The organism is Segatella baroniae B14, from assembly GCF_022024235.1.
GTDB lineage: Bacteria > Bacteroidota > Bacteroidia > Bacteroidales > Bacteroidaceae > Prevotella > Prevotella bryantii.
Genome location: NZ_CP091799.1, coordinates 1,925,001 through 2,386,373, shown reverse-complemented (window position 1 = coordinate 2,386,373; position 461,373 = coordinate 1,925,001). Strand labels below are relative to the sequence as shown.

Sequence of the window (461,373 nt, the reverse complement as noted above, 5' to 3'; positions counted from 1 at the left end):
ACACAAAACTAAAAATAGAAGTATAACTCTGAATGCCTTCATGGATAAATTTTTCTTATTTACAATAAAAATCAAGAACCTTTCTATCTTCTAGATAACCTTCCAAATGATCATCAATCTGAACTGGACCACATCCTGTAGGACATCCTGTATAAAGTAAATCACCCGTCTTTAAGGTAAAATACTGACTGATATAGGCAATAATCTCATCAACCTTATAAAGCATATCACAAGAACATCCTTCCTGCACAGTCTTACCATTGATGTCAAGATGAAAACGAGTCATCTGAATATCTTTTATTTTGTCAAGCTCCATCCAGTCGCCAATAACAGCAGATCCATCAAACCCCTTTGCAAGTTCCCACGGCTGACCTTTTGCCTTCAATTTAGCTTGAAGCTCTCGAGCTGTAAAATCAATTCCAACTGTTACAGCATCATAATAACGTGAAGCGAAGCGAGCTGGAATACTTTTACCCAACTTACATATTCTAACCACAAGTTCAGTTTCATATTCAATACGTCCCATATGATCAGGGATAAAAAAAGGCTTATGGTCTTTCAACAACGCGGAATCAGCTTTTGTAAAAATAACAGGTTCCTCTGTTTTAAACAACGAACCATGCAACGCTTTATTGTGCTGCAAATAGTTCATACCTATAGCAAATATCTTCATAATCGTTCTAATTTTTGACGACAAAGATACATAAAAAAATAATACCAACAAAAAAAGAGTCGGAATAGAAATTCCGACTCTTCATATTGATTATCCCTAAAAGGATACAAATTAATCTGCAGAAAGTGAGAAACGCTTGTAGTCAGTGATCTTAAGATCCTTGTCCTGACTTGCCATCCACTGAGCAACAGAAGCCTTATCGCCGTCACCGAACTGGAATTCCTGATCAACGAGACAGTTCTCCTTGAAGAATTTGTTCATACGACCTTTAGCAATATTCTGAATCATCTGCTCGTTCAATTTGCCTGCAGCCTCTTCAGCAACAGTCTTCTTGATATCACGAGCCTGCTGAGCCTGCTCAGGAGTCAACCAACCCTTAGCTGTGTTAGACTCAATGTGATCATCAGAATCAACGTGAGCTGGATTAATGCCAGCCTTTTTCAAAGCTACGTTAACCTGACGCTCAATCTGCTCTTCCTTAGTCTTCTCAATAGCAACACGAAGTTCTTCGTCCTTAACATTCTGAGGAACGCAAGTTTCGTCAAGAGCAACTGGCTTCATAGCTGCTACCTGCATAGCGACCTTATGACCAACTTCCTCGTTGTTATTATTGAGCTGAACCATAGTACAAAGAGTATGCTTGCCCATGTGGTCATAAACCTCAACATTTGCGCCTTCGATGAAGTTGTAACCATCGATTTCCATCTTCTCACCAGAGATACCAGAACGATGCTTAACTGCAGTTTCTGCGTCATCACCATTAGCAAGTTTCAGAGCCTTAACCTCGTCTATAGACTTAGCCTTAGCAGCGATAGCAGCATCAAGAATTTCTTCTGTCAAACCGATAAAATCCTTACCTGCAGCAACGAAGTCAGTTTCACACTTGATAGCTACCATAGCAGCGAAACCTTCACCCTTCTTTACAAGTACACAACCATTTGAAGTCTCACGATCAGAACGCTTTGCAGCGAGTGCAAGACCACGCTCACGAACGAGCTCAACTGCTCTATTGAGATCACCATCAGCCTCAGTCAGAGCCTTCTTACAATCAGCAAGACCAGCACCTGTCATCTTACGAAGCTTCTGGATATCAGCTATTGATACAGCCATTTTAAATTCCTTATATTTTATTGATTAATACTAATTACTCAGCCTTAGGAGCCTCATTTGCAGTCTCTTCCTTGCGAGCCTTACGAGGAGCACGCTTCTTATCAGCTGCCTCTTCCTTCTGCTCAGCAGAAGCCTTTTCGTCAGCCTTTTCAGCCTTACGCTCTTCAAGACCTTCAGCGATAGCGCCACAAACAGCACTCAAAACTACCTCTACAGAATCCTTAGCGTCATCATTAGCTGGGATAATGTAATCAACGTTCTTAGGATCTGAGTTTGTATCAACGATTGCAAACACTGGGATACCAAGACGCTGAGCTTCCTTAACAGCAATATGCTCCTTCATTACGTCGATAACGAACAATGCGCTAGGAAGACGGGTCAAATCAGCAATAGAACCAAGGTTCTTCTCCAACTTAGCACGCTGACGTGTAATCTGAAGCAACTCACGCTTAGAAAGGTTAGAGAATGTACCATCATTCATCAACTTATCGATGTTTGTCATTTTCTTAACTGCCTTACGGATTGTAGGGAAGTTAGTGAGCATACCACCTGGCCAACGCTCAATAACATAAGGCATATTAACAGAAGCAGCCTTTTCAGCTACGATGTCCTTAGCTTGTTTTTTAGTAGCGACAAACAGGATCTTCTTGCCAGACTTAGCAATACCCTTAAGAACTTCAGCAGCCTCGTCAATCTTAGCTACTGTTTTGTTCAAGTCGATGATATGAATACCATTACGCTCCATGAAGATATAAGGAGCCATAGCTGGATTCCACTTACGTTTGAGGTGACCGAAATGGCAACCTGCCTGAAGTAATTGGTCAAAATTTGTTCTTGACATTGTCTTTTCTTTTTTAATTGTTTACTTTCTTTTTGAATTCTAATTTTGCCTAGAATCAGCCGGCAAGTAGTCTTTAAGAATCTTACCGGTTTAGATACTAAACTGTTCAGTTTATTCCTAAGGGGAATATTAACGCTTACTGAACTGGAAGCGAGCACGAGCCTTAGGCTGACCTGGCTTCTTACGCTCTACAGCACGGCTATCGCGTGTGAGGAATCCAGCATCCTTCAAAGCTTTCTTATCTTCTGCGTTAATCTTAACGAGTGCGCGAGCAATAGCAAGGCGAAGTGCCTGACTCTGGCCAGTGAAACCGCCACCGAAAATATTAACCTTAATATCATACTTACCCTCAGCATCGAGCAACTGTAATGGCTGCTTTACTACATAACGAAGAATTGCTGATGGGAAGAATGTTTCGATATCTTTCTTATTAATTGTGATCTTACCGGTACCTTCTGTAACGTAAACACGAGCTACAGCGCTCTTACGGCGACCAATTGCGTTGATTACTTCCATCTTTGTCTTAATTATTTATACTGGTTAATATCAATTGTCTTAGGCTTCTGAGCTTCCTTATCGTGCTCAGCACCCTCGAAAACATAAAGATTGTCCAACAGGGCACGACCTAAACGACCCTTTGGAAGCATACCCTTAACAGCGTGACGAAGAATTTTGTCAACACCATCCTTGCGTTTGCGAAGCTCCTCTGGAGTATTGAAACGCTGACCACCAGGGTAACCAGTATAACGAGTGTAAATCTTATCAGTTTCCTTTTTACCTGAGAAAACTACCTTTTCAGCATTGATAATGATTACGTTGTCACCACAGTCCACATTAGGTGTGAAACTTGGTTTGTACTTTCCGCGAAGCAGCTTAGCAACTTTAGAGCAGAGACGACCTACAATCTGATCGCTGGCATCAACTACGACCCACTCTTTCTTAGCTGTTTCCTTGTTAGCGGAAATAGTCTTGTAACTTAAAGTGTCCATTTTAAAAATTAAATTTACTACTAAAAAACTAATTTATTTAATACTATTGAACGAGCAGAGACCTCGCGGCGCCTCCAGTCTAAAAGAGACCATCCACAGCATTCTCTCTGCCGCTTTCCTGATTCACTAACAGTGATACCCGGCCAAAGATAACACGATTAACACAAGAAAGCTGTGAAGACTCTAAGATGCATCTTCACAATTCAGAGTGCAAAAGTACATATTTTATTTGAAATAACCCTTCTACACATTCTTTAGAAAAAGACGTTTTAAATACTATTAACAATATTATGATTATTTAAGCAACTATACACACAACGTAAGTGATACATTTTAAGTATCTTTGCACACATAATCAGTATAAAAATATATGAACCCTATTACTCAAACGATTATATTATCAGCTTCAGCACTACGTCTGATTCCACATATAGGACATTACATGGCTCATCATAAGTTGTTTGACAATGATTTAAGACAGGTACAAGATAAAAAGGCTACTGTATTAAACTTTATCAAAGCGATGACCCGCGAAAAGACTTTCAGAAATCTCTTTTATTATCGCATGGGGGAATATTTAAGCATATTTATCAAATGGCTGTGTCCACCCGAGACAAGTCTGCATATTTGGTGTCCATCCATTGGTGAAGGAGCTCATTTCGAACATAATTATTCTACCTATTTAAATGCAGAAAGCATTGGCAAAAATTTCTATTGCCTACAATTGGTCACTTTAGGAACAAACCATCATAATGGCGAGGAAGGAAGACCTACAATTGGTGATGATGTGAAGATTATGACAGGAGCAATTGTTATTGGCCCTATCCATATTGGCAATAGAGTCACGATTGGAGCTGGTAGTATAGTTCTCAAAGATGTGCCTGATGGGTGTACAGTAGTGGGTAATCCTGCTAAAATAATTAAACAGGAACAACCAGAACAGGAAAAAGATTCGTAATTTTGCAAACATTATGTCGGAAACATTAAAAGAGAAAACAGCTAAAGGTATGTTTTGGGGAGGAATGAACAATGGCATACAGCAATTGATCGGACTTGTCTACGGAATCATACTAGCACGACTTGTTGCTAAATCTGACTTTGGTGTTATGGCAATGATTAATATTTTCCCATTAGTTGCCAATGCTCTCAAAGAAAGTGGATTTACAGCAGCATTAGCCAATCTTAAAAATCCTACCCATCGTGACTATAATTCTGTTTTTTGGTTTAATATCATTATAGGCTTCTCTGCCTACATTATACTATTCTTCTGTGCACCACTCATTGCTGAATATTATCATAACCAGGATATTGTAGCACTTTGCCGTTATTCTTTCATCTCGATACTGCTCTCTAGTTTTGCAACAGCTCAGTCTGCTTACCTTTTCAAAAACTTAAAAGCCAAACAAATCGCAAAATCAGGAATGGCAGCTATTATTATATCAAGCATTATTGGAAGCATAATGGCTTTTCTAGAATTCGGCTATTGGGCTTTGGCCACACAGGGAATTACCTTTGTTGGAACAGATACACTTCTGAAGTGGCACTATTCCTCATGGCGACCAACATGGAACTTTGATTTCGAGCCTGTCAAAAGCATGTTTCGCTTTTCTTTTAAAATTCTAGCTACTAATATTATAAACCAGATTAACAATAATATCCTAAACATATTATTAGGTAGGCACTACTCGAAAGTTGAAACAGGAGTATATAACCAAGCATATAATTGGAACTTTAAATGTTTCTCTCTTGTACAAGGCATGATTCAACAAGTAGCGCAACCCGTTTTGGCCGATTTAAACGGAGAAGAAGACCGACAACTCAAGGCTTTCCGCAAGATGATGCGCTTTACCTGTTTTCTGACTTTTCCTATGCTACTTGGTTTTGGATTAGTATCTCGCGAATTTATTATCATTACCATTACAGAGGAATGGGTAGCCAGTGCCGAACTACTACAAATACTTTGTATCAGTGGTGCAATACTTCCACTATGTACATTAATGTCAAATTTGGTCATCAGTAAGGGGAAATCAGGTATCAATTTTTGGGTAACCATTTCACTGGGTCTTGCCCAAATTATCACTATGGCCCTGATTTGGCCTTATGGCATCCATACTATGGTTGTCTCTTATGTGGGGCTCAATCTATTATGGCTTTTCATCTGGCATTTTTTTACAAGCAAATTGATTCACTATAACATTTTTCTATTTTTAAAGGATATCATGCCGTTTGCACTCAGTGCTACAGTTGTCATGATAATTACTTATTATTTAACAAGAAACATCGAGAATCTATATATATTACTGGGAGCACGTATTCTAATAGCAGCATTACTCTATTTTGCCGTTATGAAAATAGCACGGGTAAAAATACTCGATGAATGTTTATCTTTCGTACACTCTAAATTCACAAAACTATGAAATTAGCCTTTCTCATATCCGCCCATAAGGATGCCAAGCATCTTAGAGACTTGATAACCAGTTTACCCAAAGGCTCTGAATTTTTCATCCATATTGATGCCAAGAGCAACATTAGGAATTTTGAAGAAAAGGTATATGGTGACAACATACACTTTATTAAACATCGAGTTAATGTAGTATGGGGAAGCATCAACGAGGTAGAATATCAGATGGAGTTAATCCGCGCAGCTTTATATGAATGCCAAGCAGACTATCTTATAACAATGAGTGGCATGGACTATCCTGTTTGGAGCAACCGTGCCATTTTGGATTACTTCCACAAAGCAAAAGAAGAAGAAAGAGAAATACTACAAGGGATATCCATGCTACACCAAGGAAAACAAGCACAGGAATATCGCCATTTTAGATTTTTCACATCAAAACCTTGGAAAAATGGAAGTATTAAAAATAAATTTCGTGTAGCGCTAAGACATATGGTTGCAGCCACCCCTATACGCAAAACCCTACACATTCACTGTCCAGGAAAGACCTACACTTTATACAAAGGAGCAGCTTGGTGGGCCATCACTCCTAAATTAGCAAAATATATCTTGGACGAATGGGATTATAATAAGCATCTTGTAAACTATTTCAAGACTAGTTTTTGTCCTGCAGAAACTTTTATACAGACCGTTGCCTTTAACTCTGATTTCGCTTCACATTGTATGATTGAAGAAGGAAAATATCAAAGTTTGGAAGCTATTACCCCATTAACATACATTCATTATCATCCAGTAATTAAAATTCTAACAGAAGAAGACTATCCAAAGATCAAGGAATCGAATAAGATGTTTTGTCGAAAAGTCATCTCCAAAACAAGCTATAAGCTCATGGATTTGATTGATAACGACAGAAATAAGGAAGAAGCATAAATATAAAAAAGCATGAAGATATTAATCAACCAAATGCCCAAATTAGTAAAGAAGTCATTCATATATGCTTTCGGAAAAGCAAGGGCCGATATCAATACTGCATTTACAGAATGTGGATATCCTGTGGAAAATGTAGAATGTGTATTCTACAAATTTCCATTTAGAACAAGTTTGAACATCTTATTCCAATATCTCAAATTAGTTCGTAAATACAAAGGACAACACGAATATATATTTCAATATCCGGTATCTTGCGACAAAGTTTTTCTGACAATAATAAAATACCTCCACGCCAAAGGCAACAAGGTAACTATTCTCATTCACGATATTCAAACTTTCAGATATCGACAAAATCATGAAAAGGAAATTGCGTGGCTAAACTCGGCAGATCGCATTATCGTGCACACAGAGGCCATGCAAGCTATCCTTCAAAAAAATGGAGTTCACACACCTATGGATATTCTGCATCTTTTTGACTATTATTCAGACGACGATTTTCTTCAAGAAAAAGAGATGCTATCTCATCGGAACGAAGTGGTCTTTGCAGGTAACTTAGCGAAATCTCAATTTCTACCAGCATTATATAAAATGCCAGTACAGAAAATTAGTTTCAACTTATTTGGTAACAAGGATAACTTAGACCTTTCATCCTTTGCTCATATTAACTACGGAGGAATTTTCAATAGCGACCATACTGGAAAGATAAAAGGCGGTTGGGGATTAGTCTGGGATGGAAAATCCATTGATACTTGCAATGGTCCCTTAGGAGAATACCTAAGTTATAACCTTCCACATAAACTATCGCTATACCTAGCAGCTGGACTCCCCGTTATCGTATGGAAAGGATCAGCTGTAGCACCCTTTATCGTACAGCATAAACTTGGTATAGCTGTCAATAGTATACAAGAAATTGAAAACATTATATTACATACTTCAGAAGAAACTTACCTGAATTATATCTATAACTGCAGACGACAGGGAAAGATTCTGAGAAGTGGTGGAATGATTAAAAAATTAATACAATAAACCAAGCCATATGAATTATGCACTTATTATAGCTGGAGGATCTGGCAACAGAATGGGTCAAGATATCCCTAAACAATTCATGCACGTAGACAACTGTCCTATCATTATTCATACCCTGATGGCCTTCCAAAAACATCCTGATATACAAGGCATTGCTGTGGTATGTCTAGCAGGATGGGAAACGGTTTTACAATCGTATGCCAACCAGTTTAATATAACTAAGCTAAAATGGGTATTCCCAGGAGGCGATAATGGACAGCAATCCATTCACAATGGCATATTCGGGTTAAAGGAACAAGGATGTAGTGAAGACGATTTGGTACTCATTCACGATGCCGTTAGACCATTAATATCACAAGACATCATCTCTTCCAACATTGCCATCTGCCAAAAATACGGAAATGCCATTACCGGTATACAATGTAGAGAAGCGATTTTAGAGAGTGCAGACGGCTTTACCACAAATCGAAGCATACCTAGAGACCAACTTATTCGCACACAGACGCCTCAAACTTTTCGCTTAGGAGATATTATCCAGGCACACCAGGAAGCTATAGAACGTGGTATCACAAATTCGGTTGCTTCATGTACACTATATGCTGAGCTTGGTGGCAAAGAGATGCATATCGTTGCTGGCTCTGAAAAAAATATCAAAATAACAACTATTGAAGACCTTGAGATTCTTAAAGCTCTTATGCAAATTAGACCTGAATCATGGCTCAAATAACACCTTATCAAAAAGATATTCTCTCATTATTCCATCAAGGAAACTTTCTTGCCTCATTAAATACTGGAAATATCCTTGTGGCTGGTGCAACTGGCCTTATCGGAAGCTGTATCATAGACATTTTGATGGCTAACCCTGACAAGGGCTATCACGTATATGCCGCCGGCAGAAATCGAAAAAGAGCACAGGATAAGTTTAGTCTCTATTGGGAAGATGAGTATTTCTCATTTATCGAAATGGATGTAACCCAACCTTTACAAGGAGACATCACATTCGATTATATCATCGATGCAGCCAGCAATGCTAGTCCAAACTTTTTTAAAACATCTCCCGTTGAGGTTATATTATCCAATATCAATGGTGTATCCCACTTGGCAAATTATGGAAAAAACCATGGACTTCAACGAATGGTTTATATTTCTTCTGGTGAAATCTACGGAGAAGGAAATGGACAAGAATTTAATGAGAAAGATAGTGGATATGTTGACTGTGCTTCATTACGTGCTTGCTACCCGTCTTCTAAAAGAGCGGCAGAGACTCTGTGTGTGGCTTACGCAGAAGAATACCATATCGATATCGTAATTGCACGTTTATGCCATACTTATGGACCTGGATTTACAGAATCGGACAATCGTGTATATGCTCAGTTCATTCGTAACGTACTTCAAAATGAAGATATCGTTTTGAAAAGTAAGGGGCTACAATATCGCTCTTGGCTGTATGTTATCGATGCAGCTCACGCAATACTACAACTTTTACTGAACGGGAAAAACAAAAATGCCTATAATGTTGCCAACGAGAATTCAAATATAACAATTCGACAATTGGCAGAACTAATAGCAGAAAGCACAGGACACCGAGTTATCTTTGATATTCCGAATGATGCTCTACAAGGAAACACAACACCTATAACCAAAGCTTCATTCAATACATCAAAGATTCAGGCAATTGGATGGAAACCACTCTTCAATATAAAAGAAGGAATCAACCATACCATAGAATCTGTCAAGAAGGTTTAATCCTTCTTGACAAGTTCTGGTTGAATATAGACCGAATGAAATTTCCGCTTTTCCACAGGAGGAATTTCCATATAGTTACGATAAATATTTTTGAGATACTGATCAGGATTATGTGGTGCTGAAAATTCCAAGCCTTCAAACTTGATTACTGAAACTGGCAATACCTGATCACGCTCATGGGTTATACCATATCCATTGATAATCGGTATATTAGCATAACGCTTAGACTTCACCAAGCAACAAGCTAAATTCCAAAGCCCCGTATATAGATAATATTGAGCACCAAACCAGAAGAATTCAGCAAAAGAGCGCAAAGAATATCGATGCAAATGATGAAGAATAGAATTACTTTTAGAAATACCTTTTGCTAGTTTTTTTATCATAGACTTAGATATCCCAGGATGTTTCGTAAACGGAAATATATCGACATAGATACCTTTTAGATAATCGGATTCAAAATTATCACCATGTTCAATATATAAGGAGTTTAAATCACGCACCTTTACTATAGGCTCTTTTGATGACGGATCATTCCGGGGAGACTGAATGGCCAAATGTGCGGGTAATTCACGAGCAGCAATTTCTTCAAACTTCAACATATCATCATAGCCCATAGCGATATCAATATCGTCATCCCAAGGAATAAAGCCTCCATGCCTTACAGCCCCAAGCAACGTACCACCATCCAACCAATAATCTAGATGATGACGCTTACAAATTTTATCAATTTCCTGTAAAATGCTCAACTGCTTCAACTGGCAGGCACGCAAGTTTTCTTGACTATAGGCTCTTAAGTTTTCGTGAAAATCCATCATAACGTCAACATATACTTAGTAATCAAAACAATATTATAAACAGCCATATAGCTTGTCAAAATACCAACTAATAATCTAACTATCTTACTAGCCTTATTTTTTTCATTGAAGCGCTGGAATAGAAAGCTGATGGCTATCGGAATAATAAACAGCCAATGACATCCCATAATATAAACTTCATTCAGTCCAAATCCCAAAACAAAATGCAAACCAGTTTCAACAGAGATCCATGATAATACCATTAACATAAACTTATCTCGGATACCAACAACTAAGCCCGCCAAAAATAAACAGATAATTAAACCTTCCAGTACATAATTAATCCACCATTTGTAATGCACGACAGAAGGACGCCCAAGGTAAATATCTTTCAACAACCATTCTTGGTGCAAAATGATAGATTCGCCAAAGAAATTTTCAATAGCGGCCTGTCCACGAGGTGCTGATAAATCAGACCATTTCAACATTCCCTTATCTGCGAAATGTTCACCATTAATCTTCTTTTGGAAGGCCTTTACCTGCTTACTTTTCTCTGCCAATTCTGGATTTTTTTTGATTTTTTCAGCTTCTATCTTACGACCTTTTTCTTCGCGAGGTATAACATAGTTCTCATGTTGATAATAATAGGCGCCATAGAGTAAAGAAGCTGGAACAACTAGAACTAATAATACATTTTTCCAATGAAATGTACGCTTACCATCCACAAACCACACTGCAAGCAAAGTCTTAAAACCATTGGTTAAGGTTACACCTGCTGTAAGCACGAAAAGAATAGCCGCTTTATACCATTTATAAGGAGTATGATTTCGAATGTGCATACCTGCACTATACAATGTAAAAGTCAACAAAAATAGTGAGAATATAAAATGATCTGGCGACATCGAAGAAGTCAATATCGTAGCAAAAGAGAACATCATTGCTACCAGCAAATTACTATCTTTTTTAGATAATGCTAAAACTTCTCTAAAAACACGGTACATAAAGACCACCGAATAACAAGCTGCTATCATAATCAATACTGTCATAATGAGGATAGCCGCATTGAAATTATCGGTCAACTCCATGATACCTTTATTTAAACCATAAAAAGGGTAATAAAAAAGGGATATCAAAGGATGACGAGATAACACATAGAATACATCCCATTTATAAATCGTCATATACGCATAAGGATCATAACCTGATAATAACAGCTTATTATTATACAGACTCCAAGCACCTACTAAACCACCCCTGGTAAAATCATCAAAATGTACATATAGCATGAGCGCATTTAAGAAAGCAAAAACTAACCCAGCTATAACAACCAATCTTTTTTCTTCTTTTTTTATTCCGAATATTTTAAACGGATTTAACATGCCTTTTATTTTAAACAATTTTGACGCAAAAATAGTTATTTTTGACGATACAAACAATTTATTGCTATACTTTTTGCGAACATCCTAGAAAATCCCTACTTTTGCATAAAAGAACTATATGAAACAACCAGCCAAAATCGATATTGCCGTTTTAATGCTTTTTTTTAACCGTTCTGAATCTTTTGAAAAAGTATTCAAAGAGGTTAAGAAAGCTAAGCCAACCCGTCTATTTTTGTACCAGGATGGGCCTAGGAACAAGAACGATATGCCAGGTATCCTTGCCTGTCGTGAAATAGTAAAAGACGAGAATATCGATTGGGAGTGTCAAGTGGAACGACACTATTGCGAAAAGAATCAAGGATGTGACCCTTCTGGATACCTTTCACACAAATGGGCTTTTTCCATGGCTGATAAATGTATCATACTCGAAGATGATGTTGTTCCATCTCAATCCTTCTTTCCTTTTTGCAAGGAGATGCTAGATAAGTATGAAAACGATAACCGCATCACCATGGTCTGTGGTTTCAATGAAGATGAAATCAGTCCCAACATTCGGGAAGACTATTTTTTTACGTCCGTCTTTGCTATTTGGGGATGGGCTTCTTGGAAAAGAGTAATCGACCAATGGGATAACAGTTATTCTTTTTTACAAGACCAACAAACGGTACACCAATTAGAAACACTTATTAAAGAACGCCATTTTCGAGCTGATTTTATGAAAATGTGCCAAGATCATGCACATAGTGGAAAACCTTACTTTGAAAGTATTTTCTGGTCGACCATGCTTCTAAATCATGGTCTAGCCATCATGCCTACGAAAAATCTTATTACGAATATAGGTGCAACCACTGACTCCACTCATTATTCGGCCTTGCGAACTATGCCAAAAGCACTTCGTTTCATCTTTTCCATGAAACAATTTGAACTAGATTTTCCCTTGCGACATCCTAAATATATTATTGAAAATATCGATTATAAACATAGTCTATATCGAAGAAACGGTTGGGGACACCCTGTACTGAAAATTGCGCGTTCATTGGAAGAATTGGTTCTCAACTTGAAATATGGCAACTTCAGTTTTATCCGAAAATCTATTGGAAAACGAATCTGTAAATGGCTAGGCAAAAGTAGACATACCTAAAAGCGCAAAGGCCATGTCAAGTAATGATACAACAGATACCCATGATATAGCCATAGATACAAGGTTATAACAAGCATAAATCCAAAGATAGTCCATTGCGCCCGAGATGGCAGATGACGATACAAATAACCTATTCCTATTGGGATAACGTACACCCAATGGCAGGCCATAATATACACTTCATTAAGGCCAAAGCCTAGTACAAAATGTAAGATTGTAGTATACAGCAAAATTACACTAAGTATCCATCCACATCGTTGTTTTCTACCCAACCAAAGTCCCCAAACAAATAGCATACAGAGTATTGCTTCCACCACATATTGCAGCATCCAGGAATAGCGCACTATAACAGGTCTTCTAACCAGTACATCACCCAACAAATATTGCCGATGTAACTGAATAGACTCTCCTAAAAAATTCTCAACAACTATATCTGTATAAGATGCATATTGATATACATCCTTCATCTGTTGCTGCACGGGATTACCCCACTCTCCCAAACCGTATTTTAAACTCAAACCAGTAATCATTAATAAAAATGTAGGCAACAGAAAAACAGGTATCCAAAAGCGGGGAGAGAAAGTAGATTTTCCATTAGTTATAAGAACTATAAACGCCACGATGATGCCATTACTTAGAGTTACACCGGCTGTCAAAACAAAAAGGATAGCAGCCTCAACTACACCAAAGGAAGTCTGCTGCTTTATTTTGCGACCACTTCGATACAAGGTGAGTAAAAGTAAGAACAAGGAAATGGCAAAATGATCTGGTACCAAGATTGCCACAAGAATATAAGCACACCCAAAGAAAAAATAAGTTAGGGTAATAGCAAATATTCGCTTGATTCCTATTTGTTCTACCAATATCCGATAAAGAAAAATATAGCTATAACAAGACAATACTATTAAGAGTACCCCTATTAGCAGTTGACAGCAATTTACCCCCGTTATCCACCACAACAACCGATTGAAAACATACAAAGGATACATCATCCAAGCCAATAAGGGATGTCGAATAACATCATATCCCTGATGCCAGTCAGTAAGCACACTATAGGTAATTGGATCAAAACCAGACATGTGAAAATTATTCATAAACACATCCCAATTGTGTGCATCATAATCAGCAAAAAGTACAAAAAACTTACTGATTATCAAACTGTGAAAAAAGATAATAAGTAAGAGAAAAAGCAAACTAGGTATACGTTCGTCCGCTTTCAATTGAAAGATACGAATAGCCTTCATCATCTCAAAAGATAACTGTTGAAAAGTATGCCGTTATACAGCAATAGAAATATTGTTAATGTCAGTACCAAAAGCCTGATCATAATGAGCACCTTGCCCGAGAGACGCTTAAAAAGATAACCTATAGCGATAGGTAAAATTATTAAATAATGAGGCGACATGATATACACCTCGTTGATGCCAAAACCAAGTACTACATGAATGAACACATCCATAGCAAAGAAACTGAAAGCTAACCAGAAATAGCGTTCACGAAAAGCACACAATATCCCCATGATAAACAAAAGGAAAATACAGATCTCTACACAATAATTACCTACCCATTTATACTCAACTATAACAGGCCGACGACTCAATACATCTTCTAAAAGATGGTCTTGATGTAATTGGATAGCTTCACCAAAGAAATTTTCGACCAAACTTTTACCACGCGGTGTCGTTATATCAGTCCATTGTGAAAATTCACCATGAGCAATAGGCTTACCCTGGTGCGCAAACATAGCCTTTTTATTTTTGCGTTCATTCTTTTTCTCTTGTTGCTCTGCAAGCAAATGTTCAAAGGCTTGTTTTTGAACCAATGTATCTTTGATATGGGTTGTATCCCTAAAAGCTTTCAGTAATTTTGTTCGTTCCTTCTTCACCTTTATAGCCTTCATCTCTTGTCGATGCAGAAAACGAGGTTTCTCATAATAGTTCCATTCCAATCGACTACCTATCCACAAACAAATTGCTGGCAACATAATCGCAAAAACTAGATTAGTGGGCTTCCAAAATTTCTTTCCATTTACAAAGAAGTTTGCTAAAAATACCTTAATGCCATTATTCAGGGATATACCACCAGTAACAAAAAATAAAATTATCGTCTGCCACTTGGTAAACGGTTTTCCACTTACCATTTTCACACCTGCTACATACAAAGTTAGTAACAACATAAACATAGACATGATAAAATGGTCAGGAACAACCGAAGCTATCATAATATATGCCATACTATACAAGAAAACAGACAATAAAATAGCATCCAAGTACTGTAACCCTAACAGCTCTCGCAAAATACGATAAAGAAAAAGAAATGCATAAAAAGCACAAAACAACAGAATCGCTCCTACTATAAATTGTACGCCATTATGACCTGTTAGCGCAATAACACCTTGATTAAGCTGATAAGGCAGATACATGAAGAAAGCTAACAACGGATGCCTATAAATATTATACTCTGTCCACCAATCAGAAACGACGGCATAGGTTAGTGGGTCAAAACCTGATACGTGGAATTTACTTACAAATAGCCTATGATAATTAGAATGAACTGTTATAAACTGATCTACATATTTATTGATGAATAAAATATGCCAAAAGAGTAGATACACAAGCATCACACAAGCTATACTCCGCTCTTCTAACTTAATTTTAAATATCGAGAAAAAGCTTTTCATGAGAATCCTATTATTTCTTCAAAAAGAATCTTACTAAGATAAAATTAGTTGGAACTGTTATGCAAAACATCGGAATCATAGCCACTTGTTTCGTTACACCTATTCCCACAAATAAATTAAGTATCAAAGTTTGCAAGGCATAATTAACGACATGCGAAAAAGCGAAACCTGCACCTCGTTTGGCACTAGCTTTCACTCTAAAGGTATAATGAGTACTTGCTATAAAATTAAACACAAAACTTATGAAATAGGCTATAGTATTGGCAATTGTAGCAACAACATTGTCACCCATATTTAACATTACTTGCTCCATCACATTTATTAGAAGCAAATAAATGAAGTACTGAATAGCAACAGCGATAACACCTACAACCCCAAAGCGAACAAGTTCACCAAGTTTCTGCTTCTTATCCTTATCGAAATGGTTTATAATGTCCTTGATCTGCATATTCTAACAATTCTTTATCTCCTCGACTATCGCCAAAAGCTTTTATTGAGTATGTTTGGCGTGGTTCATTTAATACCTGTTTTAATCGGTTCACCTTCTCCTGTCCATAACAATTGGGGGTGATGAAACGTCCTGTTAATTTTCCATCTCGCACTTCTAGTTTTGTACCTAACACCTGAAAGGAATCTTCAGCCGAAAAAATAGTAGAGAAAAAAGGGCGTACCCAGTTATCGATACTGGCACTAATTACCAAAATTTGATCTGCTTGTTTTTTTATAGACTGAAGATACTGAAACGCCTGAGGGCGGAAAAGAACATGTTTATCTCGAGCAAAATCATGGCACAGGGTATCAAAAGTCGTAAGCGACATGCCCTGAAAATAGAATGCAAATAATTGTTGCTTAGCCTTACCATTATCATACAAATGCAATTTCATCAAAACTAACAAAGGACTAAACAATAAGAGTCCAAATATAAAGCGGAATGTACCCTTACTATATTTGATGAATTCCAAAAGAGTATCCTTATAGGTCAGCGTACCATCGAAGTCAAAAACATATATACTTTTCATGTCACTAGAACACATAGATAATCAATAAGAAGGCTAATACCCAAGCTAATAATACACATTGGGTAAACCGATCGCGTAGAATAACCTTAGTAGGGTCACCACTCTTCTTATCCACGACCGAAACCTGAATATAACGCAATAATCCTACTAAAACAAATATGGATGTAAGATAAAGATAATCGGAGTGAAAATTTTGAATAACCTCAGGACTAACCGTATACATAATATAACATACTAAGGTAACCGAAGCCGTTATCGTTATTGCCTGGTTGATAAACGTAAGATTATAACGAATCGTATTCTTACGAGGTGCCTCTCCTGTTTTTTCCATTCGCAGAACATCATCACGACGTTTAGCAAAACTCATAAAGAGGGTAATGAGGAAGGTCATCAACACAATCCACTTACTAAGTACAACGCCAACCGCAAAGCCTCCGGCCAATAATCGAAGTACAAAACCAAAAGCTACAATACACACATCAATAATCGCATATTGTTTTAATTTAGCGCAATAAGCCAAATTGAGGAGCCAATAAAATAAGATGATACTACCTGTCTGATAAGCTGAAGCGATAGGATTAACACGTTCATTCGGAAGTAACAACAATAAAGACGATGCACTCATAGCCAACAAGAACATTAGTCCCATCAGTCCATAAGCTTGAGGAATCGTAATATCACCAGCAGCAATAGGACGTTTACACTTTACAGGATGACGTCTGTCATCTTCTACATCATAAATATCATTAAAACAATAAATAGAAGAAGCCGCAAAGCTATAGGCTAAAAAAGTAATAAGACCAGCTAATATAGAATTTGTCTGAAATATTACACCAGCAAAAAAAGCTGGACCAAAAACGAAGAAGTTTTTTATCCATTGCTTAGGTCTAATTAACTTAAATAATTGATTTATATTTTGCATAAACTTTGTAATTTCGAACTAATCCAAACTACTATTTTCATTAATATCCATGAAACCGGAAGGGTAATAGCTACACAAACCATAAATATTGGCCAGTATCCCCACGAATGTGGCAGATAATCGAGTACAAAATGAATATGTATCAAATAACACTCCAAACTAAGAGCTCCAATAAAAGCAAAACCCTTATTAACGCATTTTGGGGTACGTCTAAATACTCGATTCAATAACAATATTGTTGTTATAGTTAAAGGTATATACAACATACGCTCCACATAAAGTGGAAATGCTCCATGTAAATGCTGTTCAAGGAAAATACTCGACAACAGAGTCATCAAAAACATGAGCCATATCATCCAAATAGAGGCACCATCCATCGTCTGCTTCTGACGAACCATCTCTCCCATGTTTATTCCGATGAAAAATATAGGAACCCGACTCCAAAATATTTCCAAATGGCCTACTGCATGATGGATTGGTGTTACATATTGCACTAAAATACACCACATGATCATCGCAACAGGAAGCCAGCGATAGACAGGATGCTTTCTTATCAACTGCATGTAAGGAGGTGCAAACAAATATAACATCATTATAGCTGGAATGTACCAGAAATTCAACTCGTCATACAACCAAAAACCTATATTAAACGTTATTTCTCCGATAAGATAAGCCCATGCCTTAAAACTAGAACCATGAAAATGAGGAATATAATAGAGACTCGCAATAATAAGCCAAGCAGGATAAATACGAAGGAAACGACGTATATAAAAATGCTTATAAGATGGATTCTTTACCCATGAAAACCACAAACCTATACCACTCAGAAAAAGAAACATATCCACACCAACATTTCCCATTCTTCGCAATCCAAAGAATGCATCCCATCTAGGAAGACTGACATGAAACAGTATGATAAACAACATGGCTGCTCCCATCAATTCACCACGATACTTGCTGATGTTTGCTAGTTCTATATCCTTTATTTTAAGCATTGTCATGTATTATTTCGGTAATTTTTCCATTAATAAGTGAAATACCCATGCCAGACATAAACTGACTATCGCATAGATTAACAACCCCGTATACATATCACCGTTTCTGCTGATTACAATGAATATCTTACGTGTAATAGGATGGCTAACAAACAATGCTGCACTGATACTTCCCACCCAGTTTAAACGATTAAACAAAAAAGAAAAAATAGAAAAATGAGAAGCTAATGCTGTAAGCACCTTAACCATACCCACACTAAATGTGCAAACAAAAACTGGAACAAAATACCAAGTTTGATAGCTATAGCTGCCTGCTACGATAAGTATCGCTGAAACAACCACCATAATTGCATTTTGTTGAGTACTAAGCTGCTTACCAAAATGTGCATACAATAAGCCTAAGCCAAAAGGTAAAACACCTCCTATTGAGCTATAGCGGATATAATTTAAGGTTTCACCCTCCGGATCACAGAAGATCTGAGCTAACCAACAAACAACCATTGCTCCTACTGTCCATTTCCAACTACGACGATAAAGCAACAGACGATAAATGATATAGAGCTGCAGCATAAGACCAAAGAACCAATAAGGACCTGGCCAAATATGTCGGTCAGGATTTACCAAAAAGTTATTGACAAGACCTAATTGAGCAACAACATCTATTACACTATAATTCCACGGTCCTGGGGTTAGTCGATCTACCATGAGGAATGCAACAAAACCCACAATCATCATTTTGAATAACTTCATAAAATGATAACGTATAAATTGAAAAATGGAGTCATGGTGCTTTTCCAAATAAGCTGTACTTTCGTATTTACAAACTAGACCGTAAGCACTTAAGAAAAGGAATATAGGTACTCCATAATGCCCGAAGAAAGATAGCAGATGCATCAATATTTTTCCATCTGAATGCACCATTACTTGGGTAAACCAGTCTACATTATGCTGAAAATACTGATATTCGTTTTCTTTTACTATTGGATTGAGCCAATGACAATAGTTATGCAAGAATATGCCAATTATGGCTATTCCTCGTAAAACACTGCATTCACTTCTTGTAAGAAGTTCCTTTTTCATAGTTATTTCTTTTTCGTTGCTTGATCGCGTAACTTATCGTAGTCCGTAGTACCTTTCAGTATTCTTGGACGATTTTCATTATAATTTGGACTCAAAACATTATATTCTGCATGATAATCCTTGGCATGAATACCTCCCAAATACAATAACATATGAGGTAGAGCATCAGTCATAAACCTACGTTTTTTAGCTTCTATGATCTGCTTATAGATTTGCGGATGTCTATGCGAGAATTTAGGAGAACAGTAAATCCAAAATGGTATCTCAAACTCATATTTTGCCAAAGGATAATCGATAGATGAAGAATGATTTCTACAGATAAATCCACGATTCTCTTCATAACACTCCTCTCCATGATCAGGAACATATACTACAACCGCATCCTTTTTCCTGAATCGCTTGACAATCTGATTAACAATAGAGTCATTATAATAAATGGCATTGTCATAATGACTCAACACCTTACGTTGTCTATCGGTAAGTTCAGGCCGTTCCTCTTCATAACTAGAAGCCCAAAAATGACTTCTATCTTTTGGATAACGGTCTTTATAAGTAACATGCTGACCTATCAAGTGGAATATCACCAAATTATGGTGTATCGTATCTCGTCGTTTCTCTGCTAACTGTATTTTTCCCTCCTTTACAAAATTATCATAATCGGCGAGAAGCCCCTCATCATATTGATGCAGTTCTGTATTTCGTGTATCAAATTGAGCTTTATCCAATGTCGGATTATTTAAGAAAAAGCCACCACTAAAGTCGTATACAGCTTCTTTAGCTTTAGAAAGAAATTGATTCGTCAAAAAGGTTACATGATAACCCGCTTTACGAAACAACTCTGGGAACAATGGATAATCACACCATTCTCCTTTTTGTCCGACTACATGAAGAGAGAACATATTCTTAAATACGAAGCTCGTAAGATTCCAACACGTAACCACATCCGTAAATTTCACTAACTGCCCAGACTTTTCCAGTTCTACTTGCCTTGGAGTTGTGTCTTTGAAATAGCCATATTGCTGAGAATGATGTCTACTGTAACTTTCACCAATAATAAGAACTATCGTAGGAGAAGTATAATCACAGCTATCAACCTTGATTTTATCTGTAGCCGCTATTAATTGATCAATTTGTTGGGATGCTAGAGAATTAGCATAAATACTAAAGGCCAGTCGAGTTATTGGCACATATAATACAGCATGATCACGCTCTGTCAACGTATGTTCCACCTCTCCGATAGTACTTCCTGTCATCAATTTCCATGTTGCCACCTTATTATGCAGACTTGTGAACAAGCCACAAAACAAGAATATTACACTAGCCATACCAACATAAGGTGCTATCTGATCACGAATATCCTTCAGACGAGCTACAAAAAGCAGATACTCTCCATATGTTGACTTTTGCGCCTGACGATAAATATAAGGTAGCAAGGATACTATAATCTGCACAAGCAGTAACAATAAGATGAAACCTACCTCGCTAAATATAATATCCGGTGATACTAAAGATGAAATAAACTCACCAGCCTCACGGCTATTCGTTTCTCCGACAAGAAGCAACATCGACGGATTTAGGGTTGAATCAAAGTTTACATAACAGTAAACATCCGCCAAAGCTGTAAGATAAAGGATAACATAAATGATCTGTCTAAACCAGAAACGAATCCTTCTAGGAATAATCATCAAAGCCAGACACGTAATATACATATCAACAAAGAGTTCTAGATAAAGATTCGCATATAGAGAAGCTTTAGGTGGCGTCGTTATCCATGCACTCATCACACCTAAAAAATACATGAAAACAAATAGAGTTAAGTTTGCCTTGATAGGGACAAACAATCTATCAGAGAAATTCTTTAGCAAAGTCAAGATTTTCATAAGCACAGAGTTAATCTTTATAATATTCAATGACCTTATCATATATTTGATCTGGCACCAAACCTCGAACAGACAAACCTAATTTTACTTTTTCTCGTATTTCAGTGCTACTAATATCCAAAAGAGGGGTATTAACTATTTTCACACATGCAGGTAACGATTCGATATTCATTGGCGAATTTCTACGGGGATAAACAACCACTGGATAGCGATTGAGTATCTCCTCATAACCATACCAACGATCAAAAGCCACCCAATTGTCTGCCCCTATAAGTAATACAAATTCATACTGTGGATACGTAACTGAAAGATAACGTAAAGTATGAAGCATATAAGAAGGTCTTGCCAAGTGAAATTCCACATCACTTGCTTCCAGTCCTTCCTCGTCTTTCAAGGTTTCTTCGACCATTTCCAATCGCTTATCATCATCCAAAAGATTTGATGATTGCGCCTTAAACGGATTCAACGGAGACACAACAAACCACACTGCATCCAAATCTGCCAGTCGAAGAAGGGCTTTAGCCAACTTTACATGACCTACATGGATGGGGTTGAAACTGCCTCCGTAGATACCTATCCTTTTTGGATTCACTATTTATAGCTTATCGTTACTTCTCTAGAAACGCTTTAACCAAGTTAAAGGTTTCCTCCTCTGCCTTAGCCAAATCATCATTTACAATGATATGATCAAACTGAGATGCAAAAGTCATTTCATAATCAGCTTTTGCCAATCGCTGCTCAATGACTTCAGGAGCATCGGTTGCTCTCCCCTCAAGTCTTCTTCGCAACTCTTCTATAGATGGAGGCTGAATGAACACACTCAAAGCACGCTCACCATAAAATTTCTTGATATTGCATCCACCTTTTACATCTACATCAAAAACCACATTTTGACCCTGTTCTGTCTGTTTTTCTACCTGAGACTTCAAAGTGCCATAAAAACGATCTTGATAAACCTCCTCGTATTCCAAAAATTCATCACGAGAAATCTTTTCACGAAACTCCTCAGCTGTCAAGAAAAAATATTCTACACCATTTTTTTCTGTACCACGTGGAGCTCGAGATGTACAACTAATAGAAAAACCTAGATTAAGCTCTGGGTGTTCCTTCATCAAATATTGTACAATAGTACTCTTTCCAGAACCAGAAGGAGCACTAAAAATGACTAATTTTCCTGTTGCCATATTTTAGAGAGCATTTAATACTTGTTCCTTAATCTGCTCCAATTCATCTTTCATCTTAACAACGATGTTCTGCATCTCTGCCTGATTACTCTTAGAACCAGTTGTATTAATTTCTCGTCCCATTTCCTGAGCTATAAAACCAAGTTTCTTACCTACAGGCTCATCCTCATTCATGGTTTCACGGAAATAATTGAGATGGTTGGCCAAACGCTGTTTCTCTTCACTAATATCAAGCTTTTCGATATAGTAGATTAATTCTTGTTCTAAACGATTCTTATCATAATCTACTTCAGGTATTTGCTTTAGACCATCTACAATACGATCACGAATTTTCTCAACACGCGATTTTTCGAATGGTTCAATACTCTTCATTAGGCTCTCGATATTATCGATTTTCTCACTAAACTTCTTTTGTAAAGCCGCACCCTCCTGTTTACGGAAACTAATCAAATTATTGATAGCTTCTCGAATCGCTTGACAGGCAACAGCCCATTCTTCTTCTGAAAGTTCCTCTACATCAGCTTTAGAAGCGACATCTGGGAAACGAAGCAAAGTATAGAACCAATCCTGTGGCTCAGGAATACCTGTTTGAGCAGAAATTGATTTTATTTGTTGATAATAATTTTCGACAAGTTTTGTATTAATAGTAGAAGCGTCAGCATCTGCATTCTTTTCAATCCAAATAGAGAAGTCTACCTTACCACGTTTAAGGCTAGCAGCTACTTCCTTACGGATTTCCATTTCTTTTTCACGATAAATAGGGGCGATACGAGTTGAGAGGTCAAGCGACTTACTATTCAGTGACTTAATCTCAACATTAATTTTCTTTTCATTGTAGGTTACGACTGATTTACCGTAACCTGTCATTGACTGTATCATAATTACTTTCACGTTAAATTTCTGCAAAAGTACAAAAAAATGCGAGAAAAAACGTAAATTTGCACCTTATTTAAGAATAATATTTGTTTATGTCGTGTATATTAAACATTGAAACGAGTACCGATGTATGTTCTGTAGCTGTAAGTAACGACGCAGAATGCATCTTCAACAAAGAGGACCACAGTGGCCCTAACCACGCTGTCAACTTAGGCGTTTTTGTAGATGAAGCCTTATCTTTCATAGACAATCACGCCATCCCTTTGGATGCTGTTGCAGTGAGTTGCGGACCTGGTTCATATACAGGTCTTAGAATCGGTGTATCAATGGCCAAAGGTATTTGTTATGGTCGTAATGTAAAACTTATAGGCATTCCTACCTTGGAAATTCTTGCCGTCCCAGTACTTCTTCGCGAAATGGCAAGTGAAGAGAATGCTCTTCTTGTACCGATGCTCGATGCTAGAAGAATGGAAGTCTATGCTCAGATATATAACCGAGCTTTGAAAGAAATACGTCCAATTCAGGCTGACATCGTTGATAGCAACACTTATCAGGAATATCTCGACAAAGGACCAGTTTATTTCTTCGGTAATGGCGCTGCTAAATGCATGGAAACGATAAATCACCCTAACGCACACCTTGTGGAGCATATTGAGCCTCTGGCCAAATATATGTTCCCATTAGCTGAAAAACGCATAGCAGAGGGGAAATTTGAAGACGTTGCTTACTTCGTCCCATTTTATCTAAAGGATTTTGTAGCCAAAATGCCGAAAAAGTTGTTATAACATTGTACTAACAAGAATTATGAATATAGAAGGATTAGACTACAACACCCAACGGGAAAGACTTGTTTTACCTGAGTATGGTCGTGAAATACAAAACATGGTCAACTACTGCCTTACTCTGACCGACCGTCAAGAACGTCAGAATTGTGCAGAAAGCATTGTTGATATCATGGAGCGCATGATTCCGCAAAACCATACAGATGAGGACTATAAGCAGAAACTTTGGGATCATCTCGCCATAATGAGCAATTTTCAGCTAGACATAGATTATCCGTACGACGTAAGTCAAGCAGCTAGAATAGCCACCAAACCTGAACCTATGGAATACCCAGAGGACAGAAATCCTGTCCGACACTATGGAAAGATGCTGTTTGAAATCTTTGAACAGTTGAAAACGATGGAACCGGGGGAAGAACGCGATGAACTTATCCGTATTACTGCCAATCAGATGAAACGTAATCTGGTACAATGGAGTCATGGCAGTTGTGATGATGAAAAAGTAGCTGACGACTTAGCTCGCTATACTGATGGAAAAGTTCAATTGGATCTTGACCATTTCACATTCGACAAAATCACAGAACGTGAAAATGTAAGCAACAAAAAGAAGAAAAAATAAATATGGAGTCTTTTGTCATAGAAGGTGGACATCCACTTAAAGGTACAATTACCCCCCAGGGAGCCAAAAACGAAGCCTTACAGGTTATCTGTGCAACACTACTCACTTCAGAACCTGTACGCATCAATAATATCCCTGATATTCTGGATGTTAACAATCTTATAAAATTGCTTCAGGATATCGGTGTCAAGGTAACTCGGCACAATCGTCATGAATATACATTCCAAAGCGATGAACTCAACCTAAATTATCTGGGGAGCGAAGAGTTTGTCAAGAAATGTTCTCAACTCCGAGGAAGTGTATTGATGATTGGTCCGATTTTAGGCCGATTCGGAGAAGCTACAATTGCCAAACCTGGAGGTGATAAAATTGGTCGAAGACGCTTGGACACTCATTTCATTGGTTTTAAAAATCTTGGAGCTGAGTTTGTACGTAATGAGGAAAAAAATGTCTACCAACTAAAAGCCAAACAGCTAAAAGGTTGTTATATGTTGCTCGACGAGGCTTCAGTTACCGGTACTGCTAATATCATCATGGCTGCCGTAACAGCTAAGGGCAATACTACAATCTATAATGCAGCTTGTGAGCCATATATACAGCAACTATGCCACATGCTCAACGCAATGGGAGCAAATATCAGTGGTATCGGCAGTAATCTCCTCAATATTATCGGTGTGGACAACCTTCATGGTACAGAACACACAATTCTACCAGACATGATTGAGGTAGGTTCATTCATTGGCATGGCAGCCATGGTGGGAGACGGTATCCGTATCAAAAACGTTTCTATCAATAATCTAGGTATCATACCTGAAGCTTTCCGCCGAATGGGGGTGAAGATTATAGAAGAAAATGATGACTTAATTATTCCAAAACAAGAACAGTATGTTATCGATTCTTTTATTGATGGTACTATCATGACTTTAGCTGATGCACCATGGCCTGGGCTCACACCAGACTTACTCTCTGTACTGCTGGTAGTTGCTACACAAGCCAAAGGTACTGTGCTGATACATCAGAAGATGTTCGAAAGCCGATTATTCTTCGTCGATAAGCTTATAGACATGGGTGCCCAGATCATACTTTGTGACCCTCATCGTGCTGTTATCGTAGGGCACAACAGAGAGAAAACACTGAGAGCAGGCCGTCTTACCAGTCCAGATATCCGTGCCGGTATCGCTTTGCTGATTGCAGCTATGAGTGCTAACGGTACAAGTACTATCGCTAATATCGCCCAAATAGACCGAGGCTACGAGGATATCGAGAATCGTCTTAACAATTTGGGAGCTAAAATACGTCGTATCAATGATTAAAGAAGAAGACATATATAAAATAGGTAAATTGGGAAAACCTCATGGTGTACAAGGTGAGGTTTCCTTCCACTTTACTGATGACGTTTTCGATCGTGTTGATGCAGAATATCTCATCTTAAAGCTAGATGGCATTTTTGTACCATTCTTCATGGAAGAGTACCGTTTCCATGGAAGTGAGACGGCTCTGATAAAATTCGAGGATATTGACAGTCAGGATAGAGCAAAAGAACTGACTGGTAGTGAAGTCTATTTTCCACGTCACCTATCGGATAGCGATGAAGAAAATATCTCGTGGGCTGAAATCGTCGGTTTTGCACTGATTGATGCTGCCACAGGTAATACTATTGGTACCATTCAGGGGGTAGACGACTCCACCATAAACACGCTATTTGATATCGAGACCGAGAATCATCAAAATATCCTTATACCAGCATCAGACGACTTGCTGCAGCAGGTAGACGCAGACAAGCGAGAAATCATAATGAATCTACCAGAAGGAATTTTAGATTTAGATTAATGAAAAAACAACTATGTATACTTGGTAGTACAGGAAGTATCGGTACACAGGCACTCGACGTAGTACGTCAGCATTCAGACCTTTACGAAATATACTGTCTTACTGCCAATAACAGTGTAGAGAAACTAGCACAACAAGCTCACGAATTCAATCCTGCAGCCGTTGTTATTGCTAATGAAGACCATTACAAGAAACTGCAAAATTTACTGAGCGACCGTCCTGATATCAAGGTATATGCAGGCCGTGAGGCCTTAGAACAAATTGTCGAAGCAGAACCTATTGATATGGTCTTGGCTTCAATGGTTGGCTTTTCCGGACTCATCCCTACAATCAATGCGATTAAGGCACGTAAAAAGATTTGTCTAGCCAATAAGGAAACGCTTGTTGTTGCTGGTGAATTAATTTGTAATCTCGCTCAACAGTATCATGCTCCTATTCTACCCGTAGACAGTGAGCATTCTGCTATTTTCCAGAGTTTGGTAGGCGAAGACGAAAACGAAATAGAAAAGATTCTCCTGACTTGCTCCGGTGGTCCGTTCCGAAATTTTACACAGGAACAAATAGAAAAGGTTACAGCTGCAGATGCCCTCAAACATCCTACATGGGATATGGGTGCCAAGATTACCATCGATTCTGCTACACTTATGAACAAAGGTTTTGAAGTAACGGAAGCAAAATGGCTATTTGGTGTACCAGCAGACAAGATAGAAGTACTTATCCATCCACAGAGCGTAGTACATAGCGCCGTACAGTTTGCCGACGGAGCTGTTAAAGCTCAGTTGGGTGTACCCGATATGCGCTTGCCTATCCAATATGCATTCTCTTTCCCACAGCGAATTCATTTAGATGGTGACCGTCTCGATTTATTCAAGCAACGTAATTTGGAATTTTTCGAACCAGACACCCAAAAGTTCAAATGTCTGGCATTAGCATTCGAAGCTATCAAAAAAGGTGGCAACATGTCATGTATTGTCAATGCTGCCAACGAAATAGCCAATGCTGCATTCCGCCGCAACGAATGCTCTTTCCTTGATATCGCCGATATTATCGAAACGACCATGGCTAAAACTACATTCAATAATAATCCAGATCTTGATGTTTATCTGCAAACAGATGCAGAAGCACGAAGAATCGCTCAAGAATTAATAAAAAAATAAATAATGGAATCATTTTTGATCAGATTGCTACAGTTTATGCTGTCAATCTCTCTCTTAGTATTACTCCACGAAGGAGGCCATTTCTTCTTTTCTAAATTATTCGGAGTTCGCGTAGAGAAATTCTACTTATTCTTCGATGTTACAATTGGAAAATGGAAAGGAAGTATTTTCAAGTTCAAGCCAAAATTTGGTGACACCGAATATGGTATGGGATGGCTTCCTTTAGGTGGTTATTGCAAAATCTCTGGTATGATCGATGAAAGCTTCGATACAGACCAAATGTCAAAACCTGCTGAAGCATGGGAGTTCAGAAGCAAACCAGCTTGGCAACGACTTCTTATCATGATCGGCGGTGTTACTGTAAACTTCTTTTTAGCCCTCTTCATCTACTCCATGGTTATGTTCACTTGGGGTGAAGACTTTATTCAGATGAAGGATATGAACCTAGGTATGAAGTTTAACAAGGAAGCCAAGGCCCTTGGCTTTCAAGATCACGATATCCTCATTGGAACTGATATCCGCGAATTCAAGGAGTTTAATGTCGACGTTTTTCGCGATTTGTCAGAAGCTCATCGTGTAGATCTTCTACGTAATGGCAAAAAAATGAGTATCGAGCTCCCTGGTGATATCAACTTATTGAGCATGCTGAAAACATCTCCTGTTTTTGTTCGACCATTCCTTCCTGCAGAGGTCGATACCGTATTACCAAATGGACCAGCTGCCAAAGCCGGTATTGTAAAAGGAGATAAATTTATTGCTATCAACAATAAGAAGATTGATTCTAGTAATGAACTAGACGAACAACTAGGACGTCTTGATGACCAAATGGAGAGTGTTACTACTCACAAAGACAGTCTAAAACTCAGAACTATCAGTTTGGTTGTTGCCAAGGCTCAAAGTAGTAAACTGGATACTTTAAACATGGTATTAACCCCTGATTTGAAATTTGAGATTGGCTGGAAATCATTTGCTGATATGTACAAAGTAACTCATGTAGATTATGGTTTTTGGGAGAGCTTCCCTGTAGGAACATCCTATGGATGGAATGTACTCAAAGGCTACGTTAGCGATATGAAATACGTATTTACAGCTGATGGTGCCAAGAGTATCGGTGGCTTCGGGGCTATCGGAAGCCTCTTCCCTGCTCAATGGGACTGGCACCAATTCTGGTTAATGACAGCTTTCTTGAGCATTATCCTGGCCTTTATGAATATTCTACCTATTCCTGCACTCGATGGTGGACATGTACTGTTCTTGCTCTATGAAATGATTACACGCAGAAAACCAAGTGAGAACTTTATGATTAAGGCTGAATATATTGGTATTACTATTTTATTTATTCTGCTCATCATAGCCAACTTGAATGACGTGTTACGCTGGCTCGGCTTTATGTAAGCTAAAATAAATACGATATCCTAAAAAGCTAAAATGATAGCTTTTTTGCAAAAATTACGGATTGTAAGTTTGCTACTCAAATAAACTTGCAATCCGTGATTATTTTTTTTAAATTCATCACTTTTACTTTCAATTTAATATTTTAACGGTTCCTAAACTAAATTTACCGAAAGATTTTCCATTAAAAATCTTACATTTAGAAAGCTCTTTTGTAATTTTGCAACCAAATTGATAGGGAAATTACAAAAACATGAATCAAATGCAACTAAAAATGGAAAATGGATTGTATAATGCCAGCAATGAGCATGATGCTTGTGGTGTGGGTATGGTAGTCAACATCCACGGCAACAAGAGTCACGAGCTTGTTGACAATGCATTGAAGGTATTGGAAAACCTCCGACATAGAGGTGCTGAAGGTTCTGATGGAAAGACTGGTGACGGAGCCGGTATCCTACTACAGATACCACATGAGTTTATTCTTCTTCAAGGCATACCTGTTCCTGAAAAAGGAAAATATGGTACAGGACTTATTTTCTTACCAAAGGATGAGAAAAAACAGCAAGCCATTCTCTCCATCATGATTGAGGAGATCGAGCGTGAAGGCTTATCACTAATGCACCTTCGCAACGTTCCTACCAACCAGGAGTGCTTGGCAGAAGAAGGACTCGCTACTGAGCCTGATATCAAACAAGTATTTATCACAGGTGTTACTGATAATAAAGTTTCTTCTTTCGAACGCACGCTTTATACGATTCGTAAAAAAATAGAAAGAAGAGTTGAGGACAACGACTTTTATATCTGCTCTTTATCAAGCAAGACTATTGTATATAAAGGTATGCTCTCAAGTTTACAACTTCGTCAATACTATCCAGACTTAACAAATAATTATTTCACTAGCGGTATGGCCTTGGTACACAGTCGTTTTAGTACCAATACCTTTCCTACATGGAGTTTAGCACAGCCGTTCCGCCTAATCGCTCATAATGGTGAAATCAACACCATCCGTGGTAATCGTAGCTGGATGCAAGCACGCGAAAGTGTCCTTTCTTCAGAAACCTTAGGTGATGTTAAAGAGATATCACCTATCGTACAGCCTGGTCTGAGTGACTCGGCTAGTTTTGACAACGTCTTTGAGTTCCTTGTAATGAGTGGACTTTCATTGCCGCATGCTATGGCTGTTATGGTACCTGAAAGTTTCAATGATAAGAACCCAATCTCTGAAGATCTCAAAGCTTTCTATGAATACTATTCTATTCTCATGGAACCATGGGATGGACCTGCAGCCTTAATGTTTAGCGACGGTCGTTTTGCCGGTGGTATGCTCGATCGTAACGGTCTTCGTCCTGCTCGTTATACCATCACAAAGAACGATACCATGGTTGTAGCAAGTGAAGCAGGTGTAATGGATTTTGAACCTAGTGAAATTGCAGAAAAGGGACGTCTTCAGCCAGGTAAAATTTTACTGATCGATACCGAAGAGGGTAAGATTTACTATGATGGCGAGATTAAGAATCGATTGGCTCAAGAACATCCTTATCGTCAATGGTTGAATACCAATCGTATTCAGTTGGAAAAAATCCGCACAGGTAGAAAGGTTGAGAATAGCATCGAAAACCTTACTCGCAAAGAACTGGAATTTGGTTTTGGTGAAGAAGATGTCGATGGAACAATTGTACCAATGGCTACCAAGGGGCAAGAGCCTACTGCTTCTATGGGTAATGACACACCGTTGGCTGTACTTTCAGACAAACCACAAATATTCTTCAACTACTTCCGCCAGCAGTTTGCACAAGTTACCAATCCTGCTATCGACTCTATTCGCGAGAACCTCGTGATGAGTCTTACTGAGTATATCGGCCGTGTAGGTAGTGGTATTCTCAATCCTGATGAAAGTAACTGTAAGATGGTGCGCCTGCCTCATCCTATTCTGAACAATTCACAACTTGATATTCTCTGTAACATTAGATACAAGGGATTCAACACCATCAAACTTCCTATGCTTTTTGAGCGAAGCAAAGGCGAAGAAGGACTTCGCGAAGCTCTCAACTCTCTTTGTCAACAGGCTGAGAAGAGCGTGGACGATGGGTATAACTATATTATTTTAAGCGATCGCAATGTTGACGAGGAACATGTTGCCATACCATCTCTGTTAGCCGTAAGTGCTGTTCACCATTATCTTATCAATGTGGGCAAGCGTGTACAGACAGCCTTAATTGTTGAGAGTGGAGAAATCAGAGAAGTAATGCATGCCGCATTGCTATTGGGCTATGGTGCATCAGCTCTCTGTCCTTATATGACATACGCCATCCTTGATGACCTTGTAAAGAAAGGCAAGATACAGGAAGATTACCACACTGCTGAAAGTAACTATATCAAAGCTGTCAAAAAAGGTCTTTTCAAGATTATGGCTAAAATGGGTATCAGTACCATTCGTAGCTATCGCGGTGCACAGATTTTTGAAAGTATCGGTCTCTCTGAGAACCTTTTAAAGACCTACTTCGGCACTCAGATATCTACCATCGGTGGTATCGGACTGAAAACAATAGCCAAGGATGCCATAGCTTTCCACGACCAGGCTTTCGATCAAAAGAAAAAAGTAGAATTCTTGCCTAACATGGGGCAGTTCCACTATCGCAAGGATGGTATTGAACATGCTTGGAATCCTGAGACTATTGCCACACTGCAGCTATCTACTCGCAAGGGCGATTACCAACTCTTCAAAAAATTCAGTCAACTGGCTGATAATAAAGAGCGTCCTATATTTATCCGCGACTTCTTTGATATTAAGCGTAACCCTATCGATATCGACAAAGTAGAACCAGTAGAGTCTATTGTAAAACACTTCGTTACAGGTGCCATGAGTTTCGGAGCTTTGTCTAAAGAGGCACACGAAGCTTTAGCACTGGCGATGAATAAACTGGGAGCCCGATCAAACACAGGTGAAGGTGGAGAGGACAATGAACGCTTCCATGGCGAACAGGATGGTATCAGCCTCAACAGTAAAACCAAGCAGGTAGCCTCTGGACGCTTCGGTGTTACAACCGAATATTTGGTAAATGCTGAAGAAATACAGATTAAGGTGGCACAAGGTGCTAAACCAGGAGAAGGTGGACAATTACCTGGTTTTAAGGTAAACGAAATTATTGCCAAAACCCGCCATTCTATCCCTGGCATTTCACTCATTTCACCACCACCTCACCACGATATCTACTCTATCGAAGACTTAAAGCAACTCATCTTCGACTTGAAGAATGTTAATCCTAAAGCAGCTATTAGTGTCAAACTTGTTGCAGAGAGTGGTGTCGGAACCATTGCAGCCGGTGTTGTAAAAGCTAAAGCAGATTTGATCGTCGTTTCTGGTGCTGAAGGTGGTACCGGCGCTTCTCCTGCTTCAAGTATGCGCTTTGCTGGTATCTCTCCTGAAATTGGTATTTCAGAAACTCAGCAAACTTTGGTTAAGAATGGTCTTCGCTCATTGGTACGCCTACAGGTAGACGGTCAGATGAAGACCGGTCGTGATGTTATCATGATGGCTCTTCTTGGTGCTGAGGAGTTTGCCTTCGGTACCTCTCCTCTAATTGTTCTGGGTTGTGTAATGATGCGTAAATGTAGCCAAAATACCTGCCCTATGGGTGTTGCTACTCAGGATCCTCGTTTGAGAGCACATTTCAAAGGCAGTTATAAGTATGTCATTAACTACTTTACATTCCTAGCTCAAGAGGTGAGAGAGTATTTGGCAGAAATGGGATACACTAAACTTAGTGATATCATCGGACATACTGAACTCATTGTACCTAAGAAATCGGGCAATGAAAAATGGGACTCACTCGACTTTACTCGATTACTCTTCAAGGAAAATAGCGAAGATACTTTGTACTGTAGTAAAACACAGAAACATGAACTCGACGGTATCCTCGATCAGCAGTTGATTGCTGGAGCTCAGAAGGCCATTCAGGATAAAGATGAAGTAAACCTCGACTTTGCCATCCGCAATACTAACCGTGCAACTGGTACCATGCTCAGTGGACTTATCGCTGAGAAATATGGAGAAGAAGGATTACCTGAAGGTACAATTAATGTGAAATTTAAAGGTTCAGCCGGTCAGAGTTTCGGTGCCTTCCTCGTAAAAGGTATCGACTTTAAGCTTGAAGGTGAAACCAATGACTATTTTGCTAAAGGCCTAAGTGGTGGCCGAATCGCCGTGCTTCCTCCAAACCGTTCAAACTTCAATGCTGAAGATAATATCATCGCTGGTAATACTGGTCTTTATGGCGCCACTACCGGTGAGGTATATATCAATGGTAAAGTTGGCGAACGCTTTGCTGTTCGTAACTCTGGAGCCATTGCTGTAGTAGAAGGTGCAGGTGACCACTGCTGCGAATATATGACTGGTGGTCGTGTCGTAGTGCTAGGTGAAACTGGTCGAAACTTTGCAGCAGGTATGAGTGGTGGTGTCGCTTACGTATGGGATAAAAACCACAACTTCGACTACTTCTGTAATATGGATATGGTTGAGATAAATCTGGTAGAAGAAGCAAGTTACCGTAAGGAACTGCACGAACTCATCCGTCAGCACTATCTCTATACCGGTTCTAAACTAGCTAGAACGATGCTTGATGACTGGAATCACTATGTTGAAGATTTCATTCAGATAGTTCCTATTGAGTACAAGCGAGTTTTACAGGAAGAGCAGGTGAAGAAGTTGCAACAGAAAATTGCTGATATGCAACGCGATTACTAATTCAAAAGACGAGGAGTAAAAAAAGTTATGGGAAATCCTAGAGCATTTTTAGAAATAAACCGTAAGGAAGCCGGACACAGACCGGTTCACGATAGAATCCACGATTTCGGTGAAGTGGAGCAAACTTTAAATACTAACGATCGACGTCAGCAAGCCAGTAGATGTATGGATTGTGGTGTACCTTTCTGCCATTGGGCATGTCCTCTGGGCAATAAACCACCAGAATGGAATGATGCTATCTACAAAGGCGACTGGAAGTTAGCTTTCAAGTTGCTGACAGCCACCAACGACTTTCCTGAGTTCACAGGACGAGTATGTCCTGCACTCTGTGAGAAAGCCTGTATTCTTAACTTAATGGATCACGAACCTACCACTAACCGTGAAGATGAGTGTTCCATCATAGAAAAGGCTTTCGAGGAAGATTTCGTTCAGCCTCGTATTCCTGAGCGAAATGGTAAAACCGTATGTGTAGTGGGAGCAGGTCCGGCAGGACTTTCTGCTGCTACCCAGCTCAATCAGATGGGTTATCAGGTTACTGTCATCGAGGCTCGTGAAGACGCAGGTGGTCTGCTTCGCTTTGGTATTCCAAATTTCAAACTGAACAAGATTATCATCGATCGCCGCATGGAGGTACTTCGCCAAGAAGGCATTATCTTCCAATTTAATACTAAATTAGTTGATACACCAGCTAAAAAGGGTGAAGAGAAAAAGGGCGAAATCGCTGATGATATCCAAAACGACCCTACTTTAGGTCAGGATAAGACGGTTACAGCCGAGGAACTCAGCAAGCAGTATGATGCTGTCGTAATTACCACAGGTACTCCTACTGCTCGAGATCTCAAGATTCCTGGACGCGACTTAAAGGGTGTATACTTTGCCCTTGAAATGTTGTCTCAACAAAACCGTGTACTCTACGGACAAGAATTCAGCAAAGATCAATTGGTTAATGCAAAGGGCAAAGACGTACTTGTCATCGGTGGTGGTGATACCGGTTCTGACTGTATCGGTACAGCTCACCGTCAAGGATGTAAGAGCGTTACACAGATTGAGATTATGCCTAAACCACCCGTTGGTCCTGATGATCCAAACAACCCATGGCCAAACTGGCCACGAACCCTCAAGACTACCTTCGCTCACGAAGAAGGTTGCGAGCGAAGATGGAATATCAATTCTTTGGAATTCTTAGGCAAAAATGGTAAACTCACTGGTGTCAAAGTACAAGAAATTACTTGGGAGCCTAACCCTGAAGGTGGTAGACCTTTAATGAAACCTGCCAAGGAACCGGAAATAATCAAAGCCGATATGGTACTTTTGGCAATGGGATTCTTGAAGCCTAACCAACCTGAATTTCCTGAGAATGTCTTCGTAGCAGGTGATGCTGCTAACGGAGCTAGCTTGGTGGTACGCGCCTTGGCTAGTGGTAGAGAAACTGCTGCTAAAATAGATAAATACTTGCAAAAGTAATTATCCCTATCAAATATGCATTGCAGAGGGTGAGGTATCAGTGGATATCTCACCCGTTTTTTGGGGCTTAAATTTATCTGTTATATTTAAATTTAGTTGACACAAACTGTCTTGTGATTTGCTTATTTATAGTTAGCATTGCTAAAATGTTTCAAATATGCTATTTTTGTAATATTTTCTAGGTTGTCAAGTCTTTTAGGAAGTAGCGGACACGACTGACAAGGTTTTCAGTACGATTTAAACAATGTTGACAAGTAATTCTGTTTAACCTGGTAAAAACTGTCAAATGAAATTAGGAAAAGACAATTGTTTTGTCAACCTGAATAATACAAAGCAGAAACACTATGTTTACAAGTTAAAAACATCATGTTTACGTGGTAGAAACATAGTGTCTATACCATGAAAACATAGTGTTTGTCAGCTCAAGTGTAAACTTTTACCTATCACCGGCTATGGCTTTGCTGGAAAAAGGGTAGAATGTTGTAGTAAGATACCAAATAGTCAAGCCAAAAGTTGAAGATATTGAGCTAGATAACGATTCCTAGTAACTATGTTTGGGGGATATTTTTTAAAAGTCTACCATAACAGACTGTAGAAGCTAGTAGATATTCGCCGATGCACTGTGTAACAGATTTTATATTTTATTTTTCGATAGTGTCATTATACATAATAATTATTAAAAAACAAACTATAAATTTAAGTCTGTAAATTATGATAATAAGAAAAAAGTGTTATCTTTGCACTCAAAGATAAACCTAACCTAACAAACAATGAAAAAATTACTATTATCCGCTTTAACACTATTAACCGTATCTTCGACATCTCTCTTGGCACAAAACTTAGTAAAGGGAGACTATGGATATCTCTATTGTCACATGAGTGATAAAGGCGAATGGACAGCCTACGCTGTAAGTCGCGATGGGTATCACTATCAGGATATCAACGAAGGTAAACCTATCTTTGACGCTAAAGAGCATGCACGTATCGAAGGGGGAACACGCGATGCTTACATCACTCGTACACACGATGGTAAGGGCTATCTCATGGTAACAACCGACATGTGTGTGGCTAAGAGTCATAAATGGGATAACTATGGCATTGACCTCCTCAAAAGCGATGACATGATTCATTGGACTAGTGTTACCTTCGACTATCGCAAAGGTCAGAATATATTCTGCGATCCACAAGCCCCATCACCTTATAAAGACTGGTCTACTATTAATCGTGTATGGGCTCCACAGATATTCTGGGATCCAAACTATATCTGGGAGAATGGTGAAAAAGGTGGATACATGATCTATTACTCGATGCTTAACCGCGCAGAAGAAGGCTATGATCGTATGTATTACAGCTATGCAGATAAGACCTTTACCAAATTAACTACACCAAAGCTTCTCTTCGACTGGGGCTATGCTACAATTGATGCTGATATTAACTATCTTCCATCCGACGGCAAATTCCACATGCTTATCAAGAAAGAAGGTGGCAAACCTGGTATTTACACGGCTACCAGTGATTATCTGAATCATGGATGGGGTGAACCAGTAGAACATGATTATGTAAGTTTTGAAGGCAAAAAGAAATGCGAAGGGTCAAGTGCATTCCAGTTAATCGGTGATAAGACTTGGCGTGTAGCCTATATACAATATAGCGACAATCCTAAGCATTATCGCATCTGTAAAGCCGATGAAAATCTACGCAATTTCCACGATCCCGTGGACATCGAAGGGGTTACCGGTCCTCAGCACGGTAGCTTTATGCGCATTACCAAGAAAGAATATAAACGCTTGCTCAAATGGGATCAGAAACTTAAAAAATAAGAAACGCCTTAACAAAAAAATTAAATCGCACTGTGATCTATAGAAATCTCAGTGCGATTTATTTTTTTTATTCGTAAGCTTCCTCATGTACACCCCGAACGGCACGTCCACTAGGATCATTCATATTCTTGAACGATGCATCCCAGGCAAGTGCTTCTGCTGTACTACAAGCCACACTTGGCACAGATGGAACACTCCTAGCAGCACTGTCACTTGGGAAGTGCTCGGCAAAAATACTACGATAATAATATTCTTCTTTATTCTGCGGTGGGTTGATAGGGAATCGCTCTTCTGCATGAGCCATCTGCTCATCACTAACGGCAGAACTGGTAATCTGCTTCAATGTGTCTATCCAACTATATCCTACACCATCACTAAATTGCTCTTTTTGTCGCCAAGCAACTTCTTCTGGCAACATATCAGCAAAAGCTTCACGCACAATTTTCTTCTCCATTGTCTGGCCCGGGCACATCTTTGCCTCTGGATTAGTACGCATAGCAACATCAAGAAACTCTTTATCGAGGAATGGCACACGTCCCTCCACACCCCAGGCACAAAGGCTCTTGTTAGCACGAAGACAATCGTACATATACAATTTGCTCAACTTGCGAACCGTTTCCTCATGAAAAGCTTGTGCATTTGGAGCTTTGTGGAAATAGAGGTAACCACCGAAAATTTCATCGGCGCCCTCACCCGAAAGTACCATTTTGATGCCCATCGACTTAATAACACGAGCCAATAGATACATCGGTGTAGAAGCACGTACCGTAGTCACATCATACGTTTCTATGAAATAAATAACATCGCGTATGGCATCTAACCCCTCTTGGATGGTATAATTTATCTCATGATGTACAGTTCCGATATGATCAGCCACCAATTTAGCCTTAGCTAAATCGGGTGCTCCCTTCAAACCTACAGCAAAAGAGTGCAAACGAGGCCACCAAGCACGGGTTTTACCGTCTTCCTCGACACGATGTTGAGAATACTTCTCGGCAATTGCAGAAATCACAGAAGAATCGAGACCACCACTTAGAAGCACACCATAAGGTACATCGCTCATAAGCTGACGCTTCACAGCGTCTTCCAAGGCATCATGAATGCTCTTTACACTAGATTCATTATTCTTAATGTTATCGTACTCAAACCAATCGCGGCTATAGTATCGTTTCATACCAGGAGCACCACTCCAGTAGAAATGACCAGGAAGGAATGGCTCATAACGGTCGCACTGTCCTTCTAAAGCCTTCAGTTCACTCGCACAATATACTTTACCGTCTTTATCATAGCCGATATAAAGAGGAATTACACCGATAGGATCGCGAGCTATGAGAAAAGTATCAGACTCGACATCATAAAGTGCGAAAGCAAAGATTCCACTGAGTTTTTCAAGCATTTCGGTCAAACGGGTTGGGGTAATTTCGCCTGTAGCTTTCATCTCACGATACAATGCCAAGATTACTTCGCAGTCACTTCCGGTCTGAAACTGGTATTTGTTAGCAAACTCTTTACGTATTTCAAGATGGTTATAGATTTCACCATTAACGGCCAAAACCTGTTTTTTATCAGGCGCAAACAAAGGCTGCTTACCCGATTCTGGATCAACAATGCTCAATCGTTCATGAGCAAGAATAGCAGAACCGCCACAATAGATACCACTCCAGTCTGGTCCACGATGACGAATTTTCTGACTCATCCTCAACGCCTTCTGCCGCCATTCAAGAGTTTGCTCCTGAATATTAAAAATTGATACTATTCCACACATATTGGTAATGATTTAAGTTGCACAAAAACTCCAGTGCCTTACACTGGAGCCATATTTTTTAATTAGAAATCTAACATTAGTTGTAGCAAGACTCACCATGCTCGTAGATATCGAGTCCTTCTTCTTCTATTCGCTTGTCTACTCGGAGACCCTTTACACGCTTGATGGTATAAAAGAGGATAAAACCGCTCACAGCTGCCCAAAGATCAATACATACAATACCCAAAAACTGAGCACCTAAGAATCCAAAGCCATGACCATAGAAGGCTCCCTCACTTACACTGAGCAGACCTGTAAGCAATGTACCAACAATACCACAGATACCGTGAACAGAACTTGCACCTACAGGGTCGTCAATATGAAGTTTCTGATCAATAAATTCGATACCATAAGGCAAGATTATACCGCAAATAAGACCGATAATAACGGCACCAGTAGGCGATACCATATCGCAACCAGCTGTAATACCCACCAAACCGGCAAGAACACCGTTGAGCATCAATGAGAATGATGGTTTGCCATACTTAACCCACGATAAAAGCATAGTAGCAATACCACCAGCAACAGCAGCAAGGTTGGTGGTCAAGAATACGTGAGAGATAGCTTCACGGTTTACAGCACCACTAGCAGCTAACTGTGAACCAGGATTGAAACCAAACCACCCAAACCAAAGGATTAAAACACCTAAAGCTGCAGCCATAAGGTTATGACCAGGAATTGCTTTGCTCTTACCATTCTTATCGTACTTGCCCAAACGAGGACCAAGAATAATGGCACCTATCAAAGCTAATACACCACCTACAGAGTGAACAATAGCACTACCGGCAAAATCGTGAAATACTGTACCGAAGGTGTTCATCATAAAACTACCCTCTTCACCGTTACATAGCCATCCGCCACCCCATGTCCAGTGACCTTCTACAGGGTAAATAAGCAATGATATAAAGAAACTGTAAACACAGTACATTGAGAACTTGGTGCGCTCTGCCATAGCACCAGAAACTATGGTTGCACTAGTAGCGCAGAATACAGTTTCAAAAATCAAGAAGCCTTCTGTAGGCAAACCTGCACTATTGGTATAAAAAGAAAGATCACCAAAGTTTGGCATTCCGATAAAGCCCTGACCATCAGAACCAAACATAAAACCAAAACCTACAAACCAAAAAAGTAACGAACCGACCATAAAGTCAACAAAGTTCTTAAAGAGGATATTGGCTGTGTTTTTACTACGGGTAAAACCTGCCTCACAAAGAGCGAAACCCGGTTGCATGAAAAAGACTAACATGGCTGCTAAAAGCATCCAAATGGTATCGATTGATATTCCTAAATCTTGTACTGTCATTGTTGTGTTTGTTTTGTCGTTAATAATAATGTGCTGTGTTGTTAATAAGATGAGCTTTTACTTTTCCTGTTCGGCATTATACAAGGCGATATCTCCACGCTCACCTGTACGGATTCTAACCGTATCTTCTACTGGAATAACGAAGATTCGTCCATCACCGACCTCACCTGTTTGAGCAGCTTTCTGAATAGCCGATATTGTACGCTCTACGTTTTTTTCTCTTACTACAACATTAAGAAGTACACGTTCGATACTGCTTGTATCGTACATGACACCTCTGTAAATACGTGCCTGGCGCATTTTACCTTCACCACGAACGTCATAATAAGAAAACCATTCGATATCTGCAGCTAGTAAAGCTTCCTTAACATCGTCAAATTTGGTTTTTCTAATGATTGCTTCAATCTTTTTCATGATTTACCTTTCTTTTTATTGATTAAAACCTCTATTGGTTGACATTTTGTAAATTCAACACTGCAAATTTATAACTTTTTGCTATTATATCACACAAATCAGATTCATTTTGAAAGAATAAATTTTATTTAACTTACAACCTTTAAACACTAAACAGCAAAATACTTACAATTTGTTCTATATTTGCATATATTTAGTATCAAATTATAAGATAATGAAAAAATATTTTGGAATATTGATTATTTTTGTATTAAAAAGACGACATTTTGTTGTACATTTGCAAACGTAATCAAACAAATGGTAACAGGAATAAAAGAAAGGGACACAAAATGTCAAATAAGATAAGATTTACAAAAATGCAAGGAGCAGGCAATGATTATATCTATGTCAACACCTTGGCTTATCCAATACCTAATCCAAGTTTGGCTTCACAAATATGGAGTAAGTACCACTTTAAAATAGGAAGTGATGGATTGGTACTGATAGGAAGACCTAGCGATCCCGCCAAAGCTGATTACTCCATGCATATTTATAATGCAGACGGATCTGAAGCTATGATGTGTGGTAATGCCAGCCGATGTATTGGCAAATACCTATATGAAAAAGGACTGACTTTTCAAGAGGAAATCAGACTGGAAACTCTTTCGGGAGTAAAAATACTGAAACTCCACCTTATAGATAATAAGGAAACAGGAAAAACGGAGGTTGAATCGGTAACCGTAGATATGTTAGAGCCTCAACTCGAGGAAAAAGCCCAGTATAATGCAGAAGTAGGAAAAAATATTCAGATAGAAGATAGGATATTTAACGGAACTTTTGTTTCAATGGGCAATCCACACTACGTAATATTCGTTAATGATATTGACACCATCGACATTGCTCGATACGGAAGTAAACTTGAGGTGCATCCTGCTTTTCCACAACGATGCAATATCGAATTTGCAGAAGTAAGAGCTAACGGAGAAATCAGAACCCGAGTATGGGAAAGAGGTAGCGGAATTACCTTGGCCTGTGGAACTGGTGCCTGCGCCACTGCTGTAGCAGCTGCACTGACCGGACGAGCTGAACGTAAAAGTAAAATCGTCATGGATGGCGGAACACTCGAAATAGAATGGAAAGCGAATAATAATCATATATATATGACTGGTCCGGCAGCTTTCGCATTTGAAGGTGAAATCGAGTTACCTGAATAAATAGAAGCAAACTTATAACAACAATAAAAAAAGAAAAAATATGGCATTAGTTAATGAACATTTTTTGAAGCTTACAAACAATTATCTGTTTGCAGACATTGCAAAAAAAGTAAATGCCTTCAAAGTATCACACCCTAAGAAGAGAGTGATTAGCCTAGGTATTGGTGATGTAACCCAACCTCTTTGTCCTGCTGTAATAGAAGCTATGCATAAGGCGGTAGATGAAATGGCCGTACAGGCAAGTTTCCGTGGATATGGACCAGAAAGAGGTTATGATTTCCTACGAGAGGCCATCGTCAAGAACGACTATGCTCCACGTGGTATCCATCTCGACCCTAATGAAATTTTCGTCAACGATGGTGCCAAGAGTGACACGGGTAATATACAGGAAATCGTAAGATGGGATAATAATGTAGGTGTTACCGATCCGATTTATCCGGTATATATCGACTCCAATGTTATGATAGGTCGTGCCGGAATATTCGAAAATGGTAAATGGAGCAATATCACCTATATGCCTTGCGACGATACAAATAATTTCGTACCACAGATACCAGACCATCGCGTCGACATGATTTATCTGTGCTATCCAAACAATCCTACTGGTACTGTATTGACCAAAGAAGAACTAAAGAAATGGGTAAGTTATGCGATTAAGAATGACTCGATTATCTTCTATGATGCTGCTTACGAGGCTTATATACAGGATGAAAACATACCTCACTCTATCTATGAGATTAGAGGTGCACGAAAAGTAGCTATCGAGTTTAGAAGCTATTCTAAAACTGCTGGATTTACTGGTGTACGCTGTGGCTATACTGTAGTGCCTAAGGAACTGACTGCCACTACTCTCGATGGAAGTGAACGGGTAAGTTTGAACCAACTCTGGAACAGACGACAGAGTACTAAATTTAATGGTACTAGCTATATCAGTCAACGTGCTGCTGAAGCCATCTATACTCCTGAAGGCAAAAAGCAGGTAAAAGAAACGATAGATTACTACATGACCAACGCAAAGATAATGCGTGAAAGTCTCACTCGACTAGGATTTAAGGTATATGGTGGTGAAAATGCACCTTACTTATGGGTGAAAACACCAAACAACACAGAAAGCTGGAAATTCTTTGAGCAATTGCTCTATGGAGCATACGTAGTATGTACTCCTGGTGTGGGATTCGGCCCTAGTGGAGAAGGATTCATCAGACTCACCGCATTCGGTACACGCGAAGATTGTAAAGAGGCGATGCAACGTATAGCCGATTGGGTTACTCAGGTATAACCTTATTAACGTATTCTGAAAACACCAAACTATCGGCTAACAACATACACAAACACTAAAAATAATATGATTATGAAAAATCTGAGTAAAATGGGATGCATGGCAGCCATAATGCTAGCCTGCTCCCCTGCTGTTAAAGCGCAGGACGAAGTAGAAACAACAATTGCTGCTGACTTTGTGAACGACTACGTATGGCGTGGACAGCACTGTGGTGATGTTGCAGTACAGCCGACATTAGGCATTGGGTATAAAGGATTATCACTGACCGCTTGGGGAAGTATACCATTGACCAACACTGACGATAGCAAAGAGTTCGACTTGACACTCGCTTATGCTACAGGAAAATTCCATGTTGGTGTAACAGATTACTACTTTTCATCAGCAAGTAACTTCAAAACAGGAGCTACTGTAGGAGACAAATATTTCGCTTATGGCGCTAATAGCACAGCTCACACTTTTGAAGCAAATATCGGCTATGACTTTGGACCTGTTTCTATCGACTGGTATACCAACTTTGCTGGCAACGATGGCAGAACACTCGATGGCGATCGGGCATTTTCATCTTATTTCGAGTTGAATGCTCCATTCAAATTTGCCAGCTGTGATTGGAATGCGACCTTAGGTGGTGTACCATATCATGCTGAATTCTACGGTGCCAACAATGCCAGTGGCTTCGCTATTTGCAACGTATCTGTCAAAGCTACCAAAGACATTAAGATAACTGATTCTTTCAGTGTACCAGTTTTTGCAGCCATCAATACTAATCCAAGTTCTCAGAAAGCTTACCTCGTATTTGGCTTTACCCTTCAGCCATAAATAATATACACAAACGACAAAGATATTAATCAATAAAAGATTTCCAAGATGACAAATTTAAGATTCGGTGCTGTAGAATCAGCATCCAAAAGAAAGCCTGTTGAAGTGCTTTCACCCGTAGAAAGACCATCCGAATACTTTGGTAAAAAAGTATTCAACCGACAGAAAATGTACAAGTACCTGTCAGCAGAAGTTTATACCAAGCTCATCGACATGATTGACAACGGTGCTCAACTAGACCGTTCTATCGCTGATGAGGTAGCAAAAGGTATGAAGCGTTGGGCTGATGAAAACGGGGTTACTCATTATACTCACTGGTTTCAGCCATTGACAGAAGGAACAGCAGAGAAACATGATGCTTTCATTGAGCACGATGGCAAAGGTGGTATGATTGAAGAATTCTCAGGCAAGCTCCTTGTTCAGCAAGAACCTGATGCTTCGTCATTCCCTTCTGGAGGTATCCGTAGTACATTTGAGGCTCGTGGCTATTCTGCATGGGATCCTACATCACCAGTCTTCATCATGGATGATACTCTTTGTATACCTACAATATTCATCTCATATACCGGTGAGGCTCTGGATTACAAGGCTCCATTGCTCCGTGCATTACATGCTGTCAATGTAGCAGCTACCGATGTATGCCACTACTTCTATCCTGACGTCAAAAAGGTTGTAAGTAATCTTGGTTGGGAACAGGAATACTTCCTAGTAGATGCAGACCTCTATGCAGCTCGTCCAGACCTTGCCTTAACCGGTAGAACCCTTATGGGCCACAGCTCTGCCAAAGACCAGCAAATGGACGATCACTACTTTGGAACAATCCCAGAGCGTGTACAAGCGTTCATGAAGGATCTTGAAATTCAGGCGCTCGAACTCGGAATTCCATGCAAAACCCGTCACAACGAAGTTGCGCCTAATCAATTTGAATGTGCTCCAATCTTCGAAGAAACTAACCTTGCTGTAGACCACAACATGCTTTTAATGAGCCTCATGAAAAAAGTTGCTCGCAAGCATGGCTTCCAGGTATTGCTCCACGAAAAACCATTCGATGGTATCAATGGTTCTGGTAAACATAACAACTGGAGTCTTTCTACCGATACCGGTATACTGCTCCACGGTACAGGCAAGACACCAAAGGATAACTTACGCTTCATCACCTTCATTGTAGAAACTCTGATGGCTGTTTACAAGCACAATGGCTTGCTCAAGGCTTCTATCATGAGTGCTACTAATGCACATCGTCTTGGTGCTAACGAGGCACCTCCTGCAATCGTATCTTCATTCTTGGGCAATCAGGTGTCAGAAGTACTTGATCACCTAGAGAAAACTCCTACTAAGGATATTTTCAATATCGAGGGTAAGCACGGTGTAAACATCGACATCCCTGAGATACCAGATATCATGCAGGATAACACTGACCGTAACCGTACTTCTCCATTTGCCTTCACGGGTAACCGCTTCGAATTCCGTGCTGTCGGTTCTGAAGCTAACTGTGCTAGTGCTATGATTACACTGAATACTGCAGTTGCAGAAGCATTACAGGATTTCAAGGTACGAGTAGACAAGCTTATTGCCAATGGTCAGGATACTATTGAGGCTATCATTGAGGTAGTACGCCAAGATATCAAGACATGTGCTCCTATCCGCTTCGATGGTAATGGATACTCTGACGAATGGGTAGAAGAGGCTGAAAAGAGAGGCCTTGATGTAGAGCGCTCATGTCCTGTAATCTTCGACCGCTATCTGGACGAAGCTAGCATTAAGATGTTCGAAAGCCAAGGTGTCATGAAAAAGAACGAACTCGAAGCTCGTAACGAGGTAAAATGGGAAACTTATACTAAAAAACTGCAGATAGAAGCTCGCGTATTGGGCGACTTGAGTATGAACCACATCATCCCTGTTGCTACACACTACCAGAGTCAATTGGCAAAGAACGTTGGCAACATGATTGCTATCTTCGGAGCCGATGAAGCTAAAAAACTAAGCGAACGCAATATTTCTATCATCAAGGACATCGCCGAACGTACTGCACTTATCGAAAAAGGTGTAGAGGAATTGGTTGAAGCTCGTAAGAAAGCGAACAAGATAGAAAACGAGCGTGAGAAAGCTATAGCTTATCACGATACTGTAGAAACTAAATTTGATGCCATACGTTATCAGATAGACAAACTTGAATTGGAAGTTTCTGATGAACTTTGGACGCTTCCTAAATATAGAGAATTACTCTTCATCAGATAAAGATTATTGAACAATCTATTTCTTTTATTGGTTGTTTAAGTTTGCTGCGGAGTGTCATCGTGACGATGACGCTCCGTTTTTATTATGTTAAAATCAAAAAAAACAATGCATTATAAAGACGAAAATCGAATAATTTAAGTAACTTTACGGCTGACTATGAAATTCTTCCATTCGAATGAATAACTATTACTCTACAAAAAAGAAAGGACCTCACACATGAAAAAGATACTAACTTTAGCAGTATTACTCATCACAACCTGCACAGCATTTGCAGAAAAGATACAATTCAATGTTAAAGGCATCGTTGATAAGAACACATCAAAAGTATTGTTTTATATCAACGACATGAACCGAAATAATCCTCAAATAATACCTGTAAAAAATGGAAAATTCTCTATTACAGGCATCGAGGAACGCAATGCGATACTCTATTTCATGAGTAGTGAGACCGCTGGCGTCATCGCCATGAACGATGGAGAAGACTTAAATATCGATTTAATTAAAGATAAGATCATATTTGGGTCAACCGCAAATCTTGAACTCGACAACATGCTGCAAAATATAAATAGCCGTGCTATCCAATTTGACCCCGTAGCTGAAATTTTCTATAAGACAGAAATAGCAGGTACTGAGAATAGTAAATTGGAACGAGAAATGGCCAACTATTATACCCAAACTTCAAACATGGTAGTGAATTACTGTTTAAAACATCAAAATGATGTAACTCCTGCCTACATTATCAAAGAATTTTATTCGCTTCTGAACTATAAACAATTTGAGCAAGTGCTTAATCCTAATTCGGCCTACTTTTCTCACCCTGAACTCGACGAAGCAAAAGGTGCATTTGCCATGCTTGCCAAACGCAGACCTGGTATCAACTATCATGAATTAAACATGATTGATGCTAATGGGAAACCTGCTAAATTATCTCAATACTTGGGCAACCATTATACCTTAGTAGATTTTTGGGCTAGCTGGTGTGGACCGTATGAACAAGAAGTTCTCTATCGTAAGGACGCCTACAAACGTTATCATAACCTGGGTTTTGACATTGTTGGTGTATCGTTAGACAGCAAAGAGAATTTTTGGAAAGATGTTATCAAGAGTCAGGAGCTAAACTGGATTCAGCTCAGCGATTTAAAAGGATGGGAGTCTGAAGCTATCGTAAAATATGGATTAAACATCATCCCTGCAAACGTACTGATAGATCCCACAGGCAAAATTATAGCAACAGACCTTACCGGACTTGACCTTATGGACAAACTCGCAGAGATTTATCAAAAATAAGATATTAATAATAACCCTCGACAACGCTTAGCATGTCGAGGGCTATTTTGTTTAAATTCAAAAGTACCCAAAGGGTGTATTACGATGAATATTATTTCAAATAGAAATTAAAAGAACGTACGAGTGATACACCATCTTCTTCAGCTTTTACCTTGACGGTAAACAACTGATTGTGAGCATTGTTTTTTACTACTAGTTTTTTACCTTTAACAGTAGCTATTCCCTCGCCATCAGCTTGTACTATTGTATAAACTGGCTTTTTGTATCCACGGAAATAAGTTGCTAAGTCTATTTTCGCTTTACCATCAATCTGGAAATTTGGTTCTGCTATCCAATTAAGATATTCCTCAAGATTAGTAAAATGATTACCACTCTTATCACCATTATTATCAGCTACAGTAGGATTAGTACCATACGCCTTTTCCCACCAATCTGGCATACCGTCTTGATCTGAATCCCAACCAGCAGGACGAGAAGCTGTTATTATATTCAAGCCTTCAAAACCTTCAGAATCGCTCTCACGGTCTATCAAACCTTTCTTGTGAGTATAGTGACCTTCTGTAGAAGTTTTACCCTGTAATGTTTCGTCTATCATACGGACATCATGGTTATCAAGTTCAGGCATATTACAACCTACATCAGACAATACATTTTTATAAGCAGCCTCAGCTGATTCTACTTTTGCTAATGAAGGGAAGAAAGGATGATTACGGAAGACTTCCCAATCAACCTTCTGCTTATTCTTCGTACGAATCTTCTGCAATGCTGTTTGATCAGTTGTCTTGGTTTGGTCGAGGTTCTCACGAATATTACCACTCATATAATAGCTCTGAGAGCCTCCTCCTGTACCTTCAAGATCTGCACAGAGCAGGATAGGCTGTGTAGTGGCAGGTCCCATCTTATAGTAGTTGCCTACGAAATTTACCTCGTGCGCTCCACCATCGGTAGCCCGTGATCCCCAATTGTAACATACATTATTAAAGAGATCAAGATGACCAGCATACTTACCATCGAGCAATCCACCACCCATACTCCAGTTTCGACCATTATTATGAGCCAAGAGGTTATGATGATAAGAAGCTACACCTTCTGGTGAACCTCCACCTATTGTAGCAGCATAACCATGTTCTACATAACGGTTACTCTGCTCCACATAGTGACTATGTCCTGCAAAGTTTAACTCTTCGGATATCAAAGTATGCTGTAATGTAAGATTCTGCGAATTTCGACTAGAAAAGCCTTCATCAATAGCCCATCCGATAGAACAATGGTCCATGATAGAATGATTGTTGCCTGCCATTCCCATACCATCCATCGTGTTCAAATTGGCACCAGTACCAGTCCACTGATCTCCACCACCTAGACGAAGACGAATAAAACGGGTTATACCATCGTTGGCCACACCGAGAGCTTTCGAACGGAACAAGATACCACGACCTGGAGCTGTCTGTCCTGCTATCGTTACAAAAGGGGCATTAACAGCCAATCGACTATTCAATGTAATAACACCGGCCACATCAAAAACAATAGTACGTGGACCATTAACATGGGTAACACCATAACGGAATGTACCTGGTTTATCTTCATCTGATAGAGAAGTTACGTGATACACATCACCACCACGGCCACCAATAGCATACTTACCGTAACCTTCAGCACCAGGGAAAGCTATACGACGAGGTTGGAACATCCAAACCTGTCCTTGGGTAGTTTTGCCTTCTTTGGTTACATCAATACGCCAATAATATTTCTGCATGGGTGACAAGCCTGTCAAATCGTAAGAGGTTGCTGTGGCTGATAAACGAATATTCGTTCCACCACCATGCTCTAATACTTGCTTATCAGTTGCCCAATACAATTGTTGTGAATCTGCTCCATTTACAGCAGCTTTCCATTGCAAATGAGCCGTTCCACCATCAGCATCTGCATGAACATCATTATTTGCTGGGAATGGAGAAGATACCATGTTGTCTGCATTAGGAACATCCAATTCCAAAGAATTTATATAAAAATCAGTAGTACAACTATACTCTATGGTAGCAGTGGTACCCGTAAAAGTGACATACGATTTTGCTGATGATACACGTGTAGCCTCGCGATTACTCTGTGGGATAGAAGCGACTTTCTTACCATTTACGGCAACTTGTATATCAGAAAGATTGGTCAATCCATCTGTGTTATTATGGTAAGCCTGCAAAGAATGTTCACCTTCTGGCAATCCCTTGATGATAACAGTAATAGAACGCTTTCCTGCTTCAACTCCGTCCACATGAATACCATCATTTACCAAACGGTCTTTAGCTATCTGTCCTTTATACCATCCTGTACGTACTGAATGATTTTTAGACGTATTCTTGATGCATACTTCTACCTGACCATAGTTTCGACTATCCGTAGCATTAGGGGGTAATTCAGGAAGCATCCAACTCGTAAAACCATCTGCAGAAACTTCCGCAGTACGTCTTCTACTCTGATCCAAATCAAAATACTGAGCCTGTGCACCTAAAGCTGCCATAAAGCATAAACCAAAACCAAACGCACGCTTAGTTATCCCCAAAGAGATACGATTGTTTTGAATAGATTTTTTCATCTTTGATAGTTGTTTTTAATTCGTTTATCAAGACTTTATGCTTCTCAAAGCCCTTTTACGAGCACACGATGGACATAAGCCTTTCATCATATAGTTTATAGAATTCTTTTCAAATCCCTGAGGAAGCTGAACTTGAGGTATTGGCGTATCCTCAAAACAAAAGATTTTACGACACCCCTCACAATAAAAATGGACGTGTTCATCATCATCGCTGTCCTCACTATGACTAAAACAAACTTCATATTTAACATTTCCATTGCCATCTTCCATATCATGTACAAGATGATTTTCACGAAATAAAGCTAATGTTCTGGAAATATTCGATTTATCTATCGTAACAATGGCTTCTTCTATTTCTTTGAGAGACATCGGATACTTGGCAACAGCAAGCGCTCTTAAAATAATTATTCGATTAGCTGTTGGTTTGATGCCATGCAGTTGCAACAGATTACCATATTGTGATTCTTCCATGCTTATCAATACTCATTAATGACATGCCAAAGTTACAATTTTTTATAAAACAGCAAAAAAAATATCTGACCAAAATTATTTAGTCAGATATTTCTTTTGCCATGCCTTATAATAGTCTGGTTTATCTATCATCAGTTGGCCCTGAGGATCAATAAAAAGCTGAGTGGTTGTGGCTTTAATGCAAAGTTCATGATCGCTTTCACGATAGATTTCATAACGATAATCCAATCGAGCACCACGCTTATGAACATAATGCGTATGAATTTCGGCTACATCATTAATACGAAGAGAGGCAAAATATTTAATATGCATATCATATATTGGTGCATAAATGCCCGCTTCTTGCATTGTCGCATAACCGATACCCTCATAATGACGTCCAAAAGACTCTCGACCATCTTCGAGATAAGCAACGTAAGAGCCATGCCAAGCAACACACATAGAATCGATCTCGCTAAACTTGACTCTTACTTTGCAGATATCTTCTAAATCCTGCATCGCTTAAGGATTAAAGACTTTATCATTTACACTGCCTCCAAAACGGAAACCTGTGAAAGCATACTTGGTATAACCACCACGACGGTCTTTCATGCTCAGACTAACAAGAGCGTTAGTAGACTTGTTGATAACCAACTCAAAAGAACTAAACATCATACGACGCTTCTCTTTTGCGTTTGCTGCAACTGGCACAATGGTTACTAATACATTGTGACCAGACTGAGCTACTGATACGCCAGAGAGTTTAGATATATCAGACTTACCACCTGAAAGCACACTATAAAAAACTGACTTGAAGGTAGCAAACTGAGCACTAATCTTACTGTTAGCAACATGTTTACGACCCTTCATGACCATTGTAAAGGTATTGCCATTCATAACCAACTGATCCTTACCGCCATTCACAGAAATACAGACCTTATCAGGATCTTTCATATACAAAGAACCTGTAGCAGTAGTATTCTTGGTCAAAGCAGCATTATGCTGGGTCATCGTTACATTTGCGGTTGCAGTCTTTGCACTTTTAAATTTGGCTACAGCCTGAGTAAATGCTGCTTCCTGTGCGAAAGTAGCTGTTACTGCCATCATAGAAAGCAGCACAAACAAAACAATCTTTTTCATTTTCTTAAATACTTAAACTAATATTATTGATATATACTTAAAATTAAGTATAAAGTCCACCATTGATAGAGATTACGTTACCTGTGATGTAACCTGCCTCTGGTGATGCCAAATATCCTACAAGACTAGCCACTTCCTCTGGTTTACCAAATCGGTTAGCAGGTATCGTCTTCTTCAACGCAGCCTCATCTAGACCATCTACCATATCTGTCTTGATAAAACCTGGAGCTATGGCATTAACCGTAATATTACGACGAGCTACTTCCTGAGCCAAAGCTTTTGTAGCTCCAATAATACCACCCTTTGCTGCAGAATAGTTAGTCTGACCAGGAAGACCTTTCAAACCACTCAAACTTGCCATATTTATGATACGGCCAAACTTATGAAGCTGCATGGCTGGAAGAATGGGTTGTGTTACGTTGTAGAAACCATTTAAAGTAATCTGAAGCACGGTAGTCCAGTCTTCAGCTGGCATCAAAGCCATCAAGTTATCACGACGAATACCAGCATTATTAACCAACACTTCGATATATTCATCAGGATGAGCTTGCTGCCAAGCCTCGATAGCACCACGAGTCTGCTCTAAATTACTTACATCAAACTTGAGCAATTCTCCATCTTGACCTTCCTGACGTACCAGCTCGAGTGTTTCCTCTGCTGCATCTGTCTTATTCACATAATTTACAAGGATATGATATCCCATCTGTGCAAGGCGTACACATGCTGCACGACCTATACCACGGCTTCCGCCGGTTACTAATGCGTATTTCATTTTCTTATTGATTGAGTTTCTTATATATTGTTTCTTTACCTAAAATCTCTGCACATGTCATCAAGGCTGTCATCGTTACACCATGTATACCATGGACCATCAAACTTTGACCTGTTAGCAAAAGATTGGGAACAGGGGTACGAGGTGACAACGTAGTCAACATCGGATTATTGTAATCTTTTCGAAGACCATAAGCAGACCCTTGCGATGTAAGGGTATAATCGCGATAAGTTAATGGACTGCTAGTATACACTTCGCTGATCTTCCCTGATAAGCCAGGAATAACACGTTCAGCTAAAGCAATACATTCCTTGATCTTTTGGGTCATCAATTGCTGATACCCTTCCCCACGTCGACCTACCTTGCTATCAGCCCATTCTTCACACTGACTCCATAACATAGGAGTAAGCAAATCTATCTGCCGAGCATACTTTTCGCCATTTTCTGGAACACGACAACTAATCATGACACCTCTTACTGGACCTTTCTTCTGATAGAAATCCCAAACATCAGGCTGATCATAAACAAACTGATTATAGTTGAAATATTCTACACTTTCTGGCTGAAGAACGATTGATGCCGTAAACATACCAAAAGTATTTTCCATTCGACAGATACGTCTCCGGAATATCTTCTTAATATATTGGCTTTCTTGAATCATGTCAAAAGTAACTGCAGGATGAACATCGCTGACAAAGAGATCTCCTTCAAAGCATCGACCATCCTTACATATCGCAGTTACAATCTTCCCGTCTTTCTCTACTAATTGTTCTACCTCTGCCTTACAGAAGATTTCTCCACCATTAGCTTTAATATCACGAAGCAACGCATCCACTATCAGATTACCATCACCTTTTAAGCGCCAGCTACTGGCAATATAACTGCCATTGCAATGAGCAAAGGTAAATAAAGGAAGCGTTTCCTTCCGAAGTTCCAACTTTAAAGAGCTACCTGAAAGGATATTAATTAATAGTTCGTTATGAATAATTTCATGCAGATAATCCCAAGCACCTGTGGTAAACATAGGTGATCCGACAGGAGAATTGACCATATCTGCATGAGAGCCAAATAGTCCTTCAAACTGATCACGGTCGCTGCGCTGAAGCATTTCTACATATTTTTGCAAACCCTCTCTTTCCTCTGGAAAGTCTGAAGCTAACTGCTCTACAAAAGCTTGATATCCCTCAGCATAACAATAAGTACGTTCACCGATGGTAATACGGTCAAAACCATCCGCATCCAAACGTTTCCAAGGTAAATTCAACAAGCCCAACATCTTGAAAGGCTTATACAAAGCCTGTCCTTCTGCCAAACCTCCCACATAATGAAGACCTGTGTCAAAAGACAGACCTTTACGATTATAACTCTGCAAACAGCCTCCAGGTTGCACTTCTCTTTCGAGAAGCACTACTTTTTTTCCTTCTTCTGAGAGGATATGAGCACACTCCAAGGCACCCAGTCCACTTCCTATGATAACAACGTCGTATTTCACGCTTACGGGTTATTGCTTTTCTTTACGAGAAATGAATTTAAATAAAGCCGGTTGAAGAACATAGGCTAAGACAACTGCCGATACCAAACCTACAAGTGTTGAGAAACCTACAGATTTGATAGCTGGGTGAGAAGCCAAAAGCATAGAACTAACCGTGATGACCAAAATAAAGGCACTGAAGAAAATCGCAGACTTATGAAGTCCAAGCAATTTTTTATTTTCCTTACCTCCAATCAATCCATTCATGACAAAGATACTATAATCTACGCCAATACCAAAAATAAATGTAGAAATAATGATATTGATAAGATTAAACTTCATATCAAAAATATCCATAGCACCCAAAACGATAAGCCAACTTAAAATAATTGGCATAAATCCTAAGAGCGTATATTTGATATTGAAACGGAAGCTGAACAATAATACAACGAAGACAAATGCCATTGATATCCATTGCAGTATGTTGAAGTCACTATTCAACTTCATCAATGTATCCTGAGTATAGTAACTCGTATCCAATACGAGCATATTCGGCTCATTGGCTATAGCATCACAAATACGCATATAATCACTGTTGGCTCCTACTTCCGAATTTTTGTCGTACTTCACAGAAGTAAACAGTAAATACTGTCCTGCATATGTTTTCTCCATCAATGTAGACTGATAACCAGCAGGAATAATTCCTGATTTGTATAAAGGATCTGGCTCATAGTCTGCCTCTACAGCCTCGAAAAATGGTTCGAAGGCATCTGTGCTAAAGCCGACCTGAGGGGCTGTCATCGCAACCAACTGACGTACTTTTCCTACTCTGCTTGGAGTCCAGAATTTCTTCCAGGCATCAATACGCTGTTGTTGTACCTTCTCTGATACAAAGATCTGGTTTGTGCTTGTATAGCCTTTAACCAGCCCCAGTTTCTGAAGTGAATCTAACTTATGTTGAAGTGCATCAAAATGCTCTATAGCTTCCTCCATTGTTTTACCAGAACTGGCAAAATATGTAGAGTGAATGGCCGATTCTGTCTTCTGTGTCTGTAAGTTTTCAGAATAAACTACCTCAGGAGAACGATAGCCCAGATTATTCATATCTGAATCAAACTGAGTACCATGTATCGCATAAGCGACTACACAAATTAACGTAACCACAATAATACCTGCAAGAAGTGGCTTTTTTTGGTCAAACGGATAAGCATTAATACGATCGATAAAACCAAAAGCTTTCTTGTTGATACGGTTTACCTTATCATCAAGTAATTGTGGCAAGAATATTAAACTAAAAAACGTAGTGCCTGAAATAGCAAATGCTGCAAACAGTCCAAAATCTTTCAACAGGTCGGTATTGATAAAAATAAGTCCCATGAAAGAACCTATTGTTGTCAGACAACCCAAAAGAACAGGTACTGTCTCATCTCGCAACACTTTTTCCGGATCATTGACATACTTATAATGCGTCAGCACATGAAGTACATAACTCATAGCTACGCCAAGAACAATAGCACCAATACCTAAAGCCAACAAAGAGAACTGTCCCTCTATAAAATACATCATAGCTAGTCCAAAGACTGCACCAAATGCCACTGGCAATATTAGTAATGGCAAAGTATCCCAATTGCGGAAACAAATGAAAATAAATGCCAACACAAAAATAAAGGATCCAAAAACAGTAGTAGTTAAATCCTTCTTTATGGTAGAGGAGTTATAGTAGCCACTAGCAGGAGTGCCATGATAGACTATTTTCACTTCAGGATGTGAAGTTTTAAATTTCTCTATTTGCTGGTTAAGCATCTCAAACATAGCAGACCCCTGTCCCGTATTCGTAGCAGAATATTTCGGTGTTATAAAAGCAATACACACAGAGGAATCTGGTACAAAGAAATGTTCATCAATTGTCTTATAACTGCCTGCAGAACCCGCCATAAGAGGAGCCATCTGCTTCATTAAGACACTTCGGATACCTACAGGATCCATCTGAATTAACTCAGGAAAAGATGAACCAAAACTCCCTGTCATATCCTCCCGATTGGTAATCATCTGTTTATTAAAATGTTCAACAGTGAGCATCGAGTCGATATGTGCATACACTGCAGTATCAATATATGCAGGGAAATGTTCCTGCATATAATCTACAGCATCAAACATCACATCCTCAGGTATATTATAAAACACATCACCTATAACCTGTTCGCCCTTAGGGCGCTTGGCATCCTGAGCATTCAGAGAATCTACAAAAGCATCACAGGCTCTGGCGATTTTTTGAGGAGTAGCTCCTTTTTGCCCTTCAAACAACAGGAAAGTTTTATCCTTAATTCGAAGGCTGGAAAAAGCTAATTTTGTAGTACCATCAGCATTCTTAGATGATGGCATCAACTTGTTAATATCTTCTTCAAGGTTTATTCTAGAAGCAAAAAAGCCGAAGAAAATAAACAAGAAAATCATCGAAGCCCAAAAGATAGGTCGATGATTATGAAAATATTTATAGATCTTTATAACAAGTTCGGTCATATCATTTCACCCTTGAAATCCATATATTGCTGCTGAGCATCAGCAATACTGGCCAATACCTTTACACTCGATTCACCTTCTTCAACATGAACCGTAACATCCAATGTAGGACAGACTGAAGGAGAAGCTACTGCTGTAAGACGGCAGCGGTCGAGCTTATTCATCACCAACTTTCTGCCGACTACCTGCATCACGCATTCCTTTATCATCTCTATATTGCAGACACCTGGAGATACAGGATTACCAGGGAAATGCCCCTGATATACATCGCACTCAGGCAACAGCTCTACATGGAATACGATATTATTATCCTTTTCTTCGCGACTTACTACACGATAGAACTTATTGAGTAATAGCATATCCATTATTTTTCTTCGTCAATATAGATTTTCATTTGTGTATCAGCAACCTTCTCGTCACCTACATATGTTTCACCCATAATGATGGTAACACCCTGTACTGTAGCACCCATAGTTATAGTCGTCTTCATGACATCACCAACAGATGGTCGATGATAACAATGAAAACGTTTGATTTCACCTATATAGCCTACAGGAGGTTCTGTAGCCCCTTCTGCCAGTGCACGATATCCAGCAAAAGCAGATGCTGACTGAGCTATATGCTCAATCATACCAGGCTCAGCCATCTTACCATCTTCCTCTATAAAATAATTGTCGACCTTGACAGTAAGGATGGCAACAGCATTGTCACCATCCACACTATCTAATCGGTCGACCATCATTATAGGATTGCGCTGAGGAATAAGCGCCTTGATATCTTCTGTAATCATTTATTTTTCAACATGACTATCAAGATAGTCGTAAAGATCGTTGAATGTATCAATCTTACGAAGATCCTCTACAGGAATCTTCAATTTGTAAGTATACTGAATAACTGCTACAAGGTCAACAAGACTCAAGCTGTCAAGATTCAAAGTATCCTTCAAATTTGCTTCAGGAGCAAATGTGCTTTCTTCTACTTCGAACTCCTCAGCCAATACAGAATTAACCTGCTTTACAATGTCTTCACGTGTCATAATAATTTTCTTTTTAGTTTATTTTATCTATCGTAAATACAATAATTATAAATTCTTCACTACAAGAGTAGAATTAGTACCACCAAAGCCGAATGAGTTAGAGAGGAACATATCGAAATGCTGTTCGATGGTTTCTGGAATTACATTTACTGCAGCTGTCTCTTCATCTGGATTTTCAAAGTTGATATTACCTGCAATAAAGTCATTTTTCATCATCAACATGGAATAAATCATCTCACTAGCTCCTGCCATCCACATCTCATGACCTGTCTGACTCTTGGTAGAAGTAACTGGCACCTTATAATCACCGAAGATGTCAGCAATTGCTAATGCTTCACGACCGTCACCTGCATGAGTAGATGTAGCATGTGCATTAACATAACCGATCTGACGTGGATCAAGACCACCATTCTTCAAACAAAGCTCCAAAGAACGAGTTGGACCAGCTACATTAGGAGTAGAAATATGATCACCATTACCTGAAAATCCCCATGACATCACTTCACCAAGGATTGGTGCACCACGTTTTACAGCTGACTCGTAGTCTTCCAAAATAACAGTAGCTGCACCACCACCAGGAACCAAACCGTTACGGTCTCTATCGAATGGGCGACTAGCCTTAGTAGGCTCATCCTCACGAGTAGAGAAAGCCTGAATACCATCGAAAGATGCTACACTGTACATATTAGCTTCCTGAGCACCACCACAGATTACATAATCCTGCAAACCCTGACTAATCAACATGGCTGCCAAACCAATAGCTTGAGAACTCGATGCACAAGCTGCAGAGGTTGTCAAGTTGATACCACGCAATTTGAACAGGCAAGCAAGATTCATTGTAACAGTAGAGTTCATTGATTGGAAAATAGCTCCACTACCACAAGCTGAAGTATCCTTAAACTCACGGAACTTATCGAGTGCATGCATTGTTGCCTCAGCAACAGAGTCATTACCATAAATGATACCAACCTCATGTGCATCGATAAAATCCTGATCCATCTTGGCGTTTTCTAAAGCATCCTTAGTTGCCATATAAGCATACTGAGCTTCTTCTGGCATAAACTGACGCATATTACGCTTGACGAAAGGCTTCAAGTCTGGTACCTTGATATCAGCACAAAGAGCAGAACGGAATCCTGCATCTTTACGTTCCTGACTAAAAATGATACCACTTTTTCCCTGATACAGAGAATCTTTTACTTCATCCAAGGTTGTACCCAGGCAAGACCAAATGCCCATACCTGTAATTACTACTCTTCTTTTCATATTTATCATCTCCTGCGTTTTGAAGACTTTTATCTTCAGCACTACAGATTAATAGCTATATATATTTTATTGAATACTCTTTTTATAACAACGTCTTCTCTTGATAATGGATGGACCAAGTGGTTTCCATTGTGAGAGCTCTTTCACGTTATCCTCAAGTTGGGGACCAGTTTCTGCAAATTTAAATCCTAACTTATTATATTTAGGTATTAAATCATCAAAAAGTAAAGCATTTACACCCAATCCCTGCAAATCTGGCCGAACTGCTATCAACAAGAGTTCTACAGTGTCTTCTCTTTTCCATTTCAAGCTCTTCAGTAAATGATACCATCCCAATGGAAACAATTTACCATTTGCTTTTTGCAAAGCATGAGAAAGAGAACCAATCGTTACTGCAGCTGCAACGATTTCACCCTTATTGTTTACTACCATCGGAAGCAAATCCAAATTTAGCAATGGCAGATATTTGTCTACGAATTCATCAGCCTGCTCTTCTGTCATTTTTGAAAAGCCAAATAATGGAGAGTAAGCTGCGTTCAATAATTCAAATAATTTATGACCAATATTTTCCTGGACGAATTGCTTTTTAGTAACGCATTTAACTTGCAGACCAAACATTTCTCCAGACAATTTTGATACGCGAGCATACTTGGCTGGTACTTCCTTGGGAACATCTACCCGAATAGAAACCCAGTCAACTGCTTTTTCGTATCCTAAAGCCTCCATATGCTCTGGATAATAAGCATAATTATAGTAGGTAACCATCGAACTTAATTTATCGAAATCTTCCACAAGCATACCTTCTTTATCAAAATCGGTTATACCCAATGGACCTTCGACATTATCCATACCATGATTCCTACCCCAGTTTTCCACTGCTTTCAATAAAGCTTCAGAAACCTGACGGTCGTCTACAAAATCGAAATAGGCAAAACGCACTGTTTTCTTATTCCATTTTTCATTGGCATGGTGATTGATGATACCAACAATTCGGCCTACTACTTTATCATCCCGATAAGCTACAAAGCCCTGTAAATCTGTAAATGCCAACCCCGAATTCTTTTTCGGATCGAACATATTTCTCATATCCATATCCATGTCAGGTACATACTGTTTACAATCAGCATAAAGCACCTTAGGAAAAGCGATGAAATCATTCTCCTCCTGCTTGGTATGGATAGGAATTACTTTAATCATTCCCATATTGGGTGCAAAATTACGTAATATAATTGAAATCACAATATTCTAAAACTCTTAATTATTGGTCTTATTAAGAATTTTTAAGTATATTAATATCATAACTGTTACAGAAATTAATGAGGCGGAAATTCTCAATTAGTCCACCTGATTTCATATGTTTACTGCTAAAATTGACAAAATGTACACAAATATAACGATATCAAATAAAAAGAGCAAGTCATAACTAGATTTTTCCTACAAAAGCCGTACGTTTTATAACATTTTTCATTACTTTTGCACACAAAATGAGGCTTAAAGAAAATAATAGCAAACTAAACAACATATAAAAGCAAAAATGGCAAACTTAAGATTTGAGGCTGTAGCCGAAGCCGCTAAGAAAAGGCCAGTCGATGTAAGAGTCCCTATTGAGAGACCTTCTGAGTACTTTGGTAAGTATGTTTTCAACCGACAGAAAATGTACAAGTATCTGCCTTCAGACATTTACGCCAAACTGGTCGATGTAATGGATAATGGTGCTCGATTAGACCGTAGCATTGCCAATGCTGTAGCAGAAGGTATGCGACAGTGGGCTATAGAAAATGGTGTAACACACTATACGCACTGGTTCCAGCCTTTAACCGAAGGTACTGCCGAAAAGCATGATGCTTTCGTAGAACATGATGGAAAAGGCGGTATGATTGAAGAATTTTCAGGAAAACTACTTGTTCAGCAGGAACCTGACGCTTCTTCTTTCCCTAACGGTGGTATCCGTAATACATTTGAAGCACGTGGTTATTCTGCTTGGGATCCTACATCTCCTGTCTTTATCATTGACGATACACTTTGTATCCCTACTATCTTCATTTCGTATACTGGTGAAGCACTCGACTATAAGTCTCCATTGCTTCGCGCTCTCCACGCTGTTAATGTTGCAGCTACTGATGTTTGTCACTATTTTGATCCATCTATCAAGAGTGTACATGCTAATTTAGGATGGGAACAAGAATATTTTCTCATTGATTCTGCCTTGTATTCTGCTCGTCCTGACCTGATTCTTACAGGTAGAACGCTGATGGGACATGATTCTGCTAAAAACCAGCAGATGGACGACCATTATTTTGGTACAATCCCAGAGCGAGTTCAGGCCTTTATGAAAGAATTGGAAATCCGCTCTCTTGAATTGGGTATTCCTTGCAAGACTCGCCACAACGAGGTTGCTCCTGGCCAGTTTGAGTTGGCTCCTATTTTCGAAGAATGTAACTTGGCTATCGACCATAATATGCTTCTCATGGGGCTCATGAAAAAAGTGGCTCATAAACATGGGCTTCATGTTTTGCTCCATGAAAAACCTTTTGAGGGCATCAATGGTAGCGGTAAGCATAACAACTGGAGTTTAACCACTGATAATGGTATTCTCCTCTATAAAAGTGGTTCTACTCCAGAAGAGAATCTTCGTTTCGTTGTTTTCATTGTCGAAACATTGATGGCCGTTTACAAGCATAATGGTTTGCTTAAGGCTTCTGCTATGAGTGCTTCTAACTCTCACCGTTTGGGTGCAAACGAAGCTCCACCTGCTATTATTTCTTCTTTCCTCGGTAAGCAGTTGACTGAACTTCTTGACCATGTAGAGAAGGCTGATAAGAAAGCCTTATTTGATGTGGCCGACAAGAAAGGTGTTCAGTTGGATATTCCTGAAATTCCTGAATTGTTCATTGATAATACCGACCGTAACCGTACATCTCCTTTTGCCTTCACTGGTAACCGTTTTGAATTCCGTGCTGTAGGTTCTGAGGCTAACTGTGCTGCTTCTATGATTGTATTAAATACGGCAATGGCCGAAGCTCTCACTAACTTCAAAACACGTGTCGATGCACTTATTGCGAAAGGTGCTGACAAGAAAGCTGCTATTATCGATGTTCTCCGTGAGGATATCAAGACGAGCAAACCAATTCGTTTCGATGGTAATGGTTACAGCGATGAATGGAAGGAAGAAGCTAAAAAGCGTGGTCTCGACTGTGAATCATCTTGCCCTCTATGCTTCGATAACTATTTGCACGAAGACAGCGTTAAGATGTTCGAAGACTTCAATGTACTTCACAGAAATGAGCTCGAGGCTCGTAATGAGGTGAAATGGGAAACTTATACCAAGAAGATTCAAATTGAGGCTCGTACCATGGGCGATATTGCCATGAACCATATCATTCCTGTAGCTACACACTATCAAAGTCAGTTGGCTAAAAACGTACAGAGCATGATGGAAATCTTTGGTAGAGAAGAAGGTGAAAAACTTACCTCTCGTAATATCAAGATTATTAAGGAGATTGCTGAACGTACAGAGAAGATCGAAACCTTCGTAGAGGAATTGGTCAATGCTCGAAAGGTGGCTAACAAGATTGAAAGTGAACGTGAGAAAGCCATTGCTTACCACGACACAATAGCACCAAAGATGGAAGAAATCCGTTATGAGATTGACAAACTCGAGCTCATAGTTTCAGATGAGCTTTGGACACTTCCTAAATATCGTGAAATGTTATTCCTCGACTAATTTATTTGAAAAGTATTATACCAAAAGGTTCAGCAGAATAGTCTACTGAACCTTTTTCCGTATATATGAAAAAGGGGAACCTTCTATCTGCAGAAGGACTCCCCAAATTATGGTTTTATATAACTTGATTTAGAAACGATATACAACAAAAGACTTAGCTGGAATGGTTATATTAACCACATTGTCTGAAACATCAAGTGAAGATTCCACTGGCTTCACAGCATCCTTATTTTTCAAGGTATTCTCAGCATGCAGATCATTGGCATGTAAAGTAATGACCTTCGCACTCTTCACATTCTTAGCTCCCTTCAGATTTAAAGCTATAGTCTTATCCTCACCGACAGCATTCGCAATCTTTACGATGTAATTCTTAGTTGGAGCATCATATACTGCTGAAGCATAGAGACCATCCTCACCTTTGACGACTTGATCATTTTCTGTTAGTTTCAATACATGAGTACCTCGATTCGTACCGTAGAGCATCTGTACATACCAGTTAGCACTGCGTACAGAATTTAAATTATCAAACCAGATCAAATCTGGACGCCACTGCCATCCCTCTACATGAGCGAACAAAGGAGCATAGGTAGCCTGATAAACAACATCTGCATTACGTTCCAAACCCGTCATGAAAGCTGCTTCAGAAAGAGCAGCCTCCCATGAGTTCGGATCACCCTTAGCATGAGCTGCATATTCTCCTGCAAAGACTTTAGGACCCTTACGGTCGTAATTATCATAACGACCTGCATTCTTGAAGAACCAGTCTGGCGACATATAATAATGTTCGTCAACCAAGTCAACCCCTAATTTACGCATTTCTTTCCATCCATAATCAAACTTATCGCCATCAGCAGAAGGACCACTTGAACCACAAATCTTGATATTTGGATATTTTGCACGAATCTGCTTGACGAACTCTGCCAGGCGAACTGGATACATCTCACCCCACTGCTCATTACCAACACCAATCTGCTTCAGATGAAATGGTTTTGGGTGCCCCATATCAGCACGGAGTTTACCCCATTTACTCGTAACTGGACCATTGCAGAATTCTATCAGGTCAAGCGCATCATCGATATACGGTTGCAGGTCTTTCAGAGCTACATGCGCATTTACATCCTGATCTTTATTCTGATACTGGCAAGCCAAACCTACACTAACTACTGGTAATGGCTCAGCACCAATCTTCTCAGACAAAAGGAAGTACTCATAAAAGCCCATACCATAAGTCTGATAATAATTAGGATACATACGATGAGGGAATGTATAATTCCATCGATTTTCGTTCAATGGTCGATTTTCTACGTTACCTACACTGTTTTTCCATTGATAACGTGTTTCCAAATCTGTTCCTTCTACGATACATCCACCAGGGAAACGGAAGATACCAGGATGTAAATCTTCCAGATCTTTTACCAAGTCTGCACGCATACCATTCCAGTTATCTTCCGGGAACAAAGATACATGGTCTAAATCGACGGCATCACCAGACATCAGGAAGATTCGCATTAAACCTTTCTGCTGTGTTTTATTTGAAGTCAGTGTGGCTGTATATTTAGTCCATTTATTGGCAGTTACAACGATGGTATCACGACTGATTGGTACATTATTTTCACCTACCAGCTCTACACGAAAACGAGCTTTTTTACCTTGAAGATTGTTAAGACGGGCATAAACAGAGAACTCATACTTCATGCCTTTCTTAAGCCCCATGCCAAAGAAGCCACGATTTTCCAAACCTGTAAATTTCTGATTATGACCAGCATTCGATAATGTAACATAATGTGGATTACGTTCGAAAGCTGGTTTCACATCATTAACGGAAACATTTCCAAAGGTATTCCACCCCATTAGACGATCAGGAAATTCAAAACTTCTGTTTTCCACCATTTCAGCATACAGACCACCATCTGCGCCAAAGTTGATATCCTCAAAGAAGATACCATACATTGTTGGTTGAATTTTCGCACCAAGTTTATTAGCTTGTACAGTAAATTGATGTGTCTGAGCACTTGCTGGCAATGCTGACATTGCAGCAAGAAGCAATGCTGATAGCAATTTAGGTTTTTTCATATTGACTAATTATTTATTCTTTAGGTTATTTGCAAGGCAAAGTTATTGATTTTATCAAAAAAAGAGGTGGACATTATACGCTATGAAGTGGATAATATCCCCTCTTTTTTTCTTTTTATTATAAAATAGGAGTCAGAACAAAACTAAACTGATAATCTGCAGCTGGAACACGATAAGGTTTCAAAGGCCAAGCACCCCAACTATTAGTACCACCTACACCCATCTGCACCTTATCAATGCAAATATTCGTGTATACAGATTTCTTCACCTCGTAACTATGTCTCTGCTGTTTATCAAGGCCTTCATCCAAATCTGCAATATTATAATGTAAAGCAGACATATCGCCGATACGCTGATCTACTGGAGTAAACAGCAAACCGACACCATTAGCATCTGTCTGCTTCCACCATCCGATATCAGTTTTGGTTCCAGTTTCTTGTGGACGAATATAAGGGAAGAACTGGTCATCAGTATTCTGTTTCCAGGTTCCCATACGCATACATTCCTTGCGATCATTATAATTTTCGATAGGGCCTCTACCGTAGTATTCTATCTGACTCATCTGGTAAGGCATATTCATCACCATACCAAAACGGAACATATCACTTACCTTTTCTTCAGGTGTCATCACCAGCTGTTCTGATACCGTTATTTTTCCATTTGGAGCAATGCGATAAGTCATCTCTAAACGTGCCTTTACTTCTGGCATTTCATAAGATGCACGTACCAAAGCCTGTTTTACACCTTCCGATTTTTCTATCGTTACATCAAGTGCTTTCAGATTAAACTGAGGATTCTTCCAAGCTGCAAATTTCTTCTGCATACCTGCACCCATATCATTATCGGTTACAGCACGCCAGAAGTTAGGCTTCAAACTACCGTCTTTACCCAATAAGTCTTTACCTTTTACTTGATATTGCGCCAACCAACCTGTTTTTTTGTCGAAGGCAATAGTAGCTTCATCACTCTTGAAAGTGAGTAAGTTGCTCTTATCATCCTTCACAACTTTTATCTTACCGGTTCCTACACTATTAGCAGAAGCTATTGCTATCTTTTGCTTTTCTATTTCCAATTGGCGATAAGCGATAACCTGACCTACTTTCATCAAAGGTTCAGATTTCTTGAGTTTGAAGTCGATATTCAGATAACTATCGTGTCCATCCTCCACCTGATATGGCAAAGTTAGTTCCACAGTCTGTTGAGGAGCTATTTTCAGATCGGCTACCGTTCCTTCTTTTACTATATGACCGTCTACCAAAAGTTGCCAATCCATCTTGACATTCTTCAAATCTTTGAAGAAATTCTCATTGTATACACGTATCTTACCCTGCTTAGCATCTACGGCCTCAGCCCAGATATTCTGATACTGATAAGCCAACTCGTAAGCATGAGGATTCAGTTGACGATCAGGACCTATAATACCATTACAGTTAAAGTTGTTATCACTGGCATCATAGCGATTATAGTCACCACCATAAGTATACTTTATCTTATTCAGTTCGCTATATGGCGTCTTTTCATCTACCTGTATACTCATTGGCTTAACAATTTCACGATGTAAGCCTTGATCTACAAAATCCCAGTCGAAACCACCCTGAAACTTCGGATATTTGCGTATCAACTTCCAGTATTCAGCCAAATTACCACCAGAGTTACCCATGGTATGATTATATTCACACTGAATCAATGGGCGAGTACGTTTCTCATCTTTAGCATAATTTTCGCAAGCATCCACTGGGAAATACATTGGACAGAATATATCTGTAGCTTTTCGATCCATACCAGCCTGCTCGTACTGCACTGGTCTCGAGTTATCCTGAGATTTAATCCAGTCATAAGCATCTTCAAAGTTCTTGCTATAACGAGTTTCATTACCCAAGCTCCATACGATAATGCTTGGATGATTATAGTACATAGACACATTATGCTGATTTCGCTCTAAGATCTGCTTCGCAAACATAGGTTTACCAGAAGGAGCATCATCACCATAACCGAAACCATGACTTTCTTGATTGGCCTCTGCGACAATATACAGACCATACTGATCGCACAATTCATACCAGATAGGGTCATCAGGATAATGGCAGGTTCTTACCGCATTAATATTCAGACGTTTCATAATCTGAATATCCTGTATCATTCGTTCACGACTTACCACATATCCTCCATCTGGGTCCATCTCATGACGGTCTGCACCCTTAATCAAAATAGGTTGACCATTGACGAGCAACTGTGAATTTTTAATTTCTACCTTACGGAAGCCCACTTTCACTGCTGTTGTCTCATAAGAAACCTGAGGTTTAGCTGGGTCATTAAGACTAACTTGCAGGGTATACAAAGTAGGAGTTTCTGCAGACCACTTCTGAGGATCAGCCACCTTAAATTCGGTTTTTATCTCTCCCACTTTAGCATAATTTATCTGTTTTGCCTCTACTAATTTTCCTGAAGGGTCAAAAAGACGTACAGTAACCGCAGCCTTACCTTTTACTTGCATAGCTACCTGTAGCGTACCATCCTTATAGTCATTGATCAAATCAGGTACGATACGAATATCAGAAAGTTGATTTTGCTTATTCTTGGCATAGAGATAACAGTCACGAGCTACACCCGAAAGACGCCAGAAGTCTTGATCCTCATCGTAGCTACCATCACACCAGCGGAATGTCTGAAAAGCGATCACATTCTCACCTTTCTTCAAATAAGGTGTAATATCAAATTCTGCAGCTACCTTACTATCCTCGGTATAGCCTACATATTTGCCATTAACCCACAGATACATATTTGATGTCACAGAACCAAAGTGAGCAATAACCTGTTTGCCATCCCAATTCTCTGGAATCTTAATGATACGTCGATAACTGCCCACATGATTATCCTTAACCGGCACTTCAGGAGGATTATTCTGAAAATGACCTCTCCAACCAAAACCGATATTCACATATTCAGGATCACCATAGCCATTCATTTCCCAGAGTCCGGGTATTGGGAATGTTTTCCATGAAGAATCATCAAAATCAGTTTTCCAGAAATCAGTTGGCCTCTGGTCGGCATTAGCCACCCAGTTAAATTTCCAGTCACCCTCTAAAGAGCAATAATTGGCCGATGCCTTCATATCGCCTTTCAGCGCTTTTTCAGCTGACTCATACGTAAAGAAGTTTGTATGAAGCAGATAGCGGTTAACCTCATTAACTTGCAAGTCGTGCCATTCAGTAAACGTTGGTTGTAATGTTTTTGGTGTTTTAGACTTAGCAGCACATGCTGGAGATACAGACATCGCTGCCAAGCATAAAGCGATAACCTGATTTGGTTTCATAAAGTTTAATTTAAGTTAGTTATTAGATTTTTACAAAGATAATTATTTTTTTGTGAAGTAATCTGTGTAAAGTGTACTTTTTACTATTTTTATTATTTTAAAGATTGAAGTTTGGTCATAATGATGGTATTGGTTATATTTGCAATATCAACAGTTTTAATGATATTACACAAAATGGAAAATCCTTATATCAAGCAATATCCTGATCTCATGTCAGGCAAAAAGGTTATGTATGTACATGGTTTTATGTCATCCGCTCAATCGGGGACGGTCAAATTGCTACAGGACTGTATGCCGAATGCACAGGTTATTGCCGAAGATTTACCGCTTCATCCTGAAGAGGCAATGCAGTTGCTTAAAAATCTCTGTGACACAGAAAAGCCCGATCTTATCATCGGTTCTTCTATGGGTGGTATGTTTACCGAAATGCTTTACGGATACGATCGTATCTTGACTAACCCGGCTTTTCGCATGGGCGATACGATGTCGAGCAGTACAGGTAAACAGGTTTTTCAGAATCCGCGAAAAGACGGTGTACAGGAATTCATGGTAACCAAGGGATTGATTAAGGAGTACAAGGATATTACCGAACATTGTTTCGAGGGAATCAACGAAGAAGAGAAACAGCATGTATATGGTCTCTTTGGTGATCATGATCCTATTGTCCACACTTACGATCTTTTTCTGGAGCATTATCCTCATGCCATTAAGTTTCATGGTGAGCATCGTCTCATAGATAAAGTGGTGCACCATTATCTCATACCAGTGATTCGATGGATAGACGATAAGCAGAATGGTAAGGAGCGACCTATCGTATACATTGCTTACGATGCCCTGCACGATGCCTTTGACAATGCTACATCAAGCATGCATAAAGCCTACGAAATGTTGTTGGAATACTATCAAGTATATATTGTAGCTTCTGCACCAACTAACCAGCATGACTATATCACCAAGGTACAGACTTGGGTAGAAGACTATTTGTCAGCACCAGCCTTCAACCATATTATCTTCACCAATCAGAAAAATCTGCTGTATGGAGACTATATGATTGATCCGCTACCCGATGATAATTTCATGGGTACCAACATTCAGTATGGTAGCGATGAATTTAAGACTTGGGAAGAAATTATTACTTTCTTTGAAAGGTTGGGGGGACAATAATATCCTTTTCTCTTGACTTCGGATACACTTTCAATTCTACAATTTTTCCTTGGTTCAAAGTAGCTTCTACTGTTGTCTGCTTTGAACCATGTAGTTTAAAGTGTACATTCCAATCCTGAGGCCAAGCTGGGAATATATATATTTTGTCGCCACTTTCTTGCAATAGCATTTCTTGCATACCGATCATACCACTTCCTCCCCAGTTATGGTCGGGTGTCCAGTCATGACCAGGGCCCCAGAAAGCAGGAAAACGATAAGGTCCGTTTTTCATTTTCTCGGTATTCCAATAAGCAGCATCCTCTGTAAGTCCTAAGTCTGCTGCCCATATATTGGCTTGCTCCCAACTCACAATACCTTTAAACTTCTTGACATACGGATCATATTTCCAAGTATTAATAGCAATATCAAGACTATCCTTGCCAACTCCAAAAAGACGCCAAGGATATACAGGATAAAGCATCGTTGGTTCTACATTGTTCACTCGGGCCCACACCTGTGCAGGTGCGATAACCTGATGCCCATCTACTTCACGATAAGATATATCGGGCCATTGCTTCAAATATGCCTGATATTTTTTTATTTCTGTAGAATCTGCATGATGTAGCTGCAGATAACTCAAAAGACTTTGGGTTACTACTTTTAATCCTGCTACCGTAGACGAAGGATTATAAGCCATCTTAAAGGTTTCACCACCCGAACCTGGATAGATAATCAGTTTACCGTTCTGATCAACTTGTTTATTACCAAGTTTCTTGGCTATATAACGATAATGCTGGTCAAAGAAAACGAGAGATGATTTAATCCATGGGATATAAGCAGAAATATCCATACCGCCATAGCTTTCTGCTTCGAGAGCCATCTGACAGAACTCTAACACCGTATCCCAAGTATATTCCAACCACGCATTGTACTCCATACCTGGATCGAAATCTACGGGACGCTTCAAGCCGTATTCATCATGCTCTGGTAATCCGAAATTCTCGATTTGTTCGGTGAAAGCAGCTCCTTCATGATTCCAGTATACCTGACTACGCAATTCTGCATTCTTAAGGATACGAACATAAAAATCGAGTTGACTCTTCAGGGCATCATAATCGCCACTCTTCAACATGGGCCAATATACCAATCGCTGATTTTGGGCTGTATGCGTACCACCTCCCCATCGACGATAATCAGGGGTATAAGTCGATTTAGCATCTACATAATGTGGTTCAAAGGTAAACAGACCTCCATTAAATTTTGTAGGCCATTGTCCATGGGCATTACAGCCTAACATATAGCGAAACAGCGTATAGTTGCGAGTGATTTCTTCGGCCTTGCCTTGACCTTCTATGCAACTGCGATTCCACCAGGCATTCCACCATTTAATGGTATTCTTAAAGTCTTGTTTGGCTTGAATGCTTTTGCTCGTTTGCTGCACCTTAGCCTTCCACTGTGCTACCGTACCCTGCACATCTGCCAGCACAATATCCAAGGAATACTGGCGAAGCGCTTGCTTGGCAGTATAGCGCCATCCCTGATAATCTACTTGCTGATATACACCTTGATAAGTACCTTGAAAAGTAAACTGAGGAGCAGACAGTTTTCCACCAAATATCAAGCGGCCTAACGGATTATACATTTGCGGTATATAAGCATTGAGCTTCTGCTGAACAGCAGTTGCATCAAAAACGGTACTATCTGGATTTTGATGATAGAAAGTGAGTTCACTCGGTTTAACCTCAAACTGATCTTGATGGGTCATACACCCTTTAGGAACTCTGAATTTATAAGAAGACTGGAAGCACTCACCCTTACCGATAGCACGGTCATGATGGCGCCAACTTTCAAAGTTACAGGTAACACTACCTTTTTGCTCCAACTGTACTTCAACATGAATTACCGGTTTGAAGACATCTACCCATAGGGTAACACGCTGGCTACCATCATCCACCACCATATAGCCATCTTTTAATACAAGACGCTGGGTAAAAGAAGCATTCGATTGAAATTTATGAGGCAGCTGAATACGGAAACGACCAACTTTCAATAAGGTATTATTCTCGTCAAAATGTCCACTACGATTTACATAAAACAGCAAATCACCATTTTCCACCCATACATTCATACCAATACAGCCTCCGCCTACAGGCATAGACTCAGACGAATTCAAACTTGGCTTATGCCATACGAAGTCAGCAGGAAGAGCATATCCCAACAAGCTACAACCTATCAGGTATACCAAGAAAAAAAGTTTCTTCATTTCACATTATTCTTGTCAAACTTACCATTCTATGATAACAACCTGATCTATTACAAGGCTGCAGCACGTAATTTCAACATGCCTCTATGCACAAGATTACGCACAGAATGATAATTCATATTCATGATTTGGCAAATTTCATCATACTTTTTCTCATCAAGATAATAAAGTTGCAAAGCCTCACGCTGACGTGGAGTCAATGCCTCCATCAAATAAGCCACTTTATTCTTTTGATGTAATGATTTTTCCTCTTCAAGATAATCGGTTTCTACATCAACTACCGACTTTCTTTTATCCGCACAATCCAAGTCTACAGATGCATTATAAGACACTTTACGAAACTCATCTACCAGACGGTTACGCAAAGATATTACTAAATAAGAACTTAAACGCTTAACAGCAGGAGATTGGCGTTTATCGAGTAAACGAATAAAAACATCTTGTATACAGTCTTTCACTAACTCTACATCTGATGTTAGGCAACACCCGTAGTTCAGCATTAACTGAATATACATATCATACAAGTCAGAAAAAGCAGAAGCGTTTCCTTCTTGATAGGCTTGTAGTAATTCTAAAGCCCGCTGATCTTTGTCAATAATAGTAGAATTCGTCATTTAGGTAAGTTGTATAGGTTTGTTTGTTGATTGCAAAATTACGTAAATGACGTATGAATGGCATGCAAAATCAGATATAAAAGTGGTAAAAATCGGTATTTACCTACTTTTTTATCCCATTTTAGACTTCTAAAGCTACTTTTATGCGTTTTTTTAAGGCTATCAATTCTTCTTGAGGTATGCAACATTCTTCTTCATCCAAATGGAGCAAAATCTGCTTAGCTTCATCAATATCCTCCTGCGTTGGATGTAAATGAGAAGAATATTGAATATCTCTTGGCATCAGATTTCCATCCAAAATGGATTTAAGGAATTGTGGATCTGCTAATAGATTATACACGTTTTCGGTCATAACAATCTCTCTATTTATATGTCTCTACTATATATTGTATAGATAAGACGTACGAATCAAAAAAATGTCCCCAACAAATCCGAAGATTCATTGGGGACTTATATAATTAACCTCTAATTTAGTTTTTTGCTTTCCACCAGTATACACCTTTCTTGTCAAGATATTTTTTCATATTACTACGTATACTATTCTTTAAAAGTAGAGTCATATCACCTGTCTTTTCATCAATCTGATACAGAGAACCAGAAGCTGATGATAACCGGTTTATCAGGTCGGCATTGCCTTTCTCTAGATAGAATACGGCATCACCCTGACGATTAGCCATCATACTATTGCCTTCTTCATGATAGGTCGGCTGCATAGAAGCAACCGATTTGAGGAAGGCTGTATCTGTAACAGGGAGATTTGGACAAGAGCCACCAGCCATCAATACAGCCCAGGCCATTTGTGGATAACCCGATGCATAATACACGACAGCCTTGTTTGGATAAGCTTTACGATATTCACTTACCCCACGATAGACATGATCGAAGGTTATCTTACCCGTACGGTTTTGGCGCTGGAACTGACGAGGTGCCAGATTCAAGCCACCACCCGGCTCATAGAGTCCTTTGGCATGATAATACCACTGTTCAATATTGATAATATCCACCACTTCACTTCTGGCTTCATCTTGCAGAATAGCATCCTGTACATCCTTATTAACAGCCAGAGCTACCATAGCCTTTTTACCACGCTTGGCTTCCCACTCCTTAACAGTATCCAACCAAAATTGTACAAAAGCAAGTGGTCCTGTAAACTCTTCACCGATAGAATGGATGACATTCGGCTGATCGGCAAACGCATCTAATACATCCATGATATACTTCTGATGCAGATGCTTACGAACAGGATCTGTCAGGTCATAGAAGTAATCAGCCATAAAGATACGTTTATCACCTGTAAAAGGAACGGGCTCTGGGAATCCTGTATGATTGATATTATTAGCTGTACGCCAAGGACAGTCTACCCAGTGAGCACCGGCTTCTAAGATATTATGTTGAAAATAGTGTTGGTTCATGAGGAGTAATCCTTGTGAAGCACCCTTCTGGGCAAACTCGTTCAGACGGGCATAATACCAAGGATTGAGGCGTTCCATATCATATTTGCTCAGACCATCCCATGCTTTTCCTTCACCACTGCGGGCTTGTGGCTGCTCATAGAATGGGCCCCACACATCACCATCACGACGACGAACACGCTCATGGTCATCTCGACGGCGATCGTACCACAAACCATAATTCTGCGCATAGAGTACGGTATGACTGTTGACCATCTTCTGGATAACACTATCCACACGGTCTGTGCGCCCATCACCCTCCATACCTGGTACAAAACGAGTCAGACCATATGGCAGTTTAGGGAAGGCTGAATATTTTACGCGTCCGTTCCACCAAGGTGAATTATGACGATTACCCACTACAAGGGCATGATCCATGACGAGTTTACCATTCTCGATAGCAAAAGTATGATTCACCTGATTGATAGGTTGCTCATCTTTAATGCGATCTACAGCAAGTGCACCCTTTGCAGATACAGATGCCGTAAACTGTGCACTATCAATCCACATATCCATCGTCATACGAGGCTGGTGTGCTTCGCGAGCCATTTGTTGAGCTACCTCTATTGGTGGATTGCTCGAAGCTCCCGTATTACGCACATAGGTACGGGTAATCGATGAGACGTCATGCCCCAGGCGCTTACCTAATTGCTGTGCGAAAAGGCTCCATGGCTTCACATGGTTATTCAGCTCATCATAATAACCTGTACCCGAGAACTGTGCCCACGAACCATAGACATAATTAGCCGAGCCATCTGGCAGACTATCAGCCTGAATCGCAGCAGCAGAACACTGATAAGCTGTACTGTTGGCAGTATTCCAGCCTGTACCATATTTCTCTAAACGAAGATTACCCATACGGATATCATCGCCATCAATATCAACGATATCAAAGAGTAACCCCGTAGCCCAAGAACCGATACTACCGCTAAACCCATGCGAATTGCGACTTTCACACTGTACAAAGGCATTAGGACCGGCAGCTACTATACCTGCAGCAAAATCGTTGATACCCTCTTCTGAATACAAACGTTGGAAAAGACATTTTTCTCCAAAGGTGAGGAAGGTACGACGACGATAACCTCCTAATTCGGATACAGGATGCTTAGAAGTACAGTCTTCTACGGTAATCTGTGAACCACTACGTTGAACGACAACAGCTGAACCCGATAGATTTCTGAAATCGACAAGACGTACCCAGCAATCTTTAGCATGGGCGATATACACACCATTCCAGGCATGGTCTTCGTCCATGGCATACTTAGTATGATAAGCTGACTGTATCGTGAGATTTTCTACACCTGCATTCACGATTCGACCAGACCAACGATACAAAAGCACCTTACTGTCTGCGTCAGAAGCCTGAAGTTCCATACTCAGAGGAGCATCAAGGGTAACTTGATTTCCTTGAACATGGGTCACCGTACGGCTCCATTCCACATCTGCCTCGCCCGGATGCCAGCCCCAGTAGCCCATATCCTTACCACCACCGAAACTTGCACATTGTAGCTTGTTGATCCAACTCTGAGTAGACGGGCGATAAACGACGACCTCTGTGCCTGCTTTGATTTGGCTGAGCGCCTTACCCGACAAGGATAGTTGCTTATTACCTAAAGCCACAGAACCCGTAATGGCCAAGGTATCTGTAATCTGTCGGTTGTCTTGTCCCTCTACATAGACTACAGCGCCACGGTCAACCCCTTCTTTCAGCAACACCGTTTTTTGACGGTCTGAACCACGAAGTACAACTCCACTTGCCGATATACGAAGAGCTTTGCTCAAGTGATAGGTACCAGGAGCGAGCAATACTGCTCCACGGAGCCCCGTCTTCTTGTCCATTTTTTGTCGAGCTACATAGTCGAGAGCTTTCTGTATACGAGCACTCTGATCACCTGTTTCACACGACACATACACCTTGACTGGAGCATTAGGGATTGCCTGTTCACACTGGCGATAACCTACATAGCTATAATCTAATGGGAAGGGTTGTGCAGACACCTGCACAACCCCTAAGGCAACTAATACTATAATCAATAACTTTCTCATGAAATTACTTTTTCTGAGCTGCAATACGCTTATTCCAACCTTCGCGCTCTTTATTGAGGTCATAGCCTCGCTGAGAGAGCCAGTTGTTAATACGTCCCTTATACTTGCCAAACCATCCATGTTTAGCTTTTGATGTACCTGCATCTACAGCAAATTCACGGGCCTCTTTCAGCCAGTTGAGTATCTGCAGTTTTTCATTTTCCTTGAGAGAAGGAATCATATCCTGATAGGCCTGATAAGTTTTAGGCACTACACCATATGTCATACCATCTTTCACGGCTTCTATCTCCTTGTCAGAAAGATAATTGCCTAAAGCTGCCGCAAATTCAAAATGGTGTCTATAGAGTTCTGCCTGCAGAGCATCACCCTTCAATTTATCCTCACAATCACTCAGGTAAAAATAACGGTTACAAACGATGTTAACTACATTCTTACGAGTATAGTCGCTGGTCAGATTCAGACCATTAACTATTTTCTCAGATCTACCGAGGATACTTTTTACATAGTCAGCCTTTCTTCCGACACTGTCCAAAGCTACCTGTGCATGAACAGATGTCGAAAGCAAAACTAAACCTATAATAACTAACCCTTTTTTCATATTTGTTCGTCTTACATCAACTTACCCTTTTCGGCAAGTGTATCGTAATTGTTCTTTACATTAGTCCAGTCTACCTTCTTCTTGGTATCGATAGCGTTGATATACTTTTCGATGTTGGTATAACCGTCACCGTTGATATCGCCATTAGCATCAGATGGATCATTAGGATTCAAGCCGTTAGCTACCTCCCACTCATCTGGCATACCGTCGCCGTCGCTATCCTTGTAAGGTTTTACCTTCTTATACTGAGGGAAACCACCCATCTGGCTGATATCTGTGATGATACCAAGCTTATAAGAGTCGTTCTCCATACGGCGATACTTGAAGTAGCCTTCTGCGTTCTGTGACTTCTTTGACAAACCGGTTACATCACCATAAGGATGCTTCTTATCAAACTTCTTAGCGACATAAGGCTTACCGGTACGAACTTCTTCTATGATACGTTCATCGATAATATCACGGCATGGTACCATAGCACCTACGTTGTCGAGTACCTTGTCAAAGGTCTGCTCCTTAGGAATAATGGTCATGTATGGCATAACGAAAGGCTCATTGCTACGCATCAAAGCCTTTACATCGTCACCGATTACACCATCCTTATCAGCGGTCTGGATACCACCATTCCAGTTGTCTGCTGTTACAGCAGCATTACCTTCCATGATGTTACCTTCGGCATAGATACGGCCAAACTGAGGATAAGGGAAGAGGTTCTTACTACGGCTTTCGCTCTTCACAATACGATAAGCAATATTACCTTCCTTAGGTGTAGCAGGACCTGGTTTGTAATAGTTGTTAATGAAGTTGCTCATGGTAGAGAACTCACCACCATCACAAGTACGATGTACCCAGTTATAAACGATGTTATTCACAAAGTTGAATACACCACCCCAACCGATAGAAGGGTTACGACCAGTATTATCAGCCCATACATTACGCATGAACGAAGCATTCTCACCACCAATGGTACTACCGAAAGCATGGTTATAGGTATCGAGAGCCTTAGCAGAAATGGTATTCTGAATAGTTACATTCACAGTTGGCTCTTTGCGCATAGGTTTACCATCGCCCATATCAAACATATGGCGGTAGAAAGAGATATTCTCATCGAGACCCCACTCGCAAGAGCAGTGGTCTATCATAATATTACCAACAGGATTACCACCGAAGCTATCCTCACGGTTCCATACATTGGTATTACCACGGCGGAAACGCATATGACGAACGATAACATCATGTGTATTTACTTGGAATGACTCACCAGAAATCTGGATACCTTCACCGGGAGCAGTCTGACCTGCGATAGTGATATAAGGAGCACGAACAATGATAGGGGTCTTCAGTACGATATTACCCGATACATTAAAGACAACGATACGAGCACCACCCTGTTCACAAGCCCAACGGAAAGAGCCTACACCATCATCATTCAGATTCGTAACGGTAAGCACTTTACCACCACGGCCACCGAAGGTATACATACCACCACCTTCTGCACCTGGGAATGCAGGAATCTTAGCCTGACGCAAATCGTATGGACGGAAAGCCCATGGCACATAAGGACGACCTTCCATAGCTTCTTTCTTTACAATAGGAAAAGCTACAGCCCATGCTGAGTCTGAATGAGCTGTCCACTCCTTACGAAGATTCTCAAACTTTTGCTGAGCCTCATCTGTAATTTGAGGGTACTGTGCCTTCGCTATATTTGGAGCCAAGGCCAGAACACAAGATGCTAAAACTAATTTCTGTTTCATCTTCAGTTAATATATTGTTTTCTGTTTTCTGTCAATAAGACGATAAAGTGTTGTTTTTGTAACCTACATCTTTTTTGTTTCTATTTACTTTTAAATAATATTTCTCTTCTGTTTATCAATAATTCATTATTTTTGTAACCGATAATAATGCTTATCCTAATCATTAATCTATTAACCTTTTCAAAAAAATAACACAAGATTAGCATGAAAAAAATCATCTTGATGACTACTGCTGTCGCAGCAGCTTTATCCGCTCATGCACAAATGATTGATTTTGACCTACCAGGAAAAACGACCATGGGCAAGGATACCGAATTAAATTACACCTCATGGGCCGTACCTCGTGCCTCCAGTGATACCAAGTCGTTCGATAATGGCGTATCGATTACGATTACAGCCGGAGGGGCTGCCTCTGCTGTAGGAAGTAATTGGAACAAGACGTATGTAGAGAGTAAAGGGCTTCGTGTCATCGCTGATGAAGTCGTGGCTTGTAATCTGGTTGATGGTAACATGGTGAAAACGACCGAAGGAAGCTCTTCGCTTATTCTCACCATTACGGGGCTTAGTGCAGGGGCGCATACGCTGAAAGCTTATCATAACAATTCTGACTTAGACCAGTCTATGCCCGATGTAGAAGTTCGCGTTAATGGACAGGTCGTCGCTTCGGGCAAGCCGTTTACTTCTGGCGCAGAGAGTACCATCGAGGCGGGGTCTTCGTATATTACCTTTACGGCCAAAGAGGGTGAACCCGTTGTGATTACCTATGCCACCACTCCTGAATCGGGCAAGACTTACTCTACAACGAGCATGATGCTTAATGGACTCGAATTTGATGTGGCTGCTATGACAGCTACAGATCCTACTCCATCTAATCAAGATTATCATGCCGGACAGGAAGATGGCACGGTACAGTTCTCTTGGACTGCTGCCGTAGGAGCCGTAGCTCATAAATTGGTACTGGGTACCGACTCTGCCGAGGTAGCACAAAGCGATGCGTATCTATATGAAGGTGAGAACACTTCTTTTACACAGACTGGTCTTTCCTCCATGCAACGTTACTGGTGGCGTATAGATGAAGTGGATGCTGAAGGTAACATCTACCGGGGTACACCATGGTCATTCCGCCCTTGTCATTTGGCTTTTCCTGGCGCCGAGGGCTATGGCCGATATGCATTAGGTGGTCGTGGCGGCTCGGTTTATCATGTTACGAATCTTAACAACGACCATAACCCTGGGTCACTGCTTTATGGACTGACAGACATCAGTGAGCCTCATACCATCGTCTTCGATGTATCGGGCATCATCGTTATGGATTTTTCTGCAGTCTTTACAAATCCATATATCACCATTGCCGGACAGACGGCTCCTGGTAAGGGTATCTGTCTGAAGGCTTCTAATGTGAATATCGGTAGCGATAACATCTGCCGATTTATGCGATTCAAGCATGGATATGGTGATACGGGTAATGCTATGGGAATGAGTGGTGCCAACCATAGTATCGTAGACCATACCACGGCTGCTTGGGGTACCGATGAGACGGTATCTGGACGGGGTGCGTTGAATGTATCTTTCCAATATTCAATGATAGCCGAAGCCTTAGGTATCGCTGATCATAAGAATTATTCTGCGGGCACGAATCATGGCTATGCAGCTACTATCGATGGGCGTATCGGTTCATGGCATCATAATCTCTTACTCAACTGTGAGGGACGCAACTGGAGTATGGGGGGTGGTATGGATGGGCAAAATCGTCCTATCGGTGGACTCGATCTCTTTAATAATGTATGCTACAACTGGCATAGTCGTACCACCGATGGTAACTGCCATGCTGTAAACTTCGTGAACAACTACTATAAGATGGGGGCCGATACCAACAAGAAAATTCTCTTCTCGCAAGATTTCGAGGATGCCATAGCTCCGGACGGTGTAGATCAGGCTTACGTAAGTGGTAACATCCGTGAAAATAAGAACCATACACTTACTTACGACAAAAAAGGGGAAACTTACAAGGCTACCGGTAATATACCTACCACTTATAAGTATCTAGTAGACGAGCCTCTCTTTGCTTCTTATGCCACCATTCACACTGCAAAGGATGCCCTCAAGATAGTTACCAGTGACGGTGGAGCAACCATGCCGATGCGCGACGACCAGCATCTCCGTGTCATTCGGGAAGCCATAGAGGGTACCTATACCTATACAGGTTCACGCTCTGGTATCAAGGGGGAAATCGACCATGAAGATGATGCTGGTGGATGGGAGGTATATCCTGAAGAACATCGCTCTGCCGACTTCGATACTGATCAAGATGGTATGCCTAACTGGTATGAAAAAGTTATCAACAGTGATATCAACACGGCTAATCACAATGATGACCCTGATAACGATGGCTACACGCTTCTCGAAGATTATCTCGACTTTATGGCGCATCCTTACCTGATAGTAGCACCTAACGAAAGTAAGACCATCAATATGAAGCCTTACTTCCGTGGCTTCTACGGCTTCAACGGTGAGACTTCTGAACCGGTCTATTCCATTACCTCCAATAGTCCCCTTTTTGTCGCTACCGTATCCGACTCTATCATTACTGTTCAAGCGAAAGAAGAAGGTGGAATCGGCATGATTACAGTTAAGGTTACCGATACCGATGGTGCAAGTTTCGAACAGCAATTAGGCATCGCCATTACAGGTGAAACGACAGGTATTCACACGGTATGGAATGAGGATCAGATTGAAGTTGCCAAACGGGAATTCTTTACGCTAGACGGCAAGAAAGTGGATAAGTTTGACGCTCACAATGTATACGTCATGAAAATTACCGATACAACCGGTAAAGTGTATTCGATGAAGGTCATCAAAAACTAACAAAGCCAAAAGTACACAAGTATTTGAATTTAATTGACATAAACCGTCTTGTAGTTTGCAAATTCGTAGTCACTATGATAGAAGACCTCGAATATGCGAATTTTGAAGCATTTTTGTATTTGTCTGAATATCAATACGTTACAAAAAATCCGTTTCATCGGTTTAATAAATGGGCGACAAAACCCTAGGTCCTAGGGGTCGAAAGCTTAGGGTTAACACGATAAAGTCATAGAGTTTAGCGAATAAAGTCTTAGGTTTCGACCCCTAGGAGCTATGGTTTTGTCGGGAGAGAGCGTCGAGGGGTGGAGAAAATATCAAATAGGCTGACCAAAAGTTGAATATTTTGAGCTAGATGACGATATTTGATGGCCATGTTTTTTTTGATATTTTTTTGAAAGAAAAGAGGGTATTCTGTTTCGACAGAATACCCTCTACATATATGGTGTTATCTAAATTACTTCTGAACGAACTTCTTACCGTTCTGAACAACTACACCTTTGTAGTTCTTGCTAACCTTCTGGCCAGCGAGGTTGTAGATAGGAGCATCCGCATTCCACACCTTGTTGGCATTCGTTGTGATAGCCTCAATTGCAGTGACGTCTTCTTTCTTTGCACCCGGTGTAAATTCAAATCCACCAAAACCAATCTGAGAACTTGGCTGGAAAACCCAATACTCTTCTCCTGCTTTCACATCAAACAACAGATAACCCCAAAAAGGTTGGTTACCCTGTCCTATTACATAAGGATCTGTTTGCGTTGTTCTTGTGGCTTGAATTTGCTCGTTGGTTAGATATTTTCTCTTACCTACTAAACTAGCATCTATGGTTCCCGCATCAACATCTTCCTGCTTCCAATCCTGACCATTGATATAACCTTCAGCAATAAGATTTTGAGCTTTTGCATACTCGCTACTTCCAGATGTTGCATTAACAACAAAAGTCTGTCGATTACCATTATTAACCCATACCTTGACTTTGAAAGCACCATCTACTGAAGACTTGAATGAATAGTACAATCCTGTTATAGGAAGTCCATTTGAACCATCAGCTACATAAAACTTATAAGCTGGACGATAACTTTGTGAAAAAACGCCATCGGTCCAAACCTGTTCTGCGTAAATATCAACATAAGGATTTCCAGTACCTTCTAACGTATAAATAGGCTCCTTGTCACCATTGTTCATACTTTTGTTTTTGCCTCCTAAAGCTGTTGTCTTCCAAGAAATATCATTCCATACAGCACTTTCCATCTGATAATAGGCTCCTGTCGTCACCTTGTCTGGATCATTTGCGTCTTCCTTTTTCACGTCAGAAACCATATTGTTTAGGTTTGGTGTTATACTTGACGGAGTTCTTCCACCTACTGCTGTAACCACAATTCCACTAGCATTGTAAGCAGTAATTACGGATTTGCCATCAACAACATTATTAGCAACTCCACCTGTCTCACCTGAAACTGCAGCAAACTCAGGCGCAAGTTTCATAGCTGTCCCATCATATGTAACAGCATTATAAGTAACTTTCTCCTGAGCATTTACACCCATCGTTACAAGAGCTACTGAAATAAGAGTAAAGATTTTTTTCATAGACTTTTAGTTTAAATTGTTATTAGATTTTTATTTTTCATGATCCTTTATAACTATAAAACGTATTTTACACGAATTATGTCATCACAAATATAGTATCTTTTTCATAAAAAAAAGAAGGCCAACTGAAAAAAAATCAGTTAGCCTTCTTTTTTTAATATTATATTACTGAATTATTCACCAGTAAATGGGTCGAATGTACCTGCTGAACCTACACGGTCTGTCCAACCGATGGTCTGAGGCATATTCAGGTTATTATTCATGGCACCCATAGAGAGACCTAAGAAGTAATAACGTGGAAGATAGTTAATATACAAAGGTATCTTGTTAGAATCATAACTATCACCCTTCTTCTGCTTGTAAACCAGGTTTTCAGTATACCACTTCTTCAACACCTCTTCCTGTGAATGAAGGTCTGACTTGCGAAGGTCGATAGCTGCACAACGCTCTACACCTGCTTTAGTCAATGGGTCTGAATCGTATGTAGTACCACCTACGCCATAAGTATCAGCTGTACGATACTCCATGTTCTCACGACGCTGACCATTCATTGGGGTTACGCCTAACCATGTACAGGTATTTCCACCCCAACCGGTTAGAGTCCATGAAGCTGGAGCACCGTCAATATTCTTGAAGTTTGCACCACCATCGAAAAGCAACCAACGACGCATATCATCGAAACGCTTACCCTCGTAAGCGAATTCAATCTGACGCTCATACAGGATAGCACTCATACAAGCGGCCTGATTAGAAGTAAGGTTGCTCTGCAAACCATAGTTATTCGCTGCAGTATAACCTGCACGGGCACGAATCTTCTTCAACTGCTCTACGGCATAGTCTAAGTCGCCTGCACCGCAAGCAGCTTCAGCAAGATTCAACAAAACTTCTGCATAACGAATCTCTGCATAAGGAGCTGCAGAATAAGCAAAACCTTGCTTCTGGCTTGACTGGAAGTTGTACAGTGGAGAACCATTCACATCGTAATCGTCAGAACGCTTACGAACGTAGATACCACAAACATCACTTAACAAGTTGTCTGCGCCATAGTCGTTACCACTCTCTACGTCACCAGCATCACTGGTATTGGTATACCATACATAGTTCCAAAGCTCGTAGTTCTGGCCGTTGTTATATGATGGGTTATTGGCATTCTGTACTGTAGGATCACCATTATATGCCCAACGTACACCAGGGAAAGCGAAGGTACGATAGAAACGTGGGTCACGGTTCATGAATGGATAGTTATGAATATCGGTCTGTGTAGATGCAGAATCTGATCTTTCAAGCAGTGTATAGTTACTGCTACCTGCAGGAATCTTACCATCAGACATCGGGAACAAGTCTACAAGCATTGCTGAAGCATTGTAACCGCTACCGGTAGTATTCTTTGGACGAATATAACGCTCCCAACTGTTGTTCTTCTGACCGTCACCACTCAGCAGATTATTGTAAAGAGTTACAAACACAGCCTCCTTAGACTGTATCTGAGAGAACTGACCAGCAAAGTCTGAACCATTCACATTATTGCTGGTGGTATACAAGCCGTAACCGCAAGCATCAATAGTAGTAAGGTCTTGCTTCATGGTGTTGTAAGCACTGGTCCAACGCTCTGTATCGTTGGCACGGTTGAAGAGAGGACTGCACCAAAGCATGAGTACACGACCCTTAAGAGCCAGCGCTGTACCTGCAGATACACGACCCCAGTCGCTACCACTCCAGCCACCTTTAGAAGCAAGCAGCTCAGCAGACTTATCCAAGTCTTCTACGATAAACTCAATACACTCTTTGGCTGATGAGCGAGGAGTATAAGAATCTGAAGAAACATCCTGTACCTCCTTAATGATTGGCACACCACCATACCACTTGACTAACTGATAGTAGCACCATGCACGGAAGAAGTATACCTGACCCAGAAGTTCGTTCTTCTGACTTTCGCTGAGCGTACCCTGCTCAATACCAGCGATACAGTCGTTGATATTACGGATACGACCCCACACAGAAGCCTGAATATTATTCAGGGTATTCTGGAAATAGTCTGGGACATTTCCATTAGCTACACTCATTTCCTGCTGAGGGTTAGTAAAGACGGTGAAGCCACTGAACTCCTCAGTAGACTTAGACTGCTCATCCTTTACACCCGTGCAGTTATACTTCCAGTTAGCTTCAGCATTTGCATCAGGCAGACACCAGGCATAGATATCATTGACACGTGCACTTGCACCGGTATAATCAGCATATACTTCAGTTGGGGTCACGTTATCATAGTTTTTCTTCTCCTCCAGAAAGTTGTCGCTACAAGATGACAAGGTCATCGCTGTCATCAGCCCAAGTCCTAGAGTATTAAATATATATTTTTTCATTTGGAATCAGTTTTAATAATTGAACGACTTCTGTTAGAAAGATAAATTGACACCAATGGTGAACTTACGCAAAGTAGGATAGCTACCATAGCTACACATTGGATCAATAAAGTTATCTGGATATGGATTGTAGAAGCTCAACAAGTTCTGTGCTGTAACATTGAAACGAGCAGACTGAATACCAATACCAAGACCTGAAAGCCATGCCTTTGGTACAGTGTAAGCCAAAGTGATACGGCTCAAGGTTACACGGGTATTGCTAATTCTCCAGAAAGAAGAAGCGACAGCATTGATATTGGTATAAGCCAAACTTGGATAATAAGCATCGCGGTTAGCAGCTACAACTACATTACCAGAGCCGTCTGTAATATCCTGATATACATACATATTGTCTACGTTCCAGAATGAAGGCATGTTGCTGGCGTCAATACTAGAATAGTATGGAGAGAGGGCCATAGAAGGCAACAATCCATAGCTACCCCAGCTTGCTTTCAACTGTGCAGTGAGTGAGAAACTCTTGTAACTTGCACTCAGGTTGGTGGTAAAACCATAAGGGTTGCTTGAACGGGTAGACAAACATACCTGGTCGTCGTCCTTGTTTACGATACCATCAGGTTCACCCAAACCGTTAGTACCACGAACATCCTTATAGATTAACATACCTGGACGAACCTCATCCTTAGACAAGCCCATGTAAGAAGTAATGTTGTACTTCTCGAAATACTCATTGATTTCCTGGAAACTACGGAACATACCGAGGCACTGCATACCCCAAACACCGACGTCTGTACGAGAACCACGGGTAATCTGGCGATAGATGTACTCTTCTTCGAAGTCCATATTCAGCACCTCGTTATCAGAGTAACCGGTATTGATACCAATCTTATACTTGAAGTTCTTACCGATCTTATCGTTCCAGTCCAAACCGATCTCATAACCCCAACTATTCAACTCACCCAAGTTAGTAGAAGCACTCTGTGTACCTACTGTACCAGGAATAGTCTGCGCAATGTTCATCAACATCTCACGGTTCCACTCACGATAGTGGTCGAAGGTTACACCCAGACGGTTATCAAGTGTCTTGAAGTCGATACCCAAGTTCATCTTATATACCTTATCCCAGTGGATGTCTGTATTTACAGCTGAGTTATTCTTGTTAATGGTGATACGTTTACTTGATGAGGTAGAAGCGCTTGTACCAAATACGATACCACCGCTGGCATCCTGAGCATAAATCTGCTGCCACTGCCATGGTGAAGCATTATCACGACCGGTCAAACCGAATGAAGCACGAACCTTCAAGAAGTTCACCCAAGGTGCTGCTTTCTGCATCCAGTCTTCTTCACTGATAACCCAACCTGCACTAACAGAAGGGAAAGTTCCCCAGTAGTTCTGTGGAGCAAACTTGGTAGATGCATCAGAACGAAGCAAGAATTCTAACAGATACTTATTAGAATAAGCATAGTTGATACGACCGATGTAAGAAAGAGTACCTGACTCACTTCTGGTAAAGGTCGTATAATTGGTTGTACCCTCTGCTGAGTTAGACTGTCCTGTAGTGAATGAATATGGCTCAGAAACATAACCATATAAGTATTCGCTCTCAGCCTCAGACTTCTCGATAGAGAACAATGCGCCGATATGGTGCTTACCGAAGTCACGGTCATAGTTTACAGTGAAGTTCATCTGATAGTTGTCGGTACGAACCATGTTACGAGACAGGTAGTTACCATTGGCAATCGTTGAACTTACGAAGTTAGAGTCGTCATAGTAAGAAGTAACATCCTCATCACCTACTGGTGTATAGAGGTGGCTGCCGCTACCAAAACGATTCTGCATCTTATATAATGTGTATGAAGAACCATACTCATTATTCTTAGAAGTATTGATACTCTTGGCATAAGAGAACTTCAACTTTAAGCCCTTCAATACGTTGCTCCAACCGAAATCATAGTTCAAGCTACCGTTGATATTCAGGTTAGAAGTCATGGTCTTACTATAGTCACCATTATTCTGAAGCACGTCATAAGCATAATTCTGGATAGAGTTCGCACTTGAATTGCTTACACCATAGCTATAGATATCATAACCATTTACTGATTCTGGGATATAACGAGGACGCATCAACAGGGCACGATAGTCGTTTTCATCATTAGAGCTAACTACCTTAACCAATGACTTATTCTTCTTACCATAGTCGCCTGAAACATTCAAGCTTGCAGAAAGCCACTTGCTGATCTTAGCATCTACACCTGCACGGAAGTTCCAACGGTTATAATCTAATTTACCAAGATTACCATCCTGATCGAAGTAAGAGATACCACCGAAATAGCTTACACGGTCTGTAGCACCACTGATGTTAGCACTATGCTGCTGTGTAAAACCACTTGACCAATACTTATCGAGCAAATCGTAGTTGGTATTCTTCATCGCTGCAAGCTCATCAGCCTGGAACAAATCGGTAGTACGGTTTAAAGAAGTATTGGTAGGGTCAGCACCCGCAATAGCATTATAAAGACGGCCATACTGGTATGCATCAAGCATCTTAGGAGTACTTACAGCATCGGTAATACCGAAGGTACCACTATAGCTGATACGAGGAGCACCCATCTTACCCTTCTTGGTCGTTACGAGGATAACACCATTAGCAGCACGGGCACCATAAACAGCAGCAGAAGCATCCTTCAATACAGAGATACTCTCAATCTCTGAAGGGTCTAGGTTATTGAAAGCCTCAGCACCTAAGTTCTGGCTTGAGTTACCTACTTTTACATCATTAGGATAGATATAACCATCGATAACGAAAAGAGGCTGCTGAGCAGTAGAACCGATGTCGCTCAAAGAGTTAGTATCACGAATATAAATGGTAGCACTCTCACCTGGACGGGCATCACCACCACTCACACTCATACCATTGACCAAACCGCTCAGTGTAGAAGCTAAACCACCTGCTGAGAGATCGGCAACATCGTTCATATCGACTGTAGCAACAGAACCGGTAAGGTGAGCTTTCTTCTGAGAACCATAACCTACGACAACAACTTCATTCAAGTCTGACGCATTTTCCTTCAACTGTAGCTTACCACCAGTAGTATGTACATCCTCATAACCGATGTATGATACCACAACAGACTTGCTACCACTTGGAACAGAAATGGTGTAATTACCTTCCAAGTCTGTAACCACAGCAGTCTTGGTACCAGGTATTTTCACAGTAGCACCGATAACCGGCTCACCATGCTCATCAACAACAGTACCCTGAATCACACGATTTTGGGCCATTGCAGGTACAGCACAAGTAAGTGCCATACCTAAAGTCAATGTCTTAATATATTTCTTTTTCATTTTCCTTGTTTTTTTCAGTTAAATTATTCTGCAGTCAACCAACGTGGGTCACCTGTCTTATAAGACAACTGTTCAGCACCCTGTGGAGTCAGATTACCAGCATCAGGATTAACCAAAGCAGGATCGGTAGTCAAAATTTTACCAGAATCATCGTAAGACTCTACACCTGTTTCTGCAGCACCATCAGCCCAGTATGTATTCAGAGCAAAAGTAGCACCTGACTTATAAGAAGAAGCTGCTTTTTGACCCAAAATACGACGAGCAATGCCACCACCACCAACACAACATTTAACGAAAATATTAGCTTCTACATCAAATGTTGTATTAGACTGACCAACAAAGGCTGAGTAGTTACAGAACTGACCACCAGATATACCTAAGTTATAGAAGGTGTTATTCAAGAAGTTTATACCCTGAGGCTCAGTTGCATCATATCCTGCACGACTAGCACGACCACTATTGTTATACTGGATAACATACTTAACACTAGAAGAACCAGTATTATACAATGAACTGTTCTTAATAGTCAATGTCTTAATGAAACCTGCCTTATAATAGAAATAAGCCTGAGATTCGATAGAAGTGGTATTTGTAGTAAAATGTACTACAGAATTATCCATCAAGAAGTTTTCCAGACAGTACTTCACATTATTGTCGTACATGAACTTATTGTTCACACCTTCGATCTCACAGTTGTTAACATAGATAGCACCATCCTTGATGATATAGTAACCACCTGTACCACCAAGCAAGTTTAAGATTGATGCAGGCGCATCTTTGCTTAAAGAAATAACAGGCTCAGAAGATGCTGAATAATCTAAATAGAGATTCTTCAATGTCATAGCAGCTGCGGTACGAATACCAGCTGTCTCTGATGCCATAATAACCTTAGCTTTATTAGCCTTATTCTGACAACGAAGCATCACCTTATGTGCACCAAAGTCGATAAAGTCTGATAAGGTATATTCAGCACCACCTTCCAAATCGTAAGTAACGATATCAGAAGAATCAGGAATAGCATTCTGAGCAAAATATTCAGTCAAGTTAGTTCCTGCTGGAATAGTAGTATAAGAAGGAGAGAAGGTAGAGAAAGTTACTACTGTAGAGTCTTCTGCGGTAGTATTACCTAATTTCTCATCACCCAAAGTACGGATACTGAAAGAATAATTCGCATCCTCCTCACGGGTTACGGCAAAAGTATTGTTATCCATGAGTGTATCCTTGACCACTACGGGATTGTCAGGATCAGTAACATTCAGTACATGGCAGTTATAGCCACCTGCACCATCAACGATATTCCAAGAGATAACAGTTTTGCTACCATCTGTAGAAGCAGTAATAGTGATATCATCTGCCGAAGGTGATAGCAGTTGGGTGTTAGTGACATCACGCACAAACGATTCGTCTTCATCGAAACCGTCTGTAGCGCATGAGCCCAAAATGAGCGTACTCATTGTTGCCAGGGCAAATGTACCAAACCAACGCCTTGTAATGAAATGATTTCCTTTCATGATTGAACGTTTTAAGTTTAACATTGTTATTATTTTATTATATTTTTCTTTTTGAGTTGTTTTTAAAAAGATTGATTTTCTTCATTTTTAAGGTTTGTCTTTCAGAAATATATTTTTTAAATATTCCACATTTCTCGAGAAATTATAGTTTACATCTCGTACGCGTTTTACATCTCGGCTTCGCTCTACGACAAGCCATCCGCTCCACTTCATTTGATCAAGGGTCTTCTTAATCTTTGGTAAATCTATCTCTGGATCATCTGGAAGATTGACGCTGTCGGTATTCGTCGCATGAATCTGAATGATACGGTCTTTCCCCAACTTTTTCAGTTCCTTGCAGATATCTCTGTTGTTATCGGCCGCATCCTGAAAATTATAATAGATCTTGATACCATCGCTCTTGATTTCCTTCAACAGTTGGATAGAAGCCTTGGCATCCAATTGGGTACGAATACCCACCGTAACCCCCTCCGCCTTAGCCATTTCACCAATATCGTGAAGATAGGCCACAAGCGTATCGCGTTCAGCCCCTTTCTGCTTCCAGCCGTTACCACTACCACCCAATGGCAGAAAGGCAACCTGAGCATGAAAAGCCTTCATGGTCTGAAAACAATCACGAAGTAAGTCTCTATAATTCTGACGTTTGATAAGATTTTGGGCAAAGAAACCACTCATCGCTATAGATGGCACCTGTACACCCAAAGAATCGGCAGTATGACTGAAGACACGAGCATCTTCAGCATTACGGAAACGATTCTCAAAAAGTACACGTTTGCCTAAAGGCCCCATATCCACCTCTACACCATCAGCACCCACCTCACGGGCTTTACTGAATTCGCCAAGTTTCTGTCGCTTAAGAATCATCCAATCGCATACAGCAACCTGATAGCGCGGGGTATTCTGCGCTTCTACAGGGATTACAGGCATCGACATCAATGCCGATAATGCAATTAGCTTTATAGACTTTACAGTCATTAGGTCAAAAGTTATATTTTTAGAAAAAATGATTTAAATCTAGCAAGAAGACGGATGCACCTCATTCTTGTCATCACTTTTTCTAAAAATATTTTAAGATTCTATATATTTTTTAATTTTGCCCCTTTTGGAATTCACGTGGACTCATATTATATCGCTTTCGAAAACACTTTCCGAAATAACCTGCATCGCTGAAACCTGACTGATAGGCAATATCAGAAATACTCATATCTGTATTCTTCAGAAGCTCTATCGCATGGTTCAACTTATATTCCTTCATATAATCAGAAGGTGAACTTTCGGTCAACGCTTTCATACGCTTAAAAAAGGCACTACGGCTCATGCCCATTTTCACAGCAAAAAGATCGACATCAAAATCTGAATTCGTCAGATTTTCTTCTAATACTTTTTTTACCTGATTCATAAATTCCGCATCTTGTTGCTCCAGGTAAAAAGTTCGCTTAAAATCAGATATTTTTGACTGAATATAGATATTGTTTTTAAGCTCCAGTTGATAACGGGCATAACGTATCGAAAAATAAAGAACGACACAGAACAGAATAAAATATAAGGTATAAGCCCACCAGGTGGCCCACCATGGTGGCAAAACAATAATCGTCATCTCACGACTACTATTGCGATTGGGATTAGAACTGTCTAAAGCTTCTACCACAAAAGTATAAGTACCTGATGGAACATTGGTATATGAAGCAATTCGATTGACTCCATTATAGTGCCAGTCGGTATCATATCCTTTCAACATATAACGATAGTTCACATGACTCTGGTTACGATAATTGAGCGCAGCAAATTCCAGCGTAAACATCGACTGGTCATAATGCAGCACCATAGAATCTGCATATACAATAGAGCTGGTGAGTATCGGATTTTTCAGACGATAGATATTCTGATTGTTGACGGTAGCATCGACAATATATACAGGACAAATGGCATCTGTGGTTTTCAGCTGCTGTGGACGAAAAGCCAAAATACCTTCTTTACATCCCATCCAGAGTTCTCCGTTACGATTGTTGATAGCCGATGATTCCTCCATTCTTACTTTTGGGAAGCCATCGTAACTGTCGAACGAACGAAATTGTTTTTTCCTAGGATTATAACTCGTTATACCATGATCGTTTCCTAGCCAAATAGTGCCATAAGGATCTTGTAGCATGGTTATAATAACATCATTCTGCAACCCTTCTTTCTGACCAAACATCTTGAAAGCTGGACTATGGGTATCTACATGATACTCTGATATCTGATTGAGTCCGCCACCAAAGGTACAAATCCATATATTACGATCCGTATCTTTGTATAAGGCATAAATATCACTGTTGGCTAAAGGATTCATCCCCCTTCGGCGGTAGGTTTCAAAAGAGACTTTACGGATATCCTGGAAACTTACAGGGAAAGACATCAAACCATCAATGGTACCTACCCAAAGACGCCCTTGTGCGTCTTCGACCATATTACGAACCTCCATAAACTGGCCATAGCCAGGGTATCCCTGCATGCCATGATATTTATTATAGAAAGATATTTTACCCTGTTGCTCATGCATCAGATTGAGTCCACCGTCAAGAGTACCCACCCAAATACGGTGCTTACTATCCTCGAAAGTTTTATAGACATCGTTTCCGCTTATCGAACTTGCATCCTTCGCATGATGACGATAATGTACAAACTGATATGAACCAGGCTTGGTGACATCAGGAATAGCCTGCACTAATCCGTCACCTTTGGTAGAAAGCCAGATACGGCCTCGATGATCTACCATAATATCATATACACTTCCTATACCATACTGTTCGTAGGTATATATCTTTTTCACATGCCCTTGCGCATCGAGCACATAGAGATTCTTATTGCGAGAGCCAAACCATACATCACCATTAGCAAACTGGTATAGACCTTTCACACCATCTCCATTTTCTACCGGCATCGGGATAAATCGGAATTGATGATTACGGAAACCTATCGAATAAATACCATTATTGGTAGACGACAACCACAAGATACCATCCTTATCAAGACGCATGTGAAAAAAACGATTACTGCCATCTGTATCTTGCATACCAGGAGCAGCAGTAACATTCTCAGCCTCCATCGTATGGTGATTGATATGAATACACTCTCCTGCAGGCGTCAGAAAGAATACACCATTCGCTCCTGCATCACAAAAAGTAGGTTGCGTAATCTTACCAAATAAAGTAAACGGATAATGACGGGTTACTTTCGTCTTAGGATGATAATATACTAAAACCGACTGATTCTTCATGGTCCAGCGACCCCCATATCGGTCGACATAAGTATGATAATGCTTGAGCAGTTGAGCAAAATAGGCTTTCCAATATACCATAGACGACGGTCTGCCTGTCAAAGGAACAGAGGCTATTAAGAAATTGGTACCTATCAAATTAGCACGTCCTTGACGCAACTGTATAACATCGTCTAAAAGTCTATAATCGAAACGATTAATATGCTTACGTGAATCTACAAGTAACTTCACGGATACCCTACCATGTTTATCAGTAGAAGCCAGCAGAAGATTCTTATCCTTGGTTAGCAGAAGCACATTTCCATAACCATCCGGTTGAATCTTAATAACCTGCAAGTTACGGGTAACCGGTTTCAACTCATCAAATACATCTTTGAAACGAGCCGTTGCACAGAAAAGTACAGACAGCTTCCAATCGAGTGTCTTAATCCATATATTACCATTACCATCCTCTACCAGTGTTTCCACCTTTCGTGGTGATGGATCAGAATTAAGACTAAATGCACTCGTATACGTACGGAACTGTTTACCGTCAAAACGAGTAAGACCATACCACGTGCCTAACCAGACAAAACCATCTCTTGTCTGAAGAGAACAATTAACGATATTGTTTGGTAAACCATTTTGAGTAGTATAATGATTTACCAAAGCATTCGTAAGACTTTGAGCTTGTATATTTATCATACACAAGCCCCAAGCCAATATGATCCATAGAATTCTTCTCATTGCGTTATCAATCCGTACATAATTATAACTCAAAAGATGCTCTATTATTTTGTTATACCAAAATCAGCCTGCTGATCTTGTACTTCCTTCAACATTTGAGCTTTCTGCTCTTCGGTAAACTGTTCACCAGTATACTGCATTGTCGCAGCTGTCTGTACCTTTTTAATAGGAGCCTGTTGAGGTATCATACAAAATGTACCCGTGTATGGTACAGACTCGATGTCGAGGTCTGCTGGTGTAGGAGCATTCGTACCAGGGAACTGCACTTCTGCATGAATATGAATCTTACCAGCCTTACGAGTAGAACGAAGCAACATAGGAGCTGATCCCCACTCTACCAAACGAGGGTTGGCATTGATGGTACCATCATCGATAATTTCACCTTCACCGGTCACCGTAAAGCGAACATACTCTTTAGCCGGACGGCGAACATGACCACTATCATCGATAACCTCAGCCACAACAACCACAAAATCACTACCATCAGCTACCAGATTTTTGCCCATAGTATCGACATACAAACGTAAGTGATTGCTTCGACGAGAAGGCATCTTCTTGGTAGAACATACTACCTTGCCATCAATAATACCTTCGGCTATCATATTTACCTTATGAGGTGATTTCTGCTTATAACTAAGTTCACGAGCTTCCCAGAAATCCCAAGCATGCTTAAATACCACAGGAGCATTATAGGCCTTGTCTACCGGGTGGGTAACTGGCAATGTCGTAACATGAGCACCATCAAATGTAGTAAGACGTACACTGTCGCAATTAGAGAAGATCACCACATTACTATCAGAGAACTGAGTCATCTCATTGGCGATATACACCATCGGTTCATTACCAGCCTCACGCGCATTACGCTGAGCAGCAAACATATAATACGCATATTTGGTTTGGCGGAAAGCATCATAAATACCACCAAAATAAGGATCAGGATGATAACCACGCTGATGGTCGAACGGATGCCACAGACAACCGCCTAAGAATAATCCGGTAGTACGATGCATCTCACTGGTAGAATTAGCCAGCGAAAAAGCCTGAGTCAACATCGCCTGCTCGCCCCAACTACGGCTGGCACGATTCAGAGCATTATGAGCATACCAGTCATCAACATTCTCACCAAACTCACGTGTCAATATATTCTGACGTGGAGCATCAGCCTTTTCATCGTCTCCCGGCCATCCATAAACAACATCATAGTTATCACGAACACCCTTAGAATGTACATCGGCAGCAGCTACCGGACGATATGGATAAGGATATTCTTCCTTGGTTATCTGCAGAGATTTCAATGAGAAGTCTTCTTTGAAAGGAGTCTCATTAAGAATTGGCTCCCACATCAAAACGCATGGATGATTACGATCACGTCGAATAATATCACGGGTATTCTGCAAGACACGAGGCTCAAACTTTGGATCTTTACCAAAGAACTGCCATCCCGGAGTAGCAACAATAATAAAGATACCCAATTCGTCGCACGCATCCATAAACGAAGGATCTTGTGGATAATGGGCTGTACGAATAAGATTAAAACCTGCATTCTTCAAGCGAAGCACATCTCGCCATTGCTGACTGTTAGGAACGGCATTGCCTACATAGGCAAAATCTTGATGGCGATTGGCACCTACAAACTGACGATAACGCTTACCATTGAGCCAAAAGCCTTCTTTACCCTTAAATTCAAAAGAACGAATACCAATCTTGGTCATACCACCATCGAGCACTTGCTTGCCTTCTTTGACACGGGTAACAAGTCGATATAGATAAGGACGTTCAGGCGACCATAACTGTGGACGCTTTACAGTAGTCTGTTGATAAGCTGTCTGAGCACTATTCGGCTGTAACACCACCTTATTGGTCATCTTCTTGATAACCTTACCTGCTGCATCGAGGATCGTGTTTTCAAGAATTACTGTTTTTGTCGCTTTACCCGCATTAAAGAGTTCGGTATTAACCAACACCCCTGCAGACTGTTCAGAAATATGCTCATAATGAACGAAGATACCGCCACCTGCTTGCTGATTACGCTTGATGGCATTGGTAATATACACTTGATTCTTGGCAATAAGCCATACATCACGATAGATACCACCATGATAAGCAAAATCTAACTGATACTGAGGTTTGCCTGGAGGATACGTTTTGTCATTGGAATTATCGGCCTTTACAGCAATAACGCACTTATCGCCTTTTTTAATACCAAACCTATTCAAGTCTATCATAATCGGCAAATAACCACCAAAATGCTCTTGGGCTAACTTGCCATTAACATAGACCCACTGCTTACCCATGATAGCTTCGAAATAAACTTCGAGGTTATTGGCAGGAGCTACGAAATGCTTACGATACCACGCCACGCCTTGATAGTTACGACAACCAGAAGCCTCAGAAGGCTCAAGTTTCACACAATGAGGGGTAGATACAACCTCCCAATTTCGGTCATTATACGCTACAGCCTCAGCTCCAGGAGCATCACCCAAATGAAAACGCCATTCTGGATTAAAATTCCATACTTGTCGACCTTGATTGGCTATCGGAAACAAACCAGCTACAGATGTTTCGTCCATCGCCTGAAGACTGAAACAGCAGAGTAAACCAATTAATAAGGTATAGAGTCTCTTCATTTCGTTACTATGAATATATGTCGCCCTACAGGGCTTTAAATTGAAAATCTATATAAAATAGGAGATATCCCTCCATGCTTATTTTTCCCATGTATCGGTACGGAAAGAACTAACAGGCAAACCGTCATGGAAGAGGTCACCTTGTACCCAGTTCTTAAAGGCATAACGAACAGCAACCGGCTTTTTCACCTTATCGCTCTTCACATAGACACGATTGCGTGAGGTCCATGTCTTGGCAGGATAAAAGACCTTATCCTCACCTGCAACCTCAAACAAATCACTTGAAGGACCATTCTGGAAATATACCCATTCTTTACTTCTGTCAAAAGCGACAACAGCGGTATCATTATTAAATTCAACATGACTATATGTTGCAAAATCAGGAAGTCCTTGCACCTTATAAGTATTAGACAGAGCCAACACTGCTAATCGTTCTCCAGCCTCACGCTTCTTGCGAGGATGTATACCATATTCTAATCCTGCATCCATCAGTACAGCCATACGACTATTAGGAACCATCTTCTCTACCATAGCCTGCTGCTCGCGAAGAATAGCACTGTTATAATCCCACTGAATAAGATCATAATTATAAGGAGCAATCTGACAGTAATAGAATGGGAAATCTCCTTGATTCCAATCTTTACGCCATCCCTTGATCATCGTAGAAAACAAGTCAGCATAATTGCCGGCACGATTTACATTATCTTCTCCTTGATACCAAATAGCACCCTTCAGCGTATAGCCAATGAGTGGTCGAAGCATACCATTATAAAGAGCTGTAGGACAACGTTGTTGCTTCTTATCAACATCTTCTTGACTCCATGGTAGAGTAACTGTTGGAAAATCTTTCTTCAACCAGTCTTTAGCCATCCAAGCCTCACAAGCACTACCACCAAAAGCGGTTACGATGAGTCCTACAGGTACATTAAGGTTCTTACGAAGTGCTTTCCCGAAAAAGTATGCAGTTGCACTAAACTGACGAATAGAAGCAGACGAAGCCTCCTCCCACTTACCAGATACAGAATCTATCGGTGATAACTGTGGATTACGCTTCACCGTGAAAAAATGAAGATTGGCATCGGCGCCGGTCATGATTTCTTCTATCGCACCAGCTACAGGTTGCCCTTTGAAGCCCTTCATTGGCATCTCCATATTACTTTGTCCACTACATATCCACACCTCACCAATGAGAATGTTCTGCAGTTGGGTTTTATCGCCATCATCAAAGGTAATCGTATAAGGTCCACCTGCTACAGGTGTATTGACCTGCAACTGCCACTTACCATCCTGACCAACAGTTGTGGTATAAGTTTTACCATCCCATGAGGTTTTAACTTTCAAGTGCTTTTCAGCACGGGCTGTTCCCCACAGATTACAAGCACTCTGCTGCTGTAATACCATGCCGTCACTAAAGAATCTCGGCAGTTTTACCTCGGCTCTTGCTGCTAATGAAGCCAAAAGCACCATAGCCGATAACATATATTTCTTACTATTCATATTTCAAAATATTTAATGGTCCTAACAATCCTGCAGGAAGCAATTGGTCTCCCTTCATACGATACTTTGCATTTGTCCAAATATGAGCATAAGGTGCCTTGCCTTTTTCTGCTCCATTCAGTGCATTTGCCCAAGTATTTACTACTTCTATACGAAGGGTATTCTTACCCTTTCGCAAGGCTTTACCGATATGAACTTGATAAGGTGCAGTCCAAGCTGTTCCACAATCTATATCGTTAATGTATACATGAGCAATATCGCGCACTTCACCTAACTGTAAATAGATTTGTTGGGTAGAAGTAATTTTATCATTATATTTAAAGTCAGTGGCATAAACTGCAGTGCCACTATAATATTTCACCTGTTCATCCGTATCTTTTGACCAATCGAGCAACTGCTTTGTAACCTTCTTTTTCCCATTTTCTAAAAACTCTATCTGCCAAGTTTTTGGCGTTAAAGGAATATCGGTTCGTACCTTCGTACGAGAGTTCAACTCTACAAGTTCACGGTCACCTGTCACCGGATCTATACAGTACATCTTCCCATCTACTTTATCACAAATAAAGAATAGAGACTGATAAGGTTCGAAATGAGCTTTACTCCGTGAGCCTCCACGATAGCTCCACTCAATATCACGAACTTCATTTTTTTGATTCGTCAAGAAATAGATTTCTTGATTTATTGAAGTACGATGAGCAAAACCAATACCTTCAGGCAATTCTACATCGCGCGGCAAACTATACTGTGCAAAATCTTGCTGCTGATATGGCTGATCAATAACAATGATGCCCGCCCGACGACATGCATCTATCTTAGTTTGCACTTCAGCTGAATACCCCTTAAAACTAGGATCCATCTTCGTTTTACCTGGCAAAACTAAAACTCGATAGCGGATACCACCAGGCATGACAAGGCAGCCCTTTTCGATTTTCGCCTCAGTAAGTAGAGCATCTTTATTCATAGAGTCATAGTGATAACCATGCAAAGCATTTACCCAGTCTTTCATATCGATAATACCAGCAGAATGGTTTACACCTACAGGACTTTCTTCCATCGGTTCGCCCACATTGGCCAAACGTACTTGTTCACTGGCTACTCGATTTTGTCCGAATATACCTGGCAACATGGGAACCAAACGATCTGGAGTCAACGCTCTACTTGGCATTTCCTCACCGGTAAAGACTGCAATATCAACTACAGGAGTACCCTCTTGCAAGAGTTGCTGACAACGGGTCACGTAATCAACCATAGCTCTACTTTCTTGATACCATGTATTATCTCGCTGAAAGAAGTAACCAATACCATCTAACGTCATACCTGGCTTTCTATCCATCCATGGGTTATGCGTATTCACATGGAAGAAAAGTTTATTCATACCAAGCGCAAAATGACGATCAATCAACGGTTTTACCATAGCTGGGGTCTCATCCCAAACTCCACGGACTTCAGTCAGACCTTCGGCCTGAACAATATTTTTACCATAGATATGAGCACCACTAATAGCATCAAGCATATCATTAGGCTTATCATGAGTTGGTGAATTCAACCAAAATTCGCCCATCGGATTATCAGCATATTTATAATGCTCTAATCCATCGGCGATAAAAGTTGGAGCAATACTCTCCTGCGTAACTTTTCTCCAATGAATATGGCCTCGCTCTTCAAGACGCTCAAAGAAAACATCATTCACTAAATCGTTTATCGTCAAACGGATATCCTTGAGTACCTTTTCACTCTTCTCTGCTGATTCCACAGGAATACCAGCATAAAGTGGAAGATAAGGTATCAGATCATAACCTCTACGTAATTTAAACTCCTTAGCAAAATCACGTCCCCAGTTCTGTGTTCCACATTCCCAAGAATCGATATGCAAATACTTGACTACCGAACCGTGTGGACGATCCAGAAATCTTTTATACCAATGATCAAACTGCTTATCAACAGCCTCTTCATTAAACTTATCCACCTCGAGACCTTTTCCACCACCAGCAGTAGCATTCATCTGCCCGGTAGAAGTATGCCCAAAACGAAGTATACGATAATACTTAGATTTTGTTGATAACTTAGTAATAATTTTATTATCTTTTAGTTGCAAAGGTATAACTTGCTGCAATGCGATACAATCAGCATCGGTTAATTCTTCAGAAGTTGTAGCTTCAGCCACACGCCACGATGCACCCGATTTACCTTCCCACTGATTTACTTTAGCCTCTCCAGAAAGGAGTATATCTTTAAGTTTTAAAACTGGTTTCCACTTAGCAGGATCAAGATCCTCAGAACCCGGTTCCGAACCATCAACAGTCCAATCAAATCTAAAATAGCGCGCCATAGTAGCAGGTATCGCATAAGTAAAACCCGGACCAGAACTTTGCCATCCCTGACGTGCAGGATTAATCTCTTTCACCGTCCAGTAATTTACACCATCATTAGACGCCTTCAATACCCAACGTTGAGACTGGATATTATTTTCTGATGGTAAAATGGTAAGAGAGCGAACCGTTTCTATCTGACCTAAATCATAGACCAAAGAAGCTGGTTTACTGGCACGATAGGTTCCCTTTTCATTCTGGGACATATCACCCAAGAGCTGGATATGCTTAGGTTGATAACACTTCGTAACATTCATGCTTTTAACCGGAATAGCAAAAGCCGCAATATCCTCATAATACCCCTGATAAGATTCTGGCTGGCGAAGTGTCAAGTCTCGGAGAGACTTAACCGATACGATGGTATCTGTCCACACCACTTTCTGCATGCTTTCAGCAGGTGTAATCCAAGGTCCACCAGCCAGTGCAAAGCCATCGCTAATATGGATACCCATATCGAGTTTTAAGGAATCAGCTTGCTGGAAAGCATAATCTACCATTTCCCAAAAGGTAGGAGTAAGCTGGTCAGCCTGCCCTCCATACTCAGGCCTCACTTTACTATCACGGATAGGCATCAGGTAACATCCCCCCAGACCTATCTGTTTCATCCCAACTAAATCGGCATGAATTCCCGGTTTAGAAACGGCGCCATACATCCAGTACCAAAACGTCCAAGGCTTGGTATTATCTAAAACTTGGGCTTTTGCCTCCAAACTTCCTGTCAAAGAAAGAGTGGTTGCAAAAGCCAATGTTGCGATAGATTTATATTTCATCAAAATGCTGAAACTATGTTAGTCGAAAATAAATGCGATTAAATAATCTCGATTAGTCGAATTTCAAGTCAACAACAACAGTCTTGCTGCTTGTCGACCAATATGGCTGTGCAGAAGGACCATTCAAATCAGTTGTATTTACCTTATTACGAACAGCCGGAATTACCTGCAAGATAGAGATACCTGTTGCTGGAAGTTCATAGAGAATATGGTCACGACCATCACGAGGCTGGTAAACTCCGATATTCGATGCATTCTGAATAGCCTTGATACCAATCTTTCCTTCCTCGGTAGTAAGCTGCATCCAGTCTACTTGAGCAAAATAGCCTTTAAATTCAGGATATTCCCAAGATTCACCAGGAATAGGATCATTATAAGCATTCTGCCAATAGCCATACTGAGGACCATCTAAACGATTCTGCCATACACGATATGGCCCCTGTCCTACCCATGCCTTACTCTTGACCTTGCTTTCTGGATAATCAAATGCGATGCCCATCAAATCTACGACACCATTAAAATCATATTCTGCCTGCATACGTACACTTCCATCTTTCTGGAAAATATAATCTACATAATGAAGTGTACCATAATCATAACTTACACGAAGAGTTTTACCTGCAGCAGTATCGAGCCACGTCATACCATGGAAAACACCTTGATCGGCATATTCTGTATACTGAGTTTTCTTCTTCTCGGCATCCTGATCATCATGATTATAAAACTGGTCGAAACTTCTATCACTTCGTTTAGCTGCGACAAAACGTGGACCGTTAGAGAGTGATATGGTACGACCACCAACCATTACCTTCTCTAATCTACCATTCTTTTTGCTATAATAATAAGTACGCTCTCCAGCCTTTACCAATAGCTCATCGACTGTTTCTGAAGTTGAGACTTCCGAAGCTACAGCAGAGTTCACCGCTGCCGATGGCTGAACCTTAGTACTCCAGGTCATGATAGTATCGCCATGATGGTCTACAGCTGTCAGTTCCACTGCAGAAGTTGATGCAGGGATATTCTTTAAGACGACAACGCTGCTATCTCCTGGTTCTACATGAGGCGCTTCCAAATTACCTTTCTTCAGTACTTTCACCTGACTATTTCCCCATGAAGGCAATTCCAGGCAACGATAAGTAAACTTACAATCCTTGAGATTGACAAAATTGTATGTATTACGAAGAGTGTAAGCGATATCCTTACCCTGAACCGATGCTGATACTTGAACAGGACTCCACACCTCTTTAATCGTATAGTACGAACCCTCTTTCTCAAAGTGAGGACCAACAATACCATCGGCACCAAAGTTACCTACACAGTCTACGATATTATTCAGGTCAGTACGAACCACACCTTCATCAGCTAAGTCCCAAAGGAAACCACCGGCACAACGAGGATTATGCATCATAATCTGCCAATAATCTTTCAAACCTGCACCGTGTCCACCATCATAAAGACCATGCAAGAATTCTGTTGGCATAAAAATTTCAGGCTGACGCATATACTCTAAAGTCTCACCCCAAGAGCGATAATGCTTCGTTTCAAAACCATTACGATTGGCCCATGGATAGAGTACTACACGGTTCTGCTTATCCCAACGACCAAACTCAGAATCAAGTTCATAATTAAAACCGCCCTCATTACCATTGCTCCAGAAGATAATACTTGGATGATTCTGATCACGTGTTACCATTTCCTTCACCAATTGCTGTCCGATAATGGTAGTATGTGCCCAATGCCATCCGCTCAACTCACTCTCTACATAGAGACCTAAAGAGTCACAAGCCTCTAAAAATTCCGGATCTGCAGGATAATGGCTCAATCGAACAGCATTCATATTCATACTCTTGATGAGCTTTACATCCTCTATATTCTTTGCTTTACTGAGCGTTCTACCAGATTCAGGACGGAAGCTATGGCGATTTACGCCCTTAAAAATAACTTTTTTGCCATTGATATATACACCATCATGCTGACGATATTCGATAGTACGAAAACCGAACTTTTGACGTTCGCGATGTAGTATTTTTCCTGTGTTATCCTGTAATGTAAATACTGCTGTATAAAGATTTGGAGTTTCTGCTGTCCATAGAGACGGACGATTAACCTTAAAATCGACCAAGGTCTGATCATTTCCTCGTACTTCTGAGATATTCGATGCAACTACTTTACCTTTAGAATCTACTATTTCTGTTTTAATCTTACCACCAGCCTGCAAACCGCGACTTAAGAAGCAATCGGCAGTAAACCGTCCATCCATCTTTGCATCAATAGCGACACGATCGATGTTATAAACAGGTTTAGCTACGACAAAAACAGGACGAATAATACCACCAAAGTTCCAATAGTCAGCTCTGCGCTCTGCCATATTAACCTGACTGTTCTCGCTTTCCTTACTTACTTCAACCTCGATGGTATTCTTATGTTTGCCAAAGAAGATTCTGTCAGTTACATCATAAACGAAACGATAGAATCCTCCCTGATGCAAACCATTGCCAGCCTTACGACCGTTGATTTTTACCTTAGCATCTGTCATAACAGCCTCAAACACCAATTGAATTTGGTTGCCCTGCCATTCTGCCGGAAGATAAAAATCATATTTATAATAACCCTTTTCGTTAGCGATACCCTCTGGCTTTGGTATGCCATAGAAGCGCATACCATACTGATATGTGCCAAAACCCTGAAGTTCCCAGCAAGAAGGCACACCGATTGTAGTCCACTTACCTGAGTTTTGACCATCTGTACACTTGAAGTTCCACTTCACCATGTCATCACAACCATGACCAGAAAGGTACTGTCTGCGAGTTTCAACACTTGTTTGTGCAGAAGCAGACAACATAGATATCATTAATCCTGTAAAAAGAAAAATCCGTCTCATACTTGATAGACGGATTTCTATTGGTTTTGTCCCTAAAGAATAGGAGTTTTTACGTTTACTGTGAGATACGAATGCGCAAGGTATGCTTTTTAGTCTTATCAATAGCATATTTCTTGAGAACACCCGGACCACACGAGCTATTGCCTAAACCTAAAACGGCACAATCGATGTGAAGATAGGTGGCATCAGATTCCTGAAGTTGATAGTCAAACTTAGCTTGGAGCATATCGGTTGGTGAATAGTGTAGTGCTTCAAAACTGAATGGAGCATCAAGTGCCTCCACTCGGATTGTTTTACCCGATTTCGTCTGAAGAACAACCAAAGAACACTGCTCATGATTACCATTATCCTGCGGACGTGGATAATGAGTATACTGCTTGGTAACAGTGCTTTTCCAAAGCCCAATGGTAGCCGACTGTAGACGATCAGGATAAGTATCCCACGGACCCAGTCCATACCATTGCAACTGCTCATATACTTTAGGAAGGGTAATAACCATACCCAAACGAGGGAGCTCTGGAAGCGTACCTCGACATTCATAAGTTTGTGTTATATCGATAGAACCATCAGTATTCTTATGCTGATCTGTAGTAACCAAAATACTTCCTGTAACATAGCGATATTCTGTTTGCGTATCAGATAATCTAACTACCTGAGGAGAATCCAGACGATTCGCTTTCCAGTCTTTGTCGAGCCAATTACCAAAGCCTTTATCATTATCGGTACGGGCACGGAAGGCATCAAGGCGAACTTGAGCAACAAGTTGGTCTAAGTTTTCTAAAGATGTATTTCTCCCCCTTGTACCCATCTGCTTAGCTGACTTTGCTATTATCTTTTGCCATCGTTCAGCTGCTTCCAATAACGCTGGAGACAAAGCAATCTGCTGGGTATAAATCTGCTGCCCCTGACGAGTTATAGAATAAAGAATGCGAACATCATTCTTCTTGCTGTAAGCATAATCTGTAATTCGAACCAAGAGTACACTGTCACCTGGAGCTACATTCGGCAAAGTGAGGTCTTTCACCTTTTTACTTACCCCATCCTCCTGTATTGCATACGTAGCTTGATAAGCATTAAGCGGAAGATGTGAACTATGATTATAGATCCAAATTTCACCACCTTTCTGACGAATCTGTACAGGAGAATAGACATGTTTTACCTCTTCATATTTAGCATTAGTCTGGCGATCTGCGAAAACGACACCATTCAAACAAAAAGCGCCCGAACTTGGTTTATCACCAAAGCCACCACCATAGAGCATACCTTTACCCTTTGCATAAACACCCTGATCTACCCAATCCCAGATAAAGCCACCCAACATACGTGGATGAGAATAGATTTCATCCCAGTATTCCTGGAAATTGCCTAACGCATTACCCATTGCATGAGCATACTCACTTGTCAAGACAGGTCGGGTATCATTCTTTCGCTTAGCGATATCAAGCAGATGCTCCCATCGTAAATTCTCAGCACGCTCCTGACCAGAACCCTCAGCTACATTCGGATTGAGATATTCTTGTTTTACACGTGGATAAAAACGGCTGATAACATCAACACATGATGGATCGGTATAAGGGAATGTTTGTTCATCATACGATAAAGTATCCCCCCAAGCCTCCAACTTATCTGCTGGCAAATAAGGAGTCTGTGCACCTTCATAATGTACGAAACGAGTTGGATCGTATTCATGAGCCCAACCTGCCAAAGCGGCCTGATTAGCACCAAATCCACTTTCATTACCTAAACTCCAGAAGATTATACTAGGATGATTCTTATCGCGCTCTACCATACGCACAAAACGGTCCATGTAAGCTTGATGCCAATCAGGGGTAGAGGCTAAAATGCCACGGGTACCATGACTTTCGATGTTAGCTTCATCAAAGAGATAAAGACCTGCACTGTCGCAGAGTTCATACCAACGAGGCGTATTCGGATAATGACTCAATCGAACGGCATTAATATTTGCTGCTTTAAGCAAACGAATATCTTGCTGCATACGTTCTTCTGTCATCACTCGAGCTGTATAAGGATCATGTTCATGGCGATTAACACCACGGAGACGAACCTGCTGACCATTCACTAAAAAGCGACCATTATCAATCTGCAGATAACGAAAACCTATTTTTTGTTGCGCACACTGCAGTATATGTCCAAGAGAATCGGTCAGTTGAAGTTCTAACTGATAGAGATAAGGAGTCTCAGAAGTCCATAGTTTCGGTTGATTTACAGTCATCGCAATACGTCCAAACTTACGTTCTCCTCGTTGAGGAAACCATTCGTTCATACCAGCTGCCTTATAAGTCAAGTTCAGTACATCAGCAACATCTACATGACTTCGCCCTACCTCCTGCCCCGATGCATCCTTGAGTATAGCCTGCAACTGACAACCATCACCAGTTTGGGTACCATACACACGAAAATCAGGATTGATGAGAAGTGTCCATTTATCGAACGATGGCTTCAATGCTGACGTAGCATTCCCATAATAACGTGCAACGATATTCGAAGGTAAGGTACGAATAGCATAATCACGTAACTGTATATCTGGAGTATGGAAAATAGTAACATCACGATGAATGCCTCCAAAACGCCAGAAATCCTGATCTTCAAGATAGCTACCATCACAATATTTATAAACCTCGATGGCAATTTGATTCTGACCAGCCTGCAAATAAGGGGTAATATTAAATTCTGATGCCCCCATAGCATCTTGACTATAACCTACTCGTTGCCCATTAATCCACACATAATAGGCACTCTGTACACCATCTAAACGAAGATAAGTCTGTCCGCTCTGCTTCCATGAAACAGGAAGCATAAAAGTACGACGATACTGTCCTGTAGGATTACGCTCCTCATAAGTAGTCCAGTCCTTTTTAGGGGATTGAGTCACATAAGGTGGAGCAATCTTAAAGGTATAACCAGCAGACATATAGAGAGGAATACCATACCCATTCATCTCCCAATTGGCTGGCACATTTAAGGTTTTCCAACTTTTGTCGTTGAAATCAACACGATAGAAATCTTTAATGCGTAGCTCTGGATTCTTGGTCCACTTAAATTTCCAAATGCCATTAAGCGACAACTGACTATCGCCTATCTTCTGTTGATAAGGTAAAAAAGCAGAACGAGCTGGTTCCCGATTGATTTCGAGTATATGGTGATTTTCCCAATCCTGCACCTGGGCTATAGCCACCAAAGGCAGAAAAGTGAATAATAAAGAGATCCCTTTTCTCATATCTAAACTTTTTATGTTTATTATTTTATATCAGTACTGTTTTTACTGTATCAAAACTACACAAATATTATATTTAACAGCAGTATCATTTATTGTACTTCTAATGTTTCAAAATCAAGTTTACCTGCATTTGAAAGAATAACTTGATATACACCTGCGTTAATCTGAGTTGCTGTCGTTGTGCTCACTGTCTTAAACTTCTTTGGAGTTGGCGGGAACGTTATCTCAGCATCACGCATAACGACATGCTTACTATCGATAACCCGAAGACGAGCCTTAACAGGAGCTCCTGTTACATTTTTATAACGGAAACGAAGAGCATACTCTTTTGCCACACCAGGAGTAATTTTCCATTGAGCTTTTGCAATCTGATTATATTTCACAGTAGGGAAAGCATCAGCTGACTGTGGCAACTTGTCCTTTGGATAAGTAGCCAACGTATCAGTATCAAGATTTGCCCAGTAATGTGAAGACAAAGTACTAGGTAATGGAGTAAAGTTTTCAACATTACCTTTTCGAGCTATAGCGAGAGCACTGATTACAGCTTCACCTACTTTCACCTCCGGAAAATCGATGACCAACTGACCATTCGTCACACGAACCTCTACAGTATATTTGTAAGCTCCTGCATAACCAGCTTCAGCCCATAAATCAACATCATGAAGTACAGTATTACCATTAATAGCAACATCAAAGATGCGTTCACCTTCACAATCCATTTTAGCTCCATAACGTGCCCCCCACCATGGCTCTGCCATATAAAGCTCCACACGGTACAAACCATCAGGAACTGCAAAATGATAGTTCAGACGATGACGGCCCCAACGATAGGTTTGGAAAAGAGCATCATCTGTTGTACCATGAATATCGTCATTTATACGTCCTTGACTGGCCATGAATGGATTTAAACCAAATTGCTGTGACCATGACGAAGAATAAACGGTATCATCTTGCATCCATAACTGGCCATACTGATCTGTGTAAGCATCACCACCACAGTTGATACGATAGAGATAAGTATAATCTTGCCTTCCCTTCAAATCAACCGGATGACGGTCGGCTGCCGTTGGAGTCAACGTATCCGTTTCTGCAGGAGTAAAAGAGTTACGATACGCATAGAAAAGTTCAGTAGGCTGTTCCCAAGGGGTTAGTAAACCTTTATAATTAAAAGGTCCCACCTTGTCTATCATACGAAACGCCTCATCAGGCTGTACACGTCCAGGATTCTCATGGCTCACGAATACCCACTGAAAATGTCCACATACACTATCACGAACAGAAAGTGCTTTTTGACTCTTGAGCATCAGCAATTTTAAAGCAGAATCTTCTGAATACTTATGCGAACCACGAAGTCCAAAAGTACGCCATGCACCATATTCCCCATTAAGCAACTGATTAGGTTGCATTAATTCTTTATCGTAATGATCAGCAGTTCCACCATAAGTACCACTCCAATTTTGAATCACATTCCAATCAGTTCCTTCACCACCATTACAAGTAGTAATAGCACGCTGATCTTGACAAGTAGGATCCATTTCACGAATGATAGCACTGCATTCCTCTGCAAATTCCTTAGGTAAAATACTTTCATTTTGCAAGCCCCAGAGAATAACACTCGGACTATTACGACGCTCTTTAATCCACTGACGTAATTTGGACTTAAAGGCTTCACGGAATTGAGGAGTATCATACCAGATATGAGCTGAGAACTGACTCCAGAAAAGCATACCTTGTTCATCAAGCAACTGCTGATAATAAAGATGATGTGGCTGATGGGCCTCACGGAAAGCATTAAAGCCAGCCTGACGCATCATCTTAACACGGGCCGCCACCTGTTCTTTGCTGAAGGCATGACTGGCTCCAAAAAGATGTTCATAATCACAGGTACCATTGATAAAGACTTTTTTCCCATTAAGAAGGAAGACATTCGCACTTCCATCTTTGCGATGCAATGGCCATGAGATAGAACGGATACCAAACTCTGTATTGATTTCATCAGTCGTTGTTCCTCCCTCACGTTTAATCATTGATGCTAAACGGTAGAGATATGGATCATCAAGGCTCCATAGATGAGGATTCACGATAGCCGTCTGCTGACGAATAGTCTTGGTCTCACCAGCTTCCAGGTGTACTTTCTCTGTCAAGCGGAAATAGGTCTTACCACTCGATAAATTAAGTTTATTTACCAATTCGATATCAACAGGCTTACTGCTATAGTTTTTCACATCTGTATCAACAAAGACACTATCACAAGCAGCATTGTTCCAAATATGTACGCCAAATGGTTCTATACGAACTTCATCCGTCTCGATTAAAGTAACAGGACGGTAAATACCAAATGGCTGCGAACCTTCACTAAAGCCCCACTCTGAAGAACATCCGCCACAAACCCATGGAGATGCGGTCTGATATGCAGGATGATCTACGAGTACTTCTAATTGGTTTTCACCAGACTTGATATATGATGTTACATCAAGAGTATAGGTCGTTCTACCTACCAGTTCTTTCTTATAAGTATGGCCGTTGAGAGTAACCGTAGCATAAGTACCTACTCCCTCAAACTGAATAAAATACTGTTTACCTTCTTGTTTTGCTAGTGTAAACACTTTATTATACACAGCAGAACCATGTAGATTTCCATGTTTCAGCTGGCGATAGCCATAATAATCATCCAGGTTATTTGGTAGATTACACTGCATCACACCCATCTTCTTCGTAATAGAGTCTTCAGAAGTCTTCAAGAAGCGAACCTGCCAATTCTGATCTAAACTAACCAACGTACGTTTACCCTTCTTGTCTGGTTCTGGGAAATCCACATTCGAGCGTCCCATAGGAGCACTGGTAGCCACAGCTATACCACGCTGACCTTCACGATTCACCGCACAATAAAAGTGGTATACCACTCCACCATGCTTCACGACACAACTCTTATGAGCAAAAAGATTATCATACGGTTTGGTTGGATATACTAAATCTGCACCTTTCCAATCCTGCCAATGAATTAAATCTTTACTGACAGAGAATGTATTATAGGCGTCATATTTACGTTCCGGATTATATGCCGAGAAATAAAACATGACATAAAAAGGATCTTTGTCGATGTTTTTATCTGACATACGTACAATTTGAGCATCACCAGTAATAATGCCTGGCGCCTCATGGAAATATACAGGATTTCCACCGTATCTCTCCCACTTCTTCAAATCATTACTCAAAGCTATTCCGATACGCTCGGCTTTCATGTTATTAGCAGGATTTATTCCACCTGCATTATAAAACATGATAAACTTCTTACCCAACTGTTTACGTTTATCAAGATAGATGGTACTCTTATACTGAACCAGCTTCTCCCACCACTGTACATCCTTATCGAGAATACTCAACAAAGGTGTATCTGAAGAATTCCATTCATGCGCCTGAGTAATAGAAGATTTTGTCCACGCCATACCTATATTCAAAGGTTCGCGAACGGCTTCATATCCCGTACCATGTCCACCGATATACGTCATCCAATGCTTGCCGCGATAAGACTGCATTTCATAACTTCCACCCCAAGTCCAATCTATGAGTGATGGAAATCCTCCTCGCTGATTCATATCCCAACCACTGTCCTTATAAGACAACAATCGACCTAGGGTTTTCCAATGTAACAGATCATCACTTTCTGCCATCCAAGTTTCATACCCTCTACCATCTAATCCACTTTTGCCATTATAGCATACATAGGTCATATACCATTTGCCATTTTCTTGATAAACGGTAGGACAGTCTATCTGATGATGGGTATCCTGAGGGGCCACCACCATACCATACTTATAAGGTGACTTTACTTCTTGATAGATTCGTTCCATTGCCGCAGAAGACATGACCTGAGCATGAAGAGCCTCAGGAAGGAACAAAAGAAGAAAAATAATCGATTTTGAAAAAGATTTCATACTATATTTGTATATGTAAAGAACGACAAGCGAGTTGATGAACGCATCAACCGACTTGTCGTTCCTTTATATTTTAATAGAATAACCAGTCGATGGCTTTATCAGCTCCAGACAGACCTACTTCACGAGGTTTTATCTTATCTGAAGTGTAACCCAATACCAGAATAATACCCTTTGGTAATAATAGAGTATGATGACCTGGTTTAAAGGAATATGGATGTACATTTACCTGTGGCATACCATCAATACGAATTGCTGATGTATAAGCAGGCTCAGCCTGTCCATATTCATTGGCTGTAGCATCTATCTCTAGTTTTGGAGCTTGTGCATATTTAATCTGGTCATCTCTGAAGTAACCTACTAGCAGTGTTACATTTTTATCACAAGTGAAATCAAGTTTGACAGCCTCTTGCCGCTGCTGATTTGTACTGAAGACATAAGCTTTCAAACCATCTAACTCTGGAGCATAGTCGGTTACCACACTATCTAAATCAGAGAAAAGACGTACTCCTTTTTTCAAAGTAACCGTCTTAACATCTTTAGGAAGAGTTACCTTAGCAGGTTTCAAACTTCTTATTACCTCTTCTTTTTCAGTATAGGTACCAGCCTCCTTAGCTTTAAGCATAGCGATATTCTTCTTGAAATCTACGATTTCTTTTTCATAGACTGGTAACATCTCCTCCCAATGCTTGTATTTGCCATCATCACCTCCGATAGGAATTCTACGCATGGAAGTCTGCATACTGTTAGCATAAAGATAACTATCTTTTGTCAAATTTACCAATCGACGATAGTAATCCAAACTCTTTTCCATCAAAGGCAAAGCCGCATCCAGTTCCTTAATATCTTTACCCCACTTATAGTTGAGTACATGCTGAGCAGCCTTTACCTTCCAACCAAAAGCATAAGCAAAGGCCTGATAGCACAACATATCATTCTGGATACGCTTAAACTCATCTTTGTCAGAGGTAACTTGGCCGGCAACAGCATCTATTGCTGCAACAGCCTTATCCCCATGAGCCATTGCTTGCTCTATGATATCCAATGGCAACTCACCGTTATGAGCTTCATGCTTCCATTCCTTCTCAACATATTCTATGAGTTTTTCACCTTCAGGCCCACAACTTTCATAAAAGCCTGGATAGATCGTATATTTATAAGGATTGACAAGCTGTGCCATCTTCATACCCAAGAGTAAGGTTTGACGGTTACCCTCTGTAATACCAAAACGACGTAAGAGTTTTGGAGCAATTTCTCCACTTTCCTCATAAGCCTTACGGATACCATCACCTGTATTAGCTCCATATTTGGTATCGAGAATACCATCCCAATAAACGATTTCATCCTGACGATTACGATGACAGTTCCAAGCATAACGACCCCATGTCTGATACCACATCCAATCTCGGTCAAGCTGATTTTCACGCTTACCATCTGCTAGTTTATCTGCACTATAAGGCCAGTCCCAATATGAAGCCTGTGGATAAATATGAAGAGCATTAGCATGATGAACATTATGCATAGCTTGAGTAGCTTTCTGGACAAAATCAGGTGAAGACCAACGGAAAGGTTCCAGGTTGGCCAATACATGAACATTCTCAATATGTGTAGAACCCAAAGAAGCCAAGTCTGTGTGAATTTTAGCCCATGGACCACGTGGTTCATAAGTAGTAAGAGATTCTCCATTATACTTATGCATTGTATAAAGATTGCGATAGAGAGGCAATGCAGCATCCATCACCATCTTACAATCTGTATCGTGGGCACGAAGAAGCAAAGGTGGCTCATCAGTACGTCCCAAAGCTTTTAAACCATCTTTTACTCCTGGGATAATCGTTTTGGTAAACCATTCCACATCATCCTCATAAGTATCCATAGCTTCACCCAGACAAGCTAATAAACCTACATTCGGATACTTCTCGATAAAGGCTGCAATACTCTTACGGGTATAATCGCTAATGAGAGGAGTAATCGGACGGTGACGATCTTGTGTCTTCAAACCATAATGTTCTGCAAAAGGTTTACTCAAAAGAATATTATAAAACATCTGGATAACAAAGATACCACGCTTATCAGCTTCATGAGTAAGAAAAGAAAACATTTCTTCATTTTTCTTGAAGGTTGCATCGTCCACCTCTACAGCAAATGGATAATCTTTAAGCTTTACCAAAGAAGCAAACGGATGACCATTCCAAAGATAAAGTGAATTCATACGATTATCTACAAGCATATCCAGATACTTGATCCACTGAGCCTTATCATAGAACCAAGGGAAAAGTTCTGGGGTATACGGATATTCATATACCGCACGACCTGGAAGAAGATAAGGTTTCTGAATGCCCACGCATGAGCCTCGAAGAACCATCTCTGGTGCATCTTTGATTTCACGAGGTAAATTCAAATTTTTATGTTGCCGTACATAATCTGCAATCTCATTACAAGCATAGATTACACCAGTACCATCATTACCTATTACCAAGATACGTTTACCTTTGGTTAATATCGTAAAACCTTCTTTCTTCAAACCTGCGGTATCTTTGGCTAGAGACAAATCGATACGATAATCACCCTTCTTGCCAACCACAGATTGATAGCCTAAAGCCGATAATTTCTTTTGCAAATATTGCGCAGCAAATTGTTCACGATTACCTGCTTTTTTACTCATCGTAATACCTACGGTCTGTGCCCAAGTGAGTGAGCTTACACCCAAAAGAACAACCGAAGCTATATACCTTAATATTATCATGTCTTATTTCAATAGTTTTAAATTAATTTTTTTGTATGCAATACGCTCTCTACGCCAAGTATATACACAGTGAAGATTACCATCCTTACCCTGGATAATAGCTGGATAAGAATATTGGCTAACAGGACTATCCTCAAGTGTAAGAGAATGATGCCAATGTTCGCCATCTTCGCTGACAGCAATACTCAATGGAGTACGAGGACCTTTCTTGGTACCCATCAAGGTTTCGAAATTATTATAAATAAGTACATGACGACCATCTTTCAAAGTAACAGCATCTGTACCACTTTGATTATTCTCAACCTCAGAGAGTTCTACTTTGCTCCAAGTTTCACCATTGTCTGAACTGTATGATTTCGCAAGTTTAGCATTATGACTACGCATCAAGACCATCAATCGACCATCCTTAAGCTGAAGAATACTTGGTTGGATACACTTAATAGGATGTACCTTTTGGTCATCGGTTAACACAGCATCCTCTGCTTCTATCGGACCAACATATTTCCATTCCTTGGTTTTAATATTATAGATTTCAACATGGAATTTCCACCAGTCACCCTCTGTACTTGAAGGACATAGCAAACGATCACCTATCAATACAGGCTTATTCTTTACAGGACCGATAAAACCCTTTGGTAACATTTCACGTTTGCTCCAGGTTTTACCACCATCCTTAGATTTAACAACCCATCCCTGCCAGTCAGAGATTTCCTCTGCTATCTTAAAGAAGCACCATATCTCTCCATCAGGCATAGTAAAGAGAACAGGATTCCAACAAGCTTTACGAGCTTTGTCTGTACTATTGAGTGGACGATGTAGATAATCATCTGTACCATCTGCAATCATCATTGGAGCCTCCCACTTATCAGCACCCTTTGGTTTTCTGCTTACCCAAATACATACATCAGGATTTTTCTCTTTTGTTCCACCAAAGTAAGCTGCAAGCAGGTCACCATTTTTCAACTCGGTTATAGTAGAGGCATGAGCCTGAGGGAAAGACGTATACTCATAGAGGAACTGATCTTCCATGAAAGCCTCATCCTTGACAGGCATTATCACATCATAAATATATCGACCACTTTCAACGGTCTTTCTGCTTCCATCTGGGAATACAAGTTCTGCATCTGTATTGACAGGCACCTCAACTTCCCAATGAACTTTCTTACCATCTTTTTTCCAATTACTAACCACCTTACCATATGGGGTAACATAAGAGGTATTAGCATGGAAGCAATTCGGTATTTCAAAACTTGGTTTTAGCAACAGATGCTTATAAGCGATACTATTCTTCTGCTGTTGGATACCACCTACATACTGATAGCACCAAGTTAGCAAATCGCCCAAAAGCATAACATGATTACCAGAATTCATTGCAGGATCAGCTTTATCGCCATTCCACAATTCCCAAATAGTAGTAGCTCCATTTTTAACCATATATCCCCAAGATGGATAAGTAGCATTGGTAGCCAACATCCAAGCAACATCAGCAAAGCCATGATCAGAGAGTCCTCTGAGCAACCAACTTATACCGATAACACCACAAGTAACATGACCTTTTCCTGGAGTGATAATATTGTCTACTATCTGCTTTACGATATCACTCTTTACACTATCAGGAACTATACCAAAAGCAAGTGGCAATAGATTAGCTGTTGCTGTATTATTACCATAATAAGTACTATCTGGATAAAGCACATGACCAGGACGAACAGAAGTGCCTTTCTTTACAGTCAGGTATTTTTTATTAAAAGCTTCAGTCATTTGAGTATACTGTTTTTTCCAGTAAGCTGCATCTTCGGAAAGATTCTGTAATTGAGCAAATTGTTCCAACAACTGCATCACACGAACACCATAAGCTGTAGCGATGAGTGAACCATCGGTTACACGTTTAGGATCCTGACTGTGAATCAATTCCAATTTTTCAGGTGGTACACACCAATCACCATATTTATCTTTGGTAATAATACCATCCTGTGTATTTTCATCAAGCATATGAAGCATCCATTTCTTCATATACGGATAAGACTCTATGATCGGTTGCTTATTACCATACTGTCGATAAAGCATATCACAACCAAACGGCAAAGCAGCAGGCCACGTCATATCGTCGGTATAATAATTCCAAAAAGCAGGAGCAACATCTGGTATGACACCGTCTGAACGCTGAGACTCACAAATATCGCGCATCCACTTGGTGTAGAGGCGTTCATTGTCAAAGAGGAAACTTTCGCCCAAACTACCTACAGTACGGTCACCCAACCATGGCTGACGCTCATTACGTTGTGGACAATCTACAGGCATACCTTTATAATTATCTTTCACACCCCACCAGGCATTCTTCATAATTTGATTCAACAAGGTATCAGAAGTTTCAAAAGTGCCAATTGTAGTCATCTTATCGCCAACCATATAAGCTAAGAAATCCTCCTTCTTCGCATTTTTTACACCAGAAACTTCAACATAGCGGAAGCCATGATATACAAAAGTTGGACGCCAAATCATACCCTTTTCCTGCCCATTGCAGACATAGATATCCTCAGAATAGGCATTGCGAAGGTTATCACGATAAAGCGAACCATCCGCATTAAGTTTCTCTGCATATTTCACACGAATAGTATCACCCTTGACACCACGAACTTTAAGTCCAACCCATCCTGCCAAGTTTTGACCAAAATCGAGGATATAGTTATTCTTATGCTTCTTTACAGATATCGGCTGACCATAAATTTCTTCGGTCATTGTAGGAAGCATATGTGATTTAAGAGTACCATCAGGAATTGAAGTACGATCAGCCTTACGCCATTTGCTATCATCAAAACCAACCTGATTCCATCCAGTTAACTGCATACGGGCATCATATTCCTCACCATCATACTCATTAGTATTACGAATAGGACCATTGGCTGAGAGCTTCCAGTCTGTATCCGTATTCCATCGTTCTGTCTTGCCATTAGCATACTCTACAAGAATGTTAATACGGCATTTTGGCAATCCGAAAACAGGAGCCTTATAATATTTTTCCTGACGCATAGGGAATACACGTCCAGCAGCCAATGAGATTGCTATAGCATTTTTCTGCTGAAGAAGAGAAGTGATATCATAAGTCTTATAGAGAATCGTTTTGCGATAATCTGTTGGAGAAGGAGTTAGTGCTTCATTTCCACCAACTTGCTGACCATTAACATAGAATTTGTAAAGACCAAAACCTGCTACATAAGCAAAGGCACGCTTCACTTCGTTTTTGGCTGCAAATTCTTTACGAAGATAGCGAACAGCAAGACGAGGATGAATACCACGGCACTCTCCTGGTTGAAGTTCCTCCAAGCCTATCCATCGGCCACCCCACTTTGACTCAGTAAGCAAACCGATGCTAAACTTCTGAACAGGGCTCCACCCTGATTTTCCCTTATTAGTAGCAACACGTGCCTTCCAATAAACCAACTGATTGCTTACCAGAGCTTTACCCTGATAAGCAATCGCTAATTGTTGGGCGCTCTGCACAGATGAACTGTTCCAGAGATCACCCTCATTATTATTCAACTTTGCTTCAGAAGAAGCAACAAGAATTTGATATTCAGTCTGTTTAACTTGCTTCTTATCTGATTTTATTTTCCACGAAAAATGAGGTTTCACGACATCTATACCCAATGGATTAGTTAGATGCTCCACCTGTAAATCATAGATTTCTACTTGAGCTGCCTGAACAGTAAAGGCCCAGAACAACAAAGCTAAAAATATATTCAGTTGCTTCTTCATCATCTTCTATTGCGTTTTACCTGCGTACACTATGTAATATTTGAATTATCCTTACTCATTTAAGTCTCTTTTTTTATCGGCCAGACTGATACCCGAAATTTCCTGCTGATCTATAGTAAGATACTTTTTGCTAGCGTCTACAGCTATTAGTACACCATCAGCAACCTTCTTATTACCACGGCTTGGAGTATACCGGTATGTTTTATCTGAAGATTGACCTAAATAAGTAAGTTTACCTGTAGCTGCATCCATCCACCAAAGCTGTTTCTTTTTACCTGAAATCTTTTTCAGATTTATCTCGATAGGATTACTGTTATAATCGTACACCAACATATAATCATTACCACGGGTAGCAATCAGTCTGTCGTAACGAACCCCATTTTTACCCAAAAGCACACTCTGGTCTGGAATACGTTCAAAATAAGGAAAACTCAAAATCAAATACTTAAGATATTTCATTTGATTAAAACCAGGATCTTTCAATCCTTGATACCATGCTTTCTCAGCCCCATCACTACCATAACTGGTAGGATAACCCGGTTTAAGCATCTGCATAATAGCATTATGACCATAAGTATGCCCAAAACTTCCAGCAAACACACTCCAATAAGCATAACGGCGAACATCATAATCCATCCATCGCTCTTCATTTGGGTCGTGCAAACCTTTAGGAATATCCTCATAACTAGGTTCATCATCAAGGACAGGTTTTATCGGCTTATAAGCCCAAGTAGAGTCTACATACATCCAATTATCCTCTTCTGTATTATCTGGGATAGGATAATCTTTATTACCCATACGCTGACCATATTTACGATGACCACTCTGGAACATATGGAAATCGAGCCAAGAAGCTTTACTCCACCATTTAGCTGATGTATAACGACCACGAGGATGATAAGTCATCAGATGATGATGATCGAGTCCCTTGATCGTTGTTGCTAAAGCATCCCATACCTCTGGACGAATATCACCCTGAATATCACCACCGATAATCCAGATAATATTAGGACAATTCTTATAACGTTCAGCCAAGAAACGACCATAAGTCTTAGCCTCTTCTACATTCATATGGCCATCTTTGACAAGACCACCCCAAATAGGCACCATACCAATGTATATACCATTTTGCTGAGCAAGATCTACGATATAATCGAGATGATCCCAATAGGAATACACTCCCTTTGGATCTGCAGCGTCCATATTCCAACCATCAGGGTTGGATGATTGACCATAAATATTATACGAAGGAACTCCATTGAGCACTTGTATCTGTACCATATTATAACCAGCACGGCGACACTGCATCAGATAATATTGCGCCTCTACGCGATCAAGTCGTTCAGGAAGGAGCCAGCCTGTTTCACCCAACCAGAAAAAGGGTTTGCCATTTTTAAACTGCAAATATCGATTATTGGCAGAGACCTGCAATTCTCCATTATCCCATGGCTTATTCTGTGCATGCAACGTTGTCAACGAGAGCATTGCCAGGATTGTCAGTATGTATTTACGCATATTAGTTGTTATAATTTATTCTTGTTTACAGTATTTTTATGATTTCACCAGCTTTTGTTGATATATCATACAGGTAACTCTTGGGCAAAACCACTTTATTTAGTTTTACCTGGGCAGAATTTAGAACCTCTTTTTTATCATATAAGCAGAATAAAGCATTAGGATTTTCACCTTTAGCTTTCTTCAAACCTTTGACTGGGGCATTAAGACGAAGGCGCAAATTACCACCTACCTTAGACTTGATCACCAATTTGGTAAGTTTGCCATTCTTCCATGCCATATCTACGATTTCAAAACCACCACGAGCAACGATACCTTTTACCTCACCATCCTTCCAAGCATCTGGTAAAGCTGGCAAAAGTGCGACACAACCATCATGACTCTGCATCAACATTTCTACAATACCAGCAGTACAACCAAAATTACCATCAATCTGGAATGGTGGATGAGCATCGAAAAGATTACGATAAGTACCACCCTTCTTCTTGTTCGTACCAAAAGCTACAAATCTATCATTTGTCAGAGTAAGCTGATTATGAATCAATTTATAAGCATGATTACCATCCAAGAAACGTGCCCAAAGACATACCTTCCATCCCATTGACCATCCTGTTGACGGATCACCACGGTGTATCAAAGAGGTACGAGCTGCGTCAAATAATTCAGGAGTACGATATGGAGATATCAGATTACCTGGGAACACTCCATAAAGGTGGCTAACATGACGATGGGTATCCTCAGGATCATCCCAGTCTTTAAGCCACTCTTGTAACTGTCCCCATTTTCCAATTTGCATCGGAGCCATTTTCTTTAATCGCTCTGCATAATAACTTTTAAGCGTATCATCCACACCTAGAATCTGTGAAGCAACCGACACACTATTGAAGAGTTCATGCAATAGCGTGTTATCCATAGTTGTACCATAAGTAATAGCAATCTTACCATCCTTAGATGGATGATAATTCTCAGGAGAAACCGATGGAGAAATAACCAACCAACCATGCTCAGGTTCAGGTATCAACATTTCATCTAGGAAAATAGCAGCACCCTTCATCAGAGGATAAGCCTTTTTCAAAAACTCCTTATCGCCAGTGTAGAGATAATGTTGCCAGAGATGAGCACAGAGCCATGCACCTCCCAACATCCACATACCACTGGAAGCATGGTCGATTCCACCAGTTACACGCCAAATATCAGTATTATGATGTAATACCCATCCGTCTTTGCCATACATCATCTTAGCACTGATACTACCACTTTCACTCACTTCACGAATGAGTCGAAATAAAGGTTCATTCAAATCTGAAAGATTAGCAATTTCAGATGGCCAATAATTCATTTCCAGATTAATATTAGTAGTATACTTACTATCCCATGATGGCCATACACGATGATTCCAGATACCTTGCAGATTAGCAGCTTGTCCTCCTGGTTGAGATGAACAAATTAGTAAATAACGGCCAAAATTAAAATAGGTGGCTATCAAACCATTGTCATCACGATGAGCAAAATTGATAATACGCTGATCTGTAGGTTCATTCTGATATAAATCTTTACCTAAAGACAGTGACACACGATTCATGAAACTCTGGAATTTTGCAATATGTGTCTTTTTACTTTGCTCATAATTCTTAGCAATAGCCTGACGGAGAATCTGCTCAGATTTGGCTACTTCATCACCACTGATATCTTTGTAATTGACAAAATTTGTCGCAATAGAAATATAGATGGTAGCCTCATCCGCATTTTCTACCGTGATTTCTCCATCTCGCGAAGAAGCTTCTTGGCGAACACCATTCTTCATGGTCTCACAGAGCATACGCCCCATGAAACGCACTTTACCTTTACAGCCTTCCAACTTACCACTTACACCTTCAAGAATAGCTTCATTCTTCTCACTGCGAATTAATATTTCCTCTTGAGGAGTAGAATAATGAGCACCAAAAGTCAGTTTACCAGGCTTTGAAGCTGTAAGATGAATAGTAATAACGTTGCTATCAAAAGACGTAATAACTTCTCGACGATAAGTTACGCCATCAACAGTATAGGTAGTAACAGCAATTGCAGAATCTAAGCTCAATTCTCTACGATAATTGGTATATCTTAGAGCATTTGGAGTAGTGATATATACATCGCCAAAGGTTTGATAAGCCATACCCCAATTGGTACCCGACATGACATTATCGTTAGCCATTTTATCAGCTGTATGATATCTACCTTCAAAAAGAAGTTGCTGAATCTTGGGTATTGCGTTCAAAGCTTTCTTATTGGCATTATGATTAGGTTGTCCTGTCCAGATTGTCTCTTCATTCAACTGGATATGTTCTGTACTAGGTATACCATATACCATAGCACCTAGACGACCATTACCTAATGGAAGGGCATCAGTCCACACCTGTGCCGGCTCATTATACCACAACTTATATTGGCCATACATAGGCAGCACCGAAAGAAACAGTCCCGCAAGGGCACTAAATGCTTTTGAAATAGTCATATACATCAAAATTATATATTCTGTAGACGAATAAGATGTGTATTTGTCACTGAAAAATGAGAGAAAAATCCATATTGTGAAACGGGCTTTTTTTATTGGGAACAAAAAATATTTAAGCAAAATTTCAACTCTGAAAGTTTTTCAACTATTACTGAATGATTTCCGAGCAACTATCATTATTTTGTCGCATATTATACTTTTATTGTCGCATAAAAGGGAAAAAAAATATTGTCTGATTAATCGTATTATCGTATCTTTGCAATATCAAAAAAACAAAGTTGATTATTCGCAAACATTAAAAGATAAAAAGAGATGTGAATCTCACATAATGGTTATAGGTTATTTATTCGCATTAGATTAGAAGACACAAGTGATTTATGTTACGCATCAACATCAAAGTTCAATAAGTTTGTATTAAATCAAGTGAGAGGTAAATAGAGGATGTCACCGTAAAAGGGACATCCTCTTTTCATTAATACTATTCAGCCCACAAAAAATATTTGTCATCATCAAGCCCTGAAAGCCGATATTAATGCATAGAAAAAGGTGCACCGGATAAGACCAGTACACCTCATTGCAACCAAACTTCTATATATTAATAATCGAACTTTTAATACCTATAAATTTTATTTTAGAACAGACTGTAAGACTTCAGGTTTTACTATCGTAACCTTACTTTCATCCCACATTTTACGATCAAGACCAAACACCTTAATAAAGAACTCATAATTAGCATTGCGCTTATTTACACCATAATCATGACGCTCTTGAGGAAGATGTACATTCTCTACTTTATTTTGAGCGCCATAGAAACCATATACACGTTGTAAATAAGGAAATTCCAACTCTGGAACAGAAGCAGTCCAGTCACCACCATCACTAACAACCAAGAGAGGTTTTGGTGCAAAGAAAGCAAGAAGTTCAGGATTACAAGTACCACCACCTGCAGTCTGAATAGGTTTACCACTTTCACAAGGACATCCGCCATCAAAATGGCTGGCCAAATTTACAGTTGGCGCAGCAGCCGTAATACGATCATCAAGCACGGTCATCAATACAGTATGAGTTCCTCCACCAGAACCACCATTTACACCAATACGCTTTTTATCTACATCCTTGCGGTTATTCCACATATAATCTAACAGCACTTCTGCATTAAGGGCCTGGATAACATGAGCACGGTCTGTATGGTGACTATCTTTACCATATTCTTGCTCAGACTGTCCCCAACCATATAAGTCGAAATCAACACAGATAGCACCCATACGAGCCAAAGTAGCCAACCGTTGTTGCTCATCCTTACGGTAACGACCACCGTTAAAATGTCCATCAGGGCAGATAATCAAAGCATGCTTGCCTTTCTTGGCTGGTGTATAGATACTACCAAAGACATGTTCTCCAGGTAAAGTCTCCAAACAAATATTCTGAACAGTATATCCATCATACTTACGAACCTTACCTAAAATAGGTTTTTTATGTACCAGACTGTCTTTATAAGCATCTATACCAAGAAGTTGACGAACTTCTTTTCGCACACTATCCTTACGATTTTCAAATTGCACCTTGTCACTATACAAAGTATTGAGATAGGCCAACATTTTACTTCCATCATCAGTATGACGGCGAGGATACTCATAAGGTTTTATTTTATAAAGATTATCACTCTGTTTCCACCAATTAAAGTCGAAATACTTACAAATATTAGTTAGGGTCTCTTCGATGGAATACGGACGAACACGATAATCAGCATAAGGCAATCGCTTGCCTACTGTATCCACATTATATTTAAAACGAACATGAAAACGAGTAGAAACGTCTTCCATGATGTCATGGAGACTACGTGTATACTGACCAGCATAATTATTCTGCGCCGACAAGTTGGTATTGAAAGCGAAGATGGCGCTGAGCACAAAAACGATTGATTTCATCATAATCTATCTTAATTTTATTTTTTCCTTCTGAGTGTATATTTACTTGAAATACGTTTCCTTTAATAGTCCAGTCTACAGCTATTTTGCCACCATTAGCCATGGTTGAGCCTTTTGCCCATGTTAAGTTTCCTGCAGGTTTTGGAGAGATTACAACAGTATCACGCTTAACCTGAATACCCACCATATCATGTATAAGGTGATTATTGATATGGGCCAACATAAAATGATTACGGGATGCACCTTTACGTGGATCCCACTGCTCAGTCAAAGTTGTCATTCCCATTTTCAACTGGAATCCGTATCCTGGCTCTTGGTCATGATTAAGCATCGTATAGAGCAGATCTTGCTGATGATTATTAATCAATACCCGGAAAAGATAAGGAGTTCCGATATCACCAGTCGTCAATCGATCTCCATGCTGGTGAATATCTTCTAGCAATTTATCCAATAAATCCTGTTTTTTTCCTTCTGGATAAAGATTCAAGTCTAAGGCTATAGCTAAAGCAGCCTGACTCTTAAGATCAAAATTACGAATAAAGGCTTGGCGTATACTGTCAGCCCGTTGCTCCAAACCTGCTAGTTTGGTCCACAAGTAATAATGTGCAGTACTAACTAATGCTACAGGAGTATTCTTGGCAAAACCGGCCTTTTCTCCATTATAGTCGTACCAGTCACCCAATCCGATATTAAGAATATAGGCACTGTCTCGTGTAGCAAGATAATCTACATATTTACGAATGTGTGGCTGATATTTTTTCAGTAAACTATCATCACCATAACGGTGCAGATAAAGCACAGGCAAAGCCACTAGAGCACCACCCCATTCTGGCGATTCTTGAAATGGAGGCGCCCAACTGCCTTCAAAGCGGATATATTCAGGTGCTATTTCTGGCATCGACCCATTAGCATGTAGGGCATCAGCTATTACATGCTGCGTTTGTTCGAGCATTGATTTACAATCATAATTATCAACCAACCCTTGTCCATTAAGCCAATCTTGTTCTAACCAGCCTAACTTCTCACGATGCGGACAGTCTGTCCATACATGTTGCCAATTACTACGAATTGCAGCATCTATAATAGCGTAAGTTCGGTTAAAAAGCGGATTACTGCAAGCAAAACTTCCTATTTTAGGAGCTGAATTACTAATGAAACATGATTCCAGTTTATCAATAACCGGTAAGTTATTAGGATTAGCATCTCCCTTCAACACAGCTCCCTCTATTTGGATATACTGATAACCATAATAGGTAAAATGAGGTTGAAACAGTTCTATTCCCTTTCCACTTAATGTATAAAGATAATAATGAGGACTTCCAATACTCTTCTGACTTACCGATCCATCATTTTTTAAGGTTTCACCTAAAATAATTTTAACTTTCTGACCAGCCTTTCCCTGAATAGAAAATCGAGGAAATCCTGCCAAATTCTGTCCCATATCAAAGACATGAGCAGACAGGCGCTTAGCTATAGGATATTTTTTATAGATACGTATCGGATAAGATAACTGTGGATAAAGTTTACCTTGAGGAGACTTCTGTACTACCACAGGATGCCACCGGTCAATAAAAGTTGCATCATGATCTTCACCACCATAGATACTGTTATAGACTATCTGGCTTCGTTTCCATTTCCATGTTTTATCGCTTTTCAGAATATCATGCTTACCATTAGTATACTCTATATCAAGATAAAACAATAAAGTAGAAGGACCAAAATTAGTCTTCAACTTATGATAGCGTCGTCCACGCTCATGAAAGAATCCGTTACCCAGCAATACCTCTATCGAATGAGAACCTGCTGACAAAACTGATGTTACGTCGTAAGTATTATAAAAAATAGACTTACGATAATCACTCCAGGCTGGAGCCATCAAATCTTCGCCAAACTTCTTTCCATCAATATAAAATTCGTATGCTCCCAAACCACAAATCATAAGTTGCGCCTTTTTGATACCTTTCCGGCATTTCAACACATGCTGCAACCAAATACTTCGATCTGCCAAAGAATCATCCTGATTTGTCGTAGCACCTATCCACTGAGCATTCGAAAACACATTATCCGCCCTGGTTATCAAGGCGGATAACATAACTAGACAAATTATGAATACAAAAAATCTTTTCATTTAGAGCGCTGTTGATAATCGACCAAGATTTTGACGACGAGCTTTACATACCCCATCAATCCAGATACTTAACCCTTTTCCCACATGATATCGGCTACCATCCTGATCCCATACAATGGCAAGACGATGACCGTGATAAAGGATATTATCTACACAAAAATAAAACCATTTACCCTGCGGTAAAAGTGGATTTACTTCAACGTTATTATCTTCACGAGGACGAAGTCCACAAAGTCCTGTAATCACTAGGTCATTAAAGGTAGAATGATTATAATAACGGCTTCGCTCCTGATCACCTTTGAGCCAATAGCCGGTCTGTTCATCTAGATATTCACCAATATATGGTTTACCACGATGTGTCTGACTCTGAACATATTTCTCAAGTTCCACAAAATAAAGGCTGTCTGAAATTACTGGCTTATCAGAAACATTCAGATAATTAGCCATACCTGTTAACGTCTGTGCTGTAGCAAAAGGCCATACAGCTCCATCCCACTCGCACTTACCTGTACCATGACTTCTGAACTGCGGATGACGCTGCTCTGCTGTTGTCTGTCCGTAAGGAGCAGAAAAGCCTTTTGAATCTCCTGCTTGTTTCCAGGCTATATCAAATTTAGAGTCAGTATCAAACATATTCACATACCAAGGCATAAAACCAATAGCCTCACGAACCTTAGCAAAATCACCCGAAGGATATTTTACTTCGAAGAACTGTGAACTATCATTCCAAAGTTCTGTCTCAATTAGTCGCTTGAGAGTATCTGCTTTCAGAGTATAACTTTTTGCTAAACTTTGTTGCTTTGCCAATGCGGCGATATTAGCGATAGCACGAAAGTTACCATACATATAACTATTGATAGAAGGACGAGCATTCTTGGCTCTACGACCACCACTAATAGTCTCCTCCATGGCATCTTTTACATCGTATTGCCAATAGAGGTCGGCCTTACCGTTCTTTTCCCAACGATGATCATCCCAACGATTTACTTCTTTAATCAAAGCTGGAAGGAGAGCCACCACACTATCCTTTCTTCCATCAACAAGATAACGGTCCCATACACTCTGAGCCAGCCAACTGCTATAAAAATTGAGTTTCTTCATCGCCTGACCATTATTACCAAACAACCAAGTATGAATATTCTGATCAAGGTAAATAGGATTACGTAACCAACGGCTCTCATGAATATGATGACCTAAACCAGAAGATATCAAATTATACTGATCCGCATAACTACGTTTCACGAGGAATTCAGTCATAGCATAACCTACAGGCGTCTTCTCAATATGTTTGCGAAGTGTCCACCAACGATAATACCACATCTGCTCAAAGCTCTTATCTGGAGCATCAAAAAGAGGTATATTTTCCTGCATCCATTTCCAAGACTCACTATTTGGGATGGCTTGAACGATATTTTCATCCTCCATCCCATTAAAATAGTCTACATAATGCTTATAATCTGCAGATTTAAGCAGAGCTGCTCCTGCATCGATATCATTATTAGTTGTCTTAAAATGAGCAATCTTAAACACGGCCAAAGAATCACTCTCTCCAGCCTGTTCAAGTGTTCCATACCAATCAGGCTCTGTATCAACGGTTGGGAAGGTACGATACTCACCTGTACGGAAAAGTACTCGATTAATAGTATGAGCAGGGGCAAAGAACATACTCTTGGCAATGAGTTTACCGTCACTATAGAGATCTACACGACGACGAGCCACAGAAAGGGTTAACTTGAGATGATATACCTTATTAGCTTCGTATTTACTCTTGCCTGCATTTCGGGCACCATTCTTGAGTTGAATAAGTCCATCGGGAGTTAATTCCATACGAGCCGCAGCTATACCGTTATCACCAATAAACTCAACCTCAAGTGTACCATGATTATTCTGCAAAGCTTTTAAATCAAACTCTACAGTAAGATCCTTGCTTGCTGGAATAAGTCGCTCAACCTTACTATAATCGAATTTATCAGAATCACTTAGTGTAAGCCATTCACCATCGAGACTAACAGGCGCCTCTTTAGGAGAATAAATATTCCAAGTGGTCAAATCTGCAAGCCGTTTATAAGTAGTAAAGTCATCATCTGCTTGCGCGTGTGCTTCTGTCAGTACAGGGACAGGTATGCGGGCTACCCACATATCTTCCTTATTCATCGAGTATGATACCCATAAATTACTGTCAGCCGGTTCACCATTTCCTTCTAAGATACCACGTACATACTGAGGACCTCTACTTTTATAATTACCTCCATAACGAATAGGTGGAACTTCACCATTGACAAGATTCAACGTGGTATACTCTAATCCATCTTTACTCAATGAAATAGCAAGAGGCCATCTGAATTCTGATGGATTATACAAAGTTGCATACGAACCGTCAGACAAGCGCTGTCCCCAGATTTTAGCATTACTATTAACAAACCCTTCTGCACGATTTACAGGTTCCAGCCAAGTTTTACCGCCATCAGACGATATAGAAGTCAAGGCATGTTTCCAAAGGGCTACGATACGACCATCTGGAAGTGTATAGTCATTATAAGCCTTATATTCTTTCTTCAGTGGCAAGATAGGATCTTCACGGTCTGCTTCTTCTACCCACTGCATCACCAAACGAGGGTTAGCTAAAATCTCTTTGCAAGCTTTCTTTAAATGCTTATCTGCATGAGTATAAAATGGATAATCAGTATTTTTCTCATTAAAGTCATGGTTGTAGTAGATAAAATAAATTTTACCCAATTTACCATCGGCCTTTACTTCTCGAATTACTCGTCCGATACCATTACCATCATTATTATGATCTTTTTTATTAAGACATACACCATAAGATCCTAAAGCATAGAGTCTACCCTCACTGCTAATATACCACCCCATACGCTGGTGCATGACAGCTTTCATGTTATGAGCCACACCATCTACACCTTTCTTGGAAAATCCTTCGGGTACATTATATTCAGGGAACAGTTCTATCGGGTCAGACCAAGTATAGCCATCCTTAGAGACCTGATAATTGGTATGCGATGGCGGAACCTGTTCATCTTTTGGGTCACAAAGATAATGAACGTAGAAACGACCACGCCAATAAGCCATCATCGGTTGATGGTTATAGGTCCATCCATTACCATTGGCTACAGATGGATGTTCGCGATTCGCACGTAGTATCTGGATATTATGTACACCCATAACAGGTGACAATCCTCCGTCATGACGATTAGGATCGCTCAGTTGTGTTCCTGTATAGCGTACCAGTTGCTGAGCGTATACAGGATAAACAGACAGGCTTAAAGCAAAAGCTATCGGCAATAGTTTATTGTTCATATCGAATACCTTTTATTCTTTCTATTATCGTATCGTAATTATATACTCTACTTACTATTATTCAATAATTTCTTAATCAGTCGTTTTGGCGCCTTAAAAATGGTGCCATGCTTATGTAGAGGGGTTACATGTACCTCTTGGGTTATCTCTTCAAAATGCTTGAAATCACGCGTTTTTTGGGCACCAAAGTCCTTTGAACCATACCGGTCATAATAAATGATATAATCGTTGCCGACCTTTGCCGTTGCAGGTCCTTCCGTTAGAGGCTCTGTAAATGGTTCAGAAGGTAAGCTCCATGGACCATGAGGATCATGGGCAAACGAAATCTTAATATTACGCATCTTACGAGTATTATCTTTCACCACCATCACATAATCATTCCAACCTTTTTTCACAAGAGTAGCATCAATTACACTATATCCAGGATCTATCAACAACTTTGCAGGACTAAATGATTTAAAATCCTTGGTTGTAGTATAGTACAGACGATGGTTATTCTTCTCATCCTCAATACCTCGGGCAAATTTGCCAGGTATACACGACGCCCAAATAATCATACATTCCTTACGATCTTCATCATAAAAGAGTTCCGGAGCCCATACATTTACAGTCGTCGGATCGTCCATCACATGAATCATACGTTCTTCACTCCAATGTATCAAATCTTTACTCTCGGCATAGCCAAATCCTTTGTCACCACGCCAGCTAGTAGTCCAAACTAGATGATAGATACCATCCGGAGTGCGTACGATACTTGGATCACGCATCACTTTCTGCTTACCGACTTTAGGTTTTAGCCATACCCCAGGTATACTATCCCAGTGAAGGCCGTCTTTACTATAAATGTATCGTAGTCCATCTGTTGCTGGTTCATGGAAACTGGAATAAACATAATAATTGCTTCCACACGAACTCAACATTAGAGCAACAAAAGCCCCTATCATTATAAACGTCTTTTTCATCTTCCTGCTCGATTTTTGATTTGTTCACTCACTTGTGGACCATTGTTGAGCCATTGATTATTAGGTCCAACGGCATTCTTCAAATATTTATCAGAAGGTGTCCAGTTGTCTTGAAGTGTTATATTAGAGCTTCCCTCATCAGTATATAAATAGAACCAATGATTAGGATCATGTACATACGATGGTTTAGCAATATCTCTTACCACATTTTCGGTTATCATTGTACCGGGTTGATTGCCTAAAGTATAAATACCTGCGCAATCATACATATGTTGGGCATAACGATAAATCAAATTGGCATGTACACGATTATTTCTCATGCACACACTATCACGATTCCATCCCCATCCCAAGCTAATGGCAGAATATGGAACATCATGTATTTCATTATGCTCAATATTGATATTCTTTACATAGCCCGCTGCAATAGCCAAACATCCCCATTCTTCGTTGGCTACATCAGTAAAGAGACTCCTACTTATTTCCTGATATTCACAAACGTCCTTGAGGTCAGGACGATAAGGGAGATGTGTTTCCAGTCCTGCAGGTGAAAAACTACCAGACACATAGCCATTCAGTGCAATATCAGTAAAGGTACTATAAGAAGTTACCCCACCTTTACATCCCTCTAAATAATCTAGGCCCATACCTCCTAAATGCGAAAAAGTACATTGCTTAAAATGGATGCTATCAGCATAATAAACCTTTATTGCAGCTTCTGGTCTACCGAGCCAGCCCTGATTATCCAGTTTATGATTATTCTTACGATCTATCTGTGGACGGAGCTTATAAGCTTCGGTAAGATACATACCTGCCTGCAAAGGAACATGTCCCTGATAACTTGGACGCATCCATGAGGTATAAGAGAATGTGATATGATTAAAAGTAATATCAGAAGGTTTACGATGAGACATACCTGTCAGTTCTACCAATGTTTCAAGAACAGGAACTTCAACATCAGCCAGCATCATATTCTCTCCACGCAAAGGCATATAATAGAGACGATGATTGCGAATATCATGATACCATTCACCCGGCTCATCCAATAAAGCCAAAGAGTTGACCAAATAGAAAGGAGAATCATGCTTACTATGATACATCGGTGATGGCCAAGGATGCTCAAACTGGATACGCGCTTCCGGCTGATGGAATGTAATAGCTGTACTATCTCCAAAAGTTTGTATAGACTTCACACGAAGAATACCAATCTCCCACATCTGATGGAGCACAAGCTCGGTATATCCAACCTCACCCTTAAGAACCTTCATTGCTCGAGAAGGAACCCAAAGAATCTGCTTTTTCTTATCATAGTTCAAGATGCGAGGCATCTTTTCAAAATCAGCTACACTACGAGCACGAATAGCTTTCTTACCATTCACCCATAACTGTCTGAAGTCTATCGGACGACCATTAAAATCAGGTACATCTGCTACCCAAAGCTTACCTTCCTTACGCCATCCCTTAATCTGAATACTACCAGCAATAACAGTACCTTCTTCACCCGTCAACTGTAAATGACTATCTTCTGGGTGAAAACGCAACGCCTCATAAAGGCGATAAATGCCAGCTGACAAACGAATTTCAGCAGTACCTCCATCATGCCGTCTACGATACTCACGTGCTTGACGCAATGCCGTCTGAAGTATGCCCTCTTCACCTGGAGAAACATACAAAGTTGTATCAGCAGCCTGCACCTGTAAGCCACTCATACAAGTAATTATAAATAAAAGAGTATTAAAAAGCCGTTGTTTCATCTTTTTACTTTATTTACTAAACAGACGAAATAACGGCTAAGATGTCATCAATTAATATTCAGTCTTATCAGACTTCTTTTCCCACATCTGGAATGCACGGATACCTTCTTCAGGAAGCATAATCTCCATATGCTTACTACGGTCAGCTGGTTTCAGTACAATTTCCTGATAAATGAAATCATCATCAAAACCAATCTTTGCAGCATCCTTACGATCATTAGCGTAATAGATATGATCCAAATGTGCCCAATAAATAGCTCCCAAGCACATCGGACATGGCTCACAAGAGGTATATATATCACATCCTGCCAAGTCAAATGACTTTAAGATTTTGGTAGCTTTACGGATGCAGTTGATTTCAGCATGAGCTGTGGGATCATTATCTATAGTTACACTATTAGAAGCTTCTGCAACTATTTCACCATCTTTTACAATGACAGCTCCAAAAGGACCTCCACCAGTCTTCACGCTATTCTCAGAAAGCGCAATAGCTCTGCGCATAAAATCTTTTTTCTCCATAACAATATTTTTTTCTTAATGCTTAAAAAGAGGGGGCTTGCAAAGTTAACAAAAAGTTTCTCGCTACAAAATAATATTGCTTCTTTTTTCGTACTTTTGCACGCAATGAAGCAAGTTATAACAGCAGAAGAACTTTTTTATAAGATAAAAGACTTCCTTACTGCCGAGGAAGTTAGTGGCATAATGCGTAATAAGATGATGCACGATACTATTGTGCTCACTTGTCATGAGGGTATCCGAAATACGCAACAAGCTTTCGGTAACCTGTTCTCTCAAGTGGATTTTCTTTGTAAACAGCATCATCTTAGTATAGCCGACAAAATGAGCATACAAACGGCTCGCCGACATTCAAACAGTGACGAGCCTTTATCGAGAGAAGATCTTGCCTATGACGGTAGGGCTATCGCCGTCTTTATCTCAGCTATCTTTTCTAAGGACATACCGGATTTTCTGACGCCTATTATTCCTCATCATAACCGTCCATCAGCTCCTCATCTTACGATTAACCGTCGTTATATCCGCTGCTCTGTGAACCAATGGACAGAAGACACACTAACGGTGAGTATCGATCAGGAAACTGATACTGATGAATATCTCGTAAAGCTCTATGATGAGGAGAATCATATCGACCATCGATACATAACTCGCCTCATTCAAGAAGGCAGCCAACTTAATCTTCTCGACTGTACTATGACCCACCATGCATTGGTTTCTAGTGACCATCAAAAGCGTATGCAGGTGGTATTGCCACGCTTAATCATTTTCCAACCAGACTTTCTTATCGATATCAGTTCTATAGCTACTTGCTTTGCCGATTATGGTCATCATCCACTGCTTTATCTTCTTCATCAGATGCGCCCAAGAGCTAATAGTCAGGCAACTATCCTTGGTAATTTCGCTGGTAGTGCACTCGATGATATCATCAACAGCAAACATGAATATATTCTTACAGATACCATCAAAAATAATTTCAAAGAGAAAGCTCTAGAATACTGTACTTGTCCACATTTTGACGCTGCCAAATTTTACAAGGATGCTACCACACAGGCAAATAATCTAAAAGAAGTGGTAGATATACTCTTCAAAGGTACACGCTATTTTGATCAGCGAGATCAAACCATCGTATATGATAAAGATAAAGCTATTTTGGAGCCTTCATTTGTATGCGAGGCTTTGGGTATACAGGGACGTGTCGACTTAATGACTACAGACATGAAACTACTTGTAGAGCAGAAATCTGGGCGCAATATGAACATCGAGCACCATCAACCCAATCCTCAGTATCATAGTATGCAATTAGAACCGCATTACATACAGCTACTATTATACTATGGTGTGCTCCACTATAACTTCAAGTTGGCCAATAATGCCATTGATATCCGTTTGCTTTACTCGAAGTATCCACCTGCAGACGGACTTATGGTTGTTGCCTTTTATCAAGAATTATTTCGTGAAGCCCTAAAATATCGTAATCAACTGGTATCCAGCCTGATGGCCATCGGTCGAGAAGGTTTTGAAAAGTACATCAACCTATTTAAACCCGAAATACTCAATACAAAAGGATTACAAGATTATTTCTATACCAAATATCTTCGACCACAGTTAGAAGAAGCCACAACTCCACTTCATAGCTTATCGACAATAGAACGAAGCTACTATACCCGAATGATGACCTTTGTACTACAAGAACAAATCGTTGCTAAACTCGGTTATCAAGAAGGGCAAGGCAATGCTATAGCTGATTTTTGGAATATGCCACTATCCGAGAAAAAAGATGCTGGAAATATTTATACAGACCTACGTATTATCGACAAGAAAAAGAGTTCACCATATAATGGCTATGATACCATTATCCTTGAAATTCCAAAACAAGGACAAGACATCCTTCCTAATTTCCGCATAGGCGATATGATATATCTTTATGCTTACGGACACAAGCAGAATGACATAGAAGGAGAACCATTCTCCACTCCAGATATTCGCAAAGCGATACTTTATAAAGGTATATTACAGGAAATCACGACACAACAGTTAACAGTACACCTCAACGATGGTCAACAAAATGAAAAAGTATTTGTTGATACCACCTATGCCATCGAGCATGCAACAAGCGACAGTTCTATCTCAAGTCAAATTAAAGCACTTCATGCCTTCATCTCAGCCGACAAGAGTAAACGTGACCTGTATTTAAGCCAGCGAGCACCTCGTAAAAATGAACAAGTACAACTTACTCGCTCTTACGATACAATACTTGACCCTATCCTACTAAAAGCCAAACAAGCACAAGATTACTTTTGCTAGTGGGTCCTCCAGGAACAGGTAAGACTTCGCGTGCCCTACAATTTATGGTAAAAGAAGCTTTGGCTAGTGGAAAAACCATTCTCCTCATGTCGTATACCAACCGTGCCGTAGATGAAATCAGCGAGATGCTTGTCGACAACAACATCGATTTTCTTCGAATCGGTAATGCATATTCTTGTGACAAACGATTCCTACCCTATTTGTTAGAAAAAACCATCGAACAATTTCCGAAGATGCAGGCTCTTCAAAAACAAATACAGCAAGCTCGCATCATCGTGGGTACAACAAGCATGATTTCTTCACGACCATATATTTTTAATATTAAGCATTTCGATTTGTCTATTATAGATGAATCATCTCAAATACTCGAACCCAATATTATCGGTTTGATTACTCTTACTAATAAATGTATCTTGATTGGTGATTACAAGCAGCTACCTGCAGTGGTACAACAACGAGAGCAGGATGCAGAGGTAACCGACCCAACACTTCTGGAAATTGGACTCACCAACTGTCGTAACAGTCTTTTTGAGCGACTCATCCATTGGGAATATACTAACGAACGAGAAGACTTTATAGGTATCTTACAACGCTACGGACGCATGCATCCCGAAATTGCAGAATTTCCAAATAAGAAATTCTACTTTCATGAGAACCTACAGCCCGTACCATGTGCACATCAGTTGGAAAAGTCACTGAACTATACGGCCAAAAGTCAAGATACCTTAGATGACATTCTCAAGCAGCATCGTATGCTCTTTATACCTTCCGAATTCTGTGTACGTCCAGACTTGTCCGACAAGGCCAATATTGACGAAGCTGTAATTGTAGCAAATCTGCTTCATCGCATCTATCGCTTCTACGAAGGTCAATTTGATGCCGACAAAACAGTTGGAATCATTGTACCTTATCGCAACCAAATTGCTATGATACGCCAGGAAATAGATAAGCTTGGTATACCAGAGCTACAACACATCAGTATTGACACTGTAGAACGCTATCAAGGTAGCCAACGTGACGTTATCATCTACTCATTTACTATTCAGCATTTCTATCAATTAGAATTTCTAACAAGTAACTGTTTCGTAGAAGATAATCAAATTATAGACCGAAAACTTAACGTAGCTCTCACCCGAGCACGCAAGCAAATGATTATGACTGGTAATCCTCGCATACTCACAGGAAATGAACTATTTAAAGAACTTATGGAATATTGTAAAGAAAAAGGTGGTTATTACAACATAGAATAAAATCGAAGAATAGTATAATACATAGGGGACAAAAAAAAGGGGCTCCGCTGAGTCCCAACCTTTTGTTAACCTTAAATCTAATACTATGAAAAACACGATGCAAAGATAAAGTAAACTCGCTGTTATCGCAAACAATAGGTATAAGAATTGTACTAATGACACGTTTTCTTGATTTAAATCAACCTAATTGTTTTAAATATTTAAAAAATTTGGTTATTCAAAAAACATTTTCTAACTTTGGCAACAGAAAATAAAATATGACGGATTAGAGAATTGGAATTCCGACACTGGACCATGTGTCGGAATTCTAATTTTTTAGTATCTCTCATTAAGTACTAATATAATAAAAATAGAAAATTATGGCTTACATGTCACAAGAAGGCTACGATAAGCTTGTAGCCGAGCTTAAATACTTAGAGTCAGTAGAGCGTCCTAAGGCATCAGCCGCTATCGCAGAAGCTGCAGATAAAGGAGACTTGAGTGAGAATTCAGAATACGATGCTGCTAAGGAAAATCAGGCACATCTTGAGGCTAAAATCAATCAAATTAAGATGACTATTAGCCAGGCAAAAATTGTTGATATGTCTCGTTTGAGTGCAGATGCAGTTCAGATTATGACTACTGTAGAAATGACTAATCTCGGTAACAATGCCAAGATGAAATATACTATCGTTAGTGAGAGCGAAGCCGATCTTAAATCTGGCAAAATATCTATCAAGACTCCTATTGCACAGGGACTGCTTAATAAGAAAGTAGGTGATACCGCAGAAATTAAGATTCCTCGTGGTACCATTCACTTGCGCATTGACAAAATTTCTATCGAATAATCATTCGTATCCCTCAGTAAAAGAGGAATTCCACTAAACCTAAGATCTTATGAGTACAATTTTTAGTAAAATCGCAGCTGGAGAAATTCCTAGCTACAAATGTGCAGAAAACGATAAGTTTTATGCTTTCCTTGATATTAGTCCATTAACCAAGGGCCATACTTTGGTTATTCCTCGTCAGGAAGTAGACTACATTTTTGATATGGAAGATGCAGACTTAGCAGAATTTCAGATATTTGCCAAGAAGGTTGCTAAGGCTATCAAAGCAGCATTCCCATGTAAAAAAGTAGCACAGGTTGTACTTGGCCTTGAAGTTAACCATGCTCATATTCATCTGCTCCCAATGAACAGTGAATCTGACGTAGATTTCCGTAAAGAACATCTCAAGCTCTCAGAGGAAGAATTCAAGGAAATAGCAGACAAGATCTACACTGAATATCAGAAACTCAAGTAAGAGTTATAAAAATATAAAAGAAATCCCTTGCTTTTACATATTTGAAAGCAAGGGATTTCTTTTATATATAAACATTATACAAAGGCATCACCTTTTTTCAGCTGAACCTCATTTACATATTTTCTTACTAATGCAGAAGAATCTTCCTTTTTACAGATGAAAAGAACATTATCATGCTCTGCCACAATATAACCATCCAAGCCGTTGATGACAGCCAATCGGCCTTTTGGCAACTTAATAATATTATTATGCGATTTTTCAAATATCACATCAGAGTCAATAATCACATTATCCCCTTCATCCTGTTTCTCGGCCTCATACACACCATGCCAGGTTCCTAGGTCTCCCCATCCAAAACTACACTTCTTCACATAAACGTCATCGCTTTTCTCGAGTACAACATAGTCCATAGATATATTTGGGAAAGAAGAAAACTTCTCTTTCACAAAAACCTCTTCAGCCTCTATTGTATGTAAATCAGAATTCTTATCAAATACACGGAATACCATGGGTAGTTCTTGGAACAAGCATTTTTTGATAGCATTCACCGTTCCCAAAAACATACCTGTATTCCAATACCATTCACCGCTATCAACAAACATTTGGGCAAAATCCCGATCTGGCTTTTCTGTAAACGATTTCACGCCATAAATAGCATCTATATTCGAATACTCCCCTATCTGTATATAACCGTATCCAGGCTCAGGACGAGTAGGTTTGACTCCCATTGTAAGGATAGTTTCACGTTGTTGAACAAAATCCAATCCTTCACAAATATCCTTTTTAAATGTCTCTTCATCAAAAATCATCTGATCAGAAGGTACAATAACAATATTAGCATTCGGACAATCGAATTCTATACGATGAGTAGCCCAAGCTATACTCGGAGCTGAATTACGCTGAATAGGTTCTGCAAGTATTTGCTTGGATGCCAAACAAGGAAGCTGCTCTCTTACAAAAGAAGCATAAACCTCATTTGTAATAATGTAAATGTGATCTTGAGCAATAATTTTGCTCATACGCTCAAAGGTTTGCTGTAATTGAGTCTTTCCAGTTCCGAAAAAATCAATAAATTGCTTAGGATACTCTGAGCGACTACATGGCCATAGTCTCCGACCTTTACCACCAGCTAAAATCACACAAAAATTATTCGTATTATTCATGATGTAAAAATCAACTTTTGCTGTATTTAATCTATGGTAAAATTAGCCTTTTTAGTTGACACTTCCAAAAATAACACAAGAAATTGCATCTTTTTTAATATTTTTCGGCAAAAAAGTTTGCCAGTTCAAAATAATGCTTACCTTTGCACCCGTCTTTAAATAAGATGCCATGCCCAGATGGCGGAATTGGTAGACGCGCTGGTCTCAAACACCAGTGCCGCAAGGCATGCCGGTTCGATCCCGGCTCTGGGTACAAAAAAGGAGAAACTTAATTGTTTCTCCTTTTTTTTGTACCAGTTTTTCTTTCTATATAAGTCACAAGCCTATTTTATCTTTGTTTTCTTTTAAGATCTACTCATTTTTAAGATAATATTTGGGTCTTAATACATTGTTCTTATACATTTTATAATAAGAATAGAAAAGACTTGGCAGAAGCATAGCTTTTACAAATTAAAACATAGGGTTTATCAGCTTAAATGTATGGTTTTATCCATCATTGGTTATGGTTTTTCAGAAAGTAAGGGTAAAGCGTTGTAACAAGATACCCAACAGTTAATTCAAAAGCTAAAGATTTCGAGCCAGATGACGTTTTCAGGTGACTATTTATTTGACTCTATATTTTACAGCCTGTACATTACAGGCTGTAAAAATCATTATCGAGGTAAACTATCTATCAATATTTCGATAAGCCTAGGCAAAGCATACTGCTCAATATCAGCTTCTTTTATCCATATATATTCATCAGACAAAATAGGCTTATCTTTGGCTTCCAGGAGATAGAAGTCAGCCAAAAGTATACGGTGACTCAAAACATGCTTTACTTGTTGACGAAGCAAAGTCATTTCACCTGAAAATACCGGTATAGGCTGATTCTCAATTAAAAGCGGTTCCCATAATCCCTGCCAGATATCTCCAGCCGGACGACGACGGATAGCAATCTTCCCCTCATAACGGATATAGATATAGGTAAGTTGACGCGTCTTCATCTTAATCGTTTTCAGTTTAACAGGAAGTCTATCTACCTGTCCCGTGCGATAAGCTACACATTCTTCTGCAAAGGGACAAATGGAACAATCAGGTGATTTTGGTGTACATTGTGTAGCTCCAAAATCCATCATCGCCTGATTAAAATCTGCCGGACGGTCATATGCAACTATATTCTGGGCCAACTGAGCAAAAAGTTTCTTACCATCAGTACTATTAATTGGGGTATCGATTCCCTCATAACGTGCCAATACGCGATAGAAATTTCCATCGACAGCAGCTGTCGGAATACCAAAAGCAAACGATGCAATTGCAGAAGCGGTATAATCGCCTACTCCTTTTAATTTCTTAATTTCATCTAATGTATCCGGGAAATGTCCCAATGCCACAATCTGCTTTGCAGCTACATGTAAATTACGCGCACGACTATAATATCCAAGTCCTTGCCACAATCGCAATACTTCATCCTCTGAGGCTTCAGCCAACTTCTCTACAGTAGGCCACATAGTCATAAAGCGTTGCCAATAATCCATACCCTGTACGACCCGGGTCTGTTGCAAAATAATTTCACTGAGCCAGATAGCATAAGGATTTTGAGTATGCCGCCAAGGTAAATCACGTCCATGAGCATCATACCATTCTAGGAGTTTTGGGGTAAAAGTATTATCCATTAGTGCAAAGATACAAGTTTTTTATTATATTTGCAAAAGAATAAAAATCTATCAAATTATAACGATATGAAAATAGAAGAATACAGACAAGCTATCTTGGAAGCAATGATCCAGGCCAAAGACAAAGAGGGTAATCCACGTATCGATGCAGAAGGAGCAAAAGAACTGTTAGACGACTTCACTAATGAAGAACTTGAAGAGGGAATGCCGTTTAATACACCAGAAGAAACTGCAGAAATTCTGCTCGAAGATTAAATCTGCATAAGCTAATATACTTTATCTATACAAGAAAAAAGTCCGGTACAAGATTTCACAATCTCATCCGGACTTTTTCATTTATTATGTGGTTTTTGTGTTGAAATTAGTTTAACGAAAACAAGCGTTACAATATAGCTTTAATGTCTGCTACAATTTGCTCCTCTGTTAAATGATTCTCACGAAGCAATTCATTCACATCATAACGATCATAAAGTTGTTTCTTTACACCGAAGTTAATAACTTTCATATCTGAAGGACCATAGAAACGAGCTATACGCTCACCAAAACCACCATCAAGAGAACCATCTTCTATCGTTGCTACTAACTGGTGATCTTTTTTCAAATCATTAAGCAATGCTTCATCCTCACCAGAGAGATAACGAGGATTAATGAGTGTAGCGTCAATACCATCATTAGCCAAAGCATTTACCACAGCCTCACCCTTTTGATAGAAATCACCAACTGCAATCACTGCTACTTTCTCACCACGATGAGCAACCTTATACTTATTTAACTGAAAATAATCAGTATCAACCTCTTCTAAGCTATGAGCACAACCATACGCTGGCACACGGATAGCAACAGAATACTGCTCTTGCTGAATTGCCCATGTTTCCATAGCAATAAGTTCCTCATATGTAGTAGGAGCCAAATATACCAAATTAGGAATATGACTCAACATAGGGATATCAAAGAAACAGATATGGGTAAAATCGTTCATACCATAGATAGATGAACCCAATACATTGATAACAGCAGGATTACCATTTACGGCTAAATCCTGAGAAAGCTGGTCGTATGTACGCTGCAAGAATGTAGCAAAAGTCGAGAATACAGGATGAGCACCACGCTTAGCCATAGCAGAAGCGATAGCTACACCTTCCTCTTCCGCAATACCTACATCAATAAACTGTTTTCCAGCTTCCTCACGTCTTTCCTTATCAAAATAGAAGGCAGGAGCGGTACCAGCTGCAATACAAACCATCTTTGGATCTTTCTTCAACTGTTCTGCCATCCACTGACCCAAAAGAGCAGTCATATTTTCCCCATTACCAGGATTTTTCAAGCTACCATCTTCACGATTAAACGGCATATGATAGTGCCAACCTTCTTTATTCTCTACAGCAGGCGCATAACCATGTCCCTTCTCTGTATGAATATGAACAACGATTGGATGATCAATATCCTTAACTTTTTGGAAAGCCTCAACAAGTTTACCAACATTGTTACCCTCTTCAACATAGATATAATCTAAGCCGAAAGCTTTAAATAAGTTATTAGCGGCCTGTCCATTGGTTTCACGGAGTTCCTGTAGATTGCGATAAATACCACCATGATTCTCAGAGATACTCATTTCATTATCATTGAAGATAATAATCGCATTAGTACCTATTTCACCAACAGTATCAAGGCCTTCAAAAGCCTCACCACCAGAAAGAGAACCATCACCGATAACAGCAATAACATTTTCGTGACCACCCAAAACATCACGACCTTTCATCAGACCAGAAGCCAAAGCAACAGAGGTTGATGTATGACCAACTTCAAAATTATCATATTCAGGATTCTCCAATGGAGAAGAATAACCAGATATGCCATCCATCTTTGCAACATCAAGGAAACCTTCCTTACGGCCAGTCAACATCTTATGCGGATAACTTTGATGAGAAATATCAAAAACGATCTTATCTTCTGGCGCATTGAATACATAGTGAAGAGCTACAGTAGCCTCAGTAAAACCCAAGTTAGGACCGACATGACCACCATGCTCACTTACACGATTGAGCACACCTTCACGCACTTCGTCTGCCAAAACATTAAGCTGATCAATTGTCAAGCCCTTTAAATCTTTTGGGCTATTAATATTTTCTATATACATACCTAAATGATTTTTTCAATTTTTGCGGAACAAATTTCCTACTTTACAATCTTATTTACCTTAATATTTTATTCTAAAAGTTACCTATCTGATAAACTGAAGCATTATGACTTATTTTACGAGTGCAAAGATAGATATATTTCATCTTATAAGATATAAACAAATTACAGATAAAAATACCAATTTCAAAGATACCCTATAAAAAAGATAAATCTTTCCATCAAAAGGCATATTTCATTACCATTTATTAAGATTTGGGCGCGTAAAAAGCTGTATATTAACATTAATAACTGATAATTTACCCCGTTTATTGAAGTTTTAAGGTGATTAACTTATTTATTTTGCACTCAAAAATAAAAGTATGTATATTTGCAAACATAAAAAGATACTAAATGTTTTGGTTATAAATTAGGTTATACGTTAATAGTTTATTAGAGTTTTAATGTAAAAAGATTAGTGAATCAGTACAAATCTCTCGCTCCGAGCTCCTTTGCGAAAAGGCGTTCGGAGTTGTTATTTATGAAGACTTGACATCAAACAGATATAACTTTTTCACTTCTTTACTTTTTCACGATATTCAGAAGGAGACATACCTGTTTCTTTCTTAAAGCATTTGCTGAAATACTTGGGATCTGAAAAACCAACAGCATAGGCGATTTCCGAAAAAGAAGACTTACTTCGGGCTACCAATTCTTCAGCTCGCTGCATACGCACATGTCTAACGAAGTCAACTGGAGTCATACCAACGATGCTCTTTATTTTCTCATAAAACACAGTACGGCCGAGGTTAACAGCAGAAGCCAGGTCATCAATACGCAATTCAGGATTACCAATATTGTCCTCTAGAAAATTCATCAAAGTTTTCATCATTTGCTGGTCGGCATCAACGATTTGCGGAGATTCTAATTTATATTCTGCACTATTTTCTGGCGTAATCTGTTCCAAATAACTCTGTTGAAGGGCATGCCGTTGAGAAATTATATTTTCTATTCGACGTTTCAGATAGGTTGCACTAAAAGGTTTAGTAATATAATCATCTATACCTTCCTGAAGACCTTGCAGACGATCTTCGAGCGAAGCCTTTGCCGATAGAACTATAACTGGAATATGGCAGATATCTTTATTCTGCTTAATCTGATGTACCATTGACAATCCATCCATAACAGGCATCATGACATCGGTAATAATAAAGTCTGGCAATTCATCGACCGCTCTTTGCAAACCGATCTTACCATTTTCAGCAGAAATCACTTCATAATTTACTCGTAAAATCTCAGTTAGGAATGAACGCAAATCGTTGTTATCCTCTACAATTAACAGTTTACTCTTACTCTGAGAAGATACCTCTACGGCATCACTTATAGGAACGGACAAAGCAGATGAAAATACAGGAGCACTGGCATCATCCACCAAATAATTATCAGTATGATTATGGTCAAGCATTCGATTAACCAAAGCCAACATCTGACGAGAATTACGTTGTACCATATCCAACTGCCGACGCCCTATCTCTGAAAGATTTTCTGTATCTAGCACTTGTGTAACAGGTCCACCTATTAATGTCAAAGGAGTACGAAGTTTATGACCGATTTCAGTAAAGAAGCTAGTCTTCATGCGATCCATTTCTGCATCAAGCTGAGCACGTTTACGTAAAGAATAAACAGAGAAGAACAAATAGAGCAATCCTGCACCAAAGAATACATATAATATTTTAGCCCAAATCGTTTCCCAGAAGGTAGGTTGAGCATGTATCATCAGCGTAGTAACATTATCCATCCACATACCATCGGCATTCGTACTCTTTACCAATAATTTATAATGCCCTGCAGGCAAGTGATTGTAAGAAGCGCAGTGATTAGAGCCTACATAATTCCACGACTTATCCACACCTTCCATCTTATAAGCATAATGAATAAGATAATTGTCGTGATAATCGAGTGCTGAGAAAGAAATGGTAAGATTTCGCTTATCCGAAGGTATTTCTAAAACCTTAGTATATAATATTGGTTGAGGTTCACTCTCACCATTAAATTGGGCACTTGTAAATACAATTCTCGGTTTAAAACTACTTTTCTGTATATTCCGAGGATGAAATATTACAAGTCCTCCCATAGCACCTAAAACAATACGGTCTGTACGAGAATCATAGAATGGTTTTGCTTCAGAGAACTCTATTCTACCGCCCAACTCTCCTGCTCCATATGTACTGTAATCACCTGTTTTAGGATGATAACACTCCAAACTGTTTTCACGAGGAAGCCATAAATTGCCTAAACCATCTTCTACTACAGATAGTGTAATACCTCCTAAAGTATAGGCATTACGCAAGGATTTGAAACGTACATTCCCTTGCAACAAATTACCCTCAGTTATAACCTGCAGGCTACCCGACATAGTAACTACATATATATGTCCATCACGCGTAACACAAGTCTGGAGTACATCACTTGTTTCCAAAGAGGTTGAATCGCCCGGTATATGAGTATAAGTATGAAATTGCATTTGAGCTGGTGATGTCACTTTACCATCAAATACCAAGAGACCATCAGTAGTAGAAGCTATCAGCAGCCCATCCCGTGTTTCCGTTATTCGACGAACCCTGTCAAATTTTTCCTTCGGATAGTTCTTGAAAACATTCCTTGACGACAAAAATCTGATTTTACCATTAGGCATCATCTGCACCAAATTAAGACCACCACCATAAGTAGCCACCCAGATACGATGTTGACTATCTTCAAAAATATCGTAAATATGGTCATCACCTAAAGAATACTTATCTTTGTCATCATGAACCAAATGCTGCATAGCGTTCCCAGGGCATTTGAGATAAATACCATGTACACGATCCCCCATCCAAAGGCGCGACTTGGAATCATGATAAATAGCATATATCTTTTCTGAGAAGGCATATGGATTAGTGCCTAACTCTCCTGTAGAACCAACAAACTGAGCAGTTCCACCATCTGGAGTTACTGAAGCCACCCATCCATTATTCAACCCCGCATATACCAAGCCTGAAGGAAGAGCACAAACCGAACGAACCTCTCGTTTAGAAGCTATCGGAATAATCTGGAAACGGTGCGTATTAAAATTTACCAATGTAAGGTCGTGGGTACTGGTAAACCACATATTACCCTGATAATCGAAAAATTTGCGATCGATAGACGGCTCACATGCTACGTCTCCATTTTCTGTTGTAAGCACATAAGGTACTAATTTCTTCTTATGCTCATCATAATAACTGAAAGTACCTTGGTTAGGTACGACCCATACAGTATGATTTCGATCCTCATATACAAAGGGATCTACGCTGGTTGTTTCTACATTAACAGAAGAAGCTGTAGCCATCAGCCATTCTTTACGCAATTGACGATCTATACGTGTAACCCCATTACCTTCAGTGAAAGCCCAAATTGCTCCCCGACTATCCAAATACAAAAAAGTAATCAAAGCGGATGGTTGAGAAGGATTCTGCATAGATAACACTCGTGCCTGATGCGTTCTCTTATGAAACAGCACCACACCAACATTCGTTCCCAAAGCAAGATAATTCTTGTCACGCTCTATGATAGAAGTAATTCTCGTAACCTCAGCAGGTAATGGAAGCCTACGAACATCCTTTGCACCATGATGGTATTCAGCAAGAATGCGATCAGAGGCCAAATAGATATTTCGAGAATGACTTATATTCTTATATTTACTCTCCAAGAAATATTCGAAGTTTATACGAGAAGGTATACCATAATGTGGCAACTCTACTCCATTTTCTGTGAATAACCATGCATTGCCACGACTATCCTCACTCACCTTACGTACATTACCTTTTAGCTTACGACCTATTTTTCCATAAGCTTCTATACCATAACCATTCTTAATATTCACATCATCTATACAGAAGCATAAATTTTCAGCATCTCCAGTCGTTACCCACGTATGTCCATTCTTCAGTGGATAGACATGATTCAAATGAAATTCTACTCCAAATTTTCGTTTAATAATGGCAGTAACATCAACAAACTTACTTGTTTCACAATTAAACAAATATAGATTTTTATCGTATGTAGCACACCAGATATCACCTTGAGAATTTGGTTTAATAGTTAAAAGACGATTCGTAGACAAAACTTCACCGACACCGGGCTGATCACGGAATGTAGTAAAACGATAGCCATCAAAACAGCATAAGCCATTTCGTGTACCAAACCAGATAAGTTGGTTAATATCTTGTTCTATTCCTGAAATATTATTGGCCGCTAACCCATCTCGCACGCTATACGTTTTGACATTACAATAAGGTTGTGCTACGCTTAAGATACTAGTCAAAATAAAGCAAAGGATAATACCAATTCGCCTTTTCATATAATGATTAGATTTAAATAATTAGATTAATCGCAAACTTACCATTTTTTTTTGAGATAGTCAAAAATATTCCCTTAAAATATAATCAGAAGTATTTATTGAATTATGGACAGGTGGAAAATCGTTCATAAAACAGGTGAAACATTATCAGAAAAAATATTCCAACAAAAAATATACACACTAAATCGCTTTTCTTTGTATTTTTGCGATAAAGAATACATAATCTTAAAACACTAATGAAAAGTAAACAACTAATAACTTTATTTATTGTCAGCACAAGTATATTGAGCTTACATGCACAACATTTACCTTATCAAAATCCTTCTTTATCGGCAGAACAAAGAGCAGAAGATCTCTGTAGTCGATTAACATTAGAAGAAAAATGTAAACTCATGCAAAATGGTTCTCCAGCCATCAAAAGACTCAACATACCAGCATTCGAATGGTGGAGCGAAGCCCTGCATGGCACAGCCCGCAACGGATTTGCTACTGTATTTCCTAATACAACAGGCATGGCGGCTTCATGGAATGATCAGTTACTTCTGCAGATTTTTTCAGCTATAGGTAATGAATCACGTATTAAAAATACACTGGCTCGCAAATCAGGAAACATAAAAAGATATCAAGGCCTTTCTATCTGGACACCAAATATCAATATTTTCAGAGATCCACGTTGGGGAAGAGGTCAAGAAACTTATGGTGAAGATCCGTATCTGACAGGTAAGATGGGACTAGCTGTTGTAGAAGGTTTACAAGGACCTAAAAATAGCAAATATTATAAACTACTTGCTTGTGCCAAACATTTTGCCGTACATAGTGGTCCCGAATATCTCCGACATTCATTTAACATCGAAAATCTGCCCGCAAGAGATCTTTGGGAAACCTATCTACCAGCATTCAAGACATTAATACAAGAAGGCAATGTAGCCGAAGTTATGTGTGCATATCATAGTATGGATGGTCTACCTTGCTGTGGTAGTAACAAGTATCTTCAACAAATATTACGTCAAGACTTAGGATTCAAAGGAATGGTTGTTAGTGATTGTGGTGCTATTGGTGATTTCTGGATACAAGGCAGACATGAAGTTGCTCAAGACGCAGCACAAGCATCAGCTCAAGCAGTACTGGCAGGAACAGACGTAGAATGTGGAGCAAACTATGATAAATTACCAGAAGCTGTAAAAAGAGGAGAAATATCAGAAGAAAAAATTAATGTAAGCGTAATGCGTCTGCTTAAAGCTAGATTTAAACTCGGTGACTTTGATTCTGATAACATGGTGGAATGGACACAACTACCAGAAAGCCTCATTGCTTGCTCTAAACATAAACAGCTTGCCTACCAAATGGCTCAAGAATCAATGACACTTCTTAAAAATAATGGTATACTTCCCCTCCAAAAGAATGCAAGAATTGCAGTTATGGGAGCAAATGCCAACGATTCAATCATGCTTTGGGGCAACTATAACGGCTATCCTACAAAAACTATCAGTATACTAGAAGGCTTGCAAAATAAAAGCAAACATATATCATATATTCCAGGATGTGGTCTGACCAAAAACGAATTCATTGACAGTAGATTCAGCCAATTCAAAACTCCTGATGGCAAAGTTGGTATGCGCGCAACTTACTGGAACAATACTAAAATGAATGGTACACCAGCCACTACTATGGATATTACTGAGCCTATCAATCTCAGTAACGGTGGAGCAACCGTTTTCGCCCCTGGTGTAAATTTAGAACACTTTTCTGCTAAATATGAAGGAACCTTCCATGCAAATAAATCAGAAGATATTCACCTAAAACTTTCAAGTGATGATTTGGCTCGCATAATTATAGACGGTGACACCATAATCAATAGTTGGAAAGCACGCGAAAGAGTCAATGTAAGTGATAAAATTGTACATGTAGAAGCCAACAAAGATTATAAGATACAAATAGATTATGTACAGAATGACGCAGCTGCTATCATACAATTCGACCTTGGGCCATTAGTAAAGATGACAGAAAAAGAGCTCTTACAAAAAGTAGGGGATGCCCAGGTTGTCATCTATGTTGGTGGTATATCACCAAGATTAGAAGGTGAAGAAATGAAAGTAAACGAACTTGGATTTAAAGGAGGCGATCGAACCACTATAGAACTTCCACAATCTCAGCGTGATATGATAGCTTTACTTCACAACTCTGGTAAAAAAGTAATATTTGTAAACTGTTCGGGTGGCGCAATAGCTCTTGAACCGGAAAGCAGAAATGCAGATGCCATTTTACAAGCTTGGTATGGAGGAGAGATGGGTGGACAAGCAGTCGCTGATGTTCTCTTTGGTGATTATAATCCAAATGGAAAATTACCTGTAACCTTCTACAAGAATGATAGTCAGCTACCTGACTATAATGATTATACAATGAAAGGTAGAACGTATCGTTATCTGCACCAAGCTCCTCTTTATCCTTTCGGATATGGATTAAGCTATACCACATTTGCATACGATAATGCCAAATATGACCGTCGAAAGGGCAACCTCTCTCTAGAAGTTACCAATACTGGTAAATGCGAAGGCACTACAACGATACAAGTATACATACGACGGACTGCAGATATAAATGGACCTATAAAAACATTAAAAGCTTTCCAAAAAGTTTCATTGCAAGCTAATGAAAAGAAAAGAGTTACAATAAATCTACCTCGCGAACGTTTTGAAGGATGGGATGAAACGACTAACACGATGCGAATAGTCCCTGGAAAATACGAAATCATGGTTGGCCAACATAGTGACGATCCTGATATGAAAAAATTAATTATTTACCTAAAATAAAACCTTAAAATGCAAGAAACAGAAAAAGGAAGTAAACTCTATTTAACTTCTATTGTTTTGGTAGCTGTACTCGGCGGACTTCTTTTCGGATATGATACAGCTGTCATCTCAGGTGCCGAAAAGGGCCTACAGGCCTTTTTTATGAGTGCAAAAGACTTTAACTATACCGATGGCTGGCATGGATTTACCTGTGCTAGCGCCTTGATTGGTTGTATTATCGGTAGTGGCTTATCTGGTATACTCGCTTCGAACTGGGGACGAAAGAAGTCCTTGATTTTTGCAGGCGCCATGTTTTTTATTTCCGCTTTGGGAAGCATGGAACCGGAATTTGTCTTCTTTAATCACGGAGAGGCTACTTTAAATCTATTAGTCACCTTCAACATCTATCGCATCATTGGCGGTATAGGTGTAGGTTTAGCCTCTGCAATTTGCCCAATGTATATCGGTGAGGTCGCACCAAGTGATATCCGAGGTATGCTCGTTAGTTTCAACCAATTTGCTATTATTTTTGGCCAATTAGTTGTTTACTTTGTCAACTTTATCATCTTGGGCAACCATGTTAACCCTATTATTGAGCTGGTTAATGGCGTCAATCAAATTATGAATCCAGAAGCAGCTTCATGGACAGCATCTACAGGATGGCGCTATATGTTTGGTAGTGAAGCTATACCAGCAGGTCTATTTACAATACTTATCTGTCTTGTACCAGAAACTCCTCGCTATCTAGTCATGACGGGAAAAGTAGAACTTGCACGATCTATTCTGACTAAAATCAATGGAAAAAACACGGCAGAACAAATTATCAACGATATCCACAATACCATGACCGAGAAAACCGAGAAATTGCTTTCATATGGTTTCATGTGTATTTTTATAGGTATCATGCTTAGCGTATTCCAACAGGCAGTCGGTATCAATGCTGTATTATATTATGCTCCTCGTATCTTCCAAGATATGGGCATGCAGAACCCTATGGTACAAACCGTCATCATGGGCATAGTTAACATATCCTTCACATTAGTAGCTGTATTTACTGTTGAAAAATGGGGTCGAAAACCATTGCTTATTTGGGGAAGTATTGGTATGGCTATCGGTGCTTTTGGCGTAGCTTTGACATTTGGCAACCCTACTCTTGATTTGGTTACTATGATTTCTATTATGGTATATAGTGCTTCTTTCATGTTCAGTTGGGGACCTATCTGTTGGGTTCTCATCGCTGAAATTTTCCCAAATACTATACGTGGAAAAGCTGTAGCTATCGCTGTAGCTTTCCAATGGATATTCAATTGGATTGTCAGTTCAAGTTTCGTACCAATGTTTAATATGCACTTGTCCGAAGGAGACAATTTCGGTCATTGGTTTACCTATGGTTTATATGGCGTCATCTGTGTAATTGCTGCAATATTCGTATGGAGACTTGTTCCTGAGACTAAAGGTAAATCACTAGAAGATATGAGTAAGCTTTGGAGGAAAAAATAAAAAGAAGCCTAATCTGTCATTCATAGAGAGACTCGTTTTATAATCTATGGAAACATAAGCAGATTATCATAAATAATTATTCTAAATACATCAAGGGGGGGGGGATACATATTCCACCCCTTTTTACATTATAAGAAGACTGCTATTTTTTACTTTTCCATCAAAAAACAGTATCTTTGCGCTATTAATAAGATATAGTATGCAACAATACGTTTTAGAGACACTACAAAAATGCCCATTATTCAAGGGTATGGAACCTTTGGATATAGAAATGGTCATGTCGAGAGTAAACTACAAACTGGTGGTATATGAGAAAAAAGATGTCTTTACTTTAGCTGGTATGCCTTGCCTTCATGCAGACTTTGTTATCCGTGGCATATTAATCTGCCGTATGTCATCTCTATCTGGTAAACAGGTAGAGGTAAGCAGATTAAAACCAGGCAACCTAGTTGCACCAGCCTTTATCTTTGCTAAGAATAAAGCGATGCCTGTTAGTGTAGAAACTGATACAAAAGTTGAAATCCTACGGTTGTCGCCACAAGCTCTCAAAAGCATAATTGATACTGATGAAAAAATACGCATGAATTTTATTGAAGTACTTTCTAATATTGATGTATTTCTCACAACAAAGATGAGAGTACTATCACTCTTTACTATTAAAGAGAAAGTAGCTTACCTACTCTTGGAACAATCAGGAGAGCAAGGTAGTAACAAAATTCACTTACTAAGATCACGCCAAGAAATCGCAGATTCATTTGGCATTCAAAAGTTCTCGCTTCTACGTGTTCTTTCTGACTTTGAAAAAGTAGGAGCTATTAAAATAGATGGCAAGAATATAACAATTCTAAACCGAAGCAAACTGAAATAATATCATTAATCAAATAAAAGCCATGTCCTTTCATCCTCTTCATACCGATATTCCACTGCCCGAGAAAATGAACAATCCATTTTTCTACGAGCCTCATCCACTATGTCTACTTGCAGCAAAAGAAATACAAGCCCATATTCCACAGCTACAATTGAACGAGGGAAAAATGTTTGGTACACTAATCGTTAAAAGAGGAGAAGAACTTGGCTATTTAGCTGCCTATAGCGGACAGATAGAAGCTATTGACGAAAAGCATATTTCTGAAGAAAACTACTTCGTGCCTGCTGTTTTTGATTACTTGAATCCGAAAGGGTATTTCAAAATTAATGAACATCGTATTTCACTGATTAATAAAGAGATAACAAAGTTATCAACAAGTTATCAACAGCTTAAATTACGCCAAGAATATCAAAATTTGGAAGAAAAGAGCAAAGCCCTAATAGTAGAAAAACAAACCGCTATGAAAATTGCTAAAGCAAAAAGGGATAAAACTCGTCAAACAAGAATTCTCACAGAAGAAGAACAGCTGACAATGACACGTGAAAGCCAATACTTGAAGGCTGAAGTACATCGTGCCAAGCTACAATATAAAGAAAAACTACAACTGCTTCGCCAAGAAATAGAGAAGAACGACCAAAAGATAGCTCTTCTAAAACTGTCAAGAAAACAACAGTCTGATCAACTTCAGCAATGGCTATTCTCTCAATTCAATATATTAAACAAAGAAGGAAAGACCAAAAATTTATTGGATATATTCCAAGATACAGCAGCCAAAATACCGCCCGCAGGAAGTGGAGAATGTTGTGAACCTAAGTTGCTACAATATGCCTTTGCAAACCACTATGAACCTATCTGCATGGCCATGTTCTGGTGGGGACCATCACCTAAAACAGAAATTAGACATCACCTTCATTACTACCCTGCCTGCAATGGCAAGTGTAAACCTATTCTTCTTTGGATGCTACAAGGATTAAACATAGAGGATAATCTACTAAACCTGCAAAAAAAACAAGAACTTGAAGAAATATATAGCGACCATGATTTGATAGTAGTATACAAACCCGCTGGCATGTTGAGTGTTCCAGGAAAAAATATTCGGGAATCTGTACTTTCGATACTAAAAGAAAGATATCCAAAAGCGACCGGTCCTATGATTGTTCATAGATTGGATATGGCAACTAGTGGTTTACTTGTTGTAACAAAAAATTTAGAAGCCTACATCAATTTACAAAAACAATTTGCAGAACACACCATCAAAAAAAGATATGTAGCTCTATTGGAACATATTCCTGATCAATCTATAGGTATAGTTGATTTACCACTATTACCTGATATCATGGACAGGCCACGACAAAAAGTGGATAAAAAGAATGGGAAAAAGGCAATAACCAAATATCAGGTTATTGCTCAAAATCGTGTATGGCTTTATCCTTTAACAGGAAGAACTCACCAATTACGCATGCATTGCGCACATGAAGAAGGCTTAAACAACCCAATACTTGGGGATAACTTATATGGTAAGCCAGCAGATAGATTATACCTACATGCTGAATACCTTGAGTTTACACACCCCTCAACAGGAAAACGAATTCATTTTGAATATAAAGCTCCTTTTTAAGTAAAAGCTTAACCAAAAAGTGCTAAGCTTTTACACACATAGTATCATACCACAAGAAGTTTTACTATACTTTTCCACGGTTATCAACAAAAAATCCTTGAGTTATAAACAAATTATTCTTGAGTTATAAACAAGTAAGAACATACTTATCAACCTAAAATAATACTTATAAACACAAAAAAGTGAGTTATCAACAATTTTCTACATTATCTACAGAGTTATCAACAAATTCTTCCATAGAGTTATGCACATGATCCTCCATTTCAAGAAACTGTTTACGATAAACCGAAGGCGTTATACCAACAGCTTGCTGAAAAACTTTATAGAAAGTAGAAGGTGAGCTAAAACCAAGATCGCTCCATATTTGCTTCAAAGGATAAGAAATCATATTTTTATCCGACAGTATTCTAACAGCTTCGTTGATACGATATGAATTTACAAACTGCAGATAATTCATACCAGTCTTATCTTTTATCACCTTAGACAAATAAGTACGATTAGTATGGAGACGCTCTGCCATCTTATCACGAGTAAGTTGTGGTTCGGTATACAAACGATTATGTTCCATCAATTCACAAAGCTGCTGATAAAGACCATTCAACTTATCATCATCCATCGACAGCACCTCTTTTTCCTTTTCAGACTGTCTTACCAGCATTTCCTGTAACTCTTTTTGACGAGCTATAGCTTTCGTATTTTGCATCACGATTTTTTTATACAGCTGATTACGGTGGCGAGTATTAACATAAATAACTATCAATAAAGCCAAAAGGATAAAGATGATAATACCCAGCATCAAATTAAAAGTCTGCTGCTCTTTCATTTGTACTTTTCTTTTTTCCGCCTCCTGATCCTTACGATTTATATCCTGCATCATAGTTAGCTCATGCGTCAATCTATCCATATTAACACCTACAAGACGATTTAAAATGGCATGTGCATATTCCAAATACATCAAGGAATGTATTTTATCACCCATCTCACGATAATTACGTGAAAGTAACTCATATCCTTCGACCGATTTATTAGTAACCCCTATCTTATTGGCAAGTTTAAGAGCATCATTCACCAAATGATTAGACCGCACATACTCACCTCTTTGATAAAGAGTTTCTGCATATATTATATAAGCATCCACGGTAAGATGTGGTTGATGATTCTTTTTTGCCAGTACCAATGCTTTTTTAGAAAATCCTTCAGCCTCCAACAATTTTCCTTTTGCTAACATAACCTTAGCATAAAGAACATATACAGAAGATATATCTGCATAAGGGAAAGAACGATAGATTTCGAGTGCTTTTTGAATATATTTCTCTGTTTCAGTATATCTATGCTTATGCAAATAATACATGGCTATATAATAGGTACCTAAACACGTATACTCAGCATCACCTATCCTATTACCATAATTATAAACACTAATTGCATACTTAAGCGCTCCAGAATATCCATTAGATTGTGACAATGTAAGAAGGTTACCATAAATGCGATAACAAATTGACTCATAACCAGCTCTTTTAGCATACTCTAACGCCTTGAAAAAGAATTGTTGGGCAATAAAGCTGTTATTAGAAACCATAGCATGATAGATACCACGAGCATTCATCACCATCGCTTTTATAGAATCATGATGAAGCTCATCTGCTAAATGCATCGCTTGATCCAAAAATTTTTGTGAACCATGAATATCACCTTGAAACATTTTAGAGAGTCCACTATAAAACAATCCATAGGCTTCATAGGCAGAATTACTTTCCTTCCGGGCTTTAGATATCAACAGGGAAGAAGAAGAAACTAATGCTTTATAATCAGACACACCTCTTTCGTATTCGCATTGTTTTTTTATATTGGCTAACGAACTATTTTGTAAAGGAGCAGCTGTTAATATCCATCCATTACAAAACAACAGCAATATTACTATTAAATATTTCATTAAAAAAGCTATAAACTTAAATCGACTTAAATTAACACAAAAGTAGTTATAAACTTTCAATTTGCCAAAAATATAAGCAAAAAGACTCGTTTTTTGTTACAAATTTGGCAAAATTGTCGTTCCCGTAAAAAATTAGTTTGCCTTTTTGTGATAAACATAGTAATTTTGCAAACAAAAAGATATACTTTATTAAACTGTAACAAGACCAATCTTTTTAACTATATGATTTAATATTAGGATAAATATGCTTACGTCATCGTAACTGGATTACATAAGATGTGAGATTATAAAATTTGTCCAACTATGAAAACACAGGGTTAGAAAATACCGTATGGTATAGACGTACTTGTCAATAACAACTTCAACAAAAAGTTCTCTTCTAATACCTTAAAATTAATTCAAGTAGAGAAAGATCCCATACCAGTATTACTGGATGGGATCTCTTTTTTATACACTTATTTCACCACAGAAATAAGATATAATTATACAAAAAACATAATCAGAATTTGAGCAATAATAACCCTGACAAACATGCCTAAAGGATAGACCGAAGCATAGCTAATACTGGCAGTATCGCCCTTTAAAGTATCATTAGCATAACCTAAAGCCATTGGATTAGCCATACTACCACACAAAATACCACAGATCGTTCCAAAATCATATTTCTTACTTTTCAAGGCTATCAAACCAATAATAATAACCGGAATAACTGTTATCAAAAAACCGATAATAATCCAAGCGATACCCTCTGGACGAACTACTGTAGCAAAGAAATCCTTACCTGCATCCAAACCCAAACAAGCCAAGTAAAGTGACAAGCCTAATTTGCGAAGCATCAAAGAAGCACTTCGAGTTGTATAAGATATCATGTGCAAACGAGGGCCAAGAGCTCCAATGATAATACCCATGATTATAGGACCGCCAGCAATACCCAAACGAACAGGAGTAGCCATTCCTGGTATTAAAATAGGGATTGTACCTAAAGCCAAGCCTAAAATAATGCCAAGGAAAATACTGCCTAAATTAGGTTCGTTAAGCGTTTTAACCGAATTACCTAAGAAATCTTCAACATGATTAACATCTTCATGCAAACCTACAACTGTAACTCGATCACCATACTGTAAGCGAAGATCATTCGTAGCCAGCAACTTAATATCGCCACGAATAACACGACTTACATTGACGCCATAAGAAGTACGTAAATGCAATTTGCCCAACAACTTACCATTTAGTCCAGGTTTAGTCAATACAATGACACGACTCTCAACATTTGCATCCATCGCATTCCAATCGATCATATCCTTATTATAATCTTTTGGTACACGCTTACCAAATAGTAGCTCCATCGCGGCCTCATCTTCTTTAGATGTTACTACAAGAATATTATCACCCTGTTCCAGTTTGGTAGTTGCCTGAGGCACAATAACAGCATCAGCTCGCCAAATACGAGAAATAATAAATTTCAAATGCGTCTGCTCCGAAATTTCAGCTATCGTTTTATCAGCTACCGCTGGATTAACAACAACAAACTGAGCAATAAACGTATGATCATCTTCTGTCAATGGCTTTATTTCCAAATCCTCTGGTTTAACAAAGAGTTTTCGAAGTAACACCATGGCCACAATTACACCTAACACGCCCAAAGGATAAGTGACAGCTGTAGCCAAAGCGACACTTTTGCAAGAAACACCTAAATGCTCTAATGCCTGTGTTGCAGCACCAAGAGCTGGGGTATTTGTTGTTGCACCACAAAGAAGGCCCACCATATTAGGCACATCAACATGCGTAATAGGAACCATAACCATAGAGAAAATGGTACCTAACAGAATTACAGCAAGACTCCATACATTAAGAGATAAGCCTTCATGACGCAATGAGCCAAAAAAGTTTGGACCGACATGAAGTCCAAGACAATAAACAAAAAGCGATAAGCCAAATGTTTCTGCATAATCGAGAGTCGTACTATCGATATTAAAACCTACATGACCAGCAAGAATACCTACAAAGAAGACAAAAGCCACCCCTAAGGATATTCCCCGAACATGAAATTTTCCTAAAGCCAGACCCAGCGAAACAATTAAAGAAAGAACTACTACTGTCTGAATTGAGGAATGTACACTAAAGAGCTGTTGAAACCACTCCATTTACTTATTATTCTTACAAAATATTGAGATAATTTTCCAAAGGTATACCTCGGTTTTTATCTTCATTGTTTTTATTAGCATCTATCAGTTTATACACGCCATCCATAGCCTTGCGCGTACTATCCTTCAATGGTTCACCGTCCAATAAATGCCCTATCAAAATAGCTGAGAAAATATCTCCTGTACCTGGGAAATGAACTGGTATTTCGGTATACTGCAGTTGGAAATATTCATCAGTGTTATGATTATATCCCACTACGGAAGGGTCACCATCAACTTTAATACTTGTAATCAGAACAGACTTCGAACCAATCTTACGAAGATGATCGATTAGATTCATAGCTACATCCATATTAACACCTTCAGGATCAAATTCACGACCTGTAAGATAACAAGCTTCTGTATAATTAGGATAACAAAGATGTGCAACACTCAACATTTCGCGCATACTTTTGATTGTTGCCGGTGTCACTCCATTATACAATTTTCCTTCATCACCCATAATAGGATCTACAAAAATTGTTGTCCCCTTCGCAGCCTCTTCTTGACAATATTGACTAACGATAGAAGCTTGATACTCACTAGCAATAAAACCTGTAGCTATTGCATCAAAACGAAACCCAAGCTCACGCCATACAGGAAATACACCCTTGATATAATCAGTAGTATCAAGAATGTTGAATTTACCATAATCTAACGTATTAGACACAAGTGCAGTAGGTAAATTATATGTAGGATGACCAAAATATGAAAGAATAGGTAACATTGCAGCTGTTGCTACCTTACCATATCCTGCCATATCATTAATCAGGAGAATCTGTTTTTTATTCATTTCCAGTTCTAATTTTCTCGGCAAAGGTAGTAAAAAGATAAGATATATCCACGTGACTCTTCGAGATTTTTGTTATATTTGTGTAAATAAATGGTGAAAATCGGTCGATAGGTAATAACGATACATTATTCTGTAATCGATGTACTGCCATTTAGAGAAGAATATCATATATTTGCACCCATAAACCCTATATAGATATGGAAGAGAATGGAATTATCATCGTTGACAGCATTGATCAATACAACAAATTAATGGGATTTTCCACCAAAAATCCTTTAGTTGCCGTTGTTGATATGTCGAAATCAGAATTGACAAAAGCTTGTCAAGAAACAACCATAGAATATGAAGTTTATTCTATCTGGCTGAAACAGTCATACTGCGGTGACATTACCTACGGCAGACAACCATATGATTATCAAGAAGGTACAGTTACAGCATTTGCCCCTGGACAAATTATACACTTCAAGCCTGCAGCTGATTACAAACCTAAAGCATTAGGACTTCTTTTCCATCCAGACTTGATTAGAGGAACTTCTTTAGGACACAACATTAAGCAGTATGACTATTTCTCTTATTCTTCACGTGAAGCACTACATCTGAGTGAAGACGAAAAAGTTATATTCCAAGACTGCTTAGAGAAAATAAAAATGGAAATAGAGCGTCCTATTGATAAACATAGCAAAAAGCTAATCTGTAGAAATATAGAGCTCTTACTAGATTATTGTATGCGTTTTTACGAACGGCAATTTGTTACCCGTAAAGCAGCAAACTTGGATGTGCTTGATAAATTTGAGAATTTACTCGACCAGTATTTTACAGGAAACAGGGCAGAACAGGAAGGATTACCTACAGTAAAATATTTCGCTGAAGAATGTTTTTTATCGCCAAACTATTTCGGTGATCTTGTTAAAAAAGAAACTGGAAAAACTCCACAAGAACATATACAAGCCAAAATTATCGATTTAGCAAAAGAGTCTCTTGCCGGGACAGACAACACGATTAATGAAATAGCATATCAGCTGGGATTTCAGTATTCGCAACATTTCAATCGCTATTTTAAACGAAATGTGGGAAAAACGCCATCACAATTTCGTAAAGAAATGGCTCTTTTATAACTTAAAAGATTGGGAAAAACTTGAAAAATATAATACATTCTATCTGTGCATGTAACAAAAAGTTTCATGAAAAGACAAGACATCCCCTTGTCAGTATAATCAATCTAGCTTATGAACAGGAAGATATTCAACTAGAAATGGGTAGCTATGCTGTCATTCTGCGTCAAATTGATGCAGATAGTTATTGCTACGGCAGAAAAAAATACGATTTTTCTGATGGAACACTGATTTTTAGGAGTCCTGATAAAGCTATAGCTTTAGATACGGATAAAACAACAAAAAAATACGGTACCATGCTTGTATTCCATCCAGAATTATTATGTGGCACCACATTGGCTACAAAAATTAAAGATTATACTTTCTTTAAATATAAAGAAAATGAAGCTCTACACCTTTCCTCTTGCGAAATGAAACAAATTTTACAAGCTTTCAACTGTATACAAGATGAATTAGAATGGGGTATAGACAAGTACAGCACAACCATAATATGCAATAAGATTGAGACATTACTCAATTACTGCTGCCGGTATTATAACCGTCAGTTTACTACTCGTCATGATGCGTCTAGTCTACAAATGAACGAAGCCCAAAAAATGATAGACCAATATCTCACGAGTCAGAAATATGACAGTTGTAATCCTCCTTGTACTTGTAAATTCTCGACAAAACTGGGTCTTTCCAGTGCATATTTTAATGACATGTTAAAATATGAAACAGGAAAAAATTTCTACGACTATATCAATTTAAGAAGAATTGAATTAGCCAAACAGTTACTTCTTGGTACAAACAAGAGCGAACAGGACATAGCACAAGAATTGGGATATTGCTCTGCAGGCCGATTCAGACAAATGTTTATCAAACTCACAGGTAACACTCCCGAAGCATATAGAAGTTAGTAATAAATGAAAAAATCAATAAATACCGACTTATAAACCTATTGATATCATTAATGCTACAAGACGTGGCTATATATCGCAAGCCATTATCAGACTATCAAAATCAGATATCTAACAGAAGGCTCATTTCCTTCTCAACTTGCTGACAATCTACCTTTTGGATTCCAGAATCTGCAACTTGAAGTAAAGTATCAGCTAATCTCACAGCCAAGTCTAGATCATGAGTTGATAATAAAATCGTCTTGTGCATATCATGAGCTAAATTTCTTAATAGTTTCATTACTTCTACCTTACTTGGAAAATCAAGAAACGCAGTTGGTTCATCCAAAATTATTACAGGTGTCTGCTGGGCTAAAGCTCTAGCAATCATCACTTTTTGTCGCTCGCCATCACTTAGTTCACGAATCATTCGTCCTCTTAACTTATCTATCCCCACTAAAGATATAGCTTCATCGACAAAAACCTTATCTTCAGAAGACAGTCCCCCGAAGAAATTAGTATAAGGTGCTCGCCCCAAAGCAACTAATTCTTCTACACGCATATTACGAAGTTGTGGATGATCAGTTAAGACAACCCCCACCTGTTTAGAAAGTTCTTTCTCACTATACTCTTCTAATGCTCGACCATTAATCATAATAGTGCCCGATAACTTAGGGAGTAATCCTGATAATGTACGTAACAGAGTAGATTTTCCAATACCATTGGGACCAAGAAGACATACCAACTCACCCGAAAAGATAGAAAGATTAACATCCTTGAGTACCTTCCGACTATCAGTCTTCTGCCTATATCCTATTGATAAATTTTTAAGAAGAATCATTTCTTTTTCCATAACATCGCAAAGTTAATAAAATTATCCTATCTCCCCTCACCTCTTCTCTTTTCTTTTTATTACCTTTGCATCATAATGAGTGTACAAGAATCTCCCATACAAGCTTTAATGCGCCAACGCGCGCTCCTACAAATGGAGTATTATGCGGAAAAAGAAGCATTCCGCAAGCAAACTGAAACTATAGGCATTACCAGAAAAGTAAAAAGAGGCGATGCATGGTTTCCCGTGAAAGTCGGTAAAAGCTTCTATAACTCACTCAATCAGAACGCTTTAGAAATCGCCAGAACTACCGATCTCGAAATCGAACATAATTTTGAATTCGGGCGGCCTGCCGCCTTTTTCCAAGTAACAGACGATGGTAAATTAAAATACTTTAATTTTACATGTACCGTCAGTTTCGTAGATGGAGACAGAATGGTCCTTATTGTTCCCGAAGGAGGAAGTATCATTGACATTCAAGGTTGCGCAAACCCTATTGGCATACAACTCTTTTTTGACGAGACAAGTTATAAACTGATGTTTGAGGCTATCGACAGAGTTATCAATGCCAAAAATAATCGTCTCGCCTACTTAAGAGATCTTTTTTATTCTCACCAAAAAGCTGAACGATTTACTTTTGCACCAACTCGTTTTCCGTGGCTAAATCCATCTCAGGAGAAAGCTGTAAACGAAGTACTTTGGGCTAAGGATGTCGAAGTGGTTCATGGGCCGCCAGGAACAGGTAAGACTACCACACTCGTAGAAGCTATCAATGAAACTTTGATGCGTGAAAATCAGGTTTTAGTATGCGCACAAAGCAATATGGCTGTAGACTGGATATGCGAAAAGCTCGTAGACCGAGGCATCAACGTACTACGTATTGGGAATCCGACTAAAGTAAATGAGCAAATGCTATCATTTACATATGAACGCCGATTCGAAGCACACCCCGACTATCCACAATTATGGGCTATTCGCAAAACTATACGACAACTTCGAAGCCAGAAAAAAGGAAGAGATGACCGATACCATCAAAAGTTGGAACATCTTAAAGCTCGCGCCACAGAACTAGAAATACGCATCAACACACAACTGTTCGGAGAAGCCCGTGTTATTGCGTCTACTTTAGTAGGCTCGGCAAATCGAATCCTAGAAGGACAAAAGTTTGGTACTCTCTTTATAGATGAAGCAGCACAAGCTTTGGAAGCAGCTTGCTGGATACCTATGAGAAGAGCTACACGAGTGATTCTGGCAGGAGACCACTGTCAATTGCCACCTACTATAAAAAGTTTGGCAGCCTTAAAAGCTGGACTTGGCAAAACGCTTATGGAACGAATTGTGGAGAACAAACCAGAAGTAGTCACCCTTTTAAAGGTACAATATCGCATGAATGAACAAATCATGCAATTCTCAAGTAACTATTTCTATCATGGAGAAGTAGAGACTGCCCCACAAATAAAGTATCGAGGTATCCTCGACTACGAAGATCCGATGATGTGGATAGATACGAGTGAAATCGAAGTAGGACCAGATGAACCATCGTTCAAAGAACAATTTATAGGAGAAAATTTTGGACGAGTTAACAAAGGTGAAGCAGAACTTACACTCCGAACATTAGAAGAATATTTCCAAAAAATCGGAAAGACCCGAATATTGGACGAGAACATTGATGTAGGTATTATTTCACCGTATCGCGCTCAAGTACAATATTTGAAAAAACTGATACGAAAACGAGAATTCTTCAAACCATACCGTAAGTTTATTTCCGTAAATACCGTAGACGGTTTCCAAGGTCAAGAACGTGATATCATACTAATCTCCATGGTAAGAGCAAATGATGACGGACAAATAGGATTCCTCAACGATTTACGAAGAATGAATGTGGCCATTACACGAGCAAGGATGAAACTCATCATATTGGGAAATGCCCAGACCATGAGCAAACACCCTTTTTATCATCAATTATGGAACTATATACAAGAAATTAATCATGCTTGAAAGAGACTATTTTTTAAAAATAATCGAGGAATTTGCTGTAGCCATTCAACGATTTTTAAATAAGAAGAAAGAACAGCAGACTGATGAAGAAATACAAGATCTTTATCGGCAATATGTAGGCGATTATGATATATTAAGAAATTTAACCGTAGAAGAAGCCATCGATTATGCTCGTCAAGAATGGGAGGACTATAGACAGTTAGAAAAACTAAAAATGCTGGCAGACCTTTGGTATACAGAGGGGGCTATCAAACAACAGCCTTTACGCGACATACTACTCACTAAATCCTTCAAGCTCTTTGACTATATTGATGGACGAGACAAAACATTCTCACTGCTAAGGCAACAAAAGATGACAAAAATAAGGGAAATGCTTCATAGCTAATATCTATTTTGATAAATTACAATTATGTTGAAAAGATTTTGTGATGTTATAGCTAACCATATGGCTACTATTGTAATCATAGTAGCAGTTTTGGCACTTCTTTTACCAACCACATTCTCCTGGTGCCCGACATCATGGATCAGTCCAATGCTAGGGCTAGTAATGTTTGGCATGGGACTCACTTTGGATCCTTACGACTTTAAAATTGTCTTTACACGACCTAAGGATATTCTCATAGGGTCACTGGCACAATTTACGATTATGCCTTTCATAGCCTATATTCTAGCCAAGATATTTGGTCTTAATGATGAACTTACAATTGGAGTTATCCTCGTAGGCTGCTGTCCAGGAGGCACCGCATCTAATGTAATAACCTATCTTGCCAAGGGAGACCTTGCTTTATCAGTAGGTATGACAACCGTTAGTACAGTACTTGCACCATTGCTTACCCCCCTACTAACGCTTGCTTTAGCTGGTGCCCGTGTAGAAGTAAACGCTTGGGGTATGTTTATCAGTATCATAGAAGTCGTCATATTACCAATAGCCATAGGGGTTATCCTTCAGCATTTTTGGCCTAAACAGACGAAACAAATTTCCAGTTACCTTCCAGCTTTCTCATCGACTGTAATCGCCATAATTGTAGGCAGCATCGTTGCATCAAACTCAAGCAAATTACTTGAAAGTGGCCTACTCATTATCCTCATCGTCATACTACACAATATTTGTGGACTAACCTTAGGCTATAGTGTAGGAAAACTATTAGGATTAGAATTAAAAAAGCAAATAGCCATATCCATAGAGGTAGGTATGCAAAATAGTGGACTCGCCAGTTCTTTAGCAAACTTGCATTTCGCCTTATATCCTATGGCAACTATACCAGGAGCAATCTTCTCTGTTTGGCATAATTTAAGTGGAGCACTCGTGGCAAAATTTTATGCCCATCAAATAGAAAAATGAAAGAAAAATTATTTCAATTAATAAAAATCAGAACAGAAATTATGTTTCTGATTACTACTATTATTGCAGTAGCATTTATAATGACACACCTGATTCCACTATCTAATCGGAAAAAGGAAAACTGTGCTGCTATTTTACACCAATATAACCAATATGCATTAACAGTCAATGGTAAAGAGGTTTTATACTTAAAAAATGATACTTTGAGTTTTCCTGCAGCATGGACCAAGCGCTGGGTTCTACAACCTTATAGTGATGGCAGACTGGTAACTCTATATCATGATACTAAACTCAAGCCTTATACAGATCTACCAGTCAGTCAATTTGTACAAAGCTATAAAAAAGAACTCCAAAACCAAATTGACAGCATGGCAAGCGAAAGTAAAGAGTTACATTATTACCTACGTGTACATAGCGTCGATGACGAAGGATTTACTATCGTTTCCAAATATAATATTGAGCTAGATTCAGTCATTACTCAAACTGCAAAAATTCTACATATTCTCGATAGTATTAAATCTTCTGATAAACTCGCTATTATAAGCAAACAAAAGTTCGCAGTACGCTATCTCGACCAGCATGGCAAGGAAACGATTCAGACATGTATATTGAAAGAAAAGGCACATAAAGGAAAATACCTGATATTTCAAACCCAAAACAAGAAAACACCAGAACATGTGGATATCTTGAATCATCAAGCATATCTTACTGCCATACCTGATTATATCTATACACAGAAGTATGGTACAATAGGCTTGGAAGCTATTCATTCCTGCAAAAATATCCAATTTGACAGAATATGGAATAACGGTTGGAAACTGACTAAAGACCTATGGATAAATATGAACGGCTACAGGATACAAGGCAAATGGAAAAATGACACCTTGTATTATGGTATCAGAAAAGATTCTCTCGGTATATATACAGGCGAAATGAACCGTTATGCCATAGCCAATGGATATGGAAAATATAATGCAGGAAAAGGTAATTATTCTGAAGGATTTTGGAAGAACAACCAAAGAAATGGATTTTGTTTTTCTATTCGTCCAAAACAGAAAATCAGAGCTGGAGAATGGAAGAATGATAAATATTATGGCGAAAGAGTCAACTATACAAGCAACCGTATCTATGGTATCGACGTAAGTAAATATCAACATGAAATAGGCAAAAAGAAATATGGAATCAACTGGAATCAAATTAGAATAATCAGCCTTGGAAAGCTCAGCAAGAAAAAGATTACAGGAAATATAAACTATAAAGTATCTTTTGCTTATATTAAATCAACTGAAGGAAAATCTATCTATAATAAATACTATAAAAATGATTATAATAAGGCCAAAGCTGCAGGCATTCGTGTAGGTACTTACCATTTCTTCTCAACAACGTCGAGTGCTACACAGCAAGCCAACTTCTTCTTGAAGAAATCATGTTTCCATAAAGGAGATTTTCCTCCAGTACTTGATGTTGAACCTTCTCACGAACAAATAGCCAAAATGGGTGGTGCACAAGAATTGTTCTCCCAAATACGCACATGGCTGCATATTGTAGAAAGAAAAACAGGTGTAAAACCTGTACTATATATCAGCCAGATGTTTGTAAACCGGTATCTACCTATGGCCCCTGACTTAAAACACAAATATCAATTCTGGATAGCTCGATACGGTGAATATAAGCCTGATGTAAAACTAGCATACTGGCAATTAGCGCCAGACGGACGTGTAAGTGGTATCCATGGAGAAGTAGATATTACCGTATTTAATGGCTATCAAAGCCAATTTTCCGATTTTGTAGACAAACATACCATCAGGTAAAATCAAAATCCAAAAAGCCCTCTTCCCAGTGAGGTTCTGTATCTATAACTTCTTCATGAGGATTTGATACAGATAGCCCCATCAGGCGAATAGGGTGATTTGCGTCAAATCTAAACTGAGTAAGCAATTGTTTTGCGAGAGGAAGAATCGTATCTTTCTCTCGCAAGTATTTTTGTTGTGTAATACTTTTCGATTTCTGAGTAAAATCACCATATTTAATTTTCAAAGTCAATGTTTTACCTCTGAAATCATCTTTTTTCAAACGCTCTACCAATTCTAATACGATGTGATATAGTGCTATGATAACTGATGAACGAATACTTATATCTTCTAAAAAAGTCTGTTCGCATCCTACCGACTTTCTGACATGCTCACTAATAACAGGACGTTCATCTATACCACGAGCAAAATTATAGAAAACAGGCCCAGATTTGCCAAACAGTTCTTTTAAATGATTGACAGAACACTGCCGCAATTGTAAACCATTAAAAATACCGACATGATGCATTCGAAGAGCTGTTTTAGGACCAACTCCCCAAAATTTTTCAATTGGTAATTGAGCTATAAAATCAAGCGCTTTATCAGGATGAATTACAAATAATCCATCAGGTTTACGATAATCCGAAGCGATTTTAGCTAAGAACTTATTATAAGAAATGCCAGCAGAGGCTGTCAAATGAACAGTTTCAAAAATACGTTGCTTTATTTCTTTAGCGATATCAACAGCCAAATCACTACCCTTTTTGTTTACTGTTACATCTAAGAAAGCCTCATCGATACTAATTGGCTCAATTTTATCTGTATAATCTTGAAATATCTCATGAATCTGATGCGATATTTTTGCATAGTAACTATGATGACTAGCTGCTATTATCAAATTAGGACATAACCGCTTAGCCATCTGAATCGACATGGCAGAATGAACACCATATTTTCGAGCCTCGTAACTTGCTGTCGACACGACACCACGATCACCATCACGACCTACAGCCAAAGGCTTGCCACTCCATTCAGGATGATCTCTTTGCTCTACACTGGCAAAGAATGCATCCATATCAATATGTATGATTTTCCTTCGATCCATAATATGCAAAAATACAAAAAAGATAGCATACAAAAGAAAAAAAACGTATATTTGCATATACCTATAAAATTCGACTTATGAAGAAATATTTTTTACTATCCACTTTCTTATTTTTCTGCACACTTCATGTGTTTGCTATTTCTGAAGTTGTCAAGATTCAAGGAGACCATGGTTTACTTGATGCCATTATTCAAAAGCCTATGACTACAAATGAGCAAAAGATACCTATGGTGATTATTTGTCATGGATTTATGGGCAACAAAAATGAATTTTTACTTAGAAATGTTGCAGATAGTCTAGAGGCAAGAGGCATTGGTAGTATTCGATTCGATTTTAATGGCCACGGCAATAGCGAAGGGGAATTTGAAGACATGACTGTACCCAACGAAATAAAAGATGCCTTACAGGTATATTACTATGTAAAAGCACTACCATTTATTAAAAATATTGGAATTGTAGGGCACTCCCAAGGAGGAGTTGTAACAGCCATGCTCAGCGGCCAGCTAACTCATGAAAAAATATCTGCTATAGCCCTTTTGGCTCCAGCGGCAGTGTTACGTGATGACTGCATCAGAGGAAATACAATGGGGGCCATGTACGACCCGTTTAATGCTCCTAACGGTGTAAAATTATTTAATGGTAAGAAATTAGGTGCCAACTATATCCGCACAGCGTTTAATCTGCCTATTTACGAAACCGCCATAAATTATCAAGGCCCAGCTTGCATTATTCACGGAAACAAGGATAAAATAGTACCTTACACTTATGGGCAACGCTTCAGCTATATCATCAAAAACAGCGAGTTTCACCTGATGGACTTAATGGATCATGGATTTTCAAAACATGAACAAGAAGTTGCTCATTTAGTAGCTAATTATATGCAAAAAATATTATTATCTACAACCAAGAGCCAAAAATCTATCAACAAAAAGAAAAGAAAGGTAGAATCCAAATTAAACCCTATAGGAACAGAAGATTTAGGAGGAGGATATGCCCGAGACAAAAATCACGCTTATTATAATGGCAAAATTATTTCTGACGCTTGGGGTGGTAATCAGTTCATTTACAAAGGTGACGGCTATGCTACAGATGGTATCCATACCTATTTTAAGGGACGACCTGTAGATCGAGACTAATCACAAAGCATTTTGTTATTTATGCACTCGATACAGTCAAATAGAGCAAATAATCAGACATAGCCCCAAATATCTCATTTTTTTTATGTAGTTTTGCAGCAAAATTCGAATTTATATTATTATACCGGTATGAAGATTGAAAATCAAATCAGTAATGCTGTCCTTGCGGCAGTAAAAGAACTATACGGACAGGAAGTACCAGAAAATATGGTACAGCTGCAAAAGACTCGCAGTAACTTTGAAGGTAACTTAACCTTGGTAGTGTTCCCATTCTTGAAGATTTCCAAGAAAAAACCAGAGGACACAGCTCAAGAACTCGGTGAATACTTACAAGCTAATTGCAAAGCTATCGCAAAGTTTAACGTTGTTAAGGGATTCCTTAACCTTTCTATCGCACCTGCCGCTTGGGTAGAATTGCTGAATGAAATCAATGCTAATCCTAAATTCGGCGAAAAACCCGTTACAGAGAATAGTCCTCTCGTAATGATTGAGTATTCTTCTCCTAACACCAACAAACCTCTCCACCTAGGCCACGTACGTAACAATCTTTTAGGTTGGTCTCTAGCTCAGATTATGGAAGCTAATGGTAACAAGGTAGTTAAAACTAATATTGTAAATGACAGAGGTATCCATATCTGCAAGAGTATGTTAGCTTGGTTAAAATGGGGAAATAATATAACTCCAGAAAAAGCAGGTAAAAAGGGTGACCACCTCATTGGCGACTTCTATGTAGCCTTCGACAAACATTACAGAGAGGAAGTAAAAGAGCTTGTAGCTCAATATACAGCCGAAGGTATGGGTGAAGAAGAAGCTAAGAAAAAAGCAGAGCAAGAAGCTCCACTTATCAAGGAAGCTCACGATATGCTTGTAAAATGGGAAAATAATGATCCAGAAATTCGCCAACTTTGGGCTAAAATGAATTCTTGGGTCTATGCAGGTTTTGACGAGACCTATAAAGCTCTTGGTGTAAGCTTCGATAAAATTTATTATGAATCAAATACATACCTCGAAGGCAAGAAAAAAGTAGAAGAAGGGTTGGAAAAAGGCCTTTTCTATCGTCGTGATGATAACAGCGTTTGGGCAGACCTTACTAAGGATGGTCTTGACGAGAAATTGTTGCTTCGCTCTGATGGTACTTCTGTATATATGACTCAGGATATCGGTACTGCCGATATGCGTTTTTCAGACTTCCCTATCGACAAGATGATCTACGTAGTTGGTAATGAGCAGAATTATCACTTCCAGGTACTCTCTATTCTCCTCGACCGTCTAGGCTTCAAGTGGGGTAAAGACTTGGTACATTTCTCTTATGGTATGGTAGAATTGCCAAACGGTAAAATGAAGAGCCGTGAGGGAACTGTTGTTGATGCCGACGATCTGATAGCAGAAATGGTGAAAGACGCTCGTGAGACATCTGACGAATTGGGCAAGTTTAAAGATATGACAGAGGAAGAAAAGAATGAAATAGCTCGTATCGTTGGTATGGGTGCTTTAAAATACTTCATTCTCAAAGTTGATGCTCGAAAGAATATGCTATTCAACCCTGAAGAGAGTATCGATTTTAATGGTAATACAGGTCCATTCATTCAGTACACCTACGCCCGTATTCGCAGTATCATGCGTAATGCTAAAGAGCAAAATATCAATATACCTGCATCTCTAAGTGATAATGCTCCTCTGAATGAAAAAGAGATTGAGTTAATCCAAAAGATGAACGACTTCTCTGCTGCTGTTGCTGAAGCTGGCACAAACTACTCTCCAAGTGGTATTGCTAACTACTGCTACGAACTGACAAAAGACTTCAACCAGTTCTATCATGACTACAGTATTCTGAAGGCTGATACTGAGGAAGAAAGAGTAACCCGTCTGGTCATCGCTGAAAACGTAGCAAAGATTATCAAAAATGGTATGGAACTCCTTGGAATTCAAGTTCCAGAGAGAATGTAATCAGACATTATAAATGGCAAACGACAAACTGATTAATCCACCAGACTGGCGACAAGATACGGTATTACCTATTCCTAATGAGGTTAAAGCCAATGCCTGGGCAGTAGATGCCGCTTGCAGTGGCAACCCTGGTCCCATGGAATATCAAGCTATCGACCTGACAACAGGTGCTCGGGTATTCCATTTTGGTCCGACTCATGGCACCAATAACATTGGAGAGTTTCTAGCCATTGTACATGCCTTAGCCCTCATGGAGCAAAAAGGCATCAAGGATAAAGTAATCTATTCTGACAGCTACAATGCCATCTTGTGGGTCAATAAGAAAAAATGCAAAACCAAAATGGAACGGAATGCTCAGACAGCCCAGCTCTATAATATTATAGAAAGAGCTGAAAACTGGCTGAAAACACATGCTGTTACAGTACCTATTTTAAAATGGGAAACAACAAAATGGGGAGAAATTCCAGCCGACTTTGGTAGAAAATAAAAAAAAGAGTAAGTAGTATTTAGATTCTACTTACTCTTTTTTGATATATGAATTACAAGTGTTCATACCAACTGATACGATTTCCATCATACATTTTTTGTCGCACAAGCTGAGCCGAATAAGGAAGAATTGGAGATTTAATACCTTCAGTAATTGTAAATGGAGACGTTTCTATACGAATTTCATCCCAAAGCCCGGCTTCTATGAAAGCTTGAAGAATCTGTGCTCCCCCTTCAACTATTAAACTTTGTTTTTTCTCTTGATAAAGATGAGTAAGTACAGAATCGATGTCTGTAAATGCAAGAAAACCTTCAGGTATACCATCTGTATTATGACTTAATACTATCCGTTCTGGTGAAGGACCATACCAGTCACGTACATTCAATTGCGGATGATCACTCTCAAGAGTTCCTCTCCCGATAAGAATAGCATCACACTCTGCACGAAGCTGATGCACAAGCATTTGGGTAAAAGGTGTAGAAATATGCAATCTATCTTTCCCTCCCATAAAACCATTAATCGTCTGCGCCCATTTCAATATAATATAAGGACGATGCAACATGTTAAATGTAAAGAAGCGCTTATTCGAAGCCTTACATTCCTTTTCAAGGACTCCCACTGTAACATCAATACCAGCATCTCTCAACTTCTTAATACCCCGTCCCTGCACCTCAGAGAAAGGGTCTATACAACCACAAACACATCGCTTTACACCTTTTCGAACTACTAAATCAGCGCAAGGAGGTGTCTTTCCATAATGTGAACATGGCTCCAAACTGACATAGAGTGTAGCATCGGCTAAAAGATGTTCATCTTCTGGTTTAACCGAAGCAAATGCATTCACCTCAGCATGAGGCCCACCATAAGAAGAAGTATAGCCCTCTCCTATTATTCGATTATCTGCAGAAACGATTACAGCACCTACCGAAGGATTTGGTTTGGCAGAATTCAGACCGTTACGAGCAATTGCTATACAACGGCGCATATATTTTTCGTCTATCGATTTTTGGTTCATACGCTTATTTTTATTATTTTTGCACGAAGGGCAAAATTAAGAAACCCTGATTTTATATCATGACTTATCAACAAATTTGGCAAAGACTTACTCCCCTATATGAAGCAGGCGAAGCACGTGCCATCACCCGTTTGGTACTTGAGCGTCTTTTTAATATGTCTATGACCGACATTGTTATCGGCAAAGTTAGTGAATTATCTTCAGAAGAAGAGAATGAACTAGAGAAAAATATACAACGAATCGAAAAAGGAGAACCCGTACAATATGTTCTTGGAATTGCCGATTTCTATGGCAGAACATTCCATGTTGAGCCAGGTGTTCTGATTCCCCGTCCAGAGACAGCAGAATTATTGGATTATATCCCTAAAGTCAATCAAAAACAGACTATTCTCGACATCGGTACAGGTTCCGGATGCATTGCCATTACAGCTTCTCTTGAGCATACACAGGCAGAAGTATCAGCCTGGGATATATCCCCAAAAGCATTGCAAATCGCAAAAGACAATGCCCAGCGCTTGAATGCCACCGTAGATTTTCATTTGCAAGATGCTCTCAATGCACCTGACCATCAATCCTGTTGGGATGTCATTCTGAGCAATCCACCATACATAATGGACAAAGAGCGACAAAATATGGAAAAGAATGTTCTGGATTACGAACCAGAATTAGCCCTATTTGTACCAGATCAAGATCCTCTGAAATTTTATACAGCCATAGCACGATACTCTGTACGTGCATTGAAGCCGAAAGGCATATTACTCTTTGAAATAAATCCCCTCTGCGCAGACGCCATGCTTCGTATGCTCCAGCAAGAAGGATTACAACAAAACGAATTGATTCAAGACCAATTTGGCAAATATCGTTTTACCAAGTCAATAAAAGAATGAAACCAATATCAGAACAACAAGCTCTATTCAAACTGACAAAACTTTGCTCACAATCAGAACACTGTTCTCAGGAAATGCTGGAAAAAATGAAGAAATGGGAGCTAGAAGAAGATGCTATCGCTAGAAATATGGAATATCTTATTCGGGAGAAATATGTAGATGATAGTCGCTTTGCTCGGTTTTTTATCAATGATAAAATAAAATATAACAAATGGGGACGAAAAAAGGTAGAACAAGCATTATACCTAAAACATATTTCCAAAGATATATCCGACCCCATCTTTGAAGAAATCGACAACAAGTTATATCTCGATGTTTTACGCCCTATACTACAGAGTAAGCGTAAGTCTATCAAAGCCAAAAATGACTATGAATTAAATATGAAGCTCACCAAATTTGCTATGGGAAGAGGTTTTTCCATGGATCTTATCAAAAAATGCCTAAATCATATCGATGATATACCAGACAACGATTTTTAAAATTACAATATGGCAAGTATCTTAGAATGCATATTCGATCTTATCGCCCCACGCACTTGCTATATCTGTGGTCGAAGGCTACATACCAGTGAGCATGTCATCTGCACCAGCTGCAATATTCACCTTCCTCGGACCTATTATTGGCAAGACCCATATGAAAACGAAATGGCGAAACTATTTTGGGCAAAAATACCAATAGAACGTGCAGCAGCCTTATTCTACTACCAAGGACATGCACCTGCTAGTCAAATCATATACAATCTTAAATATGATAATCACCCCACTATCGGATATCATATGGGAATTATGACAGCACTCGAATTTAGCAAAAATCACTTCTTTGATGATATTGACTGTATAATACCTGTACCCTTATCCTGGAGCCGCAAACTGAAACGAGGATATAATCAGAGTAACGAAATAGCTAAAGGCATACAGGAAGTAACAGGCATTAGAGTGGAAGAACATATCGTAAAACGTACCAAATTTAAGAGTAGCCAGACACATAAAGGCAGATGGGGACGTGAAGAAAATGTACGAGGTCTGTTCAAACTGACGCATCCAGAAAAAGTACGAGGCAAACACATACTTCTTATCGATGACATCTGCACAACCGGAGCAACCATGGTATCATGTGGAAAAGAAATTGCCAAAGCAGGAAATGTAAAAATCAGTATACTTACCCTTGGATATTCCAAAGGCTAGGACCTTTTTATTAAAATGTTAATTACTTTTAACAATACAGCTACGATTAAGAAACAAAATCATTGTAACTTTGCACTAATAATAACATATTATCATATAAAAGGCCAATAAATATTATGGATAAGCTAAAAAAAGTTTTTGCATCTAAGTTATTAAAGATTAAAGCTATTAAGTTGCAGCCAAACAACCCTTTTACATGGGCCTCTGGCTGGAAATCTCCTTTCTACTGTGATAACCGTAAGACTTTGTCTTATCCTGATCTACGCAGCTATGTCAAGTTAGAACTTACTCACGCTGTTTTGGAGCACTTCCCAGAAGCTGATGCTGTAGCTGGTGTTGCAACAGGTGCTATCGCTCAAGGTCAGTTGGTTGCAGACGAGCTCTGCTTGCCTTTCGTTTATGTAAGAAGTAAACCAAAAGATCACGGATTGGAAAATCTGATTGAAGGCGAACTGAAACCTGGTAGCAAGGTTGTTGTCATTGAAGACTTAATCTCTACAGGTGGCTCTTCTTTGAAGGCTGTTGACGCTATCCGCAAGAATGGTTGTGAAGTTATAGGTATGGTAGCTTCATACACATACGGTTTCCCTGTAGCCAAAAAGGCTTTCGAGGATGCAAACGTTAAGCTCGTCACTTTGACAGACTATGAACATGTAGTAGAAGAAGCTGTAGAAACAGGCTATATCTCTAACGAAGATGTAGAAGTTCTTCACGAATGGCGCAAAGATCCAGCTAATTGGAGAAAATAATATACGCAAAAAGACAAACATGAGCAGTACATTTGAAAGTTCTATTAAACAGATTCCTCACAAACAGGAATCTGTTTATCGTACACTTAGCGATATGAATAATATCGGTAAAATAAAAGACAAGATCCCTGCAGATAAGATAGAAGATTTGACTTTTGACACAGACTCTATCTCGATCAAAGCTCCAATGGTGGGCGATATCAAACTGCGAATCATCAATCGTGAGGAACCAAAGATGGTTAAGTTTGAAACAGAAAACAGTCCTGTTCCTTTTAATTTCTGGATTCAGATTTTACCGGTAACAGAAACTTCATGCAAGCTGAAGTTGACCATCAAGGCCGACTTAAACCCATTCATTAAGGGTATGGTACAAAAGCCTTTACAAGAAAGCATCGAAAAGATAGCAGACGTTATGGCTATAATACCTTATGAAGATTAACAATACGGATTCAACGATAACTAGACGAGAAGACTCTAAATTTACAAAATTATGGCAAACAAACTTTGGGAGAAAAATTTTGAAGTCAACAAAGAGATCGAACGATTCACTGTCGGTCGAGATCGTGAAATGGACCTTTATTTAGCAAAATATGATGTCATGGGCTCTATGGCACATATTACCATGCTTGAAACCATAGGATTACTCAAAAAAGAGGAACTCAACGTCCTGTTAAAAGAGTTGAAAAATATTTATGCTATTTGCGAACGAGGCGAATTTGTAATCGAAGACGGTATTGAGGATGTACACTCACAAGTAGAGGTTATGCTTACTAATAAACTGGGTGATATCGGCAAAAAGATACACAGCGGAAGATCTCGCAACGATCAAGTACTTGTTGATCTGAAACTCTTTACTCGACAAGAATTGAAAGACATCGTTGAAGCTGTCAAAATTCTGTTTGACGAACTTATTCAGAAGAGCAATCAGTACAAAGATATACTGATGCCTGGTTATACCCATTTACAGATTGCAATGCCTAGCAGCTTTGGTCTTTGGTTCGGTGCTTATGCAGAAAGTTTAGCAGACGATGTAACCTTCCTTCAAGCAGCTTACAAGATTACTAACCGTAATCCTTTGGGAAGTGCAGCAGGTTATGGTAGCAGTTTTCCATTGAACCGTACACTTACCACCAAACTATTGGGCTTTGACTCTATGGACTACAACGTGGTATATGCGCAGATGGGCCGCGGTAAGATGGAACGTAATGTTGCATTTGCTTTAGCATCAGTAGCAGGAACATTAGCCAAAATGGCTTTTGACGCATGCATGTTCAACAGCCAAAATTTCAGTTTTGTTAAGCTGCCAAAAGAATGCACCACCGGTTCGAGCATCATGCCTCACAAAAAGAATCCTGATGTATTCGAACTAATCCGTGCCAAGAGCAATAAAATTCAGAGTTTACCACAACAGGTAATGCTTATCATGAATAATTTACCTGTTGGCTATTTTCGTGATCTTCAGATTATTAAAGAAGTATTCCTGCCAGCATTCGAAGAACTAAAAGATTGTCTTCAGATGGCCGCCTACATTATCAATAAGATAGAAGTAAATGAGCATATTCTTGACAATCCGATGTATGATCCTATGTTCTCAGTAGAGGAAGTGAATAACCTTGCTGCATCAGGAGTTCCATTTCGTGACGCTTACAAGAAAGTAGGCCTAGAAATAGAAGCAGGAACATTTAAGGCTAACAAAAACATTCATCATACTCACGAAGGCTCAATTGGCAACCTTTGCAATGAGCAGATACAAGCACTGATGGATGAAAACATTGCAGGTTTCCACTTTGACAAAGTAGAGAAAGCCGAAAAAGAACTGATTAAATAATCACAGAATGCACTTTTTACATGTCCATAAGATTTGCAAACTATTAATTGGAATAGGGGTTGTACTGTTGTCTGCCAGTTGTGCAGACAACCAGTATGACAACTCTTGTTATTTGATATTCGATAACAGTACAAACAATAATTCCAAAGTTGCAGCGGCTATGACTATCAGTTCAAATGTTTTTGTTACTTTCAGCAAGAAGAGCATTAATGGTAAACCTTACTTTCATATCGAAAGTAATCAAGGCGGTACAGATGATGTAGCTTTTACGTATCAAGATCAACAGAGAGGCTATATTTTTGGCAAAAACAATGGAGTCATTGTTGGTTTTGGTATTTTGGACAATCAATTTAAAGCCTATGACCTTCTTTGCCCTAACTGCTATAACGAGAGTAAATACAAAAATCTTACCGTAAATAGCAACGGACAAACCTATTGCAGCAACTGCAAACGCTATTACGATCTTAGCACGGGACTCGTCGCCAGTGGCGAAGGAGGCAAAGCTATGATACAATATAGAGCTAGCACATCAGGACCAAATGGTACACTTGTTATCAACTAAATATTAAAATTTGTAAATTCATTTGGTAGATTGAATAAATAATCATACCTTTGCAATCGCAAATTTGCGGAAATAGCTCAGTTGGTAGAGCACAACCTTGCCAAGGTTGGGGTCGCGAGTTCGAGTCTCGTTTTCCGCTCAAATTCCTTAAAAGATGGAGCCGCAATGGTGGAATTGGTAGACACGAGGGACTTAAAATCCCTTGGCCAGTAATGGCTGTGCGGGTTCGAGTCCCGCTCGCGGCACAATCTTTTTCCTAAAGAATATTTTATTTTATGAAAAAGATTACCTTTTTATTACTTACCTTTTTTTCTCTATTTCTTTGTTCTTGCGGGATAAAAAGTGACCGTTTTAAAATTAGTGGAAAATTTCTTCACATGAATCAGGCTGAATTTTATATTTACAGCCCAGATGGTGTTATTTCAGGCATTGATACCATTCAGATTTCTGGTGGAGAGATTGATTATGAAATACCTTGCCATAACGAAGGAACATTGGTTATCATATTCCCAAATTTCTCCCAACAACCTATTTTTGCAGAACCTGGTACAAGTGTAACTATCAAAGCTGATGCTTCACATTTAAAAGAATTAAAGGTTGAAGGTTCAGAAGCTAATGAACTAATGAACCACTTCAGAGAGATGATTCTCAATGTATCACCTCCTGAAATGATAAAAAAAGCTGAAATATTTATCAAGGATCATCCAGAATCAATTGTCAGCACTTATCTTGTGCGAACATACTTCCTTGACAAGTCATATCCTGATTATACCAAGGCTGCCGAATTGCTTAAACAGATGGAAGCTGCTCAACCTAAAAATGGATATATAAAGAGAATGACCATAAGTCTTCAACAATTAAAGAATGCCAAGGAGCAAGCTAACCTTCCCCACTTTACAGCCTATGACACTGAGGGAAAAATGTTTGCTAGTAGTACTTTGAGCTCAGCACCTTATGCAGTCATCAATGTTTGGACATCTTCTGATTTCGAAAGTCAAAATCTTCAACGCTTCTTAAAGAGTATACAGCAAAAATCACAGGGAAAACTAAAATTAATGAGCATATGCGTGGATGCCAGCAAAAAAGATTGCCAGCAAACCATGAAAAGAGACTCTATTAATTGGCCTAATATTTGTGACCAAGATATGTTTGATGGCAAAACCATCAAAACATTAGGACTAACATCTTTACCAGGAAACCTCCTACTCAAAGATGGTAAAATCATAGCTCGTGATTTAAAGTCTCAAGACCTTAGAGATAGACTAAATAAGATTTTTCCATAATTTCTTACTACACTTAATAATCCACCCCTATACCATTATATTTACTTAAACAGAAAATTACCAAAAGTGTTAGTTAAAACATATTGTGCTGCAGTAAATGGTTTAAACGTTACTACAGTAACTGTAGAAGTTAGCCTCAACAGAGGTGTAATGTACCACCTAACCGGACTAGGCGATACTGCTGTAAGAGAAAGCAAAGATAGAATATCAGCAGCTATGCAATATAGTGGCTACCATTTCCCAATAGCTGATATAACCGTAAACATGGCACCAGCCGACCTCAAAAAAGAAGGTAGTGGATTTGATTTGCCATTAGCTATTGGAATATTGGCTGCAAATGAAAATATCCCTAGCAATCATCTTCATGAATTTATGCTTGTTGGTGAACTTAGTCTTGATGGTACCTTACAACCCGTTAAGGGTGCATTACCTATAGCCATAAGAGCTAGAGCAGAACATTTCAAGGGCCTAATTGTTCCTGAAGACAATGTAAGAGAAGCTGCAGTCGTTAACAAGTTGGAAGTATACGGCATGAAAAATCTGTTTGACGTAATACAGTTTTTGAGCGATAAACAGGATTTTAAGCCTACTATTGTAGATACTCGAAAAGAATTTTACAAAAATCAATCTAATTATGATTTCGACTACGCTGATGTTCGAGGACAAGAAAATGTAAAAAGAGCACTAGAAGTAGCTGCTGCAGGCGGACATAATCTTATCATGATTGGTCCTCCTGGAAGCGGAAAATCTATGATGGCGAAACGTCTACCATCTATCCTCCCTCCACTAACATTAGCAGAAAGCCTAGAAACCACACAAATACACTCTATTGCCGGAAAATTAAACAAGGGAACGTCACTCATCGCGCAACGACCATTTCGCTCTCCACATCATACAATATCTGAAGTAGCATTAGTTGGAGGTGGTTCTAATCCAATGCCTGGAGAAATCAGCCTTGCACACAATGGAGTCCTCTTCTGCGATGAACTTCCAGAATTTAACAAACATACACTAGAGGTTCTTCGACAGCCATTAGAAGACCGCATCATCAATATCAGTCGTTCTAAATACTCAATAGAATATCCATGTTCTTTTATGTTTATAGCCAGCATGAATCCATGTCCATGTGGTTACTACGGAGATCCTACACATCACTGTGTCTGTACACCTGGGCAGATACAGAAGTATATGAATAAGATTAGTGGTCCTCTACTTGACCGTATCGATATACAGTGTGAAATTCAGGCTATACCATTTAAAGACCTATCAAAAGCCGAGCCAGGAGAATCAAGTGCACAAATACGAGAACGCGTCATGAAAGCAAGGGCCATTCAGACTGAACGTTTCAAAGATTCTAAACTGATACACTGCAATGCACAGATGACAGACCGAATGATTCACCAGTACTGTGAGCTCGATGCTGAAACCTTGAATATCCTACAGACTGCTATGGAACGGCTTAATCTTTCTGCACGTGCCTATAGTCGCATTCTGAAAGTTGCACGCACCATTGCCGACCTTGCCGGCTCGGAGAAAGTACAGTCCATGCACATCGCCGAGGCCATCGGATATCGTAATCTTGACCGAGGCGATTGGGCTGAGAGAGGATTATAAGTTTGGTAGTTTGTTAAATAATTTGTACTTAGCATGCACAATGAATATCAAAAGAATAATTATATAAGTATTTTCGGAGTATTGCCATCTTTGCAACCAGCATTTGCACAAGGTAATGGCGAGCTTGATTACTACTGACAATGGACTTGAATTTGCTTCGCATGAGAAGATAACCAAGAGTATTGGAGTTCCTGTCTATTTTACTGATCCATACTCCTCGTGGCAGAAAGGATCTGTTGAGAATATCAATGGATTAATCAGGCAGTATATACCGAAATCAACAACGTTTGAACACATAAGTCAACAACAAATTACAAAGATAATGGAGAAAATTAACAACAGACCAAGAGTAAAACTTAATTTTTCAACACCAAAAGAGTGTTTTATGAAGAATATAAGCTAAATTTGCACTTGCTTGTTGAATTCGCGTATTATAATCAAAGCGAAATCGTTGGAAGCACAATTGATGGACCATCTTCGATATAATGGAGGACTTCGTGATTCTATAACAGATGAGCTAGACCGTAAACTTGCACAGTGTTCTCAGGACTTGAGGAATACACACAGGACTCAAGAAACAGATAAATTACGTCGCAAGTGGAATAAAACCAAGGAAGAGATAGATAGTTTAAAACAAAATCTAATAATCATGAAAAGCGATATGAGAATACTTCAAAAAACATTGACAGTAGTAGTCATGTTTATCGTGGCTATTAATGCTAACGCATACCGTTGGCAATCTCCGTATGCCTATTGTAACAACAATCCTGTTAAATTTATTGATCCGGATGGGCGAGATGGTATAATAAGTATTTATGGTAATACTATTACAATTGCAGCAAACATATATTTATATGGAAATGGTGCAACAAAATCAGTTATGCAACAAATGCAGAATGATATTAATAATATATGGGGTGGAAAGCATTCTATAAGTCATAGCGGAAGAGCATATAACGTATATTTCGACATTAAGTTGGGCTTATTTGGCGGTCAGGAAAGGAGCAACCCATTTGTCATTGCCGACTCTTGGAATCCTTTTAGTCGTAATAATTACATCCAAGTTTCTGAAGATTGTGAAAGATCATATGTTAGTGGATACGATGAAGGGCAATGGCGTAGTTTGGGACGAAACGGAAGGAGTTTGTCAAAGGACGATCCTGCTCCTCACGAAGTAGGACATATATTAGGGCTTCCTGATCAATATACAGATGAAAATGGTCCAAACAAAGGATGGGAAAACAATATTATGGGAAATAGTATGAATGGTACAATCGACAACAGAAATATAACTGACATCCTTAAAACTGTATGGAATGAATATGATAAATGGATAAAAGAAGGCAATAAAGGAGAATTCAAATATGAGATTAATCCATAAAAGCAAGCCAAGTTATAGACTTCTCATCCTGTGTATTGTAGATATAATTGTAATCTTTGGGATTATTTGGAATGAAGGTCGGATCCAATATGAACCATTGCCAGATTATAATCTTACTAAGGATGCAAAAACACTTCCATTAATTTCTGAAACATACAATGCCATCGTTTTAACTATTATTACAAATATAATAGTGATGATTATTGAAACTAAAAAGAAGTACACCCAAATAAGAGATAAATATGATCTATCGATTTTGGCTTTGTATGTCATTATTGTTGTTGGTTGCTTGTCTTATGGATATATTCATATTTCATCAAGAATGGAAGGAGGGGTCATAAACGAATATAACTATTTGTTCCGATTTCCAATTATGCTGTTCGGAAAGGATGCTTTTACAAGCTTAGTAACTGTTATTAATCTTTATGTATCATTATGTGTTATTCATATTTGCACTTGCATTATTTATGTAATTAAGTGTATGTCCACTACCAAGATATAACATATTAATAAAATGGTATTTGGTCTGATTGCGTTTAATAATCCCTCACCAAAATCGTATATTTGTGTTGTGGCATTAGTTGGAAGTGGTTCTAATCCAATGCCCGGAGAAATCAGCCTTGCACACAATGGTGTTCTCTTCTGCGATAAACTTCCCGAATTTAACAAACATACACTAGAGGTTCTTCGACAGCCATTAGAAGACCGCATCATCAATATAAGTCGTTCTAAATACTCAATAGAGTATCCATGTTCTTTTATGTTTATAGCCAGCATGAATCCATGCCCATGTGGTTATTACGGAGATCCCACACATCACTGTGTCTGTACACCAGGGCAGATACAGAAGTATATGAATAAGATTAGTGGTCCTCTACTTGACCGTATCGATATACAGTGTGAAATTCAGGCTATACCATTTAAAGACCTATCAAAAGCCGAGCCAGGAGAATCAAGTGCACAAATACGAGAACGCGTCATGAAAGCAAGGGCCATTCAGACTGAACGTTTCAAAGATTCTAAACTAATACACTGCAATGCACAGATGACAGACCGAATGATTCACCAGTACTGTGAGCTCGATGCTGAAACCTTGAATATCCTACAGACTGCTATGGAACGGCTTAATCTTTCTGCACGTGCCTATAGTCGCATTCTGAAAGTTGCACGCACCATTGCCGACCTTTCCAGTTCAGAGAAAATACAATCTATGCATATCGCTGAAGCCATCGGGTATCGCAATTTGGATAGAAGCGACTGGGCGGAGAGAGGATTATAATAGTATGCCACCATATACTACAGTCATACTCATGCCGAAAGTTACTTTTTATCCATTTACTCATCAAATTCTTTGCAAAAAACATTCACGGTACAGAAGATTTCGATGTTTTTGACAAATTCGGGAGCGTTTATACCCAAGTAAACGACTCTATAATAACATATTGCACAAAGAAAAGAAAAAACATGAAGTAAAATTAAAACAGATTACATTTACAGATGGGAAAAATGTACTGATGGACTATTTAAAGAAAGAGTATTATAAGCCTGGACCAAGTGATGATGATTACCCTTATAGGGTGTTTTTCTTCATTTTTTTGACTCTAGGTTAAAAAACAAAGAAGATAGAGGCTGTGTGTTACCACTGAATCAATATACAGAACCCAAGAAGAAACGTGTTAAACAATATATTACAGGACTACAAAAGACTAAAAACAGATGGAAGAAAAAATCAAGCCAAAAGTGGTATGAATATTCTTTTAGTTTTGTTACAGATGAATACAACTAATATGTAAAGAAAGCATTAAAGAATACCGAATTTTATTGACATAAACCATTTTGTAGCTTGCATATTTGTAGGGAGTATGCTAGTACACATCAAATATGCAAATTTTGCAGTATATCATATCTAGCTGAATATCAGCATGTTATTCAGATGCAACTTAATTGATTTGAAAGAAGCTTGGCAATAACATAGGTTTTGCATGTTAAAAAACATAGTGTTTAGGCAATAATAACATAGTGTTTATTGGCACAAATATATGCTTTTACCCATTAATAGCTATATTTTTTCCGAAAGTGAGGGTAGAACATAGTAGCAAGATACAAAATAGTCAGACCAAAGTTGAAGATTTCGAGCTAGATGACGATTTCTGGCGGCCATGTTTTTTTGATATTTTATTTAACAGTTTACCTATTATAGATTGTAGAAAGCAGATCGACTATTATCGTTGTGACAGAATACGGTGTATCTATATCATCTTTTACACACTATTTTAAGTGCTCATATAATTCATAAGTAAGCTGCATTATCTTACCATAAAATAAGATTATCTCAATTATTTGTTGTAACTTTACCATCAAAATTAAACTTATAGACAATGAAGAAGATATTTAACCTTGTTGCTGCAGCTATAATGGTTTTCACCATGAGCAACTGTAGCACAAAACAAATGGCCACAACAACTACAGCACCTGCTGTTGACACAACAGCTATCATTCAAGTAGAAGCCAACCGCGAATTTCTTTCTATTGCAGAAGCTCTTCAGATGATGCAAGACCCGAGTGTAGCCGAAAAGATTCTGCCCAAATATGGCTATCAATTCAAAAAGAATTATGAAATCTATCGTGTCAATAAATATAAGGCCATGTTCTATAAAAACTGTACACTTCCTAAACAAACTAGTACAGGTGCATATCTCGACTTGCCAAAAGCCCAGAAGAAAGGTACATCTAGCTATGTAGCAATCAGCGAAAATGTAGAAATCGGTGTATATAATAATAAAGCCTACGAGAATCTGGTAAATCAAATTTTAGGAACACCAGGTTTCACATTAGCTCACGATGGTTACGAACAGGAATATAGCAATGGAACTTACAGTATCTATACCTATAATCCAATGCGAAGAATTAGAATTGAAAAAACACTGTAAAAGAGTCTCTAGACCTCACAAAATGAGAGCATTTTTTGGTCATGTCTCTGATTTATAGTACTTTTGCAATCAAAAAGCAATATATCAAAAACATTAATGGAACAGAAGAATTACAAGCGTACAACCGTTACAGCAGCTTTACCATATGCTAATGGTGGTGTACATATTGGTCATCTTGCAGGTGTATACGTTCCTGCAGATATCTACGTCCGTTACCTTCGCCTCAAGAAGAAGGATGTTATCTTCATCGGTGGTTCTGACGAGCACGGTGTGCCTATTACAATTCGTGCCAAAAAGGAAGGCATAACTCCACAGGATGTATGTGACCGCTATCACAAGATTATCAAGGAAAGTTTCGAGGAGTTTGGTATCAGTTTCGATATTTATAGCCGCACTACTTCTGAAACTCACAACAAATTGGCTTCAGACTTCTTTAAGAAGCTTTATGACGAGGGTAAACTCATTGAGAAAGATTCTGATCAGTACTATGATGAAGAAGCACATCAATTCCTCGCTGACCGTTATATCATGGGCGAATGTCCTCATTGTCATAATCCTAAGGCATACGGTGACCAATGTGAGAAATGTGGTAGTGATTTGAGTCCTATGGAACTGATTAACCCATATTCTACCATCTCTGGTTCTAAGCCTGTTATCAAGACTACCAAGAACTGGTATTTACCTTTGAACGAATATCAGGAATGGTTGAAACAGTGGATTCTAGAAGGCCACAAAGAATGGCGTCCTAATGTTTACGGACAATGCAAGAGCTGGCTCGACATGGACTTGCAGCCACGTGCCATGACCCGCGACTTAGACTGGGGTATCCCTGTACCTGTAGAAGGTGCTGATGGCAAAGTCTTGTATGTTTGGTTTGATGCACCTATCGGCTACATCTCTAACACCAAGGAACTTTGCGACAAAGAGCCTGAAAAATTTGGCAATTGGGAGCAATGGTGGAAAGATCCAGAAACTCGTCTAGTTCACTTCATCGGCAAAGATAACATTGTATTCCATTGCGTTATCTTCCCTACTATGTTGAAGGCTCATGGCGACTATATCTTACCAGATAACGTTCCTGCTAACGAGTTCTTGAATTTGGAAAATGACAAGATTTCAACTTCTAGAAACTGGGCTGTATGGTTGGATGAGTACTTGAAAGACTTTCCTGGCAAACAGGATGTGCTTCGATATGTTCTTACTGCCAATGCTCCTGAAACAAAAGATAATAACTTCACATGGAAAGATTTCCAAGAGCGCAATAACTCTGAATTGGTTGCAATCTATGGCAACTTCGTAAACCGTGCTCTTCAACTTACCAAGAAATACTGGAATGGTATAGTACCAGCTTGCGGCGAATTACAGGAAGTTGATAAGAATGCTATCCAGGAATTCAAGGATGTTAAAGAGAAAATGGAAGCATTCCTCGATATCTTTAAATTCCGTGAAGCTCAGAAAGAGGCAATGAATCTCGCTCGTATCGGCAATAAGTATATTACAGAATGCGAGCCTTGGAAGGTGTGGAAAACAGACCCTAAACGTGTTGAGACTATTCTCTACATCTCACTACAATTGGTTGCTAACCTAGCTATCGCCTTCGAACCATTCTTGCCTTTCAGCAGTAAAGATCTTCGTCAACTTATCAATCTTAACAGTTTTGACTGGTCAGAACTTGGTAGCACCGAGTTACTCAAACCAGGCCACCAGTTGGCAGAACCGCATCTACTTTTCGAGAAGATTGAGGACGAGACTATCAATGCTCAGCTACAGAAACTCGAAGATACCAAGAAGGCTAATGAGGCTGCAGCTGCAGCTGCAAATTATAAAGCACTACCTGTCAAGGAGAATATCCCATTCGAAGACTTCGAGAAACTTGATATCCGTGTAGGCCATATTAAGGATTGCCAGAAAGTGAAAAAGAGCAATAAACTGCTTCAATTCACTATTGACGATGGCAGTGGTCAAGATAGAACGATCCTTTCTGGAATCGCAAAATTCTATAATCCAGAGGATCTCATAGGCAAAGATGTTCTCTTCGTAGCTAACTTTGCTCCACGTAAGATGATGGGTATCGAAAGTCAGGGCATGATTCTTAGCGCTGTCAATTTCGATGGCAGTCTTACAGTTACCTCAACCTTAGGTTCTGTTAAGCCAGGCAGTCAAGTAGGATAAACATATCACTCATAAATATAGTTCAGGCCGAATTCCATCATGGATTTCGGCCTATTTTACATTTAATAATTCATGTTTCTCACTTTAGTCATCAGTTTCTTCACATTTATAGAACTCAATTGCGAAAACCTCTTCGACACCCAGCATGATTCCTTAAAAAACGACATAGAATTTACACCAAAAGGAAGTTATCACTGGACTAAGACGCGATACTGGCACAAACTTAACCACATTAGCCAAGAACTTATTGCCCTAGGAGAAGACTCCATACAAGGTTGGCAATTGCCCGATATGGTAGCATTATGCGAAGTAGAAAACGATAGTGTACTCCGAGATTTGACCAAACGCTCATTACTTCGAAAAGCACGATACGAGTATTTTATCACCCAATCACCTGACACTAGAGGTATCGATGTTGCTCTTATGTATCAACCTATTAGCTTCAGACCAATACGACATTACTCCATTCGTATAAAACCACTTCCAGACATGCGACCTACACGAGACATTCTATATGTCTGTGGTCAAAATCTAACAGATGATACCTTACATATTTTTGTGGTACACGCCCCTAGTCGATTAGGTGGAGAAAAAAAATCACGTCACCACCGCCTACTAGTTGCCCATTACCTTACCAACGCAATAGATTCCATCAAAGCCTTATCAACTCAAGCCAAAATCATAGTCGCTGGAGATTTTAACGATTACTCTCATTCTCTTTCGCTAGACAGCATTAACAGTCATGGTATGATAGAAATATCAGAAAATGCTCATGGAGCCCATAGAGCGAAAGGAACATATCGCTATCACGGTCTCTGGGGAAGTCTTGATCATATTATATGCAGCAATAACATGGCTCCATTAGCAGATACATGCTATATAGGAGACTTACCATTTCTACTCGAAGAAGATACAACGTATGGATCTGTGCATCCCAAAAGATGCTATTTAGGTCCTAGATATCAAAATGGATACAGTGACCATTTACCACTAGTTGCAAGATTTAGATACGAAGAAAAGCATAGGTAATATCTAAGAATATCAGTATGGGATTATGAAAAAAGAGAATTTTATTTGTAAAAGCGATTGATTTATTGTATCTTTGCATTTATAAAATTAGGGTTCCATAGTTTAATGGATAGAACGGAGGTTTCCTAAACCTTTGATCCGAGTTCGATTCTCGGTGGAATCACTTTTAATCAAAAGAGGTCGTGTCTTCATAGCAGACACGACCTCTTTTGATATTAAAAACCTCCCTCCAAAGAAGAGGGAGGATAACGATTAAGCTTTTACTTCTTCAACTGTCACAGATGCCTTATCTTGTTCTGCTTCAATTTTCTTACCCAATACCAAGTAAGCAACAGGAGAAGCTATGAAGATAGAAGACAAAGTACCAATAATAACACCAATAATCATAGCAAAAGCGAAGCTACGAATACTGTCACCACCAAGAATAAAGATAGATACCAATACTATCAAAGTAGATATAGAAGTATTAATGGTACGTGAAAGTGTCTCATTAATAGAGTTGTTAAACAATGCTTGGATGTCTACACGAGACATACGATTTTTGTTATTATTCAAATTCTCACGGATACGGTCGAATACAACCACAGAGTCATTGATATCATAACCGATAACTGTCAGAATAGCACCAATAAACGTTTGATCTATTTCAAGTGAGAAACCTATCCAACCATAGCACAAAGAGAAGAAACCGATTACGATAGTTGTATCAAGAATCAAACCTGCTGTTGCACCTGCAGAGAAACCAATGTTACGGAAACGTAACAAAATATACAAGAAGATGAATATGATAGCCAATACAACACTAACAATAGCACCATAAGTAATATCTTTAGCAACAGATGGACCAACTTTAGCACTGCTAATGATAGAACCACCCTCACGAATATCAGGGTTCTTGAATGATTCAACATTTGCTTGGCTTACAAAATTACCCTTTTTCAATGCATTGAAGAGGATTGTTTCAGCCTTATCATCTTCTAATGGATCAGTACTGTCAATGTTATAATTAGTAGATACACGAATAGTCTTGCCATCTGTACCCAAAGCAATAACACTAGTAGTAGCTGTCTTACCCGCATCTGGTCCTACAGTATTAACAAAAGCATCACCTAAAACCTCACGAACGTCCTCAACTTCTACTGTCTTATCAAGAGCTACAACGTAGTTACGACCACCTGTAAAATCAATACTCTGGCTCAAACCACGAACTGCAAAACTAATAACACAAATAAAGATTGCGACACCCCATACAGTGAAACTCTTCTTGTACATACCCATGAAGTTGTAACTAGAGCCCTGCATCATGCTCTTACTGAAACCTGTATAGAACTTCAGATTAAGCCATTTTCCACTCTTCACACGATTTTCATAAACCAAACGAGTCAAGAATACTGCAGTGAAGAAAGATACTACAATACCAATAATCCAAGTAGTAGCAAAGCCACGAATTGGACCAGTACCTGTAGTCAACAGGATAATACCTGTAATCAAAGATGTCAAGTTGGAGTCGAAGATTGCAGAGAAAGCATTCTTGTAACCTGCTTCAAGAGCCTCACGAAGGCCCTTACCCATACGCATCTCTTCCTTGATACGCTCATAGATTAACACATTAGCATCTACTGCTGTACCCAAAGTTAACACCATACCAGCGATACCAGGCATAGTCAAGGCACTTTGGAAAGAAGCAAGAACACCAAGTGTGAAGAAAAGATTAGCAATCAAAGCACCATTAGCAACCATACCTGGGATGAAGTCATACATAAGAACCATGTAGACCATCAAAAGTACGAAAGCAACAGCGAATGAAATAAGTCCCTGCTGAATAGACTGAGCACCCAATGTAGGACCAACAACATCTTCCTGAACAATATGAGCAGGAGCTGGCATACGACCAGACTTCAATGTATTAGACAAGTCCTTGGTCTCCTCAATAGTGAAGTTACCACTAATCTGAGAGTTACCTCCATCAATTTCCTGATTTACTCGAGGAGCTGAGTAAACAACACCATCAAGCACAATAGCCACAGCCTTACCTTGGTTAGCCTTAGTCAACTGAGCCCATTTGCGAGCGCCCTCTGTATTCATCTGCATGCTAACAACAGGATTAGAGAACTGGTCGAACTCATCTTTAGCATCTGTGATAACATCGCCCTCTAACGGTGCTCGACCGGTAGAAGTAGTTACCTTCAAAGCATACAACTCATAGATATTCTTTACATTCTGCAAGTTTGCTGGTTTAGCACTCCACAGCAAACGAACATCTGAAGGAAGAATCTGTTTAGCAATCTGAGAATTAATAATCTTATTAATAGCAGCTGTATCACGAACGTTAGCATAACCTACAAGAGCTAAACTATTCTGACCTGTTGTCTGAAGAACAGCCAACAAAGGATGTTGCTTCTTTGCTGCCTCAATCTGAGCTGTTTCACTCTTAGGAGCGACGTCTTTCTTAGCAGCACCAGCTAGTTTGAACTTAGGTTCGGCTTTTTTTGTAACTGGAGCAGTACTCTTAGCTGAGTCCTTGGCTGTAGTATCAGTAGCAGTTTCACCACCATTAGCAAAGCGCTGGTCAACCTGATTCAAATAAGGAATAATTTCTTCAGCATTATAAGTCTCCCAAAACTCCAAGTTAGCACTACCTTGAAGAAGTTTACGCATACGTTCAGGCTCACGGATACCAGGCATTTCTACCATAATACGACCTTGCTGGCCCTCAAGCTTTTGAATATTAGGCTGAACTACACCGAACTTATCAATACGAGTACGAACAACATTGAAAGAGTTATCAATTGCAGCTTGAACTTCCGAACGAATAGCATTTTCTACCTCAACATCAGAACTCTGAGGAGAAACCTTACCCTGCATCTGCTGCGTAGCAAAAACCTCTGCCAACTTATGACCAGGAGCAACACGATGATAAGCATCAATAAATAACTTAATGAAATCGCCCTGGCTGTTCATATGCTCAGCTTTAGCGTCTTTCATAGCTTTTGTGAACGCAGCGTCTGTCTTGTGATCAGCCAGTGTTTCAATAACATCTGGTACAGAAATCTCAAGAATGACGTTCATACCACCCTTCAAGTCAAGACCAAGACCAATCTGTGTCTCCAAGCAATTCTTGTATGAATATACTCCAAGATACTTAACAGAATCCTTGTAGTCCTGCTGTGCGATAGGATCTTTAATCTTAGCAGCTTCACTGTCGAAATAGCTTGTTGCAACAGAGAATGAAAGATAAAAGATACTGGCAAGTGTCAAAAGGACGGCAGTAACAATTACAATTCCTTTGTTTTGCATTTTCTTGTTATGATTTTATTGTTTATTTGTTTTTCGCGACATTACTCAATGTAGACGTGCAAAAATACCATTTTTTTCTCATAATGAAAAATTTATAGCGTCTTATTATTTATTTTTTATGGTTTTGGGCGCTTTTTCAACCAACATGATATCGGATAATGGTCTGAAAGTTTAATTTTGTTATCTACGTTACATTGAAATGGCTCCCAGTCTGAAGTGCACATGATATTATCTATGCGCACAAAAAATCCTCCTTTGTGGTAGCTTATACCTGGACCAAATCCACTTTCTATGTAGCAGTCTATCAACTTTTTCACAATTGTATGATGCGTATAGGATATCGGTCCATCATTGAAATCCCCACACAGTATAATACTCTCATGCTGATGATGTTCTATAAATTCAGATACAGCATCAGCTTCTACAGCACGTTTAGCACTAGACTCTCCAAGCCTAGTTATAATAAGTTTTGATGTTGACTTCGCTACATGATGATCCATTTCTCCTTTCATCATCAACTTAAATCCCTTACGCTCATCTTGACTTAAGCCGGTTGTTTCCAAATGATTATTGATTATCCACACCGAATCTTCATCAATTGTTACGCGATAAGCTACTGAAAAGTTTCCTTTTGAAGGATAATTAATACGTACAGAATCGACTATCGGAAACTTACTATACAAGGCTATCGTCTCACTATTGCTTGAACTATGATGTGAATATTGCTTATAAGGATAAATTTTATCAAGCACAGAATCGATATTGGCCTGACCAATTTCCTGACATCCTGCTTCCTGCAGACACAAAATATCAGGATGCTGTTTTTTAATATACTGCAAAATACCGTTACTAGTGCCTGGACTATTCCAACCAGCAAACAGAAACACATTATACGACATCACACGGATGGCCCCTTTGGGAACTTCATGCTTGATATTCAAAGGAGCATATTCTCTTACAGGAACATAGCAAATCAAAAAACCAACTATAGGAATCCATACCTTTCGCCTTTGGAATAAAAGCCAAAAAAAGAGAAAGGTTAAATTAATTAAGATAAAAACAGGAAAAGAAAGTCCAATATTGGATAGTACAGGAAAGCTTACAGGATTGACACGATCAGAGAATCCAATCAAAAACATCAACAAAATGGTGGCAATATTTGCACCTGCCACCATCTGAATTGTTACTTTTTTTAATTTCCCAAACATATTGAGGAATACGTATTATTTACGATTACTCTGATTAAAAAGTTTCTGTTTTTCTTCTGTTGTCAGACTATCATATCCACTCTTACGTATTTTATCAAGAATACGATCGACCTCATCTTGTTCCTTCGCTTGACGAGCATTATACTCCCAATCACTTTCATGCGTACTTGTTTGAGTTGAAGTCTGACTGTCACGATAATTTTCTGTTTTCCTATTCTGATGTTGCTCCCACCTACTGCGTAGATTGCTAAAAAGATGTTCACCACTTGAACGACCATACATTTGTGAAGAATCGACAGATGGATGACGATACCAGTAACGTATCAATAAGAAGCCGAACAACATACCTCCCAAATGTGCAAAATGAGCAACACTATCACCAGGAGTAGACAAAGCTGAGAATAATTCTATAACAACATATCCCACAACAAACCACTTGGCTTTAATAGGGATAGGCAAAGGGAAAATAAAGATTCTCTCTTCAGGGAAAATCATACCAAAAGCAAGCAAGATAGCATAAACAGCACCAGAAGCACCTACAGTAGTCCACTGATTCAGCACCTCACTGCTATTATGTGCAACTTCAAATATATCCGAAAAAGAAAAGGCAGGTAATTGTTCACTAGCCATATAATAAAGCTGCGCAAATTGTACGATTTCTTGCAAGATGCCTGCACCAACACCAGTGAAGATATAATAAAACAGAAATTTTTTAGGTCCCCATACACGCTCAACGACACAGCCAAACATCCATAAAGCAAACATATTAAAGATAATATGCTGCCACCCTGCATGCATAAACATATAGGTAACCAATTGATATACTTGAAAATCTGGCGCCAAGAAGAAATGTAATCCACAAATATCATTTAAATTTATTCCAAATCTCTGAAGCCCCATCATTGCTAAGAATGCCAAGACATTAATAATTAGCAGATTCTTTGTAATTGTTGGAATGCGCATATATTATTTTATACTTTTATCTTATTAATAAGCGCAAAAATACGAAAATAAATCGTGAATAAGTAGAAAACAAAGACCAATAGAGTTTTTTTTCGTCTTTTTTTTCAATTTTCCAACAAATTTGTTTGATTTATCAAAGGAATATTCTATATTTGTCAACAAAATCAACAAATTTAAACCAATTAAAATTGAAAATTATGAATAAGACAGAATTGATTGACAAAATTGCAGAAAAGGCAGGTTTGTCCAAAGCTGATTCTAAGAAAGCATTTGAGTCTACAGTAGCAGCTATAAAGGAAGCTCTTGCAGAGAATGATAAGGTTCAGCTCATCGGTTTCGGTACATTCAGTGTAACTTCACGTCCTGCTCGTGAAGGTATTAATCCTTCTACTAAGGCAAAGATTCAGATTCCTGCTAAGAACGTTATTAAGTTCAAGGCTGGTGCTGAACTTTCTGATGCAGTAAATAAGTAATTTATCAAAAATTATACATAAAAAAGGCAACCCTAAATAGAGTTGCCTTTTTCATTTTTGTATATTGTTAATTATTTAGGCTGTTTGCCAATATAAGCCAAAATACCTCCATCTACATAGAGTACATGACCGTTTACGAAATCAGAAGCATCTGATGCCAAGAAAACAGCAGGTCCCATCAAGTCTTCTGGTGTACCCCAACGTGCTGCTGGTGTCTTACTTATAATAAAGTTATCAAATGGGTGACGGCTTCCATCTGCCTGTGGTTCTCGAAGAGGAGCGGTCTGAGGAGTAGCAATATAACCAGGGCCAATACCATTACACTGGATATTATATTCACCAAATTCTGAGCAAATGTTACGGGTTAACATTTTCAGACCACCTTTAGCTGCAGCATATGCACTCACTGTCTCACGACCAAGTTCACTCATCATAGAACAAACATTGATAATTTTACCATGACCTTTCTTCTTCATACCAGGAATAACAGCCTTTGATACGATAAAAGGTGCATTCAAGTCGATATCAATCACCTGACGGAACTCTTCTACAGTCATTTCATCCATAGGAATTCTCTTGATGATACCAGCATTGTTGACGAGAATATCTATAATACCAAGTTCCTTCTCGATGTCAGCAACCATTTTCTGTACATCAGCCTCGTTAGTTACATCACAGATATACCCCTTAGCCTCAATACCTTTAGCCTTATAATCAGCAAGAGCCTGATCCATATGCTTCTGACTACGACAATTGAATGCGATTTTAGCACCAGCCTTTGCATAAGCTTCTGCAATTGCGAATCCAATACCATAAGCTGCACCTGTTACGAGAGCAACCTTACCTTCAAGGGAGAAATTCTTTGAGAATGTATCCATTTTGATTTTGTTTTAAAGTTGTATAATTGATTATTTTAAGTCTATAATTTCAAAAAAATCCTGATCATTATAATCTAGATTTTCTCCGCCCATACCCCAAATAAAAGTATAATTATGAGTTGCTGCAGCACTGTGTATACTCCACTCAGGTGAGAACACAGCTTGATTACCTTTCATCCATATATGACGTGTTTCTTGTGGTTCGCCCATTATGTGACAGACAGCTTGATCATTAGGTAGTTCAAAATAGAAATAGGCTTCCATTCTTCGACTATGCACATGAGCTGGCATCGTGTTCCATACACTTCCTGGCTCCAGTTCTGTCATACCCATTTGCAACTGGCAGGTAGGCAATACTTGGTTCACAATCATCTTATTAATGGTACGCTCGTTACTGGTTTCCAAATTACCTACATGTACACTTATAGCATCAGCCTTAGTTACCTTTCGACAAGGATAGGCGCAATGAGCTGTAGTACTATTAAAATAGAACAGAGCCGGATGGGTTTTATCTTTACTTTCAAACGTTACATCACGATCGCCACGCCCTATATAGAGAGCTTCTTTGCTGGCAAGTTCAAATATTTCATCACCTACTCGCACAATGCCATCACCATCACCTACATTAAAGATTCCAAGTTCTCGACGGGAAGTAAAATATGGTGCCTTCAGTGGACTAATAGCCTCTAATACTAAGATCTCGTTTACAGGCTTTACACCACCCACTATCATACGGTCGTACATAGAATACACCATATTGACTTCATCATCTACAAAAAGGGTTTCTACCAGGAATTCCTGCCGCAATCTTTCTGTATCATAGGCTTTAGCATCAGCAGGATTAGCAGCATATCTTAACTCATAGTTTGTTTGCATAAATATCTGATTTGTTTATGCAAAGATAATAAAATTAATGATGAATGTAAAAAAAGAGTGGAAGAAAAAAAGAAAAAAGTCGAATAGTAAATTCTATTCGACTTTTCCAGGTTGTCCCAGGCGGATTCGAACCACCACTGACAGAACCAAAAACTGTAGTGCTACCATTACACCATAGGACAATCTTTGTTAATTGCAGCGCAAAGGTAGTGTTTTTTTTCTCCACCACCAAATTTTTACGCAACTTTCTTTATTTTACTGTAATCAAATAGTAATTTTTCTTACCTCGCTGTACAAGCAAGTACTTACCATCTATCAAATCTTCAGCTGTTACAGCCTGATCAAAAGCTGTTAATTTCTCCTTATTAAGAGATACACCACCTCCTTTAACAAGCTTTCTCATTTCGCTCTTACTTGGGAAAATATCCATTCCCTCCTGATTAAAGAGATCTACAGCTGTACCACCAAGTTGTGATTTATCGATAGTATAGTGTGGCACATCCTTAAACACATCGTTTAGGGTTGCCTCATCAAGCTGAGCCAAAGAATCTTTAGTAGCTTTACCGAAAAGAATATTACTTGCAGCAATAGCCATATCAAGATCTTCCTTAGAATGAACCATAGTAGTAACCTCTTCTGCAAGACGGCGCTGAAGCGTACGGCGACCTGGATCTTGCTTATGCTCTTCTACAAGGGCATTAATCGTATCTTGATCAAGATCGGTAAAAATTTTGATATAACGTTCAGCATCATCATCAGTTACATTCAACCAGAACTGGTAGAAAGCATATGGTGTAGTACGGTTACGATCCAACCACACATTACCACTTTCTGTCTTACCAAACTTCTTACCATCAGCTTTAGTAATAAGTGGACATGTAAGACAAAATGCCTGAGCCTCACTACCCAAAGTACGGCGAATAAGCTCTGTACCAGTAGTCATATTACCCCACTGATCGTTACCACCCAATTGTAGGCGTACACCATAGTTTTGATATTGATACAAGAAATCGTAACCCTGAAGTAACTGATAAGTAAACTCTGTGAAGCTTAGACCATCGCGTGCAGTACCATTAAGACGCTGCTGTACACTATCCTTAGCCATCATATAGTTGACCGTGATGTGCTTACCTACCTCACGAGCAAAGTCAAGGAAAGTAAAATCTTTCATCCAGTCATAGTTGTTTACCATTTCAGCCTTATTAGGAGCAGTTCCATCGAAATCAAGGAACTTTGAAACCTGTTTTTTAATAGCTTCCTGGTTGTGATACAAAGTTTCAGTATCTAGAAGATTACGTTCTTGACTTTTACCAGAAGGGTCACCTATCATACCCGTAGCACCACCTACCAAGAGGTAAGGCTTATGGCCACAACGCTGCAAATGACGAAGCATCATAATACCACAAAGGTGACCGATATGAAGAGAATCAGCAGTAGGGTCTGTACCCAGATAAGCTGATGTCATATTCTCCATCAAATACTCTTCAGTACCAGGCATGATCTGAGCCAGCATACCACGCCATTTCAGTTCTTCTACAAAGTTTTTCATTTAAACTAATTTTTGAAGCCCGTAAAGGCTATATTATCTATCAATTGTCGGGGCGCCTGTAGAGGACAACTTACGGCACTGGATCATAACCACTGCCACCCCATGGATTACATCTTAAGATTCGCCAAATAGCAAGCACCAACCCTTTAATTGGACCATGCTTCAGCAAAGCCTGCCTTGCATATTCCGAACATGTTGGTGTAAACCGACACGAAGGTGGTGTATATGGAGTTATGAATTTTTGATAAAATAGAATTGGCAACAACAAAAGTCTCACCAGCCCTAATGATATATAGTGTACTATCTTTTTCAAGATATTCATAAACTTTCACCTATACGATGCAATAGATTTTTCATTTTATACTCCACCAATGATGAAGGTGCCAATTCATCAGAAAGCCAAATAAAAGCCATTGCCAACTTTTTATCAGTCTTTTTCTCCATTTCTTTCCAGACGATATCCTTATTCTTTCGATAAGCTTCTCGTACTTGTCGCTTCACGCGATTACGCTTTACAGCTCGCTTAAAGCATTTCTTGGGTACACTAATCAGGAAATTTACCTGCATGTCGCCCTCTGCTCTATCAAATTGTCGGTATACAACTCTTAAGGGATAAGCAGACATCGATTTGCTTTCCCCATGTACAAAGAGTTGTTCCAACAGTTTCAAACTGCATATCCGCTCTTCTTTACACAATGTAAATGCTTCGGATTCTGCCATAATTATTTACCTTCCTTCAAAAATGCCTTCAACGCACTACTCATAGATGGGTGTTCTTTAGTAGGAGCCTGCATATCCAAACGAAGACCTTCGTCGCCTACAGTCTGTGCAGTAGTGGTACCAAATGTTCCTATCTTGATATCACCCTGTTCAAAATCAGGAAAATTCTTCTTAAGAGCCTTTACTCCTGTAGGACTGAAAAATAGCAGCATATCATAATCGAAAGCTTTCTTTTCTTCTTCAGTAAAGTCATTACTTACGGTACGGTACATGATGCACTCCTTATGATTCAACCCCTTACTATCAAGCAATGTCTTAACATCATCATTTTGGTGAGCACTACTCATAGGAATTAGGTATTTTTCATCCTTATGCTTCATCATCAATGGTACCAAATCAGCCAGTTTACCTGTATTACCAAAGAATACTTTGCGCTTGCGATACTGTACATACTTTTGGATGTAAAATGCGATATTCTCAATAACACAGAAATATTTCATATCCTCAGGAATTGTAACTCGCAAATCCTTAGCCAACTTGAAGAAGTTATCAATAGCATGACGAGATGTAAAGACTACCGCAGTATAATCTAAAATATTAATCTTCTGCTGACGAAATTCTTTAGAAGTAAGTCCTTCCACTTTAAAAAATGGGTGGAAATCACACTTAACATTGAATTCTTTTTCAATATCAAAGTATGGTGACTTTTCACTCGTAGGCTTAGGCTGTGATATTAAAATTTTCTTTATCATCGTAGTGTCCTAAAAATTTATTTTCAAATAATTACTGATCATGATTAGTGCTCCCCATAGTGCTGCTAAAGGCATGATTTCGAGGGCACAAAAGTACAAAATAAATTGCAAAATAGCACCGATTCTTTTAAAAAAGATACTATAGCTCTTATAAAATGATAATATTTTTACCAATATGATAACAAATGCCGTATAAATAAACGTACTTTGAATAGGTAAATCAAAATATACCAATAGTAAAACTACAGGAAATAAGAGAACTCCTTCTGTAGATACTAAGAAGATAAAAGACTTGAGCCATTGTTCAGTCTTTTTACTATCAAAAAAGACCCATCCTGTAAACCAATAGGCAACAAATTTGAAGACGTAATAAGCTACTACCACCCCTAGGTTAACACCCATAATCTTAAACTGATCTATCGTGAAAGTATCACTAACAAATGTTCGTGTAAAGAAGAAGAAGTTGATAGTTAAAAGTAAACACGTCTGTAAGACAAAAAACATCTGATATCTTACTTCAGTTGAAGTTTCTGTAATTGTCGTTGTTCCAATTCTTGGCGCAAAGAAAAAATCTTTCACTTGTCGGTAAATGAAACGCTGAGATTTAGAAAAAGCCAATGTAGCTAATACAAAGCAACCTAACAGCACTCCTGTAATCAGATTGTCTGATGCAAGGGTATAAGGTACAGGATCTCCTGCCACGCCAAGACGTCCACCTGGTAATTCCGGATGAAATAGGGGACTCTTAGAGAAAAATGACTCTTTGTAGTAGGTAGGCAAGCTAACAGTCATCAAACTCTTACCTGGCTTGTGCCCAGGAAGATGCAGTGTATCAGGCCGAGAACTGTAATGTATCTTTCCTGGCTTGATATGAGCCTGAATGGCAGAATCCTGCTGGGCAGGGGTTGCATTCGCAGGCAGCCAACTCAAAATTTCTTTTGGAGTTAGCTGTCCTGAATGTGTTTTATAAGTCGAGACCGACTGTACCGTTTCTTCGCTGACAACTGATGAATCAGCTAATTGAGTCGTCATTTTATAATCCGAACTCCTTTTTAATATCATTTACCTTATCCAGTTTTTCCCAAGTGAACAATTCCACAGACATGGTCTTGGTTTCATGATAGAAACTGGTGAAAGTCTTATTGACAATTTCATTCTTTCGTCCCATATGGCCATATGCTGCGGTTTCTAGATACATAGGCTGTCTTAGTTTCAACGTACGCTCTATAGCCTTTGGACGAAGATCAAACATTGTAGCAATCTTAGCAGCAATCTCCCCATCTGTCATATTTACATGACTTTTGCCATATGTATTAACATATACACTTACAGGTTGAGCTACACCAATAGCATAAGCTAACTGTACCAAGATCTCGTCTGATACACCAGCTGCTACCATATTTTTAGCGATATAACGAGCCGCATACGCAGCACTACGGTCTACCTTACTTGGATCTTTACCAGAGAAAGCGCCACCACCATGAGCACCTTTTCCACCATAAGTATCAACGATAATCTTACGACCTGTAAGACCTGTATCACCATGAGGACCACCAATAACAAATTTACCAGTAGGATTAATAAAATACTTAATATCATCATTAAACAAAGCAAGCACTTTCTTATCACAGCACTCTTTTACGCGAGGCATCAGAATATTGAGTACATCCTCCTTAATCTTAGCCAACATACGCTCATCGTCTTCATCAAACTGGTCATGCTGAGTAGAAACTACGATAGTGTCAATGCGCTGAGGAACATTATCATCGCTATATTCTATGGTAACTTGACTCTTTGAGTCTGGACGAAGATAAGTCATCACTTTGCCCTCCTTACGGATGTCTGCAAGAACACGCATAATAAGATGAGCTAAATCGAGAGTAGCAGGCATATAGTTTTCTGTTTCATTACATGCGTAGCCAAACATCATACCCTGATCACCAGCACCTTGGTTATCTTCTTCTTCTCGAGAAACTCCTCGATTAATATCATCACTCTGTTCGTGAATGGCAGTCAAAATACCACAACTATTACCATCAAACTGATATTCAGCCTTGGTATATCCGATGTTGTTAATCGTCTTACGTGCGATAGTCTGCAAATCAATATACTCACTAGAGCGAACCTCACCCATAATAACGACCTGCCCAGTTGTATCAAAAGTTTCTATAGCACAGTGAGCATCAGGATCATAAGCAAGAAACTGATCTAACAATGCATCAGAAATCTGGTCAGCCACTTTATCTGGGTGTCCTTCAGACACCGACTCAGATGAAAACAAATATGCCATAATTATCTATCTTTTAATTCTTTATCTTTTTTCGATTGCAAAGTTACTCTAAATCTAGCGAATAACAAAACAAAACCACAAAAAAGGGGTATTTAATGCTTGAGGTTTCGTGGATGATGCTCTAAGATCTCCCTTTTTAAGTCGGAAGTTTCCATATGAGTATAAATTTCGGTAGTACCAATATCCTCGTGCCCTAACATTACTTGAATAGCTCTAAGATCTGCTCCACCTTTGAGCAAGGCTGTGGCAAAAGAATGACGCAAAGTATGGGGCGATATAATCTTTGTGATACCTGCCGCTACGGCTTGACGCTTAATCATAATTAAAATCATCGTACGAGTAAGATGAGATCCTCGTCTATTTAAAAAGAGGTAATCTTCTTCACCAGGCTTAATAACCATCAGATTACGGTCCATCAGCCAGTAATTTACTTCTCTAATAGCATTTTCAGATATCGGTACTAGTCTTTCCTTACTGCCTTTACCCAAGACTCTCACAAACTTTTCATCCATAAAGCAGTTACTGATTTTCAAATTTACTAGCTCTGACACACGAAGTCCGCAACTAAAGAGCACTTCTATAATAGCCTTATTACGTTGTCCCTCCCATTTTGACAAGTCAATTGATGCTTCCAACCTATCCACTTCTTCCGTTGTAAGATAAGTTGGCAAATGCTCACCAAGATGAGGAGATTCTAAAAGTTCTGTTGGATCATCTTTAATATAACCTTCGAGTTGTAGAAAACGATAAAATGATCTTACTCCACTAAGAATACGAGCCTGTGAACGGGCACCTATCCCCTTCTCATGAATCGAAGTCGCAAATAATTCCAAATCTTCGAGTTTTGCGTCTATCGGATTCTGTTGATGCTCCTCAAAAAATTCAAGCAAATACCTGATATCGTGCCTGTAAGCCTCCAGCGTATTCGCTGAATAGTTACACTCTAACTTCAGGTAACGATCGAATTGCTTCACGATATTCAATCCTGATTTTTTGTCTTTCTCCATTAATTTTCTTACTTTTGCCACAAAGTTAACAAAAAGTAAAAAAATTATTGTCATGAAGATACAAATAATTAATGGTCCTAATCTCAATCTTCTTGGTATAAGAGAACCAGGAATCTATGGAAAGAGTTCATTCGAAACTTATTTACCACAATTACAAAGCAAATATCCTGATATACAAATAGATTATTATCAAAGCAATATTGAAGGTGAGCTCATCAATAAAATGCAAGAAGTAGGATTTGATTACGATGGCATCATACTCAATGCAGGAGCATATACACATACAAGTATTGCTCTTCAAGATTGCATCCGTTCACTCAAATGCCCTACAGTAGAAGTACACATTTCAAATGTGCACAAGCGCGAAGAATTCCGCCATCATTCATACCTATCACCCGCCTGTTTAGGTGTTATTTGTGGTTTTGGCTTAGCCGGTTATGACATGGCTATCGCTGGCATCTTAGCTCAACAGGAGAAGTAATATGGTTGAGACACAAGGAATCGACGAGTACATTCTCGACCATATCGACGAGCAAGGTGATTATCTCTATCGCTTGTATCGAGCTACTAATATCCATACTGTACATGGCCGTATGGCCAGCGGACATCTTCAAGGCCGATTACTCAAGATGTTAGTTCACATGATTCGTCCAAAAAACATTCTAGAAATTGGCACTTTTAGTGGATATAGCGCCATCTGCATGGCCGAAGGACTGGAAGAAGGAGGCAAGGTTTACACTTTCGAAATAAACGATGAAATGGAAGATTTCACTCGTCCTTGGATTGAAGGCAGTAGTGTGGCCGACAAAATAGACTTTCGGATAGGAGATGCATATGAGGAAGCACCAAAACTAGGCATCATCTTCGATATGGCTTTTCTAGATGGCAACAAGCGCAACTATATAGAGGATTACGAAATGACACTCTCTATACTCCATCCTGGTGGATTCATCTTAGCAGACAACACACTTTGGGATGGTCATGTAATTGATCCCAACTACACCAAAGACCAGCAAACCATTGGCATTGATCATTTTAACACTTTTGTCGCCAAAGATGAGCGAGTGGAAAAAGTCATTCTCCCACTTCGAGATGGTTTAACATTGATAAGAAAGAAATAAAAGAATTGAGGTCGTGTCTGTTACTTTTGACACGACCTCTCTTTACCTTCTATCACTTTTTAGGCATTATATTAAAATGGCATCACAATCGAAGCATGGCATATTGAGGTGATGTATTGACACGAACAGCTGCTCTTGCCTAAGAATTATCAGTATTCATACTACTATTGGCAGAGTAATCATCGCTACTAAGACTCACTCGAGACTTACCCCCATTAGACAATGCTCAATATCGAGCATACTAAAAAACGCTCCCTATTTCGATTATCTTCGAAATAGGGAGCGCAAAGAAACTATCATCATAAGAATACTTAGTTGAGCAATCTCTTGCTTAAATATCTTACAGGATACCATACAGCCAACCAACCGATAAGAATTACTGTTAGGAAGATAACCAGCACATCTACATAATGCACACTTACCGGATAAGCATTGACAATAAATGAGCCCTCAGAATCACCTAAAGCAACAATACCAAATTCTTGCTGTATTAAGCAGAGTAAAAGACCGAGAAGCACACCTATAATGGCTCCAATGGCAGATATCATCCTGCCTTCAAAAAGAAAGACACGAGTTATTTGTTTATCGGTAGCACCAAGATTACGCAGGGTAACCACATCTTCTTTCTTATCAATAATAAGCATAGAAAGTGAACCGACAATATTAAAACAGGCTACAATAAGAATAAAACTGAGGAAGATATAAGCGATAAACTTCTCGATACTCATAATTTTGAAAGTATCTTCCTGTTGCTCAAACCGGTCCATAACGCGATACTTATCACCAGCCAACTGCTGTATCTTCATCTTAACAGCGTCTAAATCACTTCCAGGTTTAAGACGTAATTCCAAAGCAGAGAGCATTCCTTGCTGACCAAAAAGATTACGGGCGAATTCGATAGAGGTAAGGATATAGCCAGCATCATATTTACTCTGTTTTACTGAGAAAACTACTCCTGGCGATATTAAAGAATCAACCACGAAACCACCATCAAGATTAGACATATCAAGCTGTCCTTCACGCTGAGGAGCATAGATTTTTAGATAACCGTTCCATTTTGCACCAGTGCCAAGATCTTGTGCAAGACGGATACCAATTACTCCATATTGAAGGTTGGCAGCATGGAGTTCATACTCGCCATCACCATAAAGAATTTCCTTGATGTGGGTAAGATCAGAAAAATTATCTTCTACACCCTTAACAGTTACCATGGCCTGCTTATTATTGTAAACAGCAAGAGCCTGGTCTTCTATGGTCTCTGAAGCAATATCTATCTGTGGCAGTGCCTTAATTTGAGTAAGAATCGGATCATCGTTCGGCACAGTTTTTCCTGTTACCGGAACCACTGTAAGTTGAGGATCAAAACTGGTGAAGAGGGAAGCCACCAAATCGTGAAAGCCATTAAACACACTCAGTACAATAACCAGTGCCGTAGTTGCTACCGCAACGCCGACTACTGATATTGCACTGATGATATTAATAGCATGCGTACTCTTCTTAGAAAAAAGATATCTACGAGCTATAAAAAAAGGAAAGTTCATTATTTTTTCAACAGTTCGTCAATTCGTTCAATATAATCTAGACTGTCGTCGATAAAAAATCTGAGTTCAGGTACTATACGGAGCTGCTTACCTACACGTTTTCCAAGTTCATAGCGAATACTTTTCTCATTGCTATTAATATTAGCCATCAACTCTTCACCCTTTTCTGAAGGAAAGATACTCAAATAAGCAGTACAGATACCCAAATCAGGACTTACCTTAACACGCGTTACACTTACCATGACACCACGCATCTTACGGGTTTCTGTTTCAAATATAAGACTCAACTCCTTCTGTAGAAGTCTTGAAATACGATTTTGTCTTGTTTCTTGCATAATTCCAATTATTTGTCGAGATCAATATGACTCACATTTACCTTTTCGTGAAGGAAAATGGAAGCACTATCTTTAAATTTGTCAGCATTCTCAGTAGTGTAATAATGACAACTACCACCCTTGGTACACTTATGCTCCATCTCAGGATGACGCTCTAGATAAGCTTTCAGACTATCTGCCACATATTCTCCTTGTGAAATAATTCTGATTGAAGGGCTTACATACTTTATTATCTTCGGCATTAGCAGTGGAAAATGGGTACATCCCAATATAATGGCATCAATATCCTTATCCTTGAGCATGAGTTCGTCAACACGCTTCTTTACAAAGTAATCTGCACCAGGGCTATCCATCTCATTATACTCTACCAAAGGGACCCAAAACGGACAGGCAACACCCGACACCTGAATATCAGGAAAGAGTTTCTTGATTTCGATATCATAACTCTGACTCTTGATGGTACCTTCTGTAGCCAAGAGCCCGACATGACGGGAAGATGTAAGGTTTCCGATTATTTCTGCTGTAGGACGAATTACTCCCAATACACGACGACTTGGATCTAATTCTGGCAAATCTCGTTGCTGAATACTTCTCAGAGCTTTAGCCGATGCCGTATTACAACCAAGAATAACCAACTGACATCCCATTTGAAACATTTTGAGCACAGCCTGTCGAGTAAACTGATATACAACATCAAACGAACGTATGCCATACGGAGCTCTAGCATTATCACCTAAATAAAGATAATCATACTGAGGCAATAATTGACGAATACCATGTAAGATGGTTAAGCCGCCATATCCGGAATCAAATACGCCAATCGGTCCAGGGCGCTGTGGTAATGTTATCATAATGGAAACCTTTTTAAAAACGGCACACACCTATTTCAAGGCAGTCTGCACCAAAGTATTGATATCTTCACCAAAATAAGTATCGATATAAGGTACACTTTGCGCATCTGTATTAAGGATAAAAATATATCCCTTCTCTTTTCCGATACGCTGCAATACCTGATTCAATTTTGTTTTCAATGGTGCGTATGCATCATTTTCTGCTTGCTTGAGAAGCCGAATCGATTCTTCCTTAAACGCAATGTTTTTCTCCATCAATTCACGCAATTCATTTTGACGCTTTTTGAGAATGGATGGAGCAAAATCTTTCTGCCCGTCGAGGAATTCTTCATAATCTTTATTAAATTCTTCTTCTACACGCTTGGTCTCTGCATCATATTTAGAGCGAAGAATTTCCAAATTTTTCTGGGCTACAGCATATTCTGGCATGCTCTGAAAAGCCTCCTTGAAGCTAAAGTAGCCAAAACGCAACTGCTGCGCACTCGCAAAGAGTGGCAGCAGTGCTATCATTAGTACTAAGAAATATCTCTTCATTATTTTGTTTTAGCGAGCTGAGCTTTTACTTCTGCAGTTACATCCTTACTCTGTGTTTGACTGATGTAAGGAATACCTGATGCTACATCCATGATGTATACATATTTACCTTGGTCACCTACAGCTTTGATAGCGTTAACAAGTTTTGTCGTGATAGGTTGCATCTTATCCTGCTGCAACTTAGACAAAGCTTGCTGATTGTCTTGATAAGCCTGCTGAATCTTCTGGTAAAGAGTCTGGAGTTCTGTCTCCTTCTGTTTTTGAGCAGTAGCATTCATTGTACTCTTACCCTTTTCGTATTCATCATTTTTACGAGTCAACTCTTCCTGCATAGATTTCAAGTCATTCTCATAAGTCTTTGCCTGAGCTTCAACCTCACCACGAGCTTTAATAAACTCTGGCATCTGAGACATAATTTCCTGAGAATTCAAGTGACCAAACTTCTGCTGAGCAAAAGTGCTGAGTGGTGCACAAAGCGCCAACATCAAAATAAGCTTTTTCATTTTCTTATGTTTTATTATTTGTTTTGTCTTTTATTAAAAAGTAAATGCAAATATAGTACTATTTATTGGAATATCCTAATTTATCCAAAACTTCATTACTGATATCTATCTTTGGAGAACCAAAAATAATTCCAGCATTGCTAGCTCTGTCTATTACTAGAGAGTAGCCTCTAAAATCTGAGATATCTTTTACTGCATTGTATATTTCTTCCTGAATAGGAGTTAACAGAGCTTCACGCTTCTTGAAGAGTTCGCCTTCTGGACCAAAATATTTCTTTTTTAGATCGCTTGCCTCTTTTTCTTTGCTCATAATAGCTGTTTGCTTAGCTTTCTTCTGCTCCTGCGACAAAAAAACGACTTCATTCTGATAATTTTTATACATTGTACTTGCCTCTGTATTGAGCGCCTCTACCTCTGCTTGCCATTTACGACTCACTTGGTTTAGCTGTTCGTTAGCTCTTTCGTATGCAGGAATGTTCTTCAGAATATACTGCATATCTACCAAAGCAAACTTCTGTGCATTTACTGTCAACACCAAACAGGCAAAAAGACATAAGGTTAATAATTTTTTCATCTTACAAACTTTCTTTTTTAGTTAAGATTTCATTCTGCTGACTTTCTTCTCATTAAGAGGAAAAGAGTCAGCAGAATGCTTTAAAATTCCTGACCTAGAATAAAGTGGAACTGACTACCACCCTTTGTTAGGTTTATATTATCTTTATCGAAACCATAGGCCCAATCGATTCCCATCAAACCTACCATTGGCAGATAGATACGTACACCGACACCGGCAGAACGTTTCATATCAAATGGATTAAATTTCTTTGTATCAGTCCATGCATTACCACCTTCGAGGAAAGTAAGACCGTAAATTGTTGTATTACCCAATAGGAATGGATAGCGCAATTCTAATGTAAACCGGTCATAAGCATAACCTCTATAAGCGAGTGAACCATTTTCATAACCACGAAGACCAACTGTCTCTTCAGCATAACCTGTAGAATATCCACTCATACCATCACCACCAACATAGAATGTTTCGAATGGTGATTTTTTATTCTTATTGTAAGAACCTAAAAGTCCCATTTCAACACGTGTCATGAGCACGAAACACTTCTGACCTCCTGAAAGAGCAGTAAAAGTTCTTGACTTGAACTTCCACTTGTGATACTCTACCCAACGGTATTTCTCCTGCATCTCGTCATCATAAGTAGATGAATATGGATTATTAGCCAAGCTAGCATAATCTTTGTTATCAAACAAACTCCAAGGCGGAGTAAGGGTTACACTAGCAGAGAACTCGGAACCACGACGTGGGAACAGTTGGTTATCTGTAGAAGTACGGTTCAAAGACAAGGTTAGGTTCAAGTTGTTAGCTGTACCATTGGTCATCAGGAAGTAGCTCCAATTTTTCAACATATAACGCTGATAAGACAATTGTGCAGACAAAGTGAAATAATCATCTGGCCAACGAAGACGTTTACCCCATCCCAGCGAGAAACCGATCATTTGTACATACTTATCTGGATCATAGTAGCTCGAATAACTGCTACTGTAGCTAGAACCATAACCAGACAGATAATTAAAATAGTTATTATAGTATGCATTATTATAATAGTTGCTCGAAACGTCGGTCTGTTTACTATAATAAGCACTTACACTAAACTGATTAGGGCGCTTACCACCAAACCAGTTGGTTGAGTAGCTTACATTATATGACTGATAGTAAGAACCATTAGTCTGAGCACCTATACTTAGCACTTCACCATCACCCACAGGCATAATGCCACGATGTTCTTTATTCTTATTGAAAAGGTTACGCATAGAGAAGTTATTCAACTTCAAACCTACACGACCAATGACACCAGTCTGTCCCCAACCTAGTGAAAACTCAATTTGGTCATTACTTTTCTGAGCCAAATTCCAGTTGATATCTACTGTACCATCTTCATAGTTTGGTTTAACATCTGGATTAACCTTTTCTGGATCGAAATGCCCCATAGAAGCTAACTCACGAACAGAGCGCTGGAGTGCATCCTTAGAAAAGAGGTCACCTGGCTTTGTACGAAGTTCACGACGAACCACGTTTTCATAAAGACGATCATTACCGTTAATACGAACACGATTAATATGAGCCTGCTGTCCTTCTGTAATACGCATTTCGAGGTCGATGCTGTCACCTACGATATTAATCTCGGTAGGTTGCAAATTATAAAACAGATAACCATTATTCCAATACAGGTTGCCCACAGCATCCTCATCCTCAGAAAGGCGCTTGTTGAGTAATTTTTGATTATACACATCGCCCTTTTTCATGCCGAGCACCCTAGACAGCTGATCTGTAGTATAAACAGTATTACCTACCCAAGTGATATTTCGTATATAATATTTTTTTCCTTCCTCTACTTGAACATAAACATCCACATGTTTTACATCGTAATTAGACACACTGTCTTTCAGGATATTAGCATCACGAAATCCATGTTCGTTATACTTATCTATAAGATTCTGTTTATCAGTTTTCCAACGCTCTGGAGTAAACTTTTTAGACTTAAAGATATTACCTATCTTACCAGCTTCATGAGTTTTTGAGAAAGCACCCTTGGTAAATAAGGAACCCTTAATCTGTTTATCTGTAAGCTGTTCATTGCCATCGATAGTAATCTTGTGAACTTTCATCTTCTCTTTTTTGTCCACAATAACATCGAGTATCACCTCATTTTTTGCACTTACATCCTCACGCTGACGTATATCAATTTCTGCATTTTTATAACCTTTGTCGTCGAAATACTTCTGAGCAAGAATTTTCGCTCGGTCAATCATATTAGGAGTTAACTGACTACCCTTCAACAAACCAAGTTTCTGCTCCATATCCTCTCTTTCGCTCTTCTTAAGACCTTCATAATTGATGGTAGAGACGCGAGGACGAACAGCAAGACTAATATGCAGGTACAACTTATCACCCACAATAGAGTCTGCCGCCATCGTAACCTTTGAAAAAAGTCCATGACGCCAATAGCGCTTCACAGCATCAGAGATATCTGTACCAGGAACTGTAATATTCTGCCCTACTGTCAAACCAGAGATACCAGTCAAGACATAATCTTCGTAACCCTCTACACCTGTCACATTGATACCCCCAAGAATAAACGTACGAGGAGTACCCGCATAACTGATATCAGGATTAATGATTTTATCCTGTGCCTGCATCTGTGTACTTGCCAGCAAGCCTGCAGTCAAAACTACTATATTATGTAAAGTATTCATTCTATTTAAAAGAAGTCAATTTATCTTATTTTTTTTGCTCTTTCTGATTAATTTCTTTTTCTATTTGAGCTTCTGTCTTACCGAAACGACGTTGGCGGCTCTGATAGCTGATTATAGCCCGATGCAAATCATCTTCACTAAAATCTGGCCAATATGTGTCACAGAAGTATAATTCTGTATATGCAATCTGCCAAAGTAGATAATTAGATATTCTCAACTCACCACCTGTGCGTATCAGTAATTCTGGATCTGGCATAAACTTAGTTTCCATATGCTCAGTGAGCGTATCCTCAGTTATCAAACTGTTGATATCTTCGATACTCTTACCTTGCTTTACCATTTCTATAGCGATTTCACGACAGGCTTTGGTTATTTCCCAACGTGAACTATAACTTAACGCTACTACCATAGTCATAGTTGTATTATTAGCAGTATGCGCCATGGTTTCCTTGAGCTTTTCCTGCACTTTCTCTGGAAGTCTTTCCATATCACCTATCACCAGGAAGCGTACATTATTCTTCATGAATATTTCATCTTCAAGAGAAGTCAGCACTAATCCCATAAGCGCAGCAATCTCTGTTTCCGGACGATTCCAATTCTCTGTAGAGAATGTATACAAAGTAAGATATTTCACTCCTAAACGAGTACATTCAGAAGTTATGCGACGTACTGCATCTACACCAGCTTGATGTCCGTAACTGCGATCTTTACCACGTTCGGCGGCCCACCGACCATTGCCATCCATTATAATAGCAATGTGCTCAGGTATACGATTCATATCTAATTCCTTTGTCATATATTAAATATCTTTATTACAGGTTCTACATTTAGCACTAAAACTATACGTTATAAATGCTTGTAAGACAGAATAACAATCTGTATTCTTAAAGAGGCCACTACTCTTTATACCGTATGGGTCGACCGCTCCATCTAGTTTATCACTAGCCGAGAAGTGCATGGCCCATTGCACCCCCAAATTAACACGTTCTGCCAATTTATATTTTACACCGACTCCCAATGGAAAGTTCATTGTAAATGCGCTTGATTTTTCTCCATCAATATCTTCAGAGCACTTAGCATAGGTAGTTCCCAAACCAACAAACACAAATGGGGTAAAACGTTTGGCTCCACGATAGTCACGACCTGTTCCATAAGGCCAAAAATTATACTCATATACTAGACTAACGTCAACAAGTGTACTCTTAAACAAATAACCGACCTTCTGAGATACATCATTATTGAAATCAGGATAAAAGGTTTGCTCATTTGCGGCATCCCCCTTAATAGTACCATAGCTGACAGAAAAACAAAATCCTGAATATGGATTAAACACATATTTTCCTATAACGGATGCCATTGGTCTACTACCGCCAAACAGGTTGCTGTTAAAATCACCTTGATAGCTCAATAATCCTATACCTGCACCTATCTCCATTCTGTACTCAGGGTCATCCTGAGCCCACATTGAGGAACCCAATACCCCAAAAAGACCAATTATCAAGATAAGGAGTCTACGCATAGTCCTCTATATTTTCATACTTACTTAAAAGAAGTTTGATAAGTTTTCCAACCTAACTCACAATGTCTACCTCTCCACACTTGTCCTGAAGCTCCCATAATCATCCACAAATAGTTATTATCGTCTTTCACGAAAGCAAAATTAGTAGTATTAGCAGAGAAGGTATCTGGAATATAAATTGTGCGATCGCTTTCTATCGGCCAGGTAATACCATTGTCTTCTGAATAGTAGAACTGTTTACCATCAAAGGCTATAATACCATTATAATAATTCAGAGCGACCAGCTTGGTTGCTGTTGGTAACTTATAAGTTATATCCTTTACTGGCGGATAATACATCCAAGGATCAGAATCGGCACTAGAAGAATATTCTGCCAATTTGCCCCAAACTACTGCAGTTGTTTCATTATTGGCAATACGATTTCCAACTAAAACAAGTCGATCTGCATTGTCTACAGATTCATCAGTCCGCGCCATAAAACTAATATTTGACGTAGGCAAATATGAAGCATCAGTATCTAACAAATCTTCAGACCAACTTACACCATTATCTGTGGAACTCATGATTGCATTACCATTCATGCCATACATTGTGGAAGAACTGTAACCCAGCAATTGTGTTAGATTAGTCTTTGCCAACTCCGTCCAGTTCTGAGCATCTGTTGATGTAAGGATAGTACCTTGATTAAGAATATATATAGTACCATCGTGTGCCATAACATGGTTATAAGCCTCAGCTGGTAAATTTGCAGAATTTGAAATTTCTTGCCAACTATTACCATCCGTCATCGAGGTCATATAAATCTTAAGAGCATTACCATCTGTACCAAAAACGTAAATCTTGCCCGCATTGCATACAGCTTTCATGCCTTCTAAAGAAGCAAGCACTTGATTATCAGCTTTACGACTCCACATAAAGCTATCAGCCTCTTCTTGATGCACATTCACATTCACGGTATAAGCTGCATAATCACCATTAGCATTATAAACACGAAGTTCACGAGGTACTGAAAAATCTAAGGAGTCAGTACTTGAATAATAAGTCAGCGTATCGCTGTTTATATTTTTAAGCACAATAGTACCACTATTCTTACTAGAAATAGATACTACCGCCATAGAAGCATCTATACCATAAGGGAGGGAATCTGTATTATAGATTTCGTGTGTTAACTGATCAATATAGAAGTTATAACCACTACAATCTGTCTTGACGATAGAATCCTCACCTGAAGCGGTAGTAACATGACGCTTCAATGTACCTACACTGAAAGAAGTAATCGCTGTATCATAGTACACTGTACTACTTGAATCATCATTACTTAAACAAGAAGACAGTAAACATACTGTCAAAGTCAACAAGAGGAAAGGTGTGTATTTCCTTTTCATTTACATTTAATTATTAGTTTTCATCGGCAGAATAACAGCATTCTGCGAATTTTTGTGTGCAAATTTAATCAGAAATATTCAAATAGCCACCTATTTTAATACTTTATTAGGTAAATAATTCATAATGTTATCTGTTTTTAAGTTTGTTTAGTGATTAATTAAAAAAGGTAATACAAAATATATCGTATTACCTTTTATATTATAGTCTACTGCGAACATTCGAGTGAACGAGTGCTATCACACTACAAATAGTTACTAGTGTAAATCCAACTACCATGACTATACTTTCTAAATCATACAACATGAATTTTATTATCTTTTAAGTTTGTATTCTTTCACATTTAAAACTCGTGCAAAGGTAAGCACTGTGTTCGAGCACAGAAAATGAAAAGGCTAATTTTATACTACACCTAGTAATTATTTGACTTACATCAAAAAAGGCTTGTTCCAAAGAAGAACAAGCCTATATAAAATAATCTAAAATAGAATTTCAGATTAAAGCTGTGGACCAGCTGCAACAAGGGCCTTACCGGCATCGTTTGATGTATACTTACCGAAGTTCTTGATAAAGCGCTCAGCAAGATCCTTTGCCTTTGCTTCCCACTCAGAAGGATCAGCATATGTATCACGTGGATCAAGGATGTTTGTATCAACTCCTGGCAACTCTGTAGGAACCTTGAAGTCGAACATAGGAATCTGCTTTGTAGGAGCCTTATCAATGTCACCAGAAAGGATAGCATCGATAATACCACGAGTATCACGGATAGAGATACGCTTACCAGTACCATTCCAACCTGTGTTAACCAAATAAGCCTTAGCGCCATTAGCATTCATCTTCTTAACGAGCTCCTGAGCATACTTAGTTGGGTGAAGCTCCAAGAAAGCCTGACCGAAACAAGCTGAGAATGTAGGAGTTGGTTCAGTGATACCACGCTCTGTACCAGCCAACTTAGCTGTGAAACCAGAAAGGAAGTAGTATTGAGTCTGCTCTGGAGTAAGAATAGATACAGGAGGAAGTACACCGAATGCATCAGCAGAAAGGAAGATAACTTGCTTAGCTGCTGGAGCAGATGAACCTGGCTGAATATTTTTAATATGCTCAATAGGATAAGATACACGAGTATTCTCTGTAACGGTCTTATCTGCAAAATCAATCTTACCATTAGCATCTACTGTTACATTCTCGAGAAGAGCGTTACGCTTGATAGCACCGTAGATATCTGGCTCAGATTCCTTATCAAGGTTGATAACCTTAGCATAGCAACCACCTTCGAGATTGAAAACGCCTTCATCATCCCATCCGTGCTCATCGTCACCAATCAGCTTACGCTTAGGATCTGTAGACAATGTTGTCTTACCTGTACCAGAAAGACCAAAGAAGATAGCTGTATTTTCACCATTCATATCACAGTTAGCAGAACAGTGCATAGAAGCAATGCCCTTTAATGGCAAGTAGTAGTTCTGCATAGAGAACATACCCTTCTTCATTTCACCACCATACCATGTATTGATGATAACTTGCTCACGAGATGTTGTATTGAAAGCAACACATGTCTCAGAGTTCAAACCAAGCTCTTTGTAATTTTCTACTTTAGCCTTAGAAGCATTGTAGATAATGAAATTAGGTTCGAAATTTGCAAGTTCTTCTTCTGTAGGAAGGATGAACATATTAGAAACGAAATGAGCCTGCCATGCAACCTCTACAATAAAGCGAACTGCCAAACGAGTAGCCTTGTTAGCGCCACAGAAAGCGTCTACTACAAAAAGTTTCTTGTTAGAAAGTTCCTTCTTCGCGATTTCCTTAACTTCGCCCCATACCTTCTCTGACATAGGATGGTTATCGTTCTTATATTCATCAGATGTCCACCATACGTTATCGTGGCTCTGTGCATCATCTACGATATATTTATCCTTAGGAGAACGACCGGTGAAGATACCTGTCATTACGTTTACTGCGCCAAGTTCAGTAACCTGACCCTTTTCGAAACCTTCGAGACCAGCTTTAGTCTCTTCTTCGAACAACACTTCATAAGATGGATTGTGTAGAACTTCTGTAGTTCCAGTAATACCGTACTTCTCCAGTACGCTCTTGTCAAAACTTGCCATTTGAAAATGTATTTAAGTTGTGAAATAATTTTTTACTGTCAGTTTACCTCAAATAAACGTTGCAAAGATAAACAAAATGTATTGATTAACAAATTATAAAGTGACAAAAATACATATTTTGACTTTTTTATAGGTTAAAGAAGTTAAAAACCTATTTTATAAAAAGATATTTGTAATTTAGACTTTGCAAAAATTGAGACCTTTTTCATATCTTTGCACAAAAATCAATAAAAAGCGAGATGAAAGTTATTAATTTCAGTGAAAGCAACTCTATTATTAACCAGTATATGGCCGAAATTAGGGATGCTGAATATCAGAAGAATCGTTTATTATTTCGTAACAACATTCAACGTGTTGGGGAGTTTGAAGCTTTTGAAATTTCAAAGACATTAAACTATGAGAATAAAGATATCAAGACCCCATTAGGCATTGCCCAGGTCAACATTCCTACCGACAAGATTGTTTTAGCTACCATTTTCCGTGCGGGACTTCCTTTCCACAATGGTTTTCTTAATGTATTCGACCACGCAGGTAATGCTTTTGTCAGTGCTTATCGTGAATATGTCGACGAGGCACATCACGAAGTTGGTGTCCATGTAGAATATTTGGCTACACCAAGCATCGATGAAAAGACTCTAGTTATTGCAGACCCTATGCTCGCAACAGGTAGCAGTATGGAATTAGGATACAAGGCTTTTCTTACTAAGGGTACTCCAAAACGCATCCATGTTGCTTGCGTTATTGCTACACCTGAAGGTATCGAGCATATCAAGAAAACTTTCCCTGAAGAGAAGACTACCATTTGGTGTGCTGCTATTGACCCAGGTATGAACGAGCACAAGTATATTGTACCAGGATTTGGAGACGCAGGAGACCTTTGTTACGGCAATAAAATCTAAAGGTAAATATAATATAAAATAATATAAACAAGAAGTGTCAATATGAAGTAACCACCAAACGTCATTTTAATTTTCTAAGTTCACTTCATTTTGACACTTCTACTTTTTAATAATGGAAAGAACTTCCACCTAAGAACTCTCTTAAGAGAGAGGTTGGAGGCAAGTTATTGTAAGGTATCGTTCGGAAATAGCGCAAGAATTTACGCAGACGATACGCCTCAGAATACTCATCACAATTTTCAGGAACCTGTGACAACAGCGAATCTGCCTGTATTTTAAGAACAGGAAGCTCATAAAGCATTGCCGTATTAAACATGACATCAGCATTTTCCTGAAATGGAAATATCCACTTGTTTTCACCTTTACGAACAGAAGGCCATCTATGAATAGTTTCAGCAGCTCCTACTCCCCTATATTTGTAGTCTCTGATAATTCTGCGCAATAGACGATTATCTGTATTTGGAATATAGTTATGATCATCAAGGAGAACTGTTGTTAGTGCCGATGCATAAACCCGATACTTTAAAGCATTAGGAATCTGACTCGTCAATTCAGGATTAAGAGCATGAATACCTTCAACAACCAAGACATTATCTGGTTCCATCTTCAGTTTTCTACCACTCTTCTGACTTTTGCCCTGTTGAAAATTATATTTTGGCAATTCCACTTCTTCACCTTTAAACAACGCATTAAACTGCTTGTTAATCAAATCTAAATCGAGGGAATAAATACTCTCATAATCATATTCTCCATTTTCATCCTTAGGCGTTTTAACACGATCCACAAAGTAATCATCAAGAGATATCATTAATGGTTTTATACCATTAGCCATAAGCTGCACTGCCAATCGTTTACATGTAGTAGTTTTACCCGAAGAAGAAGGGCCAGCCAACAATACTAGTTTTATATTTTTATTATCAGCTATCTGATCCGCAATCTGTACAATTTTCTTTTCCTGAAGTGCTTCAGAAACATTAATCATCTGCGTTTCCTCACCATTTTTTATCACTTCATTAAGATCACCCACAGTTCTTACACCTATTATCTTTTGCCAGCGATGATGCTCTTTAAAAATTTCAAACATCTTATCCTGACGAGTTATCTCAGGCAACTCTCCCGGTTTTTTTAACGAAGGAATACGAAGGAGCATTCCATCATAATAAGGTTCTAGACCAAAAAGATATAAATCTTTAGTATTTGGCAACAATGAGCCATAATAATAGTCTACATAATCATCAATAGAATAATAAGTGGTATAAAGACGCCCTACACTTGATAGTAATTTAGCCTTGGCCTTATCGCCCTTATCACGAAACATACGATAAGCCTCTTCTGTAAGGACCTCATGATGCTTTACCGGAATACCAGCATCGATAATTTCTTGCATACGTTGTCGAATACGTGCTACTACCTCAGGAGTTATCGGCTGTTCCATTTCAACATCTACATAATACCCATTGCTAACTGGAATATCAATGATGACAAGACTGATAGGATAAAGGTCATGAACAGCTTTGCACAATACAAAAAAGAGAGTACGCGCATAACTTCTCGATCCTGAAGCGGAATACATATCCTGAAATTCGATATCCTTAGAATGATAAAGTTGGAAATCAAGACCTTCTACTTTGTTATTTACTTTTGCACTAATCGGACCATAGTCCATTTTTAAATTAAATTGACGAAAAACCTCAGAAAGTGAACTGCCGATTGCGACATTCTGAGTTTTTTTATTATTTTTGCAACGAATTTGAATTGTTTGTTTCTCTTCGGTCATAGCTTTTATATAGTTAAAATCGGAGTCAAAGATAACAAATTCCACAAAAAGTTACAAAGATATCGCATTAAAAAAATACAATATATGACGATTCTCTTTTTAAAGATTGTAGGAGCAATAGCTCTCCTCATTTATGGTATGAAGGTTATGAGTGAAGCCCTACAGAAGTTGGCTGGTCCACAACTACGCCACGTACTAGGCGCCATGACAACCAACCGTGTATCGAGCGTTATTACAGGTATGTTTACTACTGTTGCGGTCCAATCTTCTACAGCAACAACAGTAATGACAGTATCCTTTGTAAACGCAGGTTTGCTTACCTTAGTTCAGGCTATAGCAGTCATTATGGGTGCCAATATTGGCACAACATTGACAGCATGGATTATGTCTGCTGGTTTTTCTTTTAAAATAAGCAATTTTGTATGGCCAGTATTTCTGATAGGCCTCCTGCTCATTTATTCTAAGAAACGTCGATATATTGGCGACTTCCTTTTTGGTATGTCCTTTTTATTTCTTGCACTTTCTACATTGGGCGAGACACGTATTCCACCAGAACAACTGAGTATACTCAAAGATTTTTTTGCAAGTTGCGACCCTAATAGTTTCGGAACTATTCTACTTTTCCTATTCTGTGGATCCATATTAACCTTCACTTTGCAAAGTTCTGCAGCCCTTATGGCAATTACAATGATGCTGTGTACTCAGGGTGGACTACCAATCTATTTGGGTATTGCATTAGTGTTGGGCGAAAATATCGGTACAACCATCACCGCCAATCTTGTTGCATTAACTGCTAATACAGAAGCACGTAGAGCTGCTTTTGGACACTTATTTTTTAATTTGTTTGGTGTAGTCTGGGTACTCTGTGTATTCAAACTCTTTGTCAACTTTGCTTGCAGTTTTGTCGGATTTAACCCAACTACCAATATAGCACCTGTTGCAACCCAGCTAACATTTGCACTAGCCGCATTCCACACTTGTTTCAATGTTACAAACACAATTATCCTGTTGCCATTTGTTAAACAGGTATCCGATATTTGTTGCTGGGTATGGAAGCCAAAACCAAACAAGGATGATGACGATTTTCGTTTGCGTTTCATCCAAGCAGGTATCATGAAGACACCTGAGCTTAGTATTTTAGAGGCACAGAAAGAAATCCACAGTTTCTCTGAGCGTATCCAACGTATGTTTGGTATGCTCAGTCAGTTGATTGGAGAGAAAAACGAAAATAAATTCAATAAAATTTTTACTCGTATAGAAAAGTATGAAAGCATCGCTGACAATATGGAACTTGAAATCGCAAATTACCTTGATCATGTGAGCGATGCTCACTTAAGTGATGACACGAAAGGTAAAATTCGAGCTATGCTCCGTGAAATCAGTGAAATTGAAAGTATTGGTGATGCTTGCTATAACATTGCACGTACTTTAAATAGAAAATTCTCTGGAAAAGAGGACTTTACAGATAAACAATACGAACACATCCATCAGATGTTTGCACTGACGGACGATGCCCTGAGCGAAATGAATAGTATGCTGAATGGCCATCGCGAAGACTTTGATCCTAACCGTTCATTCAACATAGAAAACGAGATAAACAATTATCGTAACCAGCTGAAAAATCAAAATATCAACGATGTAAATAGCCACGTATACACATATACTGTAGGAACCATGTACATGGACATCATTCAGGAATGCGAAAAACTTGGAGACTATGTAGTTAACGTTGTTGAAGCAAGAATGGGTACAAGAAAGCCGGAAGCATAAATAGAAACACAACAATATAACATATTTAAACAGGCTTGAGCATTACTATGCTCAAGCCTGTTACCTCTATCTGCAAGTTCACAATAGAAGTGCAATTTTCTAAGGTGTAGTGGTATGAAAACTTAATACCTGAAAACACCGAGGGGTTTGGGGGCGAGCAGCCCCCATGATAGCATGAACTTGGAATTTCAACAAGCAATGCATAAAAAAGAAAAAAGGGAGACCGAAATCTCCCCAAGAATAACTAATTTTGCATTGCTATGTACAAACAGTTAAACTCGAAGCAAAGATTCACAATTTTTATCTTACTACAAAACGGAATGAATAAAAAGCAGATTGCAACTGCAATAAAAGTTACTCAAGTTAGATATAACTATGAAACAGCTCAAAAGAATGCAGAATACCACAAACGGCGTACACCTGGCAATCGCGCAATCAAAGCCGAAATAAAGACTGAAGCCATCAGACTCCTCAAAGAAGAGCTATGGTCTTCCGAGCAGATTTCAGGACATCTTGCTAAATATGAGATATTTATCTCTCATGAAAGCATTTACCGTATCATTCGGAATGACAAACGGAATGGTGGAAGATTGTACAAGAATTGCCGTCATAGGCTGAAGCATCGAACTAGACCAGTTGGAGGTAAGAGACAAACTATTCCAAATAGAGTAAGCATTAGTGAAAGGCCTGTAGAAACTGACGGGAAATGCTTCGGAGACTTTGAAATGGATACTATTGTGGGAAAAGGTAATCATGGAGCGATTGTTACTCTTACAGAACGCAGTACCAATCTGCTGCTTATGCGAAAATAGAAGCATGGCAAGAACGCTGATAAACTGGCTGAAGCTGTCATACATTTACTTTGGCCATATAAGGATGTAATCAAAACTATCACTACCGACAATGGTTTGGAATTTGCTTCACATGAGAAGCTAACCAAGAGTATTGGAGCGCCTGTCTATTTTGCTGATCCATACTCTTCATGGCAGAAGGGAGCTATTGAGAATATAAATGGATTAATCAGACAGTACATACCAAAATCAACAACGTTTGAACACATAAGCCAACAGCAAATTACAAAGATTATGGAGAAAATTAACAATAGACCATGAGCAAAACTCAATTTTTCAACACCAAAAGAGTGCTTTATGAAGAAAATAAGCTAAATTTGCACTTGCTTGTTGAATTCGCGTTCACTAAAAATTAACACCTAAAGTTAAATTAAAGCAACCATTACGTGTGTTATCAAAATCATCTTTACCTATATTGGCCAAACCTATATCATAACCAGCCTCCACATACATGACATCGTAACTAAAGCCACATCCAAGACGAATTCCTCCATCAAACCGGTTAAAGGCAGCATTTGCATTTTTACTATTAAAACTATTATATGCTTCACGATTATTAAAATCCTTAATCTTACCTCCAACTCCACAAGCTAAATAACCTCCTAAGAAGGGCTCAACAGCAATTTTGTCAGCAATAGGAATTTTATACTTTACGATCAAAGGTAGTTCTAGATAATTTAAACTATACGAGAAATCTGTACTGTTATAAGTACTCTTTCCTCCCTTTTCAGTATAGTACAAACCTGTTTCAAAAAAGACAGGAGCCTGACTAGACAACTGTGTTCCCACAACTGCACCAACATTCAGTCCAGTCCTAGTCTTATTGGTATTCAACAATTTAGAATCTGAATTAACAGTTGAAATACCAAATCCCAGACGCAAACCAAAATATGTATTATTTGAATTATAAAAATTATGATGACGAGAAGACTGATTAGCATAATATGCTGAACGTTTACCTGGAGGAATCGGCTTTCCATTAGAATAATACTGTGCGTCAGCAGAAACAGCTGCCATGAGCAGAGTCATTATCAGTAAAAATAAATTGAGTCTTTTCATAAATAGTCTGATTAAAATGTTTCTGCAACAAATATAGAAACATTTTGATCAGACATAATGGATAAAATTCCTATTTGAAATAGGAAAATCCCTATTCTGAAAGTATCGAGACTAAATCGCGCATACCTTCAGAAGCCCCTTTCAGAATCTGCTTGATACAGAGTCGATCTTCTGTAATAACAGGATTAGGATCTATCAAATAGATAGGTGTACCACGGTGTGTATACTGCACCAATCCTGCTGCTGGATAAACATTAAGAGAGGTACCAATAACCACAAATATATCAGCTTTCTGAGCCTCTTCAATAGCAGGTTCTATCATCGGAACAGATTCTCCAAAGAAAACTATAAAAGGGCGTAATAGCGAACCATCAGCTGCTCTAGTCCCCGGTTCAACATCCGAGTGTTCTTCTGTCATAGTCTGTATATATTCTGGATTATAAGGATCATCACTAGAACAGACCTTGGTCAATTCTCCATGTAGATGAATCACATGACTTGAACCTGCTTTTTCATGCAAATTATCCACATTCTGGGTTATCACAGATACTTCATAATCCTTCTCCAATTGCTGTATTAACTTATGTCCCTCATTCGGGAGAGCAGACCAAAGTTTTTTACGCAACATATTATAAAAATTTGTCACAAGAGTTGGATTGGCCTCCCAACCTTCGTGAGAAGCCACTTGTTCTACAGGATAGTTTTCCCACAAGCCATCATTACCACGAAATGTCTTGAAACCACTTTCTACAGACATTCCTGCACCAGTTAAAAAAACAATTTTTTTCATATCTATTGTGGCTAAGATTGAATAAGAATAAATAGTTTTACACAAATTTAGTAAAAAATCGTCAAATGAACACCTTTTGCGGAAGAAAAATAGTATCTTTGCCGAAATTAAACCAAAAAGGAAATATTTAGAATGGACAATTTAAGTTATGCTCTCGGCATCGGTATTGGCCGTCAGCTTGCACAGATGGGTGCAGAAAGTTTGAATATTGATGATTTTGCTCAAGCTATCAAGGATATTATCGCAAACCAGGAATTAAAAGTTTCAGAGCAAGAAGCTCAGACTTTAGTTCAAAATTTCTTTGAAGAACAGGAAAAGAAAGCTCAAGCAGCAGCCGCTGAAAAAGGAAAAGCTGCCAAAGAGGAAGGTGAGAAATTTCTCGCTGAAAACAGCAAAAAGGATGGTATCATAACACTACCTTCAGGTTTGCAGTATCAAGTAATCCGTGAAGGAAATGGTAAAAAGCCAAAGGCTACTGACCAGGTAGAATGCCATTATGAAGGAACTTTAATTGATGGTACTAAGTTCGACAGTTCATACGATCGTGGCCAAACTGCAACATTCCCTTTAAATCAAGTTATCGCAGGTTGGACAGAGGGTCTTCAATTAATGCAGGAAGGCGCCAAGTATCGTTTCTTTATTCCTTACACGCTGGGTTACGGCGAGCGCGGTGCAGGTGCTTCCATCCCACCATTTGCAGCTTTGATCTTTGATGTAGAACTTGTGGCTGTTAAATAAGAAAAATTAATAATCAAATAAGGAAATGAAAAAAGTATTTATTGGAGCTTTCATAGCTCTTTATGCTGCAACATTCGTAGGTTGTGGCAATTCTACTCCTAAGGCAGACCTTAAGAATGATGTAGATACCTTAAGTTATGCCATGGGACTCGCTCAGACTCAAGGTCTGAAAGATTTTTTGGTACAGCGTATGGGGGTTGATACCACTTATATGGACGAATTTATCAAGGGGCTTAACGATGGTGCCAACGCTGGTGACGATAAGAAGAAAGCCGCTTATTACGCTGGTATCCAGATTGGTCAGCAGATTAGCCAGCAGATGGTTAAGGGTATTAATCACGAAGTATTCGGTGATGACTCTACCAAGACTATCTCTATGAAAAACTTCCTCGCAGGTTTTATTACAGGTACAACTGGTAAAAAAGGTTTGATGACTGTAGAGGAGGCTGGTAAAACTGCTCAGATGAAGGCTATGGCTATCAAGGCCAAAAATATGGAAAAACAGTATGGTTCCAATAAGGCAGCTGGCGAAAAATTCCTCGCTGCTAACAAGAAGAAAGCTGGCGTAGTTACTTTACCTTCAGGCGTACAGTATAAAGTAATCAAAGAGGGTAATGGACCTATGCCAAAAGATACCTCTATGGTAACTGTAAATTATGAAGGACGTACTATTGAAGGAAAGGTATTCGACAGCTCATACAAGCGTGGTGAGCCTGTTCAACTTCGTGCCAATCAGGTAATCAAGGGTTGGACTGAAGCGCTTATTCACATGCCTGTTGGCTCTGTTTGGGAAGTTTATATTCCCCAGAATCTTGCTTATGGCGACCGCGAGCAGGGTAACGATATCAAACCATTCTCTGCACTTATCTTCAAGATTGAATTGGTATCTCTTGGTGGTAAATAATTTACATCAAGTAAAATAGAATAAAAGGGACATAGTTCATTGGGCTATGTCCCTCATACGTTATAATAACTGACTAAAATGAATAAGACTTTATTATTAGCACTAATACTACTGACAAGTAGTACAACAACCTTTGCAGGTAACAAAAAGGACAAAAAAAATAATAAACAAGAAGTCATTGCTCCTTTAGCACTAACCAATCAGAGTGACTCTGCCAGCTATGCTGTTGGTATGCAGGCCACAGAAGGTCTGGTTGAATTTCTAAAGCAAAGTTACAAGGTAGATACTGCATATATGGCTGATTTTATCCGTGGTATGCATGATGCACAAACTCACCTAAACACCCCACAAGGAAATGCTTATGAAGCAGGTTGTGAAATTGCGAGAATGGCTCAAAGTAGAATCATTCCTAGCATTCAGGAAAGAGAACTGAAAGGTACAAATATCACTTTAAATGAAAAAGCTTTCACTAACGGTTTTATCGCTGCATTAGCAAAAGACACAACTATCTTTACTAATACGAAAGCAGCAGCAGACTACAAACAAGATATCCTGGCAGGTGAAGGTATTAAATGGCTGACAGAAAATGCCAAGAAGCCAGGTGTCAAGGTTACTCCTAGCGGATTACAGTATAAAGTACTTGTACAGGGTACAGGAGAGACACCTAAAGCTGATGAAGAGTGTGTTGTCAAGTATGAAGGCAAATTGATTAATGGTACCATATTTGACAGTTCTTACAAGCGCGATCCACAGACAAGCGAATTCCGTCCTAATCAGGTGATCAAAGGTTGGCAAGAAGCACTATGCATGATGCCTGTAGGTAGTAAATGGGAACTTTATATTCCACAAGAATTAGCATATGGCTCTCGAGCTATGGGTAATGATATCCCAGCATATTCAACTTTGATTTTCACCGTAGAGCTGGTTGATATTCGCCATAATGAAGAAAAAAAGGTTGAACCTGCGAAAACAAAAAACGAAAACAAAACGAAAAGCTCGCCAAAAAGCACACTAAAAGTCTCAAAAAAGAAGTAATTCTTAATAAAGACGGTATAAAATAACAAAATGTACGAAGATGAGCAACATTTTCGTACATTTTATTGCTTATATCAATTAAAATACCTACATTTGCTGAAACATCGAAACCTTTTGATAATTTTGAAGAAATATTAATCATCAGTAAATATGGATAAAATTGATAATCTCGACAAGAAAATTTTAAATATTTTGTCGAAGAATGCACGCATCCCTTTCAAGGACGTAGCCGCAGAATGCGGAGTATCTCGTGCTGCTATCCATCAACGAGTACAGCACTTGATTGACAATGGTACCATCACAGGCAGTGGATTTGACGTAAACCCAAAAAGTCTGGGATATTCTACTTGTACTTATGTAGGATTAAACCTGGAAAGAGGAAGTATGTACAAAAAGGTGGTTGAAAAGCTGATCAACATTCCTGAAATTATCGAATGTCACTTCACAACAGGTCCTTACACTATGCTACTTAAACTTTATGCACAGGATAATGAGCAATTAATGGATCTTCTGAACAATAAACTTCAGACCATTCCTGGTGTTGTAAGTACCGAAACATTGATTTCTCTCGAACAAAGTATTAAGAGAGAAATTCCAGTTCACATTGAGGACGAGGTTAAAAAATGAGAAACTTTAATTTGGAATCATATCTAGACAAGATATATTCCACTTTCCCTGAGACCAACCATCAACCGATGATTGGTCTCACTGCTGATTATAGCGATATAGACACAACTATACGTAGTGTATATTACCGACAAGTTGTGGCAGCTGGAGGAACTCCTATTCTTATTCCCCCTATAACGGATAAGAACACTATCATCAATACACTAGAACATCTTGATGGTCTCATCCTTACAGGTGGAGGGGATCATAATCCATTGTGGTATGGCGAAGAACCATCTCCACAACTTCACCACATTAATCAAGAACGAGATTTAGCCGAACTCTTGATTACACGCTTGGCTTATAACAGACAAATACCAATATTAGGTATATGCCGAGGCATACAAACCATTGCTATTGCTTTAGGTGGAAAAGTAGTACAAGATATCAATAATACGATAAAGCATGACCAGAACGCAAATCGCTCAGAAGCAACACATAGTGTAGCTATCGAAAAGAATTCTACACTCTATAATATCTATCATAGCGATATCCTATACGTCAATTCTTTCCACCATCAAGCTGTAGAAAAAACGGGCAGCAAGCTCAAAGTTGCAGCCAAGTCTAGTGACCATATTATTGAAGCGGTAGAAAGTAATGAATTTAAACCTATCTTAGGCGTACAATGGCATCCAGAATGGCTTGGAGAAGATGGTCTACCGATATTTAAGTGGCTCATCGAACAGGCCAATCATTTCATCAAAGCTAAAGATTTACATAACCGTATTCTTACCCTCGACTCACATTGCGATACGCCAATGTTTTTCCCACAGGGAGTGCAATTTGGCCATCGTGATCCACGTATACTCTATGATCTTCACAAGATGACAGAGGGACGTACTGACGCTGTAACTATGGTAGCTTATTTACCACAGCCAAAACTAGGTGAAACCTTCTCATCAAAGATTGACCTAGCAGGCATTGCCAAACATAATCCAGCTCTCGTTACACGTTATCCAGGATTACAATTACCCAATCCATCACTTTCACCTACAGAATATGCCGATCTTATCTTTGACAAGATAGAGGAAATAGCAAATATGAAAAGCGATTATATCAGCATCGCACGTACTCCACAAGATCTCTATGCTGATAAGCGTAATAATCGCAAGAGTATTATGTTGGGTATAGAGAATGGTCTAGCTCTAAATCACGACCTGGCTAATGTGAAGCATTTTGCACAAAGAGGTATCGTATATATCACTTTATGTCATAATGGCGACAATGATATTTGCGACAGTGCACGAGGATGCAATACTCACAATGGTGTCAGTCAATTTGGAGCACAGGTTATTCAGGAAATGAATCGACAAGGAATTATGATTGATTTGAGTCATGCTGGAGAAAAGAGCTTTTACGATGCTCTAGAAATTAGCAGAACTCCAATTGTATGTAGCCATAGCAATTGTAGGATGCTATGCGATGTTCCACGTAACCTTACCGATGAACAGCTTCGTGCTTTAGCATCGAAAGGTGGTGTTGCCCAAATTACTCTCTATCACGGTTTCCTCAAAAAGGAAGGTGAAGCTAGTATTTTAGATGCCATTCAGCATCTAGAACATGCCATTTCTATCATGGGCATAGACCATGTAGGCCTTGGTACAGACTTCGATGGTGATGGTGGTGTTAAAGGAATCGCTGATGCAAGTGAACTCATCAACTTTACCTTGCAACTATTACAACGCCGATATAGCGAAAGAGATATCGAGAAGATTTGGGGTGGTAACTGGCTACGCATTATGACTAAAGTTCAAAGTTTGAAACAATAATGAAAAAGAAAAAAGTTATATTAGTGACAATACTTATCCTTATAATAGCTGCCGTCTACGGCTGGTTTTATACTAGTAAGGACAATAATGCAGCAGACGTAACAGAAGTTGAAGAAGTTGAAAAAGTAAATCCTATCGGTCCTACATTCAATGCCGACTCTGCTTTTGCCTATTGCGCTACACAATGCAATTTTGGGCCACGAATAATGAATAGTGAAGCACACGATAAATGTGCCGATTGGATTGTTGCAAAGTTTAAACAGTACGGTTGTACAGTAGAAGAGCAAAAAGCCGATCTAAAAGGCTATGACGGCACACTACTTAAAAGCAACAACATTATAGCAAGCTATAATCCACGGGCTACAAGTCGTATCTTAATATGTGCCCACTGGGATAGTCGTCCATGGGCCGACAATGATCCTGACAGTACAAACTGGCACAAACCTGTTATGGCTGCTAATGATGGCGCTAGCGGTGTAGGTGTCATGCTCGAACTCGCTCGAACTTTACAGGCTAATGCCAAAAATCCTCAATTGGCATCTAAAGTAAAAAACCTAGGCATCGATTTTGTTTGCTTTGATGCAGAGGACTGGGGTACACCTTCATGGTCTGGTCTGCAGGACGATGAATCAACCTGGGCTTTAGGCGCACAATATTGGAGTACACATCTTCCACAAGGCTATGCTCCACGCTATGGTATTTTACTCGATATGGTTGGTGGACAAGGGGCTCAGTTCTATCGCGAACGTATGTCTCTGCAATACGCAGAACAATTTGTACATAAGATATGGAAAGCATCACGCAACGCTGGATATGGTCAATACTTTCCAAACAAAGATGGTGGTTATATTACAGACGATCACATCCCTGTTAACAAGAATGCTAACATTCCAACCATCGACATCATTCCATATTATCCAGATTGTCAACAAAGTTCTTTCGGACCTACCTGGCATACCATTAGTGATGATATGGATCACCTTGACAAAAATGTCTTGAAAGCTGTAGGACAAACTCTAATTCAAGTCATATATACGGAAATGAACCAAAAATAAGCGAAAAGATAAGGACTACATATTAACTTGGCCAACTTGCAGGTAACAAAATAGTTATCATTACAAGTTGGCCAAGTCTTTTCTTTAATCAGTATCATTTACAATTGTCCAGCCTCAACCTGTCTTACAACACGTTCAGTAAGACGATCCACACCATTTGCATCATATTTTTTAGTAAGGCTTGCACCGAACAATGAAGCAAAGGCTTGATAAAAACCTGCGCGAATAGGACCTAAGAAAGCTTGAATAAGGCTGTACGAAGACGAATTACATTCACGATAAACCAATTTAATCAACAGTTTGCCTTGAGAATACGTTAATTTTTTCATACGTGGCGTATACTCCTTTTTAATGCTTTTCTCGACAAGCTTCATATGCTCATCTTTCGCCTTTTTATTTGGCAGAGTCTGCAGATATTCATAAGTTTCTATAATAATCTGATTCACCTCTTTTGCAATCGGAAGAACCTTCTTCACATTAGCAACCAAACGATTGTAAGCTATACGCTCTTTAGCATTTTTAAATTCTATTGGAGGATATACCCAGATCTTGTTTAATTCTACATATTGTATACTATCACTCCCCATCAATACCTTGCCTACCTTTACCATAGGCTCAAAGGTTGGATTGTCCATATCCACCTCCCGATCTTCTGGCGCTATTTGCTGGTTTACTTGAGCATAAGCTGGGATTACACTCAAGAAAGCCATTGTTACTAATATGTAAATTCTATTTTTCAACATCAAAAGCAAAAGTACTATATTTTCTGCATTCAAAGAAAACAATTGCTAAAAATTTGCATTTGTCTAATATTCTCTGTACCTTTGTTAATAATTGCGAATGAACTAATAGTTATCGTGAAGAGATTATTTTTTATAATTACCATACTTTCATGTATGATAACCACTATTGATGCTCAACGGTCTAGCTCTTGGGAGAGCTACTTGGAACAAATACAAGACATGGATGACTTTGAATCCATCTCCTGGGACGATTATACTGATATTCTGACGAATCTATCTGAGCATCCTATCAATATTAACACCGCAACCCGAGAAGATTTAGAGCAATTTCCCTTTCTCACGGCCCAGCAAATTGAAGATATACAGGCTTACATCTATCAATATGGACCGATGAAGAGTTTGGGAGAAATAGCTATGATTGAATCTATAGGATATTATCAACGACAGCTATTGAGTTATTTTGTTTATCCCGGAGAAATCACAAGCAAAACTACCCTCACTTTAAAAAATATCTTAAAATATGGAAAACACGAGATTGTAGGAAGTATGAAAATTCCCTTCTATGAACGGAAAGGTGACAAAAATGGATATTTGGGCTATAAGTATAAACATTGGTTTCGCTACAATTTCACCTATGGACAGAATGTTAAATTTGGGATTCTTGGCTCACAAGACGCAGGCGAACCTTTTATGAGTCAAGGCAACTATCCTTATGACTTTTATTCTTTTTATTTCCAACTTCGAAATTTTGGAAAAATCAAGAATATTACTCTAGGTCGTTATCGCGTACATTTCGGATTAGGCCTAACTATCAACAATGATTTTGGCTTAGGCAAGACTATCACATTAACTACACTAGGCCGTAACAGCAATGCCATTCGTACACATTCCTCCCGATCATCAGCCAACTACTTACAAGGAGCAGCTACCACCATATCCCTACTCCATGGTCTTGATGTAAGTGCGTTTATATCTTATCGAAATATAGATGCAACTCTCAATACAGACAATCACACTATTGCTACTATTGTAAAAACAGGATATCATCGCACACAAAATGAGATAAATAAAAAAGATAATGCATCCACGTTCCTTTGTGGAACCAACATTCGATATTTCAAGAATGGATATCATATCGGAGCAACAGCCTTATATACATCATTTAACAAGCCACTAGCTCCAAAGACGAACCAAATTTACCGTCGATGGTATCCTCAAGGAGCATCATTTTACAATATGAGTATAGACTATGGATACACTAGTAACAAATTAACTTTTTCTGGAGAAACGGCTATCAATAATCTGAATGCTTTAGCCACACTAAATTTGGTCAGTTATGCCTTTAACAGCAATTTATCACTAATCACCATTCAGCGCTTTTACTCATACAAATATTATTCCTTATACAGTCAGAGTTTTAATGATGGAGGGGCTGTTCAAAATGAAAGTGGCATATATCTTGGTATAAATTGGCAACCTTGGCGAAAACTCACCATGATGGCATACACAGATTACGCCTATTTCCCATGGGCTCGTTATCGTACCTCAATGTCCTCTACGAGTTGGGATACTATGCTTTCAGGAACACTCCTACTACGAAAACCGTGGAATATCAACTTCAGATACCGATACCGAGTACGACAAATAAACAATTCATCAAAAACGGCTCTTGTCAACCAAACAGAACAACATGCCAAGCTTGCCGTTAATAGCTCATTTAAGACTTGGAACAACACCTTAGAAGGCAATTTTAGCTATTCTAAAGACAACCACAAAAGCTTTGGATGGATGATCGCAGAACGCTCAAGCGTCGATATACACTTTTTACGCTTATATGCAGGTATCAGCTATTTCCATACACAAGATTTCAATAGTCGAGTATATGCCTATGAGCAAGGGCCACTTTATACTCTCAGTTTCCCTTCTTTTTATGGTGAAGGCATTCATTATATGCTCATGACCAAAGCCAATATCAACAGTCATCTCATGGTGTTAGCCAAAGTAGGTACCACTAACTATTTCGATCGAAATCACATATCAAGCAGTTATCAACAAATTAATCAATCCGCCATAACTGATTTAGATATACAGGTAAAGTGGAAATTTTAATATCAACTACAATAATGTTTCCCCATTAAGTACACGTTCAAATTTATCTAAATAGGCCATCGCCATCACCTTTGCATTAAATTGATCTGCAGCATATTCATGGCAGAGTTTTGAAGAATAACTAGGTAGGTTCTGAAGGTGACTTATTATTGCTTGTTCATCACCTAAAAATCCGACTTCAGATGGTATTAACTCTGACAAAGCCCCTCTTGGTGTACCAAAGACCGGAGAACCATAGTAAAGAGACTCTATCAAGCAAAGGCCAAATGGCTCATCCCACAATATCGGGAAAATCAGGCCCTTTGACTGTTGAATAATCTGTTGCTTTTCTACATTATCAACCATACCATGAAAATGAATACGCGGACTTAAAGTAAAGCGAAACCCCATCTTAAGATTCAGACGATATCCACCCAATACATCAAGATGAGCATGAGGAATATTTTTTGCAATGCGTATAGCACCCTTCACATTTTTAACTTTCCATGCAGCTTTGCCTAAAAAATGGAAATGATTACGTGTAAGAGATAAATTAACAGCTCCATACTCATCCCAATCTAAGCCATTGTATACATAAGAGCTGCTACCATAACGCTTGGCATGATCAGCCGATACAAATATCGAGTAAGGAGAAATTGTTGTTCCTTGAGGTAAATTACCATTTATCGTAACAACATAAGGTTGTTTAAGGTTTTCTTCATAAACGGTATCACTAAAATGCACAATATCTGTATCCCCAGGAATCTGCTTACCAATACTCATATTGGGATTAATAGCTACTACTCTAGCAAAAGGACATGATGATCCGGAATGTACCAAAAACGTTACTTGATGCCCCATGGCAGAAAGCTCCTTACCTAAAGCCCAAATTACACGTTCGGTACCACCATAATGTTTTACTGGGAGAATCGTATCTTTAACTATTGTAATATTCATCTATTTACTAAAATTATTCTATCGTTCAACTTCCAAATACAATATCATATTCATGCAGTCATTAAAACCTTAGCAAAAGTACAAAAAAAATATATCTTTGCCAAAACTATCAGCATTACTTAATAATATCATTAAGTATCCGTTACTATCACTAAAGCACATGTAACATCATTATTTCAAGTTTAATTAACATCTATAAATATTTAGAAATCATCATCTCTTCCAAGCCGATTCATTTTATTTTTGTAATTTTGCATACATAAATCAAAAGGAATAGAAATCAATGGAAAATCTTCAAGAGCAATCAACACAACATTATTATAGAAAACAAATGCTCAGATTCATTCTGACTTATTTTTCCCTAGTGATACCGAGCATTCTACAAAAACCAATATTTACAGCATTATACTGTAATGACACTGAGTATTTTACAGATTGTACCAAAGTTATTTATCACGGACTTTCGCTTGATTTTACAATTGCTGGATATTTAATGATTATTCCTGCATTGCTGCTAGTAGTATCTATATGGTCTGATTCTAAGTATCTCAAAAAGGCTTTCACTATATACAATGGCATTACAGCAAGCCTACTGATTACCATATTTTGTCTGAATATCATACTTTATAAATTTTGGCGATTCCCATTAGATTCAACCCCTCTTTTCTATTTTCTTTCATCGCCTAAGGATGCGATTTCTAGTGTCAGTCTCGGCTTTGTAGCCATTGGCCTTTTAGTCACTTTCGTGTTCATTTACATGACCTATTTGTTTTTGAATAAATGCCATTCTCTTATAGCTATCACTCCCACATATAACAATAAAAAGAAGATAATATCTACCGTCATACTTATCATATTCACAGGATTGCTAATCATTCCTATAAGAGGTGGAATAACAGTATCTACACAAAATACGGGTACTGCTTATTTCAGTGAGAAAATGGAGCTTAATCATGCTGCTGTCAATCCAGCATTCAGTCTCTTCGAAAGTATAATAAAAGAAAATGATTTTGCTGGGCAATATCGTTTCATGGACAATCAGGAAGCCAACCGTATCATGAACGGTCTAATTAACACAAGCGATAAAGGGATGAAAACCATTCTCTCTACCAAACGTCCGGATATATACATTGTCATTTTAGAAAGCTTTTCTGATTCCGTCATGAAAACAGGAGCAACACCCCAATTGGCTAAATTAGCAAAAGAAGGCATTTATTTTGAGAATATGCACGCCAATAGTTTCAGAACTGACCGAGGTACCTTGGCGATTCTTAGTGGCTATCCTGCTCAGCCAACTATGAGTCTTATGAAATATCCTAAAAAGACCAATACCCTTCCTTCTATCGGTAAAAAATTAGCTCAAGCAGGATACGGATTGAAATATTTTTATGGTGGCGATGCTGATTTCACGAACATGAGATCTTATCTTGTTAGCATGGATTTCACGGATATTACTAGCGATATTAATTTTCCTGTAAAAGACAGACTAAGTAAATGGGGGGTACCAGATCATCTCGTTTTTCAACGCATGGAGGAGGAACTCACCGAACAAGACAAAAAGCCTAGACTGTGGGTATTGCAAACTAGCAGTTCTCACGAGCCTTTTGATGTTCCATATCATAAATTAAACAACAAAGTGCTGAATGCCTTCAACTATACCGATGACTGCATTGGCAAATTTGTTACAGCACTTAAAAAAAGTCAAAAGTGGGATAATGCTCTCGTCATATTTATCCCAGATCACTTAGGATGCTATCCTGAAACTATCGATAATTTCCATATCTATCGATATGAAATACCGATGATTTGGACAGGTGGCGCCATCACTGGTCATCAAAAAATAGAAACATACGGATCACAGCAAGACATCGCAGCTACCTTATTAGGGCAACTATCTATAGATCATAGTGATATGAAATTTAGTAAGAATATGCTAGCGACATCTATACCTCATTTTGCATTCTTTACTGTTCCTGATGCATGGGGAATGGCCAAGAAGGACAAATACGTAATTTTCAATAACAAGAATGAAAAAGTTGTTACTAAGAGTGGTAACTACAAATCACTCGTTCCACAAGGAAAAGCCTATTTACAAAAACTATACGATGACATTGCTGCAAGATAAATGAATGCGCATAAAATACTTACCCAGTAGAGCATATTTCGTTAAATATTTCTACCTTTGCAAAATATATTTCAAATATGGGTGAAATTAAACTATAAAAATGGCCGATTATAATATACAAACTGTACATGATAAGATTTTAGGCATTTGTAAAGCACTTGATGAAACTTGTAAAAGTCATGGACTAACTTATTATCTATGGGCTGGTACCATGATAGGTGCCGTACGGCATCAAGGTTTTATTCCATGGGATGATGATATGGATATCGCCATGCCAAGAGCTGATTATGACAAATTGATTGCCCACTGCAAAGAATGGCTACCACAACAATATGAAATGATTTGCAGCGAAAATGATGCTAACTATCCTTTGCCTTTTGCTAAAATTCAAGATGCAAATACTACATTAATAGAACGGGCTCACATGCATTATACTGGTGGTATATATCTTGATGTCTTTCCTATTGATGGTGTACCAACTGAATGGATAGCCCGCCATTGGCAATTCACACAATATCAATATTGGAAAAAGGTGCTTTATCTGCTTTATCGTGATCCTTATAAACACGGTCATGGAGTTAGTTCATGGATTCCTCTTTTATGCAGAAAATTCTATACTTTAAAGGGTGTACAGGATAAAATTCGTACCCTACTTCATAAATACAGCTATGATAACAACATACTTGTTGCTGATTATGATGACGGAATGAAAGGAGTAATGAATAAAAACATTTTAGGACATCCTACAGCCTTTACTTTCGAAAATACTACATTATTAGGTGTAGAACACTACGAGGCTTATCTGAGCAATAAATATGGCGATTATATGACGCTTCCAGATGAAAAACATCAGCGTCAACATAATTTTCACTACTTAGACTTAGAAAATTCATATAAAGACTATTATAAAAAAAATAAGAACTCTCTTTGAGTTCTTATTTTTTTATCTCAAATAATACAATAATTTCTTATAGGCAAGTTTCAAATTCCAGGTTAAACGGCGATACGTTTTCTTTTTTGCACTTTTTTCATTAATTGAAGATGCAAACAGACCCGTATGAGAGCCTTGAGTTGCTATACACGGATGACACCAGTAATAGTTTAACCCTGCTCGCTGTATCAATGATGTATGATATAAATCTATCGGCATATCACATCGATTTTCACGTACATGCTGAAGTATAAGTTCGGCAGCTTCTCTTGTGCAATACAAAGCACCTGCAAATCGATCTCTTTTGGCTATATACAAATGCTGGCCCTTTTTACGCTGAGAACCTGGCACAAAATGTAGACTACTGTCCTCAAAAGAAATAAGGGCCGTTGCAAGATGACGATTTTGTATTTCAGATAGACACTGATTAAATACTTTTTCAAAGTTAGGATACAAAAGCATATCATCTTCCAAAATCAAGGCGCCATCTAATTGATGATCTACAATATATCTTGCAGCCTTAAGATGTTTAGTTGCAACGGAAGTAGCTGGTGAAATGCAATCCATCTCTCCAGTAAAATATTGATGAACAAACTCTAGATTGAGATCATCCATATCACCATCGAGAATATACTCAAAAGAATATCCCCAGCTTTTCATCATTTTTTCAATATGCTTCTGTCGGTCTTCATATCCTTTTTTCACATGAAGAACCAATATTTTTGAGTTTATCATAGACTTATGTATACATTACTAATTTGAGTTGCTACATCACTATTTTCAAACCTACGCACATATTCACGACTTGCACGATTCAACGCCTCCCGATGTTCAATACAATACAATATAGCATTTTTCATCCCCTCTACATCATCAGGATCTACATATAGACAAGCCTCTCCACCAGCTTCTTCCAAACAACTGCCCAATGCTGCTACAACTGGCAATCCACTTTGAATAGCCTCAATAATAGGTATACCAAAACCTTCATAACGAGAAGGATATACAAAGCATTGAGCCTGCTGATAGATAGCATAAAGATCATGATTAGGCACCCCCGAAAGGAAATGGACACGAGTGGCATACGATTTACCTTGTATACGTTTCATGATGTCACGATAATACTGAGTTTTTCGTCCAACAATGACGATATGAAAATCTTTAGGAAGTTTCTCTAAGGATTGAATAGCTAGATATACATTTTTACGTTCCTCTATTGTACCCACATTCAAGATATAGGTATCAGGAAGGTTATATTTTTTTTTGACCTCTTGAATTTGTTCTTCTGAAACCGTAACTTTAAAACGGGTACCACAACTCTGATAGATGACATCAATCTTATCTGCAGGAAAATTACTATAATGAAGTATATCACGTTTAGTACATTCACTGATAGCTATGATACGATCGGCCTCTTTCACGGATTGATAAAACTTACGTTTGTAGAGTTGCACATCTATCCAATGATAATATTCTGGATGACGAAGAAAAATAAGATCATGTATAGTCAGCACACTCTTTATACCTGTTTTTTTTAGTCCTATAGGCAATTCACCAGATAATCCATGATATATCTCTACCCCATCCCGTTTAAGATCTTTCACAACACCTCTACTACGCCACAAGCTAGCTTTGATTTTCGAAAAAATAGAAGAACTACATTTACCATTAGTTCCATTTGGATATTTAAAAATCACATTTTCATGGAATTCTATCTGATTGCGCAATTCATCTTTCCCCTGATCAGGCGCATAGAGGAAAAATTCATCATTATGATCGATGGCCGCTAAAGAATTAATTAGTGTACGACTATAACTGCCCAACCCTGTTCCATTTCTGACTATTCGTTTTGCATCGTATCCTATTTTCATTTATTTCTTCTTTTTAGGAACAACTTTACCATTAACAACTTCAAATCTTTCATTAAACTCTTCACGTGTACGTTTCCACCGATTATGACTCCAAAGATATAATTCAGGTTGTCTACGAATTGTTTTTTCGAGTTCTTGAAAATAAATATCTGTTATCTCAAAATCACGTATAACCTTGGTGTCACGGTGAATAACTTTCATCTCACAATTGTAATGACCTCGACAAACACGAGTTACATCACCATACACAAAGGCTTGTTTAGTATGTTTTACTATGCGCTCTGCACCAGTCAATACTGGTGTATCATGATTCAAGAAGTTGAGCCAATGATGCATATTCCACCACATGGGTACCTGATCAGCTATATATCCTACGACCAAAGGTTTCCCTTCACGCTCAAACTGAATAATCTTACGTAAAGACTCTTGCATCGGAATACACAAAGCTCCTTGACGCTCCCTGACGTATTTAAACAATTTGTCAAAATATTCATTTTCCAAAGGATGATAAAGCTGACAGCACAAGGCTCCAGGCGCCCAATAAGGCATTGCGGTAATCCATTCCCAATTCCCTAGATGACCTAAGTAGACTGCCATTGACTGGCCCTCTGATATCGCTTGGTTGAATTCTTCCAAACCTGTAAATGTCATACGTTTGCAGAGTTCTTCCTTACTCATCGTCATGAGTTTGATTGTCTCTACAAGATAATCGCAGAAATAATGATAAAATCCCCGCTCTATCTTCTTTAATTCTTCATCGCTTTTTTCAGGAAAAGAAGATTTCAAGTTTTTCCATATTACCTGATGACGGTATCTTATAACGTCGGCTATCAGCAAGCACAGTAAATCTGAAAAGATATACAATACCTTCAATGGTAATAGCGACATGACAAACCAAAAGCCATAGGCTAACAGGTATCCGATATAGGATAATTTTTTTTTCATGCGTTCGTAATATCAAAATACTTTTGTAATACCAAGTAAGAAATCAAATCTTCACGTTTCCGGTTCCTAAACTGGTTGATATATTCGTGTGCATGACGAACTATCGCTTCAGCCTCTTTAGGATGTCCTAGATAATAAGCGATACGTTCTTTAAGATCAGAGAAATCTGGCTTTATTTCTATATAATGATAATTTGGAATGAGCTTTCCTTCCATAAACCAAGTCTCACAAGTAGGCCTTGGCATCACTGCTATCGAATTGGAAGACATAATCCACTTCAGGTTACTCGCCACATCATTTCCTTCAAGTGCCATGATAAACTTGTAATCCAAATGTTCACCTATCGTTAACTTTTCAGTATACCATTCTGGATATTGCTTATCTATCACTCCAAGATTACACAATGCATCCCCATAATACATTTTCATAAAGTCATACCTATTCTTTTTTAAAATACTATGACTATGCTCCTGTATCATACCTCTAAAGATGACCATATCTTTCTTTTCTGCCCATTTCTTTTTATCATGAACAAATAAGAAATGACGAACTTTGTCTAGATTCAAAAGCACTGAATTTTCCTGATTCTGCTGTAAAGGTCGACTTTTAACAATAGAAGGTACTTCTGGTATATAAGTTATATCACCTGGCAATAGACACCAACGATTCTCTAAAGGGAAACTCTTGGCGTAGCTATATGAATCAAGATAGTAAACTTTTTGGCCTGTCATAAGCTGATCTTTCAACATAAGCGATTTTTCTTGAAACTTTTCCGGCTGAAAATCAGCACTGGTCAGTTGATTATAATAATTTACTCGATCCAAAATATACGCTTTATCCTCTCGCTTATCCAATGATTTCAAAATACGACGACGATTCCATGCTTTCAGCCAATGGGGTGTGTAGATTGACAGATAGGATAGGATATAATACTTTAATTTAGAATTCTTTCCACTATGAAGTGTGTAATAAATTTTTCGTTTATTCATATTTCTTTATTTTTGTGCTGGCAAAAGTTTATCATTCACCATACGATACATGTATTGATAGATCATTGCTTTCAGCTCTGTTTCCATCTTATTCTGTTCTGGAACTTTACCTATCAAATTATGCTTCATGAACAAATCTGTTAATTTATACATAGCCTTGGTCGTCTTACCATCAAACTGCATTACATAACCATACTTCACATACTGATAAATACCGTTAAGATAGTTAACAGCCCAAGTTTCTTGAGCAGGTGTACGAAGTAAGTCTACGCCAAAAGCCATATAAGTATTGGGATAACCAATATAGTTAAGTATCGTTGGCATAATATCAATTTGCTGAGCTATACCATCTATACGCTGAGCTTTGATTTCACCTGAAGGGTCATATATAATAATCGGTGAGCAAAAACCGCCAATATCGGTCTTATACTGCTCATGGTCACTCTGATTGGTATGATCACTTGTAATCACAAAAATCGTATTTTTAAACCAACTCTGTTTGCTGGCCGATGCAAAAAATTTGCCAATAGCCATATCAGTGTAACGTATACATTTGTGGATAGGAAGATGTTCTTCTTGATAGACATTCTTATATTTTTCTGGCACTACAAACGGATCGTGGCTAGATACAGTAAAGATTGCTGTCATAAAAGGCTGTTTCATTTCACCCATCTTTGCACAGTAGTATTGCATAAATGGTTCATCCCATATACCCCAGTTACCATCAAAATCAGCCTCCCCACCAAAACGGCTATCACTATCATAATCTTCACGCCCATAATAATTTTGAAAACCAATTTTCTTGGCAAAGGCCAAAAATCCCATAGAACCGCGTTTGGCTCCATGGAAGAAGGCTGTTTGATATCCCCACTTGCTCAATAATCCTGGTATTCCTGTATAGATATTCATTGACGCAGGTGTCAAAATAAACGGTTCACCAAAACGAGGTATACTACTCAATACAGAAGGCATACCATCTATGCTTTTACGACCATTGCAGAAGGAATAGCGGTACACTAGACTTTTCTCGATAATCTTGTCAACATTTGGCGTATAGCCTTTGTATTTCCCTTCAAAGAAATCATGATTAAAGCCACCAATATATTCACGCCCGAAACTTTCGACGATAAGAATTACAATATTCTTTTTCTGCACTTTCGAAGGAATATCATATAGCATTGAGGAAAGATACTCCTGACGGTGAATCGGTTCATATATTTTAGACGATTCTTCAAGTGAATGATAATAATCTGGCACCACAAAGTCTGCCTTTCCCAAGGTGCGGATAAAAGCAAAAGGAGTATTGAGAACTATGGCACAATCTGTAGGTCGGTCTACATACTCGTTTGCATTGCTAATCGTAATTGGACGAACATCACCCTTTAAGCCACCTCGACCTCCGCCTATAGTTGCCACAACAGCAATAATTAGACAAGCCAACTGAATAACAGAATAAATACATCTATACTTGGCCGTCATATAATGCTTAGCATCAGTACGTGGCATAACGTAAAGCTTACATACCAAATACATAACTACCGCAAAAACGACCACCAGATACCAATGCGTAAGTGTATTATTCAGAACTATACTTGCTATGTTATTCTCATTGTCGAATTCTCTAAACACAGAGGCCGTTGTACGACGAAGTGTAAAAGGAAAATAGACAGAATCAGCTAGATTAATGACCAGTGTAAAGCCATTAACGACAAGAAAAATCCCCTTACATACCTGATGATATACTCGATTTTCCTTTAGCCAAAGCGGAAATAGCATCAGTAATGTATAGAGACCGTTAGTATAAAGAATAGCAGAAGTATCAAACACCAATCCACCCTTCAACCAATGACTGATTGGGGTGGATGCTAAGCCATCTGCAAAATAGCTATAATTAACTAAAAAAAAGGTAACTCTAGCTAAGAAATAAATAAGATAAGCTAGAGCTATATTCAAAATCAAAGCAATAGGCGAACCAAAAGTTGATTTAAGTACTCGTTTCATACTAAAACTCGTTTAAACTTGTTGCATATCATGCAACTTCTTATAATAACCATCTTTGGTTATCAATTCTTCATGTGTGCCACGTTCCACGATGATACCCTCATGAAGCACACAGATTTCATCGGCATTTTTTATGGTAGAAAGGCGATGGGCTACAGCCACTGTCGTTCTGGTCTTCATCAAATGGGTAAGTGCATCTTGTACCAATCGCTCACTCTCTGTATCTAAGGCTGATGTTGCCTCATCAAGAATCAAGATAGGTGGATTCTTCAAAATAGCTCGGGCGATACTCACGCGCTGACGCTGACCACCAGAAAGTCGACCTCCACGGTCACCAATATTGGTATCAAAGCCATTTTCTGATTCTTGAATAAATTCGAATGCATTAGCTATCTTAGCTGCATTAGCGACCTCTTCATCTGTAGCGTTATCTTTACCAAATTTAATATTATTCTTGAAAGTATCATTAAAGAGTATAGCTTCCTGATTTACATTACCAATAAGTGAACGTAAATCTTGCACACCTAAATCTTTTACATTGATACCATCGATAAGCACTTCTCCCTCTTGCACATCATAGTAACGAGGTATCAAGTCTACTAAAGTAGATTTACCACTACCGCTCTGTCCTACCAATGCCACAGTATGTCCCTTTGGAATTATCAAATTAATATCCTTCAGCACATATTTCAGTTCTTGGGTCTGTCGATCTGTATACGCAAAAGAGACATGTCTAAACTCAATCTGATGTTCTAATGTTTTAATATGCTTAGGATTAGGACTATCTTTTATTTCGATTTCAGCATTTAAAATCTGATCAATACGCTCCATGCTGGCCAATCCTTTTGGGATATTGTATCCCGCTCTTGAAAATTCTTTCAATGGAGCTATAATACTATAAAGAATTACCAAATAGTAAATAAAAGTAGGACCATCAAGTACAGCCTTGTTTAATACCAAAATTCCGCCAAACCAGAGCACTATCATAATCATAACAGTACCTAAAAATTCGCTCATAGGGTGAGCCATCTGCTGTCGCACGTTTACACGAAGAATATGATCACGATAAGAAGAATTCGTTCTATCGAATCTCTTGTTCATTTTCTCCTCTGCATTGAACGCTTTAATAATACGAAGTCCACCCAGCGTTTCCTCTACTTGACTCATGGTATCACTCCATAAAGTTTGTGCATAGGCACTACGAGCTTTTAGCTTTCTACCAACAACACCCATAAACCAGCCGAAAACCGGTACAAAAATAATAGTAAACAGAGTTAATTGCCAGCTGATGGCCATCAATGTACCAAAATAAATTACGATTAAGACTGGATTTTTAAATAGCATATCCAGACTCGACATAATACTATTCTCTACTTCTTGCACATCACCACTCATACGAGCAATAATATCACCCTTACGTTCCTCACTGAAAAAACTCAAAGAGAGTGAGGTAATCTTCTGATATAATTGATTTCGTATATCTCGAACTACACCTGTACGTATAGGCATCATTGTAGCAGAAGAAAGGAAATAGGCTGCAGTTTTCAAAAAAGTCATAAAAGCTAGGAAAAAGCCAATCACCAGCAGAGCTGTGGTTGCACTAGTTTCCAGTATCATATCCTGCACATAATAAGACAAGTTATTCAGCAAGACTTCCTTATCAAAGGCCCATGGCATCAAATCATTGGCACGAATTCCACCATCCACCTGGAAAAGAATTTGCAGTATTGGTATTAAAGCTGCAAATGAAAAGATATTCAATATTGCTGATAAAATATTGAATATCACAGAAAAAGCGAGATAACGCTTATATGGTGGGACAAATCTTTTCAGTACTTGTAAAAATTCTTTCATATCTTGCAAATATACACCAAATGTGCAAAACTGCAAAGCGTTTTACAGTTTTTTACTTTACTTCTTCTCCAAAGAGAGTTGCAGAAGTAGAACCTGTAATCTTCACTTTGACAAATTCTCCAATATGATGATTACCTTTAGCCATAATAACGGCTTTGTTTTGTGGAGTACGGCCCATAAGTTGATTACGGTCGCGCTTACCAAATCGCTCGATAAGAATTTCAAATACCTTGCCTTCATCCTTCTTGTTCTGCTCTGCACTGATTTGGGTTTGCAAGCTAATCAATTCGTTCAAACGACGAATCTTTTCTTCTTCTGATATATTATCAGGCAGGTGTTCTGCAGCATAAGTACCAGGGCGTTCGCTGTATTTAAACATGAATGCACTGTCGAAACCTACTTCTTTCATCAGTGACAATGTCTGCTGGAAATCTTCTTCTGTTTCATCATGATAACCTACAAAAACATCGGTAGTAATGCCACAATCAGGGATAATACGATGAATAGCATCAATAGTTTTCATATATTTCTCGCGGGTATACTTGCGATTCATCAGTTTCAGAACTTTGTCGCTTCCGCTCTGAGCAGGGAAGTGGATATGATGACACAAATTTGGCTCATCAGCAATAGCCTGTAAAATATCTTCTGTCATATCCTCAGGATTAGATGTGGTGAAACGTACACGCATATCTGGCACAGACTCAGCGACCTTGCGAAGTAATTCTGCAAAAGAAGTACCATTCTCAGGACGCTTACCATTAGGTAACAGACCGTAACTGTTTACATTCTGACCTAAAAGGGTTACTTCCTTGAACCCCTTATCATGCAAATCTTTTACCTCACGCAGAATGCTTTCTACATCACGACTACGCTCACGCCCTCTTGTGAAAGGAACGATACAGTAATGACAGAAATTATTGCAACCACGCATAATACTAACAAAACCACTTACATGGTTACCACCAATACGCTGTGGAATAACATCACGATAAGTCTCTGTCTTAGAGAGTTCAACATCTATTGCAGGCTGACCCAATTCGCAACTGGCTATCATCTCTGGTAGATTAAGATAAGAATCTGGTCCACATACTAAATTAGCATAATGGTTCTGCACCAAATCTTCCTTTACACGCTCTGCCATACAACCCAGCACACCAAGAATAACCTTACGACCCTTCTTCTGCTCTGCATGGAGGGTTTCTAAACGGTTAAAAATTTTGTTTTCTGCATTTTCTCGCACACTACATGTATTGAGGAAAATGGCATCTGCCTCATCCTCATTATCAGTTGTCTCATAACCGGCCATCTTCATAACTGATGCAACGACTTCACTATCGGCCACATTCATCTGACAACCGTATGTTTCTATAAAAAGTTTTTTATCCATTTCTTACCTTAAATTGGGATGCAAAGTTACTGAAAATAAATTAATTACGCAAATTCTTCGTTGCAAAAAGCAAGACGAAGTAAATGACTACAGCAGATACCATACCTGCTATAGCATCGATGAGATAATGTGCCTGAATATATACTGTTGCCATACACAGGAACAAATAGATTGGAAGGATACTATACACTAACCATTTCTTACGCGTATGTATTGCAAGCAGCATGCATACTGTACTGATGCCCACATGGCTGCTTGGAAATGCAGCAGTAGGTCGTTCACCTGCATCTTTGGCATCCTCTACAAGACGATAAAACAGACCATCAGGATCACCTGGACTTGGCAAACAATCTGTATGTGTATTGAAATAATCACCTAATGCGGGGAACACCCCATTAGCGATATCATGAAGGCCTACTGCTTCATAATAGAAGGTTGGACCTGCTACGGGTACAAAAATAAAGATGACATAATAAATCAGAAATGCTGCCATCAAAATGAAAGTACAACGTTCAAATTCCTGATATTTCAGAAAGAAATAATATAGAGCTACATAAGCAATAATCGGATAATACATAAAATAGCCCATATCCATCAATTCACTAATAATGTGCGATGGAAAATTTTTAGCAAATACCAATGCAGGCTGAAAACCAAAGAGACTCTGCTCCCAGCCGGCAAAAATATAATCCATATTCATGAAAATACGGTTCAACTCATAAGTATCAGGATACCACCAGGCTAAAAGACCTAACTGTGGTACAATACGCATAAGCTTAGTCATACGACAAGGAACCATACGATATACGGCCCAAAGTAACAGGGTCATTACCAATATCTGCACTCGCCCCCAAATCATAGATTGTGGATTATGAAGACGAGTATAGGTAAAGAAAATCATCAACAGGGTAAAAGCCATATAGGCCAACACAGCCCATTCTAAAGCCAAAAGCCCCCTTTTAGGATTCTTCTCTATTTTAAAGTATTCTAAAAACATCATTTCACCATAAAGGATGGCCTATTAAAGCCAACCGTTTTCTTGATACCATTTTACTGTTAGCTTCACACCACGCTTCAACTGATATTGTGGGTGAAAACCAAGTTCATCTACAGCGGGTTCGATATCACATCGCCAATTGCGCTGCTTCAGAATGTTAAACTTATCGTTATTGAGTACTGTCATTTTTCCCGTCAGCCGGCCATAGTATTCACCGAAAAAAGTAATTACACGAAGCACCCAGATAGGAGCTTTAATACGCAACCACCATGGTTTACCCATTTCTGCATGGAGCAGATCACTAAACTCTGTAGACTGATATACTTTACCATCACTCAGGAAGTATTTCCTACCGCTCTTGCCTCTATCCAAAGCCTGGAACACAGCCTGAACAACATCGAGTACATATATGAAAGTAATATCCTGACACTTAAAGCCTACAGAGAAATCGATATGCTGCTTAATACTCTTAGCCATCATGAAATAATCTTTTTCTTTCGGACCATACACACCGGTAGGACGAAGAATGATATAAGATAACTGTCCATTCACAGATTCCAAGAACTTTTCAGCTTCGAGTTTACTTTTACCATATGCTGTATTCGGATGAGGTACATCATTTTCCTCGATTTCATGATAAGGTTGTTCTTCACGGACAGCTCCAAACACACTAAGTGAACTCAGGTATACCAATCGTTTCAAAGGCATTTTCAGCTCCAAGATAGCCTTTACGAGATTAATGGTACCCTCTGTATTCACTTTGTAAAAATCCTCCTGATGCAGACATTTTGTTGCACCTGCAGCATGAACAATATAATCAAAATTTGTATCAGCTAACTGCTGTTTCAGTTTTTCTTTATCTGAGAGATCAAGTTCTATGAAGTGGATACGCTCGTCTTGTAAATATCGACGACTACTCGATTTACGAACGCCAGCCCAAGTTTCCAAGCCCCTATTAAGGGCTTCTTCAACTATAAAACTACCAATAAAACCAGATGCTCCGGTTACAAGAATTTTCATTTATTTTTTTTATGTTTCGCTTGCAAAGATACGAATTATTTTGTAAGTTTGCATATAATAATGATTAAAAGACATTTTAGCTATGGGAAAGGGTAAAAAAGGAGGCAAGCGCCTCACGAAGAAACAATTGACAGAGAAATTGCTCAATCTTTTCCAATCGCATCCTGACGAGGTACTTTCTTTCAAAGATATTTTCCACATGCTTCACTTGGACACCCATCCGTTGAAGATGCTGGCTATCGACGTGATGGAAGAAATGGCTTGGGATGATTATTTGATGAAGATTGCGGATAACAAATACCAGCTCAATACCAAGGGACAGTTACTTGAAGGTACTTTCATTCGTAAAACAAATGGAAAGAACGCTGTAAAGCCAGATAATGACGAGACTCCAATTTTCGTATCAGAACGAAATTCGATGTTCGCCCTTAATGGCGACCGTGTACGTGTAGCTTTATTGGCTCGCCGCAAAAATCATATTCGAGAAGCACAAGTACTCGAAATTCTCGAGCACAGTAAGAATACTATTGTAGGACGTCTTCATGTGGGCAAGGATTTGGCATATTTGGTTACACCGAATAATATCTATTCACACGATATCATTATCCCTAAACGTAAGTTGAAAGGAGGTAAAACCGATGATAAGGCTATAGTAAAGATTACACAGTGGCCTAGCGCCGAACATAAAGATATGTTGGGCGAAGTCGTTGATATATTAGGTGCTACAGGTGACAATGATGTCGAAATGAATACTATTCTAGCTCAATATGGCCTACCATACATTTATCCAAAGAATGTAGAGGAAGCAGCTAATCAGATTACTGGTGAGATTACCGAGAAAGATTTGGCTGAGCGTGAAGACTTTCGAGATGTTTTCACTTGTACCATCGACCCCAAGGATGCTAAGGACTTCGACGACGCTTTGTCGTTCAAGGAGTTGGATAAAGGTCTCTATCAGGTGGGGGTTCACATTGCCGATGTATCACACTACGTCAAAGAGGGTTCGGTTATCGATAAGGAAGCTTATAAGCGTGCTACCAGTGTATACTTGGTAGATCGTACTATTCCGATGTTGCCCGAACGTCTTTGCAATTTTATCTGTTCACTTCGTCCAGACGAAGAAAAACTGGCTTATAGTGTCATCTTTAATCTCGATGACGAAGCAAATATCAAGGCATATCGTATAGTTCATACTGTTATCAAGAGTAATCGTCGCTATGCTTACGAAGAGGTTCAACAAATTCTCGAATACAATGGAGTGATAGATGGTACTGGCGAACCTGCTCCAAAAGCTCCGAAAGATGGTTACAAAGGCGAGAATGCTACCATTCTTATCATGCTCGACCGTTTGGCTAAGAAACTTCGCGCCAACCGATTCAAGAATGGTAGTGTAAAATTCGATCGCGAGGAACTCCACTTTGATGTAGACGAAAAGGGCAAACCTACTCGTTGTTATTTTAAACGTAGCCACGATGCCAATAAACTGATTGAGGAGTTCATGCTTCTAGCCAATAAGACTGTTGCTGAGAGTATTGGCAAGGTCGCTCGTGCCAAAAAAGCAAAGGTACTTCCTTATCGTGTACACGACAATCCAGATCCTACTAAATTAGAAACCTTACGCGAATTCGTGGTCAAATTTGGCTACAAACTCAAAAGCACCAGTACCAAGGGAGCTACAGCTCGCAGTTTAAATAAATTGATGGAGGAAGTGAGCAAGAAGCCTGAGTCTAACATGATTCAGATGGTAGCCCTTCGTGCTATGATGAAGGCGAAGTATAGCGTACATAATATCGGTCACTTCGGTTTGGCATTTGATTACTATACCCACTTCACTTCGCCAATTCGACGTTATCCTGATACTTTGGTACACCGTCTGCTCACTCGTTATGCCGAAGGCGGAAGAAGTGTTAACGAGAAGCGTTACGAGGAACTTTGCGAGCACTGTTCTGAAATGGAGCTAGTAGCTCAAAGTGCAGAGCGCGATTCTATCAAATACAAGATGGTTGAATTTATGGGCGACAAATTGGGAGAGGTTTACGATGCTCATATCAGTGGTATCACCAGCTTCGGTATTTATGCAGAAATCGATGAAAACCATTGCGAAGGTATGGTACCTATGCGCGATTTACAAGATGACTATTATGACTTCGATGAGCGCAACTTCTGTCTCATTGGACGTCGCCGTCATCACAAATATCAGTTAGGAGATGCTATCAAGATTCAGGTAGCCCGTACTGATTTAGAGAAAAAGCAGCTCGACTTTACCATCTACGATGAAAACAAGAAGAATAAGAGATAACCTCTTCAAGAATAAAAGCCTGACAGGATCTATTCTGCCAGGCTTTATTGTTGTGTGTTTCACATACCTTTACTGAAGCACTTTTTTCTGTGCCTTAACTGTACCGTTCTTATATGTTGTACGAACGATTTTCACACCATGTTGAAGATTTGGAGTTTCTGCTCCGATAATTGTATATAATTTTTTTTAAGTCTCTTGATATAATTTCATCTACATCAAGACTTCAATATCTGTTACCTTACTATTTACACTATAGTAAAGTTAACAGGCGTATATAAAAAGTAGTTTATTCATTAGGTCTGTAAATTGTCAAATTATTGATTTACTAAACGTTATTTATCCATATGAATCACTTGAAGGATTGCGTCTCTTTATATATTTATTGAGTATTCGCTTGGATAGGTTTTACTAGAGCAAAGGTGCAAAAAATGATGTAATTCAGCCTATGATTTTTTACCAAAAACCCATAAAAAATTGTTCAAAAGCCTTAAAACGCTAATTTGATACCGATATTTTGCGAATTTTTGCTTATTTTGCACTTCCAATCATTCACCGTAAAAAAGAAATGATAATCTAGTAAAAACCAAATAATATCTAAAAATATGTATCTTAAAAGGACATCTATCCTATGGTCAGCAGTTTTGTATACCTGTTTGATTTTTGCCCAAGGCCGACAGGAAATCAATCTGCAAAATAACTGGCAGTTTTCACACGAAGGCCAAACATGGGTAAACGTAACCATTCCTCACGATTGGGCCATCAGTGGACCATTTAATAAGAAGTGGGACTTACAGTATGTGGCCATCACACAAAATGGCGAAACAGAAAAGAGTGAAAAATCTGGTCGTTCTGGCGCTCTGCCTTGGATTGGCAAAGGCCAGTATAAAACCACCTTTACTGTTCCCACTAAATATAATAAGGCCCTGCTTCACTTTGACGGTGCCATGGCCGAACCAACTGTATATATTAATGGTCAAGAAGCAGGCTATTGGCCATACGGCTATAATGCTTTCGAGATAGATGCTACCCCGTTTATTCATCACAATGGATCTGTGAACACGCTCGAGGTAAAGCTCCAGAATGTTGAAGAAAGCAGCCGATGGTATCCGGGTGCAGGAATCTATCGCCCAGTGACATTGATTCTTACAGGCAACACAGCTATCAACCGATGGGGCACATACATTCGTACCATTAAAGCCAATACACAAGAGGCCATCGTTAGTATAGATACACAAATTGACGGCGCAAACTACCAGAAGAATCTCTCAGCAGAAGTTACCATCTATAATGCAAAAGGTAGTTTCATTGCAGCCAACCATGCTGATGTTACAAGAGAAGGTAAGATACACGCCGATTTAGATTTCAAGAAGCCTGAACTTTGGAGTCCAGAGTCACCTTACCTTTATAAGGTTGTCACCCGACTCTATCAGAATAATCAACTTATCGATGAGACCATTGACAAATTAGGTGTACGTACCCTCTCCTTCGATAAAGAAAACGGCTTTATGCTTAATGGACAAAAACGAAAGTTTAAGGGTGTATGCTTACACCACGATTTAGGTCCACTAGGAACAGCTGTCAATAAAGCAGCTCTTATCCGTCAAGTTCGTATTCTCAAAGATATGGGATGCGATGCCATTCGAACCTCTCATAACATGCCTTCTACCATGCAGATGGAAGTATATGACTCTTTAGGTATGATGGTTATGGCTGAAAGTTTCGATATGTGGGTCTATCCTAAATGCAAGAATGGCTACTCTAGATTTTTCAAAGAATGGGCCGATAAAGATATTACCAACCTCGCCTTGAATCATCGCAATCATCCTTCACTCGTAATGTGGAGCATCGGCAATGAGATTCCAGAGCAGTGGAGCGAAGAAGGACGCAAGCTCTCCGTACATTTACAGAATATTCTGCATCAGTTAGACCCTAGTCGCCCTGTTACCCAGGGTATGGACAAAGCTGAGAATGCACTAAAATCTGGTTTTGCTCAGGCGATGGATATTCCTGGTTTCAACTACCGCGTATATAAATATGGCCGTAATATCAAACAGCTGCCAAAAGGATTTATTCTAGGTACTGAGACAGCTTCTACCATCAGTTCACGTGGTGTATATAAGTTTCCTGTAGAATGGACAGCCCATAAAACTTATCCAGACGGACAAGTAAATAGTTACGATACCCAATGGTGCTCATGGAGCAATCTGCCAGAAGAAGATTTTATCGCTGATGAGGATGTAAATTATACTATCGGTCAATTTGTGTGGACTGGATTTGATTATTTAGGCGAACCATCTCCATACGATACTTATTGGCCTTCACGAAGCAGTTATTTCGGTATTTGTGACTTAGCCGGACTTCCTAAAGACCGTTACTACCTCTATCGCTCCGTTTGGAACAAGAAAGACCATACTATTCACCTCCTGCCCCACTGGACATGGCCCGAACGCAAAGGAAAAATTACCCCAATATTCTGCTATACAGACTATCCTACTGCAGAACTCTTTATCAATGGTAAAAGCCAAGGAAAAATCAGCAAAGCTATAGGCGTACAAGGCGAAATACATACCGGCAGAGCTGCAAACAGTATAGACGCTCAAGCTAGAGCTAAGCGCTATCGTCTAATGTGGGATAACGTAGTATACGAACCAGGAGAAGTAAAAGTAGTAGTTTACGACAAAAATGGGCATAAGGCTGACGAAAAGACCATGAAGACTGCTGGCAAACCTGCTAAACTTTTACTCGAAGCAGACCGTAAAACAATTGCAGCCGATGGCAACGATTTGAGCTATATCACCGTTTCGCTTACTGATAAAGACGGTACCCTTATCCCTTACGCTACTGATCAACTTACATTCGAAGTTACAGGCGACGGACAGTTCAAGGGAGTTTGCAATGGTGATGCTACTTCGCTTGAAGTATTTACCAAGCCTACCATGAAACTCTTTGCTGGTCAATTGGTACTTGTCGTACAGAGCAATAAAAACAAGGGCAACATCAACGTAAAGGTTGTCGATGCCAAGCGAAAACTTTCTCAAACACTACAAATTAGCACAAGATAAACCTATTAATAGATTAATTCATTCTTAGAAAAGTATAGGAGTATAACTACAATGAAAATCAAGATACATTTTAACCATAAAGAGGAGTTATGGAATAGCTGGTCGCATGCAGGAGGCATTCTCTTAGGCATTGTATTTGGCATCATTTTTCTCTATTGGTGTTTCTCATGCCACAATGGTTGGGCTACAGCAGGGGTCATTTTGTATCTTTTCGGCATGTTATGCTCCTATGCAGCTTCAACCATTTACCACAGTCTTTCGGCCTGGAGCAAATGGAAAGAAAGGCTACGCAAATGGGATCACGCTGCCATCTATTGGCATATTGCCGGCAGTTATTCGCCTATCACATTGATAGCTATGCGCGATCAGGGTTATTGGGGATGGAGCATTTTTATCTTTATTTGGCTCTGTGCCATTATCGGCACCATTATGAGTTTCGTCAACCTAAAAGACCACAGTAATCTCGAAACTATTGCTTTTGTAGGTATGGGGCTTTTGGTCCTTATTGCATTCAAGCCACTTATCAACGCACTTTCCACAGCAGCTTTCGTTTGGATAGTTGCAGAAGGAGTTAGCTATATCACTGGAGCCATCTTCTACAGTTTAAACAAAAAGAAATACATGCATACCGTATTTCACTTCTTCGTACTCATGGGTAGTATTTGTCATATTATTGCTGTATGGGATATTCTCATGCAGTATATCTAAAAAGCATCACTGCTGGTATCCATCCCAAATAATAACCAATAACACCAACCATTATGCACTTACCTTGTATTAACATAGTATTTGACAAAGAGAATAACCGAATTCTCTGAATAATCACAAAAAAATCCCCAGAAAAAACACGTATTCCTGGGGATTTTACTATGTAAGTTATCTAATAAAAAGAAGTTTCTCTTATTTATTGAGCTTCCATGCAACACCATCCTTGGTATCCTTTATCTCGAAACCTGCATCGGCTAGCATATCGCGAATCTGATCACTTGTAGCCCAATCCTTAGATGCCTTAGCTTTAGCACGAAGGTCGAGCACCATATCAACAACCTTGCCGTATGCCTCCTCACGGGCATCGTTATTAGCACCTTTCTCGTTCTTCAAACCTAAAAGATCAAAAGTAAAGAGGTGCATAGTATCTGTAAGTTCCTTTAAATCATCAGCACTGATATTTGCTTTATGATCAAGGATTGAATTAATTAGGTGACATGCCTCAAAAAGATAGCTGATAACAAGTGGAGTCATAAAATCATCATTCATTGCATCATAACAGCGTTGACGTAACTCCTTCACAAACTTAGCTGTAGGCTCATCGCTAGTAGCTACAACCTGAACTCGACTCAAATCATCGATAGCATTCATCAATCGCTCATAACCTTTTTGAGCTGCAAGTAAAGCTTCATTAGAGAAATCAACAGTGCCACGATAGTGAGCAGACAGAATAAAGAAGCGGATGGTCATTGGAGAATAAGCCTGATCTAATGAAGCATGATTACCTGTGAAAAACTGATCTAAAGTTATAAAGTTACCAAGACTCTTACCCATCTTCTGACCATTGATGGTAATCATATTGTTATGCATCCAGTAATGTACCATCTGGTCACCCTGACTAGCTACTGCCTGAGCGATTTCGCACTCATGATGAGGAAATACAAGATCCATACCACCACCATGAATATCGAAATGATTACCTAAATACTTTCTACCCATCGCAGTACACTCACAGTGCCAACCTGGGAAACCATCACCCCAAGGACTTGGCCAACGCATGATATGTTCCGGCGTAGCCTTTTTCCAAAGAGCAAAGTCTACTTGATTTTTCTTCTCACCCACACCATTCAACTCACGGCTATTATTAATCATATCCGTAAGGTTACGGTGAGAAAGAATACCATATTTATGGTCCTTATCGTACTTCTCGATATCGAAATAAACAGAACCATTGCTCTCATAGGCATAACCATTATCAAGAATTTGCTGAACTAACTGCTCCTGCTCGATAATATGACCTGTAGCATGTGGCTCGATTGATGGAGGCAATACATTGAGCGCATCCATGGCCTGATGATAGCGGTTAGTATAATACTGTGCTATCTCCATTGGCTCCAACTGCTCCAAACGAGCCTTTTTCTCGATTTTATCATCTCCTTCATCTGCATCGTGCTCCAAGTGACCGACATCAGTAATGTTACGTACGTAGCGTACCTTGTAGCCCAGGTGCTTCAAATAACGGAAAAGAATATCGAAAGTAATAGCGGGACGAGCATGGCCCAAGTGAGCATCACCATAAACGGTAGGTCCACATACATACATACCCACATTAGGTGCATGCAACGGTTTGAACAACTCTTTCGTTCTAGTGAGCGTATTATAGATTAATAAATGCTGTTCCATGAGTTTATCTTATTTTTTCTTTATTTTCTTACAATAAAACTTGGCTACAAAGTTAACAAAATAACTTTATATAAAGAAGTATCAAAGCAATTTTCTATTTGCATATTCGTTTCACTTAAAAATACAGACGATTGGCTGAAAGTTTTTGCATATGTATAGTCCACTTTTTATCTTTGCAACGTCAAGATACAATATATAGGAAATAAAATTAAAACTAGACTTAACAAAAGGACACAAATCCCTCAACCACACAAGGAAAGCTTCATGTAATATGGTGATATTATATGAAGCTTCTTTCTTTTATTATACACTACACGAAAAAGTATATAAATACACTATATTAGCATAATAGCACTAATATTTAGCCAATTTTATGCAAAAAAGCAGCGAAAATTTACATATTAATAAAAAAATATGTATCTTTGCAACATCGTTTTTATAAGAGCATATATATATATTATAAGAGAGAAATGTCGTATACCAGAATAACAGCTGCAGAAGGTGCAGCTATGATAAAAAATAACGAAACAATAGGATTAAGTGGATTTACCCCTAATGGTGTTCCCAAGGCTATTTTCCGCGAACTCTCAAAAAAAGCAATAGGAGAACATGAGGCAGGACATCCATTTCAGGTAGGCATCATCACTGGTGCCTCTACTTCGCAGAGTATTGAGGGCGATATGGCTGCAGCCAACGCTATCAAGTTTCGTACTCCCTTCTCTACCAACAGAGACTTCCGCAATCACACCAACATGGGTGAAATCGATTACGAAGATATGCACTTAGGACATATGGGCGAACGTCTTCGTCGTGGATTTTATGCTGACATCGATGTGGCTATCATTGAGGTTAGCGACATAGAAGAGGGTGCTAACATCTGTAAAGCTTATCTTACCAGTGCCGGTGGAATCGTTCCTACTATCGTCCGTTTGGCCAAGCGCATTATTCTGGAGAAAAATACATTCCATAGTCCTAACTCACGTTTCCTTCACGATGTATACGAAATCGAAGAATGTCCATTCCGTCAGCCTATTCCTATTATGAAGGTAGGTGATCGTATCGGTAAGGAGTATGTAGAAATTGATGCAAGTAAGATTGTAGGTGTAGTAGAGTGCTGCATCCCAGAAGAGGCGCGCGCATTCAAACCATTAGACCCAGTAACCGAGCAGATGGGACATAACGTTGCAGACTTCTTAGTAAAGGATTTGAAAGCAGGACGAATTCCATCTACTTTTCTGCCCCTACAAAGTGGTGTGGGGACCACGAGTAATGCCGTACTCGAGGCCTTAGGTCAAAATCCTCATGTTCCGGTATTTAGTGTCTATACCGAAGTAGTACAAGATGCTGTTATAAAATATATGCAAGAAGGAAGAATTAAGGATGCCTCATGCTCTTCGCTGACAGTTACTAACGAAACGCTACAGGAAGTATACAATAATATCGACTACTTCAAAAATCATATTACTATACGTCCAAGTGAAATCAGTAACTCGCCCGAGGTAATTCGCCGATTGGGTGTCATCGCTATGAATACAGCCATCGAGTGTGATATCTATGGTAATGAGAATTCAAGTCATATCTGTGGTAGTAAATTGATGAATGGTATAGGGGGTAGTTGTGATTACGAGCGTAATGGCTATCTCAGCATTTTTACCACACAGAGTACAACTAAGGGTGGTAAGATATCTGCTATCGTACCGATGTGTAGCCATGTGGACTCTACTGAACATGATGTAGATGTAATCGTAACTGAACAAGGGGTAGCAGATCTAAGAGGAAAAGGTCCGTTGAAGAGAGCACAGGAAATCATAGAGAACTGTGCACATCCAGACTATCGTCCGATATTACGTGAATATCTGAAGATTGCAGGAGTAGGCCATGAGCCACAGAGTATGCGAGCAGCTCTGGCCTTCCATGATACTTTCTTGACAAAAGGTGATATGAGACTGACAGATTTCAGCGATTATCTTAAATGAGATATTGCTTCTGCCAACTGTGATAATGCTTGAGCTATCAATGGTCTTGGGCATCCCACATTTAAACGCATAAAACCTTCGCCTCCCGGCCCAAACATCTCACCATCATTGAGGGCCAAATGGGCTTTATCTATGAAGAGGTCGAGCAACTGATCATGTGAAAGGTGAAGGTCACGACAATTTAACCAAACAAGGAAAGATGCCTGAGGTCGTAACGGAAGAATCTGAGGCATTTTTTCTTTGCAATAATCTTCTACAAACTTAATATTATCTTCGACGTAAGCTAACATCTGCTTACGCCATTCTTCTCCCTTTCGGAAAGCAGCTATCGTAGCTATATGAGCAAAGATATGAGCTTCATCGAGCTCATTAGCCGTAAGCCAGTGATAGAATACTTTTCTAATTTTCTCATTCGGAACAATAGCATAGCTGGAAATAATACCGGCTATATTGAAGGTCTTCGTAGGGGCTTGAAAAGTAATACTAATTTGAGCAGCCTTATCGCTCACCGTAGCAAAAGGAATATGTTTATGACCAAATATGGCTAAATCTGCATGAATTTCATCGCTCACCACTAAAATATGATGTTCATAACAAAATTCGGCCAGTTTAATCAGCGTTTCTTTATCCCAGCAGATGCCTCCTGGATTATGAGGATTACAAAGTATCAATACCTTACATTTCTCATCGTATACTTGTGCCAGGTTATCAAAATCCATCTCGTAATAACCATCCTCCTTACGCTTCAACGGATTCCATACGACCTCACGATGATTTCCCTGAGGTGTAAGGAAAAACGGATGATATACTGGTGGCATAACGATAACCTTTTCATCAGGCTTGAGAAAGAGATTACATACGATTCCAATACCCTTGACGATACCTGGGATAAATTTAAGCCAGCGACGATGGATACTCCATTGATGATGGTAGAGTATCCAATCGTGAATAGCTGGATAATAATCCTCTGGTTCTACTGTATAGCCTAATATCGGGTGCTCAAGACGTTGCTTCATTGCATCTATGATATCAGGACATACGGCAAAGCCCATATCAGCTACCCACATAGGAAGTAGGTCGTCACGATGCCAGCGAGGTAAGAGAGCTCCATGCATCAAATCGCCAGAGCCCGTTCTATCTATAATGGTATTGAAATCGTACTTCATCTACAATCTTTTTAGTTAATCGTAATGTGAATGATTAAGCCTCCAGAGCCTGACGAATATCGTTGAACAGGTCGTGGTAATCTTCCAAACCGATACTGAGACGCACTGTGGTATCAAGAACATCCATCTTACGCTTCTGCTCTGGTCTGAAAAGTCCAAAAATGGTACTATAAGGATGAATAGCCAAGGTGCGATTATCAAATAGATTGGTTGCACGATGGATAAGCTGAAGGTGATTGATAAAATGGAAACAAGCATCCTGATCAGCCAAATCGATACAAATCATAGCCCCGGCAGTAGCACCAAACTGACGCTGAGCTAATTCGTGATAAGGATTATCCTCAAGACCAACATAGTTTACGCGCTTAATCTGTGGAAGGGTCTGAAGCAACTTCGCAAGCTGCAAGGCATTATCAGACTGTACACGATAGCGAGCTGCAAGCGTCTCCAAACCCAAGGTCTGCAGATAAGCTACATGAGGAGTCATGTAAGCACCAAAATTGAAAAGTAATTCGTTCTTGATAAACTGGCCAATACCAAAGACTGAACCATAATCGATTACAAGACCACCTAAAGATGTAGCACCACCACTAATATACTTAGTGCTTGAAACGACTTCGACATCGACACCAAGACTATGACTATTAAACTGAGTAAAAGGAATTGTAGTAGTATCAGCTACCAACACTGTACCCTTTTCATGCGCCACCTTAGCTAAGGTTGGAATATCAGCAACTTCCATCTGAGGATTGGTGATTATTTCAAAAAATACACAAGCTGTATTCTCATCGATAGCAGCTGCAACCTCTTCAGGATTAGTTAAATCAACCAATCGAGTTTCTACACCGAAACGTTTCATCGAAACGGTCAATAGAGAGAACGTATTGCCAAAGAGATGCTTAGAAGTTACGACATTCTTACCCTGTCCTGTCAAAGCTAAAAGTAAATTACTGATAGCAGCCATACCACTATTAAAAGCAATAACATGCTTAGCGCCTGTAAGGGCAATGACACGATCTTCGAGATTGGTAACTGTAGGATTAGCTGTACGTGAATAATCTGGCATACCTGAGCGCCCCGTAAAAGCATCGGTCATATCTTGCGCATTATCAAATTCGTAAGCTACTGCATTATATACTGGTACACTCAGCGCACCATAGGCATCGCGCTTGCGATAAGGTACATGGATAGCACAAGTCTCTTTAGACAAATTCTTACTTGATCCACAACACGCAGGATCTTTTTCATTCTGTTCGTTCTCTTTCATACTCTTAAATAATTAATATCTTGAAAATTTGTTGATTTTATATTTAACTTGCAAATATACCTAGTTTTAGTGTATACCACAATACTATCATTGTGGTATTTTTTAATAAAAAAGGATATCTTGTATAAAGATATCCTTGAATATAATCAAAATAGCATTCTTGTTAATCTCTTAATGCTAAATTTTTGGCAAATTCCCAAATCACTATTCCTGCTGTAGTACTAACATTGAGACTATGCTTGGTTCCAAACTGAGGTATCTCTAAACAACCATCGCTCATGTCGACCACTTGTTGCTTCACACCTTTCACTTCATTACCCATAATCATAGCATAATGCTGATCAGTATTATGCTGGCGAATATCCACTTCAAGATTTTGAAGTTTGGTACTGCCTTCCACCTGCTCTATACTATATACATAATAGCCCTTCTTGTGGAGCTCATTAACAGCATCCTCTGTATTCTTGAAGTATTTCCACTCCACACTGTCTTCACCACCCAAAGCTGTCTTATGAATCTCAGGATGAGGAGGACAAGCTGTGATGCCACACAGATAAACAGCTTCGATACGAAAAGCATCACCACTACGGAACACACTACCAACATTATACAAAGAGCGAACATCATCCAAGACAACAATTAAAGGAAGCTTTTCAGCCTCCTTAAATTGTTCTACGGAAAGACGATTCATCTCTATCGCACACAATTTTCTCATAATACAATTTATGCTTCTTTAGCTTGATAAGCTAGAGCATAAGCCTTTATCTGCTTTACCATAGCTAACAATCCATTAGAACGAGTAGGACTCAGATGCTCACGCAAGCCAATTTGCTCGATAAAATAAAGATCAGCATCTAAAATTTCCTTAGGAGTATGACCGCTCAATACCTGAATAAGCAAAGCTATGATACCTTTTACAATTAACGCATCACTATCTGCTGTAAAAACAAGCTTGCCTTCTTCATAATCACACTGTACCCATACACGGCTCTGACAGCCATCTATAAGATTACTCTCTGTCTTATACTTTTCGTCGAGTACTTCCAGATCATTACCTAAATCGATAAGCATCTGATATTTGTCCATCCAGTCAGTGAAGTCTGCAAACTCCTCGATGACTTCATCCTGTGCTTCGTTGATTGTCATAGTTATTTAATCTCTTTAATTTCTTGAACAGTTACCAGTTTATACAACTTATCTGAAGGACGAACTTTTCCATCTACAGGGATTGATACTCTCTGCCCCTGAAGAGCTCTATCAACAGGCTTTAAGTCATAACGTATCTCACTGGCATTCAAATACATAACACCTGTTGTAGGACCAGTTACCAACAGTTTATCACCTTGGTTAAAACTAGAGGCTTCAACAGCAACTTCAGCTACATTTAACTTGCTGAAATACTTCATAACCTTACCTACAAGAACCTTCTTCTCTGTAGCCACAGAGCCATAGTGCTTATTCCATTCACCCAATGTCTGACCCTGGTAATAGCCATCCCAAAAACCACGATTGAATACTGTGGCTAAACGCTCATCCCAAGCATCCTTTTTCTCTTCTGTAAAAGTACCATCGAGAACAGATTGAATGGCCTCCTTATAGCATTTTACAACAGTATAAACATATTCTGGTCCACGAGCACGTCCCTCTATCTTGAAGACACGAACACCTGCATCCATCATTCGATCGATAAAGCGAACGGTCTTCAAGTCCTTAGGACTCATGATATATTTATTGTCAATTTCAAGCTGATTACCCGTTTCGTTATCGGTTACAGTATATGAACGACGACAAATCTGTACACATTCACCACGGTTAGCCGAACGATTCATATTATGTAAACTCATATAGCACTTACCACTGACAGCCATACAGAGTGCTCCATGGCAAAACATCTCTATACGAATCTGACGACCCATCGGGCCACAGATATTCTGCTCTACGATTTGTTCGTGTATATGCTTAACCTGATCCATATTCAACTCACGAGCCAATACCGATACATCAGCAAAACGACTATAGAACTTTAATGCTTCGAGATTAGAAATATTAAGCTGTGTAGAGAGGTGTACCTCTTCACCTACCTCATTGCAGTAAGCCATTACAGCTACATCACTGGCAATGACAGCACTGATGCCTGCTTCCTTAGCTGCATCAATAATCTCCTTCATTGTCTCGATATCATTATCATAAATTACAGTATTTACTGTAAGATATGTCTTAATACCATGCTCATTACAAGTTGCTGCGATATCTCGCAAGTCATCAATGTTGAAATGATTGGCAGAATGAGAACGCATGTTCAACTGACCAATACCAAAATAAACGGAATCGGCACCTGCCTGAATGGCTGCAGCCAATGATTCACGAGAACCAACGGGCGCCATAACTTCGAATTCTTCTATCTTCTCTTTCATTTGGCTGCAAAGTTACAATTAATTTTCTAGATATGAAGACCCTATCTATATTTTTAGTACTTTTGCAAGTAATATGAAACAAACTGTTATTCTATTATTGTTATCTATACTCCTGCTTTCAAGCTGTGAGCAGAAGTCTACTACTTCACATGATGCATTGAAAACGATAGTGCGCTTGAAAACTACACCTGTAAAAAATCAGGGAAACAGTGAAACTTGCTGGATTTATGCCATGCTGGCCACCATCGAAACAGAACATCTCATGAGAGGTGACTCAGTAAACCTTTCACCAGCCTATATCGTAAGGATGCTTATTAATGATCAAGCCACAAACTGCTATCTCTCTGCTGGAGAAAAGCCCGTAAACATGAGAGGTATGGGACCTATGCTTATATATACCCTGCAAAAGTATGGAGCGGAAACCTATGATTCTTATCAGGATCCTGATATAATCAATTATAATATCCTAAAAAGAAAAGTAGAAAAACTTGCTATGATTTCAGCACGACAAGGCATAGGAATTGCACAATTCCAAGACAAAATTAACCAAATGCTGGATAATGAAATCGGTTATATGCCAGCCCAATTTGTCTTTATGCTTGGAGCTCAATATACTCCTAAGGAATTTGCACATAGTGTATGTGCTCCTGGCGAATATCTGTTTATGACTAGTTTTACCCACCATCCTTTCTATCAAAATATAGAACTGGAGATGCCTGATAATTTTACCCATGATACTTATTACAATGTACCTCTTGACAAAATGATGAAAACAATAGAAAACAAAATATGTCAAGGACATCCTGTATTTTGGGAAGGCGATACCAGCGAATCTTCCTGCCGATTACAAGCGGGTATTGCTACTCTTGAGGAAAAGAATATTACACAAAAGAAAAGACAGCAAGCCTTTGAACGATTACGGACAACTGATGACCATGCCATGGAACTTATCGGCATAGCCATTAATAAAAAAGGAGAAAAATATTTCATCGCAAAAAACTCATATGGACCTAAACAAGGTGTACAGGGATATGTATACCTGTCATATGACTATATCGCCATGAAGACAATTGCTATCGGTTTTTCTAAACGATAAAAAATAATAGAAGAATATATTAATGCCTTTTTCGTGTTGTATAACATGTTGTGCGCGAACACAAACTTTTTGATTTATATCAAGAAAAGAAATATAAATCAACAAAATTACAAATCTTTTATGGCAAATGAAAGAAAAGAATATAACTTTGCAGTATCAAAAAGATAAATGAAAATTTTAGGTAAAGATTGTTAGGATACAAAGACAGGTTTAGCAAAAGGTAAAAAATAGATTGTTTAGGTAACGATAGGTAAAAGATTAATAGGATAATTACTCTCAATAGGATTGATTAGAGAAAGGTAGAAAGATGGGAATAACAATGATGATTGCCTGGATTGCAGCTTTTACTGCATCAGGCTATGTGGTGAAAAGGTTTGAATAAATCGAAGGCATCACATCGGTTATGAGAAATTTGAGAAGAAAAATAATAAACGCATAGTTCTTTTAGAACCATGCGTTTTTTTATTGTTGAGATATTTGGTGTACCAAATCATTTTTACTATATTTGCATTATCTTAAATTATTGTGATAAGTATATGGCTAATCATCCACAATGGTCAGACGAATATTGGTTGCTTCTGATGCAACTCTACATGAAAAAGCCTATCGGCATCAAACCGCTGTACTCCCGTGCCATGGTAGACTTGGCATTAATGTTACACATTGAGCCAAAGTTTCTCTATGACCAGATGTTTTTTTTGCAGAAATCTGAACAGCCTTCATTAAAATTATTATGGGATAAATATAGTAAACACCCTAAGAAATTAGAACAGAAAGCTAAACTTATTCAGGAACAATTTGGATTTCAACACGCTGATACTTTTTTTCAGGATGTAGATATTCATGAAACTTGGGAAAAAGATTTTCGTCCTCTTGAAGCAGACAAAGAATTATCACCTATAAAGCTCATCATGATTCTAAATCTCTATTTTCAGCTCACTCCTGTCACCATGGTGCCAGAAACTCCTGAAATAGAAGATTTGGCCAAACTCATTCACCTCAATCCTGAAAAGATTACAAATATAATGGACATCTACCAAATTTGTGATCCTTATCTTACACGTGACTCTTTTATGGCTATCACTCCACTGCTTAAACCATGTGAGGAAATATGGAAACGTTTCGGAAATGAAGATCCACAAAATCTTTATACACTGGCATCACAGCTAAAAGAGTACTTTTTATAAAAAGAATATGGTATGGCTCAAAAACTCATTCAAACACAGATACAGAAACAACAACAATTACAACGACTTAGCCAACAGCAAATGCTTCAGGTTAAGCTGCTGGAAATGCCGTTGACTGAACTGGAAGAAAATATCAATGCTGAACTGGACGATAATCCGGCACTGGAAAGATCGTCTGACGAAGAGTTTGCCGACAACACTATGGACAGCAACGGTGATGATTATGAAAATGAGGAAGAAGACTCTTATGAAAAAAAAACCGAAAAAGAAGAACGAGAAGACGCTTTAGACTCTGCCCTAGAAAGCTTAGGACAAGACGACCAGATGCCTGAATATAATACTTCGAGAAGTAATATCCAAAATGCTGATTATGAAGAGATGGTATATGGAGATACTACTTCATTCTATGACAAACTTAACGAACAGATGGATATGTTGGAGCTTACCGATCTGCAACATGATATTATGGAGTATCTTATCGGTTCACTGGATGACGATGGCATTTTACGAAAAGACTTAGAATCGATTAGCGATGAACTCGCAATCTACCACAATATTGATGCTGATGTTAACGATATAGAACATATTCTACATCTGCTACAAAACTTCGACCCTGCAGGAATAGGAGCTCGAAGCTTGCAAGAATGTTTGCTGCTACAAATAGACCGAATGCCTAGAGGCAGACTAAAAGAAGCAATGCAGACCGTTATCAAAGATTATTTCGAAGAATTCACAAAAAAACACTGGGAAAAGATACAGACAGGAATGGGGCTGAACGATATTCAGATACAAACTCTGCAGGAAGAAATAAAAAGACTGAACCCTAAACCTGGTGCATCCTTAGGTGAAACACAAGGCAGAAATATCAATCAGATTACACCAGACTTTATTGTCGATATTACTGATGATGGTAGCATCAGTTTTACCATTAATCATGGTCGAATACCAGAACTGACAGTATCACCATCGTTTACAGAAATGGTGGAGACCTATCGCAACAATAAAGAAGGCATGAATCGACAGACCAAAGAAGCTCTGCTCTATGCTAAAGAAAAAGTAGAAAAAGCACAAGGTTATATCGAGGCTATCAAACAACGACAGCATACTCTCTACGTAACCATGAAAACAATTATTGACTTACAGCGAAAATTTTTCTTGGATGGAGACGAGGCTGATCTAAAACCGATGATTCTGAAAGACATCGCAGAAAAGACCGGCTTGGATATCTCAACTATTTCTCGCGTTAGCAATGTAAAATATGTACAAACCAAATGGGGAACATTCCCACTTCGCTTTTTCTTCAGTGACGGTTACACCACAGACAATGGGGAAGAACTCTCAACAAGAAAAATTAAACTGGCACTGAAAGAAATAATAGAAAAAGAGGACAAGAAGAAGCCATTGAGTGATGAAACATTAGCTGCAGAAATGAAAAAAATAGGATATCCTATCGCTAGAAGGACTATAGCAAAATATAGAGAACAACTAAATATACCTGTGGCAAGACTACGTCGCAGTTAAGCAATGAACGAAAAAAATATAATAATGACCGCTCGGGTGTTAAGTATGATCTTCACCCCTTTCTATCTCCCTATCGTGGGATTTTTCATGCTGTTTATTTTCAGCTATATGAGTTTTTTGCCTTTGAGCTACAAGGCACTCGTACTAGTAATTGTCTATCTTTTTACTATATTACTGCCTTCACTTCTGATACATGCATATCGTAAATATCAGGGATGGACTTTATTTGAACTAGGACAAAAAGAAAAACGTATGGTTCCTTATGTGATTTCCATACTGTGTTATTTTCTTTGTTTTTGGCTCATGTCTCGAGCTCATATACCTCACTTCATGAATATTATCTTAGTAGCTGCTCTTGTTATTCAAATGATATGTGCTCTCATTAATGTATGGTGGAAAATATCTACTCATACAGCCGCCATCGGAGGTGTAGCAGGAGCTTTACTGGCTTATTCTCTTATTTTTTCTTTTAATCCTATCTGGTGGTTCTGTTTAATCATGATTATTGCCGGAATGGTAGGAACCAGTAGAATGATACTCCGTCAACACTCATTACAACAAGTTGTTACTGGATTTCTAATTGGATTTATTTGCTCGTTAATCATTATTTAAAAATTACGATATATGAAACCATTGATTAGTATTATCATGGGCAGCACAAGTGACCTGCCTGTTATGGAAAAAGCATGTAAGTGGTTAGAAGACCAAGAAATACCTTTCGAGGTTAACGCTTTGTCTGCTCATCGCACTCCTGATGCTGTAGAAGCATTTGCAAAAGGTGCCAAAGATCGTGGCATCAAGGTTATTATTGCTGCTGCAGGTATGGCTGCTGCTCTACCTGGAGTTATTGCAGCTTCTACTCCACTCCCTGTCATTGGTGTACCTATAAAAGGTATGCTCGATGGACTCGATGCCATGTTGAGCATTATCCAGATGCCTCCTGGCATTCCTGTAGCTACTGTTGGTGTAAATGCAGCTCAGAATGCAGCTGTTCTTGCTGCTGAGATGATAGCACTAGGTGATGAAGATATGGCTAAAAAGGTAGATGCTTGGAAAGCTGGTCTTGGAGCTAAAATAGAAAAAGCAAACAAGGATTTAGCCGAAATCAAAGACTATAAGTTCAAATGTAATTAATATTAATAAATCTAAATTGCATGATAGATTTATTTCAATATCAGCGTAGACAAACTTCTAATGTACATGTTGGAGCTGTCGATATTGGTGGAAATAATCCAGTAAGAATACAGTCTATGACTACCACAAATACCAATGATACAGAAGCTTGTGTAAAACAGGCTGAGGATATTATCAAGGCTGGTGGTGAGTTGGTACGACTGACAACACAGGGCTCACGAGAAGCTGAAAATCTCAAAAATATTAATGCAGGACTACGCAATGATGGCCATCAGACACCACTTGTAGCGGATGTACATTTTAATCCACATGTGGCTGATGTTGCTGCTCTTTATGCTGAAGGTGTTCGAATAAATCCTGGTAACTATGTTGATCCTGCACGTAAATTCATTCAGGTAGAATATACAGATGAAGAATACGAACAGGAGCTGAAAAAAATAGAGGAACGCTTTGTGCCTTTTCTTAATATCTGTAAAGAACATCATACAGCTATCAGAATAGGTGTAAATCATGGGTCGCTGAGTGACCGTATACGAAATCGATATGGTGATACCCCTGCTGGTATTGTTGAAAGTTGTATGGAATTCCTTCGTATCTGCAAAAAAGAAAATTTCAGCAATGTTGTTATATCTATAAAGTCGTCTAACACAGTTGTTATGGTGCAGTCTGTTCGTTTACTTGTAGACACCATGGAGAAAGAAGGGATGAACTATCCACTGCATCTAGGTGTAACAGAAGCTGGTGAGGGAGAAGATGGTCGCATTAAGAGTGCTGTTGGCATAGGTGCACTTTTGGCTGATGGTATCGGTGATACCATTCGCGTAAGCCTCAGTGAGGAACCTGCTGCTGAAATACCTGTAGCCAAACATCTAGTTGACTATATCGGCAAGAAATCAGGACATATTATTGTTCCTGGAGAAGCTAATAAAGACTTCAATTGGATTAGTCCTACAAGAAGAAATACACAGCCTGTCATCAATATTGGTGGAAATCATGTACCTGTTGTTATTAGTTCGTGCAATGCTATAAAAGGTGCAAATGCTGTAAGCAATGCAGAGCTGACACCTGATTATATATATATTGGCAGTAAACTGCCTAAGCAGATCAAAATGGGACAATGCTATATTGTAGATTATAATGCCTACCAAGATCTTAACGTTAAACCAGAGACGACAGGAGCTAAACTCTATCCTATCTTCCCTGTATCGGCTATGCCTTTCATAGGCATGATTCAGGCTGAACTAAAATTCCTCGTACTTGAATTTGGCACACCTGCAGCTGAATATCTTGCTTGTTTGAAAGCACATCCTGAGATTGTAGTTATTTGCGTCAGCAACCAACAGAATCGACTGGCTTGTCAGCGTGCACTCGTCCATGAGATGATGAACCATGGATTACATAATCCTGTCATTTTCGCTCAGATGTACGAACATACACAGGCCCAAAAGAGCGATTTCCAACTTGAAGCTGCCGCTGATATGGGTGCACTAATGATGGATGGACTAGTAGACGGAATCTGGCTCATGAACAATGGTAACTTAGCTCAACAGGATGTTGATGACACCGCCTTTAATATACTACAAGCTGGCAGATTAAGAACAACCAAAACTGAATATATCAGTTGTCCTGGATGTGGTCGTACACTTTATGATTTACGCGAAACTATCGCCAAAATACGTGAGGCTACAAAAGAAATGAAGGGCCTTAAAATAGGAATTATGGGATGTATCGTAAATGGTCCTGGTGAAATGGCAGATGCTGACTATGGTTATGTAGGTGCAGGAGTAAATCGAGTCTCGCTCTATCGTAAACAAGAGTGTATCGAAAAAAATATTCCAGAAGAATTTGCCGTAGAGCACCTTCTAAAATTAATAGAATCTGATAAAAATAAAAACTAAAATATAAACGATATGGAACTTAAAGGTAGATATGTCGCAGATAGTCATCGTTATGATGATAGCGATGCTCTGTATCGCAGATGTGGTAATTCAGGTATTCTATTGCCAAAAATCAGTTTAGGATTTTGGCATAACTTTGGAGGTGTAGACCCTTACGAAAGAAGTAGAGCCATTACGCATTATGCTTTCGACCATGGTATCACCCATTTTGATCTAGCCAACAATTACGGTCCTCCGTATGGCAGTGCTGAAGAAACTATGGGTAGACTGATGACTGACGATTTTATGCCTTACCGCGATGAGCTTTTTATCTCAACCAAGGCTGGTTATGATATGTGGGAAGGTCCTTATGGCAATTGGGGGTCAAGAAAATATCTCATGGCTAGTCTCAATCAGAGTTTGAAACGCATGAATCTAGATTATGTCGACCTGTTCTATAGTCATCGTTATGATCCTGTAACACCTCTAGATGAAACTTTACAGGCTCTTGTAGATATTGTAAAGTCTGGTAAGGCGCTATATGTAGGTATCAGCCGATGGCCACTCGAAGCGTTGAAATATGCAAATGAATATCTTCGCCAACACGATGTTCCTCTTTTAATATATCAAGGCAGGCTGAATTTATTGGACAAAGAGCCACAAGAAGAAGGTATACTCGACTATTGTTCAGAACAAGGCATTGGTTTTATCAGCTTCTCACCACTAGCTCAAGGTTTACTTACTGATCGCTATCTTAAAGGTATACCTGAAGACAGCAGAATGAATAAAGGTAAGTTTTTGAAAAAAGAAAAACTTACACCAGAACTACTTGACTATCTTAAGAGTCTGAACAGCATAGCAGAAGGCAGAAATGAAACGCTTGCAGAAATGGCTTTGGCGTGGATATTGCATCAAAAAGGCATTACTAGCGTTCTCGTAGGTGCAAGCAACGTGGAACAATTGGACAAAAATATGAAATGTGTCCATGCTGAACCGTTTAGAAATCAAGATATATAATTTTTATCAGAAACATAAAAGAAGTCCCCAGAAAGCCTTTATTTCGCTTTCTGGGGACTTTTACATTATCAATTATATATGTACTATAATATCAATTAATTACAGAAGTAATAGGGCTTTTATTACCCTTAATACCTGTCAAAAAGGCCTTAGCTGTACCAAATCGTAGATACATATCAAGACGTACTGGAATATGATTGCTATCATCAGTAACATAAAAATCGACTATACGTTTATACTTACCATCTTCAAGTTCCATGTAAGCTAAACGAAGACAACGATACTTATGACCATTGTCTGCCTTAATATTTAGTTTACCATCAAATCTTATTTGAGCTGGAGTATTGTTACGTCCATCCACAATAGGGAATTTGACCACATTACCCTTTTTCCATTTATCCGGTACAAAGCTACGTGCACGCAAGAAGATACTCATCATATCGAACACACACTCTTGATAAGTATGCTTTTCCTTATCCACATGTCCGTCGTCTCCCCAATAACGTTGTTGATTAACGTGACAGTTACCACCACTATAGCTATAGAAGACTTCATCTACTGTATATCGCTTGCCTTCACGAGCCCCTTTACGAAAATATAATGGAGCTAGTTCTAGCGTATTATAGCATAAGAGTGTATCACGAAGGACAAAAAAGTCATCCACCTTACTATTACCACGAGTAATTAAGCTACATCGATAAGCAGGATGGCCTTTATATTTACTTTGCACAGTAGACATACTTGCTGTACCAGCCTTCACCCATACAAATTTCCAATTATAATAAAGATTGTAGGCTAGAAATTCACCACTTTTAAAGGCCGTATTATGGAAAGTACACTGAGCCTTAGCATTTCCTACAGAAAGAAAAAGTAGGAAAGCAACGAATAACAATTTTAGTTCTTTCATAATCATCATACGTGAGGAATATACTGAAGACCTAACTGCTTAGCACGTTCAGCATTTTGATTTTTAATTTTTTTATCTTTATCAGGCTTTTGTTTAGTTATTACACCTGGTTTCTGTCTATATAATGGCTTACCTTTAGGATTCCAACTTTCTGTAATATCCCATTTTGCTTTGCATTCTATTTTTTCTGGATAATAGTATACTTCTTCAGCCTGTCTGCCTTCATCATAGTTACCTGTATCCCAAATTCCGTTTTTATTACTGTCTACAAACAGTCGAAGATAATAAGAACCTGGAGTGACATAGTAGAATTCAACTTGCCCATTTGAAGTAGTAACTTCTTTGACAACTTTGTCAGAACCATCAAGCAACTGAACCACAACAGTAGTATCCGACATGTCATTAAGTGTAAGAAGCAACGAACTGTATTCATCCAGTTTTTTTATTTTAAAACCTTGCTTATATTTATCAGAAACTGCACCGTAAATATCCTCAAAAGCTAGAGAATCTATTTCAAGACTATACTGTATATCTGGACGCCATTCACCTTTGAACACGTATTCTCTATCAGTACGCTTTTCTATCTCAAAAGGCGAACGATACCATAGACTATCATGTTCTGAGTATAGATGAATAGCAGAAGTATCCATACGCGCTAACGGCGTTGGGAATGATATGAGAATATTTTTATCAGGATCCATTTCACCTGATACCTGAATATCAGGTTTCAAAAATTCTTTTGGCTTAACAGAGTCATAAGGTAGTCCCTTTTCTTTTTTCTTCGCTTCAGCCTTTTCCCATTTTTCATACTCTTTCTGCTCCTTTTTCAGTCGTTTTTCATAAGAAGTCTTAGCTAAGATTTCCAAGGTATCAGTCTGATTCTGCAATATCCCCATACTATCTGTATGCATATAACTTATCTGCAAACGAAGAGTATCCTGATTAACCAAAGCTGTATCACGAAGCCAATATGTCAAAGTATCTTTCTTGGCAGAAGACTCTATAACAAAAGCATTATCAGCATTAAAATTTAGACCTTTTATTTGAGGTAAGTTATCGTCTCCGTAACTGAAAAATAGTGTAAAATGATTAGCATCTTTACGCTCGCTCTTAATAAAATAACGATCTGTCATTTGCTCAGTAAAAGCTCTGAGCACAATATCATCTGGGTAATAATGCGTATAGCGTATAGGAGTTATAGTATTGATATGTAAGCTATCTTTCCAAAGTGTATCCTGACGTGTATCTGGCTTACAACTAGGAACTATAATATCATGACTAAAAGCTATCTTTTCGCTTTTCTGATTGAAAACAAAGTTTCCATCAACATCCTGCAGAGCATAGATACGATATTTGCCTGGTGCCACACCTTTAATAACAAAATGTCCGCGACTATCACTACGCGAAACACGAAGCATTTCTGATTTTTTAAATATTGTATCTGTTAGATTACTATAAAGACCTACAAGAATACCCTTAATAGGCTCCAGATTTTCTGATTCCAATACGTATCCAGAAACCTCCATTGTATCAATCTCCGAACCTGTAGAAAAGGTATAAGTGAAATTTCCCAATGGATTACCTTCATTATTATCCGATATAGCATCAGAAAAGTCGACCGTATAAGTTGTATTCTCTTTCAGACTATCTTTAAGTTCTATTTTAATGCGCTTACCAGTACTAGTAATTTCAGCAGCTTCTAGCTGTGGAGGCGAAACAACAACCTTTTCACTAGCATTCTCCATTTTAATGAATTCACTAAAATAGATATACATAGTTTTCGCTTTCACTCCCGTAGATTTTTCTGCAGGTGAAGCTCCAACTACCCTTGGGGGAGTTTCATCATACCATCCACCATCGGGCTTACCCATCTTAGCACAAGAAGCTAGGAACAGCAAAACTGTTAAAATTAGTATTGTAAATTTACTTTCTTTCATTGCAGATATATTCTACAGAATTATTCTCGATTCATAGCCAACATTTCGTCAATATTCTTTCGACTATTACTCAGACGAGGTATCTTATGCTGTCCACCCAACTTGCCTTTACTCTTCAACCAATCATTAAAAACATTCGGACGAGCCTTAATAACCTCAAGATGCTGGAGTGTAACATCATGATAGCGTTTAGCCTCGTAATCACTATTAATCTCCTGAAGTTTCTTATCAAGCAGTGTAGAAAACTCATCTAAATTATCAGGTTCTTTTGAGAATTCTATCAGCCACTGATGACGACACTTAGCATTACTATCCATATAAACAGGAGCAGCAGTATAGTCTAATATTTGTGCACCTGTCTTTGCACAAGCATAAGCCAATCCCTGCTCTGCATTATCCATAATTAACTCCTCACCAAAGGCATTAATAAAATACTTTGTTCTACCTGTGATTATAAACTTATATGGATCTTTACTTGTGAACTGTACTGTATCGCCTATCATATAGCGCCATAATCCACAAGAAGTAGAAATAAGCATTGCATAATTTTTACCTAATTCTACTCCCCATAACGGAACTACCGTAGGATGGTCTGAACCAAATTCGTCCATAGGGATAAACTCATAGAAGACATCATAATCTATCATCAAGAGCATAGACTTATCACTTGGATTACTCTGCAAACCAAAGAAACCTTCACTAGCATTATAAGTCTCCATATAGTTCATCTTAGAAGATGTGATGAGTTGCTCATACTGCTGACGATAAGGCGTAAAAGCAATACCTCCATGCCAGAACACCTCAAGATTAGGCCATACTTCTTCCAAATGTTTTTTTTCCGATAGTTCCATGACACGAACCAAAACACTCAGCATCCAACTTGGTACACCAGAGATAGTAGTTACGTTTTTATTCATAGTTTCCCTGGCTATACGATCACGTTTTATTTCGAAATCACTCAAAAGAGCTGTTTCTTTTTTCGGCACTCGAACCCAATTAGCTAATGGATTGATATTCTCAATAAGAATAGCACTTAAATCGCCTACCAAACTACCAGGCAGATTATAGTTAGGAGAATGACTTCCACCTAAAATAAGACTTTTTCCATCAAAAATACGACTATGAGGATGATTAGCCAAATATAAAGCTACAGCATCAAATCCACCCTTGTAGTGAATGCGATGAAGACCATCTGCTGATACAGGAATAAATTTACTTTTATCGTTAGTTGTACCCGATGATTTGGCATACCATTTTACACCACCTGGCCATAGTACATTTTGCTCACCATGGCGCATACGATCTATATAGCCTTTCATCTCCTCGTATGTATTTATAGGAATATTTTGGGCAAACTGCTCATAATTATGAGTATTCTTGAGCAAATGATTACGACCATATTCAGTTTCTCTACCACTTTCAATTAGGCTAGAGAGCACCTTCTGCTGCAGCTCCTCTGCAGCAGTATTATATTTTTCAAGCTCTTTTTGGCGAGGTTTAAATATAAAACTTGCTAAACTCGTTAAACTCATTATTTTAGAATATCTTTAAGTATGCAAATTTACCCTAAACTTTTGACATACAATAATAATTTACTAATTTTAATAGTTAAAATCGTTGACATTCCTCATTTCAGGAAAACCAAAAAAGTATCCTCATATCTGATATCAGATACAAGAATACTTTTTACTTCATTCAGCCAAAATATGTTTAGTTACCAAAAGCTGCATTTTCAGCTTCTGTAATAATCTCTTCTTTGGTTTTTTCTTTCGGATTAACCGAAATATCATTCAGACTAAATTCATCATTATCATCCGAGACACTATTCTGAACCTGTTCTTCACCAAGAGTATACATTGGAACTCTACGCTTGCGATTAGGTATATCGTCGTATACTTTCTCACGAAAAACGTTAATATGTTTCTCTTCTATAACAGGTTCTTCTGACTCTTTAGTAATAATAAAATCGTCTTTTATATCAGTACTTGGGACATTCTCTACAGGTTCCTCTTCCATCTTTGTACGATTAGCCTTAGCAGTAAAAACAGCATCAATATACTGAGGTTCTTTGCGAAGTTTATCCAGAGTTCCTTTAGAAGCAATCTGCTGGCTTTCTTTTTTAGAATAACCTTTCCCCTCTGCACCATCTATATTCTCAATAACAACCTTATATGAGAAAATAGGACTGCCATTCTTATCTTTATCCTGACCTGTCATTTCGAAAGACAGTTTAACTCGATTTTTCTGGCTCCATTCAATCAGTTTGCTTTTAAAGTTTACCTCCTTATAAGCCACCTTATCGATGTTTATCATTTTTGCCAGAATACGATTCTGCATGAAATTCATACAAGCATTATAACCACGATCGAGATATACGGCACCAACCAGAGCTTCGAAAGCATTTCCTCCCACATAGCTATTATGAGAGGAACTGTGTCCATTAGAAAGAATTAACTGGGTGATACCCATCTCCTGAGCTAACTTATTAAGCGTATCACGCTGTACAAGTTTACTTCGGGTATTGGTAAGAAAGCCTTCTCTTTTACCAGGGAAATGCTGATAAACAATGTCACCGACAATAGCATCTAGAATAGCATCGCCTAAGAATTCTAGACGTTCGTTATTCACAGGCTTACCTTTAGAATTGCGATGCATGATACTTTTATGCATCAAAGCCTGTTTATAGAGCTTAATGTCGTGAGGATAAAAACCGAGAATATCATATAAAGAAGAACAAAGCTCCTTATCCTTGCGGAAAGGGAGCTTTATTCTATCTATAAAATTATTCAGCATATTTCTTGAATACTACACAACAGTTGTGACCACCGAAACCGAATGTATTACTCAAGGCTGCACGTACGGTACGTTTCTGAGCCTTGTTGAACGTAAAGTTCATATTATAATCCAATTCAGGATCCTCATCACCATCAACGTGGTTAATAGTAGGTGGAACAATGTCATTCTTCACACTTAGTATACATGCCATTGCCTCTACAGCACCAGCAGCACCAAGTAAGTGACCAGTCATTGATTTGGTAGAACTGATGTTAAGCTTGTAAGCCTGCTCACCAAAGACATCCTTAATAGCCTTAGCCTCAGAGATATCTCCTACATGAGTAGATGTACCGTGAACATTGATATAGTCAATGTCTTCAGGCTTTAAGTTGGCATCCTCAAGTGCAGCTTGCATAACAAGTTTAGCACCAAGGCCCTCTGGATGAGAAGCTGTGATATGATAAGCATCTGCACTCATGCCTTCGCCAACCATCTCAGCATAAATCTTCGCTCCACGAGCTTTAGCATGCTCCAATTCTTCAAGAATTAAGCAACCAGCACCTTCACCCATGATAAAACCATCACGACTTCCACTGAATGGACGAGACGCATGCTCTGGATCATCATTACGTGTAGACAATGCTTTCATTGCATTAAAGCCACCAACACCTGTCTCACAAATGGCAGCTTCTGCACCACCTGTTACGATAGCATCAGCCTTACCCAAACGAATCAAGTTAAATGCATCAGCAACAGCATTGCTAGAAGAAGCACATGCACTTGTTGTGGTATAGTTAGGTCCATGGAATCCAAAATGGATTGAAATCTGACCAGAAGCAATATCCGCAATCATCTTAGGAATGAAGAATGGATTAAATTTAGGACCATTCTCTTTATGAGTAGCATAATAACCTACTTCTTCCTGGAATGTTTGAATACCACCGATACCTACACCAAAGACAACACCAACACGACTCTTGTCTATTGATTCCGCATCAAGACCACTATCCTTTACACCCTGCATTGCAGCAATCATAGCAAACTGAGTATAACGGTCCATCTTGCGAGCTTCCTTACGATCGATGTAATCGTTTACATTAAGATTTTTTACTTCGCAAGCGAACTGAGTCTTGAAAAGGGATGCATCAAAATTTGTAATAGGAGCAGCACCGCTTTTGCCGGCAACCATAGATTCCCATGTCTCCTCAGGAGTGTTTCCTAATGGAGTTACGGCACCAAGTCCTGTTACTACTACTCTTTTTAATTCCATTATATATTTTTAAGTGCTAATTACTTAGCGTTTGCTTCAATGTAAGAGATAGCATCACCTACAGTTGCAATCTTTTCAGCTTGATCGTCTGGGATAGAAATGTTGAATTCTTTCTCAAATTCCATAATCAATTCTACTGTATCCAATGAGTCAGCACCCAGGTCATTTGTGAAGCTTGCTTCTGCCTTTACTTCAGACTCATCAACACCGAGTTTATCAACGATAATAGCCTTTACTTTTGATTCAATTTCTGACATAATTGTAACTTTTAAAATGTTTATAAATGATTTCTAATTAAAAAATTCGGGTGCAAAGAAACAAAATTAAATCCAATATAGCAAATAAATTTGAAAAAAAAGCGACTTTCATTGCACAGGGGTACCCTAAATGTGCATTTTTTTGCTTTTTTCTCCAATTATTTGCTTATTTACAAATAAATAACTACTTTTGTGAACAAATCAATTTATACTTAAATATGTCATTTTCAGAACATTGTAACGTTATATTTAACGAAGCTATTCAAGATTATCATGTAAAGGATAATATTGACACTCCCATCCAAAATCGTTATGCCGAGAATACTATCGATTACATTTTATATCTCAAAAATTGGATTGACACTGTACAGTGGCATTTCGAAGATATTATCAGAGATCCCGAAATCGACCCTGTTGAAGCTCTTACTTTGAAGCGTCGCATCGATAAGAGTAATCAGGACCGAACCGACTTAGTTGAGCAGATTGATTCTTATTTCCGTGATAAATATAAGGAGATTAAAATACAAGATGATGCACGCATCAACACTGAAAGTCCTGCATGGGCAATTGATCGTCTCAGCATTCTAGCACTAAAAATTTATCACATGAAGGAACAGACTGAACGTAATGATGCTTCTGCTGATCATATTGCTAAATGTCAGGCTAAACTCAATGTCCTACTCGAACAGCAAAAAGATTTATCTATAGCTATTGATCAACTGCTCGATGATATTGAAGCTGGTAGAAAGTATATGAAGGTATACCGCCAGATGAAAATGTATAATGATACAGATACAAATCCTGTATTATACGCTAAAAAATAAACTATTATCCGTTTATGAAAACAGAGCATATCCTAGTTATAAGATTCTCTGCCATAGGCGATGTAGCTATGACTGTGCCAGTGATTTACTCACTGGCTAAACAGTATCCAAATGTAAGGATTACTATGCTCAGTCGACCTTTTGCACGACCTTTCTATGAAAATCTAGCCCCTAATGTAAGTTTTATGGAGGCAGACGTAAAACAGGAATATCATGGTATTAAGGGCCTAAATGCACTGTATCGCCGACTTACGGCTAAGCACTTTACAGCGATTGCCGACCTACATAATGTATTACGTTCCAATTTTCTACGCTTACGATTTAATCTAGATAATTTTAAAGTAGCCCATATCGACAAGCATCGCAAGGGTAAACATATGCTATGTTCCTTTAATAATAAAAAGTTGATACAGCAGCCTACAGCCTTTCAGAATTATGCTGATGTCTTTGCCGAACTTGGCTATCCTATCCAAATGAACTTTACTTCTATTTTTCCTCCTGGAGGCGGAAATCTTCGACTTTTGCCAGAGCATATCATCGGTAAGAAGCAAGCCTTCTCTCAATGGATAGGCATCGCACCTTTTGCAGCCCATGAGGGTAAAATCTATCCACCTAGACTAATGGAACAGGTTATCGCTACACTGATTAACCATCATCCATCAGCTAGAATATTCCTCTTTGGCGGAGGGAAAAAAGAAACTCAACAATTTGAAGAGTGGACTCAAAAATATAAAAATTGCATAAATGCATCTGGAGCTTTATCTGGAATCATGCAAGAACTTATTCTTATGAGTCATCTTGATGTCATGATTAGTATGGACAGTGCAAATATGCACTTGGCATCACTCACCAATATCCCTGTAGTAAGTGTTTGGGGTGCAACACATCCGTATGCCGGTTTTTTAGGCTGGAAGCAGAGTCCTGATAATGCAGTACAAATAGATTTACCTTGTCGACCTTGTAGCATCTACGGCAATAAACCATGTTTACGAGGAGATTTCTCATGCATGAAAAACATTAGTCCAGATCTTATCGTCAATCGTGTAGAACATATTTTGATACAAAAATAACATATCTATCTTATACTTATTATGTATTATATCAAACACATCAAGTAAGTATATATGATACTACCTTTTATATTCTAAAAAAGAGAGGTGTTACTTCTGGATGGAGTAACACCTCTCTTTTTTTAGAATACCAAATAGCCCAATAACAGGAACTACAAAAATTACCTTATTTTAGACTACTCATAACTATGTGGATAACCCTATGGAAAAACTCCTCATAAATAACTTATAACTTTTGAGTTAATAACACACTCAGTTTGGACAGACAAAAAATGTGGATATCAACACATTTATGAGAAACTTTTATATCACTTTTCCACGCTTTTTTATGGATAAAAGATATAAACTTATTACCTTTGCACCAAAAGGGGATAATGTGGAAAACTTATCTAAGTACTCATAAATCAGAGCTATATGCTTATAATATCATAGGGATAACCCATCATAAGACGTGGATAACGAAATATCCAAATTTTGAGGCTAAAAGATATAAACAAATCCACAGCGTATCATAATATCCCATTTTATTTTTCTTTTAAATAAATAATATAGAATATAATAATATTGATGTGATGAAAACAGAATGGATGGAGAAAGGTTATATAGATGAACCTGTAGACAAATCAATTGATCTGAAGAAAGAAATCAGGCGTCTGTGCGAGGAAAAAAATGCCATTATTCTGGCCCATTACTATACTATTGGTGATATTCAAGATATTGCTGATTTTGTAGGCGACTCTTTAGCACTTGCACGTAAGGCTACCGAAACTAATGCAGATATCATGGTGATGTGTGGTGTACATTTTATGGCAGAAACCTGTAAACTTCTTAGTCCAGATAAAATTGTGCTTACTCCTGATCTTAATGCAGGATGTAGTCTAGCTGACAGTTGTAAGGCTGAAGATCTGAGAAAATATAAGGAAGAGCATCCAGGATATAAAGTGGTAAGTTATGTCAATACCACAGCAGCAGTCAAGGCTCTTACCGATTGTGTTGTAACTTCTGGCAATGCAGAAAAGGTAATTAATGCTTTCCCTAAGGATGAAAAGATTATCTTTGGTCCTGATTACAACCTTGGTAACTATATTAACAGCGTTACAGGCCGAAATATGCTTCTCTGGAATGGTGGATGCCATGTACATGAGAAATTCTCTGTAGAAGAGATTATTAAGCTTAAAAAGGCTAATCCTGAAGCATTGGTTATGGCTCATTTGGAATGTAAAGCACCTGTATTAGCAGTAGCTGATATTAAGGGTAGTACTGCTACTATGCTCAATTATGCAAAGGCTCATCCTGAGCAAAAGCAGTACATTGTAGCTACAGAGGCTGGTATTTTGCATGAGATGCAGCGTTCTTGTCCTGAAGTTGAGTTTATACCTGTACCGCCAGAAGTTAGCGAGGGTAGCTTAGGATGCAGCTGTAATGAGTGTGAATTTATGAAGATGAATACGCTTCAGAAGATTTATAATACTTTGAAGTACGGTTGGCCATCTGTAGAGGTTGATCCTGTTATAGCCAAAGACGCAGTTAAGCCTATCGAGAAGATGTTGAGTCTTTGCTAAGATTTATCTCGATAGTTATATGTCTTTAAATTGTTGAAAATCGGATAATTACGAGATCTATTAAATAGTTATCCCTAAAGTTATCAACATAGCTTTAGGGATTTTTTCTGTTTTTACTTATATTTTTTATTGGTATCTGCTAAATCTTTATAGTGCTTATAAAACAGCCTTCAATTGCTGATTATATGTGGCTGTGAGTTTTATAAGATGTTTTTTCAAGTAATATGGAATATTCAAAAATATATCAAAAAAACATAGTCGCCCAATATCGTCATCTGGCTCAAAATCTTCAACTTTCAATCTGCCTGTTTGGTGTTTTCAACAACCTTCAATCTTCATGAAGGGAAAAGCTAACACTTGAGCTGGCAAAACACTATACTTTTGCAGTATAAACATCATGTTTTTAACCCATAAACATTATAGTTTTGCCATGCATTTCTATCATATGCAAACCTCAGGAAGGATTATGTCAATAAAATTCAAATAAATATTTTAAATTAATCTTCTTTTTTATAGCTGAATAAATATAGGTATAAATAGTCCAAGTAAGTAGTGTTGTTATCATATAGACGATAATAAAGGCTAAGAGTATGACCCAGTATCTTCCTCCATAAGTCAGTCCAGTATGTCTCCAATATTTGCTTACAAGTAGAGGAACACCTCCACACAAAAAATAATATACGAGTGAGTGGCTGCCTGTCCATTCTATTATTTTACTTGTTTTTGCTTTACAAATATTAACCATAACAATGATACATATTGTTATGTCCAATAAAAAAAGAGGATATAGATCTATTTGTAATGGTGAAATCATCATATTTACATGATGTATATATTCATATCTTTTTATTATTATTAAGATAATAAGTAATAAAATATTGTATAATGGTTTGTTGATATCTTTGATTTTTTTCTCGTAGTGATGATATACATAGCCTGTAATAAGGAAGAATACTGCTTGCAGAGCATTGTTTATCTGCCAAGGAAAATCAATATTTCTTTCAGAGAAAGCTATTGATAATATTAGACAGATTAATGCTACACAGAATATCCATGATAATTTTCCACGAGTTATCCACAACGTTATGCATAATAATAACTCAGCTATGATGAGTGCGGCAATAAACCATGAGGCTTGTCCCAATGCAATATTTTCTCCTATTTGAAGTAAATCAATCTGTTGTCCTTTTACATAAGGTTTAACAATGCCTATTATACTTGTAAATAATAAGTATGGTATTAGCATTGTTCGACCAATGGATTTCAATTTATGTATGAATTTAAATTCATTTTTTTTATATATCAGATAACCTGAAATAAAATAAAAAATAATGAGCGCATTGGTCACGTACATAGTATAGGGTATAATTGCTTTGCCTACCATATACATTTCTGTATGAAATAAAAGTATAGCTATCATACAGATGCCTCTCAGTAAATCTATCCAATGTATTCTTGGCATATTTTTGTGATGAGTTTTCTATATTATTTTGCCTTTAGTGTTGATAATATTTTATGCCATTCGTAATTATTATACCTTTCGTGTTATAGTTTATTTTTTTTCCATTAATAGAAAATATGTTATGGCGATTTCTTTTTTTGTATTCTATAGAGTTTATATTATTGCTAATATTGATATGGTTATCTAACCATTTTTTTCTATTGTTGAGCCAATTAACAGCTACTTGTATATCATATTGTATAGATTCTGAAGTAAAATTCCATCTCTCACAATTAATTGGTCTTAATTTTTGTAGATTTATAGCTTCTTGAGATTGAGAGTATTCTTTTAGATATTCTATGGTATTATCAATAGCCTTAATGGCCTCACTATTCCATAATTCTTGATATGTATCTATAAATTTTTGATTGGAGCTAGCTATCAATTGTGGATAGTAAAATAATGGGTTTGTATGTATAGCTGACCAGTTATCAGCTATTTTGAATGAGCCACCCAAGTCCCATATGTTTCCCATCATTATTTTTGTGTTATTGGTATTATCATATTTTGTTATATATATATTAGATCCTGCTGCATCACTGTCTCCTAATATATCATGGCAAAGAAGCCATTTTGCGAATGAATTAATATCTATATAGTCTTCATAGTTACCTGATATAAGTGAATATTCTAAGTTGTCTACAGATAATTTTATACAGTTGCTTATGCTATCAGTAACATCATCACTATCGGGATATTTAAAAGTGTATTTTCTGTTTGTGTTTGTTGTAAGATATTTGTCTTCATTCCACCAATAAGCGTCTTTTTCTATAATATAGCCAGTTTCAGTTACATTCAATCTGGCGGATGTATTTCTTTTGACTGATTCAGTAAGCATATATATACCTCTGTAATCATCGTTTATAAACAGATTTATGTAGCAATGTTGAGGTGTCCATAGCATTCCTATTTCTTCGCTTAGTTTAAATGCTGTTTCAGCTATCATACCATCTCCGCCTTCATCTATTAAAACCCATTCTTTATCTGCATAATTTTTGTTATTTCTATTTAATAGGTCGGCCTTTTTTTCTAGTTTTATTTTAAATGATTTTTTTGGATTCCAATAAGCACTAGTATTTCCTCTTATTTTGATTTTCATACCTCCTTTATTGTTTTCATATTCGCCGCTGTCATAGTATGGTATACCGAGTCTAGATAATATTATTCTGCCTGGTATTTTTGTCGTATTAGTTATACTTATTCCATCTTCTCCTTCTGGTGCAAAAATATAATCGCATGACGGCTCTTCTTTATTCTCTGTATATATTTCCATTACTGGAATATCTATTTTTTTTATACTATCTTTATCATACTTGTTAGCAAAGCTATTAAGAAAAGCTAATAAGCATAGTGTAATAATTATTTTTTTTTTCATTTTTTATCTTAGTATTAATTAATTATAGCTATTTTGCAGACGAATCCTTTTTCGCCATTTTCTTTTGCAATTTCTACCATGTAGATGCCACTTGCTACTCTTTTACCATTTAAGTCTTTTCCATCCCATACAAATGAACCTCCTGTGCTTGTTCCTTCTGTAACTAGTGTTCCGTTGGTTGTAACAATTTTAATATTTGAGTTATAACTAAGTCCTGTAATTGTGATAGGGCCTGTATATCCTGGTTTAACGGGATTAGGATAAGCATAAGTTTCATTGTCATTCATATCATCTACAGTTTTAGTTACTCTACTCATGTAAGAGCAGAGTCCTTTATCTGTACTTATAAATACCTCTCCAGTACTAGAATTAATGGCGATACTCTCTATGTTATTAGATAATAGTAAACTATTGTCTGTGGTAAAGTGTTCTTCTTGTGTGTAATTATCTTCGCTGATAAGATATACTCCCTTATTATTTGTTCCAAACCATTTTCTGCCTCCTTCATCTACAGCTATACATGTAATATCTATGCCACTTAATAAATAGTCAGCTAAGTTGGTACCATCATTTCTTGGAACTTTAATCTGATTAAAAATAGGATTGGAAGAAGTGATTTGATTAGGTTTAAGTACTATTGGACCGACATTTGTTCCTATCCATATATTTTTACTTTTATCTTCTGCTATGCATCTTACTTCTATTATACTAACAGTTGTACCATCTTCGTTAATAAACTCTTTGTATGTATTTAATCCCTGGGTTGAAGGTTGATAGCAGAATAAATAAGGATGATTCCAATGATTGTTACCTATCCATAGTAGCCCTCTACTATCAAACATCATAGATGACATATTTTGTAGAGAATTGTTGCTATTATACATAAACTCAGCATTGTATAGTGATGTCCATTCTTTATTATGGGTTAGTTTGAATAGGTTTGAACTTTTTGCTCTAGAATTAAATCCATATAAATTTCCATTAGTGTCAAATTCTAAACTGCTAACGATAACATAATTTTTATTTGTGGACTCTACACTACTTGCTGGTTGTAGTATATTATTCGTATTGTCATAGGAATAAGCTTGAATATATTTGCCATTGTCAAATTCATATAAACCAGTTCTTCCTCCTGCGAATACATGATTATTATCAAGAGGATCAACCGCTAAGGTTGTTATGTCTACGTATGAGTAACCAGTTTTCTTTTCTAACTGATCTTCATATATAGTCCAATTATTATCATTTAATACCTGAATACATCCGTTTCTATTGAGTTCTGTTGTACCATACCCTCCTCCACAGGTATATAATTTACCATTATAAAACTTCATGAATCCGAAATAGTTATACTTAGGTCCACCTGGGTTAAGTGTTTTAGCAAAGGCTATGAGAGAGTCCTTATCTTCTTCTGTAGGAGCTACATACTCTCCTACTCTTATCCAGTTACTCTTATCCTGAAGATTACTGGTGGTAAGTGCTCTAAATTGTCCCTGTTGACTACTGTAAGCATAGATATAATTACCGCTAACTTGGGTCCAGTTTACATTAAATCCAAGATTGTAGGTTTCTGAAATTTCAGCATTGGCTACATTAATTTTCATAACACCAAATGCAGTGCTTAAGTAAGCATATTTGCCATAATTATCTATATGGTTTACTGTTTTTCCAGTGGTAAGAGTAGCTTTGTGGTAGGCGGCAATATTGGTAATATCACCATTTGTGTCTAACAAATCGATATTATAGTTTGTATACAATATGATGAGTCTTTTAGCTGATTTATTATAGCTTATAGTTTGTATTTCGGTGTCGCTTAGACCATTAGTTTTATCATAGGTCTGTATACTTTGGTCATTCTCGTTATAGACATATAAATCGTTAGAAGCTAATACATAGAGCTGTTTACCTGCTTGCTGTACATCCTGTACATCGTAATAAGCCATATAATTTTTCCAAGTGCCAATGGTAGATGCTTGCAGTGCAATGGTGATGATCAATCCCATGATAGTGAGTATAGTACTTTTCTTGATCATATATCTATTTGTTTAGTTTATAAAAAAAAATCGTTTGAAGAAGGGGAATAATCCCCTATTCTATCAAACGAAATTGTTGGTCGAATATTTTGTTGTTATTCGTCTTTCAGATGTTCTGCAAGTTTTGCTACAGCTCTTGCACGATGGCTAATCTTATTTTTGATTTCTTCACCAAGTTCAGCAAAACTTTTATCGTACCCTTCAGGTACGAAGATTGGATCGTATCCGAAACCTCCTTTCCCACTCTTCTCTGTAGCGATTTCTCCCTTTACTTCGCCTTCAAAGCTATATTCTCTACTACAGATAGTACTGTCACCTTCTTTTTGGATAAGGGCGATGACTGTACGAAAACGAGCTTTACGATTATTTTTACCCTCTAATTCTTTAAGTAGTTTAGCCATGTTAGCTTCGCTGTCATGGTCTGTACCCTCTGCATAGCGTGCAGAATGTACACCTGGGGCACCATCTAAGGCTTCTACCTCTAGACCGGTATCATCTGCAAAACAGTCTAGACCATAGTTTTCGTATATATAACTGGCTTTCTGGTGGGCATTCGCTTCGAGAGTAGTTCCTGTTTCAGGAATATCTACATCACAGCCAATATCTTTTAAACTTACTACTTCGAAATCAGAGCCTAAAATTTCTCTGATTTCCTGTAGTTTATGCTGATTATTTGTTGCAAATACGATTTTCATATTTCATAGTTTTTATGTGTTGCTAATCACAGATGTATTAGTAAATGCATCTGTTAATTCTTGCAAGTTTATGCCTCTGTATTTTCCTTTTTTCGACATTTAGGTAGCTTTACTTTAATATGGTCGAACCCTTCGCCATAAACACCGATAACGCTACTCTGTGAAACAAAAGCATTTGGATCGATAAGTTTTATAAGTCTGAAGATACTTGTGCTTTCGCGCTTCTTGGCCAAAAGACAGAGTACCTTCATTTCTTTTCCTGTATACCATCCATGTCCGTCGAGTATAGTTAGAGTATGATCTGTTTCCATCATGATAGCATTGGCAATCTCTTGATATTTCTTAGAGAAAATAAGAAATTGTACAGATTCTCTTCGGGCATTCATCACATAGTCGAGCATAAAGTTCTCCACTACCATAGTACAAAGACCAAAAACTACTTTATGAATGCGGTCTAGTGGTCCACCGAAAGAAGGTATGAAAATACAACTTCCTATGATACAGATATCTACAGCAATTAAAACTTGGCCAAGCGACAAATTATAGAATTTGTTTACGCTGGCTGCAATGATATCAGTACCACCAGTACTACCATTGTTCATGAAAACGATAGCTAATGCTGAACCAGTAAGTGTACAGCCGATAAGCAAAGACATAAAATCTTGTCCCTCGCCTAATATCTTAACATAGTGTCCTGCAGCATCTTTCGGCATATAGTCGCCTGTTATCATCAAGAGAAATGACAACATGAAGATGGCATAGATAGTCTTCATCAGAAATTTCCATCCCAATATCTTTAGTGCCACTACCAGCAAGGCTATATTGATGAGAAAATAAGTGTATTGTATTGGTATATTCGACGCATATAGTACAATCGCTGAAATACCAGTCACTCCTCCTGCAACAATCTGGTATGGAAGCAGAAATGCTGTAAATGAAAATGCATAAAGCATGAGGCCAAGGGTTATAAAAATATAATCCTTAACCTCATTGAGTATCATTCTATGATCGATTTGATCTATTGTCATATATTCTTAGCGATAATTTAACCCTCTTATTATTTTTTGAGGACGATATTGACAATCTTCTTAGGTACTACGATAACTTTTACTATCTGCATGCCATCCAAGTACTTTTGGCTGCGCTCATCTTCGAGAGTTGCTTTTTCGATAGCATCTTTCTGTGCATCAGCTGGGAATGTTTTCTGATAACGTGCCTTACCGTTGAAACTGATAGTAAGTTGCATTTCGCTTTCTGCGAGATAGCTTTCGTCATAAGTAGGCCATGCAGCATCGCATACGCTAGTAGTTTCTCCCAAAACGTGCCAGAGTTCTTCTGCAATATGTGGTGCAAATGGTGCAATAAGGATAACCATATCCTTGAGTAATGTCTTGTTGTGACATTTCTGTTGCCCTAATTCATTAACGGCAATCATGAAGGCTGATATTGCTGTGTTATAACTGAATTTCTCGATATCTTCTGATACCTTCTTGATGAGCTTGTGTACAGATTTTAAATTTTCCTTCGTAGGTTCATCATCGTTGATAATGAGTTTATCTGTATTGTGCTCGAAGAAGAGATTCCAGAATTTTTTAAGGAATCGGAAACAACCGTCAATACCATTAGTATCCCATGGCTTGCTGGCTTCTACAGGACCTAGGAACATTTCGTAAAGACGAAGAGTATCTGCACCATATTCCTCAACGATATCGTCAGGGTTAACGACATTAAACATACTTTTACTCATCTTCTCGATAGCCCAACCACAGTTGTATTTACCATCTTCAAGGATAAACTCAGCATTGGCATATTCAGGACGCCATTGTTTAAAGGCTTCTGTATCGAGTATATCGTTTTTAACAAGATTTACCCATACGTGAATAGGTGTTGTCTCATACTGATCTTTCAAACCCTTAGAAACGAATACCGGTGCCTTACTATGGTCATCGCTATTTATGCGATATACGAAGTTAGACCGCCCCTGGATCATACCTTGGTTAACCAATTTCTGGAATGGTTCTTCCTGGCAGCTTACACCATTATCAAAGAGGAACTTATTCCAGAAGCGTGAATAGATAAGATGACCTGTAGCGTGCTCTGTACCACCTACGTAGAGATCTACATTCTGCCAATACTTATCAGCCTTCTCTCCTACTAGTCCTTTGTTGTTGTTAGGATCCATATAGCGTAAATAATAAGCAGAGCTACCTGCAAAACCTGGCATGGTTGAAAGTTCCAGTGGGAATACTTTTTCATTATCGATAAGACTCTTATCTACTATCTGCTTGTTAGCTTCATCCCAAGCCCATTTCTTAGCACGGCCCAATGGTGGTTCACCTGTTTCTGTAGGTTCATATTTATCGATTTCAGGTAATTCCAAAGGTAGGCATTCTGCAGGTATCATTTGTGGCATACCGTCCTTGTAGTATACAGGGAATGGCTCGCCCCAGTAGCGTTGGCGAGAGAAGATAGCGTCACGCAGACGATAGTTTACCTTGATGCGGCCAATACCCTTTTCGGTTACAAACTTCTTGGTTGCAGCAATAGCCTCTTTTACTGTAAGGCCATTCAGACTAAAACCATCAAGACTATTTTTTCCTGCTACAGGAGAGTTACTTACGATGCCCTCTTTAGCATCAAAACTCTCTTCGCTAACATCAGCATCTTCAATCAATGGAATGATAGGCAGATTAAAATGCTTAGCAAAAGCGTAATCGCGACTGTCGTGTGCAGGTACTGCCATGATAGCACCAGTACCATATCCTGCTAATACGTACTCACCAATCCAGATTGGAATAGCTTCCTGGGTAAATGGATTGATAGCATAGCTACCCGTGAATACACCTGTAACTTTACGGTCTGACATACGGTCAAGCTCGGTACGCTTCTTTACATATTCTAGGTATTCTTCTACTGCAGCCTTTTGCTCGGTTGTTGTAACTTGCTGTACATATTCGCTCTCAGGAGCAAGTACCATGAAAGTTACACCAAACATAGTATCCGCACGAGTGGTAAAGATTGTAAATTTCACATCGCTGTCTTTTACAGTGAATTCTACCTCTGTACCCTCAGAGCGACCTATCCAGTTACGCTGTGTTTCCTTAATAGAGTCTGTCCAGTCTACAGTATCAAGACCATCAAGCAGACGCTGAGCGTAAGCAGAGGTACGTAGACACCACTGCATCATCTTTTTCTGAATAACAGGATAGCCACCGCGTTCGCTTACACCATCTACGACTTCATCGTTAGCCAATACGGTACCAAGTCCTGGACACCAGTTTACCATAGTTTCGCCTAGATAAGCGATACGATAGTTCATCAGTACCTGTTGTTTTTTCTTATCATCGTAGCTATTCCATTCTCCTGCTGTAAATTCCAGTTCTTCACTTTGTGCTACATCGAGTCCCTCTGTACCCTTCTGTTCAAAACGCTCAACAAGTTTTTCGATAGGCTGAGCACTCTTACAAGTGTTGCAGTAGAAACTGCCAAACATCTTCTCGAAAGCCCACTGTGTCCAGTGATAGTATTTTGGATCACAAGTACGTACTTCCCTATCCCAGTCAAAACTGAAACCTATTTTATCGAGCTGCTCGCGATAATGACTGATATTCTGTTCTGTAGTAATAGCAGGATGTTGTCCTGTCTGGATGGCATATTGCTCTGCAGGAAGACCATAGGCATCATAACCCATTGGGTTGAGTACATTGAAGCCTTTAAGACGCTTATAACGTGCAAAAATGTCACTTGCAATATATCCTAAAGGGTGGCCTACGTGAAGACCAGCTCCTGATGGATAAGGGAACATGTTTAGCACATAAAACTTTTTTTTGTTTTCGTCTTCGGTAACATGATAGGTCTTATTTTCAGCCCAGTTCTGTTGCCACTTCTTCTCGATCTCTCTGAAGTTGTAATCCATTTCTATAATGATATTTTATGATTTTCGAAATCTTGGTTTATAATTCTTAAGAATTAGATGCAAAATTACTGTTTTTTTGTGATATATCCAAATTTTCACATCTTTATAAAAAGGATTATTAGTTTTGGTTTCATTTATTTATTTTGTTACTTTTATCAATGGATAGAAAAATCTATAAATCATATAATGGATGAATGTATTTGTTAAATATTATTTAATAATCCATAGAATATTTTTTTATAGCTAAATATTTCTTTTTAGTATATACTAAAAAAGAGTAACTAGCGTTATATTAGTGGTATGCAGGTAAAAATATTTTTATTTCGTCTTATTATGGTTTGCGTGTTCGGCGTGTTTGTTTTGAGCTCGCAAGCTCAAGATATGATTCCACAGAAAGCAATCAATGATAGATCTTTTCTGCATCCTGAGATATTGGAATTTCCGCCACAATATGTTATCGAAGGTGAGGTAGATGATAATGGGGAAGAGTTGACTATTGAAAATCTTTACAAAACCCTTGAAGAATATGGTGTACTTTTCAAGAAGATTGTCGTTGCGCAAGCCATTCTTGAAACGGGTAATTTTTCTAGTCATGTATGTCTTACGCATCATAATTTATTTGGTCTTCGTCATCCTTCTGATGGAAGCTATTATGAATTTAATAATTGGAAGGAGAGTGTAAAGGCTTATCGTGATGATGTACAGTATAAGTATAATTCAGGTGATTATTATCTTTTTCTTCGTCGTATCGGTTATGCTGAGGATCCTCGCTATGTTTCGAAGGTGCGTATTATTGCTGATCGTCTTCCTTGGAAAATCTAGTGACTTTCTTCTGAAATATGTATTTTTTTATCTAAATTATTTTACAAATTATCCAATAAAATTTAAAGGTAAAAGCTTTCACTTTAATCACTAAAAGTCAAGCTTTTGTATTTAATCCCTCGGTATTCAAAATCTTATACTGAATTATTTCATTTTATTTGCGTTTTTTCTAGATGGGGTGGTTACGATGTTAAAAATTAATGATATTTTTCTGACGTTTTTTGAAAATTGTAATACTCTTTTTAAGAGTAGTGGTGGGGAGGATAGAGGTGGTTATATACTATAAAGTCTATGTAGGTTTATGCATAATGGATAATGATACAGAGAAAAATGAGTTATAATTTTGTGTTTATTCTCTTTTTGAGTAATTTTGTAGCCTAAATCAATAAATATTATGGCTAAAGATACTTCAGGACTTACTCCGATGATGAAGCAATTCTTCTCGATGAAAGCCCAACATCCTGATGCGCTCTTGCTTTTTAGATGTGGTGATTTCTATGAGACATATGGTGACGATGCTATAGAAGCCTCTAAAGTATTGGGAATTACTTTGACTCGCAGAAATAATGGTGGTAATACAGGGCAGATGGAAATGGCAGGTTTCCCACATCATGCCCTTGATACTTATTTGCCTAAGTTGATTCGTGCAGGTAAGCGTGTTGCTATATGTGATCAGTTGGAAGATCCCAAAAAGAAGCGGGAGGCATTGAAAGGAAAGAAAGGCCTTACAGAGATGGATAAGATGGTGAAACGTGGTATAACAGAATTGGTTACGCCAGGTGTCGCCCTCGATGATAATGTCCTGAATTATAAAGAAAATAATTTTTTGGCTGCAGTGCATTTTGGTAAGAATGCTTGTGGTATTTCTTTTCTTGATATTTCAACTGGTGAATTTCTCACAGGAGAAGGTACTTATGATTATGTAGAAAAACTCATTGGCAACTTTATGCCGAAGGAGATACTGTATGATCGTGCCAAAAAAGAAGATTTTGAACGTTTTTTTGGTACCAAACTAGTTACTTTTGAACTTGATGACTGGGTGTTTACTGAGCAGACGGCTCGCCAAAAACTTTTAAAGCATTTTGGTACTAAAAACTTGAAGGGTTTTGGTGTAGAACATCTCAAAAATGGTGTAATTGCAAGTGGTGCTATCATGCAATATCTTGAAATTACACAACATACTCATATTAATCATATTACTTCGCTCTCTAGAATTGAAGAGGAAAAATATGTACGTATGGATAACTTTACGATACGAAGTTTAGAACTTGTTTCTCCGATGCAGGAGGAGGGTAGTTCTTTGTTGAAAGTTATCGACCATACCATTACGCCAATGGGTGGACGTATGTTGAGACGATGGGTTGTGTTCCCTCTAAAGAGTGTAAAGCCTATTGATGAGCGACTGAATGTTGTAGAGTATTTCTTTCGTGAACCAGAATTTCGTGAGTGCATAGATGATCAGTTGCATCGTATAGGCGATTTAGAGCGTATTATCTCAAAAGTGGCAGTTGGTAGAGTATCGCCTCGTGAAGTAGTACAATTAAGAGTTGCATTAGATGCCTTACGACCGATAAAGACGGCCTGTCTTTATGCTAAGAACGAAGATTTGAAGCGAATAGGAGAACAGCTGAATCTTTGTGAGAGTTTAAAAAATAGGATTGAGCAGGAAATACAGCCAGATCCACCACAGCTTGTGAATAAGGGTGATGTTATAGCAGATGGTTATAATGCTGAGCTTGATGAGCTGAGAAGTATTAGTCGCAATGGTAGAGATTATCTGTTGAAGATACAGGAACAGGAAACTGAGAAGACTGGTATTAGTTCGTTAAAAGTGGGCTATAATAATGTTTTTGGCTATTATTTAGAGGTAAGAAATACTTATAAAGATAAAGTTCCAGCTGAGTGGATTCGTAAGCAGACATTAGCTCAAGCAGAACGTTATATTACTCAGGAGCTCAAGGAGTATGAAGAAAAGATTCTTGGAGCTGATGAGCGTATCTTATCGCTTGAAGCAAAACTTTTTAGCGAGTTAATAGTTGATATGCAGGCTTTCATTCCTCAGATTCAGATTAATGCTAACCTGATAGCTCAACTCGATTGTTTGTTGAGTTTTGCTGCAATCTCAGAGTTAAATCATTACGTGCGTCCTGTAGTAGATGATTCTGAAATTATAGATATCAAGCAGGGGAGACATCCTGTTATCGAAACACAGTTGCCAATAGGAGAGCAGTATGTGCCTAATGATGTGTATCTAGATAATGATAAACAGCAAGTGATGATGATAACTGGTCCGAATATGGCTGGTAAATCAGCACTACTGCGTCAAACGGCCCTTATCGTATTATTAGCTCAAATAGGTTGTTTCGTACCCGCTGAAGGTGCTAGAATTGGTTTGGTGGATAAAATCTTTACTCGTGTAGGTGCATCTGATAATATTTCCTTGGGAGAATCTACTTTTATGGTTGAGATGACAGAGGCTTCTAATATTCTGAATAATGTTACTCCTCGCAGTTTGGTACTCTTTGATGAGTTGGGGAGGGGTACTTCTACATATGATGGTATCTCTATTGCATGGGCTATTGTGGAATACCTTCATGAACATTCATCGGCTAATGCCCGTACTCTTTTTGCTACTCATTATCATGAACTTAACGAGATGGAAAAGCTTTTCTCACGTATCAAGAATTATAATGTAAGTGTGAAAGAAGTTGATGGTAAGGTTATCTTCTTACGTAAACTTGAAAGGGGAGGAAGTAACCATTCATTTGGTATTCACGTGGCAGAAATTGCTGGTATGCCGAAGAGTATAGTAAAGCGTGCTCATGTAATATTGAAACAGTTAGAGAATGAAAATTCAAATGTGGGTAGTGTAGGGCGACCTCAGGTAGAGAAGATCGCTTCAACCCAACAGGATGTGCAACTTAGTTTCTTTCAACTTGATGATCCTATACTCTGTCAGGTGCGTGATGAGATACTTGGTTTAGATATTAATAATCTTACACCTGTAGAAGCTCTCAACAAACTGAATGAAATTAAGAAAATTGTTTCAGGCAAATAATCATAAAAGGCATATCCCTTCATGGGTACGCCTTTTATGATATATAGTATAATGATGGTTATTTACGAATAACTTCTTTTAATTTCATCCTCTTACCACTTGTGGCAATGCTATATACACCGATAATAATGAGTGGAATAGAGAGAATTTGCCCCATATCCATAGGTAGACTTGACTCGAATGCAACTTGAATTTCTTTGGTGTACTCAATAATGAATCGTGCAATGAAAATCAAGGTAAGGCAGAGACCAAAATAGAGCCCAGAACCTATACTCTGAGTACCCTTCTTCTTGTATATTATCAATATGATGAAGAAAAAGAGTAGATAACAGATAGCCTCATAAAGTTGTCCAGGGTGGCGTGGGTAGCCATCTACACGGGCAAAAATAAAGGCCCATGGTACGTCGGTTACTTTGCCGATAATCTCTGAATTCATGAGGTTACCGAGGCGGATAAAGAAAGCTGTTATACTTGAGCAGATACCCATATTATCGAGTACAACCCATCCTGGAACCTTAAAGTTGCGACAGTAGAGCCAAAGTCCGACAAAGAGTCCAAAAACACCACCATGAGATGCAAGTCCTTCATAACCTGTAATGTGCCAACTACCATCAGCGCCATATCGAGCCGGAAGAAGCATCTCGAGGAGATGAGTGCCACTACTTAGAAAGTAGTCTGGCTCATAGAAGAGACAATGACCTAAGCGTGCTCCTAGCAGAATTGCGAGGAAGATATAGATAAAGAGTGGTTCAAACTGTTCATCTGAGAGTTTCTGCTGGCGATATAGCTTCTGCATGAGCACATAGCCAAGCGCTAGACCGATAATCCAGCAGAGCGAATAATAACGCAATGTAATAGGACCCAGAGAGCCAATAATTGGGTCTGGGTTCCATACTATATAGTTTACTAAATCTGTAAACATAAGCCTAGGTATTAAACATTGAAGCGGAAGTGCATGATATCACCATCTTGAACAATATACTCTTTACCTTCAATGCCGAGTTTACCAGCTTCACGTACAGCACTTTCTGAGCCATACTGGATATAATCTTCATACTTGATTACTTCGGCGCGAATAAAGCCCTTTTCGAAGTCTGAGTGGATAACACCTGCACACTGAGGGGCTTTCCAACCCTTGTGGAATGTCCATGCCTTTACCTCCATTTCACCTGCAGTAATAAAGGTCTGCAGGTTAAGAAGGCTGTAAGCTTTTTGAATGAGACGGTTAACACCACTTTGTTCCAAACCTAGTTCCTCTAAGAACATCTGTTTGTCTTCGTATGTTTCAAGACCTGCTATATCTTCTTCAGTCTTTGCAGCAATAACAAGGGCTTCAGCACCTTCTTCTGCGGCAATTTTCTCTACGAGTTGAGAGTATTGGTTACCATTTTTAGCACTGTTTTCGTCTACGTTAGCTACGTAAAGAACAGGCTTAGTTGTTAGAAGGAATAAATCATGGGCAGCCTGCTGCTCTTCCTTGCTCTCAAAGGTTACTGAGCGTGCGTTTTTACCCTGTTCCAAAACGGCTTTATAAGCTTCGAGTACAGATACAAGAACTTTAGCGTCTTTGTTGCCTGATGCTGCTATTTTTTGCTGCTTAGCCAGTTGAGACTCGATGGTTTCGAGATCTTTCAACTGTAATTCTGTATCGATAATACTCTTGTCTTCTAATGGATCAACAGGAGCTCCACTTTCGCGTACAATGTTGTCATTGTCGAAGCAACGGATAACGTGAATAATTGCATCGCACTCACGAATGTTACCTAAGAACTTGTTGCCAAGACCTTCACCCTTTGAGGCGCCCTTAACCAAACCTGCGATGTCTACGATTTCACAGGTAGCAGGAACAATACGTCCTGGATGTACGATTTCTGCCAATTTGTTAAGACGCTCATCTGGTACGGTGATGACACCTAAGTTTGGTTCTATAGTACAAAAAGGGAAGTTAGCTGCTTGTGCTTTAGCACTTGACAGACAATTGAATAGAGTAGACTTACCTACGTTTGGAAGGCCTACAATACCACATTTTAAAGCCATATTTTTATTTTAAATCTTTGATTTTTAACGTTAAAATTCAGTATGCAAAATTACAATATAATTTCGAAACAGCCAAATTAATGAGCTTCTAACCAGTTATTACCCCATCCTGCATCGGCAGTGAGTGGTACATCAAGGTGGAAGGCATTTTGCATCTCTTGTATTACAATTTGTTCTACCTTTTCTTTTTCTTCTGGATAGACTGAGAAGTTTAATTCGTCGTGTACTTGAAGAATCATCTTACTCTTAATACCTTCTTGGCGGAATCGGTTCCATATTTTAATCATGGCAACTTTTATAATATCAGCTTCAGATCCCTGAATAGGGGCATTGATAGCATTACGCTCTGCAAAGCCTCGTACTGTACCATTATGTGAGTTGATATCAGCTAAGTAGCGTCTACGGCCAAAAATGGTTTCTGCATAGCCGTTTTTTCGAGCGGCTTCTTTTGCTTTTTCCATATAGGCTTGCACCTTAGGAAAAGTTTTAAAGTAATCAGTAATCAAGTCTTTAGCTTCGCTATTACTGATGTTCATTCGTTGGGCTAGACCATAGGTTGTGATACCGTAAATGATACCAAAGTTGGCTTGTTTTGCTTTCTTACGTTGACTGTCGGTTACTTTATCTATCTCTTCGTGCCATATTTTAGCTGCTGTCGCACGATGAATATCGAAACCTTCTCGAAAGGCTTCGATCATATTCTCATCGCCTGAGAGATGAGCCATAATGCGAAGTTCTATCTGACTATAGTCTGCTGAAAAAAATAAACATCCTGGTTCTGGAATGAAACACTTTCGTATTTCTTTGCCATCGTCAGTCCTCACAGGAATATTTTGCAGATTAGGGTCGCTAGAAGAAAGTCTACCTGTAGCTGTTAATGCTTGGTTGAATGAAGTGTGGATATGACCTGTACGTTTGTTGATAAGTGTAGGAAGATTATCTACATAAGTACTTAGTAACTTCTTCATACCTCGGTAGTTAAGTATATTTTCAACAATCGGATTTTTTGCCCTTATAGATTGTAAAACTTCTTCAGATGTTACATATTGACCGGTCTTGGTTTTCTTTGGCTTTTCCATGATATGCATTTTGCCAAAGAGAATATCTCCCACTTGTTTTGGACTAGATATGTTAAATTTTTCAGCAGCTTCTTCGTATATTTTTTCTTCATATTTGCGCATTCTTTCTGTGAAAACTTTTGAAGTTTCTTGTAGAGCATTGGTATCGAGGCATATGCCATTTCTTTCCATGTCAGCCAAAACGGGTATTAATGGCATCTCAATTTCCCAAAATAAGTGTTCGGCTTTTACCTCTCCTAATTTTGGTTCGAGTACATTTTTTAATCGCAATGTTATATCAGCATCCTCTGCAGCATATTCATATACATCCTTAGGGTTGAGATCTCGCATATTTTTTTGATTCTTTCCTTTAGGACCTATGAGCTCTTCAATATGTATAGTTTGATAATTAAGAAATACTTCGGCTAGATAATCCATGTTGTGATGCAGTTCGGGCTGGATAAGATAATGTGCAATCATGGTATCAAACATTTTGCCTTTTATTTCAATATCATAATTCAAGAGTACTTCGTAATCATATTTAATATTTTGCCCTATTTTTAGAATTTTCTTATTTTCATAGAGCGGTTTAAAAATATTAACTATTCTTAAAGCTTTTTCTCTTTCAGCAGGAATTGCAACGTAAAATGCTTTATTTTCTTCTACAGCAAAGCTTAAACCCACCAATTCTGCGTCTATAGCATTGGTAGATGTTGTTTCTGTGTCTAGACTGAGATTTTTAAATGTCAATAAAAAGTCACATAAAATCTTACTATCTTCTTCATTATCAATAAGTTTGTATTCATGAGAATGTGTTTTTATGGTCTCAAAACTCGCGTTTTTAGAAATGGTTTGACCATCGGTCTGTTCTACGGCAAATAAATCCAATTCTTGAATTGCATTTTTTTTCTTATTTTCTGATTTATTAAGAATTTTGTTTTTGAAACTCTTAAACTCGAGTTCAGTGAAAATTTCATCAAGTTTATCGGCATCAGGTTCTTGCAGCTTTAAATCTTCCATTTTAATGTCGGTGGGAACATCTGTACGGATAGTAGCCAAGAAATAACTCATCTTAATATCTTCGACAGCGTTTTCTACTTTTTCTTTTAGTTTGCCTTTGAGCTGAGAAGTATTGTTTAAAAGATTTTCGACAGAGCCAAATTGGTTAATCAATTTAGCAGCTGTTTTTTCGCCTACGCCGGGACAGCCTGGAAAATTATCAGCAGAGTCACCCATGAGGGCAAGCAAATCGATAATTTGAGTAGAGGAGGAGATACCATATTTCTGAGCGATTTCCTTTTCGCCCAAAATTTCATATCCGCCACCATGTTGAGGGCGATACATCTTTACATTTTTTCGTATGAGCTGTCCATAATCTTTATCAGGAGTCAGCATATATGTGTCGATACCTTTTTCGCCAGCTTGAATAGCTATTGTTCCGATAATATCATCTGCTTCGAAACCATCAGCCTGTAATATAGGAATTTTATAAGCACGTAATATATCCTTTATAATAGGGACACTGGCTTTAATATCTTCAGGAGTTTCTTCTCGCTGAGCCTTATAGGCAGGAAATGCATCATGTCTAAAAGTCTTTCCATGATCGAATGCTACTCCTATATAAGTAGGATTTTCCTTTGTCAATACCTCGTTGAGCGTGTTGCAAAAGCCCATAATGGCAGATGTGTTTAACCCTTTAGAATTAATTCTAGGAGCTCTAAGTAAAGCGTAGTAAGAGCGATATATTAATGCGTAGGCATCTAAAAGAAATAATTTTTCCATTATAATTTTATATTATCCCGTAAAATTACTAAAAAAATACCATAAATCGAGATTATTTGATTAATTTTGTATCAAATTTCACGAAGTAATGGATTATTTATCTCTCATCAAATCTTCTATTTCTATTGATTTAGATGATTTTGTAGCTTTGTTTAACCAGTCTTTGAGTCATACTGACGGACTCTTATCGCAGGTTCTTGATCATATTAAGCAACGTGCGGGTAAGCGTATGCGGCCTATGCTCATCTTACTTATGGCCAAAAATTTTGGCAAAGTTTCTGATGTGAGTTTGAATGCAGCTGTTGGTCTCGAACTTCTTCATACTGCATCTTTAGTACATGATGATGTCGTAGATGAAAGTGATGAGCGTCGAGGGCAGGCTAGTGTTAATGCAAGTTATAATAATAAGGTTGCAGTGTTAGTAGGTGATTATTTACTTTCTACAGCTTTGCTTTATGTTTCTTATACTCATTCAGAAGTAATAGTAAGGTATTTATCAGAATTGGGTAGAACTTTATCTAATGGCGAAATCCTTCAGCTATCGAATATTCAGAATAGAACGATTTCTGAAGATGCTTATTATGATGTTATTAGTATGAAGACGGCTGCTCTTTTCGAAGCTTGTGCTGTTATTGGTGCAGAATCAGCTGGTGCTTCACATGAAGATACTATGGCTGCACGCGAATTTGGTAAAAAACTTGGACTTATTTTTCAGATTCGTGATGATATTTTCGATTACTATGATTCTAAGGAAATTGGTAAGCCAACTAGTAATGATATGGTTGAAGGTAAGCTCACTTTGCCTGTTATATATGCTTTAAATTCTACTGATAATAAGGAAATGTTAGAGTTGGCATATAAAGTAAAAGATCATACGGTAACTGATGAAGAAGTTGCACAATTAGTGCAGTTTACAAAGGAAAATGGTGGTATAAACTATGCTTATAAGATTATGGATAGACTTCATGAAGAGTGTATGATTTTTATCGATGAATATGTTACTAATCCAGAAATTAAGAAATCTATTACTGCATATCTTGATTATGTTAGTGAGCGTTCCTTTTAAATATGGAATAGTAAGAATATTTTTTTTACATAACAACTGCTTCTAAATATTATATTAAAGGGTAAGATTAAGTCAATCTTACCCTTTATAATATTTTAGTTTGTTTTGTTAAGATGGTCTGCTTAGAAATATTTAACCTCTTTACCCTGTACTGCACTAAGGAGAAGATTAGCTAAACGAGATGTACCAAGGCGGAACATCTTGTTAGTAAGCCATTCTTTGCCTAAGACTTCTTTTACTATAGTGTAGTATATAAGTGCATCCTGGACAGTATTTAAGCCGCCAGCAGGCTTCAAACCAATCTTATTGCCAGTTTCTTTAAAATATTCTTTAATGGCTGTACACATCACGTAAACGGCTTCAGGAGTAGCAGAAATCTTTTCTTTACCTGTAGAGGTCTTAATATAGTCTGCACCAGCATACATAGATAGTATTGAAGCCTTCTTTATGTTGCTGCAGTTAAGTAAATCGCCAGTCTCAAGAATTACTTTCATAGGTATTTCTTCGCCGCAGGTAGACTTTAATTCCATAATATCTTCAGCTACGCCTTCATAGTCTTCGCTAAGAAATTTACCAACAGGCATAACGATATCTATCTCATCAGCACCATCCTGAATAGCCAAAGCTGTTTCTGCTACTTTTACTTCCATGCGGGCCTGTGATGAAGGGAAACAACCGCTTACGTTAGCGATATTTACACCATCTACTTCAAGTGTATTGCGTACCAATTTGGTGAAAGAAGGATAGGTGACTACAGTAGCAACGTGTGGCATATCTGTGTAATCGTGAGCGAAACTGTTTACTTTTTCTACCATTGCCAAGATTTTCTCTTCTGTATCGGCTGTGTTGAGTGAAGTAAGTTCGACACTGCCAAAGAGGAATTTCTTTACCTCAACAGTATCATTTTCTGCTACTTTATTAGCAATAATGTCTTCTACTGCAGCTTTGATATCTTCATCTTTGATGTCAGTATTATACTTTGCTAAAGCTTGATCGTATATACTTAATTCTTGAATCTTAGCCTTTTCAGAATTGGCCTTATCCTTCATTACTTGGTCTGTAATATTACCTTTTTTTCCTAGTTCCATAATATTTAATTTTATGATTTTTTTATTTCTGATTACTTTAATTGATGAGTGTTATCACTCGTATATTATTTTTTAGTTGTAAAATGACTTTTAATATTTTGCTTTTATTTTAATTTGGGATTGTTGAGATGTCTTTCAGAATCTCTTTTTGTTTTTTTGTCGAAACTTTTTTGGAGTTCAGCAGTGAGATTTATTCCTGTTTGATTGGCAAGACAGATTAATACCCATAATATGTCTGCCATTTCTTCTCCAAGGTTAGTATTTTCTCCCTCTTTGAAACTTTGGTCTCCATATTTTCTTGCTATAACACGGGCTAGTTCACCAACTTCTTCTGTAAGACAAGCCATGTTGGTGAGCTCATTGAAGTATCTTACACCATAGGTTTTGATCCATTTATCTACTTTTTCTTGTGCCTCTTGTATAGTCATATTATTTATTTGAGTTATATTATTTATTCTTTATTTTTGGTATCCATACATATCGTCACAGGTCCATCGTTAAGTAATTCTACCTTCATGTCTGCTCCGAATTCACCTGTGCCTACAGGTTTACCTATCTCTTCGCTTAAGCGCTTTACAAAGTGATTATAGAGTGGGATGGAGATTTCATGTTTGGCAGCTTTTATCCAGCTTGGTCTATTTCCTTTCTTGTAGCTTGCCATGAGTGTGAATTGGCTGACGACAATTATATCTCCGTTAACATCCATAATAGACTTGTTCATGATATGATTTTCATCATCAAAAATACGTAGTCCCTTTACCTTTTTTACAAGCCATTCTATATCTTCTTCTGTATCGCCTTCTTCAATTCCTTGTAGAATAAGATACCCTTTTCCGATAGATGATTTAACTTGTCCTTCGATAGTTACGGAAGCGTGTGAAACACGTTGTATTACTATTCTCATTTTTTATTTATTTTGTACTTGCGTCTTTTCGTATTACTATAACCTTGCAAATATACGAATTTATTTCGATTTTAGGGTTTTCTTTTTATATGTTATTTGGTTAAGTTACTACTTATATTTCTTTTTGTTAATTATTCATGAAAATGATGGTATAATATTTCCGCTTTTGAAGGGCCGAGTATACTCGTAAGTTTCTGGATATCAGCTTCTTTTATCGATTTTACTGTTTTTAGCTTTTTCAAAATTAGTTCTTTTGATTTTGGACCAAATCCTTTGATATCATCTAGTTCACTGTGTAATGCATGTTTACTTCGTTTGTCTCGATGGAATGTTATTGCATATCGGTGTACTTCGTCTTGTATTTGAGTAAGTACACGGAACAGTTCGGAATCTGTCTTGATTCCTATTACTTGTGGTGGCCAACCATAAAGTAATTCGTTTGTCCTGTGACGATCATTTTTTGCCAAACCTGCTATTGGTATGTTGAGATGTAGTTCACCTTCTATAACTTGTCTTACTACATCCATTTGTCCTTTTCCACCATCCGTTATAATTAGGTCGGGTAGTGGAGTTTTCTCTTCCACCATTCTTGTGTATCTTCGTCGAACTACTTCTTGCATGGATGCATAATCGTCTGGGCCTACAACGGTTTTGATATTGTATTTGCGATAGTCTTTGCGTGATGGTTTCATACCTTTATATACAATGCATCCTGCTACGGCATCAGAACCCGATATGTTGGAGTTATCAAAGCATTCTATGTGATATGGTAGCTTATCGAGTTTAAGAGCCTTTTTAAGCTGGGTCATGAGTCGTGTTTGTTTTTGTTCAGGATTAAGTTTTTCTGCTTGTTTAAGTCGATCGAATTTATACTGTTTTCCGTTCATTTCAGATAATTCTAGCAGGTGGTGTTTATCGCCTCTTTGTGGAACAAAGAATTCTGCATTCTTAATTTTCCATTCCATTTCGAAAGGAACGATAATTTCTTTAGCTTGACTATGAAAACGTTGTCGAATATCTGGAATAGCTGTAATCAGTAATTCCTCATCAGTTTCGTCTAATTTACGTTTATATTCGAATGTGAAACTTTGGTTAATGGTACCATTTTTGACGTGAATATAGTTGATATATGCGTTCTTATGATTATCATCATCTGTAATAGTAAATACATCAACGTCGTCTATTGTATGGCTTACGACTTCACTTTTTGCTACAAAATCGTTAAGAAGAAGGTATTTCTTCTTGTATTTTTCTGCAACTTCAAATTTTAATAATTCAGCATTTTTTTGCATGAGATGGTAAAGAAACTCTTCTACTTTTCGAGTGTTTCCTTTCAATATTTCTCGCGCTTGTCGTATGTTTTCTTGGTAATCTTCATATGACTGCTTATTGATGCAGGGTGCTCCGCAATTGTGTATGTGGTATTCCAAACAAGGCTTATATTTGCCCTGTAAAACACCTTCTCTAGTAATAGGAAAGCGGCAAGTACGTGGTTTATATACTTTTTTTATGATGTCTAATACAGCATACATACTTGTAATATGAGGATATGGACCATAGTATGTGCCGAATTTTTTATTTATTGTTCTAGTTTTAAAAATACGAGGAAAATATTCGTTGGTAACGCAAATACTAGGGTAGGTTTTCCCATCTTTTAGAAGTACATTATATTTTGGATTATATTTCTTGATCAGGCTGTTTTCTAGTAAAAGGGCATCTTCTTCAGTATTAACCACGGTATATGATATATTATGTATTTTGCTGACTAATACTTTCGTTTTAAATCGGTCTACTTCTTTGTGAAAATAAGTAGAAACTCTACTTTTTAGTTTCTTAGCTTTGCCTACATATATAATAGTTCCTTCACTATCGTAAAATTGATAGCTTCCAGGCTTCTCTGGCATGTTTAAAACAATATTCTTGAGATAGGTGACTCTTTTCTCATTTTCTTCTTTAGTCATTTTTCGTAAACCGTTTATTTATAGGAACTTTACTTTATCTTGTTTCACGTGAAACGTTAACGTTATGTGACGTGTGTAGTACTTAAAAGTATATGTTTGGCACGCTTAAACAAAGATAATAATTTTAATTTAAAGTAGAAAGTTATATATCATAAAATTAGTGAATAAACAGTATTTTATGGATTATTATTTATATGATAGCATGCTTTTTTTTGTGTGTCTTGTTTATAGTAAAATTTAAGTTAGGCATTTGTACGCTTAATATTGTGGCGTAGATTGATATCACTAAAGCAAGTGATAATTTTGATTTGCTTTATCTTAAATGTTGTAGTTGATTATTGAATTTTAGGTGTTAATATTATTTTTATTATATAAGTACTAATAGTTACAAAAGATATGAGAATTCTTATCTACAAATATATCAAAGTTTAATTAAGTATGTATAATACTTGTTGAATGTAGTTTTTTTAAAACACGTTTCTATTTATAACAACAATGTATAAATAGAATGTTTTGGTTTTTCTTATTTGTCCTGCGCTTATTTTAGCTTTTGCTAAAACGTATAATTTTGATAATTTATTCGTGTGCTATATTTTCTTGTATGTTTAATAGGGTACTAAAACTAGTGAGATCTTGATTAGAGTTTTTTGTAAATGTCGGTTTGTATTTGAATCTTCTCTAAATGTTTTTTTTGAAGATTATTTAAATTGTATTTTAATATTACGTAGAATAGATTGATTTCTAAGTATGCTACAAAATAAATGGCCAAACTTTTTATATAGTTGGCCATTTATTATTCCTTATAGCTAGTTTTTATAACTAATTGCTTGTACTATCATTTTAGAATTTTAGGAGAGAGGATACTTCAATGTCATCTCCAAATTCTTTTCTGGCATTTGGAAATTCGCTTTCTAATTCAATGATAAAATTGCAATATATTTTTTTAGGATGGAATTTCTTAACAAGTTGACAAGCTGCTTTCATAGTTCCACCTGTAGCTAGTAGATCATCATGGAGTAGGATTACATCGTTTTCATTGATGGCATCCTTATGAATTTCAATAGTGTCCATACCATATTCTTTGGCATAACTCTCCTGTACTGTTTCACAAGGAAGCTTTCCTGGTTTACGACAGAGAACTATTCCGGCGCCAAGACGTATAGCAAGAGCTGATGACATTACAAAGCCGCGGCTTTCGATTCCAACGATTTTAGTTATCCCTTTATCTTTATAAAGCTCGTACATATCATCGCAAATTTCTTTCACACATTCTGCACTTTTGAAGAGTGTTGTTACATCTCTAAAATTAACCCCTTTGATAGGCCAATCTGGAATGCAACGCAGATTGTCTAATAATAGCTTTTCGTTCATTTTTGTTTTATTTTTATCTCTAGTATTTACTATGTGAAACACGTTTTATTGGCTTGAAGTAGTAATATCTTTTGTTTTTCTAATTATTCCTATTTCAGTCAGTTACAGTATTTTGTTTCTATAAATTGTTTCACGTGAAACATTATCTGCCGAGGAGAACTAATAATACGTTGATGTCACTCGGAGAAACGCCTGGTATTCTACTTGCTTGAGCCAACGTTTCTGGATCAATCTTGGTGAGTTTTTGGCGTCCTTCAGTAGAAATTTCATGAAGTTCTGCATAATTGAATCTACCTTTAATCTTGATATTTTCCAATCGATGCATTTTTTCTGCTACTATTTTCTCTCGCTCTATGTAGCCTTTATATTTCATCTTGATTTCAGCAGCTTCTGCAATCTCTTCTTTTCTATTTTCTGGCATATGAAGTTTTTCCTTTAAGGCAGGAATAATTTCGGCAAGATTTTGCAGATTAAGATGTGGGCGTGCAATGAGATCTATAAGTTTACAGCCAGCTCGAAGTGGGGTGGTGCCAAGTGCTTCAAGCTGAGAATTGATATCCTTTGCTTTGATTGGCATTTGTTCGCAGAATTGTATTAATTCATCGACAGCTTGTTTCTTTTGTATCCACCAATCATATCGGTCTCTTTTAGCAATACCTAAGTGGTATGCTTTTTCTGTTAGTCGTGCATCAGCATCATCCTGACGTAAGAGAATGCGATATTCGGCACGTGATGTAAACATTCTGTAAGGTTCATCAACACCCTTTGTTACTAAATCATCGATAAGAACACCTATATAGCTTTCATCTCGTTTCATGATAAATGGTTCACCATTATTGCAGTAAATAGCCGCATTTATACCTGCTATGGTACCTTGACCTCCTGCTTCTTCATAACCTGTGGTTCCGTTTACCTGACCAGCAAAGAAAAGCCCTTTGATAATCTTGGATTCCAATGAATGTTTGAGTTGTGTAGGATCAAAATAATCATATTCGATGGCATAACCTGGACGATAGATTTCTACATCACGGAATGCTCGAATTTTACGAATGGCATTCAATTGCACATCCATCGGCATGCTAGAAGAAAAACCATTCAAGTACATTTCGTTTGTATCTTCACCTTCTGGCTCTAAGAATAGGGGATGTTGTTCTTTGTCAGGAAAAGTTACAAGTTTGGTTTCTATAGAAGGGCAGTAACGTGGCCCTGTACTTTGAATTTGACCATTGAAAAGTGGAGAGTCTGCAAGACCTTCTTTCAATGTATCGTGTACTTCTTTATTTGTATAGGTTGTCCAACATGGTAACTGTTGCAGTACGCGATGTGGGCCCATGTAAGAAAATTGATGAAAATCAGAATCTCCATCTTGAACATCCATGTCTTCAAAATGTACGGAACGCTTATCTATTCGTACAGGAGTACCTGTTTTCATTCTTGCAGATGTTATACCCCATCGAGTAATGCTTTCTGTGAAATTATGAACAGCTGGTTCGGCACAACGTCCACCTTCTACCATTTTACGTCCGATATGCATCAGACCATTGAGAAATGTACCAGCAGTAACAATGATACTCTTGGCATATAGTTCTACCCCCCAGATAGTATGCACGCCAATAGCTTCTCCGTTTTCGACGAGCAGTTTGTCGGCTTGATCTTGCCAAATTTTCAAGTTTGGAGTGTTATCCAAAACAGTTCTCCATTCCCATATAAACTTTCCACGGTCACATTGTGCACGTGGACTCCACACAGCAGGCCCCTTTCCTATGTTTAACATACGAAACTGGATGGCTGTCTTGTCTGTAACAAGACCCATTTGACCACCGAGGGCATCGATCTCGCGAACAATTTGTCCTTTTGCAATACCACCAACGGCAGGATTACAACTCATCTGGCCAATTTTGTTCATGTCCATTGTTACTAGACATGTCTTGGCTCCCATGTTTGCAGAAGCAGCTGCAGCTTCACACCCAGCGTGCCCACCACCGATGACAATGACGTCATAATTAAATTTCATGATTGTTGTTTCCTATTTTTTGGCAAAAGTAAGAATTTTAATTTGATTTTTTTATAAAAAACTTTGATTTATCATCAAAATATAGTATTTTTGCAGTGCTGTATGTGCTGACAATACCTAAAAAAGTGGAGTCGATTTTACATTTCGACATTTTGCATTCAGCTCTGTTGTATAAGGAAAGATATTAGTAGATAATAGTTTCTAACAGTTAAATATTTAAAATTCAATCATTTATGTGGTTAATCAATTCACCTATCGGTAGAAAGGTTGTTATGTCGGTTACTGGCGTATGCCTTATTCTATTCCTGACATTCCACTGCTGTATGAATGTTGCTGCTTTCTTTTCTGGAGAAGCATACAACATGGTATGTGAGTTTTTGGGTTCTAACTGGTATGCCGTTGCTGGTACTCTCGGTTTGGCAGTCCTTGCTGTCGCTCACATCGTTTACGCATTCATCCTAACAGCACAAAACCGTCGTGCTCGTGGTAACTCTCGTTATGAGGTTACTGGTTCTTACTCACAGGTAAGTTGGGCTTCTCAGAACATGCTCGTTTTGGGTATTATCATTGCTTTAGGTCTTCTCCTTCACCTGTTCAATTTCTGGTACAACATGATGTTTGCCGAGTTGGTAGGTATGGAAGGTCTTGCTCACAGTCCATCTGATGGTTTTGCATGGATTAAGGACACTTTCGCTAATCCTGTATTCTCTATTCTCTACATCATTTGGATGGTTGCAATTTGGTTCCACCTTACTCATGGATTCTGGAGTGCTATGCAGACACTTGGTGTTAGTGGTAAAATATGGCAGAAGCGTTGGCAGTGCATCGGTTTCGTTTATGTTTCTATCCTGATGGCTGTGTTTGTATTCCTTGTTCTCTCATTCTGGCTCGGCTTTGCACCAAGTATGTGCTGTGCCTAATTGAGATTCTTTATTCATAATTTATAATAGAAAAAGATTATGTCACAAATAGATTCTAAGATTCCAGAGGGCCCAGTGGCCGAGAAATGGACTAATTATAAAGCTCACCAGCGTTTGGTGAACCCTAAAAACAAACTGAAGCTTGATATTATTGTTGTAGGTACAGGTCTTGCTGGTGCTAGTGCTGCAGCTTCTCTTGGTGAGATGGGTTTCAACGTACTGAATTTCTGTATTCAGGATTCTCCACGTCGTGCTCACTCTATCGCTGCACAGGGTGGTATCAATGCTGCTAAAAATTATCAGAATGATGGTGACTCTGTTTACCGTCTGTTTTACGATACTGTAAAGGGTGGTGACTACCGTGCTCGTGAAGCTAACGTATATCGTTTGGCAGAGGTTAGTAACAATATCATTGATCAGTGTGTCGCTCAGGGTGTTCCTTTCGCTCGTGAGTATGGTGGTATGTTAGCTAACCGTTCATTCGGTGGTGCTCAGGTTTCTCGTACATTTTATGCTAAAGGTCAAACTGGTCAGCAGTTGCTTCTTGGTGCTTATTCTTCTTTAATGTGCCAAGTAAATGCGGGCAAGGTAAAACTCTACACTCGTTATGAGATGGAAGATGTTGTTATCGTAGATGGCCGTGCTCGTGGTATTATAGCTAAGAATTTGGTATCTGGTAAATTAGAGCGCTTCTCTGCTAATGCAGTAGTTATCGCAACTGGTGGTTACGGTAATACCTACTTCTTGTCAACCAATGCTATGGGTTGTAACTGTACAGCTGCTATTCAAGCATATCGTAAAGGTGCTTATTTCGCTAATCCTTGTTATGTACAGATTCATCCTACTTGTATTCCTGTACACGGTGACAAGCAGAGTAAATTGACATTGATGTCTGAATCTCTTCGTAATGATGGTCGTATTTGGGTTCCTAAGAAACTCGAAGATGCCAAGAAACTTCAGAAGGGTGAAATTAACCCTTGGGATATTGCAGAGGAAGATCGTGATTATTATTTGGAACGTCGTTATCCTGCATTTGGTAACTTGGTGCCTCGTGATGTTGCATCACGTGCTGCAAAGGAACGTTGTGATAAGGGCTTTGGTGTTAACAATACAGGTCTTGCTGTATATCTAGACTTCTCTGAGTCTATTAACCGTTTAGGTCTTGATGAAATCATGCAGCGTTATGGTAACCTTTTCGAAATGTATGAGGAAATCACTGACGTATTCCCAGGTGAACTTGGTAAGGAAATCAATGGTGTGAAGTATTACAAGCCTATGATGATTTTCCCAGCTATCCACTACACTATGGGTGGTATTTGGGTAGATTATGAGCTCCAGACATCTATTACAGGTCTGTTTGCTATTGGTGAGTGTAACTTCTCTGATCATGGTGCAAACCGTTTGGGTGCTTCTGCATTGATGCAGGGTCTTGCTGATGGTTACTTTGTATTGCCATATACCATTCAGAACTATCTAGCCGATCAAGCTATTTGGCCTAAAGTTCCTACTACAGCTCCTGAATTTGATGAAGCAGAGAAGGGTGTAATGGCAGAGATTGATCGCTTAATGAATATTAAGGGTAAGCGTTCTGTTGATTCTATCCATAAGGAACTTGGTCATATTATGTGGGAACATGTAGGTATGGGTCGTACAAAGGAAGGTCTTGAGGAAGGTTTGCGCTTATTGAAACAGGTTCGTGAAGAATTTAATACAAACCTTTTCGTTCCTGGTTCTAAAGATGGTTTGAATGTTGAGCTTGATAAAGCTATTCACCTTCGTGACTTTATTCTGATGGGCGAACTTATTGCTTATGATGCACTCTCTCGTAATGAAAGTTGTGGTGGTCACTTCCGTGAGGAGCATCAGACACCAGAGGGTGAGGCTGCTCGTGACGATGAAAACTACTTCTATGTAGGTTGTTGGAAGTATCAGGGTAATGATACAACAGCTCCAGAACTCATCAAGGAACCTCTCGAGTATGAGGCAATCAAGGTACAAACACGTAACTATAAGAATTAAAAACTATGGCAAGAAATATTAGTTTCACAATAAAATATTGGCGTCAGAACGGTCCTACAGCTCAAGGTCATTTTGATACACACGAAATGAAGGATATTCCAGATGATACATCCTTCCTCGAAATGCTCGATATCCTCAATGAGGAATTAATCGAGGCTGGCGAAGAGCCGTTCGTATTTGATCACGATTGTCGTGAGGGTATTTGTGGTATGTGTTCACTTTACATTAATGGTACTCCTCATGGTAAGACAGAGCGTGGTGCTACAACATGCCAGCTTTATATGCGTCGTTTCAACGATGGTGATGTAATTACAGTAGAACCTTGGCGTTCTGCAGCATTCCCTGTAATTAAGGATTGTATGGTAGATCGTTCTGCATTTGATAAGATTATTGCTGCAGGTGGTTATAACACTATCCGTACAGGTCAGGCTCAGGATGCAAACGCTCTTCTTATTTCTAAGGAGGCTGCGGACGAAGCTATGGATTGTGCTACATGTATCGGTTGTGGTGCTTGTGTTGCTGCTTGTAAGAATGGTTCTGCTATGTTGTTCTTGAGTTCTAAGGTAAGTCAGTTGGCACTTCTTCCTCAGGGTCGTCCTGAAGCTGCTAAGCGTGCTAAGAACATGATTGCTAAGATGGAAGAACTTGGTTTTGGTAACTGTACCAATACTCGTGCTTGTGAGGCTGTTTGTCCTAAGAATGAAAGTATTGCTAATATTGCTCGCTTGAATCGTGAGTATATCTCAGCTAAGCTGAGTGATTAAGTCGATACAGTGAATTGATAATACGGGGTTCGTTGTAATGCCTTCGGGTATTATAGCGAACCTTTTTTGTTTTTTTGATGATGGAAATATCTTCTGCAATAATCCAATATATTCAGCAACATCGTAAGGATAATGTTCGAAATTTGGCTTTGACGGCTTCTGGGAAATTTAGTAATAACGAGCTTTGTTTTATTCTTCAGCAAATTGAAGGATGGCAGAAAGCTTGTAAAAAACTCCCTTCATGGACTGTTATAGATGGTGTTCTTTATCCTCCTGGGCTTTCTATGGAACAATGTTCGTCTGAACAAACAGGGCGATATAAAGCCACCCTGGTTAGGCGGCTTATGAATATTCCACAAGATGATAAGTCGTGTTTTGGGAGTATGGTTGACTTAACTGGTGGTTTTGGAGTAGATTTTTCTTTTTTAGCTCCTCTATTTCAGCATGCTACCTATGTAGAGCGTCAGAGTCATCTTTGTGATGTTGCAAAACATAATTTTGCCCTTTTTGGTCTTCAGCATGTAAATATCGTTTGTCAAGATTCAGAAGAATATCTTGAAGTGATGTCTCCAGTCTCTCTCGTTTTCATGGATCCAGCTCGTAGAGATAACCATGGAGGAAAAACATATGCTATAGAAGATTGTACTCCTGATGTACTCATGTTAGTGAGTATTCTTTTGAAAAAGGCTGATTATGTAGTGTTGAAGCTATCTCCTATGCTTGATTGGCATAAGGCTGTAGAAGATTTGAATCAGAAGGCAAATATGGGGATATCTGACCGTAAGAATACAGTGGCAGAAGTACATATTATCTCTGTGAGCAATGAATGTAAGGAATTGTTGATAGTATTGGCACGTCGTGCCAAAGAGTATATTCATGTTTATGGAGTTAATGACTGCCATATTTTTGATTACAGTATACCTTCATCTTATGCACAAACTGATTCTACATATTCTTCTCACAAATCTATACCGGTTTTGTCTGATATGACAGATATAGTTGGTTATGAACTTTACGAGCCTAATGCTTCACTCATGAAAGCTGGGTGTTTTACTGAATTAGCAAAACGTTATGGTGTGATGGCTTTAAGTCAAAATACGCGTCTCTTTACAGCGATAAATCCTGTTGATTATTTCCCTGGTCGTGTTTTTAAGATAGAAGCCGTAGCTACTTTCAATAAAAAGGAATTAAAAGAAAAATTAAAGGGAATAACCAAAGCAAATATAGCTGTTAGGAATTTTCCTATTAAAGTAGACGATTTACGTAAGCGTCTGAAATTAAAGGATGGTGGATATACCTATATTTTTGCAACGACAATCGCTGAAAAGCAACATGTTATTCTTATTTGTAAGCGTAAGTAGTAAGCTTCATGTTTGTAAATAAGTTGATAATTGAGTATAATCTACAAAAAACTGTAAAACAATAGGATTTTGGATCCACGCTTTGGTAAGGTTTTATTTTTTTTGTATATTTGCACGTTAAAGCATATAATAACAACAAATCGAATCAATGTCAACAATAGAGATAAAAAAGGTTGCAACCAAAAGGGATTTAAAAGATTTTATAGAATTTCATTATGATTTATATAACGGCAATCCCTATGATGCACCTAATCTGTTTAGCGACGATTTTAATACATTAAGTAAAGACAAAAATGCAGCTTTTGAATTTTGTGAAGCTGAATACTTTATGGCCTATAAGGACGGTAAACTTGTTGGTCGTGTTGCTGCTATAATCAATCATAAAGCAAATGAAAAGTGGAATCGTAAAGCTGTTCGTTTTGGTTGGATAGATTTTGTTGATGATTATGAAGTGTCAGCAGCCTTAATGAAGGCTGTAGAAGACTATGGTAAATCAAAAGGGATGAATATGATACAGGGTCCATTAGGTTTTACCGATATGGATCCAGAAGGTATGTTAACTTATGGATTCGATCAATTGGGTACTATGGCGACACTATATAATTATGACTATTATCCAAAGCATATTGATCATTTAGGAGGATTTGAAAAAGATAATGACTATGTAGAGTATTATCTTCCTGTTCCTAAGACAATGCCTGATAAATATCGTAAGGTTGCTGAAATGATTATGAAGCGATATAATCTTAAAATTAAGAAAATTACACTTTATGATGTTTTTTTCAGAGGTTATGGACACAAGATCTTTACTGTTCTCAATGAAACATTTGCTAATTTATATGGCTATTCTGGTTTAAGTGAAAAACAGATTAAGCAATATGTGTGGATGTATCTCCCTGTTATTGACTTAAAACTAGTGACTGTAATTGAAGATGCAAATGCAGATAATAAGGTTATAGGTTTTGGTATTACCATGCCATCTTTAACTAAGGCTTTGCAGAAGTGTCGTCGTGGTAGACTTTTACCATTTGGATGGTGGCATATTCTACGAGCTATCAAGTTTCATAAGACTGACTGTGTGGATCTTCTTCTTCTTGGTGTTTTGCCGGAATATCGTTCTAAGGGTGCTAATTCCTTACTATTCTACGATTTAATTCCAAGATACCAAAAATATGGTATCAAGTGGGGTGAGACACATGTAGAAATGGAATATAATTCTCATGTACAGAGCCAGTGGGGACCACTAGATCCAATTAATCATAAGCGTCGTCGTTGTTATAAAAAGAATATTTAATTAATAAAAATATAACATATTAGATTATGTCAGAAGAAAGCGTAAATATACAAAACCAGCAACCTGTAGAATATACTGATGACAATATCCGACACCTTTCAGACATGGAGCATGTCAGGACTCGTCCTGGTATGTATATTGGTCGATTGGGTGATGGCAATCTGCCGGAAGATGGTATCTACGTACTTCTGAAAGAAGTTATTGATAACTCAATTGACGAGTTTAAAATGAAAGCTGGTAGCCGCATTGAGGTGGATATCGAAGATAATCTTCGTGTTTCTGTTCGTGATTATGGACGTGGTATTCCTCAGGGTAAACTTGTAGAAGCTGTCAGTGTACTTAATACTGGTGGTAAATACGATAGTAAGGCTTTTAAGAAGAGTGTCGGTCTGAATGGTGTAGGTGTTAAAGCAGTTAATGCTTTGAGTTCCCATTTTACTGTTCGCTCGTATCGAGAAGGTAAAGTCCGTGAAATAGAATTTGAAAAAGGTAATAAGATTAGTGATCATACCAATAAATCTAATGATGAAAATGGTACTTTTATCTATTTCGAACCAGATAACACTTTGTTCAAGAACTATTCTTTCCATGATGACATAGTGGAAACAATGCTTCGAAATTATACTTATCTGAATTCTGGTTTGACGATTATGTATAATGGTTGTCGTATTCATAGTCGTAATGGACTTGAAGACCTATTGACGGATAATATGACTGTAGACGGCTTGTATCCTATTATCCACATGAAAGACGATGATATAGAAATCGCCTTTACTCACACAAACCAGTATGGTGAAGAGTATTACTCGTTTGTTAATGGTCAGCATACTACTCAAGGTGGTACCCACCAAAGTGCTTTCAAGGAACATATTGCAAAGACCATAAAGGAATATTTTAATAAATATGAATATACTGATATCAGAAATGGACTTGTAGCAGCTATCGCAATTAATGTGGAAGAGCCTGTATTCGAGAGTCAAACCAAGATTAAACTTGGAAGTACTCAGATGTCACCTGATGGCGATTCTATTAATAAGTATGTTGGTGACTTTATCAAAAAAGAAGTAGACAACTATTTGCATATCCATACTGATGTAGCTGAGGTTATAGAGAATAAAATTAAGGAAAGTGAGCATGAGCGTAAAGCGATGGCTGGTGTTACAAAATTAGCACGTGAACGAGCAAAAAAAGCTAATCTTCACAATCGTAAACTTCGTGATTGTCGAGTACACTTCTCCGATGTCAAAAATCCTCTGAAAGAAGCTAGTTCTATCTTTATTACAGAGGGTGATTCTGCCAGTGGTAGTATTACTAAGAGCCGTGATGTGAATACGCAAGCAGTATTCTCTTTGCGTGGTAAACCTCTCAATTGTTTTGGATTAACCAAGAAAATTGTTTATCAGAATGAAGAATTCAATCTGCTTCAGGCTGCTCTTAATATAGAGGATGGATTGGATGATTTGCGCTATAATAAAGTGATTGTGGCTACCGATGCCGATGTGGACGGTATGCATATTCGTTTACTAATTATTACTTTCTTTTTGCAATTCTATCCTGATTTGATAAAGAAAGGACATGTATATGTGCTCCAGACACCATTGTTTCGAGTGCGCAATCGTAGAACGAAAATTAAAAATAAGAAAGTGATAGCTGCTGCTGATGAGTTGTTGGCAAAGGGTGAGAAAAAAAATGATTTTATCACTCGTTATTGCTATTCAGAGGAAGAGCGTCAAGAGGCTATTCAAGAACTAGGACCTGATCCAGAAATCACGCGATTCAAGGGGCTTGGAGAAATATCTCCAGACGAGTTCGTACATTTCATAGGACCTGATATGCGATTAGAGCAGGTAACCCTTCATAAGAACGACCAAGTACAGAAATTACTTGAGTACTACATGGGTAAAAATACCATGGAGCGACAGAATTTCATTATAGATAATTTGGTTATTGAAGAAGATAAACCAGAAGCTGATACAGATCCGTTAGATTGATTTTTTGGGGATGTATAATTTTAAATGAGTGATATCCGATTTATAGATTTATTAGTTTGTCCATTATAATATGAAGAAAGGAATTCTTTCTCTTTTTCTGTTGTTTATGTCGATTTCAGCAATAGCGCAGTTGCGTCTAAACTTTGGTAAGGATAGTCCTTCTCGCAAGTTACAAATTGCTGAAATGGCCATTAATAAATTTTATGTCGATTCTGTCAATGAGCAGAAACTGGTAGAAGATGCTATTCAGGGTATGCTTGAAAAACTCGATCCGCATTCTTCTTATTCTACAGCTAAGGAAACCAAATCTATGAATGAGCCTTTACAGGGTAATTTTGATGGTATTGGTGTGCAGTTTAATATGATAGAAGATACACTGGTGGTTATTCAGCCTGTAGTCGGTGGACCATCAGAAAAAGTAGGTATTTTGGCTGGTGACCGTATTGTAGTGGTTAATGATACAGCTATAGCTGGTGTTAAGATGGATCGTAGCGAGATTATGCGTCGTCTAAGAGGTCCTAAAGGTACTAAGGTTAATCTTAAAATTGTTCGTCGTGGAGCATCTGGGCTTCTATCTTTTGTTGTTACACGAGACAAAATACCTTTGAAAACAGTAGATGCTTTCTACATGATTCGTCCGGGAGTAGGTTATATTCGCCTAAGTAGTTTTGGATTGACGAGTGCTAAAGAAGTGTTAGAAGCTTTGACGTCCTTACAAAAGCAAGGAATGAATAGTTTGATATTTGATCTTCAGGAGAATGGTGGAGGATTTCTGCATGCAGCAGTAGAGATAGCTGGACAGTTTCTACCCAAAGACGATTTGATAGTATATACTAAAGGTCGTGTAGCTCCAAGAGAGGATTATAAAGCATTAGGAGGAGGAAAAATGGAGAAGGGTAAGCTTGTTATTCTTGTGGACGAATTAAGTGCTTCTGCCTCCGAAATTGTTACTGGTGCTATACAGGATCATGATCGTGGTATAGTTGTTGGTCGTCGTTCCTTCGGAAAGGGATTGGTTCAGCGTCCAATCAACTTTGAAGATGGTAGTATGATTCGTCTTACCATAGCACATTATTATACGCCTTCAGGAAGATGTATTCAGAAACCATATCGTAAGGGTGATTTGAAGGATTATGAGATGGATTTGGATAAGCGTTATAAACATGGTGAACTTGTGAATAAGGATAGTATTCATTTTGATGAGACGCAGAAATTCTATACCCTCAAGAAACATCGTTTGGTTTATGGTGGAGGTGGTATTATGCCAGATTTCTTTGTTCCTCTTGATACAGCAAAGTATAGTAAATATTATCGTCAACTTGTGCTGAAAGGACTTGTTATTAATACTAGTTTAAAGTATATCGATGTTCATCGTAAGTCGCTTAAGGCAAGCTACAGAGATTTTTCTACCTATCAGAGAAGTTTTAAGATACCGCAGGAATTAATTGATAATATTATCAAAGAGGGTGAAAAAGCTGGAATTAAGGCTAAGGATGATAAGGAAATGGTCAAGAGCTTACCAGTACTCAAATTGCAGTTAAAAGCTCTTATAGCACGAGATATCTGGGATATGAACCGTTATTACCAAATTATCAATGAAGATAATGATGTTGTAAAAAAAGCAATAGAAGTGATAACTAATTAAAGTAGTAGTAAAAGTTTTTTAGAAATATACAATAGAAAAAAGGTGATTCTTAACACTTAAGGATCACCTTTTTCTATTGTATATTTTTGAATGATTTTATTTTTTCATTTCAGTTAGCATTTTAAGGGCTTTATCCTCATGTGCTTCCATTATTTCTCTTTCACCAGGTCCCTTGTCATTAATACCACAAAGATGAAGAATGCCGTGGATAATAACACGATAGAGCTCGTCTTCATACGTTTTACCGAATTTTTCTGCATTAGTGCGTATTGTATCCAAGGAAATTACGATATCGCCACCTATTATGTTTTCTTCTTCGTAGTCGTCATCATAGTCAAAGGTAATGACATCGGTATAATAGTCATGTCCAAGATACTGGCGATTACATTCCAGAATTCTTTCATCATCAACAAACATATAGCCGATATCGCCAACTTTTTTACCATGGTCAGCAGCTACTGCCTTAATCCAGGCATTTGTCTCACGTTTTTTGATTTTAGGCATTTTCACGCCATCTACATTGTATGTAATCATAATCAAATGTTTTATTTCACTTTTGGAAGAAATTCTGTGACGTCTCTGCCAAAGAATTTCAGTTCTCGTACCAAAGTACTACTGATACTGCTATATTGCGGTTCAGAGAAGAGAAGAATAGTTTCGATATTACCAAGTTGTTTGTTGATATCGGCTTGTTCGCGTTCATATTCAAAGTCTTTTACGCTTCTAACACCTCTTACGATGTATTGGGCTCCTTCACGATGACACATTTCTATTGTCAGATCGCTATATGAGATAACTTTTATTTTTGGGTCATCTGTATAAATCTTTTCAATATCAGTCATTCGTTGTGCCACTTCTTCTTGCGTATGTTTTAATTTGCTTACAGCTACAGCTATAATCAGCAGATCAAACAATCCTTTTGCTCGGTCTGCGATATTTTGATGCCCTATAGTAAAAGGGTCGAAAGTACCTGTAAAAACACCTATTTTTTTCATATTTTAATCGAATAAATCGGGCTCGACAATATTGCTAGCTATAATATTTCTTCCCAAGTGCTCAAAGGCAAGTTTAGTTGCCATTCGTCCACGAGGAGTTCGTTTTATAAAACCTTCCATGATAAGAAATGGTTCGTAAACTTCTTCTACTGTGCCTGTATCCTCACCGATAGCAGTAGCGATTGTGCTTAGTCCTACAGGACCACCCCTAAATTTGTCGATAATGGCAAGCAATATCTTATTGTCTGTCTCATCAAGCCCATACTGATCTATATTGAGAGCTTGAAGTGCAAATTTGGCAATTTCAGGCGTTATGGTTCCATTTCCTTTCACTTGGGCAAAATCTCGTACTCTTCGAAGTAGAGCATTGGCTATACGAGGGGTTCCTCGTGACCGTCTAGATATTTCTACTGCAGCTTCGTCTTCTATTGGTACATTGAGTAGGCTAGAACTACGCTTTATAATGCGCTGAAGAGTATCTGGATTGTAGTATTGTAAATGCAGATTAATGCCAAAGCGTGCTCGAAGAGGAGCTGTAAGAAGTCCACTTCGTGTAGTTGCACCAATTAGTGTAAATGGGTTCAAGTCTATCTGGATACTTCTAGCTGATGGACCTTTGTCAATCATAATATCGATGCGATAGTCTTCCATAGCCGAATAAAGATACTCTTCAACTACAGGAGATAATCGATGAATCTCATCGATAAATAGTACGTCATTTGGCTCTAAAGAAGTTAGTATACCTGCAAGATCACCAGGTTTGTCTAGTACTGGTCCACTGGTTATCTTGAATCCTACACCCAGTTCATTGGCAATAATATTGCTCAGTGTCGTTTTACCTAGACCAGGAGGTCCATGGAGCAGGGTATGGTCGAGAGGTTCCCCACGATATTTAGCAGCTTCTACGAATACACGTAAGTTTTCCACTACATTTTGTTGACCGCTAAAGTCATTAAATTGTAATGGTCTGAGTGCATTCTCAAACTCCTTTTCTGCGGGAGATATATTTTCGTTTCTTACGTCAAAATCTTCTACCATTCAGTTTCTTACGTTTTTCTTATGGTGCAAAGTTACTTATTTTAATTGACAAATATCAGAAAATCATAAAGAATACCATGGTTAAAGGGTAAGAATATCGTAAATGAAGCACAGAATATGCTTCCAACCTTGCTGATTTCGAGTTTGCGCCTTTATAGATGCTTATATTGATTAAAGAGTAGAAGTTTTTGTGAAAATGTATCAATCTTAAAACATCTGATAATAATTTCTTTCAAACTATTCTTTTATTAACTAATTTAGTTGTAATTTTGTAAGTCGAATTTATGACGAATTGAAATATTTCGCCTCGTTTAAAAAAAATAAGTATGTTGAAATCTTTACAGAGTATCAGTCGCTGGTTGTCTAATTACACTTCAGCTTTTATTATTGGTATTGCAGTAGTTACCTTTTTCTTTCCTCATCTTTTTGATTGGGTTAGAGGAAAGACACAGACGGTTATTTTGGGAATCATCATGTTGACGATGGGGCTGACTTTGTCTACTAATGATTTTAAAGTTTTGGCTAAGCGTCCACTTGATATTTTTGTAGGTGCCTGTGCCCAGTTTATTATTATGCCAGGTATTGCGTATTTATTGGTTCGTGTGTGGAGATTAGAACCGGCCTTGGCTTTGGGTATTCTTTTGGTAGGATGTTGTCCAGGAGGTGTCTCAAGTAACGTGATGAGCTTTCTGTGTCGTGGTGATGTTGCCTTTTCGGTTGGTATGACTTGTGCTTCTACCATATTAGCACCTTTTATGACACCATTTCTAATGAAACTTACTGCAGGCGAGATAATCATTATAGATGCTGTTCGTATGTTTATGGATATTTTTATTGTGACAATTTTTCCGATTGCGATAGGATGTATGCTGAATTATTTTTATAGTAAGCGTGATGTTTTTCCTAAAATACAATCATTCATGCCTGGTGTGAGTGTTATTTGTTTAGCTTTCATTGTTGGTGGAGTTATTTCTACTGTACACGATAAATTGGTAGCTCGTGGCTTTTATCTTTTCATCTGGACGTTTGCTGTGGTATTCTGCCATAATACGCTAGGATATATCATGGGTTATTTGTCGGGAAAGTTTGCTGGTTTTAGCATCGATAAGAAGCGTACTATTAGCATAGAGGTAGGTATGCAGAATGCAGGTTTGGCTACAGTCTTGGCTGGTAACTTTTTTGCAGCTCAGCCTCTTGCAGTATTGCCTTGTGCTATCAGTTGTGCATGGCATAGCATTTCTGGTACAATCTTAGCAGGACTTTATCTTAAATGGGATCAAACGCATGACCATCAATAAAAAAGTTTGTATATTTGCATTTAATTAAAATATATGCTAATGAAAAAAATATTGATGAGTCTGGCCCTCTTATTGGTCAGTATTTGTGCCTTTTCTCAAACGACAATAGATGGGCTTTATCGTACTTTTTCTGATGTCAAAGGGGCAAAGAGTATTACTATTCCAAAGTATATGATGTCGCTTGTTAAAGTTGGTACGAATACTGAAAAGAATAAGGTGCTCCAGAAAGTGGATGCTGTGAAATTTCTAGAACTTGATAATTGTAAGAAATCGATACGTAAAAAATTCCGTAAGGCTGTTGAAAAGCTCGATAAAGGCGATTATGTCGAATTTGTTCGTTCCGGTCAACAGAAAAAGGGAACTAGACTTTTAGTTAAGGGTGATGAAACGGTAATAACTTCAGTAGTATTCATCGATGTTAGCGATGGTGATTGTAAGTTTGTGAAAGTAGATGGTCACATTTCACCTAAGGATGTAAGTAGTGTTCTCGACTTAAATATGGACGACTAACATGGTTATAAGAAATGCGGCTGAGAAATATTTGCCTTTAACATTTACGTTTATTAAAGCAAGTATTTTTCAGCCGTTATTTTTAGGATAACATCTTTCTGTAATATTCTTTTGGTATGATAACCATTTATAGAGCTAATGTATCTGTGGTATACTTACAAGATATTTTCTTGTGAGTTAGCTAATAGAATTCTGCAGTTTTCTAAAATTTCGATGAGGTCATCGGTTTTTGTGGCTCTTAGCATTGCGATACGAGTCTGTTTAAAGTCAGGTATACCTTTGAATATTGGACTGGCAGCCAAATGGCGACGAGTATGTAGAATACCACGATATTCGTCGATGCGCTCTACGTTAATTTTCAATTGCTCTTCTAGAATATCAATTTTCTTATTGATATCAAGCAATTTGTCATCAGGCTTTCCGTCCAGGTAATCGCGTATTTCCTTGAAAATCCACGGACGGCCAAAGGTAGCTCTACCCACCATAACTGCATCTACCCCAAAATCATCAAAAGCTCGTTTACACTCTTCTGGGGTAGTAATATCTCCATTACCGATAATTGGGATATGTATACGAGGATTCTTTTTTACTTCACCAATTAAGCTCCAGTCTGCTTCTCCGGTATACATTTGGCTTCTTGTGCGGCCATGAATAGTAAGTGCTTGTATACCACAGTCTTGCAATTGTTCTGCCAAATCAGTAATGACCAGATTATCTTGATCCCATCCAAGGCGAGTCTTAGCTGTTACTGGTACATTGACCGCCTCTACTACATGCTTAGCGATGTCAAGCATTAATGGTATATTACGGAGCAAACCTGCTCCTGCACCTTTACCTGCTACCTTTTTAACGGGACAACCGAAATTAATATCGATAACATCAGGATGAAACTGCTCAACAATTTTTGCAGCTTCTACCATAGACTCAACTTCTTTACCATAAATCTGTATACCTACAGGCCGTTCATCGTCATCGATGATCATCTTGTTTAAAGTTGACTTGATGGAACGGATGATAGCATCAGCAGAGACAAACTCCGTATACATCATAGCAGCGCCATAACGTTTACAAAGTTTACGAAAACCGATATCAGTAACATCTTCCATCGGAGCGAGGAAGACGGGTCTTTCTCCAAATTTAATATTACCTATTTCCATTTCGGCTGCAAAGATAGTAAATAGTTGGGAGTTAGGGGATAGGAGTTAGGAGTTTTTATAATATAGCATTACTTTTCTATCCTGTAGCAAGAACTTATTTTAAAAGATGATACATACCACCAGCTAGCCCCTTGATTACACCCTTCATTTCAAGTGTAAAGAGCATGCTTGTGAGTTTGTTGATTGGTATATTCGTTTTTACAGAGATAATATTAGTCTGCAAGTCGTTTGTCTTTTTGAGCAGATTAACGATAGCTTGTTCTTCCTTGTTCAGTTCAGGGAAGAGTTGTCGTTCTATGCCTTGTTGTATTGCCTTATCGAGCACTTTGTCTTCTTCCCATCCCATGGCTTTAACAAAGTCTTGGGCCGAAGTGAGCAAGGCAGCTCCGTTATCACGTATCAGGTTATTGCACCCTGTAGAGTATTCATCACCAATGCGTCCTGGGAAAGCAAAGACGTCACGGCCATAGCTTTGTGCTATTTCTGTCGTAATTAGTCCGCCACCTTTAGCGGCACTTTCTACAAGTATGGTGGCATCGCTCATACCCGCAACGATACGGTTTCGTCGTACAAAATTTATTTTGTCAGCATTGGTCTGCGTGAGAAATTCTGTTAGTAGTCCACCTTGGTTTACCATCTTTTTGGAAGTGGTAATATGCTGTCGTGGATAAAGGGTATCAAGTCCATGTGCTAAGACGCCAACTGTTTCATAATTATTTTCTAAAGCCTGCTGATGGGCATTAATGTCAACTCCATACGCCAGTCCGCTGACAATAAGTACTTTAGGACAGATGTATTTTAGGTTACTGATGAATTTACGGATAAGGTCTTTGCCATAGAGTGTGCAGTGTCGTGTTCCCACTAGATTAATAATTCTTTTCTGGTTTAGGTCAGCATTACCTTTATAGAATAGTACCAGTGGAGCATCAGGACAGTCTTTCAGTCTTTGTGGGTATCGTGGGTCGATAAGGCAGAGTGGAAGAATGTCATGTTTGGAGTCAAACTCCATTTCTACCTCTGCTCTTTTAAGAGGTTCATCTAAGTTTTGTAATGCATCTATCAAACGTTGAGAGGCATTAGGCAGAATATCCTTAATATTATGGCGATGCTCGATGACAGCTGTAGCAGAACCGAGCTCGCGATAAAGTTCTAATAGACCTGAAAGGGTGAAATAATTAATTCGGGTTAAAGCAATAGTATTAAGTATCTCTTGTTGATTCATTGAGTGTTAAAGTTAATCTTTCTTTGCAAAATAAGGGGCAAAGGCACGGTCGTATTCATCGCTATTACCCAGTTTACCATTAATGAGGCATACAAGTTCCACGGTAGCTCTACAGCAAAGTTTCTCATCTTTTTCGCGGAAGATATCTTGATGAAATATATATCTTACACCTTGTTTTTCAATCCAAAGACGTGATACGAGAATATCGTCACATTGTAAAGGGGTTTTGTACTGCAGATTCATACGGGCCACTACGGCATCTATGCCACGGTTGTGCATCTCGCTGAAACTAAGACCTGTAGTTTTCAGAAAGCGATGACGGGTATGTTCAAAATAATGTAGATAGTTAGCATTGTTAACGATACCTTCGATATCGCATTCATAATCTCTAACCTCCATTTTTGTTTCGTAGATGTATTTTTCCATATTTTTAATTTTTCGTGATTTGATAAGTTGTCATTATTTGTATTTATAACTTTTTTCTTTATCTTTTATTATCTTATTCAAGTTTATCATGTCGTGTTTTTAGATACTCGTATCCGATACGGCACCTTAGGCATTCTTTTTTATCGCAATATTCATTTTTCAATTGAATGAGAGCCTGTGAATCACCTGCATTTTCCACGTTTAGGCCAACAGACTTCCACATTCTTACGATATAATTATTTTCGGCTTTAAGTTCTTCTAAAAAATCGAAAGCTCTGTCGCAAAGTTTATCATAGCCTTTATAACGTCCATAAGCGAAAAGCATCGGAATGGCTGTATTAATCATCAATAGATTGAGAGAAAAAGGCGATAGTATCTTCGTATTTGTTTCACTGCTAGAGCCGAATATATAGTGTGTTTCCCAATATTTGGTTACTGATGTCTTGAATATCTGTTTGATATCTTTTACACTTTCACATTCTATTAATCTGCTTAAACCTGCTTTGCGTGAATAATATAAGTTGGCTAGTTGAGATATTCGTATATATGGGAAATTTTGTGGGCGGAGCCGAAGAAATTTCCAGTATTTGTAATCCATCGGTGTAAGTGAAAACTTATGAGCAAGATAAAGATATTCATTTCGTAGTTTCGAGAAATATCCTTCAATGAGTGCCTTCTGTTGATAGTGTTGTGGTATCGTGTTGAGTTCCAGCAATCCTGCTTGTCCCATGAATATAGCTTCTATTTGAAATAAGTCATCGCGATGGTGGTCCACATCATGTAATGGAATGTGTTTTCCCCATTCTTCAAAGGCATTGCCGTTAATGCCAAATCCATAGCTTCGGGCTAAGGTGACAAAATAGCCTTTTTCCCAGTCTCCATCGCAAGCATTGACGCGTTGAAGTATGGCTACAGTCTTTTGTTCCAGTCGTTCTGTCTGTAGTGCGCTCATCCAACTGTGTATCATGAGTCGGGTGAGGTTTGGAATAATTTTATAGCATGGTGGATATTGGTCTATGCTCAATAATTCATGATAATGCTCTTGTACATAGCTAGGTATTGATAGTTTTATTTGTGGAAGATAGTCTCCTTTTTGAGTCTGGCAATCGGTATCGATAGTTTCACATACGTGCAGAATAACGTTATTGTATCGTTCATCCTGGTGGTGACCATGTACATACCAGTCGCTAGCCTTTTCATGAATCTCAATATTGCCAACCCAAATTGTATTGTCAATCTTGATCTTTGCATTAAAAAAGTCAGGGCCTGCATTCTGATTATGGAGTCCGGTGTCGATAATTTCAACTCGTTTTCCATCAGTTGTAGTAAGTTCTGTTAGGGGAAACAACTTGTGTTTCCACACATAGTGTAATAATAATTCCATTTCTATCTAAAAGCGTACAAATAGTCGTCGCAATCTGCAAAGATACTGAAAAAAGTAATAGATTGATAACTTTTATATCACAAAAATTCATTAAATTATAGTTGTATTCTTTGTACTTATCTGATTAAGTACTATCTTTGCGGTGATTAATCGGAATAAATACGTAAACAATGAAAATAGCTTTAATCGGTTACGGCAAGATGGGACATATGATCGAACAGATCGCTCTTGAGCGTGGCCATGAAATCGTTTGTACAATTGATGTGAATAACCAAGAAGATTTTGAATCTTCAGCATTTGCTTCGGCTGATGTTGCCATTGAGTTTACTAATCCTAAAGTTGCTTACGACAACTATTTGAAGGCTTTCAAGCATAATGTGAAGGTTGTTTCTGGTTCTACTGGTTGGATGGCAGATCATAAGGCAGATGTTGAAGCTTTGACTAAAGACGGTAAACAAACTTTGTTCTGGGCTTCTAATTTTTCTATTGGTGTTGCCATTTTCTCTGCGGTTAACAGATATTTGGCAAAGATCATGAATGGTTTTCCTCAGTATGGTGTAGAGATGGAAGAAACTCACCACGTTCATAAGTTGGATGCTCCATCAGGAACAGCGATAACTTTAGCTGAGGAGATTATTGACAATCTTAATCGTAAAGATAAGTGGGTTAAAGGCTTCCAACATAATGCTGATGGTACAGAAGAGGGTAGTAATGATGTTGCAGCTGACGAATTAGCTATTGCCAGCATTCGTCGTGATGAAGTACCAGGTATTCATAGCATTACTTATGATAGCGAAGCTGATAAGATTACAATTACTCATGATGCACATTCACGTAAGGGATTTGCTTTGGGTGCTGTGCTTGCTGCAGAGTATACTGCAAACCATACAGGCCTTTTGACCATTAGCGATATGTTCAAATTCTAATTATGGCAGATAACGAAAAAAAGCATTCTATTTTCAGTGGAAAACTGAATTATGATATGAGTGACAAGAAAAAGTCACTTAATATGAAGGTACAGTGGACCAAATTTGCTATTGTATTGGCTTTGTACTTTCTGTTCCTATTTTGGGTGAAAAGTTGGTTGGGACTTATTGTAGTTCCTTTCATCTATGATGTTTATATCAGCAAGAAGATACGTTGGCAGTGGTGGAAAGATGCTGAGGGACCAGTTCGCTTTATTATGAGTTGGGTGGATGCTTTGGTCTTTGCACTTGTAGCTGTATATTTTATTAATTTATTCTTCTTTCAGAACTATGTAATTCCTTCTTCATCTTTGGAGAAGTCTTTGCTTACTGGCGATTACCTCTTTGTGAGCAAAGTTAGTTATGGTCCTCGTATTCCAGAGACACCACTGACTATGCCGCTTACTCAGCATACTATGCCTCTGATGAATGTGAAGAGTTATATAGAATGGCCTCATTGGGATTATCGCCGTGTTAAGGGTTTGGGTAATGTCGAACTCAATGATATTGTTGTATTCAATTATCCTGCAGGCGATACTCTATGCAATGAAGAGAAATGGCAGGCTGCAGATTTCTATCAGATGGCTTATTCTTTCGGTCAGCAGATTTATGAACAACAGAATAATGTTCCTGTAGATGTTGCCAAACTTAATCCACAGCAACAGTATGATTTCTTTGCTCAGTTGTATGCTATTGGAAGAAAGTATATCATTGATAATCCGGGTGAATATGGCGATGTAATCTCTCGTCCTACTGACAGAAGAGAAAATTATGTGAAACGTTGTGTGGGTCTTCCTGGTCAGACGCTTCAGATAAAGAATCGTATTGTCTATCTCAATGGCATAGCTAATAAGGAGCCAGATAATGTACAGTACACTTATTATGTTAAGTTGAAGCAAGATCTACCAGAGGAATTCTTAGATGAGTATGGCATTACTATGGAAGATCTTACATCGCTTAATCAGAATGGTTACTTACCTCTTACTAAGCGTGCTTATAATGCTTTGAAAGCTCGTAAGGATTTGGTAGCAGAGATTCGAATTAATACAGATGCGACAACCGGTGACGTCTATCCGTTGAATGCTGTAACAGGTTGGACACGTGATAATTATGGGCCTATTTGGATTCCTAAAAAGGGAGAAAGTATTGCGCTTAATATGAAGAATATCGCCATCTATGAGCGTCCTATCAAGGTATATGAGCATAATCAGTTAGAAGTAAAGAATAATAAGATTTACATTAATGGTCATGAGGCTAAGAGCTATACCTTTAAGATGGATTACTATTGGATGATGGGTGATAATCGTCACAACAGTGCCGATTCTCGCTATTGGGGATTTGTGCCAGAGGATCATATTGTGGGTAAACCTATTTTTATTTGGTGGTCGCATAATCCAGATCATCCGGGTTTTAGTGGAATCCGCTGGAACCGTTTGTTTACTTTTGTAGATAATATCAAATAAACTCTAAAATACGCAGGGGTGGATTTTTATGTCCATCCCTCGTTTTGTCAATGCACATAGGGCAGATTTTTAAATTTCTTCTGGCTTTGATTATTGCCACGCTTGTGATGTTGGCTATCAGAACCTTTATATTCACTATCTATACTGTGCCTAATCAAGATTGGCGTCCTGATTTTGAAGCTGGTGATCGTGTTATAGTGAATAGAATTTCTAATGCTCCTATTCTTAAGGGTGATATCATAGCCTTTACAGATACAGTAGATGCTACAACTAATATAGGTAGGGTATTATATCTCCCCGGCGATACTATTAAGTATGGTAAGGAACTCTATCGTATTCCACTTATTTGTTGCAGGCGATGTGGGTGCAAGGATTGTAAACTATATTTGGTAAGGATTGGTAAACAACGTGTGTTGGTGCATAAGCATCAGATTATTGGCAAAGCTAAAAAAATATATCATTTAAAATTTTGAAAACAGCATTACTTTCTTCTACTTATTTCGGACCTGTTCAGTGGTACCAGAAATTGAATCGTTTTGAACATTGCTTGATAGAACAGCATGATAACTTTATGAAGCAGACGTTTCGTAATCGTTGTCTTATTCCTACTACTAATGGAGTTCAGGCTCTTTCTATCCCAGTAGAGCGTCCTGTTGATGGCAGACTGGATAAGACTCCGATGAAAGATGTTCGTATCAGTGACCATGATAACTGGCGTCATCAGCATTGGAATGCATTGTTATCTGCTTATGGAGAAAGTCCTTTTTTTGAGTATTATGCGGATGACATTCGTCCTTTTTTCGAAAGAAAGTGGGAATTTCTGCTTGATTATAATCAGGCGATAATGGAGAAAATGTGTGAGTTGCTCGACATTCATCCATCTATTGATTTTACTGAGAGCTATGTCATGGCAGATTCTGTAATTGATATGACGGATTTCCGTGATGTTATTCGTCCGAAACACCCAGGAGAGGATACCGATTTTGTACCAAATACTTATTATCAAGTATATCAACAGCGTTTTGGGTTTCAACCGAATATGAGTGTTCTAGACCTTCTTTTTAACGAAGGTAATGAGGCTATATTCTATCTATAGTTCGGCTCATTAGTCCATCCTTATTATTCTTTCTATCAAAACCATGAAGAAAATTATCCTATTATTTTTGTCGTTTTTAATGACAATATCTTTATCAGCTCATTCTTCTTTTGTAAAGGAGCATGCATTAAAAGATTCTTTGTTGGGCATGTTGGCTCGTTTTACTCAATATGTCAGTACTGATTATCAAGATATCGATGAAAAATATGGTTGTTTTCGTGGAGAGAATACGATGGGAAGTGATGAAAGAGGAGTGCGTACCAATGCTGATTTGAGCATGGTATGCGCATTCTTGTCCCATTATGCACAGGGAAAAGTAAAGCTGCCTCATCCGGTAACTTGGCAGAGAATAGATAGTATCGCCTATAAATCGCTTTCTTTCGCTTTAGATACGCATAAAGCGGTACATCTAAGAACTTGTAGGGATAAGCGTTATTGGGGCTCTGTAAGCAAGAAAGATCATCAGTGGGAAAGTAGTCTTTGGGCTTTGTCGGTAGCGTATTCTGCTTTTTTCCAATGGAACAAGTTGTCTTCTGCGCAAAAGGATAAATTATATCGCCTGTTAAAGGCTGAATGTAATTATGAGTTAGAGCGTGACATTCCTACTGGTTATCAAGGTGATACTAAGGCGGAGGAAAATGGTTGGGAAGTAGGTGTCTTGGCTGCTGCTATAGGTCTTTTTCCAAATGACTCTCTTGCATCTCATTGGTTTGAGCGTATGCGTGCTTTTGCTATCAATAGTTATTCTCATCCTTCTGATGCTACGAATAATAAGGTTATCGATCCTTGGTTTGATTCTAAAACGGTTGCCGATTTGTATCAAGGGGCTAATCTTTATGAGGATTGGACACTTCAGAATCACGGTTTTTTCCATACAAGTTATCAGAATGTTGTTATTCAGGAATTAGGTGAAGCTGCTTTGGCTCTGCGTCTGTTTCAAGGTGAACATATTAAATGGAAGTCAAATGCTTTATTGCATAATTGCGATCAAGTGACGAAGAATGTTTTGAATTGGCTTACGTTGCCTGATGGCGAGCAAGCTATGCCGAATGGAAACGACTGGAGCTTGTTTCTGTATGATCAGTTAACAAGTTATTCTACTATGGCTTGTATGCTTAGGGATGTTGATGCGCTTTATTTTGAGAATCAGGCTTATAAGCAGATTCGACATCGCCAGTTGACGACTTCTGATGGTAGTTGGCTTTTACGACCAGATGTAGGTGGACGTAGGATGGGGGTTCAGTCTCATCGTGTCATGATGAGTTGGTTGATGCATGAGATGTTATCTACTTCTGAGATGCAACCTACAGTGTGGAGTGAATTTCAGAAGCGACATGCTGAAGCTAAATTTTTTCCATGTCAAAGGATAGTTCGTACGTTAACTAAGAATTATTTTGCTTGTTTTTCATGGAGTGAGGGTAAAAATAGTTATACGGGTTATATTGCTCCTTTAGACTTGAGTAATAATAATTTGGTCGTTCCTTTTCGCAAGTTTAATACAGGTAACCTTTTAGGCTATATACAACTGCAGAATAAGAATATTAATGCACGTCCTATAGATACTCCTCATTTTATGCTTCAAGGAAATTATTTTCAGGTTAAGGGGCTTTTAATAGAGAATGATTCTACCTTGAAGCGTTCGTTCACATTAACTAGTAATGGGCATGGATTAGATTATCGTGATGAGGTTTTAGTGCTTCGTGATACAGAAATTCAGGCTGATCGTACTGGTATGATAGCTATTAGCACAGATGCTTTTACCTGTACAGAGAGAGAGATTTATCAGAAAAAAGGTAAAACAAGTATTGATGGCTTGTTGGAAGTTAAAGCTGATACGCCTTTGTCAGCAGAAATAGGCGATGGATCCGTGGAAAATTCGATTAATACGATTAAAGTATATCCTTTTGCCAAAAGTGAGAAAAAAAAGTTGTTTAAGGGAGAGCGTTTACATCATCGTGTCAATTTTACTATTAAATAAAATGCGATATATCTCATTTATTTGAAGATTAGAGTCGTCATTTTATTCTCGTCGAATATTTCTTGAGCTACAGCTTGTATCTGTTCAGCTGTAATAGCCTCTATTTGTGCATAGAGATTCGTAATATCTTTCTCCCATCCATAATAGAGAAAGCTTTTACCAAAGTCTATGGCGAAGTTTTCTCTATTATCACAGGCTACACCTACTTGGCCTTTAATCTGTTTCTTTGCAGCTTGTAACTGATGTTGGGATAGCGGTTTGTCTGTAAATTTTTTCAGTTCTCGGCGAACAATACGCAGACACCGATTTACATCGTTCGGATCACAACCAAAGTAGGTACACCATAGTCCTGTATCGCCATAGCTTACCATACTGCTTTCTACTGTATATACGAGACCGTTATGTTCTCGAAGCGCTAAGTTGAGTTTAGCATTCATACCAGGTCCGCCTAATATATTATTGAGCAGGTAGAGTGGCATGCGGCGTTGATCATGGATGGCATAGCCTTGATTACCAATCATGACGTGAGCTTGATGAGTACCTTTATCATAAATATATTTTCCTGGTTGATAGCGTAATGGTAGAGGTTCTTTTTCAGGTTCAATAAATGGCTTCTGTTCTGGAAAATCAGCTGTATACTTTTCAAGCAATTTTATTACTCGTTTAAAGTCTACATCCCCATAGATAAAGAATATTGCTCTCTCTGGACGATAATATTGATGTGTAAAGCGCAAGGCATCTTCTGTTTTAAATTGGCGTACCTGTTCAGCTTTTCCTAAGATGTTATGACCTAATGGATGACCTTTGAATACAATATTTTCGAATTCATCGTAGATAAGTTCAGCAGGAGAGTCGTTGTAGCTCTCTATTTCATCACAGATTACTTCTACTTCTTTATCTATTTCAGCTTGTGGATAAACGCTGTGAAATACGATATCGGTTAATATATCAACAGCGCGATTGATATGATCTTTAAGAACTGCAGCATAGTACACTGTTCCTTCTTTATTGGTAAAGGCATTCAAGTCGCCACCCACACTTTCTAAACAATTTAAAATATGCCAGGCTTTTCTTCGTGTAGTACCCTTAAAAGTAGTATGTTCACAGAAATGAGCTAATCCTTCCTCACCAGCTTTTTCCAGTCGAGTACCAGCATTTATTTCATATCCGCAATAAACAACAGGTGATGTACTTCCGAGGTGAATAACTCGGAGACCATTTTTCAACGTATACGTGTTATATTTCATATCATATACAAAATTACAAAAAAACTTTCATTAATTGGTTCGGGTGACTTTTCTTTTTGTTATATTTGCATTGCAAATATTTATAATTATGCGTAAAGTTATAGGAATAGGCGAGACCGTTCTCGATATTATATTCAAGCAGGGCAAGCCTGTAAGTGCTCTGCCAGGTGGTTCAACATTTAATGCCATTATTTCGTTGGCTCGTTCTGGAGTAAATACCACATTTATTAGTGAGACGGGTAATGATAGAGTGGGTGATCAGGTTATTAATTTTATGAAGAAAAATGGTGTTAGCTCTGACAATGTTAGTGTATTTCCGGATAGTCGGACACCATTAGCATTAGCTTTTTTGGATGAGAATAATAATGCTGATTATATCTTCTATAAAGATCATCCTCACGATCAACTCGAGTTTTCTTTTCCTGAGGTAAATCGCGATGATATTGTTCTTTTTGGTTCCTTCTTTGCTGTTAATCCTGTTGTTCGTCCACAGGTAGCTGGCTTTTTGGAGTATGCTAAAGAGCATGGTGCTATCTTGTACTACGATGTTAATTATCGCCCATCTCATCGTACAGATATTATGAAGATTACTCCAAATTTGCTAGATAATCTTGAGTTTGCGGATATTGTTCGTGGTAGTCATGAAGATTTTGATGTGCTTTATAAGATGCCAGATCCGGATAAAGTATATACGTCAGAGATTTCTTTTTATTGTAAGAAGTTTATCTGTACCCTTGGCGCTCAACCTATACAGCTGCGTGCGGAGGGTGGTTTCAAGAAAAGTTACCCTGTTTCAGATACGGATACTGTAAGTACAGTCGGAGCTGGTGATAACTTTAATGCGGGTCTGATTTATGGTATGATTAGAAATCATATTACCCGTGACGATATAGATCATGGATTGACAGAGGAACAATGGGATAGTATTGTTACGGCAGGACAGCAGTTTTCCACAGAGTGTTGTAAGGATATCTATAATTATATTTCACCTGAGTTTGGCGCAAATATGAAAGCGTTATTGAAATAATATATCACTTTCTATAGTGTCGAAACAATAAATCGGGTTCACTTCATAAGAAGCAAACCCGATTTATTGTTTCGAATAAACTTATTCTTATTTTCCTCTGTTACCTTTGCGGGGGCGGCGAATAGCCCAACCTTCTTCACTAAAATCAGGCTCATTATCCTTGAACTTTACATTCTTAGCTTTGTTTATCAGATCTCTCCAGTCCTCTTTTTTGCCACCTTTTGGGTAACTATTTTTACGGTCATGACGATCACCTTTACGTCCACTACCTCTACGCTCGCTTCTGCCGCTGTTTCTTCCGTGTCCAGCTTCGTCTGCATCATTACATCTTACCTCACGGCCCTTATATTCTAGACCATTAATCGTGGAGATAACCTTGTTGGCATCTTTTTCTGGAACTTCGATATATGAGAACTTAGAAAGTAAGTCGATATGACCTACAGCTTGGCGGTTCTTCATATTTTTGTTCAAGAATTGCATGACCTCACCAGGGTAGAAACCATCAGCTTTACCTAAGTTGATAAATAGTCGGCGATAACCAGGTTCTGCTTTGCGTGGACCTCTGCTCCTATCGTTTCGTCGATCACCTTTTCCACCACGTTCAGAGCGAATCTCACTACTCTTTCCTGTAGGCTGGATAATCTCTGGTGCATTCTTATAGTAATCTAAGAATTTGCCGAAAGTTACAGCTACCATCTTTTTGATGATATCTTCCTTGTCAATATATTCAAACTGGCGATTGATATCTTCCATATATGGAGCTATCATATCTTCATCTACATCAGTCTTCATGATATCGTTCATCACCTTGTAGAGCTGCTTTTTGCAGATTTCCTCTGCCTTAGGAAGCTCACCAGCAATGAATTCCTTACCAATTTGCTTTTCGATTTGGCGTACTTTCCACTTTTCCTTCACATGGATAATACTGATTGATGTACCCTTGCGACCGGCACGGCCAGTACGACCACTTCGGTGAGTATAACTCTCGATATCATCAGGTAATCCATAGTTAATAACGTGAGTCAATTCATCTACATCAAGACCGCGAGCTGCAACGTCTGTGGCTACGAGGAACTGGGTAAGATGATTGCGGAATTTCTGCATAGTAAGGTCACGCTGCTGTTGGCTCAAGTCACCATGAAGTGCTTCTGCATTGTATCCGTCCTTAATCAGCTTATCGGCAACCTCTTGTGTCTCTACCTTGGTGCGACAGAAGATAATACCGAAAATGCGTGGGTGAAAGTCTACGATACGCTTCAATGCCAAATATTTATCTTTGGCACTTACCATATAGTAGATGTGATTTACGTGTTCTGCACCTTCATTACGGCTGCCTACTACGATTTCCTTATGATTATGGAGGTAATTCTTGGCGATACGCTCTACTTCCTTGCTCATTGTGGCAGAGAAAAGTAGGGTAATATGGTCTTTAGACAATCCTTCAAAAATGGTATTGATACTTTCGGAGAAACCCATGTTCAGCATCTCGTCAGCTTCATCAAGTACTATATTCTGAACGTTTTCCAGCTTGGCTACACCGCGATTCATCAGGTCAACCAAACGACCTGGAGTTGCTACAATGATTTGTACACCGTGTTTCAGGGTACGAATCTGTGAACCAATATCTGTACCGCCATATACGGCAACGATGTGCATGCCATCTATGTATTTGGCAAACTCGTTTAAATCGTCAGCAATTTGCAGGCAGAGTTCGCGAGTAGGACTCAGAATAACAGTCTGTGTAATTTTGGTGGAAGGGTCTGTATTTTGTAATACTGGCAATCCATAGGCTGCGGTTTTACCTGTACCTGTTTGTGCCAATGCAATAACATCACTTTCGCGACTTAATAGGTATGGAATAACTTCTTCCTGGACTGGCATTGGATGCTCAAATCCAAGTTCACTGATGGCGCGGCAAATATCTTTGCTTACACCTAATTCTTCAAATGTCTTCAATCTTTTAACCTGTATTTAAATGTGAAGGACAAACACCCTTCCCAGCCATTTAAATAGAGTGTATTTCCTTCGTTATAAAAACGGAACTTACAAAGTGTAAGTTTTATCGGTTGCAAAGTTACTAAAAAACATTGGAATAATTTCCAAAAGTTGAATAAATAAAAAAATATTTTCCTTTTTTGCTTTTTTCTCCTATCATATTTTTATCTTTGCATGATATGAAAATAGCAGTATATTGTTCAGCAAATCGTAATATTGACCCTGATTTCTTCACAGCAACGGATGAATTAGGTAAATGGATGGGGTCTGAAGGCCATACATTAGTTTATGGTGGTTGTAATATGGGCTTGATGGAGTGTATCGGCAAAGCTTGTAAGGAGAGTGGTGCTATGACGATTGGCATAATACCTACGCTGATTGAGAGCACTGGTCGTACCAGTAAGTTTGTGGATGTAGAGATTCCTTGTGAGAACTTAAGTGATCGTAAGGACTTGATGCTTACACAAAGTGATATTGCTATCGCTCTTCCTGGTGGTATTGGTACGTTGGATGAAATACTTTCTATGGCAGCTTCTCATACGATAGGATATCATCAGAAAAAGGTTATCCTTTATAATTTAAAAGGCTTTTGGAACCCTTTTATTCAAGTATTGGATGATTTGCAGCAGAAAGGATTTATCCGAGGTGATTATCATGATAGCATAGAGATAGCATCTTCTCTTGAAGATATTCAGAGAATAATAGCAGATATTTAGTGTTTGATGATATCAATCAGAATTTTATATATCAAAAAAAGGCTTACTTCCAATATGGAGCAAGCCTTTTTTTGATATATAAAATTTTCTTTATTTTGCGTTGATTTCTTTAATCAGACGGTCTGCATGTCCCCATTTGTCAATCATATAGAGTACATAACGAATATCTACACCAATACATCTTGCCAAGCGGCTATCGAAATTGATATCACTGCTCAAGCTATCCCAGTTGCCATCAAAAGCCAAACCGATTAGTTCACCTTTACCGTTAAACATAGGGCTACCAGAGTTACCACCTGTAATATCGTTATTGGTCAAGAAACAGAGTTGCATCTTACCAGTCTTTTTATCCTGATACTGGCCAAAATCTTTCTCACTCATGAGCTGCTGCATAATAGGTTCAGCCTGATAATCGAAGATTTTTTCACCTTTCTTCATCTTTTCTACGATACTTTCAGCTACAGTGTAATAACCAGAATCTTTACCGCCAAGATCAAAGCTGCTAACCTGACCATAGCTCAGACGCATGGTAAAGTTGGCATCGCTATAGTGTGGTAAATCCTGTTCCATACGAATTTTTGCAGCGCAGAGATATTTCTCCTGTTCGTCGATACTATCGTTGAGGAGACCGATACCCTCGCGAAGGTCTTCACGTATATCCATGAGGTCTTCGCCATAGATGACACCTGGATCTTTCTTATAGCTTTTGCTATTGAAGTAGATTTTGGCATCCTTTTTCATGATGATAGACTTATTATAAAGGAAGTCTACGTATTCTGTATAGTTGCCACCAAATTTTTTATCAATAGTTTGATAGAATTTAGGCAGATATTTACTGTCTACATGTTCGCGATAATTCTTAAGCAGGGTTGCGAGTACTTCTTTGTCAAGAGGTGCGTCCCAGTCATTGCTATTATCTTCAAACTGGAAGTATTGTTTTTTGGCATTATCCTTAGGACCCTTTACTTCCATACCATTGTTCAATTTCAGTGCTCTTACAGAGAACTCAACATCACTTCTGCGGCTAAAAGATTCTGACCAGTTGGTCAGTACGTATGAAATCTCCATACGTTTCTTATAGAGACGAGCCAGAAGATCGAAATCTACTTTGTGTTCTAAATCCTTAGCAGTATCTTGCCAAGCTCGTATTTTAGCTTCGAATATTTGCTTCTGATTAATCAGACCGATAGAATCGATGCATTTGTTCATACCCAGTGAGTTTTTCCAGTAATTGGCACTATGAGCGAATTTTGAATCATACTTGATACGTACACCTTCGTCAGCACGCATGTGTTTCTGCATCACTTCTTGTTTTACACCACGAACTTGAGCCATTGGTGTGTTGAGCGAATTACGGCGTTCTTGAATGCCATAGCTAGAAAGATAACGACTAGTACTACCTGGATAACCGATGGTCATGGCATAATCTTTATCCTGATAACCCTGTAGACTTACTTGTGCCCAGCGTTCAGGCTTGTAAGGTACGTTGTCTTTGCTATAGGCTGCAGGACCATTAGTTTTAGGATCTGCATAGATACGGAACACAGAAAAGTCGCAAGTTTGGCGTGGCCACATCCAGTTATCTGTTTCACCACCAAATTTACCCATACTCTTAGGTACTGTAAAGACTAATCGGAGGTCGGTGAAGTCTTGGTAGGTGGTAGCATACCATTTATTGCCCTCATAGAATGCATCGATATCAATGTGTAGGGTTGAGTCGATTTTCTTGATAGAATCTGTCATGGCATTCTGTAGAGAGTCTATAAGTAGAGCTTTCTGGTCAGAATTTAATTTGTCAATATGTTGTGCGTTGATATAGTCTGTAATGTCTTTCTGTTCTTTCATAAAACTTACAAACATATCTTTATTAGGCAATTCCTCTGCATAGCTATTGGCTACAAAACCATTAAGCATGTAGTCATGTTCTACGGTAGAATGGCTACGGATAGCTTCGAAACCACAGTGGTGGTTTGTGAAGACCAGACCATCTGGAGATACAACGACACCAGAGCAAAAGCCCGAAAAGTTAACTACTGCATTTTTAAGTGAATTCTTACTATTATACAAATCGTTATAAGGCATAGTGAAGCCTTCTGCCTGCATAGTCTCATACACTTGTTGAGGCAGGTTGTAAAGAGTCCACATACCTTCGTCTGCATGAACTGCAGGTATGGATGCTGCTACGAGGAGAGACATTGTCAGTCCCTTCATCATTAATTTTTTCATCTCTCGTTATAATTTGTTTTGATTAATATTATTTTTTGATTTTTTTTATAATAGGTCCCAATGGAAGATCTCTCTTCACAATGAGTGCAATAAAAAGCATAATCAGTATAGTGTTGATAGCTAATGCAGCTATCATTGGAAGATAGTTATTGGTTGCAGATATAGCTCCAAAAATGATAAGGGTTACACCAGCATAAAGTGCGATATCTTTTAATGGATATTTAATAGGATAATATTTCTGACCAAAGATATAGCTGATAATCATACTTATGGCATAGGATATAAATCCTGCCCATGCACAAGCCCAATAGCTGAATCTTGGAATAAGTAGAATATCTACTACAATCAGAATGACAGCTCCAATACCTGAAAAGTATGCTCCCCAAATCGTTTTGTCGATGAGTTTGTACCAGAAACTTAGGTTGAAGAAGATGCCAAACATGATTTCTGCAGCCATGACGATAGGTACAATTTCCAATCCATCCCAATAACTTTTTCCTACGATGTAGCGTAAAATATCCATATAGCCCATAACACAGAGAAAAGCTAATAGGGTAAAGATAATATAGTATTTCATGGCAGAAGCATAGGTGTCCTTATTATCTTTATCTTTAGATTTACCGAATACAAATGGTTCATAAGCATAACGGAATGCTTGGGTTATCATAACCATAATCATGGCAATTTTGATGCAGGCGCCATAGATACCAAGTTGTACTCGGGCATCTGCCGCATTACCGTCATATACGTAAGGGAATATAATTTGTGACGCACATTGGTTAAGTTGGCCAGCTAATCCCATTACGAGTAAAGGCCATGTATAATTGAGCATGCGCTTGCATGTAGCTGTATCAAATGGGTTTTTGATTTCTTTTAATTCTCGTCCCAGCATAAGCAATACGATGGTAGAGCAAGCTAGGTTGATATAGAACACCCATACTACATCGAGAGTAAAGTTAGCATCATAGATACCAAATAAATTCCACTTGAAGTATGGTAGAATGATGAGATAGAGTAAATTGAAAGTTATATTTAACGTGATATTCAGTACTTTCAATGCTGCAAATTTCATAGGGCGATGTGCATATCTCAGATAAGCAAATGGGATAGCGGTAAAGGCATCGATAGCCACAGTGACATACATTACCAAAATGTATTCTGGATGATCTGTGTATCCTAGCCACCCTGCTATTTGCTGATTGAAGAGAATGATAATAGCTGCAAAGAGAATGGAAGTCGTAGCCACCATTTTCAGCGTTGTGGCATATACTTTTTTAGGTTCTTCACCATCTTTACTCATAAAACGGAAGAATGTGGTTTCCATTCCATAGGTCAGAATGATGATAAGTAGAGCTACATAGGCATATACGTTAGTAATAATACCATATTGTCCGCCAGCAGCATTAAATTTTGCGGTCTGAATCGGAACGAGCAGATAGTTGATAAATCGTGCCATAATGCTGCTTAATCCGTAGATAGCAGTATCCTTCGCTAAAGATTTTAAATTTGCCATTTATTTTATTGTTATTTTTATCTTATTTTTTTGTGCTTCTTTACGATGAATACCTTTTATGCAAAGAAAAGGTAGGCAATAAAGATTGCTGCTATGACACCTGCCAAATCAGCCAGCAGTCCACAAGCTACGGCATGGCGGGTATACTTGATATTGACACTACCAAAGTATACAGCCAATATATAGAACGTTGTGTCTGTTGATCCTTGGAAAATGCAACTCAATCGACCGATAAAACTATCCGGTCCGTAATTTTTCATAGCTTCTAACATTAATCCACGAGCACCGCTTCCAGAGAGTGGTTTCATGAATGCAGTAGGTAAAGCACCTACGAAATCGGTATTTAGTCCGCATTGTTCGATGCACCAAGCTATACCGTTAATCAGCATGTCCATAGCTCCAGAAGCGCGGAATACACCTATGCCTACAAGGATAGCAACTAGATACGGAATAATTTTCACAGCAGTGGTGAAACCTTCTTTTGCTCCTTCAATAAATGCATCGTATACATTGATTTTCTTCCATACACCAGCAAGGATAAAACTCAAAATAATACCTAATAAAATGAGGTTGCTGGCTAAACTGGTTACTTGGCCCATAGTGTCCTTATCCATTTGCCCGAATGCCCAGATGATGATACCTACAAAAGCGATGATACTGCCTAATGTGGCTAATAATACGGGTTGTAAGATATTAATTTTCTGCCATAGTGCGGTAATGATGATACCTGCTATGGTTGCTACGGCTGTAGCTAATAGAATAGGGATGAATACGTCGGTGGGGGTTGCTGCTCCATAAGAAGCACGGAAAGCAAGAATGGTAGTTGGAATAATGGTAAGTCCACTGGTATTGAGTACCAGAAACATAATCATAGGGTTGGTTGCGGTATCTTTCTGGTTATTAAGCTCTTGCATCTGGCTCATAGCCTTAAGTCCTGTAGGCGTAGCAGCATTATCAAGTCCAAGCATGTTTGATGCTATATTCATAAAGATACTGCCCATCACGGGATGGTTTTTCGGTATATCTGGAAATAGCTTTGAGAAAACAGGACTAAGTATACGTGCCAGTACATTTACAACTCCTGCTTTTTCTCCTATCTTCATGATGCCTAGCCATAAGGCAAGTACACCGGTAAGGCCGAGTGAAATCTCGAAGGCATTCTTAGAACTATCGAAAGTTGAATCGACAATTTTTTGGAAGATAGTTGTGTCTCCCATCAAAAGACCGATAATCGCAAAAATAAATGCGATAACGAAAAAAGCTATCCAGATATAATTTAGTACCATAGTGGTTGCAAAAATACGAAAAATAATGAATAATACCATCATTTACAGTGATTTATTCATTTTTTGCATGTTTTGCTTGTCCATCTTATAGTATCATTCCGATGATTTTTACTTTTTGATTTCGGGATAGATCACCAGGATTGCTTCCTGGGGCTCCTTCTGGTACTTCTTTGCCTACTTTGTGATAGTATTCTTTCCAATAATTGGTAATTTTACCGGTCTTATCGTGAAAACTCATTGGGATGGGCTCAAAAAGAAGATGTCCTTGTTTGTCTTGGTAGCATAGTTGAACGAGCTCACTACAATAGATTGCACTGTCGTTGGGTTCAAAATAGAAATCATAGGGCTTTCCGATATATCTTTTGGCCTTGTCTATCGATGTCTTGATGTCCCATTTTGAATGGATTCTGCCGACATAAATATGCTCTTTTCGGCGATTTAATCGATTAAAAGTGCTGTCAATTGGCTGAAAGATAACTCCCTTGTGGTTAGCTTCTAGTATATATGGTTTACCTTGATTCTTTACGACTATAGACACATGACTAATGAGTGTGCCCTGAAAACCATTTGTAACATCAGTTATTGGATTGTCTGTTGCTGATGCATAAAAGAGCAAATCGCCTTCTTGGAGTTGTTCGGCAGTGTATATGCTCTGGCTATATGTGGGTTGCTGTGCGTAGCCTATGAGGGCTACACACAGCAAAATACAGTTTACTATAATTTTTTCCATTTATAGGGTAATGTTAATTTTTGCACCAGCAATAAACCAGAAACCTGGTTGTTTCAGACTTCCAAAGTCTACATAGCGATGCGAAATGAGGTTGTTCCCTTCAATATAGAGACTGTAGGTAGGCTTATTCCATGATAGACGAGCATCCAAAATGCTGTATGGCGAATATTTCTTCAGAATATTTGTCTTGGTCGTTTCGTCATAACCTGCAGCATACCTTCCATTTCTCTTTTGAAATCGGTAGTTGATGCCTAAATCCAGGTTTTTCCAAAGATTCATCTGTAGGTTGGCTACAAGTTTATGTTTCAGATACTCTAAAACATAGCGACTTGTAATGCCTTCATATTGCTTCTGATTTTGGTTCAAATAAGCATATTGTAGGCTGAATGTTTTCAGTATATGTTGGGTTGGCAAAATCTCTCTAAAGTTGAAAGTAAGGTTTGCCTCTACGCCAAAAGCGTTGATTTTTCCGAAATTAGTAGTCGTCAATACTGCAGAATCGGCCTTTTCATCGATAATCCAGTCAATCAGATTCTTATAGTGATTATAGAAAACACTAGCAGATGCTTGAAGGGCATTACTATTATATTTGGTACCAAACTCTAGGGCTGTTAATTCTTCTGGTTCCAGATTTTTATTGGCATTATAGCCTTTACTGTTGTAATAGAGCTCTGTAACCGAAGGCATTCGCAATGAGGAATTATATGAAGCGTATATTTTCCAGTGCTCGCCAAATCGGTAATTGGCATCAATACCCGGATATATGCGCATATTCATTTCAGACCAGCTATTTTTAACAGCAGTTAGACCCAAAGATAGGGTAAAGTTGTGGAGTAGAATATTATGCTCGAGTACAAACTGAATGTTAGTTCTGTTGATACCGTTAGTATAGTTGCGGTCAGTACCAGCAATATGATGTACTCGGGATAGTTTTTCACCAAGATTTCCACTTACCAAATCTTCCTCGCGTATCTCTGCACCAAATGCAGTTCTACCAGCTCCCCAGTCAAAATAGCCGTTCAGATTTACGCCGAAAACATCGGTGCGATGATAATTATATGGATAGGCATCAGGATTATCGTGGAAAAGCTCAAAACGGTCCATATTTCTATTCCAGTAAATCAATGGATGGAAATGAAAGTTACCCGTTTTGTTTTCGGCTTGAATAGACGTGTAAGTTTTTGTAGTACGCTCGTACTGCTCATCAGAGTAGTTACTGTAGAAGGTATTACTTCCATACCCCTTTGTGCTTAGTCCTGCATGCCATCTTACGATAACTTGTTCGTCCTCATATCCTCCCTGATAGAAAGCCTTACCACCATTGAAATTCATGTTGAGATTGCCTGCATTGCTTCTGCTATAGCCATCACTCCGAGTAAAATTACCAGAAAAAGAGTGATTCCATCGGCCGTAATTTAGTTTCAGACGTGCTCCCATCTTGCCATAACCATAGCTTCCGCCTTCTGCGTATGCAGAAACCGAAGATGCGTCATGCTGTTTGGTTACAATGTTGATAGCTCCAAGGAGAGATGAAGTTCCATAAACACGAGCAGCAGGTCCTTTTAGAACTTCGATGCGTTCGATATCACTAATATCACATGGGAAATCGAAAGCGTTATGACCTGTCTGTGGGTCGTTAATGTTGACCCCGTTGAGGAGAACTGTAATCTGCTCATAGTTACCACCTCTGATGCTGACATCTGTTTGGGCTCCGATAGGACCGCGCTGTCTTACATCTACGCTGGCTACGTATTTCAGCAGATCGTTAATACTTTGTACTGGAGCAGCCGCAATTTCTTCGCGACTCAGTACAGTTACCATTCTCGCTTGCTGACTCATGGTCAGTGGCGCTCTTGATGCAGTGACATTCACTTCATCAAGCTGCAGTACCTTCTGGTTGGTCACAGAGTCTACCTCTGCGAACTCTACCTTAGTACTCAGGCCTTCAGCTTTGGCATGACTTAGTGTAGCAACACTAAGAGTGCCTACAAGAACTTCTTTTCCCAAAACAGAGAAAAGAGAGTAGCCCTTGTTAGAGAAGCGTTTAAACTTCAGGCTGGAGCGCTTGTTTAAAATTGGTTTGTACATTTTGGTTAATTAATAATTATATTCTGCATTTATCGCAAAACGGTTACAAAGGTATGAAAAATAGTACAATTTTGAATAAAATTATTCAAAATTGTACTAAAAAATTATTTATGCAATGTTTTTACTGTCTTTTCTTCTGCTACTCTCGGTATTGTTCAGCATACCGTTGAGTACGAAGGCGACCATCGTTGATGATCCTGGTGTTTTTAACTTTTCTCCATTTTACGATCCAGCATCAGGTGTCATCGGTCTATCACTTACGTTTTTCCCTTCTGAAGAGGGAGACACGGTTTACATTCCTGATTATATCTATGAGAATAATCAGTACAAGTATGTAGTTTGCATTAACACGGGCGCATTTTTTGACTGCCATGCAAAATACATTCGTCTGCCAAATCATCTAAGATTTATCAGAGACAATGCTTTCCATTATTGTTGCTTCCTTACTACTTTGGAGTTTACAAACAATATTAGTGAAATAGACTTTGGAGAAATCGATGATATTGTAGGCGGCTGCAACTATGTGAACGAGATCATCGTGCCGATTCAGTATTTGAGCAATTATATTGATGATCCAGAAGACAGATTCTTCCCATTTTTTTGTATGAGCAGTTGAAAGGGAAGAGAGTCCTTTCACAATATAATAAGATGATATGGTCTGATTACAATTTTAAGGTAGGTGGTAATGTTACTCCTTTCTATTGTACATCCGTAAGCGGTAATAATGCAAGTATAAACACCACTGTTAATGTTGTTCCTGCAAATACAGCAGTCTGTATAAATGGCCAAGAGGGAGATGCGGTATATGCCATAGCAACGACATCCAGTGGTGATAATATTTCCGTGTCAAATAATAGATGTTTCCGACTACGACGATTGGCTGGACTAACAAATGATACCGAGCATGTCAAAAAACTGCGCGAATGGATTAAGCGCAATCCCAAACGTGCGAAAGAATTAGGTTATACCAATATGTAAAAAGACGATATGCCAGACGGCAAATGACATTAATATCGTACATACATAATTATTTATAACAAAGAAAGGGCAAAACTTCAATATGGGTTTTGTCCTTTCCTTTTTTGCTATTTATATTTCATGTAAGTTTTCTGCGGCTTTCTCATGGGTAGTGAACGCCTTTTTCAAACGTTCGTATTCACCCATACCTCCCTTGTAATGGCTTTGGATTTATCCACTAAACGTCATTCTTCGAAAACATATTTTTCGGACTGAGGCACTCTGACTTCTAACAAAAATGTATCATAGATTCTCTATGCAACTATGTTGCATAAAAGGGAAGACAGAAATAAAAATGTTTATGCAGACATAAAAAAGGAGTTACGCAATTTGCGTAACTCCTTGATTTTCAGTGTGGACCAGCTAGGGCTTGAACCTAGGACCTCCAGATTATGAGTCTGTTGCTCTAACCAACTGAGCTACAAGTCCAATATTTGTATTTTTATTTTCGGGTGCAAAGATAATCTTTTTATCTTTAATATCCAAATATTTAGGCTAGAAATGTGTATTTTTCATTAAATGTAAGTATTTTTTTTGTTTTAGTGTAGTATATTGACGGTGATTATTTTATTTTGGCGCTTAGTTCTAATAATAAAAGTTCTTTTTCATGATCTTAATTTGAGTCGATTATATAGTATATTTGGTTAATTTTAAGGGAGAAAATGGTGTATGTAATTTTTTATGGGTAATTATTCATATCATGATGACGATTTCTCCTATATATATTTTTTATCATATCGTATTTTTGTAGTCCAATTAAGAATTAGGTGATTTGATACAATAGCGGATCGAATTTATGTAATAATTTCAATTTAAGTTTGTACAATAGATGTTTGATGCGAATATAGGTTAAGCGAATGCATAGTTACTTCAATTGTAATGCGAATGAAAAGGTGTACCGAATGGTGCACCTTTTTCGTTTATCATTTACAATCTAAAATTTTTTAGTTCTTCTTGAATACAATAGTTGGGAGACGTTAAATATTATTGATTGCTGATGTAAATAGATTGATTTTGAGTATCTTTGCATTTACTATATTCCATTATTAAAAGTAGAAGATGAAAAAAGAATCATATAATCCAGGTCTTGACGACCAGCAAGTAGCCGATAGTCGAGCAAAGTATGGCTCTAATCGACTTACTCCACCTCGAAAGACTTCTCTTTGGATGCTTTATCTTGATAAATATCGTGATCCGATAATCCAAATACTTCTTGTTGCTGTTGCCATATCTTTGATTATGGCTTTCCTGGAGAATGATTTTGTAGAAACTATCGGAATCTTTATTGCTGTTATTTTAGCTACTACTATCGGTTTCTATTTTGAACGTGATGCTGCTAAAAAATTTGGTTTGTTAACGGCAATGAATGATGATCAGATGGTAAAGGTTCGTCGTAACGATCATGTTATTGAAATTGCCAGACATGAAGTCGTCGTTGGTGATGTCGTGTTAGTAGAGGTTGGTGATGAGGTTCCTGCTGATGGAATACTTCTTGAGTCGATAGATTTACAAATAGATGAATCAAGTTTAACAGGTGAGCCTATTATTAATAAGGATGTTCTCGATGAAACCGGAGATTTTGGTGATGCAACTTATCCTAAGAATCTTCTTTTGCGTTCTACTATGGTTATGAATGGACGTGGTGTATTTGAAGTTGTGGCCGTCGGTGATTATACGGAGATCGGTAAAGTGGCACAAAAATCAACTGAGGAGACGAATACTAAGACACCTCTGAATGTACAGTTGGATAAATTGGCTTCAATGATATCTAAAATTGGTTCCGGTGTAGCTGTAGCGGCCTTTTTGATATTTTTGGTTCATGATATCTTAACTCAATCTGTATGGCATTCTGGTGATTACTTGAAAATGGCTGAGGTGGTACTTGGGTATTTTATGATGAGTGTTACACTGATAGTCATGGCTGTGCCAGAAGGTCTTCCTATGGCTGTTACCCTTGCTTTGGCCTTGAATATGCGTCGCATGTTAAAGTCGAATAATCTAGTACGTAAACTACATGCTTGTGAAACGATGGGGGCTGTTACTGTAATTTGTACAGATAAAACAGGTACACTAACTCAAAATAAGATGACCGTTAGTGATATGGTAATTCTCCATATGAAGGATAAAAATGTATCAGAAACAAGTGAATTGTTGAATGTTGGAATTGCCCTGAATACAACAGCTAATCTTGATGGTGATAAAGGTATCGGTAATCCTACAGAGGTGGCTCTGTTGAGTTGGCTGAAGACAAAACAAATAGATTATCGTAAGATTCGTCAAACTATTCCTGTTGAGCATCAAGTACCATTCTCTACAGAAAAAAAATATATGGAAACTGATGTTATTTGGGAGGGCAAAACATATCAATTTATTAAAGGTGCTCCAGAAATTGTTATCGGTATGTGTGAAATTTCCGATGAAATGAGGGAAAAAGTGGAAACGAAGCTTTTGGAATATCAGCAAAAGGCTATGCGTACACTTGCTTTTGCTATAGGTAAGGAATTAGTGGCAATATGTGGAATATTTGACCCAGTTCGCGAGGATGTACCTGAGGCCGTAAAGCGCTGTCAGGAAGCTGGTATTGAGGTGAAAATCGTTACGGGTGATACTACTGCAACGGCTGCAGAAATAGGTAGGCAGATAGGTTTGTTTGCTGCTGACGAAAATAGCAAAGACGTTAGATATTCGATAACTGGTCCTGAATGGGCAGCTTTGAGCGATGAGGATGCCTATCAGCGTGCCACTGAGATTCGTATTATGTCGAGAGCACGTCCTACTGATAAGCAGCGCCTAGTGCAGATGCTTCAAAAACGCGGTGAAGTGGTAGCTGTAACAGGTGATGGCACAAATGATGCTCCTGCTTTACATTATGCACATGTGGGATTATCTCTTGGTTCTGGTACATCTGTAGCTAAATCTGCTTCTGATATGACATTGCTTGATGATTCGTTTGGAAGCATTGCTAATGCTGTCATGTGGGGGCGTTCACTGTATAAGAATATACAGCGATTCCTCTTTTTCCAACTAGTTGTCAACTTAACAGCTTTGTTATTGGTACTGGGAGGTTCTTTAGTGGGTACGGAAATGCCTCTTACTGTAACGCAGATACTATGGGTAAATCTGATTATGGATACATTTGCCGCTATGGCTCTTGCTTCATTGCCTCCTTCTCGTGAGGTGATGAAAGACAGACCACGTGATCGTAATGACTTTATTATATCTCCAAAAATGGCAAAATATATATTGTCATGGGGACTAGTCTTTTTCGTATTAATGCTGACCTTTTTGGTATATTGTGAGTATCATGGTGCGGGAGTGGATATACGAGAGCTGACCATGTTTTTTACCGTATTTGTCATGCTTCAGTTTTGGAATCTTTTTAATGCGAAGAGTTTTGGAAGCCATTTTTCTGCATTTAGAAGAATATATGCAGATCAGGGATTGGTCTTGGTGCTTTGCATTATTTTATTGGGCCAATGGTTGATAGTTACTTTTGGTGGTAAAATGTTTCGTACGGTACCGCTTACAGCGATGGAATGGGGGATAATAATTGCTTCTACATCGCTTGTCATGTGGATTGGTGAAGGCATACGTTTAATTCAACGATATATAGATAAAAAATAAGATGTTGATAAAAAATATTATATTTGATTTGGGGGGAGTCTTAGTTGGGCTTGATGATCAGCGTTGTATTGATGCTTTTAAAGCGATAGGTGCTCCCCAAATAGCTCAGTATATAGAAGATCATCGTACAGAGGATTTGTTTTATGATACAGAAGTTGGTAATATTTCTCAGCATGAATTTTGCAATGAGGTAAGACGTATTGCATCGTGCAACGTTCGTGATGAAGATATTGTTTGGGCTTGGAATCGGTTGCTTACGGTTATTCCGAATGAAAAGAAGGTGAGATTGCTCGAATTGCATGATAAAGGGTTTAGATTGTTCCTGTTAAGTAATACCAATGAAATGCATTGGAATTATTGCGCAGAGGAATTATTCCCTTATAAGCGCTGGATAGCTCAGGATTTTTTCGATGAAATTTATCTATCTTATGAACTTCATAAAATTAAGCCTCAGGAAGATATTTTTGCAACTGTGCTAGCTGATGCAGGTATTAAAGCAGAAGAAACTCTGTTTATTGATGATAATGAGGCAAATATTGCTGCAGCGCGCGAATTGGGTATTCAGACATTTTGGAATGAGCATCCAGATGATTGGTTGAAGATTTAATACGGTTTCATCGAAAATGAATATTATTCATATTAGTGCTAGACACGTATCTGATTTACCTTGTGTAGCTACTATAGGTTTTTTTGATGGTGTGCACCGTGGGCATCAGTTTCTACTTCATCATGTCGTTGATGAGGCAAAAAAGTGTGGACTTAAGTCTATGGTTATCACGTTCGAAAGTCATCCACGTAAGGTGTTGCATCTGGATTATCAGCCTGAAATGTTGAGTACCCTCGATGAGAAACTTAATTTATTGGCAGGTTTAGGTGTGGATACTTGTGGGCTGCTTCGTTTTGATCAGCAAACTGCAAGTATGTCGGCTTTTTATTTTATGGAAAAAGTGCTTCGCGATCAGTTGCATGTGAGGAAACTTTATATTGGTTATGATAATCGGTTTGGTCATAATCGGGAAGAGGGATTTAATGACTATGTAAAGTATGGTAAACAGTTAGGTATTGAGGTTATTAATACCTCTGTTTTTCAATTGCAGCAGGTAAACGTAAGTTCTACGGTAATTCGTAAAATGCTGTATGAGGGTAAGGTTGAAGAGGCTCATGCCTGTCTAGGTTATCCTTATTCTCTTACAGGTGAGGTTGTTCGTGGTTTTCAAGAAGGTCGTCGTTTAGGTTTCCCTACGGCTAATATTGACCTTTCAGCCTGTGAAAAGTTAATACCCGCTAATGGCGCCTATGCTGTTTTAGTTCACATTGAGGGTGACAGTAGAGTATATCGTGGTATGATGGATATTGGTAATCGTCCCACATTCTGTGGTTTAAAGCGCTCGTATGAGGTAAATATCTTCGATTTCACGGGCAATATATATGGTAAGCGAGTATCTGTAAGTTTTATGCATTTTATTCGCACAGAGCAAAAATTTGAAAGTATAGATGCTTTGAAAGCTCAGTTAGAGAATGATAAGCGTGTTGTAAATGATAAATTGGATAAAAATTAATATTGTTTTATGAAAAAGTCGACTAAAGGTATACTTGATAGCATATTATATGCTATTGTCTTTGTTTTGATACAGCTGTTTGTTCAGTTAGCTGTTGCTTTGATATATAATCAGTTTGAGAATGTTGGTTATGCAAATGTCGTTAATGGTATGGCTAGTGGTATTTACGGAGAAGCATTAGCTATAAGTACAGTTTTGAGTAGTGCTTTGACTATTCTGTTGTTTATACGTTTGAAGTGGTTTCCATTTTCTCTTTCTTATTTGAAAACACGACCTTGGGCAGTTATTATCTGGACTGTATTGTTATCTTTTGGACTGATATTGCCATCGGAATGGATTATGGAGAAGTTACAGTTGACAATGGATCCAACATATACTAAGATTTTTGAGAGTGTGATGAAAGAACCTTGGGGTTTTATAGCAATAGGTGTATTGGCTCCTTTAGCAGAAGAAGTGGTATTTCGGGGAGCTATTCTCAATGCATTATTAAAAATATTCCCTAAGAAATATTATTGGGTATCTATATTGGTTTCAGCTTTAATGTTTGGCGCAGTCCATGGTAATTTGGTTCAGTTTGTCTTTGCTTTTTCTGTGGGTATTTTGTTGGGATGGATGTATTATCGTACCAATAGTATAATTCCTGGTGTTGTTTTACATTGGATTAATAATAGTGTCGCTTATGTCATGTTTAATTTAATGCCAAAGATGCAGGATGGTAAACTGATAGATCTGTTTCATGGTAGTGAAAAGATGATGGTGGAAGGTCTTTTGTTCTCATTATGTGTCTTTATTCCGAGTTTGTTTCAGCTTGCTACTCGTATGAAATCTGCAGACCAACTGTAAAGTTTCCTACGATAATGGCATATGGCAACTGTATGTTGTAAGCGATTGACAGGAAAAAAGCCCCGCAACTCTCGACAGAGTGGCGGGGCTTTACGTTAGTATGTTATGAAAAATTTGAGAGAATAGAAACTTCACAGTTTCAAGTAATTGTTTTACTAAAAAATGATTTTTATAGAGAAAGCATAGAAATAATCTACTTTAGTATGTTTTCGGCTGCAGTCGTTGTTTCGATACTGCTATGCTGCATGCTATCGATAACGGCAGAGTCACCCATGGCTACAGAAGCTCCCTTATAGAGTTGTTCTGTGGTGCCAGTATTGATGATTTCATCCTCTTCATTAAACGCTACTTGAGATGCATTTCCTAAAGTCAGGAATATAGCTACAATAGCAGCTGCCTTGAATAAAGGCTTCAAGTTGTTTGAAATGGTAACAAATCGAGCTTTGTGCAGATGAGCAATATGCTCGTTGTTATCAATAAGAGTCATCATCTTTTGGTCAAAGTCATCATCCAGCGCATCTGTAACCTTTTCATTCTGTTCATAAATAAACAGTTCTTTATAAGTTTCCAGTTCTGCTGGTACATCCTTTTGACTAAAGAAGGCACGAAGTATTTTCTCTTCTTCAAGAGAAGTTTCGCACTTCCAATAGCGATCTAAAAGTTGATTGATGTACTTATAATCCATATTTGTCAAATTCTTGAAATCTTTTTTTTATTGCCTGTCTAGCTCTGAAGATATTTACTTTTACTTGTTCTTCAGTAATGGCCAGAATCTCGGCTATTTCTTTATACGATTTGCCTTCAAAGTCTCTAAGTTGCATACAACTTCGTTGTTTCTCTGGCAATTCGTTTACTAATTTTTTGATGATGTTAACCTTTTCTTTTCGGTCTATTTCATCATAAGGATTGGATGCATGGTCTGTATTGTCTACTTGTTCCTCATCAATAGATGGATTGTTATTTCCCATTTTCTTATTTCGGTCAAGAGCCAAATTTCGAGCAATGGTTAAACTATAAGCTTCTATTGATTCTATTTTGTCCCATTTATCTCGATTATTCCAAACTTTAATCAGCGTATCCTGTACAATGTCTTCAGCTTCTGCACGGTTAAGTGTGATTCGAAGAGCTAGCCGATAAAGTATATTCTTCAACGGCAATACATCGTTACGGAAACTGATATTTTTCATCTTGCCTCTATATTAACTGACGATTGTGTTTCAAGAAAGTTACAGTAAATCATACTTTCTTCTCAAATTTAATATTCATTAACGTTTAAGAAGGTGTTACTTCTTTATAATAGTGCCATGTTTGCCATCGATGGCTGAAGCCAGTGTGATAATAACTTGACTCACACCACTGTCTACTGCAGCAAGTGCGTTTTCTAATTTAGGAATCATGCCACCGGCTACAGTACCATTAGCAACATATTGCTCAAAATCTTGACGTGTAATTGTTGGAATCACGCTTTCATCATCTTCAGGATTGCTGAGAACACCTTTTTTCTCAAAGCTGTAAATTAGTGTTACATCATAAAAGCGGGCGAGAGCTTTAGCGGTTTCTGAGGCAATGGTATCTGCGTTAGTATTCAGCATGTTGCCTTTACCATCATGGGTTAAGGGTGCCATGACAGGAGTAATACCTTGTTCGATGATATTACGGAGTGCAAACCCATTAACATGTTCTACATCGCCAACAAACCCATAATCTACGCCGTTTTTTTGTGGGCGTTTATGGCTATGTATAATATCCATATCTGCACCAGTTAGACCTAATGCGTTAACTCCCTTAGACTGAAGTTGGGCGATAATATTCTTGTTGACAAGTCCACCATAAACCATGGTTACTACTTCAAGCATTTCTGCGTCGGTAATGCGACGCCCATTAACCATCTTACTTTCTATGCCTAATGATGTAGCGACTTTGGTAGCTCTTCTGCCACCACCGTGAACTAAAACTTTAGGACCTTCGATGGCTGCAAAATTCTGAAGCAGCTGATCAAGACTTTGTGGATCTTCTACAATTGCTCCACCAACTTTAACGACTGTAATTTTCTGTTTCATAGTAGTAAGGAATATAAAAAATCAGGCCTCTTGTTCGAGGTCTGATTATATATTTATTCTAGATATGTATATCCATAGAGTCCCGAACGATAATTATTGAGGAATTCTTTTCCTTCTTCAAGCGAAATTTTACCAAGTTTTACGCTTTTCGTAACCCATTGTTCTAGTTGTCGTACGAGTTTTTTCGGATTGTATTGAACGTATTCGAGTACTTCTTCAACTGTTTCACCATCGAAAATCTGATTGATTTCGTATTGACCATTTTTCACGGTGATATGTGCAGCATTCGTGTCACCGAAGAGATTATGCATATCGCCCAAAATTTCCTGATAAGCGCCCACGAGGAAAACTCCCAAATAATATGGATCGTTTTTCTTTAATGAGTGTACAGGTAATACCTGGCCCACATGACCGTTAGTAACGAAGTTGGCAACTTTACCATCGCTATCACAAGTGATATCTTGTAATGTCGCATTTCGTGAAGGACGTTCGTTAAGACGTTGTATAGGCATGACTGGGAAAAGCTGGTCTATAGCCCAACTGTCTGGTAGGCTTTGGAACAGAGAGAAGTTACAGAAGTATTTATCTGCCAGTAATTTATCGAGACCTCTCAATTCATCAGGTACATGCTTGAGTCCTTTAGAAAGACTATTAATCTCATGGCAGACACTCCAATACATGGATTCGATTTCAGCACGAGTTTTGAGATCAACCATACCATGTGAGAATAATTCCAAACATTCTTCTCGAATCTGTTCTGCATCGTGCCAATTTTCAAGCATCGTACGAGGACTCAGATTATCCCAAATCTCATACAAGTCTTTTACCAGTTGATGATCGTTGTCTTTAGCCTCAAATTCCTCTGGCATTTCTGGCAACGATGCTGTTTCCAATACATCGATGACCAAGACAGAATGGTGAGCTGCAAGACTTCTTCCACTTTCCGTAATGATGTTAGGATGTGGTATGTTATTCTTGTTGGCTGCATCTACAAAGGTGTATACACAGTCATTTACATATTCTTGAATAGAGTAGTTTACAGAACTTTCACTGTTAGATGAGCGGGTTCCGTCATAATCTACACCAAGACCACCACCACAGTCTACGAAATCTACATTGTAGCCCATTTTGTGAAGATTGATGTAGTACTGTGAGGCTTCACGGAGAGCCGTTTGAATACGACGAATTTTGGTTATTTGGCTACCAATATGAAAATGAATAAGGCGTAGACAGTCGTGTAGGCCTTTTTCATCAAGCATATTGAGTGCTTCGAGCAATTCTGAAGAGGTAAGACCAAATTTAGAAGCATCACCACCACTTTCTGCCCATTTACCAGAGCCAGAAGATGCCAATTTGATACGGATACCGATGTTTGGTTTTACATGAAGTCGTTTAGCAATTCGAGCGATAATCTCCAGTTCGTTTAGTTTTTCGATAACGATAAAGATTCGCTTGCCCATTTTTTGGGCTAATAAAGCTAATTCGATATAATTTTCATCTTTATATCCGTTACAAATAATTAGTGAGTCGCTTTGACACTGTACAGCGATGACAGCATGAAGTTCGGGTTTAGAGCCTGCTTCCAAACCTAGATTAAACTTGCGGCCATGAGAAATAATTTCCTCTACGACAGGTTGCATCTGATTAACCTTAATCGGATAGATGATGAAGTTTTCTGCCTTAAAGTCATATTCCTTTTTAGCTTTGGCGAAACAGCTAGCCGTTTTTTCGATACGGTTGTCAAGGATGTCCGGGAAACGAAGCAATACCGGTGGCGTCACATCGCGTAGCGCCAATTCATCCATGACATCACGGAGGTCGATTTGTACATTGTCCTTGCATGGAGTTACAAAGACGTCACCTTTTTCGTTGATGTCAAAATACGAAGTACCCCAACCATTAATGTTGTAGAGTTCTTTCGAATCTTCAATTGTCCATTTCTTCATTTACGATTGCTTATATATTCAATAATGCTCTTGCTTGTTTTACTGATATCTTTATTTTGTCGAAGTTGTCCATAAGGCTCACATCAAGGATATGTTTGGCTTTGTTGTAAAAAGGTTCGCGCTTTTGCAACTGCTCTTGGATAAACACTTTTACTTCTTCAGGTGTTTTGTTAAGGAGTAGCGGTCGAACGCTTTTTCCCATTCTCAAATGGCCATATAAAACTTCAGGACTAGCTTTCAGATAGAGTGTTTCTCCCTGTTCATTCATGTAATCCATGTTATCGAAGAAGCATGGTGTTCCACCACCACAGCTAATGATGACATTTTCAAACTCTGCTACTTCATGGAGCATGTTATGTTCTATTTTGCGGAATCCTTCTTCTCCAGATTCATCGAAAATTTGCTTGATAGTTTTTCGCATACGATTCTCGATGTACCAGTCTAGGTCATAAAATGTAAGTCCGAGGTCTTCAGCCAGGGCTTTGCCGACGGTAGTTTTGCCAGCGCCCATGTATCCTATGATAATAATTCTTTTCACTTGCGAGCTTTTCTGGTTCTTGCTTTTGGTTCTGGGGCATTGTTCACGATTTTTATGCATTCCTCGAGGGTGAGTTCTGCTGCTTTCTCGTGAAGTTCTTTTGGCAAACGGTAGTTTTTGCCGTCATAGGCAATATATGGACCGTAGCGCCCATTAAGAATCTCCAATTTATCGTTTTCTTCAAATTTCTTGATATGTTTTTTCTTTTCCTGTTCACGTTTATCATTGATAAGCTGTATTGCTTCTTCCAACGTGATTTCCATTGGATCAATGGTCTTAGGTATAGATACATATTTCTTCATATGGAGAACGTATGGTCCGAATCGGCCTGCACCAATGGTTACGGTTTCGCCTTCGTATTCACCCAGTTCTCTTGGTAATTTGAAGAGTTCTAATGCTTCCTCTAGTGATATGGTTTCGATGCTCTTATCTGCTGGCATTTGAGCAAATTTAGGCTTTTCTTCATCGTTAGCAGAACCTATTTGTACTACTGGTCCGAATCGGCCAATTTTGACAAATACAGGCTTTCCACTCTTAGGGTCTGTACCCAGTTCGCGTTCACCTGCTTTGTGCTCGCTTCGAGCTTTCATTACCTTTTCAACAATTGGCTCGAATTTAGTATCGAAGTCCTTCATCATGGTTGTCCACTCTTCTTTACCTTCAGCTATCAAGTCGAACTGTTGTTCTACTTTGGCTGTGAAGTTATAATCCATGATGCCAGGGAAGTTTTCTATAAGGAAATCGTTAACCACGATACCGATATCGGTAGGAACGAGTTTACCCTTGTCAGAACCTGTATTTTCCTTTTTAGTCTTTTGGGTAATTTGGATACCTTTTAGAGTATCTACTGTATATTGGCGTTCTGTTCCTGGATGGTCACCTCTTAATACATATTCACGTTGTTGTATAGTACTTATAGTTGGTGCATACGTAGATGGACGTCCAATACCGAGTTCTTCCAGTTTGTGTACCAAACTAGCTTCTGTATATCTTGAAGGTGCTTGTGAGAAGCGCTGGGTAGCTGTAATTTCACGACGTTGTAAATTGTCGCCTTCTTTCAGAGAAGGAAGTATACGCAAGTAGTCTTCCTGATTTTCTTCATCATCATTGGTGACGTTATATACTTTCATGAAGCCGTCGAACGCGATAGTTTCACCATTGGCAACAAATTTATCGTCAGCATTGCTAATAGTAATATTTACAGTAGTCTTTTCAATCTGAGCATCTGCCATCTGTGATGCTGCAGTACGTTTCCAAATTAGATTATAGAGACGTTTCTCCTGGGAAGAACCTTCAATCTCAGATTTGCTCATATCTGTAGGACGGATGGCCTCGTGGGCTTCTTGTGCACCTTTAGAATGAGTTGTGAAATTACGTGGTTTACTGTATTCTTTACCATAATGCTTAATGATAGCGTCCTTGCTGGCATTGATACATAGCGTGGACAAGTTTACGGAGTCAGTACGCATGTAGGTTATTTTACCTGCCTCATAGAGGTGCTGAGCTATCATCATGGTTTGACTTACTGTAAAATTGAGCTTGTGTGCTGCTTCCTGTTGTAGAGTTGAGGTGGTGAAAGGAGGTGCAGGAGAACGCTTCAAAGGCTTCTTGGTAACTGATTCAACGGTAAAAGTTGAATCCTTGCACTTCTCAAGTAAGGCAACCACTTCGGCATGGGTCTTCAGGCGCTTATCGAGTTCAGCTTTTACTTCTGTAGCTGACCCGTCAGGAGCAATGAGTGCAAAAATAGCACTTACACGATAGTATTGTTCGCTGTTAAAGTGCTGAATATCTCTTTCGCGCTCTACGATAAGTCGTACAGCGACACTTTGTACACGACCGGCAGAGAGCGCTGGTTTTACTTTTTTCCATAATACTGGAGAAAGTTTGAAACCTACCAAACGGTCGAGTACACGTCTTGCCTGCTGAGCATTGACAAGATTCATATCTAGATGTCTTGGTGTCTTGATTGCATCAAGAATCGCTTGTTGTGTAATTTCGTGGAAAACAATTCGGCTAGTTTTTTCTTCATCTAATCCTAATACTTCGCAAAGGTGCCATGAGATAGCTTCTCCTTCGCGGTCCTCATCGGATGCTAACCAAACTTTTTTAGCCTTTTTGGCGGTCGACTTTAGTTCTGAAACCAATTTGATCTTCTCTTCAGGAATCTCATAATGAGGTTCGAGTGTCTTTTTGTCTATGCTTAGTTCTTTCTTTTTCAAGTCACGAATGTGACCATAGGAAGACATAACCTTATAGTCTTCTCCTAAGAACTTTTCGATTGTCTTTGCCTTCGCAGGGCTCTCGACTATAACTAGATTTTCTTGCATAATCGGATATTTTCTTATTTAGGGCGCAAAAATAATTAAAACTTTTGCTTATACCTTATTATATGGAAAATTTTTATTTTTTTTAAGTTTTACGGCTCTTTCAACAAAAACGCTTTCTTACTCAGTAGAGTAGGAAAGCGTTCTCTTTATTGTTTTTTGCGTGTTGCTAAAAAACGAGTGACTGCTTCTTTGGCAGATTTTAGTCCAAATAGGTTTGGATTGATGTCTTCCAAATTCATCCAATAATAGGCTTCGGCATCATCCATGGCCTGTAGTTTACTACTATCACTGATATGTGCTTCGTAGAACAAATCTAGTGTAGGAATATCGATGCCGGAGTAATAATATTGGTTAGGTATACTAAAAAGATATTGTATATTGTTCAGTTCCAGACCAGTTTCTTCTTTCACTTCCCGAAGAGCTCCTTCTTCTGCTCCTTCTTCGATATCAGCAAAACCGCCAGGTAAATCAAATGTACCTTTGGCGGGTTCTATCTTGCGTCGTATAACAAGTAGCTGGTTAGCTGAATTGAGAATAAAAGTTGCGTTAGCCGAACTGGGATTCATAAAATATTCGAAGCCGCATGCATCACAACGCAAACTTTTGAAACTGTTTTTCTTAAATTGATGGCTGCCACATTGTGGACAGAATTTCCACTTGTCTATAATGTTCATTATAGTAATGCCTGTATTTCAGCATCAATATCACTAATTTGCACATCTCTCTTCTGAAGTGTGTTGTTACGATCAATCAAGAAGAAAGTAGGAATGTTTTGAACATTATATTTTACAAGACTCTGGCCTTCGAGTCCTCCTTCTTCATGGACACTAATCCATGGTAGAGCAGCAGTTTGAGTCTTCCAAAAATGTTCGTTAGGGTCTACAGAAACTTGATAGATCTCAAAGCCCTTGGCATGATACTTGTTATAGAGATCGCGCAACATCATAATACGCTTGGTAGACTGCTCATTTTGGAAAAGATGGAAGTCGAGCATAACCACTTTTCCTTTGAGCTCTGTAAGATGTCTCAAATTACCCTTATTGTCATACAAAGGAAGGTCAATGATTCCTGATACAGAGACTTTGCTTGCGTCAATATTTTTCTGAGCATTATTGCTGGCGATGATGCGTACATCCTTCATTCCTTCTATAGCGATATTATGCAAGTTTTTGCCACGTTCTGCACCAGGATAGAATGAGTCCCAACTTGTTGCTACAGCCGCAAATACTTGAACATCTTCCTTGTTGTTTCTTGGATTAAAAATCAAAGATGTCTGTCCACCGATAAATAAGGTTTGGAATAAAGCAAAGTATGAGTAGGCTTTGTAAGGCTCTTTGAATATATAATTCTGCTTAACGTTGGCTTTGTAGTTGTTGAGTAACTGTGTGATAACTACCTGAGCAGAATCTGTACCAATATTTGGATTTTGGGTAATTGCGTTAATTTGTGCCTGTAGGGTCATCTGTAATTGAGACAGTTGCTGAATCTTAGTACAATTATCGCTACCTTCTACTGTATATTTGGCAGACATAGTAGGGTAGGCTGCTTTGAAAGTAACTGTTTCTGTAGAATCGATAGACAGATTGATAATTTGATCAGCAATACGTAATCGATAGAATTCAGGTGTAATGGTGTCGAGAGCATTCTCTTCAAACTGAAAAGAACCATCCTCGCCAAGTTTTATAGAGTCGATGATAACAGGACCGTTAAGGCTGATGTTCTCTAGGTATAGTGTAGAGTCCTTAGCCTCTGAAATAGAGCCATTTACATGAAATTTCTTGTTATTGCAAGATGTTATGGTCAATAATGCGATAAAAAGCGCAGTTACCGATAAAAATTTTGATATCTTCATGATGTTTTATTATTTCGCAAATTTACTTGCAAAGATAGTAATTTTATGACAAAAGTCGAGAGAATTGACTAAAAACTTTAAAAAACAAAAATTCTTCCTTTTTTCTGCTTGTTTTTATTATAAAAGAGGTATCTTTGCCCTAATTTAAATTATTTGATGTTTAGTCAAAACAATAAAGTTTTAATTTTTTAGATGAACGTAATTACGAAAACAGTTCAATTGCCTGATGGAAGAACCATCACAATTGAGACCGGAAAGGTTGCAAAACAGGCTGACGGTTCCGCAGTATTGAGACTCGGAAATACCGTACTTCTCGCAACCGTTTGTGCAGCCAAAGAGGCAGTTCCGGGTACAGATTTTATGCCTTTACAGGTAGACTACCGTGAGCAGTATAGTGCTGCAGGTCGTTTCCCAGGTGGTTTTACTAAGCGTGAAGGCAAAGCAAGTGACGAGGAGGTCTTGACATCACGTCTTGTTGACCGTGCTCTTCGTCCTTTATTCCCATCGGATTATCATTGTGAAGTTTATGTACAGGTCATGTTGCTTTCTGCAGATGGCGTAGATCAGCCTGATGCACTTGCAGGTTTTGCCGCATCAGCTGCAATGGCTTGTTCTGACATACCTTTCGATTATACTATTTCTGAAGTTCGTGTTGCCCGTATTAATGGTGAGTTTGTTATCAATCCTACATTCCAACAGATGGAAGAGGCTGATATGGACTTGATGGTTGGTGCTACCAAAGATAATATTATGATGGTAGAGGGTGAGATGAAAGAAGTTTCAGAACTCGACCTTATTAATGCATTGAAGGCTGCTCACGAGGCTATCAAACCTATGTGTGATCTTCAGGATGAACTGGCTAAAGAACTCGGTACTGACGTTAAGCGTGAGTATGATGACGAAATCAATGATGAGGAACTTCGTCAGCAGATTAAGGACGAGCTTTATCAGCCAGCTTATGATATCAACCATAAGGCTCTGCCTAAGCAGGAGCGTAATGATTCTTTCGATAAATTGCTTGCAGATTTCCTTGAGAAGTATGATGCTGCTCACGAAGATCTTTCTGCAGATGATTTGGAAGAGAAGCATGCTGAGGCTAAGCGTTACTATGATGATGTATTGCGTGATGCTATGCGTCGCTGTATCCTTGATGAAGGTCTTCGTCTTGATGGTCGTGCTACTACTGATATTCGTCCTATTTGGTGTGAGGTTTCTCCTCTGCCAATGCCTCACGGAAGTGCTATCTTCCAGCGTGGTGAGACGATGTCTCTTTCTACTTGTACACTTGGTACCAAGATGGATGAAAAGTTGGTTGATGGTGTTCTTAACCGTAGTTATCAGCGCTTCCTCCTTCACTATAATTTCCCTCCATTCTCTACTGGTGAAGCAAAGGCTCAGCGTGGTGTAGGTCGTCGAGAGATCGGTCACGGTCACTTGGCATGGCGTGCGCTTAAGGATCAGATTCCTGCTGATTATCCTTATACTGTTCGCTTGGTAAGTCAGGTACTCGAGTCTAATGGTTCTTCTTCTATGGCTACAACTTGTGCTGGTACTCTTGCTTTGATGGATGCTGGTGTGCCTATCAAGAAACCTGTTTCTGGTATTGCTATGGGACTTATTAAGAACCCAGGTGAGGATAAGTATGCTATATTGAGTGATATTCTTGGTGATGAAGACCACTTGGGTGATATGGACTTCAAGACCACAGGTACACGTGATGGTTTGACTGCTACTCAGATGGATATCAAGTGTGATGGTCTTTCTTTCGAAATCTTGGAAAAGGCTTTGATGCAGGCTAAGGCTGGTCGTGAGCATATCTTGAATGAGATGATGAAGACTATCTCTGAACCACGTGCAGAGCTTAAACCACAGGTTCCTCGTATCGAGGTGTTTGATATTCCTAAGGAATTCATTGGTGCTGTTATCGGTCCTGGTGGTAAGATTATCCAGCAGATGCAGGAAGAGACGGGCGCAACTATTACTATCGAGGAGACCGAGGGTAAAGGTCACGTTCAAGTTTCTGCTCCTAACAAGGAGAGTATCGATGCTGCGCTATTGAAGATTAGAGCAATTGTTGCTGTTCCTGAGGTAGGTGAAGTATACGAAGGTACTGTTCGTAGCATTATGCCTTATGGCTGCTTCGTAGAGATTCTTCCTGGTAAGGATGGTTTACTTCATATTTCAGAGATCGATTGGAAACGTCTTGAAACTGTTGAAGAGGCAGGTTTGAAGGAAGGTGATAAGATTCAAGTTAAATTGATGGAAATCGATCCAAAGACAGGTAAGTATAAGTTGTCTCGTCGTGCTCTTCTTGAAAAGCCAGAAGGGTATGTAGAGCGTGAGCGTCGTCCTCGTCGTGGTGGCGATCGTCGTAACAACGGCGGTGAGCATCGTCGCTTCGAGCATCAGGATAACAATGATGCACAGGGTGCTGAATAATCGATAACGATTGATCATATATGTAAAAGAGGTGTATTCCAATAGATACACCTCTTTTTTATATTATAACTTTAATGAACTTTCGCAAGTGAATATACATTCATCAAGCGGCTAATTTATACATTTGAAATAGGCTCAAGCGAAAAATTATAGGGGTAATCCTTTATTTGGATTAAATTCTTTACCTTTATCGCATGGAAGACAAAGGATTATGCTAGCCCGTATGGTACTGCCTAAGGAGGTGCTTGATCACTTCATTATTGTGAAAATCGAGTATGTTGACACAAAGACTTATGATGAGCCTGAAATGCACATCCATCTTGACGAGAATATGAATGTAGAATTGCAGAGTGACTCTCATTTCGAGTCCAAAGGTTTCATAGCTCCTGTTGAGGTGACAGACTTTCCCATCCGTGACCACAAGGTTGTACTGGTTCTTCGTCGTCGCCGATGGGCTGATACTCGCACAGGTAAGAGCTTCGTTCTGCCTCTAAAGGTGACGGCTGATGGCACCCGCTACTCGAAGGAGTTTGCGGCTTTTTTAAAAGAGACGTATGGAGAAATCCCCAGTGACCTGCCGTACGCTTGAGGATTTCTACTACATTGACGCACACACGTTTGAGAAGCGGTACAAAGAAACACTGAGCGACTACCGTACCTGGAGTGAACTTTCCCATTCATAAAACGCTGCTGCGGAATCTTTCAATGCAAAGGTCAAGGCTTTTAGAGCTGCACTAAGGGGAATTAGAGATGAGAAATTCTTCTTATACAGACTTTTTATAATTTATGTTTATCCCCACTAAATTTCTACTGACCCATTAATATTTTACTATTATTGGGTATGAGATGAAAAGAAAATAAAAAAAGGAATTACCTAAGTAATTCCTTTTCTGCGCTTCAAGATGGGCTTGAACCAACGACCCCCTGATTAACAGTCAGGTGCTCTAACCAACTGAGCTATTGAAGCAATTTGCAATTCTCAACAAAAAAGGAATCACTGGCGTAATTCCTAAAGGCGCTTCAAGATGGGCTTGAACCAACGACCCCCTGATTAACAGTCAGGTGCTCTAACCAACTGAGCTATTGAAGCAATTTGCTTAATTGCGAGTGCAAAGGTAAATATATATTTTAATTCTACCAAATTTTTTAGAAGAAAAATTCAATATTTTTTTGAAATATGTAATTTTTTGACCAATTTCGTTCAGTTTCTGCACATATTATATTATTTTTGCATCTATTACTTAACAAGGCATGGCTGCCTGAAATACACATTTGCATGAAAAAAGTAACATTATATCTCTTATTATGGTTGGCTACTATTCCTACTTTAGCACAGCAAAACAAGGAACACGATTTTGATGTGGCCAAAAACATGGAAGTATTTACCGATATCTACAAATATCTTGATTTGATGTATGTCGATACACTCGATGCTAATGAAGTCATTGGTAATGGTATTAATGCCATGTTGCGAAGTCTTGATCCCTATACTGTATATTATCCAGAAAGTAAAGTGAAAGAACTTAACCAGATGATTACCGGAAAGTATGCAGGTGTAGGTGCGCTGATTCGTTATAATATGCAACTTCAGCGTGTGGTAATTGATGAGCCTTATAAAGATATGCCCGCAGACGAGGCAGGATTGAAAAAAGGTGATATCATTTTGAGTATTGATGATTCTACGATGGTGGGTAAAGATGTTAGTTATGTTAGTGATCATCTGCGTGGCGATGCAGGTACCAGTTTTATTATAAAAATAAAGCGACCAAGTACAGGTAAGACGATGAAGATGAAGATTACACGTAAAGCCATTCAACTACCATTTTTGCCTTATTATGGTATGTGGGATAATAAGGTCGGCTATATAAACCTAAGTCAGTTTACTGATAATTGCTCAAAGGATTTTCGTCGTGCTTTTATTGATTTAAAACGACAAGGGGCTCAGTCTTTGGTGCTCGATTTACGTAATAATGGTGGCGGCTCTTTATCAGAAGCTGTAAATATCATTAATATGTTTGTGCCTAAAGGCATTACTCTAGTGAAAACAAAGGGTAAATTGAAGCGTGCCAATCATGACTATATCACATCAGTGGAGCCTATCGATACAGTTATGCCAATAGTGGTACTCGTTAACAATAATACGGCAAGTGCTAGTGAGATTACTAGTGGTAGTCTGCAAGATCTCGATCGTGCAGTGGTAATGGGTACTCGTACCTATGGTAAAGGCTTAGTTCAGATGCCTGTAGATATTGCTTATAATGGTAATCTCAAGTTGACTACTAGTAAGTATTATATTCCAAGTGGTCGATGTGTTCAAGCATTAAATTATAAACATGGAAAGGGTGGCTATGTGGAGCATGTACCTGATTCTCTAACTCGTGTGTTCTATACGGCTCATGGCCGTGAGGTTCGTGATGGAGGAGGTATTAAGCCAGATATAGAGGTCAGACCAGACTCTTTGCCTAATATAGCTTTCTATCTAGCTGGTGCTCGCGACTCATCTGAAATCTTGTTTAATTATGAATTAGATTATATAGCTAAGCATCCTACAATAGCCTCACCTGAAAAGTTTGAACTTACTGATGCAGACTATGAAGAGTTCAAACAACGCGTAGTAAGTTCTAATTTTAAGTATGATCGTGAAACAGAGAAATATTTGAAAGATTTGGTAAAGCTGGCTAAGTTTGAAGGTTATTACGAAGATGCTAAACCGGAGTTTGAGGCTTTGCAGAAGAAATTGAATCATAATGTGGCTAAAGAACTGGATTATCATAAGCCGACTATAAAGCAAATGATAGAAAATGATTTGGTGACAGCCTATTATTATCAACGTGGAGCTATTCAGAATGCACTTCGTTATGATAAGCAGATGAAAGCTGCAGTAGATTTGCTGAATAATCCTGAAAAATATAATAAACTACTTCAGCCAACAGAAAAGAAAAAGAAGTAAAATGTTGAAAAATAATTGTGTTTGACGATACCTGTAGAGGTAAATACAATCAAAAATACTTGTTTTTAAGTCAAAATTCAAAGAAAGTTAATAAAATACTTGCTTGATAATAAAAAACTTTGTAATTTTGCAATGTTCAGAGGAATGAGGGGCTCACAAAGAGTTCCTCATTTTTTTATAATAACATTTATATGATAGACAAAAACGTCGTAAAAAAGTTAGTTGATGAATGGTTGGAGGATAAAGAGTATTTCCTCGTTGACATTCAAATTAGTCCAGACGATAAAATCGTAGTTGAAATTGACCATGCTGACGGCGTGTGGATAGAAGATTGTGCAGAATTAAGTAGATTTGTCCAAGAACATTTGGATCGTGATCAGGAGGATTACGAATTGGAAGTTGGTTCTGCAGGCGTCGGTCAGCCTTTTAAGGTAGCTCAACAATATGTTAATAATATTGGCAAAGAGGTTGAGGTACTTGATAATACGGGTAAAAAGATTAAGGGTATCCTGAAATCTGTTGATGGTAATAACTTTGTCGTTTCTGTATCAGAAAAGGTAAAGGTAGAAGGTAAAAAACGTCCTGTTCTACAGGATGTAGATTATGCATTCCTCATGGATCAGGTGAAATATACTAAATACGTAATAAGTTTCAAATAAGATATGGCAGTTAAAAAGAATGAAGGTGAAACCATGAGTATGATTTCGACATTCAAAGAGTTCAAGGAAACTAAGAATATCGATCGTACAACATTGGTAAGTGTACTGGAGGAAAGCTTCCGTAATGTACTCGCCAAAATTTTCGGTAGCGATGAAAATTTCGATGTGATAGTAAATCCAGATAAGGGTGATTTTGAGATTTACCGTAATCGTGTAGTTGTTGCTGATGGCGAAATTGAAGATGAAAACAAGCAGATTTCTCTGACAGAAGCTCGAAAAATAGAACCTGATTATGAGGTAGGCGAGGATGTAAGTGAAAAGGTAGATTTTTCAAAGTTTGGTCGTCGCGCTGTATTGAATCTCCGTCAGACACTTGCTTCTAAAATTTTGGAATTGGAGCATGATTCATTATATAATAAGTATAAGGATCGCGTAGGTCAGATTATCTCAGGTGAGGTATATCAGATTTGGAAACGTGAAGTTCTTATCGTTGATGATGAGAATAATGAACTTATTCTGCCTAAGTCTGAACAGATACCTGCAGACCAGTATCGTAAGGGTGAAACAGTTCGTGCAGTTATCGCTCGTGTTGATAATGAAAATAATAATCCTAAGATTATTTTGAGCCGTACAAGCCCTATGTTCCTTGAGCGTTTGCTTGAGGCTGAGGTTCCTGAAATTAACGATGGTCTTATTGCTATTCGTAAAATTGCTCGTATGCCTGGTGAACGTGCTAAAATCGCAGTTGAGAGCTTCGATGAGCGTATTGATCCAGTTGGTGCCTGTGTCGGTGTGAAGGGTAGTCGTGTACACGGTATAGTACGTGAACTTTGTAATGAAAATATCGATGTAATTAACTATACTTCTAACATCAAGTTGTTTATCCAGCGTGCGTTGAGCCCAGCAAAGGTTTCTTCTATTAATATTAATGAAGAAGAGAAGAAGGCCGAGGTATATTTGCAGCCAGAGGAAGTTAGTCTTGCTATTGGTCGTGGCGGTTTGAATATCAAGTTGGCTTCTATGCTTACAGAGTTTACTATTGATGTATTCCGCGAGATAGATGAAAATGAGGCAGAAGACGATATCTACTTGGATGAGTTCTCTGACGAAATAGATCAATGGGTTATTGATGCCATCAAGGGAATTGGTCTTGATACAGCTCGCCAGGTGTTGAATGCTCCTCGTGAAATGTTGGTAGAAAAGGCTGACTTGGAAGAAGAGACCGTTGATAATGTCATAAACATATTAAAAGCAGAATTTGAATAATAAGGAATATTAATGAGCATCAGATTAAATAAAGCATTACGTGAATTAAACATAGGACTTCAAACGGCAGTTGAATTCCTAGAAAAAAGAAGTGACCTGGGTGAGGTCAAAGCTGAACCGAGTTTCAAACTGAATGATAAGCAGTATGAAGCTCTGAACAAAGCATTTAAGCAAGATGCTGAAGTTCGTAGTGAGGCGGAGAAACTTTTCCAGAAAAAACCAAAAGAAAAGAAGCGTTCAAACGAGCAGAAGAGTCATCATGCTGAAGATTTCCTAAAGTCGGATAAGCCACAACAGAAATTTACACCGTTGGGCAAAATCGATTTGGATAGTATTGGTAAGAAACCTACTGCTAAGTCTGCTGCTCCTGAACATAAAGAGACGTCCTCAAAACAGGCTGCTGCCGTCAGCCAAGCGTCTGTAAACAACGCCGCTCCTAAGGCTCCAGAGAGTAAAGTGACGGAAACTCCTAAGGCTCAGAAGGTTGAACAAACTCAGTCTCAGGAATCGGAAGCTCCAAAGGCTCAGTCAGCAGTTCATACTCAGCCTGTTGCTCAGAAGCAAGAGAATTCGGCATCAACTCCAAAACCAGTGGAACAAAAAAATCAGACTCCTGTAGAAAAAAAGCCTGTAGAAAATAAACCAGTACAGGCAAGTAATCAGACTGAAGAAAAGTCTGAAGTGTTTACCCTCAAGAGCGAGCGTAAGATTGTAGCTAATGAGCCTAAGGTTCTTGGTAAAATCGATTTGAGCGCTCTTAATCAGAGTACTCGTCCTAAGAAAAAATCTAAGGAAGAGCGCCGTAAAGAGCGTGAGGAAAAAGCTGCTCAGAATGGTCAGTCAAAGAAGAAGCGTGTCCGTATTAATAAGGAACGCGTTGACATTAATGCAGCAGCTAATCAGCAGGGTGGTAATGCTAACAACAACCGCAACAATAATAACAATAACGGCGGTGGTAAAAAGAATAATCGTAACAAGCGTGGCAATAACAATAATAACCGTAATCAGAAACCTTTAGAAGTAGATGATGAGGCTGTTGCACGTCAGGTAAAAGAGACACTTGCACGTCTTACTAGCAAAACTCAGAACAAGAAGGGCGCTAAGTATCGTAAGGAAAAGCGTGAAGCTGTTCAGGAGAAATTGGCTAAAGAGGCTAATGCTATGAACAAGGAAAGTAAGACTCTGAAGCTTACCGAGTTCGTAACTGTAAGTGAATTGGCTACAATGATGGATATCAGTGTTACTCAGGTTATTTCTACCTTGATGAGTGTTGGTATCATGGTATCTATCAATCAGCGCCTTGATGCAGAAACCATTAATATGGTTGCTGGCGAATTCGGCTTCAATACGGAGTATGTTAGTGCAGATGTACAGGAAGCTATCAGCGAAGAGCCAGATGATGAAGAATCTCTGACTTCACGTGCTCCGATTATTACGGTTATGGGTCACGTTGACCATGGTAAGACCTCTTTGCTCGACCATATTCGTAATACTAATGTTATTGCTGGTGAGGCTGGTGGTATTACACAGCATATCGGTGCTTACAGTGTAACCTTGAAGAATGGTCGTAAAGTAACCTTCCTGGATACTCCAGGTCATGAGGCCTTTACTGCGATGCGTGCTCGTGGTACTCAGGTTACAGATATCGCCATCATTATCATTGCTGCCGATGACTCAGTGATGCCTACAACTAAGGAGGCTATCGCTCATGCACAAGCTGCTGGTGTACCTATGGTTTTTGCAATTAATAAAATAGATAAACCTGGTGCTAATCCAGATCGTATTCGTGAGGACTTGGCTAATATGAACCTTCTCGTTGAAGAGTGGGGTGGTAAGTATCAGTGCCAGGAAATCAGTGCCAAGAAGGGGCTTGGTGTAGAGGAACTGCTTGATAAGGTTCTCCTTGAAGCTGATATGCTCGAACTCAAAGCAAATCCAAACCGTAAGGCTACGGGTAATATCATAGAATCTTCTTTGGATAAGGGTCGTGGTTACGTTTCTACAGTGTTGGTAAGCAATGGTACCTTGAAAATTGGTGATATTGTGATTGCCGGAACTTCATGGGGTCGTATCAAGGCTATGTTCAATGAGCGTAATGCTCGTATTGAGACAGCTGGTCCTGCAGATCCATGTATTATTCTTGGTCTCAATGGCGCACCTACAGCTGGTGATAGTTTCCATGTACTCGAAACTGAGCAGGAAGCACGTGAAATTGCTAATAAGCGTGAACAGTTACAGCGTGAGCAAGGCTTACGTACTCAGAAGCGTCTTACTTTGGGTGATATTTCACATCGTATCGCACGTGGTGAGTTCCATGAACTTAATATCATTGTCAAGGGTGATACTGATGGTTCTATTGAGGCACTGTCAGACTCTTTCTTGAAGTTGAGTACTGAGAAGGTTCAGGTAAATGTTATCAACAAGGCCGTAGGTCAGATTTCAGAAAACGATGTTATGTTAGCATCAGCTTCAGATGCGATTATCGTAGGTTTCCAGGTTCGTCCTTCTTCTGATGCTCGTAAGCTTGCTGATCGCGAAGGTGTAGAAATCAATACATACTCTATCATCTATGATGCAATCGACGATGTAAAGGCTGCTATGGTAGGTATGCTTGATAAGGTGAAGAAGGAGGTTATTACAGGTCAGGTAGAAGTTAAACAGGTATTTAAAATTTCCAAGGTGGGTACTATTGCCGGTGGTCTTGTTACTGAGGGTAAGGTACATGCTAAGGATAAAGCCCGTGTCGTACGTGATGGTATTGTTATTCGCACGGCTCCTATTGCAGCATTGAAGCGCTATAAGGATGATGTGAAGGAAGTACCAATGGGTATGGAATGTGGTATCAGCCTCGTTAACTATAATGATATCCTTGAGGGTGATGTTATCGAAACCTTCACGGAAATCGAAGTTGAACAGAAACTATAGTAACAATTGTTACCATCTCTAGGGGTGGTACACTTTTTGCTATCATATATTATAGGGGCGGATGTGGCATCCGACCCTATAAACGTAAAAATAGGTATTGATATATTATGGCAGAAACACAGCAAAATGAGTTTGTACGTGAAGTGGCAGAGAAGAAGTATGAGTACGGCTTCACTACCGACGTGCATACCGAGATCATCCCTAACGGACTCAATGAAGATATAGTTCGTTTGATCTCGCAAAAGAAAGGGGAGCCGGAATGGATGCTCGACTTTCGACTGAAAGCCTATAATTATTGGAAGACATTAGAACAGCCTTCGTGGGGTCATGTTCATGTGCCAGAAATAGATTATCAGGCAATATCTTATTATGCCGATCCTTTGGCAAAAAAGCCAAAGAATAAGGAAATCGATCCAGAGTTAGAGAAAACATTCGATAAGCTTGGTATTCCGTTGGAAGAACGTTTGGCGTTGAGTGGTACTGCTGTTGATGCAATTATGGACTCTGTGTCTGTCAAGACTACTTTTAAGGAGAAGTTGGCAGAGAAGGGGGTTATATTCTGCAGTATCGGTGAAGCTGTGAAGAGTCATCCTGATTTGGTTCAAAAGTATTTAGGTACAGTTGTACCTTATCGCGATAATTATTTTGCAGCATTGAATAGCGCTGTGTTTAGCGACGGTTCTTTTGTGTATATTCCTAAGGGAGTACGTTGTCCGATGGAATTAAGTAGTTACTTCCGAATCAATGCTCGTAATACAGGTCAGTTTGAGCGTACATTAATCGTTGCCGAAGATGATGCCTATGTTAGTTATCTTGAGGGATGTACGGCCCCTATGCGTGATGAAAATCAACTTCATGCAGCTATCGTCGAGATCATTGTCATGAATAATGCTGAGGTGAAGTATTCTACAGTTCAAAACTGGTATCCTGGTGACGAGAATGGTAAAGGTGGTGTGCTCAATCTGGTGACTAAGCGAGGCGACTTACGTGGTACTAACTCCAAATTAAGTTGGACGCAGGTAGAAACTGGTTCGGCTATTACTTGGAAGTATCCTTCTTGTATTCTTCGAGGTGATTATAGTCAAGCTGAATTTTATTCAGTTGCGGTAACTAATAATTATCAGGAGGCAGATACTGGTACTAAGATGATCCACATGGGTAAGAATACCAAGAGTACTATTATCTCTAAGGGAATCTCTGCAGGTCATAGCCAGAATTCTTATCGTGGTTTGGTACGTGCTACTTCAACAGCAGATAATGCTCGTAACTATAGTTCATGTGATAGTTTATTGTTGGGTAGCAATTGTGGTGCTCATACTTTCCCATATATGGATATTCATAATAATACAGCTGTTGTGGAGCATGAGGCTACAACCTCTAAGATTAGTGAGGATCAGTTATTCTATTGTAACCAGCGTGGTATCCCAACCGAGGAGGCAGTTGGACTTATTGTGAATGGTTATGCTAAGGATGTCTTGAATAAGTTGCCTATGGAGTTTGCTGTAGAGGCTCAGAAGTTACTTTCTGTATCTCTTGAGGGAACTGTAGGATAAACATAAAAACTAGAGAATTATGTTAGAAGTTAAAGATCTGCACGCAACTATCGCGGGCAAAGAAATATTAAAAGGTATCAACCTTACAGTTAATGATGGTGAAATTCATGCCATTATGGGACCTAATGGTTCTGGTAAGTCAACCTTGTCAGCTGTTCTGACAGGTAACCCGCTCTATACCGTAACAGGTGGTGAGGCTATCTTCAACGGTAAGAATTTGCTCGATATGAAACCAGAAGATCGTGCTCGTGAAGGCCTTTTCCTTTCATTCCAATATCCTGTAGAAATACCAGGAGTCAGTATGACAAATTTCATGAAGGCTGCGGTAAATGCAAAACGAGAATATGAAGGAAAAGAACCACTGAAAGCAGCTGATTTTATGAAGCTGATGCGTGAAAAACGCCAGCTTGTAGAACTCGATGCAAAATTGTCACATCGTTCTGTAAATGAGGGCTTCTCTGGTGGTGAGAAAAAGCGTAATGAGATCTTCCAAATGGCTATGCTCGAACCAAAACTGAGTATCCTTGATGAGACCGACTCTGGTCTTGATGTTGATGCTATGCGTATTGTAGCTGATGGAGTCAACAAAATGCATAATGAGCATACTTCTGCTATTGTTATCACACACTACGAGCGTCTGCTCGATATGATCAAGCCAAGTGTTATCCATGTTCTCTATAAAGGTAGAATTGTGATGACAGCAGGTCCTGAACTAGCCAAGGAAATCGAAGTAAAAGGCTACGAGTGGATCAAAGAAGAGGCTGATGCTAAGTATGGTGATTAACTAAGGTAAGAATATGTCAAGCGAGAAACAATATATAGAATTATATACGACAGCCCGAGAGATGATCTGCAAGCATGCTGCAGAGCCTCTTAATGCTATTCGTGACAAGGCCTTCGAGGACTTCAAGAAGCAGGGCTTTCCTTCGAAGAAGGTAGAACGCTACAAGTATACCAATATGGATAAGTTGTTTGAACCTGATTATGGTTTGAATCTTAATCGTTTGGAAATACCTGTTAATCCGTACGATGCCTTTCGTTGTGATGTGCCAAATTTGAGCACTTCTCTTTATTTTGTTGTCAATGATGCTTTCTATACCAAGGCTCAACCTAAGACGACTCTTCCTGAGGGTGTTATCGTCGCCTCTTTGAGCCATGTAGCTGCTACATGTCCTGAGTTGGTCGCTAAGTATTATGGTAAGCAAGCTAAGACAGAAGAAGATGCCATAACTGCTTTGAACACGATGCTGGCACAGGATGGTCTTATGGTATATGTACCTAAAAATGTCAAGATTGATCGTGCTGTTCAGGTTGTTAATATCCTTCGATCTGACGTGGACCTGATGATTAATCGTCGTGTTCTTATTGTGCTCGAAGAGGGTGCTGAGGCTACGTTCTTGTTCTGTGATGACTCTGCTGATGATCGTAATTTCTTGACTACTCAGGTTATTGAGGCTTTTGTAGGTGAAAATGCTAAACTCGAACTGAATTGTTTGGAAGAAACTCATCTCAAGAATACGCGTGTCAGCAATGTCTACATCGAACAGCAGGCCAATAGTCGAGTTTATCACAATGTAATTACTTTGCATAATGGAATTACTCGTAATAAACTTGACTTGGTATTTAAGGGTGAAGGTGCAGAGTGTTATTGTAATGGCTGTGCCATTGAAGACAAGAATCAGCATGTTGATAATAATACGCTGATAGATCATCAAGTTCCTCATTGTGATAGCCATGAACTTTATAAGTATGTGCTTGATGAGAATGCTGTAGGAGCCTTTGCAGGTAAAGTACTGGTTCGTAAGGAAGCGCAGAAGACAACATCTCAGGAAACCAATCAGAATCTGGTAGCCACCAAAACAGCTCGTATGTATACACAGCCTATGCTCGAAATATATGCTGATGATGTGAAGTGTGCACATGGTTCTACTGTAGGTCAGTTAAATGATGCTGCTATGTTCTATATGCAGCAGCGTGGTATTGACCAAAAAGAAGCTAAAATGCTGTTAGAATTTGCTTTTATTAATGAAGTTATCGATCAAATGACACTTGAGCCACTACGTGACCGCCTTCATCATTTGGTAGAAATGCGTTTCCGTGGCCAGCTTAATAAGTGCGAAGGTTGTAAACTTTGCAAATAATAGAAAGGAGTTTGAAATGTATGATATTAACCAGGTACGTGCTGATTTTCCAATACTATCGCGTCAAGTATATGATAAGCCTTTAGTATATCTGGATAATGGTGCTACCACCCAAAAACCTTTGTGTGTACTCGATGCAATGCGTGCCGAGTATCTTAATGTAAATTCAAATGTTCATCGTGGTGTGCATTGGATGAGTCAGCAAGCTACTGAACTGCATGAAGCAGCTCGTGAAACTGTGCGCAAATTTATTAATGCAAAATCTACTACAGAGATTGTCTTCACCAGAGGTACTACAGAGGGCTTGAATCTTGTTGCATCATCATTCTGTGATGAGTTTATGCAGGAAGGCGATGAAGTGATAGTATCTACAATGGAGCATCACTCTAATATCGTACCTTGGCAGTTACAGGCTCGTAAGAAGGGTATCGTGCTCAAAGTCATTCCGATGACAGATAAGGGCGAACTTATCATGGATGAATTTGAAAAACTGATAACACCTAAAACCAAACTGGTCAGTGTGATGCATGTCAGTAATGTTTTGGGTACAGTTAATCCTGTAGAAGATATTATTCGTATTGCTCATGAGCACGATATTCCTGTAATGGTTGATGGTGCACAGAGTACTCCACATTTCAAGGTTGATGTACAGGCGTTAGATTGTGACTTCTTTGTTTTTAGTGGTCATAAGATATATGGTCCTACAGGTATCGGTGTTCTTTACGGTAAAGAAGAGTGGTTAGACAAGCTACCCCCTTACCAAGGTGGTGGTGAGATGATCGATCACGTGAGTTTTGAGAATACTACTTTTGAGCGTCCACCTTTGAAGTTTGAAGCAGGAACACCTGATTATGTTGCTTCTCATGGTCTGGCTGTAGCCTTGGATTTTGTGAGTGCATTGGGTATGGATGCAATCTATGCCCATGAGCAGGAGCTTACCCGTTATTGTACAGAGCGTTTCCAGGAAATAGAGGGAATGCATATCTTTGGTCAGTCCGACCATAAGGATGCGGTAGTAAGCTTTCTTGTTGGCGATATCCATCATATGGATATGGGTACCTTGCTTGATCGTTTAGGCATTGCTGTCCGCACAGGTCATCACTGTGCGCAGCCATTGATGGACCGCTTAGGTATTCTGGGCACAGTCCGTGCTAGTTTTGGTCTGTATAATACCAAGGAAGAGGTAGATATCCTGGTAGAAGGTATCAAGCGTGTTAGCAAAATGTTTTAATATCATGCTATTTCTCAACAAGTCATATAGGGGGCTGATTATCATGGGATAGTCAGCCCTTATGTCATGTAGGAATAGAATTAGATATCTGCATTTTTGCACTGTATGAAAGTATAAACCATCCAAATACCAAGTGCGAAGCGTAGTAGAATAGACATGTCAGCTGGGAAAATACCGAGAAAGAAAGCTGTTTGTGCTTTAATGAGTAACCAAGTCTGTTGCATGGTTATGTTTTTTCCAAGTATGCCACTATAATATAGGCGCAACCATTCTGCCGGCATTTTAACTTTTTGAGTGATGGATGTCCAAGTCCCAATCATTCTTTTAAAAATGCTTTTAGTTGTTTCGCGGTTGCTCATGTTTACTGATAAAGTCACATTCTTTTCCATAATCTTTGTCTTTAACTAATTACTGTTTGCAAAGATATAGAATGGTTGTGCAATAAAAGTTCACTTAAAATATTAGTGTGTTAAAAACGAAATTTATTAAGAATTATTAAGAAAATAGCCCAATGTTAGAGTCACATTACTATACAGATTTAATTGAGGCCGGTTGTGATGAGGCTGGTCGTGGATGTTTGGCAGGTAGTGTATATGCAGCAGCAGTGATTTTGCCAGCCGATTATAACAATCCAGAATTGAACGACAGTAAACAACTATCGTTGAAGAAGAGATATGCGCTACGTGAGCAGATTCAGAAAGATGCTGTAGCTTGGGCTATTGGTGTTGTTACCCCTGAGGAAATCGACAAAATCAATATATTGCATGCTAGTTTTCTGGCGATGCATCGGGCTATAGAACAGCTCCAAGTAAAACCTCAGGCTTTAATTATCGATGGTAATCATTTCGATCCATATAAGGATCTTCCTTATACAACAATAGTCAAGGGAGATAGTAAATACCAGTCAATAGCAGCTGCCAGTATTCTTGCCAAGACCTATCGTGATGACTATATGAAGGCTTTGGCCGAAGAGTATCCTTATTACGACTGGGCAAGCAACAAGGGTTATCCTACCAAGAAACATCGTCTGGGTATTCGCGAGCATGGAGTAAGTCCATATCATCGTAAGAGTTACAATCTTTTGGGAACAGGAGAATTGAGTTTAGACTTTAAAGACGAGTAGTAATGCGACACGATAAAATGGAAAAGGAGCTCCGCCTGATGTTAATTCTGGTGGAGAATCATAAACTTGATGTGAATGCCATTTGTGAGAGAATGGATATTTCCCGTCGTATGTTTTATTATTATTTAGAGAGTTTTCGTACATGGGGATTTAAAGTGGAGAAGGATGAAGCGAGTGTATATAGTATCGATCGCGAATCACCATTTTTGAAACAACTCTATGAAACCATTAATTTTACGGAGGATGAAGCTATTACGATCCGTAAGGCACTTGATGTGGCTGGTGGCAATAATGCTATTGTAGACCGTATAAATCGTAAATTGGCTAATTTTTACGACTATAAAATTCTATCAGATCCAGAAGCTCGTCTACAAGCGGCTCATAATATTACAGTACTCTATGAGGCTATCAAATATAAACGATTGGTAAAGATAGAAAAATATTCTTCCCCGCATAGTCAGTCGGTATGTGACCGAATTGTTGAACCATTTCTGTTGATGAATAATAATAATGACGTACGTTGTTATGAGTTGAAATCGGAGATGAACAAAACTTTCAAGATATCCCGGATGGGCAACGTTACGATGTATGATTTGTCGTGGGAGCACGAAGAGCGTCATAAGCAGGTGTTTACCGATATATTTATGTTTAGTGGCGAGAAAATATATCCTATAGAGTTGCGGTTAGGACAACTCTCTCACAATTTGCTAGTAGAAGAGTATCCAGCTTCAGCCAAGTATATAACGCAAGAAGACGAACATCATTGGCATTTGCAAATGAATGTTGCCAGTTATCTTGGTATCGGCCGTTTTGTTTTAGGACTCTTATCAGATATCGATGTCCTCGGCGATGAGGCATTCAAGAACTATTTGAAGAATCAGTTGAAGGAAAATGTTAAACGCTTTTGACACTTCTATTGCTTATTTTGTAAAAATTGCGTATAAACCTAATTATAGTATACTAATTATTACATTTTTCATGGATATTCTAACAGTTTTAAAGAGTTTATATGATTTTTACTGCTAATGAATGTTAAATATTTATGGTTTTATACGCAATAATTTGTTTTCCTTATTAATATATGGTAATTTTGCCAATCGTTTGCCTGCATGGGTGAATTGTATCTTGAAATGTAGTGTACGACAATATGATACGAGCTGTTTTTGTGAGAGAAATTAGCAGGATTTTATGAGAATAAATTAGTGTTATATGTCGCAGAAAGAAATTATAACTATAAACATTTTAATTAAAAAAATCGAGAGGGATTTATGGAAAAAAGACTAAAGATGGTTTTAGCTGGTCTTGTCCTGTCTGCAGGGATGGCTATGGCTCAAACACAAATTAGTGGTACAGTGATCTCTGCTGAAGATGGACAGCCAGTTATTGGTGCGTCTGTAAAAGTAGTAGGCACAAAAATGGGTACAGTTACCGATATTGATGGTAACTTTTCTTTGAATGCTCCTGCAGGTTCTAAGTTGGAAATTTCATACATTGGTATGACTTCTCAAACTGTATCTGCTAAGAGTGGCAAAATGAACATCAATCTTCAGGCAGATCGTCAGAATTTGGATGAAGTGGTTGTTGTAGCTTATGGTACAGCAAAGCGCCAAAGTATTACAGGTGCTGTTACTTCTATTGATGCCAAAAACATTGAGAAGCGTATTGGTACATCTGTAACAGGTGCTTTGGAAGGTAGTGCTCCTGGTATTCAGGTTAACTCTACGTATGGTGAGCCTGGTGCTGCGCCTAAGATTAGTATCCGTGGTATTGGTACTTTGACCAAGTATGATGCTGAAGGTAATGATGCATCTGCACCTTTGTTCGTAGTTGACGGTGTAGCTTACAATGGTAACATTGCTGATATCAATCCGAACGATATTGCCAGCATGTCTGTACTGAAGGATGCCGCTTCTGCTGCTTTGTATGGTAACCGTGCTGCTAACGGTGTGATTATTATTACCACAAAGAACGGTCGTTCAGCTTCTAAACCAACTTTTTCTGTTAAGATTAACCAAGGTATTTATACCCGTGGTATTAAAGAATATGAGCGATTGGGTGCAGACCAGTGGATGGAGGCTTCTTGGCAAGCTTTGAAGCACTATGCTATGACTAATAGTGCACTGGCTATGAATGAGACTGATGCAGCTGCTTATGCAACAAAGAACCTTATCAGTACAAATGCAAAGCGTAATATCTATGATGCTGCTGATGATGCTCTGTTTGATGCCAATGGTAAGTTGATCGCTAATCGTTTGCCATATTATGATGATTTAGACTGGAACGATGCTATCGAGCGTAATGGTCATCGCCAAGATTATAATGTAACCGCTCAGATGGGTTCTGACAAGTTTAATGTATTCTCTTCTTTCGGCTATTTGAATGAAAAGGGTTATATCGTAGGTAGCGGTTATGAGCGATTTACAGGTCGTGTAAACTCAATGTTTAAGCCAAACAAATACTTTGAAATGGGTATCAATGTGAATGCCACATTCAGCCAGCAGAGCTATAATAGTAATGCTGAAGGCACCTATAATGCTAACCCATTCCATTCAGCCCGTTTCATGGCTCCTATTTATCCTTATTATAAGCATAATAGCAATGGAGAGTATGTTTTCGATTCAAATGGTAACAAGCAATACGATACTTCTTCTTCTTATTTGGGTAACTATAGCATTGCTTATGTATTGCGCCATAATACAGACGATAAGGATAACAACCAGTTGGGTGGTCAGGCTTACTTGACAGTTAATCTTCCTTATGATTTCAGTGTTACAGTAAAGGGTGACGTAAACCGTTTGGTTACAGCTGAAGAAAAATATGATAACCCACTGATTGGTGATGGTGCAACTAATAATGGTCGTTTTACCCAGTCTACTTTGCGCCGTTATACTACAACCAGTCAGCAGTTGTTGAACTGGAATCATGATTTTGATATCCATCATATAGATGCTTTGTTTGGTCATGAGAGTTATAAATATAAACGTCAGTTGACTCGTACCATGAATACCAACATGGCAGTTGATGGTATTTATGCTATGAGTAACTTCTTGACCAACTCTTCGGCTGAAGGATATACGATGGAAGACCGTGAGGAGTCATATTTCCTCCGTGGTCGTTACAACTATGATCAGAAGTATTTTTTGGATGCTTCTATTCGCTGGGATGGCAGTTCTCGTTTTGCTGATGGCAAGCGTTGGGGTAGTTTCTTCTCACTCGGCGGTAGCTGGGATATTAAGCGTGAAGCCTTCATGAAGCCATATAATTGGGTAAATGATCTCCGTCTTCGTGCTTCTTATGGTGAGGTCGGTAACAACAAGGCTTTGGATTTCTATGCTTACCAGGCACTTTATTATATAGATAAGAATGCTGGAGACCCAGCTTTGATGAAGCAGTCTTTGGATGCCGGTGATATCAAGTGGGAAACCACTAAGACTATCGACGTAGCTTTAGAGGGTAAACTCTTTGACCGTTTGAATTTCTCTTTGGGCTATTTCAATAAGCGTTCTCAGGACTTGTTGATGGCTGTGAAAATGCCACTTTCTGCTGGATCTTTCTCTTACGGCGATACACGTAATATGACAGTGTTCCGCAATATCGGTTCTATTACCAATAGCGGTTTTGAGTTCACAGCTGATGTGGCTGTCGTCAAGAGTCATGGTTTCAAGTGGAATGTTGGTTTGGATGCTACATTCTTAAGCAACAAGATTAATGAGTTGGTTAACCATGAGGATTATGTACGTAGTTCTGTGCGTTTGTATTCTGAGGGTCACTCTCTCTATGACTGGTATACTTACCACTTTGAGGGTGTAGATCAGATGACAGGTCGTTCACTGTATACAATTGATCCTGATAAAAAGAGTGCTGCTGCAAGTAAGGGCATGCTTGTCACCATCAACGGTGTAGATTATACTTATGATGCTTCTACTTATGGTAAGAAGGATTTCCGTGGTACTGCTAAGCCTACTGTATTTGGTTCATTCCATACTGATTTGACTTGGAAAAACTTTACTTTGAACATGTTGCTAACTTACAGCCTCGGTGGTAAAATCTTTGATGAAACCTATCGACAGTTAATGAGTACAGCTACTGCCACTTCTGCTTCTGCTCTCCATGTTGATGTATTGAAATCATGGAATGGTGTTCCTGCAGGTATGACAGAAACTTCTGCAGATCGTATCCTTGTTGATGGTACTCCATTACTTGACTATACCAACAGCAACTATAATAATGCTGTCAGCGACCGTTTCTTGGTTAGTGCTTCTTACTTAGTATTCAAGAACATCAACTTGACCTACCGTGTACCGGTTAAGTATCTTCAGAAGATCGGTATCAATGGTATGACTGTTAACGCAGGTGTTGAGAATTTGTTGACGATTACTGCTCGTCAGGGTATGAATCCTCAGTACAGCTTCGATGGTATGTCAGAGGATACTTATGTTACACCACGTGTATGGAACTTCGGTGTTCAGTTTAATTTCTAAATCATCAAGATTGAAGATACAAATGAAAAAGTTAATCAAATCATATATTATTGCTGCACTTTGCTTACCAGCATTCGCTTCTTGTAGTAGCGATTTCCTGGATACAACTCCAACTCAGTCTGTCAGTACAGCTACCGCATTATCAACAACTTCAAATGGTTACAAGGTGCTGAATGGTATTGCAAAGTCTATGTCTACTCAGCAACATGCTTGGAGTCAGGGCTGTGCAGGTGAAAACCGTATTATAGCTATTTATGAGAACTATATGGATAATGATTTTGCCTATACCATGTATGAACCGGGATGGGCAACTCTCATGAATGGTACGTATTTTGAGAATTATACAACCTCTTATGCTACTTATCCTTGGTTCTATTACTATAACATCATTGGTCAGGCTAATACTGTAATTGCTCATATTGATGCTGCTGAAGGTTCTCAAGCTGATATTCAGTTTATCAAGGCCTCTGCGCTGACTTTCCGTGCCTATGCTTATGAAAAGCTATTGCACTATTACAGCGTACGTTGGCAGGATTCTGACAATGGTACCAAGCCTGGTGTTGTCCTTCGTCTGGATGAGTCTGTTGGTGAGATGCCACGTTCTACTATGGCAGAGTGTTATGCTCAAATCTACAGTGATTTGGATGATGCAATCTCACTCTTTGGAGCAAGTGGACTTGATCGTGAGAAGGGTAAGATTTGGTTGCCTAACTTGAATGTAGCTCATGCTGTATATGCACGTGCAGCTTTGACCAGGCAAGATTATAGTAAGGCGCTCTCTGAGGCTAAGTTGGCACGTCAGGGCTATGCTTTGATGGATAACAAGAGTTATGCAAGCGGCTTCTGTAAGCCTACCAGTGAGTGGATTATGGGTTCTTATGGAGATGCTTCTGAGAACAACTGGTATTGGAGTTTCGGTACTCAGTTTGCTTGTAATGGTTACAATGCCAGCAATGACTATGCTGGTGCCGGTGCTATCAGCAAGGACTTGACTGATCAGATTCCTGACAATGATGCTCGTAAGCAGTTATTCTTGACTGTTGATAAGTTGCCTTCATTTAAGGCAGATTCACAGGATGGTTATTATATGACCTATGGTATACTTGGTTTGTCAAGCGATGAGGTTTACCATGAGTGTGATTCTGTAGTTAATGCTAATGACTCTATCGCTAAGGCAAACTCTGGTATCAACTTTGCTCCTGCTTATCAGGGACTCATCGACGAAGAGACAAGCACACGGGCATTTTTCTTGGGTGCTCAGATGAAGTTCCGTGTATTCGATACTCCTGGTGTAAGTTATATTCCTTTTATCCGTTCTTCAGAGATGGTATTGATTGAGGCTGAGGCTAACTATTTCTTGGGTAATACAGCAGAGGCTCAGGCTAACTTGGTAGAGCTGAATGCTTCTACTGGTCGTGATGCTTCTTATTCTTGCAATAAGACAGGCAACGATCTCTTCGAGGAAATTGTAAAGTATCGTGGTCTTGAACTTTGGGGAGAGGGCTTTAACTGGAGCGACTTCAAGCGTTGGAAGCGTGATATTGTTCGTCATGACATTGGGCATGGTGGTAACTTTAATGCATCAGTTGCTATTACTGTCAGTGCAAATGACGATTGGACATGGTCAATTCCAGAAGATGAGATTACCTATAATAAAGCGGCGAACTCAGCTTCAAAGCAGGCAGAATAATTCTTTATAGTGAATATATAGTAAGGAGGGTATGTCAATAGACATATCCTCTTTTTTGATTTAAATGGTTATTGCGATTACTTTTCACTTTATGATGCAAAAATGGCGATGCACTGTGCACGCTTCTTGTACTTTAGAGAAAAAATGAACTTGTCTCATGAATTCTTGTTATATTTGCATCTGTATGTATGACTTCAGCTAAAGTCTCCTATATGATATAAAGGTACAAGTAAAACTCACAAATCATATCATGGATAAGAAATTGAAATTTACATTTGACATGGTGCCACCATCGTGGCCTTTATGTTTCGTTCAAGACTGTCCAATGGCTACAGCCTGTATTAGTCATTTAGCAGGGGAGCATGTTCCTGCTAACGTATCCTTTGGTCCTGCTGTTTATCCTACAGCACTTCATGATGGGCGTTGTGTACATTTCAAGCAGATACGTATTATGCGTGGTGCCTGGGGAATGAATGAACTCTTCCGACAGTTAACACGAGCGGATAGTGCTACTTTGCATAGGCGAGTGAAGGCTTATCTTGGGGGTAATGGTACTTATTATCGCTATAATAGGGGAGAGCGAGTGCTTACTCCTAATCAGCAGGAGAATATCCTTGCGATGTTCAAAAACTTTGGGTATACGAAATGTCTAGAGTTTGATCATTACCAAGATGTATATGACTTCTCCTAAGTTGTAGCTATCTTTGATTTGAAAACCTTAATTTATCCTTCCATCCTCCATCTTGATGTAGAGTGAGAAGAACAAATCATCTTATTACCATTATGTGGTAATGTCGTTACCAACCTTTGGTAACGTTGTTACCACATATTGGTAATCATGTTACCAAAGGTTGGTAATTGTTATTTGTACCATGCGTTTGGTGTGAATAAGTAGTAAAATTTACATAAAAATAGCGTTTTACCTATTAGATTATTACTTTTTTATTCAAAATAGTAACTTTTCGGTTATAAAATTTGTTTAAATTTAAAAAATAATATAACTTTGCACCCAATAAGAGGGAAATATTTTATTTAAGATATTTTGATTTGTACAGATTTAAATTTTTCGTATTTATTATAACTTTAAAACAGAGAGAGATTTTATGGAAAAAAGACTCATGACTTTTTTCGCCTGCTTATTCCTTAGTTTAGGAATGGCTTTGGCTCAGACACAAGCCTCAGGTACCGTACTTTCTAGTGAAGATGGAGAACCCGTTGTTGGTGCTTCACTGAAGATTGTGGGTACTAAAATAGGTGCAGTGACCGATATCGATGGTCACTTCTCAGTTGTTGTGCCTACAGGTAGCAAACTTGAAGTATCTTACTTAGGTATGATTACTAAGGTGGTTTCTGCTTCTAGTAACATGACCATCAAACTTGATCCAGACAATAAAGTGTTGGATGAAGTTGTAGTTACAGCTATGGGTGTTTCACGCGACAAGAAAGCCTTAGGCTATGCTGCTCAGTCATTGAATGCCAGCGAATTGAACAAGGCTGGTACATCTTCTTTGGCAAGTGCCATGCAAGGTAAACTTACTGGTGTTGATATTCGTACTTCATCAGGTGCACCTGGTGCTTCTGCCCAGATTACAATTCGTGGTGCACGTTCTTTCGATGGTAACAATACTCCATTGTATGTAGTTGATGGTATGCCTATTTCTTCTCAGGCTGACTATAGTACTGGTAACTCTGTAACCGGTGCTGACCAGGCAAGTCGAACTATTGATATCAACCCAGAGGATATAGAGTCTATCAATATCTTGAAGGGTCAGGCAGCTTCTGCTCTTTATGGTATTCGTGCTTCTAATGGTGTTGTTTTGATTACTACTAAGCGTGGTCACAAGCAGTCTAACAAGCCAGTGATTACTTTCTCTACAGATTTGAGTGCTCAGACTGTTAGCCGTAAGTTCAAACATCAGGATGTTTATGCTCAGGGTAACAGTATAGATGCATATAATCCAAACGCTTCAATGACATGGGGACCTAAGATTAGCGAATTGGCTAATGACCCAACTTATGGTGGTAATACTAATAATAAGTATACCAATGGTGATTTGACTTCACATGCTGGTCAGTACTATAATCCTAAATATGCATCTGCCGGTTTAGATGGTTGGACTACTCCTCAGACTTATGATAATGTAAGTGATTTCTTCAGAACTGGTTTCACCCAGAACTCTACCTTCAACATCTCTCAAATGAAAAATGATGTAAGCTACTCATTTAGTATCAGCGATACTTATCAGAATGGTATCATCCCTTCTACAGGTATGACCCGTACTGGTGCTCGTGGTGCTGTAGACTGGAAGGTGAACGATCAGTGGAAGACGGGTTTCTCAGCTAACTATAGTGCAGTGAAGATTACCTCTGCTCCTGGTGCTAACAATGGTATTATGAACGTGGTTTACTCTGCTCCTGCTGAGTATAATTTGAAGGGTACTCCTTACAGTGTTCCTGGTGACCCTACCAGTCAGGTCTTATTCCGTAGTACTACATTTAATAACCCATACTGGTGGGCTGACAATGATGAGTTCTCTCAGCACACCAACCGTGTATTTGGTAATGCATACGCAGAGTATCGCCCTAAGTTCAATTGGGATACAGATAAATATAACCTCGTTTTCCGTGAGCAGGCTGGTATTGATGTCTATACTACCAACAACAGTACAGTAGCTGAAATCGGTTCTGCTTATAACAATAAGGGTGAAGTAGAGAACTATGGTGTTCAAGTTAATATCTTCAACAACTTGTTTACTGCTAATTTCACAGCTAAGTGGGGTGCAGATAAAGAATGGGATTTCGGTTTCTTGCTCGGTAACGAGTTCAACCACGAAAGCAAGCGCTATTGGGATTACGATGGTTCAGGTTTGGCTTTCTATGGTCAGCCAGTTATTGGTAACACCACTTCTATCGATATTCATTCAGAATACAACCATCAGGAACGTACCGTTGGTACTTTTGGTCAACTCTCTTTATCTTGGAAGAATATGTTGTTCTTCACAACAACAGGACGTAACGATATTGTTTCTACTATGCCACGTGGCAACCGTTCTTTCTTCTATCCATCTGTATCATTGGGTTGGATTTTCACAGAGATTCCTGCTTTAAAGAGTGATTTCCTCTCTTATGGTAAATTGCGTACCTCTTATGCTCAGGTAGGCCAGGCTGGTCAGTTCTACAGTAACTATATGTATGTACCTTCTTATGGTAGTGGTATGTATATCTATACTCCTATTTCTTATCCTCTTGGTGGTGCAACGGCTTATTCTCCTTACTATGTCAAGTTTGATGAGAATTTGAAGCCACAGAATACTTCTAACTGGGAAATGGGCCTCGACTTAGGTCTCCTCAAGAATAGAGTAAAGGTAGAATACACCTTGAGTTATCAGGATGTAAAAGACCAGATCTTTGATGTTCCTACTGCTGGTTCTACAGGCTATCAGTATCTTCGTACCAATGCTGGTCGTATGACAACATGGGCTCACGAGCTTTCTGTTAAGGCTGCTATTGTAGAAAGTAAGGACTGGAATGTTGACTTAGGTGTTAACTTTACTTCAGTAAACAACAAGGTTAAGGAACTCGCTGAGGGTGTAGAAAGTATCATGTTAGGTGGTTTCGTAGAGCCACAGATACGTGCTCAGGCAGGTTACACCTATCCTAATATCTATGGTTACGCATTCAAGCGTGCAGAAGATGGTCAGTTGCTCCTCGTAGATGGTCTTCCACAGGCTACTTCTGCCAGTGTAAACCTGGGTGAATGTACTCCAGACTTTAACATGGGCTTCAACCTGAATGTAAACTACAAGCGTTTGAATCTTGCTGCTACATTGGATTGGCAGAAAGGTGGTCGCATGTACAACGGTACTATCTTGACCATGAATTATTTCGGTGCAACAGAAGAATCTCTTCCTTACCATGAAGGTACTATGGTAGCTGAGGGTATCGATGAGGCAACTGGTCAGAAGAATACCGTGGAGGTAAGCAAACAGGAATACTACCAGGCTTACAACGATGTTACTGAAGCAGGTATCTTCGATACAAGTTATTTGAAACTTCGCGACTTAACCTTGTCATACAATTTGCCTAAGTTCGCTGGTATTGATATGTCTGTATATGCTTTCGCAAGAAACATTCTGTTGTGGTCTAAGATGCCTAACCTTGATCCTGAAAGTTCACAGGGTAATGGTAACATGAGTGGTTATTTCGAGCGTTTCTCTGTACCTAACACTTCAAGCTTTGGTGGTGGTTTCAGAATTACATTCTAATTAAATTTATCAATTAAGAGAAAGGATTTCAATTATGAAAAAAATATATATGCTCGGATTTGCACTGGCTCTTTTCGGACTTGTTTCTTGTTCTGAAAACCAGTTGGATTCCATTAATAAGGATGAGGCTCACTCTGGTGTGGACATCGTGAATGCTAAGTTCCAGATCACAGAGGCTGAAACTTCTACCGTTTACTCTTTGCTTTGTGGAAACTACGCTTGGTATGTTTCTTCATATACAGAGCAACTCTTTGGTACAGGTAATAACCAGTTGAAGAACGTAGAGCTTCGTCATGCTTCAGAATTGGCAGGTAGTTCCGTATTCAACAATGAGTGGAACTCTACTTATACTAGTTTGAATAACATCGTTAATATCCGTAAGAAAGCTACAGACGGTATCAATGCTGGTCAAAGTGATGTAATGGGTATGGCAGAAGTGCTTGAGGCTATCAATTGGGGTGTTTTGACCGACCTTCATGGAGATATCCCTTATTCTGAGGCTTTTGGCGAAGTTGCAGCTCCTAAAATAGACAGCCAAAAAGATGTATATGACCATATTTTTAGTCTGCTTGATGATGCTATTGTTAATCTGGCTAAGGGTGGTTCTGAAGTTGGTTCTCAAGATATTCTTTTTGGTGGTAAGACTGCGAAATGGTTGGGCTTGGCTCACGCAGTTAAGGCTCGCTACTTGCTCCATACCTATGGTGTAAACAAAACTGATGATTTGCTGAAACAGGTTCTTGCAGAAGCTAATGCAGCTGTAGAGGCAGGTTTTGATGGTTGCAGTTTGAATGTATTCAATGGTGTAACAGCCGATAATTCTTGGTCTGCTTATTGGTGGAGTCGTTATTATATTGGAAGTTCAACAACTGTTGGCAACTTGATGAAGAACCGTAATGACCCTCGTTATGCACTGTATAACTTCAATATGTTTGAAAATGATGTAATCGCTACACCAGGTGATGACAAAATGGCTCAGGAGACAAAATATGTAAATGCTCCTGCGTGGTTGGAGAATGGTGCAGCTTCTTTACACATCTTCAGCAAGTCAGAGCTTTACTTTATCCTCGCAGAGGTTAAGGCTCGTTTAGGTCAGGATGCTACTGCAGATTTTGAAACAGCTGTTACTGCTTCTATGGAAGATTATTCTGACGCTTGTAGCCCTGTAACAGAAACAACAATCTCTGATTCTGAGATTGCAGAATATCTTGTAACAGAGAAGGTACTTTTTACAGCTAATCCTCTGAAGGAGATTTTTGTTCAGAAGTATTTGGCTCAGACTCGTGATGAGCAGTTGGAAACCTACAATGACATGCGTCGTTGTAGCTATGTAGATGGCAGCTATGCTGTTACCATGACTAACTCTAAGAATACACAGGGTGGTTTCAATCGTTGGCCTTTACGTTTGCCTTATGGTGACAGTGACGTGGTTTCTAATCCTAATGTTGCTGCTGCATTCGGCACTGGTAATGATGCTGGTAACTATGTATTTACAGAACCAGTATGGTGGGCTGGTGGCAATCGTTAATAAAAATAATAATACTCTCGATATTTAGGGCTGACCTTTAGGTTAGCCCTTTTTTATACAAAATTGCTATAATACTTTCAGAATAGAAGAATAAATGTTCAATAAAACAATAATATGAAAGAAAAATAAGTAAAAAAGTTGCTTTTTGATTATATTTTTTTGGGTAATTTCAAAAATATTAATATCTTTGCACTCAATAAGAAAACAAAATACTTACAGAGAGAGAATTCAAAATTTATCTATTTATAAGAGTGATGTTCGTAAATTACCAATAAAACAAGTTCATAGTTATACCATTTTCTGGGATTGAAAGTGGAGAAGTCGTATCATGTGTTCAGAGTCTGCTTCTTCAAGAAGCACGCTAAATACTTCTAAAGACGACTATGTTTTTAAGTACACTACATTACAAATACATAAAAACAACACAGATTGCAGCAGTTGTAATCTGTAAGTTGTTATATAAGGAAATATGGTTAATCTTCTATGATTAACTAATTTCTCTCTCGACACGGGCTAGCAGGCGTGCTAGCCCTTAATTTATCTATAAACAGTCGCACATAATCGCAAAAAAAGAAGTAACTTTGCATATATTATGAAAAGAATATTATTAGCTTGGTTTTTGTTGTGTGCCCTGTTTACTCAGGCACGGGTTAAGACGACTATTGATGAACATTGGGTAGGTACTTGGGCAACGGCTCAGCAGATACCTGTAAAATCGTATATGCCATACAATAATGACATGTCTAATCGTTCGGTTCGTCAGATCGTTAAAGTCTCAATAGGTGGTGATATGATTCGCCTTCAATTGTCAAATGAATTAAGTTCTGAACCGGTATATATACGTTCCGTATATGTCGCTACTTCTGTAGATTCTTTTACGATTCTGCCAAAGACGGCAAAATATCTAAAGTTTGGTAATCAGTATAAGGCTGTTATTCCTGCAGGTAAGACTTTAACAAGTGATGCTTTGCTCTTTAAACTGGCCCCACTGCAAAAACTTGCTATTACCATCAATTACACGAAAGCTCCTTCTAAACCTACGGTACACATGGGGTCTCGCACTACTTCTTATATCATGAAGGGTGTAACCAATGCGCACAGCAATTTTGCACCATCTTTTCGCGAAAATCACTGGTTTAATATCTCGGCCATAGATGTCTATTCTACCAAAGCTCATGCTATCGGTATTATTGGCAATTCGATTACAGACGGAAAGGGTAGTACCGATAATGCGCAAAATCGCTGGCCGGATATGCTTTCTGAATATCTACAGTTAAAACATAAAGTAGATAACGTGGGTATTCTGAATATGGGCATTGGTAATAATCGTGTAGCTACTACCGGTGGCTTCGGAACAATGGCCAAGTTGCGCTTCAATCGTGATATTTTAGAGCAGCAGGGCTTAGAGAGCGTGGTAATCTTTGAGGGTGTGAATGATATCGGCAATAGCAAAGGTAATAGTGAGGCTGTAGCGGCGTTGCTTATTGCTACCTACGAAGAAATGATAAAAAAATGCAAAGCCCGTAAACTGAAAGTGTATCTAGGTACCATAACTCCGTTTAAGGGAGCTGGCTACTATTCTCCATTCCACGAGGCCGCCCGACTTACGGTGAACGAATGGATAAGAAGTCAGAGAGGTAAGGTGGATGGTATACTCGATTTCGACGAACTGCTACGCGATCCGGTAGAGACCGACAGAATGATGAAAAACTATCAGAGTGACTGGCTACATCCGAATGCAGAAGGCTATAAACTGATGGGACAGTATGCTGCTGAAATTCTGCGATAGAAAACAGGCGTTTTGTTTCGCTATTTGAGTGATTATTGTTAATTTTGCACGAAAATAAAATCTTAAGATAATAATTTTTATATAGTTATGGCAAAGAAAGCTTTATTGATGATTCTCGATGGATGGGGAATCGGTAACAACGGTGCTGGTGACGTTATCTTCAGAACTCCTACTCCTTATTTGGATTATCTGAATGCAGTATCAGCTCATTCTGAACTCCAGGCTTCTGGTGAGAACGTAGGTCTTCCTGACGGACAGATGGGTAACTCAGAGGTAGGTCACTTGAATATCGGTGCAGGTCGTGTAGTATATCAGGACCTCGTGAAGATCAACAAGGCTTGTGAAAGCGGTGATATCCTTAAGAATAAGGGTGTTGTAGAGGCTTTCTCTTATGCTAAGGAAACCGGTAAGAAAGTTCACTTGATGGGACTAACTTCTACAGGTGGTGTTCACTCATCTTTAGATCATCTCTTCAAGTTTGTTGAAATTGGCAAGGAATATGGCTTGAAGAATCTCTTCGTACACTGTTTCATGGATGGTCGTGATACAGACCCTAAGAGTGGTAAGGGTTTCATCGAGCAGCTTCAGGCAGTTTGTGAAAAGAACGATGCTAATATCGCTTCTATTATCGGCCGTTTCTATGCTATGGATCGTGATAAGCGTTGGGATCGTGTGAAAGAAGCTTATGACCTGCTCGTTGAGGGTAAGGGTAAGCAAGCTACTGATATGGTTAAAGCTGTAGAGGAAAGCTATGCTGAAGGTGTAACTGATGAGTTTATCAAGGCTATCAATAATGCTAACGTAGATGGTACTATTCAAGAAGGTGATGTTGTTATCTTTATGAACTTCCGTAACGACCGTGCTAAGGAGCTTACTCAGGTGCTTTCTCAAGAAGATCTTACTGCAGAAGGTATGCATACTATTAAGGACTTGAAGTTCTACACCATGACTCCATACGATGCTCACTTTAAGAATGTAACTGTTCTTTTCCCAAAGGAGAATGTTGCAGATACTTTGGGCGAATACTTGAGCAAGTTGGGTAAGAAGCAGCTTCATACTGCAGAGACAGAGAAGTATGCTCACGTAACCTTCTTCTTTAATGGTGGTCGCGAGGAGCCTTATGAGGGTGAGGATCGTATTCTTGTTCCTTCTCCAAAGGTAGCAACATACGATTTGAAGCCAGAAATGAGTGCCTTTGAAGTTAAGGATAAATTGGTAGCTGCTATCAAGGAAGATAAATATGACTTCATCGTAGTTAATTTTGCTAACGGTGATATGGTTGGTCATACAGGTGTATACAATGCGATTGCTAAAGCAGTATATGCTGTAGACCAGTGTGTACGTGAGGTTATAGAAGCTGCTAAGTCTACAGGTTATGAGGCAGTGATTATCGCTGATCATGGTAATGCTGATAATGCTATCAACCCTGATGGTACTCCTAACACAGCTCACTCATTGAATCCGGTTCCATTCATTTATGTCACAGACAATAACTCTGCTAAGGTAAAGAATGGTCGTTTGGCAGACGTAGCTCCTTCTATTCTCCATATTATGGGTTTGGAAAAGCCTGCTGATATGACAGGTGAAAATCTGATAGAAGATAAATAATCAAGATATGAACGTAAAGATTGAAGACAGTTGGAAAGCGCATATTGGTGAAGAATTTGACAAACAATACTTTGTTAATTTGACCAATTATGTTCGTGAGGAGTATTTGCATTATCGTTGTTTTCCTCCAGGCAACAAGATTTTCAATGCCTTCAATCTTTGTCCTTTTGATCAAGTGAAGGTGGTCATTATCGGTCAAGATCCTTATCATGAGATGGGACAGGCTATGGGATTAAGTTTCTCTGTGCCTGAGGGTATCCTTATGCCTCCTTCACTGATTAATATATTCAAAGAGATCCAGATGGACCTTGGTAAGTCGATGCCTGCCAATGGTGATTTGACCAGATGGGCTCAACAAGGTGTACTTCTGCTTAATGCTACTTTAACGGTACGTGAACATCAGGCGAATAGCCATCAAAAATTGGGGTGGAACCAGTTTACGGATGCGGCTATCAAGGCTCTTAACCGTGACCGTGAGCATATCGTATATTTACTCTGGGGAGGATATGCACGAAGCAAAGCGGCTTTAATCGATTCTTCAAAGAATTTAGTTTTACAGTCGGTTCATCCCTCGCCATTATCAGCTAACCGTGGAGGTTGGTTTGGTAATCATCATTTTTCTCGTTGTAATGAATACTTGCAACAGCAGGGAGAAACACCTATTGAATGGTAATCGAATGGTAAACCTGAATTCTTATGGTTTACCTTCTTTTTTATATACGCAATGGATAATCAACAACTTCATATTTTACAAGTAGGTAATGTGCTGGTGTCACCAGATATATTTACTGAAAAATTTTGTTGCGATCTGGAAGCCTGTAAGGGGGTATGCTGTATCGAAGGGGATGCAGGTGCTCCGGTAACTATGGATGAGATTGCAGATATCGAGGATGTTTTAGACGATGTATGGGCTGACATGGCAGCTTCTGCTCAATCTGTAGTAGATAAGCAAGGAGTGGCTTATGCAGACCAAGAAGGCGATTTGGTGACTAGTATTGTTCATGGTAAGGACTGCGTCTTTACTTGTTACGAAAATGGTACGTGCCTTTGTTGTTTAGAACGCGCTTTTAGACAGGGTAGAACGAAATTTGTAAAGCCTATTTCGTGTGCATTATATCCAATACGAGAAAAGAATTTTGGTAATAACTTGTATGGTATTAATTATCACAAGTGGAAAATCTGTAAGGATGCTGTTAAAAAGGGTAGAGAACTTAATTTACCTCTTTATAAATTTCTTGAGGGACCTTTAAAACGCAGATTTGGTGAAGAATGGTACCAAGAACTGTTAGATATTGCAGCAGAGCTTAAAAAAGAGGGCTTGATTGATGTATAGAAGGCTAATGGAGCCTTCTATACTCTGTAGGTGACATGCCTACGTGTTCTTTGAAGAACTTTCCAAGAAATGATTGGTTAGCAAAATTCATTTCTAGGGTTATTTCTTTTATGCTTTTTCCAGAGTTTTTGAGTAATACTTTAAGTTCTCTAGTGACGTAATAGTCTATCCATTCATTAGGTGTGCGATGGCTTACCTGTTTGATAATCTCAGATAGATATTTTGGGGTTATACATAGTTTCTGTGCATACCAGCTTACTCGTCTCTCACTTTTGAAATTCTGTTCTACCAAATAAATGAATTTTGCTAGTATAATTTCTCCTCTTGATTGTCGCTTGATATTGATGTGCTGTATGCGATAGATAGCGTTGCTGACATCGTATATCATAGAAGAAATCAGCATTCTGACAGTATCTTTGCGAAAATGATGGTTTTTATTTTGAACTTTCTCTTTGAGCAGTTGAAAGTAGTTAATGATAGCATTAACTTCTTCAGGTTGCAGGCTGAGGATAGGGTGGGTGCGTGAGAATAAAAATAAAGATGAAATCTCATTAACTCCTTCGATGATTTCCTGTAAAAAGTCTTGTGAAAGCATTATTGCAATGCCACTGCAATCTTCAGAAAGTTTATAATCTTCTGTTAATTGTCCTTCGTTGATAATCATCAAGTCATTTGGATGAACAATGAGTTTATCTGTATCTACAATATATTCCGCATGACCTTTTAGGCATAAAGCTAATAGTATGCACCCCATTTTACGGCTTTCTGCAGGCAACGGTAATTCGTTGACTTCGTCAAAGAGGATGAGGTCATTTTCAATATATAAATCCTTTTTACTGGCTATTTTTGCAGAAAAAATTGTAATAGGCTCTATTTTATCCAATATCATTTATAAAAGAATCTTATTTTATTTCTCTTTTAATAGAGATAACTGTTATGAATATATGGTACGATTTCCAGACCTTCTATAGACTGTATTTGTTCTGGTTTAAAATCGCTGTCACCCGTTATTAATACAGTTTTCTGGGTGTCATAAGTAAATTTTCGACAAGCTTGTTCATCCATTTCACCTGTACAGATGTAGGTAAGGCCTCCTATTTGGATTTCTTCACCCATTTTGGCCTCCCTTAAGGTAATTCGAATCCAGCCTGTGAATGTTCGACCGAAATCTACGTGAGTACCAAGGTTGTCAGTACTGATATTTACAGGTTCCAGATGCTTTACGATGTGCTGTGATGGATATATGGATGTGTTTAAGATGTACGTAAAGTGAGTTGTATCAGAGGAAGTGCATGGATTTTTCCAATCGAGGTTCCCTGTATCTGTACTTTTCCATAAGGCATTTTTTCTTCTTCCGTCTATATATTCTTCGTTGCCCGGTAAAGTATACATTCCTGTTGTCTTACAGTTCCAGCTTCCATCAGCAAAATGGCTGAATGGTTTGCCATCGTAATCCAAGCCTGAATAACATGCTGATATCTGTTTGTCAGTCTTAATCCCTTCTATAGGTGAATACCATATAGCGATGGTGTTATACTGTTCATCTAAAAAGCGTGTTATGTCGAAACTGATAGCTTGTGCAGTATTGTTAGAATGCGCCATGGATGGTAAAAGAACATCCCTGGATACATTTCTCTCGTTCACAAAGACTTGAAACCGTCCTGTACTGGCAACTGTCAGTGATGCTTGTTGGGGGCGTTTTATCGATCGGTAAGTGTGCTGAAATTGTATTTGCGATGAATCATCAGCTTCTGGATGACATATCCAGTAACAATTAAATTCTTGAGCCTGTAAGTGGGTAAGTTGTAAAAGTAAAAATAATAGTAATGAAATTCGCATGGGAATGCATAAAAAAATGATAGGCGGACGGAAAGCCGTCCGCCTATATCTATTATTGTTATGCGTCGATATTTGCATAGGTTGCGTTCTGCTCAATAAATTCGCGACGTGGTTCAACATCATCGCCCATAAGCATAGAGAACGTTTCGTCAGCTTCTGCTGCATCTTCAATAGTTACCTGCTTCAGTAATCGGCTAGTTGGATCCATTGTCGTTTCCCATAACTGTTCAGGATTCATCTCACCAAGACCTTTGTATCGCTGTGTGTGAATACTCTTGCCATCATCGATACCATTGCCATATTTGTCAATAAATGCTTGTCGTTGTTGGTCTGTATAGCAATATTCACTCACTTTATTCTTGAAAGTACATTTATAGAGCGGTGGAGTAGCTATGTATAAGTGTCCCTCCTCGATAACTTTAGGCATAAAGCGGAAGAATAGTGTCATGATCAGAGTGTCGATGTGAGAACCATCGACATCGGCATCGGTCATGATAATAATCTTGTCATAACGGAGCTTATCGATGTTTGCCTCACGGTCTGCCTCACCTTCTACGCCAAATCGAACACCAATGCTCTGAATGATATTCATAACAGATTCAGCTTCGAATACTCGGTGCCATGGCACTTTTTCAACGTTCAAAATTTTACCGCGTAGTGGAAGGATAGCCTGTGTATAACGGTCACGGCCCTGTTTAGCAGAACCACCAGCCGAATCACCCTCGACAAGGAAAATCTCACATTGTTTTGGGTCTTTGTTAGAACAGTCTGCTAATTTACCTGGAAGACCGCCACCGGTCATTACATTCTTACGCTGAACACTTTCACGTGCTTTTCTAGCTGCGATACGCGCTGTAGCTGCAAGAATCACCTTTTCGCAGATAGCTTTAGCTTCAGAAGGATGTTCTTCAAGATAATCGCTTAATGCTTCTCCTACAGCTTGCTGTACAGCACCAGCAACTTCACTGTTACCAAGTTTGGTCTTAGTCTGACCTTCGAATTGAGGTTCTGCTACTTTGATAGAGATAACAGCAGTTAAACCCTCTCGGAAGTCTTCACCAGCAATTTCAATCTTAGCTTTTTCTATCTGTTTTGAGATAGCAGAATCGTTATCTGCATAAGCTTTCAGCGTTCGAGTAAGTGCAGTACGGAATCCTGTGAGGTGTGTACCACCCTCGATAGTGTTGATATTGTTAACATAAGAGTGAATATTCTCAGAGTAGTCAGTATTGTACATTACGGCTACTTCGATAGGCACACCCTGTTTTTCAGTTTTCAGATAAATAACATCATCGAACAAATGGGTACGATGACGATCGACATAGCGAACGAATTCTTTCAAGCCTTCGACAGCGTGGAATACTTCTTGACGAGTTTTTCCTGTTTCAGCATTTGGACGAAGGTCAGTCAGAGTAATGCGGATACCAGCGTTTAGATAAGCAAGTTCACGCATACGTCGAGCTATGATGTCCCACTGGAATGTTGTTGTTGTGAAAATCGTAGGGTCTGGCCAAAATTGCTGGCATGTACCACGTTTATCTGTTTCGCCGACAATTTTTACAGGATAAAGAGGCTTACCCTTTTCGTATTCTTGCTGATATATCTTACCGTCGCGAAATACTTGAGACTTCATGTGTGTAGAAAGTGCGTTAACACAACTTACACCTACACCATGGAGACCACCTGATACTTTATATGAACCCTTGTCGAATTTACCTCCAGCGTGTAGAACTGTCATGACAACTTCAAGGGCAGATTTGTGTAATTTCTTATGCTCGTCAACAGGAATACCACGACCATTATCTTCTACAGTAATAGAACCATCTTCGTTAACAGTAACTTGAACGTCTGTACAATAACCAGCCATAGCTTCATCAATAGAGTTGTCTACCGTCTCATTGATCAAGTGATGGAGGCCTTTTTCGCTTATGTCTCCAATGTACATAGCAGGACGCTTACGTACAGCTTCAAGTCCTTCTAGAACTTGAATATTACTGGCCGAGTAATTTGCCTCGTTATTCTGATTTTCTGCCATTTGTTTTGATTAGTATTATTTACGTGCAAAGATACTAAAAAACAATGAAATAGGGAATAAAAGACGACTAAAATAGCCCATAAAATATGCTAAAAAAGTCTTTAAAAATGGTTTCTTCGTGATATGGATAATAGAAGGATATGTAAAAAGAACAAGGCTGAAATCTATAAAGACTTCAGCCTTGTTCTGACAAAATAGCTAAATTAAGCTAATTTGTTGATATGAAGTGCTAAACCTGATTTGAGGTTTGCAGCCTTATTAGCGTGAATAATATTGGTTTTAACCAACTTATCTAACATCTTCTGAACCAATGGATAGAGCTTAACTGCTTCATCCTTTTCAGAAGTAGCGCGCAACTTACGGACAGCATTGCGCATAGTCTTTGCATAATACTTATTGTGCAAAGCCTTCTTCTTATCCTGACGGATTCTCTTGATTGATGATTTGTGATTTGCCATCTTTGTTTCTTCTTTTTATTTTTCGTAGTCCCTAGGAGAGTCGAACTCCTCTTTAGAGAATGAAAATCTCTCGTCCTAACCGATAGACGAAGGGACCTTGGCTTTATTTTGCGGGTGCAAAGTTAAGATATTATTTTTATTCCTCCAAACTTTTGAACGAAAAATTTTAGAAAACTGATGTTTTTTTGTATTTTTGCCCTAAAATAATTGAATTATTCGAGATGTTGGTAAAAACTAGAGCAATTGTGCTCCATTCGATAAAATTTAAGGATTCGCAACAGATTGTGGATATGTTGACTGAGGAGCAGGGCAGAATTTCATTTATTTGCCATGTTTCTTCCTCTAAGAAAGGCAAATATAAAAAGCAATTTTTCCAGCCTTTAACACTACTTGTTGTTGAATATGACTATCGAAGTAACAGTAAGTTGCAGCATCTTCAAGATATTGCCATTGAATTTCCTTATTGTTCAGTCCCTTTTGATGCATTCAAGTTGGCTATTTCAATGTTTATGGCTGAATTTTTGCTATATGCTACTCGTGATGAGCAGCAGAATATCCCTTTGTTCTCTTATATACACAACAGCATGAGGTGGCTTGATGGTGCAGTTTCTTCTTTTTCAAATTTTCATTTGGTGTTTATGATGAAGCTTTCTTTATTTTTGGGTTTTTATCCTAACTTAGAGGATTACCATCCGGGGGATATCTTTGATCTTAGAAATGCGTGTTTTTCTTCTTTGGTTCCTATTCATAAAGATTATGTATCCTCGAAAGAATCTAGCTTGATAGCTTTATTGATGCGATTGTCCTATAAAACAATGCACCTCTATACGATGTCACGCGAGGAGCGTAATCATTGTACAGAGGTGATACTTTTATATTATCGTCTTCATATTCCGGGATTTCCGGAATTAAAATCTATAGATGTCCTTAAAAGTCTTTTTGCTTAAGCAAAGCTAATAACTCCTGGTGTAGGTGAATCTGGTTTGTCTTCGTTATTATTTTCCATAACTAGTCCTGTTGCTTGTTTACGGATTTCCTCAAGCATTTGGTGAGTACGCTTGTAGGTTGGCGTATTCTCTACAGATATGATAACATCTTCATTATCAAGATCTTCAGGACGGAAGAGATAGATGTTAGGTCTGCGTTTGTATAGATTTGTTTTTCCGTCTTTGCCATAATAATGGATACGACGTTGGCGCATTTGCTCTGCTTTTTCTTCTTCTTCTGCGCGTTGAGCTGCTTCTTCTTGAGCAGATTTATTGAGACGTGTACTCATTCCATCTACATTTTCCAAGCCAAAACCTGTTGCTAAGATGGTTACTTTTACGCGTTTGCCGAGTTCAGGATCAAGAGCAAGTCCCCATTTTATTTCGAAATCGCTGCCAAACTTCGCCATGAAGTCGTTTACATCGTTCATTTCTTCCATCATCAAGCCTGCGCCTTCACCATTATTTTTGTCGCTGCTAAAGTTGATGCTTAACAAAATTTTCTTGGCATTGAAAATATCGTTGTCATTCAACAAAGGAGAGTTGAGTGCATCTTCGATAGCTTTTTTAACGCGGCCTTCGCCTTCACCGTATCCAGTACTCATGATAGCTACACCACCATCTTTTAATACAGTCTTAACGTCATTGAAGTCAAGATTGATAAGACCATGGTTTGTGATGATTTCTGCAATACTTTTTGCAGCTACACTTAGAGTATCATCTGCTTTGCCAAATGCATCGAGTACAGTAAGAGCAGGGTATATTTCGCGGAGTCGCTCATTATTGATGACCAAAAGAGCATCTACGTGTTTAGACATCTGTTCTACGCCGTCGAGAGCCTGATCTATTTTCTTGTCTCCTTCAAATCGGAATGGTATGGTTACGATACCCACAGTAAGGATACCGAGTTCTTTTGATTCACGTGCAATTACTGGAGCTGCTCCTGTACCAGTACCGCCACCCATTCCGGCTGTTATGAATGCCATTTTCGTGCCATCGTTGAGCATGTTTTTGACATCTTCGATACTTTCTTCGGCAGCAGCTTTTGCTCTTTCTGGTTTATTACCGGCACCAAGACCTTCTGCACCTAATTGAAGATGTACTGGTACAGGTGAGTCGTTAAGAGCCTGTGCATCAGTATTACACAATACAAATGATACATCGTGAATACCTTCGCGGTACATATGGTTAACAGCGTTTCCACCGCCACCACCAACTCCGATTACTTTGATGATGCTATGTTCCTGTTCTGGTTCTCCGAAATCAACGATCGGACTATTTATATTATTATCAGCCATTGTCGTACTATTAAATGTTTTAAACTATTTCTGCAAGAAGAAAGATTATTCATCTTCGGGTTCTATCATCTTTTTGAAGAATCCTTTGATATTGTTCATAGCCTTATGAGTGAAACTATTTTTTCTTTTCTCTTCAGCGATGCGTTTTGCTTCTTCTTCCTCAGCAATGCGTTTTGCTTCATCCTCAGCTTCTTTTTTCTTTCGGGCATCTTCTTCTGCTTGTTTTTTTTCTGCAGCTGTTGGAACGATACCTGTGGTTATGGTTTCATTGATGTTACGTGTGTTGCGATTGTCTGTATTGTTTGCATTTACCGGTTTCTGATCGATTCCGCTAAAGAGATCATTTCTGATTTCATCGCCAGCACAGTTCATATCACCTTTCGCTAAAAGACCAAGAACGGTATTTAGTCTTCCGTCTTTTTCTGTGATGAGTGGATCTGTTGAGTGAATCGTGGTGTTTACAAACTTTGCTATTCTGATCTTCTCAATCTGAATATGATTGTTAAATGTGCGGAAAGCTTTCTCTATGTTAGGCATATTGGCACCACCACCTGTAAGAATGAGGCCACCTAACAGTTTGCCACTGTATTCATTTGGTACTTGGAACCATACGTTCTCAACGATTTCCTGCACACGACCTTCGATAATCTCGATAAAGGTTTTGCTATCAATCTTGCGATCCTTATCGATAGAGTAGGTGAGCGTTTCATCAATCGCACTATTCTCTGTATAGGCACATGCATATTTTAGTTTCATCTTTTCTGCATCGAGCTCGTCCATTTGGAGCGAAGTGATGTCTTTAGTGATATTGTTGCCTCCTAACGGAATGACTGCAAGATGGCGGAGGATATTTTTGTAATATACTGATACAGTCGTAGTTTCTGCACCGAGGTCAACAAGGATACAGCCAGAGCGCTTTTCAGCATCTGTTAGTACAATATCTGCCAAAGCTAAAGGTGCTAGATACATTTCTGCAATAGCAATACCTGCGTTATCGAAGCAAGTATTCAGGTTACGATAGAAATTTTTACGCCAAAGGATGTTCAGGAAGTTTCCTTCCAATCGAGAGCATTGGATACCTACAGGGTCAGCTTGATATTGATAGTCTACTTTATATTCTTGAGTAGCAGCATGCAGTATTTCCTGATCTGGATAACTCATATTGCGATTGGTATCCATGAGTTCATCTATCATTTCTTGTGAAACAATAGTGTCAGTAACAAGGTCTTTTACAATAACGTTTTTCATGCTTCGGATAGATTGGCCGCCTACTCCGACATAGACTTGAGCAATATCAGCTTTCAGGATATTTTTCAACTTGGTTATGATGTGTGTGAGACATTGACCTGTCTTGTCGATGTTATAAACCACACCTTTACGAATGCATGACTCTGCGTTTTCCTGGACGGTAGCAAGTACGGTAATACTTCCGTCAAGGTTTTTTTGCCCTGCAATTCCTGTCATCTTAGATGAGCCAAGTTCAATAGCTACGATAAATTCCTTTGCCATACTTATTTTTATATGATTTTCTATTCTTTATTCTGTTACTTGATTCATATCCTGAACTTCAGGTTTTTCCTCAACTTTTGCTTGTATTTTCTTACAGATAATCTGATTATCGAATTCGAGGCTTATATGAGAATATTTGTTCCATCCAGCCTGAGATAATCCATATTTGTAGAATTTTTCTAGACGTTCCATTTTGGTCTTGGTAAATTCCGCAATTTGCTGATTTCTTTCTGCTTGTTTGTTACTTGTAGGAAGATACCCAAGGAAGACAATATGGTGTCCTATTCTCGGAATAATTTCGATTCCACGATCGGGGAGTACATTGATTTGTTCAACCAAATTTTTCCACAAATCGTTATTCATTAATTCTTGACAGAGCACTGATATATACTTCTGTGCATACCATTTGCTAATATATCCTGTAGCGATGATCATGTCGCTTGTATATTTAGTATTTGGCATAATTTGGTGGTGATCATCGACGTAATAATCATCACCATTAGCAGCTTTAATGCGAACGATAGGCATTCGTTGGGTCAGACTGATATAAATGTGCCCATCTTCTGTCTTATAACATTCGGCAGTTTTTACAAATGCGCTTGATTTAAGCATTTCTTCTATATTTCTGCTGCTAATGTATTTCATTGGCTTGGCCAATGGATACATATTATTCTGTTTCAGTCTATGCTTGATTTCATTGACGTCAAGAAAGCCATTGGTCGTTTCATCTTGTATATCAATCGTGACTTTTGTGCATATGCGATTGCTTTCATCGGGTTTGTTAAACGCGGTGAAAGCAACTACGATATATACAGCTAGTATGATATCAAAGAATATTATTAGAACTTTCTTCCAATGAATTCGCATTGTTTGTTATTTGTTTTCTAGAATTTTTGCAATTTGTGGTACATAGTTGTCTAAGTTTCCTGCACCAAGAACAACTAAGACATCGAAGTCTCGATTCTTTACATAGTCGAGAACGTCGTCTTTTAAAATCATATCTTTTTCAATACCTTCTTTTAAATTGTCGTATATCAGCTTACTGGTTACGCCAGGGATTGGTTCTTCGCGTGCTGGATAGATTTCTGTTAGAACAACTTCGTCGAATAAACTTAATGCTTCTGCAAAATCTTTATAAAAGTCACGTGTTCTTGTATAAAGATGTGGCTGAAACATGGCTGTAATCTTTCTGTTTGGATATAATTCTTTCAGACTCTTTGCGCTCTGCATTACTTCCTTAGGATGGTGTCCGTAATCAGATAAGAAAACATGCTTGTTGTTCTTAATCTTGAAATCAAAACGGCGGTCTACACCTGTATAGGTCTGCATACCATATTTGAGTTCTTCTGCAGTACAACCGTTAAGTTGTGCCATAGCCATAGCTGCGATACTATTCTCGATATTGATAGGAATAGGTTGTCCTAATTGAATACCTTTCACATTTTCGATAGGTGAAACCAGATCGAAAGTAATCTCTCCATTGTTTATGTTAATATTCTCAGCATGGAAATCACCTTCGTCACGACTGTAAGTAAATGTTTTTACCTTATCGCTAACGTTTGGTTTTACTTCAAGATTGGTGTGGATAATGAGAGCACCGCCATCTTGAATTAACTCGGTATAATGACGGAAACTTTCGAGGTATGCTTCTTTTGTGCCATATATATCCAGATGATCTGGGTCTGTGGAAGTAATGACACTCATCCAAGGACGTAGCCAGTGGAAACTTCTGTCAAATTCATCAGCTTCAATTACTACATAGTCGCTCTTATCTGAAAGGATATAGTTTGTACCATAGTTCTTAGAGATACCACCTAAGAAAGCGTTGCAGTCTAGATGACTTTGATGCATGATATGTGCGCACATGGTAGAAGTAGTCGTCTTACCATGTGTACCGGCAAAGCATAAACCTTTGTGAGTACGTGTTAGTGTGCCAAGTACTTGTGCACGTTTTACGACTTCAAAGCCATTTTCTTGGAAATATAATAGTTCCTTATGACTAGCAGGGATGGCAGGTGTATAGATAACCAAACATGAATCTTTTTTTCTGCAGGCATGAGGAATTTCGTCAAGATTTTCTTCGTAATGTATCAACATACCTTCTTTCTCTAACTGGTGAGTTAAGTCTGAAGGTGTCTTGTCGTAACCTGCTACAACAAAACCTCTGTTGATGAAATAGCGGGCGATAGCACTCATGCCGATACCACCTGCGCCTATAAAATATACAGCCTTAATATCTTTAAGTTCCATATTATTTATTTTGTAGCCAGCTTGATAACTTCATCTGCAATAATATCAGCAGAATTTGGTAAAGCCATTTTTTTTATGTTTAAACTAAGTGAATTTAGTTTGTTATTGTTGCTAACTGTGTCGATTGCCTTTTTGAGCAAAATGTCTTTAGCTTCAGAGTCTTTAACATACAATGCTGCATCTTTATTAACCAGTGCCATTGCATTCTTGGTCTGATGATCCTCTGCAACATTTGGTGAAGGTACTAGAATAACGGGTTTACCAATTAGGCAGAATTCAGAGATACTACTTGCACCAGCTCTGCTGATGACAAGGTCTGCAGCCTGATAGGCAGCACCCATATCGCTGATGAAATCTGTTATAATGAGCTGAGGCATTTCTTTGCCTTTCATTTGCTCTTGGATTGCCGCTGAATAATATTTTCCAGTTTGCCAAATAAATTGTATGTCACTGTTTTGAATAAGATCGAGATGATTGAGCACACTTTCGTTAATGGTACGTGCACCGAGACTTCCTCCAACAAGAAGTATCGTCTTTTTTTCTGGATCTAAACCAAATTTTTTGCGTGCTTCTGCTGGTGTCATTTCTGAATTCAATACATTCTGACGAACAGGATTACCAGTTTTGATTATATGGTCAGCAGGGAAAAAGCGTTCCATGTTATCGTATGCTACACAGATTTTACTTGCTTTTTTTGCTAAAATCTTGTTGGTTACACCGGCATAAGAATTTTGTTCTTGCAATAAGCATGGTATACCCTTGCTTGCACATACATTGAGAGTAGGTCCACTTGCATATCCTCCTACACCGACAGCAACCATTGGCTTAAATTCGTTTACGATTTTTTTTGCCATTCTCTGGCTCTTCCAAATCTTGTAAAGAACTTTAATATTTTTCAGTAAATTCTTGCGGTCAAAGCCGCAGATAGGGAGTCCTTTGATCTCATAACCTGCAGCAGGAACACGCTGCATCTCCATACGTCCTAAAGCTCCGATAAATAGTATTTTGGCGTCAGGACGTTTGGCTTTGATGGCATTGGCAATAGATACTGCTGGAAATATATGTCCGCCAGTTCCTCCTCCACTTATTATGATTCTAAGTTCATTTTCCATATCTTCTTTTATATTTTATTGGCAAAAGTAATCAAAAAAATCGTTTTTTTATAATTTTTGACCACTTATCTTTTATTGATTTTCCACCTTTGTAAAACTAGTTCCCTACTGGAACGTCTTCTTTGGTTTGCTCTCGTTTAGCAGCAGATCGACTTATACTCAAAATAACGCCTATATATACGCAATTGATAACAGTAGAAGTACCTCCTTTGCTGACGAGTGGAAGTGGTTGTCCGGTTACCGGAACCAATCCTACTGCTACTAGCATATTGAAAAGTGCTTGGGTGACAAGAAGTATCGCAAGTCCCATGGCTAAAAATGCTGGAAAATTGTTGCAGCATTGTCCTGCTATCCTTCCGGTTCTAAATAGTAGGATGATGTAAAGTATAGCTACGAATGCTGCTCCCTCTATACCTGTTTCTTCGATAATGATAGCGTAGATGAAGTCTGAAAACGCCTGTGAGAGAAAGTCTCTTTCTACGGAGTTACCTGGACCTTTACCGATGATATTGGATGAGGCTATGGCAATATTAGAATGAGCCACCTGAGCATCCTTGTCGAGGTCTACTTCTTGTGGTGGAATAGGTTTACTGTTTGTAAATTTTAGAATACGAGATTTCCAAGTGTCTGCTCGGTGGAATATTTTGCCAAATGTTCCTGATTCTTCTTTCTGCTCTTTGATTTCTTCAGTAAGATTTTGTGTAGACGCTTTGTCTGGAAGCTCATGACCAAAAATCATAATCGATGCTAAAGCGAGTACTATGCAGACTACAATCACACCGATAAGTTGTCCTATTTGCTTGCTTGGTACACGTCCTAATATCATCATACATAGGATAGTAGCACAGAGCAAAATGGCTGTTGACATATTTTCGATCATAATAGGAAGAACAAAAAATATACTGACAAAAAGAATATACTGAAAAGCCTTTTTATCAGCACCATGTTCTGTCTGCATGGCACTGAGTATCTGTGCAACAGCCAGTACCATGGCTCCCTTTGCGATCTCCGATGGTTGGAATTGAACGCCTAACAGACTAATCCATCTTTGTGCACCATTAGTGGATTGACCTGCAAAAAGTACCCATATCAGTGTGATAAAGGAAAAAGCCAATAGGAAGGGTGTGACGATTTTAAAATATTTGCACTTTACATTTAATGTGCAGAGCATAAAAAATAGTCCCAAGGCTAAAATACCGATGTGCTTAATCATTGGCGCCCAAAAGTTTCCTCCCTGGTATGACAGTGAACTTGAAGCTGAATATACTTCAACGATACTGAACATACAGAGGAAGAAAAATACCATCCAAATGACTTTGTCCCCCTTGAAAATATTGCCTAATTTCTCGTTATTCATTAATTGTTTTCCTCTAATTTTAGAGTGATCTTACTAGAGTTTTGAATTGTTCACCTCTGTCTTCCATATTTTTGAAGAGGTCGAAACTTGCGCAACATGGGCTGAGCAATACAGTATCGCCCGGTTGGGCCAAGTCACGACATGCCTGAACGCATTCTTTCATACCGTGTGTGTCTTTTACAGGTATGCCAAATTGGTCGAAGTTTTCGTGTAACTTTTTATTGTCAGCACCAAGATATACCAGTCCTCTACATTTTTCTTTTACTAAGTCATAAATTTGACTGTAATCATTACCCTTATCCTTACCACCGAGAATAAGTATGGTAGGAGTTTTCATGCTTTCCAAAGCATACCAGCATGCATCAACGTTTGTTGCTTTCGAGTCGTTAATGTATTGTACGCCATCTACTTTGCATACTTTTTCTAGTCGATGTTCTACGCCTGGGAAACTGCTAAGGCCTTTGTGGATATCTTCTTTCTTGATGCCAGCAATATCCGCTGCAATGCCAGCAGCCAAACTGTTGTAGATATTGTGTTTGCCAGTTAGACTCATATCATCCTGTTCCATACAGAAAGGTGTAGGGTGCTCAATGATGTATTTTCCATCTTCGATATAACCAATTACATTTTTTTCTTTGATTTCAGAGAATGGACAAGCCCTACCGGTAATTTTGAATTTGTTCAGTTCCTTCTGGATAACTGGATCGTCATTCCAATAGATAAAACTATCCTCTTGAGTTTGATTCTGGAGAATACGCATTTTTGCATCTGCATAGTTTTCGAACTTGTTATCATATCTGTCCAGGTGATCAGGTGTTATGTTAAGTAGAATAGCGATATTTGCACGAAAATCGTACATATTGTCAAGTTGGAAAGAACTTAGTTCGATGATGTAATACTCATGGGGTTCTTCGGCCACCTGAAGTGCCAAACTATTACCGATGTTTCCAGCTAATCCTGCATCGTATCCTGCAGTTTTGAAGATATGATAGATAAGCGAGGTTGTAGTCGTCTTACCGTTACTACCTGTGATACATATCATCTTGGCATCAGTATATCTGCCGGCAAATTCGATTTCACTGATAATATGAATTCCTTTGTTGATGATTTTCTGAATCATTGGTGCTTCCTTAGGAATACCCGGACTCTTGATAATTTCATCAGCATTGAGTATTTTTTCTTCTGTATGCTGACCTTCTTCCCATTCTATCTGATGGTCTTCAAGCATCTTTTTGTACTTGTCTTTGATTTTAGACATATCAGAAACAAATACGTCAAATCCTTCTTTTTTGGCAAGAATTGCGGCTCCTGCACCGCTTTCTCCTGCACCCAATACTACTATTCTGCTCATGGTTTATCTAATCTTCAAAGTTATTATTGTTAATGCTGCAAGAATGATGGTAATTATCCAGAAACGGATAGTTATCTTAGACTCATGAAAGGCGCCTTTTGGCATCTTTAGAAGATACTTACATTCTGGATCTAACTGACTATCTTGTGTACGGAAGTTATCATGTATAGGGGTACGCTTGAAGACTCTCTGCTTAACACCCTTTTTCTTTCCCAATTTATAGTACCATACCTGTATGATGACACTAAGACTTTCAACAAAGAATATACCACATAAAATAGGAAGAAGCAACTCTTTGTGGATAATAATGGCGCCAACGGCGATGATACCACCAATGGTTAGTGAACCGGTATCGCCCATGAATACTTGAGCAGGATAGGCATTATACCATAAGAAGCCGATAAGGGCTCCAATGAATGCGCAGAAAAATACTACCAATTCTTCTGATCCCGGAATATACATGATATTCAGGTAAGATGCAAATTGTATGTGCGAACTGACATATGCCAGTATGCCTAAAGCTACGCCTATTATTGCAGAGTTTCCTGCACACATACCATCCATACCATCGTTTAGATTGGCACCGTTTGATACTGCGGTAACGACAAATATGGTCATGATAACAAAAAGAATCCACCCCGCTGCTACACGATATTTACCGCAGAACGACGTGATTCTAGAATAATCCAGATTATGCCCTTTGACAAATGGTATAGTCGTTTTTAAAGACTTTTTGCTTTCCGTGCGATGCTTAATTACGGTTTCTTGTCCTTGGTGCTCTATAGCCAGATTCTCATTCATTTTTACATCCGGTGATGCCCATAGTACTAAACCAACAATAAGGCCAATACCGATTTGTCCTACGATTTTATACTTACCCTTCAAGCCTTCTTTGTCTCGTTTGAAGATTTTAATGAAATCGTCCATACCACCAAGAAATCCTAACCATATGGTTGTGATAATCATAAGGATTAAGTAGGTATTTCGAAGACGGCCTAATAGGAGTACAGGTAGTAGAATAGCGACAATGATGATAATGCCACCCATAGATGGTACACCTATCTTTTTTACTCCAAATGGGTCTATAGAAGCATCACGTTGTGTCTCTGTTATTTGCTTGCTTTTCAAATATTTTATGAATCGCTCACCAAACCAGGCAGAAATGGTCAGTGAGAAAATAAGGGCAAGTAAAGCACGGAATGAGATATACCCCCACATGTGTGCTCCGCTAATGCCATATTGCTCTAAGAATCTAAACAGATAGTATAACATATTTTCTTATTTTAGTCTTCTTTTTCAGAATCAAAGATTTCTTGTAGTACTTCCTTATCATCAAAGTGGTGCTTTACTCCTTTGATATCTTGATAGTTCTCATGTCCCTTGCCTGCAATAAGGATAACATCACCTTTTTGGGCTAGCATACAGGCTGTACGAATACCTTCTTTTCGGTCAACAATGCTGATTACTTTTTTCATCTGTTTGTTGTCCAGACCGGCGAGCATGTCATTGATAATATCCTGAGGTTCTTCGAATCTCGGGTTATCACTAGTGATAATAACTTTGTCGCTTTGTTTTACTGCTTCCTGAGCCATCAATGGGCGTTTACCTTTGTCTCGGTTACCACCTGCCCCACAAACAGTGATGACATGGCCTTTGCCGTTGAGTACTTCGTGTATAGCGTTGAGTACGTTTTCTAATGCATCTGGTGTATGTGCATAATCTACAATAGCTGTATAGCCGTTAGGAGAGTGGAAAGGCTGTAAGCGTCCATTTACACTATGAAGAGCGCTTAAAGCTACAAGAACGTCTTCTGGATCTTTGCCAAGCATAACAGCTGCTCCATATACAGCAAGAAGATTACTTACATTAAATTTACCGATGAACTGTACATTTACTTCCTTGCCATTTACTTCCAGTTCCATACCATCAAAATGGCACTCTAAAATTTTAGCACTGAAATCTGCTAGAGTACGAATAGAGTATGTCTTGACTGTAGCTTTAGTATTTTGTACCATTATCATGCCGTTTTTGTCATCAGCATTGGTAATAGCAAAAGCATCTTTAGATAATCCGTCGAAAAATGCCTTCTTAGCATTGCGATAGTTTTCGAAAGTTTTGTGGTAGTCTAGATGATCGCGAGTCAAGTTGGTAAAGAGAGCGCCTGCAAACTTTAATCCTCCAATTCTCTTCTGGTGGATGGCATGGCTACTGCACTCCATAAATGCATATTCGCATCCAGCTTTTACCATCTCACTCAAAAGTGCATTCAGTTCGATAGGATCTGGAGTTGTGTGGTCAGCTGGTACTGCCTTATCTTCGATGTAGTTACATACTGTAGATAGAAGTCCACATTTGTGGCCCATTCTACGGAACATATTATATAATAAGGTAGCAATTGTTGTTTTTCCATTAGTTCCTGTGACACCAACTAGTATAAGGTGATGAGAAGGATTACCATAAAATGCAGTTGCTACTTTTCCCACAGAGTCTTCTGTAGATTCTACTTGTATATAAGTAATACCCTCAGTGTACTGCTGAGGCATATCTTCAAGCAAAATGGCGGTAGCACCCAGTTCAATAGCTTTAGCGATATAGGCGTGACCGTCAGTTTGTGTTCCTTTCATGGCGATGAACAGATGGCCTTTCTCGATTTTACGGGAGTCGATGTTCACGCCGGTAACTTCTTTTTCGACATCACCGATAATTTGTATCGGTTTAATGTCATAGAGCAACTCTTGTAATTTCATCATTATATGTTTTATATTTTATTTCAAAATTAGATAGCACTTTTCGTTTTTCTTAATGTAGTGTCCGGCAGGTAGACTTTGTTTTACTACTTTTCCCCTTCCATCAATGATAGTCTTGACACCTCTGCTCTCTATGGCATATACAGCATCACGGGCACCCATACCTAGTACGTCAGGAATGACCTTCTTACTATAAGACGGTTCTCTTATTAGTGCTATGGTCTTATTATTCTTATTCTGAGCTTTTCCCCATATAGGGTTGCCGTTTAGGTAAGAACCAGACCAGTTTGTATTAGTCTTGATACCTAGAGCATTCAGTACATTATAAGCGGCTGTCAGGTTTCCGTTCAGTACATCAGGTATCAGTATAGAAGAAGCATCTTTTGCATCTTCTATATTAACCTTCAGTCTTTGTGCCATTATACCTTCTGCAATATTGTGGAATACGACGCCACTCATACCACCTCCAGAAGCAGGTAGGCCTGACTTTTGAATACAAACGATGCAACTGTATTCTGGTGCATCAGAAGGGAAATATCCTGCAAAACTCAGCAGATAATTGGTTCCTCCTGCTTTATATCCAGCAGAACCTTTTGACATCTGCGCAGTACCTGTTTTACCTGATACCTTAAACGATTCTGAGCCGGCCTTCTTTCCCAGTCCAACACTTACCACCTGTTCCAGGATGGTTTGTATTTTCTTGATACTCGTAGGTTTGGCTATGGCTGGTCGTATCACTTCAGGAGGAAATTCCATTACGGTTTTTCCGTCTTTTACTACTCTCTGTACAAATCTAGGGCGCATCATCTTACCATTGTTAGCAATAGCGTTATAGAATGTCAGTGTAGAAATTGGTGGAATTTGAGTAACATAACCGATACTCATCCATGGTAAGTCAGTTCTACTCCAATTATCATATTGTCCGTGACTATTTTTGTGTGGCATTCTAATACGGGCAGGAGTTGCACCGACAAGAGGAATGCCAAGGTCATCTCCAATACCAGTTCGTAAAATACTCTTTACGAATTTTTCTGGATTATTGCGATAATGATCATCGATGATACGACTTACACCTACATTTGAGCTATACCAAAGGGTTTGTGGTAAGGTGAGGAGACCGTAACCGCCTTTACGCCAGTTCCAGTCTTTCATCTCCCGTCCGTACATTGGCCATACTCCAGCTGCTGTTTCAACTTTGGCTGTTGTATCGACAACTCCATCATCAAGGGCTACGAGAATTGATGCCGTCTTAAAGACAGAGCCCGGTTCGAGCAAGTCACTTACAGCATGGTTATGAATTTCTCGATATTCGTTATCAAAGCATTTTTCCATATTTACAATGGCCTTGATGTCACCAGTAGCTACTTCCATGACGATAGCTACTCCTACGTTACCATTGATTTCTCTTAATTCATCGACAACGGCACGTTCAGCCAAGTCTTGGATGTCTACATCGATAGTCGTAATGATATCTGCTCCGTCTACAGGTGGCGTATCGGTGATATTCAAGAATTTGTTTCTTACCTTTCGTCGATGTACAATACCATTTTTGCCTCTTAGAATAGAGTCATATGAAAGCTCCAAACCAAATCGAGCAGTATCTTTTGCACCATACATAGCTCCAATAGTACGACCTGCAAGTGATCCGTATGAACGTTTGCGGGCATTATACTCTTCGTAGTGAAAGCCGCTCTTGTATGGGCTAAGATTGAAAATAGGAAGGACCTTGATTTCAGTAAAGGTGTTATAGTCGATTCGTTTAGGCCAAATAGCCCAATGTCTACTTAATTTGGTTCGTCCCTCAGCCAAGTGATTTTTGAATGCAGCTGATGACTTTTCTGGGAATATATGATGTAGCCCCTCTGCTATAGAATCTATTTTAGCATCCCATAGAGAGTCATTGTTTGCATCTTTCAGAGCCTTAAAGTCCATGTAAACTTTAAACTCTGGAAGTGAACTGGCAAGGAATTGGCCTTTGCAGCTTAATATGTTTCCACGTGCCGGTTTTACCTTTACGCTGTCCTTTTTGACACGATCGGCAACTTGCATCCAGTAATCGTGTTTGGCAGTCATGATATATAAAGTTCTGCCAACGACTGTTACAGCAATAAATGTCATTGCTATTGCGATACAGCGGTAGCGTGGAATTACTTTTTTATAGTTGAACTTGCTCATTCTTCGGGTACATTAATAATATATGGAGGTTGGCTAGCTATCTTCAGCACACTATCTTTGTTGTTTTTCAACATTTGAAGTATGTGGCTTTCTCGATTTCTTTCTGTGAGCTGGCTACTTGTAGATAATGCTCTGTACTTTGCATTCTGTAATTCTACTTGTAATCTATCAATTTCTATCATGTCTTTTTGAACAGAATATCGATTAGAAATATATATGATGACAAAGAAAACTACCAGTACAATTAACCAAATCTGGCTTCTGATAGCTTGTGCAGAAAGAATATCGCCACCAAGAATCTTTCGGAGTGTAAATCGGGCTGATAAAGGCTCGTCTTCTTCTATAGCTTGCTTTACTATAGCTTGTTTTAAAGATTCAACCATAGGCTCACTTCCTGTAGATTCGGTTTTCAGAGGCTTATCCTTTTCTTCTTCAGGCTTTTCCGAATTCTCTTTACTAGAGACAATTACAGTTTTTGGGGCGATTTCTTCAAGAGGTGTATTCTTGTTGCTATCGTCTTTCTGATCTCCTGTATTTTTGTTTGTTTCTGATGTCATAGTTTCTCTGCAATTCTCAACTTGGCACTTCGACTTCTTGGATTATTTTCTTGCTCTTCTTGATCTGGTATGATTACCTTGTTATTGATCAGTTTGTAAGGAGTCTCAGACTTGCCAAAGAAATCTTTTACGATTTTACCTTCAGGATTTCCTGATTTCATGACGTTTTTAACGATTCTATCTTCTAGAGAATGATAGGTGATTACGGATAATCGTCCACCTGGGCGAAGTAGCTCTGTTGCTGAATTCAGCATTTCCTTCAAAGCGTCCATTTCATGATTTACCTCTATGCGAAGAGCTTGGAAAAGTCGAGCCATATCTTTCTTTTCTTTTTCTCTTTTGAAAAGAGGTTCTGTAGCTTTGATGAAATCTTGCGTTGTCAGAATTTTCTGATTTTGTCGATACCTTACAAGTGCGTTAGCTATCTTTCGGCTGTTTTTTAACTCGCCATAAAGATAAAAGATATCGGCTAATTGGCTTTCTGGATAGTTGTTTACTATGTCCGCAGCTGTCATGTCTGCTCGTTTGTTCATTCTCATATCCAGTGGTGAGTCAAAGCGAAACGAAAAACCGCGGTCTTTATCGTCAAAGTGATGTGACGACACGCCTAAGTCGGCTAGTAGTCCATCAATATAATCTACATGGTAGTATCTCATCCAATTTTTGATATATCGGAAGTTTGATCTTACAAATGTAAATCTAGGGTCATCTATAAAGCGATGGTCCTTTTCATTTGATCCTGCTTCTGCATAGTAAATATTATTTTCTGCATCTGCATCTTGGTCAAAACTGTAGAGATGAGCTTGAGAGTCCAGACATGAAAGAATTTTGCTGGAATGTCCACCTCCGCCAAAGGTTACATCGATGTAGATGCCGCCAGGTTGGATATTCAGTCCGTTTACGGTCTGTTCAAGGAGAACGGGTACGTGATATGTCTCTGCAGTCTTAATCATTGTTTTTTGTTTGAATTATATTGTAATTTGTTGATTCCTGTGGACTCATCATTTCTTGAAGTATGTTACTGAACTCTTCAGGGTCTTTCATCTGTGCGGTACAGGTGTCATTGTTCCAAATCTCGATGCAATCACCCATTCCGATAAATTTGATGTTTTGATTGATACCGGTCTGGGTTAATTGGCGTTTAGAAATCAGAAATCTCCCATTACTGTCTAGGTTAAGAATTTCAGCATCACTCACAAACTGACGAAATATACGTTGATGTTCTGCATTCCATCGATTAAGGCGTGATCGAAGTGAATCCATCTGTTCGTTCCAGACTGATTCCGGATAGATGACCAAACAAGGTTGAAATACATCTTTGCGTAATATAAGGCCTTCTTCGCCAGACGCAGATAGCACCTTGCGGAAAGTAGCTGGCAAAAAGGCTCTTCCTTTTGAGTCAACTTTAGCTTCTATGTTCCCTATAAATCGCATGCGTACATAATTAATAGAAAACTGGGTTCAAAGTTACACATTTTTCCCCACAAATCTCCACTTTGCTCCACAAATTTCAAAAAACTTATAAAAATAGAGATTTTGTATTTATTAGTAATTGTTATGATAGAATTCTTTTTTTTAAAGTTTCTTTTAAAATAATCCATATGCTATAATTGTGATGATGAAATATATTTCCTGTAAAATGTAAATAAATTATTAAAAAATAACAAATATATTAATATTAATTTACATAAGTGTGAATAGAAAGTTAGATGGAACGTTTTCAAGAGTAAAATGGCTATAGATAGTAGTTATAGCGTTGAATCATAGTGTGTTGTCAGAAAACAATTGGTTTAAAGTGTAATACAGTAAAAATATTTTTGTTTGTTTCAGTGTGATTCTATACAATAAAGTGTATTGAAAGATGTTGAAAAAACTGATTAGTTTTAATTTGTAAAAAAATGTAAAGGTTGCAATTCTTATATTGAACACCCTTTTGTAATTCTTGATTTTAAGTCTTTGACAGGCAACTTTGCAATCTCTTTGCGTGTCTAAAATTAAAAGATGATACTTTAGATAGAAAACTTGTTTTTTATTTGCAAAAGGGAATGATCCCATAAAGAACAGGTTCTCAATTTTCAAGATGTACTTTTTGTGCAAAAAAAGGCGTTTTTTTGAACTTTTTTTATGGAAAAATGGATATAATTGAAAAAGTTCTACTATTTTTGCATTAAGATAGTGTTAGTGTGATGAGTGACAATATAGAGAAAACGATAGATATCGATAATATTCTAAAGAACAAGTTAGGGACAAAAGCAAAATATGTTCCAAGATTTGTTGTGTCTTGGCTTAAACGAATCGTTCACGAAGATGAAGTGAATCGCTATTTATGGGAGAGCCGCCACAAAACTGGCACAGAGTGGTTGACCGAGTGTGTGCACTATTTGGATATGGATCTTCAGATTGTAGGAAAGGAAAATCTCCCAGATAAAAATGATGGTAAACTTTATACGTTTGTATCCAATCATCCTTTAGGTGGGGCAGACGGAGTAGCATTAGGATCTATTATCGGTGAGCATTATGAGGGAAAATTCCGTTATTTAGTCAATGATTTACTGCTTTATCTGCCTGGATTAAAACCTGTAAGTATTGGTATTAATAAAACGGGTAAGAAAGGACGTTCATTCCCTGCTATGGTAGAAGCAGGATTTCAAAGTGATAACCATATGTTGATGTTTCCTGCAGGATTATGTTCACGAAAAATTAATGGTAAGGTTCACGATATTCCTTGGAAGAAGACTTTCATCAGTAAGAGTATAGAATATCAGCGCGATATAGTGCCTATCCATTTTGGTGGTCAGAATTCTGAATTCTTTTATAAATTGGCCAATGCATGTAAGGCCTTGCATATCAAGTTTAATATTGCCATGCTATTCTTGGTAGATGAAATGTATAAAAATGTGCATAAATCATTTCGAGTTTCTATAGGTAAGCCTATTCCTTGGCAGACATTTGATAAAAGTAAAACCCCTGCCGAATGGGCACAGTGGGTAGAAGATAAAGTTTATGAATTATAATCAATTTTAGACAGAAGGATCTGTTTATTTTTGATCAAATATATTTAAGAAATGGAAGAAGATATTATTCAGCCGATTGATACGGAACTCCTACTCAAGGAGTTGACTCCGGAAAAGAGACTTCGTACAACCAATAAAAGTCACAATCATATTTATATCGTAACAGCTAATGATTCTCCTAATGTGATGAAGGAGATTGGACGTCTGCGTGAAATTGCTTTTCGTGAAGCAGGTGGAGGTACAGGCAAGTCTATGGATATCGATGAATTTGATCTTGGACCTAATTGTTATAAACAATTAATCGTTTGGAATCCTGAAGCTAATGAAATCATTGGTGGATATCGTTATATTTTAGGAAGAGACTGGCAGTATAATGAAAATGGACAGCCAATATTGGCAACTAGTCATATGTTTCATTTTTCTGACAAATTTATCAAGGAATATGTTCCTTATACCGTGGAACTAGGTCGTTCTTTCGTGTCACTTGAATATCAGAATGCGCGTAAGAATACAAAGAGTATCTTTGCTTTGGATAATTTGTGGGATGGATTAGGCGCTTTAACTGTAATTTATCCAAATATTAGATATTTCTTTGGAAAAATGACGATGTACCCTTCATATATCCGTGAGGGTAGAGATATGATATTGTATTTCTTAAAAAAACATTTTGAAGATAAGGAAAATCTCGTTATTCCAATTAAGCCTTTGGCGTTAGAAACGTCAGAAGACAAATTGCGTCCTCTCTTTAATGGTAATAATTTTAAGGAGGACTATCGTATTTTGAATCGCCGTATTCGTGAGTTTGGTTATAACATCCCTCCATTGGTCAATGCATATATGAATTTGAGTCCTACCATGAAATTGTTTGGTACAGCTATCAATTATGGTTTTGGTGATGTAGAAGAAACGGGAATTCTAATCTCTGTTAGTGAAATCTTAGAAGAAAAAATAGTAAGACACATTAATAGTTTTATAGAAGAGCATCCTGAGGCACTTAAAATAACAAGTGGAGCCAATAAAATTATTTATAAGGAGAAATGAGTATGAAGAAAATTTTGTATTTGGTAATCATTGCTTTGTTGATGCCTTTAATGGCATCAGCTCAGTCTTCTAACGATGTGATTGATCTTGATTTGGATATTTTGACTGATTCTATCAGTGCTTCTGATTTAGCAAAATTAGGCAATTTGTCAGCTGAAGATAAAGCTTATCGTAGCAAATTTTTAAAAGATTTGAAAACTACAGGACAAAAGATTAATGAGATTTCTGAAGTTTGGTCTCAAGAAACCGCTAAACGTGGATATCCTAAGAAAAAGACGGTCAAGGCTAAAGCTGCATTGATTGATCACTATATATTCTTGATGAGCACTCAACTTTCAGACGCTCGCCTAAATAGAGTGATTGACAAGAAAAAGGTACAAGATAAAATTTTGTACTGGCAAAATTACCGAACGAATATAGAGAAATTGATGTAATCAATATATAATTTCTATAAATAATTAGTGGTATCCGTCTGCATTATACAATAGGCAGACTGATACCATTAATTTTTTGATATACATCTAAGGCATATACATCGGTCATGCCGCTTATATAGTCTATTATGGCCAATATTCTAGTTTCTAAGTCTTCGCTGTGGATGGAATATTGGCTACTCACTCTTCTGATCAGTTGTTGGGAGTAAAATTTCTGAGGTTCTATTGCTGCATCGATAAATACTTCCATCAATGTTTCCAGTATCTTATAACCTGATAACTCGATATCTAGTACTGGTTTGCTGTGATAAATCTTCTCATGCGATAGCTTTTCGCAATATTGATAAGCTTTTTTCACGGATGGTGTGATGTTTTGAATCAAACTGCCTTCGAAAGTACCATTGAGTATTTCGTCTTCATGTTCGATAAAAGTATTGACGCATTCACCTTCGAGTTTCCCAATTACGCAAGCCCTCATATAAACCACTTGCTCGTTTTCGTCAGTAACCCCTTCATGCTCAATTGTGTCTTGGATATACGCTTTGCCTTCTTCATCGAAGAAATTTAAAAGTGCGTGTCTTGTTTCGTCAAAGCTAATAAGTTTGAGTTTGTGAGAATCTTCTATATCCATAATTTCATAGCAGATATCATCAGCTGCTTCTACGAGATATACGAGTGGGTGACGGGCATATTTTAGAGGTTCGCCTGGTTTACTTTTACAGATGATGCCCAATTCATCGGCAATTTTGTGATAGGTTTCTTGTTCTGTTTTAAAGAACCCAAATTTACCATGACTACCAGCAAGACTGCTTGCAAATGGATACTTTACAATACTAGCCAGCATTGAATAGGTCATTGCGAATCCTCCTGGTCTTCTGCCGTTAAACTGATGGGTCAGGAGTCTGAAAGCATTAGCGTTTCCTTCGAAATGGGTGATGTCATCCCAAAATTGTGAGCTGAGTTGACTTTTTAGAATACTTCCCTTTCCTTCTGAAAAGAATGTCTGCATAGCCTTTTCGCCAGAATGTCCAAAAGGAGGATTTCCCATATCGTGTGCCAAGCAAGCCGCACTAACTATAGTACCGATTTCCTCAAATAAAGTGTTGGTTAGTTCTGGGTGTTTTATTTTGAGTCTTCTGCATATATCATTGCCCAAACTCATGCCGAGCGATGATACTTCTAGACTGTGTGTAAGACGGTTATGAACAAAGATACTGCCAGGGAGCGGAAATACCTGTGTCTTGTTTTGCAGTCTTCTGAAAGGTGCAGAATAAATGAGTCGATCATAATCTCTTTTGAATTCTGATCGATCATCATGCCGAAGAGCATGTTTATGCTCTTGACCAAGCCGTTTGTTGGTAATTAGTTGTTGCCAATTCATGTCACAAAAGTAGTTTATTTTTATCTAAATACTAGCATTTTATGTTTAAAAATGCTAGTATGTAAGGATAAATAGCTATTTTTGCAATTAAATCTGTAAAATCACCTATTTATGTTGAAAATTAAAGTCGTTAATACTGGTCATCAGCAATTGCCTGCTTACGCTACAGTGCAAAGTGCAGGTATGGATCTTCGTGCTAATTTGGATGAGGCTGTTGTTTTGCGGCCTATGGAAAGAAAACTTATTCCGACCGGTTTACATATTGCTTTACCTGATGGTTATGAAGCTCAAATTCGTCCTCGCTCAGGTTTGGCTCTAAAGCATGGCATTACCGTGTTGAATTCTCCGGGAACGATTGATGCAGATTATCGTGGTGAAATCATGGTACTATTGATTAATTTCTCGGATCAGGATTTCATTATAAATGATGGAGAGCGTGTTGCTCAAATGGTTATAGCACGTTATGAGCAGAGTGAATTTGATATCGTCAGTTCGTTGGATGAAACAGAACGTGGAACAGGTGGTTATGGCCATACAGGTGTAAAATAATCTTGGTCCATTGTTGGTGGAGATAGTAAAATGTTTAAAGGAAAAAAAATAATATATCAGTTGTTCATAATTGGTTGCTTGAGTTTTATCTTGCTACCATTATTTGCCCGAAAGGTCCAAAAGAGTAATAGTTCCCTTCCGGTTACCGAATTATCAAAAAATGACCAGAAGCGCTATCAATATTTCTTTTTGGAAGCTATGCGTCAGCAGAATGCGGGCAGATATGATGCAGCATTCAGTCTGTTGCAACATGCGCTTGATATTAATCCTAATGCTGCTGAGGCCTATTATTATCAGTCGATGTATTATTCTCAGCTGAAAAATGACTCGTTAGCTTTGGCTTCCTTAGAGAAAGCTTCAGATTTAAATCCTGATAATTCTACCTATTTAGAACGTATCGCTCAATATTATATTGGTAATCGTAATTACGATTTGGCAATAGAAAAGTATGAAGAATTGAGCCGTAAAAATCCTGAGAGCGCAGAGTATCTTCAATTGCTGGCACAACTCTATCAGCAGCAGAAGAAATATGACATGATGATTCAAACAATTAATCGTTTGGAGACTCTTCAGGGTAGTAGTGAGCAGTTTTCTTTAGCAAAAATGAGAGTTTACGAAATGATGAATGACAAAAAGTCTGCTTATCGTGAACTAAAGACGCTTGTAGAGAAGCATCCGCTGGATGCCAACTATAAAATAATGCTTGGTAACTGGCTCATGCAGAATGGCAGAGAAAAAGAAGCTTATAAGAATTTTATGACTGTTCTTCAAGACGAACCGAATAATGCTTATGCACAGTCATCATTATATGATTATTATACTGCAGTTCACGAGGATTCATTAGCAGAAAAACTAATGTTAAATATCCTAGTAAGTCCCAAAATGGACAATGAAACTAAGGCAAGTATGCTCAGATCGGCTATACAGAAAAATGAACAGGAGTCTGGTGATTCAACTAAAATATTTCATTTATTTGATTTAGCCTTGTCTGTTCCTCAAACCAATGGCGACCTTGCAGAGTTGAAAGCTGCCTATATGAGTTTAAAAAAAATGCCTGAAGATTCTCTAAATAAGGCATTGGAGAAGGTTTTGGAGATTGCTCCGGATAATGCAGGTGCTAGAATTCAGATCATTCAGTCATACTGGGCCAAGAAAGACTTTGATAAAGTGATTAGTTTAAGTCAGACTGGTATAGCCTATCGTCCCGACGAAATGGCTTTTTATTATTTCCTTGGTTTGTCTTATTTTCAACAAGATAAGAATGACAATGCGCTTGATGCCTTTAGACGTGGTGTAAGTCAGATTAATTCGCAGAGTAATGCTAATATCGTATCAGACTTCTATGCGATTATGGGTGATATCCTACACCAAAAGGGATTGGCTGATGAGGCTTTTGCTGCTTATGATAGTTGTCTTCAGTGGAAATCTGATAATTATGGGTGCTTAAACAATTATGCTTATTATCTCAGTGTAGAAAATAGAAATCTACAGAAGGCGGAGCAGATGAGCTATAAGACGATAAAGGCAGAGCCTAATAATGTAACTTTTTTGGATACGTATGCTTGGATATTATTTATGGAGCAGCGTTATTCTGAAGCAAAAATATATATTGATCAGGCGATAAAAACTGATTCAGACTCCATACAGAGTGCGGTTATCCTAGAACATGCTGGCGATATTTATTCTATGAATCAATTGCAGGAAGAAGCTGTAAAATTCTGGAAAAAGTCTCTTCATGCAGGAAATGATAGCAAGGCTTTACCTCGTAAAATAAAACAAAAAAAATATATTAAAGAATGAGAATGAATAAACCATTACTGTTTTTCATGATGGGCATGGTGCTTTTGATGTTGTCTACATCTTGTGTAGCAAAAAAAATGTCCCTCAATTCAGAAACTCGTTTGAAGCAAGATACTTTACATATGCAAGTTGAGTCTGAAAAATCTCAAACACGATCTGTGCGTGAATTGACTTATGCACGTAGGGTATATGATAATCAGGTGTATACAGAAAATATTGTCGGTGGCATGAGTTTTCGCCTTGAGGCGGGTTCAAAAAATATATCTGTTCCTGGAGCTCTTAAACTTCGCAAGAATAAAATGATTCGCATCCAGTTGTTTATTCCAATATTAGGAAGTGAAGTTGGACGCATGGATTTTACACCAGATTATGTGTTAATAGTAGATCGAATTCATAAGCAGTATATTAAGGCTGATTATAATCAGGTAGATTTCTTACAGAAGCAGGGGCTTAATTTTTATTCATTGCAGGCCTTGTTTTGGAATCAGTTGCTAGTGCCAGGTAACACTAAAGTATCTGATTCTGATTTGAAGCGCTTCTCTGTTAGTCTTGATGAGAAGGGTGAATTCATTCCTTTAACATTGAAGAATGGATCAATGACCTATAATTGGAATACAGATAAAACTTCAGCAAAAATCCAAGAAGCTATAATTGCTTTTAAAGATACGAAGTATGGCACTTCTACTTTAAATTGGAAGTATTCTGACTTTAAGAATATCGGTGTGAAACAGTTCCCTGCTTCTCAGATATTTGAATTTGTTACTCATGCAACTCGTAAGGAACAAAAGGTAAAGGTAACTATAAATATGGATGAGTTGGGTACAAGTAGTGATTGGAGTTTGGAAACAGAACTGTCACCCAAATATAAGCAAGTAGATGTCCAGGAAGTACTGGGTCAAATTATGAATATGTAATGAAACGAGTCCTATTAATTGTATTACTAATTTCTTTTTGCTTATTGCCTTATGCTCAGAATAAAAAGCAAAGGAAATTAAATGGTAAGGCTACAACAACAAAGGTAGCAAAATCAAAAATAATTAAAAATACTGTTTATACGAATTTTTCTATCCGTGGATTGCAGAATCAAAGGGCTGCTATTCAGAAAAAAATTCGTGAACAGGAGGCTGAATTGCGTGCTAATAAGGAAAACGTTAAGCAGCGTCTTCAAAATCTTCTAGTGATTAACAGTGAAATCGACCAGAAGCAAAAAAGTATAGATGGTATTCAGAGTGATATTCACCATATAGAAGGTAATATTGGCATTCTTAAAAGTCAGCTCAAAACGTTAGAGCAGCAGTTACAAGACCGTAAGGCCAAGTATATCAAGTCTATGCGATATATGAGCAGACATCATTCTGTTCAAGATAAACTTATGTTTATTTTTAGTGCCAAAAGTTTTGCTCAAATGTATCGCCGTTTCCGTTTTATACGACAATATGCTGCTTTCCAAAAGGCGCAGGGTGATATGGTAAAGGCCAAGCAAGAAGAGGTTACTGGTAAGCATGTTGAACTGGAAAAAGTAAAGGGGCATAAAAACAGCTTGCTTACCGAAAGTAAAAGGGCGCGTACAGAATTGGAGGGCAAAAAGACAGAGCAGCAAGATGTAGTGAAAACACTACAGTCCCAACAAAAAACGATACAGAATATCATAGCAGAGCAACATAAGAAAGATGCTGCATTGAATGCACAAATAGATCGTTTGGTAGCACAAGAAGTGGCAAAAGCACGTGCTCGTGCTGCAGCTGAAGCAAAGAAAAGAGCTGCTGCTGCCGAAGCTGCTAAGCGAAGAGCTGCTGAGTTGGCTAAAAAGAAAGCTGCAGCCGAAGCCGCAGCTCGTGAAAATGCACGACGAATAGCTGAGGCAAAAGCGAGAGAGGCTAAATTGAAAGCAGAGGCCGAGGCCGCTCGTAAGGCTGCCGAAGCTGCCAAACGTGCTCAGGCCGCAGCAGCTGAAGCTAAGAAGATTGCCGCTGCTGAGGCTGCAACTAAGGCAGCCGCTGCTCGAGAAGCTGCAGCGGCTCAGGCTGCTCGTGAAGCTCAAGTGGCTCGAGAAGCAGCTGAGCGTAAAGCGAAAGCTGATGAGGTAAGAACAAAAAAAGAAATAGCTGAAGCTAAAGAAGAGGCTCGTGAGGCTGAATCTTTGTCATCGGTAGACCGTATGATGAATAGTGGATTTGAAGCTAATCGTGGTCGACTTCCTATGCCTATTACAGGTAGCTATCGTATTGTCAGCCATTTTGGTCAACATAGCGTAGATGGCTTAAATGGTGTTACTCTTGATAATAAAGGTATTAATATTATGGGGCATGCAGGGTGTAATGCCAGAGCCATTTATGATGGTGAGGTTTCTGCAGTCTTCGGCTACTCGGGTACATGGGTTGTCATGGTTCGCCACGGGGCGTATATTTCTGTTTATTGTAACTTGAAGTCTGTGGCTGTCCATCGTGGGCAACGGGTTAGTGCAAGACAAGGATTAGGTTCGGTAGGAGCAGATAATATATTGCAGTTTCAGCTCCGTAAAGAAACGGCTAAATTGAATCCTGAAGCTTGGCTAGGTCGATAATATAAAAAAGAGGCTTAAATTTATTAAGATTTAAGCCTCTTTTTTATATTTCTCATGTTATCATGTAATATGAAGAGCTTTAAAAAAATGATATCGATGCATCGAATCCTGGCATAACAATAATTGTCGAATAGTTGCTGACTTTTACAGTATGTAAGATTTTCAACAAAGATGCGTAAAGACACATATAACAGAATAATGCAGTATTATCGTATATCAGTATGATGGAGTAATTCAGTATATTGCTTAATTGCATTTCTTATTTCATCGATTTTGATGTATTCATCAGCGGAGTGACTTCTACTGCTTTCTCCTGGTCCTAATTTAAAAGAAGGGAAACTCATGAGTGCTTGATCACTTAGTGTTGGAGATCCGAAAGGAGTCATTCCCATAGAAATACACTTTTGAATAATCGGATGTTCTACATCTATTCTTGATGATTTAAGTCGGTAGGAGTGTGCATGACATTCACTTTTGGTATGTTCATCGATAAAATGAAAAACATCTTCATTATCATAGAATTCGTTGGTTCTAATATCTACGACTAAAGTACATTTATCAGGAATAACATTGTGCTGGGTTCCTGCATTGATTTGGGTAACTGTCATCTTGGTTGGACCAAGGAAAGGACTTACTCTATTAAATTTATAATTCTTAAGCCAAGTTAGATCGTCAATTATTTCATAGATGGCGTTAACGCCTTCGTTTCTAGCAGCGTGCCCACTTTTACCGTGTGCTATAACATCAATAACCATAAGTCCTTTTTCTGCAACCGCAGGTTGCATGCCAGTGGGCTCACCGACAATGGCTAAATCAACAGATGGCAGTAAAGGTAGTGCTCTACTGATGCCATCTTTACCGCTGATTTCCTCTTCTGCGGAAGCTAAATAAATATAGTTGAAACTTTGTGGTTCTTTAGCTAAAAAACGATAGACTTGGAGTAATGAGACGAGTCCACCTCCACAGTCATTGCTTCCAAGGCCATATAGCATACCGTTTTCAAGGATCGGTTCGTATGGATTTTTTGTCCATGTCGCAACAGGTTTAACAGTATCAATATGTGCATTGAGCAGAAGAGTAGGCTTATTAGTATCCCATTCTTCGCTGAGTATCCAAATATTATTACCTTCGCGATGAGGTTTGAAACCATATTGGATTATTGATTCTTCTAGAGCGTCTGCTGCATCTTTTTCAGTTCTGCTGACAGATGGAATAGCAATGAGCTTTTGTAAAAGTTCGATAGCATCGTTAGTATATAATTCTAGTTCTTTCATATTCCGCAAACTTACATAATTTTTATGATATACAAATAAAAAAAATACCGAAAAAGAAAATTATGGTTGGCAATTTATTTTGTTTTCTTATGAAATTCTTCTATCTTTGCAATAATATAAAACTTTGTTATTATGCAAACGAGATGTCATCTTTCGGTTTTAATTCATGAACAGGCTAAAAAGTATGGTGATAAACCAGCTTTAACTTTCCGTAATTTTGGAAGCCAAAAATGGAAAGATGTTTCCTGGAATCAATTCTCTTTACGAGTAAAACAGGTAAGTAATGCGCTTCTTAATCTTGGGTTAAAACCACAGGATAAAATAGCAGTATTCTCTCAGAATTGTATCCAATATTTGTATACGGATTTTGGTGCTTATGGTGTAAGAGTGATATCTATTCCTTTTTATGCGACAAGCAGTGAACAGCAGATTCAATATATGTTGAATGATAGCGAAATTCGTATTCTTTTTGTTGGAGAACAAGAGCAATATGATAAAGCACATAGAGTGTTCGCTTTATGCCCAACTTTGGAACGCATAGTCATATATGATCCTAGTGTACGTATTAGTTCACATGATCCGAATACTCTTTACTTTGAAGATTTTATCAAATTAGGTGAAAATCTACCGCGCCAGTCTGAAGTGGAAAAACTTTGGAGTGAAGCTTCGGATAAAGATATCTGTAATATCCTCTATACGAGTGGTACTACTGGTGATAGTAAGGGTGTGGTGCTTACATATGAACAGTATAAAGCTGCTTTGGAAGCTAATGCTAAATGTGTACCTGTGAATGAAAATGATAGGGTGATCAATTTCTTGCCATTCACTCATATCTTTGAACGTGGCTGGGCTTATCTGGCTATGTCGAAGGGTGCATTGATGATTATTAATACATATCCGAAGGAAATTCAGGAGAGTATGCGTGAAACCCATCCAACTTGTATGAGTTCTGTGCCTCGTTTTTGGGAAAAGGTCTATATCGCTGTTAAAGCAAAAATGGATTCTGCAAGTGCTATTCAGAAGAAAATATTCCAGGCAGCTTTAGCAGTAGGGCATAAGCGCAATATCGTTTATAAAAGTAAAGGTCATCGTGTGCCTCTTTTGCTGGAATTACAGTATAAGGCTTATAATAAATCTATTTTGGGTTTGGTGCGTAAGCAACTAGGACTAGACCATCCACACATTTTTCCTACAGCAGGGGCTTATGTGTCTCCAGAAGTAGAGGAATTTATTCATTCCATCGGCATTAATATGATAGTGGGATATGGTCTTACTGAAAGTTTGGCAACAGTGTCTTGCGATCATGCAAATGAACCATTTACTATTGGTTCTGTAGGACGACCGATAGATGGAATTCAAATTAAAATCGGTGAGAACGATGAGATTTTATTAAAGGGGCCTACCATTACCCCAGGTTATTATCATCGTGACTCTGTGAATGCCAAATCTTTCGATGAAGAAGGATTCTTCCATACAGGTGACGCTGGCTATCTGAAAAATGGTGAGTTGTTTTTGAAAGAACGCATTAAAGATCTTTTTAAAACTTCTAATGGAAAATATATTGCCCCACAGCAAATAGAAGCATTGTTGTTAGTCGATAAATTTGTAGATCAAGTTGTAGTTATTGCAGATCAGCGCAAATTTGTTTCTGCATTGATTGTTCCTGATTTTCGCGTGTTGGAAGAATGGGCACGAGAGCATAAAATAAAAGTTGATTCAAGAGAGTCTCTTTGTTCAAATGAGAAGGTCGTAAAGATGATGTTTGACAGAATTAAAACACTGCAGCAGCAACTTGCTCCTTATGAACAGATTAAGCAATTTACACTACTTGCTCATCATTTCTCAATGGAATCAGGTGAACTGACTAATACTTTAAAGATTAGAAGGTCGGTAATTTATAAGAATTTCAAAGAAATTATAGATAAGATGTATGAGTGTTAATGGGGTGCGCCCATGAATAGATTAAAATAGAATAAGATGATAACAGCAGACCAGTTAAAAAATGTTATGGAGCGTACTGAAGCTCTATATCGTTATTTGAATATAGATCAGAAAAAAGTAGAGTTCGAGGAAGAACAACTACGCACACAGGCTCCTGATTTTTGGGATGATCCTAAATATGCTCAGGAACAAATGAAAAAAGTCAAGGAAATCCAGAAGTGGCTTGATGGTTATAAAGAGGTTAGGCAATATGCAGACGAACTTCAGTTAGCTTTTGAATTCTATAAGGATGAAATGGTTACTGAAGAAGAAGTTGATGACGATTATGCTAAAGCTATTAAGGCTATTGAGAATCTTGAGTTGAAGAATATGCTTCGTCAGGAAGAAGACAGTATGGATGCTGTATTGAAAATAAATTCTGGTGCTGGTGGTACAGAAAGTCAAGATTGGGCTTCTATGTTGATGCGTATGTATATGCGTTGGTGTGAGGCTCATGGATATAGCGTAAAGATTACCAATATGCAAGATGGTGATGAAGCTGGTATTAAGAGTGTGGAAATGACGATTGAGGGCGGTGAGTTCGCTTACGGTTTCCTAAAGAGTGAGAATGGCGTACATCGTTTAGTTCGTGTCTCTCCATACAATGCTCAAGGTAAGCGTATGACTAGTTTCGCTTCTGTTTTCGTTACTCCTCTTGTAGATGATACTATCGAAATTTATGTTGATCCTGCCAAGGTTTCTTGGGATACTTTCCGCTCTGGTGGTGCTGGTGGTCAGAATGTGAATAAGGTAGAGTCTGGAGTTCGTCTTCGTTATCAGTATGAGGATCCTGATACTGGTGAGCATGAAGAGATCCTGATTGAGAATACGGAGACACGAGATCAACCTAAAAACCGTGCTAAGGCTATGTTACTGTTGAAGTCACAGTTATATGATCGGGCGTTGAAAAGAAAGCAAGCAGAACAGGCTAAAGTTGAAGCTGGTAAGAAAAAAATTGAGTGGGGAAGTCAAATCCGTAGCTATGTATTTGATGACCGTCGCGTAAAAGATCACCGAACTAATTACCAGACTTCTGATGTGGATGGAGTTATGGATGGTAAATTAGATGAATTTATCAAATCATATTTGATGGAATTTGCTGCAGTCGATGCTGCTTCTGCAGAATAATCGAATTATAAACCTTTAAAACAACATATCATGGGTACTAATAAAGCACTAAGAAAGGCAAAGCATGATGCTTATATGGCCAAACAAGAAAAACAAGGAAGAAAAGTAGTCAATTGGATTTTTGGCATTCTGATTGTACTAGCTATTATGTTTGCAATATTTACAGTCTATATTGTATAATGAGTGGATTTGAAATAGAAAGGAAATTTTTAGTCAAGAAAGGCGACGCGTTTAAACGTGCCGCCTTTTCTTGCAGTCATATTGTGCAGGGATATATTCCTGCTGATGGTGCTACAGTTCGTATTCGGATTCGTGATAATCAGGCTTACCTTACGATAAAAAGCCATTCGGTGGATGGGGGATTGTCTCGTTATGAATTTGAAAAAGAAATTACTATGGATGAGGCTCTGCATCTTATCAAACTATGTAAGGGTGGGGTGATAGATAAGCATCGGTATTTGGTAAAATCAGAAAATCATACTTTTGAAATAGACGATTTCCATGGTGAAAATGTGGGCCTTATTATGGCTGAAGTAGAGTTATCAAGTACAGAAGAAGAATTTGAAAAACCAGAATTTATAGGAATAGAGGTAACAGGTGATAAGCGATTTTACAATTCACATTTATTAGAGAATCCTTTCTCTTTATGGAAGAATACTTTACCAGAAGAGTACATATAAGTGATATAAAAGTAAGACGGCTGAGAAATTGATATATTATCTGGATATTTTCTTTCGTTTTTGCATAAAAGGATATATTTTTTTTTATACTTTTGCAGTGTAAATCGAAAAGAAGAATTTTATGTCAAATACAGAGAGAGTAAATTTTGGTAGTAAGTTAGGTGCAATATTGGCTACGGCAGGTTCTGCTGTTGGATTAGGTAATGTATGGCGTTTTCCATATATGGCTGGTGAAAACGGAGGTGCGGCGTTTATTCTGATTTATTTTGGATGCGTTTTGATACTGGGTTTGCCATGTATGCTAGGTGAATTTATTATAGGTCGTCATGGTGCTTCTAATACATATCGAGCTTATAGCAAGATTTCTGGTGGAAGTTCATGGAAGTATATAGGTTTTCTTGGTGTATTAACCGGTTTTTTGATTACAGGTTATTATGCTGTTGTTGCCGGTTGGTGTTTGCAGTATGTTTTTGCAACTATAACCGGACAACTTCATGGTGATCCTCAATATTTTGCTGATTATTTCAGTAATTTTTCTATGGATCCTTTTATGCCATTATTTTGGACGTTAGTAGTTATTATTGTAACCCATGTGGTCATTATTAATGGTGTAAGAGGAGGTATAGAGAAAATATCGAAGATGCTCATGCCAACTTTGTTTATCTTGTTGGTTATGATGGTTGTTGCAGCATGCCTGCTTCCGAATGCGTCAAAGGGTATAGCTTTTCTCTTTGTTCCTGATTGGGGTAAAGTTACGTCTGATGTTTTTCTTGGAGCCTTAGGGCAGTCTTTTTACTCATTGAGTATTGCTATGGGATGTATCTGTACATTTGCTTCTTATTTTTCTCGTCAGACGAATTTGATTAAATCTGCTCTCCAGATTAGTGCATTGGACAGTTTGGTAGCTATTTTGGCTGGATTGGTGATATTTCCGGCTGCATTCTCTGTTGGTGTTCAACCGAATAGTGGAGCCTCATTGGTATTTATAACTTTGCCAAATGTATTTCAGCAAGCTTTTGGCAACCAACCTCTTATAGGTGTTATCGTATCTTTGATGTTTTATGGTTTACTTTCTTTAGCAGCTTTGACCTCTTTAATATCTCTTCATGAGGTAAGTACGGCTTTTTTATATGAAGAGTTGCATATAAGCCGTAAGAAGGGTGCATTGATAGTTACTATCTCGACTTTGGTTATAGGTTCTATTTGCTCGTTATCATTAGGAAATTGGAGCGGTTTGTCTTTCTTTGGGAAACCATTATTCGAAGTCTTTGATTTTGTAACAGGGCAGATTTTTTTGCCAATAGGTGGTTTCCTTACTTGTATATTCTTGGGGTGGATTGTACCTAAGCAAGTGGTTAAAGATGAGTTTACGAATTGGGGAACATTAAAGGGTACTTTTTTTAATTTCTTTTTGTTCACTATGCGTTTTGTTTGTCCTGTATGTATATTGGTCATCTTTCTTCATCAGTTGGGAGTAATTTAAGTGTAGCCAATAAAGGTAAGATAGCTGAATAATTTTTTATGGAAAATAGAGGAAGTTTTGCTACAAAAATCGGTGTAATTTTAGCTACAGCAGGTTCTGCTGTAGGTTTGGGAAATATTTGGAGATTTCCTTATATGACAGGTCAAAATGGTGGCGCAGCTTTTATTGCTGTTTATTTTGTCTGTATTTTGTTATTAGGAATACCTGGTGTTATTGCAGAATTTGTTATAGGACGTCATTCGGGAACCAATGCAGCAAGGGCTTATCGTAATTTAAGTTTAAAAGGCCCTTGGGGGCTTATTGGTTATATGGGTGTCTTTACCTCTATGATTATATTGGGCTTTTATGCTGTTATTGCTGGATGGTGTCTTCAATATCTGTTCGCTTCCTTAACAGCAAAGATAAATGGAGATGCTGTTTATGTGCAACAATACTTCAAGGAGTTCTCTTCTAATCCAATAGAACCTACTTGTTGGACAATTTGCTTTATTTTATTAACACACTTTGTTGTGGTTAGAGGTGTTCGTAACGGTATAGAGAAGGCCTCTAATATCTTGATGCCAACCTTATTTGTTTTGTTGGTTATCATAGTGATAGCATCATGTTCTTTGCCAAATGCTTCTAAGGGAATTGAGTTTTTGTTTCAAGTAGATTGGAGCAAATTATCGTCTTCTGTTATTTTTGATGCTTTGGGGCAGGCATTTTTTTCTTTAAGCCTAGGTACGGCTTGCCTTTGCACGTATGCTTCTTATTTCAATAGGCAGACTAATTTGGTAAAATCAGCTGTTGTTATAGCGCTTATAGATTCGTTTATTGCAATTTTAGCTGGTTTGATGATTTTTCCTGCAGCATTCTCTATTGGAGTTAATCCTGATAGTGGACCATCTTTAATTTTTATAACACTGCCAAATGTATTTTATCAAGTATTCTCGGGTGTTCCAGTTTTAGGAAATATTATATCTGTGTTATTTTATTTCCTTTTGTCATTGGCAGCATTGACATCTACTATTTCTATGCATGAAATTGGTACGGCTTTTTTTTATGAGGAATTAAAAATACCTCGTAAGCAGGGAGCTTGCATCGAAACTGCTGTTTGTATGGTGATAGGTATATTATGCTCTTTGTCTTTTGGTGCTAATCAGTTCTTGACGGAATTTATAGCAAATAAGTCTTTTTTAGATTGTTGTGATTATCTTACTTCAAATATTCTACTTCCATTAGGTTCTTTCTTTACTTGTATATTCTTGGGATGGTTTGTTTCCAAGAAAATTGTAAAAGATGAATTCACAAATTGGGGTACATTAAAGAGTACTTTCTATGGTATTTGGATCTTTACTGTTCGGTTTATTTGTCCAGTATTAATAGCACTCATTTTTTTACGTCAATTGGGAATAATAAAAATATAATAGCTACGTTTTATAGATATATGGCTTAAGTATGTTATATATTCTAGAATGATGCGAAATTATTTGAAGCATATTTTTTATCTTCAGCGCAACGATAGAAAGGCTCTTTTTGTTTTATTGTTAATCACTGTTGTTTGTATCTTTATCTTTTTTTATATTGATACAAGTTATACTCGTGTAGATATGTCTCACGAAGACTCATTGCGGTTTTATGGAAATTCGGTGTCGCAATTGAATGGTCGTAATCATGTACCTGCAGAGTATTATCAAGTAGAAGGCAAAAATGTAGCTTTGTTTCCATTTGATCCTAATACAGCAGATAGTACACAGTTATTGGCTTTAGGATTGCAGGCTTGGCAAGTAAGAAGTATTTATCGATATCGTGCTAAGGGTGGTATTTACCGTAGACCTGAAGATTTTGCCAGATTGTATGGATTGACAAAAAAGCAATATCGTGCATTGGAACCTTATATTCAGATTAGTGATGATTATCAACCTTCTGCAGAGTTGTTTCCTGAATCATCCGTTTCTCATGCAGAAAAAAATCGTTCTTTTGAGCGTGATACATTGAAATATCCTCAAAAGTTAAAGGTGGGACAATATATATCTTTGAATACGGCTGATACTACAATGTTGAAAAAGGTTCCTGGCATTGGTAGTACTTTTGCTTCTCGTATTGTTCGTTATCGAGAGCAGTTAGGTGGATATTTCAGTGTATCTCAACTTTTGGAGATAGATGGGTTTCCTGAAGAGGCCTTGAAATTTTTTGTTATAAACAATAAGAGTATCCACAAGTTAAATGTAAATAAACTGTCTTTAAATCAGCTTCGTAAGCATCCATATATTAATTTTTATCAGGCTCGTGAAATATGTGATTATCGTAGATTAAAAGGGCCCTTGAATAGCTTGTCAGAGCTGCATCTTTTTAAAGACTTTTCTGCTGAAGACATACAGCGACTGTCACCTTATGTATCATTTTAATATATAAAGCACTAAATGAATCATCCATTTAGTGCTTTCTGTCGGGATTAGGCGACTCGAACGCCCGACCCCTACGTCCCGAACGTAGTGCGCTACCAACTGCGCTAAATCCCGATTTGCAATGCAAAGTTACACTAAAAAAACGAATAATCAATTTTTTTTGAGAGAAAATTAGAAGAAAATTTGTGGGAATCAAAAAAATGTTTTATCTTTGCACTCGCAATTCAGAAATGGTACCTTAGCTCAGGTGGTAGAGCAATGGACTGAAAATCCATGTGTCCTTGGTTCAACTCCAAGAGGTACCACAGACAAGCGATTACGTTTTACGTAATCGCTTTTTTTAGTTCTTATATTTTGTTCTTATTTGGGTGCTGACAAATGCAGTTATCTCTTTTGTGTATAGTCATCGTTCTGAATTTCATGTTGAGTGCGTCAAAAGTAAGTAACTTATTGGTAAGTAATTCGCCTGAGCCTGTAAAGTATTTCAGTACTTCGGCCGCTTGTATTGTACCAAGCATACCAGCGATGGCTCCAAATACTCCGGTCTCATGGCTACGTGGTACATCATTTTCGGCAGGCGGCTCTTGTAAGTAGCATCGATAACAGGTTGTGCCAGGTACATGTGTAAAAGTCTGTCCGGTAAAGGCTCGAATTGCACCATGTGAGAAAGGCTTCTTCAACTTGATACATGTATCGTTGATAAGAAATTTAGTTTGAAAATTATCTGTTGCATCTACAATAAAATCCCAGGATGAGATAATTTTTTCTGCGTTATCGGATGTAAGACGGGTATGATAGGTAGTAACTTTAGTGTCAGGGTTAAGTCTTTCTATTTTTTCTTGAGCACTCTCAACTTTTAATCGTCCTAAATCGGGTGTAGAGTGTATAATTTGGCGTTGTAGATTAGACAGATCTACGCGATCTGCATCTATAATACCAATATGACCAACACCAGCAGCGGCAAGATAAAGCGCAATAGGAGAGCCCAAACCTCCAGATCCGACTATCAGTACTTGTGCATTTAGAATTTTTTTTTGGCCTTCTATACCAATAGAAGGAAGTAGAATGTTACGATGATATCTTTCTTTTTGTTCTGAGGTTAAATCAGTCATATTTTATTTATTTATTATGATAAGAGCTGAAACTGGGTAAAAAGTTTCAGCTCTTATTAATATATAGTGATAGTTCTTAATTTATAATAATTCAGGAAGCTGGAATAGCTTAATGCCGTTAGAGCCTTTAATAAGGATATAATATCCGGAAAGGTTCTCCTGTCGTATAGCCTCTTTTACTTCATCCACATTGTGGAATTTGGTAAAATTACAGTTCGTCTTTTCAAATTCTTCACCTACTAACCATACTTTATCAATATTGCATTCTTTGAGCATGTCAGCAATCTTCTGATGCTCTGCGTCAGAAACGTTACCTAATTCACGCATATCGCCAAGTATAGCCATTTTGGGTGAAACTGCCATGACTTTGAAATTTTCAAGGGCGGCAGCCATGCTAGAAGGATTGGCATTGTAGGCATCTACGATTAACTTGTTATTTTCAGTAACAGTAAGTTGACTTCTATTGTTGCTCGGGCAGTAATTTTCTAGGGCATGATTAATCTGTACAGGATCAACCCCGAAATGCAAGCCTATAGTAATAGCAGCTAACATATTGTCGATATTATATGCACCAATCAGTTGTGTCTGAACTTCGTATAACTGAGGTTCGCCTTCTTTTCTCCAATTAAATTTCAGGAATGGTGCACAGCTGAGCACTTCACCTTGGATGTTGGCATCTTCATCTTGGCCATAGGTAATTACGCGGTTGATGTTGCGTTGCTGAACCATCTTTACAAGATGTGGATTGCTTTCATTAAGAAATACTAAAGCATCGTTTTCAGCTAAAAAGTCATATAATTCACCTTTGGTCTTTTTGACGCCTTCAAAACTTCCAAAGCCCAGTAAGTGAGCACGACCAACATTGGTAATCATACCACAAGTCGGTTCTACATATTTGACAAGAACATCGATGTCTCCAGGATGGCTTGCACCCATCTCTACAACTGCGATTTCATGTTCCTTATTTAGTCTCAGTAAAGTCTTTGGTACACCGATGTCATTATTAAAATTTCCTTCGGTATGCATTACATTATATTTTTCACTGAGTACAGCAGAAACTAGTTCTTTTGTAGTTGTTTTTCCGTTAGTACCAGTGATACCAATAACAGGTATATCAAACTGCCGACGATGTTCTCTTGCTAGTTCCTTGAATGTGGTTAGGGTATTGTCGGTAAGAATATATCTTGAGTCACCTTCGACGGCATATTCTTTCTCATCGATAATCGCATAGGAACAACCTTTTTCCAAAGCCGAGGCAGCAAACTTGTTACCATCGAATGATTCGCCTTTCAAAGCAATGAAGATACTATCTTGAGGACAGTCACGGCTATCTGTTGTAACCGTAGGATGCTCTTGATAGATTTTGTAGAGTTCTTTTATATCCATGATGTGATAAATATTTGAATGCAAAAGTACAAAAAAAACTGTAAGCTACTGCTTTTTCTCAATTAATATTCTTAATTTTGCAGTAATATGACAGCGCAAAATGACTATATGATAAATGTCCATGGACAACTGCTTTCGTTACAGAAACCAGTTGTTATGGGTATCTTGAATTGTACCCCCGACAGTTTCTTTGCCGGAAGTCGTAAACAAACAGAAGTAGAAATAGCTGAACGAACTTGGCAGATTATCAATGAAGGTGGTTCTATCATTGATGTTGGTGCTTTTTCGACTCGTCCTGGTGCTCAAGAAGTCTCGGAAGAAGAGGAAATGCGTAGATTACGTTTTGCATTGGCTATCGTACGCCGTGAATCTCCTTCTTCTATCGTTTCTGTCGATACTTATCGTCCGAATGTAGCTCGTATGGCAGTGGAAGAATATGGGGTAGATATTATCAATGATGTTTCTGAAGGTGGAATCACGGGGATTGTAGATACTCCTTTAGAATCTTCAAAAGAAAGGGAATATCCAGAAATTTTCCAAATGATGGGAAAATTAAAAGTTCCTTATATCCTGATGTCTGTACAGGGTAATCTACATGATATGATATATCGTTTTTCTCGTGAAATAGAGCAGCTTCATGAATTGCAAGTTAAGGATATAATTCTTGATCCTGGCTTTGGATTTGGTAAAACGATAGAGGCTAATTACCAGATACTTAACGAAATGGATAAGTTAGAAATATTTGGCCTGCCGGTATTGGCTGGAGTATCTCGTAAGCGCATGATACATCAACTTATTCAGGTGCCTGCTGATGAAGCATTGAATGGTACAACTGTTGTGGATACCATGGCACTGATGAAAGGTGCAAAAATACTTCGTGTACATGATGTATTGGAGGCTTCTCAAGCTGTAACCATATATAATCAATTGATTTCTTCTTCTCAAGTGTAGACTCTATGATCGTATTTGGAATAAAGGATATTATCGATGTTTTTCTCGTGGCGTTGATGCTTTATTACATCTATCGCTTGATGAAAGAGTCACGGTCTCTTAATGTCTTTTTGGGTATCATGTTATTCGTTTTAATTTGGCTATTTGTTAGTCAAATTGTCGAAATGAAATTATTGGGCTCAATATTAGATAAGTTGGTCAGTGTCGGAGTGATTGCGCTTATTGTAATTTTTCAGGAAGATATTCGCAAATTCCTGTATGAATTAGGCACCCAGAAAGGTATACGTCGCTTGGTAAATTTCTTTAAGTCTAATAGAAACTCTACTAAAGAAGAAGATAAAGAGACGATTATACCAATTGTTATGGCTTGTATGAGTATGAGCAAAAAATATGTTGGTGCTCTGATCGTCATAGAGCGTGGCGTACCTTTAACTGATATTGTAGATACGGGTGAACTTATTGATGCTCGTATAAACCAGCGTTTGATAGAAAATATTTTTTTCAAAAATTCTCCGTTGCATGATGGGGCGATGGTTATATCTCGTAAACGTATAGAAGCTGCAGGATGTATACTTCCTGTCAGCCATAATCAAGATATTCCGAAAGAATTAGGACTTCGCCATCGTGCAGCTATGGGTATTTCTCAAAATAGTGATGCCATTGCAATAGTAGTTTCCGAAGAAACGGGTAGAATATCTGTAGCTATAAAAGGCGAATTTCATCTTCGCCTTTCTGCAGAAGAGTTGGAGAGTGTTCTTACGCGTGAGATTTAGAAAAAAAAGCAGTTTCTTTCTCATCTATCTACATATTTTTTCGTACTTTTGCAAAGCAGATGTTACAATTTTTAATAATACGATCTACTGAAATTTAAATTTTAAAATATATTATATTATGGATTTATTACAGCAAATTATTGCGCGTGCAAAAGCAAACAAGCAGCGTATTGTGCTCCCTGAGGCAGAAGAAGAGCGCACATTAAAAGCTGCCGATAAGGCTCTTGGTGATGACTTGGCAGATCTTATCCTCATCGGTAACCCTGATAATTTGAAGGCACTTGCTGATAAATGGGGTCTTAAGAATATCGACAAGGCAACTATCGTTGATCCTCAAAACAATCCTAAGACAGAAGAGTATGCAGCTGCTTTGGCTGAACTTCGCAAGAAAAAGGGTATGACTATAGAGCAGGCTCGTGAATTGGTAACCAAGAACAATCTATACTTGGGTTGTATGATTATCAAGACAGAGGGTGCTGATGGTCAGATTTCTGGCGCATTGAGTACCACAGGTGATACTCTTCGTCCTGCGTTGCAGATTATCAAGTGTGCTCCTGGTATTACTTGTGTTAGTGGTGCAATGTTGCTGATTACCAATCAGCCTGAGTTTGGTGAAAATGGTGTTGTTGTTATGGGTGATGTTGCTGTTACTCCTAATCCTTCAGCAGATCAGCTTGCTCAGATTGCTTATACTACTGCTCAGACTGCAGGAAGTGTAGCTGGCTTTGCTGATCCTCGCGTTGCTATGTTAAGCTTCTCTACTAAGGGTAGTGCTAAAGATGCTATCGATAAGGCTACTGGTAAGAGTGTATATATTATTGACAAGGTAGTTGAGGCTACTAAGATTGCTAAAGAAAAATTCCCTACACTTCATGTTGATGGTGAACTTCAGGCAGATGCTGCTCTTGTTCCAGGTGTTGCTGCTAAGAAGGCTCCAGGTAGCGAAATCGCAGGTAAGGCTAATGTCTTGATTGCTCCTAATTTGGAAGTTGGTAATATCGGTTATAAACTCGTTCAGCGTCTTGGTGGTGCTATTGCTATTGGCCCAATCCTCCAGGGTATCGCACGTCCTGTTAACGATTTGTCTCGTGGTTGTTCTGTAGATGATATCTATTATATGATCGCAATTACAGCTTGTCAGGCTCAGGATGCTAAAAAGGCATAAACTTTTTTCTCTAATTCAATAATTTAAAAATCAGATAGATGAAAATTCTTGTATTGAACTGTGGTAGTTCATCAATCAAGTATAAATTATATGATATGGCCAACGAGTCTGTATTGGCTCAGGGTGGTGTAGAACGTATTGGTATCGATGGTGCTTTTATTAAAGTAACTTTACCAAACGGAGAAAAGAAACAGATTAATGCAGAACTTCCTACTCATAAAGAGGGTGTAAACTTGGTATTCAAATGCCTTCTTGATAAAGAGTTTGGTGCTATTAAAGATTTGAAGGAAATCGACGCTGTTGGTCATCGTATTGTGCAGGGTGGTGATAAGTACAATCAGTCTGTCATTGTAGACCAGAGTGTAGAGGAAGGTATAGAGGAATTGTGTGATTTGGCTCCTGTACATAATGCAGGTCACTTAAAAGGTATCCGTGCTGTAGATGCTTTGATGCCTGGTACTCCTCAGGTTTGTGTATTTGATAATGCATTCCATAGTACAATGCCTGATTATGCATATCTTTATGCTATCCCTTACGAGGTGTATGAAAAGTATCATGTACGTCGTTATGGTTTCCATGGTACATCTCATCGTTATGTATCAAAGCGTGCTATCGATATGTTGGGTCTCGATCCTAACAACTCTAAGATTGTAACTTGCCATATTGGTAATGGTGCTTCTTGTTCTGCAGTTGTTAATGGTAAGGTGATGGATACTTCTATGGGACTAACACCATTGGCTGGCGTTATGATGGGTTCTCGTTCTGGTGATATCGATCCTTCTGCTGTAACTTATATTATGGATAAGTTGGGTAAGCAGCCACAAGAAATGGCTGATTATCTTAATAAGGAGAGTGGTTTACTTGGTATTAGTGGTGTTTCAAGCGATATGCGTGATGTTTATGACGCTTCAGTTGCAGGCAACAAGCGTGCTCAGCTTGCTATTAAGATGTACACCTATCGTATCAAGAAATATATCGGTTCTTATGCAGCTGCTATGGGTGGTGTTGATGCTATCATCTTCACTGCTGGTGTAGGTGAGAATCAAGCTCAGATTCGTCAGTACTCTTTAGAGGGACTTGAATTCCTTGGTGTTGAGCTCGATAAAGAAGTGAATCTTGGTATTCATGGTAAAGAAGCTGTTATTTCTACAGCTAATTCGAAGGTTAAAGTTGCTGTTATCCCAACTGACGAGGAAATCGTTATCGCAAGAGATACTCAGGAACTTGTATCTAAGTTGTAATGACTGCGAAGTTCGACTTCGTTAACTATATAAAGGATTCTCTTCTTCGTTCTTGCAAGTAGAGAATCCTTTTCAAAAAAAAGCATGGAACAACCACTAGACAAAACTATATTTTATAAGACAAACAAATCAAAAACAAATTACAAACAAACAACTTTTTAAGTACTAAAACACTACGCAAATGAAGAATAAAATTGTAACCTTTGGTGAAGTCCTCTTAAGACTCTCTAAATTTGGCAGAAAACGCTTATTTCAGCCAGGAGAATTTATTGAAAATTTTGGTGGAAGTGAAGCCAATGTGGCTGTTTCATTGTCTACTTTAGGTGACAATGTGCAATACATTAGTCGCTTGCCTGATAACCTTCTAGGCAAATCAATCCAAATGACGCTCCGTAATTATAATGTCAATACTGATAGTATGATATGGGGTGGTGATCGTTTAGGATCTTATTATTTTGAGGAAGCTGCAGCCATGCGTAACTCTAGTGTGGTATACGATCGTAATGATTCTTCTTTTTATACGATTAAGCCTGGAATGATAGACTGGGAAAAGGCTTTCAGTGATGCTGCTATCTATCATTTCTCTGGTATTAGCTGTGCTATTAGTCGTGATTCCTTGGATGCTACTTGGGAATCTGTCAAGAAAGCTAAAGCTGCTGGTATTCCTATATCTTTTGATGTAAATTATCGCAAGAATTTATGGAAATTTGGTTCTGATGCTCAGGATGTTTTGCAGATATTTGCAGAGAAGGCTGATATTATCTTTGGTGATCAGGGTGAATATGAGGTGATTTCTGGTATGCCTGCCATTCCTTTTAAAGCTCTGGATGCCAATTATGAAATAGAAAGAGATGAATATCAGGCTTATTTCGATAAGGTACAGGAGATGTATCCAAAATGTAAAATATTTGTAATGGCTATACGTAACCAGATAGCAAGTACACATCATACTCTTACGGGTATGCTTTATATACAAGGTAAACTCTATACTACACGTATCTATGATATTAGTCCTATTGTAGACCCTATGGGTGTGGGAGATGCCTTTATTGCTGCTTATTTGCATGCTTATCAACATTGGAATGATGACCCTCAGCGTTGTCTTGATTTTGCATTGACAGCTTCTTCATTAAAGAATACCATTCCTGGTGACTTTAATTTAAATACAGAAGAGGAAATAGAACTTGTCATGAATTCAAATGGTCCTATCAAATTTGATGTAGAATAATTAATTTTATACAGATAATTTATATAAGGCAACAGTAAAAAACTGTTGCCTTTATTTGTTGTTTTATAAAAAAAAAATCAAAATTTGATTATTACTCTTGTATAATAAGAAAAATATTTGTATTTTTGTCGAACTTTTATAAGCTTAGAATAAATAAAATCCAACTAAATTTTGTGACTTTGAAAAAAATTTCGATACTTGTATCGGAATTAAGATATATTGTGGTTTTTAAGTAAAGACTGCAGTAAGAGACTACTTGAGTTAATTAAAGTTTAAAGTACTAGTACGTGGGCTGATTTAGCTGGGAAGCAAAGTCAGTCCTTTTTTATTTTTATTTTTTCTTATTGTTCTTTCTCTTTTTCTTGGTGGTTAATATTGTTTTTATTATCTTTGCAAACGAAAGAATACAAATAAAGTTTTGAATAATAGATGTTTGATGCGAATAAATCAACTTTAAGCAAGAAAGCCTTGTCGTGATGACAAGGCTTTTTAAATGGATTATATTGATTAATTTATGGTATACTTTCACCTTCGACATATTGTTCTAGGAACATGTGCTCTCCATCAAAAACGGCATAAGTAAATTGCCAAATCCAATCACCTAAAATAAGCATTCTGCTCTTTTTACTGAGTTTTAAATCAAGTTCAATATGCCTATGACCATAAAGAAAGTAATCAATGTTGGTATGAGTTTGCATATATTGCTTGGTAAATCTTATAAGATCTTCCTTATTCTCGCCCTTATATGGTTCTTCTTTACCGTCAGGTCGTTTCAATCTGCTGTGCTTTGCCCAGTGGAGTCCTAATGAAATTCCCCAGCGTGGATGAATGGCATTAAATAGTTTTTGACATGTAGAATTGTGGAATATCTTGCGAAGAATTTGAAATTTAATATCAGGATCTCCTAGTCCGTCTCCATGTGCAAGAAAGAAAATCTTACCATAGATATCGGTTGTTATGGGTTTATGGTGAACTATGACACCACACTCTTCTTCCAAATAACCATACATCCAAATGTCATGATTTCCTGTGAAGAAATGAATTTCTACACCATTGTCAGTCAATTCTGAGATTTTTCCGAGAAATCGCGTAAATCCCTTAGGAACAACATATTTGTATTCATTCCAAAAGTCAAACATGTCGCCCAGCATGTAAATAGCTGAAGCTTTCTCTTTGATACTGTCGAGAAATCTTACCAATCTGCGTTCTTGTGTGCGTCTGTGCTCCACAGCCAGTGATCCTAAATGCGCATCACTTAAAAAGTAAACGTTTTTTCTCAATGTGTTGTTGTATTTATGCAAAACCTAGTTCTACTTTAGCTTCTTCGCTCATCATGCTTTGATCCCATGCTGGTTCGAAAACAAGATTTACGTTAGCAGCCTTTACTCCTTCGACACTTTCTACCTTTGTGCGAACATCTTCCAATATAAAATCGGCAGCAGGACATGAAGGGGCTGTAAATGTCATGTCAATATCCAGAATACCGTCATTCTGAAGGTCTATTTTGTATATCATTCCAAGATCCCATATGTTTACAGGTATCTCTGGGTCGTAAACGGTCTTAAGTACTTCTACGATTCGTTCTTCAATAATTGTTTTTTCTTCTTGTGTCATACTTTATCACTTTTCTGCAAAGATACATTATTATTTTGGAAAACGATTCTTGCTTTTAAAAATTCAATGATTTCTATATGATATGGTGTGCTTCACGATAGGAATAGTATACTCCATCTGTTACAATTACGTGATCAAGGAAATAGATTCTCATGATATCGCAGGCTTTCATAACTCGTTCTGTTAGTCTGTCGTCTTGTCTGCTTGGATTCGGATTATTGCTTGGATGGTTGTGGATAAGTGCTAATACTGTTGCATTGCTTAGTATCGCTTCCTTCATGATGATTCTAATGTCAACAGCAGTTTCGCTTATTCCACCGTGTGATATCCTTATGGCTTTAATAAGTTTATAGTTCTGATTCATCAGGATAATCCAAGCTTCTTCAACGTCAAGATCTTGCATTTTTGGGTGCATATACTCATATATGTCGCTTGCACAGTTGAGAGATGTCTTTTTTTCTACTTCTTCTCGTTGCCTACGTTTGCCAAGCTCGCAAGCTGCAAGTATAGTAATGGACTTTGCCGGTCCTAAGCCATTATACTTTTCTAGGTCATTGAGTGACAATTTGCCAAGAGTGTTCAGGTTATTATTGCAGTCGTTCATAACCCTTTTCATTAAATCGACAGCACTTTCTTTTGATGATCCAGAACCTATAAGAATGGCTAATAATTCTGCATTGGAAAGATTCTCGGCACCAAGCCTTTCCATCTTTTCACGTGGTCGATCTTCTTCGGCCCATTCATTAATAGATAGTTTCTCGGACATTTAGTTCTTTCTTTAATTTTTCTATTTATAGAAATTTTTCTGGTAAGCACTGAATTCGCCCTTGTTTTTGATGCAGCGTTGCCACCATGCTTGAATAAAGCCACATCCATATCCTCCTAACTGTATATAGGCCGAAATGATACTAAGTATGCCTATTTTTATGCTCTTGTTCTGAAGAGTTGAATCTATAAATAATAGTAGAATATAAAGAATAATAGGTATAAGTGGAATTGTGGATACCCACAGAAAGTTGTGATTACCAGTAGTTATAAGTAGTATGAGCCCTATTATTGCTATTAGGCTTAAAGTAATCATACCTGTAGTGAATACTGCAGGTAGTAAATGTACTAGTTTAAGGCTTTCTGGGTATTTCTTGTAGAGATTTATTCGAGCTATGCCACTGTTGAATACTTGTCGCCAAAACTTTTTGAAATCTGTTCTTCTTTTGTGCCAAACCCAAGCTTCAGGAAATAATCGGCATTGGTATCCTGCTTTGTAAATTCTAATACTAAAATCTATATCTTCGCCAAATCTCATTTTGGAGAATCCACCAAGTGCTTGATAGACCTCTTTACGAATTCCCATATTAAATGAGCGAGGATAAAATTTGTCAAGTTTCTTTTTTCCTCCTCGAATACCACCAGTTGTAAAAAATGAGGTCATAGAGTAGGATATAGCCTTTTGAGTGTCTGTGAAAGATGGGTGAGCGCAATCAGGACCTCCAAAGCCATCAGCAGGTTCACGTTGGAGTTCGTTGTCTACAGATTTCAAATAGTTGTCTGGCAATACTACATCGCTGTCAAGGATTAATAAATATTCCCCTTGTGCTCTTGCTGCTCCAAAATTTCTACTTTGGCCAGGACCAGAATTTTCTTTCATGAAATAATGAATATCTAGCTGCGTCTTGTATTGATTACAAATGTCGTGGCATGGTATTTGTGAACCATCCTCAACAATGATGACTTCGAAATTTTGTATTGTCTGATGAGTTAGACTTTCCAAAAGTTCTTCCACTTCATTTGGGCGATTAAAAACAGGAACGATGATAGAGTATTTCATTATATCAGTAGTTAATGTAAAAAGTTAGGGGCGGATAAAGTCCGCCCCCATCAATATGCTTGAATTAAAAGATTATTCAGATACACGACCAAGGTAGCTACCGTCACGAGTGTCAATCTGAATAGTTTCGCCTTCATTGATGAACAATGGTACGCGAACTTCAACACCTGTTTCCAGTGTAGCTGGCTTTGTAGCGTTAGTAGCAGTATTACCTTTTACACCTGGTTCACTTGAAACAATCTTCAAAGTAGTTTTAACAGGCATTTCTGCAGACAGGATAGTACCTTCTTCTGTATCGGTAACAACGTCTACAACGTCACCTTCCTTCATGAATTCAACACCTGTAATCTGCTCCTTTGGAATAGGAATCTGCTCGAATGTTTCCTGATTCATGAAAATGTAACCAGTAGCATCTTCATAAAGATACTGGTATGGACGATGCTCAACGCGAACATCTTCAAGTTTGAAACCAACCTGGAAAGTACGCTCAAGTACGCGACCATCAGATACATTCTTTAACTTGGTGTTCATTACGGTGTTACCTTTTCCTGGCTTTCTGTGCTGGAAGTCTACACATTTCCAAATACCACCATCCATGCGGATGCAAGTACCAATCTTGATTTCCTGTGAATTAATCATTGTAGTATATACTTTATATATTTATTTGTTTTATATCAATCCTTGTTTTTATACTAGTATCATAAAAACGTTGCAAAGTTACTGTAAATTAGGCAAAAACCCAAGGAATTCACGAAAAAAACATAAATATTTGGCCTAATTTCAATGTATTTTTTTGTTATTTCAAAAATAATGCGTAATTTTGCAGTCCAAAGTTGGGTGGTGTAGTGTGCCATCACATTTCCTTGCACAGAAATAAATAATAAATAAAAAACAAAATGAAAAGAACATTTCAGCCTCACAATCGTCGTCGCGTAAACAAGCATGGTTTCCGCGCACGTATGGCAACAAAGAACGGCCGTCGCGTTTTGGCTTCTCGCCGTGCACATGGTCGTAAGAAGTTAACAGTTTCTAGTGAGCATCACGGAAAGTAATTTTCGTTTCTCTAACGAAAACTGATTAAAACAGAAAGAAGTAAAGGTATATCTTTGCTTCTTTCTGTTTTTTTTGTACTTTTGCATCATATATAATCTTATAAGATGACATCATCAGAATTCTTAAGTAAGTTTAAAAGTAAATATCTCTGGGGAAACCTGCTGGCCATGTTGGTTGTTGTAATTTTATTGGGTATAGGCGTTAGATTTGGTATAGATGCTTATACACATCATGGTGAATCTATTGCAATACCTGATATTAGGCATAAAAACTGGGCTGATGCAGAGAAAATTCTTGAGAATGCTGGTCTGAAAATTGAAGTTTCTGATACTGGCTATGTCAAAACCTTACCACCTGATTGTATCTTGGAGCAGTCTCCAGCTCCTGGTGAGTTGGTAAAATCTGGACATGTTATATATGTTACGGTTAATGCAAGCTCTACTCCTTCTTTAGCTTTACCCGATGTAATTGATAATAGTTCTTTACGTGAGGCTATGGCTAAACTTACAGCTATGGGTTTTAAACTTGGGGCTCCTCAGTTTATTCCAGGTGAGCAAGATTGGGTTTATGGCATATTGGTAAATGGACGGCATGTTGTTGCTGGTGATCGTATACCGGTTGGGGCTACTCTGATTATTCAGGTCGGTAATGGGCAGCGTGATGCATCAGATTCTATTGATATGGTTGGCAATCCGTTTGAGGAGGAACCTGTAGGGGGCTCTTCTGATGAAGATGAGTTTGAAGAAGTAACAGAGGCTGATGCCGAAGAAACTTCGGGAGGTCAGTCAAGTCACAATAATTCAACAGAATAGATATGATAGAAAATATAATCAATGATATAGAGGATGATGATCAGCAGCTTTTCGAACATTGGAAGGTGCAGGTAGATGAAGGGCAGACTCCTGTTCGAATAGATAAATATTTAGCTGAGAAAAATCCATACCAAAGTCGTAATCGTATCCAAAATGCGGCTGATGCGGGTTTTATTCAAGTGAATGGCACTCCTGTTAAGAGTAATTATAAGGTGCGTCCAAATGATGTGATTACTCTTATGCTCGATTATCCTAAGCATGATACAAGTATTGTTGCTGAAAATATTCCAATTGATGTGGTTTATGAGGACGATGACCTTATGGTTATTAATAAAGCAGCTGGTATGGTAGTTCATCCAGGTGCTGGCAATTTTACGGGTACCTTAATTAATGCGATAGCTTATTATTTGAGAGATCTTGAATCTTTTGATGCGAATAATCCTGAGGTCGGTCTGGTACATCGTATTGATAAGGATACAAGTGGCTTATTGGTAGTAGCAAAGACTCCTGAAGCCAAGAGTGCTTTGGGTAAGCAGTTCTTTAATAAGACTACACATCGTAGTTACAATGCTCTTGTATGGGGAAATATTGTTGAAGATGAGGGACGGATAGAAGGTAATATTGGCCGTGATCCTAAAAATCGTCTTCGTATGAAGGTTTTTGAACCAGACAGTGGTATTGGTAAATCAGCAGTAACTCATTATCGAGTGTTGGAACGATTTGGTTATACTACCTTGATTGAGTGTATTTTGGAAACTGGACGTACCCATCAGATACGTGCGCACATGAAGCATATTGGGCATCCGCTGTTTGCTGATGAGACGTATGGTGGAAATGAAGTCCTACGAGGTCAGCGTAGTAGTTCATATAAAGCTTATATTCAAAATTGCTTTAAAATTTGTCCTCGACAGGCTTTGCATGCTAAGACACTCGGCTTTATTCATCCTCGTACAGGGCAGCAGTTGGATTTCACGTCAGAATGGCCTGCTGACTTCTCTGCTCTTATTGAAAAATGGCGTAATTTTATTAGTGGTACTACGCTGAATACATTTGTAGATTAATTGTTGTATATATAATATGGAAAATTTAAAGAGAAACATTGCCATCGTTTGTGGTGGCGATTCTTCTGAACATGATGTTTCAATGCGTTCTGGTGAAGGACTTTATTCTTTCTTCGACAAGGAAAAATACAATGTGTATATTGTCGATATTAAAGGTCTGAGTTGGAATGTTAATTTTGATAATGGTGAAACCGCTCCTATTGATAAGAACGATTTCTCTTTTATGAGGGATGGTAAAGTCATAAAATTCGACTATGCATATATTACAATTCATGGTCAGCCTGGTGAAAACGGTCCTCTTCAGGGATATTTTGATTTAATCCATCTTCCATATTCTACAAGTGGCGTCTTGGTTGAGGCTATGACTTTTGATAAGTATGTTCTTAACAACTACCTACGTGGCTTTGGTGTTAATGTGGCTGATAGTGTTTTAATCAGACGTGATGAGGAATTTGATGAAGAGGCTATTGCTGCGCGTTTAGGTATGCCTTGCTTTGTTAAGCCTGCTGCAGATGGTTCTAGTTTTGGTGTTTCAAAGGTTAAAAATGCAGATCAGCTGGCTCCAGCTCTTCGTGTAGCATTCATGGAATGTAGTGAAGCTATGGTAGAAGGTTTTATGGATGGTATTGAGATTTCTCAGGGTATCTATAAAACAGCAGATAAAACTGTTGTCTTCCCTGCTACCGAAGTGGTAACTAACAATGAGTTCTTTGATTATAATGCCAAATATAATGGTCAGGTTAAAGAAATAACTCCAGCTCGTTTAAGTCCGGAAACAGCAGAAAAAGTTGCTGCAGAGACAAGCCGAATCTATGATATTCTTCATGCTAATGGTATTATTCGTATTGATTATATTATTTCTAAGGATGCTGATGGTAATGATAAAATTAATATGCTCGAAATCAATACCACACCTGGTATGACTGTAACCAGTTTTATACCTCAGCAAGTTCGTGCTGCTGGTCTTGATATTAAGGATGTTCTTTCAGACATCGTTGAAAACCAATTTTAAGTATTAACAATGATTATCCCAAAAGAATTTGATCAAATCCGTCCTTGGGAGCCGGAAGATCTTCCTGAGGTTTATGACAGGCTGCTTGCGAATGAACAGTTTCTGCATGTTATAGCATATTTGTATCCGAAGGTTCCTCTTGAATTTATTGCCGATAAACTTCGCAAATGTAAGACTAATCTCAATTTCCAGTTGGAATTTGTATATCCTTTCCTAAAGGACTTGATGAGTAAAGCTTCTTTGGGATTGGAGTCTAACTTTGAGGCACTGGATAATACTCGTAACTATACTTTCATAAGTAATCATCGTGATATTGTGCTTGATTCTGCTTTGCTTGATGTTTCAATGGTTGATGCAGGTTTCAAGACTACTTGTGAAATTGCTATAGGCGATAATTTATTATCTTTGCCATGGGTGAAAGATTTAGTGCGGGTCAATAAAGCTTTCATCGTGGAGCGTAGCTTATCCATGCGTCAGATGCTTCTTTCAAGCAAACGTTTAGGTGAATATATGCATTTTGCCATTCAGCAAAAGAAGGAAAATATTTGGATTGCTCAGCGTGAAGGACGTGCTAAGGATAGCAATGACCGTACGCAGGAATCTATTTTGAAGATGATGGCTATGGGAGGTGAAGGCTCTGTTATCGATAGACTGGTGGCTCTTCATCTTGTACCAACTTCTATCAGTTATGAATATGATCCTTGTGATTTCCTAAAGGCTAAAGAATTTCAGCTGAAACGTGATGTAGAAGGATGGAAGAAAAGCCCTATGGATGATGTGATTAGTATGCAAACGGGTATATTCGGTTACAAGGGGCATGTATATTATCATACGGGAGCATGTCTTGATGAGTGGCTTCGTAGTTTACCTGCTGATATAGCCAAGACTGACTTGTATGCTACAATTACTGATCATATAGATCATGATATTTACATGAATTATCGTTTATATCCTGGTAATTATGTAGCTTTGGATGAGTTGAATGGTACAAACGATTTTGCATCGTACTACACTTCAGATGAGAAAGCTGTATTTGACAAGTATTTGGATAAACAGCTTGAAAAGATTGATCTAGAAAATAAGGATATTCCTTTCTTGAGAAATTGTATGCTAACAATGTATGCTAATCCTGTTATTAATCAGCAGAAAGTAAAATAGAATTTTAGCATTCAATAATACAATAAGGGTGTTGGTGATTTTTAATCATCAACACCCTTATTGTATTATTGAATGTTTTTCCTTTACAGGCTTTCAAGCATACGTTTGATAACTACTTCGGCAGAGATTTCACGATTAGCTGCTTCTGGGATAACTAGGCTATGATTACTCTCGATAACGTCATCGGTTACGATTAACCCTCGGCGTACTGGCAGACAATGCATGAAGTATCCATTGTTCGTCCAGCTCATATGTTCTGTATCAATGGTCCAGCTCATGTCTTTATTTATGATCTTGCCATAGTCTTCAGGATTAGTGACACCAGGGCAACTCCAGTTTTTGGCATAGACAAAGTCTGCATCTTCCAATGCTTTCTTTTGGTCATATTCTATGGTCGCATTGCCTGCGAACTTAGGGTCCAATTCATATCCCTTCGGATGTGTAATAACGAGATCTACATCTGCAGCATTCATCCATTCTGCAAATGAGTTTGGCACAGCTTGAGGCAAAGCCTTGCAGTGAGGAGCCCATGTCAAGACAACCTTTGGACGTTTTTTGGTTGGTGCAGTAGCAGGGTTGCTCTTTAATTCTTCCCATTTCTCATGGATTGTAATGAGATCTGCAAAAGCTTGCAAAGGATGTACGGTAGCAGTTTCCATTGCAAATACTGGACGACCACTGTATTTTACAAACTGATTAACTATTGTCTCTGCGTAGTCATATTCGCGATCGCTAAGACCTGCGAATGAACGTACACCTATAAGATCACAATAGCTACCCATAACAGGAATTGCTTCCAGTAAGTGTTCACTTTTATCACCATCCATGATAACACCACGTTCCGTTTCAAGTTTCCAAGCACCGGCATTAACATCAAGTACAATAACATTCATGCCTAGGTTCATGGCTGCTTTCTGTGTACTCAAGCGTGTACGAAGACTGTTATTAAAAAAGATCATTAATAGGGTCTTGTTTTTACCCAATTCTTGATAACCAAATCTATTCTTTTTTACTTCTAAGGCTTCTGTTAACGCCGTATCAAGATTGCCAAGGTCTTGTACATTAAAAAATGACTTCATGTTATTTCTCCTTTTTCTTTATGAGTTCTATATTAATTATGCACGGATTTGTCCATGCCCTGTAATAAGCCATTTGTAAGTGGTAATTTCTTCAAGGGCCATTGGGCCTCGTGCACCTAATTTTTGTGTACTGATACCAATTTCTGCTCCCAGACCAAACTGTGCTCCATCTGTAAAGCTTGTAGGTGTGTTGACATAAACACAGGCAGCATCAACTAGGGTTTGGAATTTTTTCTGAGCGTCTTGGTCTTCGGTTATGATACTTTCACTATGCCCACTTCCATATTTGGCGATATGCTCAAGAGCTTCATCGATGTTAGCAACAGTTTTTACGCCCATCTGTAGACTCATCGATTCGTATGACCATGTTTCTTCGTCAGCTTTTTCCAGTAAGTCATCGGTATATTTTCCTTTGAGGGCTTTATAGGCTTGGGCATCAGCATAGATTCTTACTCCTTTAGCCTCTACCTTACTCAGTAGTTCTGGAAGATCTTGTAAACGCTTCTCATTAATAATTAGCGTATCCAAGGTGTTGCATACGCTTGGACGCCTTGTTTTCGCATTGTCTACGATATCTTTACCGATTGTTAAATCACCCTCTTCGTCAAAATAGCAGTGTACGATACCTGCACCCGTTTCGATAACTGGAACTTTGGCAGTAGATTGTACAAACTTGATAAGATTTTTACCACCTCGAGGTATGCAAAGGTCTACATATCCTACAGCATTGAGGAGTTCGCCTGTGGCTTCGTGAGTGGCAGGAAGTAACTCTACAACGTTTGTATTGATATGATACTGCTTCAATACGTTGTGTATGAGTTTAACTTCAGCACGATTGGTATCATCAGCATCCTTGCTTCCTTTCAGTATACATGCATTTCCGCTTTTAAAGCAAAGTGAGAATACATCAAAAGTTACATTTGGGCGTGATTCGTATATCATGCCGATAACGCCGAAAGGTACACTTACTCGTTTTAAGTTGAGGCCGTTTTCAAGCGTTTTTTCCTTAAGCGTTTTACCTAAAGGGGATGGAAGAGTAGCGACATGGTGCATGTCGGCAGCGATATCTTCCAGTCGTTTGTCATTGAGAAGCAAACGATCGTATACTTTATTACTCTTGTCCATACGAGAAAGGTCGCTTCGATTAGCTGCGAGTATTTCTTCTTTGTGAGCAAGTATGGCTTCTGCTACAGCTTGTAATATTTCGTTGCGAGTTTCATCCTTGATGAGGGTCAGTGATTTACTTGCAGCTTTTACGTTTTTGAAAATTTCTTCTAGTTGCATAGGGGAGAGATTGTCTAGTGTAACTTATTATTTCTTATTCCATATAGAGGTAGTCATAGTGTATCAGCGGTTTAATATCATGTTCGCCGATAAGTTTTATAGCCTCTTCAGAAGAGTAACTACTTCTTCCTACAGCTATGACCTTATCTTTATCGTCTACTACATTTATAATATCTCCTTCTTCAAATACACCTTCTATAGATGTAACACCAACTAATAGCAGACTGGCAGCTTTTTCCCCTTTTAGTATTTCTTCTGCTTTGGCGTTGATATGAATCTTTCCTTTAGCAAAGTCTTCGCTGTGAGCTATCCATTTCTTAACCTGTGATGTAGGGTTAGGATTAGGACGGAATTCTGTATGCATCGTTTCCTGTGGATGGGTTATCAGATCTACTAAGATGTTTTCAGTCTTACCGTTGGCGATGATGACGCGAACCCCCTCTTCTGCTACTTTTCGAGCGATACGAGTCTTTGTAATCATACCACCTCTACCAAATCCACTTTTGGTTTCTTGGATATATTCATCAAGATCCCGGTCGTAGTTGACCATTGGAATAACGCGAGTATGAGGCTCTTTCGGATCACCATTGTAGATGCCATCTACATTAGATAAAATGATAAGAGTGTCGCAGTCCATCATAGAAGCAATGAGGCCGGAAAGTTCATCATTATCCGTAAACATTAATTCAGTAACGCTAACAGTATCGTTTTCGTTGACGATAGGGATGACATCATTTTTGAGCATTACGTTCATACAGGCTCTCTGATTTAGATATTCACCACGGGTGGAGAAACTTTCTTTCATGGTAAGTACCTGTCCTACATGAATATTGAATTCACGAAATAAATCGTAATAAAGGCCTATTAATTTTACTTGTCCGAGTGCAGAGAAGAGTTGTCGCTGTTCTACACTATCTAGTTTGTTTTCTACTTTCAGTTCATTACGGCCACAAGCCATGGCTCCTGAAGAAACGAGGATAATTTCATGTCCATTTTTCTTCAGCCATACGATTTGATCAACGATAGCCGACATTCTGGTTACATCCAGTTTGCCGTCATCCCTGGTGAGAACATTACTGCCCACCTTTACTACGATTCTACTCATGTTGTCTCTCTTATAATTTATAGAGAGGTATGCCTTTGTAGCATACCTCTAGTGGTTTATTTTTTGTCTTTCTTTGCGTCATTGGCGCGAATTTCCACACGACGAATTTTTCCAGATATAGTCTTTGGAAGTTCGTCTACAAACTCTATTACACGTGGATATTTGTAAGGTGCAGTTTCATGTTTTACATGATTCTGCAGTTCTTTAATTAGTTCTGGTCCTGCCTGTGCTTTATAATTGTCTTTTAGTACTATTGTTGCTTTAACAACCATACCTCGTATTGGATCTGGTACACCGGTAATAGCACATTCTACTACTGCAGGATGAGTCATCAGTGCATTTTCTACTTCGAATGGGCCGATGCGATAACCTGAACTTTTGATGACATCGTCTGTTCTTCCTACAAACCAGAAATAGCCTTCTTCATCTCGCCATGCCATATCGCCAGTATGATATATACCGTCATGCCAAGCCTGATATGTTTTCTCTTCATCACGATAGTAGCCCTTGAATAGTCCTACTGGCTTACTTTTGATGGTACTGATGCAGATTTCGCCTTTTTCTCCGTCCTCACATTCTGTTCCGTCAGGTCGAAGCAGTTTTACATCGTATTGAGGATTAATTTTTCCCATACTTCCAGGTTTAGGTTTTATCCACGGGAAAGTACCTAAAGTCATAGTAGTTTCGGTCTGTCCAAATCCTTCATAGATGTGATTTCCTGTGAGTTCAAAGAACTTTTGTTCTACAGATGGATTCATGGCTTCACCTGCAGTAGTACAGTATTTTAGACTGCTAAGGTCGTATTTACTGAAATCTTCTAGAATCATGAAGCGATATATGGTAGGTGGAGCACAGAATGAAGTGATATGATATTTCTCCATAGCTCTCATGATCTTTTCTGCAGTAAACTTCTCATGGTCATATACAAATACGGTAGCACCAGCAAACCATTGTCCGTATAATTTACCCCAAACGGCTTTGCCCCAACCTGTATCTGCTACTGTAAGGTGAATACTTTTTTCTTGCAGGTTATGCCAGTATACACCAGTTGTCAGGTGTCCTAGTGCATAGAGATAGTCGTGTGCTACCATTTTAGGTTCTCCACTAGTGCCACTGGTAAAATACATCAGCATGGTATCATCATTTTCATTCACATTAGCAGGACGTTCGAAATCTGGAGCTTGTTCCCATTCTTTGTGCCAATTGTGAAATCCTTCTGGTACAGGCTTGTCCGCTTCTATCATGGAGTTTACTGCTACCAGTGTTTTTACGGTAGGGCTTTCTGCTAATGAATTTTTTACCTGAGTTGTTACATATTCATCGTTAACGCAGATGATAGCCTTAACGCTGGCTCTTTGGTTGCGATATTCGATATCTTTTGTGGTGAGCATGTGAGTAGCAGGAATGGCAATGGCTCCGATTTTGCATAACCCCATCATGCTTAGCCACCATTGATAGTGTCTTTTTAATATCAACATGACTTTGTCGCCACGCTGTATACCTAAACTCAGAAAATAGGCTGCAGTCTTATCTGTTTGTTCCTTAAAATCCTGAAAGGTAGTTTTTACTTCTTCACCTCTTTCACTTGTCCATAACAAACATATTTTGTTAGGTTCTTCTTTTGCCCATTCGTCCATAACATCATAGGCAAAATTGAAGTTCTCATTTATTTTGAAATGAAAATTTTTTTTAAAGTCTTCCTCTGAAGTGAACTTCGTTTGCGTTAAAAATCTTTCTAACATTGGTTTGAGTTTAAATTACAATACATAGAAAATGAGCTTGTTCTCCATTGAGGGCACGCATACAATGAGGTTGCCTTCCATCAAAATAAATGGTATCACCTTCTTTAAGTACAAGTACTTTTTCACCGATAGTGATTTCCAGAGTACCTTTAAGTACATAGTCGAACTCATGTCCATCCTGTGTATTCTTACGATGGTTCTTATCACCTGGGAGCGGGTCTACTACAGTGTAGAAAGGATCTATTCTTCGCCCTTTAAAACCACCGGCAAGAGTCTGATATTTATAATCGTTTCCACGGTCAATTTCTTGTCCCTGACCTTTTCGTGTTAGGTAGTATGAATTCATACGTGGCTCTTCACCGAAAAGTAGAACATCAAGATCTATTCCGTATCTTTTTGATATTTTTGAAAGACGATATACAGAAGGGTCAGCTTCTCCTGCTTCTATTTTAAGATAATGATCTAAGCTGATTTCGCATAGTTCTGCAACTTCTTCTGCAGGAATGTCGAGAACTTCACGAAGGCCTCTCAATCGTTCTCCAATTAGTTTTATAGATTCTTCCATAAGTTAATTGTTTTAAAATAATCGTCTTCAAAAGTACAAAAAAAACTTCTACTTTTGTTTTCGGCAGATTGTTTTCTTATTTGTATTTGTAATAAAATCTAAAATGCTGCACATTGGTATTTATCATGTGCAGCATTTTAGAAAAACTCTTTAAAGTTTATTTTAATCCAGCTTTTAATCCTCTGATAACAGCAGATGTAAAGCCGGCATGCTCCATTTCATTTAATCCTTTGATGGTCAAGCCACCAGGAGTTGTAACTTTGTCTATTTCGGCTTCAGGGTGGTTTCCATTAGCTTGCAGTAAATCTACTGCTCCCTTTACGGTCTGTAAGACAATGTCTTTTGCGACATCTGCTTTGAATCCTAGTTCTACACCACCTTCTGATGCTGCTCTGAAATAACGCATGGCATAAGCTATACCGCAACTGGCTAACGATGTTCCTGCACCAAGATGCTGTTCGTCGGTAACAACGGTTTGGCCAACGCTTTTAAATATCGCTTCGGTTTCTTTTATCTTTTCTTCTTCGCAATCGCATGGGGCAATGAAAGTCATTGAAGATTTTACAGCTATAGCGATATTGGGTATAACTTGCAGCAGGGTAGGCTGGTCGCCATCTTTATCCAACCATTTTCGAAGTTGCTCTGAAGGTATTGCTGCTGCCATGTTAAGGATTGTCTGGTTCTGATAATCAAGTGTAGACTTTATCTCATTGATGACATGCTCTACTAGCCATGGCTTAACTACGATAGCGATGTAGTCTGCGCCTTGTATAGCTTCGATATTGTTGGTTGTCGTGTTGGCACCTAATTTCTTGAATTTTTCTAGTTTGTCGGCGTGTGGATTAGAAACGCTTATATCTGAAGGTTTGAAATCTTCTGATTTTAGTAGGCCTTCGGCAAGTGCTCCACCCATGGCACCGGCACCAATGATAGTAATCTTCATTTTATATAGTTGCTAATACTTTCTTGAATTTATTCATGAAATCGTCAACATTGGCCTTGGTCAGACACAATGGTGGTAAAATTCTAAGGATATTGGTTGATGCACAACCAGTAAAGCAGTGCTCGTCGTAGATGAGTTTTGAGCGTATTTCTTTATGTGGAATGTCCAAAACAATACCAATCATTAGGCCTTTTCCACGAATCTCAGTGATATGACTGTTTTCTTTCTGTAATTCCTTGAGCTGTTGTATAAAATATTCTCCTACCTCATTTGCGTTGGTTACAAGGTTTTCTTTTTCGAATACATCGAGTACGGCCAAAGCTGCGGTACATGCCAGATGGTTACCACCAAAAGTTGTTCCCAAGCGACCATATACAGGTTCGAATTCTGGAGAAATGAGTACACCGCCCATAGGAAATCCGTTGCCGATACCTTTAGCTACAGTAATCAGGTCTGGTTTGATATCCAGCCACTGATGACCGAAGAATTTTCCTGTACGACCATAGCCGCATTGTATCTCATCGCATACCAGGAATGTGCCATATTTCTTACAAGCTGCTTGTAAGCCTTGGGCAAAATCTTTGTTTACCATATTGCAGCCGCCTACACCTTGAATACATTCGATAATACAAGCGCATACATCACCCTTGGCTAGTTCTTTTTCCCATGCTTCCAAATCGTTGAGTGGAAGATAGGTTACAAGACCATTATCGTTGATTGGGGCAATAATTTTAGGATTATTAGTTACCTCTACAGCAAGAGAAGTACGGCCGTGAAATGCTTTTTCTGCAGATAATACACGTCGTCTGCCATTGGTGAATGAGGCTAATTTTAATGCGTTTTCGTTGGCTTCGGCTCCTGAGTTAATCAAGAAGAACTGGTAGTCTTCGTAACCACTGATTTTGCCAAGACGTTCTGCAACTTGTTGCTGCAGTTTATTGATGACGGAATTGGAATAAAAGCCTAGCTTATTGAGTTGATTTGTCATCATTTCTACATAGTGAGGATGACAGTGTCCGATACTGATTACAGCATGACCACCATAAAGGTCAAGATATTCTTGACCTTTATCGTCCCATACGTTGCAACCTTTGCCTTTGACGATATTAACGTCAAAAAGTGGATAAACATCAAATAGTTTCATATTTAGAATGCTGAACCTTTAAGTTTTAATCCTGCTGTCTGGTCGATGCCGAACATGATGTTCATGTTTTGTACAGCCTGACCAACTGCACCTTTTAGCAGATTATCGATGCAGGAGGTAATTAATAATTTATCGTCAATCTTGTCGCAGTGTACCAATGCTTTGTTGGTATTAACCACCTGCTTTAAATCAAGAGGCTTGTCTATATAATGTGTAAACTTTGCATCCTTGTAGAAAGCCTTATATCCAGCTATAATTTCCTCAAGTGGTTTATCTGTCTTAACTACTTCTGTAGCGAAAATACCACGCGTGAAGTCACCGCGATACGGTATGAAGTCGATAGAGGCTTCAAGATGACCCTGTACTTGTGTCAGACTTTCACGAATCTCAGGAATATGCTGATGCTTGAAAGCCTTATAGATGCTAAGATTATTGTTGCGCCAAGAGAAATGAGTTGTTGATCCTGGCTTCTGCCCAGCTCCTGTGCTGCCGGTAATAGCATTTACAGCTACATCTTTGTCGATGAGATTCATGCTTGCTGCAGGCAGCAATCCGAGTTGGATGCATGTTGCAAAACATCCCGGATTGGCTACATGCTGAGCTGTGGCTATTTTTGATTCATTTATTTCTGGTAAACCGTATACGAAGTCATGAATTTCTGCGGTTGGTTGCATGGTATTTACCACTTCCTTAGGTGCCAGTCGAAAATCCTGAGCTAAATCAATAATTTTAACATTAGCTGGTATTTTATGCTCCTTCATGAAAGCTTCACTCTTGCCATGGCCGAAACAGAAGAAGATTACATCAACCTTATCAAAAGGAAGTTCGTCTGTAAACTTCATATCTGTATCACCGTAGAGGGCTTCGTGTACATCGGTAACAGGATTTCCGGCATTACTACCACTGTTAGCAAAAACGATTTCTACCTCTGGGTGGTTTAGCAATAGACGAATGAGTTCTCCGCCTGTGTATCCTGCTGCTCCTAATATTCCTACTTTTATCATTGGGATATGTTATGGCTTAATAATCTTTAGATATGATAATCTTTTTATTTTCTTTCGTCTGGATGCATTCCGTAGAATACACGAAGTGGAGTAGCACTCAGCTTGATAAAGCCTTTGGCATCGTCTGCAGTCCAACCGTGGTTCATCTCGCCATATTCGCCAAGTTTTGACTTGGTCAGGTCGTCATCCGAGTCTACACCTACTGTTTGAAAACTGTAAGGGCGAAGTTTCAAGATAGCAGTTCCGTTCACATGGCGTTGTGAACTGGTCAGGAATGCTTCTATATCTGGCATCACCGGTTCTAGATATTGACTTTCGTGCAAGAACATACCATACCAATTGGCTACTTGGTCTTTCCAATACTGCTGCCATTTACTCAATGTACTTTTCTCTAGTAAACGGTGAGCTTCGATAATCAGTTTTGGAGCTGCTGCTTCAAATGCCACACGGCCCTTAATACCGATAATAGTATCACCAACATTACAATCACGGCCGATGGCATAAGAGGCACCAATCTCTTCTATTTTCTGTATGGCCTTAATTTTGTCTTCAAATTCTTCACCGTTCACAGCAGTGATTTCGCCATTTTTGAATGTAATTTTCAATTCTTCTTCGGCTTTATCACTGGTAACATGCTTGAGATATGCCTCTTCTGGCAGACCCTGGGTTGGATCAAGAATCTCGCCACCACAGATACTTGTACCCCAAATACCTACATTGTATGAATACTTGAGTTTTGTGAAATCTGCATAGAAGCCATGATCATTCAGGTAGTCTACTTCTTCTTTTCTGCTAAGTGCTTGATCTCGAGTTAATGTAATGATTTCTACTCCTGGAGCCATTACAAGGAAGGTCATATCGAAGCGTATTTGGTCGTTGCCAGCGCCTGTAGAACCATGTGCGATAGCATCTGCCTGAATCTCATTAGCATAGCGTGCAATGGCAATAGCTTGGAAAATTCGTTCTGATGATACTGAAATAGGGTAGCAATTATTACGCATTACATTACCATAAATCATGTATTTCAGGCTCTTTTCATAATATTCTTGAGTTACGTCGAGAGTTACATACTTAACAGCTCCAAGCTTATAAGCATTTTCTTCGTTTACCTTCAGTTGTTCTTCATTGAAACCACCCGTGTTAGCGCATGCTGCATATACGTCCCAACCATCTTGAGTAAGTTTCATAACTGTATATGATGTATCTAGTCCGCCTGAAAAAGCGACAACTACTTTCTTTTTAGCCATAATATATACGATAAATTTGTGTTGAAAATTAATATAAGTATGATGTTCTCTTCTGGTATCAGTTACCTAGTTTCTTAAGACGCTCGAGAGTCTTTTCTGAAAGCTGGATAGGCAGTGTCTCGTTTGGATGATCTGCTGGATTGTACATCATTCCTGTACAAATACAGAATTTTCTTTCGGTTCGTTGTAGAATGTCATGGTTGATACAACCTTCACATCCACGCCAGAATGATTCGTCGTCTGTCAAGTCACCGAATACAACTGGTAAATACCCAAGTTGAGTATTCATCTTCATGACAGCTGATCCTGAGGTGAGAGAGAAGATTTTTGCTTCTGGCCATCGTACACGAGCCAGTGTGAAGGTTACATTCTTAATGCGTTTAGCTACACCACGACCTCTAAAAGCAGGATTAACGATAAGACCAGATGTCGTTACATAAGTCTTATTGCCCCATGTCTCGATGTAGCTGAAACCTACAAATTTACCATTGCATAAAGCTATGACGGCTTTACCTTCTTTCATCTTGGTAGTGACATATTCGTGAGAACGCTTGGCGATACCTGTGCCACGGTCCTTAGCGGAAGATGCCATTGTCTCCAAAATGGTGTCTACATACTTCTCGTGGGAAGCATCAGCAACCATTACTTCAATCTCTTCCATTATTATTACTTTATAATTTGTTCTTTTAAAGTCTTTTAGTTCATTCCGTCAATGACAGAACTGAGCTTGTCCATTACGGCCTTTTCAGATACATTCTCTTTTTTGACAATAAAAATAGTATCGTCTCCTGCAATTGTACCTAAAATTTCTGTCACGTCACTATTGTCAATATTATAAGCGATGCTACTTGCATAACCAGGACGAGTCTTGATGACTCCTAAATTACCAGAGAAAACAATGGATAAAAATCCTGGAGACTGTAACATTTTTGTAACAGATTGTGGATTAGATATACGCTTGTACATGGTTTCGTTAGGGAGTACATATACATACTTGCCATTCATGCTAGCTGCTTTGGCAACTTTGAGTTGCTTCAAGTCGCGACTCAATGTTGCTTGGGTCAACTTAAAGCCTTCTTTAGCTAAAGCTTTTAATACTTCTTCCTGACTTCCTAATTCCTGACTAGATATTAACATCTTCAGGGCTTCCATTCTAGCGTTCTTAACTTTCATACGTTGTATTTTTATTCTGTTTTCGCTTGCAAAAATAGAAATTTTTGTATTTATCTGCAAGAGTTTTTGCATAAAAATTACTCGAAAGCTTTAGTTTTTAAGGTTATTTGTATATTTTGTGTATAGATACAGTGGTTTTTGTATATTTAGTTATATGAATAAATTTTCTTTTTAGTGAATGTTTTAAAGAAATAATAAGAAAAGCAGAATAAAATTAGATTATCTCAAAATAATTCACTACCTTTGCCAACCGTTCTATGATACTTCATTTAGCTGTAGTGATATAGCTTTATATATAAATGAAAAAGGCGTCTTCCGTAGGAAGGCGCCTTTGGTGTTTATTATTATTTACTTAGTTGCGGTTGCTACCGAATATTCTTAATAAATACAGGAAGAGGTTGATAAAGTCTAGATATAGCGTGAGTGATCCTAATAATGCATATTTCTGCATTTGTTCGCTTGCATCGGGTGCCATGGATAGCATATGCTTAATTTTCTGCGTGTCGTAGGCGGTTAACCCCACAAATATCAGAACTCCAAGATAGCTGATGATTAGGTCTAATCCTGAACTTGCTATAAACATGTTTACGATGGTTGCAATGATGATACCGATTAGGGCCATGAATAGTAATTTGCCCATTGAGGTCAAATCTTTCTTAGTGAAATAGCCGACAAGAGACATTGTACCAAATGTACCAGCTGTTACGACAAAGGTCTTGACTATGGCAGTGGTAGAGAAGGCTGCAAAGATTACTGACAATGTGGCACCATTTATTACGGAATATGCAATAAACATAAGGGTGGCAGTTGCTAGTGATAAGCGATTGATTGCTCCTGATATACCCCATACTAAAGCTAATTCTGCAATGATGAGACCAAAAAATAATATTTTATTGGTAAATATGGTTGTCATGAGGGCTGGACTGGTAGCAACGCCATATGCAGTTACTGCGGTAATGACAAGAGCCAAAGTCATCCAAATATATACTTTGCGCATCAATGCAGGAAATGCTAAAGAAACATTCCAGCTTCTTTCATTTATCATTCGATAAAGTTCTTTTTCTTTCATAATTATTATTTTTAGTTTGTATCAATTTCATCAAGCGCAAAGATAATGCCAAGTTTGTTATAAAACAAGTTTTTGGGGGCTTTTTAGCGATTGTTTAATCAAATTGCGTTCTTTTTATAGATAATAGTAAGAGAAGATTTTGTCTTCTTTTGTTGAACTGTTATCTTTAATAAGTATGTTTGTGAGGTTTTAGATTGTCTACGAAAAAGTGGTAAAGGCTATGCAAAAGGATTTAAAAATGTGAGGGAAATGTATATAAGCATAATTATTTTCAGTTTTTCAAATCTTATGAGGGTTTCTGAATAGGATGTACAAATGCCATAGATACACAGAATTCTGTCACATCGATACGTATCGGAACGTCTGTTGATTTTTCCTACTTGTAATGGTTTGACTGTCAAATAATTTATCAAAAAACAGTGCTTTCAAAAATCGTCATCTAGCTCAAAATATTCAACTTTTGATCAGCCTGTTTGGTCTTTTTTCTTCCCCTCGATTTTCTCTCCCACCAAAACCCCAGCTCCTGGGGGTCGAAACCTAAGACTTTGTTCGCTAAACTCTATGACCTTATCGCATCAACCCTAAGCTTTCGACCCCTAGGAGCTGGGGTTTTGGCGCCCATTTCTTGAACCGAAGAAACGTTAAATGTGTAACGTGTTGATATTCAGATAGATATGAAAATTCTTCAAAATTCACGTATTTGAGGCATTCTTACATCGCAATTTCAAATACGCAAACCTCAGGAGGGTTCTTGTCCGTAAATTTCAAATCGGTTCTTTTATTGTACATGTCGTAGAATGGTAAAAGTAGTGCTGATGCCGTAAAAATTGTCGGGAGGTGTAGTAAGCGGTGTCAACCAGTTTCGTTACGCTGTTTCCGATGGTGACGGAAGTCGGTCCATAGCAATCAGAGAAAGACAGTCTGCCAATACTCGTATAATTTGTAGGAGAGGGGAGGCTTAAAATTTATCTTCCTTTAATTATAGATATACCTCATTCTTTTTCTTTTAATATTATTCTCTCTATTATAAAATATTATTCTCTTTATATATTATAATGTGTTCGTCCACGGAATTAAGCTATCATTGTCAAAGAACGCGCAAAATTGTAGTTTTTTGCAATTTTTTCTTGAAAACATTTGGAGGTTATGGATATTTTGTATACCTTTGCACTCGCTTTCGAACAAACGGAAGCAGCCAAATAACGTTGGTTATGAGGCTTAAGAGAAAGAGTTCTTTGAAAAGATTACATAGACAGAGAAGTAGTACAAGAAGCGTTCACATATTATAAATATGTGTGAATGGGTAACAAAAACGAACCGTCAAGTTTAGTTTTTGTCCAGGCTTTAAACCGACTTCAATAAAAGGATAAGCGTCCTTGAAACAGAGACAAATAATCTATTCAATTAGATATTCAAAGATATTTTACAATGGAGAGTTTGATCCTGGCTCAGGATGAACGCTAGCTACAGGCTTAACACATGCAAGTCGAGGGGTAACATGAAGAAAGCTTGCTTTCTTTGATGACGACCGGCGCACGGGTGAGTATCGCGTATCCAACCTGCCCATAAGTAGGGAATAGCCTTGCGAAAGTAAGATTAATGCCCTATGGTTTCCATTAAAGACATCTGAGATGGAATAAAGATTTATCGCTTATGGATGGGGATGCGTCTGATTAGGTAGTAGGCGGGGTAACGGCCCACCTAGCCGACGATCAGTAGGGGTTCTGAGAGGAAGGTCCCCCACATTGGAACTGAGACACGGTCCAAACTCCTACGGGAGGCAGCAGTGAGGAATATTGGTCAATGGACGGAAGTCTGAACCAGCCAAGTAGCGTGCAGGATGACGGCCCTATGGGTTGTAAACTGCTTTTTTAGGGGAATAAAGTTAGCCACGTGTGGTTATTTGCATGTACCCTACGAATAAGGACCGGCTAATTCCGTGCCAGCAGCCGCGGTAATACGGAAGGTCCGGGCGTTATCCGGATTTATTGGGTTTAAAGGGAGCGCAGGCCGTTTGGTAAGCGTGTTGTGAAATGTCCGGGCTCAACCTGGGCACTGCAGCGCGAACTGTCAGACTTGAGTGCACAGGAAGCGGGCGGAATTCGTGGTGTAGCGGTGAAATGCTTAGATATCACGAAGAACTCCAATTGCGAAGGCAGCTCGCTGTAGTGTTACTGACGCTAAAGCTCGAAAGTGCGGGTATCGAACAGGATTAGATACCCTGGTAGTCCGCACGGTAAACGATGGATGCCCGCTGTTTGCCCTTCGGGGTGAGTGGCTAAGCGAAAGCGTTAAGCATCCCACCTGGGGAGTACGCCGGCAACGGTGAAACTCAAAGGAATTGACGGGGGCCCGCACAAGCGGAGGAACATGTGGTTTAATTCGATGATACGCGAGGAACCTTACCCGGGCTTGAATTGCAGATGACGGATCTAGAGATAGAGACTTCCTTCGGGACATCTGTGAAGGTGCTGCATGGTTGTCGTCAGCTCGTGCCGTGAGGTGTCGGCTTAAGTGCCATAACGAGCGCAACCCTTCTCTTCAGTTGCCATCAGGTCAAGCTGGGCACTCTGGAGACACTGCCACCGTAAGGTGTGAGGAAGGTGGGGATGACGTCAAATCAGCACGGCCCTTACGTCCGGGGCTACACACGTGTTACAATGGCCGGTACAGAAAGTCGGATGCCCGTAAGGTCATTCTAATCAAGAAAGCCGGTCCCAGTTCGGACTGAGGTCTGCAACCCGACCTCACGAAGCTGGATTCGCTAGTAATCGCGCATCAGCCATGGCGCGGTGAATACGTTCCCGGGCCTTGTACACACCGCCCGTCAAGCCATGAAAGCCGGGGGTG

Annotated in this window: 352 protein-coding genes, 11 tRNA genes, 1 rRNA gene and 4 pseudogenes (2 of these 368 running past the window's edge); 163 read left to right on the top strand and 205 right to left on the bottom strand. The window is 38.6% G+C overall.

The features are described 5' to 3' along the window. The 6 genes from porU to rplM all read right to left on the bottom strand — a co-directional run. A protein-coding gene (gene porU / locus L6469_RS10060) for a type IX secretion system sortase PorU (protein ID WP_006283577.1) crosses the window boundary here: on the bottom strand, positions 1-42 show its 5' portion. 3,504 nt of this gene lie to the left of the window's left edge; 42 of the gene's 3,546 nt are visible here — the first part of the coding sequence; the start codon lies at positions 40-42; its stop codon lies beyond the left edge, outside the window. 13 nt (positions 43-55) lie between these two features. Then, positions 56-673 (bottom strand): fumarylacetoacetate hydrolase family protein, encoded by a 618-nt coding sequence (locus tag L6469_RS10055; RefSeq protein WP_006283578.1) that lies wholly within the window; start codon positions 671-673, stop codon positions 56-58. A gap of 111 nt (positions 674-784) precedes the next feature. After that, complete coding sequence (gene tsf / locus L6469_RS10050) at positions 785-1,783, bottom strand: translation elongation factor Ts (protein WP_006283579.1); 999 nt, start codon at positions 1,781-1,783, stop codon at positions 785-787. Positions 1,784-1,817: 34 nt separating this feature from the next. Then, positions 1,818-2,624 carry a 30S ribosomal protein S2 gene (rpsB, locus tag L6469_RS10045; RefSeq protein ID WP_027453091.1) on the bottom strand — a complete coding sequence of 269 codons (807 nt, stop codon included), beginning with the start codon at positions 2,622-2,624 and terminating at the stop codon, positions 1,818-1,820. Between the two features lie 129 nt (positions 2,625-2,753). Beyond that, on the bottom strand, positions 2,754-3,140 hold the full coding sequence (rpsI, locus tag L6469_RS10040) for a 30S ribosomal protein S9 (RefSeq protein WP_006281296.1): 387 nt from the start codon (positions 3,138-3,140) through the stop codon (positions 2,754-2,756). A gap of 11 nt (positions 3,141-3,151) precedes the next feature. Then, positions 3,152-3,613, bottom strand: a complete 462-nt coding sequence (gene rplM, locus L6469_RS10035) for a 50S ribosomal protein L13 (RefSeq protein ID WP_006281297.1) — start codon at positions 3,611-3,613, stop codon at positions 3,152-3,154. Positions 3,614-3,983: 370 nt separating this feature from the next. Between rplM and L6469_RS10030 the strand changes: the two genes are divergently transcribed. Genes L6469_RS10030 through L6469_RS10005 form a run of 6 tightly spaced genes read left to right on the top strand, consistent with a single transcriptional unit; the run spans position 3,984 to position 9,713 of the window. After that, a complete protein-coding gene (locus tag L6469_RS10030; protein WP_006281298.1) occupies positions 3,984-4,571 on the top strand; it encodes a serine acetyltransferase in 588 nt (195 codons plus the stop codon). A gap of 13 nt (positions 4,572-4,584) precedes the next feature. Beyond that, positions 4,585-6,030: a lipopolysaccharide biosynthesis protein gene (locus tag L6469_RS10025; protein WP_006281299.1), complete on the top strand. Its 1,446-nt coding sequence runs from the start codon at positions 4,585-4,587 to the stop codon at positions 6,028-6,030. Continuing rightward, positions 6,027-6,941 (top strand): beta-1,6-N-acetylglucosaminyltransferase, encoded by a 915-nt coding sequence (locus L6469_RS10020; protein WP_006281300.1) that lies wholly within the window; start codon positions 6,027-6,029, stop codon positions 6,939-6,941. The genes L6469_RS10025 and L6469_RS10020 overlap by 4 nt, the downstream gene beginning before the upstream one ends. A 12-nt stretch (positions 6,942-6,953) precedes the next feature. Then, positions 6,954-7,967: a galactofuranosyltransferase gene (locus L6469_RS10015; protein WP_006281301.1), complete on the top strand. Its 1,014-nt coding sequence runs from the start codon at positions 6,954-6,956 to the stop codon at positions 7,965-7,967. A 10-nt stretch (positions 7,968-7,977) separates the two neighbouring features. Then, positions 7,978-8,694: an IspD/TarI family cytidylyltransferase gene (locus L6469_RS10010; RefSeq protein WP_006281302.1), complete on the top strand. Its 717-nt coding sequence runs from the start codon at positions 7,978-7,980 to the stop codon at positions 8,692-8,694. Further along, positions 8,682-9,713, top strand: a complete 1,032-nt coding sequence (locus L6469_RS10005) for an NAD-dependent epimerase/dehydratase family protein (RefSeq protein ID WP_006281303.1) — start codon at positions 8,682-8,684, stop codon at positions 9,711-9,713. The genes L6469_RS10010 and L6469_RS10005 overlap by 13 nt, the downstream gene beginning before the upstream one ends. Here the strand turns inward: L6469_RS10005 and L6469_RS10000 are convergent. Together L6469_RS10000 and L6469_RS09995 are read right to left on the bottom strand one after the other, a co-directional pair. Next, positions 9,710-10,528 carry a LicD family protein gene (locus L6469_RS10000; protein ID WP_006281304.1) on the bottom strand — a complete coding sequence of 273 codons (819 nt, stop codon included), beginning with the start codon at positions 10,526-10,528 and terminating at the stop codon, positions 9,710-9,712. The two genes, L6469_RS10005 and L6469_RS10000, sit on opposite strands and share 4 nt — an antisense overlap. After that, a complete protein-coding gene (locus tag L6469_RS09995) occupies positions 10,525-11,886 on the bottom strand; it encodes a DUF6080 domain-containing protein (protein ID WP_006281305.1) in 1,362 nt (453 codons plus the stop codon). Before L6469_RS09995 ends, L6469_RS10000 begins: the two co-directional genes overlap by 4 nt. A gap of 118 nt (positions 11,887-12,004) precedes the next feature. On the opposite strand from L6469_RS09995, the gene L6469_RS09990 reads away from it, so the two are divergent. Continuing rightward, positions 12,005-13,027: a hypothetical protein gene (locus tag L6469_RS09990; RefSeq protein ID WP_006281306.1), complete on the top strand. Its 1,023-nt coding sequence runs from the start codon at positions 12,005-12,007 to the stop codon at positions 13,025-13,027. On the opposite strand, the gene L6469_RS09985 is transcribed toward L6469_RS09990, so the two are convergent. The 11 genes from L6469_RS09985 to L6469_RS09935 are packed head-to-tail and all read right to left on the bottom strand — an operon-like array spanning position 13,024 to position 23,666. Further along, entirely contained in the window at positions 13,024-14,271 is a 1,248-nt protein-coding gene (locus tag L6469_RS09985; protein ID WP_027453094.1) for a DUF6080 domain-containing protein, read from the bottom strand. The genes L6469_RS09990 and L6469_RS09985 overlap by 4 nt on opposite strands. Further along, the gene (locus L6469_RS09980; RefSeq protein ID WP_006281308.1) at positions 14,271-15,707 is read right to left on the bottom strand and encodes a DUF6080 domain-containing protein; all 1,437 of its coding nucleotides are present in this window, start codon (positions 15,705-15,707) and stop codon (positions 14,271-14,273) included. Before L6469_RS09980 ends, L6469_RS09985 begins: the two co-directional genes overlap by 1 nt. 10 nt (positions 15,708-15,717) lie before the next feature. After that, positions 15,718-16,155: a GtrA family protein gene (locus L6469_RS09975; RefSeq protein WP_006281309.1), complete on the bottom strand. Its 438-nt coding sequence runs from the start codon at positions 16,153-16,155 to the stop codon at positions 15,718-15,720. Further along, positions 16,121-16,726 carry an HAD family hydrolase gene (locus L6469_RS09970; protein ID WP_006281310.1) on the bottom strand — a complete coding sequence of 202 codons (606 nt, stop codon included), beginning with the start codon at positions 16,724-16,726 and terminating at the stop codon, positions 16,121-16,123. Before L6469_RS09970 ends, L6469_RS09975 begins: the two co-directional genes overlap by 35 nt. Before the next feature lie 4 nt (positions 16,727-16,730). Beyond that, a complete protein-coding gene (locus L6469_RS09965; RefSeq protein WP_006281311.1) occupies positions 16,731-17,648 on the bottom strand; it encodes a decaprenyl-phosphate phosphoribosyltransferase in 918 nt (305 codons plus the stop codon). Then, positions 17,636-18,649: an acyltransferase family protein gene (locus L6469_RS09960; RefSeq protein ID WP_006281312.1), complete on the bottom strand. Its 1,014-nt coding sequence runs from the start codon at positions 18,647-18,649 to the stop codon at positions 17,636-17,638. Before L6469_RS09960 ends, L6469_RS09965 begins: the two co-directional genes overlap by 13 nt. A 3-nt stretch (positions 18,650-18,652) precedes the next feature. Continuing rightward, positions 18,653-19,723 (bottom strand): acyltransferase family protein, encoded by a 1,071-nt coding sequence (locus L6469_RS09955; protein ID WP_006281313.1) that lies wholly within the window; start codon positions 19,721-19,723, stop codon positions 18,653-18,655. A 2-nt stretch (positions 19,724-19,725) separates the two neighbouring features. Then, positions 19,726-21,603: a sulfatase-like hydrolase/transferase gene (locus L6469_RS09950; protein ID WP_006281314.1), complete on the bottom strand. Its 1,878-nt coding sequence runs from the start codon at positions 21,601-21,603 to the stop codon at positions 19,726-19,728. 10 nt (positions 21,604-21,613) lie between these two features. Further along, on the bottom strand, positions 21,614-22,195 hold the full coding sequence (nadD, locus tag L6469_RS09945) for a nicotinate (nicotinamide) nucleotide adenylyltransferase (RefSeq protein WP_006281315.1): 582 nt from the start codon (positions 22,193-22,195) through the stop codon (positions 21,614-21,616). A gap of 16 nt (positions 22,196-22,211) precedes the next feature. After that, positions 22,212-22,787: a guanylate kinase gene (gmk, locus tag L6469_RS09940; protein WP_006281316.1), complete on the bottom strand. Its 576-nt coding sequence runs from the start codon at positions 22,785-22,787 to the stop codon at positions 22,212-22,214. Between the two features lie 3 nt (positions 22,788-22,790). Further along, positions 22,791-23,666 (bottom strand): YicC/YloC family endoribonuclease, encoded by an 876-nt coding sequence (locus L6469_RS09935; protein WP_006281317.1) that lies wholly within the window; start codon positions 23,664-23,666, stop codon positions 22,791-22,793. 89 nt (positions 23,667-23,755) lie between these two features. On the opposite strand from L6469_RS09935, the gene tsaB reads away from it, so the two are divergent. The 9 genes from tsaB (at position 23,756) to L6469_RS09890 (ending at position 37,471) form a co-directional block, all read left to right on the top strand. Continuing rightward, a complete protein-coding gene (tsaB, locus tag L6469_RS09930) occupies positions 23,756-24,448 on the top strand; it encodes a tRNA (adenosine(37)-N6)-threonylcarbamoyltransferase complex dimerization subunit type 1 TsaB (protein WP_006281318.1) in 693 nt (230 codons plus the stop codon). 19 nt (positions 24,449-24,467) lie between these two features. Then, positions 24,468-25,064 carry a DUF4290 domain-containing protein gene (locus L6469_RS09925; protein ID WP_006281319.1) on the top strand — a complete coding sequence of 199 codons (597 nt, stop codon included), beginning with the start codon at positions 24,468-24,470 and terminating at the stop codon, positions 25,062-25,064. 2 nt (positions 25,065-25,066) lie between these two features. Then, positions 25,067-26,377, top strand: coding sequence for a UDP-N-acetylglucosamine 1-carboxyvinyltransferase (gene murA / locus L6469_RS09920; RefSeq protein ID WP_006281320.1), 1,311 nt, complete (start codon positions 25,067-25,069; stop codon positions 26,375-26,377). Then, positions 26,370-26,894: a ribosome maturation factor RimM gene (rimM, locus tag L6469_RS09915; protein WP_006281321.1), complete on the top strand. Its 525-nt coding sequence runs from the start codon at positions 26,370-26,372 to the stop codon at positions 26,892-26,894. Before murA ends, rimM begins: the two co-directional genes overlap by 8 nt. Next, on the top strand, positions 26,894-28,051 hold the full coding sequence (locus L6469_RS09910; protein WP_006281322.1) for a 1-deoxy-D-xylulose-5-phosphate reductoisomerase: 1,158 nt from the start codon (positions 26,894-26,896) through the stop codon (positions 28,049-28,051). The genes rimM and L6469_RS09910 overlap by 1 nt, the downstream gene beginning before the upstream one ends. 3 nt (positions 28,052-28,054) lie before the next feature. Next, positions 28,055-29,446, top strand: a complete 1,392-nt coding sequence (gene rseP, locus L6469_RS09905) for an RIP metalloprotease RseP (RefSeq protein ID WP_006281323.1) — start codon at positions 28,055-28,057, stop codon at positions 29,444-29,446. Between the two features lie 259 nt (positions 29,447-29,705). After that, complete coding sequence (gene gltB, locus L6469_RS09900) at positions 29,706-34,187, top strand: glutamate synthase large subunit (RefSeq protein ID WP_006281324.1); 4,482 nt, start codon at positions 29,706-29,708, stop codon at positions 34,185-34,187. Positions 34,188-34,214: 27 nt separating this feature from the next. Beyond that, complete coding sequence (locus L6469_RS09895) at positions 34,215-35,651, top strand: glutamate synthase subunit beta (RefSeq protein ID WP_006281325.1); 1,437 nt, start codon at positions 34,215-34,217, stop codon at positions 35,649-35,651. Positions 35,652-36,421: 770 nt separating this feature from the next. Continuing rightward, a complete protein-coding gene (locus L6469_RS09890; RefSeq protein ID WP_027453101.1) occupies positions 36,422-37,471 on the top strand; it encodes a glycoside hydrolase family 43 protein in 1,050 nt (349 codons plus the stop codon). A 67-nt stretch (positions 37,472-37,538) separates the two neighbouring features. Here L6469_RS09890 and asnB read toward each other — a convergent pair whose 3' ends face one another. The 3 genes from asnB to L6469_RS09875 all read right to left on the bottom strand — a co-directional run bounded on the left by asnB (position 37,539) and on the right by L6469_RS09875 (position 40,992). After that, entirely contained in the window at positions 37,539-39,236 is a 1,698-nt protein-coding gene (asnB, locus tag L6469_RS09885) for an asparagine synthase B (RefSeq protein ID WP_006281327.1), read from the bottom strand. 76 nt (positions 39,237-39,312) lie between these two features. After that, positions 39,313-40,578, bottom strand: coding sequence for an ammonium transporter (locus tag L6469_RS09880; RefSeq protein ID WP_006281328.1), 1,266 nt, complete (start codon positions 40,576-40,578; stop codon positions 39,313-39,315). Positions 40,579-40,635: 57 nt separating this feature from the next. After that, a complete protein-coding gene (locus tag L6469_RS09875) occupies positions 40,636-40,992 on the bottom strand; it encodes a P-II family nitrogen regulator (RefSeq protein WP_006281329.1) in 357 nt (118 codons plus the stop codon). Positions 40,993-41,321: 329 nt separating this feature from the next. Between L6469_RS09875 and dapF the strand changes: the two genes are divergently transcribed. The 5 genes from dapF to L6469_RS09850 all read left to right on the top strand — a co-directional run bounded on the left by dapF (position 41,322) and on the right by L6469_RS09850 (position 47,805). Further along, complete coding sequence (dapF, locus tag L6469_RS09870; RefSeq protein ID WP_006281330.1) at positions 41,322-42,185, top strand: diaminopimelate epimerase; 864 nt, start codon at positions 41,322-41,324, stop codon at positions 42,183-42,185. Between the two features lie 40 nt (positions 42,186-42,225). Next, the gene (locus L6469_RS09865) at positions 42,226-43,464 is read left to right on the top strand and encodes an LL-diaminopimelate aminotransferase (RefSeq protein ID WP_006281331.1); all 1,239 of its coding nucleotides are present in this window, start codon (positions 42,226-42,228) and stop codon (positions 43,462-43,464) included. A gap of 66 nt (positions 43,465-43,530) precedes the next feature. Further along, positions 43,531-44,280: a hypothetical protein gene (locus L6469_RS09860; protein ID WP_006281332.1), complete on the top strand. Its 750-nt coding sequence runs from the start codon at positions 43,531-43,533 to the stop codon at positions 44,278-44,280. A 48-nt stretch (positions 44,281-44,328) separates the two neighbouring features. Continuing rightward, positions 44,329-46,518 (top strand): glutamine synthetase III, encoded by a 2,190-nt coding sequence (locus L6469_RS09855; protein WP_237851079.1) that lies wholly within the window; start codon positions 44,329-44,331, stop codon positions 46,516-46,518. A 216-nt stretch (positions 46,519-46,734) separates the two neighbouring features. Beyond that, positions 46,735-47,805, top strand: coding sequence for a peroxiredoxin family protein (locus L6469_RS09850; protein WP_006281334.1), 1,071 nt, complete (start codon positions 46,735-46,737; stop codon positions 47,803-47,805). 91 nt (positions 47,806-47,896) lie between these two features. On the opposite strand, the gene L6469_RS09845 is transcribed toward L6469_RS09850, so the two are convergent. The 12 genes from L6469_RS09845 to L6469_RS09790 form a co-directional block, all read right to left on the bottom strand. Further along, positions 47,897-50,395, bottom strand: coding sequence for a hypothetical protein (locus L6469_RS09845; RefSeq protein ID WP_006281335.1), 2,499 nt, complete (start codon positions 50,393-50,395; stop codon positions 47,897-47,899). A gap of 27 nt (positions 50,396-50,422) precedes the next feature. Then, positions 50,423-50,866 carry a Fur family transcriptional regulator gene (locus tag L6469_RS09840; protein WP_006281336.1) on the bottom strand — a complete coding sequence of 148 codons (444 nt, stop codon included), beginning with the start codon at positions 50,864-50,866 and terminating at the stop codon, positions 50,423-50,425. A gap of 75 nt (positions 50,867-50,941) precedes the next feature. Next, positions 50,942-51,364, bottom strand: coding sequence for an acyl-CoA thioesterase (locus tag L6469_RS09835; RefSeq protein WP_006281337.1), 423 nt, complete (start codon positions 51,362-51,364; stop codon positions 50,942-50,944). A gap of 3 nt (positions 51,365-51,367) precedes the next feature. After that, a complete protein-coding gene (locus L6469_RS09830) occupies positions 51,368-51,985 on the bottom strand; it encodes a LolA family protein (RefSeq protein WP_006281338.1) in 618 nt (205 codons plus the stop codon). A gap of 43 nt (positions 51,986-52,028) precedes the next feature. Then, positions 52,029-52,757 (bottom strand): 3-oxoacyl-ACP reductase FabG, encoded by a 729-nt coding sequence (fabG, locus tag L6469_RS09825; RefSeq protein WP_006281339.1) that lies wholly within the window; start codon positions 52,755-52,757, stop codon positions 52,029-52,031. A 4-nt stretch (positions 52,758-52,761) separates the two neighbouring features. Further along, positions 52,762-54,249 (bottom strand): phytoene desaturase family protein, encoded by a 1,488-nt coding sequence (locus tag L6469_RS09820; protein WP_006281340.1) that lies wholly within the window; start codon positions 54,247-54,249, stop codon positions 52,762-52,764. Positions 54,250-54,258: 9 nt separating this feature from the next. Continuing rightward, on the bottom strand, positions 54,259-56,748 hold the full coding sequence (locus L6469_RS09815; protein ID WP_027453106.1) for an MMPL family transporter: 2,490 nt from the start codon (positions 56,746-56,748) through the stop codon (positions 54,259-54,261). After that, positions 56,745-57,113 (bottom strand): beta-hydroxyacyl-ACP dehydratase, encoded by a 369-nt coding sequence (locus tag L6469_RS09810; protein WP_006282186.1) that lies wholly within the window; start codon positions 57,111-57,113, stop codon positions 56,745-56,747. Before L6469_RS09810 ends, L6469_RS09815 begins: the two co-directional genes overlap by 4 nt. Then, entirely contained in the window at positions 57,113-57,538 is a 426-nt protein-coding gene (locus L6469_RS09805) for a hypothetical protein (protein ID WP_006282187.1), read from the bottom strand. The genes L6469_RS09810 and L6469_RS09805 overlap by 1 nt, the downstream gene beginning before the upstream one ends. Then, the gene (locus L6469_RS09800; RefSeq protein ID WP_006282188.1) at positions 57,539-57,784 is read right to left on the bottom strand and encodes an acyl carrier protein; all 246 of its coding nucleotides are present in this window, start codon (positions 57,782-57,784) and stop codon (positions 57,539-57,541) included. Positions 57,785-57,829: 45 nt separating this feature from the next. Continuing rightward, positions 57,830-59,050, bottom strand: a complete 1,221-nt coding sequence (locus L6469_RS09795; RefSeq protein WP_006282189.1) for a beta-ketoacyl-[acyl-carrier-protein] synthase family protein — start codon at positions 59,048-59,050, stop codon at positions 57,830-57,832. 66 nt (positions 59,051-59,116) lie between these two features. After that, complete coding sequence (locus L6469_RS09790) at positions 59,117-60,253, bottom strand: hypothetical protein (protein WP_006282190.1); 1,137 nt, start codon at positions 60,251-60,253, stop codon at positions 59,117-59,119. Positions 60,254-60,584: 331 nt separating this feature from the next. On the opposite strand from L6469_RS09790, the gene L6469_RS09785 reads away from it, so the two are divergent. Beyond that, entirely contained in the window at positions 60,585-62,774 is a 2,190-nt protein-coding gene (locus tag L6469_RS09785) for a glutamine synthetase III (protein WP_006282191.1), read from the top strand. A gap of 129 nt (positions 62,775-62,903) precedes the next feature. Here L6469_RS09785 and L6469_RS09780 read toward each other — a convergent pair whose 3' ends face one another. Together L6469_RS09780 and L6469_RS09775 are read right to left on the bottom strand one after the other, a co-directional pair. Then, positions 62,904-64,847 (bottom strand): alpha-L-arabinofuranosidase C-terminal domain-containing protein, encoded by a 1,944-nt coding sequence (locus L6469_RS09780; RefSeq protein WP_006282192.1) that lies wholly within the window; start codon positions 64,845-64,847, stop codon positions 62,904-62,906. A 118-nt stretch (positions 64,848-64,965) separates the two neighbouring features. Then, the gene (locus L6469_RS09775; protein WP_006282193.1) at positions 64,966-68,160 is read right to left on the bottom strand and encodes a glycoside hydrolase family 2 TIM barrel-domain containing protein; all 3,195 of its coding nucleotides are present in this window, start codon (positions 68,158-68,160) and stop codon (positions 64,966-64,968) included. A gap of 174 nt (positions 68,161-68,334) precedes the next feature. Between L6469_RS09775 and L6469_RS09770 the strand changes: the two genes are divergently transcribed. After that, positions 68,335-69,324 (top strand): YqiA/YcfP family alpha/beta fold hydrolase, encoded by a 990-nt coding sequence (locus L6469_RS09770; RefSeq protein ID WP_027453109.1) that lies wholly within the window; start codon positions 68,335-68,337, stop codon positions 69,322-69,324. Here L6469_RS09770 and L6469_RS09765 read toward each other — a convergent pair. The 6 genes from L6469_RS09765 to L6469_RS09740 form a co-directional block, all read right to left on the bottom strand. Beyond that, the gene (locus tag L6469_RS09765; protein ID WP_006282195.1) at positions 69,293-71,566 is read right to left on the bottom strand and encodes a DUF5703 domain-containing protein; all 2,274 of its coding nucleotides are present in this window, start codon (positions 71,564-71,566) and stop codon (positions 69,293-69,295) included. The two genes, L6469_RS09770 and L6469_RS09765, sit on opposite strands and share 32 nt — an antisense overlap. A gap of 50 nt (positions 71,567-71,616) precedes the next feature. After that, positions 71,617-72,180 carry an RNA polymerase sigma factor gene (locus L6469_RS09760; RefSeq protein ID WP_006282196.1) on the bottom strand — a complete coding sequence of 188 codons (564 nt, stop codon included), beginning with the start codon at positions 72,178-72,180 and terminating at the stop codon, positions 71,617-71,619. 121 nt (positions 72,181-72,301) lie between these two features. Further along, the gene (locus tag L6469_RS09755) at positions 72,302-72,532 is read right to left on the bottom strand and encodes a hypothetical protein (protein WP_027453112.1); all 231 of its coding nucleotides are present in this window, start codon (positions 72,530-72,532) and stop codon (positions 72,302-72,304) included. A gap of 118 nt (positions 72,533-72,650) precedes the next feature. Further along, complete coding sequence (locus tag L6469_RS09750) at positions 72,651-75,677, bottom strand: DUF6298 domain-containing protein (protein ID WP_006282198.1); 3,027 nt, start codon at positions 75,675-75,677, stop codon at positions 72,651-72,653. Between the two features lie 4 nt (positions 75,678-75,681). Beyond that, complete coding sequence (locus tag L6469_RS09745; protein WP_006282199.1) at positions 75,682-76,275, bottom strand: DUF3826 domain-containing protein; 594 nt, start codon at positions 76,273-76,275, stop codon at positions 75,682-75,684. 11 nt (positions 76,276-76,286) lie between these two features. Continuing rightward, on the bottom strand, positions 76,287-78,026 hold the full coding sequence (locus L6469_RS09740; protein ID WP_006282200.1) for a polysaccharide lyase: 1,740 nt from the start codon (positions 78,024-78,026) through the stop codon (positions 76,287-76,289). Between the two features lie 204 nt (positions 78,027-78,230). On the opposite strand from L6469_RS09740, the gene L6469_RS09735 reads away from it, so the two are divergent. Next, positions 78,231-80,891: a hypothetical protein gene (locus L6469_RS09735; protein WP_006282201.1), complete on the top strand. Its 2,661-nt coding sequence runs from the start codon at positions 78,231-78,233 to the stop codon at positions 80,889-80,891. Positions 80,892-81,345: 454 nt separating this feature from the next. On the opposite strand, the gene L6469_RS09730 is transcribed toward L6469_RS09735, so the two are convergent. The 22 genes from L6469_RS09730 to L6469_RS09625 form a co-directional block, all read right to left on the bottom strand. Further along, positions 81,346-82,476 (bottom strand): hypothetical protein, encoded by a 1,131-nt coding sequence (locus L6469_RS09730; RefSeq protein WP_006282202.1) that lies wholly within the window; start codon positions 82,474-82,476, stop codon positions 81,346-81,348. A 173-nt stretch (positions 82,477-82,649) separates the two neighbouring features. Next, entirely contained in the window at positions 82,650-84,836 is a 2,187-nt protein-coding gene (locus L6469_RS09725) for a RagB/SusD family nutrient uptake outer membrane protein (RefSeq protein WP_039870262.1), read from the bottom strand. A gap of 33 nt (positions 84,837-84,869) precedes the next feature. Next, on the bottom strand, positions 84,870-88,181 hold the full coding sequence (locus L6469_RS09720) for a SusC/RagA family TonB-linked outer membrane protein (RefSeq protein WP_074802941.1): 3,312 nt from the start codon (positions 88,179-88,181) through the stop codon (positions 84,870-84,872). A 23-nt stretch (positions 88,182-88,204) separates the two neighbouring features. Continuing rightward, positions 88,205-89,716: a DUF4992 family lipoprotein gene (locus L6469_RS09715; protein WP_081456345.1), complete on the bottom strand. Its 1,512-nt coding sequence runs from the start codon at positions 89,714-89,716 to the stop codon at positions 88,205-88,207. Positions 89,717-89,779: 63 nt separating this feature from the next. Beyond that, positions 89,780-90,667, bottom strand: a complete 888-nt coding sequence (locus tag L6469_RS09710) for a sugar phosphate isomerase/epimerase family protein (RefSeq protein ID WP_039870979.1) — start codon at positions 90,665-90,667, stop codon at positions 89,780-89,782. Positions 90,668-90,779: 112 nt separating this feature from the next. Then, positions 90,780-93,674, bottom strand: a complete 2,895-nt coding sequence (locus tag L6469_RS09705; protein ID WP_083382187.1) for an AraC family transcriptional regulator — start codon at positions 93,672-93,674, stop codon at positions 90,780-90,782. Positions 93,675-93,718: 44 nt separating this feature from the next. After that, positions 93,719-96,301 (bottom strand): glycoside hydrolase family 2 protein, encoded by a 2,583-nt coding sequence (locus tag L6469_RS09700; RefSeq protein WP_006281867.1) that lies wholly within the window; start codon positions 96,299-96,301, stop codon positions 93,719-93,721. 78 nt (positions 96,302-96,379) lie between these two features. Then, positions 96,380-97,798 carry a sialate O-acetylesterase gene (locus L6469_RS09695; protein ID WP_039869959.1) on the bottom strand — a complete coding sequence of 473 codons (1,419 nt, stop codon included), beginning with the start codon at positions 97,796-97,798 and terminating at the stop codon, positions 96,380-96,382. Continuing rightward, entirely contained in the window at positions 97,791-100,937 is a 3,147-nt protein-coding gene (locus tag L6469_RS09690; RefSeq protein ID WP_006281869.1) for a glycosyl hydrolase, read from the bottom strand. The genes L6469_RS09695 and L6469_RS09690 overlap by 8 nt, the downstream gene beginning before the upstream one ends. Positions 100,938-100,989: 52 nt before the next feature. Further along, entirely contained in the window at positions 100,990-103,818 is a 2,829-nt protein-coding gene (locus L6469_RS09685) for a glycoside hydrolase family 2 protein (protein WP_039869961.1), read from the bottom strand. A gap of 55 nt (positions 103,819-103,873) precedes the next feature. Beyond that, the gene (locus L6469_RS09680) at positions 103,874-107,056 is read right to left on the bottom strand and encodes a glycoside hydrolase family 2 TIM barrel-domain containing protein (protein WP_039869962.1); all 3,183 of its coding nucleotides are present in this window, start codon (positions 107,054-107,056) and stop codon (positions 103,874-103,876) included. 89 nt (positions 107,057-107,145) lie between these two features. Continuing rightward, positions 107,146-110,922: a malectin domain-containing carbohydrate-binding protein gene (locus L6469_RS09675; protein ID WP_223918752.1), complete on the bottom strand. Its 3,777-nt coding sequence runs from the start codon at positions 110,920-110,922 to the stop codon at positions 107,146-107,148. A gap of 142 nt (positions 110,923-111,064) precedes the next feature. Next, complete coding sequence (locus L6469_RS09670; protein WP_006281873.1) at positions 111,065-113,737, bottom strand: glycoside hydrolase family 20 zincin-like fold domain-containing protein; 2,673 nt, start codon at positions 113,735-113,737, stop codon at positions 111,065-111,067. Positions 113,738-113,740: 3 nt separating this feature from the next. Next, complete coding sequence (locus L6469_RS09665; RefSeq protein WP_039869972.1) at positions 113,741-117,493, bottom strand: family 78 glycoside hydrolase catalytic domain; 3,753 nt, start codon at positions 117,491-117,493, stop codon at positions 113,741-113,743. Positions 117,494-117,544: 51 nt separating this feature from the next. Beyond that, positions 117,545-119,008 carry a glycoside hydrolase family 140 protein gene (locus L6469_RS09660; RefSeq protein ID WP_006281875.1) on the bottom strand — a complete coding sequence of 488 codons (1,464 nt, stop codon included), beginning with the start codon at positions 119,006-119,008 and terminating at the stop codon, positions 117,545-117,547. A gap of 25 nt (positions 119,009-119,033) precedes the next feature. Continuing rightward, the gene (locus L6469_RS09655) at positions 119,034-121,445 is read right to left on the bottom strand and encodes a glycosyl hydrolase family 95 catalytic domain-containing protein (protein WP_006281876.1); all 2,412 of its coding nucleotides are present in this window, start codon (positions 121,443-121,445) and stop codon (positions 119,034-119,036) included. A 683-nt stretch (positions 121,446-122,128) separates the two neighbouring features. Then, entirely contained in the window at positions 122,129-123,430 is a 1,302-nt protein-coding gene (locus L6469_RS09650; RefSeq protein ID WP_036857966.1) for an alpha/beta hydrolase family protein, read from the bottom strand. After that, complete coding sequence (locus L6469_RS09645) at positions 123,363-125,558, bottom strand: alpha-L-rhamnosidase (RefSeq protein ID WP_223918707.1); 2,196 nt, start codon at positions 125,556-125,558, stop codon at positions 123,363-123,365. The genes L6469_RS09650 and L6469_RS09645 overlap by 68 nt, the downstream gene beginning before the upstream one ends. Then, positions 125,559-128,873 carry an MGH1-like glycoside hydrolase domain-containing protein gene (locus L6469_RS09640; protein ID WP_074802944.1) on the bottom strand — a complete coding sequence of 1,105 codons (3,315 nt, stop codon included), beginning with the start codon at positions 128,871-128,873 and terminating at the stop codon, positions 125,559-125,561. A 47-nt stretch (positions 128,874-128,920) separates the two neighbouring features. Continuing rightward, on the bottom strand, positions 128,921-129,835 hold the full coding sequence (locus tag L6469_RS09635) for a glycoside hydrolase family 43 protein (RefSeq protein WP_027453132.1): 915 nt from the start codon (positions 129,833-129,835) through the stop codon (positions 128,921-128,923). Continuing rightward, on the bottom strand, positions 129,832-131,544 hold the full coding sequence (locus L6469_RS09630; protein ID WP_006282659.1) for a right-handed parallel beta-helix repeat-containing protein: 1,713 nt from the start codon (positions 131,542-131,544) through the stop codon (positions 129,832-129,834). Before L6469_RS09630 ends, L6469_RS09635 begins: the two co-directional genes overlap by 4 nt. Positions 131,545-131,640: 96 nt before the next feature. Next, positions 131,641-132,108 (bottom strand): nucleoside deaminase, encoded by a 468-nt coding sequence (locus L6469_RS09625; RefSeq protein ID WP_006282660.1) that lies wholly within the window; start codon positions 132,106-132,108, stop codon positions 131,641-131,643. A 105-nt stretch (positions 132,109-132,213) separates the two neighbouring features. On the opposite strand from L6469_RS09625, the pseudogene L6469_RS09620 reads away from it, so the two are divergent. The 3 genes and pseudogenes from L6469_RS09620 to L6469_RS09610 all read left to right on the top strand — a co-directional run bounded on the left by L6469_RS09620 (position 132,214) and on the right by L6469_RS09610 (position 136,940). After that, positions 132,214-135,659 (top strand): annotated as a pseudogene (locus tag L6469_RS09620) (DEAD/DEAH box helicase). 359 nt (positions 135,660-136,018) lie between these two features. Beyond that, on the top strand, positions 136,019-136,486 hold the full coding sequence (greA, locus tag L6469_RS09615; RefSeq protein WP_006282662.1) for a transcription elongation factor GreA: 468 nt from the start codon (positions 136,019-136,021) through the stop codon (positions 136,484-136,486). Between the two features lie 49 nt (positions 136,487-136,535). Beyond that, positions 136,536-136,940: an HIT family protein gene (locus tag L6469_RS09610; RefSeq protein WP_006282663.1), complete on the top strand. Its 405-nt coding sequence runs from the start codon at positions 136,536-136,538 to the stop codon at positions 136,938-136,940. A gap of 74 nt (positions 136,941-137,014) precedes the next feature. Here the strand turns inward: L6469_RS09610 and L6469_RS09605 are convergent, their stop codons facing one another. Continuing rightward, positions 137,015-138,103, bottom strand: a complete 1,089-nt coding sequence (locus tag L6469_RS09605) for a mannose-1-phosphate guanylyltransferase (protein ID WP_006282664.1) — start codon at positions 138,101-138,103, stop codon at positions 137,015-137,017. Positions 138,104-138,274: 171 nt separating this feature from the next. Here L6469_RS09605 and L6469_RS09600 point away from each other — a divergent pair. Continuing rightward, a tRNA-Leu gene (locus L6469_RS09600) sits at positions 138,275-138,356 on the top strand. Between the two features lie 400 nt (positions 138,357-138,756). Here L6469_RS09600 and mutY read toward each other — a convergent pair. Then, positions 138,757-139,758: an A/G-specific adenine glycosylase gene (mutY, locus tag L6469_RS09595; protein WP_006282665.1), complete on the bottom strand. Its 1,002-nt coding sequence runs from the start codon at positions 139,756-139,758 to the stop codon at positions 138,757-138,759. Positions 139,759-139,824: 66 nt separating this feature from the next. On the opposite strand from mutY, the gene L6469_RS09590 reads away from it, so the two are divergent. Next, a complete protein-coding gene (locus tag L6469_RS09590; protein WP_006282666.1) occupies positions 139,825-140,013 on the top strand; it encodes a hypothetical protein in 189 nt (62 codons plus the stop codon). 127 nt (positions 140,014-140,140) lie between these two features. Here the strand turns inward: L6469_RS09590 and L6469_RS09585 are convergent, their stop codons facing one another. Further along, a complete protein-coding gene (locus L6469_RS09585) occupies positions 140,141-141,895 on the bottom strand; it encodes a 1-deoxy-D-xylulose-5-phosphate synthase (protein ID WP_006282667.1) in 1,755 nt (584 codons plus the stop codon). Positions 141,896-142,447: 552 nt separating this feature from the next. Further along, positions 142,448-146,254, bottom strand: a complete 3,807-nt coding sequence (locus tag L6469_RS09580; RefSeq protein ID WP_006282668.1) for a response regulator — start codon at positions 146,252-146,254, stop codon at positions 142,448-142,450. Positions 146,255-146,490: 236 nt separating this feature from the next. On the opposite strand from L6469_RS09580, the gene xyl3A reads away from it, so the two are divergent. From xyl3A to L6469_RS09560, 4 genes are all read left to right on the top strand, one after another. Next, positions 146,491-149,064, top strand: coding sequence for a xylan 1,4-beta-xylosidase (xyl3A, locus tag L6469_RS09575; RefSeq protein ID WP_027453138.1), 2,574 nt, complete (start codon positions 146,491-146,493; stop codon positions 149,062-149,064). A gap of 9 nt (positions 149,065-149,073) precedes the next feature. Then, the gene (gene xylE, locus L6469_RS09570; protein WP_006282670.1) at positions 149,074-150,543 is read left to right on the top strand and encodes a D-xylose transporter XylE; all 1,470 of its coding nucleotides are present in this window, start codon (positions 149,074-149,076) and stop codon (positions 150,541-150,543) included. Positions 150,544-150,742: 199 nt separating this feature from the next. Then, positions 150,743-151,411, top strand: coding sequence for a Crp/Fnr family transcriptional regulator (locus tag L6469_RS09565; protein ID WP_006282671.1), 669 nt, complete (start codon positions 150,743-150,745; stop codon positions 151,409-151,411). A gap of 22 nt (positions 151,412-151,433) precedes the next feature. Then, the gene (locus tag L6469_RS09560) at positions 151,434-153,029 is read left to right on the top strand and encodes an RluA family pseudouridine synthase (protein ID WP_006282672.1); all 1,596 of its coding nucleotides are present in this window, start codon (positions 151,434-151,436) and stop codon (positions 153,027-153,029) included. Positions 153,030-153,219: 190 nt separating this feature from the next. Here the strand turns inward: L6469_RS09560 and L6469_RS09555 are convergent, their stop codons facing one another. The 3 genes from L6469_RS09555 to L6469_RS09545 form a co-directional block, all read right to left on the bottom strand. Further along, positions 153,220-154,962 (bottom strand): helix-turn-helix domain-containing protein, encoded by a 1,743-nt coding sequence (locus L6469_RS09555; protein ID WP_006282673.1) that lies wholly within the window; start codon positions 154,960-154,962, stop codon positions 153,220-153,222. Between the two features lie 482 nt (positions 154,963-155,444). Beyond that, positions 155,445-157,106: a putative transporter gene (locus L6469_RS09550; RefSeq protein ID WP_006282674.1), complete on the bottom strand. Its 1,662-nt coding sequence runs from the start codon at positions 157,104-157,106 to the stop codon at positions 155,445-155,447. 13 nt (positions 157,107-157,119) lie between these two features. After that, positions 157,120-157,938, bottom strand: a complete 819-nt coding sequence (locus L6469_RS09545) for a pyridoxamine kinase (RefSeq protein ID WP_006282675.1) — start codon at positions 157,936-157,938, stop codon at positions 157,120-157,122. Between the two features lie 197 nt (positions 157,939-158,135). On the opposite strand from L6469_RS09545, the gene L6469_RS09540 reads away from it, so the two are divergent. Together L6469_RS09540 and L6469_RS09535 are read left to right on the top strand one after the other, a co-directional pair. Then, positions 158,136-159,053 carry a helix-turn-helix domain-containing protein gene (locus L6469_RS09540; RefSeq protein ID WP_006282676.1) on the top strand — a complete coding sequence of 306 codons (918 nt, stop codon included), beginning with the start codon at positions 158,136-158,138 and terminating at the stop codon, positions 159,051-159,053. Positions 159,054-159,073: 20 nt separating this feature from the next. Continuing rightward, complete coding sequence (locus L6469_RS09535; protein WP_143031339.1) at positions 159,074-159,949, top strand: helix-turn-helix domain-containing protein; 876 nt, start codon at positions 159,074-159,076, stop codon at positions 159,947-159,949. A gap of 103 nt (positions 159,950-160,052) precedes the next feature. On the opposite strand, the gene L6469_RS09530 is transcribed toward L6469_RS09535, so the two are convergent. Next, entirely contained in the window at positions 160,053-160,769 is a 717-nt protein-coding gene (locus tag L6469_RS09530; RefSeq protein WP_039870667.1) for an ABC transporter ATP-binding protein, read from the bottom strand. 87 nt (positions 160,770-160,856) lie between these two features. Here L6469_RS09530 and L6469_RS09525 point away from each other — a divergent pair, with 87 nt between their 5' ends. From L6469_RS09525 to L6469_RS09510, 4 genes are read left to right on the top strand one after another with little or no spacing between them, the layout of a single operon-like run. Then, positions 160,857-162,758, top strand: a complete 1,902-nt coding sequence (locus L6469_RS09525) for an AAA domain-containing protein (RefSeq protein ID WP_039870641.1) — start codon at positions 160,857-160,859, stop codon at positions 162,756-162,758. Continuing rightward, the gene (locus L6469_RS09520; RefSeq protein WP_006282680.1) at positions 162,751-163,143 is read left to right on the top strand and encodes a hypothetical protein; all 393 of its coding nucleotides are present in this window, start codon (positions 162,751-162,753) and stop codon (positions 163,141-163,143) included. The genes L6469_RS09525 and L6469_RS09520 overlap by 8 nt, the downstream gene beginning before the upstream one ends. A gap of 27 nt (positions 163,144-163,170) precedes the next feature. Next, positions 163,171-164,100 (top strand): bile acid:sodium symporter family protein, encoded by a 930-nt coding sequence (locus L6469_RS09515; RefSeq protein ID WP_006282681.1) that lies wholly within the window; start codon positions 163,171-163,173, stop codon positions 164,098-164,100. Next, on the top strand, positions 164,097-165,911 hold the full coding sequence (locus L6469_RS09510; protein WP_050787935.1) for a GH25 family lysozyme: 1,815 nt from the start codon (positions 164,097-164,099) through the stop codon (positions 165,909-165,911). The genes L6469_RS09515 and L6469_RS09510 overlap by 4 nt, the downstream gene beginning before the upstream one ends. Here L6469_RS09510 and dinB read toward each other — a convergent pair. Continuing rightward, positions 165,904-166,995 (bottom strand): DNA polymerase IV, encoded by a 1,092-nt coding sequence (gene dinB, locus L6469_RS09505; protein ID WP_006282683.1) that lies wholly within the window; start codon positions 166,993-166,995, stop codon positions 165,904-165,906. The two genes, L6469_RS09510 and dinB, sit on opposite strands and share 8 nt — an antisense overlap. Before the next feature lie 77 nt (positions 166,996-167,072). Between dinB and L6469_RS09500 the strand changes: the two genes are divergently transcribed. From L6469_RS09500 to L6469_RS09490, 3 genes are all read left to right on the top strand, one after another. Then, positions 167,073-168,131: an alpha/beta hydrolase gene (locus L6469_RS09500; protein WP_039870646.1), complete on the top strand. Its 1,059-nt coding sequence runs from the start codon at positions 167,073-167,075 to the stop codon at positions 168,129-168,131. Between the two features lie 129 nt (positions 168,132-168,260). Further along, a complete protein-coding gene (argS, locus tag L6469_RS09495) occupies positions 168,261-170,078 on the top strand; it encodes an arginine--tRNA ligase (RefSeq protein WP_006282685.1) in 1,818 nt (605 codons plus the stop codon). Positions 170,079-170,091: 13 nt separating this feature from the next. Continuing rightward, on the top strand, positions 170,092-170,565 hold the full coding sequence (locus L6469_RS09490; RefSeq protein WP_006282686.1) for an RNase H family protein: 474 nt from the start codon (positions 170,092-170,094) through the stop codon (positions 170,563-170,565). A 52-nt stretch (positions 170,566-170,617) separates the two neighbouring features. Here the strand turns inward: L6469_RS09490 and ribD are convergent, their stop codons facing one another. Further along, on the bottom strand, positions 170,618-171,580 hold the full coding sequence (ribD, locus tag L6469_RS09485; protein WP_006282687.1) for a bifunctional diaminohydroxyphosphoribosylaminopyrimidine deaminase/5-amino-6-(5-phosphoribosylamino)uracil reductase RibD: 963 nt from the start codon (positions 171,578-171,580) through the stop codon (positions 170,618-170,620). A gap of 59 nt (positions 171,581-171,639) precedes the next feature. Here ribD and prmC point away from each other — a divergent pair, with 59 nt between their 5' ends. The 18 genes and pseudogenes from prmC (at position 171,640) to L6469_RS09395 (ending at position 187,362) form a co-directional block, all read left to right on the top strand. Next, on the top strand, positions 171,640-172,467 hold the full coding sequence (gene prmC, locus L6469_RS09480) for a peptide chain release factor N(5)-glutamine methyltransferase (protein WP_006282688.1): 828 nt from the start codon (positions 171,640-171,642) through the stop codon (positions 172,465-172,467). After that, on the top strand, positions 172,464-172,946 hold the full coding sequence (locus L6469_RS09475) for a regulatory protein RecX (RefSeq protein ID WP_006282689.1): 483 nt from the start codon (positions 172,464-172,466) through the stop codon (positions 172,944-172,946). The genes prmC and L6469_RS09475 overlap by 4 nt, the downstream gene beginning before the upstream one ends. Positions 172,947-172,955: 9 nt before the next feature. Further along, entirely contained in the window at positions 172,956-173,651 is a 696-nt protein-coding gene (locus L6469_RS09470) for a ComF family protein (RefSeq protein ID WP_006282690.1), read from the top strand. A 116-nt stretch (positions 173,652-173,767) separates the two neighbouring features. Further along, positions 173,768-174,400: an orotate phosphoribosyltransferase gene (gene pyrE, locus L6469_RS09465; protein WP_006282691.1), complete on the top strand. Its 633-nt coding sequence runs from the start codon at positions 173,768-173,770 to the stop codon at positions 174,398-174,400. Positions 174,401-174,419: 19 nt separating this feature from the next. Beyond that, positions 174,420-174,839, top strand: coding sequence for a hypothetical protein (locus L6469_RS09460; protein ID WP_006282692.1), 420 nt, complete (start codon positions 174,420-174,422; stop codon positions 174,837-174,839). Positions 174,840-174,890: 51 nt separating this feature from the next. After that, positions 174,891-176,228 (top strand): argininosuccinate lyase, encoded by a 1,338-nt coding sequence (gene argH, locus L6469_RS09455; protein WP_006282693.1) that lies wholly within the window; start codon positions 174,891-174,893, stop codon positions 176,226-176,228. Between the two features lie 7 nt (positions 176,229-176,235). After that, a complete protein-coding gene (locus tag L6469_RS09450; RefSeq protein ID WP_074548103.1) occupies positions 176,236-176,790 on the top strand; it encodes a hypothetical protein in 555 nt (184 codons plus the stop codon). A 66-nt stretch (positions 176,791-176,856) separates the two neighbouring features. Continuing rightward, positions 176,857-176,929: transfer RNA gene (locus tag L6469_RS09445), tRNA-Gly, on the top strand. A 20-nt stretch (positions 176,930-176,949) separates the two neighbouring features. After that, a tRNA-Leu gene (locus L6469_RS09440) sits at positions 176,950-177,035 on the top strand. A gap of 30 nt (positions 177,036-177,065) precedes the next feature. Further along, positions 177,066-178,073 (top strand): DUF4369 domain-containing protein, encoded by a 1,008-nt coding sequence (locus L6469_RS09435; RefSeq protein WP_006282695.1) that lies wholly within the window; start codon positions 177,066-177,068, stop codon positions 178,071-178,073. Positions 178,074-178,139: 66 nt separating this feature from the next. Beyond that, positions 178,140-179,687 (top strand): YifB family Mg chelatase-like AAA ATPase, encoded by a 1,548-nt coding sequence (locus L6469_RS09430; RefSeq protein WP_006282696.1) that lies wholly within the window; start codon positions 178,140-178,142, stop codon positions 179,685-179,687. A 106-nt stretch (positions 179,688-179,793) separates the two neighbouring features. Further along, a pseudogene (locus L6469_RS09425) lies at positions 179,794-180,090 on the top strand (IS30 family transposase); the annotation flags it as partial. A 48-nt stretch (positions 180,091-180,138) separates the two neighbouring features. After that, entirely contained in the window at positions 180,139-181,068 is a 930-nt protein-coding gene (locus L6469_RS09420) for a hypothetical protein (protein ID WP_143067129.1), read from the top strand. Positions 181,069-181,573: 505 nt separating this feature from the next. Next, entirely contained in the window at positions 181,574-182,347 is a 774-nt protein-coding gene (locus tag L6469_RS09415) for a YifB family Mg chelatase-like AAA ATPase (RefSeq protein ID WP_317208545.1), read from the top strand. Positions 182,348-183,446: 1,099 nt separating this feature from the next. Beyond that, a complete protein-coding gene (locus L6469_RS09410) occupies positions 183,447-183,998 on the top strand; it encodes a hypothetical protein (RefSeq protein ID WP_027453275.1) in 552 nt (183 codons plus the stop codon). Between the two features lie 96 nt (positions 183,999-184,094). Next, positions 184,095-186,170, top strand: coding sequence for a methionine--tRNA ligase (gene metG, locus L6469_RS09405; protein WP_006282703.1), 2,076 nt, complete (start codon positions 184,095-184,097; stop codon positions 186,168-186,170). 72 nt (positions 186,171-186,242) lie between these two features. Then, on the top strand, positions 186,243-187,199 hold the full coding sequence (locus L6469_RS09400) for an endonuclease/exonuclease/phosphatase family protein (protein ID WP_074802947.1): 957 nt from the start codon (positions 186,243-186,245) through the stop codon (positions 187,197-187,199). 91 nt (positions 187,200-187,290) lie between these two features. After that, positions 187,291-187,362: transfer RNA gene (locus L6469_RS09395), tRNA-Arg, on the top strand. Positions 187,363-187,451: 89 nt separating this feature from the next. Here the strand turns inward: L6469_RS09395 and secDF are convergent. The 3 genes from secDF to L6469_RS09380 all read right to left on the bottom strand — a co-directional run bounded on the left by secDF (position 187,452) and on the right by L6469_RS09380 (position 192,667). Next, positions 187,452-190,496, bottom strand: coding sequence for a protein translocase subunit SecDF (gene secDF / locus L6469_RS09390; RefSeq protein ID WP_006281177.1), 3,045 nt, complete (start codon positions 190,494-190,496; stop codon positions 187,452-187,454). Between the two features lie 116 nt (positions 190,497-190,612). Then, a complete protein-coding gene (locus L6469_RS09385; RefSeq protein WP_039869340.1) occupies positions 190,613-191,704 on the bottom strand; it encodes an endonuclease/exonuclease/phosphatase family protein in 1,092 nt (363 codons plus the stop codon). 15 nt (positions 191,705-191,719) lie between these two features. Continuing rightward, positions 191,720-192,667, bottom strand: coding sequence for a rhomboid family intramembrane serine protease (locus tag L6469_RS09380; RefSeq protein ID WP_006281179.1), 948 nt, complete (start codon positions 192,665-192,667; stop codon positions 191,720-191,722). A 197-nt stretch (positions 192,668-192,864) separates the two neighbouring features. Between L6469_RS09380 and L6469_RS09375 the strand changes: the two genes are divergently transcribed. Next, complete coding sequence (locus L6469_RS09375; protein ID WP_027453269.1) at positions 192,865-193,140, top strand: HU family DNA-binding protein; 276 nt, start codon at positions 192,865-192,867, stop codon at positions 193,138-193,140. Positions 193,141-193,211: 71 nt separating this feature from the next. Here L6469_RS09375 and L6469_RS09370 read toward each other — a convergent pair whose 3' ends face one another. The 10 genes from L6469_RS09370 to xerA form a co-directional block, all read right to left on the bottom strand. Then, entirely contained in the window at positions 193,212-194,018 is an 807-nt protein-coding gene (locus tag L6469_RS09370; RefSeq protein ID WP_006281181.1) for a gluconate 5-dehydrogenase, read from the bottom strand. Positions 194,019-194,048: 30 nt separating this feature from the next. Continuing rightward, positions 194,049-194,894, bottom strand: coding sequence for a 5-dehydro-4-deoxy-D-glucuronate isomerase (gene kduI, locus L6469_RS09365; RefSeq protein ID WP_006281182.1), 846 nt, complete (start codon positions 194,892-194,894; stop codon positions 194,049-194,051). Positions 194,895-195,005: 111 nt separating this feature from the next. Further along, a tRNA-Gln gene (locus L6469_RS09360) sits at positions 195,006-195,076 on the bottom strand. A 68-nt stretch (positions 195,077-195,144) separates the two neighbouring features. Further along, entirely contained in the window at positions 195,145-196,443 is a 1,299-nt protein-coding gene (gene tyrS, locus L6469_RS09355) for a tyrosine--tRNA ligase (protein ID WP_006281183.1), read from the bottom strand. 70 nt (positions 196,444-196,513) lie between these two features. Further along, positions 196,514-196,765 carry a membrane protein insertion efficiency factor YidD gene (gene yidD, locus L6469_RS09350; RefSeq protein WP_074548095.1) on the bottom strand — a complete coding sequence of 84 codons (252 nt, stop codon included), beginning with the start codon at positions 196,763-196,765 and terminating at the stop codon, positions 196,514-196,516. Continuing rightward, positions 196,762-197,163, bottom strand: a complete 402-nt coding sequence (locus L6469_RS09345) for a ribonuclease P protein component (RefSeq protein ID WP_027453265.1) — start codon at positions 197,161-197,163, stop codon at positions 196,762-196,764. The genes yidD and L6469_RS09345 overlap by 4 nt, the downstream gene beginning before the upstream one ends. 2 nt (positions 197,164-197,165) lie before the next feature. Further along, positions 197,166-197,915, bottom strand: coding sequence for a uroporphyrinogen-III synthase (locus tag L6469_RS09340; RefSeq protein WP_006281185.1), 750 nt, complete (start codon positions 197,913-197,915; stop codon positions 197,166-197,168). A gap of 9 nt (positions 197,916-197,924) precedes the next feature. Then, positions 197,925-198,947: a DUF4271 domain-containing protein gene (locus L6469_RS09335; RefSeq protein ID WP_006281186.1), complete on the bottom strand. Its 1,023-nt coding sequence runs from the start codon at positions 198,945-198,947 to the stop codon at positions 197,925-197,927. Position 198,948: 1 nt separating this feature from the next. Beyond that, positions 198,949-200,205, bottom strand: coding sequence for a methionine adenosyltransferase (gene metK, locus L6469_RS09330; protein WP_006281187.1), 1,257 nt, complete (start codon positions 200,203-200,205; stop codon positions 198,949-198,951). A gap of 92 nt (positions 200,206-200,297) precedes the next feature. Then, positions 200,298-201,212 carry a site-specific tyrosine recombinase/integron integrase gene (gene xerA / locus L6469_RS09325; protein ID WP_006281188.1) on the bottom strand — a complete coding sequence of 305 codons (915 nt, stop codon included), beginning with the start codon at positions 201,210-201,212 and terminating at the stop codon, positions 200,298-200,300. Between the two features lie 52 nt (positions 201,213-201,264). On the opposite strand from xerA, the gene aroQ reads away from it, so the two are divergent. Both aroQ and L6469_RS09315 read left to right on the top strand, forming a co-directional pair. After that, positions 201,265-201,693, top strand: coding sequence for a type II 3-dehydroquinate dehydratase (gene aroQ / locus L6469_RS09320; RefSeq protein ID WP_006281189.1), 429 nt, complete (start codon positions 201,265-201,267; stop codon positions 201,691-201,693). A 1-nt stretch (position 201,694) separates the two neighbouring features. Further along, entirely contained in the window at positions 201,695-202,333 is a 639-nt protein-coding gene (locus L6469_RS09315) for an O-methyltransferase (protein WP_006281190.1), read from the top strand. 311 nt (positions 202,334-202,644) lie between these two features. Here the strand turns inward: L6469_RS09315 and L6469_RS09310 are convergent, their stop codons facing one another. From L6469_RS09310 to pckA, 11 genes are all read right to left on the bottom strand, one after another. Further along, positions 202,645-203,874 (bottom strand): FtsX-like permease family protein, encoded by a 1,230-nt coding sequence (locus tag L6469_RS09310; RefSeq protein WP_006281191.1) that lies wholly within the window; start codon positions 203,872-203,874, stop codon positions 202,645-202,647. Further along, positions 203,874-204,209, bottom strand: a complete 336-nt coding sequence (rbfA, locus tag L6469_RS09305) for a 30S ribosome-binding factor RbfA (RefSeq protein ID WP_006281192.1) — start codon at positions 204,207-204,209, stop codon at positions 203,874-203,876. Before rbfA ends, L6469_RS09310 begins: the two co-directional genes overlap by 1 nt. Before the next feature lie 8 nt (positions 204,210-204,217). Next, on the bottom strand, positions 204,218-205,060 hold the full coding sequence (murI, locus tag L6469_RS09300) for a glutamate racemase (protein ID WP_006281193.1): 843 nt from the start codon (positions 205,058-205,060) through the stop codon (positions 204,218-204,220). Positions 205,061-205,090: 30 nt separating this feature from the next. Beyond that, positions 205,091-205,594 carry an OmpH family outer membrane protein gene (locus L6469_RS09295; RefSeq protein WP_006281194.1) on the bottom strand — a complete coding sequence of 168 codons (504 nt, stop codon included), beginning with the start codon at positions 205,592-205,594 and terminating at the stop codon, positions 205,091-205,093. After that, positions 205,594-206,097 (bottom strand): OmpH family outer membrane protein, encoded by a 504-nt coding sequence (locus L6469_RS09290; RefSeq protein ID WP_006281195.1) that lies wholly within the window; start codon positions 206,095-206,097, stop codon positions 205,594-205,596. Before L6469_RS09290 ends, L6469_RS09295 begins: the two co-directional genes overlap by 1 nt. A 58-nt stretch (positions 206,098-206,155) precedes the next feature. After that, positions 206,156-206,671 (bottom strand): OmpH family outer membrane protein, encoded by a 516-nt coding sequence (locus L6469_RS09285; protein WP_006281196.1) that lies wholly within the window; start codon positions 206,669-206,671, stop codon positions 206,156-206,158. A gap of 80 nt (positions 206,672-206,751) precedes the next feature. Continuing rightward, complete coding sequence (locus L6469_RS09280; RefSeq protein WP_371262722.1) at positions 206,752-209,307, bottom strand: outer membrane protein assembly factor; 2,556 nt, start codon at positions 209,305-209,307, stop codon at positions 206,752-206,754. Between the two features lie 82 nt (positions 209,308-209,389). Continuing rightward, entirely contained in the window at positions 209,390-210,160 is a 771-nt protein-coding gene (locus tag L6469_RS09275; protein ID WP_006283516.1) for an isoprenyl transferase, read from the bottom strand. Between the two features lie 3 nt (positions 210,161-210,163). Beyond that, entirely contained in the window at positions 210,164-210,883 is a 720-nt protein-coding gene (locus L6469_RS09270) for a DUF6089 family protein (RefSeq protein WP_039871177.1), read from the bottom strand. A gap of 20 nt (positions 210,884-210,903) precedes the next feature. Beyond that, on the bottom strand, positions 210,904-212,268 hold the full coding sequence (locus L6469_RS09265) for a DUF6242 domain-containing protein (protein WP_027453259.1): 1,365 nt from the start codon (positions 212,266-212,268) through the stop codon (positions 210,904-210,906). A gap of 495 nt (positions 212,269-212,763) precedes the next feature. Continuing rightward, positions 212,764-214,374: a phosphoenolpyruvate carboxykinase (ATP) gene (gene pckA / locus L6469_RS09260; protein WP_006283519.1), complete on the bottom strand. Its 1,611-nt coding sequence runs from the start codon at positions 214,372-214,374 to the stop codon at positions 212,764-212,766. 239 nt (positions 214,375-214,613) lie between these two features. Between pckA and upp the strand changes: the two genes are divergently transcribed. Continuing rightward, positions 214,614-215,273, top strand: coding sequence for a uracil phosphoribosyltransferase (gene upp, locus L6469_RS09255; protein ID WP_006283520.1), 660 nt, complete (start codon positions 214,614-214,616; stop codon positions 215,271-215,273). Between the two features lie 106 nt (positions 215,274-215,379). On the opposite strand, the gene L6469_RS09250 is transcribed toward upp, so the two are convergent. After that, on the bottom strand, positions 215,380-217,050 hold the full coding sequence (locus L6469_RS09250; RefSeq protein ID WP_006283521.1) for a nucleoside kinase: 1,671 nt from the start codon (positions 217,048-217,050) through the stop codon (positions 215,380-215,382). An 84-nt stretch (positions 217,051-217,134) separates the two neighbouring features. On the opposite strand from L6469_RS09250, the gene L6469_RS09245 reads away from it, so the two are divergent. Both L6469_RS09245 and L6469_RS09240 read left to right on the top strand, forming a co-directional pair. Further along, positions 217,135-218,820, top strand: a complete 1,686-nt coding sequence (locus tag L6469_RS09245) for a Na/Pi cotransporter family protein (protein WP_074548228.1) — start codon at positions 217,135-217,137, stop codon at positions 218,818-218,820. A gap of 260 nt (positions 218,821-219,080) precedes the next feature. Beyond that, positions 219,081-219,932: pseudogene (locus L6469_RS09240) on the top strand (IS30 family transposase). Positions 219,933-220,016: 84 nt separating this feature from the next. Here the strand turns inward: L6469_RS09240 and L6469_RS09235 are convergent. Then, a complete protein-coding gene (locus tag L6469_RS09235; RefSeq protein WP_006283525.1) occupies positions 220,017-220,730 on the bottom strand; it encodes an outer membrane beta-barrel protein in 714 nt (237 codons plus the stop codon). A 91-nt stretch (positions 220,731-220,821) separates the two neighbouring features. Further along, positions 220,822-221,520, bottom strand: coding sequence for an SIR2 family NAD-dependent protein deacylase (locus L6469_RS09230; RefSeq protein ID WP_006283526.1), 699 nt, complete (start codon positions 221,518-221,520; stop codon positions 220,822-220,824). A 132-nt stretch (positions 221,521-221,652) separates the two neighbouring features. Between L6469_RS09230 and L6469_RS09225 the strand changes: the two genes are divergently transcribed. From L6469_RS09225 to L6469_RS09200, 6 genes are all read left to right on the top strand, one after another. Next, the gene (locus L6469_RS09225; RefSeq protein ID WP_006283527.1) at positions 221,653-222,258 is read left to right on the top strand and encodes an FKBP-type peptidyl-prolyl cis-trans isomerase; all 606 of its coding nucleotides are present in this window, start codon (positions 221,653-221,655) and stop codon (positions 222,256-222,258) included. Positions 222,259-222,283: 25 nt separating this feature from the next. Further along, complete coding sequence (locus L6469_RS09220; protein ID WP_006283528.1) at positions 222,284-223,162, top strand: FKBP-type peptidyl-prolyl cis-trans isomerase; 879 nt, start codon at positions 222,284-222,286, stop codon at positions 223,160-223,162. Positions 223,163-223,240: 78 nt separating this feature from the next. Further along, complete coding sequence (locus tag L6469_RS09215) at positions 223,241-224,197, top strand: FKBP-type peptidyl-prolyl cis-trans isomerase (protein ID WP_006283529.1); 957 nt, start codon at positions 223,241-223,243, stop codon at positions 224,195-224,197. Positions 224,198-224,347: 150 nt separating this feature from the next. Beyond that, positions 224,348-224,824: an Lrp/AsnC family transcriptional regulator gene (locus L6469_RS09210; RefSeq protein ID WP_006283530.1), complete on the top strand. Its 477-nt coding sequence runs from the start codon at positions 224,348-224,350 to the stop codon at positions 224,822-224,824. Then, a complete protein-coding gene (locus tag L6469_RS09205) occupies positions 224,821-226,632 on the top strand; it encodes a fused gamma-glutamyl-gamma-aminobutyrate hydrolase/peptidase (RefSeq protein ID WP_006283531.1) in 1,812 nt (603 codons plus the stop codon). Before L6469_RS09210 ends, L6469_RS09205 begins: the two co-directional genes overlap by 4 nt. Next, a complete protein-coding gene (locus tag L6469_RS09200; RefSeq protein WP_006283532.1) occupies positions 226,632-227,687 on the top strand; it encodes a M28 family peptidase in 1,056 nt (351 codons plus the stop codon). The genes L6469_RS09205 and L6469_RS09200 overlap by 1 nt, the downstream gene beginning before the upstream one ends. Before the next feature lie 98 nt (positions 227,688-227,785). Here L6469_RS09200 and L6469_RS09195 read toward each other — a convergent pair whose 3' ends face one another. Beyond that, positions 227,786-228,397 (bottom strand): DUF4294 domain-containing protein, encoded by a 612-nt coding sequence (locus tag L6469_RS09195; RefSeq protein ID WP_223918709.1) that lies wholly within the window; start codon positions 228,395-228,397, stop codon positions 227,786-227,788. 186 nt (positions 228,398-228,583) lie between these two features. On the opposite strand from L6469_RS09195, the gene L6469_RS09190 reads away from it, so the two are divergent. Next, positions 228,584-230,539 (top strand): helix-hairpin-helix domain-containing protein, encoded by a 1,956-nt coding sequence (locus L6469_RS09190; RefSeq protein ID WP_143067133.1) that lies wholly within the window; start codon positions 228,584-228,586, stop codon positions 230,537-230,539. A 6-nt stretch (positions 230,540-230,545) separates the two neighbouring features. Here the strand turns inward: L6469_RS09190 and L6469_RS09185 are convergent, their stop codons facing one another. Then, positions 230,546-231,475 carry a glycosyltransferase gene (locus tag L6469_RS09185; protein ID WP_006283535.1) on the bottom strand — a complete coding sequence of 310 codons (930 nt, stop codon included), beginning with the start codon at positions 231,473-231,475 and terminating at the stop codon, positions 230,546-230,548. 331 nt (positions 231,476-231,806) lie between these two features. On the opposite strand from L6469_RS09185, the gene L6469_RS09180 reads away from it, so the two are divergent. Together L6469_RS09180 and L6469_RS09175 are read left to right on the top strand one after the other, a co-directional pair. Next, positions 231,807-233,600 (top strand): LTA synthase family protein, encoded by a 1,794-nt coding sequence (locus tag L6469_RS09180; protein WP_081456352.1) that lies wholly within the window; start codon positions 231,807-231,809, stop codon positions 233,598-233,600. Positions 233,601-233,700: 100 nt separating this feature from the next. Further along, positions 233,701-234,531: a LicD family protein gene (locus tag L6469_RS09175; protein WP_006283537.1), complete on the top strand. Its 831-nt coding sequence runs from the start codon at positions 233,701-233,703 to the stop codon at positions 234,529-234,531. A 12-nt stretch (positions 234,532-234,543) separates the two neighbouring features. On the opposite strand, the gene L6469_RS09170 is transcribed toward L6469_RS09175, so the two are convergent. The 9 genes from L6469_RS09170 to L6469_RS09130 are packed head-to-tail and all read right to left on the bottom strand — an operon-like array spanning position 234,544 to position 245,595. Then, positions 234,544-235,266 (bottom strand): LPS glycosyltransferase, encoded by a 723-nt coding sequence (locus tag L6469_RS09170; RefSeq protein ID WP_006283538.1) that lies wholly within the window; start codon positions 235,264-235,266, stop codon positions 234,544-234,546. Further along, entirely contained in the window at positions 235,263-236,402 is a 1,140-nt protein-coding gene (locus tag L6469_RS09165; RefSeq protein WP_006283539.1) for a glycosyltransferase family 4 protein, read from the bottom strand. The genes L6469_RS09170 and L6469_RS09165 overlap by 4 nt, the downstream gene beginning before the upstream one ends. Continuing rightward, positions 236,403-237,347 (bottom strand): lysophospholipid acyltransferase family protein, encoded by a 945-nt coding sequence (locus L6469_RS09160; RefSeq protein WP_006283540.1) that lies wholly within the window; start codon positions 237,345-237,347, stop codon positions 236,403-236,405. Next, positions 237,344-238,336: a glycosyl transferase family 90 gene (locus tag L6469_RS09155; protein ID WP_006283541.1), complete on the bottom strand. Its 993-nt coding sequence runs from the start codon at positions 238,334-238,336 to the stop codon at positions 237,344-237,346. Before L6469_RS09155 ends, L6469_RS09160 begins: the two co-directional genes overlap by 4 nt. Before the next feature lie 6 nt (positions 238,337-238,342). Then, positions 238,343-240,337, bottom strand: a complete 1,995-nt coding sequence (locus L6469_RS09150; RefSeq protein WP_006283542.1) for an LTA synthase family protein — start codon at positions 240,335-240,337, stop codon at positions 238,343-238,345. 12 nt (positions 240,338-240,349) lie between these two features. Beyond that, a complete protein-coding gene (locus tag L6469_RS09145) occupies positions 240,350-242,191 on the bottom strand; it encodes an ABC transporter ATP-binding protein (protein ID WP_006283543.1) in 1,842 nt (613 codons plus the stop codon). Positions 242,192-242,243: 52 nt separating this feature from the next. Continuing rightward, complete coding sequence (gene miaB, locus L6469_RS09140; RefSeq protein WP_027453242.1) at positions 242,244-243,578, bottom strand: tRNA (N6-isopentenyl adenosine(37)-C2)-methylthiotransferase MiaB; 1,335 nt, start codon at positions 243,576-243,578, stop codon at positions 242,244-242,246. A 40-nt stretch (positions 243,579-243,618) separates the two neighbouring features. Further along, on the bottom strand, positions 243,619-244,578 hold the full coding sequence (locus L6469_RS09135) for a phosphatase PAP2 family protein (RefSeq protein WP_006283409.1): 960 nt from the start codon (positions 244,576-244,578) through the stop codon (positions 243,619-243,621). Between the two features lie 21 nt (positions 244,579-244,599). Next, the gene (locus L6469_RS09130; RefSeq protein ID WP_027453241.1) at positions 244,600-245,595 is read right to left on the bottom strand and encodes an NAD-dependent epimerase/dehydratase family protein; all 996 of its coding nucleotides are present in this window, start codon (positions 245,593-245,595) and stop codon (positions 244,600-244,602) included. Positions 245,596-245,677: 82 nt separating this feature from the next. On the opposite strand from L6469_RS09130, the gene rnr reads away from it, so the two are divergent. From rnr to trhA, 3 genes are all read left to right on the top strand, one after another. Then, complete coding sequence (rnr, locus tag L6469_RS09125) at positions 245,678-247,894, top strand: ribonuclease R (protein WP_027453240.1); 2,217 nt, start codon at positions 245,678-245,680, stop codon at positions 247,892-247,894. A 602-nt stretch (positions 247,895-248,496) separates the two neighbouring features. Beyond that, a complete protein-coding gene (locus tag L6469_RS09120) occupies positions 248,497-250,956 on the top strand; it encodes a glycoside hydrolase family 2 TIM barrel-domain containing protein (RefSeq protein ID WP_036858001.1) in 2,460 nt (819 codons plus the stop codon). A gap of 51 nt (positions 250,957-251,007) precedes the next feature. Further along, the gene (gene trhA, locus L6469_RS09115; RefSeq protein WP_006282928.1) at positions 251,008-251,664 is read left to right on the top strand and encodes a PAQR family membrane homeostasis protein TrhA; all 657 of its coding nucleotides are present in this window, start codon (positions 251,008-251,010) and stop codon (positions 251,662-251,664) included. 192 nt (positions 251,665-251,856) lie between these two features. Here trhA and cysS read toward each other — a convergent pair whose 3' ends face one another. Next, complete coding sequence (cysS, locus tag L6469_RS09110; RefSeq protein WP_006282927.1) at positions 251,857-253,347, bottom strand: cysteine--tRNA ligase; 1,491 nt, start codon at positions 253,345-253,347, stop codon at positions 251,857-251,859. 470 nt (positions 253,348-253,817) lie between these two features. Here cysS and L6469_RS09105 point away from each other — a divergent pair, with 470 nt between their 5' ends. After that, positions 253,818-255,323 (top strand): acetyl-CoA hydrolase/transferase C-terminal domain-containing protein, encoded by a 1,506-nt coding sequence (locus tag L6469_RS09105; RefSeq protein ID WP_006282926.1) that lies wholly within the window; start codon positions 253,818-253,820, stop codon positions 255,321-255,323. Here the strand turns inward: L6469_RS09105 and L6469_RS09100 are convergent. From L6469_RS09100 to L6469_RS09080, 5 genes are all read right to left on the bottom strand, one after another. Next, complete coding sequence (locus tag L6469_RS09100; protein ID WP_006282925.1) at positions 255,311-256,489, bottom strand: MalY/PatB family protein; 1,179 nt, start codon at positions 256,487-256,489, stop codon at positions 255,311-255,313. The two genes, L6469_RS09105 and L6469_RS09100, sit on opposite strands and share 13 nt — an antisense overlap. 34 nt (positions 256,490-256,523) lie before the next feature. Further along, positions 256,524-257,756 carry a trans-sulfuration enzyme family protein gene (locus L6469_RS09095; RefSeq protein WP_006282924.1) on the bottom strand — a complete coding sequence of 411 codons (1,233 nt, stop codon included), beginning with the start codon at positions 257,754-257,756 and terminating at the stop codon, positions 256,524-256,526. A 163-nt stretch (positions 257,757-257,919) separates the two neighbouring features. Continuing rightward, positions 257,920-258,471: an RNA methyltransferase gene (locus tag L6469_RS09090; protein ID WP_006282923.1), complete on the bottom strand. Its 552-nt coding sequence runs from the start codon at positions 258,469-258,471 to the stop codon at positions 257,920-257,922. A gap of 8 nt (positions 258,472-258,479) precedes the next feature. Further along, positions 258,480-258,902, bottom strand: a complete 423-nt coding sequence (locus tag L6469_RS09085) for a SufE family protein (protein WP_006282922.1) — start codon at positions 258,900-258,902, stop codon at positions 258,480-258,482. A gap of 2 nt (positions 258,903-258,904) precedes the next feature. Then, positions 258,905-260,170, bottom strand: coding sequence for a peptidase U32 family protein (locus L6469_RS09080; RefSeq protein ID WP_074802967.1), 1,266 nt, complete (start codon positions 260,168-260,170; stop codon positions 258,905-258,907). A 73-nt stretch (positions 260,171-260,243) separates the two neighbouring features. Here L6469_RS09080 and L6469_RS09075 point away from each other — a divergent pair, with 73 nt between their 5' ends. The 7 genes from L6469_RS09075 to L6469_RS09045 all read left to right on the top strand — a co-directional run bounded on the left by L6469_RS09075 (position 260,244) and on the right by L6469_RS09045 (position 268,002). Further along, complete coding sequence (locus tag L6469_RS09075; RefSeq protein WP_006282713.1) at positions 260,244-261,266, top strand: C1 family peptidase; 1,023 nt, start codon at positions 260,244-260,246, stop codon at positions 261,264-261,266. A gap of 536 nt (positions 261,267-261,802) precedes the next feature. Further along, entirely contained in the window at positions 261,803-262,453 is a 651-nt protein-coding gene (locus tag L6469_RS09070; protein WP_027453231.1) for a hypothetical protein, read from the top strand. A gap of 12 nt (positions 262,454-262,465) precedes the next feature. Next, complete coding sequence (gene rpoN / locus L6469_RS09065) at positions 262,466-263,974, top strand: RNA polymerase factor sigma-54 (protein WP_006282711.1); 1,509 nt, start codon at positions 262,466-262,468, stop codon at positions 263,972-263,974. A 3-nt stretch (positions 263,975-263,977) separates the two neighbouring features. Continuing rightward, entirely contained in the window at positions 263,978-264,586 is a 609-nt protein-coding gene (locus tag L6469_RS09060; RefSeq protein ID WP_006282710.1) for a phosphatase PAP2 family protein, read from the top strand. A gap of 12 nt (positions 264,587-264,598) precedes the next feature. Beyond that, complete coding sequence (purE, locus tag L6469_RS09055) at positions 264,599-265,108, top strand: 5-(carboxyamino)imidazole ribonucleotide mutase (protein ID WP_006282709.1); 510 nt, start codon at positions 264,599-264,601, stop codon at positions 265,106-265,108. Positions 265,109-265,128: 20 nt separating this feature from the next. Further along, the gene (locus L6469_RS09050; protein WP_006282708.1) at positions 265,129-267,006 is read left to right on the top strand and encodes a 4-hydroxy-3-methylbut-2-en-1-yl diphosphate synthase; all 1,878 of its coding nucleotides are present in this window, start codon (positions 265,129-265,131) and stop codon (positions 267,004-267,006) included. Positions 267,007-267,018: 12 nt separating this feature from the next. Continuing rightward, on the top strand, positions 267,019-268,002 hold the full coding sequence (locus tag L6469_RS09045) for an aldo/keto reductase (protein ID WP_006282707.1): 984 nt from the start codon (positions 267,019-267,021) through the stop codon (positions 268,000-268,002). 91 nt (positions 268,003-268,093) lie between these two features. Here L6469_RS09045 and L6469_RS09040 read toward each other — a convergent pair whose 3' ends face one another. The 6 genes from L6469_RS09040 to L6469_RS09015 form a co-directional block, all read right to left on the bottom strand. After that, the gene (locus tag L6469_RS09040; protein WP_027453230.1) at positions 268,094-268,909 is read right to left on the bottom strand and encodes a DUF3108 domain-containing protein; all 816 of its coding nucleotides are present in this window, start codon (positions 268,907-268,909) and stop codon (positions 268,094-268,096) included. Between the two features lie 5 nt (positions 268,910-268,914). Continuing rightward, the gene (locus L6469_RS09035; RefSeq protein ID WP_074548064.1) at positions 268,915-270,846 is read right to left on the bottom strand and encodes an Ig-like domain-containing protein; all 1,932 of its coding nucleotides are present in this window, start codon (positions 270,844-270,846) and stop codon (positions 268,915-268,917) included. Positions 270,847-270,866: 20 nt separating this feature from the next. Further along, entirely contained in the window at positions 270,867-272,378 is a 1,512-nt protein-coding gene (locus tag L6469_RS09030) for a GH3 auxin-responsive promoter family protein (protein ID WP_006282798.1), read from the bottom strand. A gap of 178 nt (positions 272,379-272,556) precedes the next feature. After that, entirely contained in the window at positions 272,557-273,639 is a 1,083-nt protein-coding gene (gene rnc / locus L6469_RS09025; RefSeq protein WP_006282797.1) for a ribonuclease III, read from the bottom strand. Further along, the gene (fabF, locus tag L6469_RS09020) at positions 273,629-274,891 is read right to left on the bottom strand and encodes a beta-ketoacyl-ACP synthase II (RefSeq protein WP_006282796.1); all 1,263 of its coding nucleotides are present in this window, start codon (positions 274,889-274,891) and stop codon (positions 273,629-273,631) included. The genes rnc and fabF overlap by 11 nt, the downstream gene beginning before the upstream one ends. Before the next feature lie 20 nt (positions 274,892-274,911). After that, positions 274,912-275,148: an acyl carrier protein gene (locus tag L6469_RS09015; RefSeq protein WP_006282795.1), complete on the bottom strand. Its 237-nt coding sequence runs from the start codon at positions 275,146-275,148 to the stop codon at positions 274,912-274,914. Positions 275,149-275,366: 218 nt separating this feature from the next. On the opposite strand from L6469_RS09015, the gene L6469_RS09010 reads away from it, so the two are divergent. From L6469_RS09010 to nadA, 3 genes are all read left to right on the top strand, one after another. Next, complete coding sequence (locus tag L6469_RS09010; RefSeq protein WP_006282794.1) at positions 275,367-275,972, top strand: DUF4254 domain-containing protein; 606 nt, start codon at positions 275,367-275,369, stop codon at positions 275,970-275,972. Between the two features lie 14 nt (positions 275,973-275,986). Beyond that, positions 275,987-277,042 carry a glycosyltransferase family 9 protein gene (locus L6469_RS09005; RefSeq protein WP_006282793.1) on the top strand — a complete coding sequence of 352 codons (1,056 nt, stop codon included), beginning with the start codon at positions 275,987-275,989 and terminating at the stop codon, positions 277,040-277,042. A 572-nt stretch (positions 277,043-277,614) separates the two neighbouring features. Beyond that, positions 277,615-278,604: a quinolinate synthase NadA gene (gene nadA / locus L6469_RS09000; RefSeq protein WP_173651938.1), complete on the top strand. Its 990-nt coding sequence runs from the start codon at positions 277,615-277,617 to the stop codon at positions 278,602-278,604. Between the two features lie 469 nt (positions 278,605-279,073). On the opposite strand, the gene L6469_RS08995 is transcribed toward nadA, so the two are convergent. The 6 genes from L6469_RS08995 to leuS all read right to left on the bottom strand — a co-directional run bounded on the left by L6469_RS08995 (position 279,074) and on the right by leuS (position 288,124). After that, complete coding sequence (locus L6469_RS08995; protein ID WP_006282791.1) at positions 279,074-280,066, bottom strand: acyltransferase family protein; 993 nt, start codon at positions 280,064-280,066, stop codon at positions 279,074-279,076. 34 nt (positions 280,067-280,100) lie between these two features. Further along, on the bottom strand, positions 280,101-281,480 hold the full coding sequence (locus tag L6469_RS08990) for a CotH kinase family protein (protein WP_006282790.1): 1,380 nt from the start codon (positions 281,478-281,480) through the stop codon (positions 280,101-280,103). Positions 281,481-281,494: 14 nt separating this feature from the next. Further along, positions 281,495-283,513 carry a two-component regulator propeller domain-containing protein gene (locus L6469_RS08985; RefSeq protein WP_006282789.1) on the bottom strand — a complete coding sequence of 673 codons (2,019 nt, stop codon included), beginning with the start codon at positions 283,511-283,513 and terminating at the stop codon, positions 281,495-281,497. Positions 283,514-283,608: 95 nt separating this feature from the next. After that, a complete protein-coding gene (locus L6469_RS08980; protein WP_006282788.1) occupies positions 283,609-284,208 on the bottom strand; it encodes a non-canonical purine NTP diphosphatase in 600 nt (199 codons plus the stop codon). Between the two features lie 68 nt (positions 284,209-284,276). Further along, positions 284,277-285,236 (bottom strand): YitT family protein, encoded by a 960-nt coding sequence (locus tag L6469_RS08975; RefSeq protein WP_027453223.1) that lies wholly within the window; start codon positions 285,234-285,236, stop codon positions 284,277-284,279. A 29-nt stretch (positions 285,237-285,265) separates the two neighbouring features. Continuing rightward, entirely contained in the window at positions 285,266-288,124 is a 2,859-nt protein-coding gene (gene leuS / locus L6469_RS08970) for a leucine--tRNA ligase (protein WP_006282786.1), read from the bottom strand. Between the two features lie 381 nt (positions 288,125-288,505). Between leuS and L6469_RS08965 the strand changes: the two genes are divergently transcribed. Further along, the gene (locus L6469_RS08965; RefSeq protein ID WP_006282785.1) at positions 288,506-288,946 is read left to right on the top strand and encodes a glucosaminidase domain-containing protein; all 441 of its coding nucleotides are present in this window, start codon (positions 288,506-288,508) and stop codon (positions 288,944-288,946) included. Between the two features lie 394 nt (positions 288,947-289,340). Further along, positions 289,341-292,004, top strand: coding sequence for a DNA mismatch repair protein MutS (gene mutS / locus L6469_RS08960; RefSeq protein ID WP_074548060.1), 2,664 nt, complete (start codon positions 289,341-289,343; stop codon positions 292,002-292,004). Between the two features lie 58 nt (positions 292,005-292,062). On the opposite strand, the gene lgt is transcribed toward mutS, so the two are convergent. The 3 genes from lgt to polA form a co-directional block, all read right to left on the bottom strand. Further along, positions 292,063-292,926, bottom strand: a complete 864-nt coding sequence (lgt, locus tag L6469_RS08955; protein WP_006282782.1) for a prolipoprotein diacylglyceryl transferase — start codon at positions 292,924-292,926, stop codon at positions 292,063-292,065. An 11-nt stretch (positions 292,927-292,937) separates the two neighbouring features. Continuing rightward, positions 292,938-294,041, bottom strand: coding sequence for a redox-regulated ATPase YchF (gene ychF, locus L6469_RS08950; RefSeq protein ID WP_006282781.1), 1,104 nt, complete (start codon positions 294,039-294,041; stop codon positions 292,938-292,940). Between the two features lie 77 nt (positions 294,042-294,118). Continuing rightward, positions 294,119-296,881: a DNA polymerase I gene (gene polA, locus L6469_RS08945; RefSeq protein ID WP_006282780.1), complete on the bottom strand. Its 2,763-nt coding sequence runs from the start codon at positions 296,879-296,881 to the stop codon at positions 294,119-294,121. Positions 296,882-296,969: 88 nt separating this feature from the next. On the opposite strand from polA, the gene L6469_RS08940 reads away from it, so the two are divergent. Further along, the gene (locus L6469_RS08940) at positions 296,970-297,947 is read left to right on the top strand and encodes a polyprenyl synthetase family protein (protein WP_006282779.1); all 978 of its coding nucleotides are present in this window, start codon (positions 296,970-296,972) and stop codon (positions 297,945-297,947) included. A gap of 122 nt (positions 297,948-298,069) precedes the next feature. Here the strand turns inward: L6469_RS08940 and deoC are convergent, their stop codons facing one another. From deoC to mnmG, 6 genes are all read right to left on the bottom strand, one after another. After that, positions 298,070-298,996, bottom strand: coding sequence for a deoxyribose-phosphate aldolase (gene deoC / locus L6469_RS08935; RefSeq protein ID WP_027453217.1), 927 nt, complete (start codon positions 298,994-298,996; stop codon positions 298,070-298,072). 143 nt (positions 298,997-299,139) lie between these two features. Next, complete coding sequence (locus L6469_RS08930) at positions 299,140-299,463, bottom strand: nucleotide pyrophosphohydrolase (RefSeq protein ID WP_006282777.1); 324 nt, start codon at positions 299,461-299,463, stop codon at positions 299,140-299,142. Positions 299,464-299,486: 23 nt separating this feature from the next. Beyond that, positions 299,487-299,939: a D-aminoacyl-tRNA deacylase gene (gene dtd, locus L6469_RS08925; RefSeq protein WP_006282776.1), complete on the bottom strand. Its 453-nt coding sequence runs from the start codon at positions 299,937-299,939 to the stop codon at positions 299,487-299,489. Between the two features lie 131 nt (positions 299,940-300,070). Further along, positions 300,071-301,900, bottom strand: coding sequence for an excinuclease ABC subunit UvrC (gene uvrC, locus L6469_RS08920; protein ID WP_006282775.1), 1,830 nt, complete (start codon positions 301,898-301,900; stop codon positions 300,071-300,073). A gap of 840 nt (positions 301,901-302,740) precedes the next feature. After that, positions 302,741-303,271 (bottom strand): adenine phosphoribosyltransferase, encoded by a 531-nt coding sequence (locus tag L6469_RS08915; RefSeq protein WP_027453214.1) that lies wholly within the window; start codon positions 303,269-303,271, stop codon positions 302,741-302,743. 142 nt (positions 303,272-303,413) lie between these two features. Next, a complete protein-coding gene (mnmG, locus tag L6469_RS08910) occupies positions 303,414-305,285 on the bottom strand; it encodes a tRNA uridine-5-carboxymethylaminomethyl(34) synthesis enzyme MnmG (protein ID WP_006282773.1) in 1,872 nt (623 codons plus the stop codon). A gap of 233 nt (positions 305,286-305,518) precedes the next feature. On the opposite strand from mnmG, the gene L6469_RS08905 reads away from it, so the two are divergent. From L6469_RS08905 to L6469_RS08875, 7 genes are all read left to right on the top strand, one after another. Next, complete coding sequence (locus tag L6469_RS08905) at positions 305,519-306,205, top strand: succinate dehydrogenase/fumarate reductase cytochrome b subunit (protein ID WP_006282772.1); 687 nt, start codon at positions 305,519-305,521, stop codon at positions 306,203-306,205. A gap of 39 nt (positions 306,206-306,244) precedes the next feature. Then, complete coding sequence (locus L6469_RS08900) at positions 306,245-308,224, top strand: fumarate reductase/succinate dehydrogenase flavoprotein subunit (RefSeq protein ID WP_006282771.1); 1,980 nt, start codon at positions 306,245-306,247, stop codon at positions 308,222-308,224. 5 nt (positions 308,225-308,229) lie between these two features. Further along, positions 308,230-308,988 (top strand): succinate dehydrogenase/fumarate reductase iron-sulfur subunit, encoded by a 759-nt coding sequence (locus L6469_RS08895; RefSeq protein ID WP_006282770.1) that lies wholly within the window; start codon positions 308,230-308,232, stop codon positions 308,986-308,988. A 77-nt stretch (positions 308,989-309,065) separates the two neighbouring features. Further along, positions 309,066-310,349, top strand: a complete 1,284-nt coding sequence (locus L6469_RS08890) for a class I SAM-dependent methyltransferase (RefSeq protein WP_006282769.1) — start codon at positions 309,066-309,068, stop codon at positions 310,347-310,349. 148 nt (positions 310,350-310,497) lie between these two features. Next, positions 310,498-311,643 carry a hypothetical protein gene (locus L6469_RS08885; RefSeq protein WP_006282768.1) on the top strand — a complete coding sequence of 382 codons (1,146 nt, stop codon included), beginning with the start codon at positions 310,498-310,500 and terminating at the stop codon, positions 311,641-311,643. A gap of 26 nt (positions 311,644-311,669) precedes the next feature. Beyond that, entirely contained in the window at positions 311,670-313,634 is a 1,965-nt protein-coding gene (locus L6469_RS08880) for a DNA topoisomerase IV subunit B (protein ID WP_006282767.1), read from the top strand. Between the two features lie 70 nt (positions 313,635-313,704). After that, positions 313,705-315,279 (top strand): S41 family peptidase, encoded by a 1,575-nt coding sequence (locus L6469_RS08875; protein ID WP_006282766.1) that lies wholly within the window; start codon positions 313,705-313,707, stop codon positions 315,277-315,279. Positions 315,280-315,375: 96 nt separating this feature from the next. Here the strand turns inward: L6469_RS08875 and ybeY are convergent, their stop codons facing one another. The 3 genes from ybeY to ruvB are packed head-to-tail and all read right to left on the bottom strand — an operon-like array spanning position 315,376 to position 317,312. After that, positions 315,376-315,813, bottom strand: a complete 438-nt coding sequence (ybeY, locus tag L6469_RS08870) for an rRNA maturation RNase YbeY (RefSeq protein ID WP_006282765.1) — start codon at positions 315,811-315,813, stop codon at positions 315,376-315,378. Between the two features lie 11 nt (positions 315,814-315,824). Continuing rightward, on the bottom strand, positions 315,825-316,274 hold the full coding sequence (coaD, locus tag L6469_RS08865) for a pantetheine-phosphate adenylyltransferase (RefSeq protein WP_006282764.1): 450 nt from the start codon (positions 316,272-316,274) through the stop codon (positions 315,825-315,827). Between the two features lie 3 nt (positions 316,275-316,277). Further along, positions 316,278-317,312 (bottom strand): Holliday junction branch migration DNA helicase RuvB, encoded by a 1,035-nt coding sequence (gene ruvB, locus L6469_RS08860; RefSeq protein WP_006282763.1) that lies wholly within the window; start codon positions 317,310-317,312, stop codon positions 316,278-316,280. A gap of 326 nt (positions 317,313-317,638) precedes the next feature. Between ruvB and L6469_RS08855 the strand changes: the two genes are divergently transcribed. Then, on the top strand, positions 317,639-318,610 hold the full coding sequence (locus tag L6469_RS08855) for a bile acid:sodium symporter family protein (protein ID WP_006282762.1): 972 nt from the start codon (positions 317,639-317,641) through the stop codon (positions 318,608-318,610). 39 nt (positions 318,611-318,649) lie between these two features. Next, positions 318,650-319,120, top strand: coding sequence for a DUF4252 domain-containing protein (locus tag L6469_RS08850; protein WP_039870695.1), 471 nt, complete (start codon positions 318,650-318,652; stop codon positions 319,118-319,120). 155 nt (positions 319,121-319,275) lie between these two features. Here the strand turns inward: L6469_RS08850 and dusB are convergent, their stop codons facing one another. From dusB to L6469_RS08830, 4 genes are all read right to left on the bottom strand, one after another. Further along, positions 319,276-320,277 carry a tRNA dihydrouridine synthase DusB gene (gene dusB / locus L6469_RS08845; RefSeq protein WP_006282760.1) on the bottom strand — a complete coding sequence of 334 codons (1,002 nt, stop codon included), beginning with the start codon at positions 320,275-320,277 and terminating at the stop codon, positions 319,276-319,278. Positions 320,278-320,371: 94 nt separating this feature from the next. Further along, positions 320,372-321,499, bottom strand: a complete 1,128-nt coding sequence (gene dprA / locus L6469_RS08840) for a DNA-processing protein DprA (RefSeq protein WP_006282759.1) — start codon at positions 321,497-321,499, stop codon at positions 320,372-320,374. Between the two features lie 12 nt (positions 321,500-321,511). Then, complete coding sequence (locus L6469_RS08835; protein ID WP_006282758.1) at positions 321,512-321,925, bottom strand: acyl-CoA thioesterase; 414 nt, start codon at positions 321,923-321,925, stop codon at positions 321,512-321,514. A 73-nt stretch (positions 321,926-321,998) separates the two neighbouring features. Continuing rightward, positions 321,999-323,309 carry a DUF2851 family protein gene (locus tag L6469_RS08830; RefSeq protein WP_006282757.1) on the bottom strand — a complete coding sequence of 437 codons (1,311 nt, stop codon included), beginning with the start codon at positions 323,307-323,309 and terminating at the stop codon, positions 321,999-322,001. Between the two features lie 170 nt (positions 323,310-323,479). On the opposite strand from L6469_RS08830, the gene dapB reads away from it, so the two are divergent. The 5 genes from dapB to L6469_RS08805 are packed head-to-tail and all read left to right on the top strand — an operon-like array spanning position 323,480 to position 328,811. Continuing rightward, positions 323,480-324,235 (top strand): 4-hydroxy-tetrahydrodipicolinate reductase, encoded by a 756-nt coding sequence (dapB, locus tag L6469_RS08825; protein ID WP_006282756.1) that lies wholly within the window; start codon positions 323,480-323,482, stop codon positions 324,233-324,235. Between the two features lie 56 nt (positions 324,236-324,291). Then, positions 324,292-325,737: a signal peptidase I gene (gene lepB / locus L6469_RS08820; protein WP_039870703.1), complete on the top strand. Its 1,446-nt coding sequence runs from the start codon at positions 324,292-324,294 to the stop codon at positions 325,735-325,737. 50 nt (positions 325,738-325,787) lie between these two features. Beyond that, positions 325,788-326,210 carry a signal peptidase I gene (lepB, locus tag L6469_RS08815; RefSeq protein WP_006282754.1) on the top strand — a complete coding sequence of 141 codons (423 nt, stop codon included), beginning with the start codon at positions 325,788-325,790 and terminating at the stop codon, positions 326,208-326,210. Continuing rightward, entirely contained in the window at positions 326,207-326,833 is a 627-nt protein-coding gene (locus tag L6469_RS08810) for a WbqC family protein (protein ID WP_006282753.1), read from the top strand. The genes lepB (L6469_RS08815) and L6469_RS08810 overlap by 4 nt, the downstream gene beginning before the upstream one ends. Positions 326,834-326,876: 43 nt before the next feature. Then, the gene (locus L6469_RS08805) at positions 326,877-328,811 is read left to right on the top strand and encodes a hypothetical protein (protein ID WP_006282752.1); all 1,935 of its coding nucleotides are present in this window, start codon (positions 326,877-326,879) and stop codon (positions 328,809-328,811) included. A 17-nt stretch (positions 328,812-328,828) separates the two neighbouring features. Here the strand turns inward: L6469_RS08805 and L6469_RS08800 are convergent, their stop codons facing one another. Next, positions 328,829-330,058, bottom strand: a complete 1,230-nt coding sequence (locus tag L6469_RS08800) for a M16 family metallopeptidase (protein ID WP_006282751.1) — start codon at positions 330,056-330,058, stop codon at positions 328,829-328,831. Positions 330,059-330,146: 88 nt separating this feature from the next. Between L6469_RS08800 and L6469_RS08795 the strand changes: the two genes are divergently transcribed. Next, positions 330,147-331,085, top strand: coding sequence for a carbohydrate kinase family protein (locus L6469_RS08795; protein WP_006282750.1), 939 nt, complete (start codon positions 330,147-330,149; stop codon positions 331,083-331,085). Between the two features lie 87 nt (positions 331,086-331,172). On the opposite strand, the gene L6469_RS08790 is transcribed toward L6469_RS08795, so the two are convergent. After that, on the bottom strand, positions 331,173-333,041 hold the full coding sequence (locus L6469_RS08790; RefSeq protein ID WP_006282749.1) for a DEAD/DEAH box helicase: 1,869 nt from the start codon (positions 333,039-333,041) through the stop codon (positions 331,173-331,175). 218 nt (positions 333,042-333,259) lie between these two features. On the opposite strand from L6469_RS08790, the gene L6469_RS08785 reads away from it, so the two are divergent. Continuing rightward, positions 333,260-333,796: a TIGR00730 family Rossman fold protein gene (locus L6469_RS08785; protein ID WP_006282748.1), complete on the top strand. Its 537-nt coding sequence runs from the start codon at positions 333,260-333,262 to the stop codon at positions 333,794-333,796. Positions 333,797-333,886: 90 nt separating this feature from the next. On the opposite strand, the gene L6469_RS08780 is transcribed toward L6469_RS08785, so the two are convergent. From L6469_RS08780 to L6469_RS08760, 5 genes are all read right to left on the bottom strand, one after another. Then, a complete protein-coding gene (locus L6469_RS08780; protein WP_027453197.1) occupies positions 333,887-336,007 on the bottom strand; it encodes a S46 family peptidase in 2,121 nt (706 codons plus the stop codon). Positions 336,008-336,050: 43 nt separating this feature from the next. Continuing rightward, positions 336,051-337,535, bottom strand: coding sequence for a polysaccharide biosynthesis C-terminal domain-containing protein (locus L6469_RS08775; protein WP_006282746.1), 1,485 nt, complete (start codon positions 337,533-337,535; stop codon positions 336,051-336,053). A 56-nt stretch (positions 337,536-337,591) separates the two neighbouring features. Then, positions 337,592-338,821 carry a nucleoside recognition domain-containing protein gene (locus tag L6469_RS08770; RefSeq protein WP_006282745.1) on the bottom strand — a complete coding sequence of 410 codons (1,230 nt, stop codon included), beginning with the start codon at positions 338,819-338,821 and terminating at the stop codon, positions 337,592-337,594. 85 nt (positions 338,822-338,906) lie between these two features. Next, entirely contained in the window at positions 338,907-339,551 is a 645-nt protein-coding gene (locus tag L6469_RS08765; protein WP_006282744.1) for a YiiX/YebB-like N1pC/P60 family cysteine hydrolase, read from the bottom strand. Then, positions 339,552-341,639, bottom strand: coding sequence for a TonB-dependent receptor plug domain-containing protein (locus L6469_RS08760; RefSeq protein ID WP_006282743.1), 2,088 nt, complete (start codon positions 341,637-341,639; stop codon positions 339,552-339,554). Positions 341,640-341,754: 115 nt separating this feature from the next. Between L6469_RS08760 and L6469_RS08755 the strand changes: the two genes are divergently transcribed. Together L6469_RS08755 and L6469_RS08750 are read left to right on the top strand one after the other, a co-directional pair. Beyond that, complete coding sequence (locus L6469_RS08755; protein WP_039870692.1) at positions 341,755-342,255, top strand: leucine-rich repeat protein; 501 nt, start codon at positions 341,755-341,757, stop codon at positions 342,253-342,255. Further along, a complete protein-coding gene (locus L6469_RS08750) occupies positions 342,252-342,617 on the top strand; it encodes a hypothetical protein (protein ID WP_039870689.1) in 366 nt (121 codons plus the stop codon). Before L6469_RS08755 ends, L6469_RS08750 begins: the two co-directional genes overlap by 4 nt. A 394-nt stretch (positions 342,618-343,011) precedes the next feature. Here L6469_RS08750 and L6469_RS08745 read toward each other — a convergent pair. Continuing rightward, positions 343,012-343,085 (bottom strand) — tRNA-Ile (locus tag L6469_RS08745). Positions 343,086-343,715: 630 nt separating this feature from the next. Here L6469_RS08745 and L6469_RS08740 point away from each other — a divergent pair. Genes L6469_RS08740 through L6469_RS08725 form a run of 4 tightly spaced genes read left to right on the top strand, consistent with a single transcriptional unit; the run spans position 343,716 to position 348,682 of the window. Beyond that, positions 343,716-346,280, top strand: a complete 2,565-nt coding sequence (locus tag L6469_RS08740) for a calcium-translocating P-type ATPase, PMCA-type (RefSeq protein ID WP_006282741.1) — start codon at positions 343,716-343,718, stop codon at positions 346,278-346,280. Between the two features lies 1 nt (position 346,281). Beyond that, the gene (locus L6469_RS08735) at positions 346,282-346,887 is read left to right on the top strand and encodes an HAD family hydrolase (RefSeq protein ID WP_006282740.1); all 606 of its coding nucleotides are present in this window, start codon (positions 346,282-346,284) and stop codon (positions 346,885-346,887) included. Positions 346,888-346,903: 16 nt separating this feature from the next. Further along, positions 346,904-347,839, top strand: coding sequence for a bifunctional riboflavin kinase/FAD synthetase (locus tag L6469_RS08730; protein WP_006282739.1), 936 nt, complete (start codon positions 346,904-346,906; stop codon positions 347,837-347,839). Between the two features lie 9 nt (positions 347,840-347,848). Beyond that, positions 347,849-348,682, top strand: coding sequence for a CPBP family intramembrane glutamic endopeptidase (locus L6469_RS08725; RefSeq protein ID WP_006282738.1), 834 nt, complete (start codon positions 347,849-347,851; stop codon positions 348,680-348,682). A gap of 193 nt (positions 348,683-348,875) precedes the next feature. Here the strand turns inward: L6469_RS08725 and L6469_RS08720 are convergent, their stop codons facing one another. The 8 genes from L6469_RS08720 to L6469_RS08685 form a co-directional block, all read right to left on the bottom strand. After that, positions 348,876-349,367 (bottom strand): hypothetical protein, encoded by a 492-nt coding sequence (locus L6469_RS08720; protein ID WP_006282737.1) that lies wholly within the window; start codon positions 349,365-349,367, stop codon positions 348,876-348,878. Beyond that, a complete protein-coding gene (locus L6469_RS08715) occupies positions 349,357-349,869 on the bottom strand; it encodes an RNA polymerase sigma factor (protein ID WP_006282736.1) in 513 nt (170 codons plus the stop codon). The genes L6469_RS08720 and L6469_RS08715 overlap by 11 nt, the downstream gene beginning before the upstream one ends. 96 nt (positions 349,870-349,965) lie before the next feature. After that, complete coding sequence (gene argB / locus L6469_RS08710; protein ID WP_006282735.1) at positions 349,966-350,742, bottom strand: acetylglutamate kinase; 777 nt, start codon at positions 350,740-350,742, stop codon at positions 349,966-349,968. 53 nt (positions 350,743-350,795) lie between these two features. Continuing rightward, positions 350,796-352,688 (bottom strand): biosynthetic arginine decarboxylase, encoded by a 1,893-nt coding sequence (speA, locus tag L6469_RS08705; protein WP_006282734.1) that lies wholly within the window; start codon positions 352,686-352,688, stop codon positions 350,796-350,798. Between the two features lie 10 nt (positions 352,689-352,698). Then, positions 352,699-353,226, bottom strand: a complete 528-nt coding sequence (locus L6469_RS08700; RefSeq protein WP_006282732.1) for a shikimate kinase — start codon at positions 353,224-353,226, stop codon at positions 352,699-352,701. Beyond that, complete coding sequence (gene topA / locus L6469_RS08695) at positions 353,223-355,556, bottom strand: type I DNA topoisomerase (protein WP_006282731.1); 2,334 nt, start codon at positions 355,554-355,556, stop codon at positions 353,223-353,225. The genes L6469_RS08700 and topA overlap by 4 nt, the downstream gene beginning before the upstream one ends. Before the next feature lie 146 nt (positions 355,557-355,702). Next, positions 355,703-356,230 (bottom strand): NUDIX domain-containing protein, encoded by a 528-nt coding sequence (locus L6469_RS08690; RefSeq protein ID WP_006282730.1) that lies wholly within the window; start codon positions 356,228-356,230, stop codon positions 355,703-355,705. After that, entirely contained in the window at positions 356,230-357,408 is a 1,179-nt protein-coding gene (locus L6469_RS08685; RefSeq protein WP_006282729.1) for a thioredoxin-like domain-containing protein, read from the bottom strand. Before L6469_RS08685 ends, L6469_RS08690 begins: the two co-directional genes overlap by 1 nt. A gap of 192 nt (positions 357,409-357,600) precedes the next feature. Between L6469_RS08685 and pnp the strand changes: the two genes are divergently transcribed. The 3 genes and pseudogenes from pnp to L6469_RS14800 all read left to right on the top strand — a co-directional run. After that, the gene (gene pnp, locus L6469_RS08680; RefSeq protein ID WP_027453188.1) at positions 357,601-359,847 is read left to right on the top strand and encodes a polyribonucleotide nucleotidyltransferase; all 2,247 of its coding nucleotides are present in this window, start codon (positions 357,601-357,603) and stop codon (positions 359,845-359,847) included. Positions 359,848-360,058: 211 nt separating this feature from the next. Further along, complete coding sequence (locus tag L6469_RS08675; RefSeq protein WP_006282727.1) at positions 360,059-360,436, top strand: hypothetical protein; 378 nt, start codon at positions 360,059-360,061, stop codon at positions 360,434-360,436. Positions 360,437-360,530: 94 nt separating this feature from the next. After that, positions 360,531-360,650 (top strand): annotated as a pseudogene (locus L6469_RS14800) (DDE transposase); the annotation flags it as partial. A 90-nt stretch (positions 360,651-360,740) separates the two neighbouring features. Here the strand turns inward: L6469_RS14800 and L6469_RS08670 are convergent. Together L6469_RS08670 and L6469_RS08665 are read right to left on the bottom strand one after the other, a co-directional pair. Then, positions 360,741-360,814 (bottom strand) — tRNA-Asn (locus L6469_RS08670). Between the two features lie 49 nt (positions 360,815-360,863). Continuing rightward, positions 360,864-360,937 (bottom strand) — tRNA-Asn (locus L6469_RS08665). Positions 360,938-361,123: 186 nt separating this feature from the next. Between L6469_RS08665 and L6469_RS08660 the strand changes: the two genes are divergently transcribed. From L6469_RS08660 to L6469_RS08625, 8 genes are all read left to right on the top strand, one after another. Next, a complete protein-coding gene (locus tag L6469_RS08660) occupies positions 361,124-362,797 on the top strand; it encodes a S41 family peptidase (RefSeq protein WP_006282726.1) in 1,674 nt (557 codons plus the stop codon). A 191-nt stretch (positions 362,798-362,988) separates the two neighbouring features. Then, entirely contained in the window at positions 362,989-363,456 is a 468-nt protein-coding gene (gene rimP / locus L6469_RS08655) for a ribosome assembly cofactor RimP (protein WP_006282725.1), read from the top strand. Positions 363,457-363,459: 3 nt separating this feature from the next. Further along, positions 363,460-364,722, top strand: a complete 1,263-nt coding sequence (gene nusA, locus L6469_RS08650) for a transcription termination factor NusA (RefSeq protein WP_006282724.1) — start codon at positions 363,460-363,462, stop codon at positions 364,720-364,722. Between the two features lie 12 nt (positions 364,723-364,734). After that, on the top strand, positions 364,735-367,647 hold the full coding sequence (gene infB, locus L6469_RS08645) for a translation initiation factor IF-2 (protein WP_006282723.1): 2,913 nt from the start codon (positions 364,735-364,737) through the stop codon (positions 367,645-367,647). Between the two features lie 107 nt (positions 367,648-367,754). Then, complete coding sequence (gene sufB, locus L6469_RS08640; protein ID WP_006282722.1) at positions 367,755-369,200, top strand: Fe-S cluster assembly protein SufB; 1,446 nt, start codon at positions 367,755-367,757, stop codon at positions 369,198-369,200. 19 nt (positions 369,201-369,219) lie between these two features. After that, the gene (gene sufC / locus L6469_RS08635; protein ID WP_006282721.1) at positions 369,220-369,984 is read left to right on the top strand and encodes a Fe-S cluster assembly ATPase SufC; all 765 of its coding nucleotides are present in this window, start codon (positions 369,220-369,222) and stop codon (positions 369,982-369,984) included. A gap of 13 nt (positions 369,985-369,997) precedes the next feature. Beyond that, the gene (sufD, locus tag L6469_RS08630) at positions 369,998-371,341 is read left to right on the top strand and encodes a Fe-S cluster assembly protein SufD (RefSeq protein ID WP_027453187.1); all 1,344 of its coding nucleotides are present in this window, start codon (positions 369,998-370,000) and stop codon (positions 371,339-371,341) included. 16 nt (positions 371,342-371,357) lie between these two features. Then, a complete protein-coding gene (locus L6469_RS08625) occupies positions 371,358-372,572 on the top strand; it encodes an aminotransferase class V-fold PLP-dependent enzyme (RefSeq protein ID WP_006282719.1) in 1,215 nt (404 codons plus the stop codon). A gap of 80 nt (positions 372,573-372,652) precedes the next feature. On the opposite strand, the gene L6469_RS08620 is transcribed toward L6469_RS08625, so the two are convergent. Beyond that, a complete protein-coding gene (locus L6469_RS08620; protein ID WP_036857994.1) occupies positions 372,653-372,961 on the bottom strand; it encodes a hypothetical protein in 309 nt (102 codons plus the stop codon). 122 nt (positions 372,962-373,083) lie between these two features. On the opposite strand from L6469_RS08620, the gene L6469_RS08615 reads away from it, so the two are divergent. The 11 genes from L6469_RS08615 to L6469_RS08565 all read left to right on the top strand — a co-directional run bounded on the left by L6469_RS08615 (position 373,084) and on the right by L6469_RS08565 (position 390,389). Continuing rightward, positions 373,084-373,695 carry a ribonuclease HII gene (locus tag L6469_RS08615; RefSeq protein WP_006282717.1) on the top strand — a complete coding sequence of 204 codons (612 nt, stop codon included), beginning with the start codon at positions 373,084-373,086 and terminating at the stop codon, positions 373,693-373,695. A 2-nt stretch (positions 373,696-373,697) separates the two neighbouring features. Continuing rightward, complete coding sequence (locus L6469_RS08610; RefSeq protein WP_006282716.1) at positions 373,698-374,603, top strand: helix-turn-helix transcriptional regulator; 906 nt, start codon at positions 373,698-373,700, stop codon at positions 374,601-374,603. 360 nt (positions 374,604-374,963) lie between these two features. Next, positions 374,964-378,176 (top strand): SusC/RagA family TonB-linked outer membrane protein, encoded by a 3,213-nt coding sequence (locus tag L6469_RS08605; RefSeq protein ID WP_074802964.1) that lies wholly within the window; start codon positions 374,964-374,966, stop codon positions 378,174-378,176. Positions 378,177-378,198: 22 nt separating this feature from the next. Beyond that, complete coding sequence (locus L6469_RS08600; protein WP_074802961.1) at positions 378,199-379,866, top strand: RagB/SusD family nutrient uptake outer membrane protein; 1,668 nt, start codon at positions 378,199-378,201, stop codon at positions 379,864-379,866. Positions 379,867-380,116: 250 nt separating this feature from the next. After that, positions 380,117-380,557 (top strand): DUF6078 family protein, encoded by a 441-nt coding sequence (locus L6469_RS08595; protein ID WP_006281615.1) that lies wholly within the window; start codon positions 380,117-380,119, stop codon positions 380,555-380,557. A gap of 412 nt (positions 380,558-380,969) precedes the next feature. Beyond that, a complete protein-coding gene (locus L6469_RS08590; protein ID WP_006281614.1) occupies positions 380,970-384,131 on the top strand; it encodes a SusC/RagA family TonB-linked outer membrane protein in 3,162 nt (1,053 codons plus the stop codon). A gap of 34 nt (positions 384,132-384,165) precedes the next feature. Further along, entirely contained in the window at positions 384,166-385,659 is a 1,494-nt protein-coding gene (locus L6469_RS08585; protein WP_006281613.1) for a SusD/RagB family nutrient-binding outer membrane lipoprotein, read from the top strand. 592 nt (positions 385,660-386,251) lie between these two features. Next, complete coding sequence (locus L6469_RS08580; RefSeq protein WP_006281612.1) at positions 386,252-387,448, top strand: SGNH/GDSL hydrolase family protein; 1,197 nt, start codon at positions 386,252-386,254, stop codon at positions 387,446-387,448. An 87-nt stretch (positions 387,449-387,535) separates the two neighbouring features. Then, positions 387,536-389,056 carry a 2,3-bisphosphoglycerate-independent phosphoglycerate mutase gene (gene gpmI, locus L6469_RS08575; RefSeq protein ID WP_006281611.1) on the top strand — a complete coding sequence of 507 codons (1,521 nt, stop codon included), beginning with the start codon at positions 387,536-387,538 and terminating at the stop codon, positions 389,054-389,056. Positions 389,057-389,063: 7 nt separating this feature from the next. After that, positions 389,064-389,729: a uracil-DNA glycosylase gene (gene ung, locus L6469_RS08570; RefSeq protein WP_006281610.1), complete on the top strand. Its 666-nt coding sequence runs from the start codon at positions 389,064-389,066 to the stop codon at positions 389,727-389,729. A 51-nt stretch (positions 389,730-389,780) separates the two neighbouring features. After that, entirely contained in the window at positions 389,781-390,389 is a 609-nt protein-coding gene (locus tag L6469_RS08565; protein ID WP_006281609.1) for a DUF3109 family protein, read from the top strand. Between the two features lie 4 nt (positions 390,390-390,393). Here L6469_RS08565 and L6469_RS08560 read toward each other — a convergent pair whose 3' ends face one another. From L6469_RS08560 to L6469_RS08540, 5 genes are all read right to left on the bottom strand, one after another. Next, positions 390,394-391,278, bottom strand: coding sequence for a helix-turn-helix domain-containing protein (locus L6469_RS08560; RefSeq protein WP_006281608.1), 885 nt, complete (start codon positions 391,276-391,278; stop codon positions 390,394-390,396). Between the two features lie 29 nt (positions 391,279-391,307). After that, positions 391,308-392,228, bottom strand: a complete 921-nt coding sequence (locus L6469_RS08555) for an alpha-L-rhamnosidase N-terminal domain-containing protein (RefSeq protein ID WP_039869706.1) — start codon at positions 392,226-392,228, stop codon at positions 391,308-391,310. A 58-nt stretch (positions 392,229-392,286) separates the two neighbouring features. Further along, positions 392,287-394,263: a DNA topoisomerase (ATP-hydrolyzing) subunit B gene (gene gyrB, locus L6469_RS08550; protein ID WP_006281606.1), complete on the bottom strand. Its 1,977-nt coding sequence runs from the start codon at positions 394,261-394,263 to the stop codon at positions 392,287-392,289. A gap of 203 nt (positions 394,264-394,466) precedes the next feature. Beyond that, a complete protein-coding gene (gene rpsT, locus L6469_RS08545) occupies positions 394,467-394,721 on the bottom strand; it encodes a 30S ribosomal protein S20 (protein WP_006281605.1) in 255 nt (84 codons plus the stop codon). A gap of 25 nt (positions 394,722-394,746) precedes the next feature. After that, positions 394,747-394,818 (bottom strand) — tRNA-Glu (locus L6469_RS08540). Between the two features lie 124 nt (positions 394,819-394,942). Between L6469_RS08540 and recO the strand changes: the two genes are divergently transcribed. After that, entirely contained in the window at positions 394,943-395,668 is a 726-nt protein-coding gene (gene recO, locus L6469_RS08535) for a DNA repair protein RecO (RefSeq protein WP_039869703.1), read from the top strand. Here recO and ftsZ read toward each other — a convergent pair. The 13 genes from ftsZ to mraZ all read right to left on the bottom strand — a co-directional run bounded on the left by ftsZ (position 395,665) and on the right by mraZ (position 411,497). Beyond that, on the bottom strand, positions 395,665-397,005 hold the full coding sequence (ftsZ, locus tag L6469_RS08530) for a cell division protein FtsZ (protein ID WP_006281603.1): 1,341 nt from the start codon (positions 397,003-397,005) through the stop codon (positions 395,665-395,667). The two genes, recO and ftsZ, sit on opposite strands and share 4 nt — an antisense overlap. Before the next feature lie 45 nt (positions 397,006-397,050). Continuing rightward, positions 397,051-398,514, bottom strand: a complete 1,464-nt coding sequence (gene ftsA / locus L6469_RS08525; protein ID WP_006281602.1) for a cell division protein FtsA — start codon at positions 398,512-398,514, stop codon at positions 397,051-397,053. A 27-nt stretch (positions 398,515-398,541) separates the two neighbouring features. Further along, positions 398,542-399,381: a hypothetical protein gene (locus tag L6469_RS08520; RefSeq protein ID WP_006281601.1), complete on the bottom strand. Its 840-nt coding sequence runs from the start codon at positions 399,379-399,381 to the stop codon at positions 398,542-398,544. Positions 399,382-399,387: 6 nt separating this feature from the next. Then, positions 399,388-400,764 carry a UDP-N-acetylmuramate--L-alanine ligase gene (murC, locus tag L6469_RS08515; RefSeq protein ID WP_006281600.1) on the bottom strand — a complete coding sequence of 459 codons (1,377 nt, stop codon included), beginning with the start codon at positions 400,762-400,764 and terminating at the stop codon, positions 399,388-399,390. 5 nt (positions 400,765-400,769) lie between these two features. Continuing rightward, positions 400,770-401,876: an undecaprenyldiphospho-muramoylpentapeptide beta-N-acetylglucosaminyltransferase gene (murG, locus tag L6469_RS08510; RefSeq protein ID WP_006281599.1), complete on the bottom strand. Its 1,107-nt coding sequence runs from the start codon at positions 401,874-401,876 to the stop codon at positions 400,770-400,772. 97 nt (positions 401,877-401,973) lie between these two features. Beyond that, positions 401,974-403,233 carry an FtsW/RodA/SpoVE family cell cycle protein gene (locus L6469_RS08505; protein WP_006281598.1) on the bottom strand — a complete coding sequence of 420 codons (1,260 nt, stop codon included), beginning with the start codon at positions 403,231-403,233 and terminating at the stop codon, positions 401,974-401,976. 19 nt (positions 403,234-403,252) lie between these two features. Then, on the bottom strand, positions 403,253-404,584 hold the full coding sequence (gene murD / locus L6469_RS08500; RefSeq protein ID WP_006281597.1) for a UDP-N-acetylmuramoyl-L-alanine--D-glutamate ligase: 1,332 nt from the start codon (positions 404,582-404,584) through the stop codon (positions 403,253-403,255). Positions 404,585-404,587: 3 nt separating this feature from the next. Continuing rightward, positions 404,588-405,856 (bottom strand): phospho-N-acetylmuramoyl-pentapeptide-transferase, encoded by a 1,269-nt coding sequence (gene mraY, locus L6469_RS08495; RefSeq protein WP_006281596.1) that lies wholly within the window; start codon positions 405,854-405,856, stop codon positions 404,588-404,590. Positions 405,857-405,867: 11 nt separating this feature from the next. Next, a complete protein-coding gene (locus tag L6469_RS08490; protein WP_006281595.1) occupies positions 405,868-407,331 on the bottom strand; it encodes a UDP-N-acetylmuramoyl-L-alanyl-D-glutamate--2,6-diaminopimelate ligase in 1,464 nt (487 codons plus the stop codon). Between the two features lie 18 nt (positions 407,332-407,349). After that, complete coding sequence (locus L6469_RS08485) at positions 407,350-409,506, bottom strand: penicillin-binding protein (protein ID WP_006281594.1); 2,157 nt, start codon at positions 409,504-409,506, stop codon at positions 407,350-407,352. Next, positions 409,503-410,063 carry an FtsL-like putative cell division protein gene (locus tag L6469_RS08480; RefSeq protein WP_006281593.1) on the bottom strand — a complete coding sequence of 187 codons (561 nt, stop codon included), beginning with the start codon at positions 410,061-410,063 and terminating at the stop codon, positions 409,503-409,505. The genes L6469_RS08485 and L6469_RS08480 overlap by 4 nt, the downstream gene beginning before the upstream one ends. Next, positions 410,060-411,016, bottom strand: a complete 957-nt coding sequence (gene rsmH, locus L6469_RS08475; RefSeq protein WP_006281592.1) for a 16S rRNA (cytosine(1402)-N(4))-methyltransferase RsmH — start codon at positions 411,014-411,016, stop codon at positions 410,060-410,062. Before rsmH ends, L6469_RS08480 begins: the two co-directional genes overlap by 4 nt. Next, the gene (mraZ, locus tag L6469_RS08470) at positions 411,009-411,497 is read right to left on the bottom strand and encodes a division/cell wall cluster transcriptional repressor MraZ (protein ID WP_006281591.1); all 489 of its coding nucleotides are present in this window, start codon (positions 411,495-411,497) and stop codon (positions 411,009-411,011) included. The genes rsmH and mraZ overlap by 8 nt, the downstream gene beginning before the upstream one ends. A 752-nt stretch (positions 411,498-412,249) precedes the next feature. Between mraZ and L6469_RS08465 the strand changes: the two genes are divergently transcribed. Genes L6469_RS08465 through L6469_RS08455 form a run of 3 tightly spaced genes read left to right on the top strand, consistent with a single transcriptional unit; the run spans position 412,250 to position 414,552 of the window. Beyond that, entirely contained in the window at positions 412,250-413,077 is an 828-nt protein-coding gene (locus tag L6469_RS08465; protein WP_006281590.1) for a hypothetical protein, read from the top strand. Positions 413,078-413,128: 51 nt separating this feature from the next. Further along, positions 413,129-414,118 carry a GNAT family N-acetyltransferase gene (locus tag L6469_RS08460; RefSeq protein ID WP_237851069.1) on the top strand — a complete coding sequence of 330 codons (990 nt, stop codon included), beginning with the start codon at positions 413,129-413,131 and terminating at the stop codon, positions 414,116-414,118. Between the two features lie 2 nt (positions 414,119-414,120). Next, the gene (locus L6469_RS08455) at positions 414,121-414,552 is read left to right on the top strand and encodes a hypothetical protein (RefSeq protein ID WP_006281588.1); all 432 of its coding nucleotides are present in this window, start codon (positions 414,121-414,123) and stop codon (positions 414,550-414,552) included. 43 nt (positions 414,553-414,595) lie between these two features. Here the strand turns inward: L6469_RS08455 and dgt are convergent, their stop codons facing one another. Further along, positions 414,596-415,933: a dGTP triphosphohydrolase gene (gene dgt, locus L6469_RS08450; protein ID WP_006281587.1), complete on the bottom strand. Its 1,338-nt coding sequence runs from the start codon at positions 415,931-415,933 to the stop codon at positions 414,596-414,598. A gap of 111 nt (positions 415,934-416,044) precedes the next feature. Between dgt and dut the strand changes: the two genes are divergently transcribed. The 4 genes from dut to L6469_RS08430 all read left to right on the top strand — a co-directional run bounded on the left by dut (position 416,045) and on the right by L6469_RS08430 (position 420,845). Then, entirely contained in the window at positions 416,045-416,482 is a 438-nt protein-coding gene (dut, locus tag L6469_RS08445; RefSeq protein WP_006281586.1) for a dUTP diphosphatase, read from the top strand. Positions 416,483-416,572: 90 nt separating this feature from the next. Then, a complete protein-coding gene (locus L6469_RS08440) occupies positions 416,573-418,282 on the top strand; it encodes a tetratricopeptide repeat protein (protein WP_231390718.1) in 1,710 nt (569 codons plus the stop codon). Positions 418,283-418,284: 2 nt separating this feature from the next. Beyond that, positions 418,285-419,196 (top strand): DUF4292 domain-containing protein, encoded by a 912-nt coding sequence (locus L6469_RS08435; RefSeq protein ID WP_006281584.1) that lies wholly within the window; start codon positions 418,285-418,287, stop codon positions 419,194-419,196. After that, positions 419,196-420,845, top strand: a complete 1,650-nt coding sequence (locus L6469_RS08430) for a murein hydrolase activator EnvC family protein (RefSeq protein ID WP_006281583.1) — start codon at positions 419,196-419,198, stop codon at positions 420,843-420,845. The genes L6469_RS08435 and L6469_RS08430 overlap by 1 nt, the downstream gene beginning before the upstream one ends. Before the next feature lie 206 nt (positions 420,846-421,051). Here L6469_RS08430 and L6469_RS08425 read toward each other — a convergent pair whose 3' ends face one another. Beyond that, positions 421,052-422,119: a M20 family metallo-hydrolase gene (locus L6469_RS08425; RefSeq protein WP_006281582.1), complete on the bottom strand. Its 1,068-nt coding sequence runs from the start codon at positions 422,117-422,119 to the stop codon at positions 421,052-421,054. Between the two features lie 132 nt (positions 422,120-422,251). Here L6469_RS08425 and L6469_RS08420 point away from each other — a divergent pair, with 132 nt between their 5' ends. The 7 genes from L6469_RS08420 (at position 422,252) to L6469_RS08390 (ending at position 429,777) form a co-directional block, all read left to right on the top strand. Then, on the top strand, positions 422,252-424,060 hold the full coding sequence (locus L6469_RS08420; RefSeq protein ID WP_006281581.1) for an AMP-dependent synthetase/ligase: 1,809 nt from the start codon (positions 422,252-422,254) through the stop codon (positions 424,058-424,060). A 36-nt stretch (positions 424,061-424,096) separates the two neighbouring features. Then, positions 424,097-425,227: a peptide chain release factor 2 gene (gene prfB, locus L6469_RS08415; protein WP_006281580.1), complete on the top strand. Its 1,131-nt coding sequence runs from the start codon at positions 424,097-424,099 to the stop codon at positions 425,225-425,227. Between the two features lie 30 nt (positions 425,228-425,257). Continuing rightward, positions 425,258-425,407, top strand: a complete 150-nt coding sequence (locus L6469_RS08410) for a hypothetical protein (RefSeq protein WP_027453164.1) — start codon at positions 425,258-425,260, stop codon at positions 425,405-425,407. Continuing rightward, positions 425,407-425,907 (top strand): CYTH domain-containing protein, encoded by a 501-nt coding sequence (locus L6469_RS08405; protein WP_006281579.1) that lies wholly within the window; start codon positions 425,407-425,409, stop codon positions 425,905-425,907. The genes L6469_RS08410 and L6469_RS08405 overlap by 1 nt, the downstream gene beginning before the upstream one ends. 121 nt (positions 425,908-426,028) lie before the next feature. Further along, on the top strand, positions 426,029-427,390 hold the full coding sequence (locus tag L6469_RS08400) for a sodium-dependent transporter (protein WP_006281578.1): 1,362 nt from the start codon (positions 426,029-426,031) through the stop codon (positions 427,388-427,390). Positions 427,391-427,428: 38 nt separating this feature from the next. After that, positions 427,429-428,796, top strand: coding sequence for a sodium-dependent transporter (locus L6469_RS08395; protein ID WP_006281577.1), 1,368 nt, complete (start codon positions 427,429-427,431; stop codon positions 428,794-428,796). 48 nt (positions 428,797-428,844) lie between these two features. Then, positions 428,845-429,777: a ComEA family DNA-binding protein gene (locus L6469_RS08390; protein ID WP_006281576.1), complete on the top strand. Its 933-nt coding sequence runs from the start codon at positions 428,845-428,847 to the stop codon at positions 429,775-429,777. Between the two features lie 41 nt (positions 429,778-429,818). Here L6469_RS08390 and L6469_RS08385 read toward each other — a convergent pair. Next, positions 429,819-429,891: transfer RNA gene (locus L6469_RS08385), tRNA-Pro, on the bottom strand. A gap of 118 nt (positions 429,892-430,009) precedes the next feature. Between L6469_RS08385 and L6469_RS08380 the strand changes: the two genes are divergently transcribed. Further along, a tRNA-Phe gene (locus tag L6469_RS08380) sits at positions 430,010-430,082 on the top strand. 42 nt (positions 430,083-430,124) lie between these two features. Here the strand turns inward: L6469_RS08380 and L6469_RS08375 are convergent. Both L6469_RS08375 and L6469_RS08370 read right to left on the bottom strand, forming a co-directional pair. Continuing rightward, the gene (locus tag L6469_RS08375; protein ID WP_006281575.1) at positions 430,125-430,889 is read right to left on the bottom strand and encodes a HesA/MoeB/ThiF family protein; all 765 of its coding nucleotides are present in this window, start codon (positions 430,887-430,889) and stop codon (positions 430,125-430,127) included. A gap of 81 nt (positions 430,890-430,970) precedes the next feature. Beyond that, a complete protein-coding gene (locus L6469_RS08370; RefSeq protein WP_006281574.1) occupies positions 430,971-432,275 on the bottom strand; it encodes a UDP-N-acetylmuramoyl-tripeptide--D-alanyl-D-alanine ligase in 1,305 nt (434 codons plus the stop codon). Positions 432,276-432,362: 87 nt separating this feature from the next. Here L6469_RS08370 and folP point away from each other — a divergent pair, with 87 nt between their 5' ends. The 5 genes from folP (at position 432,363) to L6469_RS08345 (ending at position 437,633) form a co-directional block, all read left to right on the top strand. After that, positions 432,363-433,226 (top strand): dihydropteroate synthase, encoded by an 864-nt coding sequence (gene folP / locus L6469_RS08365; RefSeq protein WP_006281573.1) that lies wholly within the window; start codon positions 432,363-432,365, stop codon positions 433,224-433,226. Positions 433,227-433,231: 5 nt separating this feature from the next. Further along, on the top strand, positions 433,232-433,999 hold the full coding sequence (cdaA, locus tag L6469_RS08360; protein WP_006281572.1) for a diadenylate cyclase CdaA: 768 nt from the start codon (positions 433,232-433,234) through the stop codon (positions 433,997-433,999). 118 nt (positions 434,000-434,117) lie between these two features. Beyond that, positions 434,118-435,164: a phosphate acetyltransferase gene (gene pta, locus L6469_RS08355; RefSeq protein WP_006281571.1), complete on the top strand. Its 1,047-nt coding sequence runs from the start codon at positions 434,118-434,120 to the stop codon at positions 435,162-435,164. Between the two features lie 38 nt (positions 435,165-435,202). Next, positions 435,203-436,405, top strand: a complete 1,203-nt coding sequence (locus tag L6469_RS08350) for an acetate kinase (protein WP_006281570.1) — start codon at positions 435,203-435,205, stop codon at positions 436,403-436,405. Positions 436,406-436,586: 181 nt separating this feature from the next. Then, positions 436,587-437,633 carry a sugar kinase gene (locus L6469_RS08345; RefSeq protein ID WP_006281569.1) on the top strand — a complete coding sequence of 349 codons (1,047 nt, stop codon included), beginning with the start codon at positions 436,587-436,589 and terminating at the stop codon, positions 437,631-437,633. A 512-nt stretch (positions 437,634-438,145) separates the two neighbouring features. Here L6469_RS08345 and L6469_RS08340 read toward each other — a convergent pair. The 5 genes from L6469_RS08340 to efp form a co-directional block, all read right to left on the bottom strand. Further along, positions 438,146-438,913 (bottom strand): UDP-2,3-diacylglucosamine diphosphatase, encoded by a 768-nt coding sequence (locus L6469_RS08340; RefSeq protein WP_006281568.1) that lies wholly within the window; start codon positions 438,911-438,913, stop codon positions 438,146-438,148. Between the two features lie 13 nt (positions 438,914-438,926). Next, positions 438,927-439,247, bottom strand: coding sequence for a metal-sulfur cluster assembly factor (locus tag L6469_RS08335; protein ID WP_006281567.1), 321 nt, complete (start codon positions 439,245-439,247; stop codon positions 438,927-438,929). A 73-nt stretch (positions 439,248-439,320) separates the two neighbouring features. Then, positions 439,321-440,013: a RadC family protein gene (gene radC / locus L6469_RS08330; RefSeq protein WP_006281566.1), complete on the bottom strand. Its 693-nt coding sequence runs from the start codon at positions 440,011-440,013 to the stop codon at positions 439,321-439,323. A 21-nt stretch (positions 440,014-440,034) separates the two neighbouring features. Beyond that, positions 440,035-441,072 carry a glycosyltransferase gene (locus L6469_RS08325; protein ID WP_006281565.1) on the bottom strand — a complete coding sequence of 346 codons (1,038 nt, stop codon included), beginning with the start codon at positions 441,070-441,072 and terminating at the stop codon, positions 440,035-440,037. Positions 441,073-441,144: 72 nt separating this feature from the next. Then, on the bottom strand, positions 441,145-441,711 hold the full coding sequence (efp, locus tag L6469_RS08320; protein WP_006281564.1) for an elongation factor P: 567 nt from the start codon (positions 441,709-441,711) through the stop codon (positions 441,145-441,147). 257 nt (positions 441,712-441,968) lie between these two features. Here efp and rpmH point away from each other — a divergent pair, with 257 nt between their 5' ends. From rpmH to L6469_RS08295, 5 genes are all read left to right on the top strand, one after another. After that, a complete protein-coding gene (rpmH, locus tag L6469_RS08315) occupies positions 441,969-442,124 on the top strand; it encodes a 50S ribosomal protein L34 (protein WP_006281563.1) in 156 nt (51 codons plus the stop codon). Between the two features lie 105 nt (positions 442,125-442,229). Next, complete coding sequence (locus L6469_RS08310; RefSeq protein WP_006281562.1) at positions 442,230-442,937, top strand: PASTA domain-containing protein; 708 nt, start codon at positions 442,230-442,232, stop codon at positions 442,935-442,937. 2 nt (positions 442,938-442,939) lie between these two features. Then, on the top strand, positions 442,940-443,998 hold the full coding sequence (locus tag L6469_RS08305; protein ID WP_006281561.1) for an RluA family pseudouridine synthase: 1,059 nt from the start codon (positions 442,940-442,942) through the stop codon (positions 443,996-443,998). Between the two features lie 16 nt (positions 443,999-444,014). Further along, entirely contained in the window at positions 444,015-445,010 is a 996-nt protein-coding gene (locus tag L6469_RS08300; protein ID WP_006281560.1) for a D-alanine--D-alanine ligase, read from the top strand. A gap of 9 nt (positions 445,011-445,019) precedes the next feature. Continuing rightward, positions 445,020-446,168: a 1-acyl-sn-glycerol-3-phosphate acyltransferase gene (locus L6469_RS08295; RefSeq protein WP_006281559.1), complete on the top strand. Its 1,149-nt coding sequence runs from the start codon at positions 445,020-445,022 to the stop codon at positions 446,166-446,168. A gap of 83 nt (positions 446,169-446,251) precedes the next feature. On the opposite strand, the gene L6469_RS08290 is transcribed toward L6469_RS08295, so the two are convergent. From L6469_RS08290 to L6469_RS08235, 12 genes are all read right to left on the bottom strand, one after another. Beyond that, entirely contained in the window at positions 446,252-447,247 is a 996-nt protein-coding gene (locus L6469_RS08290) for an acetylornithine carbamoyltransferase (RefSeq protein ID WP_006281558.1), read from the bottom strand. A gap of 36 nt (positions 447,248-447,283) precedes the next feature. Next, positions 447,284-448,531, bottom strand: a complete 1,248-nt coding sequence (locus L6469_RS08285; RefSeq protein ID WP_006281557.1) for a glutamate-5-semialdehyde dehydrogenase — start codon at positions 448,529-448,531, stop codon at positions 447,284-447,286. A gap of 34 nt (positions 448,532-448,565) precedes the next feature. After that, on the bottom strand, positions 448,566-449,636 hold the full coding sequence (proB, locus tag L6469_RS08280) for a glutamate 5-kinase (RefSeq protein ID WP_006281556.1): 1,071 nt from the start codon (positions 449,634-449,636) through the stop codon (positions 448,566-448,568). Between the two features lie 56 nt (positions 449,637-449,692). Then, the gene (locus L6469_RS08275) at positions 449,693-451,378 is read right to left on the bottom strand and encodes an AMP-binding protein (RefSeq protein ID WP_006281555.1); all 1,686 of its coding nucleotides are present in this window, start codon (positions 451,376-451,378) and stop codon (positions 449,693-449,695) included. Between the two features lie 10 nt (positions 451,379-451,388). Next, the gene (locus L6469_RS08270) at positions 451,389-451,943 is read right to left on the bottom strand and encodes a helix-turn-helix domain-containing protein (RefSeq protein WP_006281554.1); all 555 of its coding nucleotides are present in this window, start codon (positions 451,941-451,943) and stop codon (positions 451,389-451,391) included. Between the two features lie 157 nt (positions 451,944-452,100). Continuing rightward, positions 452,101-452,886, bottom strand: a complete 786-nt coding sequence (gene proC, locus L6469_RS08265; RefSeq protein WP_006281553.1) for a pyrroline-5-carboxylate reductase — start codon at positions 452,884-452,886, stop codon at positions 452,101-452,103. Between the two features lies 1 nt (position 452,887). Continuing rightward, a complete protein-coding gene (locus L6469_RS08260) occupies positions 452,888-454,030 on the bottom strand; it encodes an aspartate aminotransferase family protein (protein WP_006281552.1) in 1,143 nt (380 codons plus the stop codon). 2 nt (positions 454,031-454,032) lie between these two features. After that, on the bottom strand, positions 454,033-455,034 hold the full coding sequence (gene argC / locus L6469_RS08255; RefSeq protein WP_006281551.1) for an N-acetyl-gamma-glutamyl-phosphate reductase: 1,002 nt from the start codon (positions 455,032-455,034) through the stop codon (positions 454,033-454,035). A gap of 44 nt (positions 455,035-455,078) precedes the next feature. Beyond that, positions 455,079-456,281 (bottom strand): argininosuccinate synthase, encoded by a 1,203-nt coding sequence (locus L6469_RS08250; RefSeq protein ID WP_006281550.1) that lies wholly within the window; start codon positions 456,279-456,281, stop codon positions 455,079-455,081. A 58-nt stretch (positions 456,282-456,339) separates the two neighbouring features. Further along, a complete protein-coding gene (locus tag L6469_RS08245) occupies positions 456,340-456,942 on the bottom strand; it encodes a GNAT family N-acetyltransferase (protein WP_006281549.1) in 603 nt (200 codons plus the stop codon). A gap of 35 nt (positions 456,943-456,977) precedes the next feature. Continuing rightward, on the bottom strand, positions 456,978-457,454 hold the full coding sequence (gene argR, locus L6469_RS08240; protein ID WP_027453150.1) for an arginine repressor: 477 nt from the start codon (positions 457,452-457,454) through the stop codon (positions 456,978-456,980). 352 nt (positions 457,455-457,806) lie between these two features. Beyond that, positions 457,807-458,523 carry a Bax inhibitor-1/YccA family protein gene (locus L6469_RS08235; RefSeq protein ID WP_006281547.1) on the bottom strand — a complete coding sequence of 239 codons (717 nt, stop codon included), beginning with the start codon at positions 458,521-458,523 and terminating at the stop codon, positions 457,807-457,809. Between the two features lie 1,425 nt (positions 458,524-459,948). Here L6469_RS08235 and L6469_RS08230 point away from each other — a divergent pair. Further along, positions 459,949-461,373 (top strand): 16S ribosomal RNA (locus tag L6469_RS08230) (it continues 105 nt past the right edge of the window).

What these genes read in the sequence shown, in the direction of transcription:
- L6469_RS10055 (WP_006283578.1), bottom strand. Translation starts at nt 673, where the DNA reads ATGAAGATATTTGCTATAGGTATGAACTATTTGCAGCACAATAAAGCG.
- tsf (WP_006283579.1), bottom strand. Translation starts at nt 1,783, where the DNA reads ATGGCTGTATCAATAGCTGATATCCAGAAGCTTCGTAAGATGACAGGT.
- rpsB (WP_027453091.1), bottom strand. Translation starts at nt 2,624, where the DNA reads ATGTCAAGAACAAATTTTGACCAATTACTTCAGGCAGGTTGCCATTTC.
- rpsI (WP_006281296.1), bottom strand. Translation starts at nt 3,140, where the DNA reads ATGGAAGTAATCAACGCAATTGGTCGCCGTAAGAGCGCTGTAGCTCGT.
- rplM (WP_006281297.1), bottom strand. Translation starts at nt 3,613, where the DNA reads ATGGACACTTTAAGTTACAAGACTATTTCCGCTAACAAGGAAACAGCT.
- L6469_RS10030 (WP_006281298.1), top strand. Translation starts at nt 3,984, where the DNA reads ATGAACCCTATTACTCAAACGATTATATTATCAGCTTCAGCACTACGT.
- L6469_RS10025 (WP_006281299.1), top strand. Translation starts at nt 4,585, where the DNA reads ATGTCGGAAACATTAAAAGAGAAAACAGCTAAAGGTATGTTTTGGGGA.
- L6469_RS10020 (WP_006281300.1), top strand. Translation starts at nt 6,027, where the DNA reads ATGAAATTAGCCTTTCTCATATCCGCCCATAAGGATGCCAAGCATCTT.
- L6469_RS10015 (WP_006281301.1), top strand. Translation starts at nt 6,954, where the DNA reads ATGAAGATATTAATCAACCAAATGCCCAAATTAGTAAAGAAGTCATTC.
- L6469_RS10010 (WP_006281302.1), top strand. Translation starts at nt 7,978, where the DNA reads ATGAATTATGCACTTATTATAGCTGGAGGATCTGGCAACAGAATGGGT.
- L6469_RS10005 (WP_006281303.1), top strand. Translation starts at nt 8,682, where the DNA reads ATGGCTCAAATAACACCTTATCAAAAAGATATTCTCTCATTATTCCAT.
- L6469_RS10000 (WP_006281304.1), bottom strand. Translation starts at nt 10,528, where the DNA reads ATGATGGATTTTCACGAAAACTTAAGAGCCTATAGTCAAGAAAACTTG.
- L6469_RS09995 (WP_006281305.1), bottom strand. Translation starts at nt 11,886, where the DNA reads ATGTTAAATCCGTTTAAAATATTCGGAATAAAAAAAGAAGAAAAAAGA.
- L6469_RS09990 (WP_006281306.1), top strand. Translation starts at nt 12,005, where the DNA reads ATGAAACAACCAGCCAAAATCGATATTGCCGTTTTAATGCTTTTTTTT.
- L6469_RS09985 (WP_027453094.1), bottom strand. Translation starts at nt 14,271, where the DNA reads ATGAAGGCTATTCGTATCTTTCAATTGAAAGCGGACGAACGTATACCT.
- L6469_RS09980 (WP_006281308.1), bottom strand. Translation starts at nt 15,707, where the DNA reads ATGAAAAGCTTTTTCTCGATATTTAAAATTAAGTTAGAAGAGCGGAGT.
- L6469_RS09975 (WP_006281309.1), bottom strand. Translation starts at nt 16,155, where the DNA reads ATGCAGATCAAGGACATTATAAACCATTTCGATAAGGATAAGAAGCAG.
- L6469_RS09970 (WP_006281310.1), bottom strand. Translation starts at nt 16,726, where the DNA reads ATGAAAAGTATATATGTTTTTGACTTCGATGGTACGCTGACCTATAAG.
- L6469_RS09965 (WP_006281311.1), bottom strand. Translation starts at nt 17,648, where the DNA reads ATGCAAAATATAAATCAATTATTTAAGTTAATTAGACCTAAGCAATGG.
- L6469_RS09960 (WP_006281312.1), bottom strand. Translation starts at nt 18,649, where the DNA reads ATGACAATGCTTAAAATAAAGGATATAGAACTAGCAAACATCAGCAAG.
- L6469_RS09955 (WP_006281313.1), bottom strand. Translation starts at nt 19,723, where the DNA reads ATGAAAAAGGAACTTCTTACAAGAAGTGAATGCAGTGTTTTACGAGGA.
- L6469_RS09950 (WP_006281314.1), bottom strand. Translation starts at nt 21,603, where the DNA reads ATGAAAATCTTGACTTTGCTAAAGAATTTCTCTGATAGATTGTTTGTC.
- gmk (WP_006281316.1), bottom strand. Translation starts at nt 22,787, where the DNA reads ATGGCAACAGGAAAATTAGTCATTTTTAGTGCTCCTTCTGGTTCTGGA.
- L6469_RS09935 (WP_006281317.1), bottom strand. Translation starts at nt 23,666, where the DNA reads ATGATACAGTCAATGACAGGTTACGGTAAATCAGTCGTAACCTACAAT.
- tsaB (WP_006281318.1), top strand. Translation starts at nt 23,756, where the DNA reads ATGTCGTGTATATTAAACATTGAAACGAGTACCGATGTATGTTCTGTA.
- L6469_RS09925 (WP_006281319.1), top strand. Translation starts at nt 24,468, where the DNA reads ATGAATATAGAAGGATTAGACTACAACACCCAACGGGAAAGACTTGTT.
- murA (WP_006281320.1), top strand. Translation starts at nt 25,067, where the DNA reads ATGGAGTCTTTTGTCATAGAAGGTGGACATCCACTTAAAGGTACAATT.
- rimM (WP_006281321.1), top strand. Translation starts at nt 26,370, where the DNA reads ATGATTAAAGAAGAAGACATATATAAAATAGGTAAATTGGGAAAACCT.
- L6469_RS09910 (WP_006281322.1), top strand. Translation starts at nt 26,894, where the DNA reads ATGAAAAAACAACTATGTATACTTGGTAGTACAGGAAGTATCGGTACA.
- rseP (WP_006281323.1), top strand. Translation starts at nt 28,055, where the DNA reads ATGGAATCATTTTTGATCAGATTGCTACAGTTTATGCTGTCAATCTCT.
- gltB (WP_006281324.1), top strand. Translation starts at nt 29,706, where the DNA reads ATGCAACTAAAAATGGAAAATGGATTGTATAATGCCAGCAATGAGCAT.
- L6469_RS09895 (WP_006281325.1), top strand. Translation starts at nt 34,215, where the DNA reads ATGGGAAATCCTAGAGCATTTTTAGAAATAAACCGTAAGGAAGCCGGA.
- L6469_RS09890 (WP_027453101.1), top strand. Translation starts at nt 36,422, where the DNA reads ATGAAAAAATTACTATTATCCGCTTTAACACTATTAACCGTATCTTCG.
- asnB (WP_006281327.1), bottom strand. Translation starts at nt 39,236, where the DNA reads ATGTGTGGAATAGTATCAATTTTTAATATTCAGGAGCAAACTCTTGAA.
- L6469_RS09880 (WP_006281328.1), bottom strand. Translation starts at nt 40,578, where the DNA reads ATGACAGTACAAGATTTAGGAATATCAATCGATACCATTTGGATGCTT.
- L6469_RS09875 (WP_006281329.1), bottom strand. Translation starts at nt 40,992, where the DNA reads ATGAAAAAGATTGAAGCAATCATTAGAAAAACCAAATTTGACGATGTT.
- dapF (WP_006281330.1), top strand. Translation starts at nt 41,322, where the DNA reads ATGTCAAATAAGATAAGATTTACAAAAATGCAAGGAGCAGGCAATGAT.
- L6469_RS09865 (WP_006281331.1), top strand. Translation starts at nt 42,226, where the DNA reads ATGGCATTAGTTAATGAACATTTTTTGAAGCTTACAAACAATTATCTG.
- L6469_RS09860 (WP_006281332.1), top strand. Translation starts at nt 43,531, where the DNA reads ATGATTATGAAAAATCTGAGTAAAATGGGATGCATGGCAGCCATAATG.
- L6469_RS09855 (WP_237851079.1), top strand. Translation starts at nt 44,329, where the DNA reads ATGACAAATTTAAGATTCGGTGCTGTAGAATCAGCATCCAAAAGAAAG.
- L6469_RS09850 (WP_006281334.1), top strand. Translation starts at nt 46,735, where the DNA reads ATGAAAAAGATACTAACTTTAGCAGTATTACTCATCACAACCTGCACA.
- L6469_RS09845 (WP_006281335.1), bottom strand. Translation starts at nt 50,395, where the DNA reads ATGAAAAAATCTATTCAAAACAATCGTATCTCTTTGGGGATAACTAAG.
- L6469_RS09840 (WP_006281336.1), bottom strand. Translation starts at nt 50,866, where the DNA reads ATGGAAGAATCACAATATGGTAATCTGTTGCAACTGCATGGCATCAAA.
- L6469_RS09835 (WP_006281337.1), bottom strand. Translation starts at nt 51,364, where the DNA reads ATGCAGGATTTAGAAGATATCTGCAAAGTAAGAGTCAAGTTTAGCGAG.
- L6469_RS09830 (WP_006281338.1), bottom strand. Translation starts at nt 51,985, where the DNA reads ATGAAAAAGATTGTTTTGTTTGTGCTGCTTTCTATGATGGCAGTAACA.
- fabG (WP_006281339.1), bottom strand. Translation starts at nt 52,757, where the DNA reads ATGAAATACGCATTAGTAACCGGCGGAAGCCGTGGTATAGGTCGTGCA.
- L6469_RS09815 (WP_027453106.1), bottom strand. Translation starts at nt 56,748, where the DNA reads ATGACCGAACTTGTTATAAAGATCTATAAATATTTTCATAATCATCGA.
- L6469_RS09810 (WP_006282186.1), bottom strand. Translation starts at nt 57,113, where the DNA reads ATGGATATGCTATTACTCAATAAGTTCTATCGTGTAGTAAGTCGCGAA.
- L6469_RS09805 (WP_006282187.1), bottom strand. Translation starts at nt 57,538, where the DNA reads ATGATTACAGAAGATATCAAGGCGCTTATTCCTCAGCGCAATCCTATA.
- L6469_RS09800 (WP_006282188.1), bottom strand. Translation starts at nt 57,784, where the DNA reads ATGACACGTGAAGACATTGTAAAGCAGGTTAATTCTGTATTGGCTGAG.
- L6469_RS09795 (WP_006282189.1), bottom strand. Translation starts at nt 59,050, where the DNA reads ATGAAAAGAAGAGTAGTAATTACAGGTATGGGCATTTGGTCTTGCCTG.
- L6469_RS09790 (WP_006282190.1), bottom strand. Translation starts at nt 60,253, where the DNA reads ATGGGAATGATTAAAGTAATTCCTATCCATACCAAGCAGGAGGAGAAT.
- L6469_RS09785 (WP_006282191.1), top strand. Translation starts at nt 60,585, where the DNA reads ATGGCAAACTTAAGATTTGAGGCTGTAGCCGAAGCCGCTAAGAAAAGG.
- L6469_RS09780 (WP_006282192.1), bottom strand. Translation starts at nt 64,847, where the DNA reads ATGAAAAAACCTAAATTGCTATCAGCATTGCTTCTTGCTGCAATGTCA.
- L6469_RS09775 (WP_006282193.1), bottom strand. Translation starts at nt 68,160, where the DNA reads ATGAAACCAAATCAGGTTATCGCTTTATGCTTGGCAGCGATGTCTGTA.
- L6469_RS09770 (WP_027453109.1), top strand. Translation starts at nt 68,335, where the DNA reads ATGGAAAATCCTTATATCAAGCAATATCCTGATCTCATGTCAGGCAAA.
- L6469_RS09765 (WP_006282195.1), bottom strand. Translation starts at nt 71,566, where the DNA reads ATGAAGAAACTTTTTTTCTTGGTATACCTGATAGGTTGTAGCTTGTTG.
- L6469_RS09760 (WP_006282196.1), bottom strand. Translation starts at nt 72,180, where the DNA reads ATGACGAATTCTACTATTATTGACAAAGATCAGCGGGCTTTAGAATTA.
- L6469_RS09755 (WP_027453112.1), bottom strand. Translation starts at nt 72,532, where the DNA reads ATGACCGAAAACGTGTATAATCTATTAGCAGATCCACAATTCCTTAAA.
- L6469_RS09750 (WP_006282198.1), bottom strand. Translation starts at nt 75,677, where the DNA reads ATGAGAAAGTTATTGATTATAGTATTAGTTGCCTTAGGGGTTGTGCAG.
- L6469_RS09745 (WP_006282199.1), bottom strand. Translation starts at nt 76,275, where the DNA reads ATGAAAAAAGGGTTAGTTATTATAGGTTTAGTTTTGCTTTCGACATCT.
- L6469_RS09740 (WP_006282200.1), bottom strand. Translation starts at nt 78,026, where the DNA reads ATGAAACAGAAATTAGTTTTAGCATCTTGTGTTCTGGCCTTGGCTCCA.
- L6469_RS09735 (WP_006282201.1), top strand. Translation starts at nt 78,231, where the DNA reads ATGAAAAAAATCATCTTGATGACTACTGCTGTCGCAGCAGCTTTATCC.
- L6469_RS09730 (WP_006282202.1), bottom strand. Translation starts at nt 82,476, where the DNA reads ATGAAAAAAATCTTTACTCTTATTTCAGTAGCTCTTGTAACGATGGGT.
- L6469_RS09725 (WP_039870262.1), bottom strand. Translation starts at nt 84,836, where the DNA reads ATGAAAAAATATATATTTAATACTCTAGGACTTGGGCTGATGACAGCG.
- L6469_RS09720 (WP_074802941.1), bottom strand. Translation starts at nt 88,181, where the DNA reads ATGAAAAAGAAATATATTAAGACATTGACTTTAGGTATGGCACTTACT.
- L6469_RS09715 (WP_081456345.1), bottom strand. Translation starts at nt 89,716, where the DNA reads ATGTTAAACTTAAAACGTTCAATCATGAAAGGAAATCATTTCATTACA.
- L6469_RS09710 (WP_039870979.1), bottom strand. Translation starts at nt 90,667, where the DNA reads ATGACTGTAAAGTCTATAAAGCTAATTGCATTATCGGCATTGATGTCG.
- L6469_RS09705 (WP_083382187.1), bottom strand. Translation starts at nt 93,674, where the DNA reads ATGAGAAGAATTCTATGGATCATATTGGCTTGGGGCTTGTGTATGATA.
- L6469_RS09700 (WP_006281867.1), bottom strand. Translation starts at nt 96,301, where the DNA reads ATGAAGAGACTCTATACCTTATTAATTGGTTTACTCTGCTGTTTCAGT.
- L6469_RS09695 (WP_039869959.1), bottom strand. Translation starts at nt 97,798, where the DNA reads ATGAATAGTAAGAAATATATGTTATCGGCTATGGTGCTTTTGGCTTCA.
- L6469_RS09690 (WP_006281869.1), bottom strand. Translation starts at nt 100,937, where the DNA reads ATGAAATATAAATCTATCGCAACATTGGCTTTTGCAACCACTCTTTCT.
- L6469_RS09685 (WP_039869961.1), bottom strand. Translation starts at nt 103,818, where the DNA reads ATGAGACGGATTTTTCTTTTTACAGGATTAATGATATCTATGTTGTCT.
- L6469_RS09680 (WP_039869962.1), bottom strand. Translation starts at nt 107,056, where the DNA reads ATGAGAAAAGGGATCTCTTTATTATTCACTTTTCTGCCTTTGGTGGCT.
- L6469_RS09675 (WP_223918752.1), bottom strand. Translation starts at nt 110,922, where the DNA reads ATGTCTTCTGCGGCAATGGAACGAATCTATCAAGAAGTAAAGTCACCT.
- L6469_RS09670 (WP_006281873.1), bottom strand. Translation starts at nt 113,737, where the DNA reads ATGATAATATTAAGGTATATAGCTTCGGTTGTTCTTTTGGGTGTAAGC.
- L6469_RS09665 (WP_039869972.1), bottom strand. Translation starts at nt 117,493, where the DNA reads ATGAAGAAGCAACTGAATATATTTTTAGCTTTGTTGTTCTGGGCCTTT.
- L6469_RS09660 (WP_006281875.1), bottom strand. Translation starts at nt 119,008, where the DNA reads ATGCGTAAATACATACTGACAATCCTGGCAATGCTCTCGTTGACAACG.
- L6469_RS09655 (WP_006281876.1), bottom strand. Translation starts at nt 121,445, where the DNA reads ATGTATGGCCAATATAAGTTGTGGTATAATGAGCCGGCACAGGTGTGG.
- L6469_RS09650 (WP_036857966.1), bottom strand. Translation starts at nt 123,430, where the DNA reads ATGAAATCAATCGTTTTTGTGCTCAGCGCCATCTTCGCTTTCAATACC.
- L6469_RS09645 (WP_223918707.1), bottom strand. Translation starts at nt 125,558, where the DNA reads ATGAAAAGATTTTTTGTATTCATAATTTGTCTAGTTATGTTATCCGCC.
- L6469_RS09640 (WP_074802944.1), bottom strand. Translation starts at nt 128,873, where the DNA reads ATGAACAATAAACTATTGCCGATAGCTTTTGCTTTAAGCCTGTCTGTT.
- L6469_RS09635 (WP_027453132.1), bottom strand. Translation starts at nt 129,835, where the DNA reads ATGAAAAAGACGTTTATAATGATAGGGGCTTTTGTTGCTCTAATGTTG.
- L6469_RS09630 (WP_006282659.1), bottom strand. Translation starts at nt 131,544, where the DNA reads ATGAGTGGCTTACAGGTGCAGGCTGCTGATACAACTTTGTATGTTTCT.
- L6469_RS09625 (WP_006282660.1), bottom strand. Translation starts at nt 132,108, where the DNA reads ATGGAGAAAAAAGATTTTATGCGCAGAGCTATTGCGCTTTCTGAGAAT.
- greA (WP_006282662.1), top strand. Translation starts at nt 136,019, where the DNA reads ATGGCTTACATGTCACAAGAAGGCTACGATAAGCTTGTAGCCGAGCTT.
- L6469_RS09610 (WP_006282663.1), top strand. Translation starts at nt 136,536, where the DNA reads ATGAGTACAATTTTTAGTAAAATCGCAGCTGGAGAAATTCCTAGCTAC.
- L6469_RS09605 (WP_006282664.1), bottom strand. Translation starts at nt 138,103, where the DNA reads ATGAATAATACGAATAATTTTTGTGTGATTTTAGCTGGTGGTAAAGGT.
- mutY (WP_006282665.1), bottom strand. Translation starts at nt 139,758, where the DNA reads ATGGATAATACTTTTACCCCAAAACTCCTAGAATGGTATGATGCTCAT.
- L6469_RS09590 (WP_006282666.1), top strand. Translation starts at nt 139,825, where the DNA reads ATGAAAATAGAAGAATACAGACAAGCTATCTTGGAAGCAATGATCCAG.
- L6469_RS09585 (WP_006282667.1), bottom strand. Translation starts at nt 141,895, where the DNA reads ATGTATATAGAAAATATTAATAGCCCAAAAGATTTAAAGGGCTTGACA.
- L6469_RS09580 (WP_006282668.1), bottom strand. Translation starts at nt 146,254, where the DNA reads ATGAAAAGGCGAATTGGTATTATCCTTTGCTTTATTTTGACTAGTATC.
- xyl3A (WP_027453138.1), top strand. Translation starts at nt 146,491, where the DNA reads ATGAAAAGTAAACAACTAATAACTTTATTTATTGTCAGCACAAGTATA.
- xylE (WP_006282670.1), top strand. Translation starts at nt 149,074, where the DNA reads ATGCAAGAAACAGAAAAAGGAAGTAAACTCTATTTAACTTCTATTGTT.
- L6469_RS09565 (WP_006282671.1), top strand. Translation starts at nt 150,743, where the DNA reads ATGCAACAATACGTTTTAGAGACACTACAAAAATGCCCATTATTCAAG.
- L6469_RS09560 (WP_006282672.1), top strand. Translation starts at nt 151,434, where the DNA reads ATGTCCTTTCATCCTCTTCATACCGATATTCCACTGCCCGAGAAAATG.
- L6469_RS09555 (WP_006282673.1), bottom strand. Translation starts at nt 154,962, where the DNA reads ATGAAATATTTAATAGTAATATTGCTGTTGTTTTGTAATGGATGGATA.
- L6469_RS09550 (WP_006282674.1), bottom strand. Translation starts at nt 157,106, where the DNA reads ATGGAGTGGTTTCAACAGCTCTTTAGTGTACATTCCTCAATTCAGACA.
- L6469_RS09545 (WP_006282675.1), bottom strand. Translation starts at nt 157,938, where the DNA reads ATGAATAAAAAACAGATTCTCCTGATTAATGATATGGCAGGATATGGT.
- L6469_RS09540 (WP_006282676.1), top strand. Translation starts at nt 158,136, where the DNA reads ATGGAAGAGAATGGAATTATCATCGTTGACAGCATTGATCAATACAAC.
- L6469_RS09530 (WP_039870667.1), bottom strand. Translation starts at nt 160,769, where the DNA reads ATGATTCTTCTTAAAAATTTATCAATAGGATATAGGCAGAAGACTGAT.
- L6469_RS09525 (WP_039870641.1), top strand. Translation starts at nt 160,857, where the DNA reads ATGAGTGTACAAGAATCTCCCATACAAGCTTTAATGCGCCAACGCGCG.
- L6469_RS09520 (WP_006282680.1), top strand. Translation starts at nt 162,751, where the DNA reads ATGCTTGAAAGAGACTATTTTTTAAAAATAATCGAGGAATTTGCTGTA.
- L6469_RS09510 (WP_050787935.1), top strand. Translation starts at nt 164,097, where the DNA reads ATGAAAGAAAAATTATTTCAATTAATAAAAATCAGAACAGAAATTATG.
- dinB (WP_006282683.1), bottom strand. Translation starts at nt 166,995, where the DNA reads ATGGATCGAAGGAAAATCATACATATTGATATGGATGCATTCTTTGCC.
- L6469_RS09500 (WP_039870646.1), top strand. Translation starts at nt 167,073, where the DNA reads ATGAAGAAATATTTTTTACTATCCACTTTCTTATTTTTCTGCACACTT.
- argS (WP_006282685.1), top strand. Translation starts at nt 168,261, where the DNA reads ATGAAGATTGAAAATCAAATCAGTAATGCTGTCCTTGCGGCAGTAAAA.
- L6469_RS09490 (WP_006282686.1), top strand. Translation starts at nt 170,092, where the DNA reads ATGGCAAACGACAAACTGATTAATCCACCAGACTGGCGACAAGATACG.
- ribD (WP_006282687.1), bottom strand. Translation starts at nt 171,580, where the DNA reads ATGAACCAAAAATCGATAGACGAAAAATATATGCGCCGTTGTATAGCA.
- prmC (WP_006282688.1), top strand. Translation starts at nt 171,640, where the DNA reads ATGACTTATCAACAAATTTGGCAAAGACTTACTCCCCTATATGAAGCA.
- L6469_RS09475 (WP_006282689.1), top strand. Translation starts at nt 172,464, where the DNA reads ATGAAACCAATATCAGAACAACAAGCTCTATTCAAACTGACAAAACTT.
- L6469_RS09470 (WP_006282690.1), top strand. Translation starts at nt 172,956, where the DNA reads ATGGCAAGTATCTTAGAATGCATATTCGATCTTATCGCCCCACGCACT.
- pyrE (WP_006282691.1), top strand. Translation starts at nt 173,768, where the DNA reads ATGGATAAGCTAAAAAAAGTTTTTGCATCTAAGTTATTAAAGATTAAA.
- L6469_RS09460 (WP_006282692.1), top strand. Translation starts at nt 174,420, where the DNA reads ATGAGCAGTACATTTGAAAGTTCTATTAAACAGATTCCTCACAAACAG.
- argH (WP_006282693.1), top strand. Translation starts at nt 174,891, where the DNA reads ATGGCAAACAAACTTTGGGAGAAAAATTTTGAAGTCAACAAAGAGATC.
- L6469_RS09450 (WP_074548103.1), top strand. Translation starts at nt 176,236, where the DNA reads ATGCACTTTTTACATGTCCATAAGATTTGCAAACTATTAATTGGAATA.
- L6469_RS09435 (WP_006282695.1), top strand. Translation starts at nt 177,066, where the DNA reads ATGAAAAAGATTACCTTTTTATTACTTACCTTTTTTTCTCTATTTCTT.
- L6469_RS09410 (WP_027453275.1), top strand. Translation starts at nt 183,447, where the DNA reads ATGAAGAAGATATTTAACCTTGTTGCTGCAGCTATAATGGTTTTCACC.
- metG (WP_006282703.1), top strand. Translation starts at nt 184,095, where the DNA reads ATGGAACAGAAGAATTACAAGCGTACAACCGTTACAGCAGCTTTACCA.
- L6469_RS09400 (WP_074802947.1), top strand. Translation starts at nt 186,243, where the DNA reads ATGTTTCTCACTTTAGTCATCAGTTTCTTCACATTTATAGAACTCAAT.
- secDF (WP_006281177.1), bottom strand. Translation starts at nt 190,496, where the DNA reads ATGCAAAACAAAGGAATTGTAATTGTTACTGCCGTCCTTTTGACACTT.
- L6469_RS09385 (WP_039869340.1), bottom strand. Translation starts at nt 191,704, where the DNA reads ATGTTTGGGAAATTAAAAAAAGTAACAATTCAGATGGTGGCAGGTGCA.
- L6469_RS09380 (WP_006281179.1), bottom strand. Translation starts at nt 192,667, where the DNA reads ATGCGCATTCCAACAATTACAAAGAATCTGCTAATTATTAATGTCTTG.
- L6469_RS09375 (WP_027453269.1), top strand. Translation starts at nt 192,865, where the DNA reads ATGAATAAGACAGAATTGATTGACAAAATTGCAGAAAAGGCAGGTTTG.
- L6469_RS09370 (WP_006281181.1), bottom strand. Translation starts at nt 194,018, where the DNA reads ATGGATACATTCTCAAAGAATTTCTCCCTTGAAGGTAAGGTTGCTCTC.
- kduI (WP_006281182.1), bottom strand. Translation starts at nt 194,894, where the DNA reads ATGCAAACAAACTATGAGTTAAGATATGCTGCTAATCCTGCTGATGCT.
- tyrS (WP_006281183.1), bottom strand. Translation starts at nt 196,443, where the DNA reads ATGAAAAACTTTGTAGAAGAACTGAAATGGCGTGGTATGCTGGCTCAG.
- yidD (WP_074548095.1), bottom strand. Translation starts at nt 196,765, where the DNA reads ATGAATATCTTGAAAAAGATAGTACACTATATATCATTAGGGCTGGTG.
- L6469_RS09345 (WP_027453265.1), bottom strand. Translation starts at nt 197,163, where the DNA reads ATGGCAGAATCCGAAGCATTTACATTGTGTAAAGAAGAGCGGATATGC.
- L6469_RS09340 (WP_006281185.1), bottom strand. Translation starts at nt 197,915, where the DNA reads ATGATAAAGAAAATTTTAATATCACAGCCTAAGCCTACGAGTGAAAAG.
- L6469_RS09335 (WP_006281186.1), bottom strand. Translation starts at nt 198,947, where the DNA reads ATGACGACTCAATTAGCTGATTCATCAGTTGTCAGCGAAGAAACGGTA.
- metK (WP_006281187.1), bottom strand. Translation starts at nt 200,205, where the DNA reads ATGGCATATTTGTTTTCATCTGAGTCGGTGTCTGAAGGACACCCAGAT.
- xerA (WP_006281188.1), bottom strand. Translation starts at nt 201,212, where the DNA reads ATGGAGAAAGACAAAAAATCAGGATTGAATATCGTGAAGCAATTCGAT.
- aroQ (WP_006281189.1), top strand. Translation starts at nt 201,265, where the DNA reads ATGAAGATACAAATAATTAATGGTCCTAATCTCAATCTTCTTGGTATA.
- L6469_RS09315 (WP_006281190.1), top strand. Translation starts at nt 201,695, where the DNA reads ATGGTTGAGACACAAGGAATCGACGAGTACATTCTCGACCATATCGAC.
- L6469_RS09310 (WP_006281191.1), bottom strand. Translation starts at nt 203,874, where the DNA reads ATGAACTTTCCTTTTTTTATAGCTCGTAGATATCTTTTTTCTAAGAAG.
- rbfA (WP_006281192.1), bottom strand. Translation starts at nt 204,209, where the DNA reads ATGCAAGAAACAAGACAAAATCGTATTTCAAGACTTCTACAGAAGGAG.
- murI (WP_006281193.1), bottom strand. Translation starts at nt 205,060, where the DNA reads ATGATAACATTACCACAGCGCCCTGGACCGATTGGCGTATTTGATTCC.
- L6469_RS09295 (WP_006281194.1), bottom strand. Translation starts at nt 205,594, where the DNA reads ATGAAGAGATATTTCTTAGTACTAATGATAGCACTGCTGCCACTCTTT.
- L6469_RS09290 (WP_006281195.1), bottom strand. Translation starts at nt 206,097, where the DNA reads ATGAAAAAGCTTATTTTGATGTTGGCGCTTTGTGCACCACTCAGCACT.
- L6469_RS09285 (WP_006281196.1), bottom strand. Translation starts at nt 206,671, where the DNA reads ATGAAAAAATTATTAACCTTATGTCTTTTTGCCTGTTTGGTGTTGACA.
- L6469_RS09280 (WP_371262722.1), bottom strand. Translation starts at nt 209,307, where the DNA reads ATGCAGGCACAGGATAAAATCATTAATCCTGATATCAGTTATGCGGGT.
- L6469_RS09275 (WP_006283516.1), bottom strand. Translation starts at nt 210,160, where the DNA reads ATGACAAAGGAATTAGATATGAATCGTATACCTGAGCACATTGCTATT.
- L6469_RS09270 (WP_039871177.1), bottom strand. Translation starts at nt 210,883, where the DNA reads ATGCGTAGACTCCTTATCTTGATAATTGGTCTTTTTGGGGTATTGGGT.
- L6469_RS09265 (WP_027453259.1), bottom strand. Translation starts at nt 212,268, where the DNA reads ATGAAAAGGAAATACACACCTTTCCTCTTGTTGACTTTGACAGTATGT.
- pckA (WP_006283519.1), bottom strand. Translation starts at nt 214,374, where the DNA reads ATGGCAAGTTTTGACAAGAGCGTACTGGAGAAGTACGGTATTACTGGA.
- upp (WP_006283520.1), top strand. Translation starts at nt 214,614, where the DNA reads ATGAAAGTTATTAATTTCAGTGAAAGCAACTCTATTATTAACCAGTAT.
- L6469_RS09250 (WP_006283521.1), bottom strand. Translation starts at nt 217,050, where the DNA reads ATGACCGAAGAGAAACAAACAATTCAAATTCGTTGCAAAAATAATAAA.
- L6469_RS09245 (WP_074548228.1), top strand. Translation starts at nt 217,135, where the DNA reads ATGACGATTCTCTTTTTAAAGATTGTAGGAGCAATAGCTCTCCTCATT.
- L6469_RS09235 (WP_006283525.1), bottom strand. Translation starts at nt 220,730, where the DNA reads ATGAAAAGACTCAATTTATTTTTACTGATAATGACTCTGCTCATGGCA.
- L6469_RS09230 (WP_006283526.1), bottom strand. Translation starts at nt 221,520, where the DNA reads ATGAAAAAAATTGTTTTTTTAACTGGTGCAGGAATGTCTGTAGAAAGT.
- L6469_RS09225 (WP_006283527.1), top strand. Translation starts at nt 221,653, where the DNA reads ATGGACAATTTAAGTTATGCTCTCGGCATCGGTATTGGCCGTCAGCTT.
- L6469_RS09220 (WP_006283528.1), top strand. Translation starts at nt 222,284, where the DNA reads ATGAAAAAAGTATTTATTGGAGCTTTCATAGCTCTTTATGCTGCAACA.
- L6469_RS09215 (WP_006283529.1), top strand. Translation starts at nt 223,241, where the DNA reads ATGAATAAGACTTTATTATTAGCACTAATACTACTGACAAGTAGTACA.
- L6469_RS09210 (WP_006283530.1), top strand. Translation starts at nt 224,348, where the DNA reads ATGGATAAAATTGATAATCTCGACAAGAAAATTTTAAATATTTTGTCG.
- L6469_RS09205 (WP_006283531.1), top strand. Translation starts at nt 224,821, where the DNA reads ATGAGAAACTTTAATTTGGAATCATATCTAGACAAGATATATTCCACT.
- L6469_RS09200 (WP_006283532.1), top strand. Translation starts at nt 226,632, where the DNA reads ATGAAAAAGAAAAAAGTTATATTAGTGACAATACTTATCCTTATAATA.
- L6469_RS09195 (WP_223918709.1), bottom strand. Translation starts at nt 228,397, where the DNA reads ATGGCTTTCTTGAGTGTAATCCCAGCTTATGCTCAAGTAAACCAGCAA.
- L6469_RS09190 (WP_143067133.1), top strand. Translation starts at nt 228,584, where the DNA reads ATGATAACCACTATTGATGCTCAACGGTCTAGCTCTTGGGAGAGCTAC.
- L6469_RS09185 (WP_006283535.1), bottom strand. Translation starts at nt 231,475, where the DNA reads ATGAATATTACAATAGTTAAAGATACGATTCTCCCAGTAAAACATTAT.
- L6469_RS09180 (WP_081456352.1), top strand. Translation starts at nt 231,807, where the DNA reads ATGCTCAGATTCATTCTGACTTATTTTTCCCTAGTGATACCGAGCATT.
- L6469_RS09175 (WP_006283537.1), top strand. Translation starts at nt 233,701, where the DNA reads ATGGCCGATTATAATATACAAACTGTACATGATAAGATTTTAGGCATT.
- L6469_RS09170 (WP_006283538.1), bottom strand. Translation starts at nt 235,266, where the DNA reads ATGATAAACTCAAAAATATTGGTTCTTCATGTGAAAAAAGGATATGAA.
- L6469_RS09165 (WP_006283539.1), bottom strand. Translation starts at nt 236,402, where the DNA reads ATGAAAATAGGATACGATGCAAAACGAATAGTCAGAAATGGAACAGGG.
- L6469_RS09160 (WP_006283540.1), bottom strand. Translation starts at nt 237,347, where the DNA reads ATGAAAAAAAAATTATCCTATATCGGATACCTGTTAGCCTATGGCTTT.
- L6469_RS09155 (WP_006283541.1), bottom strand. Translation starts at nt 238,336, where the DNA reads ATGAATAAACGAAAAATTTATTACACACTTCATAGTGGAAAGAATTCT.
- L6469_RS09150 (WP_006283542.1), bottom strand. Translation starts at nt 240,337, where the DNA reads ATGAAACGAGTACTTAAATCAACTTTTGGTTCGCCTATTGCTTTGATT.
- L6469_RS09145 (WP_006283543.1), bottom strand. Translation starts at nt 242,191, where the DNA reads ATGAAAGAATTTTTACAAGTACTGAAAAGATTTGTCCCACCATATAAG.
- miaB (WP_027453242.1), bottom strand. Translation starts at nt 243,578, where the DNA reads ATGGATAAAAAACTTTTTATAGAAACATACGGTTGTCAGATGAATGTG.
- L6469_RS09135 (WP_006283409.1), bottom strand. Translation starts at nt 244,578, where the DNA reads ATGATGTTTTTAGAATACTTTAAAATAGAGAAGAATCCTAAAAGGGGG.
- L6469_RS09130 (WP_027453241.1), bottom strand. Translation starts at nt 245,595, where the DNA reads ATGAAAATTCTTGTAACCGGAGCATCTGGTTTTATTGGTAGTTTTATA.
- rnr (WP_027453240.1), top strand. Translation starts at nt 245,678, where the DNA reads ATGGGAAAGGGTAAAAAAGGAGGCAAGCGCCTCACGAAGAAACAATTG.
- L6469_RS09120 (WP_036858001.1), top strand. Translation starts at nt 248,497, where the DNA reads ATGTATCTTAAAAGGACATCTATCCTATGGTCAGCAGTTTTGTATACC.
- trhA (WP_006282928.1), top strand. Translation starts at nt 251,008, where the DNA reads ATGAAAATCAAGATACATTTTAACCATAAAGAGGAGTTATGGAATAGC.
- cysS (WP_006282927.1), bottom strand. Translation starts at nt 253,347, where the DNA reads ATGGAACAGCATTTATTAATCTATAATACGCTCACTAGAACGAAAGAG.
- L6469_RS09105 (WP_006282926.1), top strand. Translation starts at nt 253,818, where the DNA reads ATGTCGTATACCAGAATAACAGCTGCAGAAGGTGCAGCTATGATAAAA.
- L6469_RS09100 (WP_006282925.1), bottom strand. Translation starts at nt 256,489, where the DNA reads ATGAAGTACGATTTCAATACCATTATAGATAGAACGGGCTCTGGCGAT.
- L6469_RS09095 (WP_006282924.1), bottom strand. Translation starts at nt 257,756, where the DNA reads ATGAAAGAGAACGAACAGAATGAAAAAGATCCTGCGTGTTGTGGATCA.
- L6469_RS09090 (WP_006282923.1), bottom strand. Translation starts at nt 258,471, where the DNA reads ATGAGAAAATTGTGTGCGATAGAGATGAATCGTCTTTCCGTAGAACAA.
- L6469_RS09085 (WP_006282922.1), bottom strand. Translation starts at nt 258,902, where the DNA reads ATGACAATCAACGAAGCACAGGATGAAGTCATCGAGGAGTTTGCAGAC.
- L6469_RS09080 (WP_074802967.1), bottom strand. Translation starts at nt 260,170, where the DNA reads ATGAAAGAGAAGATAGAAGAATTCGAAGTTATGGCGCCCGTTGGTTCT.
- L6469_RS09075 (WP_006282713.1), top strand. Translation starts at nt 260,244, where the DNA reads ATGAAACAAACTGTTATTCTATTATTGTTATCTATACTCCTGCTTTCA.
- L6469_RS09070 (WP_027453231.1), top strand. Translation starts at nt 261,803, where the DNA reads ATGGCTAATCATCCACAATGGTCAGACGAATATTGGTTGCTTCTGATG.
- rpoN (WP_006282711.1), top strand. Translation starts at nt 262,466, where the DNA reads ATGGCTCAAAAACTCATTCAAACACAGATACAGAAACAACAACAATTA.
- L6469_RS09060 (WP_006282710.1), top strand. Translation starts at nt 263,978, where the DNA reads ATGAACGAAAAAAATATAATAATGACCGCTCGGGTGTTAAGTATGATC.
- purE (WP_006282709.1), top strand. Translation starts at nt 264,599, where the DNA reads ATGAAACCATTGATTAGTATTATCATGGGCAGCACAAGTGACCTGCCT.
- L6469_RS09050 (WP_006282708.1), top strand. Translation starts at nt 265,129, where the DNA reads ATGATAGATTTATTTCAATATCAGCGTAGACAAACTTCTAATGTACAT.
- L6469_RS09045 (WP_006282707.1), top strand. Translation starts at nt 267,019, where the DNA reads ATGGAACTTAAAGGTAGATATGTCGCAGATAGTCATCGTTATGATGAT.
- L6469_RS09040 (WP_027453230.1), bottom strand. Translation starts at nt 268,909, where the DNA reads ATGAAAGAACTAAAATTGTTATTCGTTGCTTTCCTACTTTTTCTTTCT.
- L6469_RS09035 (WP_074548064.1), bottom strand. Translation starts at nt 270,846, where the DNA reads ATGAAAGAAAGTAAATTTACAATACTAATTTTAACAGTTTTGCTGTTC.
- L6469_RS09030 (WP_006282798.1), bottom strand. Translation starts at nt 272,378, where the DNA reads ATGAGTTTAACGAGTTTAGCAAGTTTTATATTTAAACCTCGCCAAAAA.
- rnc (WP_006282797.1), bottom strand. Translation starts at nt 273,639, where the DNA reads ATGCTGAATAATTTTATAGATAGAATAAAGCTCCCTTTCCGCAAGGAT.
- fabF (WP_006282796.1), bottom strand. Translation starts at nt 274,891, where the DNA reads ATGGAATTAAAAAGAGTAGTAGTAACAGGACTTGGTGCCGTAACTCCA.
- L6469_RS09015 (WP_006282795.1), bottom strand. Translation starts at nt 275,148, where the DNA reads ATGTCAGAAATTGAATCAAAAGTAAAGGCTATTATCGTTGATAAACTC.
- L6469_RS09010 (WP_006282794.1), top strand. Translation starts at nt 275,367, where the DNA reads ATGTCATTTTCAGAACATTGTAACGTTATATTTAACGAAGCTATTCAA.
- L6469_RS09005 (WP_006282793.1), top strand. Translation starts at nt 275,987, where the DNA reads ATGAAAACAGAGCATATCCTAGTTATAAGATTCTCTGCCATAGGCGAT.
- nadA (WP_173651938.1), top strand. Translation starts at nt 277,615, where the DNA reads ATGAAAACAGAATGGATGGAGAAAGGTTATATAGATGAACCTGTAGAC.
- L6469_RS08995 (WP_006282791.1), bottom strand. Translation starts at nt 280,066, where the DNA reads ATGCCAAGAATACATTGGATAGATTTACTGAGAGGCATCTGTATGATA.
- L6469_RS08990 (WP_006282790.1), bottom strand. Translation starts at nt 281,480, where the DNA reads ATGAAAAAAAAAATAATTATTACACTATGCTTATTAGCTTTTCTTAAT.
- L6469_RS08985 (WP_006282789.1), bottom strand. Translation starts at nt 283,513, where the DNA reads ATGATCAAGAAAAGTACTATACTCACTATCATGGGATTGATCATCACC.
- L6469_RS08980 (WP_006282788.1), bottom strand. Translation starts at nt 284,208, where the DNA reads ATGAAAATCGTATTTGCAACAAATAATCAGCATAAACTACAGGAAATC.
- L6469_RS08975 (WP_027453223.1), bottom strand. Translation starts at nt 285,236, where the DNA reads ATGACAATAGATCAAATCGATCATAGAATGATACTCAATGAGGTTAAG.
- leuS (WP_006282786.1), bottom strand. Translation starts at nt 288,124, where the DNA reads ATGGATTACAACTTCAGAGAGATCGAGAAGAAGTGGCAACAGAACTGG.
- L6469_RS08965 (WP_006282785.1), top strand. Translation starts at nt 288,506, where the DNA reads ATGATTCCACAGAAAGCAATCAATGATAGATCTTTTCTGCATCCTGAG.
- mutS (WP_074548060.1), top strand. Translation starts at nt 289,341, where the DNA reads ATGGCTAAAGATACTTCAGGACTTACTCCGATGATGAAGCAATTCTTC.
- lgt (WP_006282782.1), bottom strand. Translation starts at nt 292,926, where the DNA reads ATGTTTACAGATTTAGTAAACTATATAGTATGGAACCCAGACCCAATT.
- ychF (WP_006282781.1), bottom strand. Translation starts at nt 294,041, where the DNA reads ATGGCTTTAAAATGTGGTATTGTAGGCCTTCCAAACGTAGGTAAGTCT.
- polA (WP_006282780.1), bottom strand. Translation starts at nt 296,881, where the DNA reads ATGGAAAAATTATTTCTTTTAGATGCCTACGCATTAATATATCGCTCT.
- L6469_RS08940 (WP_006282779.1), top strand. Translation starts at nt 296,970, where the DNA reads ATGGATTATTTATCTCTCATCAAATCTTCTATTTCTATTGATTTAGAT.
- deoC (WP_027453217.1), bottom strand. Translation starts at nt 298,996, where the DNA reads ATGAAGGATAAGGCCAATTCTGAAAAGGCTAAGATTCAAGAATTAAGT.
- L6469_RS08930 (WP_006282777.1), bottom strand. Translation starts at nt 299,463, where the DNA reads ATGACTATACAAGAGGCACAAGAAAAAGTAGATAAATGGATCAAAACC.
- dtd (WP_006282776.1), bottom strand. Translation starts at nt 299,939, where the DNA reads ATGAGAATAGTAATACAACGTGTTTCACACGCTTCCGTAACTATCGAA.
- uvrC (WP_006282775.1), bottom strand. Translation starts at nt 301,900, where the DNA reads ATGACTAAAGAAGAAAATGAGAAAAGAGTCACCTATCTCAAGAATATT.
- L6469_RS08915 (WP_027453214.1), bottom strand. Translation starts at nt 303,271, where the DNA reads ATGAACGAAAAGCTATTATTAGACAATCTGCGTTGCATTCCAGATTGG.
- mnmG (WP_006282773.1), bottom strand. Translation starts at nt 305,285, where the DNA reads ATGAAATTTAATTATGACGTCATTGTCATCGGTGGTGGGCACGCTGGG.
- L6469_RS08905 (WP_006282772.1), top strand. Translation starts at nt 305,519, where the DNA reads ATGTGGTTAATCAATTCACCTATCGGTAGAAAGGTTGTTATGTCGGTT.
- L6469_RS08900 (WP_006282771.1), top strand. Translation starts at nt 306,245, where the DNA reads ATGTCACAAATAGATTCTAAGATTCCAGAGGGCCCAGTGGCCGAGAAA.
- L6469_RS08895 (WP_006282770.1), top strand. Translation starts at nt 308,230, where the DNA reads ATGGCAAGAAATATTAGTTTCACAATAAAATATTGGCGTCAGAACGGT.
- L6469_RS08890 (WP_006282769.1), top strand. Translation starts at nt 309,066, where the DNA reads ATGATGGAAATATCTTCTGCAATAATCCAATATATTCAGCAACATCGT.
- L6469_RS08885 (WP_006282768.1), top strand. Translation starts at nt 310,498, where the DNA reads ATGTCAACAATAGAGATAAAAAAGGTTGCAACCAAAAGGGATTTAAAA.
- L6469_RS08880 (WP_006282767.1), top strand. Translation starts at nt 311,670, where the DNA reads ATGTCAGAAGAAAGCGTAAATATACAAAACCAGCAACCTGTAGAATAT.
- L6469_RS08875 (WP_006282766.1), top strand. Translation starts at nt 313,705, where the DNA reads ATGAAGAAAGGAATTCTTTCTCTTTTTCTGTTGTTTATGTCGATTTCA.
- ybeY (WP_006282765.1), bottom strand. Translation starts at nt 315,813, where the DNA reads ATGATTACATACAATGTAGATGGCGTGAAAATGCCTAAAATCAAAAAA.
- coaD (WP_006282764.1), bottom strand. Translation starts at nt 316,274, where the DNA reads ATGAAAAAAATAGGTGTTTTTACAGGTACTTTCGACCCTTTTACTATA.
- ruvB (WP_006282763.1), bottom strand. Translation starts at nt 317,312, where the DNA reads ATGGTAGAAGATTTTGACGTAAGAAACGAAAATATATCTCCCGCAGAA.
- L6469_RS08855 (WP_006282762.1), top strand. Translation starts at nt 317,639, where the DNA reads ATGTTGAAATCTTTACAGAGTATCAGTCGCTGGTTGTCTAATTACACT.
- L6469_RS08850 (WP_039870695.1), top strand. Translation starts at nt 318,650, where the DNA reads ATGAAAAAAATATTGATGAGTCTGGCCCTCTTATTGGTCAGTATTTGT.
- dusB (WP_006282760.1), bottom strand. Translation starts at nt 320,277, where the DNA reads ATGGAAATAGGTAATATTAAATTTGGAGAAAGACCCGTCTTCCTCGCT.
- dprA (WP_006282759.1), bottom strand. Translation starts at nt 321,499, where the DNA reads ATGAATCAACAAGAGATACTTAATACTATTGCTTTAACCCGAATTAAT.
- L6469_RS08835 (WP_006282758.1), bottom strand. Translation starts at nt 321,925, where the DNA reads ATGGAAAAATACATCTACGAAACAAAAATGGAGGTTAGAGATTATGAA.
- L6469_RS08830 (WP_006282757.1), bottom strand. Translation starts at nt 323,309, where the DNA reads ATGGAATTATTATTACACTATGTGTGGAAACACAAGTTGTTTCCCCTA.
- dapB (WP_006282756.1), top strand. Translation starts at nt 323,480, where the DNA reads ATGAAAATAGCTTTAATCGGTTACGGCAAGATGGGACATATGATCGAA.
- lepB (WP_039870703.1), top strand. Translation starts at nt 324,292, where the DNA reads ATGAGTGACAAGAAAAAGTCACTTAATATGAAGGTACAGTGGACCAAA.
- lepB (WP_006282754.1), top strand. Translation starts at nt 325,788, where the DNA reads ATGCACATAGGGCAGATTTTTAAATTTCTTCTGGCTTTGATTATTGCC.
- L6469_RS08805 (WP_006282752.1), top strand. Translation starts at nt 326,877, where the DNA reads ATGAAGAAAATTATCCTATTATTTTTGTCGTTTTTAATGACAATATCT.
- L6469_RS08800 (WP_006282751.1), bottom strand. Translation starts at nt 330,058, where the DNA reads ATGAAATATAACACGTATACGTTGAAAAATGGTCTCCGAGTTATTCAC.
- L6469_RS08795 (WP_006282750.1), top strand. Translation starts at nt 330,147, where the DNA reads ATGCGTAAAGTTATAGGAATAGGCGAGACCGTTCTCGATATTATATTC.
- L6469_RS08785 (WP_006282748.1), top strand. Translation starts at nt 333,260, where the DNA reads ATGAAAATAGCAGTATATTGTTCAGCAAATCGTAATATTGACCCTGAT.
- L6469_RS08780 (WP_027453197.1), bottom strand. Translation starts at nt 336,007, where the DNA reads ATGAAGGGACTGACAATGTCTCTCCTCGTAGCAGCATCCATACCTGCA.
- L6469_RS08775 (WP_006282746.1), bottom strand. Translation starts at nt 337,535, where the DNA reads ATGGCAAATTTAAAATCTTTAGCGAAGGATACTGCTATCTACGGATTA.
- L6469_RS08770 (WP_006282745.1), bottom strand. Translation starts at nt 338,821, where the DNA reads ATGGTACTAAATTATATCTGGATAGCTTTTTTCGTTATCGCATTTATT.
- L6469_RS08765 (WP_006282744.1), bottom strand. Translation starts at nt 339,551, where the DNA reads ATGGAAAAAATTATAGTAAACTGTATTTTGCTGTGTGTAGCCCTCATA.
- L6469_RS08760 (WP_006282743.1), bottom strand. Translation starts at nt 341,639, where the DNA reads ATGTACAAACCAATTTTAAACAAGCGCTCCAGCCTGAAGTTTAAACGC.
- L6469_RS08755 (WP_039870692.1), top strand. Translation starts at nt 341,755, where the DNA reads ATGTTTTTACTGTCTTTTCTTCTGCTACTCTCGGTATTGTTCAGCATA.
- L6469_RS08740 (WP_006282741.1), top strand. Translation starts at nt 343,716, where the DNA reads ATGAAAAAAGAATCATATAATCCAGGTCTTGACGACCAGCAAGTAGCC.
- L6469_RS08735 (WP_006282740.1), top strand. Translation starts at nt 346,282, where the DNA reads ATGTTGATAAAAAATATTATATTTGATTTGGGGGGAGTCTTAGTTGGG.
- L6469_RS08730 (WP_006282739.1), top strand. Translation starts at nt 346,904, where the DNA reads ATGAATATTATTCATATTAGTGCTAGACACGTATCTGATTTACCTTGT.
- L6469_RS08725 (WP_006282738.1), top strand. Translation starts at nt 347,849, where the DNA reads ATGAAAAAGTCGACTAAAGGTATACTTGATAGCATATTATATGCTATT.
- L6469_RS08720 (WP_006282737.1), bottom strand. Translation starts at nt 349,367, where the DNA reads ATGGATTATAAGTACATCAATCAACTTTTAGATCGCTATTGGAAGTGC.
- L6469_RS08715 (WP_006282736.1), bottom strand. Translation starts at nt 349,869, where the DNA reads ATGAAAAATATCAGTTTCCGTAACGATGTATTGCCGTTGAAGAATATA.
- argB (WP_006282735.1), bottom strand. Translation starts at nt 350,742, where the DNA reads ATGAAACAGAAAATTACAGTCGTTAAAGTTGGTGGAGCAATTGTAGAA.
- speA (WP_006282734.1), bottom strand. Translation starts at nt 352,688, where the DNA reads ATGAAGAAATGGACAATTGAAGATTCGAAAGAACTCTACAACATTAAT.
- topA (WP_006282731.1), bottom strand. Translation starts at nt 355,556, where the DNA reads ATGCAAGAAAATCTAGTTATAGTCGAGAGCCCTGCGAAGGCAAAGACA.
- L6469_RS08690 (WP_006282730.1), bottom strand. Translation starts at nt 356,230, where the DNA reads ATGAACATTATAGACAAGTGGAAATTCTGTCCACAATGTGGCAGCCAT.
- L6469_RS08685 (WP_006282729.1), bottom strand. Translation starts at nt 357,408, where the DNA reads ATGAAGATATCAAAATTTTTATCGGTAACTGCGCTTTTTATCGCATTA.
- pnp (WP_027453188.1), top strand. Translation starts at nt 357,601, where the DNA reads ATGAACGTAATTACGAAAACAGTTCAATTGCCTGATGGAAGAACCATC.
- L6469_RS08675 (WP_006282727.1), top strand. Translation starts at nt 360,059, where the DNA reads ATGCTAGCCCGTATGGTACTGCCTAAGGAGGTGCTTGATCACTTCATT.
- L6469_RS08660 (WP_006282726.1), top strand. Translation starts at nt 361,124, where the DNA reads ATGAAAAAAGTAACATTATATCTCTTATTATGGTTGGCTACTATTCCT.
- rimP (WP_006282725.1), top strand. Translation starts at nt 362,989, where the DNA reads ATGATAGACAAAAACGTCGTAAAAAAGTTAGTTGATGAATGGTTGGAG.
- nusA (WP_006282724.1), top strand. Translation starts at nt 363,460, where the DNA reads ATGGCAGTTAAAAAGAATGAAGGTGAAACCATGAGTATGATTTCGACA.
- infB (WP_006282723.1), top strand. Translation starts at nt 364,735, where the DNA reads ATGAGCATCAGATTAAATAAAGCATTACGTGAATTAAACATAGGACTT.
- sufB (WP_006282722.1), top strand. Translation starts at nt 367,755, where the DNA reads ATGGCAGAAACACAGCAAAATGAGTTTGTACGTGAAGTGGCAGAGAAG.
- sufC (WP_006282721.1), top strand. Translation starts at nt 369,220, where the DNA reads ATGTTAGAAGTTAAAGATCTGCACGCAACTATCGCGGGCAAAGAAATA.
- sufD (WP_027453187.1), top strand. Translation starts at nt 369,998, where the DNA reads ATGTCAAGCGAGAAACAATATATAGAATTATATACGACAGCCCGAGAG.
- L6469_RS08625 (WP_006282719.1), top strand. Translation starts at nt 371,358, where the DNA reads ATGTATGATATTAACCAGGTACGTGCTGATTTTCCAATACTATCGCGT.
- L6469_RS08620 (WP_036857994.1), bottom strand. Translation starts at nt 372,961, where the DNA reads ATGGAAAAGAATGTGACTTTATCAGTAAACATGAGCAACCGCGAAACA.
- L6469_RS08615 (WP_006282717.1), top strand. Translation starts at nt 373,084, where the DNA reads ATGTTAGAGTCACATTACTATACAGATTTAATTGAGGCCGGTTGTGAT.
- L6469_RS08610 (WP_006282716.1), top strand. Translation starts at nt 373,698, where the DNA reads ATGCGACACGATAAAATGGAAAAGGAGCTCCGCCTGATGTTAATTCTG.
- L6469_RS08605 (WP_074802964.1), top strand. Translation starts at nt 374,964, where the DNA reads ATGGAAAAAAGACTAAAGATGGTTTTAGCTGGTCTTGTCCTGTCTGCA.
- L6469_RS08600 (WP_074802961.1), top strand. Translation starts at nt 378,199, where the DNA reads ATGAAAAAGTTAATCAAATCATATATTATTGCTGCACTTTGCTTACCA.
- L6469_RS08595 (WP_006281615.1), top strand. Translation starts at nt 380,117, where the DNA reads ATGGATAAGAAATTGAAATTTACATTTGACATGGTGCCACCATCGTGG.
- L6469_RS08590 (WP_006281614.1), top strand. Translation starts at nt 380,970, where the DNA reads ATGGAAAAAAGACTCATGACTTTTTTCGCCTGCTTATTCCTTAGTTTA.
- L6469_RS08585 (WP_006281613.1), top strand. Translation starts at nt 384,166, where the DNA reads ATGAAAAAAATATATATGCTCGGATTTGCACTGGCTCTTTTCGGACTT.
- L6469_RS08580 (WP_006281612.1), top strand. Translation starts at nt 386,252, where the DNA reads ATGAAAAGAATATTATTAGCTTGGTTTTTGTTGTGTGCCCTGTTTACT.
- gpmI (WP_006281611.1), top strand. Translation starts at nt 387,536, where the DNA reads ATGGCAAAGAAAGCTTTATTGATGATTCTCGATGGATGGGGAATCGGT.
- ung (WP_006281610.1), top strand. Translation starts at nt 389,064, where the DNA reads ATGAACGTAAAGATTGAAGACAGTTGGAAAGCGCATATTGGTGAAGAA.
- L6469_RS08565 (WP_006281609.1), top strand. Translation starts at nt 389,781, where the DNA reads ATGGATAATCAACAACTTCATATTTTACAAGTAGGTAATGTGCTGGTG.
- L6469_RS08560 (WP_006281608.1), bottom strand. Translation starts at nt 391,278, where the DNA reads ATGATATTGGATAAAATAGAGCCTATTACAATTTTTTCTGCAAAAATA.
- L6469_RS08555 (WP_039869706.1), bottom strand. Translation starts at nt 392,228, where the DNA reads ATGCGAATTTCATTACTATTATTTTTACTTTTACAACTTACCCACTTA.
- gyrB (WP_006281606.1), bottom strand. Translation starts at nt 394,263, where the DNA reads ATGGCAGAAAATCAGAATAACGAGGCAAATTACTCGGCCAGTAATATT.
- rpsT (WP_006281605.1), bottom strand. Translation starts at nt 394,721, where the DNA reads ATGGCAAATCACAAATCATCAATCAAGAGAATCCGTCAGGATAAGAAG.
- recO (WP_039869703.1), top strand. Translation starts at nt 394,943, where the DNA reads ATGTTGGTAAAAACTAGAGCAATTGTGCTCCATTCGATAAAATTTAAG.
- ftsZ (WP_006281603.1), bottom strand. Translation starts at nt 397,005, where the DNA reads ATGGCTGATAATAATATAAATAGTCCGATCGTTGATTTCGGAGAACCA.
- ftsA (WP_006281602.1), bottom strand. Translation starts at nt 398,514, where the DNA reads ATGGCAAAGGAATTTATCGTAGCTATTGAACTTGGCTCATCTAAGATG.
- L6469_RS08520 (WP_006281601.1), bottom strand. Translation starts at nt 399,381, where the DNA reads ATGCGAATTCATTGGAAGAAAGTTCTAATAATATTCTTTGATATCATA.
- murC (WP_006281600.1), bottom strand. Translation starts at nt 400,764, where the DNA reads ATGGAACTTAAAGATATTAAGGCTGTATATTTTATAGGCGCAGGTGGT.
- murG (WP_006281599.1), bottom strand. Translation starts at nt 401,876, where the DNA reads ATGGAAAATGAACTTAGAATCATAATAAGTGGAGGAGGAACTGGCGGA.
- L6469_RS08505 (WP_006281598.1), bottom strand. Translation starts at nt 403,233, where the DNA reads ATGAATAACGAGAAATTAGGCAATATTTTCAAGGGGGACAAAGTCATT.
- murD (WP_006281597.1), bottom strand. Translation starts at nt 404,584, where the DNA reads ATGAGCAGAATAGTAGTATTGGGTGCAGGAGAAAGCGGTGCAGGAGCC.
- mraY (WP_006281596.1), bottom strand. Translation starts at nt 405,856, where the DNA reads ATGTTATACTATCTGTTTAGATTCTTAGAGCAATATGGCATTAGCGGA.
- L6469_RS08490 (WP_006281595.1), bottom strand. Translation starts at nt 407,331, where the DNA reads ATGAAATTACAAGAGTTGCTCTATGACATTAAACCGATACAAATTATC.
- L6469_RS08485 (WP_006281594.1), bottom strand. Translation starts at nt 409,506, where the DNA reads ATGAGCAAGTTCAACTATAAAAAAGTAATTCCACGCTACCGCTGTATC.
- L6469_RS08480 (WP_006281593.1), bottom strand. Translation starts at nt 410,063, where the DNA reads ATGACATCAGAAACAAACAAAAATACAGGAGATCAGAAAGACGATAGC.
- rsmH (WP_006281592.1), bottom strand. Translation starts at nt 411,016, where the DNA reads ATGATTAAGACTGCAGAGACATATCACGTACCCGTTCTCCTTGAACAG.
- mraZ (WP_006281591.1), bottom strand. Translation starts at nt 411,497, where the DNA reads ATGCGATTTATAGGGAACATAGAAGCTAAAGTTGACTCAAAAGGAAGA.
- L6469_RS08465 (WP_006281590.1), top strand. Translation starts at nt 412,250, where the DNA reads ATGAGTGACAATATAGAGAAAACGATAGATATCGATAATATTCTAAAG.
- L6469_RS08460 (WP_237851069.1), top strand. Translation starts at nt 413,129, where the DNA reads ATGGAAGAAGATATTATTCAGCCGATTGATACGGAACTCCTACTCAAG.
- L6469_RS08455 (WP_006281588.1), top strand. Translation starts at nt 414,121, where the DNA reads ATGAAGAAAATTTTGTATTTGGTAATCATTGCTTTGTTGATGCCTTTA.
- dgt (WP_006281587.1), bottom strand. Translation starts at nt 415,933, where the DNA reads ATGAATTGGCAACAACTAATTACCAACAAACGGCTTGGTCAAGAGCAT.
- dut (WP_006281586.1), top strand. Translation starts at nt 416,045, where the DNA reads ATGTTGAAAATTAAAGTCGTTAATACTGGTCATCAGCAATTGCCTGCT.
- L6469_RS08435 (WP_006281584.1), top strand. Translation starts at nt 418,285, where the DNA reads ATGAATAAACCATTACTGTTTTTCATGATGGGCATGGTGCTTTTGATG.
- L6469_RS08430 (WP_006281583.1), top strand. Translation starts at nt 419,196, where the DNA reads ATGAAACGAGTCCTATTAATTGTATTACTAATTTCTTTTTGCTTATTG.
- L6469_RS08425 (WP_006281582.1), bottom strand. Translation starts at nt 422,119, where the DNA reads ATGAAAGAACTAGAATTATATACTAACGATGCTATCGAACTTTTACAA.
- L6469_RS08420 (WP_006281581.1), top strand. Translation starts at nt 422,252, where the DNA reads ATGCAAACGAGATGTCATCTTTCGGTTTTAATTCATGAACAGGCTAAA.
- prfB (WP_006281580.1), top strand. Translation starts at nt 424,097, where the DNA reads ATGATAACAGCAGACCAGTTAAAAAATGTTATGGAGCGTACTGAAGCT.
- L6469_RS08410 (WP_027453164.1), top strand. Translation starts at nt 425,258, where the DNA reads ATGGGTACTAATAAAGCACTAAGAAAGGCAAAGCATGATGCTTATATG.
- L6469_RS08405 (WP_006281579.1), top strand. Translation starts at nt 425,407, where the DNA reads ATGAGTGGATTTGAAATAGAAAGGAAATTTTTAGTCAAGAAAGGCGAC.
- L6469_RS08400 (WP_006281578.1), top strand. Translation starts at nt 426,029, where the DNA reads ATGTCAAATACAGAGAGAGTAAATTTTGGTAGTAAGTTAGGTGCAATA.
- L6469_RS08395 (WP_006281577.1), top strand. Translation starts at nt 427,429, where the DNA reads ATGGAAAATAGAGGAAGTTTTGCTACAAAAATCGGTGTAATTTTAGCT.
- L6469_RS08390 (WP_006281576.1), top strand. Translation starts at nt 428,845, where the DNA reads ATGATGCGAAATTATTTGAAGCATATTTTTTATCTTCAGCGCAACGAT.
- L6469_RS08375 (WP_006281575.1), bottom strand. Translation starts at nt 430,889, where the DNA reads ATGACTGATTTAACCTCAGAACAAAAAGAAAGATATCATCGTAACATT.
- L6469_RS08370 (WP_006281574.1), bottom strand. Translation starts at nt 432,275, where the DNA reads ATGGATATAAAAGAACTCTACAAAATCTATCAAGAGCATCCTACGGTT.
- folP (WP_006281573.1), top strand. Translation starts at nt 432,363, where the DNA reads ATGACAGCGCAAAATGACTATATGATAAATGTCCATGGACAACTGCTT.
- cdaA (WP_006281572.1), top strand. Translation starts at nt 433,232, where the DNA reads ATGATCGTATTTGGAATAAAGGATATTATCGATGTTTTTCTCGTGGCG.
- pta (WP_006281571.1), top strand. Translation starts at nt 434,118, where the DNA reads ATGGATTTATTACAGCAAATTATTGCGCGTGCAAAAGCAAACAAGCAG.
- L6469_RS08350 (WP_006281570.1), top strand. Translation starts at nt 435,203, where the DNA reads ATGAAAATTCTTGTATTGAACTGTGGTAGTTCATCAATCAAGTATAAA.
- L6469_RS08345 (WP_006281569.1), top strand. Translation starts at nt 436,587, where the DNA reads ATGAAGAATAAAATTGTAACCTTTGGTGAAGTCCTCTTAAGACTCTCT.
- L6469_RS08335 (WP_006281567.1), bottom strand. Translation starts at nt 439,247, where the DNA reads ATGACACAAGAAGAAAAAACAATTATTGAAGAACGAATCGTAGAAGTA.
- radC (WP_006281566.1), bottom strand. Translation starts at nt 440,013, where the DNA reads ATGTCCGAGAAACTATCTATTAATGAATGGGCCGAAGAAGATCGACCA.
- L6469_RS08325 (WP_006281565.1), bottom strand. Translation starts at nt 441,072, where the DNA reads ATGAAATACTCTATCATCGTTCCTGTTTTTAATCGCCCAAATGAAGTG.
- efp (WP_006281564.1), bottom strand. Translation starts at nt 441,711, where the DNA reads ATGATTAATTCACAGGAAATCAAGATTGGTACTTGCATCCGCATGGAT.
- rpmH (WP_006281563.1), top strand. Translation starts at nt 441,969, where the DNA reads ATGAAAAGAACATTTCAGCCTCACAATCGTCGTCGCGTAAACAAGCAT.
- L6469_RS08310 (WP_006281562.1), top strand. Translation starts at nt 442,230, where the DNA reads ATGACATCATCAGAATTCTTAAGTAAGTTTAAAAGTAAATATCTCTGG.
- L6469_RS08305 (WP_006281561.1), top strand. Translation starts at nt 442,940, where the DNA reads ATGATAGAAAATATAATCAATGATATAGAGGATGATGATCAGCAGCTT.
- L6469_RS08300 (WP_006281560.1), top strand. Translation starts at nt 444,015, where the DNA reads ATGGAAAATTTAAAGAGAAACATTGCCATCGTTTGTGGTGGCGATTCT.
- L6469_RS08295 (WP_006281559.1), top strand. Translation starts at nt 445,020, where the DNA reads ATGATTATCCCAAAAGAATTTGATCAAATCCGTCCTTGGGAGCCGGAA.
- L6469_RS08290 (WP_006281558.1), bottom strand. Translation starts at nt 447,247, where the DNA reads ATGAAGTCATTTTTTAATGTACAAGACCTTGGCAATCTTGATACGGCG.
- L6469_RS08285 (WP_006281557.1), bottom strand. Translation starts at nt 448,531, where the DNA reads ATGCAACTAGAAGAAATTTTCAAAAACGTAAAAGCTGCAAGTAAATCA.
- proB (WP_006281556.1), bottom strand. Translation starts at nt 449,636, where the DNA reads ATGAGTAGAATCGTAGTAAAGGTGGGCAGTAATGTTCTCACCAGGGAT.
- L6469_RS08275 (WP_006281555.1), bottom strand. Translation starts at nt 451,378, where the DNA reads ATGTTAGAAAGATTTTTAACGCAAACGAAGTTCACTTCAGAGGAAGAC.
- L6469_RS08270 (WP_006281554.1), bottom strand. Translation starts at nt 451,943, where the DNA reads ATGGAAGAATCTATAAAACTAATTGGAGAACGATTGAGAGGCCTTCGT.
- proC (WP_006281553.1), bottom strand. Translation starts at nt 452,886, where the DNA reads ATGAAGATTACTATCATTGGTGCCGGTGCCATGGGTGGAGCACTTGCC.
- L6469_RS08260 (WP_006281552.1), bottom strand. Translation starts at nt 454,030, where the DNA reads ATGAAACTATTTGATGTTTATCCACTTTTTGACGTTAATATCGTCAAA.
- argC (WP_006281551.1), bottom strand. Translation starts at nt 455,034, where the DNA reads ATGATAAAAGTAGGAATATTAGGAGCAGCAGGATACACAGGCGGAGAA.
- L6469_RS08250 (WP_006281550.1), bottom strand. Translation starts at nt 456,281, where the DNA reads ATGGCTAAAAAGAAAGTAGTTGTCGCTTTTTCAGGCGGACTAGATACA.
- L6469_RS08245 (WP_006281549.1), bottom strand. Translation starts at nt 456,942, where the DNA reads ATGGAAGAGATTGAAGTAATGGTTGCTGATGCTTCCCACGAGAAGTAT.
- argR (WP_027453150.1), bottom strand. Translation starts at nt 457,454, where the DNA reads ATGAAAGTTAAGAACGCTAGAATGGAAGCCCTGAAGATGTTAATATCT.
- L6469_RS08235 (WP_006281547.1), bottom strand. Translation starts at nt 458,523, where the DNA reads ATGAAAGAAAAAGAACTTTATCGAATGATAAATGAAAGAAGCTGGAAT.